Origin of the sequence: Amycolatopsis sp. lyj-90, from assembly GCF_046549035.1 — a bacterium.
Classification (GTDB): Bacteria; Actinomycetota; Actinomycetes; order Mycobacteriales; family Pseudonocardiaceae; genus Amycolatopsis.
Map to the genome: position 1 here is coordinate 170,292 of NZ_JAJPWP010000004.1, position 461,373 is coordinate 631,664.

Sequence of the window (461,373 nt, forward strand, 5' to 3'; positions counted from 1 at the left end):
TCGTGGTGCTGGACGGCGGCGGCGTCGAGGACGGAGGCGTGCTCGAAGGCGGTGTCGACGAGGGCGGTGTCGACGAAGGCGGCGTGCTTGTCGGCTTCGTCGGCGAAGAGCTGCTCGGCGGCGGTGTGCTGCTGCTCGGCGGGAACGACGAGCCGGGCAGCGGGTTCGGCGGCGGCGTGGTCGTGCCGGGCGGGGGAGTGCCGGGCAGGGTGGGCACCGGGACCTGGCCGCCGGGCGTGCCCGCGGCGACGTCCGAGGAGTCCGGGGCGCCGACGGGGACCTGGCTGTCGGGGAACGTCGCGACGCCGCCGCGGTAGGAGACCGCCCACCGGATCACGGTGTCCACATAGGACAGCGAGTGGTTGTAGCGGTACACGGCCACGCGCTGGGTCTGCTCCGACGTCAGGTCGACACCGCCCGAGCAGAGATAGCGGCCCGAGCCCAGCGTCGCGTCGTAGATGTTGTTCGGGTTCGACTCGCCGTCGCCGTTGCCGTCGGAGGCGTAGCCCTTCCAGGTGGAGGGGATGAACTGCGTCGGGCCGACGGCGCGGTCCCAGACCGTGTCGCCGTCGTACTTGCCGCCGTCGGTGTCCGGGATGGCCGCGAACGGGCCGGCGCCGTTGAGCTGCGGGCCGAGGATCGGTTCGAGGGTGTTGCCCTTGGCGTCGACGTAGCCGCCGCGCGCGTGGTTGGACTCGATCCGGCCGATACTCGCGATCAGCGCCCAGTCGATGTGACAACCGGGCAGTTCCTTCGCGAGGATGTCGGCCGCGTTCTTGTAGGCCTTCATCATGCTCGCCGGGATACCGAGCGCGCCCGACGGCGCGAACGAGCCACCGACGTTGCCGGTGCCGCCGGGGACGATCAGCGGATCGGGATTGGGGGGCTCGGGGAGGCTTCCGTCGACGGCGATCTCCGGGACCGTGCCCACCGGCGGCTGCCAGGCCGCGGCCTGGTTCTGCGGCGCGGCCGGCTTCGGTGCGGCGATCGGCGTGTCGGGACCCGCCGACGCGGTGACCGCGGGCAGGACGGCGAGCGCGCCACCGGCGAGCGCGAAGGCCGTCCGGTGCCGGGCGGACAGCCTGTCCGTCTGTCGAGGGCGGTGCTTCGGCATGTTTTCTCCCGCTAGGTCGACTCCGGGCAAAACTATCCGATACAACCGAATTTCGGGGAGGACGCAACGAAAAACCTGTGAACCTGCCGGGTTTTCGTCCGCCCGGCACAAGACCTTCGTAGTGAAGTTGTCAATTTCACGCTGAGTTCACCGAAACGTCAGCAGAATCCTCGGGCACTTCAACAACGTGGTCTGAACCGCGTGCAAAGAAGTCTTTGCACAATCTCCTTTGCACGCGGTACCTTGGTGCCATGACCGGTCCGCCGCCGCCCGAAGAGATCACCGACGCCGCCGTACTGAAGGCGGTGATGCACCCGTTGCGCAGGCGGATCATGGAGGCGCTGGGCCGTGGGCCCGCGACGGCGACGAAGCTGGCCAAGGAACTGGGGGAGAGTTCGGGCGCGACCAGCTATCACCTGCGAGAACTGGCGAAGTACGACTTCATCGACGAGGCGCCGGAGCTCGCGCACGGCAAGGAACGCTGGTGGCGCGCCCGGCAGCGCGACATCCGCTGGCCCCGGCACAGCGAGCAGAGCGAAGAGATGCGCGCGGTGTTCGACGAGGCGCAGCGTGCCGCGTTCACCGAGGACCTCGAGCAGATGGCGCGGTTCATCGAACGCCGCGGTGAGCTGGGCGATTGGGGTGACGCGCTGGTCTTCTCCCGGGGCGCGGTCCACGTGAACATCGAGGAGCTGAAGCAGTTCTGGGAGGAGTACCTGGACTTGTTGCGCCGCTATTGGCGGCCGGAACCCGGTCCGGACGCGCGAAAGGTGTACGTGCGCTGGACGGCGTTCCCGGATCCGGACGAGGAGTAAGGAGGGGGAGCTGAAACACCGGTGGGAGAGCGGCCACTCGACCACCGGTATCGCGTCACCACGCCGGACGGCGTGTCTTCACGAACGACTCCACACACAAAGGGGGAGCAGCATGCTGCTCTGGAAACGGATCGCGGCCGCAGGCGCCGCGATGAGCCTGCTCGCGGCGGGGACCGCGACGGCCGCGCAACCGCCGGACGGGGTATCCCGGGCGGACGCCACCATCCGCTACACCGAATACGGCATCCCGCACATCGTCGCGAACGACTACGTGAACCTGGGCTTCGGGCAGGGGTACGCCGCCGCCAAGGACAACATCTGCGCGATCGCGGACGTCGCGGTCACGACGCGGGCCGAGCGATCCCGCTGGCTGGGCCCGGACGCGCCGCCGACGAGCGGGGTGAGCCAGGCGAGCACGAACCTCGCCAGTGACCTGTATTTCCAAGGTCTCAACGAAAGCGGCGCCGTCGAGCGGTTGCTGGGCGAGCCCGCGCCGCGCGGGCCGTACCGCGAGGTCCGCGAACTGATCCGCGGTTACGTCGAGGGCGTCAACAAGTACCTGCGCACCGGGGAGATCACCGACCCGGCCTGCCGGGGCGCCGGCTGGCTGAAGCCGATCACCGAACTCGACGTCCACCGGCACAGCCACGCGATCGGGATGATCTTCGGGCAGGGCGGGCTCGCGGATTCGATCACCGCGTCGCTGCCGGGAGCCCCGCCCGCGGGCACGGGTCGTGAGCGGATGACCGGGGAGACCGGCATCGGCAGCAACGCCATCGCGATCGGTTCGGCCGCTTCGGCGAACGGACGAGGTGTCTCGCTGGCCAACCCGCATCTGCCGTGGCAGTCGAGCGGGACCAGGCTGTGGCAGTCGCAGCTGAGCCTGCCGGGCAAGCTCAACGTCAGCGGCGCCGGTATCCCCGGTATCCCGCTGATGTGGCTGGGGCACAACGAAACCGCGGCCTGGAGTGGCACGGCCACCGACACGACCCGCACGTACACGCTGTTCGAGTTGAAGCTCGTGCCCGGCTCGCCGACGACGTACCTGGTCGACGGGAAGCCCGAGCGGATGCGGCGCAACGACGTGAGTGTCCTGTCGCGCAAGGCGGACGGCACCCTGGAGCGCGTCGTGCGTCCACAGTGGACGACCAGATACGGTCCGGTGACCACCCGGCTCGGGCAACGAGAACTGCCGTGGACGGCATCGAGCGCCTTCGCGATCGCGGACGCCAACGCCGGGAACCTCGGGATGACGAACTCCATGTTCGAGATCGCCCGAGGCCGGACGGCGGGGGAGATGATCGACTCGGTCCGCAAGACGCAAGGGCTGCCTTGGATGAACATCCTCGCCACCGACGATCGCGGCCGCGTCGAATACAGCCAGATCCACGGCGTTCCGCACGTCACCGACGAGAAGGCGGCGCGCTGCAACACTCCGCTGGGCAAGGAACTCTTCGACGCCGACGGGATCGCGGTACTCGACGGCTCCAGGACGGCCTGCGCTTGGGGTCGCGACCGTGACGCGCTGCGGCCCGGAGTCTTCGGTCCGTCCAGTCTTCCGGGCCTGAGCAGGGACGACTACCTGGCGAACTCGAACGACAGCTACTGGCTGTTCAATCCGGCCGCGCCCAGGACCGGGTTCCCCAGGATCGTGGGCCCGGTCCGCACCGAGCAGAACCTGCGGACCCGGGGCGGCTTCGTCGAGATCGCCGATCAGCTGAAGAAGGGCGGCTTCACCGGGCAGGCCATGCGGGACCTGATGTACTCGCATCGCGACCATGCGGCCGAACTCGTGCGGGCCGACGTCGTCACGATGTGCGCCGCGATGCCGGGAATGGACGCCGCGTGCGCCGCTTTGGCCGCCTGGGACGGGCGTTCCGACGCCGGGAGCCGGGGCGCGCTGCTGTTCGACCGCTTCTGGTCCCGAGCGGACCGGATGGGGCCCGCCGTCTGGAAGGTGCCGTTCGACGTCAAGGATCCCGTCCACACCCCGAACACTCTCGACACCGGGAACGCGGCGATCCGCAAGGCGCTCACCGACGCCGTCGCCGAGCTGACGGCGGCGAAGATCCCGCTCGACGCGCCCTACGGTGACCATCACTATGTCGAGCGCGACGGCAAGAAGATCCCGCTCGGCGGCGGGACGGCCGGGCGCGGGGTCTACAACTCCTTGGGCGGGCCGTGGGATCCGGCTCGCGGCTACACCGAGATCGTGCACGGCGGGACGTATCTGCACGTCGTGGCGTTCACCGGGACCGGCTGCCCGGACACGACGACGTTGCTGACCTATTCGCAGTCCGCGAACCCGGAATCCGCGCACCACAGCGACCAGACGGAGCTGTACGCGCGCAAGCACTGGGTCACCGAACGGTACTGCGAGAAGGACATCCTCGCGTCGCCGTCGCTCGAGGTGGTCCGGGTGAGCAGGCGATGATCGCCGCGCTGCTCGCGGCCGTCATGGCGGTGTCGTCGCCCGCACCCGTCGCCGCTCCGGCCGGCGACGTCTCGTTCACCAGCCACGGCGTGACCTTGCGCGGAACGGTGGTCGCGCCGGAAGGGGGCGGCCCGGTGCCGGGCATCGTCATGGTGCACGGCTCGGGCGAACACGACCGGGACGACTACCGCGCCGAGGCCGAAGCCTTCGCCAAGGCGGGGATCGCGACGCTGATCTACGACAAGCGGACCGAAGGCTATTCCCTGTTCGAGCGGGACTACTCGGTACTGGCCGACGACGCGCTGGCCGCGGTCCAGGCGCTGCGCTCGCGCCCTGGCGTGGATCCGGCCCGCGTCGGGGTCTGGGGCTTGAGCGAAGGGGGCTGGGTCGCGCCCTTGGCGGCGTCGAAGTCGAAGGACGTCGCTTTCGCGATCACCGTCGGCGCCAACGGGGTCTCGCCCGACCGTCAGCAGTCCTGGGCCCTCGAGACCTACCTGCGGCACGGCGGGGTCGAGGGCTCGATGGTGGACATGGTGGCGTCGACGAACATGCGGACCCTCGCGGGCGCCGGTGTGTTCCCCGAGGCCGGGTACGACCCGGTGCCGGTGCTGGAGAAGGTGCGGCAGCCTGTTCTCGGGCTGTGGGGTGAGCTGGACCGGCTCACCCCACCCGGCGAAGCCGTCCGGATCTTCCGGGAAACACTGGAACGGGCCGGGAACCCGCAGTACACGCTGAAGGTGTTTCCCCAGGCCCAGCACGGGCTCCGGCGGACCACCGACGGCTTCGACAAGCTCGACGGTTTCGCTCCCGGCTACCTCGATCTCGTCGGGACGTGGGTGAACGGACTCGACGACGGGCCCGTCCGGCCGTCCTCGGATCCGCCGCCCGGGCAAGCGAGTCAGAGCGTCGCCCTGGCACCGCTCTCGTGGTACGAGGCGCCGTGGCTGCAGATCGCCGTCTGGGCGTTGGCATTGCTGGCGTTCGCCGCCTACCCGGTGACGGCGTTGTTCCGGCGCCGCAAGGAAGTGCCGCTCGCGCGGCCCGCGCGCTGGCTGGCGTCGACCGGTCTGCTCGCCACGGCGGGATTCCTCGGCTACTACATCGTCCTGACGACGGGGGCGGCGATGGCACCGGGTCCGGTCCTTTTCGGACGGACGCTGCCGTGGCTCGCGCTGCAACTGCTCGCGGTGGGCGTCGTCATCGCCGGTGTGGTGACGGCGGTTTCGTGGTGGCGGCGGAAGGACCGCGGGGGAGTCCGCGTCGGGCTGCTGCTGGCAGGAGCCGTCCTGTTCGTTCCGTGGGCCGTCCATTGGGGACTGCTGGTGCCGTGACGGAAGAGCCTGGGTGCCGGGCGGCCACCCGGCACCCAGGCGAACGGAAGCCGCGTCACCACGCCCGAGGGCGTGTCTTCACGAACGGACCTCCGGGTCAGAAGATACTCAGGACTTCGGGGTGACGGCGAATCGGCGCAGGTGCAGGGCCGGGTTCTTGGCGCGCACCTCGGAGATCCGCTCGGCGGAGACCTCGCCGGTCGCGGTTCCCGTCCGCTCGCCGAGCGAGGCGACGACGACGCCCATCGGATCGACGATCATGCTGTGCCCCGATCCGGTCGGCGCCGCCTGCCCCGCCGCGACGAGGTAGATCGTGTTCTCGATCGCCCGCGCCCGGACCAGCGTGGTCCAGTGGTCCTCCTTGAGCGGGCCGGGCATCCACTCGGCGGGCAGCAGGACCGCGTCCGCGCCCGCGTCGACCAGGCGGCGGGTGACTTCCGGGAACCGCAGGTCGTAGCAGGTCTGGAGACCGAAGACGATCCCGTCGACCTCGAACGTCTCCGGCGCTTCGATGTCACCGGGCCGGACCAGTTCCGATTCGCGGAAACCGAAGGCGTCGTAGAGGTGCAGCTTGCGGTAGAGCGCGGCGATCGCCCCGTCGGGACCGGCCGCGACCAGTGTGTTCGAGATCCGCTCGCCGCCGGGGAGCGCTTCGTTGACGCCCGCGACGACGGTGATCTGCCGGTCCTTCGCGAGACCACGCAGTTCGGTGACGAACGGACCGTCGAGTTCTTCGGCCGAGGTCACGAATTCCCGGCTCATCGTCGGTACGGTGAACATCGAGTACTCGGGCAGCACGACCACCCGCGCACCGCGGTCGGCCGCTTCGCCGACGAGGGAGGCGACGCGGGCGAGGTTGGCTTCCTTGTCGTTGCCGGGCGCGAACTGCGCCACCGCGACGTGCACCATGGGACCCCTTCCGATAGGTGGAAGTCTTGTATACATGATGGATACTTGGCTGGTCCAGGTGTAGGCTCGGTCGCGGAAAGTAACGGCATAGAGGGGGAGCGAGATGACTGTGACCGCCGAAGGGGGCGGCCCGGCGCGCGAGCGGGTCTACACGTGGCTGCGCGACGGAATCATCTCGGGCGAGCTCGAAGGCGGCCGCTTCCTCGACGAAATGTGGGTTTCCGGCGTCGTCGGCGTGTCCAGGACGCCGGTTCGCGAAGCGTTCCACCGCCTGGCCGCCGAAAGGTTCATCAGCCTCTTGCCGCGCAAGGGCGCCCAGGTGCGCACGGTCACTTCCCGGGAACTGGAAGAGGTCTACCAGAGCAGGCGGCTGATCGAAGGCCACGCCATCGCGACGCTCTGCGCGAACCGGGCCGGTGCTCCCGCCGAACTGCCGGAACTCATCGAAGGGATGGTGCGCTCGGGTGCCGAACGCGACTGGTTCGCCGTTTCGGGATTCGACCGCCGGTTCCATCGCGCCATCGTGAACGCCGCGGGCAACACCGTCCTGACCGAGTTGTACGACACGCTCCGTTCGCGTCAGCAGCGTGTCACCGTCCGCGCGCTGGAGGCCCGCCCGGAACGGCTGACGGTGATCAACTCCGAACACCGGGAACTGGTCGCCGCCCTGAACGACCATGACGCGAAAGAGGCGTCACGGTTGCTGGAGCAGCATTTGCGCCCGGTGTCCGAAGTGATGTCGGTGCTGCCTCAGGAAGGCTGACCCGGCTGGTCGTGCGTCGAGCAGTGGATCCCGCCGCCGCCCGAGGCGATGGTCGAGATCTTCACCGGCACGATCTCGCGGCCGGGGAACTGCTCGCGCAGGATCTCCTGTGCACGCTCGTCCGCCGCGGCGTCGCCGAACTTCGGCACGAAGACCGACTTGTTCGCGACGTAGAAGTTGGCGTACGAGATCACGCTGTCCTCGCCGTAGCCTTCGACCTTGTCCGGATCCGGCTGGACGAGGTCGATCACCTTGAAGGGTTTGCCGTCGGCGTCGGTGGCGCCCGCCAGTACCGACCTCGCCTGATCGGCCGCGCGGGACCACGAGTCCGGCGGGGTGCCGGGCGCGGCTTTGTCGAGCAGTACGACGCCGGGCGCGGTGAACCGGGCCAGGCAGTCGACGTGGGCGTCGGTGATGTCCTCGCCGCGGACGCCCGCGAACCAGATGACCTTCCGGACGCCGAGCACCTTCTTCAGCTCGTCTTCGATCTCCTGGCGGCTCTTGCCCTTGTTGCGGTTGTCGTTGACCAGTGAGCTTTCGGTGACCATCAGCGTCCCGGCGCCGTCGGTCTCGAACGAACCGCCTTCCGCGGTGATCCAGGTTTCGGTGCGGGCCAGTCCGTACTTGCCCAGCACCGACCGCGCGACGGCGTTGTCCTTGTCGTGCGGCTTCTGCTTGTCGCCCCAGCCGTTGAAGTTGAAGTCGACTCCCGCGACCTTGCCCGCCTCTTCCACGAACACGGGGACGGTGTCGCGCGCCCACAGGTCGTCGACGGGGATCGGGACGACCTCGACCGTGTCGCCGCACGCCTGCTGGGCGGTGTCCGCGTGTTCGGGCCGGGCGAGGAGCACCACCGGTTCGTAGCCGGCGATCGCCTTGGCCAGGCCGGCGATCTCCTCGCGGACGGCGGGCAGGTCTTCCGCCCAAATGGACTTCGACGCCGGCCAGGACATGAAGGTGCGCGCGTGGCTTTCCCATTCGGCGCCCAGTTTGCGGGCCGCCGCGGCGGCGGGCTCCGGCGACCCGGTCGTCGGAGCGGGCACGGGCGCCGAGGGGCTCGACGAACACGCCGAGCTCCCGACCGAGACGGCGCCGATCGCTGTCAGGGCACGCAGGACCGTGCGGCGGGGTAGGGACGAATCGAACACTGTGCACTCCTTGGCTGAACCGGTGACGACACGATAGCATCCTGACTGAAAATTCAGTCAGGACGAAACCGCTAGGGTGAACACCCGTGTTCGAACGTCAGCAGAAGATCTTGGAAGCGGCCGTGCGGGTGATCGCGCGCAGCGGCGTGCGGGGCCTGCGGGTCGAGAAGATCGCGGCCGAGGCCGGGATCTCGACGTCGTTGATCTACTACCACTTCACCAATCGCGCCGGGCTGCTCCGGAAGACCCTCGAGTTCGTCAGCGACCGTGCCGCGGGGTACACGGAGGAGGCCGCGGCCGGGGCCGTCGATTCCCGTACGGAGCTGGAACTCATGCTGTTCGGGGAACTCCAGGACACGCAGGCGGTGCGGGAGAACAGCACCGCCTGGGGCGAACTACGCGCCAGCGCGGTCTTCACCCCCGAGCTGCGCGAACCGCTGGCGGAGTCGACCCGGGTCTGGGTGGCCGAGGTCGCCGAGGTGATCCGGCGCGTCCACGACGCCGGGGCCGAGGCCGAGAACGCCGCCGAACGGCTCACCAGCCTGGTCGAAGGACTCAGCGAGCGGTGGCTTTCTGGTTCGATGGATCTGGACAGGGCGCGGGAGCTCCTGCGTGGCGCGATCACACTTGAACTGGACAGGGTGGGGGCCTGAATGGGACTCGAGAAGGTCGTCGGCACCATGCGTGACAACCTGACCGTCCGGCGTGTCTACGGCGAGCCGGTCGAGAAAGACGGCGTCGTGGTGATCCCGGCGGCGAGCATCATCGGCGGCGGAGGCGGCGGGCACGGCACCGAACAGGGCAAAGAGGGCGAGGGCGGCGGTTTCATGCTGGCCGCGCGTCCTGTCGGCGCGTACGTGCTCAAGGGCGGCGACGTCCGCTGGGTGCCCGCGGTGGACCTGACCTTCCTCGGCACGGTCTTCGCCGTCATGGTCGCGACGATCCATAGGGCCAGGCGCCGGAAGGGCTGACGCTCAAGCACCGGCGGTGATGCCGGTGAGGATGAGGTCGATCCCGGTGAGGAACTGCTCGCGGTCGTCGTGCTCACGCACCTGATCGGCGATGGACTTCATGAACGGGAACCGGTCGGAATCGAGGTTCTCCCACGCGCTCGCCGCCGCGTGGAGGAATTCGGCCCGGTCCACTTCCACGAGGACGCGGGCGTTCGCGGCGTTCTGCCCGGCGGCGCCGAAGATGTAGTGCATCAGCGCCGAGGTCGCCGTGAACCAGGTGGCTTCGGGTACGCCCAAAGCGCTGACCCGTTGTCCGAGGGTTTCGAAGATCTGCGGCGTCACCGACCCCCAAGGGCTGCGGGAAAACTGGACGGCGAGCTGCGGGGAAAGCCATGGGTGCCGGACGATCGCGTCGAACAGGCCGAGCGCGATGGCGCGGATCTCGTCCTGGGGCGAGCCTGAGGGCTCCGTGGCCAGCGCACCCGCGATGACCGACGCGGTGGCGGCGTTGAGCAGTTCGCCCTTGTTCGGCACATGCCAGTAGATCGCCCCGGCGCCGGTGGAGAGGCGTTCGGTCAGCGTCTTGAAGGTCAGCCCGCTTTCGCCGTCCGCGTCGAGCAGCGCGACGGCCGCCTCGACGATGCGTTCGCGGGACAGTGCCTCCGCGCGGGTCCGTTGCGCCATGCCGCCATCCTGGCAGGTTCGGGTTAGTTTGCCTGCATGGCGAAAAGCTCGGCGGTGGAGATCGAGGTCGGCGACCGGACCGTGCGCGTCTCGAACCCGGATCGCGTCTACTTCCCGGCGCGGGGCGAGACCAAGCTGGACCTCGTCCGGTACTACCTCGCGGTCGGCGACGGGATCGTGCGGGCACTGCGGGAGCGGCCGTGCATGCTGCACCGGTTCCCGTCCGGCGTCTCGGGGGAGAAGGTCCACCAGAAGCGCGTCCCGAACGGTGCCCCGGACTGGCTGCAGACCGTCCGCGTCGACTTCCCTTCCGGCAGGCACGCCCACGAACTGTGCGTCACGCATCCCGCCGACGTGATCTGGGCGGTGCAGATGTCGACCGTCGAGTTCCACCCCTGGAACTCCCGCCGCGCCGACACCGAACGGCCCGACGAGTGGCGGATCGATCTCGACCCGATGCCCGACTGCCCGTTCTCCACCGTGCGGAAGGTCGCCCACACCGTCCGCGAGATCCTGGACGAACTCGGCATCGTCGGCTGGCCGAAGACGTCCGGCGGCGCCGGCCTGCACGTCTACGTCCGGATCGAACCCCGCTGGGGCTTCCAGGAGGTCCGCCGGGCGGCGCTCGCCTTCGCGCGCGAGGTCGAGCGCCGGATGCCCGACGAGGTCACCACCACCTGGTGGCGCAAGGACCGCGATCCCGCGAAGCTGTTCGTCGACTACAACCAGAACGCCCGGGACCACACGATCGCGAGCGCCTACTCGGTCCGCGGCGTGCCCGAAGCCGTCGTTTCGACCCCGATCACCTGGGACGAGGTCGACGACGTCGAGCCGCGGGAGTGCACCATCGCCACCGTTCCCGCGCGCTTCGCCGAACTCGGCGACCTGCACGCGGGCATCGACGACACCGCGTACTCCCTGGACACCCTGCTCGAGTGGGCCGACCGCGACGGCCTCGACAGCGACGGCTAGCGCCTTTCGCAACTAGAGGACTAATTGCGGAGATGCTTCGAGGCTGACGGCCGTGCCTTCCCCCACGCGCGTGACATGAAAGGCCCGTTACTTGCAAAATTTGCAAGTAACGGGCCTTTCATGTCACGCGCTATGCCACTAAACGCGGGGGAGGAGGGGCGTCGGTCACTTGCCGATGTAGGCCTTCAGGTGTTCCCCGGTGAGCGTCGACCCGGCCGCGACGAGGTCCGATGGCGTGCCCTCGAAGACGATCTTGCCGCCGTCGTGGCCGGCGCCGGGGCCGAGGTCGATGATCCAGTCGGCGTGCGCCATGACCGCCTGGTGGTGCTCGATCACGATCACGGACTTGCCCGCGTCGACGAGCCGGTCCAGCAGGCCGAGCAGGTTCTCGACGTCGGCCAGGTGCAGACCGGTGGTGGGCTCGTCGAGGACGTAGACGCCGCCCTTGTCGCCCATGTGCGTCGCGAGCTTCAGCCGCTGCCGTTCACCGCCGGAGAGCGTGGTGAGCGGCTGGCCGAGGCTGAGGTAGCCGAGCCCGACGTCCTTGAGCCTGCCGAGGATGGCGTGCGCGGCCGGGATGCGCCCCTCGCCCTCGCCGAAGAACTTCTCGGCTTCGGACACCGGCATCGCGAGCGCCTCGCTGATGTTCTTGCCGCCGAAGGTGTACTCCAGCACCGACGCCTGGAAGCGCCTGCCTTCGCACTCCTCACAGGTGGTCGCGGTCCCCGCCATCATGCCGAGGTCGGTGTAGATGACGCCCGCGCCGTTGCAGTTCGGGCAGGCGCCCTCGGAGTTGGCGCTGAACAGCGCGGGCTTCACGCCGTTGGCCTTGGCGAAGGCCTTGCGGATCGGTTCGAGCAGGCCGGTGTAGGTGGCCGGGTTGCTCCGCCGCGAGCCGCGGATGGGGGTCTGGTCGACCGAAACCACGCCCTCGGCGGCGGGGATCGAGCCGTGGATCAGGGAACTCTTGCCGGAGCCCGCGACACCGGTGACGACGCAGAGGACGCCGAGCGGGACGTCGACGTTCACCTTCCGGAGGTTGTGCCGGTCCGCGCCGCGGATCTCCAGTTTGCCGGTGGGCTTGCGGACGCCGTCCTTGAGCGAAGCCCGGTCGTCGAGGTGCCTGCCGGTGCTGGTGTCGCTGGCGCGCAGGCCTTCGACGGTGCCCTCGAAGCAGATCGTCCCGCCCGCCGTGCCCGCGCCGGGGCCCAGGTCGACGACGTGGTCGGCGATGGCGATGGTCTCCGGCTTGTGCTCGACGACCAGCACCGTGTTGCCCTTGTCGCGCAGCTGCTGCAGCAGGTTGTTCATCCGCTGGATGTCGTGCGGGTGCAGGCCGATGGTGGGCTCGTCGAAGACGTAGGTGACGTCGGTGAGCGAGGAGCCGAGGTGCCGGATCATCTTCGTGCGCTGCGCCTCACCGCCGGAAAGCGTGCCGGACGGCCGGTCGAGGGACAGGTAGCCGAGGCCGATGTCCACGAAGGAGTCGAGCGTGTGCTGCAGCTTCTCCAGCAGCGGTGCCACCGACGGCTCCTTGAGCCCGCGGACCCAGTCGGCGAGGTCGCTGATCTGCATCGCGCACGCGTCGGCGATGTTGATCCGCTTGATCTTCGAAGACCGCGCGAGCTCGCTGAGCCGGGTGCCGTCGCATTCGGGGCAGACGGTGAAGGTGACCGCCCGGTCCACGAAGGTGCGGATGTGCGGCTGCATCGCCTCCCGGTCCTTGGACAGGAACGACTTCTGGATGGTGGGGATCAGCCCCGAGTAGGTCAGGTTGATGCCCTCGATCTTGAGTTTGACCGGCTCCTTGTAGAGCAGGTCGTCCAGCTGCCTCTTGGTGTACTTCTTGATCGGCTTGTCGGGGTCGAAGAAACCGCAGCCGCGGAGGATGCGGCCGTACCAGCCGTCCATGGAGAAACCGGGGATCGTCAGCGCGTTCTCGTTGAGGGACTTGGTGTCGTCGTAGAGCGCGGTGAGGTCGATGTCGTTGACCTTGCCCCGGCCTTCGCAGCGTGCGCACATCCCGCCGGTGATGCTGAATTCGCGGCGTTCCTTCGTGGTCCGCCCGCCCTTCTCGACGGTGACGGCGCCCGCACCGGAGATCGAGGCGACGTTGAAGGAGAAGGCCTGCGGCGAGCCGATGTGCGGCTTCCCGATCCGGCTGAAGAGGATGCGCAGCATCGCGCTGGCGTCGGTGGCGGTGCCGACCGTCGAGCGCGGGTCGGAACCCATCCGCTGCTGGTCGACGATGATCGCGGTGGTGAGGCCGTCGAGCACGTCGACGTCCGGCCTGGCCAGCGTCGGCATGAAGCCCTGCACGAAGGTGCTGTAGGTCTCGTTGATCATCCGCTGCGACTCGGCCGCGATCGTGTCGAAGACCAGCGAGCTCTTACCAGAGCCGGAGACACCGGTGAACACCGTCAGGCGCCGTTTCGGCAGCTCGACCGCGACGTCCTTGAGGTTGTTCTCGCGGGCGCCCAGCACGCGGATGAGGTCGTGGCTGTCGGCGGGGTGCTCCTCGGGCGGCTGCGGCCTGGTGGTCTTGCTCATCGTGTCTCCATCCTCATGTGGGCCGCGTGTACGGTCCGTCAGCCTCACCGGGCTCGATCTAACCAGTTTCGAGCCGTTCGTCCTCTTCGAACGTTCGGTGATCACGCTAGGTGAGTACGCAGGCGCTCGCTTCTCGATTCCTGACCGGTGGTCAGACGCTCCAGCCCTCGCTCCTGGTCGCCTTGAGGAAGTCCTCGACCGGCGGACCGACCGGCCTGCCCTCGTACTGCGTCGACAACACCACCGACGATCTGATCTCGCCGTGTTTGCCCAGCCGTTCGAAGAGGCCTTCGAGATGTTCGAGCGATACCGCCCGCACCTTCAGCATGGTGCAGCGGTCACCGCTGAGCCGGTGCAGTTCGACCACTTCGGGGTAGTCCTCCGACTTGCTGGTGCGCAGCAGGCAACTGCCGAGCGAGCAGCGCATCTCGACGAACGCCTGCAGGTCGTACCCGGCGCGCCGCGCGTCGACCTGGGCGCGGTACCCGGTGATGACGCCGGCCTCCTCCAGCCGCCGGACCCGTTCGGCGACCGCGGGCGCGGAGAGGTTGACGCGGCGGCCCAGTTCCTTGAACGAGAGCCGCCCGTCGCCCTGGAGTGTTTCGACGAGCCGCCAGTCGAGGTCGTCCAGCGCTCTTTCCGATCGTAAGGTCATCGCGCCCGGATTCCTTTCATGATGGGCCTCGCACCCCCGCGAGGCCTTCATCAGCCTATTCGCCGGGGCCTCCGGAATCCCTAGATTTGAATCATGAAACCGATGATCGCGCTCTTCGTGGGCGTCGCCTGTCTCAGTACCGCGGTCGTCGGCCTGTCGACCACGGCGGCGTTGATCGTGGTGGAGCACGCCGGCGCCGCGTGGAGCGGGCTGCCGAACGCCGTGCTGGTACTCGGTTCCGCGGCGGGTTCGCTGTCGTCGGGAGCGCTGGCCGCCCGCTACGGCAGGAGGTTCGTCCTGGTGCTGATGTACGGCGCCGCCGTGGCGGGCGCGCTGATCTCGTTCGCGGGGGTGCTCGGCGGGTCCGTGCTCGCGCTGGTGGCGGGGATGCCCTTGATCGGCTTCGGCAACAGCGGTGCGCAGTTCTCGCGGTACACGGCCGCCGACCTGTCTCCCGAGCACCGCAAGGGTTTCGCACTGTCCACAATGGTCTGGGCGGGGACCGTCGGCGCGGTCGCCGGGCCCGCGCTGATCGCGCCCGCCGCGGCGCGGGCGGAGGCCGCCGAACTGCCGGCCCTGTCCGGTCCGATCGTGGCGGGTGCGGTCGTCGTGGCCATCGCGGTGGCCGCCGTGGCCACCCTGCCGCGCGGTCTCGCCGCCCCGGTGGAGGGAGTGCCGAGGCGGGAACGGATGTCCGTGCGGAACCCGGTGATCCTCGGGCCGCTCGTGGCGATGGTCGGCGCCCAGGTGGCCATGGTGGCGGTGATGACGATGACCCCGGTCCAGTTGCACCAGCACGGCCAGGGACTCGACGTCGTCGGCTGGGTGCTGAGCGCGCATCTGATCGGGATGTTCGCGCTGGCGCCGTTGTCCGGCTGGATCACCGACCGCTGGGGTGGCCGCGCGGCCATCTTCGGCGGGATCGGCACGCTCGCCGTCGCGGCGGTCACCGCGATCGGCGCCCCCGATTCGCATCACGTGGGAATCCCGGTCGCGATGTTCCTGCTGGGCTACGGCTGGAACCTGGTGTTCGTCGGGGGCAGCGGCATGCTCAGCCGCGACCTCCCGCCGGCTCAGCGGGCGAGGGCGCAGGGCACGGTCGACGCCTTCGTCTGGGGGACCTCCGCGGTGGCGAGCCTTCTCGCCGGGCAGCTGTTCGGCCTGGGTGGGTACGTTCTGGTCGCCGTCGTGGGCGGCCTGTGCGCCCTCGTCCCGCTCGCGGTGCTCGGCCGCCGGGCCGCCGTTCCGGAGCCCGTTGAAAAAGTCGCGCGTCGTTGATCTGCGAAACCCGGGCCTTGCCGTCATACTGCTTCACTCCGACACGAACGAACCCGTGATGACACAGATCACGTCGGTGACCGATTCGGAGGGTCCTAGGGTGAAAGCAGACAAGGTGCGGGAGATCGGGGGTGCACGATGAGCGAGTTCGCGGTGAATCTGCGGGACCGGGTACGGCAGGCCAGGGAGGACGTCCGGATCGCCAGGCGGGACTCGGACGAGGACCGTGCCTCGGCCGTCGGCGCCGATCTGGCCAACCTGGAGCGCCTGGCCGCCGAACACGGGGTGGAACTGCCCTCGCAGGCCACGGACGACGCCCGGGCGTGACCCCGGGTTCCGCCCCGGTGATCGGCCTTTGACACCCTGGGGCGCGTGACCGAAAGCCTGAACCGCATCCGCGCCTTCCTGGCGGATCGTGAACCGCCGACACCGTGCCTGGTCGTGGACACCGACCTGGTCGCGGAGCGTGCGGCCGCGATCTCCGGAGCGTTCCCGGACGCGCTGATCCGGTACGCGGTCAAGGCCAATCCCGCTCCCGAAGTGCTCGACGCGGTGCTGTCGGCGGGTGCGGGGTTCGACGTGGCGGGGACGGCGGAAATCGGGCTGTGCCTGTCCCGTGGCGCGCGAGCGGCGGAACTGGCCTACGGCAACACGATCAAGAAACCGGCGGACATCGCGTTCGCGTATGCGCGCGGAGTCCGTGAGTTCACCACGGATTCCGTCGGTGATCTGGAGAACCTGGCCGAGCACGCGCCCGGTTCGCTGGTCTCGGTCCGGCTGCTGACCGGCGGGCCGGACTCGGTCACGCCGTTCGGGCACAAGTTCGGCTGTGAGCCCGCGGTGGCCGCCACACTGCTCCGCCGGGTGGTGGAAGCGGGCCTGCGGCCGGGAATCGCGTTCCACGTCGGCTCGCAGCAACCGGATCCGGCCGCGTGGGAGATCGGGATCGCGACAGCGGCCAAGGTCGCCGCCGACGCCGGTGTCGGCCTGGAGCGGCTCAACATCGGCGGCGGGTTCGCCACCGAGCACCGGGAACCCGTACCATCCCTGCCCGATTACGCGGCGGTGATCCACGCCGCCCTCCGGGAACATCTGCCCGGCCCGGAACTGATGCTCGAGCCCGGCCGCGTGATCGTCGCCGACGCGGGGCTCATCAGGACCGAAGTGGTCCTGGTGACCACGCGCGCCGCCGCCGACGAACGCCGCTGGGTCTACCTCGACGTCGGCAGGTACAACGGAATGGCGGAGTGCGAGAACGAAGCCGTCGCGTATCGGCTGGAGGCCGTCGGCGTTAAGGGTCCGGAAGGGCCGGTGGTCCTCGCCGGGCCGACCTGCGATGGTGACGACGTGCTTTACCAGCGGACGCCGTGCGCGCTGCCGAAGTCGTTGAAGGCGGGCGACCGGCTGGACATCCCGGGCACCGGGGCCTACACCGCCAGCTATTCGTCCGTCGCCTTCAACGGAATCGAGCCGTTGCGCACCTATTGTGTGGGGAGGTTCGCCGATGCCGGGTGAAGAACCACTCGTCGGCCGGTTCGCCGGCCGCCATGTCCTCGCGGAGTTCGAGGGGATCGAGCCGTCGCTGCTCGACGACGCCGAGGTCCTGAAGAAGACCCTCGCCGACGCGGTCACCGAGGCGGGGGCGACGGTCTGCGAGGTCGTGTCGCATGCCTTCGCCCCGCAAGGGGTCACCGTGCTCGCGCTGCTGGCCGAGTCGCACGCGTCCGTGCACACCTATCCGGAGATCGGTTCGGTGTTCGTGGACGTGTTCACCTGCGGGGACCGGGCGGATCCGGAGCGGGCCGTGGCACTGCTGGCGAAGATGCTGGGCGCCGGTACCGTCCGGATGTCCACTGTGGAACGAGGAGAAGGCTGATGGCGCAACGAGTGATCGTCGAGCCGATGGGCGCGGGGCTCACCCGGAACTGGGACGTCGAAGAGGTCCTGTTCGAGGGCCGCACCGCGTTCCAGAACGTCCTCATCGGACGGACCGCGCAGGGGATCTCCCTGTTCTGCGACGACGAACGGCAGAGCACCGAGCTGAGCCAGCTCGTGTACCACGAAGCGCTGATGATCCCGTCGTTGCTGCTCGCGGATCGTGTCGAGCGGGTGCTGATCATCGGTTCCAGCGAAGGAGTCGCCTCCGAGCTCGCGGTCGCCGCGGGGGCCGAGGTGGTCGACCACGTCGACATCGACGCCGAAGCGGTCCGGGTCTGCGCCGAGCACCTTCCCTACGGCTACTCGCTCGAGGAGCTGGCCCGTGCCGAACGCGGGGAAGGGAAGATCCGCGTCCATTACCGTGACGGCTGGGAGTTCCTCGCCGAAGCGCGGGAACGCGGGGACACCTACGACGTGGTCGTGATCGACCTGCCGGACGAGAACGACGATCCGGCGGCGCAGCACAACCGCTTGTACGGCAACGACTTCCTGACCCGGTGCGCGGCCTTGCTCACCGAGGGCGGTGTGGTCGGCTGCCAAGGGGGCTGTCCGACGCTGTGGCGCAACCAGACTTTGGTCACGTCGTGGCGCCGGTTCACCGAGTCGTTCGGGACCGTCCTCTACTACGGTTCGGACGAGCACGAGTGGGCTTTCTTGAGCGGCAGGGCAGACGTCCTCGGCGATCCCGGCGCCTTCGTTGCGGAGAAGATCGGCAAAGCGGGAATCGGGGAGTCCACTGTGGACGAACAGGCGCTGAGGGGGAACACGGTTCCGCCGATTTCCTTGCGGCGGCAATAGGAACCTTCGCGAACCGTTATCTCGTCGAGATCATCCGGTCGGCTCGGCCCGTGACGAACTCGTGCAGGATCCTCCATCTGGTCGTTGCCGGGCGCCGTGGTGCGGGGCCAGAATCGCTACAGTGAATATTTGGCGCGAGGGCATCGTCGCAGGAGTGGACAGGGAGTCCGCGGTCTGCGCGGCATTCGCGAGCCTGACGGCGAGCGTGGCGGAAGATCTCGGACCGGATCGGGTCGTGGACACGTTGGCCAGCGAATGTGTGCGGCTGCTGCCGATCGATTCGATGGAAGTCTTCCTGCCGGGGCTGAAACTGGCGCGATATCCCGCGGTGGTGGAGGAAGGCCCCGCGCTCGAGTCGTTCGAAACCGGCAGCGACGTCGCCGTGAAGGATTTGGCCGCCGAGATTTCGCGCTGGCCCACCTATGTCGCGAGGATGGTGGGATCGGGCTATGCCGCGGTTTCCGCTCTTCCGATGCGGATGATGGGGGAAACCGTCGGTGCGGTCACCCTCCTGAGTGTCGAAACCGAGGTCTTGAGCGCTGAAGACCGCCGGCTGGGGCAGGCGCTGGCCGATGTCGCGACCCTGTGCCTTCGCCAGCAACGGGAAGTGAGTCGCTATCGGACGCTTTCCGGGCAGTTGCAGAGGGCGCTCGACAGCCGGGTCATCATCGAACAGGCGAAGGGTGTGCTCGCCGAGCGTGCCGGGATCGGTGTCAGCACGGCGTTTCAGCGGTTGCGTGCCTTCGCCCGCAGCTCGAACCGGAAGCTGTCGGAGGTCGCGCACGGGGTCGTGAACGGCACGGTCGACAGCGAAAAACTTCTTCGGTCGCGAAACCGGTGACGACCGCCGAAAATCGGGCGGCAGGTGCCGGTAGGGCCGTTGGTCACCTGAACAGGGGACTTGTCCTGGTGAACGCGCGACCGTGCGGCCCTAGGGCGCGAGAGCGCGATCGGAAAGGCTTCACGCAGATGAGAGGATGCGTGAAGTCATGGCACTACTGGGAAGCCTTCTGGGGAGGAGCCGCTCGGTACGGCCGAGCCTGCTTCCGTTGCTGGAGTTGAGGTCGGCGGCTTTGACACTGCGGACCGGTTACGGGCTCGCGCCGACCGGATCGGGGACGGTCTGCTTCGTCGCGGGCGAGCGTCCGGGCGACGGCACGGAGGCGGAGATCATCGCCGGTCTCGCCGGTGACTCCGCTCGCCGTAACGTGGTCACCCACGACGCGCACGGGCGGACGATCGTGCGCTGCTGGCGGGAGAACGGCGATCTCGACTGGCTGCTCGACGACCTCGTCGACGTCAACGCCAACCTTGCACAGGCCGGTTTCGTGTCCTGGCTGCTGCATACGACGGTGGACTTCGCCGAGCTGCGGGACATGCGTCATCCGAGGCTGACGATGGTCTACCGCAGGGAGCGTGGCACCTTCTACCCCTACGCCCCGCGCGGGACCCGCGGCCGAGACCGGGCGACGGAACTGAAGATCCGCTCGTCGTTGACCCGGATCGTGCCGATGGAGGCCGACATCGGCCGGTGGCGCCCAGTCTGACGGGCGCCCGCCCGGCTCAGCCGGGCGCGCCGCTGAGCCAGCCGCGCAGCCGCTGGACACGCCGGTCCCGCGGGTTCCAGCGTGGGAAGCGGTACCGGCGCCGCGGCCGCGTGGCCGGAGCGGCGGCGTCGAGCTGCCGGAAGGCGATCAGGACATCGTCGAGCAGGGAAGCCGGCTTCTCGGGTTTCGCCGCGATCCTCGGCACTCTTTCGAGTTCGGCGGAGACCAGTGCCCGGAGGGCACCGGCGTGCGTGCCGGGACGGTGTCGGGTTTCGCAGATCCTCGTTGTCACGTCCCGGTCACCCTTCCCCTGCGCCGATCCGGCGGTTCGTCACCTTCGACGATGCGGCATCGCGGGCCGCTCCGGTCACCGCCGAAGGTAGTGGCATCGAGGGCACAAAGACCCCACTAAGTCGCCGATCGGGTACGGCGTGTCACGGGTTGGCGTCGAAAGGCCGGGCTCGCCGGAGACGGTGGGACAATGTCCGGCGGTTCCCGTCTTCCCCTCTGGGAAAAGGACTTCATGCCCTGTGCCGGCGTCACGCCGGAGGGCAGGCTGTCGGCGGACGTCCGCCGGTGCCGGCGGCGAGACGGGAGGCCGGTGATGGCCGGGATCCAGTGGCGCGCCGCCGTGGTCGTCGGCGTGGACTCCTCGCAGTCGTCGCGGGCGGCGGTGCGCTGGGCCGCGGGGGAGGCGGCGAGACGGGACAGCGCGCTGAAGCTCCTCCACATCGACAGCGGTCGCCGGGATCGCGGCGTGGCGGACAACCTCGCCGCCGCGAGTGTCGCGAAAGAAGCCGAACCGGCGGTGCCCACCGAACACCAGGTGAAACTCGGCGAGATCACGGGCGAACTGGTCGCGGCGTCGCGGTCGGCGTCGCTGCTGGTGCTGGGAACACACGGTTTCGGCGCGTTGCGCGGGGCGCCGATCGGCGCGGTCGCCGCGGAGGTGGCCGGGCACGCGGGGTGCCCGGTGGTCGTCGTCCGCGGGCTGACCGCTCCGCGTCGGGGCGAAGTGGTCGTCGGGGTCGATCCGTCCGGTGACAGCGAACACGCCCTCGCTTTCGCGCTCGACAGCGCTTCGGCGCGGAACACCGACCTGGTCGTCGTCCACGCCTGGCACGATGGCGTTCTCGATGCGGGCGCAGACCTGGCGAGTGTCGAAGCGGCGGAGGAGCGCGCACTGGAGGACAGGATGGCGGCCTGGCGCGACAAGTACCCCGGCGTCGGCCTCCGGCTCGCGGTCGTCCGTGACCGCAACGTGGCCCGCGCGCTCATCCGGGCCGTCCCGCACGCGGGGCTGATCGTGATCGGATCGTCCGGCGGCGGGCTCGGGAGCACAGCGCAGGCGCTGCTGAGCCGGGCGCGCTGCCCGGTCGCCCTGATCGGCGGACCGGCACGAGGGTGAATGCGGCCGCGAGCAGGATTGACTTTCGTGAATCTGCCGGACAATGGGTCCCGGCGACACCACGATCGACGGAGAAGGTGCATGGTTAACCCGACCTCCCCGCAGCCCATGCCCCCGGCCGCGGCCCCGATCAGGGTGCTGCTCGTCGAGGACCACAAGATGGTGGCCGAAGCACTCGGCGCGGCCTTCGAGGAATTCCCGGAGATTCACCTGGTGGCCTCGGTGGAGTCCCTCGCGCACGGCATGATCGCGGCGGAGGAGCACCTGCCCGACATCGTCCTGCTCGACCGGCGGCTGCCGGACGGCGACGGGATCGAGGCGATCACGAGGTTCCGCGCGATTTCGCCGTTGATCAGGGTGCTCGTGCTGACCGGCGACGCGAACAGCGCCATCGCCGCCAGGATCCTCGAGGTCGGCGGAGCCGGGCTGCTGCTGAAATCGGGTCTCCTGGACGAGCTGGTCACGGCGATCCGCACCGTCGCGGCGGGGGACGTGATCATCGACCCCGAACTGCTCGGCGGTGCCCTGGCCATGCTGGCCGGGAGTTCCGGCAGGCTCGGCCCGGTGCTGACGCTGCGGGAGCGGCAGGTGCTCGGCCTGATCGCCGAAGGGGCGGGAACCGACCGGATCGCCGAAGAGTTGCGGCTCGCGCGCAATACCGTGCGGAATCACGTGCAACGCATCCTGGTGAAGACCGGAACCCATTCGAAACTCGAAGCCGTGGCGCACGCGCGAAAGAATGGCCTCCTCGAACGGCCGTAGCGGCGGGGCGTATCCGAGTGCCAAGCTGCACTATGGCCAAGCTGCCATCGGGACCGGCGCCCGATCATCGCAGTGCTGTGCTCTTCGAGTTGTTCGTGCACAGCGTCGTCGACTACGCCATTTACATGCTGGACGTCGACGGCCGGGTGATCAGCTGGAACCAGGGAGCGGAACGGATCAAGGGGTATTCCGAGGAGGAGATCCTCGGCAGTCACTACTCCGTTTTCTACACCGAGGACGACATCGCCGACGGGAAACCCACCGCGGAGCTGCTGATCGCCGCCGAGGTGGGCAGCCATGAAGACGAGGGCTGGCGTGTTCGCCGCGGTGGTGAACGGTTCTGGGCCAACACCGTGCTGACCGCGTTGAGGGACGGCCAGGGCGACCTCGTCGGTTTCGGCAAAGTCACCCGCGACCTCACCGAACGCCTCAAATCACAGGAAGAAAGGACGGGCAGGCGGCAGGCGTTCGCGCATTTGGTACGGGCACAGGAAACCGAACGGCGCCGTATCGCGTGGGATGTTCACGACGATTCCATTCAGTCGATGATCGCGGTGAGCATGCGGCTGCAGATGCTCGCCGCGCAACGGCGGGATTCCGCTTTGATGCAACTCGACGACGCGATTCAAGGGGCGATCCGGCGGCTGCGGATCCTGGTCGCCCAATTGCGTCCGCCCGCGCTGAACGACGAGGACCTGGTCGCCTCCGTCCGCGACTACCTCGACGAGGTCGTCGCCGGCTGGGGGCTGGACTGCACGCTGCGCCACGACTTCACCGGAAAACCGCCGCCCGACCTCGTCGTCACCGTCTTCCGGATTCTCCAGGAGGCGCTGGTGAACGTGCGGAAGCACGCGAACGCCACCACGGTCGTGGTGTCACTGACGGGGAAGGACGGCGGTCTGCTGGCGAAGGTCGCCGACAACGGCGACGGGATGAAGCGGGGCGGCGAGAGTTCTCACGAAGCGTTGTCGGGCGAGCACATCGGTATGGCATCGATGCGTGAACGCGCGGAAGCGGCGCAAGGATGGTTCCGGGTTTCCAGCAGGCCGGGTGAAGGTACGTCCGTTGCCTGCTGGATTCCGCTGGCCCTTCCCGGGCCCGTGCGGAGCTGACGGTATCCCCCTGGACCTGGGGAACCCGAAAGAAGGAGGCACCTCCATGCCGGAACCGGGGAACAAGCGAGCGTCGAGAGACGCGGTCCGCGTGGGCGGGGCGCTCAACGACGAAGGCCTGCAACGGTTGCTGGAGGGGTTGAAAGCCGTTCGTGACGGCGATTTCAGCACGCGGCTGCCCCAAGAGGACGACGTCCTGATGGACGAGATGGCCGTCGTCTTCAACGGGATGGTCGATCAGCTGGCGTTGTTCACCTCCGAGGTCACCCGGGTCGCCCGCGAGGTGGGGACCGACGGCAAACTCGGCGGCCAGGCGGCGGTGCCTTCGGTCTCGGGGACCTGGAAGGACCTCACCGATTCGGTGAACGCGATGGCGGGCAACCTCACCGGCCAGGTTCGTGACATCGCCGAGGTCGCGACAGCGGTGGCGAAGGGTGATCTGTCGCAGAAGATCACCGTCGACGTCAAGGGCGAGATGCTGGAGTTGAAGAACACGATCAACACGATGGTGGATCAGCTGTCGTCGTTCGCGGACGAGGTCACGCGGGTCGCGCGCGAGGTGGGCAGCGAGGGACGCCTGGGCGGCCAGGCCGAAGTGCCCGGGGTGGCGGGGACGTGGCGGGATCTGACGACGTCGGTGAACTTCATGGCGGGCAACCTCACCGACCAGGTCCGCTCGATCGCCGAGGTCACCACTGCGGTCGCGAAGGGGGATCTGTCGCAGAAGATCACGGTCGACGCGCGGGGCGAGATCCTGGAGTTGAAGAACACGATCAACACGATGGTGGATCAGCTGTCGTCGTTCGCGGACGAGGTCACGCGGGTGGCGCGCGAGGTCGGCACCGAAGGCGCGCTCGGCGGGCAGGCCCAGGTTCCCGGGGTGGCGGGGACGTGGCGGGATCTGACGACGTCGGTGAACTTCATGGCGGGCAACCTCACCGCGCAGGTGCGGTCGATCGCCCAGGTGGCCACGGCGGTCGCGAAAGGCGACTTGTCGCAGAAGATCACCGTGGACGCGCGGGGCGAGATCCTGGAGTTGAAGAACACGATCAACACGATGGTGGATCAGCTGTCGTCCTTCGCCGACGAGGTCACGCGGGTCGCACGCGAGGTCGGCACCGAAGGGCGGCTGGGTGGTCAGGCGGACGTCAAGGGGGTGTCGGGGACGTGGAAGGGGCTGACCGAGTCGGTGAACGTCATGGCCGACAACCTGACCGATCAGGTCCGCTCGATCGCCGAGGTCACGACCGCGGTCGCGAAGGGTGACCTGTCGCAGAAGATCCGCGTCGACGCGCGCGGCGAGATCCTGGAGCTCAAGGACACGATCAACACGATGGTCGGTCAGCTTTCGTCGTTCGCCGATGAGGTCACGCGGGTGGCGCGCGAGGTGGGTACCGAGGGGCGGCTGGGTGGTCAGGCGGACGTCAAGGGGGTGTCGGGGACGTGGAAGGGGCTGACCGAGTCGGTCAATGTCATGGCCGACAACCTGACCGACCAGGTCCGCTCCATCGCGCAGGTCGCGACCGCGGTCGCCCGAGGGGATCTGTCGCAGAAGATCACCGTCGAGGCCAAGGGCGAGGTCGCGGCGCTCGCACAGACGATCAACACGATGGTCGACACGCTGTCGGCGTTCGCGGACGAGGTCACCCGGGTCGCCCGTGAGGTCGGCACCGAAGGGATCCTTGGTGGGCAGGCCCGCGTGCCGAACGTCGCCGGTACCTGGAAGGACCTCACCGACAACGTCAACTCGATGGCGAACAACCTCACCGGGCAGGTCCGCAACATCGCCCAGGTCACCACCGCGGTCGCGCAGGGCGACCTGTCCCGCAAGATCGACGTCGACGCGCGGGGCGAGATCCTGGAACTCAAGACCACTATCAACACGATGGTCGACCAGCTTTCCGCGTTCGCCGCGGAGGTCACCCGCGTGGCACGCGAAGTCGGCAGTGAGGGGCGGCTCGGTGGCCAGGCCGAGGTGGAAGGCGTTTCGGGTACCTGGAAACGGCTCACCGAGAACGTCAACGAACTGGCCGGGAACCTCACCCGGCAGGTCCGGGCGATCGCCGAGGTCACCAGCGCGGTGGCCACCGGCGACCTCACCCGGTCGATCTCCGTCGAAGCGCAGGGCGAGGTCGCGGAACTGAAGGACAACATCAACGCGATGGTCCAATCGCTGCGTGAGACGACGCGGGCGAACGAGGAGCAGGACTGGCTCAACACCAATCTGGCGCGGATCTCGGGCCTGATGCAGGGCCACCGTGACCTGCGGGTGGTGGCCACGCTCATCATGAACGAGCTGACCCCGCTGGTCGGCGCGCAGCACGGGACGTTGTTCCTCACCGAGTCCGGCGAGAGCGGCACGCGACTGCGGCTGATCACCAGCTACGGGCACAGCGAGGATCCGGACAGTCCCTCGGGTTTCGCGATGGGGGAGTCGCTGATCGGGCAGGCCGCGCAGACCAAGAAACCGATCGTGGTCGACCGGACCCCGCCGGGTTTCGTGAAGATTTCGTCGAGTCTCGGTTCCGCCCCGCCGGTCACCCTGATCGTGCTGCCGATCGTCTTCGAGGACCAGGTGCTCGGCGTCATCGAACTGGCGTCGTTCGGTGAGTTCACCGCCGTCCGCAAGGACTTCCTCGAACAGCTGATGGAGACCATCGGCGTCAACGTCAACACGATCATCGCCAACGCGCGGACCGACTCCCTGCTGGAGGAATCGCAGCGGCTCGCCGAGGAACTGCAGGCACGTTCGGAGGAACTCCAAGCGCAGCAAGCGAAACTCCAGCGGTCCAACGCGGAACTGGAGGAGAAGGCCGAACTGCTGGCACGGCAGAACCGCGACATCGAGGTCAAGAACTTCGAAATCGAGCAGGCGCGCCAGGAGATCGAGGAACGCGCGCAGCAGCTCGCGCTGGCGTCGAAGTACAAGTCCGAGTTCCTGGCCAACATGTCGCACGAACTCCGGACCCCGTTGACCAGCCTGCTGATCCTCGCCGGGGTCCTGTCGCAGAACTCGACCCAGAACCTGACACCCAAACAGGTCGAGTTCGCCAAGGTGATCCAGTCCGCGGGCACCGATCTGCTGCAGCTGATCAACGACATCCTCGACCTGTCGAAGGTCGAGGCGGGCAAGATGGACATCCACCACGAGCCGTTCCCGCTGCGGCAGCTGCTCGACTACGTCGGCACGACCTTCCGCCCGCTGACCGCGGAGAAGGGGCTCGACTTCCAGGTCACGGTGGAACCCAACGTGCCGGAACTGCTGTTCACCGACGAGCAGCGGCTACGGCAGGTGCTGCGCAACCTGCTGTCGAACGCGGTCAAGTTCACCGAGGACGGCAGCGTCGAGCTGCGGGTCAAACTGGTCGACACCATCGTTTCGCCTTCCGCGGCCGGGCACGAGTCCCTGGTCGCGTTCAGCGTGATCGACACCGGGATCGGGATCGCCGAAGAGAACCTCGATTCGATCTTCGGCGCCTTCCAGCAGGCCGACGGCACCACCAGCCGCAAGTACGGCGGCACCGGGCTCGGCCTGTCGATCAGCCGTGAGGTCGCGTACCTGCTCGGCGGCGAAATCCGGGCGGACAGCGTGCTGGGCACGGGCAGCACGTTCACCCTCTACCTGCCGGTGGCCAGGTTCACCGTGCCCGCGAGCCCCGGTGAGTCCACTGTGGACAAAGCTGGGTCGGAGCGACGGGTCCTGGTCGTGGAGAGTGACCAGAACAGCCTGCTGACCCTGCTCGCCCGCGGGGTCGCGGCCGACGTCGCGGACAACCACGGCTCGGTCCAGGTCCGCGCGGTGGCCAATCCGGCGGAAGCGTTCGAAGAACTGAAACGCGACAACTACCGCTGCGTCGTACTCGACACCAGTATCCCCGGAACGGGCGCGTTGACCTTCCTCAAACGTCTCGCGGACGGACCGCGTCCCTTCGAGGTCCCGGTGCTGGCGCACGCGACCCGCAAGCTCAGCGCCGCGCAGGACCGGTTGCTGCAAGGGCACGCGCGCGTGCACCCCGTCGAACTGCTGCCCTCGCTGGACATGCTGCGGGAACGCATCATGCTGCACATTTCGGCCAGCGAACTCGAGGGCATCCTGCCGCTGATGCAGCAACCCGAGGTGACTCCGGCGGAGACGGCGCAGGTCACCGACGTGCCCGCCGATCCGCCCGCCGGACCGCCTCGGCTGCAAGGGCGCAAGGTCCTCCTCGTCGACGACGACGCCCGCAACGTGTTCGCGATCTCGGGGATGCTCGAACTGCACGGGCTGTCGGTCGTGCACGCGCCCAACGGCCGCAAGGGCATCGAAGAACTGCTGTCCGACGACGGCATCGACCTGATCCTGATGGACGTGATGATGCCGGAGATGGACGGCCACGCGACGACGGCGGCGATCCGCGAGATGCCGAGGTTCGCCGGCCTGCCGATCATCACGGTGACCGCGAAGGCGATGGAAGGGGACCGCGAGAAGAGTCTCGCCGCCGGGGCGAGCGACTACGTCACCAAACCGGTGAACGCGGCGGAACTGCTGGCCTGTATGGAACGCTGGCTGGCGGACTGACGACCGCGCTACTCCGTGCCGTTGGCGCTGTTCGCGCAGACCCGGCGGATGGCCGCGACGATCTCGGTGTTGGGGCTGCCCTTGACGAGGTACTCGGTGACGCCCGCGGACGCCATCTGGGCGATGGACCGGGTGTCGCTGTGCGCGGAGAACGCCATCAGCCGCGTGCGGGGCACCCGTCGCCGCATCTCCTTCGCCATCCACGCGCCGCCCCCGCCGGGGATCCGGACGTCCAGGACGGCGACCTCCGGGACCAGCAGTTCCGCGAGCGCGACCGCCTCGGCCGCGTCCAGCGCGACGGCGACCACCTCGATGTCCGGCTCGGTCTCCAGTAGGGCGCGCAGGGCATCGCCGATGACCGGGTTGTCGTCCGCGACGAGCACCCGAAGTCTGGGGGGCGGCGTTCGGTTCATGACCCAGTCCGTGCCCGCGGTGTCTGCGGAGCCGGTGGTGGTCGCGGGCCCTCCTCCGAGCTTGGCGTGGCTCAGCAAGGTACTCGTCTGTCGCCTTCGCTCGGCTGTTCGACGAGCGTCCTGGCGACGTCGTGGATCTTCATGTTGTTGTTGCGGCAGAACGAGCGCAGCAATTCGAACGCCGCGTCGATGTCGATTTGGTATCGCTCGGCGAGAATTCCCTTCGCCTGTTCGATGGGCAGCCGGTGGTCCAGCGCGTACTGGAGCTGTTCGGCGCGGGCCCGGTAGAACCGGACGCTGTCGCGCATGGCCACGAGCTCGTCTGCCGGGTCGGAAGAGCCGGACGGAGGGGCCGGCGAAAGCGTGGTCTCGGACATGGGCTGATCGTCGCAGCGGCCGACTGGTCCTGGAAGAACAGAACGTCCTGACTCGAATGATGCAAATGAACCTGGTCCGGTCGGCGGCAGGCACTCGAACGGGTGCCGAACAAGGCCCTTTGGCCTGTCGCAGTGACCGGTCGTGCGCCGTACGCTCAGAGCCTAGGAGGGGAAACCGTGGAGGTCGGAATGCTCCGGGTGTTTCTGGTCGACGACCACGAGGTGGTCCGTCGCGGGGTCGCGGACATGCTCGAGGAGGACACGGACCTGTGCGTCGTCGGTCAGGCGGCCACCTTTTCCCAAGCGCTGGCGAGGATTCCGGCGCTGCGGCCGGACGTCGCGGTGCTCGACGTGCGGCTGCCGGACGGCAACGGTGTCGAGCTCGCGCGGGAACTGCGGTCCAAGATGCCCGAACTGAAATGCCTGATGCTCACGTCCTACACCGATGAGCAGGCGATGCTGGACGCGATCATGGCGGGCGCCAGCGGCTACGTCATCAAGGACATCCGGGGAATGGACCTGGTGGCCGCGGTCAAGGAGGTCGGCCTCGGCCGGTCACTGCTGGACGCGCGCGCCGCCGCGACGCTGATGGCGAAGTTCCGCGACGACGCCGCGAAGAAGGGCCCGCTCGCCGGGCTTTCCGAGCAGGAGCGAACGCTGCTGGAACTGATCGGAGAGGGACTGACCAACCGGCAGATCGCCGAACGGATGTTCCTCGCCGAGAAGACCGTCAAGAACTACGTGTCCCGGTTGCTGACGAAACTCGGGATGCAGCGGCGCACCCAGGCGGCCGTGCTGGCCACGGAACTGCGGCGCCCCTGACCGAACGCGGGCTCAAGCGGAAACCAGCGTTTCGAGCAGGACGTCCTCCAGCGGGCGCCGCGGCGTCCACGGCAGCGGCGAGCCGTAGCCGACCCGCAGGAGCACTTGCGGCCACACCCCGCAGCCGAGAAGACGCCGGAGCTCGGCGCGTGCCGCGCGGACCAGGATCGGCGGCGAGATGAACGACGCGTCGACTCCCGCGCCGGTCGCGGTGAGCAGCACCCGTTGCAGTGCCTGCCCCGCCTGCAGCCGGTCGAGTCGTCCGTCGGTCAGCGATCCGATCACCACCACCAGCGGATCCGGCCGCGTGCCGGTGTGCGTGGCGCCGAATTCCTCGAGGAGCCAGCTTTCGTCGGTGGGGGCGCCCTCGGTCGCGTAGGCGGGCACCCCGTCGCGAGTGCTCGCGCCCAGTCCGGTCCAGCGGCCGAGTTCGGCGTGGAAAGCGGGATCGGCGAGCTGATCGCGGTGGGCGCGGGCGGTGAGGTCGAGCAGGACACGGCACTGTTCGGCGTCGAGGCTCGGCATCCACGCGTGTTCGAGTTCGGTGGCATGGCGGAGCGTGGCGAGCATGGACCGCGGGACGGCGACTGACCGGAACGGCCTCCGGTTGGTCCGGCGGCGGGGGATCGCGTCGGCGAGCCGTGCGGCCTCGGGATCGGGCGTGCGTTCGGCGAGCGGGCGGACGACGGCCAGCAGATCGGGATCGGCGCGGCTCGGCAGGAGGGTCGTCGCCGGATGGAAGCCCAGTGCGTGGATCGCCGTTCGGAGGGTGAACAGCGCGGCACCGCACGAGAGGATGAGTTCGCGGCCGTCCGGATCCGTGACCGGGAGGATACGGCGCGGATCGGCGTGGAGTTCGATCCCGGTCCGGGTGCACCGGAAAAGCCATGGCTGGGTGTTGTGCGTCGACGGGGCCAGCATCGCCGACCGGAGCACGGAATTCACCTGATCGGAGTTCAAACGCCCGACCTTGGTGACTTGTAAGGTCATGGTTTCCCCCGCTGTCGCTCCACGGGCAATACGGTTGTCTCGATGAGACGGTCCCCGTCCGCGGTACGGGGCCGAAAGAGGAGAAAGTCACCACGGCCGGGAGTCGTCCCGATCTTCGGAGGCGCAGCAGGATGTCGGTTCATGACCGGCTCGGCGGAAGTGACGACCGGATCTCCGGCGCGCTTTCCCAGCTGCGGGTTCGTGAGGTGCTGCGGGATCTCCAGGACCGCATCGAACAGCTCATCGGCACGCGTGACAAGATGGACGGCCTGCTCGAGGCGGTGCTCGCCGTCGCGTCCGGGCTAGAACTGGACGCGACACTGCGCCGGATCGTCCAGGCGGCGATCGACCTCGGCGAGGCCACTTATGGTGCTCTCGGGGTGATCGCGGACGACGGTTCGCTCGCCGAATTCGTCTATCTCGGTATCGACGGCGAGACGAAACAACAGATCGGGCATCTCCCGAAAGGCCACGGTCTGCTGGGTTTCGTCATCGACGAGGCGAAACCGGTGCGGCTGGCCGACATCTCGCGGCATCCGGCGTCCGTCGGGTTCCCGCCGTGCCATCCGCCGATGCGCTCCTTCCTCGGCGTGCCGATCCGGGTACGCGACGAGGTGTTCGGGAATCTCTATCTCACCGAAAAACGCGGGGAGAGTTTCACCGACGACGACGAGGTGGTCGTCCAAGCGCTCGCCGCCGCGGCCGGGATCGCGATCGAGAACGCCCACCTCTACGAGCAGGCCCGGATCCGGCAGCAGTGGCAGGCCGCCACCAGCGAGGTGACCACGGAACTGCTGGGCGGCACCGATCCCGTCGACGCCCTCAACCTGATCGCGAGCCGGGCACTGGAACTGACCGGCTCCGACCTCACGTTGCTGGCACTGCCCGGCCCCGGCAGGCTCGACGTCGGCCGGGCAGGGGAGGAAGAGGCCGACCAACTGACCATCGCCGTCTGCTCCGGCGCGCGTTCGGCGGAACTGACGGGGACGCGGATCAGCGTCGCGGATTCGTTGCCGGGAGCGGTCTACCGCGATCGGACGCCGCGCAGTGTGCCGGAACTGGTGCTGGGCGACGACGGGGAATACCGCCTCGGTCCGACGCTCGTGGTGCCGCTCCGGGCGCGGGAACGCACGTCCGGGGTGCTGATGGCGGTGCGGAATCCGGGTTCGGTCCCGTTCGAACTCGCCCAGCTGCCGGTGGTGGCCTCGTTCGCCGACCAGGCCGCGCTCGCGCTTCAGCTCGCCGCGCAACAGCGCACGGCCAGGGAGATCGACGTGCTCGCCGACCGGGACCGGATCGCGAGGGATCTGCACGACCACGTGATCCAGCGGCTGTTCGCGGTCGGCCTCGCCATGCAGAGCACGCACCGCCGGGCGCGGTCACCGGAACTGCAGCGGCGGATCGGCGACAGCATCGACCAGATGCACGAGATCGTGCACGAGATCCGCACGGCCATCTTCGATCTCCACGGCGGCGAGGCGGGCCAGCAAGGAGTGCGGCTGCGGCACCGCCTCTACGACTCGATCGCCGAACTCACCGACGACACCGCGATCCATCCGACGGTGAGCCTGTCCGGACCGCTCGACTCGATTCCCTTCCTGTTCGCGGAACACGCCGAGGCAGTGGTGCGGGAGACTGTCGGCAACGTCGTGCGGCACACCCGGGCGAGCGGTGTCTCGGTGAGCGTCGCCGTGAAGGACGATGTCCTGCGGATCGTGGTCACCGACGACGGTGCCGGGATCGGCGACGCGACCGGCGGCTTCGGCGGGCTGCGAAACCTGCGTGATCGCGCGGAAAAAGCGGGCGGGACGTTCCGGGCGGAGACGCGTGAAGAGGGCGGCACCCGGGTCGAGTGGTCCGCCCCCTTGCGATGACCGCGGTCAGTTCGACGACTGCGCGGCGAGGATTCCGTCGACTTCGATCGAGCGGGAGACTTCGGCGTCGACGTCGGAGGCGACGGTCTCCAGCAGTTCCGCGGTGAGGTCCGAAAGCGCCCGTGCCACCGCGAGGTAGGAACCGACCTGGGAGAGCGAACTCTCTCTCAGCCCGCCGTGCGCGAGTCCGACGCCGACGAACTCACCGCCGTCTTCGAGCCGGAGCAACGCCTCCGCTCGTACCCGGTACGGCCCGTGCTGCAGGGAAACGTCAATGGTCCATTTGCCGCTGTCGTCGGTCATCGTCGGCTCCGTTCCGGTCATCGAGACTCCCATCGCGGCCGCTCGTGGCACAGGGTCCTAAGTCCTCGCTCGCCGGGATCGGGGGCGAAAGTCCTCGGAAGTCGTGACCGGCGGCCGCTGCGGTCGCCGGATACCCCGGCCGAAGGTGGATCAACCCTCTTCCCCCGGAGCCCACGATGAAGATCCCGTTACCGAACCACGTCGACCAGGCGGTGGCGGCCGCCGTGCGCGCGCCGTCCCCGCTCAACACCCAGCCTTGGCGGTTCGTCGTCGACCGGGACCGGATCGAGGTGTGGCTCGACCGCGCCAGGGTGCTCCGGATCGCCGACCCGGCCGCCCGTGAGGCACGGCTTTCGTGCGGCGCCGCGGTGTTCAACCTGATCGTTTCCCTGCGGTCCAACGGGAAGACGCTCTCCCTGCGGGTGCTGCCGAGGCCGGAGGAGCCGGAGCTGCTCGCCGGACTCCTGATCGACGGTGACCGGTTTTCCTCGCCGGAGGAGCGAAAACTGGCCGAAGCCGTCTTCCGCCGTCACACGAACCGCCGTCCGTTCCTGGACCGGCCGGTACCCGCGTGGGCGCGGACGACGTTGCGGGCGGCCGCGCTGGTGGAAGGCGGGCTGCTGGAGCTGTTCGGCCGCGGCGACCGGGCGAACGCGGTCGCGCGCGTGCTCCACCGGGCCGAGGCGGCACAAGCGCGCAACGGCGCCTTCCAGGCGGAGATCGCGCTGTGGACACGGCGGGCGGCGAACGCGCCGGACGGCGTCCCGGCACCGACCCGACCGCCGTCACCGCACGGGATCCCGGCGCAGGAGTCCTTCCTCGCCGCCGAGCCCGAAGGCGGTGAGCCGGTGCTCGGCGCGATCCTGACCGCGGCGGGCGGGCCCGCCGCGGACCTGCGGGCGGGCATGGTGCTGCAGCGCGTGCTGCTGACCGCGACGGCCGCCGGTCTCGCGACGTCGTTCGTCGGCAGGCCGTTCGAAACCCCGGAGACGCGGACCGCGCTGGACCGGATCTTCGCCGACCTCGGCCGCCCGCATGCGGTGCTGCGCCTCGGCTACGGCCGTCCGGCGCCGATGACGGCACGCCGTCAGGTCGACGAGGTGATGCTCCGGCGGACCGGGGCGACGCTCTGACCCGGGGTCATCTCGTCGACACCCACGTTTCCGGTCACCGCCACGCGGCCGTCATCCGGGGCGGATTCAGTCTCCGTATGAAGATCATGCGGAAATCCTTGGTGGCGCTGGCCATCGCGGGCCTTTCGGTGGCGGGGTCCGCGCCGGCGGTGGCGGACGCGGGCGCCCGCGATCGCGATCGCGGCTCGATCGTCATCACCGAACAGGCGTCCAAGCGGATCCTCGTCCTGCCCGCCGACCGCGCCTCCTGGCAGAACCGGAAGGTGAGCTGGTCTTGGGCGCCCACCGCCGCCAACGGGCTGGCTGACCTGGCGGGATCGTGGAGCAACCCGAGCGACGCGAAGCTCGCCGAACGAGCGGGCGAGAAGTACCTGCTCACGTCGGCGTCCGGCGGTTTCGCGGCCGTCGTGCCGTACCCGGCGGGCGACCGGGCCTATTGGGCCGCGGACGTCGGCGGACCGGCCAATCCTCACAGCATCGAACTCCTGCCGGACGGCAACGTCGCGGTGGCGGCCAGCACCGGCGGCTGGGTGCGGGTCTACACCGCCTCGCAGGGGCAGCGCTCGAAGACGTACGCCGAGTATCGGCTGGTGGGGGCGCACGGCGTGGTGTGGGACGCCGGCCGGAACGTGCTGTGGGCACTGGGCACCGACGCGCTCGTCGCGCTGAGTGTCGGCGGGACCCCCGCCGCGCCGGTGATCACCGGGCAACGGTCCGTTCCGGTCCCGAGCAAGGGCGGTCACGACCTCCAGCCGGTTCCGCACCGGCCGGACCTGCTGTGGGTGACCACGGAAGCCGGGGTGTACCAGTTCTCGAAGACGAGTGGCCGGTTCACCCAGCGGTACGCGGGCGCGAGGGAGATCGACCGGCCGCACGTGAAGAGTGTTTCGACGAATCCCCGGACCGGGCAGGTCCTGACGGCTTCGATCCAGGACGGGCACCTGTGCACCTGGTGCACGGACTCCGTCCGGCTGGCCTTTCCACGCGCCGAGCTGGCGCTGCACGGCGCGTGGATCTACAAGGCCCGCTGGTGGATCGGTTGAGCTGATTACTTCCGTGTCGGTACCGGCCGTTCGGGGGGCTGCCCGGCCGGTACCGACACACCAGAGAAGAGGGAACCCCGTCGCGAGAATGACGCGTGGCCGCGTCTTTCACCTGACCGAGTGAACGGGGCGGTTCGGAGGGCGTCGTTGACCCATTCGGGGTATAAGGCTCACCCGAGGAAGGCCTGCAACTCGTCGATGACCGTCCGAGGCTGCTCTTCGGCGACGAAGTGACCGGAACCGGCGACCTTCCGCACCCGGACGTCCACCGCCTTGGACGGCAGGACCGCCGCGAGGTAGTCGTAGTTGAACTCCGAGCCCAGCCCCAGCATCGGCGCGGTGATCTTCCCGTAGGCCTTCTGGTCCTCGATGTCCTTGCCGAACGCCCGGTACCAGCCGTTCCCGGCGCGGATCGCGTCCGGGCGGTCGTACGCGGCGGCGTAGATCGCGCGGTCCCGGTCGCCGATCGAGGCCGGATCGGCCGCCAGATGATCGAACATCCAGTCGCCGAGGAAGCGTGCCCGGCCGGCCACCAGCTGCTCGGGCAGGGTGGCGACCTGGTTGAAGGCGAACCACCAGACGTGCACCGGCTGGCCGGGCGGGGCCAGCATCGGGATCTGGTACAGGCTCTCGTCGGGGTGCGAGACGTCCATGAGCGTGACGGTCTTCGTCGCCTCCGGGTGGTTGGCGGCGACGCTGAACGCGACCATGGCGCCGATGTCGTGCCCGGCGATATGCGCCTGCCGGTAGCCCAGCGAGCGGACGAGCTCGAAGATGTCGCGGGCCATCGTCTTCTTGTCGTACCCGTCCTGTGGCTTGCCGGAGCCGCCCATGCCCCGCAGGTCGACGGCGATCACGCGATACCGCTTCGCGAGCGTGGGCATGATCTTGCGGTACTGCCACCACGTCTCCGGCCAGCCCGGCAGCAGGATCAGCGGTTCGCCCCGGCCACCGGCGACGTAGTGCAGCCGCACGCCGTTGACCTGGGCGTACGCGCTGCGGAAACCGCCGGGCAGGGACCGGGCGAGTTCGGCGTCGCCGGGGCCACCGGACTGGCCCGCCTCGGCGATGCCACCCGAGGCCACCAGCGCGGCCGCGGCACCCGTGCCGAGGGTGAGCATGGACCGGCGGTTGAGGAAGGAACGGCTGTCTTCGGTCATGTTCCGATCGTGGCCCGTCTCGGCCCTTCACCGTGAGCGGTGTTTTCGCCAACCGGCGTCAGTTTTGAGACAGCCCGATCAGGACAGCATGGGCTCCAGGACACCGAGCCGGGTCCCGAACGTCTCCCGATAGGACACCGGCGTGACCCCGACCTGCCGCCGGAAATGCGGCCGGAGCGCGGCCGAGGAGGAGAACCCGCAGTACCGGGCGATCTCGTCGACCGGGAGGTCGGTGGATTCGAGCAGCTGCTGGGCGCGGATGACCCGCTGGTGGGTGAGCCACGTGCCGGGCGCGGCGCCGGTGATCTCCCGGAACCGGCGGTCGTAGTTGCGCCTGCTCATGAGCGCCCGCCTGGCGAGTTCGTCGACCGGGAGCGCGGTGTCCAGCCGGGTGAGCGCCCACGCCATCGTCTCCGAGACCGGGTCGCCCTCGTCGAGTTCCGGCATCGGCGATTCGATGTACTGCGCCTGCCCGCCGGGCCGGTGCGGTGGGACGACCATGCCCTTCGCCAGCCGGTTCGCCACCTCCGCGCCACACCACGAGCGGATGAGGTGCAGGCCGAGGTCCATCCCCGCGGCGCCGCCGCCCGAGGTCAGGATGTCGCCGTCGTCGATGTAAAGCACCGATTCGTCGAGGCGGACGGCGGGGAAGCGGGCCGCCAGCAGCGGCGCCATCGCCCAGTGCGTCGTCGCGGGACGACCGTCGAGCAGCCCGGCGGAGGCCAGTACGAAGGCGCCACTGCACAGTCCGGCCACCCGGGCGCCCCGGTCGTGCGCGGCTCGGAGCGCCTCCAGCGCCGCTTCCGGCGGATCCTCCATCGGCGACCGCCAGTTCGGGACCAGCACCAGGTCCGCCTCCCGGATGGCACCGAGATCCTCGGGGACCGGAACGGTCAGCCCGCCACCACGCAGCGCGGTGCCCGGTTCGCCGCCGACGACCCTGATCTCGAGGTCGGGTAGCTCCCCGAACTGCGAGGCCATGTCGAAGACACCGAACGCGAAGGACATCGCCCCGAGTGAAGCCCCGTCGAAGACCACGACCACCAGTCGTTTCATGGGCCGAGTCTAAGCGCTCCGGAGCTGATTTTTGACCGTCCGAAGGGGACGGTAGATTCGCCGCACAGCCGTTCGGGGGAAGGAACGCCGATGTCGTATCCACAGGGTCCGCAGGGACCTCAATGGGGCCAGCCGCAGCAGGGCTATCCCCAGCAGCAGTATCCGCAGCAAGGATATCCGCCCCCCGGCTACGGCGGTCCGCAGTTCCCGGGGCAGCAGCCGCCGCCGAAAAAGGGCAACGGCCTGCTGATCGGGCTCATCGCCGGCGGTGGCGTGTTCGTGGTGGTCGTCTTCGTGATCCTCGCGTTCGTGGCACCCGGTTTCCTGCTGAGCGACAGCAAGCCGTCGAGGTCTGCGAGCGCGACGCAAGCCCCGCTCAGCCTCGACTGGGGCCCGGTGCTGGCGGGCAAGTTCATGCTCGCTGTCTTCGGCGACGAGGCCGACAGGGCCGCCGAATCGGCCTGCGCGGATTCCAAGGACGCTGTCCGGACCGCGGCGAAGGCCTTCGGCGACCGGAACGCTTCGCTCACGGCGAAGGACCCGAAGCAGGTGAGCCCGGACCTGATCTCGGTGACGATGAGCGGAACGCTGAACTACGAGACGGACTTCACCGCGACGATGGAGGTCCGGCGGGAAGGCAACGACCGGTACTGCATCGTGTCGGTCTCGCCGTTGCCGCCTCCGGCCTGAGCCTGCGCTGCGCCTCGTGAGTGGTAAAGACGGTTCTAACCGTCTTTACCACTCACGAGGCCCAGTCCACAAAGGACGTCACTGGTCGATCGGCCAGGTCTCGTCCCTCAGCAGCCGTTTGAGCACCTTCCCGGTCGCGTTCCGGGGGAGTTCCTCCACGAAGTACACATCCCGCGGCACCGCGAAGCGCGCCAGCCGCCGGTGGATGTACGCGCGGACGTCTTCCGCGCTCATCCTGGCGCCGCGTTTCGGCACGATGTAGGCCGCGAACCGTTGCCCGAACTCGCGATCCGGCACACCGATCACGGCCGCTTCGTGGACGCCGGGCAGCGCGACGATGGCCTCTTCGACCGGGCGAGGGGACACGTTCTCCCCGCCGGACACGATCATCTCGTCGGCACGCCCGGTGACGAAGAGACGTCCGGAGGCGTCCTGGTAGCCGACGTCGCCGGTCGCCATCAGTTCTTCCGCGCGCGGCACGCTGGCGCCGTCGGTGTAGCCCTCGAAAAGCATGTCGTTGCCGACGAAGATCTGCCCCTCCCAGCCCGGCGGGACGCGGTTGTGGTCGTCGTCGAGGATGGCGACGCGGGTGCCCGGCGGGCAGCGGCCGGCGGTGGTCGGCGCGGCGCGGAGGTCTTCGGGTGTGGCGATGCTGGCCCAGGAAACCTCGGTGGAGCCGTAAAAGTTGTAGAGCACGTCGCCGAAGGTGTCCATGAACTCGGTGACGATCGTCCCCGGCAGCGCGGATCCGCTGCTCGCGACGATGCGCAGGGACGACAGGTCGTAGCGGGCGCGAACCCGCTCGGGCAGATCGAGGATGCGCTGCAACATGATCGGGACGGCGAACAGCACACCGCAGCGATGTTCGGCGATGGTCCTCAAGATCTCTTCGGCGTCGAACCGGCGGACGAGCGACAACGACGCCCGAACGGCCATCCCGATCTGCATCCCGGCGAGACCCCAGCTGTGGAACAACGGCGCGGCCACCACGAAACGGTCGCCGGAGCGGAGCGGGATGCGGTCCAGCATGGCGGCCGAAGTCGCGAGCCCTTTCGGGGTCGGGCGGCGTGCGCTTTTGGGGGTTCCCGAGGTGCCCGACGTGAGGACGACGAGCCTGCCGATCCGGTCCACCGGTTTGAGTTTCGTGGTGGGCACCCCCGCGATCAGCTGATCGATCGTCGGGTAACCGTTCTCGGTTTCAGGCCAGGTGGACAGCCGGAGAAAATCGCCGGGGATGTCGGCGATGACCCGCGAGAACTCGTCGTCGGCGAGTACCGCGACCGGTTTGTGCAGGCCGATGACGTCCGCGACCGCGCCGGCGGAAAGCCCGGTGTTGAGCAGGATCGCGTCCACGCCGAGTTTGCTGCACGCGATCAGCGACTCGACCATCGTGGCGTGGTTGCGGCACAACAAGGCGATCCGGTCGCGGGAGCGGACTCCGCGCGCCGTCAGCGCGTTCGCGAGCTGGTTGCTGCGATCGGACGCCTGCTTGAACGTGCGGACGTTGCGCTCGTCGTGCAGTGCGACTTCTTCGGGCACACGGGCCGCGTTGGCCGTGTAGCCACCCGCGACGGTGGCACCCCACTGCGAAAGCGACGTGAGCTGCTTGGCGATCTTGTCCGGTCGCGCGGCTGCGAGCACCCCGGCCTTGATCAGCGTGCTCGCCGTGTGCAGCGTGGTCGCCTTGGTGTGCGCGGGTTCTTCCTGCGGTGACGCCGCCCGGCCCGAGAGATGCAGATCGATCCGCCGGGCCACCGCGCGGACGGAGCGTTTGAACGACGCGGCGGACACGAGATGCGCGTGCCGGGCCGGAAGCATCAGCTGCGCGACGAGTTCCGTGCCGTTGTCGGGAGCCTGCCTCAGCTCGACCGAGACCCAGTTGCCGTCGTCTTCGACGCCGCACCAGACGACGTGCTCGCCGGGCCGCCAGACCCTGGCTTCGATTTCGCCGACGACGAGCCTTCCCGCCCGCGGCTCCAGGCGGATGAGGCACTTCGGACCGCGTCCGCGTTCGGCGGACTGCCGAACCTCGCACCAGCTGATCTCGGCGACGAACCTCGAGTAGGACTCGGGATCGCCGATGACTTCCCAAACCTGGCCGGGAGAATGCCCGAGAATCGAGCTCGCCTGGACCACATCGTCTCGCATGCGATTCGCCTCACCACGCGCGTTCGGGTGTTGACCGGGCAGCTGCCGGCGCCTCCTTCGTCTTCGAGTTCGGCGAACCTACCAGCAATCGGCCGAACGCAATACTCCGAACGACCCCGGGTTCGCGTCCGCCCAAGGGAACCATCACGGACAGGGTAGGCGTTCCGGCGGCGCCAAGCCGTCCGCCGACGGTGTTGATCGCGACGTCCGATTCACGCCAGCCTCAGCCCCGCGAGACGGAGAAGCTGACGAACGTGACAGTTACGACGTCAGCGGCCGAGACCGCGCACACCCGTATTGAGCCCGGCATCCTCTACTTCGGCACCCCCGTGGTGCTTCTTTCGACCGTCGACCAGGCGGGTTCCCCGAACCTGGCCCCGATGTCGTCGGCGTTCTGGCTCGGATGGCGGGGGATGCTCGGACTGGGCGCGAAATCCAAGACCGCGCAGAATCTCATGCGCAACCGTGAATGTGTTCTGAATCTCCCTTCCGACGATCTGGCGGCCGCGGTCGACAAGCTCGCCCTGACCACCGGATCGGATCCCGTCCCGGCCCGCAAGTACCAGCGCGGCTACCGGCACGAAGCGGACAAGTTCGGCAGGGCGGGCCTGACCCCGGTCGCCTCGGAGACGGTCCGGCCGCCGCGCGTGGCGGAATGCCCGGTGACGATGGAGGCCGTCGTCGAAGCGGTCCACCCGCTCGCCGAGGACGACGAGGCGCAACGTGGCGGCGTCCTCGTGTTCGAGGTCCGCGTTCAGCGCGTCCACGTCCACGACGAGGTGCGGATGCCGGGCACCGACGACCGCATCGATCCCGACCGGTGGCGGCCGCTGATCATGAGCTTCCAGAAGCTCTACGGCCTCGGCCCGCAGGTTCATCCGTCGACGCTGGCGCAGATCCCGGAACGGCTCTACCGGGGACCGGACATCGAGCGGTCGCGGGATCAGTCGTCGCGGGCGAACGAGAACCGGTTCACCAACGGCAACCAGCGCTGATACGACACGGCCAGTTCCGGCCACGAGCCGCCGACGAGGCCGCGTTCGACCTTCGGCCGCAACTCGTGGTCGTTCAGTGACGACACGATTTCGAGCGCGTTGTCGTCGGGGTCCAGCCCGTCGAGGGCGGCGAAGAACCAGGAAGCCACCTCCGGATACCCGACGAGTACGGAGAGCAGGACCAGCACCGCGCGAAACGGTGCCTCGCGGTCGCCGTCGGCGAGGAACTCGGCCAAGTCCTCGCCAGCGAGCCGCGCCCGCAGTAGCCGGTAGAGGTTGAGGAGTCTTTTCGCGGCCCGCGGTGACCGGACGAGCGGGGCGAGGGTCGCCAGGAAGTCCAGCTCCGCCAGTGAGATCACCAGCCGAGGAGGTCGAAGGTCTATTGTGGACTGTTCGGACGACGGTTCCGGTACTTCCTCGGGAAGAGGAGCCTGCCCGGACACGGCCGGAGAGCGGGATTCGGTGGCCTGATCCGCTTCGGCGGGCCTGGACACCGGCGTGGCGTCCTGACCCTCGGTGGCGGCGAGCCCGCGCACGAGCCCCGCGAACCCTGGATCGTCCATGGGGGACAACGTGAACGGCACCTGGAAGATCTTTTCGAGATAGTTCTCGGCGAAGGTTTCCGGATCGTCGCCGAGCATCTCTTCGTAGTGCTGCTCGACGGCTCTCTTCAGCCATCGGGAGTCGACGCCCACCACGACGACGAACACCGGCAGCGCCAGCAGGAGATGGATGGCTTCGAGGACCTGGACGACGACTTTGGGCGGGCAGCGGTCGAGGTCGTCGATGTAGAGCACGGTCCGTTCGATCTTCCCGGAACCGTGCGGGACCTCGGCGAGCATGGTCGCGAACGTCTCGAGATCCTTGCGCAGCAGCGAAACCACACCGAGATGCTCGACGTAGTCCGAAACCCGGGACTCGGCGAACGACACCAGGTCCAGCCCCGGCGCGAGTTCGGTGACCGCCTTCTCGAGCCTTTCTGATTCCGCGTCCAGCTCGGCCAGCCGCCGCTCGGTCTCTTCGTCCTCTTCGGACGGACCGCCGAGTTTGCCGAGCGCCTCGTGGATCCGGTCCGCGCTGGCGCGCATCCGCAGGACGACGGTCAGCGCGGAACTCACCAGGGTGAGCCCGCCGAGCACGCCCGAAACCTGCGTCCGGCCGACGAGCAACGTGACGACCAGGACCGTCACCAGCCCGCCGATCAGGATCAGCAGTGGAACCGGATCCTGCCGCAACCGTCGCCAGAATTCGGCGACGTCCGAACGCAGCCCGCCGGTCTCCTGCGCCAGGCGTTCGAGATCCTCGGCGGTCGGCCGTTCGACGCCGAGCCTGGACGCGATCCAGGCCTTGTCCGCGTCGGTCAGGCTGTCGAAGACCGCGCGGACGTAGTCACGCGGCTTCCGTCGCCTTCGCTTCGCTTGTTTCTGCTGGGCGGTCAGGGTTCTGCGTTCGAGGCGGACCGCGCTGAGCCTGCCGAGGAGGGTCTTCTCGGTCTTGCGGCGTTCGGCGAGCGCGTCGGCCTGACGCTGGAGGTCGTTCTCAGCGCCGCTCGCGGCGAGGTTGTCGAAGATGTGCGTGGCGAGACTGGCGAGAAGGTTCGCTTCGCTGTAGTGCCAGGCGTTGAAGCTGATCTGGCGGACGCTCGAACAGTAGGACGACACGGCTTTCCCGTGCGCGCCGGCCACGGTTTCGGCCTCCTGGGCGGAATCGGCGAGTTCGCGGACGCGCAGCTGCATCTGGCGCATGAAGAAGCTCTTGCCGGAACCCCAGCTGCCGAACAGGCCGATCGACAGGGGAGGGGTGATCATCCTGGAGACGACCAGGTCCGCGAGCATGCGCACGTCGGGGCCGATGCCGAGGCGGTCGACGCCGTCGTCGGTGTCGGGCCGGTAGTCGGCGACGTGGGCTGCGAAGGGGTCGGGGACCGCCGCCGCGTTCGTGACGCGTGCGCGGGTGAGTTCCTCGATGGTGAGAGCGTGCGGCCAGTTGTGCATCCGCTCGGCGGTGGTCCGCTCCTTCGTGGAGAGTTCCGGCAGGATGCGATGGACCGCGGGGCGAAGGCGATCGATGCCGCGGCGCAGGTTCGGGTTCTCGAAGTTGCTGGCGCCCACGAGCCCGAGCACGCGCCGGGCGGGATCTCTCGCGAGCCAGTTCTCGACGATGGCAGGTTCACGGCCGATGACCTGGGGCAGCTTGTTGTCGAGCCAGATCACGGCCGGGGCGGCATCCCGGTCGAGCGCGAGATCGTTGATCTCCGGTTCGACGATCAGCTCAGTCTGCGGGAGTACCGCGAGCAGGGCTTCGTAGGCCGAGCGCCGGGCGCCTGAGTTGGTCTCGAACACGATGAGCGTGAACCGTGCGGTCGATAGTGTGGACCTGAGGTCTCCATCGATATCGCGAGGTAGGTAGAGGCCGAGACTCGAACCCCGTGGCTTGCCCTTCAGCAGAATCGACGGATCGACGTCGCGCACCAGCACCATCCGTGGTCCCCTCCCAAGGCCGAACGGAAGGGCAGTCTAGAGGGCCGCTGCTCAGCTGTGGGTGAAACTCCGCCTCCGCTCGGTCACCGCTCGCTACGTTGGATTCCATGACGGGGGAGCGGCTGGACGGCAGGTACGTCAAACTCTGGGCGGCGAGCACGACCTCCGCACTGGGCAGCGGTCTCGCGACGGTGGCGGCACCGTTGCTGATCGCGTCCCGCACCGACGATCCGCTCGTGGTCTCGGGCGGGTTCGCGGTGGCGTGGCTGCCTTGGCTGCTCTTCTCGCTGCCGGGCGGGGTGCTGGTCGACAGGGTGGACCGGCGCAAACTGATGATCACGCTCGACTGGATCCGCGTCCCCGCCGTCGCCCTGCTGGCGGTCGCGATCACGACGGGGAACGCCGGTGTCGCCCTGCTCTACGCCGTTCTCTTCGTGATCAACTCGGGGGAGGTCGTGTTCCGGACGGCGAGCGGTGCCATGTTGCCCTCGATCGTCCCGAAGGCGTTGCTGGAGCGGGCGAACGGGCGGCTGTACGCCGGGACGACGTTGACCCACGGCATGCTCTCCGGGCCGCTGAGCGGATTCCTGTTCGGTGTCGCGGCAAGCATCCCGTTCTACGTCAACGCCGGGACGTACGCGGTCAGCGCCCTTCTGCTCGGGCTGATCGCGGGCGCCTACCGGCCACGGTCCGACGACGGCCCCGGCGAGCCGGTGAAGCGGCGCTCGATCCGGGCGGAGGTGGCCGAAGGGTTCCGCTGGCTCGCGGGCCAGCGCCTGCTGCGGACCATGGTCGGGCTGATCGGCCTGCTGAACGTGACGCTCGTGGCGGCCACCTCGATACTGGTGCTGCTGGCCAAGGAGCGGCTTCAGCTGGGGGCCGTCGGGTACGGCTTGCTCTTCACCTGCATGGCGGTGGGCGGGCTGCTCGGCTCGGTCGCGGGCGACCGGCTGATCGCCTGGTGCACGCCGACCTGGACGTTGAGGATCGGGCTGCTGGTCGAGGCCGGGACCCATCTGGTGCTCGCGACGAGCACGAGCGCGCCGGTGGTCGGGGTGACGTTGTTCCTGTTCGGGGTGCACGGCGCGCTGTGGGGCATCGTCGGCAGTTCCCTGCGCCAGCGGCTCACCCCGCCGGAGATGCTCGGCCGCGTCGGAAGTACCAGCTTGTTCATCGTCGCGGGCGGGACCTGCTTCGGCGCGCTGCTCGGTGGCGTGGTGGCTTCCGAGTTCGGCCTGACGACGCCTTACTGGGTGGGCTTCGTGGTGGCGATGGTCGTTTCCGCGCTCACCTGGCGGGTTTTCGATCGCGAGGTCGTCTCCGCGGCCTACGCGCAAGAGCCCGCTGTCAGCCGTTGATGCCGGTGAGGGCGAAGAACTCCTGGCGTGAACGGGCGTCTTCGCGCAGCGTGCCGAGCAGGGTGGAGGTGACGGTGCTCGAACCGGCGGCTTGGACACCGCGCAGGGTCATGCACGAGTGCTCCGCCTCGATCACGACGCCGACACCGCGCGGCTCGAGCTGCTCGTCGAGCCAGTCGGCGACCTGTTTCGTGAGCCGTTCCTGAACCTGCGGCCGGCAGGCGAAGTGCTCGACGATCCTGGCCAGTTTCGACAGGCCCAGGATCCGATCGCCGGGCAGGTAACCGACGTGCGCGACGCCGACGAACGGCAGCAGGTGGTGTTCGCAGACGGAGCGGACCGGAATCCCCCTGGCGAGAACGAGCTCGTCGTAACCCTCGTCGTTGGGGAAGGTCGTGAGGTCGAACGACCGCGGGGTGAACAGTTCGGCGTACGCGCGGGCCATCCGGCCCGGGGTGCCGCGAAGGCTCTCGGAGTCCAGCGAAATGCCCAGTGCGGTGAGGAGATCGGCGGCCGCTGCCTCGGCGGCCTCCAGGTCCGGCCCCGGCCCGGGTTCGTGCACGACACGCAAGGCTGGAGTGGACATAAGGCCTCCTAGGCTGACCGCGATCCCCAGAGCAATTCGACTAAGATTTTTGGGCGTTTTATCGCCCGCCGGTTCAGCCTACATGGTAGATCCGCAGTTCAGGATGCTCCGCCGGTTGAGATGGGCGATATCGTGGTGTACGTGACAGTGTCCGATCCGGACGGCTTCGACGCCCGTTCCATCACCGCGGTGGCGGCGCTCGACGACGACCTCCGCCGGGGCATGTACGCCTACGCCCGGGGCGCGCGGCGTCCGGTGACGCGGGACGAGGCGGCGGCCGCGGTCGGGATCTCCCGGAAGCTCGCCGCCTTCCACCTCGACAAACTCGTGGCGGCGGGGCTGCTCAAGTTCGGCTTCGCGGCGGGGCCGGTGGTCAAGGTCGGGCGCAGGCCCAAGGTCTACGAACCTGTCGACGAGGCCATCCAGGTGCAGCTTCCCGTGCGGCGGCACGAGATCCTGGCGGGCATCCTCGCCGAGGCCGTACTCGCCGAAGGGACCGGCGAGACCGCGCGGGACGCCGTCCTGCGGGTCGCGGGGGAGCGTGGTTTCGCGGCGGGCGAAGAGGAACGCGCACGGACCCGGCCGGGCAGGCTCGGCGTGGAACGTGCGCTCACCGTGGCCGAAGGGGTCCTTCGCCGTCACGGCTTCGAGCCGAGCCGGGACACCAGCACCTGCGTCCGGCTGCGGAACTGCCCGTTCCACCCGCTGGCCGCCGAGGCGCCGGAGCTGGTCTGCGGGCTCAACCAGGCCTTCCTGGCCGGTTTCCTGACCGGCGTGCGCGCCGGGAACGTGGAAGCGGTCCTCGTCCCCGGCGCGGCCGAGTGCTGCGTGGAGCTGCGGCAGGCCAGGTAAGCAGGTCAGGCGGCGCCGGCGACCTGCCGGGTGGCGACGTTGAGCCGGTTCCAGGTGTTGATGGCGGCGATGGACAGGACCAGGCTCGACAGCTGCTTTTCGTCGTAGTGACGGGCCGCTTCCGCCCAGACCTCGTCGTCGACCGGGTCGGCCCGGTCCGCGATCCGCGTGAGGGCCTCGGCCAGCGCGAGGGCCGCACGTTCCGCGTCGGTGAAGTAGGCCGTGTCACGCCACGCGGCGACGGTGAAGATCCGCTCGTCGGACTCGCCCGCCTTGCGCAGTTCCTTGGTGTGCATCTCCAGGCAGCCGCTGCACCCGTTGATCTGGCTCGCGCGGACGTGCATGAGGTAGTGCGTGGTGTTCGGGACGCCGGTGTCGCCGGTCGACTCCGCCAGCGCGATCAGGGCCTTCAACGTGGCGGGGTTCGCCAGTGCCGGGTTCGGGATCCGTGCTTCCATGAGGTTCTCCTCCAGGGTTTCCGTCTTGCTTTCACCGCACTGACGGATCCCGGGAGGAAGATGTGACCGGGCCCTACCAAGGCACGACTTCGCCGTAGAGATCGAGGAACTGCAGCCCCTTCGCGCCCGCTTGAGCTTCGAGGACGTCGACGACGGCCGGCATGCTCTCCGCGGGGGAGAGGGGAGCGCCGGGGCCGCCGAGCGGTGTCTGGTTGTGGCCGGGGTGGATGAGCAGCTTGGTGTGCCCATCGTCGGCGTGCCGGGTGGAGTAGCTGCGCATCAACTGGTTGAGCGCGGCCTTGCTGGCCTTGTACAGCTCGAAGCCCGGCCGGGTGTTCAGGGAGACGCTGCCCTGCCTGGAGGACATGACCGCGACGGTGCCACCGGGTACGACCAGATCGCGGAGGGCCTCGACGGTGCGAAGCGGGCTCAGCGCGTTGGTGAGCATCACTTCGGCGAAGGTGTCGGCTGAGACCTCGGTGATCGGCAGGTTCCCGCGATCGATCGCGGCGTTGACGAAGAGCAGGTCCAGTTCGGTGCCGTCCAGGCGCTCGCGCAGGGCTGCGAGCTGGTCGTCACTGGTCATCTCCAGCGATTCGACCCGCAGCCGTCCGTTCGAGGCGTCGGCCTTCGCCCGTAGCTCGCCGCCTTCTTGACGTGCTGTGGCGATGACTTGTCGGCCGCGCCGGGCGAGCTCCTCGGCGAGGGCGAGCCCCAGTCCTCGGGAGGCGCCGATGACGAGGGCTTGTCGATTGGAGGTGTCGGACACGGAAACTCCTTGAGGTTCGGGTATTTGTCTAGACGCGACGTTGCGTCTAGACAGTATCACGGTTGCTGCCGCGCCTTCCCGCACCGACCGGTACTGTGGCCCGCATGCCCGCCGCGAATTCGCAACCCCCCAGGGCGCGCTCCGGCAATCAGCGCGACGAGGCCGCCCGCCTCGCCGTGCTCCATGCCGCGGACGACCTGCTCGTCGAGCACGGCTTCGCCCGGCTGACCATCGAGGCGATCGCGCGCCGGGCGGGCGTCGCCAAGCAGACGATCTACCGCTGGTGGCCCTCGAAGGTCGAGATCCTGCTCGACACGCTCATCGAAGACAGCGAAAAGCGCTTCCCTGTACCGATGGACAAGTCCACAGAGGACGGCATCCGCGGCTATTTCCGCGGCTTCGCGCGGTTCGTCACCCGTGATCCGGCGGGCAAGGTCCTGCTCGCCCTCATCGCCGAGGCGCAGCACAACCCGGAGACGGCCGAGAGCCTTCACGTCCGCTATCTCGATCCGCGCCGTGAGCTGGAGCGTGACCTTCTCACGCGCGGAATCGAGACCGGTGAGATCTCACCCAGGCTCGACCTCGATGCCGCCATCGACGCCATCACGGGCCCGGTCGTCTACCGGGCCCTGACGGGGGCGAGCGTTCCCCGCGGCCTGGTGGACGCCCTCTTCGACGAACTGCTCAAGCCCGGCGCTTAGGCGGTCGTTCCCACCGTCGCGCGATCGCGGAGGGAGACGTCGAGCTTGAACCCCTCGGGCTTCAGCGTCAGCAGCTCCTGCACCTTCAGCCGGTAGGACGGTTCGCCGCGCAGGTCGTAGCGGCTCAGCAGCATGCCGAGGACCAGCGTCGCCTCGTGCAGGGCGAACTGCCGCCCGATACAGGCCCGCTCGCCGGTGCCGAACGGCTTGTAGACGTGCGCCGGGCGGGCCCGGTTGCGATCCGGGGCGAAGCGGTCGGGGTCGAACGACTCGGGGTCGTCTCCCCAGACCGGATCACGGTGCAGTGCCGGGATGAGGACGAGTGCCCACTCGCCCTTCCGGAGCCGGTAGGAGCCGCCGACGACGGTGTCCACCTGGGCCTGGCGCGCGAACGCGGGCGCTGTCGGCCAGAGCCGCAGCGCCTCGTCGAGCACTCGCCGGACATAGCGGAGCTTGACGACCTCCTCGTAGGACGGATCCGGGTTCTCGCCCCAGACCTTGTCCACTTCGGACTGTGCGCGGGCGAGGACGTCAGGATTCCGGGCGAGGTAGTACAAGGCGAACGACAGCGCACCCGACGTGGTCTCGTGCCCGGCCACCAGGAAGGTGATGATCTGGTTCCGGATGTTGACCTCGTCGAGCGCCTCGCCGGTGCCCGGCTGCGTGGTGTTCAGCATGAGCCCGAGCAGGTCCTCGGTGCTCGTGTCACCCCGGCGTGCCTCGACGACCTCGTCGACGACGGAGTGGAGGAAGGCGAGGTCGGCTTCGTTGCGCCGGTTCGCCTTGCGGCTGAGGAGCGGGCCGATGACGGGCGGCTGGAGCGCCATCCGCTGCGCGTGCCGCAGCGTGCGGACCATCGCGGCGACGAACGGATGCGGTTCGGCCCGTTCGAACGAGGAGAAGCTGTAGCCGAACCCCGTCCGCCCGATGGTCTCCAGCGTCAGCTTCGTCATGTCGTCCGCGACGTCGACCTCGCCGCCCCGGTCCCAGGTGTCCAGCAGTTCACGGGTGATCGCCAGCATCGTCGGGTGGTAGCGCTGCATGGCGTTGCGGCTGAACGCGGGCGCGAGGATCTCGTGCGCGCGCCGCCAGTTCGGCTCTTCGTTGTGCGCGGTGAACAGCCCGTCGCCGCCGAGCGGCCGCAGATTCGAGATCGCGGGCGTGACGTGCTTCGCGAACCGCTTCTCGTCGGAGAGGTCGGCGACCATCTCCGCGCCATGGACGAACACGATCCGGCGCCCGAACACCTTGCGTTCGAAGACGGGGCCCAGTTCGGTGGCATGCCGCATCGAGTCCTGGACCGGGGTCTTCGGTGAAACGCCGAGCACGTCGCCGATCAGCGGGATCCGGCGTGGGGGATGGGGGAGTGCGGTGGCCATCGGGCCCCTCCAGGTGAGCACTGTTGAATCGACATCCAATAGCGAGAGTGGCGTGGTATTGAACTCGTGTCAAGTAAGTACGATGTCCGAATGGCGCCGAGTTCTCCCGGAAGGCCCCGCAGCAGGCTGAGCACCGCCGAGCGGCGGGAACAGTTGCTGAGGATCGGCGCCCGCCTGTTCGCGGACCGGCCGTACGACGACGTGTGGATCGAGCAGGTCGCGGACATCGCCGAGGTGTCCCGGGGGCTGCTCTACCACTACTTCCCGACGAAACGGGACTTCGTCACCGAGGTCATCAAGGCCGAGGGCGAACGCCTGCTCGCGATGACCAGGACCGATCCCACGCTGCCGGTCGCGGAGCAGTTGATGGCGGGACTCGACGCGTATCTCCGCTACGTCGAGGCCAACGAGGACGGTTACCGGGCGCTGCACGCGGGCACGGCCATCGCGGTCGACGACGTCCGGGAGATCCTGGACAACAACTTCGCCGAACAGGGCCGCCGGATCCTGGCGGTCCTGTGCCCGGACGGCGACCCGCCGGAGACCCTGCGAGTGATCGTCCGAGGCTGGCTGGCCTTCGTCGTCGCCGTCTGCCTCGACTGGCTCAAGTACCGCGGGCTGACCCGGGACCAGACCCGCGACCTGTGTGCGAAGGCGCTGCTCGACCTCGTCGACGTGCCAGCATGACCGCGGCGCGTTCCTCGATCAGTTTCATCCTGGCGAGCCGTTCCGCGTCGTCGTTGTGCGCGGCGGACGCGGTGACCTGCCCCGGCCACTTCCGGTAGTACATGCCGCAGGTGGCCACGAAGTACCCGTCGGAAGAGGCGTTCGCGGCGAGGATCAGCCCGGTGTCCTCCGACGCGGGCAGCGCCATCCAGCCGCCGAGGTCCAGCAGCAGTTCACGGCGGATGCACAACGTCCCGGCCACCACCGACGACACGTAGCCGTTGCGCTGCCAGTACCGCAGGATCGCGCCTCGTTCGATCGGTCCCTCCTCGGGATCGCTGTCGACCCCGGCCGCGGTCCCGTCCGGGAGGAGGTCGAGGACCCGGCAGGTCGTCCAGCCGATCGCGGGATCCTCCAGCGCCGCGATGTCGCGCGCGAGCGCGCCGGGCGCCAGGACGTCGTCCGCGTCGAGCGCCTTGATCAGCTCCCCGGAGGCACGGGACAACGCCATCATCCTCGCCACCCCAGGGCCGCCACGGCGACCAGAACCGGGAAGTACGCGTCCGTCGGCGGGGAGGGCGTCGTCGAGCAGGCCGGTCTCGCCGTCCTCCTGCACCAGCCATTCCCAGGTCCAGCCCGGCGGGAGTTCCTGCGAGGCGAGGGACTCGTACGCCTCGGACAGGTACGGAAGACTCGGCGGGTGGACCGGGGTGATCACGCTGATGACCGGCATGAACGCAACGCTAGCCGGGGCGGCGGGCCATGATCAGCAGGTGTTCCTCCGGAGGTGTCCCCGGCTCGTCCGCGGTGAAGAGCTCTGAATGCGTCCCGGTGACCTCGAGCCCGGCCGCCCCGACCCGGCGGACGAGGTCGTCCGGCGCGAAACTGGTCTCGAGGAAGGTGCGGCCGAAGAACTCCGCCGGCACGTCCTCGGCGTCGCGCGGCACGGTGACCAGCGCGAACAGGCCGCCGGGTACCAGCCAGCGCGCGACCTGCGCGAGCACGGCTTCGGTGTCCTTGCGCGGCATCTGCAGGAACGGGAAGAAGGCGCAGACCGCCTCCCAGGACCCGGGCGGCGAGGTCCACTCGCGCACGTCGGCGTGGATGAAGGTGGCGGCGGGAACCTGCTCGCGCGCGAGGCCGATCATCACCGGCGACACGTCGAGCCCGGTCACCCGATGTCCGGCGGCGGACAGCTCCTCGGCGACCGGCCTGCCCGTTCCGCTGCCGATGTCGAGCACCCTCGACGACGGCGGCAGCGCGGCCAGCAGGTGCCGCACCGCCTTGTCGACCACCGGCGCCCGCCCGAAGGCGTCCTCGTAGGCGGAACCGATGGCGTCGAACAGTTCCGCAGCCGTGACCGGTCGGTCCATTCCTCAGCTCCCCGGGTCGAGTGGACTCGACGCGAACCTACCGTCCCGGCCGGGCGGCGTCGACTCTCTGTCCACTTCGGACTGCCGGGCCGGGCTCCCGGTCTTGTCGGTGGGTTCGCCTAGACTGTGGCCGCCGAGTTTGGGGGTTTCAGGTGAGTGTGCGGAGTGACGAGTTCCACCGGATGCTGGAGGCGCTGGCGGACGTCCAGCGTTCCGACGCGACCGAGTGGGAGTCGTACAGCGTTCGTGGCAAGCGGTTCGGGTACTACTGGCCGCGGACCCAGACCGTCGGCCTGAAGCAGACGCTGTCCGAGCAAGAGGCGCTCGTGGCCGAGCGGCCGGACGTCTTCGAAGTGCAGTTCACCGCCGGGGGCTTCGGCTGGGTGGTGGTCCACCTCGACGGCATCGAGTCCGACGAGCTGACCGAACTCGTCTACGAGGCCTGGCGGCTGTCCGCCCCGGACGAACTGGTGGAGCAGGTTCCGCCGCCCTGCTGACCGTTACCGCGTTCGTGTGTTGACGCGCGTCACTTCGGCGCTCGGGAACATGTGGCGGTTGCGTGCGTTGTAGAGAGTGTCGGTACGGATGGTGCCCCCGGGCCTCAACCTCCGCCTTCATGGAATACCGGTTCGGCCGGAGCCATGTTGTGCCACTCGCCGAGAGGCGGCCCACCGTATCGGCCTTTAGCTCCCGCTTCCGCTCGCAGGTAACCCCCAGGCCTTCGCTGAGCGGGAGCGGGTCTTCTTTGTTGTTCGCGCATTCGTGTGTTGACGGGGGTCACAGGGATCGGGGCTTGGTGCAGGGGAACATTTCGGCCGGTGGTGCGTTATAGAGAGTGTCGGTACGGATGGTGCCCCCGGGCCTCAACCTCCGCCTTCACGGAATACCGGTTCGGCCGGAGCCGTGTCGTGCCACTCGCCGAGAGGCGGCCCACCGTATCGGCCATAAACTCCCGCTTCTGCTCGCAGGAACCCCCAGCCTTCGCTGAGCGGAAGCGGGACCTTTTCTTTTGAATGAGTGGGTTTGAATCGGCGTCGGAATCAGTGCAGTAGCTCGACGACCCGCCCGCTCCGGCGCCTGGTCGCCTGAAGTACGTAAAGGCCCCCTTCATTGCGTCTAGCGCAGTGAAGGGGGCCTTCACGGACCCGTGGTCTTGATTCGCCCGCCGTGGGTAAGCGGCACTGTTGGCCCTGAACCCGAATCGGTACTTGACCCTGGCGGTGGGTGGCTGAGCTGGGTCGAGTGCGGGAAAGCGGTGCGTCGGGCACTGAATGGCGACCTCGGCCGGGCGCCCCGGAGTTTGGGCATGGCGAGGGGCCCGTCGCCGGTGTGGCTGGCGGGCTCCTCGGTTCACACAGTGCAGTTGCGTCGGGGTTTTCGTAGCGGGTCCAAGTACTGGGGTGGGATGAACTCTGGTAGCCCGTCAGCCGCCATGCGGACTTGCCAGTCGCCGTGGTGGATCAGCCGGTGGTGGAAGCCGCAGAGCAACACCAGGTTCCGGAGATCTGTCGGTCCGCCGTCTGCCCAGTGGTGAATGTGGTGGGCGTGACAGTTCTTCGGCCGTCGATGACACCCCGGGAACGCACAGCCCTCGTCACGGATGTTGAGTGCCCGGCGCTGGCCGGGGGTGACGAATCGTCTCAGCCGTCCCACGTCCAGTGGCTCACCGGCCGCGTTCATCACGACCGGGAGCATCAGGCAGTCGCAGGCGGCCATCCGTGCTTCGCGGGCGGTCATGGTTCCGACGAAGTCCACGCACGCCGTGCCCAGGCCGGACTTCAGTTCGTCGAGGCCGATGGTGACGTGGATCAGGGTGCGGTAGCCGCTGGTGCCGGGCTGGTCCGGGCACGCGATCGCCAAGTCCAGCAGCTCGGCCCAGGCGTCGCCCTGGCGCTCAGCTTTCGTGCGCAGGTCGGCTTGGCCGAACTCGTCCATCGGGCGAGGCTTGGCGTAAGCATCGAGTGCCGCGGCGGTCCGGGCCCCGGCCTCGTCGTCGAGGAGGCCGTTCAGTGTCCAGTAGCCGTCTTTGCGGCGTTCCAGGGTGAGCTCGCGGCGAGGCTGCTTCGGTTCGGGATCTTTGGGCTCGTTGCCGTCCGGGTCCAGCCAGGCCAGCACATTCGCTCCGAGATCCGACACCTGCTGCGGTCCGGCTTTCCGGGCGAGGTCGGCGAGGGTCGTCTCCGCGTGCTCCCGATCCTCCACCGATACCCCTGCCGGGATCTTCCGCAGGATCTCCACGATCTGCTTGATCCGTTCCTCACCGATCGCACCCTCCGCCGCGGCCGCACTGGTGGCGGGCGCGAAAGCCGGAATCTCGGTGCCGTCCAGGGTACGCGTCGGGTTCAGATCGAGAGCGCGATTCACATACGGCCGCGCTTCACTCTGGCTCAGTCCGGCGATATCGGCGAACCACGCCAACGTCGTCCCATAACCGTATAAGTCTTTCGCGCCACGAGAATCAATCTCCGCCAGATACCGCCCCAAACCGGCAGAAGCGACCCGCATCACCTGCAGAAACTGCTGCACGCCATGAGCAAGCTCCAGCTTGCCAGCGCGCCACAACTCCTGCGGCAACTCGGGAAGGAAGGTCTCGGACACCTCTCCATAATACCAAAATCTATCGAACAGGTGTTCGTAATTTTAAGCAACGAGCAATCCGTGCATTCACCACTGACGGGTGATATCTGTCATTGAGGGAATGTCAATGAGTAGTGACCGAAGGCCGAAGTGGGTCATGAGTGGCGAAGAGGGTTCTAACCCGAATCGCCACTCACGACCAACCCGACCCAAAGAAACCCCCGTCAAGACTCCACAAGAACCCCATCGGCCAACCGAACCCGCCGATCCACCTTGATCTCGGTCAGGAACCGTTCATCGTGACTCACGACCACGAAAGCCCCCTGATACGCCCCGAGCGCGCTCTCCAACTGCCCGACGCTGACCAGGTCGAGATTGTTCGTCGGCTCGTCCAGCAAAAGCAGCTGAGGCGCGGGCTCGGCGAACAGGACGCAGGCCAGGGTGGCTCGCAGCCGTTCGCCGCCGGAAAGCACGCCGACGGGGAGCTGGCTCCTCGCGCCCCGGAACAGGAATCGGGCCAGCAGCGTCATCCGTTGCGACTCGGGGAGAGCAGGGGCGAACGCCGCGAAGTTCTCGGCGATGGTCCGGTCCAGGTCCAGCAGGTCCAGTCGTTGCGACAGGTAAGCGATCCGGCCCTCGGCCCGCTTCAGGACACCGCTGTCGGGCTCCAGGTCTCCGTTGAGCACCCGCAGGAGGGTCGACTTGCCGGTGCCGTTGCCGCCGGTCAGCGCGATCCGTTCGGGGCCGCGGATCGTCAGGTCGACCCCGTCGCCCGCGAAGACGTCCCGGCCGTCGTACCGGACCTGGAGGTGCTCGCCGTGGAACATCGTGCGCCCGGCCGGGACGTTGGTACCCGGAAGGATCAGCGAGATCTTCTGATCGTCGCGAAGGGAACGCTCGGCCTCGTCGAGGCGGTTCTTCGCGTCGCTGACCCGCGCGGCGTGCGTCTCGTTCGCCTTGCCCGCGGATTCCTGGGCGTTGCGTTTCATGGTCCCGGCGAAGATCTTCGGCAGGCCGGCGTTGCCGAGGTTGCGGGCCGCGTTGCCCGCCCGGCGGTCGGCTCGTTCCCTGGCCTGCTGCATCTCCCGCTTTTCGCGTTTGACCTGCTGTTCGGCGCTGCGGACGTTGCGTTCGGCGACCTCTTGCTCGGCCTTGACCGCCGCTTCGTACTGGGTGAAGTTCCCGCCGTGGTACCGGACATCGCCGCGGTCGAGTTCGGCGATCCGGTCCATCCGGTCGAGCAGTTCCCGGTCGTGACTCACCAGCAGCAGACAGCCCGACCAGTCTTCGAGGACGCCGTAGAGCTTGCGGCGGGCGTCGAGGTCGAGGTTGTTGGTCGGTTCGTCCAGCAGCAGGATGTCGGGCCGTTTCAGCAATTGTGCCGCGAGGCCGAGGGAGATGATCTGCCCGCCGCTCAACGTGCGCAGGCTCCGGTCCAGCGAGATGCCGTCGAGGCCGAGCCTGTCGAGCTGGGCGCGGGTGCGTTCCTCGATGTCCCAGTCGTTGCCGATGGTGGTGAAGTGCTCCTCACTCGCGTCGCCGGACTCGATGGCGCTCAGGGCCGCGAGCTGCGGTGCGATGTCCAGCACTTCGGCGACGTCCAGGTCGGCGGTGAGCGGCAACGTCTGCGGCAGGTAGCCGAGGATTCCCTGGGCGGAGACGGACCCGGAGACCGGCCGCAGCTCGCCGGCGATCAGTTTGAGGAGCGTGCTCTTGCCCGCACCGTTGGACGCGACGAGGCCGGTGCGGCCCCCGGGCACGGTGAAGGACAGGTCGTCGAAAACAGGGGTGTCATCAGGCCAGGTGAAGGACAGCGCGGACACGACGACGAAGGCGTCTGACATGGAAATGACCTCGTGAAGGACAGCGGGCGCGTCGAAGCAGCACCGCGGTGGACGTGGCTTTGAGGGAACGACGAAATGGCCACATCGGCGTCAGCGCCGGTGGCCTGGCAACTCCGGCTCACCCGGAGATGTCGTCTTCACCTGCCACGTCTGGTCTCCATGCTCGTTGATCAGCTGCCCCTCCACCATAACAAAACCGGTCGGAGCCCGCCCGGGCTCCGACCGGCAGCCCTCAGCCCAGCCCGTTGAGGCTGATCGCCCGCGCGTACCAGAGCGCGCTTCGCTTCGGCGTCCGCCGCTGGGTCGCGTAGTCGACGTGCACGAGGCCGAACCGTTTGGCGTAGCCCTCGGCCCACTCGAAGTTGTCGAGCAGCGACCAGTAGAAGTACCCGCGCAGGTCGACGCCCGCCTCGATCGCCTCGTACGCGGCGCGCAGATGCGAGTCGAGGAAGGCGATCCGGTCGGTGTCCGCGATGTCCCCGCCGATCAGCGCGTCCGGATAGGACGCGCCGTTTTCGGTGATGTACAACGGGATCGGTCGGTAGTCGCGATGAACCTGCAGCAGACACTCGGTGAGCCGCGAGGGCTGCACCTCCCAGCCCGAGTCGGTGCGCGGCGCCGCTTCGTCGGGGACGAAATGGACGTCGGGGACGCCGAGCCAGTCGGGGCCCGCCGGTTCGCTGCCGGGCCTGGGGGTGCCCGAGACCTGGTAACCGCGGTAGTAGTTGATGCCCAGCCAGTCGACCGGCGCCGCGATCGTGGCCAGATCACCCTCGCGCACGAGGTCCTCGAATCCGAGCGGGCCCAGGTCGGCCACCAGATCTGCGGGGTGGGAGCCCCGCAGCACCGGGTCGAGGAAGAGCCGGTTCTGCAGGCCGTCGACCCGGCGGGCGGCTTCGATGTCCACAGTGGACGAAGGATCCGCCGTCGACACCGGGTACAGGTTCAGCGTGATCCCCGAGGACGCCGCCGGGGCGTGCCGCCGCAGGACGTCCATCGCGAGCCCGTGACCCAGCAGGAGATGGTGCGCGGCGGCGACGGCTGCGCGGGGTTCGCGTCGCCCGGGAGCGTGGATCCCGCCCGCATAGCCCAGCATCGCCGCACACCACGGCTCGTTCAGAGTGGACCAGTTCGCCACCCTGTCGCCCAGCCGCGCCACGACCGTTTCGGCGTACTCGGCGAACCGGAACGCGGTCTCGCGCGAGGCCCAGCCGCCCCCGTCTTCCAGCGCCTGGGGGAGATCCCAGTGATACAGCGTCGCCCAGGGCTGGATCCCCGCCTCGAGAAGCCTGTCGACGAGCCGGTCGTAGAACGCGAGCCCGCGAGGATTCGGTTCGCCACCGTCGGGTCGGATCCGCGGCCACGACAGGGAGAACCGGTACGCGCCGAGCCCGAGCCGCCGCATCAGGTCGACGTCTTCGGCATACCGGTGGTAGTGATCGGCCCCCGGTTCGCCGGTGTCGCCGCCGACGACGGCGCCGGGGCGGCGGGCGAAGACGTCCCAGATCGAGTCGGTGCGCCCGTCGGCGGCCGTGGCCCCTTCGACCTGGAAGGCCGCGGTGGCGGCGCCCCACACGAATCCGGGCGGGAACAGCAGCGCGGTCTTCGCCCGGACACTGTCGGGATGAGCGGACATGGTCACCCTTTCACGGCACCTTGCATGATCCCGGCCACGATCTGGCGGCCGAGGAGGAGGAAGACGATGAGGATCGGGATGGTGGCCAGGGTGGTCCCGGCCAGCACCAGCGAGTAGTCGACGTAGTAACCGCTCTGCAGCTTCTCCAGTGCCAGCTGGACGGTGGGATTGCCGGCGTCCAGCACCACGAGCGGCCAGAGGAAGTCGTTCCACGACGTCATGAACGTGAACATCGCCAGGATCGCCGCCGCCGGGCGGACCGCGGGCAGGCAGACGTTCCAGAAGATCCGGATCATGCTGCAGCCGTCGACCCGCGCCGCCTCGATCAGTTCGTACGGCACCGCGTCCACTGTGTACTGACGCATCCAGAAGACACCGAAAGCGGTCACCAGGTTCGGCACGATCACCGACTGCAGCCCGCCCGCCCAGCCGAACTCCGACATCGCCATGAACAACGGGATGATGCCGAGCTGGGTCGGGACGGCGAGCGTGATCACGATGAACACGAACAACCCGTTCCGGCCGCGGAACCGCAGTTTGGCGAACGCGAACCCGGCCAGCGACGAGAACAACACGGTGGTGAGCGTGACCGTGCCGGACACGATCAGGCTGTTCGCGAGCGCCTTCCAGAACGGCACCGTGTCGAACACCCTGGCCGCGTTGGCGAAGAAGTTCCCGCCGGGCAGGAAGGGCGGGACCCGCTCGGTGAGCATCCCGCTGTCCCGGCTGGCCACCAGGAACGACCAGTAGAACGGGAAGAGCGAGCCCAGCACGAAGATCGTGAGCACGACGTAGGTCGCCCGGCGTGGCTTGCCGAGCGCCGAAACACTCCGCTTGACACTGCTGGTGAGCACGGTCATTTCTTCTTCACCGCCGGAGTCCGGGCGAGCCTGCCGGTGAGGAAGAAGTTCACCAGCGCGATCAGCACGATGATCAGGAACAGCACCCACGCGATCGCCGAGGCGTAGCCGAGTTCGTAGTTCTCGAAGGCCGTTTGGTACAGGTACAGCGTCACGGTCTGGAACTGGTTGGACGAGCCGCCGTTGTTCGATCCGGGCATGGCGTCGAACAGCTTGGGCTCGGTGAAGATCTGCAGCCCGCCGATCGTCGAGGTGATCGTGACGAAGACCAGCGTCGGTTTCAGCAGTGGCAGCGTGATGCCGAAGAACCGGCGTGCCGCACCCGCGCCGTCGATGAGGGCGGCTTCGTGCAGTTCCTTGGGAATGGCCTGCATCGCCGCGAGGACGATCAGCGCGTTGTACCCGGTCCAGCGCCAGTTCACCATGATCGCGATCGCGGCATGGCTGCTGAACCGGCCTGCCTGCCAGTCGACCGGGTCGAGGCCGATGGTCTGCAGCAGCCCGTTGACCAGGCCGTACTTCGGCCCGAACAGGTTCGCGAAGATGATCCCGAGCGCGACGAGGCTGGCGGCGTAGGGGAGCAGGACGCCGACGCGCCAACCGGTCGCCCCGCGCAGCCTGGCGCTGAGCAACGCGGCCAGGAGCACCGCGATGATCAGCTGGGGAACGCTGGAGAGCAGGAAGATGCTGACGGTGTTCTCGAGCGCGTTCCAGAACTGTGTGTCGGCGAACAGCTCCTTGAAGTTGTCCAGCCCGATGAAGTCCGGGGCGTCGTCACCCGCCTCCCAGCTGAACAGCGACACGTACGCCGTATAGAGCAGCGGGAACAACCCGACGATCCCGAACACGAGGAAGAACGGGGCGATGTAGAGGTACGGCGAGACCTTGACGTCCCACCGGCTCAGCCGGTGCCGGAGGGTCGGCCGGGGCGACGTGCGCACCCCGGCCTCGCTCCCTTCCGGCGCGATCTTGTCGACGACGGTCATCGGTCAGCGCGTGATCTTCTTCGCGGCGTCGAGCAGTTGCGTCCAGCCCTCGTCGGCCGACTTGCCCTGTTCGACGGCCTGCAGTGCCGGGCTCGACGCGTTCTCCTGGATCTGGCCGTCGCCCGGGCCCTTGTACTGCGGCTTGGCGACCTTCTTGGCCTGCTCCGCGAACAGCCGGCCGATCTTCGCGCCGCCGAAGTACGCGTCGGTCTCGCCCAGCAGCGACGGGTCGTCCAGCGCCTTGACCTGGCTGGGGAACGTGCCCTTCGCCTGGAACGCCTTGATCTGCTGCTCGGGCGCGGTCAACCAGGCGGCGAGTTCGGCCGCCTCCTTCGGGTGCTTGGACTGCGTGGGCACGGTCAGGTACGAACCGCCCCAGTTCCCGCCGCCGCCAGGGAATGCCGCGGTGACCGCCCACTTGCCCGCGTTCTCCGGCCCGGAGTGCTCCTCGATCACGCCGAGCATCCACGCGGGGCACACCTTCGTGGCGAACGCGCCCTGCTTGAACCCGGAGTTCCATTCGTTGCTGAACGCGGTCAGCTTGGCCGACTGTCCTTTCGAGACGGCGCCGGTCACCTTGGTCCAGGCGTCCTTGATGCCCTGGTTCGCTTCCAATGCCAGCTTGTCGTCGGTGCCGAGGTATCCGGTCGGGAGCTGGTTGACCATGGCGTTGAAGTTCTGCGCCGCCGAGTCGAACCACGCCTTCCCGCCGCTCTTGGACACGTACTGGTCGCCCGCGGCGAAGTAGCTGTCCCAGGTCGCGAACAGTGGCTTGACCGCTTCGGGGTCGGTCGGCAGACCGGCCGCGGCGAGCATGTCCTTGCGGTAGCACATGGCGAGCGGGCCGATGTCGGTTCCGTAGCCGATGACCTTGCCGTCCTTGGTCTTCGCCGCGTCGTACTTCCAGCCGAGCCAGCGGCCGGGGGAGGCGTCCGCCGGGCCGATCTTGGGCAGGTCGTTGAACTTCGAGCCCTTGTCGAGGACGTTCGACAGATGGCCCTCTTCGACGGCGGTGACGTCGGCGAGGCCGGAACCCGCCGCCAGTTTCGTGATCAGGTCCTGGTGGTACGGGCCGCCCTGGCCGGTCTTGCGGTGGGTGATCTTGATGTTCGGGTGGAGCCGCTCGTATTCGGGGATGAGCTCCTCGTAGCCGAACTCGGTGAAGGTCGCCAGCGACAGCTCGACCTTCGCGTTCGGGTCCGACACGGCGGGAGCCCCGCCGTCGTCACCTCCGCACGCCGCCAGGCCGAACGCCGTCATCGTGATACCCAGTGCCAGCACCAGGCCGTTCCGGATGGTTCTCACGTCTTTGTCCCTTGCTGATGGGGTGAAGGAGAACTGGGAGCGCTCCCAGGAATGCGCAGAGTTTGTCCCCCCGGACGAGATCGTGTCAAGGGCTTGTAATGAGAGTGTTTCCATCGAGGGAGCGCTCTCAGTGTTCCCGGCCGCCGGACACTAGGCTGGGGGGGTCCGGATGACGCTGAGAGGTGAAGGTGACGCGGGTGGTGCCTCGACCAGGGGATGACGGCCGGCCGACGCTGGAAGACGTCGCCGCGTCCGCCGGGGTCAGCCGGTCGACGGCGTCCCGGGCGCTGAACGACGACGGCTACGTCAGCGCACGTTCCAAGGAGAGGGTGCTGGCCGCGGCCAAGGAGCTCGGCTACTCGCCGAACCAGGCGGCCCGGTCGCTGGTGACCAAGCGGACCGGGGCGGTCGCGGTCGTGCTGTCGGAGCCGGAAGCGCGGCTGCTCGACGACCCGTACCGCACCGCGGTCATGCGGGCGGGGTACCGCGAGCTGGCCGACATCGGCTGTCAGATGGTCTTGATCTTCAGTGACACCCGCGAGGATCTCGACCGCACGGTGCGGTTCCTGGACGGCGGGCACGTCGACGGTGTGCTGGTGTTCGCACCGCACCGGACGGACCCGTTGCCCAAGGCGTTGCGGCAGTTGAGGATCCCGGTGGTGTACGGCGGGCAGGCGGCCGGGCTCAAACGCGGTGTCCACGTCGTCGACTTCGACAACGAGGGCGGCGCGAAGCTGGCCGTCGCGCACCTGGTCGGAGCGGGGCATCGCCGGATCGCGACGATCGCGGGCCCGCAGGACCAGAGCGCGGCGATCGACCGGCTTTCGGGCTGGCGCAAGACGCTGCTCGACGCCGGTCTCGACCCGGCGGACCTGGTCGAGGAGGCCGACTTCACCCTGACCGGCGGGGCGAAGGCGATGTCGAACCTGCTCGCGCGGCACCCCGATCTCGACGCCGTCTTCGTGGCCAGCGACATGATGGCCCTCGGCGCGCTCCGCACCCTGCATTCGGCCGGACGGCGGATCCCGTCGGACGTCGCCGTCGTCAGCTTCGACGACAACGCGACGCTGGCACCGGAGATGGACCCGCCGCTGACGTCGGTCCACCAGGACCCGCGGGAGCAGGTCCACGCGATGGTCGAGACGCTGCTCGCCCTGATGGACGATCAAGATCTCAAGCCGAGGCAGCGGATACTGCCGGTCTCCCTCACGCACCGCGCATCGAGCTGAATTCGTTTCAAGTCTTCCTCCCGGTACCGATTTACGAGATCGTCGGAGAGTCGGTCATCAGCCGACGGTCCCTCATCGGGAGGTATCCGCAGTGCTGCGAACACGCCCCATGATCCTGGTCCTGGCGTTGCTCGCCGGGACCCTCGTCGCCGCCGGATCCCCGGCTGCGGCGGGCGGCTCGCCCGCCGACGTCCAGTCCTATCTCGACGATCCACAAAAGGTGGCGGAAGGGCAGGAACCACCGCACGCCTTCCTGAAGCCGTACGCGGACGTTTCCGCCGCCGCCCGCCGGGACGAGCGCAGTCCCTACACGCTGTCGCTCGACGGCAAGTGGCGGATCGCGATGGCGGACAACCCGTCCCAGGTCCCGGCCGGTTTCCACGAGGACGGCTACGACGCGTCACGCTGGCGCGAGGTCTCCGTGCCGCACACGTGGCAGACAGACGGTCTGGACCACCCGATCTTCCGCAACATCGCCACCGAGATCCAGCCCGACGATCCGCCGCGCGTCCCGCGTGACGTGAATCCGACGGGCGCCTACGTCCGGGACTTCCCGCTGCCCGCGGACTGGACAAAGAACAGGACATTCCTACGCTTCGACGGCGTGACGTCGGCGTACTTCGTCTGGGTCAACGGCACGTACATCGGCTACGACCAGGGCGGGTACACGCCGGCGGAGTTCGACATCTCGTCCGCGCTGCGGCCGGGGCCGAACCGGATCGCCGTGCAGGTGCACCGCTGGAGCGCGGGCGCCTACCTCGAAGACGTCGACCAGTGGCGGTACTCCGGCATCTTCCGTTCGGTGACCCTGCATTCGGCGCCGGGGACGTTCATCCAGGACGTCGGGCTGACGACCGATCTCGACGCTACCTATACCGACGCCACCCTCAAGGCCGCGATCGAGGTCGCCGCCAAACCCGGCGGGACGACGGGCAGGCACCGCGTCGGCCTGAGCCTGCGTGACGCGGCGGGCAAGGAGGTCGGGACGACGAGCGGAGAGGCCGACGCGGGTGGCAAGACCGCGCTGAGCCTGCCGGTCCGCAACCCGGCGAAGTGGACCGACGAGACGCCGAACCTGTACACGGCCGTCCTCACGCTGACCGCGCCCGACGGCCGCGTCACGCACATCACCAGCGAGACGGTCGGCTTTCGCGAGATCGAGATCCGCGACAAGCAACTGCTGGTCAACGGGAAGCGAGTGTTGTTCAAGGGCGTCAACCGTGCGGAGACCGACCCGGACCACGGAAGGCACGTGCCGCGGAAGGCGCAGGAACGCGACGTCGCGCTGATGAAGCAGCTCAACGTCAACGCCGTCCGGACTTCCCACTATCCGTCGGACCCCTACTTCTACGAACTGGCCGACCGGCACGGGCTCTGGATCGACGACGAGATCGACATCGAGACCCACAACCACGAGAACTGCGCGAGCTACTGCCAGGCGAACGACCCGGCTTGGCGGGACGCGTTCTTCGACCGCATGATCGGCATGGTCGAGCGGGACAAGAACCATCCGAGCGTCTTCCTGTGGGACACAGGCAACGAGGCAGGCCTCGGCGCGCACCACTTCGCGCTGGCGGAATGGCTCGACGCGAACGAGCCGACCCGGCCGATCTACCACCAGTCCAACAGCCCCGACGGCGACGCGCCCTTCGCCGACGTCTGGGGGCCGAGGTATCCGTCTCCGGAGAAATTCGCCGAACAGGCGAAGAACACCACCAAACCGCTGATCTTCGGCGAGTACGCCCACGCGATGGGCAACAGCCTGGGGAACTTCCGGGAGTTCTGGGACACCATCCGCGCGAATCCCCAGGCGCAGGGCGGGTTCATCTGGGACTGGGCCGAGCAGAACATCCGGCAGCGGATCCGGACCACCCCGGATTCTTCGGGCAATGACATCTCGGCGCACGTGACCGGGAAACCGGATCTGGTCGAGGGGCATCGCGGCAAGGCGCTGGGACTGTCCGGATTGGACGATTTCGTCGAGGTGTACCGCGACCGGAAACTCGACATCGCCGGTAAGGCGCTCACTCTCGACGCGTGGGTCAAGCCGGGGAAGTGGACCGGCGACTTCCGCATCCTCGGCAAGGGTGACCACCAGTACGCGCTCAAGATGAAGACGCAGGACACCCTGGAGTTCTTCATCCACAGTGGAACGTGGCAGGCGGTCCAGGCCAAGGTGCCCGCCGACTTCTACGGCAACTGGCACCGGGTGAGCGGTACCTACGACGGCACGGCCCTGCGGCTGTACCTCGACGGCAAGGAGATCGGGAGCAAACCGTTCACCGGCGCGATCGACTCGTCGTCGGCCGAGGTCAACGTCGGTCGCGACTTCGAGACGTCGTGGAACGACCCGTCGAGTATCGGCTGGATGGGTCGCGGCGCCGTCGACGACGTCCGGATCTACGACAAGCCGCTTTCCGCCGCGGAGTTGTCCGGCGATACCCCCGCGGACGGGGCGTTGCTGGCACTGGACTTCGACAGTGTCAACGACCGGGGGAGCCACCTCTCCTACGGGTCGAGCCTGTCCGGTGTGGACGGTCTGATCGGTTCGGATCGATCGGTGCAGCCGGAGACCGCGCAGATGGCGTGGGCGCATCAGCCGCTCCGGTTCGCCTACTCCGGCGGTGCTCTGTCGGTGACCAACGAGCGGCAGTTCAAGGGCACCGACGAGCTGAACCTGCGCTGGCGGGTCCAGGAGGGCTCCCGGATCGTCGCGCGCGGCGAACAGCCGTTGCGGGTCGGAGCCGCCTCGACCGGGAAGATCTCCTTGCCGGTTCCGGCGAATCCGGGCGATCGCGAGCGGTTCCTCACCGTCGAGGCGGTGACGACGAAGGGCGAACCGATGCTCGCGCGGGGACACGTCCTGGCGCACGATCAGTTCTCCCTGGGCGGCAAGCGGGTCCCGGGCCTGGACCGGACACCGCTCGACGGGAAGTCCGTCGACGTCGAGGAGGACGCGGCCTCGGTCACCACGTCCGCCGCGGGCGTCACGTACAAAGTGGACAAGGCCACCGGCGAGCTGACGTCGATCCGGCACCAGGGCAAGGAACTGCTGACCGGCGGACCGAAGCTCGACGCGTGGCGGGCGCCCATCAGCAACGAGACCTTCGCTTGGGGCCGGGCCGAGGGTGAGGACTGGCGCAAGGCCGGGCTCGACCGGTTGAAGACCGCTGTCACAGGTGTCCGGGTCGAGAAGGACGGGACACGAAGCGCACGGGTGGTCGTGGACAGCCGGGTCGCGGCGCCGGACGTCACCGGGGCCTGGTTCGACCAGACGATGACCTACACCGTCGACCGGACCGGGACGCTGAGCCTCGGCAACAAGGTGGTGCCGCAGGGGAGTGTGCGCACTTTGCCGTACCTGCCCCGGATCGGCGTCTCGCTCGCCGTGCCGGATTCCTACGACCGGTTCGCCTGGTACGGGCGGAAGGCCGAGAGTTATGTCGATCGCAAGGACGGAACCCCGATCGGCGTGCAGTCGAGCACGGTGGACCAGCAGTACGTCGAGTACCACCGGCCGCAGGACCACGGCAACCACACCGACAGCCGGTGGGCGCTGCTCACCGACGGCCGGACCGGTGGCCTGCTGGTCGGGGGTGCGAACGACGTCAGCGTGACCCCGTTCGACGACCTCGACCGGGCGGCGTACCCGTTCCAGCTGCAGCGCAACAAGGGCTGGTTCACGCTGCACGCGAGCCACGCGGTGACCGGCGTCGGCGACACGCCCAACCCGGTGCGGGAACGCAGCCAGGTCCAGCAGGACCGCACCTACGAGTACACGCTTTCGCTGCGGCCCCTGACGTCGCAGGAAGCGCGGGCGGGGGTGCCGACCGGCGGCTGACCTTCGGCCTCGTGAGTGGTAAGGGCGGTTCTATTGAGGGGTAAGGCAAACGTGCCGTGTTCGCGGACCGCCCATGCCGGACTGAAGGCTCCCTTCACCGCGTCCGATGCGGTGAAGGGAGCCTTCGGTGTCGCGGATCTGGACCGGCCTATGAGAGCCTGCCGCACCCCGACCGTCCCCACGGGACACGAAATCGATAAGGCCGAGGAGGCGCTGGGCGCCGACGCGCTGCTGACCGGGTGTTGGCAGACCTGACCCAAATCGATCGCGTGGAGCCTGGTACGGCTGGTGAAGGTGTTTTCGGAGCCGCGGGAGGTCTTCCGGCCCGCTTCGGCTATCGCTGCGGAAGCGGTGGCTGCCGAAACGTGAGCGGCGATCGACTCCATTGGGCCGACAGGATCGTGTCCGCCAACGCCGCCGCCGAGCCCCGTGCCGTTCCCCGGTGGCTCAGCACGAACGTCACCGATCCCGGATCGGGCAACCCGCTGATCGGGACCAGCCCGTCCGGGACCACGGACGCCGCGAACAGGCCGACGCCGAGTCCTGCTTCGAGCGCGACCCGTAGGCCGTTGAGCCGTTCGCTGACGCAGCCGATCCGCCACTGGACACCGTTACGGCGCAACGCGTTCAGCGCGCGGGCCCGGGTGACGCTCGGCTCCGGGTAGAGGACCAGCGGCAGCGGCTCGCCCGGGATCAGGTCCAGTCCGGGCGAGCTCACCCACACGAGCGGATCCCGTCGCACGCCCTGTCCGGAGTCGCGCTTGGCCAGCACCAGGTCGAGGTCTCCGTCGGCGAGCCGGGAGTGCAGCACCTCGCTCAGCTCGACCGACAGTTCGAGGTCGATCCCCGGATACGCGCTGCGGAACCGGCCGAGGACGTCCGCGGCGTGGCCGAGCAGGAAGTCCTCGCACACCCCGAACCGGACCCGCCCGCGTGGGCCCGGCCGGGAGAAATATCGCAGTGCGCGGTCCTGCTGGTCGAGGATGCCACGGGCGAATCCGGTCATCGTCTCGCCGTCGCCGGTGAGCCGCACGCTGTGCGTGTCGCGCTCGAACAGCACGCTGCCGAGCGCCGTCTCGAGACGGCGGACGTGCTGGCTCACCGTCGACTGCCCGAGATCCAGCCGGCGGGCGGCTTCGGAGAACCCGCCTGCCTCGGCCACGGCGAGAAAAGTGCGCAGCAGCACCGGATCGATCACTACTCCGGAGTACCACTGTCAGTACGCGACCGTCTACCATGTGTGTGCGCTGCCACTACCGGCGGCGGGTGATCACCACCGGCTTGAGGTCCTTGGGGATCGCGGCGAACGCGGACACCGGAACCCCGAACGAGGCGGCGAGAATCTCCCTCGGCAGCGAGTTCAGCGTCCCGACGATGCCGATGTCGTCGTTCGGCTCCCCGGTACTGGTGTTGAACATGACGAGCACGTCCAGGCCTTCGGTGGTGCTGGAATTCGCGAAATAGTGAAAGAACCCCTGCGGGGCGAAGACGAGTTCCCCTGCGCTCGCGCTGAAAACTTCGTTGTGATAGCTGCCGTCCTCGTGCGTGCCGAGAATGCTCCAGTCCGACTTGCCGGAAATGATGTAGCTCAGCTCCCACGCGGACGGGTGCCAGTGCGGCTCGCGGACCCCGCCGGGGTCGAGGTGCACCAGGTACACCGAGCCCTGCTGACCGGCCAGGACCGGGAAGTTCTTCTCGTGGGCCCCGCGCAACGTCCCGCCGTCATGGACGGCCGGCGTGGATTTGGCGAGCGGGAAAACATGCGGCGGCGTGGTCGTTTTGGCCGGTTCCGCCGAGCTGGCCCCCGCCGTCCCGGTTGCCCCGAGCGCAGTCGCGGCGGCGATTCCCGCACCCGCGCCGAGCGCACCCCGCCTGCTGATTTCCGACATTTTCTCCGCCTTTCCCAAAAGAACGAGGAAGATTAGCTTCCTCATGATTCTTCCAAAAACACGAAGACCGGAAAGTGTCTCGCGCGGATCACTGCTATCGCGTGCCGCGATGAGCGGCCGCGCTGCTGAATCTGTGGAAAAACGACATTTCCGGCGCGCTCGGTCTGATTCGACATCCTCCGGCGCACGTTGAATTTGCTTCAGGATGGACCTGAGATTGACAGGAATCGAATCGGAAGTGTATTCGTAGCCTCACATTACGACCATCTTGCCCGGCTTCTTCGGTTTTGTCCGCGTAGCCGCCAGTCCGAGACCGCCATGGAGGCGGTGGACTCCGGTGGCCATCGGTTCGCGAACTTCGGACCGCCGGTCAACGACCAGAGCGTCACCCCGGACGGCATCGGACGGTACAGCCATTTCGTCAACGGCGGCTCGATCTGCTGGACCCCGGGCACCGGCGCGTGCGGCGTGTGGGGTCGATCCGCGCCAAGTGGACGGAACCGGTCCGGGAGACTGTCCGGCACCGTGCCGTTGCCCGCAGCCCCCGGCGCACCGGCCAGAATCACTGGGCCGAACGAGCGGCGCGGCAGTTCGGAAAAGTCCGATTCGGCGGTTGTGTCGGACTCGGGTGGGGCAAGGGGCGGGGCTTGTGCGCCCAGCCTGGTGGGGCTAGCCCTACTCCGGGTGGCTCGGTGCGGACAACGGGTCACCTCGCGGTGCAGACTTGTCGCAGATCCGATCGACGGGACCGGCGCGAAGGGAAGAGGACGTGGCCATGCGAGGGCTGGTGAAGTGGGCGGCGGACGCCGGGACGGGGTTCTGGCGGGCAGCGGCGCTGACCGCGGTCAGCATGGTCGTCCCGGCCGTGTGGGCCGCCGCGGTATGGCTGATGATCGCGTGGGGCAGCCCGTGGGCGGCGATCGCGCCCGCGCTGTGGGCGGTGGTGGCCACCTTCCTGCTCGCCCGGCCGATCTGCCGGACCTTCCGGTTCTTCCGCCGGAGCTGGACCGGCGTGGTCGTGCCCGGCGGGTACCGGGAACCGGTGCCGGCGGTGCAGATGTCCACCGGGTACTGGTGGAACGGGTCCTCGTACGCGAAGAGCCGCCGCGAGGCCGAAAAGGACCAGCGGCTGCGGATGCTCTGGAGCGACCCCGCCACCTGGCGCGATCTGCGATTCGTCTGGATCGCGCCGTTCACGGCCGGGATCGCGGCGGCCGTCCCGCTCGCCGGGGTCGCCTGCCTGGTCTGGGGGATCCTCGCCCCGGGCCTGGTCAGCATCCTGCTCGCAGGGGTCGGCCTGGTCGCGGCGGTGGGCGCCGCGCCCTACGCCTGGCGGGTCATCGCGCCCGTGACCGACCGGTTCCTGCGCGGCTCGCCCGCGATGATCCTGGCCGACCGGGTGGACGAGCTGACCGCCCAGCGCGCGGACACCACGGTCGCGCAGGCCGCGGAGATCAGCCGGATCGAGCGCGACCTGCACGACGGCGCACAGGCGCGGCTGGTGGGGCTCGGGCTTTCGCTGGCCACCGCGGAAAAACTCATGGAGAACGACCCGGAAACCGCGCGGGCGCTGCTGCGGGATGCGCGGGCCGGTGCGGCCGCCTCGCTGTCCGAACTCCGCGAACTCGTCCGCGGCATCCGGCCCGCGGTGCTGAACGAACGAGGACTGACCGACGCGGTGCGCGCCTTCGCGCTGGACAGCCCGCTCGAAACGACAGTCAGCACGGATGTGCAGCTGAGCCTGGACGCGCCCATCGAGTCCGCGCTGTACTTCGGCGTCGCCGAGCTGCTGACCAACGCGGCCAAGCACGCGAGCGCGACGAAGGCGACCGTCCTGATCGCCCGGGACTCCACCAGCATCGCCATCGAAGTGGAGGACGACGGCAAGGGCGGGGCGAACGAACAGAACGGCGGGGGGCTCGCCGGACTGCGTCGGCGCCTGGCGGTGTTCGATGGCGACCTGAAGATCACCAGCCCCGTGGGCGGTCCGACCCGAGTGAGGATGAGCGTGCCGTGCGAGTAGTCGTTGCCGAGGACCTGTATCTGCTGAGGGACGGAATGGTCCGCCTGCTGGAGGCGTACGGCCACACGGTGGTCGGCACGGCCTCCACCGGCCCGGAGACCCTGGAAGCCCTGCGGACCTTGAAGCCGGACGTGTCCATCCTCGACGTCCGGATGCCGCCGACCCAGTCCGACGAGGGGCTGCGCGCGGCGCTGGCCGCCCGCAGCGAGATGCCGGGCCTGCCGGTGCTGATCCTCTCCCAGCACGTCGAACAGCTCTACGCCCGCGAACTGCTGGCCGACGGCACCGGCGGCGTCGGGTACTTCCTGAAGGAAAGCGTGTTCGACGCCGACCAGTTCATGGACGCGCTGGAGCGCGTGGCGGGCGGCGGCACCGCGATGGACCCGGTGGTGATCAGCAGACTGCTCGCCAGCGGCAGTTCGAACCGCCGGCTGGAAGCACTGACCGAACGCGAGCACTCGGTGCTCGGCCTGATGGCCGAAGGGCTGTCCAACCAGGCGATCGCCAAGCGTCTCTTCCTCGGCGACAGCGCGATCAGCAAGTACACCACCTCCCTGTTCGGCAAGCTCGGCATCACCGACGACGACAGCAGCAACCGCCGCGTGCTGGCGGTCCTCGCCTACCTGAACAGAGCCGGCTAGCCAGTCCGGCGGGCCAGCGGCACCGGTCCCGACGGGTCTCCGGCGCCCGGGTTTCGTCATGCCCTCAGTCGCCTACACAGCGAACAGGATCAACCACTCTCAGTTCACTCGAAAGGAGGCAGCATGATCGCGACGTTGACCGACCGGTACGTGGCCGCCGCTTTGCGGCACGTGTCGTGTCGGGCGCGGCCGCAGCTCGAACGGGAACTGCGCGCCGTGATCACCAGTGAAATCGACGAACGCATCGCACTGGGCGAATCGACCTGCGAGGCCGAGTACTCCACGCTCGGGGACCTCGGCGACCCCCGCCTGCTGGCCACGCACTACGCCGACCGCGCCACGGTGCTGATCAGCCCGGAGACCTATCCCGACTACGCGCGGGCGCTGCGCTGGGCGGTGGCGGTGTGCCCGCCGGTCGCCTACACCGTCGCCGCGCTCGACCGCCGGGGGCGCGGGGCTTCGGCGTCCGCGGCGCTCGTTGAGCCGCTGCGGCTCGCGCTGACCATGGCGGCCTACCTCGCGGTCGCGGTGACCGCCTGGTTCGTCCTGGTCGACCGCGTCCGCGCGGACCGGCCGGACGGCGGCTGGACGCCCGACGCGCTGCTGCCCGCCTCCGCCCGAACCGACCATCGGCAGCTGATTTTCCTCCCCTGAAAGGAATTCCAGTGAACACCAGCCAGACGAGCACGGTGCAGTCCGTCTCGAGCGAACACGAGTCCAAGAACATCCGCCGCGAGATGCTGCTCAACCTCGGCATCAACGTGGCGGCCCCGATGGCGCTGTTCTACGGTCTGCGCGGCGCGGGGCTCAACCAGTGGGTCGCGCTCGCCATCGGCATGGCGCCCGCCCTGCTCCGCGCGGTGTACACGGTCGTCAAACAACGCAAGATCGACGTCACCGCACTGTTTTCGCTGAGCGTCATGCTGTTCAGCATCGTCATCTCCTTCGTCACCGGGAGCCCGCGGCTGCTGCTGGCCAAGGACGGCCTGCTGACGGTGGTGATCGGCGGCTGGATCCTGCTCAGCCTGCTGCGGATGCCGTTCATCTTCCAGCTCACCCGGTCGATGATGTCCGACGAGGCCCGCGAGCGCGCCGACCTCAAATGGGCCAAATCGCCGACTTACCGGCACGTCATCCGGGTCATCACCGCGATCTGGGGCGTGGTGCTCGTGCTCGACGCCGGGGTGCGGGTGCTGCTGGCCTACACCCTGCCGATCGACAGCGTGCCGCTGATCAGCGGTCTGCAGTTCATCGGCGTGTACATCGTGATCGAGGTCACCACCCGGATTTACGCGCGCCGCAAGGGTTTCGCCGAAGCGGTCGAGGCCGAAGCGGGCGTCCCGTACATGTGAGCGGAGTCCCCGGCTTTTCCTGATCCGGTCCCCACCGCTGTTCTAGGATTCTCGCAGAGGGGCACATCCATGGGTAAGCACATCGCTTTCGTCAGCATCCCGGCGCAGGGCCACGTGAATCCCGCGCTGCCGCTGGTGTCCGAGCTGGTCGCGCGCGGGCACCGGGTCAGTTTCGCGACCGCGCCGGCCCGGCTCGACCAGGTCGCCGCGGCGGGTGCGGAGCCGGTGCCGGCTCCGTTCCGGCTGCCGCTGCCGCCCGGGGACGGCAAACTCCTCGACGCCGGCACCGTCGGCCTGCGGTTCGAGGAGTTCTACGAATCGGTCGTCGAGGTCTTCCCCCGGCTGGTGGAGCATTTCGCCGCGGACCGGCCCGACCTGTTCTGCGTCGACGCGATGACGCCGGTCGGCCGGATGGTCGCGCAGAAACTCGGCGTCCCGCTGGCCGCCATGCATCCCACCCACGCCAGCAACAAGGAATTCTCGCTCCGTGCCACCGTGATGGGCATCGAAGGAGCGCTTTCGGACCCGGCCTCGGTCAAGGTGGTCGTCGGCGCCGTGCAGGAGGTGGGCCGCAAGGTCCGCGCTTTCGCCGAGGAAAACGGGGTCGACCCCGATTACGACATGTTCGACTATCCGGCCGACCACAACCTCGTTTTCATCCCCCGGGAATTCCAGATCAAAGGGGAGACTTTCGACGACCGGTTCCGTTTCCCGGGGCCGACGATCGTCGCACGACCCGACGCCGGGAACTGGCAGCCCGACGGGAAACCGCTGCTGTACATCTCGCTCGGGACTTTGTTCAACGACAACCTGGAATTTTACCGCAGCTGCCTGGACGCTTTCGGCGGCACGGAATGGCAGGTGGCGATGTCGGTGGGCGCGGAGGTCGACCTCGCGGAGCTGGGCCCGGTGCCGGGCAACATCGACGTGCGACCGCATTTCCCACAGCTCGAAGTGCTGCGCGAGGCCTCGGCGTTCGTCTCGCACTGCGGCATGAACTCGACGATGGAGGCGCTGTTCTTCGGGGTCCCGCTGGTCGGGGTGCCGCAGCAGGCTGAGCAGTTGATCAACGCCGAGCGCGCCGCGGAGCTGGGCTTCGGCACGGTCCTCGCGCCGGAGGAGCTGACCGCGGCGCGGCTGCGGGAGAGCGTGGAAGCGGTCGCCGCAGACGGGCGGATCCGCGCGAACCTCGACGAAATCAGTGCCAAGCTGCGGGAACGCCGCGGCGCGGTGCTGGCGGCGGACGCCTTGCTGGCGCAACTGGACCGAACAGCGGCGGACGCGCTGCCGGACTGAACGCACGAGAGCGCGGCGACCCGGTCTCGGCCGGGTCGCCGCGCTCTCGTGCGCGCCTCACGCCTTGTCGGCGCCCGCGGCCGCCTCGACGGTCTCTCCTTCGATCACATCGCCTTCCGACGCCTGCCTCGGCACGGCGGGCACGGACAGGCCGGGCACGGTCAGGTCCGGGACCTTCTTGACCGCGGCGAGCGCCGCTTCGATCGCCTCGGCGAGCGTCGGCGAAACGTTCTCGTCGAAATCGACCTTGGTGACCTGAATGTCCGCGTTGGTCGGGAGCGAGTCGGTGCCGAAGGTCGCGTTGCTGAACCCCAGCTCCTTCAGCGTGACCGACTCTTCTTCGGTGATCTCGCGGCTGAGGACGAGGGAAAACTTGTGCCCCACGTAACGTCACCTCTCAACGTTGCCAAGCATTGTGAACGGTAGGCGGGCACCCGGACACGACCTGCTCCACGCACCCGTCTCGAAAGATACGCAGCCGCGCGGGTGTTCAGCCCGGTGTTCAACTGCCCACCCCGCCGATCCGAGGGGCGGGGCGGACCCGGTAAGGGGTGCCGGGTGATCGGCTAGGGGTTGCTAGGGGATCGGCGCGGAAATAGTGTCGGAAGCGAGGCAACCGCCAATGAAGTCGGGTGTTCCGGCGAATGTTTCCGGTAAGACCGGCGACGTTTGTCGCGATAATGGGGACCGTTTTTCGCGCGGCCGCGTCTGGGGGCGGACGGCTGCGGCGCGGTCGCTGTGAGCGCGGTCACGGAAAGCGTTCCCATTCTCTGTCCGCCCCGGTTTTCCATCGTCATATGGGGGTTTGCATAGTGTTGCTTGCAGACAGCGACGTGTCTTCTGCCGAAACGGGTCCGCAGGATTACGACCTGATCGGGCCGGGGGTGTACGCGGTGCCGATCGTGCGCCTGCTTCCCGGCGATTCGCCTCGGCTCAACGGTGAGGACAAGGTGCACGTGCTGCGCCTGGCGGCGATGGAGACGATGCTGCCGCCGATCCAGGTGGACCGCGCGACGATGCGGGTCGTGGACGGCATCCACCGGCTGATGGCGGCCTCACTCAAGGGCGAGCACACCATCGCCGTCGAGTTCTTCGACGGCAGCCCGGAGGACGCGTTCCTCAAATCGGTGGAGGCGAACGTCGAGCACGGTCTGCCGTTGACCCAAGCCGACCGCTCCGCCGCCGCGCTGCGGATCCTCCGCACTCATCCCACCATGTCCGACCGGGCGATCGCGAAGTCCACCGGGCTCGGCGCGCAGGCCGTCGCGGCGCTGCGGCGGTCGTCGGATTCGGTGCCGCAGTCGAATTTCCGGGTCGGGCGGGACGGCAAGGTCCGTCCGCTCAACAGCGCGAAGGGCAGGCTGCGGGTGGCCGAGCTGATGCGGGAGAACCCGGACGCGTCGCTGCGCCAGCTGGCCAGGACGGCCGGGGTGTCGCCCGCGACCGCGCTCGACGTGCGCCGCCGCCTGGAGCGCGGTTCGGGTCCGGTGCCGAGCCAGGATCGTCGCGACCCCGGCGAAACGCCCGCCCCGAAGGCTGCCGCGCCCGCGCCGGAGCCGGCCGAACCCGGTGTGCCTGCCGCGGTCACTCTGGAAGTGCTGATGCGCGATCCGTCGTTGCGGCAGAGCGAACTGGGCCGTCGGCTGCTGCGGATGTTCCGGGACAACGTGCTGGGCGCGAAGGCGTTGACCGACATCGCGGCATCGGTTCCCTCGCATTGCATCGAGATGGTCACTCAGCTGTCCCGGGACAACTCCCGGATCTGGGAGGACTTCGCCCAGGAACTGGCTCGACGCGCAAGGGCCAGCGGAGTGGCCTGAGCCACCGGCCCGAGAGAGGATTTCGCGGCTTCCCCGCCGGTGTGGCGGGGAAGCCGCTTTTTCTGGTGTGTGCTTCGGGATCGCGGCCGGAGGCGGGGTGTCCGAATGTTCGGGTTCAGGGGGCAGCGCGTTTCCGTTCCGGGGGTGCGGAAGAACGCCACGGGCGCCCGGCCCGTGGCGTTCTCGACGTGCGGATCAGACCGTGGCCGGCGCCTCGGCCAGCTTGCAGGTGGCGACGCTGAGGTCGGCCGGGCACGGGGTGATCGACTCGACGTGCAGGCCCGCGTCCGCGGCTTCGCGGCGGATGTCGGCCTCGGTGCGTTCGCGGGCGTGGGTCTCGCCCACCACCATCTTGATCACGTTGCGAAACGCCGCGCCGGAATCGTGCTCGGCCAGCGGGTCGATGACCAGCAGCGTCGGGTTGTCGCCGGCGGCCATCGCGGTGCGGATGTTCGACAGGATCCGCACGCTGCTCTCGGAGCTCCAGTCGTGCAGCACGTTCTTGATCAGGTAGAGGTCGCCGCCCTCGGGGATTTCCTTCAGGATGTCCGCCGGGCGGTAGGTGAGGCGCTGCTTGAGGTCTTCGTCGTCGGAGGCTTGGAGGTCCGCTTCCGCGCGCCGGCAGGTGTCGGGCCGGTCCACGCACACGCCGTGCAGGTGCGGATGGGCTGCCAGGATCGTCTTGAGCAGCGCGCCGTTGCCGCCGCCGACGTCGACCACGACGCGGACGTCCTCGAAGGGCACGTGCTCGGCCAGCACCACGCCGATCGGGCGGGACCAGTCCTGCATGGCGAGGTCGAAGATCCGCGAGGTCTCGGCGTCGTTCTCCAGGTACTCGTACAGCGAGACCCCGAACGCGGCGGGCATCACCGCGGTGCCGTCCTTGACCGCCTTCGCGAGCCCGCCCGCGGCCGCCTGTCCGTAGAGGCCGCAGATGAGCGACGCCAGGTGCCGGATGGACTGCGGGTGGTCGGATTTCAGCTGCTCGGAGGCGGCGGTGTTGGCGTAGCGGCGGTCCTCGTCGACGGTGAAGATCCCCAGCGCGGCGACTGCCTGCATCAGCGATTCCAGCGAGACCTGGTCGGCTTCGATCGCTTCGGCGATCTCGGCGCCGGTCTTCGGCCTGTCGGCGAGCGCGTCCGCGATGCCGAGGCGGGCGACGGCGCCGATCGCGGCCGACGAGATCGACCCCATGACATGACTCAGCAGTGACACTTCCATGGCCCTTGGCTCTCCCCGGCTGGCTGGTGAATTGGCAGGCTCGTGCATTGGCTGGCGTGCTGTGCACACTAGGAGAACCGGGGTCGCGGGGGGCGGGCGTTCAACCGCCCGTGCGCCCGGAAGTCGTTCAGCCGCACGGAAAGGGCAGTTGAACAACTCTCGCGGTCTTGCGCTTTTTCCGGGCCGACGACGAGGCTGAGGCCATGACTGGTGCTCTCGAGGTTCCGGGTGCGCGGCGCAGTCGGGTCACGGCGACGCGCGGGTCTCGGCCGGCGGCGTGAACCTCGCGGGACTCTCCGGTCACCGAAGCCGATTTCGACACGCGTCACTGAAATGCGCTGGGCCGCACGGTGCGGGCGCCCGTTCGGGGTGCGCCCGCGAATCCGTCTGTTATTCCGCCGTGGTCGCCCCGCCGCGGCGCTGTAGTGCGCAAGAGACAGAACCCCGGTAGTCAGGCGAGGTTGGGACCAGATGGCGAACGAAGACAAGCTCCGCGACTACCTCAAACTCGTGACGGCCAACCTGCGACAGGCCCGTCGCCAGCTCGCCGACGTCGAGCAGCGCGGACAGGAGCCGATCGCGATCGTGGGCATGGGCTGCCGGTTCCCCGGCGGCGCGCATGGCCCCGACGCGCTGTGGCAGCTGCTCGCCGAGGGCGCCGACGCCATCGGCGAGTTCCCGCAGGACCGGGGCTGGGATCTGGAGAACCTCTACGACCCCGACCCGGATAATCCGGGCACCTCCTACGCCCGGCACGGCGGCTTCGTCTACGACGCGGCCGGGTTCGACGCCGAGTTCTTCGGGATCAGCCCGCGCGAAGCGCTGATGATGGACCCGCAGCAGCGGCTCTTCCTGGAGGTGGCCTGGGAGGCCGTCGAGCGGGCGGGCATTCCGGCGGATTCCCTGCGCGGCACCAAGACCGGCGTGTTCGTCGGCGCCTACAACCAGGGCTACGGCGCCAACCCCGCGGCCGAGGCCGGCGGTTCGGAAGGCCATCTCGTCACCGGGGTGTCGACGAGTGTCCTTTCGGGACGCGTGGCGTTCACGATGGGGCTGGAAGGCCCGGCGGTGACGCTTGACACGGCGTGCTCCTCCTCGCTGGTGGCCCTGCACCTGGCCACGCTGGCGCTGCGCTCCGGCGAGTGCTCGCTGGCGCTGGTCGGCGGGGTCACGGTCATCTCCGGGCCCGGCGTGTTCGTCGGCTTCTCGCGCCAGCGCGGCATGTCGACCGACGGGCGCTGCCGTTCGTTCAGCGCGGACGCGGAGGGTTCCGGCTGGGCCGAGGGCGCCGGCGTACTGGCGGTGGAACGGCTTTCCGACGCGCAGCGCAACGGCCACCCCGTGCTCGCGGTGATCCGGGGCAGCGCGATCAACCAGGACGGCGCGTCGAACGGGCTGACCGCGCCCCACGGTCCTTCGCAGCAGCGGGTGATCCGCGCCGCGCTGGCCAACGCGCGGCTGTCCGGTTCCGACGTCGACGTGGTGGAGGCGCACGGCTCCGCGACCACGCTCGGCGACCCGATCGAAGCGGAGGCGCTGCTGGCGACCTACGGCCGGGAGCGGCCGGAGGGCCGTCCGCTTTGGCTGGGGTCGGTGAAGTCGAACATCGGGCACTCGCAGGCCGCGGCCGGGGTGGCCGGGGTGATCAAGATGGTGCTGGCGCTGCGGAACGGACAGTTGCCGCGAACGCTGCACGTGGGCGAGCCGACCCCGCATGTGGACTGGTCGGCGGGCGAGGTGCGGCTGCTGGCCGAGCCGGTGCCGTGGGAGCCGGGGGAGCGGGTCCGGCGGGCGGGGGTGTCGTCGTTCGGGATGAGCGGGACCAACGCGCACATCATTCTTGAGGAAGCCCCGGCCGGGCACGAGGCTGCCGAGTCCGCCGAGGTGTCCGATGTGGACGCTGCGGAGAACGATTTGCCGGTGGTGGTCGAGCGCGTCCCGGTGGTGGCGGGCGAGGCGACGGCGTGGCCGGTGTCGGCGCGTTCGGCGGACGGGGCGGCGGGGCAGTGGGGCCGGTTGGCGGCGTGGGTCGGGGCTCGTCCGGAGCTGGACCCGGCGGACGTGGGGTGGTCGCTGGCGGCGACGCGGTCGGTGTTCGAGCACCGGTCCGTGACGGTGGGTGGCGACCGAGAGTCGTTGCTGTCGGGGGTTCCGGTGCGTGGGGTGGCGCGTTCTGGCGCGCGTGCGGTGTTTGTGTTCGGCGGGCAGGGCGCGCAGTGGGTGGGCATGGGCCGTGCGCTCCTGGCGGAGAGTCCTGTTTTCGCCGATCGGTTCGTGGAGTGCGAGCGGGCGTTGGCGTCCTGTGTGGATTGGTCGCCGCGTGAAGTGTTGACCGAGGCTGCGGAGTTGGGCTCGGCGGCGGTGGTGCAGCCGTTGTTGTGGGCGGTGATGGTTTCCCTGGCGGCGGTGTGGGAAGCGGCGGGTGTCGAACCTGAGGCTGTGGTGGGGCATTCGCAGGGTGAGGTTGCGGCGGCGACGGTGGCGGGGATGTTGTCGTTGGAGGATGCGGCCCGGGTTGTGGTGGCCCGGTCCCGGGGATTGTCGGGGCTGTCGGTCGAGGGGTCGATGGTGTCGGTGGTTGCGCCGGTCGGTTCGGTGGCCGAGTTGGTGCAGCGGTGGGGTGATCGGTTGTCGGTGGCGGCGGTGAACGGCCCCGCGGCGACGGTGGTGTCCGGTGATCCGGAGGCGCTGGCGGAGTTCGAGCGGGAGCTTGCGTCGCGGAAGATGTTGCGTTGGCGTGTTCCGGAGACGGATTTTGTCGCGCACTCGTCGGCGGTCGAGCCGCTGGAAGGTGTGCTGGCGGACGAACTCGGCGGGATCTCTCCGCGGGCCGGTCGGGTGCCGATGATGTCGACCGTCACGGGCGGTTGGGTGTCCGATGAGGAGCTGGATGCCGGTTACTGGTACCGGAATCTGCGGCAGACGGTGCAGTTCGAGAGTGCGGCTCGGGCGTTGCTGGCGGACGGCTTCGATTCCTTTGTGGAGGTTTCGCCGCATCCGGTGCTGGTCGCGTCGGTGCGGGAGACCGCCGAGGATGCCGGGGTTTCCGGGGTCGTCGCGGTCGGGACGGTGGAGCGGGACAACGCGGGTGCGGAGCGGTTGCTGACCGCGTTCGCGGAAGGCTTCGTGCACGGTCTGTCGGTGGACTGGTGCCGGGTGCTTCCGGCTGGGAAGCCGGTGGAGCTGCCCACTTACGCGTTCCAGCACCAGCGCTACTGGCTGAACAACGAACTGCCCGCCGTTCGGCGAAGCGGTGCGGAAACGCCGGGCGAGGACTGGCGGTACCGGGTCAGCTGGGCGCCCGTCGCGGAGCCCGCGCCTGTGCGGCTCGGCGGGAACTGGCTCGTCGTGACGGCGGCGGGACAGTCTGGGCGCCCCCTCGTGCAGGAATGCCGCGACGCACTGGCGGACGCTGGTGCGGAGACGCGGACGCTGGAGCTGCCGGACGGCACCGGGAATCGCGGCGAGATCGCCGCCCTGCTGGCGGGCGACGAGTTGTCGGGCGTGCTTTCGCTGCTCTCGCTGGACGAGACGCACGGCCTGACGCAGACCGTTGCCCTGGTTCAGGCCCTCGGCGACCTTCAGTTCGAAGCTCCATTGTGGACGGTCACCAGCGGTGCGGTCGCGGCGGTTCCCGGTGAGGCACCGAAGAATCCCGCACAGGCCGGTGTCTGGGGACTCGGCCGGGTCGCGGCGCTCGAACACCCCGACCGCTGGGGCGGACTCGTGGACGTACCCGCGACGCTGGCGGGTCGGGCCGCGAAGCGGTTGACGGCGCTCCTCGCCGGAGGCGGCGAGGACCAGGTCGCGATCCGCGAGACGGGTGTCCTCGGACGCAGGCTGCTGCGCGCTGCCTCGCCGCGCGGTGGCGAAACGCCTTGGAAGCCAAGGGAAACCGCGCTGATCACCGGTGAGGCGGACAAGATCGGCGGGCACGTCGCCCGGCTGCTGGCCGACCGGGGCGCCTCGCGCGTCGTGTTGGCCGGGCGGCGCGGTCCGGACGCGGGCGAGGCGGCGGCTTTCGCCGCGGAGCTGGCGGCGGCGGGCACCGCGGTCGACATCGTGGCCTGTGACACCGGGGTGCGGCCGGAGGTGGCCGCGGTCGTCGCCGGGCTCGGTTCGACGCTGTCCTCGGTGCTGCACACCGAAGAACTCATCGACGACCGGCCGATCGAGGACGCCGATCCGGCCGAACTGGACGCGGTGCTGGCGGTCAAGGCGGGCGCGGCGGCCTGGCTGCACGAACTGACCGCGGACCTCGACCTGGACGCGTTCGTGCTGACCTCGTCGGTCGCCGCGGTGTGGGGCGGCGGGCGGCAGCCCGGGTTCTCCGCGGCGAACGCCCGGCTCGACGCGCTGGCCGAGGCGCGGGTCGCCGCCGGGCTCCCGGCCACCTCGGTGGCATGGGGGCCGTGGGGCGCGGACGCGATGAACTCCGCCGCCGACCAGGCGCAGCTCGAACGCCGCGGCCTGTCGCCGCTGGCCCCGGACCGGGCGATCAGGATGCTGGCGCGGATCATGGACGCGCGCGAAGCGGTGGTCACCGTGGCGGACGTGGACTGGGCGAAGTTCGCTCCGCCGTTCACCCTGCGCCGTCCCAGCCCGCTGCTGGAAATCCTGCCGGAGGTGCGCACCGCCCTCACCGCCGGCGAGGCCTCGGCCGACCAGCAGGCGAGCGGCTCCCTGAAGCAGCAGCTCGCGGAACTGTCCGCGGCCGAGCAGGAACGGCTGCTGGTCACCCTGGTCCGGACCGAAGCGGCGGCGGTGCTCGACTACCCGTCCCCGTCGTCCATTCCGGCCTCCCGCGCGTTCAGCGAACTCGGCTTCGACTCGCTGACCGCTGTCGAACTGCGCAACCGCCTCGGCGCCGCCACCGGGCTGAAACTGCCCGCGACACTGCTTTTCGACTACCCGAACCCGACCACGCTGGCCGATTACCTCGGCACGGAACTGCTGGGCGCCGCGGAATCGGCTCCGGTCGCGACGGCAGCGACGGCGGCGCTGGACGACGACCCGGTGGTCATCGTCGGCATGAGCTGCCGTTTCCCCGGCGGCGTCCGGTCGCCGGAGGAGCTGTGGGAGCTGCTGGCGTCGGGCACGGACGCGATCGGCGCGTTCCCGCAGGACCGCGGCTGGGAGCTGGACAGCCTCTACAACCCCGACCCGGAGCACACCGGCACCTCATACGTGCGGCAGGGCGGTTTCGTTTACGACGCGGCCGAATTCGACGCTGGGTTCTTCGGGATCAGTCCGCGCGAGGCGCTGGCGATGGACCCGCAGCAGCGGCTGCTGCTCGAAGTCTCCTGGGAGGCGCTGGAACGGTCCGGCGTCCCGGTGTCCTCGTTGCGGGGCAGCAAGACCGGGGTGTGGGCGGGGGCCAGCTTCACCGGCTACGGTCTCGCCGGTTCCAGCGCGGAGGAAGGCATCGAAGGGCATCTGCTGACCGGCACCACCACGAGTGTGCTGTCCGGCCGGTTGTCCTACACCTTCGGGCTTGAAGGCCCCGCCGTCACGGTGGACACTGCCTGCTCTTCGGCGCTGGTCGCGGTCGATCTGGCCAGCCAGGCGCTGCGCTCGGGCGAATGCTCGCTGGCGCTGGCCGGCGGCGTGTTCGTGTCGGCCACTCCGGACCTGTTCGTCTGGGTCAGCCGGCAGCGCGGGCTTTCCCCGGACGGCCGGTCGAAGTCCTTCTCCGCCGAGGCGGACGGCATGGGCATCGCCGAGGGCGCGGGCATGGTCGTGCTGGAGCGGCTGTCCGAGGCGCGCCGCAACGGGCATCCGGTGCTCGCGGTGGTCCGCGGCTCGGCGGTCAACCAGGACGGCGCGTCGAACGGGTTGACCGCGCCGAACGGTCCTTCGCAGCAGCGGGTGATCCGCGCGGCGCTGGCGAACGCCGGACTGTCCGCTCAGGACGTCGACGTGGTCGAGGCGCACGGGTCCGGCACGTCGCTGGGCGACCCGATCGAGGCGCAGGCGGTCATCGCCACCTACGGCCAGGACCGGCCGCAGGACCGGCCGGTCTGGCTCGGCTCGGTCAAGTCGAACATCGGGCACCCGCAGGCCGCGGCAGGTATCGGCGGGCTGCTGAAGATGGTGCTGGCGCTGGGGCACAAGCAGCTGCCCAAGACCCTGCACGCCGACGAGCCGTCTCCGCACGTGGACTGGTCCGCGGGCGCGGTCGAACTGCTCACCGCGCAGCGGGAGTGGGAGGCCGAGGGCCGTCCGCGCCGGGGCGGGGTCTCGTCGTTCGGCGTCAGCGGCACCAACGCGCACATCATCCTGGAAGAGGCCCCCGAACCGGAGGCCACCGTAGACACGGAGAGCACTGCGGGCCCGCACGCGTGGACGGTTTCCGGTCGCACCGCGGAAAGCGTGCGCGCCCAGGCAGCCCGGCTCGCCGAGCACGTGGCCGCCCGCCCCGATCTCGACCCGGCGGACGTCGCGTGGTCGCTGGCGTCGACCCGCACGGTGTTCGAGTACCGCGCCGTGATCACCGGCACCGATCTCGCGGAACTGACTTCGGGGCTGGCCGCGGTGGCCGCCGGCGAGTCCGCTCCCGGCGTCGTGGTCGGCGCTTCGGCGGCGGCTGAGGAGAGCGAGCCGGTCTTCGTGTTCCCCGGACAGGGCGCGCAGTGGGCGGGCATGGGCCGGGAACTTCTGGCGTCCTCGCCGGTTTTCGCCGCCCGGATGGCCGAATGCGAGCAGGCGCTGCGACCGTACGTGGACTGGTCGCTGACCGAGGTGCTGTGGAACGAAGAAGATCTCGACCGCGCTGAGGTCGGTCAGCCCGCCCTGTGGGCGGTCATGGTTTCCCTCGCCGCGGTGTGGGCGGCGGCCGGGGTCGCGCCGAGCGCCGTGCTCGGGCATTCCCAGGGCGAGATCGCCGCTGCCACCGTCGCCGGGATCCTGTCGCTGGACGACGCGGCCAAGGTCGTCGCGGTCCGCAGCAAGGCGCTGTCCGGGCTGGGCGCCGAGGGCGGCATGCTCTCGGTCGTCATGTCCGCCGAGGCAGTGCGGGAACTGCTGGTGCGGTGGGAGGACCGGCTGGCGATCGCCGCGATCAACGGGCCCGCCGCCGCGGTGGTCTCCGGCGAGACCGAAGCACTCACCGAATTCGAACGGGAACTGGCGTCGCGCAAGGTGTTGCGGTGGCGTGTCCCGGTTTCCGACTTCGTGGCGCACTCCGCCGGGATCGCCGGGCTGGAGAACGAGCTGCTCGAAGGCCTGGCGGACATCCAGCCGCAGCCGGGCGAGTTCCCGCTGTTCTCCACGGTCGAATGCCGGTGGATGAACGGCGAGGAACTCGACGCCGCGTACTGGTTCGCCAACGTCCGCCGAACCGTCCGGTTCGACGAAGCGGTCCGGGCGCTGGCCGCAGCCGGGCACCGCGCCTTCGTCGAGGTGTCCCCGCAGCCGGTGCTGACCACCGGCATCGCCGAGACCATCGAGGACCTGGCAGTCCCGGGCGCCCCGGTGATCACCGGCACGGTGGAGCGGGAGCAGAGCGGCGTCGCGCGGCTGCTGGCCTCGCTGGCCCAGGTGTATGTCGGCGGCACCGCGGTGGACTGGCCCGCCGTGCTGCCCGCCGGACAGTGGGTGGACCTGCCGACGTATGCGTTCCAGCGCCAGCGGTACTGGCTGGCCGGGTCCAGTCTGTCCGGCCCCGCCCCGGTGTCCGGCGACGGCGCTGTCTCCGCCGCGGACGCCCAGTTCTGGGCTGCCGTCGAGGAAGGAGACTTGGGACGGCTGGGCGGCGCTCTCGCGGTGGACGCGCAGCGTTCCTTCCAAGAGGTGCTTCCCGCGCTCGCGGCCTGGCGTCGACGGGAGCAGGACCGGGACATCACCGGGAACTGGCGTTACCGCGTCACCTGGCGTCCGGTCTCCGATCCGGCTCCCACGCCGCTGACCGGGACCTGGCTGGCGGTCGTGCCGACCGGACACGGCGATGACGCTCTGGTGCGCGCGTGCGTCGAGGCGCTCGCCGCCCGCGGCGCGGACGTGACCGAGCTCGAAGTCGACGCGAGCACCGCCACCCGTGAAGAACTGGCGACCGCGGTCGCCGGGCCGCTGACCGGAGTGGTCTCGCTGCTCGCGCTGGACGAGACTCCGCTCGAGGGAGCGTCGGTGGTGCCGGGCGGACTGACGGGCACCACGACGCTGATCCAAGCGCTGGCCGACGCGGATGTCACCGCGCCGCTGTGGCTGGTCACCACGGGCGCGATCGCCACCGGGCCGGGGGACGTGCTGACCCGGCCGGTGCAGACCCAGACCCGCGGCCTCGGCCGGGTGCTGCTGCTGGAGCAGCCGGACCGCTGGGGCGGGATGATCGACCTGCCCGCCGTGCTCGACGAGCGCACCGCGAACCGGCTGTGCGCGGTGCTCGCCGGATGCGGCGAGGACGAGGTGGCGCTGCGGCCCGCGGGCATTCTCGGCCGCCGCATCGTGCGCGCGCCGCAGCCCGCCGAGCGGACATGGCGGCCGCGCGGCACCACGCTGATCACCGGCGGCACCGGCGCGGTCGGCGGCCGGGTGGCCCGCTGGCTGGCCGAGCAGGGCGCGGAGAAGGTGGTGCTGACCAGCCGTTCCGGAGCCTCGGCCGAAGGCGCGGCGGCGTTGGCCGCCACGCTGGCCGACGCCGGGACCGCGGTGGAGATCACCGGCTGCGACGCGGCATCGCGCGCCGACCTGTCCGGAGTGATCGACCGCATCGGGGCCGACGGACCCGCGCTCACCGCGGTGATGCACACCGCAGGGGTGCTGGACGACGGCGTGCTCGACCGGATGACCACCGACCGGCTCGCCAGTGCGCTGTCGGCCAAGGCCGGCGGCGCGGCGCACCTCGACGAGCTGACCGCAGAGCTGCCGCTCGATGCGTTCGTGCTGTTCTCCTCGGCCGCCGCGACCTTCGGCGGCGCCGGTCAGGCCAACTACGCGGCCGCGAACGCCTATCTGGACGGCTTGGCGGAGAACCGGCGTTCGCGTGGCTTGCCCGCGCTGTCGGTGGCGTGGGGACCCTGGTCCGGCGGCGGTGTTTCGCAGGCCAGCGAAGCCGCCCGCGCCCGGCTGCGCCGCAACCACTGGGAAGTCCTGATCGACCCGGACCTGGGCGTCAAGGCGCTGGCCGGGGCGATGGCCGGACCGGACACCGTGCTGACCGTGATGGACCTGGACTGGCCCGCGCTCGCCGCCGCGCCCGGACAGGCCGCCATCCTGGACCTGCCGTTCGTGCGCGACCTGCCGGACGCGCAGCGGTTGAAGGCCGGGCTCAAGGCCGACGGCGGCGCGCAGCGCGACGCGGGCGAACTGGCCCAGGGCCTCGCGGGCCGCTCCCGCGCCGAACAGGACCGGCTGCTGGTGGACCTGATCCGCGCCGAGGCGGCCGCCGTGCTCGGCTACGCGGGGCCGCAGGACGTGGAGCCGAGCCGCGCGTTCAGCGAACTGGGCTTCGACTCGCTGACCTCGGTCGAACTGCGGAACCGGATTTCGGCCGCGGCGGGCGTGCCGCTGCCCGCGACGCTGATGTTCGACTATCCGACTCCGACGGTGCTGGCCGAGCACCTGCGCACCACGCTGCTCGGCGCCCAGCCCGTGAGCCCGCCCGAACTGCCTTCGGCGGCGGCCGTCGACGACGATCCGATCGCGCTGGTGGCGATGAGCTGCCGCTTCCCCGGGGACGTCAACAGCCCCGAGGAGCTGTGGGATCTGCTGGCCGCCGGGGGCGACGGGATCTCCGAGTTCCCGGCCGACCGCGGCTGGGACGCGGCCGCGCTGTTCGACCCGGACCCGGCGAACCCCGGCACCACCTACGCACGCCACGGCGGCTTCCTCCACCAGGCCACCGCGTTCGACCCGGGCTTCTTCGGGATCAGCCCGCGCGAGGCGCTGGCGATGGACCCGCAGCAGCGGCTGCTGCTCGAACTGTCCTGGGAGGCGCTGGAATCCGCCGGACTGGACCCGGTCGCGCTGCGCGGTTCGCGCACCGGCGTGTTCATCGGCGGCTACTCCTCGAACTACGCGATGGTCAGCATGCAGCTGGCCGCGCAGAACGGCGCCGAAGCGGTCGAAGGCCACCTGATCAGCGGCAACGCGACCAGCATCATCTCCGGCCGGATCTCCTACACACTCGGTCTCGAAGGCCCGGCGCTCACCGTGGACACCGCGTGCTCGTCGTCGCTGGTGGCACTGCACACGGCGAGGCAGGCGCTGCGCACCGGCGAATGCTCGCTGGCGCTGGTCGGCGGCGTGTCGGTGATGGCCACGCCGTGGGAGATGGTCGGCTTCGCCCGCCAGCGCGGCATCGCGGCGGACGGCCGGTCCAAGGCGTTCTCCGAAGCTGCCGACGGCATGGGCATGGGCGAAGGCGCGGGCATCCTCGTGCTGGAACGCCTTTCCGACGCTCGGCGCAACGGGCATGCGGTGCTGGCCGTGGTGGCGGGTTCGGCGGTGAACCAGGATGGTGCGTCGAATGGTTTGACGGCGCCGAATGGTCCTTCGCAGCAGCGGGTGATTCGGGCGGCGTTGGCGAATGCCGGGTTGTCGGCGTCCGAAGTGGACGTGGTGGAGGCGCACGGTACGGGGACGCCATTGGGCGACCCGATCGAGGCGCAGGCGTTGCTCGCGACCTATGGACAGGAACGGGCCGGGCGGGACCCGCTGTGGCTGGGTTCGGTGAAGTCGAACATCGGGCACACGCAGGCGGCCGCCGGTGTCGCTGGTGTGATCAAGATGGTGTTGGCGTTGCGGAACAAGGAACTTCCGCGGACATTGCACGTCGAGACGCCGTCGTCGCATGTGGACTGGACGGCGGGCGAGGTCCGGTTGTTGAGGGAGAACGTGGCCTGGGAGTCGGGGCGGACTCGCCGGGCGGGCGTGTCGGCGTTCGGCATCAGCGGGACCAACGCGCACATCATCATCGAGGAAGCTCCCGAGGAAGAGGCTGCCGAGGTCGTGGCGACGGACGAGCCGACGGTGTGGGTGGTGTCGGGTCGTTCGGCGGACGGGCTGACGGCGCAGGCCGCGCGGCTTCGCGAGCGGGTCGTCGGGCGTGGGCTGGATCCGGTGGATGTCGGCTGGGCGTTGGCCACCACGCGGTCGGTGTTCGACCATCGGGCCGTCGTGTTCGGCGACGATCTCCTGAGCGGGCTGGACAGTCTGGCCGCGGGGGAGTCCGTCGGGTCGGTTGTTTCGGGCGTCGCGGATCCGGGTGTTCGGGTGGGTTTGGTGTTTGCGGGTCAGGGTTCGCAGTGGGCTGGTATGGGCCGGGGACTGTATGAGTCGAGTCCGGTGTTTGCTGAGGTGTTTGATCGGGTTTCGGGTTTGTTGGAGCTGGAGCTGGGTGTTTCGGTTCGGGATGTGGTGCTGGTTTCGGGTACGCCGGGCAGTGATCAGACTTTGTATGCGCAGGCTGGGTTGTTCGCTTTCGAGGTGGCGTTGTTCGAGGTGTTGCGCGCCGCGGGTGTTCGGGCGGATGCGGTGGTGGGGCATTCGGTGGGTGAGGTGGCGGCGGCGTATGCGGCGGGTGTGTTGTCTCTGTCGGATGCGTGTCGTCTGGTTGCTACTCGTGCTCGGTTGATGCAGGCGTTGCCGGTGGGTGGTGCGATGGCGGCGATCAACGCGCCGGAGGCCGAGGTGGCCGAGACGCTGGTCGATGGGGTGTCGATAGCGGCGGTGAATGGGCCGGAGTCGGTGGTGGTCTCTGGTGAAGTCGATGCGGTCGAACAGATCGTGGCGCGGTGGAAAGAACGCGGACGTCGTGCTAGGCGGCTGCGGGTGAGCCACGCGTTCCATTCCGCCGCGATGGATCCGGTGCTGGACGAGCTGCGCGAAGTGGCTGAAGGGCTCACGTACGAGCGTCCGGAGCTGTTGTGGGCGGGTGCGTTGACCGGCGAGCTGGTCGCTGACTGCGAGGCCGGTTACTGGCCGGAGCAGACGCGTCGCCCGGTCCGGTTCGCGGACGCGGTGGAGTCCCTTGTGGAGCAGGGGATTTCGGTGTTCCTGGAGGTCGGCCCGGACGGTTCGCTGTCGGCGTTGGGTTCGGCGGCCGGGTTCGTGCCGTTGCAGCGCAAGGACGGCACCGGCCTGATCGCCGGGCTGGCGCGGGCTTTCGTGCAGGGGGTGAGTGTCGACTGGAGTGCGCTGATTCCCCAGGGGAACCGCGCGCAGCTGCCGACGTATGCCTTCCAGCACAAGCGCTACTGGCCGCAGGGCGTGCAGACGCGACCGGGCACCGCGACGGGTTCGGCGGCGGACGCCGAGTTCTGGGCCGCGGTGGAGAGCGGCGATCTGACCGAACTCGCCGACACCTTGTCCCTTGAGGACAGTGCGCAGCTCGGCGAGGTGCTGCCCGCACTGGTCTCCTGGCGCAAACGTGAACACGACCGCACGGCCACCGCGGACTGGCGTTACCGCGTGAGCTGGGCGTCGATCCCGGAGCCAGCCGCGCATACGTTGTCCGGGCGCTGGATCGTGGTGCGCACCCCGGACCAGGCCGGGCACGAGTTGGCGCGGACCTGTCTGCGCGTGCTGGCCGAGTACGGCGCCGAGGTGAGCGTGCTGGAAGCGGTGGAGAGCACCGACGTGGCGGCCATGACCGCGCGGATCGAGGACGTCGTCGGCGACGGCGCGGTCTCCGGGTTGGTGTCGCTGCTGGCGCTGGACGAGACTCCGGCGCCCGGCTTCCCGAACCTGGTCAATGGCGTGGCCGGGACCCAGACGCTCATCCAGGCGATGATCGCGCTGCACCTGCCCGCTCCCTTGTGGACGCTCACCCGGGGCGCGGTGTCCGCCCTTCCCGGCGAGCCGACCGAAAATCCGGAGCAGTCGCAGGTATGGGGCGTGGCCAGGGTCGCGGTGCTGGAGCACCCCGACCATGGCGGCGGCATGATCGACGTGCCGGTCGAGTTCGACGACACGGCCGCGCGACGGCTGTGCGCGCTGCTGGCCGACTCGGACGGCGAAGACCAGCTCGCGATCCGCGAGAACGGGATCTTCGGCCGTCGTCTCGGCCGGGCCGGTGCGCCCAAGGGCGCGGCGGGGCGGTTCGCGCCGTCCGGCACCGCGCTGATCACCGGCGGCACCGGCGCGATCGGCGGGCACGTGTCCCGCTGGCTCGGCGAGCGCGGCGTCGAACGTCTCGTGGTGACCAGCCGCTCCGGTGCCACCGCGGCGGGGGCGCCGGCGCTGGCCGCCGAACTGGCAGGCGAGGGCACTGCGGTCGAGGTGTTCGCCTGCGACGCCGCTGTCGAGTCCGAGCTGGCCGGAGTGCTGACCCGGATCGGGCACGACGGCCCGCCGTTGAAGGTGGTCATGCACGCCGCGGGCGTGGCGCAAGCGACGCCGCTGGACGAGATTTCCCTGGCGGAACTGGCGACCGTGCTGGCGGCCAAGGCCGATGGCGCGGCCGCGCTGGACCGGCTGACCGCGGGGATCGAGTTGGACGCGTTCGTGCTGTTCTCCTCGATCGCGGCGACCTGGGGCAGCGGCATGCAGGCCAGCTACGCTGCCGCCAACTGCTACCTGGACGCGCTGGTGGAGAACCGGCTCGCCCGCGGCCTCGCCGCCACTTCGGTGGCTTGGGGTCCGTGGGGCGGCGGCGGAATGACCGACGTCGAGGACGCGGCGCTGCTGAGCCGTCGCGGGCTCGGCATGCTCGATCCCGGCCACGCGGTCAACGCGCTGGCGCAGGTGCTCGACAGCGGCGAGAGCCTGACGGTCGTCGCCGACGTGGACTGGGGCCGGTTCGCGCCGCCGTTCACCCTGCGCCGCCCGAGCCGGCTCATCGAAAGCCTTCCCGACGTCGTCGAGGCGTTGGAGAGCCGGGACGAGGAGCCGGGCGTGGCCGCGGGCAACGCGCTGGCCGGGAAGCTGTCCGGGCTTTCCCAGGCCGAACAGCAGCGGCTGCTGGTCGACCTGGTGCGCGCCGAAGCGGCGACGGTCCTCGGGCACGAGAAGGACGTCGTGGAGGCCGACCGGTCCTTCAGCGATCTCGGCGCCGACTCGCTCACCGCGGTGGAACTGCGCGACCGGCTGGGTTCGAGCACCGGGATGTCGTTGCCCAGCACGCTGTTGTTCGACTACCCGACTCCGGCCGCGCTCGCCGAACACCTGCGGACGAGCCTGGTCGCGGAGGTCAGCGCGGTCGCCCCGGTGCTCGCCGAACTGGACAAGCTGCAAGGCCTGCTCGACGGGCTGGCCACCGCGGACGAGTCCGCGCTGATCACCAACCGGCTCGAAGTCGTGCTGGCGAAGTGGAAAGAAGCGAAGGAAAACCACGCCGGCGACGGCGTCGAGGAGAAGCTCGAATCGTCTTCGGACGACGAAGTCTTCGACTTCATCGGCAAAGAACTCGGCATCTACTGACCAGACGAAGACGCGACTTCCTCCACGGGGTGACGTAAGTGAACGAAGACAAGCTCCGCTACTTCCTCAAGCGGGTGACCGCCAGCCTGCACGAAACGCGGCAGCGCCTACAGGAGGTGGAATCCTCCGGCGAGGAGCCGATCGCCATCGTCGGCATGAGCTGCCGGTTCCCCGGCGGCGTGGCGACGCCGGAGGACCTGTGGGAGCTGCTGTCCGACGGGCGCGAGTCGGTCGCCGAACTGCCGCGAGACCGCGGCTGGGACGTCACCGCCGCGGAGGTGCGCGAGGGCAACTTCGTCGACGACGCCACCGGTTTCGACGCCGGGTTCTTCGGGATCAGTCCGCGCGAGGCGCTTTCGATGGACCCGCAGCAGCGGTTGCTGCTGGAGGTGGTGTGGGAGGCGTTGGAGCGCGCCGGGATCGACCCGGCCTCGCTGCGGGGATCCGCGACTGGTGTGTTCGCCGGCGCGTCCGGTTCGGGCTACGGCTGGCTTTCGGGCAAGCAGGGCGAGCACGACGGACACGTGATGACCGGCAATGCCACGAGCATTCTGTCCGGCCGGATCTCCTACACGCTGGGGCTGGAGGGGCCCGCGATCACGGTGGACACGGCGTGCTCCTCGTCGCTGGTTTCGCTGCACCTGGCCTGCCAGGCGTTGCGCTCGCGAGAGTGCTCGATGGCGTTGGTCGGCGGTGCCTTTGTCGCGGCCACTCCGGTGCTGTTCACCGACTTCAGCACGTCGCTCGGGCTTTCCCCGGACGGCCGGTGCAAGACGTTCGGCGCGGGCGCGGACGGCATGGGCGTCGCCGAGGGCGCGGGTGTCGTGGTGGTCGAGCGGCTGTCGGACGCGCGGCGGAACGGGCACCGGATTTTGGCGGTGGTGCGGGGTTCGGCGGTGAACCAGGACGGTGCGTCGAATGGTTTGACGGCGCCGAATGGTCCTTCGCAGCAGCGGGTGATCCGGGCGGCGTTGGCGAGTGCGCGTTTGTCCACTGAGGACGTTGACGTGGTGGAGGCGCACGGGACCGGTACGCCGCTGGGCGACCCGATCGAGGCGCAGGCGTTGCTGGCGACTTATGGTCAGGGCCGGCCGGAGGGGCGGCCGTTGTGGCTGGGTTCGGTGAAGTCGAACATCGGGCACACCCAGCAGGCCGCGGGCATGGCCGGGATCATCAAAACCGTGCTGTCGCTGCGCAATCAGGAACTGCCGCGCACCTTGCACGTGGAAGAACCGACCACGCACGTGGACTGGTCGGCCGGGGAGGTCCGGCTGCTGGCCGAGCCGGTGCCGTGGCCGGCGGGGGAGCGGGTGCGCCGGGCCGGCGTGTCGGCGTTCGGCATGAGCGGCACCAACGTGCACATCATCGTCGAGGAGGCTCCGGCCGCCGAAGAGACCGCGCCCGAGCCGGACGCTCCGGAAGAGGAAGTGCTGGAGGGCGCGGACGAGCGGGTTCCGGTACTGGAGTCGGGCGGGTTGACCGCATGGCCGGTGTCGGGGCGTTCGGCGGGCGGGCTGGCGGCGCAGTGGGATCGGCTGGCGGCGTGGGTCGGGGCTCGTCGGGAGCTGGATCCGGTGGATGTCGGCTGGTCGCTGGCGGCGACGCGGTCTTCGTTCGAGCATCGTTCCGTGACGATCGGCGGCGACCGGGATTCTCTGCTGTCGGGTGCGGCGGTGCGTGGGGTGGCACGTTCCGGCGTGCGTCCGGTGTTCGTGTTCGGCGGGCAGGGCGCGCAGTGGGTGGGGATGGGGCGTGCCGCGTTGGCGGAGAGCCCGGTGTTCGCCGCGCGGTTCGCGGAGTGCGCGCGGGCGTTGGAGTCCTGTGTGGACTGGTCGCCACGTGCGGTGTTGACCGAGGCTGCGGAGCTGGGCTCAGCGGCGGTGGTGCAGCCGTTGTTGTGGGCGGTGATGGTGTCGTTGGCGGCGGTGTGGGAGGCCGCGGGGGTGGCGCCTGAGGCTGTGGTGGGGCATTCGCAGGGTGAGGTCGCGGCGGCGACGGTGGCGGGGATGTTGTCGCTGGACGACGCGGCGCGAGTGGTGACTGCGCGGTCCCGCGGCTTGTCCGGGCTGTCGGTCGAGGGGTCGATGGTGTCGGTGGTCGCGCCGGTCAGTTCGGTGGCCGAACTGATGGAGCGGTGGGGTGATCGGCTGTCGGTGGCGGCGGTGAACGGCCCCGCGGCGACCGTGGTGTCCGGCGATCCGGAGGCGCTGGCGGAGTTCGAGCGGGAGCTTGCGTCGCGGAAAATGCTTCGTTGGCGTGTCCCGGAGACGGATTTTGTGGCGCACTCGTCGGCGGTCGAGCCGCTGGAGGCCGTGCTGGCGGACGAACTCGGCGGGATCGAGCCGCAGGCCGGTCGGGTGCCGATGATGTCGACCGTCACGGGCGGTTGGGTGTCCGGTCAGGAGCTGGATGCCGGTTACTGGTACAGGAATCTGCGGCAGACGGTGCTGTTCGAGAGTGCGGCTCGGGCGTTGCTGGCGGACGGCTTCGATTCCTTTGTGGAGGTTTCCCCGCATCCGGTGTTGACGGCATCGGTCACCGAGACCGCGGAAGACGCCGGGGTCTCGGGTGTGGTGACGGTCGGGACCGTCGAGCGGGACAACGCGGGCGCCGCGCGGTTGCTGACCGCGTTCGCGGAAGGCTTCGTGCACGGCCTGCCGGTGGACTGGTCCGCCGTGCTGCCGGTGGGCGAGCCGGTGGAGCTGCCCACCTACGCGTTCCAGCACCAGCGCTACTGGATGGAGGCCGCTTCGGGCGGCGACGGCGCGGGAACGGTCGCGGAGACGCGGTTCTGGGCGGCGGTCGAGGGCGGCGATCTCGCGCACCTGACCGAGGTGCTGGAGCTGGAGGACGAGCGTCCGGTCGGCGAGGTGCTGGAGGCGCTGACCTCGTGGCGGCACCGGGAACTGGGCCGGGCAGCGACCGAGAACTGGCGCTACCGCACCATCTGGACCCCGGTGGCCGATCCGGCCCCGGTTTCCCTCGACGGCATTTGGACGGTGCTCACCGCAGACGCGGCCGACGATCTCACCGCGAGCTGTGTGCGGGCGCTCGAGGCCCGCGGCGCGGAGGTGCTGGTCGCCGAGCTGCCCGATGGGGTCGTCACGCGCGAAGAAGTCACCGAGTTCCTCGACGAGGCGCTGCCGGTGACGCAGCCCGCCGGGGTGCTGTCGCTGCTCGCGATCGACGAGACGCCGATGCCCGAACACCCCGTCCTGACACGGGGACTGGCGCGGACGCTTTCCGTGGCGCAGGTGCTGGTGGACCTGGAGGTCGAGGCGCAGCTGTGGGTGGCCACGCAGGGCGCGCTCGCCGCCGCGGCCGGCGACACCGTGCCGAATCCGGTGCAGGTGCAGGCGTGGGGGCTCGGCCGGGTGGTCGGCCTGGAGCATCCCGAAGCCTGGGGCGGTCTGCTCGACCTGCCCGCAGAACTCGACGATGCGGCCGGCGACCGGCTCACCGCGGTGCTCGCCGGCTGCGGCGAGGACCAGGTCGCGATCCGCGCCGGCGGCCTCCTCGGGCGGCGGCTGGCCAGGGCGGACCGGCCGAAGACGACGGACCGGACGTGGACCCCGCGCGGGACGGCGCTGGTCACCGGCGGCACCGGCGCGATCGGCGGGCACGCGGCCCGCTGGCTGACCCGCCGCGACGCCGAACGCGTTGTGCTGACCAGCCGTTCCGGACCGGCCGCCGGGCACATGCCCGCCCTCGCCGCGGAGTTGGCCGCGGCGGGCACCCGGGTGGACGTCGTCGCCTGCGACGCGGGCAACCGGGCGGAGCTGGCCGGGCTGCTGGACTGGACCGCGCGGACCGGACCCGCTGTGTCCTCGGTGCTGCACACCGCGGGCATCGGGCAGGCCACCACGGTCGCGGAGACCGATCTCGCCGAGACGGCCGCCGTGCTCGCGGCGAAGGTCGCGGGCGCGGTGCATCTCGACGCGCTGACCCGGGATTTCGACCTCGACGCGTTCGTGCTGTTCTCCTCGATCTCCGCGACCTGGGGCAGCGGCCTGCAACCCGCATACGGCGCCGCGAACACCTTCCTGGACTCCCTCGCCGAACAGCGCCGGGCCGCGGGCCTGCCCGCCACCTCCGTGGCGTGGGGTTCGTGGGGCGGCGGCGGCATGACCGACTCCGACGGTGCCGCGCAAGGCATCCGACGCGGTCTGCTGGTGATGGACCAGAACCGCGCCATCGAAGCTCTCGGTCAGATCCTCGACGGCGACGAGGGCCGGCTGACCGTCGCCGACATCGACTGGGCGCGGTTCGCTCCGCCCTTCACACTGCGCCGCCCGAGCCCGCTGATCGAGAGCCTCCCGGAGGTCCGCGAGGCGCTTGACGGGCCGGAGGGCGCCGCCGCTGCGGACGACGCGACGCTGCGGCAGGAACTCGCCGGGCTGTCGAAGTCCGAGCGGAACCGGCTGCTGGTCGGGCTCGTCCAGGCGAAGGCCGCCGACGTGCTCGGCTACGCCTCACCCGACGAGGTGGACGCCGCCCGTGCGTTCAGCGACCTCGGTTTCGACTCGCTGACCTCGGTGGAACTGCGCAACCGGCTCAGCGCCGCCACCGGGCTCGCTCTCCCGGCGACGCTGCTGTTCGACGCGCCCACCCCGAACGCCGCCGCCGCGTTCCTGCTGGCGAAGGTGTCCGGCGCGGACGAGACCGCCGCGCAGGCGCCGGTCGCGGCGGCGGTCACCGACGAACCGCTGGCGATCGTCGGGATGAGCTGCCGGTACCCGGGCGGCGTCACCGGCCCCGAGGACCTGTGGAACCTGGTGGCCGCCGGGACCGACGCCATTTCGGTACTGCCCGGCGACCGCAACTGGGTGGTCGAGGACATGCCGACCAGCGGCGACGGCTACTCCGGGAAACCGGTCCGGTCCGGCGGATTCGTGTACGACGCCACCGGTTTCGACGCCGGGTTCTTCGGGATCAGCCCGCGCGAGGCGGTCTCGATGGACCCGCAGCAGCGGTTGCTGCTGGAGGTGGCGTGGGAATCGCTGGAGCGCGCCGGGATCGACCCGGCGTCGCTACGGGGTTCCGCGACCGGCGTGTTCGCCGGTGCGTCCGCCTCTGGCTACGGCTGGAGCTCCGGGCTGCAGGGAGAACTGGACGGGCACCTGGTCACCGGCATCTCCACCAGCGTGGTGTCCGGCCGGGTCGCCTACGTGATGGGGCTGGAAGGCCCCGCGGTCACCGTGGACACCGCGTGCTCGTCGTCGTTGGTGGCGCTGCACCTGGCCTGCCAGGCGGTGCGCTCCGGGGAATGCTCCCTGGCGCTGGCCGGCGGTGTGATGGTGGCGGCGAGCCCGCTGCTGTTCAACCAGTTCAGCCGGCAGATGGGGCTCGCGCCGGACGGACGGTGCAAGCCGTTCGGCTCCGGCGCGGACGGCATGGGCCTCAGCGAGGGCGCGGGCATGCTGGTGGTGGAACGGCTTTCCGACGCCGAACGCAACGGGCACCGGATTTTGGCGGTGGTGCGGGGTTCGGCGGTGAACCAGGACGGTGCGTCGAATGGTTTGACGGCGCCGAATGGTCCTTCGCAGCAGCGGGTGATCCGGGCGGCGTTGGCGAGTGCGCGTTTGTCCACTGAGGACGTTGACGTGGTGGAGGCGCACGGGACCGGTACGCCGCTGGGCGACCCGATCGAGGCGCAGGCGTTGCTGGCGACTTATGGTCAGGGCCGGCCGGAGGGGCGGCCGTTGTGGCTGGGTTCGGTGAAGTCGAACATCGGGCACTCGCAGGCCGCGGCCGGCGTGGCGGGCGTGATCAAGATGGTGCAGGCGTTGCAGAACCGGGAGCTGCCGCGCACCCTCCACGCCGACGAGCGTTCGCCGCATGTGGACTGGGCGTCCGGCGAGGTGCGGCTGCTGACCGAGAACAAGCCGTGGGCCGCGGAGGACCGGCCGCGCCGGGCGGGGGTGTCCTCGTTCGGGATGAGCGGGACCAACGCGCACCTCATTCTCGAGGAGGCGCCGGAGCCGGTCGCGGCGGAGATCGTCGACGAGCGGGTTCCCGTCGTCACGGGCGGGCTGACCGCGTGGCCGGTGTCGGGCCGTTCGGCGAACGGCCTGGCAGCACAGGGGAATCGGCTCGCGGCGTGGATCGATGCCCGCGCGGAGCTGGACCCGGTCGACGTGGGTTGGTCGCTGGCGGCGACGCGGTCGGTGTTCGAGCACCGGTCCGTGACGGTCGGCGGCGACCTGGCGTCGCTGCGGTCGGGTGTGCCGGTGCACGGTGTCGCGCGGTCTGGCGTGCGTCCGGTGTTCGTGTTCGGTGGGCAGGGTGCGCAGTGGACCGGCATGGGCCGCGCGTTGCTGGACGAGAGCCCGGTGTTCGCCGATCGGTTCGCCGAGTGCGAGCGGGCGTTGGTGTCCTGTGTCGACTGGTCCGCGCGGGAAGTGCTGCTGGACCCGGCGAAACTCGCGTCGGCGGAAGTCGTGCAGCCGGTCCTGTGGGCGGTGATGGTTTCCCTGGCGGCGGTGTGGGAAGCGGCGGGTGTCGAACCTGAGGCTGTGGTGGGGCATTCGCAGGGTGAGGTCGCGGCGGCGACGGTGGCGGGGATGTTGTCGCTGGACGACGCGGCGCGAGTGGTGACTGCGCGGTCCCGCGGCTTGTCCGGGCTGTCGGCGGAAGGGTCGATGGTCTCGGTGGTCGCGCCGGTCAGCTCGGTGGCCGAACTGATGGAGCGGTGGGGCGATCGGCTGTCTGTGGCGGCGGTGAACGGTCCTGCCGCGACGGTGGTGTCCGGTGATCCGGAGGCGCTGGCGGAGTTCGAGCGGGAGCTGGCGTCGCGGAAGATGCTTCGTTGGCGTGTCCCGGAGACGGACTTCGTGGCGCACTCCTCGGCGGTCGAACCGCTGGAGGCCGTGCTGGCCGACGAACTCGGCGGGATCGAGCCGCAGGCCGGTCGGGTGCCGATGATGTCGACGGTGACCGGCGAGTGGGTGTCCGGGGAGGAGCTGGGCGCCGGCTATTGGTACCGGAATCTGCGGCAGACGGTGCAGTTCGAGAACGCGACTCGGGCGTTGCTGGCGGCGGGCTTCGATTCCTTTGTGGAGGTTTCCCCGCATCCGGTGCTGGTCGCGTCGGTGACCGAAACTGCTGAGGACGCCGGGGTTTCCGGTGTCGTCGCGGTCGGCACGGTCGAGCGGGACAACGCCGGCGCGGAGCGGTTGCTGACGGCGTTCGCGGAGGCGTTCGTGCACGGCCTTTCGGTGGACTGGGCCAAGATCCTGCCGGTCGGGAAGCCGGTGGAGCTGCCCACCTACGCGTTCCAGCACCAGCACTACTGGCTGGAGCCCGCGCCGGGCGGCGAGGCCGTGGGCACGGTGGCCGAGGCCCGGTTCTGGGCCGCGGTCGAGGGCGGCGACCTCGCGCAGCTGACCGAGGTGCTGGAACTGGACGACCAGCGCCCGGTCGGCGAGGTGCTGGAAGCGCTGACCTCGTGGCGGCACCGCGAACTGGGCCGGGCCGCGACAGGCAACTGGCGCTACCGCACCGTCTGGGCGCCGATCACCGACCCCGGCCCCGTCACTCTCGACGGGACCTGGGCGATCGTCGCGCCGAGCGGCCGGCAGCTCGCCAGCGACTGCGAAGCCGCTCTGCGGGCTCGCGGCGCCGAGGTGTTGCTGCTCTCGCCCGAAGACCCGATCCCCGGCAGCGAACTCAGCGGAATCCTCTCGCTGCTGGCACTCGACGAGACCCCGACGCCGGGCAATCCCGCGCTGAACAAGGGATTGGCCGCGACCATCGACCTGGTGCGGGCACTGGGCGACGCGCAGCCGGACACGCCACTGTGGACGGTCACCTCGGGTGCGGTCGCCACCGCGCCCGGCACGCCGCTGACGAACCCGGTGCAGGCGCAGGTCTGGGGCTTCGGCCGGGTCGCCGCGCTGGAACACCCCCACCGGTGGGGCGGTCTGCTCGACCTGCCCGCCACCCTCGACGACCGCACGGCGGGCCTGCTGGCCGCGGTGCTGGCCGACACTGGGGAAGACCAGGTCGCGATCCGCACCGCGGGGATCCACGGCCGTCGGCTCGAACGCGCCCCGCGCACGGGGGACGCGGCGGCGCCGTGGATGTCGCTGGGCACCGCGTTGATCACCGGCGGCACCGGCGCGATCGGCGGCCGGGTGGCCGGCCTGCTGGCCGCCCGCGGCGCCGAACGGCTGGTGCTGGCCAGCCGCACCGGGCCCAGTGAGGGCGTCGTCGCGCTGGTCGCCGGGCTCGCCGCGCAGGGAGCCGACGTGGAGGTGGTGGCCTGCGACGCGGGCAGCCGGCCCGACCTGGCCGGGCTGCTGGACCGGATCGCCGCGACCGGGCCCGCGCTCTCCAGCGTGGTGCACGCCGCGGGTATCGGGCAGTTCGGCGCCATCGCCGACACCGACCCGGCCGAGGCGGCCTCGGTGCTGGCAGCGAAGGTCGAGGGCGCGCGGCATCTGGACGAGCTGACCCGCGACGCCGATCTCGACGCGTTCGTGCTCTTCTCCTCGATCTCGGCGACCTGGGGCAGCGCCATGCAGTCGGTGTACGCGGCGGCCAACGCCTACCTGGACGCGCTCGCGGAAAACCGCGCGGCCCGCGGCGAACCCGCGACCTCGGTGGCGTGGGGTCCGTGGGGCGGTGGCGGTCTGACCAGCGAGGAAGGCATCGCGCAGCTGGCGCGCGGCGGGTTCTCCATCCTGGAACCCGGACAGGCGATCCAGGTGCTCGCGCAGCTCGTCGACGAGGGCGCGGCCCAGACGACGGTGGTCGACGTGGACTGGGCGACCTTCGCTCCGACGTTCACGCTGCGCAGGCGCAGCCCGCTGGTCGAAAACCTGCCGGAAGTGCGGCAGGCGCTGGACGACTCCGCGGACGGCCCGGCCGGGGCCGGCGCGACGGACCTCGCCGAACGGCTGGCCGGACTGTCCCGCGCCGAACAGGTGCGGGTGCTGGTCTCGCTGGTCCAGGCGGAGGCGGCGGCCGTGCTTTCCTACGCCTCGGCCGACGACGTGGAAGCCACCCGCGCGTTCAGCGACCTCGGTTTCGACTCGCTGACCTCGGTGGAGCTGCGCAACCGGCTCGGCGAGGCGACCGGGCTGCGGCTGCCCGCGACCCTGCTGTTCGACTGCCCGACCCCGGCCGCGGTGGCCGGCCACCTGTGGTCCGAGCAGTTCCAGGACGAGGCTCGGCCTGCCTCGCTGGTGGAGGAGGTCGACCGGCTCGGCTCGCTGCTGACCGAGGCGGCGCCGGACGAGAAGACCCACGAACTGATCGCCGAGCGTCTCCAAAGCCTGCTTTCCCGCTGGACCGACGCGGGAGCCCGCGACGGACGGGCGAACGCCGCGGAGAAGCTCGACTCCGCCTCCGACGAGGAAATCTTCGATTTCATCCACACCGAACTCGGCCGGTGATCCCGCGCTTTCGCGCATCCGCGCTGGTGTATTTACGACTGGAATGGTGAGAACCGATGGCAGACGAGGCGAAGCTCCGGGATTACCTGAAATGGGTGACGACGAATCTGCACGAGACGCGTCAGCGCCTTCGTGACGTCGAGGACCGCTACGGCGAGCCGATCGCGATCGTCGGCATCGGGTGCCGCTATCCCGGCGGGGTGACGTCTCCGAAGGAGTTCTGGCGGCTGCTCTCCACCGGGGCCGATGGCGTCGCCGGGTTCCCGGAGGACCGCGGCTGGGACGCCGAGGCGCTGTTCGGCCGCGAGCCGGACGGCACGGTGCCCAAGCCCGAGGCCGGGTTCATCGACGACGCCAGCGGATTCGACGCCGGATTCTTCGGGGTCAGCCCGCGCGAGGCGGTCGCGATGGACCCGCAGCAGCGGGTGCTGCTGGAGGTCTGCTGGGAAGCGCTGGAGCGGGCGGGGCTCGACCCGACTTCGCTGCGCGGCTCGCAGACCGGCGTGTTCGCGGGCGCCGCGCTGTCCGGCTACGGCTTCGCCGCCGAAGAGGACTTGGACGTCCACCTGATGACCGGGACCTCGACCTCGGTCATCTCCGGCCGGGTGTCCTACTCGCTGGGCCTGGAAGGACCCGCGGTCACCGTCGACACCGCGTGTTCGTCCTCGCTGGTGGCACTGCACCTTGCCTGCCAGTCGATCCGCACCGGCGAATGCGACCTCGCCCTCGCCGGCGGGGTCACCGTCACCGCGATCCCGATCATGTTCACCCAGTTCGCGCGTCAGCTCGGCCTGGCCTCGGACGGACGCTGCAAGGCGTTCTCCGCCGACGCCGACGGCATGGGTGTCGCCGAGGGCGCGGGCATGCTCGTGCTGGAACGGCTGTCGGTCGCCCGGCGCAACGGGCATCCGGTGCTGGCGGTGGTGCGGGGTTCCGCGGTCAACCAGGACGGCGCCTCCAACGGCCTCGCCGCGCCGAACGGCCCCTCGCAGCAGCGAGTGATCCGCGCGGCGCTCTCCAACGCCCGGCTGTCCCCACAGGACGTCGACATGGTGGAGGCGCACGGCACGGGGACGACGCTGGGTGACCCGATCGAGGCGCAGGCGGTGATCGCCACCTACGGCCAGGACCGGGCGGAAGGCCGTCCGACGTGGCTGGGCTCGGTGAAGTCGAACTTCGGGCACACCCAGGCCGCGGCCGGGGTCGCGGGCGTGATCAAGACAGTGCTCGCGCTGCAGCACGAGCGCATGCCGCAGACCTTGCACGCCGACGAGCCGTCGCCGCACATCGACTGGTCGGCCGGGGACGTCCGGCTGCTGTCGGAAGCGCGGCCGTGGCCGTCCGGCGAACGGACCCGCCGGGGCAGCGTGTCCTCGTTCGGGGTGAGCGGCACGAACGCGCACTTCATCATCGAAGAAGCTCCGGCCCTGGAAGAAACCGAGGCCGAGGACAGCACCGAAGACCAGCCGCAGGACACCGTCGAAGTCGCCGAAGTCCGGACCCCGGTGGTGTCGGGTGGCCTCGCCTGGTCGGTCTCCGGCCGGTCGGCGGACGGTCTGCACGCGCAGGCCGCACGGCTGCTCGACTGGACGAGCAGCCGGCCCGAACTGTCCACAGCGGACATTGCCTGGTCGCTCGCCGACACCCGCTCCGTCTTCGAGCACCGCGCCGTGGTGATCGGCGCCGAACGCGCGGAGCTGGTCGGCGGTCTGCGCGAGCTGACCGCCGGGGAGACGGTCTCCTCGGTCGTGACCGGCGTCGCGCACGGACAGGCCCGCACGGTGTTCGTGTTTCCCGGCCAGGGTTCGCAGTGGCTGGGCATGGGTCGTGAGCTGGCGCAGGTCAGTCCCGTTTTCGCGGCACGCCTCGCCGAATGCGAGCGAGCGCTGGAGCCCTTCGCGGACTGGAAACTGTCCGAAGTGCTTCAGGACGAGCTGGAGTCGGCTGACCTGGTGCAGCCCGCGCTCTGGGCGGTGATGGTGTCGCTGGCCGCGGTGTGGGAAGCGGCCGGGGTCACCCCCGAAGCCGTCGTCGGCCACTCGCAGGGCGAGATCGCGGCTGCCACGGTGGCGGGCATTCTGTCCCTTGAGGACGGTGCGAAGGTGGTTGCGCTGCGTTCGCGGGCACTGCGGGCGATCACCGGCACCGGCGGCATGCTGTCGGTCACCGAACCGGTCGAACGCGTCGAAGAGCGGCTGCGGGCGTGGGACGGGCGGCTGTCGATCGCCGTGATCAACGGTCCTTCGACGGTGGTGGTCTCCGGCGAGATCGAAGCGCTGGGCGAACTGCGTGCGCAGCTTCAGGCGGACGGGATCCGCGAGCGCCTGGTGAAGGTGGACTACGCCTCGCACTGTGCGCAGGTCGAACAGCTCGAAGACGAGATCAAGTCCCTGCTCGCCGAGGTGCGCCCGCAGACCGGACGGGTGCCGCTCGTCTCGGCCGTCACCGGCGAACTGCTCGACGGCACCGCGCTCGACGCCGGGTACTGGTACGACAGCTTGCGCGCCACGGTCCGCTTCGAAAAGGCGGTCCGCACTCTCGCGGGCACGGGCCACCAACTGTTCGTCGAGGTCACGCCGCACCCGGTGCTGCTGGCCTCCATGACCGACACCCTCGACGCGGCCGCCGACGAAGCGGGTCCGGGCACCCAGCCCGCCGCTGTGTGCGCCACGTTGCGCCGTGACGATGGCGGTGCGACGCGGCTGCTGACCTCGCTGGCCGAGGCTTTCGTCGCCGGGGCCACTGTGGACTGGACGGCCGTGCTCCCCGCCGGAGAGCGGGTGGAACTGCCCACTTACGCGTTCCGCCATGAGCGTTACTGGCCGAAGGGCACCCTCGGGTTGCCCGGCACCAAGACCGTCGGTGGCGGCGACCCGGCGTCGCTGGGCCTCGGCGCCGCCGGGCACCCGCTGCTGGGCGCGGTGGTGGAACTGGCCGACGGCGGCATGCTCGCCTGCACGGGCCGGCTTTCGCTGCGTTCGCACCCGTGGCTGGTCGACCACGCCGTGGGCGGCGTCGTTCTGCTGCCCGGCACCGGATTCGCCGAACTGGTCGCGCAGGCAGGCCGGCAGGTCGGCTGCGCGCTGATCGAAGAACTGACCTTGCAGGCGCCGCTGGTGCTGCCCGCGGACAACACCGGCGTGCAGGTGCAGGTGGTGGTGTCCGCGGCCGACAGCACCGGCCGCCGCGACGTGAACGTCTTCTCCCGGCTCGACCGGCCGGACGAGGACCACGAGTGGGAGAAGAACGCGGCCGCGGTGATCGCCGCCGCCTCCGACAGCCCCGTCCAGACCGCGGATCTCGCGGTGTGGCCACCGCGGGACGCCACCGCGGTCGACATCTCCGACCTGTACACGGTGCATCTCGCCGACGTGTACGGCCCGGCTTTCCAAGGACTGCAGGCGGTTTGGCTGCGCGGTGAGGACATCTTCGCCGAGGTCGCGCTGCCTGAGCAGGTGGCCGCGGACGCGGAAGCGTACGGGCTGCACCCGGTGCTGCTGGACTCGGCGTTGCTGGCCGGAGTCGTCGCGGACGCGGCGAAGCCGGAGGCGGACGGCGACGGCGATCAGGGCCAGATCCGGATGCCGTTCGCCTGGACGGGCGTGCAGCTGCACTCCCGGGGCGCCGCGACGCTGCGGGTCCGGCTGCGCCGGGACGCACAGGGCAACCTGAGCATGTCCGGTGTGGACGCCGACGGCCGCGCGGTGGTCTCCGTGGGTTCGCTGGTGACCCGGCCGGTCTCGCCGGAGCAGTTGCAGGCCGGGGACGAATGGCTGAAGGAAGCGTTCTTTACCGTCGAGTGGACGCCGTTGGCGGACAAGAACATCCCCGGCGGCGACTGGGCGCTCGTCGGCGCTGACCTGTTCGGCGTGGCCGAGGAACTCGGCGTGGCCGGGATTCCGGTGCAGGCCTACGAAGACGTCGCGCAGCTTGTCGCCGCCGAGACCGTTCCGGCGCTCGTGCTGTCCTGCGTGCAGGGCGACACCGACGACGTGCCGGCCGCGACCCAGCAGGTCACCGCGCACGCCCTCGAAGTGACGCAGGCCGTGCTCGCCGAGCGGAGGCTCGAACCGGCGCGCCTGGTCGTGCTCACCCGGGGCGCGGTCGCCGTGCGGGCCGGGGAAGACCTGTCGGACGTGGCCTCCGGCGCGGTCTGGGGTCTGCTGCGGTCCGCGCAGCTGGAGAACCCGGAGCGGATCGTGCTGGCCGACCTCGCCGGCGCCGGGGAGGTCGCCGCGCTGGCCGCCGCGCTGGGCAGCGGGGAACCGGAACTGGCCGTCCGCGACGGACAGGCCCACGGCCGACGGCTGACCCGCCCGGCCGGTCAGCTGGCGGTGCTCGACCCGGCCGACATCGCACCCGCGCCGGATTCGCGCACCGCGCTGATCACCGGCGGCACCGGAACGCTGGGCGGGGTCGTGGCCCGGCACCTGGTGACCACCCGCCGGGCAGACGGCGTGCTCCTGCTCAGCCGTTCCGGCGCGGGCGCGGACGGAGCGGCCGCCACCGCGGCCGACCTGGCCGAGCGCGGCGCTTCCGTGCGGATCGTCGCGTGCGACGTGGCGGACCGCGACGCGCTGGCCGCGGTGGTGGATGCCGTTCCGGCGGACTGTCCGCTCGGCTCGGTGTTCCACGCCGCGGGCGTCATCGACGACAGCATGGTCGAATCGCTGACCCCGGAGCGCCTCGCCTCGGTCATGCGCCCCAAGGTCGACGCCGGGTGGCATCTGCACGAGCTGACCCGCGACCTCGACCTGACCGACTTCGTGGTCTTCTCCTCGGTCGCCGCCGCCTTCGGTGGCGCCGGGCAGGCGAACTACGCCGCGGGCAACGCTTTCCTCGACGCGCTGGCCGCGCACCGCCGCGCGGCCGGACTCGTGGGCACCTCGCTCGCCTGGGGGCCGTGGATGCCCGAGGCGGGCATCGGCCGCGACCTCGACGAGGTCATGCTGCGCCGGATGACCGGGTCCGGTCTGATGGCGCTGGACGAGCAGGAAGGCCTCGTCCTGCTCGACCTCGCGCTCGGCCGCGCCGACGCGAACCTTGTCACCGCGCGGCTGGACAAGACGGCGCTGCGCGCGCAGGCCGCCGCGACCGGCATCCCGGCGCTGTGGAAGGTGCTGGCCGACGATTTCCTCCCGCGCCGTGCGGTCGCCGCCGCGGACACCGGGGGTGCCGGCGCTTCCGACGGGCTGCGCCGCGAACTCGCCGGGCTGGCCGGGGCGGAACGCGACCGGGTGCTGGTCGACCTGGTCCGCACGCACGCGGCCGCGGTGCTCGGGCACTCCTCCGGCGACGCGATCGAGCCGGGCAAGCCGTTCACCGACCTCGGGTTCGACTCGCTGATCGCGGTCGAGTTCCGGAACCGGCTGAACCCGGCGACCGGGCTGCGGCTGCCCGCCACGCTGGTCTTCGACTACCCGAACCCGGTGGCACTGGCCGGTTTCCTGTGGGAGCAGCTCGCCGACGACCTGGAGGACCTCGCCGGCGTCGAAGCGCCCGCCGCCGCACCGGCGCCGCAGGCGGTGGTGGACGGCGAGCCGATCGCGATCGTCGGCATGGCCTGCCGGTTCCCCGGCGGCGCGACCAGCCCCGAGACGCTGTGGGAGATGCTCTCCACCGGCGGCGAAGGGCTCTCCACCTTCCCGACCGACCGCGGGTGGGATCTGGAGGCGCTCTACGACCCGGATTCCGAACGCACGGGGACTTCCTACACGCAGGTCGGCGGTTTCCTCCGGGAGGCCAGTGCGTTCGACCCCGGGTTCTTCGGGATCAGCCCGCGCGAGGCGCTCGCGATGGACCCGCAGCAGCGGTTGCTGCTGGAGACCTCGTGGGAGGCGTTCGAACGCGCCGGGATCGACCCAGCGACGCTGCGCGGCTCCCAGACCGGCGCGTTCGTCGGCGGCTACGGCTCTTCCTACCTGGCGCTCAGCATGGAGGACGAGGAGGAGCTGGAGAACCTCGGCCCGCACCTGATGACCGGCAACGCGGCCAGCGTGCTGTCCGGCCGGGTTTCCTATGCGCTCGGCCTGGAAGGCCCGGCCGTCACCGTCGACACCGCGTGCTCGTCCTCGCTGGTCGCGCTGCATCTGGCGACTCAGGCGCTGCGCGGCGGCGAATGCTCGCTGGCGCTGGCCGGCGGGGCCACGGTCATGGCCAGCCCGGACGGGTTCCTGGCCTTCTCCCACGCTCGCGGTCTCGCGGCGGACGGCCGGTCGAAGGCGTTCGCGGACGCCGCGGACGGCATGGGCATGGCCGAGGGCGCGGGCATGCTCGTGCTGGAGCGGCTGTCGGATGCCCGGCGCAACGGGCACCCGGTGCTGGCCGTGGTGCGGGGTTCGGCGATCAACCAGGACGGTGCGTCGAACGGGTTGACGGCGCCGAATGGTCCTTCGCAGCAGCGGGTGATTCGGGCGGCGCTGGCGAACGCCGGGTTGTCGGCGTCCGATGTGGACGTGGTGGAAGCGCACGGCACGGGGACGACGCTGGGCGACCCGATCGAGGCGCAGGCGTTGCTGGCGGCCTACGGACGTGATCGGGACCGTCCACTGTGGCTGGGTTCGGTGAAGTCCAACATCGGGCACACCCAGGCCGCGGCCGGGGTGGCGGGGATGATCAAGATGGTGCTCGCGTTGCGGCACGAAGAGCTTCCGCAGACGCTCCACGTGGACACGCCTTCGTCGCATGTGGACTGGGAGGCCGGAGATGTCCGGCTGCTGACCGAAAAGCGGCCGTGGACGCCCGGTGACCGGGTCCGCCGCGCCGGGGTTTCGGCGTTCGGTGTCAGCGGCACCAACGCGCACGTGATCATGGAAGAAGCCCCCGCTTTCGAGGGCACCGCGGAGGTCGCGGCTCCGGAGCCGGTGCTGTCCGGCGCGGGCGCGTGGGTGCTGTCCGGCCGGTCCGGCGCCGCGCTGGCGGCGCAGGCGGACCGGTTGCGGGAATGGGCGCTGGCGAACCCGGACGCGGACCCGGTCGACGTGGGCTGGTCGCTGGCCACCACCCGGTCGGTGTTCGAACACCGCGCGGTGGTCGTCGGCGAGCCGTCCGGCGGGCTCGAAAGCCTGTCCGCCGGGGTGACCTCCTCCGAGCTGGTCTCGGGGGTGTCGGAGTCCGGCACCCGAGTGGCGTTCGTGTTCGCGGGCCAGGGTTCGCAGTGGGTCGGCATGGGCCGGGAGCTCGCGCAGGCGAGTGCGGTGTTCGCGGCGCGGTTGGCGGAGTGCGAGGTGGCTTTGGAGTCTTTTGTGGACTGGAAGCTGTCCGATGTGCTCGAAGGCGAGCTGGAGTCGGCGGATGTCGTGCAGCCTGCCTTGTGGGCGGTGATGGTGTCTCTCGCCGCGATGTGGGAGGCGGCTGGCGTCCGTCCGGATGCCGTGGTCGGGCACTCGCAGGGCGAGATCGCGGCGGCGACTGTTGCGGGCATGTTGTCCCTTACGGACGGTGCGAAGGTCGTTGCGCTGCGGTCGAAGTCGCTGAAGGCCCTGGCAGGTCTGGGCGGCATGTTGTCGGTGAGCGCGGCTGCCGCCGAAGTGGAAGAGCGGCTGGGCCGGTGGGGCGAGCGGCTGTCGCTCGCCGCGGTGAACGGTCCGTCCGCGGTGGTGGTTTCCGGCGCGCCGGAGGCGTTGGCGGAGCTGAAGTCCGAACTGGATGCCGAGGGTATCCGGGCGCGGATGGTCGCGGTGGATTACGCGTCGCACTGTGCGCAGGTGGAAAGCCTGGAAGAGGAGATCCGCGCGGTGCTGGCGGGGATCGAGCCGCGGCGTGGCCGGGTGCCGATGGTGTCGGCGATGACCGGGGAGAACCTCACCGGCGAAGAACTCGACGCCGGCTACTGGTACGAAAGCCTGCGCGCGCCGGTGTACTACGAGCGCGCCGTGCGCATCCTCGCCGACCGCGGCTACCAGCTGTTCATCGAGGTGACGCCGCATCCGGTGCTTCTCGGCGCGACGAACGACACCGTCGAGGACGCCGCGGCCGCCGCGGGTCCCGGCGCGGTGGTGGCCGCGGTGTGCGGCACCCTGCGGCGCGACGACGACAGCGCCGCCCGAGTGGTCCGGTCGATGGCCGAAGCCTTCGTGCGCGGTGCCTCGGTGGACTGGACCTTGCTGCTGCCTGCCGGGCGGCGCATCGAACTGCCCACCTACGCGTTCCAGCACCAGCGGTACTGGCCCGCCGGTGCGCTTCCCTTGCCGACAGCCAAATCCTCTGGCGACGGCCGGCTCGTCAGCTCCGCGGCGGACGCCGAATTCTGGTCGGCCGTGGAGAAGGGCGACCTGGCTTCGCTCGGCGAAACGCTGTCGCGGGAAGGGGCGCGTCCGTTCAACGAGGTGCTGCCCGCGCTGGCGTCCTGGCACCGCGGGGAACAGGACCGTTCGACCGCCGCGAACTGGCGGTACCGGGTCGGCTGGGCCGCGGTCGCGGAACCCGGGACCGGGTCGCTGACCGGTGCCTGGCTGGTGGTGGTCCCCGAGGGCGTCGAGCCGGTGTGCGCGGCCGCGTTGGCCGCGCGTGGTGCCGAGGTCGTCGTGGCCGAGGTCCCGGCCGGTGTCGTGGACCGGGCCGAAATCCTGGCGGGCGCCGAGTTCGGCGAGCTGTCCGGGGTGGTGTCGCTGCTGGCGCTGGACGAGTCGCCGGTGGCCGGGCATTCCTCGGTGCCGGTGGGCTTGGCGGCGACGCTCGGCCTGGTGCAAGCGCTCGGCGACGCCGGGCAGAACGTGCCGCTGTGGGTGCTCACCCGCGGCGCCGTGGCGGCCGGGCTGGGCGAGACTCTCGCGAGCCCGGTGCAGGCGCAGGTCTGGGGCCTGGGCCGAGTGGTCGGCCTGGAGCACCCGGAGCGTTGGGGCGGGCTGATCGACCTGCCGGAGACCTTCGACGAGCGTGCGGGTGCGCGGCTCGTGTCGGTGCTCGCCGGGGCGGGGGAGCCCGAGGTGGCCCTGCGCCCGGCCGGGATTCTCGGCCGCCGTCTGTCGCGGGTGCCTCGCCCGCGTGCGGGCCGGACCTGGTCGCCGCGAGGCACGGCGCTGGTCACCGGCGGCACCGGCGCGATCGCCGGTCATGTGTCGCGTTGGCTGGCTGAGCAGGGTGCGCCGCGCGTGGTGCTGACCGGACGTTCCGGGCCCGCTGCGGCCGGCGTCTCCGAGACGGCGGCGTGGCTGGCGGAGCAGGGCACCGCGGTGGACGTGGTTTCCTGCGATGTCACCGATCGGTCGGCGTTGGCCGGGCTGATCGCCTGGTGCGGTCCGGAGTTGACTTCGGTGCTGCACACCGCCGCGGTGCTGGATGACGGCGTGGTGGACCGGCTGACGGTGCCGCGCCTGGAGACGGTGCTGGCGGCGAAGGCGGCGGCTGCCGCTCACCTGGACGAGCTGACCGCGGATCTCGACCTGGACGCGTTCGTGTTGTTCTCGTCGGCGGCTTCGACGTTGGGCGGTCCTGGGCAGGGCAACTATGCGGCGGCGAATGCGTATCTGGACGCGCTGGCGGAGCATCGCCGGGCGCGCGGGCTGGCGGGTCTGTCGGTCGCCTGGGGGCTGTGGGCCGGGATCGGGCTGGCCGACTCGAACGAGGCCATCCGGTCGCGGATGCGCCGCATCCCGATGCCCGCGATGGAGCCGAAGCTCGCCGTGCGCGCGCTGGCCGATTCGCTGGCGGGCACCGACCCCGTGGTCACCGTGATGGACGTGGACTGGGAGCAGCTCGGGTCCGCCGCGGGCACCGCCGAAGTGCACCAGATGCCGCTGGTGCGGGACATGCCGGAGATCCGACGGCTGGCCGCCGCCACCGCGGCGAACCGGACCGCGGCCCCGGCGGCGGGCGAGCTGGCCCAGCAGCTCGCCGGGCTCAGCCACGCCGAACAGGAACGCGTGCTGACCGATGTGGTCCGCGCGCAGGCCGCGGTGGTCCTCGGCCACGCGTCGGCCGAGATGGTGCAGGCCCGGCAGGCGTTCCGGGACCTCGGGTTCGACTCGCTGACCTCGGTGGAATTGCGCAACCAGCTCAACGCGGCCACCAAGCTGCGGCTGCCCGCCACGCTGGTGTTCGACTACCCGACGCCGCTCGCGCTGGCCGGTTTCCTGCGCGGCGAGCTGATGGGCGACCAGGAACAGGTCGCGGCGCCGGTGGCTCCCGTGGCGGCGGTGCCGGTGGACGAGCCGTTGGCGATCGTGGGGATGGCGTGCCGGTTCCCGGGTGGTGCGGCGAGCCCGGACGAGTTCTGGGAGATGTTGCGTTCGGGTACGGATGCGGTGGGTGCGTTCCCGACCGATCGCGGTTGGGATCTGGAAGGGTTCTACGACCCGGACCGGGAGAGCGAAGGCACCACCTACACCCGTTCCGGTGCTTTCCTGCGGGACGCCACCGGTTTCGACGCCGGGTTCTTCGGGATCAGCCCGCGCGAGGCGTTGGCGATGGACCCGCAGCAGCGGTTGCTGCTGGAAACCGCCTGGCAGGCGGTGGAAGGCGCCGGGATCGACCCGACCACGCTCAAGGGCAGCGCCACCGGCGTGTTCGCGGGCGGTTTCGGCTCCGGCTATGCCATCGGCATGGCGCTGACCGGTCAGGACGGCGCCGGGGTCGAAGGGCACCTGATGACGGGCAACTCGACGAGTGTGCTGTCGGGGCGGCTGTCCTATGTGCTCGGTCTGGAAGGGCCTGCGGTCACGATCGACACGGCGTGTTCGTCGTCGTTGGTGGCGCTGCATCTCGCGGTTCAGGCGGTGCGCTCGGGTGAGTGTTCGCTGGCGCTGGCCGGTGGTGTCACGGTGATGGCGACTCCGTTCTCTTTCGTCGAGTTCTCGCGCCAGCAGGGCTTGTCCGTGGACGGGCGATGCCGGGCGTTCGCGGACGACGCGGATGGCACCGGCTGGGCCGAGGGCGTGGGCATGCTGGTCGTCGAACGGCTCTCCGATGCTCGGCGCAAGGGCCACGAAGTCCTCGCCTTGGTGCGGGGAAGCGCGATCAACCAGGACGGTGCGTCCAACGGTCTGTCCGCGCCGAACGGTCCTTCGCAGCAGCGGGTCATCCGGGCGGCGCTGGCGAACGCCGGGTTGTCGGCGTCCGAAGTGGACGTGGTGGAGGCACACGGCACGGGGACGACGTTGGGCGACCCGATCGAGGCGCAGGCGTTGCTGGCGACCTACGGCCAGGAACGGGCTGGGGACCGTCCACTGTGGCTGGGTTCGGTGAAGTCGAACATCGGGCACACGCAGGCCGCGGCCGGTGTCGCTGGTGTGATCAAGATGGTGCTGGCGTTGCGGAACAAGGAACTTCCGCGCACGCTGCACGCCGAGACGCCCTCGTCGCATGTGGACTGGACGGCCGGCCGGGTCGAATTGCTGACGGAGAACGTGGCTTGGGAATCCGAGGGACGGGTTCGCCGGGCGGGCGTGTCGGCGTTCGGGATCAGCGGTACGAACGCGCATGTGATCGTGGAGGAAGCGCCTGCCGTCGAAGAGGTTCCGGCGGTGGAGCCGGCTCCGGTGGTGTCGGGCGTGCGGCCTTGGGTGTTGTCGGGTCGCAGCGCGGACGGGTTGCTCGCGCAGGCGGGTCGGCTTCGCGAGTGGGTGGTCGGCCGTGGGCTGGATCCGGTGGATGTCGGGTGGTCGTTGGCGACTACGCGGTCGGTGTTCGAGCACCGGGCCGTGGTGGTCGGGGACGATGCGCTGAGCGGTTTGTCGGATTTGGCGGCTGGGGTGTCGTCGGGTTCGGTGGTGTCCGGGGTTGCCGATCCGGGTGCTCGGGTGGGTTTGGTGTTCGCGGGTCAGGGTTCGCAGTGGGCGGGTATGGGCCGGGGACTGTATGAGTCGAGTCCGGTGTTCGCCCAGGCCTTCGACCGGGTTTCGGGTTTGCTGGAGCTGGAGCTGGGTGTTTCGGTTCGGGACGCCGTGCTTGATCCGGAGACACCGGGCAGCGATCAGACCCTTTACGCACAGGCTGGGTTGTTCGCTTTCGAAGTGGCGTTGTTCGAGGTGTTGCGCGCCGCGGGTGTTCGGGCGGATGCGGTGGTCGGGCATTCGGTGGGCGAGATTGCGGCGGCGTATGCGGCGGGGGTTCTTTCCCTGTCGGATGCGTGTCGTCTGGTGGCGACGCGTGCTCGGTTGATGCAGGCGTTGCCGGTGGGTGGTGCGATGGCGGCGATCAACGCGCCGGAGGCCGAGGTGCTGGAGTCGCTGGAGCCGGGGGTCTCGATCGCGGCGGTGAACGGGGCGGAGTCCGTGGTGGTCTCTGGCGAGGCCGACGCGGTCGAGCGCGTCGTGGCGCGGTGGAAGGAGCAGGGCCGTCGTGCTCGGCGGCTGCGGGTGAGCCATGCGTTCCATTCCGCCGCCATGGATCCGGTGCTGGACGAGCTGGGCGAAGTGGCCGCGGGGTTGGCGTACGAGCGTCCGGAGCTGTTGTGGGCGGGTGCGTTGACCGGCGAGCTGGTCGCTGACTGCGAGGCCGAGTACTGGCCCGCGCAGACGCGGGATGCGGTGCGGTTCGCGGATGCGGTGGCTGCGCTGGTGGAGCAGGGGATTTCGGTGTTCCTGGAGGTCGGCCCGGACGGTTCGCTGTCCGCGCTCGGCACCGCGGACGCCGCGTTCGTCCCGTTGCAGCGCAAGGACGGCACGGGCCTGATCGCCGGGCTGGCGCAGGCTTTCGTGCAGGGCGTGGGCGTGGACTGGAGCACGCTGATTCCCCAGGGGAACCGCGCGCAGCTGCCGACGTATGCCTTCCAGCACCAGCGTTACTGGCCGGACGGCATCCTGGCGATGCCGAAGGCCGGTGCGGACGACAGCCCCACCTCCGCCGCCGACGCCGAATTCTGGGCGGCGGTGGAGAACGGCGACCTCACCGAACTCGCCGATCGACTGTCCATCGAGGACCACACGAAGCTCGGCGAGGTGCTGCCCGCGTTGGCTTCCTGGCGGCGGCGCGAGCAGAACCGTTCGGCCACCGCGGACTGGCGCTACCGGATCAACTGGACGCCGGTCGAGGGACTCGACCCGCGGCCGCTGACCGGCACCTGGCTGCTCGTCGCCCCGGCGGACCACGACGTCACCGGCTACGCCGAGGCGTTGTCCTCGCGCGGCGCGGAGACCCGGGTGGTCCGGCTCCCGGCCGGCACGGCGGACCGCCTCGAGATCGCGGCCGAGTTCGACGACGTCGATCCCGCCGAAGTGCGCGGCGTGCTGTCGCTGCTGGCCTTGGACGAGACCTCAACGCCGGGACATCCCGTGGTGGCCGGGGGATTGGCGGCCACGCTCGGCCTGGTGCAGGCACTCGGCGACGTGATCATCGACGCCCCGCTGTGGCTGGCTACGCGCGGTGCGGTGGCGGCCGGCGCCGGGGAGACGCTGGCGAGCCCGGTGCAGGCGCAGGTCTGGGGCTTCGGCCGCGTCGCCGGTCTCGAACACCCCGACCGCTGGGGCGGGCTCATCGACCTGCCGGAGACCTTCGACGAGCGTGCGGGTGCGCGGCTGGTTTCGGTGCTCGCCGGGGCCGGGGAGCCCGAGGTCGCCATCCGGCCGGCGGGCGTGCTCGGCCGTCGGCTGGGCCGCGCCGCGCGGGGCCGGGACGCCGAGGGCTGGTCGCCCCGGGGCGCGGTGCTGATCACCGGCGGGACCGGCGCGATCGCGGGCCACGTGTCGCACTGGCTGGCCGAGCGCGGTGCGCCGCGCGTGGTGCTGACCAGCCGTTCCGGCGCCGGTGCGCGTGACGTCGCGGGGACGGCGGCGCTGCTCGCCGAGCGGGGAACCTCCGTCGACGTGGTGGCGTGCGACGTTACCGATCGGTCGGCGTTGGCGGGCGTGGTCGAGTGGTGCGGTCCGGAGCTGTCCTCCGTGCTGCACACCGCGGGCGTGCTGGACGACGGCGTGGTGGACCGGTTGTCGGTGCCACGCCTGGAATCCGTGCTGGCCGCGAAAGCCGCGTCGGCGGGTTACCTGGACGAGCTGACCGCGGATCTCGATTTGGATGCGTTCGTGCTGTTTTCGTCGGCGGCTTCGACGTTGGGTGGTCCGGGGCAGGGCAATTATGCGGCGGCGAATGCGTATCTGGACGCGCTGGCGGAGCATCGCCGGGCGCGCGGGCTGCCCGGGCTGACGGTGGCCTGGGGTGTCTGGGCGGGCGGCGGTTTCGCCGAATCGAGCGAGGTCGTGCGGGAACGGGTCAAGCGCGGCCTGATGCCCGCGATGGACCCACAGCTCGCCGCACGGGCGCTCGGCGAAGCCCTCGACGGACCGGACGCCGCGGTCACCGTGATGGACGTCGACTGGGCACAGCTGGAGTCCTCCGCCGAACTGCGGAACGCGCCGTTGGTGCAGGAGCTGCCGGAAGTGCGGCGGCTCGGCTCCGCCAAGGCCGCCGCGGACACTACGCGCGGCGAGGGCGACCTCGCCCGCACGCTGGCCGGGCTGAACCCGACGGAGCAGGAGCGGGTGCTCACCGAACTGGTGCGCACCGAGGTGGCGATCGTGCTCGGGCACGCCTCGGCGGAGGCGATCGAGGACCGGAAGGCGTTCAAGGACCTCGGGTTCGACTCGCTGACCTCGGTCGAGCTGCGCAACCGGCTGGGGGCGGCGACCGGCGAGCGGCTGCCCGCGACGGTGGTGTTCGACTACCCGACGCCGGTGGCGCTGGCCGCGTTCCTCCGCGAGGAACTGACCGGCGACCTGACCGCCCCCGTGGCCGCGGCTCCCGTGGCGGCGCTGCCGGTGGACGAGCCGTTGGCGATCGTGGGGATGGCGTGCCGGTTCCCGGGTGGTGCGGCGAGCCCGGACGAGTTCTGGGAGATGTTGCGTTCGGGTACGGATGCGGTGGGTGCGTTCCCGACCGATCGCGGTTGGGATCTGGAAGGGTTCTACGACCCCGACCGGGGCAGCGCCGGCACCTCCTACACGCAGTCGGGCGCGTTCCTGCGCGACGCCACGGAGTTCGACGCGGCGTTCTTCGGGATCAGCCCGCGCGAGGCGCTGGCGATGGACCCGCAGCAGCGACTGCTCCTGCAGACCTCGTGGGAAGCGTTGGAGCGCTCCGGAATCGACCCCGCCGCGCTCAAGGGCACCGCTACCGGCGTGTTCGCCGGTGGCTTCGCTTCCGGCTACGGGTTCGGCGTCACCCTGTCCGGCCAAGCCGGTTCCGGTGCCGAAGGGCACCTGATGACGGGCAACTCGACGAGTGTGCTGTCGGGCCGACTGTCCTATGTGCTCGGTCTGGAAGGGCCCGCGGTCACGATCGACACGGCTTGTTCGTCGTCGTTGGTGGCGCTGCATCTCGCGGTTCAGGCGGTGCGGTCGGGTGAGTGTTCGCTGGCGCTGGCCGGCGGGGTCACCGTGATGGCCAACCCAGGCACTTTCGTCGACTTCTCGCGCCAGCAGGGGCTTTCCACCGACGGGCGGTGCCGGGCATTCTCTGACGACGCGGATGGCACGGGCTGGGGCGAAGGCGTGGGCATGCTGGTCGTCGAACGGCTCTCCGACGCCGAGCGCAACGGCCATCGAGTGCTGGCTGTGGTGCGGGGTTCGGCGGTGAATCAGGATGGTGCGTCGAATGGTTTGACGGCGCCGAATGGTCCTTCGCAGCAGCGGGTGATTCGGGCGGCGTTGGCGAATGCCGGGTTGTCGGCGTCCGATGTGGACGTGGTGGAGGCGCACGGGACGGGCACCAGACTCGGGGACCCGATCGAGGCGCAGGCGTTGCTGGCCACGTACGGGCGGGACCGTGACCGTCCGCTGTGGCTGGGTTCGGTGAAGTCGAACATCGGGCACACGCAGGCCGCGGCGGGTGTGGCGGGCGTGATCAAGATGGTGCTGGCGTTGCAGCATCAGGAGATTCCGCGCACGCTGTACGCAGAGCACCCGTCGTCGCATGTGGACTGGACGGCCGGCCGGGTCGAGCTGCTGACCGAGAACACGCCGTGGCCGGCCGCCGGAAGTCCGCGCCGCGCCGGTGTCTCCGCGTTCGGGATGAGCGGCACCAACGCGCACATCATCGTCGAGGAGGCTCCCGCGCCGGAGCCCGCGGCCGCGGTGCCGGCCGACGATCCCACGGCCTGGGTGTTGTCGGGCCGCAGCGCGGACGGGCTGGCCGCGCAGGCGGGTCGGCTTCGCGAGTGGGTGGCCGGGCGTGGGCTGGATCCGGTGGATGTCGGGTGGTCGTTGGCGACTACGCGGTCGGTGTTCGAGCACCGGGCCGTGGTGCTGGGCGACGATCTCCTGAGCGGGCTGGACAGCCTGATCGGGGAAGTGTCGTCGGGTTCGGTGGTTTCGGGCGTCGCGGATCCGGGTGCTCGGGTGGGTTTGGTGTTCGCGGGTCAGGGTTCGCAATGGGCTGGTATGGGTTGGGACCTCTACGAGGCGAACCCGGTGTTCGCCCAGGCCTTCGACCGGGTTTCGGGTCTGTTGGAGCTGGAGCTGGGCGTTGCGGTCCGGGATGTGGTGCTGGATCCGGGAACCCGGGACGGCGATCAGACCTTGTTCGCGCAGGCTGGGTTGTTCGCCTTCGAGGTGGCGTTGTTCGAAGTGTTGCGGGCGGCCGGGGTTCGGGCGGATGCGGTGGTGGGGCATTCGGTGGGTGAGATTGCGGCGGCGTATGCGGCGGGTGTGTTGTCCCTGTCGGATGCGTGTCGTCTGGTTGCTACTCGTGCTCGGTTGATGCAGGCGTTGCCGGTGGGTGGTGCGATGGCGGCGATCAACGCGCCGGAGGCCGAGGTGGCCGAGACGCTGGTCGACGGCATGTCGATAGCGGCGGTGAACGGTCCGGAGTCGGTGGTGGTTTCCGGTGAGACCGAGGCGGTCGACCAGCTTGTCGCGCTCTGGAAGGAGCGCGGGAACCGGGTTCGGCGGCTGCGGGTGAGCCATGCGTTCCATTCCGCCGCGATGGATCCGGTGCTGGATGAGCTGCGTCAGGTGGCTGAAGGGCTCACGTACGAGCGTCCGGAGCTGTTGTGGGCGGGTGCGTTGACCGGTGAGCTGGTCGCTGACTGCGAGGCCGAGTACTGGCCCGCGCAGACGCGTCGCCCGGTCCGGTTCGGGGAGGCGGTGGAGTCCCTTGTGGCGCAGGGGATTTCGGTATTCCTGGAGGTCGGCCCGGACGGTTCGTTGTCCGCGCTCAGCCCGGCCGATGCGGCGTTCGTCCCGTTGCAGCGCAAGGACGGCACCGGCCTGATGGCCGGGCTGGCGCAGGCTTTCGTGCGCGGCGTGCACGTGGACTGGCGCGCCGTGCTGCCCGCCGGCCAGCGGCTGGACCTGCCGACCTACGCCTTCCGCACGGAACGGTTCTGGCCGGAAGGCATCCTGAAGCTGCCGAAGGCGGGCGCGACGGAGGTCCAGGACAGCGCGGCCGACGCCGAGTTCTGGGCGGCGGTCGAAGGGGGCGACCTGAGCGGTCTCGCCGACTCGCTGTCGGTGGACAGCACGCGGCCGTTCCACGAGGTGCTGCCCGCGCTGGCCTCTTGGCGGCGACGCGAACAGGACCGGTCGACCACCGCGAACTGGCGTTACCGCATCACCTGGGCTCCGGTCTCGGAGCCGGACGCCCGCGTGTTGTCCGGGACCTGGCTCGTCGTCGCGCCGAACGCCGACACTGCCCGGGATTGCTTGGCAGCGCTGGAAACCCGGGGCGCGGACGTGACCGTGGTCGAATGCCCGGCCGGGACGGTGGACCGTGCCGAGTTCACCGCGCTGCTGTCTGACATCGACCGCGATGCGGTGTCCGGGGTGGTTTCGCTGCTGGCCCTGGACGAGACGCCGGTCGCCGGGCACGCTTCGGTGCCGGCGGGCTTGGCGGCGACGCTCGGCTTGGTGCAGGCGCTCGGCGACGCCGGGGTGACCGCCCCGCTGTGGCTGGCGACTCGGGGCGCGGTGGCGGCCGGGCCGGGGGAGACCCTGGTCAGCCCGGTGCAGGCGCAGGTGTGGGGTCTGGGCCGGGTTGTCGGCTTGGAACACCCGGAGCGTTGGGGCGGGCTGATCGACCTGCCGGAGACGCTCGACGAGCGTGCGGGTGCGCGGCTGGTTTCGGTGCTCGCCGGGTGCGGTGAGTCCGAGGTCGCGCTCCGTTCGGCCGGGCTGCTCGGCCGTCGGCTCGTGCACGCCGGACGACCGGCGTCGCAGCCGTGGACGCCGCGAGGTACGGCGCTGCTCACCGGCGGCACCGGCGCGATCGCCGGGCATGTCGCGAGGTGGCTCGCCGAACAGGGCGCGCCTCGGGTCGTGCTGACCAGCCGTTCCGGTCCCTCGGCACGCGGGGTCGCCGCGACCGTCGCGGAACTGGCCGCGCTGGGCACCTCGGTCGAGGTGGTGGCGTGCGACGTCACGGAGCGGTCGGCGTTGGCGGGCTTGGTCGAGTGGTGCGGTCCGGAGTTGTCTTCGGTGCTGCACACCGCGGGCGTGCTGGATGACGGAGTGCTGGACCGGCTTTCGGTGCCGCGTTTGGAGTCGGTGCTGGCGGCGAAGGCCGCGTCGGCGAAGGACTTGGACGAGCTGACCGCGGATCTCGACCTGGACGCGTTCGTCCTGTTCTCCTCGGCGGCTTCGACGCTGGGCGGTCCGGGGCAGGGCAACTATGCGGCGGCGAATGCGTACCTGGACGCGCTGGCGGAGCACCGCCGGGCGCGCGGGCTGCCCGGGCTGACGGTGGCCTGGGGTGTCTGGGCCGGCGGCGGGCTCGCCGAGTCCACCGAGGCGGCGCGCAAACGGCTCGAACGCGGCGCGATGCCCGCGATGGACCCGAGGCTGGCCGCGCGGGCGCTGGGCGAGGCCCTGCGCGGACCGGACCCGGTGCTCACCGTGATGGACGTCGACTGGACCGAACTCGCCTCGGGGCCGGGCACGGCGGGGCTGCGCGCCGCGCCGCTGATGCGGGACCTGCCGGAGATCCGCCGGATGGCGAGCACCGCGGCCGAGCCGTCGGCCCGCCCCGAAGGGGACCTGGCCGCCCGGCTGGCCGGACTGGGCCGCGCGGAGCAGGAGCGGGTGCTCACCGAACTGGTGCGCACCGAGGTGGCGATCGTGCTCGGGCACGCCTCGGCGGAGGCGATCGAGGACCGGAAGGCGTTCAAGGATCTCGGGTTCGACTCGCTGACCTCGGTGGAACTGCGCAACCGGCTCGGTGCCGCGACCGGGCGGCAACTGCCCGCGACGCTCGTGTTCGACTACCCGACCCCGAGCGAACTCGCCGCGTGGCTGCGGACCGAACTGCTGCCGGACGGCCCGGACGACGCCGCGGAGCCGGTGCTGGCCGAGATCGGCCGGCTCGAAGCCGCGCTGCGGGACGGGGCTGGCGACGAACCGGTGTGGGCCGAAGCAGGCGAACGGCTGCGCAGGCTGCTGGAGGTCATCGGCGACCAGACCACCGCAAAGACCAAGAAACGGCGCGAGGAAGACCTCGAGACCGCCTCCGACGACGAGCTGTTCGCACTCGTCGACGGACTCGAGTGAATCCGCGCCGCCGATCGTGAACCATCGAACATCCTGGCTAGGGGCTGACCGTGTCTGACGACAAACTGCGGAGTTACCTGAAGCGGGCCATCGCGGACGCGCAAGACGCACGGGCGCGGCTGCGCGAGGTCCGGGAACGAGCCGACGAACCGCTCGCCGTCGTCGGCATGGCCTGCCGCTTCCCCGGCGGGGTGACCACGCCGGAGGAGTTCTGGGAGCTGCTGTCGGCCGGGACCGACGCGGTCGGCGGCTTCCCGACCGACCGCGGCTGGGACCTCGACAGCGTCTACGACCCGGACCCGGCGCACGAGGGCACCTCCTACGTCGCGCAGGGCGCGTTCCTGAACGACGCCACGGAGTTCGACCCGGCGTTCTTCGGGATCAGCCCGCGCGAGGCGCTGGCGATGGACCCGCAGCAGCGGCTGCTGCTGGAGACCTCGTGGGAGGCCCTGGAGCGGGCCGGGATCGACCCGGCGAAACTCAAGGGCACCGCCACGGGTGTCTTCGCGGGCGCCTTCGCCTCCGGGTACGGCATCGGTGTTTCGATGTCGGGCCAGGCGGATTCGGGTGTCGAAAGCCACCTGATGACCGGCAACTCGACCAGCGTGCTGTCCGGGCGGGTGTCCTATGTGCTCGGTCTGGAAGGGCCCGCGGTCACCATCGACACCGCGTGTTCGTCGTCGCTGGTCGCGCTGCACTTGGCCGCGTATGCGGTCCGGTCGGGAGAGTGCTCGCTGGCGTTGGCCGGTGGTGTCACGGTGATGCCGTCGCCGGGGACGTTCGTCGAGTTCTCCCGGCAGCAAGGACTGTCCGCGGACGGGCGGTGCCGGGCGTTCTCCGAGGACGCGGATGGCACCGGCTGGGCCGAGGGCGCCGGGGTGCTGGTGGTGGAGCGGCTGTCGGAGGCGCAGCGGCTCGGCCATCGAGTGCTGGCTGTGGTGCGGGGTTCGGCGGTGAATCAGGATGGTGCGTCGAATGGTTTGACGGCGCCGAATGGTCCTTCGCAGCAGCGGGTGATTCGGGCGGCGTTGGCGAATGCCGGGTTGTCGGGGTCCGATGTGGACGTGGTGGAGGCGCACGGTACCGGGACGAAGCTCGGGGACCCGATCGAGGCGCAGGCGTTGCTGGCCACGTACGGGCGGGACCGGGACCGTCCCTTGTGGCTGGGTTCGGTGAAGTCGAACATCGGGCACACGCAGGCCGCGGCCGGGGTGGCGGGGCTGATCAAGGCGGTGCTCGCCCTTCAACACGGCGAGCTTCCGCGGACGTTGCACGCTGAGACGCCGTCGTCCCATGTGGACTGGACGGCGGGCGAGGTCCGGTTGTTGACGGAGAACGTGGCGTGGGAACGGGGTGAGCGGGTCCGGCGGGCGGGGGTGTCGGCGTTCGGTATCAGCGGGACCAATGCGCACATCATCGTCGAGGAGGCTCCGGCGGAGGAGCCCGTCGAAGTGGTCGTGACAGATGAGCCGACCGTGTGGGTGTTGTCGGGTCGCAGCGCGGACGGGCTGGCCGCGCAGGCGGGTCGGCTTCGCGAGTGGGTGGCCGGGCGTGGGCTGGATCCGGTGGATGTCGGGTGGTCGTTGGCGACTACGCGGTCGGTGTTCGAGCACCGGGCCGTGGTGCTGGGCGAGGATTTGGCGGGCGGGCTGGACAGCCTGATCGGGGGAGTGTCGTCGGGTTCGGTGGTTTCGGGCGTCGCGGATCCGGGTGTTCGGGTGGGTTTGGTGTTTGCGGGTCAGGGTTCGCAGTGGGCTGGTATGGGCCGGGGACTGTATGAGTCGAGTCCGGTTTTTGCTGAGGTGTTTGACCGGGTTTCGGGTTTGTTGGAGCTGGAGCTGGGTGTTTCGGTTCGGGATGTGGTGCTGGATTCGGGGACGCCGGGCAGTGATCAGACCCTTTACGCGCAGGCTGGGTTGTTCGCTTTCGAGGTGGCGTTGTTCGAGGTGTTGCGCGCCGCGGGTGTTCGGGCGGATGCGGTGGTGGGGCATTCGGTGGGTGAGGTGGCGGCGGCGTATGCGGCGGGTGTGTTGTCTCTGTCGGATGCGTGTCGTCTGGTTGCTACTCGTGCGCGGTTGATGCAGGCGTTGCCGGTGGGTGGTGCGATGGCGGCGATCAACGCATCGGAGGGTGAGGTCGTTGAGACCTTGGCAGATGGGGTGTCGATCGCGGCGGTGAATGGTCCGGAGTCGGTGGTGGTCTCTGGTGAGACCGAGGCGGTCGAGCAGCTTGTCGCGCTGTGGAAGGAGCGCGGGAACCGGGTTCGGCGGCTGCGGGTGAGTCACGCGTTCCACTCGGCGGCGATGGATCCGGTGCTGGACGAGCTGCGCGAAGTGGCTGAAGGGCTCACGTACGAGCGTCCGGAATTGTTGTGGGCGGGTGCGTTGACGGGTGAAGTGCTGACGGAGTGCGAGGCGGGCTATTGGCCCGCGCAGACACGGGGTGCGGTGCGGTATGGGGAGGCGGTGGAGTCCCTTGTAGCGCAAGGGATCTCGGTGTTCCTGGAAGTCGGGCCGGACGGTTCGTTGTCCGCGCTCAGCCCGGCCGATGCGGCGTTCGTGCCGTTGCAGCGCAAGGACGGCACCGGCCTGATGGCCGGTCTGGCGCGGGCTTTCGTGCAGGGCGTGGGCGTGGACTGGAGCGAGGTGGTTCCGGCGGGGAACCGAGTGCCGCTGCCCACCTACGCCTTCCAGCACCAGCGTTACTGGCCCGACGGCATCATCTCGCTGACGCCGTCGGCCGCCGCTGACACCGAGTTCTGGACCGCGGTGGACGAGGGCGATCTGGACTGGCTCGCCGGGGAACTCGACCTTGACGACCGGCTTGACGACCAGCAGCACCTCGACGTGCTCCTGCCCGCGCTGGCGTCCTGGCGGCGCCGGAAACAGGACCGCTCGACCATCGCCGACTGGCGTTACCGCACCGAGTGGACCGCGCTGCCCGAGCCCGCTCCGGCGGCTCTTTCCGGACGCTGGCTGCTTGTCGCGCCGGAGAGCGTCGGCACGCGGCCGTATGCCGACGCGCTGTCGGCCGCGGGAGCCGAGGTCGAGGTGATCGAGGTCCCCGCCGGTGTCGTGGCGCGGGACGCGCTCGGCGCGCTGCTGGACTCCGCGCCGGCGGGCGTGCTGTCGTTGCTCGCGCTGGACGAGAACCCGCTGCCCGAACTGCCCTCCGTCGCCGGCGGACTGGCCGCGACCCTCGGGCTCGTCCAGGCGTTGGCTGAGGTCAACGCGCCGCTGTGGGTGGCCACGCGCGGCGCGGTGGCGGACGGTGCCGCGAATCCGGTGCAGGCGCAGGCTTGGGGCCTGGGCCGGGTTGTCGGCCTGGAGCACCCGGAACGCTGGGGCGGGCTGCTCGACCTGCCGGAGACGCTGGACGAGCGCGCGGCCGCGCGGCTGGTCTCGGTGCTCGCCGGGGGCGTTGAGCGCGAAGTCGCGCTCCGCGACGGCGGGGTGCTGGGCCGCCGTCTCGTGCACGCCGGACGGGTTTCGCGCGAGCCGTGGACGCCGCGTGGCGACGTGTGGCTCACCGGCGGCACCGGCGCGCTCGCCGGGCACGTGTCCCGCTGGCTGGCCGAAAACGGCGCGCGTCGGCTGGTGCTCACCAGCCGTTCCGGCCCGGCCGCCGGAGTCGCGGCGCTGGTCGCCGAGCTGGCCGAGCAGGGCACGCGGGTGGACGTGCTGGCCTGCGACGTGACCGACTGCGCGGCGCTGACCGCGCAGGCCGCCTGGATCGGCCCCGAGCTGAGCACCGTGCTGCACACCGCCGGGGCGCTCGACGACGGCGTGCTCGAACACCTGTCGCCCGCGCGACTGGCCGCCGTGCTGGACGTGAAAGCCCGCGGCGCGGCGTTGCTGGACGAGGTCACCGCCGGACTGGAACTGGACGAGTTCGTGCTGTTCTCCTCGGCCGCCTCGACCCTCGGCGCGGCGGGACAGGGCAACTACGCGGCCGCGAACGCGTACCTGGACGCGCTGGCGGAGCACCGTCGGGCGCGGGGACTGCCCGCGCTGGCCGTGGCGTGGGGCGCGTGGGCGGGTGGCGGCTTCGCCGACTCCAGCGCGGCCGCGCGCACCCGGACCAGCCGAGGCGGCATGCGGCCGATGGAGCCGCAGCTCGCGGTCCGCGCCCTCGGCGAGGCGCTGCGCGGGGTCGAACCGGTGCAGACCGTGCTGGACATCGACGTGGCCGAGCTCCCGGCGGAGCTGCGGACCGCGCCGTTGCTGCGGGACCTGCCGGCGATCCGACGTCTTCCCGCCGTCGCCGCGCAGCCGCCCGCCACCGGCGAACTCGTGCGGCGGCTGACCGGGCTGAGCCCCGCCGGCCAGGACGAACTGCTCACCGACCTGGTCCGCACCGAAGCGGCGATCGTGCTCGGCCACGCCTCGGCGGACGCGATCGAGCAGCGGCGGGCGTTCAAGGACCTCGGTTTCGACTCGCTGACTTCCGTCGAGCTGCGCAACCGGCTGGGTGCGGCGACCGGCGAGCGGCTGCCCGCGACGGTGGTGTTCGACTACCCGACCCCGGAAGCGCTGGCCGCGTTCCTGCGGACCGAACTGCTCGGCGAGCACCCGGAAATCGGTGTCGCCGCGCCCGCCGCCGTGTCGTCTGCCGACGAGCCGATGGCGATCGTGGGCATGGCGTGCCGGTTCCCCGGCGGTTCCAGCACTCCGGAGCAGTTCTGGGAGATGCTGGCCTCCGGCACTGACACGGTGGGGGATTTCCCCGCCGACCGCGGCTGGGACCTCGACAGCGTGTACGACGCCGACCGGGAAAATGCGGGCACTTCCTATGTGGCGCAGGGCGCGTTCGTCGCCGACGCCGCCGGGTTCGACGCCGACTTCTTCGGGATCAGCCCGCGCGAGGCGCTGGCGATGGACCCGCAGCAGCGGCTGCTGCTGGAGACCTCGTGGGAGGCGCTGGAGCGCGCGGGGATCGACCCGGCGAAGCTCAAGGGCAGCGCCACCGGCGTCTTCGCGGGCGGCTACATCTCCGGCTACGGCCTCAACCTGGCCACCGAAAGCGGGGTCGAAGCGCACAGCCTGACCGGCAACGCCACCAGCGTGCTGTCCGGCCGGATCTCCTACGTCCTCGGCTTGGAAGGCCCCGCGGTCACCATCGACACCGCGTGCTCGTCGTCGCTGGTCGCCCTGCACCTGGCCGTGCAAGCGGTGCGCTCCGGCGAATGCTCGCTGGCGCTGGCCGGTGGCGTCACGGTGATGGCGACCCCGGGCATGTTCATCGACTTCTCGCGCCAGCAGGGCCTTTCCGCCGACGGGCGGTGCCGGGCGTTCTCCGACGACGCGGACGGCACCGGCTGGGCCGAAGGCGCGGGCGTGCTGGTGGTGGAGCGGCTTTCCGACGCACAGCGCAACGGGCACCCGATTCTGGCTGTAGTGGCCGGTTCCGCGGTGAACCAGGACGGTGCGTCGAACGGGTTGACGGCGCCGAACGGTCCTTCGCAGCAGCGAGTGATTCGGGCGGCGTTGGCCGATGCCGGGCTGACGGTGTCCGATGTGGACGTCGTGGAGGCGCACGGCACGGGCACGACGCTGGGCGACCCGATCGAGGCGCAGGCCGTGCTCGCGACGTACGGCCAGGACCGGGATCGTCCACTGTGGCTGGGTTCGGTCAAGTCCAACATCGGCCACACCCAAGCGGCGGCCGGTGTGGCCGGGGTGATCAAGATGGTGTTGGCGTTGCGGAACAACGAGATTCCGCGCACGCTGCACGCCGAGACGCCTTCGTCGCATGTGGACTGGGCGGCGGGCGACGTTCGCCTGCTGACCGAGAACGCGCCGTGGCCGGTCAACGGTCATCCGCGCCGCGCGGGCGTGTCGTCGTTCGGGATGAGCGGCACCAACGCACACATCATCCTGGAGGACGCGCCGGCCGCGGTGCCGGCCGAACCGGAGGACGCGACGGCTCCGGTGGTGTCCGGCGCGGGTGCGCTGGTGCTGTCCGGCCGGACCGAGCCGGGACTCGCCGCACAGGCGCGTCGCCTGGACGACTGGCTGACCGGGCGGGAGACGCGTCCGGAGGACGTGGCCTGGTCGTTGGCGACGACGCGGTCGGTGTTCGAACGCCGGGCCGTGGTGATCGGCGACGGCACCGGTTTGACGGATCTGGCGGCGGGTTCGCCCTCGGGTGCGGTGGTGACCGGGTCGGCGCGGACCGGGGTCCGGCCGGTGTTCGTGTTCGCCGGGCAGGGTTCGCAGTGGCTCGGTATGGGCCGGGAGCTCGCGCAGGTGAGTCCGGTGTTCGCGGCGCGGTTGGCGGAGTGCGAGCAGGCTTTGGAGTCCTTTGTGGACTGGAAGCTGTCTGAGGTGTTGGCCGAAGAGCTGACGACGGCGGATGTGGTGCAGCCTGCGTTGTGGGCGGTGATGGTGTCTCTGGCCGCGGTGTGGGAGGCGGCGGGGGTGCGTCCGGAGGCGGTGGTCGGTCATTCGCAGGGCGAGATCGCGGCGGCGACGGTTGCGGGGATGTTGTCCGTTGAGGACGGTGCGCGGGTTGTTGCGCTGCGCTCGAAGTCGTTGAAGGTGTTGGCGGGTCTGGGCGGCATGCTGTCGGTCAGCGCGGCGGCCGATGCGGTGGAGGAGCGGCTGAGCCGATGGGGCGAGAAGCTGGCTCTCGCCGCGGTGAACGGTCCGGCGGCGGTGGTGGTTTCGGGTGAGCCGGAGGCGTTGGTCGGGCTGAAGTCCGAACTGGATGCCGAGGGCATCCGGGCGCGGATGGTGGCGGTGGATTACGCGTCGCATGGTGTGCAGGTGGAGAGCCTCGAAGAGGAGATCCGTGCGGTGCTGGCGGGCGTCGAGCCGCGGCCGGGCCGGGTGCCGATGGTGTCGGCGATGACGGGGGAGACTCTGACCGGCGAGGAACTGGACGCCGGTTACTGGTACCAGAGCCTGCGTGCGCCGGTGATGTTCGACCGCGCGATCCGGACGGTGGCGGGCAGCGGGAACCGGATGTTCATCGAGGTGACCCCGCACCCGGTCCTGCTCGGCGCGATGAACGACACCTTGGACGAACTGGCCGCCGACGCCGAGTCGGGAACCGCCCCGGTCTGCGGCACGTTGCAGCGCGACGACGGCGGCGCGGTCCGGCTGCTCACCTCGTTCGCCGAGGCTTTCGTGCACGGCGTGACCGTCGACTGGACGAAGGTGCTGCCCGTCGGGAACCGGGTCGAGTTGCCTACCTACGCCTTCCAGCACGAGCGGTTTTGGCCGCAGGGCATGCTTTCGCTCTCACCCCACGGCGGCACGGACCCGGCCGCGCTGGGGTTGTCCGCGGTCGGGCACCCGCTGCTCGGCGCGGTGATGGAACTCGCCGACGGCGCGACGGTGTGCTCCGGCCGGCTCTCCACACGTACTCAGCCGTGGCTGGCCGACCACGCCGTCGGCGGCGTGATCCTGTTCCCCGGCACCGGATTCGTGGAGCTGGCGGTGCGCGCGGGCGACCAGGTGGGCCGCGGCAAGGTGGAAGAACTGACCTTGCAGGCCCCGCTGGTGCTGCCCGCCGACGGCGGTGCGGTGCGGATCCAGGTCGTCGTCGCCGCGGACCGCGAGAACCTGGAGATCTTCTCCCGCCCGGACGGTTCCGCGGCGGAGTGGACCCGCCATGCCACCGGCGTGCTGGCGGCCGCGTCCGCCCCGCCCGCGGTGTCGGAGGACTTCGGCGTCTGGCCGCCTTCGGACGCGACCGCGTTGGCCGTCGACGGTTTTTACGCCGCGAAACTGTCCGATGTGTACGGTCCGGCGTTCCACGGCCTGCGCGCGGCATGGCGGCGCGGCGAGGACGTGTTCGCCGAGATCGAGCTGCCGGAGCCGGTGGCGGGCCGAGCGGATCAGTTCGGCCTGCACCCGGCGTTGCTCGACGCCGCCCTGCACGCCGCGCTGCTGGAGGACTCCGGCGACGAGGTCCGGATGCCGTTCGCGTGGACCGGCGTCGAACTCCACGCCGAGGGCGCTTCGGTGCTGCGCGCCAAAGTCGGGCGCGGTCGGCGCGGCGATCTTTCGCTGGTCGCCGTCGACCCCGCCGGTGCTCCGGTGGTCACGGTGGATTCGTTGACCAGTCGTCCGGTGTCCGTGCCCGCGGTCGCCGAACCGGCTTCGTCCGGTCTGTTGTTCGCCGAACAGTGGACCCCGGCCGCCGAGGCCGCGATCCCGGCCGGTGCCTGGGCGGTGCTCGGCGACGACCCCTTCGGCCTGGCCGACGAGCCGGCCGTCACGGGCCTCCCGATGCGGACCTACCCGGACCTCGCCGGACTGGCGGCCGCGGACCCCGTTCCCTCGATCGTGCTCACCAGCGTCGCCGGGGCCGGCTCGATGCCCGAAGCCGCGCACACCGCCGCCGCGGCGGCGCTCGAACTGGTCAAGGACTGGCTGGAGGAACCGCGCCTGGACGCGGCGCGGCTGGTGGTGGTCACCCGGTCCGGCGCCGCGGTCGCCCCGGGCGAGGCCGTGGCCGATCTCGCCGCGGCCGCCGTCCGTGGGCTGCTGCGTTCGGCACAGGCGGAGAACCCCGGCCGGTTCGTCCTCGTGGATCTGCCCACCGAAAACGCCGGAATCGTCGCGCTCCCCGCCGTGCTCGGCGGGGTGGAACCGGAGCTGGCGTTGCGGGAGAACGGCGTCTTCGGACGCCGCGTGGTCCGTTCGTCTGGCAACGCGATGGCGGTTGAACGACCCGACGCGGGCCCCGGCGGCCCCCGTTCGCTGCTGGTCACCGGCGGCACCGGCACCCTCGGCGGCCTGGTCGCCCAGCATCTGGTGCGCACCGGCCGCGCCCAGGAAGTGCTGCTGACCAGCCGGTCCGGCCCGGCCGCCGCCGGAGCGGCCGTGCGCGCCGCGCAGCTGGCGGAACTGGGCGCCGCGGTCCGGATCGTCGCGTGCGACGCGGCCGACCGCGACGCGCTGGCCGCGCTGCTGGACACCGTCGGAGAGGACTGCCCGCTCGGCGAGGTCTTCCACGCCGCCGGGATCATCGACGACGGCCTGGTCGCCGGGCTCACCGCCGACCGCCTGTCCGCGGTCCTGCGCCCGAAGGCCGACGCCGCCTGGCACCTGCACGAACTCACCCGGCACCTGGACCTGCGGCAGTTCGTGCTGTTCTCCTCGGCCGCGGCGACCTTCGGCGCGCCGGGACAGGGCAACTACGTCGCCGCCAACACCTTCCTCGACGCGCTCGCCGGACACCGCCGGGCAGCGGGCCTGACCGGCACTTCGCTGGCCTGGGGCCCGTGGGTGCACGAGGCGGGCATCGGCCGCGACCTCGGCGAACAGTCGTTGTCGCGGATCAGCCGCTCCGGCGTCACCGCGCTCGGCGCCGACGAGGGTCTCGCGGTGATGGACGCGGCGCTGGCCACCGAAGACGCCGTGCTCATCCCGGTCCGCCTGGACGTGGCGGCCCTGCGCGGTGCCGACGTCCCGCCGCTGTGGCGGGCGCTGGCCGGTGCTCCCGCGCGGCGCACCGCTGCTTCGGCCCCGGCTGCTGACAGCGACTCCCTTCGCAAGCGGCTGGCCGCGGCCACTCGCCAGGAACGCGACCGGATGCTGCGGCAGCTGGTGCTGGCGCACGTGGCCGCGGTGCTCGGGCACGCCTCGGCGGCTTCGATCGGCGCCGACCGCGCGTTCACCGATCTGGGCTTCGACTCGCTGACCGCGGTGGAACTGCGGAACCGGCTGCGGGCCGAAACCGGGCTGCGGCTGCCCGCCACGCTGATCTTCGACCACCCCACGCCTGCCGCGCTGGCCGTTTCGCTGCGCGGCGAGCTGATCGGCGACCTGTCCGCACCGCCCCCGGCCCCGGCCGTGCGGCGGGCCGGAACGGACGAGCCGATCGCGATCGTCGGCATGGCCTGCCGGTTCCCCGGCGGCGCCGCCAGCCCGGAGGAGCTGTGGGAGCTGCTGTCCTCCGGCGGCGACGCGATCGAATCCTTCCCGGCCGACCGAGGCTGGCCGGTGGACGAGCTCTACGACCCGGAGTCCGAGCAGGCCGGGACCACCTACACCAAGGAAGGCGGTTTCGTCCGCGACGTCATCGGTTTCGACGCCGGGTTCTTCGGGATCAGCCCGCGCGAGGCACTGGCGATGGACCCGCAGCAGCGGCTGCTGCTGGAGGTGTCCTGGGAGGCGTTCGAACGCTCCGGCATCGACCCGGCGAGCCTGTCGGGCAGCCAGACCGGCGCCTTCATCGGCGGCTACGGCTCGGGTTACGCGGCGGCGGGTCTGGACGGCAGCGCCGAGTTCGAGGGTGCCGAAGGCCACCTGATGACCGGCAACGCGACCAGCGTCCTTTCGGGCCGCCTGTCGTACTTCTTCGGGCTGGAAGGCCCGGCGGTCACGATGGACACCGCGTGTTCCTCGTCGCTGGTCGCGCTGCATCTGGCGGCGAAGGCGCTGAGCGCGGGGGAGTGCTCCCTCGCGCTGGCCGGCGGAGCCACGATCATGGCCAGCCCGGACGGGTTCGTCGCCTTCTCGCAGGCGCGCGGTCTGGCGGCGGACGGCCGGTCGAAGGCGTTCGCCGAGTCGGCCGACGGCATGGGCATGGCCGAGGGTGTCGGCATGCTGGTGGTGGAGCGGCTCTCCGACGCGCGGCGCAACGGGCATCCGGTGCTGGGGCTGGTCCGGGGTTCCGCGGTGAACCAAGACGGGGCCTCGAACGGCTTGACGGCGCCGAACGGTCCGTCGCAGCAGCGGGTCATCCGCGCGGCGCTGGCAAGCGCCGGCCTTTCGCCGTCCGAAGTGGACGCGGTGGAGGCACACGGCACCGGCACGAAACTCGGCGACCCGATCGAAGCGCAGGCGTTGCTGGCCACCTACGGCCAAGACCGGGACCGTCCGTTGTGGCTGGGTTCGGTGAAGTCGAACATCGGCCACACACAGGCGGCGGCCGGCGTGGCGGGCGTGATGAAGATGCTGCTGGCGCTGGGACACGAGCAGCTGCCGAAAACCCTGCACGCGGCCGAGCCGTCCTCGCAGATCGACTGGACGGCCGGGCAGGTCGAACTGCTCGCCGAACCGATGGCCTGGCCTTCCGGCGGACGGCCGCGCCGGGCCGGGATTTCCTCGTTCGGCATCAGCGGCACCAACGCGCACATCATCCTCGAGGAGGCCCCGCCGGAGGACGCCGAACCGCGTCCGGACACCGAGCCCCTGCTGCGCGGACCCGGTGCCTGGCTGGTGTCCGGCCGCTCCGCGGAGGGCCTCGTCGGACAGGCGGGCCGGCTGCGCGAATGGGCGGCCGCGCAGCCGGAGACCGACCCCGCCGACGTGGCGTGGTCGCTGGCGACAACCCGCTCGGCGTTCGCGCACCGTGCCGTCGTCCTCGGCGAGGACCGGACGAAACTGCTGGCCGGACTGCACGAGCTGGCGACCGGAGGCACCACCGGCACGGTGGTGGCCGGAACGGCCCGCCCCGGCGGCGCGGTGACGTTCGTCTTCCCCGGCCAGGGCTCCCAGTGGGCGGGCATGGGCCGGGAACTGGCGGAGGCCAGCCCGGTCTTCGCCGCCCGGCTCGCCGAATGCGAGCGGGCACTGGCGCCGTTCGCCGACTGGAACTTGACGGAGGTGCTCTCCGGCGAACTGCGCACCGCGGACCTGGTGCAGCCCGCGCTGTGGGCGGTGATGGTCTCGCTGGCCGCGGTGTGGGAAGCGGCCGGAGTAGCGCCGGATGCGGTGGTGGGGCACTCGCAGGGCGAGATCGCCGCCGCCACCGTCGCCGGGATGCTGTCCCTGCGGGACGGCGCGCGGGTTGTCGCGCTGCGCTCGAAGTCGCTGAAAGTGCTTGCGGGCGCGGGCGGGATGCTGTCGGTGACGCTGCCCGCCGTGACGGTTGAACAGCGAATCTCCCGCTGGGGGGAGCAGCTCGCGCTGGCCGCGGTCAACGGCCCGGCCGCCGTGGTCGTCTCCGGCACTCCCGAAGCGCTCGCGGAGCTCAAGGACGAACTCGACGCCGAGGGCGTGCGGGCCAAGATGGTCGACGTCGATTACGCCTCGCACTCCGCGCAGGTGGCGCGGCTGGAAGACGAGATCCGTGCGGTGCTGGCCGGGATCGAGCCGCGTCGTGGCCGGGTCCCGATGGTGTCGGCGATGACCGGCGAAACCCTGACCGGCGAAGAACTCGACGCCGGGTATTGGTACGCGAGCCTCCGCGCCACCGTGCGATTCGACCGTGCGGTGCGGACGCTGGCCGACGAGGGACACCAGCTGTTCGTCGAGGTCAGCCCGCATCCTGTGCTGCTCGGCGCGACGACCGACACGCTGGAGGAAGCCGCCGCGGCCGCCGCCCCCGGCACGGAACCGGCCGCGGTGTGCGCGACACTGCGCCGCGACGACGGCGGCGCGACCAGGATGCTCACCTCGTTGGCGCAGGCGTATGTCACGGGAGCCGGGGTGGACTGGACCGCGGTGCTCCCGGTCGCCGAGCGGATCGCCTTGCCCACCTACGCCTTCCGGCACGACCGCTACTGGCCGACCGGGGCGGCTGCCGCCGGCGCGGTGCGCGGCGGCGACGGTTCGCAGGCCGAAGCCGAATTCTGGGCGGCGGTGGAGAACGGCGACCTGGCCCGGATCGCCGACACCCTGGCGCTGGAGGACCAGGAGCAGTTCAGCGCGGTGCTGCCCGCGCTGGCGTCCTGGCGGCGTCGGGACCAGGAGCAGTCGGTGACCGCGAGCTGGCGCTACCGCATGTCGTGGGCGCCCCTGCCGGAACCCGATCCCGTGCTGCTGAACGGAACTTGGCTGCTCGTCGTCCCCGAAGGCGGCTTCGCCGAGACGCTGCGGAGGGACTGCGCCGCAGCGCTGACCGTACGGGGCGCCGAGGTCGTGGTCGCGGAGATCCCAGCCGGGCACACCGCCCGGCACGAGCTTTCGCCGGTGCTCGACCGGGCCGTCGACGGCGCGCCGATCGCCGGGGTGCTCTCGCTGCTGGCGCTCGACGAAGCTCCGCTGCCGGACCATCCGGTGGTGGCCACCGGACTCGCCGCCACGCTGGGCCTGGTGCAGGCGTTGGGCGACGCCGGGGTGCTCGCGCCGCTGTGGCTGGCGACCAGCCAGGCGGTCGCGGCCGCGCCCGGCGAGGTGCCCTCGAGCGTCGTGCAGGCGCAGGTGTGGGGGCTGGGCCGGGTCGTCGGACTCGAACACCCGGACCGCTGGGGCGGGCTGCTCGACCTGCCCGCCGAGATCGACGAGCGGGCGGGCGCGCGGCTGGCCGCGGTGCTGGCCGACGGCGACGAGGACCAGGTCGCCCTCCGCCGGTCCGGGGTGCTGGGCCGCCGGATGGCGCGGGCAGGACGCCCGCGGCGAGGCGGGTCCTCGTGGCGGCCGCGCGGCAGCGTGCTGATCACCGGCGGCACCGGCGCGATCGCCGGGCACGTCTCGCAGTGGCTGGCCGAACGCGACACCGAGCGGCTCGTGCTCACCAGCCGGTCCGGCTCCTCGGCCGCGGGCATCGCGGCGCAGGCGGCGGGGCTGGCCGAACAGGGCAGCCGGGTGGACGTGCTGACCTGCGACGTCGGCGAGCGGGCCGAGGTCGCCGGGGTGCTCGACTGGATCGGGCGCACCGGACCGGAGCTGTCCTCGGTGATGCACACCGCCGGCGTGCTCGACGACGGCGTGATCGACCGGCTCTCCACCTCGCGCTTCGAGAAGGTCCTCTCGGCCAAGGCCACCAGCGCGGGCCACCTGGACGAGCTGACCGCCGAGCTGGACCTGGATGCGTTCGTGTTGTTCTCCTCAGCGGCTTCGACGCTGGGCTCGGCCGGGCAGGGCAACTACGCGGCGGCGAACGCCTACCTGGACGCGGTGGCGGAGAACCGGCGCGCGCGGGGCCTCAGCGGTCTGTCGGTGGCGTGGGGCCTGTGGGGCGGCGGCGGTCTCGCCGAGTCCAAGGACGCGATCAAGAGCCGGATGAAGCGGCTGCCGATGCCCGCGATGGATCCGTGCCTGGCGGTGCGGGCGCTGGGCGAATCGCTCGACGGGTCCGATGCCGTGGTGACGGTGATGGACGTGGACTGGAGCCGGCTGGCCAACCTGGCGCAGCGCCCGCTGGTGCGGGACCTGCCCGAGATGCGTCAGCTGGCCGCGGCTCCGGCCGCGGCCGCGCCGGAAGCGGGCGACCTCGCCCAGCGGCTGGCGGGGCTCGAACGGGCCGACCAGGAACGGCTGCTCACCGATCTGGTGCGCGCGGAGGCCGCAGTGGTACTCGGCCACCCGTCGGCGGACGCGGTGCAGGCGAGCCAGGCGTTCAAGGAACTCGGCTTCGATTCGCTGACCGCGGTGGAGATCCGGAACAGGTTGAACACCGCCACCGGGCTGCGGGTCCCGACTACGTTGATTTTCGACTACCCCACCCCGGTGGCGGTGGCCGCCTGGCTGCGGTCCGGGCTCGTCGGCGACGACGCGGCCGGGGTCCCGGTGCTGGACGAGCTGGACCGGCTGGAGGCAGCGCTGACGAAACCGGCGGCCGGGCGGGAGATGGAGGACCGGATCACGCGTCGGCTGCAGACGATCCTGTCGGCGTGGATCACGAAGCAGGGCGGAGCGGAAGCCGAGGGCAGCGAGGTCGAACTCGGCTCGGCGACGCCCGACGAGGTGTTCGAGTTTCTCGACAAGGAACTGGGCCTGTCCGACTAGGTGCTGCGGGCTTGTTTGACGTCACGGTGTTGCTAAGGGGCCAGAGTGGTTAACCAAGAGAAGCTCTTCGACTACCTCAAGAAGACGGCGGCCGAACTCCAGGAGACCCGCAAGCGGCTGCACAGGCTGGAGGCGGGCGAGGACGAGCCGATCGCCATCGTCGGCATGGCGTGCCGGTATCCGGGTGGGGTGGAAACCCCGGAGGACTTCTGGGAGCTGCTCTCCGACGGACGCGACGCGGTCGGCCCGTTCCCCGAAGACCGCGGCTGGGACCTCGGCGACTTCTACGACCCGGACCCGGAAAAGGCGGGCAAGTCCTACACCCGGTCCGGTGCCTTCATCAAGGACGCCAGCGGCTTCGACGCGGGCTTCTTCGGGATCAGCCCGCGCGAGGCGCTGGCGATGGACCCGCAGCAGCGGCTGCTGCTGGAGGTGTCCTGGGAAGCGCTGGAGCGCGCCCGGATCGACGTCACCACGTTGAAGGGCAGCAAAACCGGCGTGTTCGTCGGCGGGTTCACCTCGAACTACGCGATGAGCCTGGAACTGCTCCAGGGCGGCTCGGGCGAGCTCGAAGGCCATATGATGACCGGCAACCTGACTGCCGTGCTCTCCGGCCGCATCGCCTACCTGATGGGGCTCGAAGGCCCCGCGGTGACCGTCGACACCGCGTGCTCCTCGTCGCTGGTGGCCCTGCACCTGGCCTGTCAGGCGATCCGTGCCGGCGAATGCACCATGGCGCTGGCCGGCGGTGTGACCGTGCTCGTGACGCCCGGCATGTTCGTGGAATTCTCGAAGCAGCAAGGGCTTTCGGTGGACGGGCGGTGCCGCGCGTTCTCCTCCGACGCCAACGGCACCGGCTGGGCCGAGGGCACCGGCATGATCGTGCTGGAGCGGCTGTCCGACGCGCGCCGCCACGGACACCACGTGCTCGCGGTGATCCGCGGCTCCGCGATCAACCAGGACGGCGCGTCCAACGGGCTGACCGCGCCGAACGGCCCGTCGCAGCAACGGGTCGTGCGCGCCGCGCTGGACAGCGCCCGGCTGACCCCCGCCGACGTGGACGCGGTCGAGGCGCACGGCACCGCCACCACCCTCGGCGACCCGATCGAAGCGCAGGCGCTGCTGGCCACCTACGGCCAGGAACGCGACGGCGGCAAACCGTTGTGGCTGGGTTCGGTGAAGTCGAACATCGGGCACACACAGGCCGCTGCCGGCGTGGCCGGGATCATCAAGATGGTTCTGGCGCTGCGCAACGAAAAGCTGCCGAAAACGCTGCACGTCACCGAACCAACGCCGCACGTGGACTGGTCCGCCGGCGAAGTGGAACTGCTGACCGAATCGGTCGCCTGGCCCGCCGGCGAGCGCATCCGCCGCGCCGGGGTTTCCTCTTTCGGCGGCAGCGGCACCAACGCGCACTTCATCCTCGAAGAAGCCCCGGCGGAGGAAACGCCGGACGAAGCCGCCGAGCCCGAAGCTCCGGTCGTCGCCGGCGCCAACGCCTGGCTGGTCACCGGTCGGTCCGCCGAAGGGCTCGCCGCGCAGGCGGCCCGGATCCGGGACTGGGCGGCCGCCCGTCCGGAGCTGGACGCCGACCGGATCGCCTGGTCGCTGGCCACCACCCGGTCGGTGTTCGAGCACCGCGCCGTGGTGCTGGGCGAGGATCCGCTGGCCGGGCTGGACAGCCTGGTCGCGGAGGCCCCCAGCGGCGCGGTGGTCTCCGGGGTGCGGCGCGACGACGTGCGCCCGGTGTTCGTCTTCCCCGGGCAGGGTTCGCAGTGGCTCGGCATGGGCCGGGAGCTCGCGCAGGTGAGTCCGGTGTTCGCGGCGCGGTTGGCGGAGTGCGAGGCGGCTTTGGGGTCCTTTGTGGACTGGAAGCTGTCCGATGTGCTCGCTGAAGAGCTGACCACGGCGGATCTGGTGCAGCCCGCGTTGTGGGCGGTGATGGTGTCTCTGGCCGCGGTGTGGGAGGCGGCTGGGGTGCGCCCGGAGGCGGTCGTCGGCCATTCGCAGGGCGAGATCGCGGCGGCGACGGTTGCCGGGATGTTGTCCGTTGAGGACGGTGCGCGGGTTGTTGCGCTGCGCTCGAAGTCGTTGAAGGTGTTGGCGGGTCTGGGCGGCATGCTGTCGGTCAGCGCGGCGGCCGGTGTGGTGGAGGAGCGGCTGGGCCGGTGGGGTGATCGACTGTCGCTTGCGGCCGTGAACGGTCCGTCCGCGGTGGTCGTCTCGGGTGAGCCGGAGGCGTTGGCTGAGCTGAAGTCCGAGTTGGATGCCGAGGGTATCCGGGCGCGGATGGTGGCGGTGGATTACGCGTCGCATGGTGTGCAGGTGGAGCGGCTGGAAGACGAGATCCGTGCGGTGCTGGCGGGTGTTTCGCCGCGCAAGGGCCGGGTACCGATGGTGTCGGCGATGTCCGGTGAGACGCTCACTGGTGAGGAGTTGGACGCCGGGTATTGGTATGAGAGCCTGCGCTCGACTGTCCACTTCGAACGCGCGATCGCCACGCTTTCCGGACAGGGCCACCAGATGTTCGTCGAGGTGTCCCCGCATCCGGTCCTGCTCGGTGCGATGAACGACACCCTGGAGGAGGTCGCGCGCGAGGCGGGCGCCGGTGCGGTGGCCGGGGTGGTCTGCGCGACTCTTCGCCGGGACGAGGGCGGCGCGGACCGGCTGGTCGCTTCGTTCGCCGAGGCCTTCGTGCACGGCGCGTCCGTGGACTGGACCAAACTGCTGCCCGTCGCGGCGCACGTCGAACTGCCGACGTATGCCTTCCAGCGCCGGCGTTACTGGCCGCAGGGCGTGCTGTCCGGCTTCCACGGGAAGTCCGGCAACGGGGACCTGTCGACGCTGGGGCTCGGGGTGCTCGGGCACCCGCTGCTCGGCGCGGCCGTGGACCTGGCGGGCGGCGCGGGCCTGGTGTGCACCGGGCACCTCTCGCCGAAGGCCCAGCCGTGGCTGGCCGACCACGCGGTGGACGGCACGATGCTGTTGCCCGGCACCGGATTCGTCGAACTGGCCGTCCGCGCCGGGGACCAGCTCGGCTGCGGCGCGCTGGACGAGCTGACGCTGCAGGCGCCGCTGATCGTGCCCGCCGAGGGAGAGGGCTTGCAGCTCCAGGTCGTGGTGGCCGAGGCCGGCCGGGACGGCCGTCGGCCGGTGGAGATCTTCTCCCGCCCCGAACAGGCCGGTCCCGGCCAGGAATGGGTCCGGCACGCGGTCGGGACGGTCGCGCCCGCGGGCCCGGTCGGTTCCGCCGACGAAGACCTGCTGATGTGGCCGCCGCGCGACGCCACGCCGGTCGATGTCTCAGAGCTGTACCCGACTTACCTTGCCGACGTTTACGGCCCTTCGTTCCACGCGCTGCGCGCCGCCTGGCGCCGCGACGGGGACGTCTTCGCCGAGATCGTGCTTCCCGACGACGTAGCCGAGAAGGCCGGTTCCTACGGCCTGCACCCGGTCCTGCTGGACGCGGCGCTGCACGCCTCGGTCATCGCCGAGGCCGAGGCGGGAGTGCCGGAGGAGCCCGGCACGGTGCCGATGCCGTTCGCCTGGAACTCCGTCGAACTGCACGCCGCGGGCGCGTCCACGCTGCGGGTGCGGTTGCGGCTGGACGGGCAGGGCTCGGTTTCGCTGACCGCCGCCGACGCCACCGGAGCCCCGGTCGTTTCGGTGGGCTCGCTGGTGAAACGCCGCGTGCCGACCGGCCGGCTGCGGCCCGTCGACGGCGCGCTGGCCGACTCGCTGTTCGTCCAGGACTGGGCCACGCTGCCGGACGCCGCCGCTCCGGCGGGGGAGTGGGCGCTGCTCGGCACCGACCGGTTCGGCCTGCTCGACGGGCTGGGGCTGCCGGTGCGGGCGTACGCGGATCTCGCCGAACTGGCCGCGGCCGTCGAAGCCGGCGAGATCGACCCGAGCGTGGTGCTGCGGTGCGCCGGTGCGGAAGACACTGGCGCGGACATGCCGGAGACAGTGCGCCGCGTCAGCGCCGCGCACCTGGAATTGCTGCACGAATGGCTGGCAGAGACCCGGTTGGCCGGTGCGCGGCTGGTGGTCGTCACTCAAGGCGCGGTCGGCAACGAGGTGACCGACCTCGCCGGCGCCGCGGTATGGGGCCTGACCCGCTCGGCGCAGTCCGAAGAACCCGATCGCCTGGTGCTCGCGGACCTGGGCGCCGAGCGGCTCGCGCTGCTTCCGGCGGCGCTGGGCGGCGACGAACCCGAACTGCTGCTGCGCGACGGCCGCGCCCACGGCAGGCGGCTGGTCCGGCCGGAGGGCCGGTTGTCCGCGGTCGAATGGCCGGACGGCCCCCGCGCCGATCCCGCCGCCCGCACGCTGCTGGTCACCGGCGGCACCGGCACTCTGGGCGGCCTGACCGCCCGGCATCTGGCGGCCACCGGCCGCGCCGGGGGAGTCGTGCTGCTCAGCCGTTCCGGTGCGTCCGCGGGCGTGGCCGCGCTGGTGGCCGAGCTGGCCGAAATGGGCGTGTGGGTGCGAGTTGTCGCCTGCGACGCCGCCGATCGCGCCGCGCTGGCGACCGTGCTGGCACAGCTGCCCGAAGAGCATCCGCTCGGCTCTGTCGTGCATTCCGCCGGTGTCGTGGACGACGGCGTGATCAGCGCGCTGACGCCGGAGCGGCTGGCCGCCGTCCTGCGGCCGAAGGCGGACGCCGCCTGGCATCTGCACGAGCTGACCGCCGGGATGGATCTCGACCTGTTCGTGCTGTACTCCTCGGCGGCGGCCATGTTCGGCGCGGCCGGGCAGGGCAGCTATGTCGCCGCGAACTCCTTCCTGGACGCGCTCGCCGCCTGGCGGCGCGGCACCGGGCTCGCCGGGATGTCCCTGCAACTCGGGCCGTGGGCGCACGAGGAGGGCATCGGCCGACACCTGGACCAGCAGTTGTTGTCCCGGATCGACCGCAGCTTCATCCCTTTGAGCGGAGAAGAAGGCCTCGTCGTCCTCGACGTGGCGCTGGGCCGCGACGAGCCGGTTCTGATGCCCGCGCACCTGGACATGCCCGCGCTGCGGGCGCTGGCCGCGGGCAGCACCGAGGTCCCGCCGATCTGGCGTTCGCTCGTCGGTGCCACCGGGCGGCGGACCGCGGTCTCGCGCGTCGCGGACGGCGCGGGCGAAGGCGAGTCCCTGCGGCGGCAGCTGGCGTCGGTCTCCGGCGCGGAACGCGGCCGGGTCCTGCTGGACCTGGTGTGCGCGCACGTCGCCGCGGTGCTCGGGCACGCCTCCGTGGAAGCGATCGACGCGAACCGGGCGTTCACCGACGTCGGCTTCGACTCGCTGACCGCGGTGGAACTGCGGAACCGGATGAACGCGGCCACCGGCCTGCGCCTGCCCGCCACGCTGATCTTCGACTACCCCACGCCGATCGCGCTGGCCGGACTGCTGCGCACCGAGCTGTCCGGCGACCTGCCCGCCGTCGCGCCGCCCCCGGCGCCGGCCGTGCGGCGGGCCGGAACGGACGAGCCGATCGCGATCGTCGGCATGGCCTGCCGGTTCCCCGGCGGCGCGGCCAGCCCCGAGGAGCTGTGGCAGCTGCTGGCGGCGGGCGCGGACGCCATCGGCCCGTTCCCGCAGGACCGCGGCTGGGACCTCGACCTGCTGAACGACCCGCTGCTGGGCTCCTTCGACCAGGCAGGCGGTTTCGTCCGCGACGCCAGCGCGTTCGACGCCGGATTCTTCGGCATCAGCCCGCGCGAGGCGCTGGCGATGGACCCGCAGCAGCGGCTGCTGCTGGAGGTGTCCTGGGAGGCTGTCGAGCGGGCCGGGATCGACCCCGCTTCGCTGCGCGGCACGCAGACCGGCGCGTTCGTCGGCGGCTACAGCTCCCGGTACGCGACGGATATCGACCTGGAAACCTCCGGCGTCGCCGAAGCGCAGTTGGTGACCGGCAACGCCACCAGTGTGCTTTCCGGCCGGTTGTCCTACACACTCGGCCTGGAAGGCCCGGCCGTCACGATGGACACCGCGTGTTCGTCCTCGCTGGTCGCTCTGCACCTGGCCAGCCAGGCGTTGCGCGGCGGCGAGTGCGGGCTCGCGCTCGCTGGTGGCGTCACCGTCACCGCGACGCCCGGCGTGTTCAGCGCCTTCGCGAAGGCAGGCGGCATCTCGGTGGACGGGCGATGCAAGTCTTTCGCCGCCGCCGCGGAGGGTTCCGGTTTCGCCGAGGGCGCGGGCATGCTCGTGCTGGAGCGGCTTTCCGACGCCCAGCGCAACGGGCATCCGGTGCTGGCGCTGATCCGGGGTTCCGCGGTGAACCAGGACGGCGCGTCGAACGGCTTGACCGCGCCGAACGGTCCGTCGCAGCAACGGGTAATCCGCGCGGCGCTGGCCAGTGCCCAGCTCTCCGAGTCCGATGTGGACGTCGTCGAGGCGCACGGATCGGCCACCACACTGGGCGACCCGATCGAGGCACAGGCGTTGCTGGCGACCTACGGACAGGGCCGGGAACGACCGTTGTGGCTGGGCTCGGTGAAGTCGAACATCGGGCACACGCAAGCCGCGGCGGGCGTGGCCGGCGTGATGAAGATGGTGCTCGCGCTGGGACACGAGCAGCTGCCGAAGACCCTGCACGTGGACGACCCGACCCCGCACGTGGACTGGACGGCGGGCGAGGTGCGGCTGCTGACCGAGCCGGTGTCGTGGACGCAGGGGGAGCGGGTGCGCCGGGCCGGGGTGTCGGCGTTCGGCATGAGCGGCACCAACGTGCACGTCATCGTCGAAGAAGCGCCCCAGACCGACGCGGCCGAGCCGGAGCCGGACGAAACCGGGGTGCCGGTGCTGACCGGCGGTCCGTCGGCGCTGCTGGTGGGCGGGCGGAGCGCGGAAGGCCTGGTGGCGCAGGCGGATCGGCTGGCCGACTGGCTGGCCGAGCGCCCGGACCTGCCGCCGTCGGACGTGGCGTGGTCGCTGGCCACCACCCGGTCGGCGTTCGAGCATCGGGCCGTGGTGCTCGGCGACACCCACGAAGAGCTGGTTTCCGGTCTGCGCGCGGTGCCCGGCCCGCTGTCCGGGGTGGCACGGGCCGGTGGCCGGACTGCCTTCGTGTTCGCCGGACAGGGCACCCAATGGGCGGGCATGGGCCGGCAGATGCTGGCCGACAGCCCGGTCTTCGCGGCCCGGTTCGCCGAATGCGAGCGTGCCCTTTCGTCCTGTGTGGACTGGAACCTGACCGAGGCGCTCGCCGGTGAGCTGGAATCGGCGGAGATCGTGCAGCCGTTGCTGTGGGCGGTGATGGTGTCGCTGGCCGCGGTCTGGGAGGCGGCCGGCGTCGCTCCGGACGCGGTGGTCGGCCACTCGCAGGGCGAGATCGCGGCGGCGACGGTCGCGGGCATGCTGACCGTCGAGGACGCCGCGAAGGTCGTCGCCGTGCGGTCGCGGGAGCTGACCGGACTGTCCGCGCAAGGCTCGATGGTCTCGGTGGTCATGCCCGCCGAACCGGTGCGCGAACTGGTGGCGCGCTGGGGCGACCGGCTTTCCATCGCCGCGGTCAACGGCCCCGCCGCCGTGGTGGTGTCCGGCGAACCCGGGGCGCTGACCGAATTCGAACGGGAACTGGCCTCGCGGCACGTGCTGCGCTGGCGGATCCCGGCGACCGACTTCGTCGCGCACTCCCCGGCGGTGGATTCGCTGGCCGAGGTGCTCGCGGCCGGGCTGGCGAGCATCGTGCCCCGCACCGGCCGGGTGCCGATGATGTCCACGGTCACCGGCGAATGGGTGTCCGGAGCCGAACTCGGCGCGGACTACTGGTTCGCGAACCTGCGCCGGACCGTGCGGTTCGAGGACGCCACCCGTGCGCTGCTCGCCGCCGGTTATCTGTCCTTTGTGGAGGTTTCGCCGCATCCGGTGCTGACCGCGTCGGTGACCGAGACCGCGGAGGACGCCGGGACCGGCCCGGTGCTGACTGTCGGCACCCTGGAACGCGAAAACGCGGGCGCGCGCCGGATGCTCGCTTCGCTGGCCGAAGCGCACGCGGGCGGCCTCCCAGTGGACTGGACCGCGGTGCTGCCCGCGGGCAGCCGCGTCGATCTGCCCACCTATGCCTTCCAACACGAGCGTTACTGGCTGAGCGGCTCCGCCGCCGCAACGCCGCCCACCGGGGCGGAAACCGCCGAGGAAGCCCGTTTCTGGGCCGCGGTCGAAGGCGGCGACCTGGCGGGGGTCGCGGACACGCTGTCGCTGCCCGACGAAGGCCACCTGGACGCGGTGCTGCCCGCGCTGGCCTCGTGGCGCAAGCGGGAACGGGACCGCTCGGCCACCGAGTCCTGGCGCTACCGCATCACCTGGGCGCCGGTGGCCGAACCGTCCGCCGCCCGGCTCGACGGGAGCTGGCTGGTCGTCGTGCCCGCCGCGCACGCCGAGGACGAGCGGGTGCGGGCGTGTGTGGCCGCGCTTTCCCGCCGCGGCGCCGAGCCGGTGCTGATCGCGCTGGACGCCGCGGTGACCGATCGGGTCGCGATGTCGGCGGTGCTCGGACCGGTGCTGCGAGACACCGGCGAAGCGAGCGGCGTGCTGTCGCTGCTCGCGCTGGACGAGACTCCGCTGGCCGGGCACCCGGTGGTTTCGACCGGCCTCGCCACCACCACCGCATTGGTGCAGGGGCTGGACGACGCGTGCGTGGACGCCCCGCTGTGGCTGGCCACCTGCGGCGCGATCGCCGCCGGGGCGGGCGAGTCCCCGGCCAGTCCGGCACAGGCCCAGATCTGGGGCTTCGGCCGGGTGGTCGGACTCGAGTACCCGGACCGCTGGGGCGGGCTGGTCGACCTGCCCGCCGCGGTGGACAAGCGGACCGGCGCGCAGCTGGTCGCGGTCCTGTCCGGCTGCGACGAGAACCAGGTCGTGCTGCGACCCGCCGGGATACTGGGCCGCCGCCTGACCCACGCTCCCCGCCCGAAGAGCACGGGGACGTGGCAGACCCGCGGCGCCGCGCTGGTCACCGGCGGCACCGGCGCGCTCGGCGGCTACGTGGCCCGGTGGCTGGGCGAACACGGCGGCGACCGGCTCGTGCTCACCAGCCGGTCCGGTCCGGCCGTGGCGGGCATCGCCGCGCGGGCCGCCGAACTGGCCGAACAGGGCAGCCAGGTGGACGTGCTGGCCTGCGACGTGAGCGTGCGCGCCGAGGTCGCCGGGGTCCTCGACTGGATCGGCGACGACCTCTCCGCCGTGGTGCACACCGCGGCGGTGCTGGACGACGGCGTGATCGACGGCCTGAGCCCGGCCCGCCTGGAAACCGCGCTGTCGGCCAAGGGCGGTGGCGCCGCGCATCTGGACGAACTCACCGCCGGCCGCGAGTTGGACGCGTTCGTGCTGTTCTCGTCGGTGGTGGCCACCACGGGCGGGCCCGGACAGGCCAACTACGCCGCGGCCAACGCCTACCTCGACGCGCTCGCGGAGCACCGGCGAGGACGTGGTCTGCCCGCGTTGTCAGTGGCCTGGGGCCCCTGGGAAGCCGGGGTGGCGCAGGGCTCCGAAGCGGCGCGGCAACGGCTGGCCCGCAACCAGTGGGAAGGCATGATGGCACCGAAGCTCGCGGTGCGAGCGCTCGGCGAGGCTCTCGAGGGTGGCGACACCGTCCTCACGGTGACCAACATCGACTGGTCCATCATCCTGGACACCCCGCACTCGGCGGCGAGTCTGCTCCAAGTCCCGCTGATGCGGGATCTGCCGGAGATCCACCGGCTGGCCGCGCTCGTCGCGGACGCGCCCGCGGAAACGGCCGAGGGCGATCTGGCCGCTTCGCTGACCGGGCTCTCCGGCGCCGAGCGGACCCGTGTGGTGGCCGACCTGGTCCGAAGCATGGCCGCGCAGGTGCTCGGCTTCGGCTCGGGCGAGTCCGTCGACCCCGACCGCGCGTTCAGCGAGATGGGCTTCGACTCGCTGACCTCGGTGGAACTGCGCAACGACCTCGGCTCGGCCACCGGCCTGCGGCTGCCCGCGACGCTCCTGTTCGACTACCCGACCGCCGGCGCGGTCACCGACTACCTGCTGGCCGAACTGCTCGGCGCGCTGCCCGAGCAGACCCGCGCCCCGGTCGCCGCATCGGCGGCGGCCGACGAGCCGATCGCCATCGTGGGCATGAGCTGCCGCTATCCCGGCGGAGTGGTCGATCCGGACGGGCTGTGGGCGCTGCTGGCCTCCGGCGGCGACGCGATCTCCGGCTTCCCGCTCGACCGGGACTGGGACCTCGGCGCGCTGGACGAGTCCTCCTATGTCAGCTCCGGCGGTTTCGTCGAGGACATCTCCGGCTTCGACGCCGGGTTCTTCGGGATCAGCCCGCGCGAGGCGCTGGCGATGGACCCGCAGCAGCGGATGCTGCTCGAACTGTCCTGGGAAGCACTGGAACGGGCCGGGATCGCCCCGGAATCCCTGCGCGGCACCAGCACCGGCGTGTTCGCGGGCGGCTACTCGTCCGGCTACGGCTACGACGCGGACTTCGACGGCGCGGCGCACCTGATCACCGGCAACGCGACCAGCGTGCTGTCCGGCCGGGTGTCGTACTCGCTGGGCTTGGAAGGCCCGGCCGTCACCGTGGACACGGCGTGCTCTTCGTCGCTGATGGCCATGCACCTGGCTGCGCAGGCGTTGCGGTCCGGCGAATGCTCGATGGCGCTCGCCGGCGGCGTGACCGTGCTGGTCAGCCCGGCCGGGTTCGTCGGGTTCAGCGAGCAGAGCGGACTGGCGAAAGACGGCCGCTGCAAGGCTTTCTCCGACGACGCGGACGGCATGGGCTTCGCCGAGGGCGCGGGCCTGGTCGTGCTGGAGAAGCTCTCCGACGCGCAACGGCAGGGCCACCAGGTGCTCGCCGTGCTGCGGGGTTCCGCGGTGAACCAGGACGGCGCGTCGAACGGTCTGACCGCGCCGAACGGTCCTTCACAGCAGCGCGTCATTCGCGCGGCACTGGCGAATGCCGGGTTGTCGCAGTCCGATGTGGACGTGGTGGAGGCGCACGGTACGGGCACCAAGCTCGGCGACCCGATCGAGGCACAGGCGTTGTTGGCGACGTATGGCCGGGACCGGGACCGTCCGCTGTGGCTGGGTTCGGTCAAGTCCAACATCGGGCACACGCAGGCGGCGGCCGGCGTGGCGGGCGTGATCAAGATGGTGCTGGCGTTGCGGGAGCGGCAGTTGCCGCGCACCCTGCACGCCGGGGTGCCGTCTTCCCAGGTGGACTGGACGGCCGGTCAGGTCGAATTGCTGACCGAGAGCACGCCGTGGCCTGCCAACGGGCGTCCGCGGCGCGCCGGGGTGTCGTCGTTCGGGCTGAGCGGCACCAACGCGCACGTCATCCTGGAGGAAGCGCCCGCCGAGGCACCCGCGGAGGTCGAGGAGCGCGAGCCGGTGCTCAGTGCTGGTGAGGCTGGGGCGTGGGTGCTGTCCGGCCGGACCGTCGAGGGCCTCGCGGGCCAGGCGGAGCGGCTGCACGACTGGGTGCTCGACCGGCCGGAGCTGTCACCGGCGGACGTGGCCTGGTCGTTGGCGACGACGCGGTCGGTGTTCGAGCACCGGGCCGTGGTCACCGGCGATTTTCCCGCTGGGTTGCGAGATCTGGTCGCCGGGACGCCGTCGGGCTCGGTAGTTGCCGGGTCGGCGCGGGCGGGAGTGCGTCCGGTGTTCGTGTTCGCCGGGCAGGGTTCGCAGTGGCTCGGGATGGGGTGTGAGCTGGCGCGGTCGAGTGCGGTGTTCGCGGCGCGGTTGGCGGAGTGCGAGGTGGCTTTGGAGTCTTTTGTGGACTGGAAGCTGTCCGATGTGCTCGAAGGCGAGCTGGAGTCGGCGGATGTGGTGCAGCCTGCGTTGTGGGCGGTGATGGTGTCTCTGGCCGCGGTGTGGGAGGCGGCTGGCGTCGCTCCGGACGCGGTGGTCGGTCATTCGCAGGGCGAGATTGCGGCGGCGACTGTTGCGGGCATGTTGTCCCTTGCGGACGGTGCGAAGGTTGTTGCACTGCGCTCGAAGTCTCTTAAGGCGTTGGCGGGTTTGGGCGGCATGCTGTCGGTTAACGCGGCGGCCGGTGTGGTGGTGGAGCGGATCGCCAAGTGGGGCGAGAAGCTGGCTCTCGCCGCGGTGAACGGTCCGGCTGCGGTGGTGGTTTCGGGTGAGCCGCAGGCGTTGGCTGAGCTGAAGTCCGACATGGATGCCGAGGGCATCCGGGCGCGGATGGTGGCGGTGGATTACGCGTCGCATTGTGCGCAGGTGGAAAGCTTGGAAGAGGAGATCCGTGCGGTGCTGGCCGGGGTTTCGCCGCGGCGGGGCCGGGTGCCGATGGTGTCGGCGATGTCCGGGGAGACCCTCACTGGTGAGGAGTTGGACGCCGGGTATTGGTATGAGAGCCTGCGCTCGACTGTCCACTTCGAACGCGCGATCGCCACGCTTTCCGGACAGGGCCACCAGATGTTCGTCGAGGTGACTCCGCATCCGGTCCTGTTCGGTGCGATCACCGACACTGTCGAGGACGCCGCTGCCGTGTGCGGCACGCTCCGCCGGGACGACGGCGGTGCGGCGCGGTTGCTGACCTCGTTCGCGGAAGCTTTCGTGCAGGGTGCGCCGGTGGACTGGGCGGCGGTGCTGCCGTCGGGGAACCGGGTCGAGCTTCCGACCTATGCGTTCGAACGTGAGCGTTTCTGGCCGAAGGCCGCGACCGGCCGTGGCGGGGACGCGGTGTCCCTTGGCCTGGGCGCGGTGGACCACCCGTTGCTCGGCGCGGCGGTCGAATTGGCCGGCGGCACGGGTGTCCTCTGCACCGGTCGGTTGTCGGTGCGTACGCATCCGTGGCTGGCCGACCATGTGGTGGGTGGCGTGATCCTGTTGCCCGGCACCGGGTTCGTCGAGCTGGCGGTGCTGGCGGGCGACCAGGTGGGCTGCGGTCTGCTGGAAGAACTGACCTTGCAGGCGCCGCTGGTGATCCCGGCCGAGGGCGGCGTACAGGTCCAGGTGGTTCTCACCGACGCCACCGACGACGGTCGCCGCACGGTGGAGGTGTTCTCCCGCCGGGACGGAACCGGTGAAGAGTGGACCCGGCACGCCACCGGGGTGCTGGCCCCGGTCGCGGCCTCGCCGGTCGCGGACGAACTCTCGGTGTGGCCCCCGCAAGGCGCGGAAGCGATCGTCATCGACGGGATGTACACCGCCGAAGGCGCTTACGGCTACGGCCCGGCGTTCCAGACTCTCCGCGCGGCTTGGCGGCTCGACGACGAGATCTACGCCGAGGTCCGGCTTTCCGGGGACACCGCGGAGGAAGCGGACGCGTTCGGCCTGCACCCGGCGCTGCTCGACGGGGTGCTGCACGCCAGCGCACTGCTCGGCGCGGCTGAGCCGGACGAGGCGCGGCTGCCGTTCGCGTGGAACGGCGTCCGGCTGCGGGCAGGCGGTGCGTCCGTGCTGCGCGCCCGGCTGCGTCGGGACGACGCCGGTGCTCTCGCCGTGCTGGCCGCCGACACCGCCGGGGCCACCGTGATCTCGGTGGACTCGCTGGTCACTCGGGCGGTTTCGCTGGAGCAGGTCCGCGCGGCCGGTGCGACACAGCCTGACTCGCTGTTCACCGTGCAATGGCAGCCGATCGCGGAAACCGCCGCGAAGACCGGCGACTGGGCCCTCCTTGGCACTGATCGCTTCGGAGTCGCGGACGCGTTGCCGGTGACATCCTTCGCGGACCTCACGGCGCTGGCCGAGTCCGGCACGGTGCCGAGCGTGGTGGTGGTCTGCGCCGGTGGCGCCGACGAGACCGACACGGCCGAGGCCGCGCGGCGCGCCACCACCGAGACGCTGGAACTGATTCAGCACTGGCTGGCCGACGACCGCTTCGAGACGGCGCGGCTGGTGGTCCTGACCCGGCGCGGCCTGGCGACCGCCCCCGGCGAACCGGTGGCGGACCTGGCGTCCGCGGCGGTCTGGGGTCTGGTGCGCTCCGCGCAGTCGGAGAACCCGGACCAGGTCGTCCTGGCCGACTTCGCCGAGGGCAGGGACCTCGCCGCGTTGCCGTCCGCAGTGGACAGTGGTGAGCCGGAGGTGGCTGTTCGTGGTGGTGTCGCGTTGGGACGGCGGCTGACTCGTCCGTCCGGCGATCTCGTACTGCCGAAGGGCTTGTGGCGGCTGGACCCGGACACGGGCGGCTCGCTGGAGGGCCTCGCGCCGGTCTCGCTCGCCGACGCGGCGCTGGAGCCGGGTCAGGTTCGGGTGGGCGTGAGGGTCGCGGGCCTGAACTTCCGGGACGTGCTGATCGCGTTGGGGATGTATCCCGGCGGTGGCGTGATGGGCGGTGAGGTCGCGGGCCGGATCCTGGAGGTCGGGCCCGGCGTGACCGGCTTCGCGGTGGGCGACCGGGTGCTGGGCATCGTGTCCGGCGGGTTCGGCCCGGAGGTGATCGCCGACGCGCGGCAGCTCGTGCCCATCCCCGAAGGCTGGACGGACGTCGAGGCCGGTGCTGTCCCGTCGGCCTTCCTGACCGCCTGGTACGCGCTGGTGGAGTTGGCGGGCGCGCGGTCCGGGCAGCGGGTGCTGGTGCACGCGGCCGCGGGCGGTGTCGGCATGGCCGCGGTGCGCATCGCGCGCCATCTGGGGCTGGAAGTCTTCGCTACTGCCAGCCCGGCGAAGCACGGTGCGCTGGCCGGTCTGGGTCTGGACGCGGACCACATTTCCACCTCGCGCGGTGTTGAGTTCGAGCGTGATTTCCTTGTCGCGACGGATGGTCGTGGTGTGGATATCGTGGTGAACTCGCTGGCGGGCGAGTTGGTGGACGCGTCGCTGCGGCTGCTGCCTGAGGGTGGTTCGTTCGTGGAGATGGGCCGCACCGACCTGCGGGACCCGGAGAGCATCCCGGCGGGGATCGACTACCGGCCGTTCACCCTGGCGGAGGCCGGGCCGGACGGACTGCACGACATGCTGGTCCAGATCGTCGGACTGATGGCGTCCGGGGTGCTGGCGAAGTCGCCGGTGCGGGTGTGGGATGTGAGGCGGGCGCGGGATGCGTTCCGGTTCATGTCGCAGGCCAAGCACACCGGCAAGATGGTCTTCACCATTCCGGCCGCGGCGGTGTCGGCTTCCCGCTCGGCGCTGATCACCGGCGGCACCGGGACGTTGGGCGGTCTGGTCGCCCGGCATCTGGCGTCGACCGGGCGTGCGGACGAGTTGGTGCTGACCGGCCGTTCGGGCCCGGGTGCGCCGGACGTCGCCGCGCTGGCCGCGGAGCTGGCCACCTCGGGTGCGTCAGTGCGCGTTGTCGCCTGCGATGCGGCGGAACGCGACGACCTCGCCACCGTGGTGCGCCGGGTGCCGTTGCTGAAGACCGTGGTGCACACGGCCGGTGTGCTGGACGACGCGACAATCGCGTCGTTGACGTCCGAGCGCGTGTCGGCGGTGATGCGGCCCAAGGTCGACGGTGCGTGGAACCTGCACGAGCTGACCAAGGACCGCGAGCTGGACGAGTTCGTCCTGTTCTCCTCGGCGGCTTCCACCTTCGGTGCCGCCGGGCAGGGCAACTACGTCGCGGCGAACTCCTTTTTGGATGGTCTCGCGGCGGACCGGCGCGCGGCGGGGCTGCCGGGCACGTCGCTCGCGTGGGGTTTGTGGGCCGAAGCGAGCGCGTTGACCGGACAGCTCAGCGACAGCGAGCGCTCCCGCATCAACCGCGGCGGGATCGGGGCGCTGAGCGCCCAGGACGGCCTTGAGCTGTTCGACCGTGCGCTGGCGCGGGACGAATCCGTGCTCGTGCCCGCCCGGCTCGACGTCGCGGGCATGCGCGCGAAGGTCCGGACCGCCGAGGACGTGCCGCCGCTGTGGCGCGCGCTGGTCACCGGCGGCCCGGCTCGGCGGGCGGCGGTGTCCGCCGGCGCCGGTGGCGCCGATTCGTTGCGGCAGCGGCTGGCCGGACTGTCCGAACAGGACCGGGACCGCGCACTGGTCGACCTGGTGCGCACCCACGTGGCGGCCGTGCTCGGGCACGGGTCTTCGGAGGCGATCGACGCGAACCGGGCGTTCACCGACCTGGGCTTCGACTCGCTGACCGCGGTCGAACTGCGCAACCGGCTGAACACAGCGACCGGACTGCGGCTGCCCGCCACGCTGGTCTTCGACTACCCGAACGCGGTCGTGCTGGCCGGTCTGCTCCGGGACAAGCTGGTGCCGGACCTCGAAGCGCCCGACGGCGCGCAGGCGGCCGAGGACCAGCTCCGCGCCGCGCTCGCCGCCGTTCCGCTGGCGAGGTTCCGCGAAGCGGGGCTCATGGAGGGGCTGCTGCGGCTGGCCGGCGTCGAGGATTCGGCGGCCGAAGAGGACGCGGGCGACATCGACGAGCTGGACGCGGAGAGCTTGATCCGCCTGGTGCTCGAAACCGACAGCGAATGACCGTGACGATGCGCGACGAGTGGGATGGGTGGAAGCAGCGATGAGCGAGAAGGCTGACAAGCTCCTGGAAGCGCTGCGGGCCTCGGTCAAGGAGACCGAGCGGCTGAAGTCGCGCAACCGGGAACTCGTCTTGGCGGCTTCCGAGCCGCTGGCCATCGTCGGCATGGGCTGCCGCTATCCCGGCGGGGTGCGCACCCCCGCGCAGTTCTGGGAGCTGCTGTCCGAGGGCGGCGACGCGATCTCGGGTTTCCCGACCGACCGCGGCTGGGACGCCGAGGGCGTCTACGACCCGGACCCGGACAACCCGGGAACGTCCTATGTGGTCGAAGGCGGGTTCCTGCGGGACGCGGCGAGCTTCGACGCCGAGTTCTTCGGGATCAGCCCGCGCGAGGCGCTGGCGATGGACCCGCAGCAGCGGCTGCTGTTGGAGATCTCGTGGGAAGCGCTGGAGGCCGCCGGGGTCGATCCGGCCGCGCTGCGCGGTTCGCGGACCGGCGTGTTCATCGGCGTGGCGCCGGGGGACTACGTCACGCATCCCTCGCTGCAGACCACCGAGGGACTGGCCTGGCACCTGATGACCGGCGGCGCGGCCAGCGTCATGTCCGGCCGGATCTCCTACCTGCTCGGCTTGCAGGGGCCGGCGGTCTCCATCGACACGGCTTGCTCTTCTTCACTGGTCGCGCTGCATCTGGCGGCGCAGGCGGTGCGGTCGGGGGAATGCTCGATGGCGTTGGCGGGCGGGGTCACCGTGATGGCCTCGCCGAGCGGGTTCGTCGGCTTCTCGCGGCAGCGCGGTCTCGCCGAGGACGGCCGCTGCAAGGCGTTCTCCGCGGACGCGGACGGCATGGGCATGGCCGAGGGCGCCGGGATGGTGCTCGTGGAACGGCTGTCCGACGCCCAGCGCAACGGGCACCAGGTGCTGGCCGTCCTTCGCAGCAGTGCGATGAACCAGGACGGCGCGTCCAACGGCATGACCGCGCCGAACGGGCCTTCGCAGCAGCGGGTGATCAAGGCCGCGCTGGCCGGGGCGCATCTCTCGTCCGCCGACGTGGACGTGGTCGAGGCGCACGGCACGGGCACCACGCTCGGCGACCCGATCGAGGCGCAGGCCCTGCTGGCCACCTACGGCCAGGACCGGCCGGAAGACCGGCCGCTGCTGCTGGGCTCGGTGAAGTCCAACATCGGGCACACCCAGCAGGCCGCCGGGGTCGCCGGGGTGATCAAGCTGGTGCTCGCGCTGCAGCACGGCGAGCTGCCGAAGACCCTGCACGCGGACGAGCCCTCGCCGCATGTGGACTGGACCGAAGGCCACGTCCGGTTGCTGACCGAGAGCACGCCGTGGCCCGCAGGCGAACGTCCTCGCCGAGGCGGGGTGTCGTCGTTCGGGCTGAGCGGCACCAACGCGCACGTCATCCTGGAGGAAGCGCCCGCCGCGGCTTCCACGCCGGTTGAGCGACCGGAGCCGGTACTCGGCACCGGAGTGGGTGGCGCGTGGGTGCTGTCCGGGCGGACGCCTGAAGGCCTTGCCGGGCAGACGGAACAGCTGCGCGAGTGGGTGCTCGCGCGGCCGGACCTGTCTCCGGCGGACGTGGGCTGGTCGTTGGCGACGACGCGGTCGGTGTTCGAGCACCGCGCGGTGGTGACGGGCGAGTTCGCTTCGGGGTTGAGCGACCTGGCGGCCGGGGTGCCCTCGGGTGCGGTGGTGACCGGGTCTGCGCGGGCGGGAGTGCGTCCGGTGTTCGTGTTCGCGGGCCAGGGTTCGCAGTGGGTCGGCATGGGCCGGGAGCTCGCGCAGGCGAGTGCGGTGTTCGCTGCGCGGTTGGCGGAGTGCGAGCAGGCGTTGGAGTCTTTTGTGGACTGGAAGCTGTCCGAGGTGTTGGCCGAAGAGCTGACGACGGCGGATGTGGTGCAGCCCGCGTTGTGGGCGGTGATGGTGTCTCTGGCCGCGGTGTGGGAAGCGGCGGGGGTTTCGCCGCAGGCGGTGGTCGGTCATTCGCAGGGCGAGATTGCCGCGGCGACTGTTGCCGGGATGTTGTCCGTTGAGGACGGTGCGAAGGTTGTTGCGCTGCGGTCGAAGTCTCTTAAGGCGTTGGCGGGCTTGGGCGGGATGTTGTCGGTCAGCGCGGCGGCCGGTGTGGTGGAGGAGCGGATCGCCAGGTGGGACGACCGGTTGGCGTTGGCTGCGGTGAATGGTCCGGCCGCGGTGGTCGTCTCGGGTGAGCCGGAGGCGTTGGCTGAGCTGAAGTCCGAGTTGGATGCCGAGGGCATCCGGGCGCGGATGGTGGCGGTGGATTACGCGTCGCATGGTGTGCAGGTGGAGAGCCTGGAGGACGAGATCCGTGCGGTGTTGGCAGAGGTGTCGCCGCGGCGGGGCCGGGTGCCGATGGTGTCGGCGATGTCCGGGGAGACCCTCACTGGTGAGGAGCTGGACGCCGGGTATTGGTACGAGAGCCTGCGCTCGACTGTCCACTTCGAACGCGCGGTGCGCCTCCTCGTCGAGCAGGAACACAATGTTTTCCTTGAGGTGACCCCGCATCCGGTGCTGCTGGGCGCGATGAACGACACCCTGGGCGATACCGCCGCGGTGTGCGGCACGCTGCGCCGCGACGACGGCGGCAGCGCGCGGATGCTCACTTCCTTCGCCGAGGCTTTCGTGCACGGGGTCGCGGTGGACTGGACGCGGGTGCTGCCGTCCGGGAACCGGGTGGAACTGCCGACGTATGCGTTCCAGCGGGTGCGGTTCTGGCCTTCGGAGACCACGCCGGTGCTGGGCGGCGACGCCGTGTCGCTGGGCCTGGGCGCGGTCGATCACCCCTTGCTCGGCGCGGCGGTGGAACTCGCCGATGGCGCCGGCCTGGTCTGCACCGGTCGGCTGTCGGTCCGGACTCATCCGTGGCTGGCCGATCACCGCGTCGGCGGGGTGATCCTGTTGCCTGGCACCGGTTTCGTGGAGATGCTCCTGCGGGCCGGGGACCAGGCGGGCTGCGGCGTACTGGAAGAATTGACCTTGCAGGCGCCGCTGGTGGTGCCCGCCGAGCAGGGCGTGCAGTTGCAGGTCATCGTGTCCGAGGCGGGCCGGGACGGCCGGCGCGCGGTCGAGGTGTTCGCCCGCCGCGACGACGCGGGCGAAGGCTGGACCCAGCACGCCGGCGGCACCGTGGCCCCAGCCGGACCGGGCGAAACCCACGACGAGGAACTGGCCGTCTGGCCGCCGCGGAACGCCACCCGCGTCGAGGTCGACGGCCTCTACGAGGCTTTGGCTGACGCTTCCTACCGGTACGGCCCGGCTTTCCGGGGCGTGCGCGGAGTCTGGCGGCGCGGCGAAGACGTCTTCGCCGAAGTGTCGTTGCCCGCGGGCATGGCCGAGCAGGCGGGCACGTTCGGCCTGCATCCCGCGTTGCTCGACGCGGTCCTCCAGGCCGGCGTGTTCGCCGGTGGCCCCGACGCGGAGGTCTCCGGCGAAGTACGGCTGCCGTTCGCCTGGACCGGAGTGGAGCTGTTCGCGGGCGGCGCGTCCGTGCTGCGCGCGCGGCTGTGCCGGGACGCGACCGGCTCACTGTCCTTTGTGGCGGCGGACGTCACCGGCGCGACCGTCGTTTCGGTGGGCTCGTTGAGCACCCGTCCGGTGGCGGCGGACCAGTTGAGCGTCGCCGACCCGGTGGTGCAGGACGCGCTGTTCGCGGTGGAGTGGGCGGAGATCGGCGAGTCGACTCCCACCGATGAGGCCTGGGCAGTCGTGGGGGAGGACCGGTTCGGCGTCGCCGATGTCCTTCCGGCCGAGTCCATTTCGGACCTTTCCGCGCCGGCTGAGACGGCACCGGGTGTGCTGGTGGTCTGCGCCGGCGGCACCTGCGACGCCGACACGCCCGCATCCGCAAGGCGGGCGACCGCCGAAGTGCTCGACGTGGTCCAGCGGTGGCTGGCCGACGAACGTCTCGAAGCGGCGCGCCTGGTCGTGCTGACCCGCGGCGCGGTGGCTTCGGTGCCCGGCGAGCGGGTGCACGATCTGGCCGGGGCCGCGGTCTGGGGTCTCGTGCGGTCGGCCCAGTCGGAGAACCCCGGACGGCTGGTGCTGGCCGACGTCCTCGACGACGCGGACCTCGCGCAGCTCCCGTCCGCAGTGGACAGTGGTGAGCCGGAGGTGGCTGTTCGTGGTGGTGTCGCGTTGGGACGGCGGCTGATTCGTCCGTCCGGCGATCTCGTGTTGCCGGAGGGCTTGTGGCGGCTGGAGCCGGACGAGAACGGGTCCCTCGACGGACTCGTGCCGGCTCCGGTGGCCGACGTGGCGCTGGGGTCGGGCCAGGTTCGGGTGGGTGTGCGGGTCGCGGGCTTGAACTTCCGGGACGTGTTGATCGCGTTGGGGATGTATCCCGGTGGTGGCGTGATGGGAGGTGAGGTCGCGGGCCGGGTTCTGGAGGTTGGGCCCGGGGTGACCGGTTTCGGGGTGGGCGACCGGGTGCTGGGCATCGTGTCCGGCGGGTTCGGTCCGGAGGTGGTCGCCGACGCGCGGCATCTCGTCGGGATTCCGGACAGCTGGTCCGAAGTGGACGCTGCTTCGGTGCCGGTGGCGTTCCTGACGGCTTGGTACGCGCTGGTGGAGTTGGCGGGTGCGCGGTCCGGGCAGCGGGTGCTGGTGCACGCGGCCGCGGGCGGCGTGGGGATGGCGGCGGTCCGTATCGCGCGGCATCTGGGGTTGGAGGTTTTCGCGACTGCCAGCCCGGCGAAGCACGGTGTGTTGGCCGGTTTGGGTTTGGACGCGGACCATGTTTCGACCTCGCGGGGTGTTGAGTTCGAGCGTGATTTCCTTGCTGCGACGGGTGGTCGCGGTGTGGATATCGTGGTGAATTCGTTGGCGGGTGAGTTGGTGGACGCGTCGTTGCGGCTGCTGCCTGAGGGTGGTTCGTTCGTGGAGATGGGCCGCACTGACCTGCGGGCCCCGGAGACGATTCCCGCCGGAGTGGTTTACCGGCCGTTCGATCTGGCGGAGGCCGGCTCGGCGGGCCTGCACCGGATGTTGGTGCGGGTGGTCGAGCTGATGGCGTCCGGGGTGCTGGCGAAGCTGCCGGTGCGGGTGTGGGATGTGAGGCGGGCGCGGGATGCGTTCCGGTTCATGTCGCAGGCCAAGCACACGGGCAAGATGGTCTTCACCATTCCGGCGGCTGCGGCGGCGGGTTCGGCGCTGATCACCGGTGGCACTGGGACGTTGGGCGGTCTGGTCGCCCGGCATCTGGCGTCGACTGGGCGTGCGGACGAGTTGGTGCTGACCGGCCGTTCCGGCCCGGGTGCGCCGGAGGCCGCGACGCTGGCGGCGGAGTTGGCGTCGTTGGGCGCGTCGGTCCGCGTGGTCGCCTGTGACGCGGCGGAGCGCGAGGATCTCGCCACCGTGCTGCGCGGGGTGCCGTTGCTGAAGTCGGTCGTGCACACGGCGGGCGTCCTGGACGACGCCACGATCGCGTCGCTGACGTCCGAGCGGGTGTCGGCGGTGATGCGGCCCAAGGTCGACGGTGCGTGGAACCTGCACGAGCTGACCAAGGACCGCGAGCTGGACGAATTCGTGCTGTTCTCCTCGGCGGCGTCGACGTTCGGCGCGCCGGGGCAGGGGAACTACGTCGCGGCGAACTCCTTTTTGGACGGTCTCGCGGCGGACCGGCGCGCGGCGGGGCTGCCGGGAACCTCGCTGGCGTGGGGGATGTGGGCCGAGACCAGCGCTCTGACCGGGCAGCTCAGCGACGCGGAACGGTCCCGGATCAACCGGGGTGGCGTGGCGGCGCTGAGCGCGCAGGACGGTCTCGCGCTGTTCGACCGCGCGGTGTCGCGCGACGAAGCGGTCCTCGTGCCCGCGCTGCTGAACGTCGCCGGACTGCGGGCGCAGGCTGCCAAGGGCGGCGAAGTCCCGCCGATCTGGCGGGCACTGATCACCGCCAGGCCAGGCCGCCGGACGGCGGCGTCGGAGGTCGGCGCGGACTCGTTGCGGCAGCGGCTGGCCGGACTGTCCGAACCGGACCGGGAACGTGCCCTCGTCGATCTGGTGCGCACCCATGTGGCGGCGGTGCTCGGCCACCGTTCCTCCGAGGCGATCGGCGCGAACCGGGTCTTCACCGAGCTGGGCTTCGACTCGCTGACCGCGGTCGAACTGCGGAACCGGCTGAACGCCGCCACCGGTCTGCGGCTGCCCGCCACCCTCGTCTTCGATTACCCGACCCTGCTCGTGCTGGCCGGGCACCTCACCTCGCTGCTGGTGGACGGCTCCGCGGCGCCGGTGCGCTCGGTGGCGGCGCACGCCGCGGCGGCCACCGGCGAGCCGATCGCGATCGTCGGCATGGCCTGCCGGTATCCCGGCGACGTCACCGGCCCCGAATCGTTCTGGCGGCTGCTGCGCACCGGGACCGACGCGGTCGCCGGTTTCCCGGACGACCGCGGCTGGGAGACGGTCTACGACCCCGACCCGGACAGCGTGGGCACCCTCTACACCCAGTCCGGCGGCTTCATGTCCGACGCCGGCGGCTTCGACGCGGGCTTCTTCGGCATCAGCCCGCACGAGGCGCTCGCCATGGACCCGCAGCAGCGGCAACTGCTCGAAGTCTCCTGGGAGGCGATCGAGCGGGCCGGGATCGACCCCGGTTCGCTGCGCGGCAGCCAGACCGGCGTGTTCGTCGGCGGGTTCGCTTCCGGCTACGGGATGAGCCTCGGCGCGGGCGCGGAGGGCAGCGAAGGGCACGCGACCACCGGTTTCGCCACCAGCGTGCTGTCCGGCCGGATCTCCTACACTCTCGGCCTCGAAGGCCCGGCGATCACCGTGGACACCGCGTGCTCGTCCTCGCTGGTCGCGCTGCACCTCGCGGTCCAGGCGATCCGGGCGGGGGAGTGCTCGATGGCGCTCGCCGGCGGCTCGACGGTCATCGCCACCCCGGACGGCATCGTCGGGTTCAGCAGGCAGCGCGGTTTGGCAGCAGACGGCCGGTGCAAGGCGTTCTCCGACGACGCGGACGGCATGGGGTTCGCCGAAGGCGCGGGCGTCGTGGTGGTGGAGCGGCTTTCGGACGCGCGGCGCAACGGGCATCAGGTGTTGGCCGTGGTGGCCGGCAGCGCGGTGAACCAGGACGGTGCGTCGAATGGTTTGACGGCGCCGAACGGTCCGTCGCAGCAGCGAGTTGTTCGCGCGGCACTGGCGAATGCCGGGTTGTCGGAGTCCGATGTGGACGTGGTGGAGGCGCACGGCACCGGCACGGTGCTGGGCGACCCGATCGAGGCGCAGGCGTTGCTGGCCACCTACGGCCAAGACCGGGACCGCCCGTTGTGGCTGGGTTCGGTGAAGTCGAACATCGGGCACACGCAGGCGGCGGCAGGCGTGGCGGGCGTGATCAAGATGGTGCTGGCGTTGCAGCATCAGGAGATTCCACGCACGCTGCACGTCGAAGAGCCTTCGTCGCATGTCGACTGGGAGTCCGGCGCGGTCCGGCTGCTGGACGCCCCGGCTCCGTGGCCGTCCGGCGACCGGGTGCGCCGAGCCGGTATTTCCTCGTTCGGTATCAGCGGCACCAACGCGCACATCCTGGTCGAGGAGGCCCCCGTCGCGGACGACGCCGAGACCGAGGTGGTCCCGCCGTCCACGGCGGTCGAATCCGGCGGGATCGGCGCTTGGCTGGTTTCCGGGCGGACGGCGGACGGCCTGGCGCGCCAGGCCGAGCGGCTGCACGGCTGGGCCACGGCCCGGGAGACGCTCGCGCCGGCCGACGTGGCCTGGTCGCTGGCTACCACCCGGTCCGCGTTCGAACACCGCGCCGTGGTCGTCGGCGACCAGGACGCCCTGCTCGCGGGCCTGCGCGACCTCGCCGACGGCGTCCCGTCCGGCTCGACGTCCGCCGGAGTGGTCCGCGACGACGTGCGCCCGGTGTTCGTCTTCGCCGGTCAGGGTTCGCAGTGGCTCGGCATGGGCGAGGAACTCGCGCGGTCGAGCGCGGTGTTCGCGGCCCGGCTCGCCGAATGCGAGCGGGCGCTGGAGTCCTTTGTGGACTGGAAGCTGTCCGAGGTGCTCGGCGGCGAACTGGAGTCGGCGGATGTCGTCCAGCCCGCGCTGTGGGCGGTCATGGTTTCCCTTGCCGCAGTCTGGGAAGCGGCCGGGGTCCGGCCGGACGTGGTGGTCGGTCATTCGCAGGGCGAGATCGCGGCGGCGACCGTCGCGGGGATGCTGTCCGTCGAGGACGGTGCGAGGGTGGTGGCGCTGCGCTCGAAGACGTTGAAGGCGTTGGCGGGCCGGGGCGGCATGCTGTCGGTCAGCGCCGCTGCCTCTGAAGTGGAGGAACGGCTCGGCCGGTGGGATGATCGACTGTCGCTCGCGGCCGTGAACGGTCCGGCCGCGGTGGTCGTCTCCGGCGAACCGCAGGCGTTGGCCGGGCTGAAGTCCGAACTGGACGCCGAGGGTATCCGGGCACGGATGGTCGCGGTGGATTACGCGTCGCATTGTGCGCAGGTCGAGAGCCTGGAAGAGGAGATCCGCGCGGTGCTGGCGGAGGTGTCGCCGCGGCGGGGCCGGGTGCCGATGGTGTCGGCGATGTCCGGGGTGACTCTGACCGGCGAGGAACTCGACGCCGGGTATTGGTACGAGAGCCTGCGTGCGCCGGTCAGATTCGATCGCGCGATCCGGACCGTGGCGGGCGACGGGCACCGGATGTTCATCGAGGTGACCCCGCACCCGGTCCTGCTCGGCGCGATGACGGACACCCTCGACGAGGTGGTCGCCGCCGGCGGTCCGGGCGCGGCGCCCGGCGTCGTGTGCGGCACGCTCCGCCGGGACGACGGCGGTGCGGCGCGGTTGCTGGCCTCGTTCGCGGAAGCTTTCGTGCACGGTGCGCCGGTGGACTGGGCAGCGGTGCTGCCGTCCGGCGCCCACGTGGACCTGCCGACCTATGCGTTCGGCCATGTGCGGTACTGGCCGAAGCCCGGTGGCGGTCGTGCCGGTGACGCGGTCTCGCTGGGCTTGGGCGCCGTGGACCATCCCTTGCTGGGCGCGGCGGTGGAACTGGCAGGCGGCGCAGGCATGGTGTGCACTGGCCGGTTGTCGGTGCGCACGCATCCGTGGCTGGCCGACCACGTCGTGAACGGGGTGCTCCTGTTGCCGGGCACGGCGTTCGTGGAACTGGCGGTGCTGGCCGGGGACCAGATGGGCTGCGGCCTGCTGGAAGAGCTGACTTTGCAGTCTCCGCTGGTGATCCCGGCCGACGGCGGCGTGCAGGTCCAGGTGGTGCTGGGCGACGCAGAGGACGGGCGTCGGACGGTCGAGGTGTTCGCGCGCCGCGACGACGAGGACTGGACTCAACACGCCAGCGGCACCGTCACTACGGCGACGACCGCGGCGACCCGGGACCCCGAGCTGGCCGTCTGGCCGCCCCGCGAGGCCACTGCTGTGGACATCGACGGGATGTACGCGGACGAAGGCCCGTACGGCTACGGCCCGGCCTTCCGCGGCCTGCAAGCGGTCTGGCGTCGCGGTGAGGATGTCTTCGCCGAGGTCGCCCTCCCGGACGGGCTCGACGCGGGAGCGTTCGGCCTGCACCCCGCGCTGCTCGACGCGGTGCTGCACGCCAGCGCGCTGACCGGCACCGCCGAATCCGGCGAAGTGCGCCTGCCGTTCGCGTGGACGGGAGCGCGGCTGCACGCGAGCGGGGCGTCGGCGCTCCGGGCGCGGTTGCGCCGGGACCACACCGGCGCGCTGACCGTGACGGCCGCCGACCCAACCGGGGCTACGGTGATCACGGTGGACTCGCTGATCACCCGTCCGCTCGCGACGGATCAGCTGACCGTCGCCGGACCCAGCGTGGCGGACGCGTTGTTCTCGGTGGAGTGGTCCGCGATCGGCGAGGCACCCGCGCTCGCCGGGGACTGGGCTCTTCTCGGAGCTGACCGCTTCGGCCTCACCGACACGCTCACGATGCGGTCCTTTGTGGATCTGCCTGCGCTGATCGCGGCGGAGAACACCCCCGACGTGGTGCTGGTTTGGGTCGGTGACGGAGACGCGGCCGACGCGGCGAAGGCGGCGCGCCAGGCCACTGTGGACACGCTGAACCTGCTCCAGTCGTGGCTGGCGGAGGAACGGCTGGAGCAGACGAGGCTGGTGCTCCTGACCCGGCGGAGCCAGGCCGTCGAGCCTGGCGAGCGGATCGGCGATCTGGCCGGTTCCGCGGCGTGGGGACTGGTACGGTCCGCACAGGCGGAAAACCCCGGCCGGGTAGTGCTGGCCGACCTGCCCGACGGCGCCGCCGCCGCGCTCCTGCCGACCATTGTGGACAGTGGGGAACCGGAACTGGCGGTCCGAGGGCGGCTCGCCTACGCCCGGCGGCTCGCCCGCCCGAGCGGCGCCCGGCAAGGGGCAGCGCACCCGCCGGTCGCGGGCACCGCCTTGGTGACCGGCGGCACCGGCACCCTCGGCTCACTCGTCGCCCGGCATCTGGCGACCGCCGGACAGGCCGACGCGGTGGTGCTGACCAGCCGATCCGGTCCCGCGGCCGCCGGGGCGGCGGCGCTGGCCGCCGACCTGGCCGAACGCGGCACCGGAGTGGCCGTACTCGCCTGCGACGCGGCGAACCGGGCCGAACTGGCCACCGTGGTCGACGCGATCCCGGAGCTTACCTCCGTGGTGCACACCGCCGGGGTGCTCGACGACGCGACGATCACTTCGCTCACCGAGTCGCGTGTGGACACTGTGCTGCGGCCAAAGGCGTTCGCCGCCTGGCACCTGCACGAACTCACCCGAGACCGGAACCTGGCGCGTTTCGTGCTGTTCTCCTCGGCCGCGGCCACCTTCGGCGTGGCCGGGCAGGGCAACTACGTGGCCGCCAACGCTTTCCTCGACGCCCTCGCCGCCGACCGGCGCGCGGCCGGCCTGCCCGGCACGTCCCTCGCCTGGGGCATGTGGGCCGAGGTCAGCGGCCTGACCAGCACGCTCACCGACGCCGAACGCGCCAAGATGGCCCGCGACGGCGGCGCGCTCAGCGCCGACGAGGGCCTCGACCTGTTCGACGACGCGCTCGACCGGGCCGAGGCCGTCCTGGTGCCCGTGCGTCTCGATCTCGGCCGGCTGCGGACCCAGGCGGCCCGCAGCGGCGACGTCGCGCCGTTGTGGCGGGCGCTGCTCGGCGGCCCGGCTCGCCGGAGCGCTTCGTCCGGCGCGGCGGGCGCGGATTCGCTGCGCGACCAGCTCGCCGCGCTGTCCGCGCAGGACGGGCACGAGGTGCTGCTCGGCCTGGTGCGGACCCACGTCGCCGCGACGCTGGGGCACGCGACCGGCGAAGCGGTCGATCCGGAACGGGCGTTCACCGACCTGGGCTTCACCTCGCTGACCGCGGTGCAGCTGCGCAACCGGCTCAGCACCGCGACCGACCTGCGGCTGCCCGCGACCCTGGTCTTCGACTACCCGAACCCGACCGCGCTCGCGGTGCGGCTCGCCGAACAGTTCGGCGGGGTCGCCGCGCGCCCGGCCGCGCCGGTCGTCACCGGTGGGGCCACCGACCACGAGCCCGTCGCCATCGTCGGGATGAGTTGCCGGTTCCCCGGCGGGGTCGACAGCCCGGAGGAGTTCTGGCGGCTGCTGGACGGCGGTGAGGACGTCATCTCGGCGTTCCCCGCCGACCGCGGCTGGGACCTCGGCGGCCTGTACGACGCGGACGCCGCGCACACCGGCACCTCCTACACCCAGGCGGGCGGTTTCCTCTCCGACGCCAGCGCGTTCGACGCCGCGTTCTTCGGGATCAGCCCGCGCGAGGCGCTGGCGATGGACCCGCAGCAACGCCTGCTGCTGGAACTGTCCTGGGAGGCGTTCGAACGGGCCGGGATCGACCCGACCTCGTTGCGCGGCAGCCAGACCGGGGCGTTCGTGGGCGGCTACACCTCCGGCTACGAGCAGAGCGTGCTCGCCGAAGAGGGCAGCGCCGACCTCGAAGGCCACCTGATGACCGGCATCGCCACGAGCATCCTTTCCGGACGGCTGGCCTACACGCTGGGCCTCGAGGGCTCCACGATGACCGTGGACACCGCGTGCTCCTCCGCGCTGGTGGCCCTGCACCTGGCCGCGCAGGCGCTGCGCAGCGGCGAATGCTCGATGGCGCTGGCCGGCGGGGTCACGATCATGGCCACGCCGGGCACGTTCGTCGAGTTCTCCCGTCAGCGCGGGCTGGCGCCGGACGGCCGGTGCAAGGCCTTCGCGGCGGGCGCTGACGGCACCGGATTCGCCGAGGGCGCGGGGCTGCTCGTCTTGGAACGGCTGTCGGACGCGCGCCGCGCGGGGCACCCCGTGCTCGCGGTCGTCCGGGGCAGCGCGACCAACCAGGACGGCGCCTCCAACGGCCTCACCGCGCCGAACGGCCCGTCGCAGCAACGGGTCATCCGGGCGGCGCTGGCGAACGCGCGCCTCACGGCGTCCGAAGTGGACGTTGTGGAGGCGCACGGCACCGGCACCTCGCTGGGCGATCCCATCGAGGCGCAAGCGCTGATCGAGACCTACGGGCAGCATCGCGCGGCGGAGCGGCCGCTGTGGCTGGGCTCGGTGAAGTCCAACATCGGGCACACGCAGGCGGCCGCGGGCGTGGCCGGGGTGATCAAGATGGTGCTCGCCCTCCGGAACCAGCGCCTCCCGCAGACCCTGCACGTCGACGAGCCCTCGCCACACATCGACTGGTCGGCGGGCGAGGTACGGCTGCTCACCGAACCGGTGTCCTGGCCCTCGGACGGACGGCCCCGACGAGCCGGGGTGTCCTCGTTCGGGATCAGCGGCACCAACGCACACGTCATCGTGGAGGAAGCCCCGGTCGCGGCTGAACGGCCGGAGCGGTCCGGCGGCCCGGCGGTGGTGCCGTGGGCGCTGTCCGCGCGGACCGGGGAAGCGGTGCGGGCACAGGCCGCGCGGCTGCGGGCGCACCTGCTCGACCGGCCGGACGCGGACCTGGTCGACGTCGGTTTTTCCTTGGCCCGCACCAGAACGGTCTTCGGCCACCGCGCCGTCGTCGTCGGCCGCGACCGCGACGGCCTGCTCGCCGGGCTGTCCGCGCTCGCCGACGGCACACCGTCGCCGGAAGTGCCGACGGGCGTCGCGACCGGCCGCAAGGCCGTGTTTGTCTTCCCCGACAAGGGGTTCGGTCCGCTGGCTGAGCTGATGGACGAGTCTCCCGCCTTCGCGGCGAGCATCGCCGAGTGCGCGCGGGCGCTGTCCGTCGAGTTGGACGAGGCGGTGCGAACCGGCTCGGACCGGCCGGAAGTCCGCTGGGCCGTGCAGGTTTCGCTGGCCGAGCTGTGGCGTTCGGCGGGCGTGCGCCCGGCAGCTGTCGCCGGGCAAGGGATCGGCGAGCTCGCGGCCGCGACGGTGGCAGGGGAGTTGACCCTGGCCGAAGCGGCGGCGTCGCTCGCCGCGGACACCCCGGCGGAACGGCGCGCGGGACGTGTCCCGGTGCTGCCGGTGGAAGAACTCGGCGGGTTCGGCGAATACGTGGAGTTCGGCGCCGAGCGGCTGAGCCCGGCGGAACCGGAGGCCACGGTCACCGCCGCACTGTCCGGTGCGGTGCCCGGCCTGAGCGCGGTGCTGACCGCGCTTTCCGCGGTGCACGTCCAGGGCACCGCGGTGGACTGGACCGCGCTGCTCGGCCGCGGACGACGGGTGGACCTGCCGACGTATGCGTTCCAGCGCAACCGGTTCTGGCCCGCCCCGCCCGCTGTGCACAAGCAGGTGCGAGGGGAGCGGGAGTTCTGGGCCGCACTCGACGGCGGTGACCTGACGGCACTGTCCGAAGTGCTCGGTACGACCGAGCAGTTGAGTGCCGAAATGCCGCTTTCCGCGGTGCTGGAACGGATCGTCGCCTGGCGCGGTGCCGACGCCGGGCCCGGCGGGGAAGCCGCGGCGGAGTCGCAGTGGCTGCCGCTGCTGGCGGGGAAGACCGAGGCGGAGCGCCGGGAAGTGCTGCTCGGGCTGGTCCGCGAGGAGATCGCCGGTGTGCTCGGCTACGCGTCGGTCGACGAGGTCGGGCCGAGCACGGACATCTTCGATCTGGGCGCGACGTCGATGTCGGCCGTTCAACTGCGCGAGAGGTTCGACGCGCGGACTGGTCTTAAGCTGCCCGAGGGTTTCGTCTACGACAACTACCTGCCGGAAGCCATCGCGGACTTCCTGGCGAAGGAACTGCACGACCTCGCCGGTTCGGCGGGGTAGGCGAAAGCGCGCGGGGCCGCCTTTTCCCGGGCGGTCCAGGGGAATCGTCGCGCGCGTTCGCCGTCCGCGAGCGCGGGGAACTTGGCCGTCCGACTTCGATGATGGGATCTACCAGTGCCGAACGAAGAATCGTGGAGCGTGCTCTCCGCCCCCACGTCGAACTCCGTCGTCCTCGCCGTCGATTTTCCCGCGCCCGGCCGTCCCGAAGCGGGATTCGCGGATCTGACCGCGGTGATGGGCTCCGCGTGGTCCGCCCACGGCGTGCTCCAGACAAAGCTGCCCGCGGTGACCCTCGCCGATCGGCCCGGCCCGGAGACCTACCTCGACTACTGGACCGGGGACGAGCAGTTGAGCGGCCGCGAGGTGGTCGCGGTACTCGGCTACTGCCTCGGCGGCGTCTACGCGGCGGAGATCGCCGAGCGGATCGCGCGGCGGCAGAGCACCGAACCGGCCGTGGTGCTGTTCGACGGGCAGGTCACCGACAAGCAGCTGCTCGCGGTGGAGATCGACAAGCTGATCGCGCTCGGCGGCCCGGTGCTCACCGCGGATGAAGCGAGCCAGGCCCGGCTGCGGGCCGTCGAGATCGTGACCACGCCGGGGATCGCGCTGGCCGACGCCACCGAGGAGATCGTCGCGCTCTACCGCGAGGTGGCCACCGGCGCGTTCCACAAGGTCGGCCTCGCGCCGGAACGCGGCGAAGAGGTCGTCCGGTTCTTCGAGACCTACATGGCGTGGCTCACCGCCGCCGAGGGCATCGACCCCGCCTCCGCCTGGGGCCGTTCGCTCGCGCTCACCTCCACCGATTACGCGGCGCTGGAAGAGGACGGCGCCCCCACCGCGGTCAACGCGACCAAGCTGATCGACAAGCGGTTCCGCCTCGAAGTCAGCCACGCCGACCTGCTGCGCGCCGACGAAACCGCGCGGGTGCTCCGAGACCACTCCGGGTTCTGAGCGCGATGGCCGCCACGACGACCGCGACGACCAACAAAGAAAAAGCACTGTGGCTGATGGAGGAACTGGTCCCCGGCGCGGGGATCAACAACCTCGGCTTCGCCCTGCACGTGGCGGGGCGGCTGCGCCCGGACGCGCTGCGGGAGGCACTGGCCGTGGTGGTGGCGCGCACCGAGGCGCTCCGCACGGTCTTCCGCGCCGGTGGCGCTGACCTGGTCAAGGAGATCCTGCCCGCCGACTCGGCGGAGGTGTCCGAGGTGACGGTCGAACCGCTCGAACTTTCCGGCGCGGAGCTGGAAAAGGACCTCACCGCGTTCGTGGACCGCCCGTTCCCGCTGGAGGGCGATCTGCTGATCCGCGCGGGACACGCCCGCGGCCCGGACGGCGACCTGTTCTGCCTCGGCGTGCACCACCTGGCGTTCGACATGACCTCCGCCGCGCTGTTCCTGCAGGAGTTCCTCCCGGTCTACGAGGCGATCGTCGCCGGGCGTCCGGTGCCGCCCGCCCCGGCGCGGCCCCCGGCGGGCGTGGAAAGCCGGCCGCGGCCCGCCGATCTCGAGTACTGGCGCGAAAACCTGAGCGGTTTCACCCCCGGCACGCTCGACCTGTGGTGCGGACGGCCCCGCGTCCACCGGCCGATGATGCGCGGCGACTACGCGCGCCACCCGCTCTCCGGCGAAGCGCTGGCGGCGATCGGGCAGTTGCAGCGGAAGCTGCGCGCCCCGGTCGCGGCGGTGCTGCTGGCCGCCTACTCCGCGCTGCTCGTCGCGCACGGCGCGGGCGCCGATCTGGTGGTCGGGACCCCGGTCGACGTCCGCGGCGAGAACAGCGGCGCCATCGGCTACCACGTGAACGTGGTGCCGATCCGGATGCAGGTGGACCTGGCGGCCGGGTTCGGCCCGCTCGTCCGGCACGCCCGGGACGCCTTCCTCGGCGCGATGGCGCACGCGCACACCTCGGTGGAGGAGCTGACCGGCGAACTGCCCGGCATCGGCTCCACCTGGCAGACCGCGCTTTACCGGCACCTGTTCAACTTCGTGCCCGACTCGCCGGTCACCGAACTGGCCGTGGCCGGCCATTCCGCCCGGCTGCTGCGGGTGGACAACCCCTACAGCAAGTTCGACCTCGAACTGGTCGCCTCGCAGACCACCCCGGAGATCCAGTTCCGGTACTCCACCGAGAACTTGGACCGCGCCGACGTGGCGGCGCTGCTGCGGCGGCTGGACGCCCTGCTGGTCGCCGCCGCCCGGTCACCGGACCGGCCGCTGGCCGAAACCGCCGGGTGGAGCGACACCGACCGCGAGACCGTCGAACGTGCCCATCGCGCACCTATCGCCGTTGCAGTTCCCGCAGCCACTCCGGCCCGCGCGGCGGCCGCGTTGGAGGAACGGCTCTCCCTGACTCCCGGCGAACGAGCACTGTCCGGCGGCCGAGTCTCCATCGTCGCTCCGGACGGACGGGAACTGCCCGTCGGCGTCCGCGGCGAACTGTGCCTGGACACCGGCGATGGCCCTGCGCGCACCGGAGAACTGGCCCGCTGGTTGCCCGAAGGCGCGATCGAATGGCTAGGTCAGCTCGGCCGCCGATTCGACACCGCGCACGGTCCGGTCAACCTCGGCGACCTCGAAGCGGCGCTGCTGGACGAGCCCGGCGTGTCCGCCGCGGCGGCGGTCGCCGTCCCGGCGGACGAAGGGGAACACACCGTCGTCGTCTTCGCGGTGGCAGCGAAACCGTTGACAGCGAAGGAAATCCCCTGGCCGTTGGTGTCGCTGGAGGCCTTGCCGGAGACCGCCGACGGCAGCGTCGACACCGAGGCGCTGCGGCTGCTCGCCGAACGGGAGGCCCGGCCGGAAACCGGCGACCGCGACCACGAGGACGCAGTGGTCGAGGACCTGGTGCGGATCTGGGCGAAGCTGCTCGGCGGCGAGGCCACCGCACGGACCCACTTCTTCGAAGCGGGCGGCCATTCGCTGCTCGGCGCCGTGCTGGCGCAGCAGGCCGAAGAGCTCACCGGAACCCCCCTCGGGCTGACCGAGGTGTTCGAGCACCCGACTCCCGCGGCGCTGGCCGCGTGGGTGCGCGCGTCACAAGCAAGGCAGGAATCGGCTCACGAGACCGCAGGGAAGAACGTATGACCACGGCTTACGAAGATCACCGCCTCGCCGTCATCGGCGCCGGGGTGATGGGCACGAACATCTCGACACTCGCGCTCGGCCACGGCGTCCCGGTCGTGCTGGTGGACATCGACGAGTCCGTTCTGGACACGGCGAAGGCCACCATCGCGCAGAAGACCCGGCACGCCCAGCTGATGGGCGTCCTGCCGGACCGCCCGACGGCCGGACTGACCACCAGCACCTCGCTGTCCTCGATCGCGGACGCGACCACCGTCGTCGAGGCCGTCACCGAGGTAGCCGAGGTGAAGGAAAAGGTGCTCACAGAGGCCTCGCGGATCGTGTCCCCGGGCACCACGCTGATCTCCAACACCTCGTGCATCCCGATCGACGAGATGGCCGCCTGGACCGCGCGTCCGGAAGAACTGGTCGGCGTGCACTTCATGAACCCCTCGTACCTGATCAAGATGGTCGAGGTGATCCGCGGCCCGCGCACCGCGCCTGCGGTGCTGGACAACGCCGTCGGGCTGCTTTCGGTGCTCGGCCGGGAATCGCTGGTGATCGGGGACTCGGCCGGGTTCGTGATCAACCGGCTGCTGCACCCGCTGATCAACACCGCGGCGATGCTGGTGGAGGAGGGCGTCGCCTCCGTCGAGGTGGTCGACGGCCTGCTCGAAGGCTGCCTCGGCCACTCGACCGGACCGCTGCGCACCGGCGACCTGATCGGCCTGGAGAACCTGGTCGATTCCCTCAACGTGCTCTACGAGCGCCGCGGCGACGAAAGCTGCCGCCCCTGCGACCTGCTGCTGCAGAAGGTGGCGGACGGCCACCTCGGCCGGAAAACCGGACGGGGCTTCTACGACTACGGAAAGGTCGCGTCATGACTACCGGGGAGACCACTGCCACGTCGCGCACCGCGGAAAGCCTTCAGCAGGAGCTGCTCGGCTTCCTCAGCGAGCGCATCAAGACCGACGTCGAGGCCGACCAGGACCTGTTCACCTCCGGCGTCGTCTCCTCGATGTTCGCGATGCAGCTCGTCGTGCACCTCGAATCGACCTACGACATCGCCATCGTCGGCCCGGACCTCAAACTGGACAACTTCCGCACCGTGGTGGCGATGGCCGAGCTGGTGCTCCGGCTCCAGGACGGCGATGTTTGAGAAGATCGCCGACGAGGTCGCCCTGCTCGGCGAGCTCGTCGGCGACCGGGCCGCGGGCTGGGACGTCGAGGGCGAGCTGCCGACCGGGCTGCTGCGGGACCTCGGCTCCCGCGGCCTGCTCTGCGCGCAGGTGCCGGAGTCGTTCGGCGGACGGGGCCTGAGCAGCGCCGAAAACGGGGAGTTCACCGCCGAGGCAGGCGAACTGTGCAGTTCGCTGCGCAGCATCATGACCTCGCAGGGCATCGTGGCGTGGACCGTCCAGCGCTTCGGCGACAAGGTGCAGCGCCGCGAGCTGCTCGGCAGGCTCACCGGCGGTGAGCTGACCGCGGTCGGGTTCAGCGAACCGGGCGCGGGCAGCGATCTCGCCGCCATGCGCACCCGTCTCAAGCCGGAAGGGGACGGATTCGTCCTCGACGGCGAGAAGAAGTGGGTCACCGGCACCCGCTACGCCGATTTCGTGCTCATCGTGGCCCGCCACGGCGACGGGGACGGCGCCGCCGCGGTCGTGGTGCCCACCGACGCCCAGGGCGTGCGGGTCGAACCGGTGCCGCATCCGATGGGGTGCCGGGCCGCCGGGCACGCGAACATTTTCCTGGACAACGTGGCGATCCCCGCCTCCGCGGTACTCGGCGGGGGCGAGCAGCCGCTGTCGCTGCTGTTCACCACGGCGCTGTCCTACGGCCGGATGTCGATCGCCTGGGGATGTGTCGGCATCATCCGGGCCTGCCTCGACTCCGCCGCGCGGCACGTCGCGCACCGCCGCCAGGGCGGGGTGGCGCTCGCCGAACACCAGCTGGTGCAGGAACACCTGGCCGAGATGTACGTGGCCGAGCAGCTGAGCCTGCGCGCCTGCGAACACGCCAGCCAGGGCTGGGACGGCTTCTCGCCCGACCTTGGCGCGCTGACGGTGCTCGCCAAGCACGTGAGCGCCGGCTACGCGGCTCGTGCCGCCGCGGCCGCCGTTCAACTGCACGGTTCGACGGGCGCGGGGGACGGGCACGTCGCCGCCCGCGCGTTCCGCGACGCGAAGCTGATGGAACTGATCGAGGGCAGCAACGAGATCTGCAAGCTGATCCTGGCCGATCACGTCTTGCGCAACCGGGGAGGAGAACTTCCGTGACCGACAAGCCGACCTTGGTCAAATGCCTGGTCTGGGACCTGGACAACACCGTATGGGACGGGACCCTGCTGGAGAACCCGGACGTGGAACTGTTCCCGGGGATCCGGGAGACCATCGTCGAACTCGACTCCCGCGGCGTCCTGAACTCTGTCGCCAGCAAGAACGACTACGACCTCGCCTGGAAGCACCTGGAGAAGCTCGGCCTCGCCGAGTACTTCGTGCATCCGCAGATCGGCTGGGGCCGCAAGTCCGATTCGGTGGCGGAGATCGCGGAGCGGCTGAACTTCGCACTGACCACCATCGCCTTCATCGACGACCTGCCGACGGAGCGGGCGGAGGTGAACTACCACAGCGACGCCGTGCGCTGCTACGACGCCACGCAGGCGGGCGAGCTGACCGGGCTGCCAGAGTTCAGCCCCGAGGTCGTCACCGTCGACGCGCGCCGCCGTCGCGAGATGTACCAGGCCAGTTTCCGCCGGGACGCGGAGAAGGAGACCTTCAACGGCCCGGACGAGGACTTCCTGCGCAGCCTCGATTTGGTGATGGCGATCAAGCGCGCCGACGAGGTCGACCTGTCGCGGGTCGAGGAGCTGACCCTGCGCACCAGTCAGATGAACGCGACCGGCGTGCACTACTCCGACGCGGACCTGCGGAAACTGCTCGTCGATCCCGACCACGAGGTGCTCACCGTCACCCTCACCGACCGGTTCGGCCCGCACGGCGCGGTCGGCGTGCTGCTGCTGGAACGGCATCCGCGGCTGTGGCACCTGAAGCTGCTCGCGACCTCCTGCCGGGTGGTCACTTTCGGCGCGGGCGCGGTGCTGCTCAACTGGCTGATCGACGAGGCCGCGCGGGCGGGCGGGCATCTGGTCGCGGACTTCCGGGCCACCGACCGCAACCGGATGATGGAGATCGCCTACCGGTTCGCCGGGTTCACCACCGACGCCTGCGACTGCCTCGCCGTGCTCGGCGAAGCCGCCGCGGACGGTCTGCAGCACCTGCACTTGGTGGCCGACCGGCGCGACGCCTCGACGACGATGAGCCTCACCGCGCCGGAGCTGGCTGTCGCCGCCGAAACTGCGGTGCGTCCCGGCTGACACCGGACCCGCCCCGACCCCCACCGGGCGGGGAAGGCCCGCGTTCGCGCGTCCTTCCCCGCCCGCCGCCCGTGCCAGGTAGCGGCGGGATTCGCGCAGCTATCGCAGAAGATCTCCGGAATGCCGAGGGTGTTGTGAACGAGACCGACCGAACGAACGGCACGGGAAGCGCGGCCGACGGCGCGGAGCCGGTGGCCGTCGTCGGCATGAGCTGCCGGTACCCCGGCGGCGTCCGCTCGCCCGAAGACCTCTGGGAGCTGCTGGCCGAAGGCGGGAACGTGCTGTCGGCGTTCCCTGAAGACCGGGCGTGGCGGCCGGACCTGCACGACCGAGATCCGGAAGCGGCCGGGAAGACTTACCTCGCCCGCGGCGGTTTCCTCGACGACGCAACCGGTTTCGACGCGTGGTTCTTCGGCATTCCGCCGCGAGAGGCGCTGGCGATGGAACCGCAGCAGCGGTTGCTGCTGGAAGCTTCGTGGGAGGCCCTCGAACGGGCCGCCATCGTCCCGGAGTCGCTCCGGGGCACCAGCGCCGGGGTGTTCGTCGGCGCGGAGCCCCGGGAGTACGGCCCGCGGCTGGAGGACGCGCCCTCGCCGGTGAAGGGCTACCTGCTGACCGGCACCACGACCAGCGTGCTGTCCGGCCGGGTCTCGTATCTGCTCGGGCTGCACGGGCCGTCCCTCACCGTGGACACCTCCGCGTCCAGTTCGCTGGTCGCGATTCACCTTGCCGCACAGGCATTGCGCGCTGGCGACTGCTCGCTGGCGCTGGCCGGCGGCGTCTCCGTGATGTCGACGCCCGGCAACTTCGTCGCGTTCAGCGGCCTGCGGGCGCTGTCGCCGGAGGGGGACTGCCTGCCGTTCTCCGCCGCCGCTGACGGCACCGTGTGGTCGGAGGGGGTCGGCCTGCTCGTGTTGCGGCGGTTGTCCGACGCCATCCGCGACGGACAGCCGGTGCTGGCCGTGCTGAGTGGTTCCGCGGTCAACTCCGACGGCGCGAGCGACGGCCTGACCGCCCCGAACGGCGAGGCGCAGCAGGCGGTGATCCGCCAGGCCCTGGCCAATGCCCGGCTCGACGCGTCCGAAGTGGACGCTGTGGAGGCGCACGGCACCGGGACCACTCTCGGCGATCCGATCGAGGCGGAAGCCCTCTTCGCCACCTACGGCCGGGAGCGGGACGAGCCGTTGTGGCTGGGCTCGGTCAAGTCGAACCTCGGGCACACCCAGGCCGCGGCCGGGGTGGCCGGGGTGATCAAGATGGTGCTCGCGCTGCGCAACGGCGTGCTGCCCGCGACCCGGCACGGCGAGGAGCCGACCCCGCGCGTCGACTGGTCGCGCGGCACGGTCCGGCTGCTGAGCGAACCGGTGCGGTGGCCGGCGGGCGACCGTCCGCGCCGGGCCGGGGTGTCCGGATTCGGGCTCAGCGGTACCAACGCGCACGTCATCGTGGAAGAAGCCCCCGGCACCACGGAGCAGGTGCCGGTGCCGGAAGCGGTCCCGGCTTGGGTGCTGTCCGCTCGCTCGGCCGAGGGGCTGCGGGCGCAGGCGGCCCGGCTGCGAGACTGGGTGTCGGCGCGGCCCGGGCTCGAACCGGCTGAGCTGGCCTGGTCGCTGGCCACCACCCGGACCCCGTTCGAGCATCGCGCGGTGGTGACCGGGGACCTGCGGACCGGGTTGGCCGGTCTCGCCGACGGGGTGCCCGGGGCCGAGGTCGTCTCCGGGGTCGCGCGCGGTTCCGGGCGGCCGGTGTTCGTCTTTCCCGGCCAGGGTTCGCAGTGGCGGGGCATGGGGCTCGCGCTGGCGCGGACGAATCCGGTGTTCGCGGCCCGGCTGGCGGAGTGCGCGGCGGCGTTGGAGTCCTTTGTGGACTGGAAGCTGTCCGAGGTGCTCGAAGGCGAGCTGGAGTCGGCGGACGTCGTGCAGCCCGCGTTGTGGGCGGTGATGGTTTCCCTTGCCGCGGCGTGGGAAGCCGCGGGTGTCGTGCCCGCTGCGGTGGTGGGCCACTCCCAGGGCGAGATCGCGGCGGCCACGGTCGCGGGGATGGTGTCCCTCGAGGACGGTGCGCGGATCGTTTCTCTGCGGTCGAAATCGCTGACCGCGCTCGCGGGTCTGGGCGGCATGTTGTCGGTCAACGCGACCGTGGCCGAAGTGGAAGAGCGGCTCGCCCGGTGGGGCGAGCGGTTGTCACTGGCCACGGTCAACGGGCCGTCCGCAGTGGTGGTCTCGGGTGAACCGGCGGCGCTGGCGGAGTTGAAGGCGGAGCTGGACGCCGAGGACATCCGGGCGCGGATGGTTTCGGTGGACTACGCGTCGCACTCCGCGCAGGTGGAGCGGCTGGAAGCGGAGATCCGTGCGGTGCTGGCGGGGATCGAGCCGCGGCGTGGCCGGGTGCCGATGGTGTCGGCGATGACCGGCGAAACCCTGACCGGCGACGAACTGGACGCCGGGTACTGGTATGAAAGCCTGCGGGCGCCGGTGCGTTTCGACCGTGCCGTGCGGGTTCTCGGCGACCGGGTGTTCATCGAGGTGTCCCCGCATCCGGTGCTGACCGCCGCGATCGCCGACACCTTGGCGGACGCCGGTGCGGTGTGCGGCACGCTGCGCCGCGACGAGGGCGACAGCGCCCGGCTGCTCGCCTCCCTCGCCGAGGCGTACACGCACGGCGTGCCGGTGGACTGGACGGCCGTGCTGCCCGCGGCGAACCGCGTCGACCTGCCCACCTACGCCTTCCAGCACGAACGGTTCTGGCTCGACGCCGGAGCTCCCTGCCGGCTCGACGGCGTCGCCGCGAGCCTGCCGGAACCCGTGGCCGCCCCGGTCTCCGGGTGGGCGCGGACGTTGGCCGGGAAGTCGGCCGCGGAGCAGGTCACGCGGGTGCTCGACCTGGTCCGGGCGCAGGCCGCCGCCGTCCTCGGGCACGCGTCGCCGGAGTCGGTGGATTCCGCGCTGACCTTCAAGGAGATCGGCTTCGACTCGGTCACCGGGGTCGACCTGCGCGGCCGGCTGTGCACCGCGCTGGGGCGCAAGCTGCCCAGCACGCTCACCTTCGACCATCCGACCCCGCTCGCACTGGCCGAGTTCCTGCGAACCGAACTTCTCGGGCTCGCCGACGACGCGCGGACACCGGAGCGCACCTCCGCGGCCGCGGACGAGCCGATTGCGATCGTCGCGATGAGCTGCCGCCTGCCCGGCGACATCAGCGACCCCGAGCAACTGTGGCGGCTCCTGACCGCGGGCGGCGACGCCGTCGGGCCGCTGCCCTCCGATCGGGGCTGGGACGGCCTCGGCGACATCGCCACGCTCGGCGGCGGATTCCTTGCTGCGGCGGGAGAATTCGATGCCGCGTTCTTCGGCGTCAGCCCGCGCGAGGCGCTGGCGATGGACCCGCAACAGCGGATGCTGCTGGAACTGTCCTGGGAGGCGTTCGAACGCGCGGGCCTCGATCCGAAACGGCTGCGCGGCTCGACGACCGGCGTGTTCGTCGGCGGCGCGGCCTCCGGGTACGGCGGCAACGCGCCCGAAGAGCTTCAGGGGCATCTCCAATCCGGGATCGCGCCCAGCATCCTCTCCGGCCGGGTCTCCTACACCCTCGGCCTGGAAGGCCCCGCGCTCACCGTCGACACGGCGTGCTCCTCGTCGTTGGTCGCCCTGCATCTGGCGGCGCAGTCGTTGCGTGCCGGGGAGTGCTCGCTGGCGCTGACCGGCGGCGTGACCGTGCACGCGACGCCGTCGTGGCTGGAGTGGTTCACCCGCCAGCAGGGCCTGGCGCCGGACGGCCGCTGCAAGGCCTATGCGGAGCAGGCCGACGGCATGGGCATGGCCGAGGGCGGCGGTCTGCTGCTCTTGGAGCGGCTTTCGGACGCGCGGCGCAACGGGCATCAAGTGTTGGCCGTGGTGGCCGGCAGCGCGGTGAACCAGGACGGTGCGTCGAACGGGTTGACGGCGCCGAACGGTCCTTCGCAGCAGCGGGTGATCCGCGCCGCGCTCGCCGACGCGGGCATCGAGGCCGCTGACGTCGACGCCGTGGAGGGTCACGGCACGGGGACCCGGCTGGGCGATCCGATCGAGGCGCAGGCGTTGCTGGCGACCTACGGTCAGGATCGGAACCGTCCACTGTGGCTGGGGTCGGTGAAGTCGAACATCGGGCACGCGCAGTGGGCCGCCGGGGTGGCGGGCGTGATCAAGACCGTGCTCGCGCTGTGTCACGAGGAACTGCCCGCGACCCTGCACGCGGGCGAGCCATCGTCCCAAGTGGACTGGGAATCGGGTGCGGTGCGGTTGGCGACCGAGGCGGTGTCCTGGCCGGAGGTCGGTGACCGTCCTCGTCGGGCGGGGGTGTCGTCGTTCGGTATCTCGGGGACTAATGCGCATGTAATCGTGGAGCAGGCTCCGGCGGTCGCGGAGGCTCCGGTCGAGGCTGATGTCGTGTTGCCGGTGGTGCCGTGGCCGGTCTCGGCTCGTTCGCCGGAAGGCTTGGCCGCACAGGCCGGGCGGTTGGCCGGGTTGGCTGATGAGCCGCTGGATGTGGGGTGGTCGTTGGCGGCCAAGGCGGCGTTGGAGCACCGTGCGGTCGTGTTGGGTGACCATGGCGAGGGGTTGGCGGCGTTGGCCGGGGGCCGCGAGTCGGCCCAGGTGGTGTCGGGTGTGGTGGGGTCGCTTGGCAAGGTCGGGTTTGTTTTCACTGGTCAGGGTGCGCAGCGCTTGAGCATGGGGTTGGGCCTGTACTCGGTGTTTCCGGTGTTCGCGGAAGCTTTTGACGCGGTGTGTGTCGGGTTGGAAGAGCATTTGGACGGTTCGCCGGCGGCGGTGATCCGGGGTGAGTATGGGGATATCAACGACACGGTGTGGGCGCAGTCGGGGTTGTTCGCGGTCGAGGTCGCCCTGTTCCGGTTGTTGGAGTCGTGGGGTGTGCGGCCGAGTGCGGTGGCGGGCCATTCGATCGGCGAGCTGGCGGCCGCGTATGTGGCCGGCGTGTGGTCGCTTTCGGATGCGTGTGCGGTGGTCGCGGCTCGCGGCCGGTTGATGCAGGAGTTGCCGACCGGCGGTGCGATGGTCGCCGTCGAGGCGACCGAAGACGAGGTTCGGAAGGTGATCGAGGGCCGCGCCGGGGTGGGTATGGCCGCGGTGAACGGCCCGAAGGCGGTGGTGATTTCCGGGGTCGAGGACGAGGTTCTGGCGGCCGCGGAGGAACTGGCGGGCGCGGGGTGTCGGACGAAGCGGTTGTCGGTGTCGCATGCGTTCCATTCACCGTTGATGGAGCCGATGCTGGCGCGGTTCGCCGAAGTCGTGAACTCGGTGGAGTGTCGACGTCCGGAGCTGCCGTTGGTGTCCGGGTTGACCGGGGCCGTGGTCGGCGACGAGGTGACGGACCCGGGCTACTGGGTGCGGCATGTGCGCGAGGCCGTGGACTTCGTCGCCGTGGCGGGAACCCTGCGGGAACTGGGAGTCGGGACGTTTGTCGAGGTGGGTCCCGACGGGGTCTTGTCGGGGATGGGGCCGTTGAGCCGTCCCGAGGAGGCGGATGAGGCGTGGATTCCGGTGGCGCGGCGCGGACGTGACGAGGTCCGTGCGCTGCTGACGGCGGTGTCCAAAGTCTATGCGCGCGGCCTGGATGTGGAGTGGCATCACGTTTTCGCGGGCACAGGTGCCCGGAGGGTCGAGCTGCCGACCTACGCGTTCCAGCGTCAGCGGTACTGGCTGAAGGCGGTCGCGAGCGGTCGCGTCGACGATTTCGGCCTGCACAGCCCCCGGCATCCGTTGCTGGGCGCGGCGGTGGAGCTGCCCGCGACCGGCGGGGTGATGCTGACTGGTCGGCTTTCGCTCGGCGAACAGCCGTGGCTGGCCGACCATGTGGTGGCGGGTCGGGTGCTCGTGCCGGGCACCGCGCTGCTGGACATGGTCGTCCGCGCCGCCGACGAGGTGGGCTGTGACCACATCGACGAGCTCCTGATGGAAACGCCGCTGGTACTCGAGGATTCGGTGCGGGTCCAGGTCACGGTGAGCGGACCGGGCCCGGACGGCAGCCGCGAAGCGGCCCTGTACGCCCGTACCGGCGACGACTGGGTGCGCCACGCGGCGGGCACCGTGCGGCCGGGTGCCGCGGTCGAGGCCGTGCGGTTCGCGCAGTGGCCCCCGGCCGGGGCGGTGCCGGTCGATCTGGAGAACTTCTACCCGGCGCTGGCCGAAGCCGGACTCGGCTACGGGCCGGTGTTCCGGGGCGTCCGCGCGGTCTGGCGGCTCGGCGCGGACCTGTTCGCCGAGGTCGCGCTGCCCGAGGACACCGAGGTCGCCGGCTTCGCCGTGCACCCCGCGCTGTTCGACGCCGCCCTGCACGCGGTGGTCGGTGCCGACGGCGTGCGGCTGGAGGTCCCGTTCGCCTGGCGGGACGTCCGGGTCCACGCGACCGGCGCGACGACCGCCCAGGTCCGGATCAGCCCCCAGGCCACCGACGGGGTGTCGCTGGTCCTCGCCGATCCGGCGGGCGAACCGATCGCCACCGTGGGCGCGCTGGCCCTGCGGCCGCTGCCGGCCGGCCGGGAAACTCCCCGAGACGACCTGTTCCGCCTGGAATGGGCGCCGGTGCCGTCCGGCTCCCCGGACTCCGGTCGTTGGGCGGGGTGGGGGAGCAGCGAAGACGCCGATTTCCTGGTCCTGCGGGTGAATCCGGCCGCGGGCCCAGTGCCCGAACAAGCGCACGCCGCGGCGGCCGACGTGCTGGCCGTGCTGCGGGAATGGCTCGCGGCGGACACCGAAACCCGGCTGGTCGTGGTCACTGAACGCGCGGTGGACGCCGGTGACGGCCTGCCCCTCGACGTGGCCGCCGCGACGGTGTGGGGCCTGGTCTCGGCCGCGCAGGCCGAGCATCCCGGCCGGATCGTCCTGTCCGATGTGGACGACAGTGCTGACGAGCGGGCTCTGAGGGCCGGAGTGGCGGCCGGGGAATCGCGGTTCGTGGTGCGTTCCGGCGAGGTGCGGGTCCCGCGGCTGGCCCGAACGACCGCGCCGCGGCCGGCTCCCCGGACCCGTCCGGGCACCGTGCTGGTGACCGGCGCGTCCGGTGCGCTGGGCGGACTGGTCGCCCGGCACTTGGCCGAGACCGGCGCTGTCGCGCGGCTGATTTTGTTGTCCCGCCGGGGAGCCGAGGCACCGGGAATGCCGGGGCTGGCGGCGGAACTGGAACGGTCCGGTGTCGAGGTGACCGTCGCCGCGTGCGACGTCGCTGACCGGACGCAGTTGGCCGCGGTGCTGGACGGCGTGCCGATCACCGGTGTGGTGCACACCGCCGGAGTGCTCGACGACGGGGTCGTCGAGTCGCTGACGGCCGAGCGGATGGCCGCCGTGCTGCGGCCGAAGGTCGACGGTGCGTGGCAGTTGCACGAGCTGACCGAGGGTGCTGAGCTGGACTTCTTCGTCCTGTTCTCGTCGGTCGCCGGGGTGTGGGGCACCGCTGGACAGGCGAACTACGCGGCGGGCAACGCCTTCCTCGACGCGCTCGCCGCCCATCGACGCCGGCAGGGCCGCGCCGCGGTGTCGCTGGCCTGGGGCCCGTGGGACACCGGCATGGCCGGAGCACTGACCGGGACCGATCGCACCCGGCTGTCCCGCCAGGGCCTGCGGACGCTGTCCGCGGCGCAGGGGCTCGTCGTGTTGGACCTGGTGACCGGTCCGGTCGCCGCTCCCGCGCCGCTGCTGGTCGCGGCCCGGCTGGACCTGGCCGCGCTGCGGCGGGCCGGAGAGGTGCCGCAGGTGCTGTCCGGGCTGGTCGGCGCCTCGGCACCCGCCCGACGCACCATCGAGCAGTCGTCCGCCGACGGGAACGCGTTGGCTGAGCGGCTCGCGTCACTGGGCGAGGCCGGGCGCGCGGACCTCGTGCGGGATCTGGTGCTGGCGCAGGCCGGGCAGGTGCTCGGCCTGACCGGGGACGCGACTGTCGACTTCGGACGGTCCTTTCGCGACTCCGGGTTCGACTCGCTGACCGCCGTGGAACTCCGGACGCGCCTGGGCGCGGCCACCGGCGCGCGGCTGCCCGCCACCGTGGTGTTCGACTATCCCACCCCGGCCGCACTGACCGCGTTCCTGCTGGGCGAACTGACCGGCCGGAGCGAGACCGCCCCCGCGCGCGTCGCACCGCGCGCGGCCACCGGCGAGGACCGCATCGCCATCGTGGGCATGGCCTGCCGGTTCCCCGGCGGCGTGTCCTCCCCGGCGGAGCTGTGGGAGCTGCTCGCCTCGCGCACTGACGCGGTCGGGACCTTTCCGACCGACCGGGGCTGGCCCGCCGACCTGGTCGACTCCGATCCGGACGCGGTACGGAAGAGCGTCGCCGCGGAGGGCGGTTTCCTTTACGGGGCGAGTGGTTTCGATGCGGAGTTTTTCGGCATCAGTCCTCGCGAGGCGCTCGCGATGGATCCGCAGCAGCGGGTGTATCTGGAGACGTCGTGGGAGGCGTTGGAGGATGCCGGGATCGACCCGAACTCGTTGCGGGGCAGTGACACCGGGGTGTTCGCCGGGCTGTTCTACCACGACTATCTGTCCTGGCATCAGGTCCACGAAGACTCGGAAGGCTACCTGGGCACCGGCAGCATGGGTTCGGTCGCTTCCGGCCGCGTTTCCTACGCGCTGGGCCTGGAGGGTCCGGCGGTGACGGTGGATACCGCGTGTTCGTCGTCGCTGGTCGCGCTGCATTTGGCGGCGCAGTCGCTCAACGCGGGGGAGTGCTCGCTGGCGCTGGCGGGTGGGGTGACGGTGATGTCCACCCCGGGCGCGTTCTTCGACTTTTCGCGGCAGCGGGGCCTGTCGCCGGATGGTCGGTGCAAGTCCTATGGGGATGGTGCCGACGGTGTCGGTTGGGGTGAGGGTTCTGGGGTTTTGGTGCTGGAGCGGCTTTCGGACGCGCGGCGCAACGGGCATCGGGTGTTGGCGGTGGTGGCCGGCAGCGCGGTGAATCAGGACGGTGCGTCGAACGGCTTGACCGCGCCGAACGGTCCGTCGCAGCAACGGGTGATCCGTGCGGCACTGGCCAGCGCGGGACTGGAGCCGGACGGCGTGGACGTCGTCGACGGGCACGGCACGGGAACCCGGCTGGGCGACCCGATCGAGGCGGAAGCCCTGCTAGCCACGTACGGACAGGACCGACCGGCCGACCAGCCGCTGCTTCTGGGGTCGGTGAAGTCGAACATCGGGCACACACAGGCCGCCGCGGGGGTGGCCGGGGTGATCAAGATGGTGTCGGCGATGCACCGCGGCGTGGTGCCCGCGACCCTGCACGCGGAACAGCCCTCCACCCGGGTGGAGTGGGATTCGGGCGCGGTGCGGTTGGTGACCGAGGCGACGTCGTGGCCGGAGGTCGGCGATCGGCCGCGTCGGGCTGGGGTGTCGTCGTTCGGGTTCTCCGGGACGAACGCGCACGTCATCGTGGAGCAGGTGCCGGAGGTCGCGGAGCTTCCCGTCGAGATCGACGTCGAGCTGCCGGTGGTGCCGTGGGTGGTGTCGGCGCGTTCGCCGGAAGGCTTGGCCGCACAGGCGGCGCGGTTGGCGGGGTTGGTTGATGAGCCGCTGGACGTGGGGTGGTCGCTGGCTTCCCGGGCGGCGTTGGAGCACCGTGCTGTCGTGCTGGGCGATCACAGCCAGGGATTGGCCGCACTGGCCGAGGGCCGCGAGTCCGCCCAGGTGGTGTCGGGTGTGGTGGGGTCGCTCGGCAAGGTCGGGTTTGTTTTCACTGGTCAGGGTGCGCAGCGGCTAGGCATGGGTGCCGGGCTGCACGCGGTGTTCCCGGTGTTCGCGGAAGCCTTTGACGCGGTGTGCGCCGGATTGGAAGAGCATTTGGACGGTTCACCCGCGGCGGTGATCCGGGGTGAGTATGGGGATATCAACGACACGGTGTGGGCGCAGTCGGGGTTGTTCGCGGTCGAGGTCGCCCTGTTCCGGTTGTTGGAGTCGTGGGGTGTGCGGCCGAGTGCGGTGGCGGGCCATTCGATCGGCGAGCTGGCGGCCGCGTATGTGGCCGGCGTGTGGTCGCTTTCGGATGCGTGTGCGGTGGTCGCGGCTCGCGGCCGGTTGATGCAGGAGTTGCCGACCGGCGGTGCGATGGTCGCCGTCGAGGCGACCGAAGACGAGGTTCGGAAGGTGATCGAGGGCCGCGCCGGGGTGGGTATAGCCGCGGTGAACGGCCCGAAGGCAGTCGTGATTTCCGGGGTGGAGGACGAGGCGCTGGCGGCTGCGGCGGAACTGGAGGGTTGCCGGACAAAGCGGTTGTCGGTGTCGCACGCGTTCCATTCACCGTTGATGGAGCCGATGCTGGCGCGGTTCGCCGAAGTCGTGAACTCGGTGGAGTGCCATCGTCCGACGATCCCGTTGGTGTCGGGGTTGACCGGGCGCGTGGTCGGCGACGAGGTGACGGACCCGGGCTACTGGGTGCGGCATGTGCGCGAGGCCGTGGACTTCGTCGCCGTCGCGAGCACCCTGCGGGACCAGGGAGTCCGGACCTTCGTCGAGGTCGGCCCCGACGGGGTCCTGTCGGGAATGGGCCCGCTGAGCCGCCCCGACGGTCGTGACGAGACGTGGATACCGGTGGCACGGCGCGGACGCGACGAGGTCCGTGCGCTGCTCACCGCGGTGTCCAAAGTGTACGTTCGTGGCCTGGACTTCGACTGGCACAACGTTTTCGACGGCACGGGTGCTCGCCGGGTCGAGCTGCCCACCTACGCTTTCCAGCACCAGCGGTACTGGCTCAACGCGCTCACCGGCGGCCACGCCGACGACCTCGGCATGGACAGCCCCGAGCACCCGCTCCTGGGCGCTGTTGCGGAACTGCCCGCCACCGGCGGGGTCATGCTCGCCGGCCGGCTCTCGCTCGGCGAACAGCCGTGGCTGGCCGACCACGCGGTTGCCGGGCAGGTCCTCGTGCCGGGCACCGCGCTGCTGGACATGGTCGTCCGCGCCGCCGACGAGGTGGGCTGCGACCACATCGACGAGCTGCTGATCGAGGCCCCGCTCAAGCTCGAAACCGGGGTCTCGGCCCGGATTCAGCTCACCGTCGACGGTCCGGACGACACCGGCCGCCGTGCGCTCACTGTCTACGCGAAGAGCGGCGACGGCGAATGGGTCCGGCACGCGGCGGGCGCGGTGTCCGCCGGAGCCGCCCCCGCCGACGGCTCAGACCTGGCGCAGTGGCCACCGGCCGGCGCGGAGCCGATCGACCTGGACGGTTTCTATCCGGAGCTGGCCAAGACCGGGCTTGAATACGGGCCGGTGTTCCAGGGCGTCCGCGCGGTCTGGCGGCGCGGCGAGGAGCTGTTCTCCGAAGTCGAACTGCCCGAAGGCGTTCCCATCGCAGGGTTCGGCGTGCACCCCGCCCTGTTCGACGCGGCGTTGCACGCGGCCGGAGTGGACACCGAGGGCCTGCGGCTGCCGTTCGCCTGGAACGACGTGGTGGTGCACGCGTCCGGCGCTTCGGCGGCCCGGGTGCGGATCTCGCCGGTGCCGGGCGGGATCGCGCTCGCGCTGGCCGACGCCTCCGGCGAGCCGGTGGCGTCGGTCGGGACGCTGGCCCTGCGCACGGCAAGCGTTGAAGAGCTGACCGCGAGTTCCGACGGCTCGACCTACGCGGTCGAGTGGACGTCGGTCCCGCCCGCCGACTCCTCGAACGCCGACCTCGAACTGCTGACGGTGCCGACGCTCGACGGCGAACTGCCGGAACAGGCCAACGCCGTCGCGCTCGACGTGCTGGCCCGGCTGCGGGCATGGCTCGCCACGGACACCGAAACCCGGCTCGCCGTGGTCACCGAACGCGCGGTCGACGTCGGCGACGGGCTCGCCCTGGACCTGGCGACCGCGCCGGTGTGGGGCCTCGTCCGCGTCGCGCAGTCGGAGAACCCCGGCCGGATCGTGCTGTCCGATGTGGACGATCTGGCCAGTCCCGCCGTCCTCGACTGGGTGCGTGCCGGGATCGCGGCGGGGGAGTCCGAGTTCGCGGTGCGCGCCGGTGAGGTGCGGGTGCCGAGGCTGACCCGGGTTTCGCCACCTGCCCCGGACGACACCCGGGCCGCGGGCACGGTGCTGATCACGGGCGCTTCCGGAGCCTTGGGCCGGCTGGTCGCCCTGCGGCTGGCCGAAACCGGTATCGCCAAGCGGTTGCTGCTGCTGTCCCGGCGCGGCGCCGACGCCCCCGGGCTCGCCGAGCTGGCCGCGGACCTGGAACAACGCGGCGTCGAAACCACGATGCTGGCGTGCGACGCCGCTGACCGCGAGCAGCTCGCCGGAGTGCTGGACGGCGTGTCGCTGACCGGCGTGGTGCATTCGGCCGGGGTCCTCGACGACGGGGTCATCGGCTCGCTGACCGACGAGCGGATGACCGCGGTACTGCGCCCGAAGGTGGACGCGGCCTGGCATCTGCACGAGCTGACGCAGCCGATGAACCCGGACTTCTTCGTGGTGTTCTCCTCCGTCGCCGGGATCTGGGGCAACGCCGGACAGGCCGCCTACGCGGCGGGCAACACCTTCCTCGACGCGCTCGCCGCGCACCGCCGCCAGCGGGGCCTGCCCGCGGTGTCGATCGCGTGGGGTCCGTGGGAATCCGGGATGGCGGGCGAGTTCACCGAAGCCGACTGGCGGCGGATGTCGCGCCAAGGGCTGGCTCCGCTGCCGGAACCGGAAGGGCTGCGCGTGCTCGACGCCGCGCTGGGCCAGTGCGCTCCGCTGCTGGTGGCGGCCCGGCTCGACCTGGCCGGAGTGCGCCGGTCCGGGGAGGTGCCGCCGCTGCTGTCGGCCCTGGTGCCCAGCGCCCGGCCCTCGGCGCCGGCCCGCCGCGCGGTCGGCGAACGCGTCGTGGACGCCCGCAGCACGCTTCACGACCTGAGCGAACCGGAACGCCGGGACGCGCTCCGCGAGCTGGTCAGCACGCAGGCCGCTCTGGTGCTGGGCCTGGCCGGGACCGGCGGGCTCGACGCGGACCGCCCGTTCCGCGAAGTCGGCTTCGACTCGCTGACCGCGATCGAGCTGCGCAACCGGTTGAACGAGGCCACCGGGGAACGCCTTTCGCCCACCGCGGTCTTCGACTACCCGACCTCGAGCGCACTGGCGGACTTCCTGCTGGAAGGGATGTTCGGCGCCGAGACCGGGGAGGCCGCGGAGCAGCCCGCGCTGTCGGCCTACTCGGGCCTCGACCGGCTCGAAGCCTCCCTCGTCGAACTGCGGGCCGACGACACCGCGCGGGCGAGGGTCGCCGCCCGGCTCACCGACCTGCTCGCCGCGCTGACCGAATCGGAGGGCGGCGCCGACGATTCGGTCGCCGACCAGCTCCAGTCCGCCAGCGACGACGACATGTTCGACTTCATCGACAAACAGCTCGGGATCTGAACTCCGCGCACGAAAGAGGAAGGACTCCCGGATGTCGAACGAGGACAAGCTCCGCGACTATCTGAAGCGGGTCACCACCGAACTGCACCAGACCCGCGAGCGCCTCCGCGAAGCCGAGGAGCGCAAGCAAGAACCTGTCGCGATCGTCGGCATGGCCTGCCGGTTCCCCGGCGGGGTCTCGTCCCCGGACCAGCTGTGGGAACTGCTCGAAGCGCGCACCGACGCGATCGGCCCGCTGCCTGCCGACCGGGGCTGGCCCGCCGACCTGCTCGACCCTGACCCGGACGCGCTCGGCAAGAGCATCTGCGTGGAAGGCGGTTTCCTTTACGGGGCAAGTGGTTTCGATGCGGAGTTCTTCGGCATCAGCCCTCGCGAGGCGCTCGCGATGGATCCGCAGCAGCGGGTGTATCTGGAGACGTCGTGGGAGGCGTTGGAGGACGCCGGGATCGACCCGAACTCGTTGCGCGGCGGCGACACCGGGGTGTTCGCCGGGCTGTTCTACCACGACTACCTGATCTGGAACCAGGCGCGCGAGCAGTCCGAGGGCTACCTCGCCACCGGCAACATGGGCTCGATCGCCTCCGGCCGGATCTCCTACGCGCTGGGCCTGGAGGGTCCGGCGGTGACGGTGGATACCGCGTGCTCGTCGTCGCTGGTCGCGCTGCATTTGGCTGCGCAGTCGCTCAACGCGGGGGAGTGCTCGCTGGCGCTGGCCGGTGGCGTGACGGTGATGTCCACCCCGGCCACGTTCATCGACTTTTCGCGGCAGCGGGGCCTGTCGCCGGACGGTCGGTGCAAGTCCTATGGGGACGGTGCCGACGGTGTCGGCTGGGGCGAGGGTTCTGGGGTTTTGGTGCTGGAGCGACTTTCGGACGCGCGGCGCAACGGGCATCGGGTACTGGCGGTGGTGGCGGGTTCGGCGGTGAACCAGGACGGTGCGTCGAACGGCTTAACTGCGCCGAACGGTCCTTCGCAGCAACGGGTGATCCGTGCGGCGTTGGCGCGCGCGGGGGTGGGGCCGGACGGCGTGGACGTCGTGGACGGGCACGGGACCGGGACCCGGCTGGGTGACCCGATCGAGGCGGAAGCCCTGCTGGCCACGTACGGACAGGACCGGCCCGCGGACCGGCCGTTGCTGCTGGGGTCGGTGAAGTCGAACATCGGCCATGCGCAGGCGGCTGCCGGGGTGGCCGGGGTGATCAAGATGGTGTCGGCGATCCGTCGGGGCGTGGTGCCCGCGACGTTGCACGCCGAGGAGCCGTCCACGCGGGTGGAGTGGGATTCGGGCGCGGTGCGGTTGGTGACCGAGGCGGTGTCCTGGCCGGAGGTCGGTGACCGTCCTCGTCGGGCGGGGGTGTCGTCGTTCGGGTTCTCCGGGACGAACGCCCACGTCATCGTGGAGCAGGCTCCGGCGGTCGCGGAGGCTCCGGTCGAGGCTGATGTCGTGTTGCCGGTGGTGCCGTGGGTGGTGTCGGCGCGTTCGGCGGAAGGCTTGGCCGCACAGGCGGCGCGGTTGGCCGGGTTGGCTGATGAGCCGCTGGATGTGGGGTGGTCGTTGGCGGCCAAGGCGGCGTTGGAGCACCGTGCGGTCGTGTTGGGTGACCATGGCCAAGGGCTGGCGGCGTTGGCCGCGGGGCGTGAATCCGCCGGCGTGGTGTCGGGTGTGGTGGGGTCGCTCGGCAAGGTCGGGTTTGTTTTCACTGGTCAGGGTGCGCAGCGCTTGAGCATGGGGTTGGGCCTGTACTCGGTGTTTCCGGTGTTCGCGGAAGCCTTTGACGCGGTGTGTGCCGGGTTGGAGAAGCATTTGGACGGTTCACCCGCGGCGGTGATCCGGGGCGAGCACGGCGACCTCAACGACACGGTGTGGGCGCAGTCGGGGTTGTTCGCGGTCGAGGTCGCCCTGTTCCGGCTGCTGGAGTCGTGGGGGATGCGGCCGAGCGTGGTCGCGGGCCATTCGATCGGCGAGCTGGCGGCTGCCCATGTTGCCGGAGTGTGGTCGCTGCCCGACGCGTGTGCGGTGGTCGCGGCTCGTGGTCGGTTGATGCAGGAGTTGCCGACCGGCGGGGCGATGGTGGCGGTGGAGGCGACCGCGGAGCAGGTGTCGGAGGTGATCGCGGGCCGTCCGGGCGTGGGGGTGGCCGCGGTGAACGGCCCGAAGGCGGTGGTGATTTCCGGGGTGGAGGACGAGGTTCTGGCGGCCGCGGCGGAACTGGCGGGCGCGGGTTGCCGGACGAAGCGGTTGTCGGTATCGCACGCGTTCCATTCGCCGTTGATGGAGCCGATGCTGGCGCGGTTCGCCGAGGTCGTGAACTCGGTGGAGTGCCATCGTCCCACGATCCCGTTGGTGTCGGGGTTGACCGGGCGCGTTGTGGCCGACGAGGTGACCGACCCGGGCTACTGGGTGCTGCATGTGCGCGAGGCGGTGTGCTTCTCGGACGTGGCGGGAACCCTGCGGGAACTGGGGGTGCGGACGTTTGTCGAGGTCGGCCCGGACGGGGTCTTGTCGGGGATGGGTCCGCTTAGCCGTCCCGAGGAGGCGGACGAGGTGTGGATTCCGGTGGCGCGGCGCGGACGTGACGAGGTCCGGGCGCTGCTGACGGCGGTGTCCAAAGTGTACGTTCGTGGCCTGGACTTCGACTGGCACAACGTTTTCGACGGCACGGGTGCTCGCCGGGTCGAGCTGCCCACCTACGCTTTCCAGCACCGGCGGTACTGGCTGAACGCGGTCGCGGGCGGCCGTGCCGACGACTTCGGCCTGCGCAGCCCCGAACATCCGCTCTTGGGCGCTGTTGCGGAACTGCCCGCCACCGGCGGGGTCATGCTCACCGGTCGCCTCGCTCCGGGAACCCCGTCCTGGCTCGCGGACTCGACACTGGCAGGCCGGACGATCCTGCCCGCCGCGGCGCTGGCGGACCTGGCGATCCGCGCCGGGGACGAGGCCGGATGCGGTCAGCTCGAAGAACTTCTCGTCGAGACGCCGGTGGTGCTGCCGAGCCGGGACAGCGTGTCGATGCAGGTCACCGTCGGCGAAGCGGACGCCGACGAGCGGCGGCCGGTGGCGGTGCACACCCGGATCGGCGACGCCCCGTGGGTGCGGCACGCGTCCGGCACGCTCGCCCCTGGCGGCCACGACGCCGGACTGGTCTCGTGGAGTTCGCAGTGGCCACCGGCCGGCGCGGAAACCATCGATGTCACTGCGCTGTACGAAGAATTGGCCGCCTCGGGAGCCAGCCACGGGCCCGCCGTGCGCTGCGTCCGCGCGGCGTGGCGGCGCGGCGACGAGGTCTTCGCGGACGTAGCCCTGCCCGAGGGCACCGACGTCGCCGGATACGGCGTCCACCCCGCGTTGCTCGACGCAGCCCTGCACCTGACCCAGCTGGCCGAGTCCACCGGCGGTGCGCCGTCGCTGCCCACGATGTGGAGCGGTGTGGACGTGCACGCCTCCGGCGCGATCGCGACGCGGGTCCGCCTGGCCCCGGCCGCCGAGGGCGTCGAGGTGACCTTGGCCGACCCGGCCGGACAGCTCGTCGTCTCCGCGCAGTCGGTGGTGCTGACCCCGTTGACCGCCGCTTCGCTGGACCGGACCCACGACGGGCTGTTCCGGATCGAATGGGCGCCGGTCGAACTGCCCGACGCGGCTCCCGTCCTTTCGTCGGCCGTCCTCGGCGGCGACGGCGGACTGGCCGTGCCGGGCGCCACGGACTACGCGGACGTCGCGGGGCTGATCGCCGCGGTCGAGGCCGGGGCCGCGGTGCCCGAGGTGGTCGTCGTCTGCTGCCCTCGCGGCGAGGACCTGGCGGCAGGCATCGCCGGGCAGGCCCGCGAGGCCGTGCTGCACGTGCTGGACGTGGTACGCGATTGGCTCGCGGCGGACGCGATGGAGAGTTCGCAGCTGGTGGTGGTGACCGAACGAGCCGTGGCCGCGACGCCCGGCGTCGGCGTCCGTCTGGACGGGGCCGGGGTCGTCGGCCTGATTCGCGGCGCCGCGGGCGAACACCCGGAGCGGATCGCGCTGGCCGACGTGGACCGAGTCGACGGCACCGGCGCACTGGTGCTGGCCGCGACCGTGCTGCGCGAACCCGAATTCGCGATCCGCGGCGCGGAAGTGCTGGTGCCGCGCCTGCACCGGGCCGAAGCGGACGGCCTCGCCGTGCCCGCCGGACCGGACTGGCAGCTCGGCTTCACCGCGCCCTCGCTGGAAGACCTGGAACTGCGCGAGAAAGACCGCGTCCCGCTCGCGGACGGCGAGGTCCGGGTGGGCATCCGCGCCGCCGGGGTGAACGTCGAAGACGTGCGCACCGTGCTGGACGGCGGTTCCGGGCCCCTGGGCCGAGAAGGCGCCGGAGTGGTGCTGGAAACCGGCCCCGGCGTGACCCGGTTCGCCGTCGGGGACGCGGTCCTGGGCGTGTTCGACGGCGCGTTCGGCCCCACCGCGGTGACCGGTGCCCGGTTGCTGCTGCCGATCCCGGCGGGCTGGTCGCACCCGCAGGCGGCCGCCGCTCCGCTGGCGTTACTCGCCGCGTGGCACGCGGTGGCCGACATCCGACCAGGACAGCGAGTGCTCATCCACGACGCCGCGTCGGCGGCCGGGCTGGCCGCGGTGCGGCTGGCGCGGTATCAGGGCGCGGACGTCGTCGCGGTCGCGGAACGGTCCGCGTGGCGCGTGCTGTCCGAAGCGGGACTCGACGAGGAGCACCGCACCGAGAACGCCGCTTCGGCTCCCGGACGGGAAACCGTGCGTGCCGACCGACTTCCGGCTCCCGAAGCGTTCGGCCCGCTGCTGGCGTCGCTGTCGACCCCGCTCGCCGAGGGTGTGCTGCGCCCGCTGCCGGTGGAGTGCTGGGACATCCGACACGCGGCGGCGGCGTTCGCCCGGGTGAACCGCGGCGGGCCCGAGAAGATCGTGCTGACCGTGCCCGCGCCGTCCGGTCGGGCGGGGACCGTGCTGGTGACCGGGGCGTCCGGCGCGCTCGGCGGACTGGTCGCCCGGCACCTGGCGCGGCCGGGCGGGGCCAAGAACCTGCTGCTCGCCTCGCGGCGGGGCATGGGCGCGGCGGGCATGCCCGAACTGGCGGGCGAACTGGCCCGGTCCGGGGCGAGAGTGCGGGTGATCGCCTGCGACGTCGCCGACCGCGACCAGCTGGCCGAAGTGCTCGCCGGACTGCCCGAGACCGAGCCGCTGACCGGCGTGGTCCACGCCGCGGGCGTGCTCGACGACGGCGTCGTCGGCTCGCTCACCCCGGAGCAGATCCACCAGGTCATGCGCCCCAAGGCCGACGCCGCCTGGAACCTCCACGAGCTGACCAGGCATCTCGACCTCGACACCTTCACCCTGTTCTCCTCGGTGGCCGGGGTCTGGGGCAGTCCCGGACAGGCCAACTACGCGGCGGGCAACACCTTCCTCGACGCGCTCGCCGCGCACCGTCGCCAGCAAGGACTGCCCGCCGCCTCGCTGGCCTGGGGCCCCTGGGAGAACGGCATGGCCGGGGAACTCACCGAAGCCGGACGGCAGCGGATGACCCGCCACGGCCTGCGCCCGCTCGCCGTGGCCGACGGGCTCTCGCTGCTGGACGTCGCCACCGGGCGGACGGACCCGCTGCTGGTCACCGCCCAACTGGACCTGGGCGCGCTGCGCCGCTCCGGCAGCCCGGTCCCCGCGCTGATGACCGGGCTGGTCCGGCCAGGACGGCGGACCGCCGGAGCCGCCGACCCCGGCCGGAGCAGCGCACTGGCCAGGGAACTCGCCGCGCTGCCGCCCGAACAGCTCGAAGGCGCGATCCTGAACGCGGTGCTCGCGCAGGCGGCGCTGGTGCTCGGGAAATCCGGCCCGGAATCGGTCGAGGCGGCCCGGTACTTCCGCCAGCTCGGCTTCGATTCGCTGACCGCGCTGGAATTCCGCAACCGGCTCAGTGGCGCGCTCGGCCTCCGGCTGCCCGCCGCGGTGGTCTTCGACCATCCGACCCCGGTGGAGCTCGCCCGCTACCTGCATGGGCAGCTCGCCGACCGGGAAGCAGACCACCGTCCGGTGCTGGCCGAACTGGACCGGCTGCGGTCGCTGCTGGCCGGGATCGGCGCGCGGGGCGAGGGCAGGGCCCGCCTGGCGGACCGGCTGGAGCTGCTGGTGGAGGAATTCCGGGGCAGCGCACCGGATCCCGGGTCCGTCGACGATTCCGACGACGACATCACCGAGGCGACCGACGACGAGATCTTCGATCTCATCGACAAGGAACTGGGTATCTGACATGGACACGACGCGTGCCTGGCAGGGCGAAGAACTGGCTTGCGTGGCACCTGCTTCCGGCGAACCGGCCGCGGCCGCTCGGATCGGGCACCGGCTGTCCGCGGAGACGGTCCGCGCCGTCCGCGCACAGGCCGAATCCCTTGGCGTCCCGGAGTTCGAGGTGCTGCTCGGCGCCTTCGCCGTGCTGCTCGAAACGCATGGCGCCGGACGGGACCTGTTTCTCGGGAACGTGCGCCGGCGACTGCACGTCGATCCACTGTGGACCGTTCGGGAACTTCTTGTCCAGCAGGGGGAAAATCCTGCGGATTCGTCCAGGCGCGCGCGGTACGCGTTCTCCCGGGACCTCGGTGCCGACGACGGCGTCGAACTCGAGATCGCTGTCGATGGCGACCTGGTTTCGGCCAGGTACCAGCCCGAACTCCTGCCCGAAGAGCAGGTCCGCCTGCTGCTGGCCCGGTACGAGACAGTGCTTTCCGCCGTGGCCGAGGACCCCGAGCGCCGCGTCGGCGACCTGCCGTGGTGGAGCGCGAAGGACCACGAAATCATCTCAGCGGCCAACGACACCGCGCGACCCGTCGAACCGGCCTCGGTGCTCGAGGCCGTCCACACCCGCGCCGTGCGCGCACCTGAGACCAGCGCCGTCGGCGAAGGGGAGCGCTTCGTCGACTACGGCCAGCTGTGGCACGCGGCCGTCGCCCAATGCGCCGTGCTCCGGGAAGCCGGGATCGGCCCGGGGGACAGGGTGGCGATCTCGCTCCCGCGCGGCCCCGAACTCGTCACCGCGGTCCTCGGCACCTGGCTCGCCGGCGCGGCCTACGTGCCCCTGGACGCGGCACACCCCGAGGACCGAATCCGGTACCAGCTCGCCGACTCGGGCGCGAAAATCCTGATAGCGGCTGGAAACATGGGCCAGTTCGCCACCTCCGACCTCGCCGTGCTGTCCGCTTCCCCCGCCGAGGACGCGCTTCCGGCGGACCACAGCGCGCCCCCGGCACCGGATCCGGCCTCCTGCGCGTACCTGATCTACACCTCCGGCTCCACCGGACGTCCTAAAGGGACACTCATCACGCACGGCGCGCTGGCCAACGTCGCGAGCCACTTCGCCCGGCAACTGGACGCCGGCCCGGCGGACACGATGCTGTGGACGACCACCTTCGCCTTCGACATGTCCGGCGTGGAACTGTTCGTGTCCCTGGTCTCCGGATGCCGCCTCGCCGCCGCGCCGGACCCGGCCCGCAGCGACGGCCGGGTGCTGCGCGAACTGGTCGAACGGTACGACGCGCGGTTCGTGCAGGCCACCCCGACCACTTGGCGGCTGGTCCTCGACCGCATGGCGGATTGCTTGCGCGGCCGCAGCGTCATCACCGGCGGCGAACCGGTTCCGGTATCGCTGGCCCGTCGCCTGCTGACCGCCGGCTGCGTGCTGCACCACGCGTACGGCCCGACCGAAACCGCGATCTGGTCGACCTCCCGTGTCATCGCCGACGACCCCGGACCGCGGCTCGACGTCGGCGGCCCGATCGCCAACACCCAGGTGCACGTCGTGGACCGGCACGACCGGGAACTGCCGGTCGGCGTCCGCGGCGAACTGTGCATTTCGGGGGCCGGAGTGGCCATCGGCTACCACGACCGCCCAGAACTGAACGCGGCCCGCTTCGGCGTGCACCCGGTGCACGGCCGCTTCTACCGCACCGGAGACCTGGCAGGCTGGCGCGCCGACGGCACCCTGGACCTCTTCGGCCGCGGCGACCGCCAGGTCAAACTGCGCGGCAACCGGATCGAACTGGGCGAGATCGAAACGACCCTGCTGGCCCACCCCGAAGTCGCCGCCGCCGCGGTCCTGGTCGTCGGCGACCCGACAGCCGATGCCGTACTCGTCGGCTGCCTGGAGCCGTCCGAGAGTGGTGTCGACCTGGACAGCGTCCGAGAGCACCTGCGCGAACGCCTCCCCGCCTCGATGACCGTCGGCGAGCTTCTGGTCTTCGAGTCGATCCCGATCAACGCCAATGGGAAGGTCGATTATCCGGCGCTGGACCGCTCGCTGGCGGAACGGCCTCGCACCGCCGGCCCGGTTTCGGCACCGGGGTCGGGTTCGGTACAGATCACCGACGGGTTGATCGAGGTCTGGCGCACTGTGCTGCGTCGTGACGACGTGGACGAGGACACTGACTTCTTCGCCCACGGCGGGAATTCGATGCTGGCGGCGGTGGCGATGCAGGAGCTGCACAAGGTGAGCGGTGTGTCGGTCGGTCTCACGGAGTTCTTCGAATGCCGCACTCCGCGAGCGCTCGCGGAGCGGGTTCCGGTCATCGGGACCGCACTGGGTCGGTGAACCCGCCGGTCCGATGACAGACAGCGAACAGCCCCCTCGGGAAACTCGAGGGGGCTGTTCGGCGATCGACGAGGGCGCTCGGCCGGAGTGTTACTACTTTTGCTTGCGGAACGCCGCGCGGACCTGGCTGTTGCGGGTCAGCACCGCGACCCCGATCAGCGGCAGCGCGCTGATGCCCTGCATGACGGCGTACCAGGCCGGGCAGATGCCCGGGATCAGGTCCACCGCGATGATCGCGATCGGCAGGATGACGGAGACGGTGGCGAGCCGGTCGTACGGACCCCCCGCGCCGTTGGCGGCCTTGTTGACCCAGCTCAGCATCAGCGGGGCGACCAGGAGCAGGATCGCGCCCCGCACCCACATGAACGTCGTGACCTCCTGGTGCATGAAGGCGACCACCACGCAGGTGGCGAGCACGATGGCGCTGACGATGCCGAAGAAGCCGACGCACTTCTTGATCGTGTCGAACGCCTGCTTGGTGCGGGGGTCGTTGAGCGCCGCGGTGTCGATCGTGAAGTTGGCCATGTCCGGTTCCTTAAGTCTGGTGGTGCGTTCGAGGTCTTGCGATGCATTCGAAGTTACTGACCGGCCGGGCTGTCCGGTATGGGTCTGGACGTCCGGCCGAGTAGGGACAGCCACACTTCGTTCCCCGGCGGCTCCGGCTCACCGGCGCGTACGCCGTCGAGCCTGGGAAGCATTGCTGCAGAAGTGAATAGCAGCACCCGTCGGCCGATGTCAACGACGCGGCGGCCATCCGGTGGAAAAGCATTAATGCCCGGCCGGGACCGGCCGGCGAATGCGCTCGCCGACCCGGGAAAGGACCGGTGAACGGCGGCTTAATTCCCCGGGGAGCCCGCGCGGCGGTCCGGCCGCTCGGCCCCGGTCCGGCCCCCGCCGGGTCCTGGACGGCCCTGGGAGCCGCTCGCACCGGGCACGGAGTCGATCACGCCTCGATCAAGAAAAGGCCAGGTCATCGGCCAGATTGGGTCATCAGGGGAGTGAGCGGCGGGAGACGAAGCGGGGAAAAACTACCCCCGGCGCGCCCTGCCCTGTCAGTCGTTGACGGGCCTGCCGGACCGTTGATATGTTCAACTGGCAGTTGAACAGGGCTGGGACCTATCGACCACTCGATAATGGGGGACATTATCAAGCACGTTCAGTCATGAAGTAGCTGGACAAACAAGCTTTGCCGGAAAAAGCGACAAAGTTCCGATTTTCCGCGACGGTGCGGCAGACCGTCGGGGAGTTCGCGGACCCGCAATCATGAGTCGTCTGCGGGCACGGTCGAGCCGGGCGGTCTGGGGAAACACGATCCCGCCCGGGTGGGGCGTTCCCGTATGTCCTCTCCCGCTGGAAGCACCGCCGCGGGGGAGGTTTGAGGAGTGAGTCGAATGTGGCGTGACCGAGCGGGCGCCAAATCGTTCCGCAAGTGTCCACGGGGGCACGCTCTGACGGCTGAATGTCTGGTTGATGGCTGGATGTGTGGTTATGAGGGGGGTCGTGAGTGGTAAAGAGGGTTAGAACGCGCATTGCCACTCACGACCCCGCTTGCAAAGCGTTCAAATAGGCATCAATCAGACATTTGCTCGCTCGCAGGTGTCCTCTGTGGACTGTCGGGATGAGGCCGGCTCTCGTTGGACGGCCAGATCCGCGACGCTGAAGGCTCGGCGCGACCCGCCCGCGAACGCGACACGTTTGCCCTCCTCCTCAATAACCGCCGGGGAGCAGGCAGGCGAGAAAAGAGGCGAGACGATCTGGAGCCGAGTGCGGCGCCGGGTCTCTCGGGACCGCGAGAACCGGGGCCGGACGGCCGCGGGGAATCCGGGCGATCGGCGCCCGTTCCCCCGGCGCGCCATGCCCTTTTCTCGCGCTCACACTCTCCACTCAGGACATTCAGCGACACTGGCGAACCGACGAGGAAAGACAAGAGGCGGCTGGCCCGATGAAGCGAGATCCACCGGCGGGTCGTCGTGGTGCTCCGCGCCTCGGCGGCACGGACGGAGCAGCGCGTCGGTTTCGGTGTGGTGGAACAACTCCTGCTCGGCCTGCCGACCGGGAGATCAGCGCGAAACTGCTCATCACCGTCAGCACAGTTGAACAGCACCTCACCCGCGTCTACCGGAAACTCCAGGTACGCCGCAGGGCGGAGCTGTCAGGACGGCTCCGGATGGCCGATTGTGTCGGCGATGGAGCTGATCCGGCCGCGACAGTGTGTAATATCCGCCCGGACATCGCGGGCGGGCCGGCGAACGCCCGAAATGTGACGGTATTGCCGGGAAGTGCGAATGTCCAGTTCGGCCGTGGGGGTTCTGAGCCGGAGCGGGGGTTCGCCCAAGAATTCTGGGGTCGTTGATGAATGCATTACGCAGGTTTTTGCACGGCCGCGCCAAACGGGTGGTGACGGTGGCCTGCGCCGCTGTGCTGCTGCCCGGCGCGGCCGCCTACGCGGTGACCGAAAGCGGATCCCCCGGTGGGCCGCGGTCCTCCTTCGGCCCGGAGCGCGCGCGGGCGCTGGTGGCGGAGATGACCCTGGACGAGAAGCTGTCGTTCGTCTCCGGGACGGCGGACCCGAATTCGGTCGGGGAGGCCGGGTTCATGCCCGGCGTGCCACGGCTGCAGATCCCGCCGCTGCGGATCACCGACGGGCCGGCGGGCGTCCGGATCGGCAAACCCGCCACCGCGCTGCCCGTTCCGGTGGCGCTGGCGTCCTCGTTCAACGACGGACTGGCCAAACAGTACGGTTCGGTGCTGGGCGCCGACGCCCGCGCGCTCGGCGCCGACGTGGTGCTCGGCCCGATGATGAACGCGATCCGGGTGCCGCTCGGCGGGCGCAATTTCGAGACCTTCAGCGAGGACCCACTGGTCACGTCGCACATCGCGGCGGCGGAGGTCTCCGGCATCCAGTCGCGCGGCGCGATGGCCTCGGTCAAGCACTTCGCGGGCAACAACCAGGAGCAGGACCGCTACAGCGTCGACGCCAGGATCGACGACCAGGCCCTGCACGAGATCGAGCTGAAACCGTTCAAGGCGGCCGTCGACGCGGGCGCGGCCTCGGTGCTGTGCTCCTACAACAAGGTCAACGGCGAACAGGCCTGCGGGAGTTCGTCGCTGCTGACCGACATCCTGCGCCAGCAGCTGGGCTTCCAGGGCTGGGTGATGTCGGACTGGTACGCCACGCAGTCCACCGATTCGCTCGTCAAGGGACTCGACCAGGAGATGCCGGACAGCAAGTTCCTCGGCGGGGCGCTGAAGTCGGCGCTGGACAGCGGCACGATCCCGATGTCCGCTTTGGACACCGCGGTGACCCGGATCGTGACCCAGATGGGCCGCTTCGGGCTGCTCGACTCCCCGCCGCCGGCCCGGCCGGCCCAGGACCCGGCCGCCGGGGCGAAGGTGGCTCGGCAGGTCGCCGAACAGGGCGCGGTGCTGCTGCGCAACGAGGGCGGCACGCTGCCGCTTTCCGGTGCGGCGGGCCAGAACCTGGCGTTGATCGGCCCCACCGCGAAGGTGCCGAAGGTCGGTGGCAAGGGCAGCTCGCTGGTGACCCCGGCGCACGCGTCGTCCCCGCTGGACACGATCACGGCACGGGCGGGCAAGGGCGCGCAGGTGTCCTACTCGCAAGGCATCAGCGAGGACTACGCGGCTCTTCCCGCCGCCCAGGTCTCGCCCCGGTTCCCCGCGGCCGCCGACGGCGCGATCACCGTGGCGCCGAAACAGGTGCACCAGGGGACCTTGGACGTGCCCGAGACCGGCGACTACCGGTTCACCGCCGACGTGACCGGTCCCGGCGTCGCGCTGCTGACCGTCAACGGGCGGGCGAAGGCGTTCATCCCCGGCACCCCGGCGACGCTGCGGGTGCACCTGGAGGCGGGCAAGGTCCCGGTCACGCTGGGGCAGCTGGACGGTTTCGCCAACGGCGACATCACCACCAAGCTGAAGTGGCTCACGCCGACCCAGGCCCACCAGAAGTTCGGCGAAGCCGTCGCCGCGGCGAAGAAGGCCAAGACCGCCGTCGTGTTCGCCTACGACGACGAGAGCGAGGGCATCGACCGCGAGTCGCTGTCGCTGCCCGATTACCAGGGCGAGCTGATCTCCGCGGTCGCCGACGCCAACCCGAACACCGTGGTGGTGCTGAACACCGGTTCGTCGGTCGCGATGCCGTGGCTCGGCAAGACCAAGGCGGTGCTGGACATGTGGTACCCCGGCGAGCAAGGCGCCGAGGCGACCACGCGGCTGCTGTACGGCGATGTCGCGCCCAGCGGCCGGCTGACCCAGACCTTCCCGATGTCGGTAGACCAGACTCCGGTCGGCGGCAAGCCAGAGGCGTACCCGGGCAAGGACGGCACGGTGCAGTACTCCGAGGGCATCCAGGCCGGCTACCGGTGGTACGACAAGAACGGCGTGCGGCCGCTGTTCCCGTTCGGCTACGGGCTGACCTACACCAAGTTCGGCTACCAGGACCTGTCGGCGGCCTGGCGCAACGGCGGGCTCGACGTCGAATTCACCTTGTGCAACACGGGTTCGGCGGCGGGGGAGGAAGTGCCGCAGGTGTATCTGGGCGCCAGCCCGGAGGTCAAGGCGCCGCAGGCGACCAAGGCGCTGGCGGGATATCAGCGGGTCAAGCTGGCCGCGGGGGCGTCTACCCGGGTGAAGATGCATATCGACGGGGCCGAGCTGACTTACTGGGACACGTCGACGAAGAGCTGGCGGGTCGGGACGGGGGACCGGAGCGTTCTGGTGGGTCCGTCGGCCGCGGTGACGCCGTTGAGCCATTCGGTGCGGATCAGGTGACTGGAGGGGCCGGGTGAGCGGGAGTTCCCGTTCACCCGGCCCTGGTTCCGGTTCCGCCGTCGGGAAACCCCTACGCAGACCGCAGCGTGGAACTGGCGACCCGGGAGATCTCCTCGTTCACCGCCGCACCGTGTACGTTCAGGAAGAAGTGCCCGCCGGGGAAAGTCTTCATCTCGAAGTGCCCGGAAGTGTGCTCGCCCCAAGCCTGCACGTCCTCCACCGGGGCCTTCGGGTCCGCGGTTCCGCTCATCGCGTGGATCGGGCAGGGCAGCGGCTCTCCCGGCTCGTAGCGGTAGGTCTCGGCCGCCTTGAAGTCGTTGCGGATCGAGGGCAGCGACATGCGGAGGATCTCCTCGTTGCCCGAGACCGGGTCCTCGTCGCCGGACAGCTCGCGCACGATCTCGATCAGCCGGTCGTCGCTGCTGAGGTAGTTCTCCTCAGGGAAGTGCCGGGACGGGGCCCGCCGCCCGGTGACGACCAGCGCCAGCGGGGGACGGCCCTGTCCGGTGAGTACCCTGGCCACCTCGAAGGCCACCGTGGCGCCGAGGCTGTGTCCGAAAAGGACGACCGGTTTGTCCAGCCAGGGCAGGAGATTCTCCACGCACGCCGACACCAGGCCGGGTACGTTGTCGATGCCCGGCTCGGCACGCCGGTCCTGGCGGCCGGGGTACTGTACGGCCAGCACGTCCAGCTTCGGCGCGAGCGTCCGGGCGACCGGGAAGAAGTAGCTGGCCGAACCCCCGGCGTGCGGAAAACAGACGAGCCGGGTCGCCGCGTCTTCGGCGGGCTGGAACCGGCGGATCCACGGTTCTGTATCACTGATGCTTTTGGGCACGCGAAATCCGTCCTTCACAGGTCACAGCAAGCGGCCGTAGTCATCCCCCACTGTCCTCGAACCCGGCCCGTGTGGACACCCCTACTGTCCACACCGAACCCCAGAACCGGCGCTCAGGCGCGGACGGGCAGTTCGGTGAGACCGCGGATAAGCAGGCTGGACTGCCAGTTCAGCGAGCCGGGCTCGACGGCGAGGGCGAGCGTGGGCAGCCGGTCGGCGAGCACCCGGAAGGCGATCTCGCCCTCCATCCGGGCCAGCGCGGCACCGAGGCAGTAGTGGATGCCGTGCCCGAACGCGAGGCTCTTCCCCCGCGGGCGCTGCAGATCGATCTCGTCGGGCCGCTCGAACACCTCGGGGTCCCGGTTCGCCGACCCGATCGCCAGCAGCACGGTCGAGCCGGGCAGGACGGTGGTCGCGCCGATGGTCACCGGCTCGGTCGCGAACCGCACGGTCGCGGTGTTCACCGGACTGTCGATGCGCAGGAACTCTTCGACCGCGCTGGTCAGCAGCGCGGGTTCCCGCCGCAGCCGGTCCCACTGCGCGCGGTCCTTCAGCAGGGCGAGCACACCGTTGCCGATCAGGTTCATCGTCGTCTCGTGCCCGGCCACGAGCAGCAGCGAGGCCATCCCGGTCGCTTCGGAGTCCGACAGCCGGTCGCCGTTCTCGTCCGCCGCGACGATCGCGGAGAGGATGTCTTCGCCGGGGCGTTCCCGTTTCTCCGCTACCAGCACGGAAAGGTACTCCGTCATCTCCGCCGACGCGGTCACGAACTCCGCGGGCGAAGCGGGAGACAGCACCGCGTGCGACCACTTCCGGAAGGCGGTCCGGCGGTCTTCCGGCACGCCGAGGATCTCGCAGATCACCTTCATCGGCAGCGGGAACGCGAGCGCGTCGATGAGGTCGACCGACCGTTCGCCGTCGGCGAGGCGCTTGGCCAGCGCTTCGACCAGTTCCTCTGCGAGCTCTTGGATCCGCGGGCGCAGCCCGGCGACGGCGCGGGTGGTGAACGCCTTGGTGACCAGCTTCCGCAGCCGGGTGTGCTTGGGCGGATCCGAGTTGAGCATGTGGTCGTGCGCGTCGAAGTCGTCGAGGGTCACCGCCGCGACCCCGGCCCCCGCCGCGCGCAGATCGTCCAGCGCGGCCGTGATGTCCTTGGACAGCCGCCGGTCGGCGAGCCCGGCGCGCACGTCCTCGTACCGGGTGACCAGCCAGGCGGGCGGCCCGCCGGGCACCTGCACCTTGGTGACCGGACGCTGCGTGCGCAGCAGCGCGTACAGCGCATACGGGTCCTCCGCGAAGCGCGGGGTGAGCAGGACGGCGTCGCCGTCGGTGTCGAATTGCGCGTTCATCTCAGTCCGCCTCGCGGGTAAGCGTAATTTTCGCGCCATTCGGCGTGCGCTCGGGCTTTGCCGGAGCGTATCGCTTCGTGATCACCGGACAACCCCCTATGTCCGTTGCCCTGCCCGTATCCGGTGCGGCCGGACGCGCGCCGACCGCCCCTGGACTCGGCGAAAACGACACCCCTGAATGCGTGAGCGCCCTCGGCAGCGCACGAGGGCGGAACGGGCAGTGCGGGGCGGAAGTCGTTTCCCCGCACTGCCGCTCGGCTTTCTCACTCGGCGATCTTGGTGCGTCCCGTCCAGTGGTAGACCGCGACGCGGGCCTCGTCGACCTGCTCGAACTCCCCGCGGTGCGAGAAGTGCTCGTATCCGCCGTCGACGCAGATCTTGACGTTCTCAGTGAGGTCGTCCACGTAGTGCCCGTCGCCCAACGGGCTGAGCCGGGACGGGGAACCGACGAGGTTGATTCTGATTCGTGCCATGGTCATTCTCCCATTCGCTCGACAATCGTCAGTACAAGTCGTCACAGGGTCCGGGCGGCGGTGGCTCCGGTCGGCGTCAGCACGTCGACGATCGTCCGGACGACTTTCGGGGCCTGCGCGGCGAGATAGAAATGCCCGCCGGGATAGGTGGTCAGCGTGCAGGACGCGGTGGTGTGGTCGCGCCAGTTCTCGGCCTCTTCGACGGTCACCTTGGGGTCGTCCTCGCCGAGCAGGACGTGGATCGGGATCTCCAGTACCGTCCCGGGCGGGCAGCGGTAGGTTTCGGCGGCCCGGTAGTCGGCGCGCAGCACGGGAAGGACCATCCGCAGCAAGTCGTCGTCGCCGAAGACCTGCGCGTTGGTGCCGCCGAGGGATTTGACCGCTTCGAGGAACCGGTTGTCGTCCGGTTCCTGGTGCACCCGCTCGTCCCGCGCCCGCGACGGCGCGACGCGGCCGGAGGCGAACAGCGCCCGCAATTCGGTGGCTCCGTTGGCTTCCAGCCTTCGGGCGACCTCGAAACCGAGGGTGGCTCCCATGCTGTGGCCGAACAGCACCGTCGGCCGGTCCAGCCAGGGCCGCAAGGCCTCGGCCGCCTCGTCGGCCAGTTCCGTGATGCTCTCCAGGCACCGTTCCGACCGCCGGTCCTGGCGTCCCGGATACTGGACCGCCAGCACGTCGGCCGCCGAGGACAACGCCTTCGCCATCGGGAAGAAATAGCTCGCGGACCCGCCCGCGTGCGGAAAGCAGACGACCCGGAACGGCGCCCCGTCCCAGGGGTGGTACCGCCGGATCCACCGGCTGTTGTCTTGTCCGCTGTCTTGTCCGGACACGGGCATCCCTTTCGTTGTCCGCGCTCTCGGCGAATGCGAGAAACCGCAGGTTCGAGGGTGCCGGAGGATCCGCGACGGCATCAACCCCTAAGAAGTCCGTGCCGCCCCCAGCGGATCCGGCGGAAAGCCCGCGCTTGTTCCACTTCATTGGCGGCTCCGTTCACCGAGCGCGGCCGGCCGGTGAACGGAGGAGGAACGCGGGCGCGCGGACGGGCAATTCCAGCCGGGGTGAGGTGGAATGCGCGACGGAACGGCGTACGGTCCCATTGTCTGGGATGTCGGAATTCAGGCAGGTCACCGGCGGTGTGCGGCGGTCGCGACGGCGCACTCGCCGACGCGGCGGGGATTGCGAGTGCAGTGGGCGCTCGCTAAGATCAGCGATGACAGGAATAAACGTACAGGGACCAGACATTGTCGCTTATGTCCGAATACGGGTGCTTGCTGCAATAGTTTCCGGATAGGTGAAGAAAAGACGGGCACGCATCTCTAGGGGGAATCGTGAGGGCAGGCCGGACGGATCCTTCGCCGGCGCGGGACCGGCAGTGGCCGGGCGCTCGGCCGGTAGCTGCGGCGATGGCCCGGGCACCGGGAGCGAGCGAAGGCCGCCGTGCGGTGGCCGGTCGGGTCGCTGGGTCGGTTTTCAGGGTCTGACCTCATGGTTTGCCAGTTGTGACGTCTTTGGTCGGGTCGGGGTTCGGCGGGAGCGAGGAGTTGGCCCCTCGGGACCGCGCGTCGGCCGACAGGGCCGTCCTCGGGCGGGGCGGCCTGGCAAGACGGTGAAAAAAGTGCGGAACGAACTGGGGTGTGCAACGGTGCGCCCGGGAGCGGCGCGGCTTCTCGGGAGCGAGGCGAGTCGCCTGGGGTGATATCGGCGGTTCTGCGGCGCGCTCGCGTGCTGCCCGGCGTTCCGCTGTCGAATGCTTGGGGGCAGAACGACAGTGTTGATCGAGCGCGGAAAAGAAATGAAGTTCCTGGAGGAGCTGTTCTCCGAAACGGATTCCGGGAACGGGAGAATAGCTCTGGTCAATGGCGCAGTTGCCAGTGGGAAGACCGAACTGCTCCGTACGTTCGCCGAACAACGGGCGAGTGAGGGCGCGGTCGTGCTGACGATGACGGGAGACCGTGACCGGGAGACCCGCGCGTACGGCAGCCTGCAGCGGTTCGTTCGGGATCTGCCGTTGCCGCGGGCGAAAACCCTCGAGCTGACGCGGTTGATCGCGCGGTCCTCGAACGGTGTTCCGCCTTCTTCGTTCGACGTCGCGAACATCATGCTCGAACTGACGTTGGAACTGGCGGAGAGAACGCCCCTGCTGATCACCGTCGACGACGCGCAGCACGTGGACGCGTCGTCGATGGACTGCCTGCTCCGCCTCGCCGAGGGCACGCGCTCGGCCCGGATCATGCTGCTGCTGGCGGAGTTGGCGCACGGCCGGTCGGCGCACCCGTCCTACCGCATCGAACTGGTCCGCCAGTTGCACTTCCGGCGGCTGGGCCTCGCGCCGCTCTCGGCGGCGGGGGTAACGAAGCTACTGGCCCGGCATCTCGATCCAGACGCAGTGGAGCGGCTGGCCGCGGGGTGCTACAAGATCACCCGCGGAAACCCTCTTCTGGTGCGTGCGCTGATCGAAGACCAGCTCGACTGGCCGGAACCCGGCCAGGACGCGCGCCCGGTGGTCGGCGACGCGTTCCGGCACGCGGTGCTGACGTGCTTGCGGCGCAGCGGATCCGACGTCCTGGCGCTCGCCCGCGTGGTGTCGGTGCTCGGCCCGGACAGCACGGTGGAACGGCTCGGCGGGCTCGTGCACCGCAGGCCCGCGGACGTCGCGCGCGCGTTGCGGGCCTTACGCACGGTCGGTTTTCTGAACGGCAACGATTTCCGCGACCGGTCCTTCCGCGAGGCTGTGATCGACTGCATAGAGCCAGAGGACCTGGCGAAGCTGCACGTGACGGCGGCGCGGGCGCTGCACGCGGACAAGGCGGGCGCGTGCCGGGTCGCCCACCATCTCCTCGCGGCGGGCGGCGAACCGGACGCGTGGGCGGTGGAGCAACTGCACAGCGCGGCCAAGGAAGCGCTGCGCGCGGACGACGCCGGACGGGCCGCCGAATACCTGGAGCACGCGCTGACCGGGCAGCCGGACGGACCGCACGCCGCCGCTCTGCGCGTCCTGCTGCTCCGCGCCGAGCTGCGCGGCGGTTCCGTCGCCGACCGGCACCTGACCCGCCTGTGCGAGCACGAGCGCGCCGGCGACCTCGATCCGGAACAAAAAGTCTTCCTGGTGCAGCGCCTGCTGTGGGCGGGCCGACAGCCGGACGCCGAGCCCGTCCTCGACCGGCTCGGCCGCGAGTACGCCCGCCGCCGGTCGCTGAACAGCACGGTGGCCGACGTCGGCCATTGGCTGCGGCACGCGCATCCCGCGCTGGCGCCGCGCTGGGCGGAAGCGACCGGCGCGGCGGCTCGCGAGGACGCGGAGCCGGCGCGGTGGGCGGCGTCCGCGTCGGAAGCGCTGATCACGGTGCTGGGCGGCACGGATGAGCACGGCGCGGTCTCGACGGCGGAAAGCCTCCTCGAGGCGACGCCGCTCGACGACCTGACGGTCGGCGCGATGTCGTCGGCGTTGCACACGCTGATCTACGCCGACCGCCTGGAGAACGCGACGAACTGGTGCGACGCGCTGCTCGAAGAGGCGAAGGCCAGAGGAGTGGCGTGGTGGCAGGCGGTGTTTTCGGCCTGCCGCGCGGACATCGCGCTGCGGTACGGGGAACTGTCGAAGGCGTCCGGCTACGCGCGCGACGCGATCGAGGCCGTCGGAGCCGAACGGTGGGGCGTCGCGATCGGGATGCCGTTGGCGGTGCTGATCCGCGTCGCCACGGTGATCGGCGACCACGAGGCGGTCCGCGAACACCTGCGGCAGCCGGTGCCGGAGGAGATGTACCGCTCCGGCTACTGCCTGCCGTACCTGCGGGCCCGCGGCCGGTACTGCCTGGCGACCGGCCGCGTCGAGGCCGCGCTCGCCGATTTCGAGCGGTGCCGGGAGCTGATGACGGCGTGGGGGTTCGAAGCGCCCACGCTCGCGCCGTGGCGGACCGACAGCGCGAAGGCGCACCTGCGGCTCGGCGACGCCGACCGGGCACGGGAACTGGCGAACCGGCAGCTGGCGCATCCCCGGTTCCGTACGCCGCGGGTGCGCGGCGCCGCGCTGCGGATGCTCGCCGCGACCGAGGACGTGAACTCGCGGCTGGCCATGCTGAAGGAAACCGTCGAGGTCCTGAACGCCAGCGGTGATCGGCTGGAGCTGGCGCAGGCGCTGTTCGACCTGAGCCGGACGCACCAGGCGATGAAGCAGTTCGCCAAGGCGCGGATGGTGCTGCTGCGCGCGCGGCGGCTGGGCCAGGCGTGCCGGCTGGAGATGACGCCGCCGCGGGGGAGCGAGGAGCCCAGGCCGGAGTCGGGTGCCGAATGGACAGCGCCGGCCCAAACGGCCGCGGCGGCTCCGGCGGCTGATGCCTCCGATTCCTCCGGCGTCGCGGCCGCGGCTGTGCAGAACGACCAGAGCCTGCGGATCCTGACGTCGTCGGAGTACCGGGTGGCGACGCTGGCTTCGTTCGGGTACACCAACCAGGAGATTTCGACAAAGCTGCACGTCACGCCGAGCACGGTGGAGCAGCATCTGACCAGAGTGTTCCGGAAGCTGAAGGTGAGCAAGCGGACGGACTTGCCGGTGGACCTCCAACTGGAGGCGGCACAGGCCGGCGGGATGCGGACGGCGGGGAAGTCGAGGGTGTCCGGGCGGGAGCCGCGGTCGGACACGCCCTGAACGGACCGCCGAGTAGCTTTCGGGCCGATGTGGTGGATCGCGGTCTCGTCCCGTCGGACGTGGCCGCTGCACGGCATGGAGCGGTTCCCGGTCGAGTCCTGGCCGCGACGTCGGCTCAAGCGGAAAACTTTGTTCCGCAACGATTCCGGAGTACGCGAAAAGAATGACACGCCAGGACCCCGGTACCCGTCAGCCCGCTGAACGGCCCGCCGGTCGAGCCCCGGTCCGGATACGCATTCGAAGAGGCAGGATTCGCACCCGATCAGCCCGCCCCGGCGGCGGGAAACCCCCAATGCTACGTAGCTTAGGCTGATCTTGGGCAGATCTTGATCATCACTGGTGATGATCAAGGGGTCGTGAGTGGTAAAGAGCGTTAGAACGCTCTTTACCACTCACGACCCTCTCGTGCGACTATGCAAAGCACCCAAATTAGGAATCTCAATCCCGAGTAGTGTCCGTTGTGGACGGTCGCGCCCGGTTTCGGTGCCGATTTCGTCGGCATCCCGAATTCCGGGCTACCCCCTAAGCGCGGGAGCAGGGCGCGGTCGCGGCATAGGGGGTTGTCCGGCCTCGCGGGCGATCGCTAGGTTCGCTGAGCCATTTCCGAGTCAGGAAAACGGAACTCGACGAAATCCCGGTAGACGGGACGCCGTCGGCGCGGACCGTTTTCCGGCACGAGTCCGCGCGGGTATCGCCGGGACGGAATTCGTTCCGGCGGGACGGAAAGTGAGTGTTTGGCAATGGGAACAGCGAGCCGCTCGGGGCAGTTTTCGCCGTCGGACGCCACCAGCCCGCAATCGGCGTCGGTCGAAGGGGTTGACCGCATCGTGTCCGCCCCGGCGGCCGCCTGAGTCACCGACACTCGAAACGGAGACGGCTGGTTCCATGGCCTTCGACAGCGGCACTGCTTCCGCGTCCCTGGCGGTCGTCGGGCTCGCGTCCGGACCGGAGCCGGCGGCGGAGATCGCGCGCCGGGCACTGGAGAACTCGGCGATCGTCCCCGGGCCGGCGGACGTGGTCGGGGTCTTCGCCGCCGGGCACCCGCCGGTCGGCGCCGAACTCGGCCTGACCGGTCCGGCGGAGACCGCGGAAGACTCGGCGATCCGCCTGGCCGCGGACAGCCTCCGCTCCGGAGCGTCCACTCTCGCGCTCGCCGGATGGACCTCGCCGGACCGCACCGTCTACACAGTACTGAAAGACGCCGGCCGCGCCGTCGCCGACGACGATCCGGTCCACTGCCTGCTCACCCCCGACGCTGTCGACGAGGATTTGTCCGAACTCGCGCAAGGCCTCAGCCCGGCCTCGGCGCTGCCGCCGCCAGACCGTCCCGCGACCCCTGAGAACAAGACGGCGGTGCCGATCCTCCTGTCAGCCGAAAGCCCGGAGGAACTGCGCGGCAAAGCCGGCACTTTGCTGGCACACCTGGAAAAAGCCGAGCCCCCACTGCGGGACGTCGCGCACACTCTGGCGGTCGCCCGGCCGCACCTGGCCTGCCGCGCTGTCGTGGTCGCCGCCGACCGCGAGGAGGCGACCGCCGGGCTGGCGGAACTGGCGGACGGAACGGCAGCTCCGGTCCGGGCGGGGAACGGGCGCAAGGTCGCGTTGATGTTCCCCGGCGAGGGCGGCCAACGCCCAGGCATGGGACGAGAGCTGTACTCACGGCTTCCGGTGTTCGCGGAAGCACTGGACGAAGTCTGCGCGCACCTGGACGCCGTCTCGACCTGGTCGGTCCGCGAACTCCTCCTCGGCGAAACCGGAACCGGTGTCGACCCCGCCGACGAAGCCCTCTACAGCCAAGACGCCCTGTTCGCCCTGCAAGTCGCGCTGTTCCGTCAGTTCGAGCACTGGGGCGTACGCCCGGACTTCGTGGCCGGCCATTCCGTGGGCGAGTTGGCCGCGGCCACCGCCGCCGGGGTGTTCACCCTCCCGGACGTGTGCGCGGTGCTCGCCGAGCGGATCCGGTTGTTCCGCACGAAAACGACGATCGGCGGCGCGATGGTGGCGATGCGCGTCACCGAGGCCGAAGCCCGCGAATCACTGGCCGGCCTGACCGGCAAGGCCGAGATCTCGGCGGTCAACGCGCCGCAGTCGGTGGTGCTCTCCGGCGACCGCGACGTCGTGCTGCGGATCGCCGAGGACTGGGCACGCCGCGGCCGCAAGGTCAAGCAGCTCGCGGTCGACCGCGCCTTCCACTCCCCGCACATGGCGCCGATGGCGGCCGACTTCGAAGAGTTCATCCGCGGCTTGCCCGCCCGGCCGCCGCGCATCCCGATCATCCCGGTGCATCCCGGGCTCGGCACCGACTCCGACGTGGTGTGCCGTCCCGAGTACTGGGGCGCGCAAGTCCGCGGCACCGGTCATTTCCTCGACTGCGTAAGGGGCTTGGCTGCCGCCGGGGTCGACACCTATCTCGACATGAGCGCCAACGGCGTCCTCGCCGCGCTCGTCGAGGAAACGCTCCCCGAGGCGGCGGGCGGCGACGTCTTCGTGACGTCGGCGTTGCGCGGCGCCCGCTCCGAACTCCACGCAGTGCTCGGCGCGGCGGCCGGACTGCACGGGCACGGCGTGCCGCTCGCGTGGCCGAGCATCGTCGCGGGCCACCGGGTGCACCTGCCCGCCGAAACCGCCGAACCGGTCGAAACCCGGGCCCCGGCAAGGGATCTGGCCCGGGTCATCCGGGCCGAAACCGAGGCGTTGACCGGCGCGGACTACCGGGCGGACCGGACCTTCCTGGAACTGGGCCTCGACTCCGTCGCGGCGGTGGAACTCGTCCGGGTGCTGCGCCGCCGGACCGGTCTCCCGATCGCCACGACCGCGCTGTTCGACCACCCGACGCCGGAGCGGCTCGCCGCGCACCTGGACGGCACCGGACCCCGGACCGTGGTGGCCCCGCGCACGGTATCGGACGAGCCGATCGCCATCGTGGGCATGAGCTGCCGGTTCGCGGGCGGCGTGCAGAATCCCGACGACCTGTGGCGGGTCGTCGCGGACGGCCGCTCGGTGATCGGGCCGATGCCCGAGGACCGCGGATGGGACGTCGAGACCCTCTACGACCCGGACCGGGTCCGTCCGGGCACCAGTTACGTGCGCGAGGGCGCGTTCCTGCACGACGCCGCCGAGTTCGACAACGCCTTCTTCGGCATCGGCGGACATGAGGCGCTGGAGATGGATCCGCAGCAGCGGTTGCTGCTGGAACTGGCCTGGGAAGCGTTCGAGCAGGCCGGGATCGACGCGACCGGGCTACGGGGGTCCGACACCGGCGTCTACGCCGGTTTGGCGCACGACGACTACGGCGCCGGCGGCCTCGACACCCGCGAGAACCTCGCGATCGGGACGGTCTGCAGCGTCGCGTCCGGGCGGATCTCGTTCGCCTTCGGCTTGCAGGGGCCCAACCTCGCCATCGACACCGCATGTTCGTCGTCGCTCGTCGCCGTGCACCTGGCGGCGTCCGCGTTGCGCCGCGGCGAGTGTTCGCTCGCGCTGGCGGGCGGCGTGGCGGTGATGTCCTCACCGACGGTGTTCGTCGAGTTCAGCCGGCGAGGCGGGCTGGCGCCGGACGCGCGGGTGAAGCCGTTCGCCGAGGGCGCCGACGGCACCGCGTGGGGCGAGGGCGGCGGAATGTTCGTGCTGGAGCGGCTCTCCGACGCCCGCCGCCACGGCCACCCCGTCCTCGCGCTGGTCGCCGGGTCCGCGGTCAACTCCGACGGCGCCAGCAACGGTCTCACCGCCCCCAACGGCGCCGCCCAGCAACAACTTCTCGCCACCGCGCTCGTCGACGCCGGGCTCACGCCCGCCGAGGTCGACGTCGTGGAGACGCACGGCACCGGCACCAAGCTCGGCGACCCGATCGAGGCCGGGGCGCTCGCCGCGGTCTACGGCGCGGACCGCCCGGCGGACCGGCCGCTGCTCCTCGGCTCGCTCAAATCGAACCTCGGCCACACCCAGGCCGCCGCCGGGGCCGCCGGAGTGCTCAAGATGGTGCTGGCGATGCGGCACGGCACCATCCCCGCCACGCTCAACGTCGACCGGCCCAGCTCCCATGTGGACTGGACCGGGGGCCTCCGCCTGGTCACCGAGGAGACCGAATGGCCGGGCGGCGACCGCGTCCGGCGGGCGGGCGTCTCGTCGTTCGGCATCGGCGGCACCAACGCCCACGTGGTACTGGAACAACCTCCGGCAGAAGACGAAACCCCAGCGCCCACCGAGGGTTCCCCCGCTCCGCTGTGGACTCTATCGGCCGGCTCGCGGGACGCCCTCCGCGCACAGGCCGCCCGCCTGCTCGCGCACTCCGCCTCGGAGACCGACGCCCGCGACCTCGGGTTTTCGCTCGCCACGACGAGGGCCGCGCTCGCGCACCGAGCCGTCCTCACCGGCGACCGTCCACAGCTGACCCGCGCGCTGGCCGCGCTGGCGGCCGGCCGGACCGACCCCGCGCTCACCACCGGCGAGGCCGTGGACGGCGGATTGGCTTGCCTGTTCACCGGACAGGGCAGCCAGCGCCTCGGAATGGGCCGCGCGCTGGCCGAGCGGTACCCGGTGTTCGCTCGCGCCTTCGACGAGGTGTGCGCCGAGTTTTCCCTGCCGCTGCGCGAAGTCATGTTCGGTGAGGACCAGGACCGCCTGGACCGCACCGAATTCACGCAGCCCGCGGTATTCGCGTTCGAGGTCGCGGCGTTCCGGCTGCTGGAGCACTGGGGCCTTCGCCCGGATCTGCTGCTCGGGCATTCGATCGGCGAGCTGGTCGCGGTGCACGTCGCCGGGGTGCTGTCGCTGCCGGACGCGTGCCGGATGGTCGCCGCGCGCGGCTCGCTCATGCAGGCGTTGCCCGAAGGGGGTGCCATGTGGGCGGTGGCCGCCGCCCCGGACGAACTCGGCGAGCTGCCGCCGGGAGTTTCGGTGGCCGCGGTCAACGGTCCGCGTTCGGTGCTGCTCTCCGGCGTCGCCGAGGCCGTCGCGACGGTGGCGGAACGGTTCCGCGAGCAGGGCCGCCGGACCAAACGCCTGCGTGCCTCGCACGCCTTCCACTCCGAGCTGATGACGCCGATGCTGGCCGAGTTCCGCGCGGTGGTGGCAGAACTGGACTTCCGGCCGTCGCGTATTCCCGTGGTCTCGGGCTTGACCGGCCGGATCGCCACCGACGCAGAACTGTCCACACCGGACTACTGGGTGGCGCACGCCCGCGAGGCCGTCCGGTTCTTCGACGGCGTGCGGACGCTCGCCGACGAGGGCGCCACCACGTTCCTGGAGATCGGCCCCGGCGCGACCCTGACCGAGCCGGCCGCGGACTGCCTGGACGACGCCGAGGACACGGCCGTGCTCCCCGCGGTCCGGGACGACGACGTGCGCGCCGCGATCGCCGCCCTGCACGTGCGAGGGCACGGACCGGACTGGGCCGCCTGGTACGCCGGAAGCGGAGCGCGCCCGGTGCCCCTCCCGACCTACGCCTTCCAACGCAGCCGGTTCTGGCTGCCCCCCGAAACCGCACCCGCCGCGGAAAGCAGCGAGGACACGGAGTTCTGGGACGCCGTCGCCGGCGGCGACCCGGAGCGGTTCGGCAAGCTCCTCGGCACCGACCTCGACGTCACCGAGCTGCTGCCCGTGCTGGCGCGCTGGCGACGCGGCCGCGACCAGGACGCCGAGGCGGACCGGCTGCGGTACCGGATCAGCTGGCAGCCGGTCGCCGACCGCGACGCCACCAAACGGAACTGGGCCCTGCTGCACCCCGCCGGGCACCCTGTCCCCGAGCCGCTCGCCGCCGCACTCGGTGGCACCGTGCGCGCCGTCGAGCCCGGTGCCTCCCGCACCGAGATCGCCGCGCTCCTGCGCGAATGCGGACCGGCCGACGGCTTCGTGTCCTTGCTGGCGCTGGACGAACGGCCGCACCCGGACGCTCCCGGCGTCCCCGTCGGGCTCGCCCTGACCACCGCCCTCGTCCAGGCCGCGGCGGACCTCGACCTCGAAGTCCCGCTGTGGTGCGCGACCCAGTCCGCCGTCTCGACCGGCCCCGACGACCGCCTGAACGCGCCAGGCCAGGCGATGGCCTGGGGTCTCGGCCGGGTCGCGGCGCTGGAACATCCGCGCTGGTGGGGCGGGCTGGCCGACCTGCCGCAGACGGTGGACCGGGCGGCGGCCGAACGGCTGGCCGGGGTGCTGGCCGGGGACGAGAACCAGATCGCGGTCCGCGCGTCCGGGGTGTTCGCGCGGCGTCTGCTGCGCGCCCCGGCGGCGAACGGAACCGGCGGCTGGCCGCGCCGCGGCACCACCCTGGTCACCGGCGCGTTCGGCGCGCTGGGCCGCCGGCTCGCCCGGTGGCTGGCCGCCGAAGGCGTCGAGCGGCTGCTGCTGACCGGACGCCACGCCGACGACCCCGGGTTCGTCGCCGAACTGACCGCGCTCGGCGCGGAGGTCGAGGCGGTCGCCTGCGACGTCGCCGACCGGCAGGCGGTGGCGGACCTGCTGGCCGCGATCCCCGCCGACCGGCCGCTGACCGCCGTCGCGCACGCGGCCGGGGTGCTGGACGACGGCGTCATCGGCGCGCTGGACCCGCAGCGCCTCTCGCGGGTGCTGCGCGGCAAGGCCGACGGCGCCCGCCACCTCCACGACCTCACCAGCGGACTGGAAGCGTTCGTGCTGTTCTCCTCTGCGACCGGAGCCGTCGGCAACGCCGGACAGGCCAACTACGCGGCGGCCAACACCTACCTCGACGCGCTCGCGGACCAGCGGCGTGCGGACGGGCTGCCCGCGACCTCGCTGGCCTGGGGGCCATGGGGCGACGGCGGCATGGCGGTGGACGGCGCGGACGCGACGGTGGTCGGGGATCGGTTGCGCCGCAACGGCATGACCGTGCTCGATCCCGACGTCGCCCTCGCCGCGATGGCGAAAGCGGTCGCCCGCGACGAGTCCGGTCTCGTGCTCGTCGACGTCGACTGGGACCGGTTCCTCCAGGCGTTCGCCGGCACCCGGCCCAGCCCGCTGTTCCGAGAGCTGCCGGAAGCCGGCCAGAGCCAGGCCGCCGCACCGGCGGCCGAACCGGCCACGCTGCGGCTGACGGGCCTGTCGACGGCGCAGCGCCGCCGCGAACTGCGCGACCTGGTCTGCGAGCACGCCGCGTCGATCCTCGGGCACGCCTCGGCCGCGCAGGTCCAGCCGAACCGGCCCTTCCACGAGCAGGGGCTCAGCTCGCTCGGCGTGGTCGAACTGCGCAATCAACTCGGCGCGCGGACCGGGCTGCGCGTGCCCGCCAGCGCTCTGTTCGACCATCCGACCCCGGTCGCGCTCGCCGGGTACCTGGAAGCCGAACTCGCGGACGCCCAGGCCGAAACGCCGACAGTGTTCGAAGAACCGACCGCGGCGGCCGAAGAAGGTTCCGAAGTGTCCGAAGCGGACGTGCTCGGCCGGGCCGAACGGGAAGTCTTGCTGGCGCTGGAGGATCTCATCGATGACTGACAACGGCGAGTTGCTGGCCACGCTGGACCGGGTGACCACCGCGCTGCGGGACACCAGGGAGCGGCTGCGCGCGACGCGGGCGCGGGCGCGGGAGCCGATCGCGATCGTCGGGGCCGGCTGCCGGTTCCCCGGCGGGGTGACCGACCCCGACGCGCTGTGGCGGCTGCTCGAAGACGGCAAGGACGCGGTGACGGCGTTCCCCGCCGACCGCGGCTGGCCCGCCGACCTCTCCGGCGCGGGCGGCTTCCTCTCCGACCCCGCATGGTTCGACGCCGCGTTCTTCGGTATCGGCCCGCGCGAAGCCGAGTCGATGGACCCGCAGCAGCGGTTGCTGCTGGAGGTCTCCTGGGAGGCGCTGGAACGGGCCGGCATCGACCCGGCTGACCTGCGCGGCTCCCGCACCGGCGTGTTCACCGGCACCAGCGAGCAGGACTACCGGCAGCTGTTGCTGCCCCGCCTGGACGAGCACGCCGACCATCTGGCGACGGGCACCTCGGCCGCCGTGGTGTCCGGGCGGGTCGCCTACCTGCTCGGGCTGGAAGGGCCGTCGGTCTCGGTCGACACCGCGTGCTCGTCCTCGCTGGTCGCCCTGCACCTGGCGGTGCGCGCGCTGCGCGGGGGAGAATGCGACCTCGCGCTGGTCGGTGGCGCGCTGGTGATGTCCACCCCCGGCATCTACCGCGCGTTCGAACAGCAGGGCGCGCTCGCCGCTGACGGGCGCTGCAAGGCCTTCGGCGACGGCGCGGACGGCGTCGGCTGGGGCGAAGGCGCCGGCGTCGTCGTGCTGGAACGCCTGTCCGACGCCCTCGAACAGGACCGTCCCGTGCTGGCCGTGGTCCGCGGCACCGCGATCAACTCCGACGGTGCCTCCAACGGCCTGACCGCGCCCAACGGACTGGCCCAGCAACGCGTCATCCGCGCTGCCCTCGCCGACGCCGGACTGCGCCCCGAGGACATCGACGCGGTCGAGGCGCACGGCACCGGCACCCGGCTCGGCGACCCCATCGAGGTCGCCGCCCTGCAAGCGGTCTTCGACGGGGACCGGGCCGCGCCGCTCGCCCTCGGCTCGGTCAAGTCCAACCTCGGGCACAGCCAGGCCGCCGCCGGGGTCGCCGGACTGCTGAAAATGGTGCTCGCCCTGCAGCACCGCACCCTGCCCCGCACCCTGCACGCGGACACCCGTTCGTCCCAAGTGAGCTGGACCGGCGCGGTCGAGGTGCTCACCGAGAACCGCCCGTGGCCGGCCGAAGAAGGGCGGCCACGCCGGGCCGGCGTGTCCGCGTTCGGCATCAGCGGCACCAACGCGCACGCGGTCGTCGAAGAGGCACCGGAGCGCCCCGCCGCCGCACCGGCCGGGAAGGACCAGCTGCCCTGGGTGCTGTCCGCGCGCACCGAATCCGCTTTGCTGGCCAAAGCCGGACAGCTGCTGTCCCATGTGGACGGACGTGATCCGGTGGCGCTGGCACACGCGTTGATCGCTTCGCGCAGCACCTTCGAACACCGCGCTGTCGTGCTGGACGAAGACCCGCGGATGGCGCTGGACGTGCTGGCCTACGACTCGATCACTCCCGGCCTGGTGCGCGGGACCGCCGATCTGACCGGCAAGGTCGTGTTCGTCTTCCCCGGACAGGGCGGCCAGTGGGCGGGCATGGCCGCGGACCTGCTCGACAGCTCCCCGCTGTTCCGCGAGCACCTCGAACGGTGCGCCCGCGCGCTGGCCCCGCACACCGACTGGGACCTTCTCGCCGTCCTGCGGCAGGACCCGGACGCGCCGTCATTGGAGCGCGTAGATGTCGTGCAGCCCGCGTTGTTCGCGGTGATGGTGTCGCTCGCCGCCGTCTGGCGTGCCTCGAATATCGAACCGGACGCGGTGATCGGCCACAGCCAGGGCGAGGTCGCCGCCGCGCACGTCGCGGGAGTGCTGAGCCTGGAAGACGCCGCGCTCGTGGTCTGCCGCCGCGCGAAGGCGTTGACCGCGCTGTCCGGCTTCGGCGGCATGGTCTCGGTCGAACTGTCCGCCGAGCTGCTGCGGCCCCGCCTGGACGAGCGGCTGGTGCTCGCCGCGATCAACGGGCCGGATGCGGTGGTCGTCGCCGGAGCTCCCGAAGCGCTCGACGCGCTGGTGACCGAGATGGCCGAGTCCGGGATCAAGGCTCGCCGCCTGGAGGTCGACTACGCCTCGCATTCTCCGGCGGTGGAGCTGGTCCGCGAACGGCTGCTCGCCCAACTGGCCCCGGTCACGCCCCGGGCCGCGGAAATCCCGTTCCACTCCACGGTGACCGCTTCCGTGCTGACCGGCACCGAACTCGACGCCGAGTACTGGTACCGGAACCTGCGCCGGCCGGTGCGGTTCGCCGAAACGCTGGCGGGCCTGCCGACGCCGGAGTTCGCCTTCTTCGTCGAGGTCGGCCCGCATCCGGTGCTCGTGCCCGCGATGGCCGCGACGGTCGGGGAAGACGCCGTCGTCACCGGCACCCTGCGCCGCGACGAAAGCGGCCGGGGAGCGTTCTTCGGCGCGCTGGCCGAGGTCTACGTCCGCGGGTTGAGTCCGAAGTGGACGGAACTGGGCGAGCCGGGCGGTCCCGGGTTCGCCGCGCTGCCGACCTACCCGTTCGAACGCAAGCGGTTCTGGTTGGCGCAGAAGGAAGTCCGCCGCAGCACGCATCCGGTGCTCGACCCGCCGATCGAGCTGGCGGGCACCGGCGAACTCGTGCTCGCGGGCCGGCTGTCGACGGCGGAGACGCCGTGGCTGGCCGATCACCGCGTGCTGGACGCGGTGGTGCTGCCCGGCACCGCATGGCTCGAACTCGCCCTGCAGGCCGCTGCCGCTGCCCGGTGCCCGGCGGTCAAGGAACTCACCCTGGAACGTCCGCTGATCCTGCCGAACGACGCGACGGTGGCGGTCCAGCTGCGGGTCGGAGCCCCGGATGCGGACGGGCAACGCGGCCTGGAGCTGCACGCGAGGGTCGACGGCTCGGCGTGGGTCCGGCACGGCGAAGGGATTCTCAGCCCGCAGCAGGCGGAACCCGAGCCGCTCGGCGCATGGCCGCCGGAAGGTGCGGAATCGGTCGCGCACGACGGGCACTACGCCGGCCTGATCGAGCGAGGACTGCGTTACGGCCCGGCCTTCCAGGGCTTGCGCGAAGTGTGGCGACGCGGTGACGAGGTCTTCGCCGAGATCAGCTGCCCGGTCGACACCAAGGGTTTCACCGTGCACCCGGCGCTGCTCGACTCCGCCTTGCACGCCCTCGGCTTCGCGGCCGGCGTCCCCGCCGTCGACGGCCCGATGCTGCCGTTCAGCTGGACCGACGTGACCGCGCATTCCGCGCGCCCGGCGGCGTTGCGAGTTCGCCTGCGCGGCGAGCTGGGCGGCTCGGTGCGGCTGGACGTCGCCGACGACCACGGCACTCCGGTGCTGTCGGTGGCCTCCCTGGCACTGCGGCCTGCCGCGGCCCGCGACGGCGTGCCCAGGGACGCGCTGTTCCGGGAGAAATGGGTCGAGGTTCCCGCCACCGGCAGCGCCGCGGGCACTGTCGTGGCTGTCGGCACGGACACCGCACGGTTCCCCGCGTACGCGGACCTGAACGCGCTGGCCGCCGCTGTCGTGGCGGGAGAACCGGTGCCGAACGTGGTGCTCGTCGACGCTTCCGAGGGCTCGGTGCGGGATTCCGCGCACCGGGCGCTGGCGCTGGTGCAGTGGTGGCTCGCCCATCCGGCGTTCGCCGCGTCGAAGCTGGTGTTCCGCACGACGGGCGCGGTCGCGGCCAGAGGCGGCGACGAGCTGCGCGACCTGGCCGGCGCGGGCGTGAGCGGCCTGGTGCGCTCCGCCCAGACCGAGGAACCCGGCCGGTTCGTCCTGCTCGACGCCGACGAGGTCACGCCCCTGACCGTGGCTGCCGCGCTCGGCACCGGCGAACCCGAACTCGCCCTGCGCGGGGGAGTGCTGCTGGCGCGCCGCCTGGTGCGGGCGTTCGCCCCGACGCCCACGCGGTTCGCCGGCGCGGACGACGTCGTGCTGATCACCGGCGGCACCGGCACCCTCGGCGGACTCCTCGCCCGCCACCTGGTGACCGCCCACGGCGTGCGGCGGCTGGTGTTGCTCAGCCGCCGCGGCTCCGCCCCGGAACTGGTCGCCGGACTCGCCGGGCTCGGCGCGACGGCCGTCGTGGAGTCCTGCGACGTCACCGACCCGGCCCAGCTGTCCCGCGTGCTCGCCGAACACCAGCCGACCATCGTCGTGCACGCGGCGGGCGCGCTCGCCGACGGCGTCGTGGCGGCCCAGACCCCGGAGCAGCTGGACGCAGTGCTGCGGCCGAAGGCGGAGGCCGCGCTGCACCTGCACGAACTCACGAAAGACAAGCCGCTCAAGGCGTTCGTGCTGTTCTCCTCGGCCGCGGCCGTCGCGGGCAGCGGCGGCCAGTCGAACTACGCCGCCGCGAACGCGGTCCTCGACGGGCTCGCCCGTCGGCGGCACGTACTCGGCCTGCCCGCGCTTTCGCTGGCGTGGGGGCGATGGGCCGAGCGCAGCGATCTGACCCGGCACCTCGCCGTCGGCCCCGACGAACTGGCCACCGAGGAAGCACTCGCGCTGTTCGACGTCGCGGTGTCGCTGCGCGATCCCGTGCTGGTGCCCGCCCGGTTCGACCCGGAGGGCGCCGGGGATCGGCCCCTGCTGCGGGAACTGGCCGAACGGCCGGACACCGAGGACGGCGACCTGCGGCAATGGCTGGACGGCCTCGACGGCCAGGAACGGGAACAAGCGCTGCTCGACTTCGTCCTCAGCACCGTCGCGGGCGCGCTCGGGCACGAGGACGCCGCGGAACTGCGCCCCACCGCCGGATTCCTGGAGATCGGCGTCGACTCGCTGGCCGCGGTCCGGATCCGCAACCAGCTCGCCGGGGCGCTGCGGCTGCGGCTGCGCGCGACGGTGACCTTCGACCATCCCAGCCCCGTGGTGCTGGCCCGGCACCTGGCCGAACTGCTGGCCACCGGCGCGGAGGAGGCGATCGACGAGGAAGGCGCGCGGATGCGCGAATCGGTGCTGATCGCCCGCGACTCCGAATGGCAGGCGACCCGTACCTTCGCCGACTCCGTCGCCGATTTGGCCGAGCGGCCCGTCCCGGTCCGGCTCGCCGGCGGCGACGCGCGCACCGCGCTGGTCTGCGTCCCCGGCATCGTCGGCATGTCCGACCCGGTGCAGTTCGCGCGGCTGGCCAGGTCCTTCAAGGGCGAGCGGGACGTCTGGGCGGTGCGGCACCCGGGGTACCGCCGCGCCGAGGCACTGCCCCGGACCCGGGAAGTGCTGGTCGACCTGCACGCGGAGGCCCTGCGCGCCGAACTCGGCGACCAGCCGTTCGTGCTGACCGGACTGTCCGCGGGCGGACTGGTCGCGCACCAGATCGCGCGCCGCCTGCACGAACTGGGCACCCCGCCCGCCGGGGTGGTGGTGCTCGACAGCTACGTGCCCAGCGAGCATCAGCGGCTGGTCCGGCTGCTGCCGGGGCTCGGCGAGGAAGCACAGGCCCGGATGGACAACCCGGACCTCGCGGTCCCCGGCGACGACGGCTGGATCACCGCGATGCTGCACTACCAGGACTTCGACTGGGCCCCGGCCGAACTGCCGATCCCGGTGCTGTTCGTCCGCGCCGCCAAGCCGCTGGAGGGCTGGCCGTCGGACTGGGCGCCGGTCTGGCCGTTCCCGCACACGCTCGCCACCGCCCCCGGCAACCACTTCACCATCCTCGAGGAGCACGCGGCGGACACCGCGGCGCTGATCGGGGCATGGCTGCGCGACACCCTCTCGCCAGCGGGCGACGAGCAATCCGACCGGACGACCACCTGAGGGGATCCACCGTGCCACCCATGCGAACCGCCCGGCTGGCCGGGCACACCCTTGGCGAAAGCCTTGCCCTGCTGGCGAAATCGAGCCCCGAGGCGCACGCCAGGTTCCCCACCGCGGGCGACGGGATCACCGCCGCCGAACTGGACCTCGCCGCCACCGCCGCCGCGCACGAGTTCCTCCGCGCCGGGGTGCGCCCCGGCGACGTGGTCGGCGTGCTGGTGCCGACCGCGGCCCGCTTCTTCACCACGATCTTCGGCCTCTGGCGCGCCGGGGCCGCGGTGAGCGTGCTGCCGGTGCAGGCCGGATTCGCGGACGTGCCCAACACCGCGCGGCGGCTGGCCCGCATCGTGACCGCCGCGGGCATGCGCAACCTCGTGCTCGACCCCGGCTACGCCGAACTCGGCGAGGCGCTGCGGGAACTCGGCACCGGCGTGGCGCTGGTGCCGCCGCCGGACCCGCACGGCACCGGCGACGCGCGCTCGCTGCCGACCGTCGAACCGGACTCGCTGGCCGTCGTGCAGTTCACCTCGGGCAGCACGAGCCTGCCCAAGGGCGTGATGCTGCCGCACGCCACGACCATGGCCGGACTCCGGGCCTGCGTGGTCTCCGGCGCGTTCAGCCCCGACGACGTGTTCCTCCAGTGGGTGCCGACCTTCCACGACATGGGACTGATCGGGCTCCAGTCGCACTGGCTGAACGGCGCGGACGTGCACGTCTTCGCGCCGACCACCTTCCTGCGGCGCCCGGAAGCGGTGCTGGCGCACTTCGCCGAGCACCGTGGCACCGTGATGACCGGCCCCAACTTCTCCTACGACTACCTCGTCGACCGCGTCCCCGCCGAGCGGCTGGCCGCCATGGACCTCTCCAGCTGGCGGCTGGCCTTCAACGGCGCGGAACCGGTCAGCGCGGCGACCGTCCGCCGGTTCGCCGAAGCCTTCGCGCCCGGCGGCGTGGACCCGTCGGTGATGTACCCGGTGTACGGGATGGCCGAAGCCACGCTGTCGATCAGCTACCCCAGCCCGGGTTCCCTCCCGCAGATCCGCGCGGTGGACCGCCAAGAGCTCAGCGGCACCGGCCTCGCGCGTCCGGTGCCCGAATCCGCGGGCGCGGCCAAGCCGGTGGTTTCGGTCGGCCGCGCGGTGCACGGCATCGAGCTGCGGGTGATGCGCGACGACGGCGCCGTCGCCGCCGACGGCGAACTGGGCGAAATCCAGATCACCGGCGAAGCGGTGACCACCGGCTACTTCCGGGACCCCGAAGCGACCGCCGCGGCGTTCGACTCCGGCTGGTTCCGCACCGGCGACCTCGGCTTCGAATGGGACGGCGAGCTGTACGTCACCGGGCGGCGCAAGGAGATGGTCGTGGTGCACGGCCAGAACTTCTTCCCCGACGACGTCGAGACCGTCGCCCGGACCGTGCCCGGGATCTACCGCGGCCGGTGCGTCGCCTTCGCTGACACCGACGACGAAGGCGGCGAACGGATCGGCGTGATCGTCGAGACCGCCGAAGACGCCGCCACGGTCAGCGAGGCGGTCCGTCGGCGGATCGCCGCCGAGGTGGACCTGCCGCGGGTGGCGGTCTACCCCGTCAAACCGCGCTGGATCCCGCGCACCACCAGCGGGAAATGGCAGCGGGTCCTGGCCGCGCGGCTCCTCGCCGAGGGCGCTGGGGGCACTGCGGGCGCCAAGGACCGGGCCGAAGTTTCCGAGACCGCACCCGACGCGCAAGGAGAACGAGTGTGAACACCAGGACGACTTCGCGGGCCGGCGTGCCCCTGCTCGCCGACGAGCAGATGCACAGTGCCCGCATCTTCGCCGAATACCAGCACGCCACCTGGGAAATGCACCACATCCCGTGGCAGGAGTTCACCCCGCAGGCGGTGCGACCCGAGCACGTGGTCTTCGCCAAGGGCGCGATCATCGGCGAGTCCAATGTGGTCGCCGCGACGCACGGGCTGCTCAACGAGTTCGGCATGGACTACGACTTCTCGCAGTTCACCTGCATCTGGGGCTACCAGGAGATCCAGCACCACCTCGCGTTCCAGACCTGGTTGCAGCTGGCGGGCCACAGCATCGAGCACCGCACCATCGCGTCGATGCGCGAGGCGTACCCGCCGGGCGTCACCCGGGCGGCGACCTTGGCCACCAACGTGATCTGCGAGGTGCTCGCCACCCACGCCTACAAGTGCGTGGCGCGCAGCATGGAAGAGCCGGTGCTGGCGGAGATCCTGCGCAAAGCGAGCGGCGACGAAGCCCGGCACGCGCGCGAATTCGTGTACTACACGGCGCAGCAGCTGGCCGAGCGGCCCGAAGAACTCGCTTCGGTGGTCGAGACCCTCTACATCTACATGGGCACCACCCGCGACCTGTACCGCCACCCGGTGAGCCGCTTCAAGGGCAACCTGCCCGAGCTGGAGGGCCACGAGACCATCGACGAGATGTTCGCCTACTTCGCCGAGGTCGACGAGGACGGCGCAGAGTGGGCGAAGTGCTGCGAGCAGCTGTTCAAGTACTTTTCCACGATCACCGGGTACAAGCTGACGAAAATGGCCGACGTCCGGCGCGCGATCGCCGAGGAGTCGATCAAGGCCGAGGCGGCCGCGGTATGACCGTCGCGTCGTCTCCGCCGGGGGAGGAGATCGAATTCCCCTGGCACGCCGAACCGTCGTTCAACTGCTTCGGCTGCGGGCCGCGCAACCCGGTCGGCCTCAAACTGCGGATGCGGAAGCTGCCGAACGGCGAATTCGGTGCGGTGACGGTGTTTTCGCCGGACTACGCGTCCTACCCGGGGATCGTGCACGGCGGCATCGTGCACGTGCTGCTGGACGAGGTCATGGGCGACACTCTCGCGCTGGTGCACGGCATGCTCGCGTTCTCGGTGAGCCTGAGCAGCCGGATGCTGCTGCCGCTGCGCGTCGACGTGCCGTACACGACGGCCGCGCGGATCACCGGACAGGGCAACGGCGTGCTGCACACCGAAGCCGAGATCACCGGACCGGACGGCGAGGTGCACGTGATGGCGCGTGGCACCTTCCAGCCGATCCGCTCCGAACAGGCGAAGGACCTGATGGATCTGGACGAGGCCGCGTTCGGCCGCGTCAGCCACTATTTCGACCACGGAACAGGAGAATCATGAGCACCGACACGATCACCCGCGAGGAGATCGCGGCCGCGACCGCCGAGACCCTCGCCGGGGAGCTGAAGATCCCGGCCGCCGACATCGCCGCCGACGACGTCCTGCGGGACCTGCCCGGCGCGGACTCGATGAAGATGCTGCGCGTGGTGTCCAAACTGGAACGCCGGTGGGACGTCGAGTTCGAGGACGAGCAGATCTTCGCGGTCAAGACCGTCGACGAACTGGTCGAGCTGGTGCGGAAGGGCATCGGAGACGAGCTGGCGGGGTCATGACCGCGACGACCCCGCAGCAGGCGCGCGACGCGACGAACCAGCATTACGAGCTGCCCCCGGAGCTGTTCGCGCTCTATTTGGATCAGCGGTTGAAGTACAGCTCCGGGCTGTACGACGCCGAGCACACCGACCTCGACGACGCGCAGACGAACAAACTGCGCTTCGTCGCGCGCGAACTCGGCCTGCGCGGCGGGGAGCGGCTGCTCGACATCGGCTGCGGCTGGGGAAGCCTGCTGCTGTTCATGGCACAGGAATACGACTGCCGCGTGACCGGCGTGACGCCGTCCGGACCGCAGGCGGACTTCATCCGGGCGCGCGCGGAGGAAATGGGCGTCTCCGAACTGGTCACGCTGGTGCCCGGGGCTTTCACCGGCGTCGAGGTCCCCGGGCCGTTCGACGCGGTGACCATGCTGGGCTCGATCGTGCACATGCCCGACCGGACCGACGTGCTGCGCAAGGTTCGCGGGCTGCTGCGGCGGAACGGGTCGCTGTACGTGTCGGAAAGCTGTTTCCGCGACCACGAGACCTACCGCGAGTTCTCCCGGCGGCCCGGCACCGTGCACGTCACCGACGGCATTTTCGGCTTCGCCGACATGGTGCCCGCGTCGGTGCTGGTGGAGGCGATGGAGGCGGCGGGGTTCAGCCTCGCCGGGCTGACCGACCTGACCGCGCACTACCACCGCACGATCGAGCAGTGGGAGGAACGCGTGCACGCCCGGCGCGAGCGCGTCGAAGAGGTCGCGCCCGGTATGAGCGAACCGCTGGTCCGATACCTGCAGACGGCGAACGCGGGCTGGGGCTACACCACCAAGCACTACGCGTTCACCGCGGTCAAATCGCGCATGGGCCCGACGGAGGTGCGATGAACCCGGCCGCGGAGCCCGGCATTCGTGCGGGACTGCCGCCGGAGGAGATGCGGCGGCTGGCCGGCTTCGCGGTCAGCCGCGCGGGCGCCCGGCAGTGGTCGGTCGACGATCTGGCGTGGGACGCGCTGCGCCCGGAGGAGCTGACCGAGACCGACAGCTCGGTGGTCCGGTTCATCACCTTCATCGAGGACCACATTCCCGGGTACCTCACGTATTTCCTCGAAGCGTTCCCGGTCTCCGGCGGCGATCAGGCCATCGAGGAGTTCTGCTTCAACCGGGAGTACTTCCGGTTCCTGATCTCCTGGGCCAACGACGAGGAACGGCACGCCTCGGTGCTGACCAGGTACCAGATCGAGGCGGGCATCAGCGATCCGGACACGCTGATGCGGGAGCTGGCGGAGGAGGGGCGGAAGAAGTTCGCGCTGCCCTATGAAACGCCGGTGCAGGCGTTCACCTACACGCTGGTGCAGGAGAAGGCGACGCAGCTGTTCTACCAGCGGTTCAAGGCGGTCGCCGCGGAGCCGGTGCTGCGCGATCTGCTGCACCGGCTGGCCCGTGACGAAGCCCGGCACTTCGCGTTCTACAGCGAACTCGTCGGCGCCTACGTCGAGCGCCACGGACTCGGCGCGACGGTGGCGGACCTGAAGGACGTGCTGGCCACGTTCCGGATGCCGCTGGCCGACACGCTCAAGGGCTATTGGCGGTGGTCGATGAAGGTCGTCGACGCCACGTCGTACGACCACACCGAGGCCTACGACGCGCTGGTGCGGCTGGTCACCGGCTTCGCAGGCGAGAGCGGCCGGGCCTCCGCCGCGGACCTGACCGAGTTCGTGCACCGGATCCGCGCCATCTGACCAGGGACGAGACGAGATGAGCACACTGTTCGACCCCCGCGACCCCGCGGTACGCACCGATCCGTACCCGGTGTACCGGAAGCTGCGGGAGACCGATCCGGTACACCAGTCGGACTTCGGGTTCTGGGTGCTCTCGCGCTACGCCGACGTGGATGCCGTGCTGTCCGCGTCCGGCGTGTCCAGCGAGTTCTACCGGAGCCAGAGCTGGACCGAACGGCGGGGCGGCCCGGACAGCCCGCTGGTGACCAGCGTGCGAAGCTGGATGCTGATGCTGGACGGCCCCGCGCACCGGCGGATCCGCGCGGTGATCGGGAAAGTCTTCACCCGTGCCGCGGTAGACCGCCTCCGCCCGAGGGTGGCGGCGGAGACCAACCGCCTCCTCGACGCCGTCGGCGAGGGGCCCACAGACTTGATCGCCGACCTGGCCCTCCCGCTGCCGGTCACGGTCACCTGCGATTTGCTGGGTCTCCTGACGGAGCATCGGGACCAGTTCCGCCTGTGGACCGAACAGATCAGCCGGGTGATCGACCCGGCGATCACCGTCGAGGACTCGGCGGAGATGAACCGGGCGGAGACGGAGTTCCGGGAGTACGTCAAGGAGGAGCTGGACCGGCGCCGGGCCGAACCCCGAGAGGACATTCTGTCGCTGCTGGCCCACGCTGAGGTGGACGGCGTACGCCTGAGTGACCACGAGATCATTGCGAACATCCTGTTTCTGTTCGTGGCCGGTCATGAGACTACGGTGAACCTGATCGGGAACGGGTTGCTCGCGCTCTTGCGTCACCCGGACCAGTTGAAGCTGCTGCGGTCGAATCCGGACTTGATCCCCGGTGCGATGGATGAGCTGACGAGGTACGACGCTCCGGTGCAGATCGTGTCGCGGCTGCTGGACGAGCCGGTGGGGCTTGGCGAGGCGGTGTTGCCGGCGGGGTCCAAGGCGATGCTGTTGTTCGGTGCGGCTTGTCGGGACCCGGAGCGGTATCCGGAACCGGATCGGTTGGATGTTACTCGGGGTGCGGTGAAGAATCTGGCGTTCAGTGGTGGGCCGCATTATTGCTTGGGTGCGGCGCTGGGGAAGATGGAAGCGGCGACGGTGTTGCGGGAATTGCTGGGGAGGTATCGGGGGATTGAGATGGTGGATGAGGGGGAGTTGCGCTGGCGGGGGAACGTGAGCTTTCGGGGGTTGGAGAGTTTTCCGTTGATGCTTAAGCATTAGGGGGAAGGTGTTCGGTGGGGTGGCGGGGCTTCACGAGGTTTCAGGCCCAGCCGGTTTCGTAGTTCTCGGGCGCGAAATCGCCAGGGCTCGCACCGGTGCGGAACGCTTCTTCGCATCGCGCGGCGTACGCGGCGTTCTTCTCGCAGTACGGACTCGCGGGGATGTACATGACGTTGCCCCAGCCCTGCTGGTCCTCGACCCCGGCGACGGAGTGGATCACGTCCCCGTGCCACCAGACGGTGTCGCCGGGCCCGACCTCCGGGATCGGCGTGAGCGCGGGCAGCAACGGCGCGTGCCAGCGTTCGTTCACCGGCAGGGCTTCCCCGTTCGCCGAGCCGCAGAGGTCGTCGTCGGCGACGTCGTCCTGCAAGGCGCGCAGCAGCAGGTAGACCATCGCGGACGGGATCGGGACGACGTGCAGGACACCCTCGGTGGGCCGCATGTCGGACAACGCCGTCCAGCCTTGGAAGGTGCGGAACGCGGAGCACATCACCGTGGAGGCGAACTCGTGGACCTCGGTCCGGTAGGCGCCGTCCCACGGGTCGTACGCCTCGACGTCGCCGTCGAAGACGTGGCGGAACACCTTCTGGTAGGCGGGAAGCAGCCAGCGTTCGACCGAGCCGGAATCGGTGTGCGGTGACAGGCCGTCGGAGCTCGTGCCGGGAGCACGACGGCGGACGCGATCGGGATAGGCGGTGTCGCGAGTGGGGTCGAACCACACCCGGCCCTCGGATTCGTGCTTCCAGAAGCCGTTGAGGAAGCCGCGTACCGCGACCATGTTGGCGTCTGCGCGCGCCTCCCTCTGTGGCCGTGACCAGTAGATCGGGAAGATCGCGGGTTTGCCCGCGGCGAGACCGCCGAACACGCCGTCGTCGAATCGGCGATACGCCTTCTCGAAGTCGTTGCGCTCCAGGTAATCCGCCAGTTCACGGTCCCACGCCTCGGCCCGCTCACGGGGGAAGGTGTTCTTGATGACCGCGCAGCCGCGCCGGCGAACGGCGGCGACCAGGTCTTCCGGCACGGTGCCGGCGGCGACGTCCTCGAACCGGATGATCGGCCAGATCTCCTCGCCGCTTTCGCGGAGGGCGACGATCTCGGCCACTTCGGCGCGCATCAGTTCCTCGGCCCTGGCGAACGCGTCCGCGACGTCTCCGATGCGGGCGCGGAGCCGGGCCTTGGTCTCGCGGATGGCGGCGGGGACGTCCGCGGGGAGTTCGGTGGTCAGGGTCATCGCTGGACCTCCGGTGATTTGGTAAGGTCACCTAACTAGAACCGTCCTGCCAAGGTAGACCGGTGAAAGAGGGGAGCGCAAGGGTGCCGTTGCCGCAAGCCGTCCTGCGTGAGGCCACCGACCGCCGTCTGCTGGAGGAGGTCGTGACCCGGGGCAGGGTCACGAGGGCCGAGCTTGCCGCGACGACCGGGTTGTCGAAGCCGACGGTCTCCGAAGCCGTGCGCAGGCTGACCGAAAGCGGTCTGCTGGAAGCCACCGGGGCGCAGGAGACCGGGCGGCGGGGACGGGTCGGCACCTTCTACGAACTCGGACCGTCGGCGGGCTGGGTGCTCGCCATCGAGGTCGGCAAGGCCGGGGTGCGGGCGTGGTCGGCCGACCTCGCGGGCGCGGTGCTGCGCGAACACGAACGTCCGGCCGGTGTCGTGGGCGATGTCGAAGCGGTGGCCGCCGCCCTGCGTTCGGTCGCGTCCGACGCGGTGTCCGAAGCGAGGGAAGGGGTTCTGCGCGCGGTCGCCGTCTCGATGGCCAACCCGGTCGACCCCGAGACGCACGACGTCATCGCCGTCCCGGCTTCGCCGTTCCCCGAAGGTCTCCTGAGCCCCGCGGACATCCTCGACGGCATCGTGACGGCACCGGTCTTGGTGGACAACGACGTCAACCTCGCCGCGCTCGCCGAACAACGCGCCGGTGGCGCCGCTGGGGTGTCGAGTTTCGCCTATGTCTACGTGGGCGCGGGTCTCGGTGTCGGGTTGTACATCGGTGACAGGCTGGTCCGCGGCGCACACGGACTGGCGGGGGAGATCGGGTATCTGCCCGGCGCCGGTCCGGGCACGCTCGCCGCCGAGCTCGCCGCCGGAATCGGTGGTGCGGGCGCGCGATCGAACGATGTCGCGGCGGCCTTGCGGATGCTGGACGAGGGCGACACCGAGGCGATCGGACGTGCCGTCGCGCGGGCGATCATGTCGATCACCGCCGTCGTCGATCCGGAACTCGTGGTGCTCGGCGGCCCAGTCGGTGGTCATCCGGCACTCCTGGAACCGGTGCGGGCCGCGCTCCCGCCGAGTCCCACCCGTCTCGAATACGGGACGCTCGGCACGCTCGCTTCACTCCACGGGGCTACGTTTTCGGCATTGGAACACGCACGGACCGCAGCTGTCCGGGTGATGTCGGGCTGAAGCCGGTTCCGTCACTCCCGTTGTCGCTAGTCTTGATCTTCGACTGCGAGGGAGACTGAATTCATGGCGGAATGGGCCGATCTGGTCGCGTTCGTACGGCACGAATACCGGGTGGTAAAGGACGAACCGGACGAAATTCGCATCCGGTTGTCCTACGGCGACGACGATTACGAAGAGCGCGCTCAAACGGTCGTCATCGCGCGGGAGATCTTCGACCGCCGCGAGGACTGGGTGCAGATCGCGACGCCGTTCGCGCGGCTCGACGAGGTCGACCTGGCGACCGTGCTGACCGAGATCGGCAACACGATCGTCGTCGGAGGGCTGGTGATCATGGGCGAACACCTGGTGCTGCGCCATTCCCTGCCGCTGGTGAACCTCGACATCAACGAGTTCACCGACCCGCTCGAACTCGTCGCGGGCTCGGCGGAGCTGCTGGAGCAGCAGTTCACCGGACGCGACGACTACTGAGCCTGACGACCTCTTCGAAGGACGTCACGCGTTCGCACTCCTCTTCGGTGAGCTTGTTGATCGCCGCCCGGCACGCCTGCGCTTGGGGCGTGCCGGGCAGTTCACCCTCGAGGAGCCCCGGAAGGCCGAGCTCGAAACCGCAGCGGGCCCGGACTCCGTAGCGATGCCGGGAGCGTGCGACGGCGGTGGCGACGCGGAGCCCGTGCTCGGTACCCGGCCGTGTCGCGGGCCTGTCGATTTCGATGGCCGCGAACCGGAAACCGTCGGCCTGGGCGCAGTTTCCGCAGTTCGTGGGACCCGCGCCGAGCTCGCCGCCGCATTCGGCGCACGACAGCCGGATGAGAGCCGCGTCGACCACGCGCCATTCGAACGCGGAGGTGTCGGCGACGACCATTTCGGCCAGGTCGGTTTCCTCTTTCGTCCCGGCGGCGACGCCGTATTCAGCGAGGAACAGCCGCCAGCGATCCTCGATGCTCGCCTCTACGGCGACCAAGGCTTCGGCGGGGCGGCCGCCGCGCGGGAGAGCGGTCATGGGCAGGACCCTAAACCGCGATCGCTACTTCCCGCGGACAAGGGTGTCGGCGTCGATGCAGAGGTGGCCGTCGCAGGGAACGACCGTCAGTTCGTGGGTTTCGAGAGAGGCGCGGCCGTCGCGGTAGTGCAGTGTGACGCGGACCCGGACGGTCGTCGCGGAAGTGGCCGACGCGCTGTGGACGTCCACAGCGCTGATCCTGCCCCAATGGGCCTCGTAATCGGTCAGGCCGCGGCGCTGGAGGTTCGGTCCGATGAGCGGCCAGCCCGCCCGGGTGTCCGGCATCAAGCGGTAGTAGCCGGTGACGAACTCGGTGATGTCCTCGTTCACGACGGGCCGGGGCACGGTGGAAGTCGTGGTGGGGACAGGAAGCGTGGTAGTCGTCGACGAGAGCGGGGGCGCCGGGCGCGGTTCGGTCGCGGCGGGGAGCGGTGTTCCGGCGGTCTGGATGGAACCCGCGAAGTGGACACCCACGAAAATGGCCGCCAGCAGGGAACCCGAGACGCCCAGGATCAGGAACACCAGCCAGACGTTGACCTGTGAATGCTGGACGTTGTAGACGTTCGTCGTGGTCGAGGCTTTCGAGCCGCTGCCATCACGGCGGGTCATGACCTGGGAGACGGCGCTGACGATCCCGGTCGCGAGGGTGAACGCGACGACGAAACCCCAGGCCAGGAAACTGGTCTTGAGATCGGTCGCGAAATTGATCGCGGTGCCGAGGGCGGCGGCGATGAAGGCGCCGAGCAAAGACCAGAACCACACAGAACCCGCCCGGTTCAAGATCGTCTCCCTCGCAGTTCGCCGAGACCGTCGGCTTACAACTCGTGGGGCGGACTGGCCTTGTTACGACGGACGGGGTCTGTGGCTCTATCGTGATTGGTATGCACGTACTGGGGGAGCGGTGGTGACTTCGTCCAAATGGGGCGGCCTCGTCGCCCTGCTCGCAGGATTCTTCGTGCTCCTGCTGGACACGACGATCGTCGCCGTGGCGAGTCCGAGCATCCAGGCCGATCTCGGCGGGGACGTCGCCGCGCTGTTCTGGGTGACAGCGGGATACTTGCTCGCGTTCTCGGTTCCGTTGCTGGTCGCCGGGCGACTCGGTGACCTTTTCGATCCGAAGCGCGTCTATCTGTTCGGCATGGCGGGCTTCGCCGTCGCCTCCGCGCTGTGCGGGCTCGCGACCTCGATCGGATGGCTCATCGCCTTCAGGATCCTGCAAGGCCTGGCCGCGGCCGCGATGTCCCCACAGCCGCTCACGCTGATCCGGCGGCTCTTCGCCGAAGACGAGCGAGGCCGCGCCTTCGGCATCTGGGGCTCTGTCGCGGCCGCCGCCACCTTGCTCGGCCCCATTCTGGGCGGATTGCTGACGGCGAGCCTCGATTGGCGCTGGATCTTCTGGGTCAACGTGCCCCTCTGCGCCATCGCCGTCGTCATGGGGATTCGCCTGATTCCGGGTAGCCGCGGCGGCGTCGCGCGTTTCGACCTAGTCGGTGCCGTGCTGAGCACAGCAGGTCTGAGTCTTCTCGTGTGGGCACTGCTGTCCTGGAACTCCCTTTCGCTGCCCGCGACAGTCCTCGCCGTTGCCCTGCTCGTCGGTTTCTATTTCCGGGAACGCAGCGAAGGAGCCGACGCGCTCGCGCCACTGTGGCTCTACCGCTCATCCGGATACCTGTCGGCGAGCCTCGCGATGGCGTCCCTCGGCGCGACGGTCCTCGCGATGGCGTTGCCCACCATGCTCTACATCCAAGAGGCGCGCGGTTTCGGACCGATCGAAGCGGCGATGGTCCTGGCACCGGACGCCGTCGTCGCGATCCTGTTGTCGCCACCGGCCGGCCGCTGGGTCGACCGGGTGGGAGGACGTCGCCCGGCCATCCTCGGCATGAGCCTGCTCCTGGTGAGCCTGGTGCTGATAGGCCTCGTGGTCGTCCTGGAGCTGAACCCTTGGTGGATCACGGTCGGCGCGGCGCTTCTGGGTGCCGCCAACGCCATGGCGTGGTCGCCGCTGTCCGCCATCGCGATGGCGTCGGTGGAACCGGGCGCGGCGGGTGGTGCGTCGGGTCTGTTCAACACGGTGAGGCAGGTGGGCGCGGTCGCGGGGGTCGCGGTGACCGGCGCGGTTCTGGCGGGTCTCGGGACGTGGCCCACGGTGGCGTTCGGTGTCGTGTTCGGATTCATCAGTCTGGTCGCGGTGGGCGGGGTTGTTGCGGCGCTTCGGCTTCCGGCGAATCCGCGGGTGGGGGAGCTGGTCGTCGAGGGGTGAGGCGTTGGGGGCGTGCCCCTTTGCTTTGCTCGTCGGTAATCCAGATAGGTGCTCGCGTCAAGTAATCGGTCGATTTCGTCGAATCACTCTTCAGTGGGTAAATGCGCGTTTTTGTTGTTGCTTAAAATTACGAACACTTGTTCGATAGATGTACGGTATTCTTGTGGGGTGTCCGAGACCTTTGTTCCCGAGTTGCCGCAGGAGTTGTGGCGTGCTGGCAAGCTGGAGCTTGCCCACGGCGTGCAACAGTTCCTGCAGGTGATGCGGGTCGCCTCCACCGGGTTGGGACGGTATCTGGCGGAGATTGATTCTCGCGGCGCGAAAGACTTATACGGTTATGGGACAACGGTGGCGTGGTTCGCCGATGTCGCGGGATTGAGTCAGGGCGAGGCGCGGCCGTATGTGAATCGCGCAATCGATCTGAACCCCACACGTGCCCTGGACGGCACCGAGATCCCGGCCTTCGCACCGGCGACCGCTGCAGCAGCGGCGGAGGGTGCGATCGGTGAGGAACGGATCAAGCAGATCGTGGAGATCCTGCGGAAGATCCCCGCCGAGGTATCGGTGGAGGATCGGGAGCACGCGGAGACAACCCTCGCCGACCTCGCCCGGAAGGCCGGACCCCAGCAGATATCGGACCTCGGGGACCAACTGCTGGGCTGGCTCGACCCCGACGGCAAGGAACCCAAAGACCCCGAACCCGCCCAACCCCGCCGAGAACTCACCCTGGAGCGCCGCAAAGACGGCTACTGGAAACTGAACGGCCTCCTCGACGACGAGACCGGTGCCCGCACCGCCGCCGCCCTCGAAGCTCACGCCACACCCCGCCCGATCGACGAGTTCGGCCAAGCCGATCTGCGCACGAAGGCCGAGCGTCAGGGCGATGCCTGGGCCGAGCTACTCGACTTGGCGATCGCGTGCCCGGACCAGCCCGGGACCAGCGGCTACCGCACCCTGATCCACGTCACCATCGGCCTCGACGAGCTGAAGTCCGGTCTGGGCACGGCGTGTGTGGACTTCGTCGGGACGATGACGGCCCGCGAGGCGCGGATGGCGGCCTGCGATTGCCTGATGCTCCCGGTCGTGATGAACGCGGCTGGTGAGCCGCTGGATGTGGGACGGCTGAGACGGTTCGTCACCCCCGGCCAGCGCCGAGCACTCAACATCCGTGACGGGGGCTGTGCGTTCCCGGGGTGTTATCGCAGGCCGAAGAACTGTCACGCCCACCATATTCATCACTGGGCAGACGGCGGGCCGACAGATCTCCGGAATCTCGTGCTGCTGTGCGGCTTCCACCACCGCCTGATCCACCACGGCGACTGGCAAGTCCGCATGGCCGGGGATGGACTACCGGAGTTCGTCCCACCCCAGTACTTGGATCCGTTACGAAGATCGCGGCGTAACACCCACGCTTGACCCGAGGAGCCCGCCAGCCACACCGGCGACGGGCCCCTCGCCATGCCCACACCTTCAGAACCGTTCGAACCCGACGCTCCGGCCACCCCGTCTAGCATCATCAGCGTGATCAAGGACCGGCCAGGCGAGATTCAGCCAGGTGACATTTACGAGGACTGCGCGTTTCACCCGGTGCTCTGCACCTACATCGACGACGGCGATGAGATCGGCGGTATTTCCCTCATCGACGCGAGCGCGCCGCGGGCGTGCTCGCTCAGCGGCTGCGGCGTCATCAAACTGTCCATCGCCGACGTGGTCGCGGCACGAGCCGACTGGCCCGCTTACCTGGCCCGCCGCAAAGCCGATTTCGAAGCCGAAAGCGAGTAGCAATCACGGAGCCCCTCGCTCAGCGCCGGGTCGAGGGTTTCGTGAGTGGCGATTCGTGTTCTATTGAGGGGTAAGTAAAATGTGGCGTGACCGAGCCTCTGCGATGAAGGACTACTTCGCTGGCTTCAAGGCTGAGAAGTGGCCTTCGCGGCGTGGTTCTGGACCGGTCAGCGGTCGCCAGTCGTTCCCCGAGTGTCCATAGGGGACACCCTCTGACGATTGAATCTCCGGTTGATGGCTATATGTGCGTTTTCGGGGGGCGTGAGTGGTAAAGAGGGTTATTGAGGGAAAGGGCAAACGTGGCGTGCTTTGCAGCCGGGTAGCTTCGGACTGAAGGCTCTTCACCGCGTCCGATGCCGAGTGGCCGTGTCGCGAAAGCCACTTTCGGGACGTCTGATGTCCCGAAAGTGGCTTTCGCGACGCCCCTGGCAAAAGTGTCGTTGTGGCTGAACCCAAGGTGAGCGAGGGCGTGACTCACGTGATCAGAGACGGATCTCGCGTGCTCAGATCCCGGACTCCGTGATCGTCGCCCGATCACGCGAGATCCGTCTCCAAACACCCGTGATCCGTCTCTGATCACGGGTGATCGCCGCCCCATCCCGCCCGAACATGCCACGTTTACCCTACCCCTCATTAGAACGCGCCTTACAACTCACGACCCCTGTTGCAAAGCGTGCAGATGGGCATCAATCGGACACTCGCTCGCCTGAAAATGTCCACTGTGTACAGTCGTGATGAGGCAGGCTCTCGTCACCCGGCCAGATTCTCGACGCTGAGGGCTCGGCGCGACCCGACTGCGAACACGACACGTTTGCCCTTCTTCTCAATAACCCGAAACGCCACTCACGACCAACGCCACCCGACTCACCCCGAATGCCGCCGCGCCAGCGCCTCCGAACCCTGCGCCAGCAAGGAAACATCCGCACCGACCAGCACGAACGAAGCGCCGGCGTCGAGGTAGCGCCGCGCCTGCGCGGGGTCGAACGCGTTGACCCCGACCGGCCTCCCCCGCGCCCGGACCGATTCGAACGTGGCCAGGACGGCCGTCGTGACCTCGGGGTGCGTCTGCTGTCCGAGCAGCCCCATCGAGGCGGCCAGATCGGACGGTCCGACGAACACGCCGTCGACGCCGTCGACTGCGGCGATCTCGGCGGCGGCCGCGACACCCGCCGTCGACTCGATCTGGACGAACAACGACGTGAAGTCGTCGGCGTTCGTCAGGTAGCCCTCGACCCGGTTCCAGCGCGCGGAGCGGGAGAGAGCACTGCCGACACCGCGCACGCCTCGCGGTGGATACCGCACGGCCCGGACGACGGCCTCCGCCTCGTCCGCGCTGTCGACCATCGGCACGAGAAGGTTCTGCGCGCCCAGGTCGAGCAGGCGTTTCAGCGCGACCGCGTCGCCGGACGGGGCGCGCACCATCGGGGTGATGGGGTACGCGGCGATCGTCTGCAGCAACGACTGCACCGTCTCCAGCCCGACGGGGGAGTGCTCGGTGTCGACCAGCAGCCAGTCGAGCCCGGAGCCCGCGCAGATCTCCGCGACGACCGGGCTGCCCGACGTGACCCACATGCCGATCTGCGGCCGCGTGGCCTCGGCCAGCCGCTCCCGGAACGTGGGCGCTAGACGAAGCGGCATGTGATCGCCCCCAGGTCCCGGTAGTCGGCGGTCACGGTGTCGCCGGGGTGCACCCACATCGGCCGGGTGAACGATCCGGCCAGCACGATGTCGCCCGGATCGAGTTTGTCGCCGTGCTGCGCGAGTTTGTTCGCCAGCCAGGCGACACCGTTCGCGGGATGGTTCAGGACCGCGGCGGCGACGCCGGATTCCTCGATGGTTTCGTTGCGGTACAACAGCGCCGAGACCCAGCGGAGGTCGACGGCGTCCACGGCGACCGGGTTGCCGCCGTAGACCATCCCGCCCATGGCCGCGTTGTCGCTGATCGTGTCCACGATCGTCCGTCCCGCCATTTCGATGCGCGAGGACAGGATCTCCAGCGCGGGTACGACGTACTCGGTCGCGCGCAGGACGTCGAACACCGTGGCGTCCGGACCGGAAAGCGAGTCACGGAGCACGAAGGCCAGCTCGACTTCGATGCGCACGTTCGAGAACCGGCTGTGCTCGATCACGGAGCCGTTCTCGAACACCATGTCCGCGAAAATGGCGCCGTAGTCCGGTTCGGTGATTCCGGTGGCGGCCTGCATGACCTTCGACGTGAGCCCGATCTTGCGGCCGACCGGACGGCGCCCCGCTTCGATGCCCCGGCGCCGCCACTCGTTCTGCACGGCGTAGGAGTCCTCGACGGTCATGTCCGGATAGCGCGCCGTCAGCAGCGGAATCGTCTCGCGGGCCGCTTCGGCGGCCGCCAGTTCGTCGGCGATCGCGGTGATGGTTTCCTGTTCGAGCATGATCCCGCCTCAGAGCTGGTTGCCGAGTTTGTACTCGCCCTGTTTCCAGGCAGGCAGTTCCCCGTCGTCGTCACCCTTGCGGGTGTAGGAGAAGCCGTCGGCGCCGATGGTGACCGCCAGTTCGCTCTCCTCGGTCCTCGCGACCACCGGCTGCGGTTTGCCGTCGAGGTCGAGCACCAGCGACGCGTCGGTGTACCAGGACGGGACCACCGGCGTGCCCCACCAGTCGCGGCGCTGGTTGTCGTGCACGTCCCAGGTGACGACCGGGTTGTCGGGGTCGCCGGTGTAGTAGTCCTGCGTGTAGATCTCGACGCGGTGCCCGTCCGGGTCGCGCAGGTAGAGATAGAACGCGTTCGAGACGCCGTGCCTGCCGGGGCCGCGTTCGATGTGGTCCGACATCCGCAGCGAGCCGAGTTTGTCGCAAATGGACAGGATGTTGTGCTTCTCGTGCGTGGCGAACGCGACGTGGTGCATCCGCGGTCCGTCTCCGCCGGTCATCGCGGTGTCGTGCACGGTCGGCTTGCGGCGCATCCAGGCCGCGTAGGTGACGCCCTGATCGTCCTGGATGTCCTCGGTGACGCGGAAGTTGAGGTCTTCCATGTGCTTCACCGCGAGCGGGACGTCCGGGGTGACCTGGTTGAAGTGGTCGAGCCGCACCAGCGCGCCCGGCAGGTGCAGGTCGTAGCGCCAGCCGAGCCGCTCGACGTGCTGGACGTCGTGGAAGAACTCGATCGGGAAGCCGAGCGGATCCTGCACGCGCACCGAATCGCCGATGCCCTTGGTGTAGCCGTCTTCGCGGCGTTCGACGCGGCAGCCCAGCTCCGTGTAGAACGCGACGGCCTTGTCCAGGTCCTCGGGAGACCGGACCCGGTAGGAGAACGCCGCGACCGCGGCGACCGGGCCCTGGCGCAGCACGAGGTTGTGGTGGATGAACTCGTCGATCGTGCGGAGGCTGACCGTGGTGTCGTCTTCTTCGGTCACCGTCAGGCCGAGGACGTCGGCGTAGAACGCGCGCGAGCGGGCCAGATCGGTGACGACGAGCTCCATGTACGCGCAGCGCAGGACGTCCGGCGGTGGCGACGACGGCGTGGGGATCGGGTTCATGACAGCATCCTTTGTGGACGGAGGAACGGTCAGCGCTTGCCGAAGGCGGGGTTGTGCACCTCGCCGAGATTGATGTGCACCGCCTGCTGGTCGGTGTAGAAGTCGATCGAGCGGTAGCCGCCCTCGTGGCCCAGCCCGGACGCCTTGACGCCGCCGAAGGGCGTGCGCAGGTCACGGACGTTGTTCGAGTTGAGCCACACCATCCCGGCCTCGACGGACTGCGCGAAGTTGTGCGCCCGCTTGAGGTCGTTGGTCCAGACGTAGGCCGCGAGCCCGTACTTCGTGTTGTTCGCGAGTTCGAGCGCCTCTTCTTCGCTGTCGAACGGCGTGATCGCGACGACCGGGCCGAAGATCTCCTCCTGGAAGATCCGGGCGTCCGGTTTGACGTCGGCGAACACCGTCGGCGCCACGTAGTTCCCGGCCGGGAAGCCGTCCGGACGGCCGCCACCGGCGACCAGCCTGCCTTCGGTCTTCCCGATCTCGATGTACTTCATGACCTTGTCGTAGTGCTCGGGGTGCACCAGCGCGCCGACCTCGGTCGCCGGGTCGCTCGGGTCGCCCACGACCACGCGCTTGGCCTGCGCGGCGTAACGCTCGACGAACTCGTCGTAGATCGCGCGCTCGACCAGGATCCGGCTGCCCGCGGTGCAGCGTTCGCCGTTGAGCGAGAACACGCCGAAGATCGTCGCGTCGATCGCGGTCTCCAGATCGGCGTCGGCGAAGACGATGGCGGGCGACTTGCCGCCCAGCTCCATCGACAGTCCTTTGAGGAACGGCGCCGCGTTCCCGAAGATCAGGCTGCCGGTGCCGCTCTCGCCGGTGAACGAGATCAGCGGGACGTCCGGATGCTTCACCAGCGCGTCGCCGGCGTCCTCGCCGAAGCCGTTGACGAGGTTGAACACGCCCGGGGGCAGCCCGGCCTCCTCGAAGATCTCCGCCCACAGCGACGCCGAAAGCGGGGTGAACTCGGCGGGCTTGAGCACCACGGTGTTCCCGGTCGCCAGTGCGGGGGCGAGTTTCCACGACTCCAGCATGAACGGCGTGTTCCACGGCGTGATCAGCCCGGCGACACCGATCGGCTTGCGGTTGACGTAGTTGACCTGGCGGCCGGGCACCTTGTAGGTGTCGTCGGCCTGCGCGACGATCAGATCGGCGAAGAACCGGAAGTTCTCCGCGGCCCGGCGGGCCTGGCCCAGCGCCTGCGAGATCGGCAGGCCCGAGTCGAAACTCTCCAGCGCGGCCAGCCGCTTGTCCCGCGCTTCGACGAGATCGGCGATGCGGTTCAGCACCCGGGACCGCTCGCGCGGAACCAGTTTCGGCCACGGTCCCTCGGTGAACGCCTTCCGCGCGGCGGCCACGGCGCGGTCGATGTCGGCCTTCTTGCCCGCGGCGGCCCGCACGTAGACCTCGTTGGTCACCGGGTCGAGCACGTCGAAGACGGCGCCGTCGGCCGAATCGACGAGCTCGCCGCCGATGTAGTGCCGGATCCGCTCCGGGACACCGTCCGGGATCGGCCGGGGAGTCGTGGTGGTCAAGAGTCCTCCTCAGTCAGCGGTTCGCGCGCTCTCGAGCGTCCAAAAAGGCCTGCATGGTGGCCCAGCGGTGATTGCGCGCGGCGAATTCGATGTCGAGCGGGTCGGCCTTCTCGGAGATCAGCCGGAGGATCTGTTCGTGCTCTTCGACCGACCGGTGCGCGCGGTCGGGGACGAAGGCGAACGTCGAGTCGCGCAGTCCGGACAGCCGTGTCCAGCCCTGGTGCACGAGTTCGAGGATCTGCGGGTTGGGGCAGCATTCGAAGAGCAGCGAGTGGAACTGCTGGTTCAGTGCGGTGAACTCGTGCGCGTCGAAGTGGTCGAGCAGGGCGATCATCCGCTCGTTCACCCGGCGTGCCTTCGCGATGTCCTCTTCGGACAGTCCAGGCGCGGACAGCGCGGTGGCGACGCCTTCGACCACGCCGAGGGTCTGCATGGCGTGGACGTATTCGTTCTGGTCCACCATGGCCACGCGCGCACCGACGTTGCGCTCGAAGGTCACCAGCCGCTCGGCCTCCAGCCGCCGGATCGCCTCGCGCACCGGGACGACACTCATGTCGAGCGCGCCGGCGATCTCGGCGAGGACGAGCCGGTAGCCGGGTCCGTACTCGTGCCGGGCGATCCGCTCACGCAGCCACTCGTAGGCGAGTTCGGACTTGCTGGCCGTCTTCACTGCTTCTTCTGCCATGCCTCATACCTTTCCCGCCACAAGGGATTGAGCGGGAAGAGCCCCTCGATCGGGCGGCCCTTGCCGACCTGCTCGGCGATCCAGGCGTCCTCGTCCTCCTGGACGAGCGTCGCGTCGACGATCTCTTCGGCCAGGTTCGGCGGGATGACGACCACCCCGTCGTCGTCGCCGACGATGATGTCGCCGGGCAGTACGGTGGCCCCGCCGCAGGCGACCGCGACGTCGGTGTCCCACGGCACGTGCTTGCGGCCGAGGACCGCCGGATGCGCGCCCTGCGAGAACACCGGGAGGCCGGTCGCGGCGACGGCGTCGAAGTCGCGGACCCCGCCGTCGGTGACCACCCCGGCGGCGCCGAGATACCGTGCCCGCAGCGCCAGGATGTCCCCGAGCGTCCCGGAACCTCGGTCACCCCGGGCTTCGATGACGATGACCTCGCCGTTGCCGACGGAGTCGAAGAGGCGTTTCTGCGCGTTGTAGGCACCGCCGTGGGACTTGAAGAGGTCCTCGCGGTTCGGGACGAAACGCAAGGTCCTCGCCGTGCCGACGATCTTCGAGCCCGGCAGGTTGGGACGCACGCCGTCGATCGCGACGTTGTTCAGCCCGCGCTTGCGCAGCTGAGCCGACAAGCCGGCGACAGGTGCGCGCAGGAGCTTGGCGCGAAGCTCTTCGCCGAGAGCGGGCGCGTCCTGTGGGACCGGTTCGTTCGAGGGAGTGCCCCAGGCTTCGGCGCGCTGCTTGTCGTCGACCTCGGGAAGGCTGCCGATGTCCGAAAAGGACCGGATTCCCTGGGAGACGGTGGTGTGGAGCCGTCCGCTGCTGGCGGAGGTGCCGGGTACGTCGACCTCGACCACGACGACGTCACCGGGGGAGACCACGGTGGAACCGGCGGGGGTCCCGGTGAGGATGACGTCGCCGGGTTCGAGCGTGAAGTGCTGGGAGAGGTCGGAAACGAACTGCCGCAACGGGAAGATCAGCCCGGCGGTGGTGTCTTCCTGCACGAGGTCGCCGTTCACCCACGTGCGGATGCGCAGTGACGACGGGTCGACGTCGCGCGCGTCGATGAGACCGGGGCCGAGCGGGGTGTAGCCGTCGCCGCCCTTGGACCGGACGTTGGAGCCCTTGTCCGCGGTGCGCAGGTCGTAGAGGCCGAAGTCGTTCGCGGCGGTGACCGCGGCGACGTGGTCCCACGCCTTGTCCGGTTTGACCCAGCGGGCCGTGGTGCCGATGACCAGGGCGATCTCGCCCTCGAAGGCCAGCAGTTCGGTCCCCGCCGGGCGTTCGACCGTGCCCCCGGACGTGCCGAGCGAGCTCGACGGCTTGAAGAAGTACGACGGGTTCGCCGGACGCCGCCCGCGCTGCTCGGCCCGTGACGCGTAGCTGAGATGGACGGCGATGATCTTGCCCGGCCGGGTGCCCAGCGGACCGGACCCGCGTCCGGAGGGCGCCGTTGCCTCGTAAGTGTCCATGTTTCCCTGAACTCCTCGACCCTTGCTTCGTATCTAATAACGTATATGATTCCGTGCCACAGTGGCAAGGCGGTCACCGAGTGGCCTTCGCCTCGCCCGGGATCCCAGCGGGCCGCCACTCGCGTCAGGCCTACGTCAAAGGAGCCAAAGTGTCGAATCCAGCGCAGGATGAGCGCACCTCCGGCCGGACCGCCTCACCGCCCTCCAACCGGCGCCGGGTCGCGTTCGCGACCGTCGTCGGCACCACCGTGGAGTGGTACGACTTCTTCGTTTACGCGTCCGCGGCCGGTCTCGTCTTCGGAAAGCTGTTCTTCTCCGGTCTCGGGGCGAACAGCACCCTCGTCTCCTTCGCCACCGTGGGCGTGAGCTTCCTGTTCCGCCCGCTCGGCGCTTTCCTCGCCGGGCACTTCGGCGACAAGTACGGCCGCCGCGTGGTCCTGGTGCTGACCCTGATCCTGATGGGCGCCGCGACCACGTTGATCGGCGTGCTCCCGACGTTCGACCAGATCGGTGTGCTCGCGCCGGTCCTGCTGATCCTGCTGCGGATCCTGCAGGGAGTTTCGGCGGGCGGTGAGTGGGGCGGCGCCGTGCTGATGGCCGTCGAGCACGCCCCGCCGAACCGGCGGGGACTCTTCGGCGCCTCGCCGCAGATCGGTGTCCCGCTCGGCCTCCTGCTTGCCTCCGGCGTCCTGGCGCTGACCAGCCTGCTCGTTCCCGGGCAGGCGTTCCTCGACTGGGGCTGGCGGATCCCGTTCCTGCTCAGCGTCGGGCTGATCCTGGTCGGTCACTACGTCCGGCGCCGCGTCGAGGAGAGTCCGGTCTTCCGGGAGATCGCCGAACGCCGTGAACGGACCCGGACCCCGATCGTGCAGCTGTTCCGCAAGCATTCGGTACTCGTCCTGGTGGCCGCGCTGGTGTTCGCGGGCAACAACGCCGTCGGCTACATGACCACCGGCGGCTACATCCAGAACTACGCGACCAACCCGAAGGGGCCGATCGGACTCGACCGCGGTCCGGTGCTGTGGGCGGTGACCGCGTCGGCGGCGACCTGGCTGCTTTCCACGTGGGCGGCGGGCGCGGTCTCCGACCGGATCGGCAGGCGGCGTACCTACGTGGTGGGCTGGATCGCGCAGCTCGGCGGCGTCGCGGTGCTCTTTCCCTTGGTGGACAGCGGGAACGTCGTGCTGCTGGCACTGGGCCTGATCATTCTCAGCATCGGTCTCGGCTTCACCTACGGCCAGCAGGCCGCGTTCTACGCGGAACTGTTCCCCGCGTCTATCCGGTTCTCCGGTGTCTCCATCTCCTACGCGCTCGGCGCGATCCTCGGCGGCGCGTTCGCGCCGACGATCGCCACCGCGCTGGTCGGGGCGACCGGGACGTCGATGTCCGTGGCCCTCTACCTGGCGGGAATGACTGTCGTCGGTCTCATCGCCACGTTGCTGCTGCGTGACCGGTCGGGGATTCCGCTCGGGCCGGACCACGAAGCCGAGCAGGCGGTGAGCCCGCTTCGCTTCGGCAAGTGATCAGTCGTCCGTGACGCTCACCCGCCAAGAGCGTCACGGACGGCCTTCGCCGCCGCCTTGAGCCGCTCCGCGAGCTCGGCGGGGGTGCGCGCGCTGGACAGGTAGACGACCGCGAGCGCCGCCGGGTCGTGACCGCGCAGGGGGAGCGGCACCGCGACCGCGCTGAGGTTCTCGATCACTTCGCCATGGCTGTCCGCGTAGCCGCGGGCGGCCACTTCCCGTATTTCCTCCGGCCAATCCTCCGATGGGAGCTGGGAAAGGATCGCCCGGCCGGGGGCGCCGACGGTGAACGGATGCCTGGACCCCGGGCGCTGCGCGACGGACGCGACAGCGTGCCGGGGTTCCACGCTGACCAGGGTCACGCACTCTTCGCGGTCCATCACCGCCACGAAACACGTCATGCCGAGCTCGTTCGCGACCGCCGTCAGCTCGGGCAGAGCCGCGGCTTGGAGATCGTGTTTGATCCCCGCCGCGAGCGCGGCCAGCCGCGCGCCGAGTTCGTACTTCCCAGCGGGCTCCCGGGTGAGGAGCCCGTGGTCCTCGAGCGTGCGGATGAGCCGGTACGCGATCGACCGGTGGACGCCGAGCCGTTCGGCGATTTGATCGACGCTGAGCGCTTCCTGCGCGTCGGCAAGGACTTCGAGGACGCGGATGCCGCGGCTGAGCGTTTGGGACGAGCTCGCGGTCTTGCGGGAGTCCGAAACCATCGTATACGATCCATTTCGATAGTTGAACTGGCTGTTCGATTATAGAACAGAATCGGCAGGGTTGCCCATGATGTCACGCGAGACCAGTTTTTCGCCGGGGTCGAATCTCTATCGGCCTCCCGCGCAGTTCTTTCGAGGCTGTCTCGGCCGCTTCGCGACGGGGGTCGCGGTGGTGACCTTCGACGCCGTGACGAAACGGCACGGCCTGACGGTGAACTCCTTCACCGCCGTCTCGATGGATCCGCCGCTCGTGCTCGTTTCCATCCAGCGCACCGTGAAGAGCCACGACCTGCTCGAAGGCCGCCCGTTCGCGGTCAACGTCCTCGGCGCGGAACAAGAGGCGCTCGCGATGAACTTCGCCGGCCGCCCGAGTGCCGAAGGCGCGCCGGTTTGGGTCGAAGGCGGGAACGCACCGCGGCTCGCCGGCGTCCTCAGCTGGTTCGACTGCACGCCGTGGGCCGCCTACGACGGCGGCGACCACACCCTCTTCCTCGGTGAAGTGCGGGAGTTCGACTACCGCTCCGGCGACGCGCTCGGCTTCGTCGACGGGCGGTTCTCGACCATCCACGAATCCGCGCAAGGCCACGAATCCCTGTTCTGACAACGACGTCCCGAGAAGGAGCACGACATGGGAGCCCGCACCGGACAGCAGTACCTCGACAAGCTCAACGCGATGACGCCGGAGCTGTACGTCGACGGCGAGAAGGTGACCTCGAAGGTCGCCGAACACGCCGCGTTCCGGAACAACGCGCTGACCTACGCGAAGCTGTTCGACCTCCAGCACGACCCGGCGCACCGCGACGTCCTCACCTACGAGTCGCCGACCACGGGGGAGCGGGTCGGCACCTCGTTCCTGGTGCCGCGGACCGAGGAGGACCTCAAGCGCCGCCGTGCCGCGTTTTCCGTGTGGGCTCAGTACTCCAACGGTTTCCTCGGCCGCACCGGCGACTACATGAACTCGTCGCTCACCGCGCTTTCGACCGCGAAGAAGTTCTTCTCCCAGGCCGACCCCGTCTTCGGCGAGCGCATCGAGAAGTACTACGAGATGGCGCGCGAGAACGATCTTCTCGCGACGCACACGCTGATCCCGCCGCAGGTCAACCGCTCGGTGTCCGGGAGTCAGCAGGGCGGCGGAAACCTTTCGGCGAAGGTGGTCGAGGAGCGGGAGGACGGCATCGTCGTCCGCGGCGCCCGGATGCTCGCCACCATCGCCCCGATCGCCGACGAACTCCTCGTGTTCCCGTCCACCGTCCTGCGCGGCACCCCCGAGGACGCCCCGTACTCCTACGCCTTCGCCGTCCCGAACGACGCGCCCGGGCTGAAGTACTTCTGCCGCGCCGGACTCCACCACGGCCGCTCGCACTTCGACGAGCCGCTCGCGTCCCGGTTCGAGGAGATGGACGCGGTCGTCGTGTTCGACGACGTGTTCGTCCCGAACGACCGGGTCTTCCTGCTCGGGCACCCGGAACTGTGCAACGCCTGGTACGCCGAGACCGGCGCGGGCGCGCTGATGACCCACCAGGTCGTCACCCGCACGCTGGCCAAGACCGAGTTCTACCTCGGCCTCGCCAGCGAGATCGCCGCCGCGATCGGCATCGGCGGGTTCCAGCACATCCAGCAGGACCTCTCGGAGCTGATCTCCTACGTCGAGATCGAGAAGGCCGTGCTGCGCGCGGCCGAGGCCGACGGCGCGGTGAGCGAGGACGGCGTCTTCCTGCCCAAGTGGGAAGTCCTCAACGCCGCCCGGAACTGGTACCCCACCAAGGTCTCGCCGCGGCTGACCGAGATCATCCGCAAGTTCTCGGCGTCCGGCCTGATGGCACTACCGGGTGAATCGGACTTCGATGCGGAGGGCCGCCCGGACATCGACACCTACCTGCAGTCGGCCACCCTGCCCGCCAAGGACCGCGCGCGACTGTTCAAGCTCGCGTTCGACGCGTCGGTCTCGAGCTTCGCCGGGCGGGAGTCGTTGTACGAGTACTTCTTCTTCGGCGACCCGGTGCGGATGGCGGGAGCCCAGGTGAACGCGTACCCGAGGGAGGCGCTGCAGGAGCGGGTGCGGGAGCTGCTGGCACGCGACAACTAGAGGACTGGTTGCGGTAGTTGCACGCGCATCCATCGCAACCAGAGGACGACTTGCGAGAGGTGGGCGACGGGACGCGGACACGCCCGGGATCTGCGAACTTGATTCATTCCAGAAAATGGGCCAGACTGCGCCCGTGCCCACGACCCCGGAGTTCGAGCGGATGCTGCGCGGGGCCTCCCTGCGCGTGACGCGCCCTCGGGTGGCCGTGCTGACAGCGGTACGTGACCATCCGCACGCCGACACCGACTCGATCATCGGTGTCGTGCGCGCGGAGCTCGGTGAGGTCTCTCACCAGGCCATTTACGACGTGTTGCGGGCACTGACCGCCGCGGGTCTCGTCCGGCGAATCCAGCCGTCCGGGTCCGTAGCACGCTATGAGTCCCGTGTCGGGGACAACCACCACCACGTCGTGTGTCGATCATGTGGTGTCATCGCCGACGTCGATTGCGCCGTCGGTCCCGCACCCTGTTTGAGCGCGTCGGACGACCACGGCTTCGTGATCGAAGAGGCCGAGGTCATCTACTGGGGCCTGTGTCCCGACTGTGCCAGCGAAACCCGCGCGATCGAACCCCGTTCCTGAGCCCTGCAAGCTCTGAATTCCCGGAAGGATTCCCGTGTCTGACAGCCCGGACGCCGTCGTCGGCGAAATGAACGAAGAGAGCGCGGGCGGCTGCCCCGTCTCGGCGGGGCGCCGCAACCACCCCACCGAAGGGGCGGGAAACCGTGACTGGTGGCCGAATCAGCTCAACCTGAAGATCCTCCGGAAGCACACTGCGGCTTCCGACCCGATGGACGCCGGGTTCGACTACGCCGCCGCGTTCAAGACCGTCGACCTCGACGAACTCGCCAAGGACGTCGACGCCGTCCTCACCACTTCGCAGGACTGGTGGCCCGCGGACTTCGGCCACTACGGCGGCCTCATGATCCGCATGGCGTGGCACAGCGCGGGCACGTACCGCATCGAGGACGGCCGCGGTGGCGCGGGCGCGGGCATGCAGCGCTTCGCCCCGCTCAACAGCTGGCCGGACAACGGCAACCTGGACAAGGCCCGCCGGCTGCTGTGGCCGGTCAAGAAGAAGTACGGCCGCAAGATCTCGTGGGCCGACCTGATGATCTTCACCGGCAACCGCGCCCTGGAGACCATGGGCTTCAAGACCTTCGGCTTCGCCGGTGGCCGCGCCGACGTCTGGGAGCCGGACGAGGACGTGTACTGGGGTCCCGAGCGCACGTGGCTCGGCGACGAGCGTTACACCGGTGACCGCGAGCTCGAGGGCCCGCTGGCCGCCGTGCAGATGGGTCTCATCTACGTGAACCCGGAAGGCCCGAACGGCAACCCGGACCCGCTGGCCGCGGCCCGCGACATCCGCGAGACCTTCCGCCGCATGGCGATGAACGACGAGGAGACCGTCGCGCTGATCGCGGGCGGCCACACCTTCGGCAAGGCACACGGCGCGGCGAACCCCGACGAGCACGTCGGTGCCGAGCCCGAGGGCGCTTCGATCGAGGAGCAGGGCCTCGGCTGGAAGAACTCCTTCGGCAGCGGCAAGGGCCGCGACGCCATCACCAGTGGTCTCGAAACCACCTGGACCTCCACGCCGACCCAGTGGAGCCACGGCTTCTTCCAGAACCTCTTCGGCTACGAGTGGGAGCTGACCAAGAGCCCCGCCGGTGCCCACCAGTGGCAGCCGAAGGACGGCGCCGGCGCGAACACCGTGCCCGACCCCGAGTCCGGCGAGCTCACGCGCCCGCCGACGATGCTCACCACCGACCTGTCGCTGCGGGTCGACCCGGTCTACGAGCAGATCTCGCGCCGCTTCCTGGACAACCCGGACCAGTTCGCGGACGCCTTCGCCCGCGCCTGGTACAAGCTGACCCACCGCGACATGGGCCCGATCCAGCGCTACCTCGGCCCGCTGGTGCCGCAGGAGACGCTGATCTGGCAGGACCCGGTGCCCGCCGTCGATCACGAGCTGATCGACGACGCGGACATCGCCTCCCTCAAGGAGAAGCTGCTCGCCTCGGGCCTGTCGGTCTCGCAGCTGGTCTCCACCGCGTGGGCGTCGGCTTCGACCTTCCGCGCGAGCGACAAGCGCGGTGGCGCCAACGGTGCCCGCATCCGCCTCGAGCCGCAGCGCGACTGGGAGGTCAACGACCCGCAGACGCTGGCCCAGGTGCTGCGGACGCTGGAAGGCGTTCAGGAGGCGTTCAACGGCGCCCAGACCGGCGGCAAGAAGGTCTCGTTGGCCGACCTGATCGTGCTCGGTGGCGTCGCGGCCGTCGAGAAGGCGGCCAAGGACGGCGGTCACGACGTCACGGTGCCGTTCACCCCCGGCCGCACCGACGCGACGCAGGAGCAGACCGACGTCGAGTCGTTCGCCGCGCTGGAGCCGACCATCGACGGCTTCCGCAACCACCGCGGCAAGGGCCACCGTCTCCCGACGGAGTACCTGCTCATCGACCGCGCGAACCTGCTGGACCTGAGCGCGCCCGAGCTGACCGTCCTCGTCGGCGGCCTGCGTGTGCTCGGCGCCAACACCCAGGAGTCGAAGCACGGCGTGCTCACGGAGAAGCCGGGGTCGCTGACCAACGACTTCTTCGCGAACCTGCTCGACATGGGCGTTCAGTGGACCGCCGCGTCCGGTGACGCGGAGACCTTCGAAGGCCGCGACCTCGCGACCGGCGAGGTCAAGTGGACCGGTACCCGTGCCGACCTCGTGTTCGGTTCGAACTCCGAGCTTCGCGCGGTGGCGGAGGTCTACGCCAGCGACGACGCCAAGGAGAAGTTCGTCCGCGACTTCGTGGCGGCGTGGGACAAGGTCATGAACCTCGACCGGTACGACGTGGCATGATCCGAGCCTGAACCTGGCTTGACACCGGGCCGGCCGCGTTTCGCGGCCGGCCCGCTGTGTTTCCGCCGGACGAAGGGAGACGGACGTGGGGGATCTGCTGGCGGCGGGCGGCTGGGGCCTGCTGGCCGGGTCGGCGTTGCTGCTCGGGGCGATGGTCGGTTTCCTGGTCCGGATCCCGGGCAAGGCCGTGGCGAGCGTGATGGCCTTCGGCAGCGGCGTGCTGATCTCCGCCGTCTCGTTCGAACTGATCGCCGAGGCGCACGAAAAGGGCGGCTTCCTGCCGACCGCGCTCGGCGCTCTGGGCGGTTCGCTGATCTACACCCTCGCCAACATCGCGCTCGCCCGGCGGGGCGCCCGTCATCGCAAACGTTCGGGTGACCAGCAGACGTCCGAGAAGGAACAGGCGGGCTCCGGTACGGCCATCGCGCTCGGCGCCCTGCTGGACGGCGTGCCCGAATCGATGGTGATCGGCACCAGCCTGCTCGGCGGCGGGAGTGTCAGCGTCGTGACCGTGGCGGCCGTGTTCATCAGTAATGTCCCGGAAGGACTGTCCAGCGCCGCCGGGATGAAACGGGCGGGCCGGAGCCCGCGCTATGTCTTCACGCTCTGGAGCGGTATCGCCGTGATCAGCGGCGTGGCGGCACTGCTCGGCTACGGCGTTCTCGGCGGCGCGTCCGGCACCGTCCTGGCCGTGATCACCGCGCTCGCGGGCGGCGCGATCCTCGCCATGATCGCCGACACGATGATCCCGGAGGCCTTCGACGACGCGCATCTGTGGACCGGGCTGATCACGGTCGCGGGCTTCCTCACCGCGTTCGGCCTTTCGCGCATCGAGGGCTGAGCGAGGGTGAGCCCGATGGTGTGAACCACCGTGGCGCGTTCGGCGTAGTCGAAAAGCACGACGCCGGAATGACGGATGGCTCTGGATGCGAAGGCCTTGGTGACGGAAGATTTCGCTGCCGACGAAACACTGAACGCCTGGAGCGAGTCCCATGAAGAACGAAACCTCCGAAAACCTCCGTCTTCTTTTGACCGGCTTCGGGATCGACACCGCGAAGGCGGGCAGTGGGGTCGACCTCGTGATCGACCGCTTCGACAACTGGACCAACAAGGCGAAGGCGGACACCTTCGGCTGCTTCACCGGAGCCTGTTGTGTCATCCCACCCATGGCCGAAGCCAGGTGATCCGCTGATCAACGGCCGGACGGCGGCGGGATCGGCGCTCCGGCGCAGGACCCGTCGCCCGCCGTGCCGGTGGAGAAGAACTCGACGGCCTTGCTCGCACAGGGGAGCGAGGACAGCGAACCGTGGTGATCGTCCTCGACGGTGAGCAGGGCTCCGCCGATCCGCTCGCGCATGGCCAGTGCCCAGCCGATCGGTGTCACCGGTTCGTAGACGTGCCCGACGAGTTGCAGCGGACTCGTTCCTCCGGCGAAGTTCCACGGCTGGACCGGCAACGGCCAGCCCGCGCACCGGCCGTCCCAGAACCCGGGGGAGGCGACGGCCGGGTACGCGCGGATCCGGTCGAGCCGCCGCTGCCAGATCGTCTCGAAGTCGCGAGGGCCCTCGGAGGCGTTGCAGAGGATCGCCGTCTGCTGGAAGGTGTTGGCGCCGTTCGGTTTCGTGTCCCAGCCGAATCCGGCACCGCGCTCGGCCGCGGGGCCGGCCGCGGGCGCGGTGCCGTCACGCAGGGCGGCGAGCGCCTTGGCGGAGTTCGCCCAGTCGCGGCGCGGACCGGCGAGGTAGTTCGTCACGGTCTCGCCGTGCACCTCTCGGAGCTTCAGCAGCGCGTCGAGCACCGCGGGCTGGGTGCGCCCGAAGTGGTAGACGGCGTCGTAGCGGGCGATCCAGCCGGCGAACTCCCGGGCCGTGACCTCGCCCGCCGCGACCATCGCGTCGTCCATCGCGCCGACGTCGAGGGTCGGTGCCATGACCGAGTCCAGCAGCATCCGGTCCACCCGGGAGTCGAATCCGGTGCGGTAGGCGGCGCCGAGCGCGGTGCCCCAGGAAACACCGTAGAAGCCGATCTTCGCCTCACCCAGGGCTTCCCGGATCCGGTCCATGTCGCGCGCGACGTTCTCGGTGGTCAGGTTGCGGACGAACTCGGGATCGCCCGCGACACAACGCTGGTTCACCTTTGCGTCCCGTTCGAAGACGAATCTGGCTTTTTCCTTGTCCGGCAAGGAGGACGGCGGCTCGGCGTCGTCACCGGGAAGCGACGGACAGGCGACGTCGGCGCTGTAGTCGACACCGCGCGGATCGAACCCGATCAGGTCGTGGTCGGCGCCGATCCCGGCCGCCTTGCTGTCGGTGAGCCACCTCGGCTCGTGGATCCCGGACTGGCCGGGGCCGCCGGGATTCAGCAGGACGACACCTCGCCGCCGGGCCGGATCGGTCGCCTTCCGCCTCGAGACCGCGATGTCGATCTTCCGGCCGTCCGGTTTCGCGTAGTCGACCGGGACGGTCACCATCGCGCATTCGGTGCGCTGATCGTCCGCGGGCTCCCAGCCCCCGGCCACGTCCTTGCAGAGCTTCCACTCCAGCGGTGCGGGTGACGCCGAGGCGAGCGCCGGCGCCGCCAGCGCGGCCATCGTCGTCGCGAGCAGCACGATCGCGACCCGGTTGCGGGGCATGGGCGGTTCTCCAAGGCTCGACGGCGGGACTTCGTCAGCCTCGCCGCGTGCCCCGGCCATCCACATCGGCCGATCGGCCGATGATCACCGGCCGCCGGTCAGACGTCACCCGACGCCAGCAAGGTCAGCAGTTCGGCGTGCCCGGCCTGGGTGATCAGGCTGGCGGCGTCGAAGTAGACGCGCTCGTTGGTGATCCGGTCCCCGTCGAAGAAGAACACCGCGATGATCGGGACGCGGAACGCCTTGCCGGTGGGTGGACGGCCGTAGAACTCGCCGAGGTTGGTGCCGAGCAGGTCGAACTCGACGATGACCGACTCGTCGGCGAAGTGGTAACGGACGTTTTCGTGCCGCTGGTCCGGGAACGCCGTGCGGGTCATGCGGTAGTACCCCATGACCTCCTCGTCGCCGTCGAAGATCTGCCCGGTCGCCATGATCTCGTAGTGCGGGTGGCCGTTGAAGGTGCCCAGCGTGCGGTCGAACTCCTGGGTCACCTCGGTGTCCATGTGCTCTTCGATGATCTTGTGGCGCCGCTCGCGCAGGTCTTCGCTGATCACTGGTCCTCCGGGTCGTTCCTGGTCGCGATCCGCAGACTACCGCCCGCGGCTTCGTCGTCGGTCCCGTAGAGCAGACTGCCGCACGAGCGCGAGAGGCATGTCATGGCCTCGATCTTGTGACCGGGGAAGTCGCCGATCCTCACCGGAACGGGGGAGAGGGCGATCGAACCGTCGGCACGGAGCACCCCCGCCGCGTACACGGCCGAATCGAACGGGCCTTCGTCGCCGGGATCGGAGGCTGCCGAGATCAGGACGCGGCCGTCCGAGGTGATCTCGACGTCGGAGGCGTGCCGGACGTCGGTGGTGGGGTAGGCGACGCGGAACGGGACCGACCTCGGGTTCTTGAAAGCCGGCTTCGACACCGAGAACTCCGCCGAGTGGAGCGTGGCCGGGCGGGCGTCCTGGCCGCGATCCGCCCAGACCGCGAACAAGCGGTCATTCACCTTCTTCAGCGCGAAACTCTCGTAATTGTCTTCCGGGTCGCCCTTCGGGACCTGGAAGGTGCCGAGCACTTTCAAGCGCCGGTCGTTCAGCTTGAAATGAAAGCCCTTGCCACCGCTGGCCAGCGCGATGAATTCACCGGCCTTTCCTGGTACCGCTTCGGCCGCTTCCAGGTCGACGGGGAGTTCGCCCGGCCAGTCGATCGGGTCCACCTTGGACACCCGGCCGTGGTCGAGACGTACCCGGACCGCCCGGTTCTCTCCGGGTTTCTTGTTGTCCCGCAGCACGAGCGCGTCGATCCGATCGCCGTCCCTGTCGAGGACGGCGACACCGCTGGCGCCGGAGGTCATCCCGGTGCCGATGGATTCCCAGCCGTCGCCCGCCGACGCTGTCGAAGGGAGGAGGAGCGGGATGGTCAAAGCCGGAAGAATGGCGAGGGAGGCGAATTTCATGCCGACAAACTAGTTCAGGAGCGGGGCGGGACGAATGCTGGAATCGATGCAGGAGTTCCGGCGCGGACCCGGGGATCCGCGCCGGAAACGCGGCCGGATTCAGGCGCCGCAGTAAAGGCTGCCGGCGCGGAGCGCGTGGCCCCCTTCGTTCCCGTCGTCGGCCCAGACCACCTGCTTGCCCCCGCGTTCGCAGGTCGGCGAGATGGCGAAGCCTTCGTTGTTGTAGTCCGGCATCGCGCTCGGCCGGTTGAAGGTGTCGGTCACGGCGAACTTGCCCTGCGGGCCGACCGAGAGCGTGGTCGAGTTCCCGCTGCAGTTGTCGTCGCAGACCGCCCAGAGCTTGCCGTTCGAAGCTTCGTACTCGAGTTCCATGATCGAGTCGAGGCCGCTCGCGAAACTCGCGACGCGGGTGTACTTCCCGCCCGCCTGGTCGAGGGCGTAGGCGTAGATCATCCCGTTGCTCTCGAGACCGACGAGGTAGAGGCCGGTGCCGTGACCGGGGTAGGTGGCCGGGTTGTACGGCGCCTTCGTGCGCTCGTCCACGAACCCCTTCGCGGTGAGGGCGCTGTCCGGGATCCACGACACGGCTTCGAGACCGTCGTTGGCCGAGACCTTCGGCAGATCCGCCGTCAGATCCCATTCGGCCTTGGCGGTGAGGGTCTTGGCCGAGCCGGAGACGTCGTACCGGAGCACCTTCAGCGCGCTCTTCTTGCTGTTGTCGCCGTCGCGTTCGGTGGCCGCGACCACGCCGTCCGGGGTGGCCACGACGGCCTCGGCGTCGGGGTCGCCCTTGCCGTTGCGGTAGCGCAGGGCCTTGCCGGACGACCAGCCGTTGGCGGTGTCCGGCCGCCACGTCGAGCCGTTGCGCACGAGGCGGTACAGCGTGCCGGGACCGTTCTTCACCGCCCACAGGACGTCGGCGCCTTGGAAGGACAAGCCGCTCATATTGCCGCCGAGGACGTCCGAATCGTCGACGTTCATGACGGCGGAACCGCCTGGCCAAGGGCTGTTCGCGGCGGTGCTCGCGGTGGCGGTGGTGGCGGGCAGGACCAGCAGGACCGCGGCGACGGTGGCCACGGCAGCGGGGCGGATCCGGCGAGGTGATCGGGGCATTCGCGCTCCTTCGGGGCGGACGAAGTGGATCGCGGCGTGTCGACACAAGTTAAGTAAGTTTCCTAACAAATACAAGATATCGCCAAACTCCCACGAAATGAAGCAACGGCGGGTTTACAAATAGTGACTACTTGTCAAACCGGGTGTACATCACCTACAGTTTTGTAAACCCAGCCAACGGAGGAGGGTGCGATGAGCGAGATGACGGGCACGATCCCGGAGGGCTCGACCGAGCGGTGGACCGACCGCAAGCGATACCTGTGGCTGATCGGCCTGGTGGTCCCCTCGCTCGCGTTCCTCGCCATCGGGCTGTACGCGGCGACCGGATGGGGCGTGTGGTTCTGGATCGGGCCGATCGTGATCCTGGTGGTCGTGCCGCTGATCGACCTGATCGCCGGGCTCGACCGCGACAACCCGCCGGACGACGTCATCGAACGGCTGGAGAAGGACCGCTACTACCGCTGGATCACCTTCGCGTTCCTGCCCATCCAGTACGCGGGTTTCGTGGCCGCGTTCTGGCTGATCTCGCGCGGCGATCTGTCCGTTGTGGACAAGATCGGGCTGGCGATCTCGATCGGCTGCATCGGCGGCATCGGCATCAACACCGCGCACGAACTCGGGCACAAGAAAGAAAGTCACGAGCGCTGGCTGTCGAAGATCGCGCTGGCACAGAGCTTCTACGGCCACTTCTACATCGAGCACAACCGCGGCCACCATGTCCGGGTGGCGACCCCGGAGGACCCGGCCAGCAGCCGGGTGGGGGAGAGCTTCTACCGCTTCTGGCCGCGCACGGTGTTCGGCTCGCTGAAATCCGCGTGGGGCCTGGAGCGCAAGCGATACGCCCGGCGTGACCGGCACCCGTTCCGGATCGGCAACGACGTGCTGAACGCCTGGCTGATGTCGGCGGTGCTGTGGGCGGCGCTGACCGTGTGGCTGGGGCCGGGAATCCTGCCGTACCTGGTGATCCAGGCGGTGATCGGGTTCTCGCTGCTGGAAGTCGTGAACTACATGGAGCACTACGGGATGCGGCGGCAGAAGGTCGGCCCGCCGAACCGACGGCGCTACGAACGGGTGGATCCCAGCCACAGCTGGAACTCCAACAACATCGCCACCAACGTCCTGCTCTACCACCTGCAGCGGCACAGCGATCACCACGCCAACCCGACGCGGCGCTACCAGACCTTGCGCGATTTCGCGGAATCGCCCGTCCTGCCGACGGGTTACGCCGGGATGATCGTGCTGGCGCTGTTCCCGCCGGTCTGGCGTCGCGTGATGGATCCGCGGGTGCTCGCGCATTTCGACGGCGACATCTCGCGCGCCAACATCCAGCCGTCGAAACGGGGCAAGATCCTGGCGCGCTACGGAACCCGCGTCACCGCGCCGTCCCGGGTCGTCTCCGACACGCACGGCGACGCGTCCGAAGGCGGGATGTGCCCGGGCTGCGGCTATGTCTACGACGAGAAACTCGGCGACCCGCGTGAGGGTTTCCCTGCCGGAACCCCGTGGTCGGCGATCCCGGATTCGTGGTGCTGCCCGGACTGCGGGGTGCGGGAGAAGGTCGACTTCGTGGCACCGGGAAGGGTCGGAGCATGATGAAGATCGAGGCGGACCGCGCGAAATGCGACGGGCTGGGCATGTGCGAGGCGATGGCGCCCGACTTCTTCGAGGTCGGTGACGACGGCACGGTCGTGGTGCTCGACGAGCGGCCCGGCGAGGAACACCGGCAGGATCTGTCGGCCGCCGTCGACGCTTGTCCGGTGCTGGCCTTGAAACTGCGGGACTGACCATGACACTGGTCGTCGTGGGAGCCTCGCTGGCCGGTCTGCGCGCGGTGGAGGCGGCGCGCCGGGACGGGTACCGCGGGCGGATCGTGCTGATCGGCGCGGAAGATCACCCGCCGTACGACCGGCTTCCGCTGTCGAAGGCCTTCCTCGACGCGGAGGGCCCCGGGCGGATCGATCCGTTCCACAGCGTGTCCGCGCTGCGTGACGAACTCGGCGTCGAACTGGTGCTCGGCGCGGCCGCGGACGGTCTCGACACCACCGCGCGCGAGGTGGCGGTGGACGGCTGGACCGTGCCTTATGACGCGCTGGTGATCGCGACCGGCGCCACCGCGCGGCGGCTGCCCGGGAGCGAGGGAATCGCCGGGGTCCACACCCTGAGGACCGCCGAGGACGCCCTGGCCGTCCGGGCGGCGCTCGATCGCGGGGCGCGCACTGTCGTGATCGGGGCGGGTTTCATCGGCTCGGAGGTCGCCGCCGCGGCCAGGAAGCGGGGACTGCCGTCGACGATCGTCGAGGCGCTCGACGTCCCGCTCACCCGATCCGTCGGGGCCGAAGCCGGTGCGATGTGCGCCTCGCTGCACCGGGAGGCCGGCACGGAAATGCGGCTGTCCACCAAGGTCACCGGCCTGGAATCCGACGACGGCGCGGTGACCGGCGTCCGGCTCGCGACCGGCGAGGTGCTGCCCGCGGACCTGGTGGTGGCCGGCATCGGCGTCGTCCCGGCCACCGGCTGGCTGACCGGGAGCGGAGTGCCGCTGCACGAGCTCGACGGCGGCGTGGTGTGCGATGCCACGCTCGCGACCGGTGTGCCCGGCGTGTACGCCGCCGGGGACGTCGCGCACGCCGAGAACCCGCTGTTCGACGGCGACTTGATGCGGCTCGAACACTGGACGAACGCCGCGGAGCAGGGAGCCGCGGCCGCCCGTCACGCGCTCTCGCCGGAGTCGGCGCGTGCGCTGGCGCCGGTACCGTACTTCTGGTCGGACTGGTACGACCACCGGATCCAGTTCGTCGGCACCCCGCGCGCGGACGAAGTGGTGACCGCCGTCCCGGCCTCCGGCGGGTTCACCGCGCTGTACCGGCGCGGGGACCGGATCGTCGGCGCGCTGACCGTCGACCGGCCGCGCGAGATCATGAAGTACCGCCGCCACGTCGCCGGGCGGACACCGTGGGCCGAGGCGCTGGCGTTCGCTGCCTCGACGGCGGCTTAGAAGGTGTCAATCGAAGTGAGGTCGGCGACTGGGGTGAGGACACGCGCGCGCGTCTCTTTTCGGCCGGAGGCCTCGGGTTTGCGGAGGCGGGCCGCCGACACGGCCGGGTGAGTGGACAGCGGATGCCGCGGCCCGGCTGCGGAAAGCCGAAAGCGCGCTTCGAAAGGCACAGCTTAGAATGACGATCATGAGCGAGGCACCCTCAGCCGCGGCCACGGGTGGCCCGTACCGGCAGCCGATCGTCGCGTCGGCGATCGAGCTGACCGTGCGTTCCGGCTGGGCCTCGGTGACGATGAGCAAACTCGCGGAGATCGTCGGCGTCAGCCGTCAGACCGTCTACAACGAGCTCGGCTCGAAGACCCAGCTGGCCGAAGCGATGATCTCGCACGAGCTCGCGAGGTTCCTTTCGGTCGTGCAGGACGCCTTCGAGCGGCATCCCGACGACCTCGTCGAGGCGATCCACGACGCCGTCCGAGGCGTCCTCGAACTCGCCGACGACAACCTCCTGCTGCGTGCCATCGTCTCGGCCACGCACGGCGCCGACACCGAGTTGCTGCCGCTGCTGACCGTCCGAGCAGGCAGCCTGCTGGGCGAAGCGACGATCATGCTGCGCGGCCGCGTGCGCGACTACGGCCCGCCGCTGGACGCCGAACAGCTCGACGTCGCGATCGACGTCGTGGTCCGGACGGTGCTGAGCCACATCATGCAGCCGTCGGACACTCCCGCGCGCACGGCCGACGCGCTGGCGTGGATGGCCTCGCGGGTCCTCGGCACGAGCACGACCCGGTCACTGCGGCATCTTTCGCAGGATTAGGGCCGCGGCCTCGGCCGGGCTCAAGTGGGTGTTGTCGATACGCAGGTGATCGTGCCGCTCGATCAAGCCCTGGGCGTGCACCCGGCGGGTTCCGCCGGTATTCACGACGTAGTCGCGGTCGAGTTCGAGAAGGTTGACGCGCGAGAACTCGGGATCACGCTTGCTGGGCTTGCGATCGAGGCGGAGCTCGGTGGAATTGCGCCTGAGCCGCTCGTCGAGATCCGCGTACAGCTCGACGAACCGCGTCGCACCGGCTCGACGGCCATGTGGTTGTGGAACAGCTTGAACCCGGTGAGTTCGCACAGCTTCTTGCCGACGGCGGGCGGTCCGAAGATCACGACGAACTCCACCCGAGTCACGGTAGCGGGCCGCGCTCGAACCCCAGCGCCGAGAACCTGGCCCGGCGCCGTGATCTGTGCCGTGATTCGCAGCAGCCGTGCTGGATTGGCGATGGCATGACCGGAACCGGTCGCGATCCTGTCGGTGGGCCGTGTTCTTGGGACTGTTGTCGAGGCGGGTTTTGTTCGGCGGGCGTAGGGAGGGTGCGGCGATGTCGGAGGGGTGGGGTTCGCGGCATCACTTGATCGTGGTGGCCGATGTGGAGGGGTTCGGGGATCGGCGGCGGACTGGACTGCATCAGCGGGCGGTGCGCGATGGTCTCTACGGGGTGATGGAGGCGGCTTTCGCCGCGGCTGGGATCGCCTGGACCGAGTGCTACCGGGAGGATCGCGGGGACGCGGTGTTCGCGCTGGTGCCGGGCGAGGCGGACAAGGCGAGGTTCGTGGAGGCGGCGCTGCCGGCGCTGGTGACACGGCTGCGGGTGCACAACGACACTCATCCCGAACCACAGCGGATCCGGTTGCGGATCGCCTTCCACGCCGGGGAAGTCGGTTATGACGAGCACGGTGTCACGTCGTCGTCGCTGACATTGGCGTTCCGGTTGTGTGACGCGGCATCGCTGAAGAGCGCGCTCGCCGCGTCGCCCGGGGTGCTGGCGGTGATCGTGTCGGATTGGCTGTTCGACGACGTCGTCCGTCACACTCCCGCCGTCGCGCCCTCGACTTGGCGGCAGGTGCCGGTCGAGGTCAAGGAAACCGCCACCACCGGGTGGGTCACGCTGCCCGATCATCCCTATCCGCCCGGTCCGGCTCCAGCATCGACGGGGCGTCCGCGCGCGGGTTCGGACAGGATGGTGCCCCGCCAGCTCCCCGGGTCGGTGCGGGATTTCACCGGCCGGGCCGCGCATCTGGCCGCGCTCGACGCGCTGATCCCACCCGACCCCGATCAGTACGGCGAGCGACCGCGGTCGGTGGTGATCACCGCGGTCGACGGCGCGGGCGGGATAGGCAAGACCACCCTCGCGCTGCACTGGGCCCATCGGATCCAGCACCGATTCCCCGACGGCACTCTCTACGTCGACCTGCGTGGCTACGGCCCCGGAACTCCAGTCACCTCCGGCGAAGCCCTCAGCGGATTCATGCGGGCCTTGGGTGTCACGGCCGGCGCGATCCCCGCAGACCTCGACGCCCAGGCGGCGCTGCTGCGATCGATGCTCGCGGGCAAACGCACGCTGATCGTGCTGGACAACGCCTCCAGCGCCGAGCAGGCCCGGCCTCTCCTGCCCGGCACCGCGGGGTGCATGGTGGTGATCACCAGCCGCGACAGTCTCACCGGCCTCGTCGTCACCGACGCCGCCCACCGCCTCACCCTCGACCTGCTCACCACGCCCGAAGCACTCGACCTGGTCATCGGCATCCTCGGTGTCGAGCGAGCAGCCGCCGAACTGGCCGCGGTCCGCCAACTGGTCCGGTTGTGCGCACGGCTGCCATTGGCGCTGCGGGTCGCGGCCGGCCGCGCCGCCGCCCACCCGCATCTCACGGTCGCTGACGTCGTCGCCGAACTGGCGGACGACCGTACCCGACTCGATGTCCTCAGCGAGTTCGGTGACGAGCGAGCCGCTGTCCGGGCGGTGTTCGACTGGTCCTACCGGCGACTTCCGCCCGACCAGGCGCGGCTGTTCCGGCGCCTCGGCCTGCATCCCGGACCGGATCTGTCCGTTCCCGCCGCCGCCGCGCTCGCCGAGTTGCCGCCCGCGGACACCCGTCCGCTGCTCGTCGCGCTGGCTGGCGCGCACCTGATCGAGCCCGTCGCCGGCGGCCGGTACCGGTTCCACGACCTGCTGCGTGCGTATGCCGCCGATCTAGCCCGCCGGCACGACGCCGATGAAGACCGTGACCGTGCGCTGGAATCCATGCTGACCTTCTACACGCACACGGCTCGCATCGCTGACCACCATCTTTACCACGTGTTCCCGGAGATGCCGGCGGTCGTGGCGGAACCCGACCACCCGCACCCGATCGCGGACCTCGACGAGGCATGGGCCTGGCTCATCTCCGAACGCACCAACATTCTGGCCGGACTCCAGTACGCCGCGAAGCATCGGCTCGACCATCACACCATTCCCCTCGCTCAAGCCTGCCGGTTCCTCTGCTCCACCGGCAGCGCTCACGAATGGATTGACGCCCACGGTGTCGGGATCGCCGCCGCGAAGCGAATCGGCAACCGCACCCAAGAAGCACATCTCTTGCTCAGCCGTGGGGAGACGACCAGCAAACTGGGCTGGTGGGACCAGTCCTACGCCGATTTCGACCGCGCGGTCACGTTGGCCCGGCAACTCGACGACACCCGACTTCAGGTATTCGGACTCAATGGCCATGGCCTGCTCTCGCTGCGGCAGGGCCAGTTCGAAGAGGCGGTGCGCCTGCTCGAACTTGCCCTGCCGTTGAGCAAGGGCATCGACACCGGACGCATCGAGGCGGTGATAGAGGGCAGTCTCAGCACCGCCCATCTCAGCCTCGGCGACAGTCAGCTCGCGCTCGAGCACGCCGAGCGTGGCCTGTACCTTCGCCGCCAAGCCGGAGACCCCGCCGGCGAAGCATTTGCGCTGACACACATGGACATGGCACGAGCCTGGCGCCGGCTGGGAGACCCCGAGACCGCGATCGCGCTATGCCGGGACGCGATCGCCCTCGGGCACAGCACACCCGTCAACCGCAGCACCACCATCGCCGACCCGCTGGAAGTCCTGGCGAGCTGCCTCCACGAACTCGGCCACACCAGCGAAGCCGTCACCTGCTGGAAGGAAGCCGCCGCCGTCTACGACGAAAACGGCCGCACCAGCGAAGCCACAGAAATCCGCCAACGTCTCCACGACGCACTGACCCCGTTCTGACACCCCGCGTCGATCATCGGGAACGGCACCAGGTCCTTGTTGAGGGGTAAGTCAAGGGTGGCGCGGCCGAGCCTCTGTGGCGAAGGATCCCTTCGCTGGCTACAAGTTCGAGTTCGCGGGCGGGTCGCGACGAGCCTCCAGTGTCGCGGATCTGGCCGTCCGACGAGAGCCGACCGCATCCTGATCGTCCACAGAGGACACCTTTGTAAGCGGGGTCGTGAGTGGCAATGCGCGTTCTAACCCTCTTTATCACTCACGACCCCCTCAAAACCGCACATTCAGCCATCAACCAGACATCCAGCTGTCGGAGAGTGCCCCCGCGGACACTTGAGGAACGATTGGCGCCCGCCGACCGGTCCAGAACCGTGCCGCGAAGGCCACCTCTCAGAGGCTCGGTCCGCCACTTTTGACTTACCCCTCAATAGAACCCGCATTGCCACTCACGACCCGCCTGGGTGCGGTCTGCTCTCGTCGGCCGGTCCTGATCCGCGACGCCGCGGGGTGTCGCCTGGCGAGGCGGATCCGGATGTCCGGAAGTCGTGTCGGGTCATCGGTGGGAAGTTGGGCTGTTCGCCGGTCACGCGGGACTGTGCGTCCCGGTTGACTGGTCAGGTCGGAAGAGGCGTGACAGTCGATGATGAGGTGCGCACGGTGGCTGGCGGGAGTGGGCGTGTCGGTCATGCCGTGGCGTGCGTCGTGGCCGGCGTGTCGATGCTGGTGGCGGGTTGCGCGGTTCCGCGCGCTGACTCTGTCAATCCGGGTACGAGCGGCACGGCTGCCGAGAAGGCGCCGACGATCCCTGTCACCGAGGCGCGTAAGCGTCTGGGTGAGCTGTCGGTCGCGGTCCGCGGGGTTCTCGATGGTTACGACCGGGCGAAGTTTCCGCACTGGAAGACCGTGTCCGGCGCCTGCAACGTCCGCGAGGAGCTGTTGAAACGGGACGGGGTGAATGTCGAGGTCAACGCGGAGTGCGCCGCGGTGTCCGGGACCTGGCGAAGCGTCTATGACGGGGAGACGTGGCGGAAGGCTTCCGAGGTGGATATCGACCACGTGGTGCCGTTGGCTCAGGCTTGGGCGAGTGGTGCGAAGTCCTGGGATCAGGCCCGGCGCGAGCAGTTCGCCAACGAGCTGACCTTGCCGCAGTTGCGGGTGGTCACCGACAACCTCAACCAGCAGAAGGGTGACAAGGCGCCGGAGGCGTGGAAGCCGCCGCTTGTCGCGTTCTGGTGCACCTATGCCACGGACTGGATCGTGGTCAAACACGCCTATGGGCTGACGATCACCGTCCCGGAACGGACCGCGCTGTCGAGCATGCTCGACCGGTGCTGACACCCCGCCCTGAAATCCCGGGGCAACCCCGCTAGCGCGGGCTTGGGGCCATGACGCTCGCGTCGTCGAGGACCAGTGGTCGCCAATCGGCGGCGCCGGTCCGGCCGTGCCCCGGGTCGATGCCGGTGAACACGCGTCCTCCGACACGCACATGGACGTGGCGTGCGTACCAATCGACCGCCGCGCGTTGCCGGATCCGCCCAGTGCACCGCCAGGTTCGATCGGCGAACCGCACTACCGTGGAGTGCCCGTGGATCTGGCCGAAGGGTACGACACCGCGATGGCCCATCCAGGGTTCGTGCAGTGCTGCGCCCGACTCGGCCCACAGCGGACCCGCACTGCCGTCGCGGCCGTGTTCACCGATTTCCCAGATCAACTCCGGACGCTCGTTGAGCGACTCCGCGGCCTCGGTCGCCGACATCGGTTCTCCCAGCCGTTGCCAGCAGGCGAGCGTCAAACCCGCGTGAGTGACCAGTAGTTCGTCGCCCTCGGCGAGAGGTTCGCGCCAGAAGACGGCCCTGCCGGGCAAGTACTGCGTCTCGTGATTGCCCGCGAGCTGGATCCACCGCCGCGCGTCCAGCAACGTCGCCACGATGTCGAGCACTCCTGCGCTGTCCGGGCCGCGATCAAAGCCCGGCGCAACTGATCCGGGTGCCCGCCGACATCGCCGATGACGGCGACTCTTCCCATGACCACTCCCACGACAGCCGACACGAACCAGCGTACGGATTCCCGAACCGAACGTAGCCGGTGTCCGCTCGTTGAATTCCCTGCTAATCCTTCGTCGTTTGCCGTTGTCCTCCCCGGCGTAGGCGGGAACTATTCGTGTTTGGTCCGAATGTTGTCGGAGGGAGCGACATGCGCGTGAGAAAGCTGCTCGTGGCCGTCACTGCGGTGACCGCGGTCGTCGGCGGGGTGAACGTGCCGGCGTGGGCGACCATCGAAGCCCCGGGCGTCGTCGCCAACGCGGTGACGTTGGAGGGAGCCAAGAACTTTCGCGACGTCGGCGGGTACGCCACGACCGACGGCCGTATGGTGCGTACCGGCGTGGTCTTCCGGTCCAACAAGCTTTCCCGGCTCACCGACGCGGATCTCCGGCTGCTCACCGCGGTGAACGTCTCGCTGGATGTCGATCTGCGCAACGTGAAGGAGCGCCGCGACGAGCCGGACCGGGTGCCTCCGGGCGCCCGTTACCAGGTGGCCGACGTGGTCTCGCTCGAACACGGGCTTCGGTTCCACGACAACGCCGCCGTCACGCTGGTGAAGGCCATCGCGGCCGGGCTGCTCAACGGATCCGACAACCTGGGCCAGTCGATCGGCTACCCGTTCATGGTCGACTTCGTGGGCGCGGACCACGCGTTCGGCGACCTGCTGCGTGCCATCGCGGCGAACGGTTCCGGCGCCACTGTTTTCCACTGTTCGGCGGGCAAGGACCGCACCGGCTGGGGGTCGGCGATCCTGCTGAGCCTGCTCGGTGTGCCGCGTGCGGCCATCGAGGCCGACTTCATGCTCAGCAATGACAAACTGGGCGACCCCAAGGCCGTCGAGCTGAGCTGGCTGCGTGCGGCCTTCGACGAGGTCAACCATCTCTACGGGTCCATGGAAGCCTATGCCCGCCAAGGACTCCGCCTCGACGACGCGACCATCGCCGCGTTGAAGGCCCGCCTCCTGGTCTGACAATCAGCCGAGAGTAACGATAAAGCTGCCGGCCGGTCGTGATCCCTGCTCAGCGCGGGCTGAGCACCACGACCGGGATCTCTCGTTCGGTCCATGCTTGGTACTTCGCGAAATCGGCGTACAGGTCGACCAGAAGGGGCCAGAGTTCGCGGCGCTCCTCGGCCGGGGTGACCCGCGCCGTGACGGGGAGGTCGCGCCGGCCCTTGAGGTGGACGCGAGTCTCGGGATGCGCGATCAGATTGAAGTACCACTGCGGGTTTCGTGGCAGGCCGCCCTGGGAGGCCACGATGACGAGATCTTCTCGGTGGCGCAGATACAACAGGGGAGTGGTGAACAGGCGGCCGGACTTGCGGCCCCGGTGCTCCAGCAGCAACGTCGGCGCCGGTTTGCGGAAGGCCGCCCCGACCCGCCATTTGGCGCCGACGCGGCCGCCGGTCAGTTTGAAGATCTTCACCTGCGCCTTGGCCATGTACTTCATGGCCGCGGCGGTCACGGGCGAGTCCAGGCCTTGGGGGGTGTTCTCGGGCAGACTGAAACGTCCCATCGTGAACTCCTCGAGCTGGGCGGGATCTAACGTTCGCCGGACGGTCCGGCGAGTACGGACGTCACGAGATCGACGAGGTCGGCGACGACCTCCTTGAGAGGCCAGGCCGGGGGCTCGGCGTCCGGATCGAGGAGCCGCCGGACCCGCTCGATGTCGCCCAGGACGTTCAGCGTCACGTGCATGGCCTGGGTCAGCCGGAAATCCAGCGTCCTTCGGGGAACGCCGCGGGACTTGCGCTCCAGCAGTTCGACGAACCTCGCGTTGCGCTGGAGAAAGGAGCCGGAAAGAACGCCCAGTCCCTTCTCGTCGGTGGCGAGCAGCCTGCCGACCAGGCGAATCCAATGCTCGCCGCCGGAGCCGAGCACCGTGACCACGGGCCGCACGAACGCGACCGCCAGCTCGCGCACGGTGACCTCGTCCTCGGACAGTTCCGCCAGTGCCGCGTTCCGCTCGTCGGTCACCTGGCCGAGGCGGCCGCGCAGGACCGCGTCGAGCAATCCCTCCTTGGACCCGAAGTGGTAGTGGATCGCCGCCACATTCGTTTCCGCCGCCTGCATCACGGTGCGCAGGGAAACCGCTCCGACGCCCTGTTCGGCGAAAAGGCGTTCGGCGGCGGCGACGAGCCGCTGCTCGGTGCTGGTCACGACCGCAGGCTATCAGTCGTTTCAATCAGTTGATAGAGCGCTCGTCGTAGGCCTCGCGCGCGGCGTCGATCTGCGGCAGGTGCGCGATGCTCCACGCGAGCAGCGGCGCGGTGGCCTCGCGCAGGGTCCTGCCCATCGTGGTGAGCTCGTAGCTGACGTGCGGCGGCATCACGTTGCGAACCGTGCGCGTCAGGATCCCGTCGCGTTCGAGGTCTCGCAGCGTCACGGTGAGCATGCGCTGGCTGATGCCGTCGATGGCTCGTTTGAGCTCGGTGAAGCGCCGTGGTCCGTCCTTGAGCATGCGCACGATCAACAGCGCCCATTTGTCCCCGACGATCCCGAGAACTTCGCGCGCCTGGCACGGATCCTGCACGGTTACCTCCTGAGAACCGGGGCACCGGAAAGTGCCGTATTGCCCGGTGGCCACCACGCGGACACGATGGAACGGTTACCAAAGAGTACTGAGGCACGAGGAGGAACCGCCGGATATGGCCACATTTCTGCTGGTACACGGCGCCTGGCACAGCGGGCGGAGCTGGGATCGCGTGGTCCCGAAGCTGGAGTCGGCCGGGCATCGGGTGTTCGCGCCGTCTCTGACCGGCTACGGCGACAAAGCACATTTGCTGAGCCCCGAAATCAGAGGAGCGTCTCGACGACGTCGTCCTCGTCGGGCACAGCTACGCCGGGATGGTCGTTTCGGGAGTCTCGAACCGCGTCCCCGGGCGGATCGCGCATCTGGTGTTCCTCGACGCGATGGTCCCCGAAGACGGCGAAAGCGCTGTCGACGTCCTTCCGGTCACCAAGCGGCTGATCGACCTCGCCGTGGACGGCTGGCGGGTTCCGCCGATGCCGGAGCAGCCGCCACCACTCGGTCTGTTCGGAGTCACCGATCCGGACGACATCGCCTGGTTGCGCTCGATGCTGTCGGACCAGCCCGTGGGGTGCCTGCAGGAGCCGGTCCGGCTGGACGACCCGGCCGCGCGCACGATCCCGCGCACACACATCCACTGTGTCGTGGGGAAACCGGAAGGAATCACGCGGCGCCCCGTCCCGGCGGGTGAGCGGACGCGGGAGTTGCCGACCGGCCACGACTGCATGATCACCATGCCCGCCGAACTCGCCGCACTGCTCGCCGAAGCGAGCGCCGACGGCATCTCGTCGCAGACCAGCATCCGCGGCCGTGGAGCTCATCGACCGCTGAAAGGCGCTATTCCTCGGTGAGCTCCGCCAGCTGATCCGCGGCGTCCTGGTTGCCGCGCTCGGCCAGCCGTCGCAGCTCGTCCAGCGCCTCCAGTTCGGTCGCGGTTTCGATCAGCTGGTCCGCCGCGTCGCTGCTTCCGCCGTCGGCCAGCCGCCGGAGTTCGTCCAGGTCGCCACGCTCTCCGGCGAGTTCGATCAGCTCGTCGACGGCGTCCCGATCCCCGGCGGCGGCGCGCTTCCGCAAGTCGTCCAGTTCGCTCATGGTCATCAGGTTACGGGGACCGCGTTCATCCCAGGTCCGACTTCGCCAGCTTCGACGGCCACCAGATCTTCCGTCCGACGTCCACCGCCAGTGCCGGTACCAGCAGCGACCGCACCAGAAGCGTGTCGAGCAGAACGCCGAACGCGACGATGAACGCCAGCTGAGCCAGGAAGAGGATGGGCAGGACGGCCAGTGCGGCGAAGGTCGCGGCGAGTACGACGCCCGCGGACGTGATCACGCCGCCGGTGACGCGCAGGCCGCGCAGCGTCCCGTCCCGCGTGCCGATCCTTCCCGCCTCTTCGCGGACCCGGGTCATCAGGAAGATGTTGTAGTCGATCCCCAGTGCGACAAGGAAGACGAAACCGAACAACGGGACGACCGGGTCGGCGCCGGGGAAGTCGAAGACGTGGTTGAACACCAGCGCCGAGACACCCATCGTCGCGGCGAAGGACAGCACCACCGTGCCGATCAGCAACAGCGGTGCGAGCAGCGACCGCAGCAGCAGGGCGAGCACGAGGAAGATCACGACCAGGACGATCGGGATGATCACCATGCGGTCGTGCTCGGACGTCTCCCTGGTGTCGAGCAGCGTCGCCGTCGGCCCGCCGACCTTGGTGCCGTCGACGGTGTGCACGGCTTCGCGGATCCGCTGGACCGTCGCGACGGCCGCGTCGGAGTCCGGCGGATCGGCCAGAACCGCGTCGATCTTCGCGAGCCCGCCCGCTTCGCCGCTTTGACGGACGTCCGAGACGCCGGGGACGCGTGCCAGCGCGGTCACGGCATTACCTTGACCGGCCGGGGTGATGATCACCGTGGGAGAGCCGGAACCACCGGGGAAGTACCGGGAGAGGACTTCCTGCCCCGCGACGGAGTCGACCGGGGTGAGGAAGACGTCGGACTGCGCGGTGCCGGAAGCCTTGAGCTGCGGGAGGAACGCGCCGCCCGCCAGCAGGACGACGGTCGTGACGATCCAGACCGTGCGGGGCGCGCGGGAGATCCAGCCCGCGACGCGGCCCCAAAGTCCGCCGGTCTCCTCCTTCGGCGGGGCCACCGCCGGCCGGAAGGGCCAGAAGGCGTTGCGCCCGCACAAAGCCAGGACGGCGGGCAGGAACGTGATGGTGGTGAGGAAGGCGGCACCGATGCCGATGGCGGCGACCGGGCCGAGTCCCTTGTTGGAGTTCAGGTCGCTGAACAGCAGGCAGAGGACGCCGAGAATCACCGTGCCCGCCGACGCCGCGATCGGTTCGATGGTCGAGCGCCAGGCCGTGCGGAGTGCGGCGCGGGCGTCGTCGGTCGTGCGGAGTTCTTCGCGGTAGCGCGAGATCATCAGGAGCGCGTAGTCCGTGGCGGCGCCGAAGACGAGGATGAACAGGATTCCCTGACTCTGGCCGTTCAAGGCCAGCACGTCGTGGTCCGCGAGCAGGTACACCGCGAGGCTCGCCGATCCCAGCGCGAACACGGCCGACAGCAGGACGAGCAGGGGGAGCAGCGGGCTCCGGTAGACGATGATCAGGATGAGCGCGACCACCGCGCCCGCGACCAGGAGCAGCAGCCCGTCGATCCCGCCGAACGCCTCCTTGAGGTCGGCGACCTGCGCGGCGGGGCCGGTCACGAGCACTTTCAGCCCGTCGGGTGTGTCGCGGGCGAGCGCGTCTCGCAGCGCCTCGACGCCGTCGCCGGGGTCACTCGTGGCGTCCATGAGTACGACGACCTGCGCTCCCGCGTTGCTCTCCGGCGCCGGGATGAGCCGCGCGTTCGATGTCCGGTCGGCGAGGAACCGCTTGTCGCCGTCGGTCAGGCCCGATGGCCGCTCGGCGACGACGATCGCGGGGATGACGGCGGCGCTGGAGAACTGCTTCTGGAGCTCGCCGACCTCGGTCGCCTCGGCTGAAGCGGGGAGGAAACTGCTGCTGTCGTTCTCCGTGACCTGGCTCAGCTTGCCGGCGTACGGGCCGCTGAACCCGCCGAAGATCAGCCAGGCCACCGCGACGAGGGCGGGGAGCAGCCACCGCAGACGTGACCGCGTGCGGGCGGGGCGTTCGACTTCCGAGATCATGGGCGGATGGCTCCTGTGGCAAGGCTATTTCGACGAGTGAATAGTTCGACCACCGAAATAGTAGAGTGGTCACCCGGACGGGGCAACAGGAGGGGAGGTTTCGGACATGACCAACGGCGCTGAAGGCACTGAAGACGCTGATGACGTCGAAGAGGTCTCGGACGAGTTGCTCGTTCTCCTGCTGCGGCAGCTGACCGTCGAGTCGGACCGGTTCGCCGAGATGTTCGGCGAGGCGCACGGCCTGCACCGGACCGACCTCAACGCGCTCGCGGTGATCATGGACGCGGCCAGGATGGGCGCCCCGATGAGCCCGAGCAGGCTCGCGAGCGCGCTGCACCTGAGCGCGTCCGCGACGACGTCGGTGCTGGACCGGCTGGAGCGGGCCGGGCACCTCTACCGCGACCGGAGCGCGACCGACCGGCGCAAGGTCGAACTGCGGATGCACGATCAGGCGAGGCAGATCGGCGCGGAGTTCTTCCTGCCGCTCGGCGCGAGCTTCTCCGCCGCGTGGCGGGACCTGGGGGAGGACGAGCGGCGGACGGTCGCCCGGTTCCTCCGGAGCAGCATCGCCGCGACCGTCGAGGTCCGGGGTCGGCTGGCCCCCTGAAAGGCTCACTCGGACTGCGCGGCGCCCCTTCGCGGTGAACACTCGGGTGAATGCGATGTGTGGTGCTCGGTGCGACGGGTTATGTCGGTGGACGGCTGGTGCCGCAACTGCTCGACGCGGGTCACGAGGTCCGTGTGGTGGCGCGCTCTCCGGAGAAGGTCGCCGAAGAGCCGTGGCGTGACCGGGTCGAGGTCGAACGCGGCGACGTCACCGATCCGGCCTCGATCGAGACGGCCCTGACCGACGGCGAGGTGGTCTACTACCTCGTGCATTCTTTGGCGCGCAAGGACTTCGTCGAGGTCGACCGGGAGGCGGCGCGGACGGTCGCCGAGGCCGCGAAGACGGCGGGCGTGCGGCGGCTGGTGTACCTGGGCGGCATCGTGCCGGACGACGAGGAGCTGTCCCCGCACCTGGCGTCCCGCGCCGAGGTGGGCCGGGTCCTGCTGGATTCCGGGGTACCCGCCGTCGTCCTGCAGGCCGCGGTGATCATCGGTTCGGGCTCGGCGAGCTTCGAGATGCTGCGCTACCTGACCGAGCGGCTCCCGGCGATGATCACCCCCAGATGGGTGCACAACCGGATCCAGCCGATTGCGATCCGGGACGTGCTGCACTACCTCGTGCACGCGGCGGAACTGCCGTCCGAGGTCAACGGTGCCTTCGACATCGGCGGCCCCGACGTCCTGACCTATCTGGAGATGATGCGCCGCTACGCCGTCGTCGCCGGTCTGCCGAGGCGAGCCGTCGTCCCGGTGCCGGTGCTGACGCCGTGGCTGTCCGCGCAGTGGGTCAACCTGGTCACGCCCGTGCCGAAGTCGATCGCCGTGCCGCTGATCGAATCGCTGGTGCACGAGGTGGTCTGCCACGATCACGAGATCGCCGGGCACATCCCCGATCCGGAAGCGGGCCTGACCCACTACGAACACGCCGTCGAACTGGCGCTGACCCGGATCCGGAACGCCGACGTGCCGACCCGCTGGTCGGACGCGTCGACCACCTCCGCGCCGTCGGATCCGCTGCCGAGTGATCCGGCCTGGGCGGGCGGGACCGTCTACGAGGACAAGCGCGAGCAGAAGACGGACGCCTCACCGGGAGCGCTGTGGGACGTCATCGAGTCCATCGGCGGGGAACACGGCTGGTACTCGTTCCCGCTGGCGTGGTCGGTCCGCGGCTGGGCCGACCGGCTCGTCGGCGGCGTCGGGCTGCGGCGCGGCCGCCGGGATCCGCGGCGGCTGCATCTGGGCGAGGCGCTGGACTGGTGGCGCGTCGAATACCTCGACCGGCCGCGGCTGCTGAGGCTGCGGGCGGAGATGAAGCTGCCGGGGCGCGCCTGGCTCGAACTCAGTGTCGAGTCCGATGAGGACGGTGGGACGATCTACCGGCAGCGGGCGGTGTTCGAGCCGCACGGTCTGGCGGGGCACGCGTACTGGAAGGGGATCGCGCCGTTCCACGGCGTCGTCTTCGGCGGCATGGTCCGCAACATCACCGGTGCCGCGCAAGGAGAATCCGGCGCCTCGTGAGTGGTAAGGACGGTTCTAACCGTCCTTACCACTCACGAGGCGATCAGGCTTTGAGCGCCTTCATGGTGTCTTCGGCGCTCTTCTTGACCTTGGCCTTCATGTCCTCCTCCACGGTCGGCCAGCCGTCGGCCTCCCTGGCGTATCCGGCCCCGGCGACCGTGAGTACCAGCGCGCCGTGCCGGACGTCGTACTTGTAGAGCCAGAATTCGCTGACGGCCCAAGGCTTCTTGTCGTCGTGCTGCCGGTACAGATACGCCGCCGATCCGAGGCCTTCGACGTCGGCCACGGTGATGTCGGAGCCGGGGGTCGCCCGCTCACCGTCGCTTTTCCGGAAGTCGTCGAACATGGCCTTGGCGGCGGCTTCCCCCGACGGGTGGATCGCGATGAAGGTGGTCAGCGTGGCGTAGCCGCCGGAACCGTCGAACTCCATCTTGCAGTTCCCGCCGTCGAGACCCGCGGTCAGCTTGTCGGGAGTCTTCGACGGCGTGCCGCGGGTGAGGGCCTCGAAGTCGGCCGTGTTCACCGCCGCGCACGCGTCGCCGCCGTTGAGACGGTAGGTGGGCGGCGGCTCGGGTTCGGAGGAACAGCCGGTGATGGTGACTGCGAGCGCCGCGAGAAGCGCTCCACGGAGGCGGTGGGCGGGCATGACCGGATGGTGGCAGCGGGTCCACCGTGCCATGAGGGCATTTGTGCCCGGTCGTATGGGATCGTGAGCGGATGAGGATCTTGCTCGTCGAGGACGAGCGGCGGCTGGCCGAATCGCTGCGGGCGGGGCTGAGCGCCGAGGGCTATGCCGTGGACGTCGCGCACAACGGCCGTGACGCGCTTTGGTACGCCGCCGAACATCCGTACTCCGCGATGATCCTCGACATCATGCTGCCCGGCCTCAACGGCTACCGCGTCTGCCGGAGGCTGCGCGAACGAGGCGACACCACGCCGATCCTCATGCTGACCGCGAAAGACGGCGAGGACGACGAGATCGAGGCGCTGGACACCGGCGCCGACGACTTCCTGCCGAAGCCGTTCTCCTACGGCGTGCTGCTCTCCCGGTTGCGGGCGCTGATCCGGCGCGGGGGAGCGACCCGGCCGGGCACGTTGCGGCTCGGCGACCTCGAACTCGACCAGGCGAGTCACACCTGCCGCCGCGGCACGGCCGAGATCCCGTTGACCACCAAGGAGTTCGCCTTGCTCGCGTACCTGATGAAACGGCAGGGCGAGGTCGTCACGAAGGCCGAACTGCTGGAGAACCTCTGGGATTTCGCGGCGTCGGCGACCGCGAACCTGGTGGAGGTGCACATGAGCGCGCTGCGGCGCAAGATCGACCTGCCGTTCGGGGCGGAGACGATCCGGACGGTCCGCGGCGCCGGCTATCACGTGGTGGGTTCCGGTGCGTAGGTTCTGGCGGACCACCCGGTTCCGGGTCGCGCTGACCGCTTTCCTGGCGTCGATCATCGCCCTGGCGGTCGTTTCGGCGTGGCTGGTGCTCGATGCCCAGAACCGGCTGGGCAACGGCGCCGCGCAGGTCGCGAGGGAGCGCGCGGCCGCGGTCGTCCAGGTGCTGAACACCGGCGCCGCTCCGGCCGATCTGCGGCTCCTCGTGCAGGCTTCGGTCTACGAGGTGACCACCCAGACCGGCGAGCGGGTCGCGTCTTGTCCCGGCCTGCGTTCCGGGACGATCGTCCCGGACGGCGGCTTCGACTACGGCGACAGCGTCAAGAACATCAAGCCCGGCGACGTCGACCTCGCGAGGCGGGAATCCGTCGGCTGCGCGAGCGCGCTCGGGGAAGATCCAGAGGGGAACGGACTCCGGCTGCACGTGGCGGGCGCCGTGAGCGGCGACAGTAAGTACCGGGTCTACGGCGCCGCCATCGTCGACGAGTCCGGACAGGCGGCGCTCGATGCGGTGCGCATGACGCTTTTCGCGGGAGTCCCGGTGATCGCGCTGCTGATCGGGGTGATCGCGTGGCTCGCGGTGCGCCGGTCGCTGCGTCCGGTCGAGGCGATCCGTTCGGAGGTAGCGGAGATCGGCGCGCACGATCTCTCCCGCCGCGTACCGGCCCCGGACAGCGCCGATGAGATCGCGAAGCTCGCGGACACGATGAACACGATGCTCACCCGCTTGGACACCGCCGTCACCCGGCAGAGCCGGTTCACCTCGGACGCGTCGCACGAACTGCGCACCCCGCTGGCCTCCCTGCGGACCCAGCTGGAGGTGCTGCTCGCGCATCCGGACCGGCTGGACTGGCGCGACGCCTGCCGCAACGCGCTCCTCGACATCACCCGGCTGCAGGACCTCGTCGCGGACCTCGTGCTGCTCGGCAAACTGGACAACGCGGAACCGGAGCGGCTCACGCCGGTGCGGCTGTCCGAAGTGGTCGAATCCTGCCTCTCCGGACGACGGGGCGTCCGCGCGGGGATCGAGGGAGATCCGATCGTCCTCGGGAATCGCGGACGGCTGGAACGGTTGCTGCGCAACCTGGTTGACAACGCGCAACGTCACACCCGGACCGGCGTCGAGGTCACGGTGTCCACAATGGACGGCTTCGCCGTGCTGTCGGTCTCCGACGACGGCCCCGGCATCCCCGCTGAGGATCGCGAGCGGGTGTTCGACCGCTTCGTGCGGCTGGACGACGGACGCGCGCGTGACGACGGTGGCGCCGGCCTCGGGCTGGCGATCGTCGCCGACATCTCCCACGCGCACGGAGGTACGGCCGAGGTGGCCGACCACGACGGCGGTGCCCGCCTGGTCGTCCGGCTGCCCTTGGCGGAAGCGCGAAGCTGAAGACGTCTTCAGCTTCCTTAAGCTTCGGTTCAGCGTCCGGGCCCGAACCTACGGGCCATGTCCGATCTTTCGCGCCGCTCCTGGTGGCAGCCGCTCGGCCACGCCGACTACCTGGCGTCGTCCTGGTTCCCCGGTCTCACCGGCGTACGCGCGCTCGCCGCCGTGGCCGTCGTGTTCTTCCATTACGGAGGCCCTGCCCTGGACCCGCTGCAGGGCTGGATCGCCGTGCAGCTGTTCTTCGTGCTGTCCGGGTTCCTGATCACCACCCTGTCCCTGCGCGAAGAAGACCGCACCGGCCGGATCTCGCTGCGCGAGTTCTACCTGCGCCGGGTCTTCCGGATCCTGCCGGTGTACTTCCTGCTCCTGGCGCTGACCACGCTCGCGGTGACGCTCGGCGGCACCTACCAGAGCAGCAGGCTCGCCGACGCGATGCCGTACTACCTCGTCTTCGGCAACGAACTCGTCGACTTCAACACGCCCTATCCGACGTCGTGGTCGCTGGGGGTGGAGGAGAAGTTCTACCTGGTCTGGCCCGCGCTGCTGGTGCTCACCTCGTTCGCGCGAAGCGGGAAGACGGCGTTGCGCCTGCTGTTCGGCGCGTCGGCCGTCCTCGGCGTGGTGATGTTCGCGCTGCCGCTGGCTCCGACGCACACCTGGGCGAGCCTTTCGGTGCACTACTGCTCGCTGGTCATCGGCTGCCTGCTGGCGATGACGCTCCACCATCCGCGCGGGTTCGCCCTGTTCCGGCCGCTGACCAGTCCCGTCGCCGCCACGGTGATCGGCTGCGGGTTCGTCGTGCTGCAGTTCTCCGTCGGGCCGCTGGCGAAGGTGCTCGGCGGGCACTGGCAGTTCGTCGTCCCGGTTTACGCGGCCGGCTCGGCGCTGCTGCTCGTGGCCGTCGTTTCGCCGGGGCCGGTCCGGAAACTGCTCTCGAGCAGGCCGATGACCTTCGTCGGCGATCGGTCGTACGCGCTCTACCTCGCCCAGACGGGCGCCGCCGGGGTGACGGGCTGGTTGTTGCCCAGCGGGTTCGCCAAGGCCGCGGCGACCGCGGGGGTCGCCCTGGTGTTCGCCTGCGCGCTGCGCCGGTGGGTCGAGCAGCCCGCCATCGCCTACGGCCGAAAGGTGATCGGACGACGAGCGCCCGCCGGGCCTCCGGTGGAGGCCACGGCGGGCGCGAAGTGAGCGGATCCGTCGTCAGTGGTGCGCGGCCGCCGGGGCGCCGGTGGCGCTCTTCTTGACGAACAGCGAACCGGCGAACGCGGCCAGCCCGACGCAGCCGGCGACCATGAACGTGGTGCGGATCCCCGCCGCGTCGGGGCTGGCCGACCCGGCCGTCACCGTGCTCGCCGTGGCCACCGCGATGAACACGGCGGTGCCGAGCGCGCCGGCGAGCTGCTGCAGGGTGGCGAGGATCGCGCTGCCGTGCGAATAGAGGTGTTCGGGCAGCGAACCGAGCGACTCGGTCATCAGCGGCGTCATCATCAGGCCGAGCCCGCCCATCAGGAGGACGTGGATGGCGATGACCGCGACCAGCGGTGATCCCGGGCCCAGCAGGGCGAACAGCCACAACGAGACCGCCATCGCGGCCGCGCCGGGGATGACCAGGGGCCGGGGACCGAAGCGGTCGTACAGCGCGCCGACCGGGCGGCCGAGCAGCCCGAGGACCAGGCCGCCGGGAAGCACCGCGAGCCCGCTGACGAACGTGCTGGTGTGCAGGACGGTCTGCAGGTACAGCGGGAGCAGGATCGCCGCGGCGCCGAGCAGGCACATGAACAGCAGTGCCGTCAGCACCAGCGAGACGACGAAACTGCGGTGGGTGAACGGGCGCAGGTCCAGCAGCGCGCGGTCTTCCTTCTGCAGGCGCAACTGGCGCCAGGTGAACACCACGAGCGCCACGGCCCCGACGACGATCGGCACCCACGGCGGCACCGGCTGGTGCCCGCCCGCCGGTTCACCGGACGTCGACAGGCCGTACAGCACGCCGCCGAAACCGATCGCGGACAGGATCACCGACAGCACGTCCAGCGGCACCTTGCGGGTCTCGCTGTCCAGCCGCAGCCGCACCATGCCGACCACCAGCGCGGCGATCGAGAGCGGCAGCACGATCCAGAACATCCAGCGCCAGCCGAGCGAGGAGAGCACCGCGCCGCCGATGGTCGGGCCGATGGCGGGGGCGACCGCGATGACGATGGTGATCGTGCCCATCGTGGCGCCGCGCTTCTCCACCGGGACCAGGCGCATCACCGTCGTCATCAGCAGCGGCAGCATGACCGCGGTACCGCACGCCTGGATGACCCGTCCGGTCAGCAGGAGCGCGAAACCCGGCGCGAGCGCGCTGACCAGGGTGCCGGTGCTGAAGAGGGTCAGCGAGGCCAGGAAGACCTGGCGCGGGGTGAACCGTTCGAGCAGGAACCCGGTGATCGGGATGACGACCGCCATGGTGAGCAGGAAGCCACTGGTCAGCCACTGCACGGTGGTGGTCGGGACCTTGAGGTCGACCGTCAGGTCACGCAGCGCGACGCTCAGGATGGTCTCGTTGAGGATCATCACGAACGCGGAAAGGACCAGGACCCCGATCAGGAGCCCGGCGCTGGCCGGTGCCCTTTCCTGGTCGCGCGTGGTTTCGGGCAGGGTCTCGGTCATCTGTTGGGGGCTCCTGGAAGGGCGCGTTCCGCGTGGGCCGCCCTCGGCGACAGCGAAGGCGAAGCTGATTCTCTCGTTCAGTCTGCCTGTGCCGGTCGGTGTGTGTCACGCCGATTTCCGTAGTGAGTACGGTCACTACGCTCTGAGCGGAACCGGGTCCGCACGCGAGCGGAACGGATTTCCCGCCGTATCGCGATAAAATCGCGTCGTGACCAGAGCGATCACGGCTGATCAATGGCGTTCGGCGCGACGCGCCTATCGGGTGACGGGTACGCGATTCGCCGAACTGGTGACCGGTATTCGGGATCCCGGCGCGAGGGTCACCGCGGAGTGGACGGTGGCCGACACCGTGGCCCACGTCGCGCTGATCGCGAAGATGTACACGTCGCTGGTGCGGCCGGACAATGCCCCGCTCCTGGACGCGCGCGGTCAGGATCAGCTCGAAAAGACCACTGTGGACACGGTTTCCGTGCTGAACACTTTGGTGCTGGAGGATTTCCCCGAACGCGACATCGGCGTGCTGGTGACGGGGTTGCTCGCTGACATCGAGGAATTGCTGCGAGTGACCGAGGACGCCGATCCGGCGGCCCCGCTGGACTGGCTCGGCGAATCGCGAGTGCCGCTGGCCGGTGTCCTCGCGCACCTGGTCAACGAGCTGCAGATCCACGGCTGGGACATCGCCAAGGCGCTGAACCTGCCGTGGGCGATGCCGCCGGGTGACGCGGCGCTGTTCTTCGATCTCTTCCTGGTGGGCGTGCTGACGCACGGCATCGGGCATCTTCTCGACTCCGGCGAACCGCCGCGGGAAAGGCGCATCGCCGTGGCCTTCCGCTCGGCGTACACGACTCCGGTCGTGCTGGTGCTGCACCGGGGGCGGGTCACGGTCGAGGAGCCCGGCGGCCCGGTCGACGCGCGGATCGCGTTCGATCCGCCGTCGCTGAACCTGATGCTGTTCCACCGGGTCGGCAAGGCGCGGACCGCGCTGACCCGCAAGATCGTGGTCAGCGGTCCGCGGCCGTGGTTGCTGCCCGCGTTCCTTCGGGTGGTCCGTTTGCCCTAGGAAGTGGTGGGGTCTCGCCGATGGGGTCCTTCGCCTCGTCTGACGTAGTGAAGGTCCCCTTCACTACGTCAGACGCCAGGGTCTCGGCAAAGTCGGCTATCCGCACGTGTCAGGTTTCGAAGGCTTCCAGCGGGCTGGTTGTCGCCTGGCGGGGCGCGACTGTCCACAAGGGACCGCAGAACGGGTCCCGGTGTCCGATTCGAGTGTTTTACACGGTTTTTGCGTGGGGGTCGTGAGTGATAAAGAGCGTTAGAACGACCATTACCACTCACGACCTCCTCGCAAAACACCCAAATCGGGCAAAAATGCGCCGAAGTTGTCCTTTGTGGACATTCACGGAGCGTGTCAGGCCACGGATGACGAGCCCACTTCCTCGCCCCTGCGACCAGCGGACAGCCGACTTTGCCGAGACCCTGGCGCCAGACGCAGTGAAGGCCCCCTTCGCTGCGCCAGACGCAATGAAGGGGGCCTTCACGTACTTGGAACGCCGCTGGGGCCTAAAGCGTCAGCGACCAGGTGTCGAGAACCCCCGTGTCACCGGGGCCGTAGTCGGTGATCCGCAGCTGCCACTTCCCACCGGCCGGGGACGACGCGCCGGGCACCGAGAACGTCCGCGCGCCGTTCCAGGCCGTGCACGCCGAACCGCCGCTGGACTTGAGCGGGTAGGCCTTGCCCTTCGGGTCGAGGAGCGTGATGCCGAGGTCCTCGGCGCAGGTGTGCCGGATCGTCACCGAAATCCCGAGCGAGGTCGCCGCCTGTCCGGTGAGGGTCGAGGTCACCGGGCTGAACACCTGCTGGTAGTCCCGGATCGGGAAGTCCGCGTCGTTGCCCAGTGTCCGGCCGCCGCTGTTGCCCGGCTGCGTCTTGGCGGAGACGGCACCGCTCGCGGGGGACACGTTCCCCGCCGCGTCGCGGGCCTTCACCGTGAAGGCGTAGGAGGTGTCCGGGCTGAGACCGGTCACGGTGGCGCTGGTCCCGGTCACGGAGGTCGCCAGCGTCGTGCCGTTGTAGACGTCGTAACCCGTGACGCCGACGTTGTCCGTGGCCGCGTCCCAGGCCAGCGAGACGCTGTTCGACGTCGTGCCGGTGGTCCGTGCGTTGCCGGGTGCGCTCGGGGCCGTGGTGTCACCGGTGCCGCCGCCGGTCACCAGCGTGAGGTTCCACTTGTTCAGCGCTTCGATCACCGGCTGGAAGAGGGACATGTCGCCGTCGCTCGGGTTCTCCACGCATTTCGAGGGGCCGCCGTCGTGCAGGCCGACCGCCTTGGTGCCGAGCAGCCAGCCGCCGCCCGAGTCGCCGCCGAGCGAACACGCCGTCGTCCAGGTCAGGTCCTCGATGATCAGCCCGCCGCCGTAGTCGACGGACTTGTGCGTGTACTTCACCTCGCCGCATTTCCACTTCGAGGTGTTGCCGGAGTGGCAGACCCGGTCGCCGACCATCGCCTCGGCCGAGCCGCTGATGGTGACGGCGGGTTCGCCCCAGGTGTTGACCGCCGCCGAGAGTTCCCAGCCGGGCTGTGTCACCGCGACAACGCCCATGTCGCCTTCTCGGGCGTTGACGCTTCGCGTGCCGCCGACGTTCGACGTGCCGATGCGGTTCTGCTGGCTCTGTGCGCCATAAGCGGCCTGATCACGGTCGTTCGTGCAGTGCCCGGCGGTGAGGAAGTGCTTGCCGCCCGCCGAATCGGTCGCGCCGAAGCCGACCGAACAATAGGTCTCACTGCCCGGCCACCACGGGCTGCCGGTCTGGATCGTGCCCGCCTGCTGGCGCGGCGACGACCCGGTTTCGGTGATCCGCACGCCGAGATCCCTTGCGCGGGAGAGGAAACTCTCGGTTTCGGCGGTCTTGCGGGAGCGGTCGACCGAGACGCCGACCTCGTTGTTCCGGACGTCGACACCCCAGCCGAACACGCCGGGGACACCGTCACCGACGAGGACGCGGACGGCGTCATCGGTCCGGTCGAGGTCGGCCTTGGTCCGCGACACCAGCCGGGTTTCGGCGCCGGTCGCCCGGGCCGCGTCGGCGTCTGCGGCGTTCGTGACCGCGAGGGTGAGTTTGCCGGTGGCCGCGTCGAACCACTGCCCGGCCGAGCGGGCGCGCAGCCCGGCGGGGAGCGACGCGGCGAGCCGGTGGGCTTCGTCCTGCGCCGCGAGCTGGGCCTTGGCTTCGGACGTGGTCAGGCCGAACGCGGTGGCCACGCCGTTGACCTCGGCGTCGGGATGGACCGGAGCCGGTGGTGACGCCGCTTGAGCGGTCGGGCTGAGTCCCAACGCGGCCAAGGCCAAGAGACTCAGACAAGAAAGCACTTCGTTGTGCCGTCGCATGCGCACTCCTCTAATCGAAAGCAGGTGCGCCGACGGTAATTCCCCCACCCCGCGGAATTGTAGATCCACGAGTCGTTAACAATTAAGAGTCCCAGTCCCACTCGAAGCCGAACCGGCCGGGACCGAAATTCAGCGCGACGCCGTGCACGGAATCGTCACCCGGCAGGACATCCGTCCATTCCGCGGGCTGTCCGTCCTGTTCGGAATAGCGACGGCATCGCGCCGGGAGGGCATCGGGGGAGAACCGGATCTCGAGTACGTATTCCCGGGCGGGCCTGCGGAATTTGCGTTCGTAGTTCGTCGCGTGCGGGAACGGGGCGCTGTTCGCCAGGGTGTGCTCGGTGATGACCGTTTCGCCTTTCGCGAGCGGCCGTTCGAAGAGCAGTTCCATCACGAGAAGGCCGTCTTCGGGGCGATGCACACTCCGGCCGGGGCGGCAGCCTCGCAGTGACGTCATCCGCGGCAGCGGCCGGTCGTGTTCGTCGATGTGGACGATGACCACCCACCGGTCCGGGCCGTCGGCCTCGGCGCGCAGCACCTGCCTCGACCGGAACGCGAGCTCCTCCTGGCCGGGGCCGACGGAGACGACGTCGTGCTGGCTGATCCTCGTCAGCCGTTCGTCCCATTGGGTGTCGACCTCGCTGACGGCCGCGTCGATCCGTGTCCGGTCCGGCCAGAACCGGCCGATCTCGGGCAGGCCGTCGGTGCGGGCAGGCCACCGGCCGCGGGCGCGCGGCGGGCCGAGCAACGCGGTCAGGCAGCCGGGCGGTACGTCCAGCACCTGCTCGAGGTGGCGGAGCGCGAGCACCGAATCCCGGCGCTCCGGGCGACTGCGCCCGGACTGCCAGTAGCTGAGCGTCGCCGCGGTGATCGAGACGCCGCGAGCGCGCAGGTGGTCGCGCAGGCGTTCCAGGCTCAGACCGCGCGCCCGGATGGCCTCGCGAAGCGCGTCGGCGAAGGGCCCGTCACGAAGCAACCGCTCGAACTCGGGCCGGGGTTCCGCTCCGCCGGACATCACGCGACGAGCATAGATCCGGTCCGCGGGTAAATGAACCGGCCGAGGCTCTGGCCTGGCCGTTAACCGTTAACAGGGGCGTCGAACCGGCGGCGGGAGTCCTCGATGTGGCCGAGGAACCGGTGGGTCCAGTCGCACATCCCGTCGACCGTCGCGCGCAGGCCGTGGCCCGCCTCGGTGAGGGTGTAGTCGACCCGCGGCGGCACGGTCGGATGCACCGTGCGCCCGACCAGGCCGTTGCGTTCCAGCATGCGCAGGTTCTGGGTGAGCATCTTGTGGCTGATGCCCTCGATGTCGTTCCGCAGTTCGGTGAACCGCCGCGTGCGGTCGCCGATCATCTCGATGATCAGGAGGGCCCACTTGTTGGCGACGTCGGAGAAGATCTCCCGCGCCAGCGAGTCCGCCCTCATCAGGTCCGCGTCGTCCGCCGTACCGCTGAGCTGCTTGGTCACCATCAGGTTCCCCAGTCACGAAAAAGTGCGTTCTTCCAGGTCGTCTCACACTCTCCTACGGTTTCTGGGTAACCACAAGTGACCACGAACGAGGAGTACGGATGAGCATCACCCTGGTGAACCCGGCGGGACTGCCGGAGATCCCCGCCTACCGGCAGGTTTCGATCGCGACAGGGTCGAAGCTGGTCTTCGTCGCGGGACAGGTCGCCTGGGACGCCGATGGCGCCACTGTCGGCGAAGGCGACCTCGCCGCTCAGGTCGAGCAGTGCTACCTGAACATCGGCACCGCGCTCGCCGGGGCCGGCGCCACCTTCGACGACGTCGCGAAGATGACCGTCTACGTCGTCGATTGGACCCCGGACAAGCTCGCGCTGTTCCTCGAAGGCGTGGACCGGGCCGCCGCCAAGCTGGGCGGCACCCCGGTCCCGCCGGGCACGCTGATCGGCGTCGCGGCCCTCGACGTGCCCGAGCATCTGGTCGAGGTCGAAGCGACCGCGGTCATCGGCTGAGGCTCACTGACCGCGGGCGGTGCGCCAGATCGGGCTGTCGACGTAGTGGTTGTCGTACTGCTTCGAGGACGCGGCGATCTCCGAAGGGTCGGCTTCACCGCGGGCGACCCGCTCCAGCAGCCGGTAGTAGTCGAAGCGGGCCATGCCCGGCGTGAAGGTCACCAGGACGTCGGCGTCCGAGCCGTCGGCGGGCCCGAACGCGTGCGGCACCTGGGGCGGGACGGCGAGGAAGTCGCCCTTCTCCAGCGTGTGCAGGGTTTCGTCGACGAGCACCTGGAGCTTTCCTTCGAGGACGAAGAAGAACTCGGTCGCGCGGGTGTGGAAGTGGGCCGGGGTGCCGAAGACGCCCTGCTTCAAGGTCGCGCGGTTCGCGGTGAAGCCACCGTCGGTGGTGTCCGAGTCGGCCAGCAGGGTGATGTCACTGCCCGGCGCGTCGCTGACGATCTCGGCGTCGGCGGCCCGGAGGAGGATGGGGTCGAACATGGTGGCGTCTCCTTGGTTTCCGTGTTCAGCGGGCTCGCTGACAGGACGAGCTTCTCCTGGGAACCCGCCTTGATCAACGCGGAAAGCCGCACCGATCGATAACCTGTGGATTATCGATCGGTGCGGAGCTCACCAGGCCAGCGCGGACTGCTGGGCGGGGACGACCGCCGCCAAGTCGGCCGAGAACAGCCGCATCAGCGGCGGCAACCGGTAGGTGTCCTCGTCGCCCCATTCGGCGAGGCCCAGGTCGACCAGGCGATCCAGCGCCGCCTCGGCCTTCAGGGGGCAGACGCCGAGGGCGTCGGCGACCTGGCCCGTGCGGCACACCTCGTATCCCGGTCTGCCGAGCAACCGGAACGCGGACGCCGCCAGCGGATCCTTGCCCGCCGCGATCGGCTGGAACGCCGACAGGTACAGGGCCCGCAACGATTCCCCGCCGAACCCCAGTTCGTCGAGCCTGCTCTCCTCCGGCGCGAGCCGGTTCCCCAGCCAGGACAACGGCCGCGTCGGCCGGTTGGCCAGGATCGTGCCCGCGATCCTCAACGCGGCCGGGATCCCGTGGCAGTGCCGGACGATCTCGGCGGCCGCGCGGGGGTCCGCGTCCACTCTGGACCTGCCCGCGACCCTGGCGAGGATGTCCAGGCCATCCTTTTCGGACAGACGGCCGAGCACGACATGCTCCGCGCCGTCCAGCATCAGCGGAGAGCGGCTGGTGATCAGGACCGCGCACGACCCCGTCGCCGGGATGAGCGCCCGCAGCGCGGCGGACTCCGTCGCGCCGTCGAGCACCAGGAGCGCCGCCCGATGGGAGAGACGCGAACGCAGCACGGCGGCGGCCTCGTCCGGCGTCCACGGGATGTCGGACGTCGGGACACCGAGATGCCGCAGCAACCGCGGGGGGACCCGGGAAGCCGGGCCGTCGACGCCGAGGTCGACGTACAACTGTCCACCCGGGAACCGGGCGCCGACCCGGTGCGCCACCTCCAGCACCAGCGCGCTCTTGCCGATCCCGCAGGGGCCGTGGACCACGGCGACCTTCGGTCCGGATCGCTCCGGTCCGACGAGCAGCGAGGCCAGCCGCGCGGCGTCGCCCGCCCGGCCGCCGAACGCCCGGCATCGCACCGGAAGCTCTTGTGGCACAAAGGCTTTCGGTGCCGGATCGCCGACGGTGGTGATCGGCGCGGGGGAGACCGTGGTCAGCCCCGGATCCCGGTCCAGCATCGCCCGGTGCAGTTTCGCCAGATCCGGTGACGGCTCCAGGCCGAGCCGGTCGGCGAGCACGCGTCGGCAATCCGTGTAGACCGCGAGCGCCCCGGCGGGATCACCGGATCGATACAGGGCGGTCATCAGATGTGCCCAAGGCCGCTCTCGCAACGGATGTTCGGCGACGAACTCGCGCAGCGGCGCGATCACCTCCCGGTGTTCACCGAGACGCAGCCGGGCTTCCAGATGGTCCTCGGAGACCGAAAGCCGCAGTTCCTCCACCGGTGCGATCGAACCGGCGAGCGCCTCGTTGTCCGAGAGATCCTCCAGCACCGCGCCACGGCAAGCGGAAAGTGCCTCGCCGAGATGACGGACGGCGGCGGCGTGGTCACCCCGAGCGAGTGCCGCCCTGCCCGCCCCGGCCCGTTCGGCGAACACGTGAAGATCCAATTCCCCTTGGCGCAGCAGGATTTCGTAGCCCGACGCGCGACCGGAGATGCGGTCCCCGGGTAAGACTCCCCGGAGCCGGTTCGCGTAGGTGCGCAGGTTGGCCACCGCCGAAAGCGGCGGCTCGTCTCCCCACAACGTCCGGATCAGCCTGCGAATCGGGACCGTGCGGCCCGGGTGCAGCAGCAATACGGCCAGCAGATTGCGCTGTTTGGCCGAACCCAGCGCGATCGTCCCGCCTTCGGTGTGTACCTCGAGCCTCCCCAGAACCCTGAACTCGATCGATGACACTCACACCTCTCCCGAGAGTTGGAGACAGAAACGTGAGACCCCTTAAGGCAGTTCTATCACCTTCGACTTTGCCGGACGTTCACTTCGCGCCGGGCGCACAGCCGATACACGCGGGCGTGTATCGGCGCTATCCGCGTTCGTGTACCGGCCTTTCCTACGTTGGGCGCTGCCGACGCCGTCCGGCGCGGAGGAAGTGAGGAGCGCGGAACATGCGCAAGACATTGGGAACCTTCAGCGACAAGCTGCTGGGCGTGTTCGTGGCCAAGGCCGACGTGGGCGCGGGCTGCCCGCCGGACCCGTACTACAAGCACTGCTACTGCCGCGAGCGCAGCGACTTCCGTCGCAACTGTTCGACGAACGGCGCCTGCAAGGAATTCTGCGGGCCCTGTTACGCCTTCCGGATCTGCGGAGGCTGATCGACACCCGTGGCGGCGGCGGGCGTGCGAACGCCTGCCGCCGCCCACGGCGCCCTGTCCGTCCCTCTTCCTCCACTGGAGAACACCATGGCCATCCTGACCGCCGCCGTCGTGCTCGTCGGACTCCTCTGCGTGCTGGACCTGCTGCTCAGCTTCGGCATCATCCGGAGGCTGCGTGAGCAGAACGAGACCCTGAAGAACGTGCAACAGCAGCGGGCCGCCATCGACCCGGAGATCGCGCTGCCCGCGGGCGCCAGCATCGGCACCTTCACGGCCGCCACGGTCGGCGGGACCGATCTGTCCAATGCGGACATCGACGGCACCCGCGCGCTCGTCGGCTTCTTCGCGCCGGCGTGCGAGCCCTGCAAGGAGCGGATGCCCCAGTTCATCGAGTACGCCACCCGGTTCGACGGCAAGGTGATCGCGATCGCCTCCGGGACCGAAGAAGAGACGGCGGACATGGTCGTCCGGCTCGGCGAGGTCGCCGAAGTGATCCGCGAGGCCGACGGCGGTGTCGTGCACCAGGCATTCGGCGCCTCCGGATACCCCGCGCTGTGCCTGGTCGACGGCGACCGGACGGTACTGGCCAGCGGGTGGGAGATGTCGGCACTGCCGGTGCCGGCCGCACTGTGAACACCTCGCTCGGCGCCCGCCGGGTCCTGAGCCTGCTGACGGCGGCGGTCCGCCTCACCCGGCAGGCCGCCCCGGTGGGCACGCCGCTGTACATGGTGCTGTCGCTGCTCGGCGGTGTCGTGCCGCTCGCGACCGCGTGGAGCATGAAGGTCCTGCTCGACGGGCTGGCGGCGGGCGAGGCTTGGCTGTCGCTGCTCCCGTGGGCGATCGCGCTGGCTGTCGCCGGGTTGCTGGCGGGATTGCTCCCGGTCACGACCGAGTACCTGAAGCAGCGGCTGGACCGCTCGGTCGCCGTCGTGACGATGGACCGGCTCTACCGCGCCATGGGAAGGCTGGCCGGGATCGCGAGGATGGAGGACCCGCGCTTCCGCGACAAACTCCGTCTCGCCCAGCAGACCGGCCGCAGCGGGCCCGGCCAGCTCGTCGACGACGGTCTCGGTTCGCTCCAGTCGGTGATCACGCTGGCCGGATTCCTCGGGACCCTGCTCGTGATCAATCCGGGGATGGCGGCGATCGTGCTGGCCGCGGCCGTGCCCGCGCTGCTCGCCCATCTGCGGCTGAGCCGGGCGCGGGCGCGGGTGATGTGGTCGATCGCGCCCACCGAACGACGGGAAGTGTTCTACGCCGACCTGCTGGCGAGCCTGGACGCCGCGAAGGAACTGCGGCTGCTCGGGCTCGGCGACCTCTTCCGGCGGCGGATGCTCGTCGAGCTCACCGCCGCGCACGCCGTCGTCGAAGGCCAGGACCGGCGCGACGCGCGGATGCAGGGCCTGCTGGCCGGGCTGACCGCGGCGGTCTCGGCCGGTGGCCTGATCTGGGCGGTGTGGCTGGCCGCCACCGGCAAGCTCTCGCTCGGTGACATCGCCATCTTCGTGGCGTCGGTCGGCGGGGTGCAGTCCGCCTTGCAGAGTCTCGTTTCCCGGCTGGCGTCGGCGCATCACTCGACTCTGTTGTTCGACCACTACGAGGAGATCGAGTCGCAGGGGCCTGACCTCGCGGTCCCGGCCGAACCCCGGCAGCTGCCGGGGCTGCGTTCGGGCATCGAGTTGCGCGACGTCTGGTTCCGCTACGCCGAAGACCAGCCCTGGGTGCTGCGCGGGGTGAACCTGACCATCCCGCACGGACGGTCGCTGGCACTGGTCGGGCTGAACGGCGCCGGGAAGTCGACGATGGTCAAGCTGCTGTGCCGGTTCTACGACCCGGAGCGCGGCGCGATCCTCTGGGACGGCGTGGATCTGCGGGACGTCCCGGTCGAGGATCTGCGCGCGCGGATCGGCGCGGTCTTCCAGGACTACATGTGTTACGACCTCACCGCCGCGGAGAACATCGGTCTCGGCGACGTGTCCTGTCTGGAGGATCGCGAGCGCGTGACCGCGGCGGCGGAACGCGCCGGCGCCCACGACATCGTGGCCGGGCTTCCGCGCGGTTACGAGACCTTGCTGTCCAGGATGTTCTTCGACGAAGCGGATCGCGAGGACCCGGAGACCGGCGTCCTGCTCTCGGGCGGACAGTGGCAGCGGCTCGCGCTCGCGCGGGCGTTCCTGCGGGACCGGCGGGATCTCATGATCCTGGACGAACCGAGTTCCGGCCTCGACGCGGAGGCCGAGCACGAAGTGCACAGCAGTCTCCGGCGGCACCGGGAAGGCGCGACCAGTGTGCTGATCTCGCACCGCCTCGGCGCGGTCCGGGACGCGGCCGTGATCGCGGTCCTCGCCGAGGGCCGGGTCGCGGAACTCGGCACGCACGACGAACTGATCGCTTCGGGCGGGAAGTACGCGCGGCTGTTCCGCCTGCAGGCTTCGGGCTACGACGAGGTGGTGTCCCAGTGACGTATGTGGTGCTCGCGGCGGCCGTGGTGGTCGTCGCCGTCGTCGGGTGGCTGGTCACGCTGCGCCGACGGCTGATCGTGGTGACCGTACGCGGGGTGAGCATGGAGCCCACTTATTTCTCCGGCGACCGGCTGCTGGTGCGGCGGTCCAGGCTGGAGCGGGTGCGCACCGGGCAGGTCGTCGTCGTGCAGGGCGGGCCGGGCAAGCCCGGCGATCCCACCGCCGGACGACTGGTGAAACGCGCGGTCGCGGTGCCGGGCGATCCGGTGCCGTCGCAGATCCCGGTACCCGGCACGGTCGTCCCGGCGGGAAACCTGCTGGTGCTCGGGGACAATCCCGCGCGCAGCAACGATTCCCGGCGGCTCGGCTACATCCCGGAGGACGCGCTGATCGGCGTCGTGCTCCGCCCGATCGGTCAGAGGTGAGTCATGACCTACGTCGCCGTGTTCGCGATGGTCCTTTGTGGACTTGTCCTGTTGGTGTCCGCGGTCAGCAAGGTCCGGGGTAAAGCCGCCTACGCGGAGTTCGTGGCGTCGGTGCCCGCGTTCGGGATCCCGGCGCGCTGGACCCGGCCGTTCGCCGGGGTGACCCTGGCCGCGGAGTTCGTGATCGCGGCTTCGCTGCTGCCCGCCGCCGCTCTGCCCACGACCGGCGCTGGCCGATGGTTCGCGACGGCGGGGCTGGTGCTCGCGGCCGGGTTGTTCGGGGTGCTGACCGTGGCGGTGTGGCGGGCGGTGGCGCGCCGGACCGGTGCGGTGTGCCGCTGTTTCGGTCCGGCGCGCACGGTGCTCGCACCCCGGCACGTGGTGCGCAACGCGCTCCTGCTGCTGGTCGCGCTGGCCGGTGCCGCCGCGATGCCCGGTGCGGACGGCGCGGATCCGGCGGCCGTCGCCCTCGCCGCCGCCGTGGGCGCGGTGGGCGCCGTGGCGGTGGTGCGGTTCGAGGATCTGGCGGAGTTGTTCGCGGGCCCGGTCCCGGACGCGCGATGAGACTCAGGCCGCGAAGACCTGCGAGTCGTCGGCGAACGCCTTGAACTCCAGGGCGTTGCCCGCCGGGTCCAACAGGAACATCGTCCACTGTTCGCCGGTCTGGCCTTCGAACCGGACGTAGGGCTCGATGACGAACGCGGTGTTCGCGGCACGCAGCCGGTCCGCGAGCTTCCCGAACTCCGGCACGGTGAGGATCAGGCCGAAGTGGGGGACGGGCACGTCGTGTCCGTCGACCGGGTTGTGGATCCGTCGCGGCCGCTCCGGGGCGACATGCGTGACGAACTGGTGGCCATGGAGGTTCCAGTCGATCCAGGTGTCGGAGCTGCGGCCTTGTTCGAGCCCGAGGACTTCGCCGTAGAAGGTGCGCGCGGCGTCGAGGTCGTCGACCGGCATGGCGAGGTGGAAGCGCGGGATGGGGGAGTCGAGGGTGGTCATGTCTGAATGTTAACATTAGGACAAGATGAGCGGCCGCTACGATCGGGCCTTCCGAGGGAGGACGACGATGAGCGAACCCGGCCGGGTGGTGCCCGCCCGCCGCCGAGGGCTGGCCGACGAGGTCGCCGACAGGGTCAGGGACGCCATTTTCGGCGGCGCCTACCCGCCCGGCGCGCAGCTGCGCGAGGTGGAGCTCTCGGAGGCGCTGGGCGTCAGCCGCGGTCCGGTGCGCGAGGCGCTGCTCAAACTGGAGCGCGAAGGGCTGGTCCGCAGCGAATGGCATCGCGGCGCCCTCGTCACGACGCTGTCCGATGTGGACGTCGCCGAACTCGACAGCCTTCGTTCGGCGCTGGAGCAACTGGCCGTGCGGCTGGTGGTCGCCTCCGCGCCGGACTCGGACCTGGATGCGATCGACGAGGTCGTCGAGCGGATGGACCGGGCGCGTGACGAGCACGAGATGGTGCGCTGCGACATCGACTTCCACGACGCGGTCTACGCGGCTTCCGGGCATCGGCGGCTCAGCGAAGCGTGGCAGGCCATCCGGTCGCAGGTGCACCTGTTCCTGCTGACCCGGATCGGCGTGAACTCCGAGGGCTACCTCGCGAACATCCCGGCGGAACATCGGCTGCTGGCGTCGGCTCTTCGCGCCCGCGACGGCGAGAAGGCCCTCGAACTCTTCGCTGCGCACCGCGGGCAGGCCCTGGACGTGCTCACCGGGAAGTGAAGGTCATGGCGCGGGGTGGCCCGCGTCTGCGATGATCGCTCACGAGAAGCGGGGCTGACCTGGTAATCGCTCACGGGCGATCGCTCGGCACGAATTGACGGCAAGGGACTTGACGGCGAGGTTTGTCAGGGCTTAACTCAAGCCCTGAAATAAGGCGTGTCCCGTGTCACAGGCGCGGATGCGACTTGGCCACTCACCCCGAGGACCATCGATGCGAATCGGAAAGATCGCTCCCGCGCTCGTGCTGGCGCTGGCGGCCGCCGCCACGACGGCGTGCGGCGGCGGCGACACGTCGTCCAGTGCCCCCAAGGAGCTCGTGTACTGGGCGTCCAACCAGGGCACCAGCCTCGACAACGACAAGGCGGTCCTGCAGCCCGAACTCGACAAGTTCGAGAAGGCTTCCGGGATCAAGGTCAAGCTCGAGGTCGTCCCGTGGACGGATCTGCTCAACCGGATCCTCGCGGCCACGACCTCCGGCAAGGGACCGGACGTGCTCAACATCGGCAACACCTGGTCGGCCTCGCTCCAGGCGACCGGGGCGTTCCTGCCGTTCGACGACGCCGCGCTGGAGAAGGTCGGTGGCAAGTCGCGTTTCGTCGGCCCGTCGCTGGCGGCCACCGGGGCGAGTGGCCAGCCGCCGGTCGGCGTACCGCTCTACGGCCAGGCGTACGGCCTCTACTACAACAAGAAGCTCTTCGCCGAGGCCGGCATCACCAAGCCGCCGGCCACCTGGGAAGAACTCGTCGAGGACGGCAAGAAGCTCACCAAACCCGACAAGGGCCAGTGGGGCCTGTCGCTCCAGGCGGGCCAGGTCACCGAGAACAGCCACCACGCGGCCATCCTCGGAGCCCAGCAGGGTGCGCAGTTCTTCACCCCCGAGGGCAAGCCGCAGCTGGCTTCGGACCCGTCGGTCGCGGCCGTGCAGCAGTTCGTCGACCTGATGCAGAAGGACAAGATCGTCAACCCGTCCAACGCCGAGTACGCCGACACCGCCAAGTCCCTCAAGGACCTGTCGGACGGCAAGGCCGCGATGTTCATGAACCAGGCCTCCGCCGGCTCGTTCAAGAACATCGGGATGGACATGGCCAACCTCGGTGTCGCGCCGATCCCGCTGCCCGCCGCCGCGCCGCCGAACGGCCGGAAGGTGACCAGCTTCGTCGCGGGGATCAACATGTCGGTGTTCAAGAACACCAAGAACCCCGACGCCGCACTGGACTTCGTGAAGTTCATGGTCTCGGCACCGGAGCAGGCACTGCTCAACAAGACCTACGGTTCTCTGCCGACCGTCCAGGACGCCTACAGCGACGCGGCGTTCCAGACCGAGGACGTCAAGGTCTTCCAGAGCGTGCTCGCGAACTCGGCCGAGCCGATGCCGCAGGTCCCGCAGGAGTCGCAGTTCGAAACCCTGATCGGCACCGCGATGAAGGCGATGTTCGCCGACGTCGCCGCGGGCAAGCCTGTCGACGGAGCCAAGATCCGGGACCAGCTGAACCAGGCGGACCAGCAGATCGCGGCCGGTAGTTGATGCCGACCGCTCTCGACGACGCCCCGGCCGTGAAAGCGGCCGGGGCGCCCGCACCCCGCACCCGGCGCAAACGGCGCCGGGTCGCGCTGCCGTATCTGCTGCTGCTCCCCGCGATCCTGCTCGAACTGCTCGTCCATCTGATCCCGATGATCGCCGGGCTCGTGATGAGCTTCTTCAAGCTGACGCAGTTCTACATCCGGGACTTCTCGTCCGCGCCGGCGGCGGGACTGGACAACTACAAGTTCGTCCTGGACTTCAACTCCGCGGCGGGGAAGTCGCTGCTCGGCTCCTTCTGGATCAGCGTCCTCTACACCGTCCTCTCGGTCGGGTTCTGCTGGCTCTTCGGGACCTCGGCCGCCGTGCTGATGCAGAAGAACTTCCGGGGACGCGGCGTGCTCCGCACCCTGTTCCTGGTGCCGTACGCGCTGCCGATGTACGCCGCGGTGATCACCTGGTCGTTCATGTTCCAGCGCGACACCGGCCTGGTGAACAGCCTGCTGGGCACCGATTCCTTCTGGCTCATCGGGGACAACAGCTTCTGGTCGCTGGTGGTCGTTTCGGTCTGGCGCAACTGGCCTTTCGCGTTCCTGATCGTGATGGCCGGGCTGCAGAACATCCCCGGCGAACTGTACGAGGCGGCGGCGATCGACGGCGCGGGCTGGTGGCGGCAGTTCCAGGCGATCACCCAGCCGATGCTGCGCCCGGTCAACCAGGTTCTCCTGCTCGTGCTGTTCCTGTGGACCTTCAACGACTTCAACACGCCGTATGTCCTTTTCGGAGCGTCCGCGCCGAAGGAGGCGTCGTTGATCTCGATCCACATCTACCAGAGTTCCTTCGTGACCTGGAACTTCGGCCTCGGCTCGGCGATGTCGGTGCTGTTGCTGCTGTTCCTCCTGATCGTCAGCACCGTCTACCTGGGACTGACCGCGCGGAGGAGGAACGCCGTTGTCTGAGCCCCGCTGGGTCCCGTGGGCCCGCCGATTCGTCCTCGGCTTCCTCGCCCTGTTCACCCTGGTGCCGCTCTACGCGATGGTTTCGTCGTCGCTCAAGCCGCTGGGGGACGTGCAGGGCAAGTGGGAATGGTTCCCGTCGACGCTGACCATCCAGCCGTTCTTCGACATCTGGGAGACCATCCCGCTCGCCGACTACTTCGTGAACAGCCTGATCATCTCCGGTTCGGCGGCGATCCTCTCGGTCGTGATCGCGATCTTCGCCGCCTACGCCCTGAGCCGTTTCCGGTTCCGTGGCAAGAACTTCTTCAAGATGACCGTACTGTCCACGCAGATGTTCCCCGGCATCCTGTTCCTGCTGCCGCTGTTCCTCATCTTCGTCAACATCGGCAACACCACCGGCATCGTCCTGTACGGCTCCCGGCTCGGGCTGATCATCACCTACCTGACCTTCTCGCTGCCGTTCGCCATCTGGATGCTCGCCGGCTACATCGACTCGATCCCGAAGGAACTCGACGAGGCCGCGATGGTCGACGGCACCGGACCGCTCGGCGCGCTGATCCGGGTGGTCATCCCGGCCGCCACGCCGGGCATCGTCGCGGTGGGGATCTACTCGTTCATGACGGCCTGGGGCGAGGTCCTGTTCGCGTCGGTGATGACCGACTCGGGCACGCGGACCCTCGCCGTCGGACTCCAGGAGTACTCCACCCAGGTCCAGGTGTACTGGAACCAGGTCATGGCCGCCTCCCTGATCGTGTCCGTCCCGGTCGTCGCCGGATTCCTGCTGCTGCAGCGCTATCTCGTCGCCGGTCTCACCGCCGGCGCCGTCAAATGACTCGCATCGCCGAAGAGAGGTCTGCCTTGAATCTGCACCTGCCCGCCGATTTCCTGTGGGGTGCGGCCACCGCCTCGTACCAGGTCGAAGGTGCCGTCGACGCCGACGGCCGCCTCCCGTCCATCTGGGACGACTTCGTCCGGGTCCCGGGTGCCGTCGTGAACGGCGACACCGCCGACGTCGCGTGCGATCACTACCGGCGCTGGCCGGAAGATCTCGACATCATGAAGCGACTGGGCCTGGACGCCTACCGCTTCTCGGTCGCTTGGCCGCGGGTGATCCCGACCGGGCGAGGCGAGGTCAACGCGGCAGGACTGGACTTCTACGACCGGCTGGTCGACGCGCTGCTCGAAGCCGGGATCCGGCCGTTCGCCACACTGTTCCACTGGGACCTGCCCTCGGCACTGCAGGCGACCGGCGGTTGGCCCGAGCGAGACACGGCCTACGCCTACGCCGAGTACGCGGCCGTCGTCGCGGCCCGGCTCGGTGACCGGGTCAAGGACTGGAACACCGTCAACGAACCGCTGTGCTCGGCCTGGCTCGGCTACCTCGAAGGGCGCTTCGCCCCCGGGATCAAGGACCTCAAGCAGGCCATCCACGCCTCCCACCACCTCCTGCTCGCGCACGGCCTCGGCGTGCAGGCGATCACCGCGAACGCCGCCGAGCCCGCCAACGTCGGCCTGGTGGTCAACCTCAGCGGCATCGAGCCCGCGTCGGACGCGATCGAGGACGTCGAGGCGGCGGCCCGGATGGACGGGCACGTCAACCGCTGGTGGCTCGACCCGTCGAACGGGCGCGGCTACCCGGCGGACATGATCGAGGTCTACGGCGTCGAACCGCCCGTGGTCGGGGACGACCTCGAGGTGATCTCGACCCCGGTCGGCTACCACGGGCTGAACTACTACTTCCGCCAGATCGTCGAGGACGATCCGAACGGCCCCGCGCCCCGCGCCCGGCAGGTGCCCGTCGAGGGGGCCGCCACCACCGCGATGGGCTGGGAGATCCACGGTCAGGGGCTCGCGGACCTGATCCACCGGCTCGCCAACGAATACGGCGCCCGCGCCATCTACGTGACCGAGAGCGGGGCCGCCTTCGACGACAAGGTCGCCGAGGACGGCACGATCGACGACGCCGACCGCATCGCCTACCTGGAAGAACACCTGGGCGCGGTGGCCGGGGCGGCCGAAGCGGGCGCGCCGGTGAAGGGCTACTTCGCGTGGTCGCTGCTCGACAACTTCGAATGGGACAGTGGTTTGAGCAAGCGGTTCGGGCTCGTGCGGGTCGACTACGACACGCAGGTCCGGACGGTGAAGGCGAGCGGGCACCGGTACGCGGAGATCATCGCGGAACACCACGGCCGGTAGCCGGCCGCGCAACCCCCGACCGAGCAACCCCCGGACGCGCAACCCCCGGACGCAATGAACGGGCCTTTCCTTGCAAAATTTGCAAGGAAAGGCCCGTTCATTGCGCGCTTGGGTCCGTGAAAGGGACCGTCGCGCAGGGTCGCACCGGGTCGAGTGGGTCGTGATCGGCCCGCGGCCAGGGCCGGTAGCGGTTCGTGCGCGCGGATGGACCCGGGGGCCCGGATTCGTCGCGCGGTACGAACGGCCGGTCCGCGAAACCTCCTAGGGTCGCCATGAACGAGGCGATCCTAGGAGGCGAAGTATGCGGACACTCTTGCGTGGCGGTCGTGTCGTCGATCCGGCGACGGGATTCGACGGTACGGCCGACGTGCTGGTATCCGACGGGGTGGTGACCGCCGTCGGGGAAGGTTTGACCGCGGAGCCCGGCGACGTGGAGATCGACGTCTCCGGGCTCGTCGTGGGACCGGGTTTCATCGACCTGCACAGCCACGTGCACACCATCGCGGGCCAGCGGCTGCAGGCGATGGACGGGGTGACGACCGCGCTCGACCTCGAAGCCGGTCTGATGCCGATCGAGCGGGCCTACGCCGAGGCGGCCGCGGCGGGACGTCCGCTGCACTACGGGTTCTCCGCGTCCTGGGGTGCCGCGCGAGCGCAGGTGCTCGCCGGGATCGAGCCGGACGCCAACATCGACAGCGGCCTGGCGGTGCTCGGAAACCCGGCCTGGCAAAGGTCTTCCTCGCCGAAGGAGCTGGCAGCATGGCTGTCCCTTGTGGACGGTGAGCTGGCCGCGGGCGCGCTCGGCGTCGGTGTGCTCCTCGGCTACGCGCCCGGCACCGACCCCGGTGAGTTCCTCGCGCTGGCCCGGCTCGCCAAGGAAGCCGGGGCGCCGACGTACACGCACGTCCGTGAACTGGTCGAAGTGGATCCGGCGACGCCCATCGACGGTTCCGAGGAGATCGCGATCGTCGCGGCCGAGACCGGCGCCGCGATGCACCACTGCCACGTGAACAGCACGTCCGGCCACCAGATCGACAGGGTGCTGGCGGCGCTCGAAGCGGGCCGCGCGGCCGGGTCGCGGGTGACCGTCGAGGCCTATCCCTACGGGGCGGGCAGCACGGGGATCGGCGCGGCCTTCCTTTCGCCCGAGCGTCTCAAGATGAAGGGGCTTTCGCCGTCCAGCGTGATCATGCTGGAGTCGGGCGAGCGCATCGCCGACGAAGGCCGCCTGCTCCAGGTCCGCGAACAGGATCCGGGTGCGCCGTGCATCCTGGAGTTCCTCGACGAGAGCAGCGCGCACGACCTCGGCCTGCTGCACCAGGCGCTCGCGTTCCCCGACGCCATCGTCGCCAGTGACGCCCTGCCCGTGTACTGGAAGAACGGCACCAGCGAGAGCACCGAATGGCCGTTGCCGCCCGGCGGTGCGACGCATCCGCGCACGTCCGGGACCTACGCCAAGACGCTGCGCCTGATGGTGCGCGAGAGCCGCGCGTGGACCTGGCTGGAGGCGTTCCGGCGCTGCTCGTACCTGCCGGCGCGGGTCCTCGACGAGGTCGCGCCCGGGGCGCTGGCCAAGGGCAGGCTCAACGTGGGCGCCGATGCCGACATCGTCGTCATCGACCCGGAGGCCATCACCGACGCCGCGACCTACTTCGACTCGACGAGGCCCTCGGTCGGCGTCCGGCACCTGTTCGTCTCCGGTGTTCCCGTGGTCAGCGACGGCGAACTGCGCACGGACGCGTTCCCCGGCAAGCCGCTGCGGGGTGAGCCGCGATGAGCGAACTGCTCGCCGACATCGAAACCCTCGTCCGCTGCGAGTCCCCGTCGTCGGATCACGAAGCGGTCGCCCGCAGCGCCGAAGTGGTGGCCGACGTGGGCCGCAGGCTCCTCGGTGTGGAGCCGGAGCGGATCGTGGTCGACGGGGTCACCCACCTGCGCTGGCGATTCGGGGACGGGCCCTCTCGCGTGCTGCTCCTCGGTCACCACGACACGGTGTGGCCCCACGGTTCGCTCGAGACCCATCCGTTCTCCGTGCGGGACGGCGTGTTGCGCGGCCCCGGCTGCTTCGACATGAAGGCCGGGGTGGTGATGGCGCTGCACGCCGCCGCCGAGGTCCCCGATCGCGACGGACTGTCCATTTTGGTCACCGGCGACGAGGAGATCGGCTCGCCGTCGTCCCGCGCGCTGATCGAGGAAACGGCGGCGGGCTGTGACGCGGCGTTCGTGCTGGAGGCTTCGGCCGACGGCGGCGCGTTGAAATGCCGCCGCAAAGGCGTTTCCCATTACCGGGTCGAGGTGATCGGCCGTGCCGCGCACGCCGGGCTCGAACCGGAGAAGGGGATCAACGCGGGGATCGAGATCGCGCACCAGATCCTCGCGGTGGCGGCGATCGCCGATCCGGGTGCCGGGACCAGCGTGACCCCCACCGTCGTCTCGGCGGGAACGACGGTCAACACCGTTCCCGCGGCCGCGAGCGTGGCCGTCGACGTCCGAGTGTGGAACGAGGCCGAGCAACTCCGCGTCGATCACGCCATGCGGGACCTCCGTCCGGTCCTGGAGGGCGCGGAGGTCCGCGTGACGGGCGGGATCAACCGGCCGCCGCTCGAAGAAAGCTCGTCGGCGGGATTGTTCGAGCTCGCCCGGGAATTGTCGGGTGAACTCGGTCTCGGCGAGCTCACCTCCGCGTCGGTCGGCGGTGCCTCGGACGGCAATTACACCGCCGGGATGGGGGTACCCACGTTGGACGGCCTCGGCGCCGTCGGCGGCGGGGCGCACGCGGATCACGAACACGTCATCGTCGCGGAAGTGCCGCGGCGCACCGCTTTGCTGGCCGCGCTGGTGGAAAACGTCCTCGCGAAGCGGGGTCCGTCCGGCGCGACGAATCCCGCGGGCGAATCTGGTACGGCACGACAGTGACTCGGCCGCCGGGCCGGGAAAGGATTGTCCCGTGACGAATCTTGCGACGAATACGGAAAGCCTGGCCTCCCGGGAGGTGCGCGACGAAGCCGTCGCCGCCGCACGGGCCGCGGCCACGGCTTCGGGCGTCGAAATCCGCGAACTCACCGAAATCGCCGATCTGGCCGCGGTGGTCGGCCTGTTCGAGTCGATCTGGAAGTTCGCGCCCGGCGCCCGGCCGGTGAGCACGGAACTGCTCCGGGCGATGTCCACGGCCGGGAACTACGTCGCGGGGGCGTTCGATCATGGCGAACTTCTGGGGGCCTGCTTCGGTTTCTTCGGCAACCCGGGGAAAGCGAGCCTGCACAGCCACATCGCCGGGGTCGCCGACGCCGGCGCGGGCCGGGGGATCGGTGCCGCGCTCAAACTGCACCAGCGCGGCTGGGCACTGCTCCAGGACGTCTCGCTGATCACCTGGACCTTCGACCCGCTGGTGCGGCGCAACGCCTATTTCAACCTGGGGAAACTCGGCGCACGGCCGATCGGGTACCTGCCCGACTTCTACGGTCCGATGGAGGACGGCATCAACGGCTCGGGCGACACCGACCGGCTGATGGTCGGCTGGGACCTGACGAGCCCGGACGTCCGCGCCGCCGCCTCCGGCCGGCCCGTCCTGATCGAGGCGGAAGCACTGGGCGTGGCGAAGGCGCTGTCGGTCGACGCGGACGGCGGTCCGAGCATCGGATCCACCGACGCGCAGACCGTGCTCGTCGCGGTCCCCCCGGACATCGAACGGTTACGCCGCACCGATCCCGGTCGCGGCAACGCGTGGCGTGTCGCCCTGCGCGAAGTCCTCGGCGGGCTGATGGCGGACAACGCCAAGGTCGCCGGTTTCGATCGTGCCGGCTGGTACGTGATCTCGAAGGAGCAGTCGTGAAACTCAGCGGTGTGGAACTGCGCCGGGTCCGGATGCCGCTCGTGGCCCCGTTCCGGACGTCGTTCGGGACGCAGGCCGAACGGGAGCTGCTGCTCGTCCGCGCGGTGACCCCGGCGGGCGAGGGCTGGGGCGAATGCGTCGCGATGGAGGCGCCGCTCTACTCGTCGGAGTACAACGACGCCGCCGAGCACGTGCTGCGGAATCACCTGATCCCGGCCCTGCTGGCCGCCGAGGACTTGACCGCGTACAAGGTGACGCCGCTGCTGGCGAAGTTCAAGGGCCACCGGATGGCGAAGGCCGCGCTGGAGATGGCTGTCCTCGACGCCGAACTCCGTGCGCACGAACGGTCCTTCGCCGCCGAGCTCGGGTCCACTCGCGACTCCGTGGCCTGTGGGGTCTCGGTCGGCATCATGGACTCGATCCCGCAGCTGCTCGACGTCGTCGGTGGCTATCTCGACGAGGGCTATGTCCGCATCAAGCTGAAGATCGAACCCGGCTGGGACGTCGAGCCCGTCCGCCAGGTGCGGGAGCGCTTCGGTGACGACGTGCTGCTGCAGGTCGACGCGAACACCGCGTACACCCTGGGTGACGCGCCGCTGCTGGCCAGGCTGGACCCGTTCGAACTCCTGCTGATCGAGCAGCCGCTGGAGGAAGAGGACGTGCTCGGCCACGCCGAACTGGCCAAGCGGATCCGGACGCCGATCTGTCTCGACGAGTCGATCGTGTCCGCGAGGGCCGCCGCCGACGCGATCAAGCTCGGCGCCTGCCAGATCGTCAACATCAAGCCGGGCCGCGTGGGCGGCTACCTCGAAGCCCGCCGCGTGCACGACGTCTGCGCGGCGCACGGGGTCGCGGTGTGGTGCGGCGGGATGATCGAGACCGGTCTCGGCCGGGCGGCGAACGTCGCGCTCGCGTCGTTGCCCGGCTTCACGCTCCCGGGTGACACGTCGGCGTCCGGCCGGTTCTACCGCACGGACATCACCGAGCCGTTCGTGCTGGAGGCCGGGCATCTCCCGGTGCCGACCGGGCCCGGTCTCGGCGTCACGCCGATCCCGGATCTGCTGGACGAGGTCACCACGGCGAAAGCGTGGATCAATTCGTAGCGCGCTACGAATTCCGGAGTTAGATTTGGTGGGATCGGACCATTCGGTTCGGTGAAGCCGGGTTTAACTTCGGGGGGTGCTGACACCGGTGCCCAGCAAGCCACACCTGAGTTTGGGACGCGTCCTCGAGGACCTCGGGGACGTGCTCCTGGAGCCGGTCGCGGTCGGCCGGACCACCCGCAGGCAGCTCGGCGGGGTGGTCATCCACGATCCGCACGACGAGTCCGAAATTCCCGCCCGGGCCGTCGTGCTCGGCGTCGGGGTGCGGGAGCCCGACGAGATCGTCCGCCTCTTGCACGACGTGGGTGCGAGCGGTGCGGCGGCGCTCGTCGTCCGGTCTCCCGTCACCCCGACGCCGGAACTCCGGCGCGCCGCGGACTCGTCCGGGGTCGCCCTACTCGGGCTCGCACGCGGCGCATCCTGGACCCAGCTCGCCGCGATGCTGAGGACGTTGCTCGCCGAGGGGGACATCGGAGAGGTCTCGCCGCAGACCCTCGGCGGAATTCCGTCCGGCGACCTTTTCGCACTGGCCAACGCGGTGGCGGCGCTGCTGGACGCCCCGGTGACCATCGAGGACCGCAGTAACCGGATTCTCGCGTTCTCCGGGCGCCAGGACGAAGCGGATCCTTCCCGGGTGGAGACCATCCTCGGCCGTCAGGTGCCGGAGCGGTTCGCCCGCGGCCTGGAACGGGACGGTGTCTTCGAGAGGCTGTACCGCGACCACACACCCGTCTACGTCGATCCGCAGCGTTACGACGACAACGAGATCACCATCCCGCGTGTGGCGCTCGCCGTCCGCGCCGGTGACGAAGTGCTCGGGTCGATCTGGGCGGCGGTCCGTGAACCGCTCAGCGAGGAGCGGATCCAGGCGTTCATCGACGCCGCCAAGCTGGTCGCGTTGCACATGCTCCGGCTGCGCGCCGGCGCCGACGTCGAACGACGATTGCGCGCGGACCTGGTGAGCACGGCGCTCGAAGGCGGCGCCGGGGCGGCGGAGGCCATCGCCCGGCTCGGCCTGCTCGGTCAGCCGTCGATCGTGCTCGCCATGGGCCTGCTCGGCACGCCCGCGCTGGAGGACGACCTCCGCCTGGTCGCGGACCGCCAGCGGGTCGCCGACGCGCTGGCCATGCATCTCAGCGCCGTCCAGCCGCGTTCGGCCGTCGCCCTCGTCGGCGACGTCGCTTACGGAATCGTCCCGATGCCCGGCAGTCAGGACGACTGCCAGGAGCGTTCGGTGCGGGTCGCCTCGACCTTCCTGGAGCGCACCGGGCGCCGGGCGGCGGCCGCGATCGGCATCGGACCGCTCGCGCTCGACGGCTCCGGCCTGCGCGCCTCGCGCGACGGTGCCGACCGGGCGCTGCGCGTGCTGCTCACCAACGCCCGCGCGAAACGCGTCGCGACCGTGGAAGACGTCCACGTCGACGCGCTCATGCTGGAACTGGCCGATCTCGCCGCGGCCAGGGGAGACGTGGCGACAGGACCTGTCGCGCGGTTGCTCGCCTACGACGCCCAACACCAGTCACAGCTGGTGCACACCCTCCGGTGCTGGCTGGACGCCTTCGGTGACATCGGCGCCGCGTCAGCCGCCGCCTACGTCCACCCGAACACGTTCCGGTACCGCTTGCGGCGGCTCGCCGAGGTCGGCGAGATCGACCTCGACGACGCGGGGGAGCGGTTCGCCGCCATGCTGCAACTGCGGCTGCTGCCCCCGGACGCACGGACCGGCCCGCCCGTCGCCGACGACTCCTGACCTCCGCGCGGGTTGGTCTCCCCGGCCCGAAACGGCGGCGGATGTTCGTCTGATCGCACGAACTCCGCTCGCCGAACGCGTTTCAGAATGAGTGATCGGCGCCACGCTCGCGTCGTTCTTCTTCTCTCCCAACGTTTCCGCGGAGGCGCCATGACGGCAGTGGTCAATGAGGACACCTGGACAGCGCGGCGGATCAACCGGACGGCACTCATCACCATGGTGGTGATGGTCTGCGCCTGGGCGGTCGACTACATAGACCGGTTCTCGATCGGGATGGCGCTGCCGATGATAGGCGCCGAGTTCGACCTCAGCAAGACACAGCAGGGCTGGCTCGTGACCGTGTTCGCGCTGGTCTACATGGTCTGCCAGATCCCGGCGGGCTTCCTCGCCGACCGCTACGGCTCGCGGGGGCCGATGCTGGTGACACTGCTGGCCTGGTCGGCGTTCACCGCGATGACCGGGATGGCGGGCACCTTCGGCATGCTGCTGGTCATCCGTGGCCTTTTCGGTGTGTGCCAAGGACTCTTCCCGGCGGCCTCGTTCAAGGCGATCGCGGAACGGACCACCCCCGGCAACCGCGCGACGGTGACCGGCGTGATGCTGTCCGCCGGCGGGATCGGCGCGGGGCTCGCGCCGTTGATCGTCGGCCCGCTGCTGATGGCGGTCGGCTGGCGCCACACGTTCTTCTGGATGGCGGGGATCGGCGCGATCATCGGCGTGGCCGTCTGGACGATTCTGCCCAAGGCGCTGCCGAAATCGTTGAGCAGCCTGCCGCGTACCGAGTCGGCGCCGCCCGAAGTGTCGCGCAAACAGGTCTTGAAGTCCTTTGTGGTCTGGAAGTTCACCCTGCTGTTCTGTGTCACCAACATGCTGAACTACGGGATGATCACCTGGGTCCCCAGCTACCTGCTGGAGACGCGGGGCCTTTCGCTGAGCCAGACCGGTGTCCTGGCCGCGATCCCGATGCTGGTCAGCATCGGCACCACCATTCTCGGCGGCTGGCTGTTCGACCGCTACTTCCACGACCACGGCCGCTGGTACCTCAGCTCGATCGCGCTGGTCACCGTGGTGCTGCTGACTTTGATGGTGAACGCGGACAGCACGGTGGAGTTCACCGTCTACGAGACGCTGGCCCTCGCGGTGTTCGGCATGGCGACGATGGCCGTCTTCGGCCTGCCGCTGCGCGTGCTGCCCACGGCGGTCACCGGGATCGGCATGGGCGTGATGAACTTCGGCGGCCAGGTGGCGGGCGCGGTCGCCCCGGTGGCGATGGGGTGGCTCGCCGACACTTTCTCCTACACCGCGGCGTTCGGTTTCCTCATCGGCACTACTTTCCTCACCGCTTTGATGGCGTTCTGGGTTCCGCAGAACCCGGCGCAGTTCACCTTCTCGCCGGCGAATCCCAGCACGGACTCGTGAGTGGCGATTCGGGACCGCGGCGCCGCTCCGGGAACGTTCCGACGATGTCGCGAAAGCCACTTTCGGGACATCCAGCGTCGCGAAAGTGGCTTTCGTGACGGGCAGCCAGTGGCCGGGACGGTCTTCTGGTGTCGTGAGTGGCGATTCGGGTTAGAACCCGAATCGCCACTCACGACCACCTCGACCCAGCGCTCGCCTGGCACGTCGGCACACCGGATGAGGTTGCGAAAGCCACTTTCGCAACCTTCAACGTTGCGAAAGTGGCTTTCGCAACCGCTTCGCGGCCCGTGGTCAGCTCACGGCCACGGGACCTTCTCCCCGGCGAATCCCAGCACGGGCTCGTGAGTGGTAAGGACGGTTCTAACCGTCCTTACCACTCACGAGTCCAGTCCTCAGTAGACAGGAGTCTCATGTCCACCGCGTCCGAAGTCATCGCGACGATCAACGCCCGCGCGAAAGAGGTAGGGGTCCGGGTCCGGCTGCATGCCGCCGAAGTCGACGGCACCCGGCGGATCGGCGTCGACGAACACGCTCCCGTCGTCACGGCGTCGGTCTTCAAGGTCCCGGTTGCGCTGGAGCTGGCCAGGCAGGCCGCCGACGGCGTACTCGACCTTGGTGAGCGGATCAGCGTCCCGCCGGGGCATCCGACGCCGAGCCCGTACGGACTGGCCACCTTCCGGCACGAGATCACGATGTCCTGGTACGACCTCGCGATCCTGATGATCGGGATCAGCGACAACGTCGCCACCGACCTGATCGTCGCCAGGGTCGGGAAGGAGGAGACGGAGAAAACGTTGCGGCGGCTCGGGTTCGAGCACACCACGGTCCCGCAGGACTGCGCGGAGGTGCTCAGCAGTATCGGAGAGGACCTCGGGATCTCTTACGAGGACGACGAGAAAGCGCTGTCCGAGTTGTCGATCGAGCAGATCCGCGCGTTGCGCGCGCTGCAACCGGCGCACACCTGCGCCACGACCGCCGAAGAGATCACCCGGCTGCTCGGCCTGATCTGGCGTGACGAGGCGGCCCCGCCCGCCGCGTGCGCGGACGTCCGGCGCTGGCTCGATCTCCAGGTGTGGCCGCACCGGCTGCGGTCCGGGTTCCCGGACGACGGGATCCGCGTCAGCGGCAAGACCGGGACCCTGCCGTCGGTGCGCAACGAGGTCGGTGTGGTCGAGTACCCGGATGGGGGCCGTTACGCGGTAGGGATTTTCACCGACGCCGTCGACGGCCGGTCGAGGGTGCCGGAGCGGGACGCGTTCATCGGCTTCGCCGCGGCACAGGCCGTCGAATGGCTCAGGCTTCCCGAGGCCGGGAGCGAATGATTCGTCCGCGCGGATGAATTTTCCCGTCGCTCTCGTCGTTCCGCACGAACCGGTGACGCCCGTCACCGTCCTAGCATTTCCGGAAACACCGGTCCACCCTTTCCACGGACGAGGATGCCCATGTCGAAACTTTCCGAAATCGATGCCTGGCTCGAGCAGAACCTTCCCGCCCTGCTGGCCGAGCACCAGGTGCCCGGCGCGGCCGTCGCGGTCTTCGCCAACGGCGAGGTGATCGACCACGCGGCAGGCGTCCTGAACCGGAGCACCGGCGTCGAGTCCACAGTGGACTCCGTGTTCCAGATCGGGTCGATCACCAAGGTGTGGACGACCACCCTTGCGATGCAGCTCGTCGACGAAGGCAGGCTGGACCTCGACAAGCCCGTCCGGGACTACCTTCCCGAGTTCGCCCTCGCCGACGACGACGCCGCTTCGCGGATCACCGTGCGGCAGCTGACCTGTCACACGTCCGGCTTCGAAGGCGACATCTTCACCGACACCGGACAGGGCGATGATTGCGTCGCGAAGCTCGTCGCGACGCTGTCCGACGTGCCGCAGCTCTTCGGCCCCGGGGAGATGTTCTCCTACAACAACGCCGGGTACTGCGTGCTCGGCCGCGTGATCGAGGTCGTGCGCGGCAAGTCCTACGACGAGTGCCTGCGCGATCACCTGTTCGCCCCGCTCGGGCTGACCCACGCCGCCACCGGGCCGTACGACGCGATCCGCTTCCGCGCCGCGATCGGTCACGTCCAGCCCGCCCCGGACGAAGAGCCGGTCGCGGCGCCCGTCTGGGCATTGACCCGGTCGAACGCGCCCGCCGGCTCGCATCTCGCGATGCGCCCGCGCGACCTGCTCACCTTCGTGCGCATGCACCTCAACGAAGGCCGCGCCGACGACGGCACGCAGGTGCTCAAGCCGGAGACCGCCCGCGCCATGTGGGAACGCCAGGTCGAACTGCCCTACCTCGGCCTGATGGGCGGGGCGTGGGGGCTCGGCTGGATGATCTTCGACTGGGACGGCGGCCCGGTGATCGGCCACGACGGCGGCACCATCGGCCAGTCGGCGTTCCTGCGGGTGGTGCCGGGCAGCAACGTCGCGGTGGCGCTGCTGACCAACGGCGGCAAGCCGCTGCACCTCTACCTGGACATCTTCCGGAAGGTGCTGGGCGACCTCGCGGGCGTCGAGGTCCCGCCGCTGCCGGAGCCCGACGTCGCGGAAGCCCCGGCCGACCCGTCGCGCTACGTGGGTGAGTACTCGTCGCAGGTGGCGGACATCGTCGTCAGCCAGGACGAGGACGGCGAGCTTTGGCTGGAGCGTACGCCGAAGGGGATTTTCGCCGACCTCGGAACGGGGCCGGAGAAGAGCAGGCTGCTCGGTTACAAGGGTGACACCCTGGTCGTCGCGCACGACGGGCTTGGCCTGCACATGCCGCACGCGTTCGTCGGCGACGACGGCGACGGGCGCGCGCTGTTCGTCCACACCGGACGGGCCGACCGGCGGGTGAGCCGGTGACAGCGACGGCCGACGAGATCGAAGCGGTCTTCGCGAAAGCGGGGGCACGCGGGTTCGTGCACGCGCGCGAGGTCGGCGTCGACGGCGGTCCCGAAGTCTGCGTCGGCGCGGACGACCCGGTCGTGCTGGCCTCGGTGTTCAAGATCCCGGTCGCGGTCGCCTTCGCCCGCGAGGTGGCCGCCGGGCGGCTCGACGAGACCGAGCGGACCCGTGTCGTCGCGCGCTATCGGATCGGCGGGGTCGGCACCGCCGGTTGCGCCGACGACGTCGAGATGAGCTGGCGCGACCTCGCGCATTTCATGCTGACGATGAGCGACAACGCCGCGACCGACCTGATCTACCGCCGGGTCGGGCAGGAGGCGGTCGACCGGGTGCTGGCCGATCTCGGACTCGCCAGGACACGGCTGATCGGCTGCTGCGAGGACCTCTTCGCCTCGGTGATCGCCGATCTCGGCGCGAAACCGGACGACGATCTGGAAGCCGTTTTCGCCGCGGCGACCGAGGACCAGCTGTGGAAGCTCGCGGTGGTCGACCCGGACCGCACCACGTCGTCGACCCCGCGCGAGATCACCGAGTTGCTCGACGCGATCTGGACCGACCGCGCGGGCGACCCGGCCGCCTGCGAACGCGTGCGGACGATCATGGCCCAGCAGATCTGGCCGCACCGGATCTCGTCCGGTTTCCCCGCGGGGGTGGCGATCGCGGCGAAGACCGGGACCCTGCCCGCCGTCCGTAACGAAGCGGGGGTGGTGACCCATGTGGACGGTCGCCGCTACGCCGTCGCGGTGTTCACCCGCGCCGATTCCCTCGCCGACCGCCTGCCCGCGGTCGATTCCGCCATCGGCGAGGCCGCCCGCCTCGCCGTCGAACACCTTCGCGCGCAGACCGTCACCCAGTAGGAGAACCCCATGAAGAAAGCCCGGCTCACCGCCGCGATCGCGAGCGTGGTGGCCTTGACCGTGAGCGCGTGCGGGGGGACGTCGCAATCCGGGGAAGACCGGACAGCGAACCAGAAACTGACCGAAGGCAAGACCTTCACGATGGCGATCGGCTCCGATCCGGGAGCGCTGGACCCGGCGATGACCGTGCTCGCGGTCGCCCTCGAGATGGGTCGCTACCTCTACGACAGCCTGGTCAACCTCGACGAGACCGGCAAGCCGATCCCGGGACTCGCCGAGAAGTTCGAGGCCACCACGACCACGGCGTCCTTCACCCTGCGGAACGGGATCACCTGCGACGACGGCACCCCGCTGACCGCGAGCGACGTGGCGGCGAACATCAACTTCGTCGGTGATCCCGCCAACAAGTCGCCGATGTCCGGGCTCACCGTCGCGCCGGGGACCAAGGCGACCGCCGACGACGCGGCTCGGACGATCACCCTCGCCAGCGGAGCGCCCGACGCCTTCCTGCTCCGCAACGTCGGCAACCTCCCGATCGTCTGCGGCAAGGGCGTGACGGATCGTGCGGCGCTGGCCAAGGGAAAGTACGGCACCGGCATGTTCACCATGACCGAAATCGTGCCGAACGACCACTACACCCTCACCCGGCGGAAGGACTACGCCTGGGGCCCGGGGGACTGGCAGCGCGAGCAGCCGGGCCTGCCGGAGAAGGTGACCTTCCGGGTCATCCAGAACATGACGACCACGGCGAACCTGCTGCTGTCCGGTGAACTCAACGCCGCCCGGATCACCGGTCAGGACCAGCAACGCCTGCGCGCCCAGAAGCTGTACCACGGCGACCAGGTCGTGCCGATGGGCGAGATGTTCTTCAACCAGGCGCCCGGCCGGGCGGGCGGCGACCAAGCCGTCCGCCGCGCGCTGGTGCAGGCGCTCGACCTCGCGCAGATCGGCAAGGTGCTCACCAGCGGAGCGGGGGCACCCAGCCAGGGAATGGTCACCACCGAACCCAAGGCGTGCGCCGGCGACTCGGTGAACGGCAAACTGCCCGCGTTCGACGTCGCCGCGGCCAAGTCCGCCCTCGACACGGCGGGCTGGAAGCCGGGAGCGGACGGCGTGCGGGTCAAGGACGGCAAACGGCTCGCGCTCACGGCCATCTACGGCACCCAGCTGGGACCGACGATGGCGCCCTCCGCCGAACTGATGCAGCAGTCTTGGAAGGCGGTCGGCGCCGAGGTCACGCTGAAGGGCGTCGACAGCCCGGGAACCAACCAGGTGCTCTTCGGCACCGGTGAGTGGGACATCTCCCTGGCGCCGGTGACCTTGTTGCTGCCGAGTCAGGCCGTTCCGTTCGTCTCCGGGCCGAAACCGCCCTCCGGCACGAACTTCGCGCACATCGAGAACAAGGGGTACCAAACGCAGGCCGCCCAGGCGGCACAGATGCCGGGTGACTCCGGCTGCGCGACCTGGCTCGCGGCGGAATCGGCGCTCATCGAGCGGCTGGACGTCGTGCCCTACGTCAACTCGGTCATCCCGACCTTCGGCAGCAACGCGAAGTTCAAGGTCAATTTCGGTTCGGTGGAGCCGTCGTCGATCCGGATGTACAGCTGATGACGGTCGCGCTCGCCCCGGCCGGGTTGCGCGGGAGCCCCTGGCTCTCGTTCGCCGTGCGCCGTCTCGGCCGGTTCGCGGTTTCGCTGTGGGTCTTGGTCACCACGGCGTTCCTGATGATCCAGCTGATCCCCGGCGACCCGGTCCGGGCGGCGCTCGGCCTGACCGCGCCGGTGGACCTGGTGAACGCGCGACGGGAGGCCCTCGGCCTCAACGATCCGCTGTGGCTGCAGTACGTCCACTACCTCGGCGGGCTGTTCACCGGTGACTTCGGGACGTCGATGACGAGCGGGCAGCCGGTCTCCGAGGTGATCGGCGACCGGCTGCCCGCCACGCTGCAGCTCGCGTTGCCCGCCTTCGCGGTGGTCATCGCGGTGGCGATCCCGCTGGGCGTCCTGTTCGCCGTGCTGACCCGCGGCGGGCGGCGGCGGGGCAGCGAACTGGCGTTCACCTCGACGAGTGTGCTGCTCGCGGCGATCCCGGAGTTCCTGGTGGCGGTCGCGCTGGTCGCGTTCTTCGCGGTCCAGCTCGGCTGGTTCCCGGTCGCCGGGAGCGCGGACGCGAGTTCGTTCGTCCTCCCGGTCGTCGCGCTGGCCCTCGGCCCGGCGTCGGTGCTCGCCCGCATCGTCCGGGTGGAGACGCTTTCCGTGCTGGGCAACGACTTCATCCGCACCGCGCGGGCGAAACGGTTGCCGGCGCGGCTGGTCTACCTCCGGCACGCGCTGCCGAACGCGCTGACCGCGACGCTGACCATGGGCGGGCTGATGCTGACCGGGATGGTCGCCGGGACGGTGCTGGTGGAGAACGTGTTCGCCTGGCCAGGACTCGGTTCGACGATCGCCCAGTCGATCCTGCAGAAGGACTATCCGCTGGTGCAGGGGATCGTGCTCGTCTACGGCATCGGGGTGCTGCTGGTGAACCTGACGGTGGACGTGCTGCTGGCCGTCCTCGACCCGCGTTCGACGATCCGGGAGAGCTAAGTGGTTAATCGACGCGCGAAATGGCTCGCGGCCCTGCGCACCCCGGTGGGCGCGTTCTCGGCGACCCTGCTGTCCCTGGTGATCGCGCTCGCCGTACTGGCCCCGATCTTGTGGCACGACAACGCTTTCGCGATCGACACCGAGGCGATCGCGCAAGGATCGTCGGCGGCGCATTGGCTGGGTACCGACGATCTCGGTCGCGACATCCTCTTCCGTGTCCTGGTGGCGACCCGGCTTTCGGTACTGCTGGCGGTGCTCGCGACGGTGATCGGCGTGGTGACCGGACTCGTCCTCGGCACGTTGCCTTCGCTGCTGCCGCGGCCCGCCGCCCGGCTGGTCACCTCGGCGGTGAACATCGCGGTCGCGTTCCCCGGATTGCTGCTGGTGCTGTTCTTCTCGGTGATCTTCGGTGTCGGCACCCACGGCGCGGTACTGGCCGTCGGGTTCGCGCTGGCACCGGCGTTCGCCCGGCTGGCACAGACGCTCTCGGCTTCCGTGGCGGGCCAGGACTTCGTGTCCGCCGCCCGGATCTCCGGGGTCGGCCGCATCCGGTTGCTGGTCCGGCACATCCTGCCGAACATCGGCGAGCCGCTGGTGGTGAACGCGACCATCGGCGCCGGCTCCTCACTGCTGGCGTTCTCCGGGCTGTCGTTCCTCGGCATCGGTGTGCAGGCACCGGATTACGACTGGGGACGGCTGCTCGGCGAGGGACTCAACGGGATCTACGTCAACCCGGCGGCCGCGCTCGCCCCGGGGGTCGCGGTGGTCCTGGCCGGGCTCGCCTTCAACCTGGTGGGCGAGACCGTGGCCGGGGTGATCGGTGTCCGCACCGGATCCCGCAAGCTCGCACCGCGGCCGGTCACTCCCGCGCGGGAGGACGTCGCCGAGAACCGAGACGACGCCGTGCTGGTGGTCGAGAACCTCCAGGTGGCGTTCCCGCGCCCGGCGGGCTGGACCGTTCCGGTACGCGGGGTGAGCTTCACCGTCCACGCGGGCGAGGCGATCGGTGTCGTCGGCGAGTCGGGCTCGGGGAAGAGCCTGACCGGGCTGGCGGTGTCGCGGCTGGTCGAAGCGCCTGCCGTGGTCACCGCGGACAGGCTCGACTTCGCCGGGAAACCCTTGCTGACCACCCCGGAACGGGATCTGCGCGGCCTGCTCGGCACCTCGCTGGCGATGGTGTTCCAGGACCCGATGACCTCCTTCAACCCGACCAGGCGGATCGGCCGTCAGCTGGCCGAAGTGGCCGAACAGCACCAGGGTCTTCCGCGCGCCAAGGCGTTCGAGCGGGCCGTGGACCGGTTGCGCGCCGTGCGGATCCCGGCCGCCGAACGGCGGGCGAAGCAGTACCCGCACGAGTTCTCCGGCGGGATGCGGCAGCGCGCGATGATCGGCATGGGCCTGATGGGCGACCCCCGGCTGATCATCGCCGACGAACCGACCACGGCGCTGGACGTCACCGTGCAGCGGCAGCTGCTGCGCCTGCTGGCGCGGACGAGGGCGGAGCGGAACACCGCGATCATCCTGATCAGCCACGACATCGCGGTCGTTTCGCAGACCTGCGAGCGGATGCTGGTGATGTACGCGGGCCGGGTGGTGGAGGACCTGCCGTCGGCGGGGACGCCACGGCATCCGTACACGCGGGCCCTGCTGGCCGCGACGCTCGACCTCGAGACCGATCGCGACGCGCCGCTCGCGGTGATCCCCGGACGCCCGCCGGAACCGGATCGCGTGCCCACCGGATGCGCCTTCGCCGACCGGTGCCCCGCGGTGACCGATCGGTGCCGCCTCGAAGACCCGGTGCTGGAACGCGTGGAATCGGGGCACCGCGTCGCGTGCTGGCATCCGCACGAAACGACGTTTTCCCAGCCCGCCAAGGAAACCGTGACCGCCGGAGGTACGGAGTGAGTGATCTCGTCTTCGACGCGGTGAGCGTCCGGTACGGCGGGAGACGTGGTCTCACCGCGGTCGACGACGTCGGGCTGACCGTCCCTTCCGGACAGGTCGTCGGGCTCGTCGGTGAGTCGGGATCGGGGAAGTCGACGCTGGCCCGCGCCGCCGTCGGGCTCTCCCCGGTCAGCGCCGGGCGGGTCCTGCTTGGCGGGGTGGATGTCCGGAAGCTGCCCCGTCGCCGTCCGCTGCAGATGGTGTTCCAGGATCCGTATTCCTCTTTGGACCCGCGGATGAGCATCGGCGAGTCGATCACCGAAGCGATCCCGCGCGGCGTCCTCCCCGGCCGCGGCGCGCGCCGGGACGAGGTCGCCCGCCTCCTGGAACTGGTCAACCTCGACCCGGACCGCGCCGGGCACCTGCCGGGCCAGCTTTCCGGCGGTCAGCGGCAACGCGTGGCGCTCGCCCGTGCGCTGGCCGGGCGGCCGGAGGTGCTGATCGCGGACGAGATCACCTCCGCGCTCGACGTCTCGGTACAGGGCGCGGTGCTCAACCTCGTCCGGTCCGTGCAGCGGCGGCTCGGTCTGTCGATGCTGTTCATCTCGCACAACCTCGCGGTGATCCGCTATCTCAGCGACATCGTCGCGGTGATGTACCTCGGGCGGATCGTCGAGGTCGGGCCCGCCGAGCAGGTGCTCACCGATCCGCGGCATCCGTACACGAAGGATCTGCTCGCCGCGGCACCTTCGGCGCACACCTCGCTGTTCGACACCGGCGCGGACGAGAAGACCTCCGACACCGAACCCGCGGACCCCCACCACCCGCCGGGCGGATGCCGGTACCACACCAGATGCCCGGTCGGACCGCTCGTGCGCGCCGACCGCGAACTCTGCCTCCAGGCGGACCCCACCGAAGGCGCGGCACACCGACGTCATTCGGCGGCCTGCCACTTCAGCGAAAACGAGAGCCACCCGCTCGCGATCTCCAGAGGAGCAAGCGCACCATGACCCGACGTCTCGGTCTCGACGACCTGTACGCGATCGCCGTCCCCAGCCAACCTTCGCTGTCACCGGACGGCGGCCGGATCGTCTACGTCCTGCGCACGGCGAACCGCGAAGAGGACCGGAACGAGACCACGCTCTGGGAGGTCGGCGCGACCTCCGGCGAAGCCCGGCAGCTCACGCGCGGAACCGCCGACCTGGCCCCCACCTGGGCGCCGGACGGCACCCGGATCGCGTTCCTCCGCGCCCAGGACGGACCGCCGCAACTGTGGTTCCTGCCGTCGTCGGGCGGGGAAGCCGAACGGATCACCGAACTGCCGCTCGGGGCGGGCGCTCCGGTGTGGAGCCCGGACGGAGGCAAGATCGCGTTCTCGGCCGCCGTCGACCTCGCGGACGGCGAACCCGCGCCGAACGCCCCGGTGGTGGCGGACCGGCTGGACTTCAAGGCCGACGGCGCCGGGCTGATCAAGACCATCCGCAAGCACCTGCACGTCCTCGACGTCGCCACCCGCGAGGTCCGGCAGGTCACCTTCGGCGATTGGCACGCCGGCGACCCCGCCTGGTCGCCCGACGGCACACACCTGGCGTTCTCCGCCGGACGGGACGCCGACGCCGACCTGACCTTCCGTTCCGGTGCCTACGTTCTCGACGTGACCGCGAAGACCGCCGAACCGCGGCTGATCGGCTCCGGCGAAGGCATGGCGGGTCCGGTCACCTGGACCGCCGACGGCCGCGAACTCCTGGTGGCGGGCCGCGGTGACACCGAAGTCGGCCACCTCGGGCTGCTGCGGGTCCCGCTCGACGGCGGCGACGCGGTCGATCTGACGGCTTCCTTGGACCGCAACGTGATGTTCGGCGGCGCGGGTTACCCTGGCGCGCTCCCGAAGCTGACCGCGGACGGTGGTTCCGTGCTGTTCGGCCTTCGTGATCGAGGCTGCACCCATCTGTACCGAGTGGACATCGACGGCGGGAACCCGCGCGCGGTACTGGCGGGCGCCGACCGCGTCGTGTCCGGAATGGACGTCGCGGGCGACAAGGCCGTGGTCGTCCTGGCCACGGGCACTTCGTACGGCGAGATCGCCACCGTCGACCCGGCCACGGGTGCCGTCGACGTGCGCACCGAGCACGGCGCCTCGGTCGCCGACGTCGAACTTTTCCTCCACGAGGAACGGGAATTCACCATCGGCGACGGGACCGTCGTCCACGGCTGGCTGCTGCGGGACCCGGCCCGGTCCGGTGCCGCGCCGCTGCTGCTCGACATCCACGGCGGCCCGCACAACGCCTGGAACGGCGCGGCCGACTGGATCCACCTCTATCACCAGGCGCTCGTCGCGCGAGGCTGGGCGGTCCTGCTGCTCAACCCGCGGGGCAGCGACGGCTACGGCGAGGACTTCTTCACCGGCGCCGTCGGCGGATGGGGCACCGCGGACTCCCGTGACTTCCTCGAACCGCTGGACCGGCTGGTCGCCGAAGGGGTCGCCGACGCGGACCGTCTCGCCGTGGCGGGCTACAGCTATGGCGGGTTCATGACCTGCTACCTGACCAGCCGCGACAACCGCTTCGCCGCCGCCGTCGCCGGGGGCGTGGTCAGCGACCTGACCAGCATGGAGGGCACTTCCGACGCCGGGCACTACCTGGCCGTCGGCGAGCTCGGCGGCGCGTCGTGGGACAAGGCCAACGCGGAGTTCTCGCCGTTCGCCAAGGTCGCCGACGTGCGGACGCCGACGCTGGTCGTCCAGGGCGCGGAAGACGAGCGGTGCCCGGTCGGCCAGGCCGAGCAGTGGTTCGGTGCCCTGCGTGCACGGGGCGTCCCGTCCCGGATGGTGCTGTACCCGGGTGCGTCGCATCTGTTCGTCCTCGACGGCCCGCCCTCGCACCGCCTCGACTTCAACCGGCGGGTCCTCGACTGGGTCGAGCAGTACGCGGGACCGGTGGACGGGGTGTCGCGGGTGCCGATCGACGCCGCGCACTGGCGGCGCCGTCTGGCCGAACTGGCGCGCAAGTACGGGGTCCCCGGTGCGGCACTGGGGATCGTGCGGGTCGGGGAGGACGGCAGGCAAGACGCCGAGGTGCACGCCTCCTTCGGTGTGCTCAACACGGCGACCGGCGTGGAGGTCACCGAGGATTCGGTGTTCCAGATCGGTTCGGTCTCCAAGGTGTGGACCTCGACCGTGGTGATGCAGCTGGTCGACGAGGGCCTCCTCGATCTGGACGCGCCGATCTCCGACGTCGTCCCGGAACTGCGGCTGGCCGACCCGGACGTCGCCAAGCAGGTGACCATGCGGCATCTGCTGACGCACACCAGCGGGATCGACGGCGACGTCTTCACCGACACCGGCCGCGGCGACGACTGCCTCGAGCGCTACGTCGAAATCCTCGACCAGGCCGCGCAGAACCATCCGCTCGGCGAGACGTTCTCCTACTGCAACTCGGGTTTCGTGCTCATGGGCCGGGTGATCGAGAAGCTCACCGGGCTCACCTGGGACGCCGCGATGCGGGAGAAGCTGTTCGCCCCGCTCGGCCTCACCCACACCGTGACCCTTCCCGAGGAAGCGCTGATGTACCGCGCGGCCGTCGGTCACGTCGCGGGCGCGGACGAGGAACCGAAGCCGGCGCCCGTCTGGGGGCTGCCGCGGAACATGGGCCCGGCAGGACTGATCACCGCCACGACCAAGGACGTGCTCGGGTTCGCCCGGCTGCACCTGACCGGCGGTCTCACCCCGTCCGGTGACCGGATCCTGACGACGGCGTCCGCCACCGCGATGGCCGACAAGCAGACCGAGATCCCCGACAAGCACTCGCTCGGTGACTCCTGGGGTCTCGGCTGGATCCGCGACGACTGGAGCGGACGGCGGGTCATCGGCCACGACGGCAACACGATCGGGCAATCGGCGTTCCTGCGGCTGCTGCCCGATCAGGGGCTCGCCGTCACGCTGCTCACCAACGGCGGCAACACCCGCGACCTGTACGTGGAGCTGTACCGGGAGATCTTCGCCGAACTCGCCGACGTGGCGATGCCGCGGCCGCTGGAGCCGCCCGCGACTCCGGTCGTCGTGGACGGTTCGAAGCACGTCGGTGTCTACGAACGGGCCGGTGTGCTGATGGAGGTCCTGGCCGACGGGGACGGGATCCGGCTCCGGCAGACCGTCACGGGTCCGCTGGCCGATCTCATGCCGGAGAAGACGATGGAGTTCGCCCTGGTCCCGGTGACCGACTCGCTCTACGTCTGCCGTGAGGAGGGGGCGCGGACGTGGATGCCGGTCACGTTCTACTCGTTGCCCACGGGTGAGCAGTACATGCACTACGGCGTGCGCGCGACGCCGAAGGTCTCCTGAAAGCGCTCGGCCCGCCCGGGCGGCTTCCGGGCGGGCCGAGCGTTCAGGCGCAGACGACCTTGTCGACGAGGGCGCGGACGGCGTCGTCGCCGGGACCGTGCCCGAAGGTCAACGAAGCCAGTACCCGGCGTGTCCCGTCGAGACTGGCGAAAGCGACGGTGCCGTAACCGGGAATGCCGCCACTGTGGCCGATCACGGTCACGCCGCACGGCGTCGTCCGCGTTTCGAGCCCGAGCGCGTACCCGCCGGTGAACGGCAGGGGCCGGGTCATCTCGGCGAACAGCGTGCGGGGGAGCAGTCTCCCACCCACCAAGGCCCGGACGAACCTGTCGAGGTCGGCCGTCGTCGAAATCAGGGCCCCGGCGGAACCCGCCAGGCTGGGATTCATCTCGGTCACGTCCACAAGGGACCGACCGGCCTGCTGGTACCCGCGGGCGTGCCTGCCGGGGATGCGGATCCGGTCCCCGGGCGCGGAACTGTGGTCCATGCCCAGTGGCAGGAAGATCCGCTCGGTCACCTCGGCGCCCCAAGGCCGTCCGGTGATCCGCTCGATCAGCATGCCCAGCACGACATAGTTCGTGTTGGAGTAGGAATAGGCGGTGCCCGGCCGGAAGTCCAGGGGCTTCGCGGCGGCGATCTCGATGAGATCCTCGGGTTCGAAGTGCTTGAAGCGGTACTTCGGGAAGTCGTCGCTCGTCAGTGGCATGTTGCGGAGGTACTCGTACAGTCCGCTGGTGTGCTGGAGCAGCATCCGGACGGTGATCGTCTTCCCGTCCGGCAGGAGCCCGGGAAGGTGCTCCTCGATCGGGTCGTCCAGCCGGATCCGGTGCTCCGCCACCAGTTGCAGGAGGACGGTCGCGACGAACGGCTTGGTGGTACTGCCGATCCGGAACCGTCCCTCGGTGGAAACCGGCTCGTGGGTGACCAGATCGGCCACCCCCGCGGCCACCGTCCGGACCCGGCCGTCCCGGACCGAACGGATCTGGACGCCGGTCGCGCCCAGGTCGACGATCTCCTGTGCGGCCCGGTGAAGCGAGTCCTGGGCGGCGTGCGCCGGGAAGGTCTGCGTGAGCAAGGTGGCCGCGACGAGGAGCGACAGCTTTCCGATCACGCTTTGCGCCGCGCCAGGTAGCGGATGATCAGAAGCACGATGCAGACGACCGAGACGGCGCCCGCGGCCATGCGGAAGGTCCAGTCCAGTCCCGCGAACTGGCCGATCGAGTTGGCGGCGGCGCTGACGAGAAGGACCAGCCAGAGAGAGGCGGTGACGAGGGCGCCGCTGGAGTTTTTGGTGTCGCTCATGGGAAATACGCTAAAGAGCGGCGGGCTCGTGGAGTAGGGGAGTGACCCCCGATTGCGGGGTGGTGCTGGCGCTACCCCGGGAGCTCGTCGGTCTTCCGGGGTGCCGGTCGCGGATCCGGCCCGCCGAAGCCCGCCACCCGGTCCCAGACCCAATCCGCCATCGACGCGGCGACGGGCTCGTCGGGGTGTCCGGGCCGGCGCTTGACCAGGGTCCCGAACGCGACGGCGACCAGGTACGTCCCGGCGTCGTCGGTCATCACCTGTTCCCAGACCTCGTTCTCGGGCCAGTCGGGGTGCGCCGCCTGGTCGGCCTCGATCTCGGCGCTCATGGCGATGATCTCGGCCGCCGACAGCAGGCGGAACGGCTCGGCCAGGCTCCAGGCGGAGCCGGAGCCGGGCTGCTGACCGTCGTGCCAGGCCACCAGATCCTCCGCGACCATGGATCCGATCTTGTCGGCCTCGGGCTCATCGGAGATCGAGATTCCCGGTCGCAGAGTGGCGCGCAGGTCGGCGGGCAGGACGTCGTCCAACGCCGCCAGCGCGGAAGCCAGGTCGGTGCCGAGCATCCGGTCGCGCAGTTGCTGCCACCCCAGCTCGATCACCCCGGTGCGGCGGATGTCCTCCAGGGTGATGTCTTTGGCTTGAGCGTTCTCGGCGACCCGCAGCATCGTCCGGGCCGTCCCCACGAGGTTCTGCGCCAGGTCTTCGGTCGGATCCTCGCGCAGCAGTCGCAGACCGAGTTGTTCGGCGTCGGTGAACCGGTACTGCACCAGGTAGGACCAGCCGAGCATCAGCGCGACCCAGGAGTTCGCCGCATCGGCCCGGATGGCCTCCTCCGCCGCGTGGACGAACCGGTCGACCGGTGCGAGGCTGCCCAGCAGATACACCCCGCGTTTCCCGAGCGCCTTGGGCAGTTCGTCCGGCACCGTCCGGGCGCACAGGGCGACAGCCTCGTCGAGTTGGCGCCACCCTTCCTCGTGCTCCCCGCAAAGCGCCTGGGCGGACCCCAGCTCCATCCAGTCGTCCCAGTCCTCGTGCTCCTCCGCCAGCACGGTGTCCGCCCACCGCAGCGCCTCGGGATGATCGCGCTCGGCGAACGCCAGATGCCGAAGGGCACGAGCCGCGTTGACGAACTGGCCGTCGCGGCGACCCGCCACCTGGAGGTACAGACGGCGCGCCTCGTCAGCCTCGCCGCAGAACTCGCGGTGATTGCCGAGCAACAGCGAAACGCTGCTCCGCTGAGGCTGGGCCGCGAGCACCTGCAGCGCCAGCTCGGCGACCTTGGGATGCTCCGGCTGTGCCGCGAAGAGCTCCCAGGCCAGGTCCAGGGTCCGCTCCAGGGCATCCGCGTCGTCGGCGGGCGTGCGGCCGAAGTCGCTCATCGCATTCCTCGCTTGACCCGGTACGCCCGGAGCTGATCGAAGGTGCCGTCGTCGACGCCGTACTCCAGCACCGGCGCCACCTGGTCGAACCAGGACGTCGTGGACGGGACGATGCCACCGGCCGCGGCCAGCAGCGCGGCGGTGGTGACCGGTATCAGCTCGCCCCTGCTCATCGACTCGACCATCGCCTGCTGCAGCACGGTGGTCGTCAAGTGACCGAGATCGGCACCGGAGAACCCCTCGGTCGCCGCGGCGACGGCCACGACATCGACGTCGTCCGCGGGCTTGCCCGCCAGCGTGCCCTGGACGATCGCCGCCCTGGCGACCGCGTCCGGCGGCAGCACCAGCACCGTCTTGTCGATCCGGCCCGGCCTGCGCAGCGCGGAGTCGATGTCCCACGGCCGGTTCGTCGCGGTCAGGAAGTAGACCCCGTCGTTCGCGCCGTCCACGCCGTCGAGCTCTTCCAACAGCTGGGTGACGAGCATCCGCATCGAGTGAGACCCGCCTCCACCGGAGGTGCGCCGTCCGCCGAGCGCGTCGAACTCGTCGAAGAAGATCACGCACGGCGCTGCCGCGCGTGCGTCGCGGAACACGCTTTGGATCGCTTTCTCGCTCTCACCGATCCACCTGCTGAGCAGGTCCGCGAGGGTCACGTGGAGGAAGGACGCGCCGAGATCGCCGGCGATCGCCCTGGCGATGAACGTCTTGCCGCACCCGGGCGGGCCGTACATCAGCAGCGATCCGCCCGGCTTCTGCCCGAACGCCGCCGCCAGCTCCGGATTGCGCAGCGGAGCGAGAAACGTGGTGTCCAGGTGCCGCTTGACGTCGGCGAGACCCGCGACGTCGGACAGGGTCACCGCCGGGCGCTCGGTGTCCCACAGCGACGCTGCAACAGCGGCGCCGCCGTACTGGCGGTCCTCGTCGGCCGGGGACGGAACGGTCTCGGCGGGCGGCGGGTTCGAGGTGCGCAACCGCGCGGCCATCAGCCGGGCGCGCAGCAAGCGGATCCGCGCCGGATCACCGCCGTGGGCCCCGAACGCCGTCAGTTCGGTGGCGGCGCGATCCGGGTCCTGCTCCAGCAGCAGCGTGATGAAGTCCTCGCGCAGCGCCAGATTGCCGGGGTCGGCCTCCACCTCGCGCGCGATCACCTCGAGGAAACCGTCGCTTCGATCGGCATCGGTCACCGTGCCGCTCCTGCGATCCAGCCCTTGAGCAGACCCAGGTTCGCCAGCGGGATGTAGTGGCCGATCCGCGGATGGTCCAGCGTCACACCGACCACTCCGGACTCGGCGAACGCGGCGAGGTAGTCGATCGCGGCCGGCATCGGCACGCTGAACAGCGGCACCGCCTCGCCCTCCGGGACGGCCAGGCCGAGAGCGCGGGCGGCTTCGTTCGCCCTCGCCGCACTGCTGTAGAGGCAGATCATCGGCCCCTGCTCGGCGGCGACGGCGTAGGGACGGGGCCGGTCGGCCTGACCGCGCGCGATGAAGAACCAGTGCTCCAAGCGGGTCACCTGCCGCCACAGCGCGATCTGCGCCGCCGTGTCTCCCGCGGGCGCCGCTTTGACAGCCTCGTCGAGGCGGTCCAGTTCAGCGACCAGCTCGGGGCTGTTGTCTCCCGTCATTGTGGTTCTCTCTCGCGTTTGAGCTCAGGGGTCGACGCCACCCTGGCGGCTGTGTCCGGAGTCCAAAAGGGCCGAAGAGACCACAAGCGAATCCTTCGGAAAGGGCCGGCCGGGGAGAGGGCGGCTGTTAGGGTCCCGGCTCATGCGGGTGTGGTGTTGTGGCCTGGTCGTGGGCGCGGGTGTGCTGCTCGGCGCGTGCGCCGGGGGCGGGTCGGGGACCGGCCAGGTGCTGCCCGGGACGACCACGAAGGCCCCGGCGACCAGTCCTCTGAAGACTGCGACGTCGTCACCGCCGGAGACCCCGGCGACCACCACGACCCGGCTGACCCCGGAGACGACGCGGACCACGGCTCATCGCTCCACGACGACCGCGAAGCGCCCGACGACGCCGCGCCGCACTCCTCCTCCCACCCGGAGACGCTGACGGGTCGTGAGTGGCGTTTCGGGTCAGCACGACCGGTATTTGCCTACCTGCGCGTGAGCAGGGCGAAGGCGAAGTGTCCGCGATGGCACGTTCGAGCGTGGCGGCTCAACGTGTGCCGGGTGTTGACGATGAAGGAATCGGGACGTCGAGTGTCCCGATTCCTTCATCGTCGATGGGCCGGGTCGATCAAGACCGTGCCCACACCCACACAACCTCACGACCGGCGGTCGAGCGGGGAGGATTTGGGACGTTCAATGTCCCAAATCCTCCCCGCTCGCCCACAACCCCCTTACGCTCTCACGACTCACCCGGCCGGAGCATGACTCAGGCGTTGCGCGCGGTCGCCATCCCCGGTGTCGCGAAAGCCACTTTCGCGACGTCTGATGTCCCGAAAGTGGCTCTCGCGACACCCGAGCTGTGGAGCCCATGACCTCCCACGGTCATGGGCTCCACAGCGTCGGATCACCTCATTGGACGGTGAGGCTGTATTCGGCCGTACCGGTTTTGCCGGTGCTGTCGGTGGCGGTGATGGTGATCTTGTAGGTGCCGCGCTGGAACGGAGCGGCGACGGACATGCGCGACGTACCGCCCGGGGCGACGCTGGAGGGCTGGAACATCGGGCTGAACGTCAGGCCCGTCGCGGTGAGTGTGCTGTTGCCCGTTCCTCCGGCGACGGTGACGGTCGCGTTGACGAACGAGCCGGGTGTCACCGTTCCCGCACCGGGGGAGACGGTCGGCTTCGGTCCTTCCGTGGTGCCGCCGTCGCCGACGGTCAGGGTGTAGTCGGCGGACTTGGTACCGGACGGGCCTTTCGCCGTGACGGTGATCCGGTGCGTGCCTTTCGGAGTGCTCGCCGCGGTCTCCACGGTGAGTTTGGCGACGTCTCCGGAGTCGACGGACGAACCGGGCTGGAACGTGGCCGTCGCGCCGGCGGGCAGGCCGGTCGCGGTCAGCTCGAGCTTTTCGGGTCCCGAGTCGCCCGCCTTGGTCACGACGGAGGTCGAGATGTACTTGCCGGGCTCGACCTTGCCCGCCGCCGGACTGAGGGAGACGCCGAACTTCCCGTCACCGGGCTGAGTGCCGCCGATCTCGCCGCGCGCCCAGTCACCCATCTCGTTGGTGAGCCGGGCCATGATGCTGTAGCGGTCGCATCCGGACGCGCCCCACGAAACGACGCCGACGATCACACCGTCCACGATGAACGGGCCGCCGCTGTCACCGGAGCAGGTGGCGGTGCGTCCGTCGTCGTACCCGACGCACACCATGAGGTCGGGATTCACCCGCACGTTGAACACCTGGCAGTTGTTCGCGTCGTTGACCGGCATCGTGGTCTTGTACAGGACGCCGGAACCACCGCCGGACGAGGTCTTTCCGTAGCCGACGGCGGTGCCCGACTTCCCCGGTGCGGTCAGCCCGGCATCACCCGATCCGGCCACCTTGGCCCACTGGTTCTCCGGAACGGGCAGGTCGGCCTCGGTGGTGATCACCGCGACGTCGTAGCCGGTCTGCCACGAGTTCGGGCCGGTGTAGCGGGGATGCACCTTGTAGGAGGCGACAGGGGTGCGGAAGGTTTCGTCGCCCGGGGTGTTCAGATCGTCGTCGCCGTAGAGGTAGCTCTTCGCCCCGCCGACGTCGATCATGCAGTGCGCCGCGGTGATGATCTTGCGTTTGCCGACGACGGAAGCGGTGCAGGACTGTCCCTGCGGGCCGCCGCCACCCGCTCGCAGACCCGCGATGATGTAAGGGTTTTCCCGTACGGTGGTGCGTTGTCCGTTGACCACCCTGGTCCCCATGTCCGGGGGCCGCAGCTGATCGGTGGGTGTCGCGGCGATCGCGGTGGGTTCGGCACTCGCCGTCCCGATCGCGGGCAAAGTGATCACGGCCAGTGCCATGGCGACGGCGGTGACCAGACGCGCTGTTCTCATCGTGCTCCTCGGTTCGCAGGGTTGTTCCCGATCAGAACGTGACCGACCAGCCGGTCAAGGTGCCTGTGTCGAAGCGGTGGACGTCGCGCACCTGGAGCTTCCAAGTGCCGTTGGCGTTCTCGCCGGAGGCGTTCACCGTGAAGGTCTGGTGCACACCACCCGCCTCGCCGATCCCGCCCGCCGGTTTGACGGGCAGCGTGGCCCCGCTCGGTCCGATCAGGTCGATCGCCAGGTCCGCCGAGTAGGTGTGGTCGATGTCCACCCGTACGGCCAAGCTCACCGGAGCGTTGCCGTCGCAGCCGCTCTGGGTCACGGTGCTGCCCACGGTGGCCCCGGCGTCGGGGATGGACACGTCCTCGTCGTTGGACTTGACGCCGCACTTGGTCGGCGTGCCACCGCCGATGAATCCGGTGTAGAGCAACGCGTCCGGCGAACCCGCGCCGGGATCGGTCACCAGCCCCGGCGAGGCGTTGCGGACGAGCGCGTCGCGTACCTGCTGCGGTGTCGCGCCGGGATTCGCGGCGAGGTACAGCGCCGCCGCCCCCGCGCCGTGCGGTGAGGCCATCGAGGTGCCGCTGCCGGTACGGAAGCCGCCGGTGTGGTCGGTGGAGTAGATGTTGCCGCCCGGGGCGAACAGGTCGACACACTTCCCGTAGTTCCCGCTCCGGCCGCCGCCCTGGTTGATCCAGCCGACGGTCAACGCTTCGGGAGTCCGGCCGGGGCTGGCCGTGCAGGCGTCCTGTCCGTTGTTGCCCGCGGCGACGGCGACCACGAAACCCTTGTCCACCAACGCCTTCACCTGGGCGTCGCCGACGCCGAGGGTGTCCATGACCAGGCTCAGGTTGACCACGGCCGGTTTGACGCCGTTGGCGGCCACCCATTCCAGTCCGCTCACGGTCGCCGAATCCGGTCCGGAGCCGCCACAGCCCAGAGAGCGGACCGCGACCACTTTGGCCTTCTTGGCGACGCCGACGGTTTTGCCCGCGATGGTGCCCGCCACGTGGGAGCCGTGCCAGAAGCAGTCGCTCGCGTCGTTGTCGTTGTCGATGAAATCGCGGCCGTGCGCTCCCCGGCCCTCGAATTCGGCGTGCTGGATACCCACCCCGGAGTCGACGACGTACGCGGTGACACCCTCACCGCCGTTGGGGTAGACGTACTTCTTGTCCAGGGTCTTGGTGCGCTGGTCGATCTGGTCCAGCCCCCACGACGGCGGGTTCGGCTGTTCGCCGGCGGCACGTGCGACGCCGTCCTGGTGCACCGTCCGCACGGCCGGGTCGGCGGCCAGTCGCCGGGCCTGCCGCTCGCTCAGGTCCCGGACCGAAAAACCGTTCAGGGTCAACGCGTAGGTGTCGACGACCGCACCGCCGTAGCGCTGGGTCAACGAGGCGGCCCCGCCCTGAGCGGCCGCCTGCGCGCCGTCCCGGAGGACCACTATGTAGCGACCGGCGATGGGCTGCCGGGCTTGCACGACATCGCTTTCGGGCGTCGCGGCCGACGCGGCGGGACTCACCGTCGCCAGTGCGGCCGCGATGCCGACCAGACCTAGAGTTATCCGGGCCTTCTGCATCTTTCCTCCCTTTCCCGTGTGCGCCTGGCGCACCGCTTCACCATTCGGCGCGGGCGGAGGGGAAACAATCGTGGTGAGACCCCGGAGGGGTACGGCATTACCGCGATCAGGGTTACGCGGTGGTACCCCTCCGACGTATCGTTGCGACCTCCCGGAACCGGTGTGACCAGCGCGGAGGTGACGATGGGCGGTAAGACGGCGCGCGGACGATCGCTCCCGATGGTCGGCCGGGCCGCGGACCTGGCCACCCTGATCGACGTCGTCATCCGCCCGCCCGCGGTGGTGTTCGTGGAAGGTGAGGCGGGGGCGGGGAAGACCACTTTGGTCGGCGCCCTCGCGACGGCGGTGCGCGCCAGGGACCTGTGGATGGCCGTCGGTACCTGTCAGCCGTTGGACGAACCCTTCCCTTACGGCCCGTTGCTCGACTGTCTCGGGCGGGCGGGGGACAGGATGGGCCGTCCCGATCCGGTGACCGGCGCACTGCGCGGACACCTGCCGGAGCTGGCCGATCTCCTGCCCCCGGCACCGCCGCCGCTGGACCACCCGGAGGCCGAGCGTCATCGGATGTTCCGGGCGGTCTGCGCGCTGGTGCGCGAGCTCGGGCAGGCCGTCCTCGTGGTCGAAGACGTGCACTGGGCGGACGAAGACACCCGGCAGGTGCTGAGATTTCTGCTCACGGATCCGCCGCCCGGACTGTCGCTGGTCGTCACCTACCGGCGTGAGGAACTCTCCGGCGATGCCCCGCTGGGACCGGTCGTGCACCCACCGCCCGAGGTCCTCACCAAGCACCTGGGACTGCGACCGTTCGAGGAACCGGAGGTACGGGCCCTGATCGAAGCCGTGACGGGCGGCGTCGTTTCGGAGTCGTTCGCGACAGCGGCTCTGCGCGAGACCGGCGGAGTTCCTTTCGTGGTCACGGAAACGGGCCGAGCGCTGCGTGACCGGCTCGTGGACACCCGGAGCGAGGGGGTGACGGCGGGACGGCTCCTGGCCGCGGTCGAGGTGCCTGTCCTGGTGAAGGAGTCGGTACTCGAACGACTGCACCGGCTGATCGAGCCGGAGCGCGCGGTCGCCGAGGCGGCCGCGGTGCTGGACGACGCGGCGCCGGTGGAGATCCTCGCGGCGGTCGCGGGGGCACCCGGAACGCACCCGGTGGTGAACTTGGTGCGTTCCGGTGTGTTGTCGGAAGATCCGCCGAACCGGTACGGCCTCCGGCACGGCATGGCGCGGCGGGCGGTCTACTCGGCCTTGCCCGGACCGCGACGGCGGGAGCTGCACGCCGCCGCGGTCCGCGTGCTGGCCGACGTGCCCGGGTGGCCGGCGGCGCGGCTCGCCAGGCACTGCGCCGAGGCGGGTATGCCGGAAGAATGGCTGCGGTACAGCGAAAGCGCCGCGGACACCGCCGCCGGGGCGAAGGACATGTCCACCGCGGTGGACCTGCTCTCCCAAGTGGTCTCCGACCGCGACGTGCCCGCCGCGGACGTGAACCGGCTGGCCGCCAAACTCTGCGGGTACGCGCTGGCAGGGCTGCCCGACGCCGACGTGATCAGGCGCATCGAGACGCTGTTGTCGGACCCCAGGCTGACCGCCGACGTCCGCGGCGAGATGCGTCTGTGGTTCGGCACCCTGCTGGTGCGTGAGTCCATGCTGGACCGTGGCTGTGCCGAAATCACCCACGCGATAGAACTTCTGGGTGACCAGCCCGAGCGCGTCGCGTCCGGGATGGCACTGCTCTCCGTGCCGTACCTGGACATCGCCACCGCGGCCGATCACCGGGCCTGGCTTCTGCGGGTGGAGGACCTGCTCGCCCGGCTGCCGCGGCGTCCCGCGCGCACGGCGGTCCTGGCCACGGTGCTCGGCGGGCAGCTCATCGTCGGTGACCCGGGCGTCTGGGACCGGATCTCCCTGCTGCCCGCGCCCAACGACGTCGACGACCCCGCCGAGATCAGGCACCTCGCCCGGGCCCACGCCAACCTGGCCGACGCGTGTTCGTGGACCGGCCGGGACCGGCAGGGGCGCACGTTCCTGCACACCGGGTTGGCGATGGCCTCACGGACGGGTGCCGACTACGTGGTGGCGACAGCCGAAGCCACCGCGGCCCGGCTGGATTGGCTCGCGGGCGAGTGGTCAGGGCTGGCCGAGCGGGTTCAGGCGCTGATCCATGCCTACTCCCATCTGCCGCTCATCGCGAACGAACTGAATCTGGTCATCGGCTGGCTGGCCGCCGCACGCGGTGACTGGCTGACCGCCGAACACGGATTCCACGCCGCCCTCGACATTCACCCGACGGCGGTGATCCCGGTGGCGGTGGCCGCGGCGGGCGGGATGGCCGCCATGCTCCTCGGCCGGGACGACATCGCGGCTCGCGCGCACGCGGAGCGCGGACTCGCCCTGCTCCGCGCGAAGGGTTCCTGGGCGTGGACCGCCGAGATCGTCCCCCAAGCGGTCGCGTGCTATCTCGCCGACGACGAGCCCGATGCCGCGCGGCGACTCGTCGCGGAGGCCGAGGAGGAACTGGACGGCATCGACGCGCCGTCGGCGCGGATGGCGCTCACGGTGTGCCAGGCACAGCTGGCCGCCGCGGCGGGAGAGCGTGACGCCGCGGACCGGCACTACCGAGACGCGCAGCTGCGATACCAGGAACTCGGGCAGCGCTACCGCGCTGCCCAGTGCGCAGACCAGGCCGCTCGCATCACCGGCGCCGATCCCACGGTGTTCCGCGAGCTGGCCGTCACGTTCGACGCCCTGGGCGCCACCGTCGACGCGGCCCGCTGCCGTCACCACATCCGCAGCACCGGCACCGTCATCCCGTCCGTCCGCGGCCGCCGCAGCTACGGCACCCAGCTGTCGCCGCGCGAACACGACGTCGCACGCCTGCTGGCCAACGGCCACACCAACCGGGAGATCGCCCAAGCCCTGTTCATCTCACGGCGCACCGTCGAGGACCACGTCGCCAACGTGCTCCGCAAACTCGACGCGTCCTCCCGGCGCGATGTCCGGCTCTGAACCGTAGCGGGTACGACCATCCGTGGCTTTTCCGCGAAGTGGTCCATCCGTGTCTCCGGTCGCTATAGGTTGTGCGCATGTACGTGCCGACGCCGACGCAGGGCGACCCGCAGCAGACCGCCGGACCGCCCTGGTGGCTGGTCATCGGGCCGGGGTTCGCCGCGCTCATCGGCCTTTTCCTGCTCACCGTGATCTACCGCTTCGACGGCCGGGCGACCCTGCAGATCGAGCTGGGCATGTCCCATGAGTCGCTGCTGCTGAGCGGGCTCGTCGCGTACCTCGTCGCGGCCGCGATCGCCTTCCCCGCCGGACTGCTGCCCGGTGCGCGCTTCCCGACATCGGTGACCGTTCCCGCGATCTTCTTGATGCTCCTCGGCGCGCTGCTGGTCGCCTTCACCCCCAGCGGTGCCCTGTTCCTGGTCGCGCGGGTGCTCACCGGACTCGGCGCGGGCGCGGCCATCGGCGTGACCGTCGCACTGATCCGGCGGCTCCGCACCGGTCGTGGCGCCACGGCCGGGGTGCTCGCGGGCCTCGGTGTCCTGGCCCTGGCGATCGCGCCGTTCCTCGGCGGGCTGCTCTCGGACGCCACCGGTTTCCGCGTGGTGTACCTGGTGGCCGCGCTGTTCGCCTTCGTCGCGCTCGTCGTCGCCGGAATCATCGGCATCGTCACGATGGTGACGGCGAAACCCTCGGCCCGCCCGATGCCGTACCAGCCCCAAGGTCCGCCGCTCGGTTGACGCGGGCGACCTCGGCTTCGCTTCGGAGGCGCCTACGACCCTGACGCCGACGGGTCCTGCGTCCCCGCTGGGTTAGGGTCCGGACTGTGGAAAGTCTGTTCCTGACCCGGGTGCTGGGTGTTCTCCGGTCCGCCGGTGACGAAGCGCTGTTCGTACAGGACGGCCAGGTGACCAGCTACGCGCAGGCGCTCGACCTGGTGTCCCGGTTGTACGCGGGGCTGCCTGAGGGCGGGATCGTCGCCATCGACGCGGGCAACCGGCCGGAGACCGTTCTCCTGCAAGTCGCCGCGCAGCTCCGGGGTGCCACGGTGCTGCTCGTCGCCGCTTCGGCGAGCCTGCCGGATCGGCTCGCGGCGGTGTCGGCGGCCGGGGTCACGACGCTGGTGACCGATCAGGTGACAGGATGGCCCGCCGGTGACGCGCGGGTGATCGAGCTCGACGAACTGGTGGCCCGTGAAGGTATCGAGCCTTCCGCCCTGCCGGGGTCGGTCACCGTCATCTTTCCCACCGGGGGAACCACGGGGGTGCCGAAACTCATCCGGCACAGCGGGATCTACGACGGGATGGCGCATATCTTCGCGCCGGATCCGGCGGGGCCGGGGCGCACACTGCTGATCGCCCCGATGACGCACATGACCGGGAACGCCACCGTGCTCGGGGCGATCCTGCGGCGGGAAAGTGTCGTGCTGCAGAAGGGTTTCGACGCGGGCACCGTACTGGACGCGATCGCGGAACACCGGGTCACCTCACTGTCGCTCACGCCAGCGCGGCTGGCGGCGGTGCTCGATCATCCGGCCATGGCGTCGACCGACGTCAGTAGCGTGCGGCAGCTTTCGGTGGGTGCCGCGCCGCTTCCGCCACGACGGCTGGCTCAGGCGCTGGAGATGTTCGGGCCGGTGGTCGGGCAGGGCTACGGCCTCACCGAGGCGCCGATGATCGCGAGTATCTCCGCGGCGGAGCTCGACGGATGGCCGGAGCGGCTCGAATCCGTGGGCAGGATCGTTCCGGGTATGGAGGCGCGGATCGACGACGGTGAGATCCTGGTCCGCGGACTGTCGATGATGGACGGTTATCACGGCGCGCCGCCGATCGGTGCCGAATGGTTGCGGACAGGGGATCTCGGCCGGTTCGACGACGAGGGGTACCTGTACCTGCTGGACCGTGCGAACGACGTCATCGTCACCGGCGAGCACGGCACCAAGGTGTTCTCGACCGTGGTCGAAAACGCGCTCGCACGGCATCCGCTGGTCCGCTCGGTGGCCGTGTTCGGCGTCCCGGGTGAAGGCGGCGAGGGGGAGCGGGTGCACGCCGTGGTCGTGCCGGTGTCTTCAGGAGCGCTGACGGCTGACGAGATCCGAACGCACGCCAGGGAATTCTTCGGAGGCGAGCATTTCGTGCCGTCCGATGTGGACTTCGCCGACGCGTTGCCGATGACCGCGATCGGCAAGGTCGACAAGCGGGCGTTACGCGCGCCCTTCTGGTCTGGACACGATCGTCACATCGCCTGAACGAGATCGGCCGCGAGACGAGGGACTCTGTTCAGTGAGGAGCAGTTCCATCCTGGTGTTCGGCTTCCAGAAGTGCGAGCAGTCCGGGAAACCTGCTCTCGACGTCCGCGCGTCGTAGGCGGACGCCCTTGCGGTTGCCGTAGTCGATCTCGTCGATGAGGCCTGCTTCGCGCAGGACCCGGAAGTGGTGGGTCTGGGTCTGCTTCGAGATCGGGAGAGCGAACGAGTTGCAGCCTCGCTCGCCGTCGGTGCGGTCGGCGGCCAGCTCCGTCATCACCGAACGACGGTGCTCGTCAGCGAGAGCGCGAAGCACCACACCCAGCTCGAGCGCATCGACCTCTGGACCGACCAGGTTCCTTCCGGCCACGGACACCTCCCTCAGGTACGTCTTGCATCGTACCTCAGGGGCGTGTTCTACTCAGGTACGAAATCAATCGTACCTAGGCGGCCGGAACGCGGTCGTCGGCGCTCCGAGAGGTCTTGTCATGAAGAAGCCCGAGGTGCTGCTGGTCGGCGCCGGAATCGCCGGGCCCGCGCTCGCGTACTGGCTCGCCCGGAACGGATACCGGCCGACCGTCGTCGAGCATGCCCGGCAGCTGCGCTCCGGTGGCAGCGCGATCGTCGTGAAGGGGCCCGCGATACCGGTCGCCGAGCGGATGGGCATCGTCCCGCGGTTGCGCGAGGTCGCCACCCGCAATCGGTCGCTGACCCTGCTCGACCCGGACGGCAAACGAATCCTGCGGCTTCCCACCTCCTCGGAAGGGTCGCCGACGGTCGAGGTGACCCGGGCCGACCTGTCCGAGGTCCTCCACCGGTCGGCGCGGGACGATGCCGAGTTCGTGTTCGACGACACGGTCACCGCACTCGATCAGGACGAAGGCGGAGTCGACGTCACCTTTCGGCGGTCCGCGCCACGGCGTTTCGACCTGGTGGTCGGTACCGATGGGATGCACTCGACCATCCGGCGTCTGGTGTTCGGGCCCGAACGGCAGTTCGTGAGCGACCTGGGTCTCTACGGCGCGACCGTCCCGCTGGAACCCGACGCCATCGACGATCCGAGCGAGCTGACGATGCTGACCGTGCCGAACCGGATGCTGGTCGTCCACCCGTCGCGCACCACACCGCTCGCGATCTTCACCTTCCGGGCCGCTCGGCAGGAGCCCCACGACCGCAAGAACATCGCTCTGCACAAGCAAACCGTGGCCGACGCGTACGCCGGCGTGCGGTGGCGGGCGCCGGAACTCGTGGCGGCGTACCTCGACCACCCGGCCCCGTTCTTCGACCCCCTGACGACCGTCCGGATGCCCTCGTGGTCCCGTGGACGGGTCGTTCTGCTCGGGGACGCGGCGGCGGCCACGGCCCTGCTGGGCGACGGGTCCAGCATGGCGATGGCAGGAGCCTATGCCCTCGCGGCAGAACTCGCCTCCCACCACGGCGATCACGCCCGCGCCTTCGCCGCCTACGAGTCGCGGCTCCGCCGCGAAGTGCGACCGCGGCAGCGACGCGTCGGCCTGCTCTCCCGGCTCATGGTGCCCAGTACCCGATCAGGCCTCGTGGTACGCAACACGGTGGGTCGCGCGGTCGGTCTCACCTCTCGCGAAACCGCGGACGCAAAGATCGAGTAGCAGAAATCCACACGGTCCCGCGTGACCGGCCAACCGTCCCGAAAGGACGGACTCAGCCCTTTCCACCCAGGTAAGCCAAAACCGCCAAAACCCGCCGATGCCCGCTGTCCTCCGGCAACCCGAGCTTCGCGAAGATGTTCCGGATGTGCTTGTGCACCGCGCCATCGCTCACCACCAGCAGTTCGGCGATGGTCGTGTTGTTGTACCCCTCCGCCATCAGCCCGAGCACCTCGCGTTCCCGCGCGGTCAGCCCTTCGAGCGGGTCGGTCGCCCGGCGGTGCGCCATCAGCTGGGTGATGACCTCGGGGTCCATGGCCGTCCCGCCCTTGACGACCCGGTCCAGTGCGTCGAGGAACTTCTCGACCTTCCCGACCCGTTCCTTCAGCAAGTACCCGACTGCGCCCTTGCCGTCGGCCAGGAGTTCGGCCGCGTAGCCGGTTTCGACGTGGGCAGACAGCACGAGGACGGGTAGCCCGGGGTACATCTTCCGCGCTTTGACGGCGGCCCGGAGGCCTTCGTCGGTGTGGGTCGGCGGCAGCCGGACGTCGGTGATCACCGCGTCGGGCCGTTCCTTGGTGACCAGGTCGAGGAATTCGTCCACATTGTCCACCGCCGCGGTGACGTCGATGCCCGAGGTGTTCAGCAGCAACACCAGGCCTTCGCGCAACAACGCGTCGTCCTCGACGATCACGACCCGCATGGCAGCTCCACTTTCAGTACGGTCGGCCCACCGGCCGGGCTGGTCAGCTTCAAGGTCCCGTCGAACGCTTCGGCGCGCTTGCGGATCCCGGACAGGCCGCTGCCGCCGGATTCGTCGGCGCCACCGTGGCCGTCGTCACGGATTTCGATGAGCAGGGTGTCGGCGGTACCGTCGAGCGTGATCCAGGCGTGTTCGGCGCCGGAGTGCTTGGTGATGTTGGTCAGCATCTCGGCGACGACGAAGTAGGCGGCGGCTTCGACAGCGGCCGGGCGACGGCTGCTGCTGAGAACGTCCACGGTGCACGGAACGGGGCAGCGGTCCGCCAGCGCGGTGACGGCGCCGTCGAGGCCGCGGTCGGTCAGCAGCGGCGGATAGATACTGCGCACGACGGTCCGCAGTTCGGCCAGCGCGCCGGTAGCGGTGTCCTGCGCCTTGCCCAGCAACTCCCGGGCCTTTTCCGGATTCTTCTCGAAAATCGAGTCGGCGATCCCCAGTTGCAGCACCACGGCGGCGATCCTCGCCTGCGTCCCGTCGTGCAGATCCCGTTCGAGACGACGGAGTTCGGCGCCGTGCGCCTCCAGCGCGGCGGCGCGGGACGCGGCCAGTTCGACGACGCGGTCGGTCAGCACGACCCCGGGCGCGGGAGCGAGCAGCTTCCTCGCGACGGTGGCCTGCCAACGGGCGACCTTGGGGAAGAGGAACATCAGCGCGATCATGCCCGCGCCGGTGATCGCGCTGAGCGCCGCGAGTGGCCAGGACGTCACCATGAACCCGAGCGAGCTCTCCACGCCACCGTTCACCGACGGCCAGACGATCGCGGAAATGATCTGCCGGAGGCCGCCGAGCGGCAGCGCGATGGCGAACGTCCCGATGACCAAACCGGTGGCGGCGTGGAAGGCGAGCCAGCCGAGGTCCCGCCGTGAGGCCGGATCCGTCACCGGGTTCCCGGCGCGGTACGGCTCGGGGATCGGCTCGCCCAGCAGGCGCGCGGCCCTCCGTCGTTCGAAGTTGACCGGACGCCGGATCAGCTGGAGCGCGATCGGCAACGCCGGGATCCCGACGCCGAACGGGCACATCAGCAGCACGAAGATCATGCCCATGAGAGCGAACCAGGCGACCATGGACGAGGCCGCGCCGATTGCCAGGTACCGGATCGCGGACCAACAGGACCGCAGCCGGGTGATCACCCGGACAGTCTTCCATCCGGGCCGCGGCGGCGTCACCGCAGGTCCCGCTCGTATCAGGACCTCGTGAAGCCGCGAACACCCTCGATGCCGCTCATCGCGCCCTCGACAAGGCCGATGTCGCCTGTGTCGAGGGCGCGACCGCCGCGAGCCGAGCCGGTACCACGTCGTGACCCCTCGACACGACGTGATCGCTGCGGCAACGCGAGATCGGGCCACCTGCCTCGCTAGGTCAACAGGGTTCCCAATTTCCGGCAGGGGTGCTGTTGGTGCACCAAGCGGTTCCGGCCGGTGAGTAGTCCGGCGGAGGTACGGTGCCGGCTTTCGCCGTGGACGCGGCCGCTTCGTGCGAAGCGAATGGGAGGCCCGGTGCGATCAGGCCGAGTACGCCGGCCGATGCCCATACCACTAGGAGTCCTTTGACTTGTCGCATTCTTCCCTCAGCGTTCGTTGTTCGTTCGTCCGCCTGGTCTCGGTGGGTCACCTGACGGCCAGGTGTCACTCATCTTCCCTGGAGGATCTGGGCGAAAGCTGGGATCGTCGTTTTCCGGCTCACGGTGCAGAGGGCGGCACGGCGGCCAGTTCCTGTCGGAGACTCTCGGCCTTCGCCACGCGGTGCTGTTCTTCATAGAGCTGAAGGGCGCGTTGCCATGCCTGGCGAGCCTGACCGTGTTCGCCGTCCGCGCGGAGTGTTTCGCCGAGGTGGACCTGGACCTCCGCCTCGATATGGGTGTTGCCCAGGTCCCGGCACAGTGCGAGCGCTTGGTGAAAGTGTTTCAGCGCCATGGCCCGTTGTCCGGAGTGGTGGGCTATGTAGCCGAGACTGTCGAGGACGGCGGCTTCGGCCTCGCGACGGTCATGCTGCTTGACAAGCGCGAGAGCCTGCTCGCAGGTGGCGGTCGCTCGACGGTGCTGGCCGAGCCGGGCCTGGAGCCAGCCGATCCCGTGCAGTGCGTCGGCGGTTCCCAGATGGTCCCCGATGTCTTCGCAGAGTCGCAGCATGTCCTCGGCGTGCCTTAACGCGCGCTTGTCGTCTCCTTGCTGCTCCCACGCGACTGACAGCGATCGGTGGGTGAGCACCAACGCGGCCCGGTCGTCGCTCGACTCGGCCAGTTCGAGTGCGTGCTCGAGATTCTTGAGAGCTCCGTCGTGGTCACCCACGTGGGCGCAGGCCTCGCCGAGGTTGCGACGAGCCAAAGCCTGGACGTCGGGCGCTCCGAGCCGGTCGGCCGCGGCCACGCCGAGACTCCAAGCGGTGACGCAGTCATGCCAGTCGCCGGACCGCCAGAAGAAACTGTGCAGCACCCAGGCCAGCTGCCACACGAGCGTGTCCCAGCCCTGCTCGGAGGCAAGGTGCTGAACTGCGAGCAGGCAGGGAAACTCCTGTTCGAACCAGGTCATCGCGGAAGCGCGGTCCACTATCGAATGCGGCACACCGCCGGTTTCCGCCGAGGACAGCGTGATCGGCGGGCGCTGAGGATAGACGAGGCGGTCCGCGGCATACGCCGTCTGGAGATAGAAAAGACACAATCGCCGAACCGCCGCCGTTCGGGAATCGGCAGGCTCGTCGCACTGCGCGTGTTCGGCCGAATACAGCCGGACGAGGTCGTGCATTCGATATCGGCCGGGGACAGGCTGCTGCACGAGATGCGCCGCCTCGAGGCCGCGCATGGCGATGTGCGTGCCGGCCTTGGGCTGACCGGCGAGACTCGCCACCGCCGCGAGGCTGATATCGGGGCTCGATACGAGGCCCAGCAGCCGGAACACCCTCGCGACATCCGGTCGCAGGGCTTGGTACGAGGCGGAAAACACCGCACGAACGCTGCTCGTCGGCTCGCCGGTGTCCAGAGCGTCGAGGCGGGTGGAAACATCGTGTAGCTCGTCGGCCAGTACTGCCAGCGGGAAACCGGGGTTGGTGCAGGCGCGCGCCGCCACGATGCCCAACGCCAGAGGAAGACCGGCGCAATGACCCAGCAGCTCGGCGACGGCCTCGGGCTGGGAGATCACCCGCTCCCTGCCCAGTTTGCGGGTCAGCAGCTCGGTCGCCTCCGCTGTGTTCAGCGCTTTCACCGTGAGCCGTCGAGCGTTGTGCGAGGCGGCCAGACTGGTGAGCTGGTTCCTCGACGTGACCACGACGGTGCAAGACGGTGACCCTGGCAGAAGCGGCAGGACGTGGGCGGAATCCCTGGCGTTGTCCAGAATGATCAGCATCCTGCGGCGGGCGGTCACACTGCGGAACAGTCCGGCCTGGGCATCGGTACCCGTCGGGATCGTTTCGGGATCGATACCGAGAGCCTCGATGAAGCCGCAGAGTACGACGGTCGGCGGCACGGGGCCTGCCGCCGGATCGAACCCGCGAAGGTCCCAGTACAGCTGGCCGTCCGGGAACTGGTCGAGGTTGCGGTGAGCCCAGTGCAAGGTCAGCCAGGACTTGCCGATGCCGCCGCTGCCATCGATCGTGGCGACGATATCGGTGTCGCCCCGCGTGGCCAGGAAGCCGTCGAGTTCGGCGAGTTCGCGAGCCCGTCCGACGAACGACCCGGGCGGTGAGGGAAGCTGCCGCGGCGGTGTACCCGGCCTGCCGGGAACGACGGGGGCGGACAAGGCCGGATCGGCCGTCAGCAGCCGGTGATACAACTCCCGCAAGGCGGACCCGGGGTCGGCACCGAACTCGTCGGCCAGCCGTCTTCGTATCTGCTCGTAGTGCTCCAACGCCTCGGCCGCACGGCCGTCGCGATACAGGGCCAGCACCAGTTGGCAGGCCACCCGTTCGTTCAGCGGATTCTCGGCGGCCATGGCAGCGAGAGCGGGCAGCGCCACGGCGTGCTGTCCAAGGCGTAACGCGAGGTCGTTACGGTCCAACTGAGCCGCGAGCCGCTCTTTGTTCACCGTGTCCCGCAGGGCATTGACGAAAGGAAGATCGATCCCGGCGAAGGCTTCGCCCCGCCACAGTCCGAGCACCTCGTCGAACAGGGTCAGCGCGCATTCCCCGTCGGCCTCGTTGGCTCTGCCGATCAGATCACGAAATCGGTGCAGGTCCACGGCCTTGAGGTCGACGCTCAGCGCGTAACCGCCGGATCTTCGCACGATGTCGACGTCCGAGGCTTCGGCCAACGCCTGCCGTAACCGATACAGGTAGCCATACAGCGTGCCACGGGCACCACGAGGTGGTTGCCGAGCCCATACCCGGTCGATGAGCTGGTCCGCGGACATCACTTGATTCGGTTCGGCCAGGAGCACCACCAACACCGATCGCTGCCGCTTGTGGCCGAGTTCCATCGGCTCGCCGTTCCAGCGGGCCTCTATCTCTCCCAGAAGTCCGAACTCGATCAATGCCCCTCCTCCCCGAGTCAAGTACGAGGGAGGATACAAGGAAAATCCCAGAATTCCTTGAGTTTTACAAGTCGGCCCCTTCGAGTCGATGGTCAACGGAATTGATTCGGGGAAATTCGTGACGGTTCTGGGTGGTGGCGCCGGTCGAACAGCGGAAATTCACGGTGAATCGGGGCCGGGTCGACGGATGGCGCAGAAGTAGACGTCTTTGTTTCCCTATATCGTCACGCTGTCCCGGCACGGGATACAAGGAGAATCCAAGATTCGTGCCAGGGCGGGCGGGCATCTTGGTCATCTTGGTGGGGTAGCCGGGCTGCCGAGGATTCACCGGTCGCTCACTGAGCGGCATGCCTCCGCGAATCAGGAAGGGCCTTTCGCGCATGCTCAGGATAGTCGGATCAATGTGCCGGAGATGGAGGTCGATCGTGATACGGGTGACGAAAATCAGCGTGACCGCGATGGTCGCCGTCGGTTCGGCGATCATCCCGGTGTCCGGGCCCGATCAGGCGAGAGCCGACCGCTGCCTGGAAGTGTCCCTAATGGACAGTTTGCAAAGCAGGTGTCCGGGGGCCGTGAGTGGCAAAGAGGGGTGGAACAGGGGAAGGGCAAACGTGTCGTGTTCGCGGGCGGGTCGTGCCGGACTGAAGGCACCCATCGCCGCGTCCGATGCGGTGAAGGGAGCCTTCAGCATCGCGGATCTGGGCCGGCCGCACCCTGACTGTCCACACGGGACACATTTGGCCGGGTAAATGTCTGATTGATGCCCATATGCACGCTTTGCGGAGGGGGTCGTGAGTGGTAAAGAGGGTTCTAACCCTCTTTACCACTCACGACCCTCTCGAAAACCGCACATCTAACCAACAATCGGACATCCTGCCGCCAGAAGGTGTCCTTTGTGGACACTCAAGGAACGACTGGCGCCCGCAGGCCGGTCCAGAATCACGCCACGAGGTCGCCCCTTAACCTTGAAGCCAGCGAAGGAGTCCTTCGCCGCAGAGGCTCGGTCATGCCACATTTGACTTACCCCTCAATGGAACGCGCATTGCCACTCGTGACCCCCTTAGTAAAGTGCACATACGGTATGAAACGGGCAACCGGCTGCCTGGAAGTGTCCCTTAAGGACAGCCGGGGAGCTTCAGGTCCCTATGGCGCGCCTGCTGCCCCCTCCCGCACCAGCCGGCACAGCGCCGTGACCGCGGATCAACCGGGTCATGGTGGTGCCAGCGCTACCACGAGTCTTCCCTCACGCGGGATCGATCCGGGCCCTCGCCGACCGTAGGTTTGACGAGAGAGATCAACACCGCTTAAGGGGAAATGATGACTTCAGGGGGCACGTGCGCCTTGGCACTGGAATCCGTGAGCAAGGTCTACGGTTCCGGTGACGGCGCGGTCACTGCTTTGAACGGGGTGACCGTCGGGGTGCGCAAGGGCACGTTCACCGCCGTGATGGGACCGTCGGGATCGGGCAAGAGCACCTTCCTGCACTGCGCGGCCGGTCTGGACCGTCCGAGTTCGGGACGGGTGCTGCTCGGGGACACCGAGCTCGGCAAGCTGCGTGAGAAAGCGCTCACTGAGCTGCGGAGGACCCGCATCGGGTTCATCTTCCAGGCCTACAACCTGTTGCCGTCGCTGAACGTGCTGCAGAACATCACGCTCCCGATGCGCCTGGCCGGGCAGAAGCCCGACCCGCAGTGGCTGCGCGAGATCGTCGAGGGGGTCGGGATCGCGAAGCGGCTCGAACACCGCCCGTCGGAACTGTCCGGCGGCCAGCAGCAGCGGGTCGCCATTGCCCGCGCGCTGGTCACCCGGCCGGAGGTCGTTCTCGCCGACGAACCGACCGGTGCGCTGGACACGCGCACCGCGCGCCAGGTGCTCGACCTGCTCCGTTCCATTGTGGACGACATGGGGCAGACCGTGCTGATGGTCACACACGACCCGGTGGCGGCCTCGGCCGCGCACGGCGTGCTGTTCCTGGCCGACGGCAAGCTCGCGGGTCACCTCCCGCAGCCGACGCCGGAACGGGTCGCCGAGCGCATGACCCACCTCGGGGAGTGGTGACGTCATGTGGGATTTGGCATGGCAGACGATCAAGACCCGCCTGAGCGGGTTCGTCGGCGCGTTCATCGCGATCCTCTGCGGCACGGCGCTCGTCGCCGGTTGCGGCATCCTGATGGAATCCGGCCTGCGGGCCGGTGTCCCGACGCAGCGGTACGCCGATGCGGCGGTCGTCGTCGGCGGCCAGCAGACGGTCGACCCGCCCGGGGCGGGACCGATGGAAACCCAGCAGGTCGGCGAGCAGGCCTCGGTGCCGGTCACGATCGCCGGGACGATCACCTCGGTGCCGGGCGTCCGCGGCGTGGTCACGGAGCAGAGCTTCCCCGCCAACGTCGTGACGGCCGACGGCCGCGCGCTGAACGGGCCGGAAGGCGGACAGTCGCTCGGCCACAACTGGGACGCCGCCACACTGGCTCCTTTCTCACTGCGTGACGGCCGCGCACCCGCCGGTGCCGACGAGGTCGTCCTCGACGCGGAACTGGCGTCCCGGAGCGGGGTGACGGCCGGTCAGCGGGTGAAGGTCGCCGTCCGCTCGACCCCGGTGGACTATCTGGTCTCCGGGATCGCCGCGCCGAAATCGGGCAACGGCCTCAGCCGTCAGTCCTCGGTGTTCTTCTCGCAGGAGAAGGCGGCCGAACTCGCCGGGACGCCCGGCCAGGTGCACGCGATCGGCGTGCTGGCGGACCCGGGTGTCACGCCGGGCGACCTCGCCGACCGGATCAGCGACGCGGTCGGCACCGACAAGGTGACGGTGACGACCGGGGTCGAGCGCAGCACGGTCGAATTCCTCGACGTCAGCCAGACCCGCATGCTCCTGATGGCGCTCGCGGGTTCGTTCGGCGGGTTCGCGCTCCTCATCGCGGTGTTCGTCGTGGCCAGCACGCTGGCGCTGGTCATCAACCAGCGTCGCCGGGAGTTCGCGCTGCTGCGGGCGATCGCGGCGACACCCCAGCAGATCCGCAAGCTGATCGGCGCCGAGACGATGCTGGTCGCGGTGGTCGCCGGGGTGCTGGGCAGCGGTCTCGGCGTGGCTGTCGGCTTCGGGCTGAGGAACGCCTTCGGGGCCGTCGGCGTGATCCCGCCGGACTTCGAGCTGGCGCTCAGCCCGATCCCGCTCGTCGCCGCGCTGGTGCTCGGCTTGGGCACGGCCCGGCTGGCCGCGTGGTCGGCTTCGCGACGTCCGTCCTCGATCCGCCCGGTGGAGGCGCTCGGCGAGGCCGCGGTGGAACGGCGTGAGCTCGGCCGGGTGCGGGTCATCGTCGGCTCCGCGCTGGTGGTCGCCGGTCTCGGCGGCTCGATGGTCCCGTTCTTCCTGCGCGGTGACGCCGGGCTCGCGGCTTCGTCTTCGTCGTCGCTGATCATCGTGATCGGGCTGGCCGTGGTCAGTCCGAAGGTGGTCGCGTTCATGACGCGGCTGATCGCCCCGGTGCTCAACCGGACTTCGCGGATCAGCGGCTACCTGGCCGCCGCGAACAGCCAGGCCAACTCGCGGCGTCTCGCCGCCGCGGTGACGCCGGTGATGCTGGCGGTCTCGTTCGCGCTGACGATGTTCTACAGCCAGACCTCCGCGGCCGCCGCCCGGCAGGAAGAGACCGTGGAGTCGACCACCGCGGACCACGTGCTCGCGAGTGGAACGGGCGGCCTGTCCCCGGAGGTGGCCGAGGCCGCGCGCCGGATCCCCGGGGTCGCCGCCGCGACCCCGGTCGTGCGCACCGAGGTGATGAACACGGTGCAGGAGCAGGACAGAGTGCGCGTCGACCGGTACGGGGCGCAGGGGCTCGACGGAACACAGGTGCGCGGCAACCTGGACCTGGGCGTCGTGTCGGGCAAGATCACCGACCTGACCGGGAACACCGTGGCGATGAGCGAGCGGGAAGCCGACTGGTACGAGAAGAAGATCGGCGACGAGGTCGAGTTCTACTACGGTGACGGCGCTCCGGCGAAACTGCGGCTGGTCGCCACGTACACCCACGAGCAGGCGTTCGGCCGCTACGTGCTGCCCGTCGAGCTGGCCAGGGCGCACACCGGTGACCGGATGGACGATGCGGTGCTCGTGCGGCAGCAGCCCGACGCGGACTCCGCGACCGTGACCGCCGCCCTGCGCGACCTCGCGTCTCGTTATCCGGGTCTGGTCGTGATACCGGGATCCGCGGTCGCCGCGCCCGCCGGCGGTCAGCAGCAGGCCCAGTTCTACGTCAACCTGGTCGCGGTCGGCGTGATCCTCGGCTACGTCGTGATCTCGGTGGCCAACACGCTGGTGATGAGCACGGCGCAGCGCTCGCGGGAGTTCGCGCTGCTGCGCCTGATCGGCACCACGAAGCGCCAGGTGGTCCGCATGATGCGGTTCGAAGCACTGGCGACCGTCGGGGTCGCGGCCCTGCTGGGGACCGTGGTGGCGGGGGTTCCCCTGATGCTGCTGAACCTCGGCCTGCGCGGGACACCGCTGCCGTCCGGCACGATCGCCGTCTTCGGCGGGGTCATCGCCGGGGCGATCCTGCTCGGCCTGGTCTCACTCGGCCTCGCCACGCGAGTGGCGCTGCGGTCCAAGCCGATCGAGGCGATCGGCCTCCGCGAATAACCGGCCCCCGTCGTCCGGTCAGCCCTCCGCGGCGGGCCGGACGGCGGGGATCTTCCCGCCGCGGAAGGCGTCCACGAACAACCGGTGGTCCTCCCGTGACTGCTCGGCGTAGGCCATCCCGAACTCGGTCAGCGTGCGGACGAACTCGTCTTCGCGGTCACCGATCACTTCGGCGATGGCCGCTTCGCTCTGGAAGTCGACCAGCGTCTGCTCGGAGTCCGAATCGGACACACAGTGCATCTTCGCGGTGGCCCGGCCGAGATAGTCGAGCACCGGTCCCATTTCCGCCGGTTCCGTCAGATCCGACCAGTCCAGGTCGTCGACGTAGGGCGACAACTCCGAGACGACGAACCCGGTCCCGTCGATCTCCGTGTACCCGAGCCAAGGATCCGCGTGCGCCTGCAACGCGCGCTGCGAGACGGCGGTGCGGTGCCCCTCGTTGGTGAAGTAGTCGCGGATGCTCTGCTCGGCCACGATCCGGCTCGGCGCCGCGACGTTCCCTTGTTTCATCGAAAGGACGACGTCGTTCTCGAGCGCCTGGGTCCGTCCTTCGACGAGGATGTTGTACGCGGGCAGCCCGGCCGAGCCGATACCGAAACCGGTCCGGCCGACGATGTCCTTGACCCGGTAGGTGATGCTGCCGAACCGTTTGTTCTCCGGAATGGTGTCCAAATAGGACTCGAAGGCGGCGATCGCGGTCTTGCGTTCCGCCTTCTCCAGGACCCGGACCCCCGGCCCGTGCCGGAACCTCCGGTCGTAATCCTCCACGGTGGTCACTTCGTCGAGCAGGTCGATCCGCGTCTTGAGCCGGGCACGGAGCAGCACGTTGTGCAGGATGCCCTCGGTGCTGTCCAGCTGGAGCCGGACGAGTTCGTCGCCGGGGCGTTCGGCGTACTCGCGGACCTGCTTCACGTAGGCGCGCAGGTAAGTGCCGATCAACGTCTCGATGTCGTCGTCCGAGATCGCCTTGCTCCACGCCAGCAGCGCGACACTGGCCGCGAGCCGTTTGAGGTCCCAGGTGAAGCAGCCGAGGTAGGCCTCGTCGAAGTCGTTGACGTCGAACACCAGCGTCCCGGACGAATCCATGTAGCTGCCGAAGTTCTCGGCGTGGAGATCGCCCTGGATCCACACGCGGCTGGTCTCGTCGTTCGCCCACGGGTCTTCCTCGTGCGCCATGTCCGCGTAGAACAGGCACGCCGAACCGCGGTAGAACGCGAACGGGGCGGCCGCCATCTTGCGGAACTTGCGGCGGAACGCGTCGGCGTCCGCGCGCATGAGGTCTTCGAAGGCGTCGACCAGCACTTCGACGATCCGCGCCTGCCGATCGTCCTCGCCCTGCTCGCGGATCCACTCGACCACACCTGCCATCACGACCTCCAGACGGCTATCACGGTGCCACAGGTCGGTTCGCCAGGCAGATCAGATCTTGCGGAATCGGGCGTCCAGCAGTGCGAAGGCCCCGAAAGCGGCGATCCCGGCCGCGAGCGTGAGCAGCATCGGACCGCCGTAAGGCTGGGCGACGAGCGTCTTCAGCGCGGCGTCGAGTCCGCTCGCCTTGGCTGGGTCGAAGGTGACCGCGGCGATGACCGTCAGCACGCCGATGGTGCCGTACGCGGCGGAGAGCGCGATCCAGCCGACCTGGCCGAGCCGGATCGTCGTGGTGCGGGTCGTCCCCGAGGCCTTCCCGAAGTCGAGTTCCCGCACGAAGGTCTTCCGGAACCCGCGCTGGGCGAGGAACACCGCCACCGCGACGACGCCGATCCCGACGACCGTCACCAGAACCTGGCCGTAGGACTCCGCGAGGATGTCGGCGACCATGGAGCCCTGGCCGTCGTCCGCGCCCGAGATCGCGACCTTCACCGCGCTGTAGGAGACGAGGCCGTACAGCACGACCTCGATCCCGCTGACGATCCTGCGGACCGTCCGCCGCCGCGCGTCCACGTGCCGGTGCCCGGTGGCCGCCTCGCTGAGCTGCCACAACGCCAGTACGGCGAGACCGGCCGCGATCAGCCACAGCAGCCACGCGCCGCCTTCCGCGACCACCACCTGCAGGGCGCCCGCCTTGTCCGCCCTGGCCTTGTCGCCGAGGGCGACCTGCGCCGCGAGCCACGCGACGAGCAGATGCACCACGGCGTAACAGACGAGCCCGCCCCGGGCGATCAGGTCGAACGTCTTGCTGTCGCGCATCGGGCGATCCTTGTCGAGCGGCCGCGCGTCCACCAGGGCCGGGCGGCCCAATGTGTCCGATCTGTCAGGTTCCCCCTGAGCCGCCCGGCCGCACCCCCCGCGGCCGGGCGGCTCACCGGAGTTTGGCGAACGTCTCGGGCAGACGTGCCGCCAACCTGCGGGTCGCGAGGGCGCCACCGAGCCAGGCACCCGCCACCGCGTTGACGAGGGCCACCGCGAGCGTCGCCGCGCCGAACCAGGCCGGGAGCGAGTCCCCGGCGAAGGTCAGCACCGCGGCCATCGCGGACGTCGGCGCGGTCGCCCACAGCTGGATCTGGAACGCCGCGAAGATCCCGGCGGTGTTCTCCCCGGCGTCCGTGGCGTTGACGCGCCGGTGCGGGTCGACACCGGGTGTCGCGCCGAGCACCGACATCACCAGCGCGGTGCCGCAGCCGACGCCGAGCAGCGCGATCAGCACCGCGAGGATCGGCACGGTGTAGTCGAAGATCCCGGTCACGGCCATCATCAGCGCCGACAGGACGAGCGCGGGCAGTCCGAAAAGGACGGTGATGCCGATCTGGCGGCCGCGGATGTCGGCGCGCACCGACTCCGGGCTCTCGGCCACCACGAGCTGCCACAGCGCGGTGCCGTCCTGGCCGTAGAGGTTCGCGCCGCTGAGCGCCACGGTGAGCGCGACGGCGACACCGGCCAGCCCGGCGATCTCGGGGACACCCGCGATCGCGCCGTAGGCCGCGATGAACACGCCGAACCAGATCGCCGAGCGCACTTCCAGGCTCCGCCACGGATCCCGCCACCAGGTGCGGATCTCCTTGCCGACGACGGCGCCGAGCGGGCTCGCGGGCAGCCACCCGGCGCGGCTGCCCAGCGGGCGGCGGCGACGCCGGACGGTGCGATCGCCGACGTGCGGGGTCAGGAGCGCGATCGCGGCCAGCTTCACCACCACCGTGGCAACGGCGAGCAGGGCGAGCGAACCCAGCGCGGGCAACGGCCGTCCGGCCGCCATCTCCCCGGCGGCGCGCAGCGGCAACCCGAACGGCGTCCACTCCAGTACCGCCCTGGCGGGGATGGTCCCGAAGCCCTCGCGCAGGAAGGTCGGGATCGACTCCAGCACGGGGCGGACGACGACCCAGCCCGCCGTCATCGACGACAGCAGCAGGCCGTACTGGACGGCCGCGAGTTCCACGCCGAGGTGGGTGCGCATCGCCGCGCCCAGCAACGCGTACACGGTCCGCGAGAGCGCCACCACGAACCCGACCAGGAGCACCGCGCAGACGAAGCCGGTGACGGCAGCGGCGATCGCCGTGGCGGAGGTCGCTTCGGCGAGCGCGTACGGGATCAGCGCCAGCGCCGCGATCGCCGTCACCGCGCCGCCGACCCCGGCGAACGCGGACGCCAGGAGCCCGGCCCCGAGCCCCCGGCGCGAGAGCGGCAGCAGCGTGAAGTACTCCGGGCGCAGCATCGCGGCGCCGGAGGTGAGGACGGGGCCGATCATCCAGCCCGCCGTCCAGAACGCGAGGACCAGCAGCAGCACGTCGGTGCGGGCGGCGGGCTCCGAAACGAACACGACCGCCCACGTGGCCGCGGCCGCCAGGACGCCCGCGACGAGGCCGAGCACTCGTTTCCAGCTGTGCGTGTGCCGCTGGATCGCGAGCTTCAGCCGGATCAGGTCGCCAACCACAGCAGGTCCTCCTCCCCGACACCGCGCTCGCCGACGAGCCGGACGAAGACGTCTTCGAGTGTTGAATCGCCGCGCACTTCGGCGAGCGTGCCGCTCGCCACCACCCGGCCGTCCGCGATGACGGCCACCCGGTCGCAGAGGTCCTCGACCAGCGACATCACGTGCGACGAGATGACGACGGAGCCGCCGGCGGCGACGAATCGCAGCAGCATCGCCCGCAGCACCCGCGCCGAGACCGGGTCGACGGCCTCGAACGGTTCGTCGAGCACGAGCACCTTGGGCGCGTGCAGCAACGCCGTCGCGAGGCCGATCTTCTTCCGCATCCCGGTCGAGTACTCGATGACGAGCACGCCGCGTTCCTCGGCCTCGTCGAGTTCGAGGATCCGCAGCAGTTCGGCCGACCGCGAGCGGACGACGGCGGCGTCCATGCCCCGTAGCAGTCCCCAGTAGGTCAGCAGTTCGGCGCCGGTCAGGCGTTCCGGCAGGGCGAGGCCGTCGGGCAGGACCCCGAGGATCGCCTTGGCCCTCGCCGGTTCCTGCCAGACGTCGATGCCGTGGACCACGGCGGTCCCGGAATCCGGCCGCAACAGCCCGACCGTCATCGCGAGCGAGGTGGTCTTCCCCGCGCCGTTCGGGCCGACCAGCCCGGTCAGCGAGCCGGTCGGCACGGTGAGCTCCACCCGGTCGGCGGCGGTCTTCCCGGAGAACGTCTTCGTCAGCCCGTCCAGCCGCAGGGCGGGCACCGTTTCGGTCTGCATGGGCTCACGATGGCCGGAGCCGGGGGTGCGGCACCTCGGTCCGCGAGGCAGACCCGATGGCCAAGTGGCCGCGAAGATCGTGGCCACTTGTCCGGTCCGTCCTTATCTACACTGCGAGGATGGCCGTGACGGTGGACCGCTGGATGCTGCCCGGCGAGCTCGCCCGCGCCGACGAGCCGGGGGAGTCGCCCGGCAGGCGCACGCCCCGTGACTGGGCCGTGGACATCACGATGTTCGCGATCGCGGCGCTGGTCTGGTTCCTCGAGTTCGAATACTTCGTGCTCCCGAACGTGCTCGGACTGCCGATCTGGGCGCAGGTGGGCGACGCGGTCATGGGCGCCGTGATCTGCCTGGCGATCTGGTGGCGACGGAGGTTCCCGGTCACGGCCGGGCTCCTCGCGGCGACGGCCGGGGCGCTGGCGAACACCGCGGCGGCGGCGATGATCCTGTTGCTTTTCTCCCTCGCGCTGCACCGGGGCTGGAAGCCGGCGGTCCCGATCACGTCGGTGGCGGTGCTGATCAGCGTCCCCTACATCCATGCGTTCTTTCCCGGCGCGGCCACCCAGCCGCTGCCGTGGCTCATCAGCCTGGTGCTCGGAGCGGCGCTCGTGGTGACGGCCGGAATCGGGGTGCGCGCCCGCCGTCAGGTCGTCCTCGCCCTGCGGATGCGCGCGGACGCCGAGCGGCGGGGGCACACGCGCGAACTGGAGGAGAGCCGCCGGGCCGAACGCCAGCGCATCGCGCGCGAGATGCACGACGTCCTCGCCCACCGGATCTCGCTGCTCGCGGTGCACGCCGGCGCGCTGGAGTACCGCACGGCCCAGGCGGAACGCGGCGCCGCGCCGGAACCGTCGGCGGCCGAGGTCCGCGACGTCGTGGCGGTCGTGCGGTCCAACGCCAACCAAGCGCTGGAAGAGCTGCGCGAGGTGCTCGACCTGCTGCGTCAGCAGCCCGACGGCGAAGACGGCCGTGAGGCGCCGCAGCCGACGGTGGCCAGGCTGCCCGCGCTCGTCGACGAAGCCCGGCTCAGCGGCCAACAGGTCCGGGCCGATTTCGCCGAAGGACTCGGAGACCTGCGGCCACAGGTGCAGCGCACGATCTACCGGATCGTCCAAGAAGGACTGACGAACGCGCGTAAACACGCTCCCGGCGCGGCGGTCGACGTACTGGTGAGCGACGCCGTGGCGGGAGAAGTACTGGTCCAGGTGGCCAACGCCGCGCCGATCGGCGTCACCACGAGCGAGATCCCCGGTGCCGGAGCGGGATTGACTGGCCTCGCCGAGCGGGTCGCGCTCCACGGCGGAGACCTGATCAGGGAGATCGCCGACGGGGAGTTCCGCATGCGGGCTCGGATACCGTGCGCGTCGTGATCAAGGTGCTCGTGGTCGACGACGACCCTCTCGTGCGCGGCGGACTCCGGCTGATGCTGGGCGGGGCGACCGACGTCGAGGTCGTCGGCGAGGCGGCCGACGGCGCCGACGTGACGGACGCCGTTTCCCGGCTGCGGCCGGACGTCGTGCTGATGGACGTCCGGATGCCGGTGCTCGACGGCATCGCCGCCACCGCCGCCCTCGGCAAGCGCACGGGGGAACCCGCGCCCGCCGTGGTCATGCTGACGACGTTCGACGCCGACGAGACGGTGCTCGCCGCGCTACGGGCCGGTGCGGCGGGGTTCCTGCTCAAGCACACCCCGCCGGAACGGATCGTCGACGCGGTCCGGCGCGCGGCGGCGGGGGAGCCGGTGCTGTCGCCGGAGGTCACCCGGACCGTGATCGCCATGGCGGCACGGCAGGGCCCGGACCGCGGTTCCGCGCGGACCCGGATGGAGCTGCTGACCGAACGGGAACGCGAAGTCGCGCACGCCGTCGCCGAGGGGCTGAACAACGCGGAAATCGCCGAGCGGCTGCATCTTTCGCGCTCCAGCATCAAGGCGACGATCTCCAGCGCGCTGACCCGGCTCGACCTGACCAACCGCATCCAGCTGGCGATCGTCGCCCATGAGGCAGGTCACTCTTGATCTCCACCTTGGTGGAGGGTGAATCCTGGGTTCACCAACGGATCAAGGAGTGAACATGAGCGAGGACAAGGGTTTCTACTCGATCATCGAGTACGCGGTCGACGGACCCGAGACCCAGGCGGCACTGGTGGACGCCTTTGCCGACATCCAGGACCGCTGGGTCCGGTTCTACCCGGGGTACGTCTCGGCGCGGTTCCACGCGAGTATCGACGGGACGCGGGTGTTCAACCTCGTCAGCTGGGCGAGCGAGGCGGACTACCGGTATTTCGAAGAGACGTCGGACACCGCCGGCCGTCTCGAAGCCATCCAGGCGGCCCTCGACGGGCTGCCCGGCGAGGTGGAGTCGCGGGTGAGCGCGAACCCGCGCTACCGCGTCGTCCGGGAGACCGGCCCCGGACCTCGGGTGGAAGCCTGATCGCTGAGGCCGGGAGGGCCGAAAGTCCCGGTCCGGAAAGGACCACGGCCACTCCCGGCGGCGCCTCCGGCGCGGCAGGCTGAGGGACCCTCTCCGGCTAGGAGCCGCGATGATCCTCACTGAAGCACCGGCCGTCACCGCCGCGCTGGAGGCCGCCGTCAGGGCGCCGTCTCCCCACAACACGCAGCCCTGGCTCTTCGAGGTGGGGCCGGACGTCATCGGCGTCGTCCTCGACGAGGACCGGGTTCTCACGGTGTGCGACCCGGACCGCCGCGAGGCGCGGTTGTCCTGCGGTGCGGCGCTGCTGAACCTCGAACTCGCGCTCGCCGTCGCCGGCCGGTCCTGCGACGTGGAGTTGCTCCCGTCGAAGAACCGGCCGGAACTGCTGGCCAGGGCCGGGATCGGCGCCCGGCACCGGGCGACGGCGACCGAGCGGCGGCTGGCGGCGTCGATCCGCGCGCGGTACAGCAACCGGCGGCCGTTCGCTTCGACCCCGGTCCCGGCCGGGGCCCGGCACGCGGTGCGGCAGGCGGCTCGCGAAGAGGGCGCGAAGCTGATCCTGCTCGACGAGATCGGTCTGCTGGAGGCCGTCGCGGGGCTGATCCGGCGAGCCGACCATCTGCAGACGCTCGACGAAGGTTTCCAAACCGAACTCCGTGCGTGGACCAAGGGGAACGGCAGCCACGACGGCGTCCCGGCCTACGCGGGCGGGCCACGCCCCTCGGGCGGGCTGCTGCCGGTTCGGCATCACGGAGAGAGCGACCAGGTCCGGGAATTCGAACGCGACCCCGTCGTCGCGGTGCTGACGACGCCGACCGACGGGCCGCTCGCCCAGGTCCGGGCCGGGCGAGCGATGCAGCGAGCGCTGCTCACGGCGACATCGCTCGGTCTCAGCGCGTCGTTCTACTCGCAGCCCATGGAAATCCCGGCCGCTCGCACCGTCCTGCGGTCGCTGCTCGGGGAGAACGAGCATCCGCAGGTCATTTTCCGGGTGGGCTATGGCTTTCCCGGCACCACCACGCCACGCCGCGGAGTCGAGGAGGTCACCAGGACCGGACCGTGAGCGCGTCCATCACGCGCGGCGGCGATAGAGGGCACGGATTCCGAAGGCCACGAGAAGCCCGAGGACGGCCAGCCCGAACGGCCGGAGCGTGACCGTCCACGGCCAGGCCGCGCCGTCGAGCGCGAGGTGCGAAGACGGGTACTCCAGTGTCCTGGTCGTCCATCGTGTGGTCGCGGTGTCCGTGATGCCCGCCAGGTCTTCGAGCACCGCGTCGAACGGGAAACCAGGTTCGGTGTGCAGGTACACGGGGGAGAGGCCGGGATACCGGTCGGCGGCGTGACTCGCGGCGGCGACGGCGCCGGGCACGATCAGCCGGTCGAGGTCGTCCGCCACCGCGGTGCGCGGGGCGAAGGTCAGCCCGTGCCGGGACAGGATCGGCGCGCCGTCCACACCGACGGCCGTCGTCTCGACCGCCAGCGACTCGCCGTAGGTGTCGAACACGGCGGCAAGCTCCAGTTCGCGGATCCCGGTGGTCAGCAGGACCCCCAGGTGCGGTTTGTCCCACCGGAAGGCGGTGTTGACCGCGACGACGGTGTCTGCGGCCTCGAAGGTGTTCTGTGTCATCGGTGTGCTCGAACCGGGGGAGTAGTGCGCCCAGCCGACGGCTTCGGCCGCCTTCCTCGCGGTTTCGGGGCCGGCGATCCGCTCCGTGATCCGCAGAGCCCCGTCGATCCCGGACAGGATCCCGGCCGTGGTCACGATGTTCCCGTCGTCGACGTAGCGTGTGCCGCGAATCCAGTCCACGGCGGGGAATTCTTCCTCGAAGCCACCGATGCGGAACCAGTGCGCGGTGGCGTGACGTCCGTCGAGGAGCCCGGCCGAGGCGAGCAGGCCCGAGCCGTTGCAGACACTCATGAGCAGGGCGCCCTTCGCCGACTGCTGCCGGAGCCAGTCGGTCACCGGCCGCGTGGTCGGCTCGCCGAGGTCCGGCAACGCGGGCACCACCACGACCTCCGGGGCGGCGGACGACAACAGGCTGTCGAGCTCGGCGAAACTCAGGTCGGGGATCAGGTCGAGCCTGCCGGTCAAGGTGACCGGCCGGGCCTGCGGCGCGACGGTGTAGACGTTGAAAGCGCCGGTCGTCGCCAGGACTTCGTACGGCGCGAGGGTGTCCGAGACGACGGCGCCTTCGTTCCCCACGACGACCACCGCGGTCGGCTTGGCGGGATCGTGCGCGCGGCGGACCGGTTGTGGCGTGGCACCGGCGGTTCTCGGTGTGTAGCGGTTTTCGAAGCTGGCGCCGAGCGTGACACCGCCGAGCGTGAGCGGCAGGGCCAGCGCGGCGACGGTGAACGCGAGCACGGTCAGCGTGACGCGGAAAAAGGTGCGCATCGTCAGGCTCCGTACTCGGCGCGACGGCGGAGCATGGCGGCGAGCATCGCGGGCACCATCAGCACGTGCCCGGCCGTCATCAAGGTTCCTCCGGAGACCAGGCCGGTCCAGAAGAAGGGCAGAAAAAGGACGTAGGGCAGGTACATCGCGGCCGACATCTCCGCGATCGATGCCCAGCCGTGGCGCCGGATCCGCATCCACAACGCCATGCCCAGCGACATGTTCGTCGCCATCACCAGCGCGCTCGCGGTCACGTTTTTCGCCAGATCCGGCCACAGGAACGACCAGACCGGTTCGAGGACGATCATCCCGGCCACCATCGCGAGCAGCATCTCCACGGCGTGGCGGGTGAAGTGCAGGACGGCCCGGTTACGGGTCTGCGGTTCTGTCGTGTGCTTCATTTCGGCTCCCTCGGTCGGTGCGACGGGAGCAATGTTCGGGCGCGACGGGGCATATCGGCAGGTGCCGGAGGTCATGTACGAGGTCATGTGACCCCGGTCAGAACAGGCCGAGTTCCCTCGCGCGCAGCGCCGCCTGGGTCCGGTCCCGCACCTGGAGCTTGGCGAGCACGCTCGTCACCAGGTTCTTCACCGTGCCTTCGGCGAGGAACAGCGTCCTGGCGATCTCCCGGTTGCTGCGGCCGTCCGCCAGAAGCCGGACCACTTCCAGTTCGCGCTCCGAAAGCGGGCTCTCCCGGGGCGGGCCGGCGGGCAGCTGGGCCACTTTGGCGACGAGTTTCGCCGCCACCGACGGCTGAAGGACCGACTCGCCCCGCTTGGCCGCGACCAGCGCCTCGACCAGCCGCGCCGACGAGACGTCCTTGAGCAGATAGCCGACGGCACCCGCCCGCAAGGCGGCGAAGACGTCCTCGTCGTCGTCGAACGTGGTCAGCGCCAGCACGCGAACGCCGGGTTGCTCGGCCCGCAACCGGGCGGTGGCCGCGATCCCGTCCAGCACCGGCATCCGCAGATCCATCAGCGCGACGTCGGGACACAGTTCGGCGCAGAGCCGGATGGCCTGCTCGCCGTCGCCCGCCTCGCCGACGACCTCGATCTCGGGCTGGACCTCCAGCAGGGTCGCCAGCGCCTCGCGGAACAACGCCTGATCGTCGACGAGCAGCACGCGGACGCTCATCCCGGCACCTCCACGGTGAGCGTCAAACCGTGCCCTTCCGCGGAGTCGACCGACACCCGGCCGCCGAGCCCGGCGACCCGCTCGCGGAGCCCGAGAAGCCCGAAACCCTTGTCCGGCGGGGAATCCCCGGTCAGCCCGAGGCCGTCGTCGCGGACTTCGAGCCGGACCCGATCGGCGACGCCGTAGTCGAGCACCACGGTCGCGGCCTTGGCCCGCGCGTGCTTGCGCACGTTGGTCAGTCCCTCCTGGGCCGCCCGGAACAGCGACTCCTCCACCTCGGCGCGAGTGTCCCTCGCCGTCCCCTTGACCTCGAACCCGGTCGGCACGCCCGCCGCCGACGCCTCGCCCGCCAAGGCGCGCAACACGTCCGCGAGCGGTTCCGAACGAGGCTCTCGCAACGCCGACACCGACCGGCGGACCTCCGCCAGCGCCTCACGCGACTGGTCCTGCGCCTTGGCGAGCATCCCGTCGGCTCGTTCCGTGTCGCCGGTGCCGATCACCGCGCGGGCGGCCTGCAGCATCATCTGCACGACCGTCAGATGATGGCCGAGTCCGTCGTGGATGTCGCGCGCGACCCGGTTGCGTTCCTGGGTCGTCGCGAGCTGCTCGGCTTGGGCGGCGTAGTCGCGAAGACGTTCGTGCGCCTCGGCCAGCTCCTCCCGCGCCCGCTTCTCCCGGACGATCAACTCGGTCACCACCGCGGCGAACACCATGACCGCCAGCGTCCCGAGCCCCTCGCGGAGTCCGTCCAACGGCGACATCGGCAGGTGGATCAACGGGATCAGCACCGCGACCCCGAACGCCACGGGCAACGGCAGCAGCAAGACGGTGTGGCAGACGAGGACCACGAGAAGCAGAACCGACCCGACAGCGGCACCCGAAAGCGAGAACAGTGTGAAGCCGAGCGGTAACTGAACGCAGACATACGCGATCGCGAGGGCGCGCCCGCGTTTCTGGACCCAGGGGAACCCGACGATCGCGATCGCCGCGTAGACCAGCCCGACGACGAGCGTCGGCAGCACGAGCGTCTCGTAGTTGGCCGAGCCGAGGGGCAACGTCACGTACGCGACGAGGGTCAGCACCGCCAGGGCCCGGTTCACGGACCCACCATAAGCGCAAGTCGTCCTCTAGTTGCGGTACTTCGCACGTGCAAGGACCGCAACTAGAGGACGACTTGCGGTAGTAACGCGGAGCGAAGCGGAGTCAGGCGATGGTGCTGTTCCGGATCTCCAGCGAGAAAGGTGTCTGGACGTCTTCGGGTTCGAGGTCGCTCCCGCCCGCGATGCGCCGCCGCAGCAGATCGACCGCGGCCCGCGCGATCGCCGCCTTGTCCGGGGCGATCGTCGTCAGTGAGGGCAGGCTGTACGCGCTCTCCTCATTGTTGTCGAAGCCGACGATCGCCATGTCCGACGGCACCCGCACCCCGCGCTCGGCCGCGGCTCGAAGGGCGCCGATGGCCAGAAGGTCGTTGAAGCAGAAGACCGCGTCGGGCGGTTCCGGCAGTGCGAGGAGATGCGCCATCGCCTCGGCGCCGTTGGCGCGGTGGTAGCGCAACGCCGGCAGGACCAGATCCGGTATCGGCGCGATTCCCGCCTCCTCGAGCGCGAAGTGGTAGCCCTCCAGCCGTTGCGCGGCGGTGTGGCGCTGCGGATGCGCGCCGATCGCGGCGATCCGGCGGCGGCCGAGCGAGACCAGGTGCCGTACCGCGATCCGGGCGGCCTGGACGTTGTCGATACCGACGTGGTCTATCGGGACGTCGACGACGTGCTCGCCGAGCATCACCAGCGGCACACCCGGCGCCAGGTCCTCGAAGTCGTTGGTGTGCAACGCCTCCGGGCTGATGATCGCGCCGTCGATCAGATGCGGCCCCAGCGCGGACAGCGCGTTGCGCTCCCGCTCCCGGGTGCCGAGGGTCTGTTCGATGAGCACGTTCCACTCGTGCTCCTGCGCCGCCTGCAGCACCAGGCCCGCCAGTTCGCCGAAGTACGGGATGCTGAGTTCGGGCAGCATCAGCCCGAGGAACCCGGTGCGCCCCCGGCGGAGGTTGCGGGCACCGAGATTCGGCCGGTAGCCGGTCGACGCCAGGGCCTCCTCGACGCGCTTGCGGTTCTCCGGCTTCACGAAGTCGTAGCCGTTGACCACGTTCGAGACGGTCTTGACCGAGACGCCCGCAAGCTTGGCGACGTCCTTGAGCGTGGCCACCCTCGCTCCCCTCTGCAGTGCTCCGGCACAGATCCGGCACAGCCTAACCGCGCGAACGGCGGATTTACAACGTTGTACCAACGATGTAAATCTGGCATCGTCCTGATGAGTGACATGGGTCACCGCAGGCCCGTGTGCTCGACTTCCCCGAGGAGCGATCGATGTCCCTGCCCATCCGCCGCACCCTGCTCCTGGTGACCGGCCTCGCGCTCGCGCTGACGGCCTGCACCAGCCGCGAGACCCAGCAATCCGCCCCGTCGGGGGCGGGACCGGCCGCTTCCGCGGCACCGAGCCAGGCCGCGACCGGGCCGGGATGCGCCCGCGAGAAGACCGGCTACCCGCAGGTGGACGTGAAGAACGCGGTCATCGGCTTCTCCCAGTCGGAGAAGGAGGCGAACCCGTTCCGGATCGCCGAGACGCAGTCCATCAAGGACGAGGCGACGAAACTCGGTGTCCCGGCGGGCAAACTGCTGGTCACGAACGCGCAGAGCGATCTCAACAAACAGGTCAGCGACATCAAGTCGTTGCTGGACAGGGGAGCGCAACTGCTCATCGTGGCGCCGCTGAACTCCGACGGCCTGCAGCCCGCGCTGGACGCGGCGAAGGCCAAGAAGGTCCCGGTCATCACGATCGACCGCAAGGTGACTTCGCAGCCGTGCTCCGACTACCTGACCTTCATCGGCTCGAACTTCGTCGAGCAGGGCAAGCGCGCGGCGCAGGAGATGGTGAAGGCCACCGGCGGCACCGGCAAGGTCGCGATCCTGCTCGGCGCCTCGGGCAACAACGTGACCACCGACCGCACCAAGGGCTTCAAGGACGAGATCGCCGCGACGCCGGGCGTCTCCATCGTCGCCGAGCAGACCGGTGAATTCGACCGCTCCAAGGGGCAGGCGGTGATGGAGCAGCTGATCCAGAGCAACCCCGAGATCACCGCCGTCTACGCCGAAAACGACGAGATGGGCATCGGCGCGGTCACCGCGCTCAAGGCCGCTGGCAAGACTCCGGGCAAGGACGTCAAGATCGTCTCGATCGACGGCACCCGCAACGCCGTCCAGCTCATCGCCGACGGCAGCTACAACGCGGTGATCGAGTCCAACCCGCGCTTCGGCCCGCTCGCCTTCTCGACGCTGCAGGACTTCGCCGCCGGCAAGGAGATCCCGCCGACCGTGGTGATCTCCGACGACCAGTACGACTCGGCGAACGCCGCGCAGAAGCTCGGGAACGCGTACTGACGATGGAACCGGTTCTCGAGGTCGAAGGCGTGACGAAGACGTTCGCCGGGGTGCGCGCGCTCGACGACGTGTCGTTCGCGCTGCGGCCGGGCGAGGTGCACGCGCTGGTGGGTGAGAACGGCGCCGGCAAGTCGACGCTGATCAAGGTGCTCACCGGCGTGCACCGGCCGGATTCCGGCACGATCCACGCGCGGGGCGCGATCTCCACCATCTACCAGGAGGTCAACCTCATCCCGCTGATGAGCGTGGCGAGCAACGTGTACCTCGGCCGCGAGCCGAGGAAACGGTTCGGGCTCGTCGACTGGGCGCGGATGAACGCCGACGCGGCGGCCCTGCTGGCGGACTACGGCATCGACGCCGACGTCCGCCGTCCACTCGGGACACTCGGCGTCGGCGCCCAGCAGATGGTCGCGCTCGCCCGCGCGGTCTCCGTCGACGCCGACGTGGTGATCATGGACGAGCCGACGTCCTCTTTGGAACCGCGTGAGGTCGAGACGCTGTTCGAGGTCATCGGCAGACTGCACGAGCGCGGGATCGCGATCGTGTACGTCAGTCACCGGATGGACGAGCTGTACCGGATCTGCGAACGCGTGACGGTGCTGCGGGACGGCAAGCGGGTCCACACCGGACCGCTCGCCGACCTGCCGAGGCTGGAACTGGTGTCGATGATGCTGGGCCGCAGTGTCGGCGACATCCGGTCGCACGGCGCGACGGCCTTCGAGGGCGACCACGAGGCGGGCAGGGAACCGATACTGCGTGCGGAAAACCTCACCAGCGGCAACCGGTTGAGCGGGGTCTCGGTGGAGATCAAACCCGGCGAGATCGTCGGGCTGGCCGGGCTGCTCGGCTCCGGCCGGACCGAGACCGCGCGGGCGATCGTCGGTGACCTGCCGCTGTCCGGCGGCACCGTCCTCGTCGGCGGAAAGCAGGTCCCGCCGGGGAACGTGGCGGCCGCGATGCGCGCGGGCGTCAGCATGCTCGCCGAAGACCGCAAGACCGAGGGGATCATTCCCCATCTTTCGGTGCGGGAGAACATCGTGCTCGCCGCGTTGCCGAAGCTGTCCCGCTTCGGACTGGTCAGCCGTGCCCGGCAGGACCGGATCGTCGACACGTTCGTGAAACGGCTGCGGATCAAGGTGTCCAGCCCCGACCAGAAGGTCTCCGAACTTTCCGGCGGCAACCAGCAGAAGGTGCTGCTGGCGCGCTGGCTGTGCACCGAGCCGAAAGTGCTGCTGCTCGACGAGCCGACCCGGGGCATCGACGTCGGCGCGAAGGCGGAGGTGCAGGCGTTGATCGACGAACTCGCCAAGGACGGGCTCGCCGTCCTGCTGATCTCCTCGGAGATGGAAGAACTCCTCGACGGCGCAGACAGGCTGGTCGTGCTCAAGGACGGCGCGGTCGTCGGGGAGCTGGCGGGGGAGCAGCTGACCCAGGACCACGTGCTGGCCGCGATCGCATCAAGCGGGGAAACGGAATGACCAGCACCCAGCAGAGAACCGAGGACCCGGGAAGCACCATGACGGACACGGCGAAAACGGTGGACCGGACCCGGGTGGCGCGCTGGCTGCAGGAGTACGGCGTGTACGTCGCCGTCGTCGCCCTGGTCCTGTTCAACATCGCGTTCACGGCGAACTTCCTGACCGTGGGCAACTTCCGCACCCAGCTCATCCAGGCCGCGCCGGTACTGGTGGTCGCGCTCGGGATGGCGCTGGTGATCGGCACCGAGGGCGTCGACCTTTCGGTGGGGGCGGTGATGGCGCTGTCGGCCGCGCTCATCCCGCTCTACCTCGGAGCCGGGACGCTGCCCGCGGTCGCCATCGCCCTCGCGGCGGGTTTGGCGGCGGGGGCGCTCAACGGCGTCCTCGTGGCCAAAGTCGGGATCCAGCCGATCGTGGCGACACTGGCCTTACTCGTCGGTGGGCGCGGTCTCGCGCTGGTGCTCGCCGACGGTCAGCTCGTCCAGCTGCACGATCCGGCGTTCCTGGCATTGGGTACCGGCGAGGTGCTCGGGATCCCGGTGAGCGTCCTCATCGCGGCCGTGCTGGCCGTCCTGATGGCGGCGCTGGTCGGGAAGACGGCGTTCGGCAGGCGGCTGGTCGCGATCGGCGGCAACCGCCGGGCGAGTGTGCTGGCCGGACTGCCGGTCAACCGCGTCCTCATCGGCGTCTACGCGATCTGCGGGCTGCTCGCCGCGCTGGCCGGGGTGCTCTCCACCGCCCGGCTCGGCGCCGGCGACCCCGCGGACGCCGGGTTGCTGATGGAACTGTCCGCGATCACCGCGGTCGTGGTCGGCGGCACCCCGCTGACCGGCGGACGCGTCCGCATCCTCGGCACGGTGATGGGTGTCCTGCTCATGCAGCTCGTCCGCGCCACGCTCATCAAGCACAATCTGCCGGATTCCACCGCGCAGATGATCCAGGCCGCGATCATCGTCGGCGCGGTGTACGTCGCACGCGAACGGAGCAGCCGATGACCGCGGCGCCCACCTTGGCCGGGCAGGACTCCACGCGGCGCGAGCTGATGACCGGCGTGCTGCAGAAACAGGGCGCGGCGATCGCGCTGGTGCTGATGGTCGCGGTGGCGTGGCTGCTGTTCCCGCGGTTCGGCAGCCTGGACAACCTGCGCGACATCGCGTTGCAGAGTTCGTTCCTCGCGATCATCGCGCTCGGGATGACGTTCGTGATCATCACCGGCGGGATCGACCTGTCGGTCGGTTCGGTCTACGCCCTGGGCGGGGTGCTCGCGGCCTACGGGTCGCAATGGGGATTCCTCGTCGCGCTGCTGCTTCCGCTGGCGGTGTGCGGGCTGATCGGGCTGATCAACGGGCTTCTCGTCGCGAAGACCGGGATGGCGCCGTTCATCGTCACGCTGGCGACCTTGCTCTTCGCGCGCGGCCTGCTGCTCGCGATCACGTCCGAAGGCGCGACGACGTACAAGATCCCCGAGGGCGAGGCGTTCGTCGAACTCGGACGCGGCACGCTCTTCGGCTTCGGCTATCCGGTGTTCATCGCGGCGGCCCTGTGCCTGATCGGCGGGCTCGTGCTGCGCCGGACCCGGTTCGGGCAGTCGGTGTTCGCCACCGGCGGCTCGGAGCAGTCCGCGAAGCTGATGGGACTGCCGGTCGCGCGCACGAAGGTCACGGTCTACGTCATGAGCGGTGTCCTCTCCGGGCTTGCGGGCGCGCTGACCGCGGCTTATTTGCAGTCCGGCGTCACCGTGATCGGGGTCGGCCTCGAACTGGACGCCATCTCCGTCGTCGTCATCGGGGGCACCCTGCTGACCGGCGGGATGGGCACCATTCTCGGAACGGTCATCGGCGTGGGCATCCGAACGGTCATCCAGAACGTCATCAACCAGATAGGAACTCTCGACAGCAACTACCAATCGGTGGTCAGCGGCGCGTTCCTGCTGGTGGTCGTTGTGCTGCAGCGGTCGCTGGCCCGTACGACCACCCGGAGATAGGGAGATCGCATGCACCGAAGAACCGCACGCGCCCTGAGCGTCGTGGCCGGTCTGCTGGCCGCCGCGACGACACTCGTCCCCGTCGCCCAAGCCGCCCCCGTCCCGCTCCCGACCCCGTGGACGAGTCAGGTCTCGCCGTCGAACGCGCTGCCCGAGTACCCGCGCCCGCAACTGGTGCGCTCGGAATGGCTCAACCTCAACGGGACCTGGGGCTTCACCGGTGCGCCGAACCTGAACTCGCCGCCGATCGGCAGGCCGCTGAGCGAGAACGTCCTGGTGCCTTACCCGATCGAGTCGATGCTGTCGGGGATCAAACGGCACGAGGACAACATGTTCTACCGCCGTACCTTCACCGTTCCGTCCACTTGGGACGGTCGAAGGGTGAAGCTCAACTTCGGCGCCGTCACCTGGGAGACCAGGGTGTGGGTCAACGGGACGTCGATCGGGAGCCACACCGGCGGTTTCGACGCCTTCTCGTTCGACATCACCCCGGCGCTCAAGGCGGGGGAGAACGAGATCGTCGTCGGCGTCGCGTCGCCCGTCGACGGCAGCCGCTATCCGGTCGGGAAGCAGCGCAAGACGCCCAGCGGCATCTTCTACACGGCGGCGTCGGGGATCTGGCAGACCGTGTGGCTGGAACCGGTCCGCGCCGAGCACATCACCCGGCTCGACACCACGCCCGACGTCCCCGGTGGCGCGCTCGACCTCGTCGTCCAGGGCACACCCGGGCAGCAGGCGACCGCCGAAGTGCTTTCGGGCGGCCAAGTGGTCGGTACCGCGACCGGCGCCGTCGGGTCCCACCTCCGTGTCCCGGTCCCGAACGCGCGCCTGTGGTCACCCGACGATCCGTTCCTCTACGACCTGCGGGTGCGGCTGCCCGGAGGTGACGCCGTCACCGGGTACTTCGGCATGCGGTCACTGGGCAAGGCGATGGTCGGCGGCGTGATGCGGCCGCTGCTCAACGGGAAGTTCGTCTTCCAGCTGGGCACCTTGGACCAGGGCTACTGGCCGGACGGCATCTACACCGCGCCGACGGACGAGGCGCTGCGGTTCGACCTCGAACGCCAGAAGGCCTTGGGCTTCAACATGGTCCGCAAGCACATCAAGGTCGAGCCCGCGCGGTGGTTCTATCACGCCGACAGGCTCGGGCTGATGGTCTGGCAGGACATGCCGTCGCTCGACTCGATCGACGAGGTTCCCAACGGGCACACGAACTTCGAGTCCGAGCTTCGGCGGATGATCGAGCAGCACAAGAGCATCACGTCGATCGTGCAGTGGGTGCCGTTCAACGAGGGCTGGGGCGAGTACGACGCAGGGCGCATCGTCGACCTGGTCCGCTCGATCGACAACACGCGGCTGATCAACCACAACTCGGGTTCCAACTGCTGCGTGTCCGATCCGGACCCGGGCAACGGGGACGTGATCGACGACCACGCCTACCAGGTCTCCACCGGCACGAGGCAACCCGACGCGAGACGGGTCGCGGTGCTGGGTGAGTACGGTGGCCTCGGCAGACGCGTCGTCGGGCACGAATGGGAGCCGGGCAAGGGTTTCGCGTACGGCGCGCTGTATCCCGACGAGACGTCGCTGACGAACCGGTACGTGGAGATCACGAAGCAGGTCGGGCGGTTCGTGCACGGCCGCGGGCTTTCCGCGTCGGTGTACACCGAGCCGTACGACGTCGAAAACGAGGTCAACGGCTTCTACACCTACGACCGCCGGGTCCTGAAAATGACCGAGGCGCGGGTGCGCGAGATCAACCAGAAGGTGCTCGCCATCGCCAAGGGCACCGAGGTTGGCCGGGGCGAGCCGGTTTCGCTGAGGGTGACCACGGCCGGGTACACCGACCGGTACCTGCGGCACCAGAACGACTTCGTGCGCACCGACGTCCTCGGCGAAGGCAGCGCGGACGCCGCCAAGAAGGACGCGACGTTCTGGGTACGGCAAGGGCTGGCCGACGCTTCGTGCCTGTCGTTCGAGTCGCGGAACTACCCCGGTCAGTTCCTTCGGCACGCGTCGTCACGGATCCGCAAGGACGCGAACGACGGTTCGGCCTTGTTCGCCGCGGACGCGACCTTCTGCGCGAGGGAAGGCGCCGGCGGAACGGCGCTGGAGTCGTTCAACCAGCGCGGCGCCTTCATCCGCCACTACGCCGAGACCGTTTATCTCGCGCGCAGCGGCGGGGCGAACCCGTGGGACACGCCGTCGGGCTTCGCAGCGGACACGACCTGGGCGGCCTCGGTCCCGCTCTGGCGCAGTGGCGCCGACCTGCCGCTGGACCAGGCGCGGTCGTTCAAGGTGACGACACCGGGCTTCACCGACCGGTTCCTGCGGCACCGTGACGGCCTCGCGCGGACGGACGTCGTCAACGGCTCCAGCCCCGCACTGCTGAAGGCGGACGCGACGTTCTTCGTGCGGCGCGGGCTCGCGGATCCGTCGTGCTATTCGCTGGAGGCGCGCAATTATCCGGGCCAATTCCTCCGGCACGCGGACTTCCGGGTGCGGCTCGGCGGGAACGACAACACCGACCTGTTCCGGAAGGACGCCACGTTCTGCGCCCAGCCCGGGGCCGGTGGCGTGCGGCTCGCGTCGGTGAACGAACTCGGCACGAACATGCGGCACTACGCCGAGGAGGTCTTCGTCGCCGCCAGCGGCGGTGGCCACCCGTTCGACAACCCGGTCTCGTATGACCAGGACGTCACCTGGGCGGTCTCGGCGGCTTGGGCTCCGTAGCCGGTTCGCAGGTCCGTGAAGGCCTCCTTGCCTACCCTGAAGGTAGTGAAGGAGGCCTTCACGGACTACGCGATCGCCTTCCGAGGCCTCAGCGATACCGCCAGCCCCAGCAGTCACGGCGGCGCGCGAAGGGCCCCTTCCCCGAGTACATGAAGGCCCCCTTCCTTGCGCTAGACGCAAGGAAGGGGGCCTTCATGTACTCGCAAGGGCGAGCTAGAGACAGTGGCGTGGTGCGACTCCAGTTCGCCGTCCGATCACGCGAGATCCGGCTCCGATCACGCGAGTCACGCCTTCACTCACCCTCGGTTCAGACACGACGCCACCTTTGCCCTAGCCCTCAATGAGAACCGTCCTTACCACCCACGAGGAGTCACACCACGCCCGGTAACGTTGCCCCCATGACCGGCCCGGACACCCCCGCCCCCTTCAAGCTCGCGTACGTCCCCGGCGTGACGCCCTCGAAGTGGGTCCGGATCTGGAACGAGCGGTCGCCCGGCGTCCCACTGGAGCTCGTCCAGACACCGGCCGCCGACGCCGCCGCGCTGGTCCGTGCGCGTGACGTGGACGCCGTCCTGCTGAGGCTCCCGATCGATCGCGAGGGGCTGCACGCGATCCCGCTCTACACCGAGACGACCGTGGTGGTCGTCCCCAAGGACCACCTGGTCGCCGCCGCGGACGAGGTCTCCGTCGACGACATCGCCGACGACGTCGTCCTGCATCCGCTCGACGACACGCTGGACTGGGACCGGCCGCCCGGGAAACCCGCGCTGGAGCGCCCGGCCACCACGGCGGACGCCATCGAACTGGTCGCCGCCGGTGTCGGGCTCCTGCTCGTCCCGCAGTCCCTCGCGCGGCTGCACCACCGGCGTGATCTGACCTTCCGTCCGATCTCCGGAGCGCCGGAGTCCGGTGTCGCGCTGTCCTGGCCGGAGGACGAGACCACCGATCTGATGGAGCAGTTCATCGGGATCGTCCGCGGCCGGACCGTCAACAGCACCCGGGGACGGCAGCAGGCGCCGGAGAAGCAGGTCCAGGAGAAGGTTCAGGAGAAGAAGGCCCCGCCGAAGAGCAAGCGCCCCCAGCCCGGCGGCCGGAAGCCGCAGGGCGGGCAGCGCGGTGCTCCCAAGGGCGGGAAGCGCGGAAAGCCTCGCCGCCGGGGCTAGCTTTCGGTGCGGGCGGCCTTCACCCGGGCCTCTTCCTTGCGGACCTCGGCCTGGGTCTCGCGCTCTCGCTTCAGCCAGTCGGGGTCTTCGGTCTTGACCGCGTCGATCTGTTCGGTGGTGAGCGCGCCGGTGATCCCGCCTCGCGCCAGGCCGCTGATGGAGATGCCCAGCTTGGCCGCGATGACGGGACGCGGGTGCGGCCCGTTGCGGCGCAGATCCCGCAGCCACTCGGGCGGTTCGGTCTGCAGCGCGTTCAGTTCGTCGCGGGAGACGACACCCTCCTGGAACTCCGCCGGGGTGGCCTCGAGGTACACACCCAGCTTCTTCGCCGCTGTCGCGGGCTTCATGGTTTGAGGGGTCTTGTGCGACGTCATTGCCTCAGGGTAACGAGCGGCCCGGGCTCCTCTGATCACACCCGGTGATCCAGGCGGTCACCACACCGCACCGTCAAGCACCCTTGGTCGTGAGGGTCACGACACCGGTTCCGGCGAGCACCCCGGCCACGGCGACCGCGGAGAGGACCAGCCAGGCGATCGGATGCCCCAGGTTGAGCGTCCAGTAGGTCCCGACCCGGCGGTGCACCAGCAGCGCCGGGTCGTTCCGGTTCAGGTAGACCATCCCGGCGGCGTGCCAGAAGCGGTCGTCGTCGCGTTGCTCGTACGGGGTCTCCGCTTCGTCGACGGTGGGCGACAGCCGGTGCCCGGCGTCGCCCGCCCGGACGGAGAAGGCGAGCCACGCGACGAAAGCGGCGACGAGGGGGAGGTAGGCCACGATCGTGACCGGCACGCTCGTTTCGACGACCTCCCACAGCTGGAGCGAAACCACGAGCAGGGTCGCGTTGACACAACCGGCGGAGACCAGCAGCAGGCTGAGGACACCGTGCAGGTACTCCCGATACCGCGACGCCGAAACCGACGGCTGCGCGGCGTCGATCTCGGGGCGGGCACGGGGGATCGAGATCGCCAGGAGCGAGATCAGCACGACGGTCAGGACCTGCGCGAACACCGGCGAGAAGGCCGCCGTGTCCCGGAACAGGCCGATGGCCGCCGTGACGATGGCCAGCAACCCCGCCGGCACCAGGAGGATCCACTGTGGACGGACAGGATCAGCCCGCAACGAGGTGTCGGCGGCGACGGCCTGTCGTGTCCCGGCGTACCAGGCGCCTTCCCGTTTCGCGGCGACGATCGAACGATGCGCCAGCGCGCCGAGTAGCGAACAGGCCACGACGAGACCGATCAGGACGACGTCCGGCGCGAGCCAGGCGAAGAGCACCGCCGCGATTGCGAGAAGGGCCGCCGCCACGATTCCCTGGTTGTAGCGGCGGCGAATGAGGACGATGACGGGTTCCGCGGTGTGCCCGGCCGGGATCCGGACGCCGAACGGGAGCGTCGGGCGCGCCAGCGCGGGCGCCGACCGGAAGACGGCCGCGGTGAACGCGATCAGGGCCAGGTTCAGCCACATCGGGCCGGTCATCGCCGTGTGCTCACCGCGAAGGAGTCCAGCACGGTCTCGCACCGGCCCGTCACCTCGCGCGGACCCAGGCCGAGCGCGACGGCCTCGGCGAGCAGGGTGCGCAGCCGCTCCTGCCACTCGTCCGCGTAGCCGTCTTCCGCCGGCCCGGAGGCCGCGTCCCGGCGGACGACGGCGCCGGTCTTGCGGTTGATCCGGATGAATCCCTGCGTCCGCAGCAGGTCGTAGGCCTTGTTGACGGTGTGGAAGTTGATCCCGAGGTCGGCGCCGAGTTGCCGGGTCGAGGGCAGGCTGGTGCCCTCGACCAGCACGCCGTCGGCGACGGCTTCGACGATCCGGTCGCGGATCTGCTGGTAGATCGGCACCTCGCTGTCGAGGTCGAGAGTCAGCAACACTCGCCCAGGATATCTGCTATACACTTGCTATAACAACTACATCAGCTAGCTACCGGTGGAAGGTGGTCGTGATGGCGAAGATGGACATCGCCGAGGGCGGAGTGCGAGTGAGGTTCTCGGCCTGGGAGCGGTTGGCCGTATGGCGCGAAGAAGTGGTCGTCCCGCTGGCGGCGATCAAGGCCGTCGAGTGCGTCGAGGAGCCAGTGGGGCGAGCGCGCGGGGGACGGGCCGGAGTGTTGGTCAGCGGCGTACTGAAGGTGGGCTACTGGGGGCTGGGGACGGGGGTCCGTCAGCTGGTGTCGGTCCGCAGGGGCGTGCCGGCGCTGCGGGTCGAGGTCGATCGCGCGGCCGCCGGGCTCCCCTTCGACGAGGTGCTCGTCAGCGTGCCGAACGCGGCGGAACTCGCCGCCGCGCTCGCGCCGAGCCACGCCTAGAGGTAGTCGAAGAACCGGTCCCACCACGACGGCGGCCGGTCCGGCGGGTAGAGGGCGTCGAAGCCGCTGATCCCGGTGTACTTGGTCCACAGCGGATGTTCGGAGACGGGCAGGTAGCCGAGTGCTTCCAGCTCGTCTTCGACCCGTTTCCGATCCCGCGCCGGGAAGAACTCGAGTTCCTCGTCCTCGTCGTAACTGCCCGGATTTCCCAGGGTCACCGCGGCCAGGCCGCCGAAATTGCTGATCGTGACCGTCAGGTGGTCCGGCGCAGGCGTCGCGCTCGCCGGGATCTCGATCCTGCCGAGATGGCTGGCGTCCTGGACATGACGATCGACTTCGCAGACGCAGTCGAATGCCCGCCCGAGCTGCTCGGCCAGCCGCTCGAATCGGGCGCGCGCGGCAGGCCCGTCGAAGTCGTGCGGCACTTCCCAGTGGCCGGGTTCGTCCAGCTCTCGCAGCATCGCCCAGGTCTGCTGTTCGTCGAGGGGCATCGTCGCCTCCCGGCCTCGGGTGGTCTAGTCCACTTACCGAACTGACCTTAACCAGCCGTGTCCCGCCCGGACAATGGTGGGACGAATTCTGGTCGGAAAAAAGTTCCCTACTAATAGGGGTAGCGCCAGCGCCACCCCTGATCCGGCAGCCTGCCCTCCTGATCTTCATGCCCGATTCGACCAGTGTCATCGGTGTTGATCCGGTCGATGAAGGAGTGCGAATGACGCTACGCAAGGGTGTTGTGGTCCTGACGGTGGCTGGGCTGATGGGCGCCGCCTGGACCACGGCGGCGGATGCGGCCCCGGCCAAGGGTTCTGAGCTGCAGAAAGGCCTCGACTCGTTGGTACGTCAGGAGAAGTTCCCGGCCGCGCTGGCCTACGTGACCGGCCGAGGACGCACGACGTCGCTGGTGGCGGGGTCCTCGCGGATCGACCGTCAGGTCCCGGTCCCTCGCGACGGCACCGTCCGGGCGGGGAGCAACACCAAGACGTTCACCGCGGTCGTCGTCCTGCAGCTGGTGGCCGAGGGCAAGGTGGAACTGGACGCGCCGATCGAAAAGTACCTTCCCGGAATCGTGCGTGGCGAAGGCATCGACGCCACCAAGATCACCGTCCGGCAGCTGTTGCAGCACACCAGCGGGCTGCCGAACTACACCGAACACCTCGGGCTGCGGGACTTCGAACAGGTGCAGCACCGGTACTTCCCGAATCACGAGCTGCTGGCCGCGGCGCTGAGCCATCCGGCGAAGTTCCAGCCGGGTACCAAATGGGAGTACAGCAATACCGGCTACCTGCTGGCGGGCATGGTCGTCGAAAAGGTGACCGGACGTCCGATCCAGGAACAGATCGCCGAACGCGTGATCAAGAAGGCAGGCCTCGAGAACACCTACTGGCCGCAGGTCGGCGACCAGACCATCCAGGGGCGGCACCCACAGGGGTATGCCACCGGAAATGTCGCCACCGGCAAGGTGATCGACGCGACCGAGATGGATCCGTCCTGGGCTGGGGCGGCCGGTCAGCTGATCTCGACGCCCAGCGACCTCGGCAAGCTCTTCCGTGTCCTGCTCGAAGGCAAGCTGCTGCCCGCGGCGCAGCTGGCCGAGATGCGGAAGACGGTCGACGCGCCTTTGTTCCCCGGGACGAAATACGGCCTCGGCCTGATGAGCAACCCGCTCAGCTGCGGCGGGGTGTACTGGGGGCACGGTGGGGACATCGACGGGTTCGAAACCCGTGGCGGTGCCACGGAAGACGGCCGCACCGTCGGTCTCGCGGTGACCGCGATGCCGGGGACCTTCGGCGAACCCGAGAAGGGCTCCAAGGCCGTGATGGCCACTGTGGACACCGCGTTCTGCAAGTGACCGACGATGGCCCGCTCACGACACTGTGGGCGGGCCATCGCTCGATCCGCTGTCACCCGGCGATCGGGTGCCGGGCGGCAGCAGTCTTCACCGGGTCACGGCGCGGGATGCGGCGGACGGCAGTTCTGCCGCGGCAACGCGTGCGAACCGTTGGTGTACACGCCGTCCGCGATCGTGTCCTCCATGATCGAGCGGTGATCGGTGGGACGGGCCCACTGGTAACAAAGGTGCTGGGCGAAGTACCCGCCAGGCGCCTCGAAGGTGTCGAAGTGGCAGACACCGTCGGTCTCGATGCAGTAGCGGATGAACGGGATACCGCCGAAATCGGTGCGGCCCGGCCCGAAGGACACGTAGCCGCCGAACGGCGACGGCGCCCCGGTGCCCGCCGGGAGCACCGCGCTGATCCCGCGTCCCGGAGGACCGACCGGTTGCATCGGGTCGGCGAAGATCTTCGCCCGGAACCGCGACTTGTCCACGGCCAGTTTCCCGTCGGCGATGTCGTTCAGCACCAGGTTCGCGACCAGCGCGCCCTGCGAGTAGCCGACGACGGTGAACTCGGCGCCGGGGTTCTCGTCGAAGGAGCTTTGGACGACGCGCCGGGCTTCTTCGTGCCCGCGCGCGACGCTCTGGTCCATCGGCGTCTGGTCGCAGTTGGGCGCGCCGGCGGCCCCGGCCGGGTAGTGGACCACCTTGCGGATCCCGCCCCGCAACCAGGCGTCGTTGTAGACGGTCGCGGCGCCGTCGCAGGTGCCGCCTATGAGGATGTAGTAGCGCGCCTGGTCGGCCGCGCCGGCCTGGGCAGCCGGCGCGGTGGCGCCGATCAGCCCGGTGGCCAGCGCGGCCGCGACCAGGATCCCCCTGAGTTTCTTCACATTCATCGTCCCTTTCGTTCGACTACGGTGCGTGTTCGAACGCTAGGGATGCGTCATGAAATTTTGATGAAACCCGCCATCGGGCCCAGCGAGCTGGGCCGAACGGCCTCAGCGATGGGACAGCACGTTGACCACGTGACCGCCGGGATCTCGGACGAAGAACCGGCGGACGCCCCACGGCTCGTCGGTCAGTTCGTGCACGATCTCCGCGCCGGACGCCTTGGCCGCCGCGTAACTCGCGTCCACGTCGTCGACCTCGATCGAGGCGACCGGGACGACGGGCGCGGTTTCGTCATGGGTCATGAGGCTCAGCTGCACCTCCGGCCGATCCGGGTCGGCCAGCGTCACGATCCAGCCGTGGTCCATCACCACCTCGAAGCCGAGTACCTGAACGTAGAAGGCCTTCGTCTCTTCCATCGACGTGATCTCCAGATCGGAAACCACTCTCTTGATCGCCATTCGCCGATACTGGCACAGCGGTCCGACGTTTTCGGGGGAGCAGGAGCGGCGTCGCGAGCATGAGCGCCCCGGCGATGCCGACAGCGGCACGCGCGCCGGTGAACGCGGCGAGCAGGCCCCACAGCGCGGTCAGGGCCGCGGTGGTGAGCTTGCCGGCGATCGACCAGGCCGACAGGGTGCGCGCCGCGCGGTCGAGGGGCACCTGTTCGAGCCTGCTCGTGGCCAGCACCGGGTTGAACACGCCGATGCAGGTGATCAGGCAGAACTCGACGACGATGACCAGGATCAGCCCCGAGACCCCCGGATGGATGAACACCAGCCCGACGGGCCAGCAGACGCGCAGCCAGCCGGCGGTGAACAGGACCCGGTCCCGGCCGTACCGGGCGACCAGACTCCGGGAGAGCCTCGACCCGATCAGTCCGCCGAGGCAAGGCACGGCGAAGGCCACCGCGTACTCCCACGGGGCGAAGCCGAGTTGCCCGAGCATCAGGACGGCGAACAGGGGCGCGGTCGCCATGATCAGGCCGTTGACCACGATCGTGTTGACGAACAGGGGCCGCAGCAGCGGATGGGTGAGGATGAACCGCCAGCCTTCCCGCAGGTCCCGGCCGCTCAGCCGGGGGCCTTCCGGCTTCGCGGGTGGCGGCTCCGAGCCGCCGACCGCGCGGATCCCCACCGCCGAGAGCAGGTAGCTGACCGCGTCGGCGGCGATCGTGATCACCGGCCCGAACAGGCCGACGGCGAACCCGCCGAGCGGCGGGCCGAGTACGGTCGCGGTCCAGGTGGTGGATTCGAACCTGGCGTTCGCGACGAGCAGATCTTCCTTGGGCAGCAGCGTTTTCAGGAACGCCCCGCTCGCGGCCAGGAAGGTGATGTCGGCCGCGGCGACGACGACCGACACGGCGAGAAGCTGTCCGAAGCCGAGCATCCCGAACGCGTACGCCACCGGGACGGTCAGCAACGCCGCGCAGCGGACCAGGTCCATCGCGATCATCACCGGCCGTTTCCGGCGGAACTCGACCCAGGGACCGAGCGGAAGCGCGACCACGGCACCCACGACGAGACCGGCGGCCGCCAGCAGCGACACCTCGGTGGCGCCCGCGCCCAGCGCCACGATGGCGATGAGGCTGAACGCGTCGAACGCGAACCTCGTACCGAACGCGCTCGCCGCGTACGCCGCCCAAAGCCAGCCGAACCGTCGCCCCAGCGATCTCCCACCCACTCGCGAGATCAAAGCAAGCCGGGGCGCCGAAGTCGAACAACGGGTCGTTGACCCTCCACAACCGGGAGTTGTGCGACCCGCTCAGAGATCCCCGAGCGCGGTGACCGGCGACTCGACGCAGTCGGCGACGAACCGCAGGAAGCCGCCCGCCGTCCCGCCGTCGCACACCCGGTGGTCGAACGCCAGCGTGAGTTCGCAGACCTTCCGTGCCACCAACGCGCCGTCGACGACCCAGGCGCGGTCGATGATCCGGCCGATGCCGAGGATGGCCGCCTCCGGATGGTTGATGATCGCGGCCGAGCCGTCCACTCCGAACACGCCGTAGTTGTTCACCGTGAACGTCCCGCCGGTGAGGCCGGCCGGACCGAGTTTCCCTTCACGGGCCTGGGCGGTCCGATCGCCGATCGCCGCGGAAAGCTCCCTTGTGGACAGTGAACCCGCGTCGCGGACGACCGGCACCACGAGACCACGGTCCGTCTGCGCCGCGAAACCGAGGTTGATGTCCCGCAGCTGGACGATTTCGTCGCCTTCGACACGTGAATTCAGCTCGGGGTACTTCCGCAGCCCCGCCACGGCGAACCGTGCGATGAGGCCGAGGAGGCTCACCGGGCGGTCCGGTGCCGAGACGTTGAGCGACTTCCGCGCGGCGACGAGTTCCGTCGCGTCGACGTCGACCCAGACCGTCGCTTCGGGAATCTGACGCCGCGAGGTCGTCAGCTTGTCGGCGACCGCCTTGCGGACCCCGGTCAGCGGGATCCGCTTCTCGCCGTCCCTTTGCGCGGGGACGGTGAGCGCCTCTTCGACGTCGGCCCGCCGGATGATGCCGCCCGGACCGCTACCGGTCAGCTTCGTCAGGTCGATCTCGTTGTCGGCGGCCATCTTGCGGACGAACGGCGAGATCACGCCCGGCGCCTTGGACGGCTTCACGGGAGCGGTCACGACAGTGCGCGTCCGGCGGCGCCGTGTCGTGGTGGTCGTGCCGTAACCGATGAGGACGTTGCCGCTGCCCTCGCTCGCCGTCGTCACGCCGGGTTCGGTGAATCCGGGGCCGATGGTGAGCAGGGGAGCGCCGACCGGCAGCGACTGGCCGGGTTCGCCGTGCAGGCGGGTGACGACACCGGCGAACGGCACCGGCACCTCGACCGCGGCCTTCGCGGTCTCCACCTCGACGACGGGCTGGTCGACGCCGACGGTGTCGCCCCCCGCGACGAGCCAGGTGACGATGGTGCCTTCGGTCAGTCCCTCGCCGAGGTCGGGGAGCAGGAAGTCAGGCACCGGCCACCGCCGGCTCGTCGTTCCACTGCAGCCGGGCGACGGTGTCCAGGATCCGGTCGACGTCCGGAAGCTGATGGCGCTCCAGCTTCGGCGGCGGATAAGGGATATCTAGTCCCGTGACACGCAGAACGGGCGCGTGCAGCTGGTGGAAACACTGCTCTGTGACCCGCGCGACCACCTCGGCGCCGTAACCGCCGAACCCGGCGGCCTCGTGGACGACGACCGCGCGCCCGGTCCGGCGCACGGAAGCGGTGACGGTCTCGTCGTCGAACGGGCTCAGGGACCTGAGGTCGACCACCTCGACGTCCCAGCCCTCGGCCTTCGCGGCTTCCGCGGTCTCCAGCGCGGTGGCGACCATCGGGCCGTACGCGATCAACGTGACGTCCTTGCCTTCGCGGCGCACGACCGCGCGGTCCATGGCCGCGCCGTCGCGGGTGAAGGACACGGTTTCCTTCGCCCAGTAGCGGCACTTGGGCTCGAGGAAGATCACCGGGTCCGGTGAGTCGATCGAGTCGCGCAAGAGGTCGTAGGCGTCCTGGGGCGTGCCGGGCGTGACGACGCGCAGGCCGGGCGTGTGGGTGTAGTAGGCCTCGCTCGAATCGCAGTGGTGCTCGACGCCGCCGATCCCGCCCGCGTAAGGGATCCGGATGACCATCGGCAGCGACAGCGCGCCGCGGGTGCGGTTCCGCAGCTTCGCGACGTGCGAGGTGATCTGCTCGAAGGCGGGGTAGGCGAAGGCGTCGAACTGCATTTCGACCACCGGGCGGAACCCGCCCATCGCCATCCCGACCGCGAAGCCGACGATGCCGGACTCCGCCAGCGGGGTGTCGAAACAGCGTTCCTCGCCGAAGTCGGCGGTGATGCCGTCGGTCACCCGGAAGACGCCGCCGAGCGGGCCGACGTCCTCACCGAAGATCAGCACGCGATCGTCGTCCTTGACCGCGTCACGCAAGGCGGCGTTGAGTGCCTGGGCCATCGAGATCTCGGTCATCAGCCCTCCACGGCTTCCAGTTCGGCCGCGACCAGCGCCCGCTGAGCGGCCAGCTGACGGGTCGGAACGGCGTACACGTGCTCGAACAACGACAACGGATCCGGCTCCACGTCCGCGTTCAACGTGTCGCGCACCCCGGCCGCGAAGGTCTCCGCCTCGGCCCGGAACCGTTCGATGTCTTCGCCGGACAGCAGGCTTTCGTTGGTCAGGTAGGTCTCGAGGCGCCGGACCGGGTCGGCCGCGCGCCACTTCTCGACCTCGGCCTGGTCGCGGTAGCGGGTGGCGTCGTCGGCGTTGGTGTGCGCGTCGATCCGGTAGGTGTGCGCCTCGACCAGCACCGGCCCGCGACCGGCCCGCGCATGCGCGACGGCGTCGTCCAGCACCGAAAGGACCGCGACGGCGTCGTTGCCGTCGACCTGTTCGGAACGGACGCCGTAGCCGACGCCCTTGTAGGCCAGCGCGGGCGCGGCGCTCTGCTTCTCGAACGGCACCGAGATCGCGAACCCGTTGTTCTGCACGAAGAACACCACGGGCGCCTTGAACACGGCCGCGAAGTTGAGCGCCTCGTGGAAGTCGCCTTCACTGGTGGCGCCGTCGCCGATGAGCGCGAACGCGACGGCCTCCTCGCCCCGGCGCTGCATCGCGTGCGCGAGCCCGGCGGCGTGGAGGGTCTGGGTGGCCAGCGGCGTGCACTGGGGAGCGACCCGGGTTTCGGCGGGGTCGTAGCCGCAGTGCGCGTCACCACGGAGCAGCGTCAGGATCTCGCCCGGCTCGAGCCCGCGGGCGACCAGCGCGACCGAGTCGCGGTAGGTGGGGAAGAGCCAGTCGGCGTCGGTGAGGGCCAGCGCGCTCGCGACCTGGCAGGCCTCCTGGCCGGCGCTCGACGGATAGACCGCGAGGCGCCCTTGCTTGGTCAGCGCGGTCGCCTGGACGTCGAACCGGCGGCCTAGCACCATCAGCCGGTAGGCCTCGACGAGCCGATCGGACGGCGGCGCGGTGTAGCCGCCGTGCTCGTCGACGCGCGTGCCGTCCTCGGCGAGGAACCGCACCGGGACCGGTGACGGCAGCAACGCGGCGGCAAGAGTCTCCCGCGACATGACGCAGCACCACCTTTCGCAGACATATGATGCTGAAATGGTGGTTTCCGGAGTCCTGGTGTTCAAGGGGCAGGCGAAATGAGCGACAAACTGTCCGCAGAATCGGTTCAGTCGCGCCAACCGTCCACAAGTGGCGTGGCTCACGGGCCGGATCCGGGACGAACGGTCCTTGCCCTCGACGACATCGACCGCGAGATCCTCAACGAACTGTCCGTGGACGGCAGGCTCGCCGTCCGCGCGCTGGCGGAGCGGCTGCACATTTCGCGCACCAACGCCTACGCTCGCCTCGATCGCCTGATGTCCGAAGGCGTCATCACCGGCTTCGGCGCGAGGATCGATCCGCGGCGGGCCGGACTCGGGACGAGCGCGTACATCCTGATCACCGTCGAGCAGACGTCGTGGCGCACGATGTCGGCCGAGTTGCGGGAGATCCCGTACGTCGAGCACGTGTCGCTGGTCGGCGGCGACTTCGACATCCTGCTGCTGGTGCGGACGCCGGACAACACGTCACTGCGGGACGTCGTCCTGGAACGCCTGCAGGCACTGGACGGCGTGCGGTCGACCCGGACCTGGCTGATCTTCGAGGAACAGCAGGGCGCCGCCCCCCGCGTTTAGTCCTCTGAATGCGGTCCTTGCGCTCGACGGCGGTACGTGAAGGACCCCTTAATGTACCTAGGCAAGGGTTCCGGCAAAGTCGGCTTCCGCTGGTCGCAGGGGTGAGGGAGTGGGCTCGTCACCCGTGGCCTGAAACGCTCCTCGAATGTCCACTGAGGGCAGTCTCGACGCATTTTTGCCCGATTTGGGTGGTTTGCGTGGTGGTCGTGAGCGGTAAAGGTCGTTCTAACGCTTCTTGTCACTCACGACCCCCGCGCGAAATCGCGCAAAGCGCCTGAATCGGGCATCAGAACCCGTTCCGGAGTCCCTTGTGGACAGTCGCACCGCCGTCAGGCGACAATCGCCCACTGGAAGCCCTCGAAACCTGACACGCGCGAATAGTCGACTTTGCCGAGGCCCTGTACCTAGGCGCAATGAAGGGGCCTTCACGCGCCGCGGCGGTGACTGTTGAGGTCCATGGGGTGATTGTGGTGGTCCGCCTCTCGGTGAAGGCATCCTTCCCTACGCTCAAGGTAGTGAAGGGGGCGTTCACGTACTTCGGCCACTGAACTAGCGGTGGCATGCGCTGAACGGCCTATTCCACCGGACAGATCTCCGAACAAACCTGGCTCCGCCGTTGGAAAATCTCATACCCTCCGGAACAGGACGAAGGGAGCTGACCTGATGAGGTGGACCTGGGTGCGGGCGATGGTGGCCTTCGCGGCCGCCGCGGCGATCGTCCAGACGAGTCAACCGAGCGCCGCCGAAGCCGAGGCCGCACCCGCCGCGGCCGGACGCTCCGCGATCTACGGCGGGGGACCGTTCTATCAGGACGGACAGGGCGTCATGGACACCCTGCGCTCGTCGGGGTTCACCACGGTCATCCTGTGGAGCATCCACGTCCACGACAACGGGGACCTGTACTACAACGACCACCTCGTGGTCGCGGGCGGCCGGTACGTCGGCGATGCCGGATGGCCGGCGAGGCTACGGACGCTGAAGCAGGCACCGACGTCGGTCAACCGCATCGAGGTCTCGGTCGGCGCCTGGGGCACGCCCGACTGGGAAGCCATCGACAACCTGATCACGCGCGACGGCACCGGCAGCGGGACCATTCTGTACCGCAACTTCCTGGCGCTGAAGGACGCCACCGGCGCCGACGCGATCAACAACGACGACGAATCGCACTACGACGTCGACTCCACCGTCACCTTCGCCCGGATGGCGAACGCCATGGGCTACCGCAACTTCACGCTCGCGCCGTACACCGCGGTCTCGTACTGGCAGGGCGTGAAGAACGGGCTCGGCGGCCTGGTCGATCGCGTGTACCTCCAGGCGTACGCGGGCGGCAGCGGCAACAACCCGGCGACGTGGTCGCAGTCGCTCGGCATGCCGGTGGATCCGGGGCTGTGGAGCAAGAACGGTTCCGGCTGCACCGCGGGGAACTCGCCCGCGCAGGTGGAGAGCCGGATGAGGTCGTGGAAATCTTCCGCGGGCATCCCCGGTGGCTTCATGTGGCTGTACGACGACATCAAGAAGTGTTCGGCGCAAGGCACGGCCGCCGCGTACGCACGGGCGATCAACACCGCCACCACCAGCTGACCCTTGCCGCGCCAGTGAGTCCCGGGGCGACGCGTCGCATGCGTCGTCCCGGGACTCTGTAACGCTCTTCGCTCACCCGCCGAATACAGGCGGGTTCGATGGCGGAGGCGGAGGAATCGTGGCGCGTGTGCTGCTCCTGATATCGGCCGCCGTTCTCGTCTTCGGGACAGTGGCCTGCGCGTCGCCGGATCCGCCCGCGCGCCCGGCCGTCACGGTCACGACGAGCGCGGAGGCGACAGTGCCACCGAGCACGGAAGCCACCACGACGATCGTCACCACTTCGACCGTTGCCGCGCCGACCACGACCAAGGTGCCCGCCAAGACGAACGCGCCCACCAAGACCAAGGCCGACCAGCGCAAAGCGGCCTGCCGCAAGGATGCGAGCCAGTGCTACGAGCCGGGGACGAACACCAAATGCCAGACCGGCGGCTGCGTCAACGCCGCGCGCGGGATGACTCAGCGCGACGTCGAGCGGGAGCGAGACCAGTGGTTGCGTCAGCATCCGGGTTGGTGCCCCGCGGGCGAGACGGGAGCCGTGGCACCCTGTTGACCGAGAGGCACCGCCGCACACCCCATTCGGGTGATAACGGTTCGGCATTCGATGTATCTGAAGTACTCCCCATTGACACCTTCCTACGATCTCGGCGAATGGGTGGAGGACTGCGGTGACGGTGGAAGGCGCGGGTCAGGATTACCTGACGCGGCAGATCGGGGCGCTGCTCGAAGCGATTCGCGAGGAGGGTCCGGTCGGCGAGGGCAGACGCAGTTTCCGGCTCGCCGGGCATCTCGCCGCGGAAGGCGGGTTCCACCTCGGCGACATCCTCGCCGCGACGGCGCAGTTGCTCGCCGTCCACGCCTGGAACAACGGCTACCTCGGTGCCGCGGAACTGCTGACACGCCGTATGCGGGATTTCGGCGCCGAGTCCGCCGAACTGGTGCAGCACCTCGTGAGGCTGGAGACCGGAAGCGAGCAGGGGTGGCTTCTGCGGGAGGATCGCGAAGCCCTCATCGACTACGCACGGCGAGCCCAGCGGCCCGACATCGAGCAGCGGGCGCAGGCGATCGAACCGTTGCTGCCCGGGGTCACCGGCCCTGAGCGTCCTGATCGGATGGCCAGTGAGTCGTGAGATGGTGCTCGGGATCCGCGAGGATGCCGCGGATGACCGAGCCGGCCGCACCTCGTACGGCGGCTCCCGTGCCGAGCGCCGAGCGGACGACCCGCACCGGCGACCACGCCGTGCTGGGTACGCGGCGCTCGAGCTCGGCGAGAAGTGGCTCACGCAGCCACGGCTCCAGTCGCGCGTAGGTCCCGCCTAGCACCACGGCCGGGACGTCCATCAGATTGACCACAGTGGACAGTCCGACGCCGAGATGACCCGCGGCGGTGGCGACCGCGGAGAACGCCGCGGCGTCGTCCGATTCCAGCGCGGAGATCAAGTCGTCCACCGTGCCGGCGCCCGCCAGCCGCAGGATCTCCTCCTGCCCGGCCATCCGTTCCAGGCAGCCGTTCGCGCCGCAGGAGCAAGGCGGGCCGTCGGGCGCCACCGGCAGGTGCCCGATCTCGCCGCCCGCGCCGCGGACGCCCTCGAACAACGCCCGGTCCAGCACGATTCCCGCGCCGATCCCGATCTCGCCCGACACGTGGACGAAATCCGGCAACGCGGTGCCGTGCCAGAGCTCGGCGAGCGCGGCGAAGTTGGCTTCGTTGGCGACGGTGAAGGTCTCGCCGAGCCGGTCCGCGAGGTCGACGTCGCGCCAGCCCAGGTTGGGGGCCAGCCGCACGACGCCGGATTCGACCAGGCCCGGAACCGCGATGCCCACCCCGCCGACGGGCACGCCGAGCGCTTCCGCCCGCTTTCGCGCCTTGCGCAGGAACGCCGACACGCGCTGGAAGACACGCGGAGTCCGGTTGTCCGCGTACCGGACCTCCTCGAACCGGACCGTCCCGTTCAGATCCACCAGGCAGGACGCCAGGTAGTCGACGCCGATCTCGATGCCGAGTCCGTGCGGCCCGGTGGGGGAGAGCGACACGACCGTGCCGCGCCGTCCCGGGCCGACGCGGCGCTCCGGCTCGCCTTCGGCCACGAGGTCGGCCGCGATCAGGCGGTCGACGACGCTCGACACGGTGGCCTTCGTGAGACCGGTGGCGGCGGCGAGTCCCGCCCGCGAGGTGCCGGGGCCGTCCGCGATCGCGCCGAGAACGAGGGCGGCGTTGTGCTGCCGCACGGTGTGCTGTCCCGCCGGACGCGTGCCGATCATCGCGCGATTGTATTCGTTCGATGCCTGAACGAAAGCCTTGACCCGCCGGGATGGCGTCGATAAGTTCAGGCATCAAACTAATGGGAGGCGTGATGGTTCAGGCACCGACGCGTGCGGACAAGTTCAGCTTCGGACTGTGGACCGTCGGCTGGCAGGCGAACGACATGTTCGGCCCGGCGAGCCGGGGACCGCTCGACCCGGTCGAGGCCGTGCACCGCCTCTCGGACCTCGGCGCCTGGGGCATCACCTTCCACGACGACGACCTCATCCCGTTCGGCTCGGACGACGCCGAGCGGGCGAGGCACCTGAAGCGATTCCGGGCCGCGCTGGCCGAAACCGGCCTCGTCGTCCCGATGGTGACCACGAACCTGTTCAGTCACCCCGTTTTCAAGGACGGCGGCCTGACGAGCAACGACCGTGAAGTCCGCCGCTACGCGCTGCGGAAGGTGCTGCGGAACCTCGACCTCGCCGCCGAACTCGGCGCGTCGACGTTCGTGCTCTGGGGCGGCCGTGAGGGCAGCGAGACCGATGCCGCGAAGGACGTCCGCGCGGCGATGGACCGCTACCGCGAGGGCATCGACTTCCTCGCCCAGTACGTCATCGACCAGGGTTACGGCCTCCGGCTCGCGCTCGAACCGAAGCCGAACGAGCCGCGTGGGGACATCCTGCTGCCGACCGTCGGGCACGCGCTCGCGTTCATCTCCACGCTGGACAACCACGAGATCGTCGGCGTGAACCCGGAGGTCGGGCACGAGCAGATGGCCGGGCTCAACATCGTTCACGGCATCGGGCAGGCCCTGTGGCAGGGCAAGCTGTTCCACATCGATCTCAACGGCCAGCGCGGCCCGCGGTTCGACCAGGATCTCGTCTTCGGTCACGGCGACGTGCTGTCGTCGTTCTTCCTGGTGGACCTGCTGGAGCACGGCGGTTACGACGGGCCGCGCCACTTCGACTACAAGCCGCTGCGCACGGAGAACATGGACGGCGTCTGGGTCAGCGCCGAGGCCAACATGGCCAGCTACCTGCTGTTCGCCGAACGCTCCCGCGCCTTCCGTGCCGATCCCGAGGTTCGGGCCGCGCTGGATGCCGCTCTCGTCCCCGAGTTGGCGAAACCGACGCTCAACGAGGGTGAGACCGCCGCGGATCTGCTGGCGGACCGGTCGGCGTTCGAGGACTTCGATCCGGACAAGGCGGCGGAACGCGGTTACGGCTTCATCCGCCTGTCCCAGCTGGCAATCGAACACCTCACCGGGGCGCGCTAGAACCGGTCGACGTCGATGACGGCCTTGGCGAACTCCTCCGGCGCCTCTTGCGGCACGTTGTGGCCGATCCCGGTCAGGACGCGGTGCTCGTACTTGCCGGAGAACTTCGATCGGTAGGCCTTGCCGTCGGTGTTCGGGCCGTCGAAATCGCTGCCGATGGTGATCGTGGGGACCGAGACCGCCGGACCCTGCGCGAGTTTCTGTTCGAGGGCATCGAGTTTCGGGTCGCCGTCGGCGAGGCTGAGCCGCCAGCGGTAGTTGTGGATCACGATGGCCACGTGGTCCGGGTTGTCGAAACAGGCCGCCGAGCGGTCGTAGGTCGCGTCGTCGAAGGTCCACTTCGGCGACGCGATCTTCCAGATCAGCTTGTTGAAGTCGTGGCGGTTCTTCTCGTAGCCGAGGATGCCGCGCTCGGTGGCGAAATAGAACTGGTACCACCAACCTAGTTCCGCGCTGGGAGAGAGCGGCTGCTTGTTCGTCTCCCGGTTGGTGACGAGGTAGCCGCTCACCGAGACGAGTGCCTTGCAGCGTTCGGGCCACAGCGCGGCGATGATCACAGCCGTCCGGGCGCCCCAGTCGAAGCCGCCGAAGACGGCCTTCTGGATCTTGAGCGCGTCCAGCAGCGCGACGATGTCGGCGGCGATCGCGGACTGCTGGCCGTTGCGGAAGGTGTCCTTCGACAGGAAGCGCGTCGGCCCATAGCCCCGGAGGAACGGCACGATCACCCGGTACCCGGCCGCGACCAGGCGCGGGGTGACGTCGACGTAGCTGTGGATGTCGTAGGGCCAGCCGTGCAGGAGGAGCACCACCGGACCGTCGGCGGGGCCGGCTTCGGCGTACCCGATGCTCAACTCCCCGGCGTCGATCTGCTTGAGCGGGCCGAACGAGGTGTTCCCGACGGTCGTGACGGGCGCCGCCACCGGTGCCGCCGCGGTCTGGGACGAGCAACTCGCGACCGTGGCTCCCGCCGTCGCGGCGACGACGGCCTGCGCGAACCTTCTCCTGCTGAGCATCCTGATCCCTCCCGCGAAACGCCTGGTACGGGATCGAAATTAAGGGTCCGGCTCAGGGCGCGGCGAGCGTCGGGCGACGTCACCGGTGTACGTCACCTCGCCTACGCGACCTCCGGTTGGACATCGAGGAAGGCCGTTTCCAGCCGTCGGATCCGGGCCCAGAACTCGGCCTCCCGGCCGGACTCGAGAACGCCGAGATGCCCGCCGGGGACGACGCGGCCCACAAACGGCCCGGAAGTCCACACCCGCCAGCCGCCCGTGGCGTCGTCGCCCGAAGCGAACGCGGGGTCGTCGGTGCCGCGGATCGCCGCGAGAGGGCACGAGAGCCGTGTCCTGGCGGGCCCGCGGTAGGCGTTCACCAGCTGGAGGTCGCCGAGCAGCAGGTCCAGCGCGTACTCCCAGCCTTCGGGTGAATCGCGGTACCCCGCGACCGGGGTGAGCCCGGTGCGGCCGAACACCCGCCCCATGGCCGACGCGCCCGCCTTGGCGTCCTTGTCCGGCGAACGTCGTTGCGGGGCGCACGCGTCCACGACGATCAGCGCGCCCGGGGCGACGCCCAGCCGTTGCGCCGTTTCCAACGCGACGAAGGCGCCCATTCCGAAACCGATCGTCACGGTGCGGGAGAACCAGTCCTCGGACGTCGCATCGGCCAAGAGCGTGGCGAGTTCTTCGACAGAGGACGCCGGTGGCTCCGAGGGCCGTTCCCCGTGTCCGGGATATTCGACGCCCCAAACGTCCGCACCGGCCGTGGCGGCGAGTGGGCCGAACGTCCGGAGAATTCCACCCGCGGGCGGAAGCAGCAGGTAGCCGGGGCCGCGACTGTCTGATGTGGACAGTGGGATGAGCGGGACCGTCATGATCCGAAAGATACGCGCGGTTAACCCGAATGGGGTAACGGTTTGGGTTCGACCAAGATCAATTCACCCGGCAGGGGGAGAGCTTCGGAAGAAAGGCCCCCGGCCGTGTCGTATCTGGCGTTCTCCGTTCGACGTCCTGATAAAGAGCCGGAAGGAGAAAGCGATGACCACCACGACACTGGCCTCGACCACGCGGCTGAACCCGGTGCGCCGTACCCTGCCGGTTCTGCTGGCGCTGGAGGACGACGCGGAAGACCTCGGCCGCCTGTCGCCGGACGACAGGCTGACCTGCCACGTGCACGGCCGCTGGATTCACGAGTGCGTCGCCTCCCCGATGCACGTCAACCCGATCACCCGGCACCGCTGGTGCCGTTCGTGCGCGACCGCGCTGATCGTCTCCGTCGACGAGCTGTCCGGTGACGTCAAGATGTCCTGCCCTCGGTGCGGCCACGGCGAAAGCGCCGCCTCGGCCCGGCTGATCGCCGCGTGCCGGGCCAGCCTGGAGGCGGCACGCGGTCACTCCGGCGCCAAGGCCGCCTGAGCGACCCACTTGAGGAGGCGCTCGATGACCAGCTCGCGATCCTCCGGCTGGAGGTAGAGGTAGTGCCCGGCTCCGGGCAGGATTTCGACGTCGGCCCGGGGGAGCAGGCTTTCGAGTCGTGCGGCGGCGGCGGTCGAATCGTGGACGACGCTTCGGCCGCCGAAGAGGGCGAGCGTGGGTACCTGGATGGACTTCAAGTCCGCCTCGTCCGGGCAGACCTGGAACGGCACCCGTGCGCGGTACGAGCGGATCCCGGCGAGCACCAGCCGGGCGGCGGGCTGGTCGAAGACGTCCTCTCCCGCGGACCATGTCACGAACCGCCGCCAGAGGCGTTCGCTGTCGAGTACGGCCGCGGGTGTGCCGTACCAGAACACCTTCCGGGCGAACGGCGCCGAGACGGTGGTCGCGTCCAGCAAGCCGAGTGACGCGATTCTGCCGGGTGCGTGGATCGCCTGGTTGACCGCGTGCCAGCCGCCGGTCGAACCACCCACGAGGTGCACCGAGGTCAGCCCGAGGCGATCGAAGACGTCATCGAGCGCGCTCACCCGGTCACGGATGTCCTTGAACGGCGCGGTTTGCACGCTCCGTCCCGCCTCGCCGAGGGTGTCGATCGCGTACACCGCGTGCTGTTCGGCCAAGGCGGGGATCAGCGCCGCGTAACAGGCCGAGGTCGCCATGAGCCCGGGCAGCAGGGCGATCGGCGGGTCTTCGCCGCCGTAGCGGTAGACCCGGGTGGTGCCATGGCGCGTCTCGACGTCGAACAGGGCACTCGGCTCCGGGCACTCGGCCATGGCGCGGGCGTAGGCGGCGAAATAGCGCCGTTCCGCCGCCGGATCTCTGAATTTCCCGATTTTCGTCATGTGGTGAACGCTAGGCAGAGCCACGTTTCCGGTCTTGAACGAAAGTAAGCTGACGGCATGGGCGGGTGGAGTCTCGTGGTACCGCGACGGGACATCGTCCGCGCGCCCGGAGAGCGGGTGCTCCGGGCGCCGCATCCCAGCCTCGCCGCCCACATCTTGAGTTACGTCGCGCACGACCTTCCCCACGCGGGGCCGAACTCGTGGCGGGTCACCCCGCTCTCGGCACTCATCTGGGTGATCGACCTCGAAGCGCCGGAACGCGCGATGCCGGAATCGCCCGTGCTGGGATTGCGAGATCGGCCGCTCCTCGCGGAGCAGGCCGGTGTTTCGAGAGGTATCGCCGTCGCCCTGACCCCGCTCGGCGCGTACGGATTGTTCGGGATTCCGCTGCGTGAGCTGACGAATTCGGTGATCGCGGCGTCCGATCTGATGACGTCCGGGCCCCTGACCGAGCGGCTCGCGGAGGCGGCGGACTGGCCGGAGAGGTTCCGGTTGCTCGACGAGTACCTGCTGGAGAGACTCGCACGCGGTCCGGAACTCTCCGCACCTGTTCGGTACGCCTGGGACCGCCTTTCGGCCGGGCCGGTCCGCGTCGACGCCCTCGCGGACGAGATCGGCTGGAGCAGGCAGCACCTCAACGCCCGGTTCCGTGCACAGATCGGGTTGAACCCCAAGACCGTCGGGCGGATCACCCGGCTCAACCGCGTGATGGCGCTGCTGAACCGGGCGTCGTCCCTCGGCTGGGCGGAGGTCGCGCACCTGGGTGGCTACAGCGATCAGGCGCATCTCGTCCGGGAGTTCAGGGCCCTGACCGGCTGCAGTCCGACCGAGGTCGGGAAACCGGCCGGATTATTTGTTCCGCCAGGTCACGGCGCGTGAATCGTCGGTTTCGTAAGGCTTTGACGTGTACGCGAGCGAGGCGATCGGGTCCGACGGGACCCCGAAGTGCAGACGGCAAGCCTCGAAGACCGCTCCCTTGGTCGAGAAGTCGTGCGGTGCGATGCTCCCGCCCTTGCAACCGTCGACCTCGGAACTCCCCACTCCCAGCAGGGAGCCCGGCCAGCCGCCGCTCTTGGTCCTCGCGCTCAGGATCGGCGCGGTCACCCTGGCCAGGTTCGTGCCGTCGACGTTCGTCAGCTTCTCGCGGACGAAGAAGAAGTTCTTCCCGCGCAGCTTGGCCTTGTCCTCGTCTTTGAGCGGCAGGCCGTTGATGTCCGCGTCCGACGCCTTGACCGATTCGACGGTGACCGTCAGCCCGACGAAGCCCTTCGCGTAGTCACTGTAGATCGGGATGATCGCCTGCTCACCGAACTTCAGCTTCGTGCCCGGTTTGACCGCGTCGCCGGTGACCTCCAGCGTGGGCGTGGTGGTCAGGTACGGCTTCTCCGTCGTCGTCGGCGGGGCACTGGCGGACGTCTCCCCGGACGTCGTGGCGGCAGTCCTGGCCTGGCCGGTGTTCGCCGGCGGCGTGCAGCCGACCAGTGCGGCGCCGAGCACCGCGGCGATGACGGCGTGACGAACTCTCGGACGTGTGGGCACGACCGATCTCCCCTCGAAAGTGAAAGCGCGTGGATTTCCCCCCGGCGATCACTCTAGACAACGAGCGTTCACTCGATCGGCGGAGGTAGGTTGCGGGTATGACCCAGGTTTCGTCGCCTGCCGAGGCGGCCACGAGGATCACTGGACGAGCCGTCGTCGAGCAGAGGGGTCTCGCGGGCGCCGTCACCGAAGTGGTCCTGGACAGCGGTGACACCGTGGTCGTCAAACGGGGTCACGCGCGGAAAGCGACTTCCGCGGAGGCGGCCGGGCTGCGTTGGCTGGGTGAAGCCGGTGCCGTACGGGTGCCCGAGATCCGCGGGTTCGACGACGAGTGGCTGGTGACCGAACTGGTCGGCGGCGGCCGTCCGACGCATCACGCGGCGGAACGGCTGGGCCGGGGCCTGGCGGCGTTGCACGCGGCCGGTGCACCCGCGTTCGGCGCGGCGCCGCCGGAAGGGCCAGTCGACGCGTGGATCGGCTTGGCCCCGATGGAGAACGCGCAGGGGGAGGACTGGCCGGAGTGGTACGCCGAGCATCGGGTCCTGCCCTATGTCCGCCGCGCTGTCGACGAGGGCACGCTGGACGGCGCCGAAGCCGCTGTCATCGAGCAGGCCTGCGCACGCCTTCCGGAGGTGGCCGGACCGGCGGAACCGCCCGCCCGGCTGCACGGTGATCTGTGGAACGGCAACGTGCTGTGGGGTGCCGTCGAAGCCTCGATCATCGACCCCGCCGCGCACGGCGGCCATCGCGAGACCGATCTGGCCATGCTGCAGTTGTTCGGCTGCCCGCTGCTCGACCGCGTACTGGCCGCCTACCAGGAGGTCACCCCGCTCGCCGATGGCTGGACCGACCGGATCGGGACGCACCAGCTGTTCCCGCTGCTCGTGCACACCGTCCTCTTCGGACGGTCCTACGCCGGGCAGGCGGTCGCTGCGGCGAGGGCGGCGGGTCGGTAGTTCACCGCGCGATGCGGTCGAGCCATTCGGCGAGCATCGCGTGCTCGGCCGGGGTCAGCGCGTCCCCGGGTTCCTTCTCCAGCGCGGCCTTGAGCGCGATCGCGCGGCTCGGGATGTCCGAAGCTTCGTCGGTGGTGTCAGTGGTGATGGTCGCGATGACGTGTTCGCGCGCGGCGGTGATCAGGCCCGGATCGCGGTGCTCCGGCGGGCTCGCGAGGAGCGAGAGGATCACGCCCATCCCGGTCGCGTGCACCAGTTGCGCGGCTTGTTCGACGGGTACGCGCAGCCTGCCCGCCTCGGCGATGCGTTCGACGATCCGGCGGAGCATCGAGTCCGCCTCTTGGCGCGCTTCGCGGACGCGGGGCTCGCCGTACATGAGCATGTAGAACGCGGGCTGGGACAGGCCGAATTCGACGTGCAGGTCCCAGCCGCGCCGAAGGTCGAGCACCGGGTCGTCGGTCTCGCCGAGGCCGTGCTTCTCGCATAGATAGCTCTGGAAGCCATAGGTGGCGACGGCGTCGAGAAGGCCCTCCTTGTCGCCGAAGGTCCGGTAGAGGGTCGGCGCCTGCACTCCGGCGGCCGCGCTGACCGCGCGCGTCGACAACGCTTCGCGTCCTCCCTCCAGCAGAAGCTCCGCCGCGGCGCGGACCAACCGGTCTTTCGTCGTCAAACTCATGTATCAACGATAACACCTGGCGGGTATCGCTGGTTCGGTATCGGTGATACGTTTATGGCGTTATCAACGGAAACACCTGATGGGAGCACCTCATGACACGCGTAGCGATCGTCACCGGCGGGTCGCGGGGAATCGGCCGGGAGTCCGCCGAGCGACTGGCCGCCGACGGATTCGCGGTCGTCGTCGTTTACGGCGGTAACAAGGACGAGGCACAGGCCGCGGTCGACGCGATCGGCGCCAAGGGCGGTCAGGCGATCGCGGCGCAGGCCGACGTCGCCGACGAGCACGCCGTCGCGGCCGTGTTCGACACCGCGGAGAAGACCTTCGGCGGGATCGACGTCGTGGTCCACGCGGCCGGGACCATGTATCTCGCACCGGTGGCCGAACTGGATCTCGACCGGCTGGACCGGTTGCACCGCACCAACATCCGCGGCACCTTCGTGGTCGACCAGCAGGCCGCCCGCCGCGTCCGTGACGGCGGCGCGATCATCAACTTCTCCACGTCCGTGCTCGGCCTCGCCCTGCCGGGGTACGCCGCCTACGCCGCCACCAAGGGTGCGGTGGAGGCGATCACCCTGGTCCTCGCCCGCGAACTGCGCGGCCGCGACATCACCGTGAACGCGGTCGCCCCCGGCCCGACGGCCACGGCGCTGTTCCTCGATGGCAAGGACGAAGAGACCATCGCGAGCATGGCCGCGCAGCCGCCACTCGAACGCCTCGGCACCCCGTCCGACATCGCCGAAGTCGTCTCGTTCCTCGCCGGTCCGGCCCGCTGGGTCAACGGCCAGGTCCTCCGTGCCAACGGCGGCATCGTGTGAGGTCTCCCTACGGCTGGTGTTCCCAATGTCGCATCTGAGACGCTCAGCGACTCAAATGCGACATTGGGAACATGGTCGCCGTCCTCGTCACTTACTAGGGCCGCGGCTCCGTGTCGTCCACTCCGATCCCACGAAGATCCGCCGAAGTGAACACCGCGTCCGCCCGCTCCCCGAGAAGGATGCCGACCAGCGGTTCCATCGTGTCGACGTACGACTCCAGCAGTTGGTTTCGCAGGTCGAGGCTTCGTCCCATCGACTTGAGCACCGGCTCGTCCTGGCCTGCCCGCTCCAGTACCTTGACGAGCAAGCCGCCTTCGAGAATGCCCGATGGCTGGATCGCCAGATGGTTCCGGGCCGCGCTGGTGAACATCATGAACAGGACCGAACCATCGGTCCTGTCGGAGACACCCTCGAAGGTCAGTTCGAGACCGAAGAGCGACTCCAGCCCCTTGAGCACCTGCTTCCGGTGAGTGTGCAGGGCGTCGGATTCGGCCTTGTCATCGATGAACCGGTCCGCGTAGTCCGGCTGAGCCTGGAGGTAGGCGAGAGCGAACGCGCGGCGGTCGTAGTTCTTGGTCACGAGGGAACGGTAGGGAACAGCAGGGCGGGCCCGCCACGGAATTAGCGAGCCCGCTCCTGGAAGTCCTTTGTGGACGGAAGATCAGACGACGGTGCCTTCGGCGTCGTCGTCGGAGTCGGACTCCTCGATCTTCCACTTCAGCTGGAACTCGACCTCTTCCTCGCCGTCACCGCGTTCGTGCTCGATCGAGAACTGCGCGCGGGCGGGGACGCGGAACCGTTCCCCGGCGATCTGGATGCGGAACGAGGTCTCGGACTCGAGCGCGTCGGCGAGGCGGCGCAGCTTGGCGACGACGTCGGCGGTGGAGTAGACGCGTTCGACGTCTCGGGGAGCGGATCCGGTCACGGTTTCCTCCAGGGTCCGACACCCTGGCCGGGTGTCCGTGGCGTCATTCAATCGTGTGATCATCGCGCGCCGCAGGCGGGGTCACGGTGTCCGGGCGAGGCGGAAACCGACGTCGTCGACGCGGAACGTGGGGTGGCTGCGGCGCCGTACCCCGGCCCGGCAACTCCAGTGTTCGTCGAACCAGCCGCCGCCTCGCAGGACCCGGTACTCGCCGTAGACGTCGGCGTCGTAGATGTCCCAGCACCATTCCCAGACGTTGCCCAGCATGTCGTGCAGACCCCACGCGTTGGGTGTCTTCCCGCCGACTTCATGCACCGACTCCGCCGAGTTCTCGCGGTACCAGGCGATCTCGTCGAGCGGTCCGTAACGAGGACCGGTCGTACCGGCTCGGCAGGCGTGCTCCCATTCCGCTTCGGAGGGCAGGCGGTAGCCGTTCGCCGACCGGTCCCACGACACTTCGGGGTCCAGCCGGTAGGCCGGGGTCAGCCCTTCGCGTTCGGACAGCGTGTTGCAGAACCGGAGGGCGTCCGGCCACGAAACCTCGACGAGGGGAAGCCTGCCGGCCTCACGGGTGACCGGAACCGGCGCGAGCAGGAAGGACGCGACGGCGACGGTCCAGCTCCGCTGCGTCCGCCGGTCGGAAAGCGTTACCTCGCCCGCCGGCACGGTGATCATCTCCATGGTCCGGCCGATGGTACCCAGAGCGGCGGCGCCGGTGCGCCATGATGAGCGGGTGCCTCTGCTCATCGAGCCCGTCCTGCCTGCCGGTACGTTCCGGGCCGCCAAGCAGCCATGCCTGGTCGTCGACGACAGGCTGGTGTTGCGACCCTGGTGCGCTGAAGACGCGGAGAGCGTCGAAGCCGCCTTCGCCTGTCCCGCCATCCAGCGCTGGCACGTCCGCCGCGTCGACGGCGAGGCCGAAGCACACGCCTGGATCGCGGGGTGGGAGCAGCGCTGGACGGACGAGACGGACGCGAGCTGGGCGGTGGTCGACGCCCGTGAAGACCGGCCGGTCGGGCAGGTCGGCCTCCGCACCGTCTCACTCTTCGAGGCGTCGGCGCAGTTGTCCTATTGGGTTCTCCCTTCCGCACGCGGCACCGGGATCGCGGGCGGCGCGGTGGCGGCGTTGACGCGGTGGGCGTTCGGAACCATCCGGCTGAACCGGTTGTCCCTCCTGCATTCCACCGCGAACAACGCCTCCTGCCGCGTCGCGGACAAGGCCGGATACGGCCTCGAAGGCACCCTGCGCTCTTCGATGTTGCACGCGGACGGGTGGCACGACGTCCACCTCCACGCGCGGCTCAGGGGCGACTCGGCACCTGTGCCCGCCGGATCAGCAGCAGCGGTATGACGGCGATCGCCGCGCTGATCCAGAGGGCGTGGCGATAGTCGTCCGTCGCTTCCGTGACGAAACCGGCGAGCACCGGTCCCAGGAACGCGCCCGCGTTGAGCGCGACCGTCGCGAACGAACCGCCCAGCGTCGGTGCCCCGGTCGCCACGTGCATGACGCGCGCCACCAGCGCCGACCCGCAGCCGAACGACAGTCCACCTTGGACGGTCGTCACGGTGAACAGGGCGATCGGGTGCGCTCCCGTCGCCGCCAGCACCGCCCAGCCCACCGGCAGGGCGCACAAAGCGAGGATCAGGCCGCGCCGGAGTTCACCGTCGCCTTTGCGGCCCGCCACGGTGACCCCGAGGAACGCGCCGACGCCGAAGGCCGCCAGCAGCGCGGAAACCGCCCCGGCGGGGAGGTGGGCGACATCCGTCGCGATGACCGCGAGGAACGCGAACGTCGCGAAGGTCGCGCCGTTGACCAGGGCCGCGAGGATCATCGCCTGCCGCACCGGAGGCGCTTTCAGATCGCGTGCTTCGCGCCTGATCGAGACTTCGGGCCTGTCCACCGCCTCGGTGGGTGTCGAACGGAACACCAGGACCAAGGCGGGCAGGCACAGCGCGGCGACCGCCCAGAACGCGGAGCGCCAGCCCGCGAGATTACCCAGGACGGCTCCGGCAGGCACACCGGCGACACACGACAGCGTGATCCCCGCCAGCAGGACCGCGGTCGCCCGCGCCTGCTTTCCCGCCGGTGCCAAGGCGACCGCGACGGGCATGGCGACGGCGAGGAACCCGGCGTTGGCGACCGCCGCGATGATCCGAGTGCCGAACAGCACCGGAAAACTCGTCGTCACCGCGCCGATGACGTGCACCACGACGAAGGCGGTCAGGAACCCGGCCAGTGCCCGGCGGCGCGGCCAGCGCGCGCTGAGCACGGCCATCGCGGGGGCGCCGACGATCATTCCGACCGCGTACGCCGAAGTCAGCGCGGCGGCGGCGCCCACCGGGACGGACAGGTCACCGGCGATTCCCGGTACGAGACCGGAAGCCATGAATTCGGAGGTGCCTTGCGCGAAGACGGCAAGGCCGAGGACGTAGACGAACAGGGGCAACGGACGACTCCCAAGCAGAAAGTGAACAGGAGGAGCCGTGCGCGGGACAGGAGGAAAACCGGCCGGGCGCACGGAAGAGCGCTCCGGTCACCGGGAAGCGAGGGGGACGGCGTCTAACCGCCGGACACGACGACTCGCCGCCGGATGACCGGCGGCGGGATTCTGTCCGACTCGGGGCTCGTCACGAGTGCGCACATTACACAGGCGGTGGCGAACGGCCTAACGGGTATTGCCGGTCAGCGAGGAAAACGGTGTCCGTTCCGCGGACCGGAACGCTTTCGTTGCCCCCTTGAATAAAGCCGAGTAATGCGTTCTGACCTGCGGTTTTCGTGATTGTTTCGGTACTGGGAACCGATCCGGGATTCGGTTAACCTCGACTCCATGATTCCAACGGTCGTCTGGGGTACAGGCAACATCGGCCGTGCCTCCATCCGCGCCGTGGACGCGCATCCGGCGCTGGAACTCGCCGGTGTGCTCGTGCACGATCCCGCGAAGGTCGGCCGCGACGCGGCCGCGCTCGCCGGTGTCGACGGCGAATTCGGTGTGGCGGCGACCGATGACGTCGAAGCCGTGCTGGCGGCGGGCCCGCGGGCGGTGGTGTACGCGGCGTCCGGCGACATCCGGCCCACCGACGCGCTGGCCGACATCGTCCGCGCGATCCGGGCGGGGGCGGTGGTGGTGACACCCGCGCTCTACCCGCTGTACGACCAGCGCAACGCGCCGGACGAACTGCGGGAACCGGTGCTCACGGCGATCGCCGAGGGCGGCGGCTCACTGTTCGTCTCGGGCGTCGATCCGGGCTGGGGCAACGACATCCTGCCGTTGCTGATCAGCGGGCTCGGCACCACCGTGGAGGCGGTGCGCTGTCAGGAGATCTTCGACTACTCGACCTACGACCAGCCGGATTCCGTCCGCTACCTGGTCGGCATGGGACAGCCGATGGACTACCAGCCGCCGATGCTGGCCCCGTCGGTTCCCACCATGGTGTGGGGCGGGCAGGTGCGGCTGATCGCCCGCGGCCTCGGTGTCGACCTGGACGAGATCCGCGAGACGCTCGACCGCCGTCCGCTCGAGGAAACCGTGACCACGCGGGCGATGGGTGAGTTCGAGGCGGGTACGCAGGGCGCCGTCCGGTTCGAGGTGCAGGGGATCGTGGACGGCGAGCCCCGCATCGTCATCGAGCACGTCACGCGCATCCACGCGTCGTGCGCGCCGGACTGGCCGAAACCGCCCAGCGGCGACGGGGCGCACCGGGTGATCATCGAAGGCCGTCCCAGGATCGAGGTCTCGGTGGAGGCCACGGACGAGGGCGAGAACCGGTCCGCCGGCGGCAACGCGACCGCGGTCGGCAGGCTGGTCGGCGCCATCGACTGGCTCGTGGACGCCAAACCGGGGCTCTACGACGCACTCGACGTCCCGTTGCGACCGGCCATCGGCAAGCTTGGAAGGAGCGCGCGATGAACATTGACATCCCCGAGGGCAAGGACCCGATCGGCTACGTGTGGGGCGAGATGGTGCCCGGCATCGGTGTCGCGGCGTCGAACTTCTCGCTCGCGGTCTACTCGCACACCACGCTGGGGCTCCGCGAGTTCGAGGCGGCCCGGCTGCGGACGGCGCAGATCAACGGCTGCGTCTTCTGCCTGGACTGGCGGACCGAACGCGACGGAGTGAAGGTCGAAGAGGAGTTCGCCGACGCGGTGACCGAGTGGCGCACCACCGACGCGTTCGACGAGCGGACCCGGCTGGCCGCCGAGTACGCCGAACGCTACGCGCTCGATCACCACGGAATCGACGACGAATTCTGGAAGCGGATGGGCGAGCACTACAGTCAGGCGGAAATCGTCGAATTGAGCATGAGCATCGGTGCCTGGCTCGCCTTCGGACGGCTGAACCATGTTCTGGGAATCGACACCGTTTGCGTTCTGCCGAAGATTTGAGAGCTCAGAGGAAAACGCGAGCGATTTCCAGCCACTGCTGAGCATCCTCGCCTCGCGGTCAGCTGAGAGCCGAACCACGGAAACCCTTGGCCCAGGGGAATGTCGCGTAGCGCCGGCACCGAAAACGGGGCGGCGGGCGCCGCGCACGAGGCACCCGCCGCCCCGGACGGCGTCAGAGATCGGTGGCGAGGATCTTTTCGATGTTCCTCTCCGCCAGCGCGGTGATGGTGACGAACGGGTTCACCGACGTATTACCCGGAATCAGCGCGCCGTCGATCACGTAGAGCCCCGGATAGCCGTAGAGCCTGCCGTAATTGTCGGTCGCCTTGCCCAGTACCGCGCCGCCGAGCGGGTGATAGGTGAGGTGGTCGCCCCAGATCTTGTACAGCCCGAAGAGGTCGGTCCGGTAGATCGTCCCCTCCTTGGAATTGATCTTGTCGAAGATCGTCTTCGCCATGTTGATCGACGGCTGTTTCCAGGCTGTCTGCCAGTCGAGGTCGACCTTGTTCGTGCTCGCGTTCCACGAGAACGCCGCCCGGTGGGGGTTCTTGGTGATGGACAGGTAGAACGAGGCGTAGGTCTCGATACCGGTCGGCAGCGGCGCGACCTCGGCGAACGCGCCACCGGCGGCCCAGTTGTCGATGCCGGCGGTGGGGATGGACGACTGCAGCGCGCCCGTGGGGTCCCACATGTGGTTGGCCCGGCCGCACATGACGTTCCCGTTGTCGCCCCAGCCCTTGCCGACCTCGGTGCTGAGGTTGGGCAGTGCGCCGGTGGCCTTGAGCTTGACCAGCAGTTTGCTCGTGCCGACACTGCCCGCGGCGAAGAACACCTTGTCCGCGGTCACGGATTTCGTCGCGGTCACCATGCCGCTGGTGTCGAGTTGCTCCATCACCACGGTGTACCCGCCGCCGGACGACGGCGTGACCGACGTGACGCGGTGCAGCGACGAGATCGTCACCCGCCCTGTCGCCCTGATCCGCGGGAGATAGGTCTGCTGCAACGATTTCTTGCCCGCGTTGTTGCCGTAGAGGATCTCCCCGGCCAGCGCGGACCTCGGTGCCGTGCCCGCCTGCTCCTTCTTCATGTAGTCCCAGTCGTACACGTCCGGAACGAACAGGAACGGGAAACCCGACCGCTGCGCGTGTTTCCGGCCGACCCGCGCGTACTGGTAGCACTCGGCGGTTTCGAACCAGTTCTGGTCGATGGTGGCGACGCCGAGACCCGTGTTGGCACGCGGGTAGTAGACGCCGTACATCTCGTCGGCGTTGACCGTGGGCAGGACCGAAGCGAAGTTCTCGCGCTTCGGCGTGACGGCCATCCCGCCGTTGACCAGTGAACCGCCGCCGACGCCGCGGCCCTGGTAGACGGTGATGCCGCTGAACTCCTCGGCGTCGAGGATCCCGGTGTGGCGGGGGACGTCCTTGTCCAGCGGGAAGCCGAGGAAGTTGCTCAGCGGCTGCTTGGTCCGCGTCCGCAGCCAGAAGGACCGGTAGTCCGGGGTGGTCGTGTTGGCGAAGATCTTGCCGTCCGTGCCCGGGGTGTCCCACGCCTTGCCGAGTTCGACCAGGTGGACGTCGACGCCCGCCTCGGCGAGCCGGAGCGCGGCGACGCAGCCGCCGTATCCGGAACCGACGACGAGTGCCGGGATTCGCGCGGCGTCCGCGATCGAACTCTTCGCCGATGGCGTGTTCTCAGCGGAGGCGAAGGCGGTCCCACCCAGGGCCGCGGCCCCCAAGATAGAACCAGTTCCTGCGATAAAGACGCGGCGGGATAACTGTCCAGAAGCGCTGCTCCACATGGTTTCGTCGCTCACGTGATCGTCCTCACCGTTGAGGGATTTAGAACAAGTTATACCTGTGGGCCTACCGGGAGGCAATGAAAGTGAAAGTTCTTTCGACTCGCTTGGGCCGGGCAGGCGGGCATCGCGCCGGTGGATGGGCCACTATGTACTGCTGTGGAGTCCACTCGAGTTGATCGCTGGCTGTGGGCCGTCCGGCTGACCAAGACGCGCCCCGACGCCGCCGCGGCCTGCCGTGGCGGGCATGTCCGCGTGAACGGCAAACCCGCCAAACCCGCGACGACGGTCGTGGCGGGCGACGAGGTGCGGGCCCGGGTCAACGACACCACGCGGATCTTGGAAGTGACGCGGGTGATCCAGAAACGGGTCGGTGCCGCCGACGCCGCGACCTGTTTCATCGACCGGACGCCCGCGCCGCCGCCCGAGTCCGCCGTGCCGGTCGCGCGGCGGGAGCGGGGCGCGGGGCGCCCGACCAAACGGGAACGCCGTGTGCTCGATCGTTTCCGTTCCGGTGAGAACTGAGCAGGTTCAGTCCGAACCGGCCTCGACCGGGAACGAATGGTGCTCGTGCGCGACGAGCCAGCGGCCGGATTCCTTGCGCAGCCCGAAGGTCAGCCGCAGCCGGTTCGCCGGGTTCCGCTCGAACTCCTCGGCCGTGCCGCAGCGCAACAGGGCGTGCGCGAACGCGACCTCCTCGCCCGCGGTGACGTCGAGCGAGACGATCTCGAACGACGCGCCCGTCGCCTGCCAGATGAAGAAGGACGGCCAGGTTTCGCGGTAGGCGTCGATGCCGAGAACGCCTTCGTAAGGCGGTGGGACGTCGAACATCACGATGTCGGTCGCGTGCCCGGCGAGAACGGCGTCGAGATCGCCTGCGTGCACGGCCTTGGCCCAATCCTCGATGAGGGTGCGGATCCGGCTTTCGTCGGTACTCATGAAGTGCTCCTCTGGTGGGGTTCGACTTGTTAACCCCGCGAGCCCGGGAAACTCATCGCGTTCACATACATGGACGTTGTTCACATCCGTTGACGAGTGACAGGGACGTGAACTATAAAGGCTGAGTCCGGGTGTACACGCCGCAACACCTTCCGTCAGTCCGTCACGGAGGTTTCGGGTGTCCCGAAAAAGTCCTCTTCGTCGTGCCGTCCTCCCGGCGGTCGCCGCCGTGGTCGCCACCGCCGCACTCCTGCAGGTACCGCCCGACGTGGCGGACGCGGCGCCGGGACCCGGCGCGCTGACCGGCCTCGATGTCGGCGCGGCCAACCGCCGCGCGCCGGTCGCGGGGCTCTACGACTGGTCCAAGGCCGGGTACCGGGGCGGTGCCGCGCTGCCCGGCTCCGGTGAAGTGAATCCGAACGCCGCCTGCCAGGTCACCGCCGCGGAGCTGGCGGCCCAGTACAACGTCGAACCCGACGACGGCGCCGACGACACGAACGGGATCCAGGCGGCGATCGACGGGATCAAGAGCGCGTGCTCGCCGTCGGGGAGCTACACCAAGCTGAGCACGATCACCTTCCCGGCCGGACGGTTCGACGTCACGCACGAGATCCACGTCGACGCCGACTACCTGATCCTGCGCGGCGCGGGCAAGGACGCGACGAAGTTCGTCTACCGGCCCGACGCGAACACCCGGTACGACACGCTCACCCCGGACGGTTCCGACTGGGACGAGGACGGGATGACCTCGGGCGCGGGCAAGGGCGGCTGGCTCTGGCCGGGGCGCGGGCTGTTCCGTGTCCAGTCCAGGGGAGTGCACTCGTCCTACGCGAGCGACCACGCCTCGGCACCCGCCAACCGCAAGGACATCTTCGAAGGGACGATCAACGTCCACTGGAAGGCCGGGGTGAAGCTGCGCGGCAAACCGGGTGACACCGCGTTCGCCGCGCGGACGGGGGACCGGGTCGTCCACCTGGCGAGCAGCGGCGCCCTGACCTCGCTCGCCGCCGGGAGCCTGGTGAACATCCGCGCGGCCAACTCGCAGAAGTTCTACGAGCAGCAGCAGGCGACGCCGACCACGTTCCCGTTGCTGAACATGCACATGCGCCAGCAGATCTTCACCATCGCGGCGCTCGACACGTCCGCGCGCACCATCACCCTCGACAAACCGCTCGAGTACGACGTCCCGGTGAACTCCACTTCGGACGGTTCGGCCCCGATCGACGGCGCCACCTACGACTCGAAGGCGGCGCCGCTGGTCGATCCGGTGCTCGGCGTCGGATTCGAGAATCTCGGCTTCACGCAGGACATGCCTGGCCTGAACCCGGCCGAGGCGAACAACAACTACGGGAACATGGCGCCCGCCGCCGAGATGCACGGGATCGTGTTCAAGTGGGCGGCGAACTCCTGGGTCCGCGGCATCCGCGCCGACCTGACCGGATCGCATCCGATCGTCACCGAGGAGGCCAAGAACCTCCAGATCGTCGACAACGAACTCAACGGTTCGTGGAACAAGGGCAAGGGCGGCAACGGCTACTTCCGCGGCTCCCGGGTCTGGGACTCGCTCTACGCCGGGAACACCTCCACCCTGTTGCGGCACTTCACCTTCCAGTGGTCCGCCTCGGGCAACGTGGTGATCGGCAACTCGTTCGACTCCGACCTGAACCTGCACGGCGGCTGGGAACGCAACAACCTCTTCGAGCTCAACACGGTCAAGGTCCCCTACGCGCACCGCTCCGGGAACTGCCGGGCCAACTGCGGTGAAGAGGGCGGCGGCGGTCCCGACGACTCGAACTGGTTCCCGATCTGGTGGGGCGCGGGCAAGAAGGCCGTCAAATGGTCGGGTGCCACCGGGCCTCGCAACGTGTTCTTCAACAACGCCATGACCAAACAGCTCACGGACAACGGCCCGTATAACGACTTCTACGCCGACCGGCATCGCGTGTACGCCTTCGGGTGGGACGGCACCGCGTACAAGCACCTCGACGCCGGCGGCACGCCGATCGCCGACTGGGCGAAGAACGAGCAGCGGGACTACACCGGTGGGCACGGGGTCGACGCGACCAAGACCGACGCCGCGTCTTCGCTGTTCCTGAAGTCCGTGGACGGGACTCCGCCGTCCTCGTCGACAGGCCAGACCTCGACACCGATCACACCGACTTCGACGACGCCGACCACCACGACCAGCTCGAATCCTGGCGGTTGCCTGACGGCGGCGTTCGCCCGTAAGTCGGTGTGGGACAGCGGCTACGGGGCCGGTTTCACCATCACCAACAGCTGTTCGGCGGCGGTAGGTTCGTGGGCGGTCGAGTTCGACCTGCCCGCGGGGACGACGGTCAGCAGTTCCTGGAGTTCGGTGCTGACCAAGACCGGCCAGCGCCACCGGTTCGGGAACGCGTCGCACAACGGAAGCGTCAAACCCGGCGGCACGGCGACGTTCGGCTTCAACGCCGCCGGTCAGGGGCTCCCGGTCGCGTGTTCGATCGCCGGAACGAAATGCGGAGGCACGGAATGACGAGGAAACGACTGCTCGCCGCGATCGCGGCCACGGCGTCGGCGGCGGGCCTGTTGGGCGCCGTCGTCTCCGCCGAGGCCGCCGCGCCCAGCCTGTCCGCCGTGTTCGCCCAGAGTTCGGCCTGGGACAGCGGGTACGGCGGGAAGTACACGCTGACCAACGCCGGGGACGCGAACAGTACACAGTGGACGATCGAGTTCGATCTGCCCGCCGGGACGGCGATCACCACGTCGTGGAGCTCGGTGCTGACCAGGACCGGGCGGCACTACAAGGTCACCAACGCCGGCTTCAACGGCACGATCAAACCCGGCGGGACGGCGAGCTTCGGCTTCAACACCGCCGGGCTGGGCCTGCCGACCGGATGCACGGTCAACGGCAGCCCGTGCGGGGGAGGGGCGCCGACCACCACCACGCCGCCGAGCACGACGACCACCACGAGCAAACCACCGACCACCACGACGACCGTGCCCGCGGGCGATGTCGTCGACGTCGACACGGCGGCGGAGCTGCAGGCCGCGCTGGCGGCCGCGAGCCCTGGTCGGACCATCCGGCTGGCCGCCGGGACCTACCGGGGTTCCTTCGTGGCCACGAAACCCGGGACGGCCGGTGCGCCGATCACGGTGACCGGGCCGTCGACGGCGGTCCTGATCAACGACGGTCCCTCGGGCGAGGCACCTTCCTGCCCGGCGCCGACGGCGGGCTGGGACTCCGGGTACGGATTCTGGCTCTACGGTGCGCCGTACTGGCACCTCCAGGGTTTCACCGTGCAGGAGTCGAAGAAGGGCATCGTCGCCGACAACTCGCACCACACCGTGATCGACGGGGTGCGGGTGCACCGGATCGACGAAGAGGCCGTCCACTTCCGGCGTTCGTCGGCCGACAGCGTCATCCGTGACTCGACGATCAGCCACACCGGCCTCGTGCAGGCGGGCTACGGCGAGGGCGTCTACCTCGGCTCGGCGAACTCGAACTGGGCGTGCCACGGCAACTCCGGCGGAGTCGACCGCAGCGACCGGATCCAGGTGCTCGGCAACCACATCGGACCGTACGTCGCCGCGGAGGGCATCGACGTCAAGGAAGGCACCGAAGGCGGCGTCATCCGGGGCAACACCTTCGACGGCCAAGGGATTTCCGGGCAGAACTCGGCCGATTCCTGGGTCGACGTCAAGGGATTCGGTTACGTCATCGAGGACAACACCGGCACCTTCGCCGCACCGGGGACGTTCGTGAACGGCTACGAGACACACAACCCCGGCACCACCCAGTCCTTCCCCAACGGCTGCGGGAACGTCTGGCGGGGCAACAAGTCCGATCTCGGCGGCGTGGGCCAGTACGCCATCAAGATCACGTCGACGTCGAAGTGCCCGGAACGGCCCAACGTCGTCCACGCGTCCAACACCGTGTCCAGGGCGGTGAACGGGCTGACCAACATCCCCGTCACGCCTTGACGGACGCCGGTGGCGGGAGCGGCGCGGCTCCCGCCACCGGCGCGTCAGTCCCGGACCGCGGTGATCGTGACGGTGGCGTAGCGGGTGGTGAACCGGCCGCCCAGCCGGTCGATCGCTTCGCCGACCTCGGCGAGGATCTGCTGCTGCACAGCGGGTTCGACCCAGGTGAGCGAGCCGAACGTCGGGAGCTGGTCCAGCCATTCGTCGCGGGTGTGGACCCGATCCCAGTCGTGGCGGATTCGCTCCGGTTCGCGGAAGCCGCCTGCTTCGCGCAGGCCGTCGGCGACCTTCGCGATGAGCGGCCCGTTCGGGTCGGCGGGCTGTTTCGGCACGCTCTTGAGGTCGATCGGGGCGTCGGGGACGAACCGCCGGTACGCATCGGCCAGGGCGTCCGTGACTGCTTCCGGTGGTTCGGGCACGTGCCAGAACGCGGCCCAGACCCCGCCCGGCCGGAGGACTTCGGCGGCCTTGGCGGCGCCTGCCACCGGGTCGACCCAGTGCCAGGCCTGCCCGGAGACGAGCAGGTCGAACCGGCGTCCGGCGGGTTTCCAGGCCTCGAACTTCGCGATCTCGACGTCGACTCCGCTCCGGCGGGCGAATTCGGCCATCCGCGGATCCGGTTCGATGCCCAGTACGTGACAGCCCGCCGCCTGGAACTGGCGCCCTTCGATTCCGGTGCCGATACCGACGTCGAGGGTTTCGCGGCCGGGAGCGGCCGCGACGAGGTGGTCGATGAGTTCCGGGGGATAGGCGGGCCGGGTCCGGTCGTAGCGTTCGGCGTCCACGCCGAAGGATTCCGCGGCCTGCCGATGACGGTGAGGCTCCTGCCCCGACGGTAGAGTGGGCATGCGCCCACCTTAAGTGGGCACTTGCCCACTCGTCAACGCGAAGGAGCCGTATGCCGACCGGGGTGGCCCTGCGCGCCGTGCGCGCGCAGTTGTTCGACGCCGCTGAACGCGTTCTGCTGCGAGACGGGCCGAGCGGACTCACCAGCCGCGCGGTGACCACCGAGGCGGACTGCGCGAAAGGCGTGCTGCACCGGCACTTCGACGACTTCGACGCGTTCCTCGCCGAGTTCGTGCTGGACCGGATCGAGAAGCTGGACGAAGAGAGCCTTCACCAGGCCGTCGGTACCGGAACGGTCGTCGACAACCTCGCGGAGGCACTCACGGCGGTGTTCGAGTCGGTCGCGGTCGCGATCGTCCCGCTCGTGATCTTCCGCGACGAACTCCGTGCCCGGTTGCGTCGCGAGTGGCCGGCCGGGGTCCCGGTGCTGACTCAGGCCGCCGTGATGATCGCCGGTTATCTCAAGGCCGAACGCGAAGCGGGCAGGCTCGTCGAGGGCGCCGACGTCGACACGCTCGCGGCGACGCTCATCGGCGCGACGCATCTGCTGTTCGCCGATCGCACGGGTGCCAGACCGGAGGCGGCCCAGGTCCGGAAGACCGTGGCCGCCGTCGTCGGCTTCGGGGTCAGGCCTGCGCGGCGGTGACCGTGTGACGCAGCAGCAGCGAAGTGGTGACCGGGCCGACGCCGCCGGGGACCGGCGTGATCGAACCCGCGATCCCCTCGACCGCGGCCTGATCGACGTCGCCGACGAGTCCGCCTTCGGGCGTCGGGTTGGTGCCGACGTCGATCACCACGGCGCCGGGCTTGACGTGGTCCGCGCCGACGAAGTGCGCGCGGCCGACGGCCACGACCAGGACGTCCGCGGTCTTGGTGACCGCCGCGAGGTCCTTGGTGCGGGAGTGGCAGACGGTCACGGTCGCGTTTTCGCCGAGCAGCAGGAGCGCGGCGGGCTTGCCGACGACGGTCGAGCGGCCCACGACGGCGACCTGGGCGCCGGACAGCGCGACCTGCTCACGCTTCAGGATCTCCAGCACCGCGGCGGCGGTCGCGGGAGCGTAGGTCGGGAGGCCCGCGGTGAGGCGGCCGAGGCTGACCGGGTTGGCGCCGTCGACGTCCTTGGCGGGGTCGATGTGCGCGCCGACGTGGTCGAGCGTCACGCCCTCGGGCAGCGGGGTCTGGCAGATGATGCCGTGCACCGAGGGGTCCGCGGACAGCTTGTCGAGTTCGCGGGTGACGTCCTCGCCGGTCGGCTTCTCGAGCTGGACCACCCGGCAGTCGACGCCGACCTTCTTCGCGGCGCGCTCGATCGAGCGCACGTACCAGGCGGTGGCGTCGTCGTCGGTCGGTACGAGCACGGCCAGCGTCGGAGCGGTGCCCGATTCACGCAGCTTGGCGGCGGTCTCGGTGACCTCGGCGGTGATGGCGGCGGCGATCGCGCGCCCGTCGATCAGCGTCATCGGGCGATCCTCTCGCGGACGGCGGCGACGAGCGCGTCGGCGCGCCCGGCGGCGGGGGTGTGCTCGGCGAGCCGGGCCTCGGTCTCCTTGCGCAGCTGCTCGTCGGACATCGACGCGAGGTTGACCTCGACGTTGACCACCGCCGACTCGAGCGCGGACTTGGCGGAGGAAGCGGCGACCGCGATGTCGGAGATGACGTTGGTGTTGGCGCCTTCGAGGATCGAGGCGGCGAGATCGACGACCTCGGCGGCGAGGGCGGCCGTCCGCAGCGGGACGTCGGCCGCGCCGACCAGGGCGGCCTGGATCGCGGCGCTGCGGGCCTGCTTCTCCTCGTCGGTCGCCTTGGGAAGCTTGTAGGCGGCGACCACGGCGTCGAACGCGGCGGCGTCGTCGGCGGCGAGGCCGAGCGCGCGGGCGCGGAGGTCCTCGGCCTTGGCGAGGGCCTCGGTCATCGTCGCCTCGTGCTCGGCGTACTTCGGCTTGCCGATGGTCAGGTTGCACACCATGGAGACCAGGGCGGCACCCACGGCGGCGTTCATCGCGGCCGCCGCGCCACCACCGGGCGTCGAGGCCTTCGAAGCCAGCTCGTCGAGCCACTGACCGACCGGTTGAGCCTCCACGCGATGTTCCCTTCCCACTGATTTCGCCGTCGCGCCGAAGCCTACCCGGGCGTTCGCGGACGGCCCGAAGGCCACCTTTCGCCGATGATCAACGTCGGCGGAGGTGGCCTTCGGGCAGCGGGGTCACGCGCGCTGGTACTCCTCCCAGGTGACCTTCGGCGAGACGGCGGGGCCGTCGTCGGAACCGCGGCCCGCGAGGCCGTTGTAGCCGAGGTAGTAGTCACCGGCCTGGTGCTGCGCGCCGGAGGACAGGTCCGGATCGGACAGTGCGATCGCGTGGATGTGGTAGGCGAAACCCTGGGCCGGGGTCCGGACCCAAGCCGCGAAGCCCACCTGACGCAGCTTCTTCGCGACGTCGGTCCGCGTGGCCGAAGACATGCCCTCGACGCCGATGTCGAGCGCGCCGCCGCCGTCGTGCGTACCGGCCGAAGCGCCGACACCGCCGGGGTTGTACGAGCCCTGCGTGATGGTGAGCTGCCTGCCGAGCAGGCCCTCCGCCTTGACCAGCATCGCCTTGGTCCGGGTGTTCATGGTCTTGCCGTGGTAGGTCAGGCGGCTCCCCGCCGAGACCGTCGCGGTCACCGTGTACCGGCCGTCGCCCAGCTTCTCGAGTGACGTCTTGCCCGGCAGGCCGGAGGCGTCGATTCCCGTGTACCCCAGCGACTTCTGGTAGCTGGAGTACGCGGTGATCGTCGACGTGCCGAAGTGGCCGTCGACGTACTGCTGGTCGAGCAATCCCTTGGCCGCCAGCGCCTGCTCCACCAGGAGCACGCTGTCCTTGGCCCCGGGGGTCAAGGCGCTGTCGGCCCGGCGCGGGTCGATCTGCGCGGCCTTGAGCACCGCTTCCATGCTGGCCGCGGGCACCGCGGCCGCGGCCGGTTCGGCACTGGCCGGTGCGGCCACGCCGAACGAGAGCGCGGTCGCGGTCGCGAGCACGGCTACCTTGGTCAACACTTGCTGCCTCCTGAACGAACTCGCCCGTTGTCCGGTCAGCATGAGCAGCGCGAATACAAGGGCCGTACAAACGGACCCGCCGTTGTCGCCCGGTCGGGTGTCACTCCGGCGAAATCGGAAGTGACCTGATAAGACTTCCGGTGGACGCCGAAAGGTTGAGACCCACATGGTGCTTCGGACTTCGCCACCCTCAAGGGCTCATCTCAGACTGCTCGCGGAGGCGGACGCGGCACCTCCGGCCCGGCGCCGGGACTTGTACGGGGAGATCGAAGACCGGCGACTGGCCGCGATCCTCGCCGCCGAAGACGTGGCCGAGGAACACGGGCTGAGCGCGCACGTCCGGACCACTTGCTACGTCCACCGCTGCTGGGTGCATCGCTGCGTCTCCGATCCGCTGCACGTCCTGGTCGTCACCGGGCACCGATGGTGCCGCCGGTGCGATCGCACGATCGACGTCGAGGTCGACGAGACCTTCCCGGGATCGGTCGAACTGTTCTGCGACGGATGCGGCGTCCCGCCGGACACGGTCGCGAACCGCGAGGTGCTCCGGGCCTGCCAAGCCAGCCTGAGCGCCATGCACGGCGGGGAAGCGTCGACGCTGTACGTCGTCCCGGACCGCTGACAGGCACCCGATCGCGCCATCCAAGGACGCCGAACGGCCGTACGCCTGGCCTCCGGTGGGAGCAGTCAGTGGTTTGGACCACCACTGTTACCGAAGCGTGATCTGGACATATCGCACGGACGGTTACTTTGTTGTGGCGCGCAACGAATTGCTTCGCCCGTGGATTTCCAACGCCGGAGGTGTCACGACGTGAACCGGATCTTTGTGCAGCCCAAACGGCGGAAAGGGGTTCGGGGCGTGCTCGCCCTCGGCCTCTCCGCACTCCTGATCGCCGCCGGACTGGGCGGCGCCACCGCGGCGGCCGCCGACTACAGCCAGAGTGCCGCGTCCTTGAACGCGACCCAGGCGCAGTTCTCCTTCACCCCGGCGACGACCGCGCGGTACGTCGACATCCACTACACCGGTGTTCCGGGAGTGGGGCAGCAGAACGTCCGCATGACCGACAACGGGGGGACCTGGCGGCACACCGTCGGTTCGCTCGCCGCCGGCACCGTGCTCGACTACTGGTTCACCTACGAGAAGAACGGGCCGCAGTACGACACCCCGCACTTCGGCTACACCCACGGCGGCAGCGGCACGACCGTCGCCTCGCCGACGTTCGACCCGCCGGGCGGCAGCTATCCGAGTGCCCGCTCGGTGACGTTGTCGACCGCGACCGCGGGCGCGACCATCCGGTACACGGTGGACGGCTCCACGCCGACCGCGTCGTCCACTCAGTACACCGGGCCGATCACGGTCTCCGCGTCCTCCACGGTTTCCGCGATCGCTCTCAAGTCCGGCTCGACGACCTCCCCGGTCGCCTCGGCGAGCTACACGATCGGATCGACGCAGGCGACCTGTCCCGCCCAGGCCGAGGTCCCGGACTTCGGCCCGAACGTGCGGATCTTCGACCCGGGGATGTCGGCGTCGTCCATCCAGGCCAAGCTCGACGCGGACTTCAACGCGCAGAAGGACACCCTGACGGCGCAGTTCACCGAACGCCGGTACGCGCATCTGTTCAAGCCCGGTGTGTACAACGGCATCCACGACGATGTCGGCTACTACACCTCCGTCGCGGGTCTCGGGCAGAACCCGGGCGACGTCGTCATCAACGGTGACGTGACCGTCGATGCCTTCAACGAGTCGGACAAGGGTGTGGCGCTGCAGAACTTCTGGCGCTCGGCGGAAAACCTCGCCGTCGTGCCGAGCAGTGGCGCGACCCGCTGGGCCGTCGCGCAGGCCGCGCCGTTCCGCCGGATGGACATCCGCGGCGGGCTGAACCTCTTCCCGGCCAGCTACGGCTTCGCCAGCGGCGGGTACACCGCCGACACCAAGGTCTCCGGCAAGACCGCGTCGATCTCGCAGCAGCAGTGGTACACCCGCGACAGCAGCTACGGCAGCTGGGAAGGCGGTGTCTGGAACATGGTGTTCTCCGGGACGAACGGCGCCCCGGCGAGCACCTTCCCGAACCCGCCGGAGACCACGCTCGGCACCACGCCGGTGTCCCGCGACGTCCCGTATCTCTACCTCGACGGTTCCGGCAAGTATCGTGTCTTCCAGCCTTCCTTGCGTACCAACGCTTCCGGGCCGAGCTGGGCCAACGGTGGCACCCAGGGAAGTTCGCTGCCGATGAGCCAGTTCTACGTCGTGAAGGCGGGGGACACGGCTTCGTCGATCAACAACGCGCTTTCTCAGGGCTGCAACCTGTTCTTCACGCCGGGTGTGTACCACCTCAACCAGACGCTGAACGTGACCAAGGCCAACACCGTCGTCCTCGGGGTCGGGTATCCGACGCTGGTGCCCGACAACGGGGTGGACGCGATGAAGGTCGCCGATGTGGACGGGGTCAGGCTCAAGGGCCTGCTGTTCGACGCCGGCACGACCAACTCGCAGTCGTTGCTGACCGTCGGTCCGGCGGGCTCGACGGCGAACCACTCGGCCAACCCGACGACCCTGCAGGACGTGTTCTTCCGGATCGGCGGTCAGATCGCGGGGAAGGCGACGAACAGCCTGATCGTCAACAGCCGTGACACGATCATCGACCACATCTGGGCCTGGCGGGCCGACCACGGCAACGCGGGCACCTACGGCTGGCCGATCAACACCGGCGACACCGGGGTGGTCGTGAACGGGGACAACGTGCTGGCGACCGGTCTGTTCGTCGAGCATTACCAGAAGTACCAGGTGATCTGGAACGGCCAGAACGGCCGGACGATCTTCTTCCAGAACGAAATCCCTTACGACGTCCCGGATCAGGCCGGGTGGAAGAGTCCCAACGGCCTCAACGGGTACGCCGCCTACAAGGTGGGGGACAACGTGACCACGCATGAAGCGTGGGGCCTGGGCAGCTACTGCTTCTTCAACGACAACCCGTCGGTGAACCTGTACCACGCGTTCGAGGTGCCGAACCGCTCCGGCGTCCGGTTCCACAACCTGGTGACGGTTTCGCTGAACTACAAGGGGACCATCACCCACGTGATCAACGACGCGGGGGCGGTGACCCCGCCGGGGACCACGCCGAGCAACCTGGTCAGCTACCCGTGACGTCCCAGAGCTGAAGGGGACTTTCCCCGCGTCTCACACAGTGAAGGGCGCTTTCCCCGCATGGCACGCGGGGAAAGCGCCCTTCAGCTCCTATCTGTATAACGCCCTATACCGCCCGGCGAAGGTCAGGAGCAGTTGGCGACCTCGCCGATGCTTTCCGGAGAAAAGACGCAGGTAGCGCCATCGGCGCCACCGTCGACCTGGCCTTCTTCGTCGTTGCTGGGTGCCTGCCTGCCGGTGTCGCTGTTGCGGCCGCCAATCAACGTGATCGTGTCCAGGCCAGGGCCGCCGAGCACCTTTCCGGCCAGTTCCGGATCGGCGACATCGTTGCCGTTGGCCTCACCGGTCGCGGTGTCGCACGTCTCGAGCCGAGGTTCACCGCCGGTCAGGGTGATCTTGTCGGCGCCTTCGCCGCCGTCGACGGTGCCGCTGTTGGCCGCGTCGCCGCATTTGGTGTTCCCGCTGCGCCCACCCTGCAGGATGATGGTGTCGTCGCCCGCGTCACCGGTGACGATCCCGGTGCCGGCGTTGGCGATGTTGACGTTGTCGGTGGCGTTGCCGCCGTAGAGGGTGAGAGCGTCGTTCCCGGCGCCGCCGTGGATCTCGCCGTCGTTGCCGTGCGCGCCGAAGTCGTATCCTTCCCTGCCGAGGGTGATCGTGTCGTCGCCGTCGTCCCCGTTGACGATGCCGAGATTCGCCGCGCGGGTGTCGACAATGGACGAGAACGTGTCGTTGCCCGCTCCGAGGTTGATCGTGTCCGGGGGACCGTCCTTCTGAGCGGGGTAGACGCCGCCGAAGAAGACGTCGTCGTCGCCGTCCCCGGCGTAGACGATGACGGACTCCTCGCCGTCGTTCAGGTCGGTGACATGGCACTTGATGACGTCGTTGGCGGGCGTGCCCTCGATGTCGAAGTGATCACCCTTGTCGATGCCCCGGGTCGGAGTGCCGTTGACGGTGCACACGGGCTCCTGCTCGACGGTCGCGGACGCGGCCGGCGCAAGCGCCACACCGAGCACGACGACGGCGCACGCGGTCAGGATCAGAGATCTGCGCATGGAATTCCCCTCTCGACGGAAATTCCAGCCTGCTATGAAACTTCTCGCGTTCGGGGTTTCTCACTCCTCTGTGTATCACTCCGTCGAGATCTCATTGTTAGGCTCGTGGTCATGAGCAGCAGTGAAGCGCCCGCCGTCGTCGATGACCTGCGCGAACTCTTCCGTTCCGGGGTCACCAAACCAGTGGCCTGGCGGCGAACGCAGCTCACGGGGTTGCGCACGCTCCTGTCCGAGCAGGAGGACGTCTTCCTCAAGGCGCTTTACGCCGACCTTCGCAAAAACGCCGCCGAGGCCAAACGCGCGGAGATCGCGCTCGTGCGCAACGAGATCGACCACACGCTGGAGAACCTCGACTCCTGGCTGAATCCGGAGCCCGCCGACCTTCCCCGGCCGCTGCGGCCAGGGGATGCTCGCGTCGTCCGCGAACCACTCGGGGTCGCGCTGATCATCGGGCCGTGGAACTATCCGCTGCAACTGGTGCTGGCGCCGCTGGTCGGGGCACTGGCGGCGGGCAACTGCGCGGTCGTGAAGCCGAGCGAGCTGTCGCCGAACACCTCCGCCGCGATCGCCGAACATCTGCCGAAGTACGTCGAGGGCGTCCGCGTCGTCGAAGGAGCGATTCCGGAGACGACCGCGCTGCTGGAGCAGAAGTTCGACACCATCTTCTACACCGGGAACGGGACCGTCGGCCGGATCGTCATGACCGCGGCGGCGAAACACCTCACACCGGTCACGCTCGAACTGGGCGGGAAGAGCCCGGCGATCGTCGAGCCGGGCGCGGATCTCGCCGTGACCGCGCTGCGCCTCGCCTACGGCAAGTTCGCCAACGCGGGCCAGACCTGCGTCGCCCCCGACTACGTCCTCGCGATCGGCGACACCGGTCCGAAACTGGCGGAGCACCTGGCCAAGACCGTCGAGAGGATGTTCGGCGAGGACCCGGCCGCCAGTGACTCCTACGGCCGGATCATCTCGACCCGGCACTACGACCGGCTCGCCGCCTTGCTGGACAACGGAACCGCGGTCGTCGGCGGCCAGTCCGACCGCGACGAGAAGTACATCGCGCCCACCGTGCTCACCGGCGTCTCCCCGGACGCCCCGGTGATGCGGGACGAGATCTTCGGCCCGATCCTGCCGATCATCGAGGTGCCCGACGTCGACGCGGCACTCGCGTTCGTCAACGAACGCGACAAACCGCTGGCGTTGTACGCCTTCACCGAGTCGGACGAAACGAAGCGCCGGATCGAGACGGAGACTTCGTCTGGTGGCTTGGTGTTCGGCGCGGCGATCATCCATCTCGCGGCACCCGAGCTGCCGTTCGGCGGAGTGGGAGAGAGCGGGATGGGGCGCTATCACGGCCGCTACTCGATCGACAACTTCAGCCACGTGAAGGCGGTGCTGGACAAGCCGCTCGCCTGAGTCCTCGTGAGTGGTAAGGACGCGTGAAGGCGTCGGCAACACCGTCGTCCCGGCGGAGCGGATCTGGATTGGCCGCCGCGAGCCGACCGCACTCTGACTGTCCACTCGGGACATTTCCAAGCGACTAGATGCCCGATTGATGCCCAAATGTCGGCTTTGCCCCCATCGCAAAGTGCGCCAAGCGCCTAAATCGGACATCCATACCGTGACAAGTGTCCCTTAAGGACAGTCAAGGAGTTCCGGGTGTCGCGAAAGCCACTTTCGCGACGTCTGATGTCCCAAAAGTGGCTTTCGCGACACAGTCACCGCACCTTCAAGTACTTCAGACGACGAGGGTTCCGAGCCGTGGTGAGTCCTCGTGAGTGGTAAAGACGGTTCTAACCGTCCCTACCACTCACGAGGCGGAACGCCGCACCGGCGGAGGCGGGACCGTCTTCGCCAGCACGATGTCCGCAAGCCGGATGGTCGCGAGACCCCGTTTGGTCTCCACGGTGCATTCCTCGTCGTCACGGGAGCGCAGGTAGCCGAGAGCGTCGGTGAAACCGCCTTCGATCCGGTACCGCACGACGATCCTCGTGCCGACCGGGACGTCCGGAAGGGTCATCGGTTCAGGTGCGCGGTGAGCTCGTCGTCGCTCGGTTCCACCAGGTGGGTGCCGTCCGGCCAGACGATGGTCGGGATGCGCCGCTCACCGTTCTGCAGTCCGCGCACGGTCTCCTCGGCGCCGGTGTCCGCTTCGACATCGAGGTAGTCGTACTCGACACCCTTGGCGTCGAGCAGGGCGCGGCTGCGTTTGACGTCGGGGCACCAGCCGGCGCCGTACACGGTGAGGTCGCTCATGGATCACAGCATGCCAGGTCGCCGTCCGGCGGCCTGTTCGGCGAGGGCCGAACGGTCGGCGAGGCCGGTCTTGGCGAGCAGGCTCGCGACGTGTTTCTCGACCGTCCTGGGGGAGATGTGCAGCCGGGCGCCGATGTCCTTGTTGCCCATCCGTTCGGCGAGCAGGAGCAGCACCTCGTATTCGCGCACGGTGACGCCGGACGCGCGCAGGTCGCCGGGGACCCGGTCGACCCCGGCCCGGCGCTGCCGGACGGGCGCGCCGAGCTTGCGCAGCAGGCTCCGGCAGGCGGCCGCGACGGCCGGGATGTCCCTGCCGTGGAAGTACTCTTCGGCCTCTTTGAGCCAGCCCGGCGGGTCGCCCCAGCCACCGGCGGCGGCCGGTTCGGCGATCAGCCGGAGTCCGAGGTGCCGGGCCAGGGGATAGGGCGCGGACGTCTCCAGCGCGGCGGCCACCGCCCGCGCGGCTTTCTCCGCGTCGCCTCGCCTGCCGTGTTCGACGGCGTGCGCGAACTCGACGAACTGCCGGTTCCACCGCATCCCGCTGACGGCGGATCCGGTCTCGGGGCAGTCGGCGCCGCCGAGGGTGTCGACGAGCGTTCTGAGCCCGTGCTGACCGGCGAGGTGGAATCGGCTCGGCCTCAGGTCCTCCAGTTCGGTGACCTGGTCGAGTTCCCGGCGCGCCCGGTCGAAGTCCTCTTCGAGCAGTGAGCAGAAGACGCGGGCCAGCCCGATGCTGAGGACCTTCTCCTGCGCGTTCTCGCCGCCGCTCTCCCGGAAGTCCTCGAGTGCCTGTTCCATCGCCGGGCGGTCCGCCCGGTGCCCGGCCGACATCGCCCTGGTCATGTGCGCGTACTGCAGCAACGCGGTCAGCCGGAGCCTGCCGAGCACGGCGAGGTTCTCCTCCAGCAGCGCGTGCGCGGTCCCGAAGTCGCAGCGCAGGACGGCGTGCATGGTGCGCACGGCGTCGACGGCGCAGTGCAGCGTGATCGACCCGAGCCGCTGGGCGTCGGCGCGGGCGAGCAGCAGGGTCTGCTCGTCGCCGTTCATGAGTACGCGATGCCCGCCGAGCCGGACCAGCGCCTGGGTGCGGAGGTGAGGCAGATGGTTGTCCTCGGCGGTGCGCCGCGCGAGCTGCATGTAGTGCTCGGATTCGGTGAGGTCCCGCGGCAGCGCGAGCATGCCGAGCACCTGGAGCGCCTGGCAGACCACGAACGGCTGCTCGGTCTCTTCGGCCACTTTCCACGCCTGGCGCGCGAGCCGTTCCGCCGTGCCGGTCCGGCCGGGGACGTCGAGCCAGAGGTTCGCTTCGACGGCGTCGAGCGCGGCCTGCTGAGCGGGCGAGATCGCCGAACCGAGGGGAGCGCGGGCGCGGTCGATCTGGCCGAGGCATTCGTCGTGCCGTCCGGCGATGTAGGCGGCCCAGGCCAGCTGGGTGTGCAGTTTGGCGGCCCGTTCGAGTGTCCCGATCTCGCCGAAGCCCGCGGAGAGTTCGACGGCGCGGTCGAACTGACCGGTCTGGCCGAGCGCGTACAGCAGGCTCTCCAGCACCTCGGCCCGGTCACCCGCGTCGGCTCCGGCCAGCAGGTCGACGGCCTTCGTGAGCATCGTGACCGCGGAGTCCGCGGCACCGGCGTCGAGGGCGCGGCGACCGGTTTCCGCGAACAGGTGGCCCGCCGCGCGCTCGTCGAGCGCGGTGAGCCGGAGCGACGCGACGAGCGCGCACAGGTCGCCGGGCAGACCCGGGTACAGCTTCTCGACGGCATCGGCGGCTTGACGGGCGAGTGCGGCTTTCCGCGCCGGGGCCTGGCGCTCCAGCAGTGCTTCCGCGGTCAGCGGATGCCGGAAGGCGTACCAGCCGGGCGTCGTCTCGTCGGTGGTCACCAGGTTCGCCGAGACCGCGGCGCTCAGGTGGTTGTGCAGCGTCCGGTCGTTCGTGCCGGTGACCGTCTGCACCACCGAAAGCGGGAAGCGGCGGCCGATGATCGCCGCGACCGACAGCAGCTCCTCCGCCTGCTCGCCGAGTTGCTCCATCCGGACACCGATGCTGGTGACGAGCGCGGCGGGGACGCGGGCGCGGAGTTCGCCGATGACGCGCCAGCCCTCGCGGCCCTCGACCAGCAGGCCGTCGTTCACCATGCCGTGGAGCAGTTCCTCGACGATGAACGGCAGGCCGGCGCTGTTGCGCCACAACAGTTCGGCCGCGGGCGACGGCAGGTTCCCCGGCTCGGTCTCCAGGCAGGCCGCGGCGAGGGCGCGCGTGTCGGAGAGGCCGAGCCTGCCGAGTTCGAGGACGGCGCAGCTCATCCGCTGGGCACCGGAGGTCGCCAGGCGGAGGGCGTCGGAAGGCTCGTTGCGGAGCGTGCCGACGAAGAGGGCCTGCGACGCGGGCAGGTTGTCGACGAGGTATTCGAGGATGAACAGCGTTTCGGCGTCGGCGTCCTGGAGATCGTCGAGGACCAGGAGCGCGCCGCGATCGCGGCTGGTGACGGCCAGCAGCCGGAAGACGGCTTCGGCGAGCACCATCAGGGAGCCGGATTCCCGCGGCCGGTCGCCCCGGCTCCAGTCCGGGACGAGCTGGGCGAGTACGGGGATGAACGGGTCGAGTTCGGCCGCCTCCGGCGGGCCGCCGCCGCGGAAATGCGACAACAACGCCTGGGTCAGCGGCCGGAACGGGACGAGCGGGCCGATCGAACTGGCCCTGCCCTGCAGCACCGGGATGTCCCCGGCGATCGCGCGCGAAGCGGCTTCGATCGCGAGCCGCGACTTGCCGACGCCACCTTCGCCCACGAGGAAGATCGCGCCGCCGCGACCGGCGATGGCGCGATCGAGAGCTCCCGAGAGCTCGGCCAGTTCGGCATCGCGGCCGATCACCCGCGACGAACGGATCCCCACCGCCGTGACTATAGCGAGCGGATTCCCCTGCTACGGCGAAGAGTTGATCACGAAGGCGGGCGGCGCGAGCCCGCCTTCGTGAGCTTTTCTCAGATCCAGCCGCCGGTGAAGAGGCTGACCACGGACGGCGAACCGGGGTCGCCGGACAGGGTGGCGAGCGGGTTGGCGCTCAGCCGCGGCTTGCTCCCCGCCAGCGCGTGGTTGCGCGAGCCGACCTCGAGGGCGCGCGGCAGGTTCACGGCACCGAGGGCGTCCTCGGTGGCGGGCAGATCTCTTTCGTACATTCGGTTTTTCTCCTCATCCTCGGTTTGACGGCGGAACGATGGTGGCCGCCGGATGCGGGCGGTCGGGGCGGAGCAGCAGCGCGGACGGGACCCGGTCGCCGAATCCCAGCCGCAGCAGGCCGTAGCCGATGCCCGCCAGGCCGCTCAGCAGCCCGGGCGCGGAGACCGCCCCGGGAGTCCCGCAACGAGCACCACGCTGGTCGACGGCGGCGAGCAGATGACCGGTCCGGCGACGCACCGCGGCGGCGGCGCCAGTGTGCCCGTTCTCCGCCAGCACGCACAACACTTCCAGCACTCCGGACTCGCCGTGGCAAAGACTGAGATCCTTCAGGGGTGCCCCGTCGGCCAGCCGTTTGACCGTCCGGTCCAGCTCCAGCGCGGGGGCGGGATCGGGCAGGTGGGCCGCGACGCCGAGGGCGGCGCCCGCGAGGCCGTCGCACCAGCCGCCGGTGCCTTCCGCCCGATCGTCCGCCTTTCCGGACGGTTCTTCGCCTGTCCGGTCGTGTGCCCGCAGGACCCAGTCGATCCCGGCGGAACCGCGGGCGAAACCCGTTTCGTGTGGACACTCGCGGTCGAGCAGCTGCGCGGTGTAGCGGTCGGCCCGGGCGAGCGCCGCGTCCAGTCCTGTTTGGACATACACCGAGCGCATCGAGGCGACACCGCCGGCGAGGCCCGTCGTGAACCCGGAGGGCGTCTCGGGGCCGGCGTCGGGCATCAGGTCGACGGCCTGCTCGATGAGGTCGCCCGCGGGAAGACCGACCAGCGTGCTGAGCCTGGCGATCGTGTACGCGACGCCGCCGAGTCCCAGAAGCCCTCCGCAGCCGGCGGTGGCCGCGAGTTCACGATCCGCCCGGAGGGTGGTGAAGAGACCGGGGAGCGGGGCGATCGCGTACGCGGCCAGATCGCGGTACCGCGCGATCCCGGTCAGCTCGGCGAGCTGGGCGAGGAACAGCGCGACACCGCAGTACCCCTCGCCGAGCCCCGCGCCCATCGGCAGCACGGTCCAGTAGCGGTCGTCGACGAGCTCGATGCCGAGCCAGTTGGAGCGGCGCTCGTCGGAGAAGGCGTTGGCGACGATGTGATCGGCGATGCCGCAAGCGGTGATCAGCAGCCGTTCCGCGTCGGGCGCCTGGTTCGGCACCGCCGTTTCCACCGTTTCGCCACCGTCGTGGTGCCCGGTGGTCGCCGTGCTGATGGCGAGGGTGGCCGAGATCAGCCATTCCTGATCACGCTGGTCGAGCGGATCCATGTCGGCGACCTTCGCCAGCACGGTGTCCAGCGACGGCCGGTCGACCACGCCTTCGATGCTCTCGCCACAGGAATCCAGCAGCGACGTCGAACCGGGGTTCGAGGTGAACATCGGGACGTCGCCCGCCCACAGGTCGGCCCGCTCGTGGGGCACGAGCCGGAGCAGCTTCTCGTCGCCCATCGAATCCTCTTCGAGCAGGTCGAACGCGTGGTCGCGGTCGGCGGCGTCGCGCAGGAGGTCGGGATGGGTGGTCTCGTCCAGCAGGCGGAAGTAGAAGTTCGTCGGCCGGATGAGCACCCGGATGGGATCCTCGGCGCAGCGCTGGAGATGCTCGGCGAGCTCGTCCCGCACGGTGGACAGCGCGTCGTAGCCGAGCCGGAACCCGGCCAGCAGTGCCGCGCTGTGCTCGGCAGGGGTGACGTCTCGGCCGTCGAGGCGCGGGAGGTTGTTCCCTCCGGCGAGCTCGCCGGGCACGCGGACCAGCCGCATGTGGTCGGTGCCGGGATCGGCCCAGTCGACCCGGTCGGTGGGCAGCCTGCCGCCGCGGCCGGCCAGCCCGGAGATGTCGACGGCGCCGTGCTCCCCGGCGAAGAGCTGGGGGAGCAGCAGCGTGCGCTGGACCGACCTGGCCAGCATCGCCGCCGCGGGGTCGCCGTCCGGTTGATCGGGTGGTGACGGCTGGAACAGCGTCTCGATGTCGATCAGCACCGGCTGGTCGCCGCTGGCGATGATGTTCTCGTAGTGGACGTCGGTCGCGTCGAGTGCGTGCAGGAGCGCCAGGAGGATGCCCTGGCGGCGGTAGAAGCGGTCGACGTCGGCGATGTCGGCGCACGGCCGGTGCTCGACGAACCGGAGCCAGCCGTACCCGTCGCGCGGCACCGCGTCGGCGGTCCGCAGTTCCAGGCCGGGCAGCCGTTTGTTGAGCCGTTCGACGACGTCGGTGAAGCGTTCGTGCAGGATCAGCGAGCGAGGCTTGTAGATCACCTTGGCGCCGCTGGAGAAGCGGAGCAGTTTGACCGAACGTCCACGGACGTGCGAATCGCCGATCCCGCCCGCCACCTCGACCAGCGTGCCGAGGTCACCGTCCGCGACCGAGCCGGGCAGCGCGGTGGCGTCGGCGGAGAAGCGGGTCAGCATTTCGGCGTGGGCTTCGGCGGCGTGGAGACAGGCCTGCGCGACGAGCCGGGCCAGGACCGGGTATTCGCTGAACAGCCGGACGAGTCCGTCAGGGGTCGATTGCCTGCGCGCGAAGTCCGAGAAGCGCTCCTCGGACGTCTCGCCCTCGAGGGTGCCGGCCTTGCGGGCACGGTGGAGTTCGAGGACCAGCGTGCGCACCGAGAGCTTGAGCAAATGCTGGTCGAGTTGAGCCGCGAAGCCCCGGCGGAGCGCGTCGACGTCCACCCCGGCGAGGTCGCCGGGGACCGCGTCACGGCTGGCGGCGTCGACGAACGACCTGAAGACCCCGGCGAACGCGACACACCAGTCACCGACTGGGGGGCGCTTCGGCAGAAGCGTGGTGACGGCGTGTTCGGCGAAGTCCGCCCACCTGGGCTTGTCCGCTGTCCGTTCGCGCGGGGTCTGGCCGTGCACCCACCACTTCAGCGGCAGGGACGTCGCCGGGAGCTGGGGCGTCACGGCGTTCATGCTTTCAGTTCGCCGGGACCCGCACATGGGGGCGGGACCCCCACATTCAGCGCACGCACGAAGGTGCCCGGAGAGTGACGACGGGGTACGGCACGCTCACCGCCGGAATATGGGGTCCCGGCACCCATACGCGGGGACCGGTCCCGGCCGCACCATGGTCTGGTGGCGGGGAACTCGCGGCGGGCGCAGGGGGCTCGCCGTGGTTTCGGGCGCGGGCCGGTTTCACTGGGGGTCCGGCCCGCGCCGACGGCGGATCACTCGTCCGGGCCGCGCAACGTCAGAACGACCCGGAGTACGTGTTCGACCGCGGCCGGGAACGCGGCGCCGCGCAGTTCGCCGCGGCTGACGAGGGTGCGCCCGGCGAAGTCCAGCATCCGGTCCTCTCCCAGCCGCCGGACGGTCAGCGTGGCCACCTCCTCGAGGTCAAGGCCGGGATTGTCCAGCCGGGTCAGCGCGAATTCGACGATCAGCTGTTCGTCCGTCACTTGCCGAGCTCCCGCTCCGCGAGTGCGAAGGTCTCGGCGTCGACGAACGGCTTGCCCGTCCGTAGCAACCATCGCTCCAGCTCACGGCCGGAGTCGGTGTGAAGCAAGGTTCCGCCTTCCCGAGTGACCCGCGCGAGCCCTCGCTGCACCAGCACGGTGGTCCCGCCGCTGCGCACGACGAAGCCCCGGTAGCCCAGATTGTTTTCGATCCGGCCGGCCGCGGCCGGTGGCAGGGCCTCGAGCCTGCGCTGGAACTCGGTGGCTTCCGCCTGCTGAAGGGTCCAAGCCGGGTTCGGCATCCCGGAGAAGATGTCGAGTTCGACGGCTGCGTTGTCGGCCACGGCGGTGTTTCCTCCTGACGTCGTCGGCACCGTGCTGCAGGCACAGAGGACGAGCGCCAGGAGGATCCACCGGAGACCGGAATACGCGGTGATGGCGGCTCCTAGGCGACGAGGGCTGTGCTGTTGTTCTGGTAGAAGTATCCGCAGAAGTTCGTGTAATTCCCGCGGCAGCAGTTGTTGGGAGCGTATCCCTGACCGTTGTACTGGTAAATACTGTGACCGCAGTCATCGGTGTACTTGGCGGGTGTCGCGCCCGGTTTGTGGCCCCACCACCAGTACGGCGCGTCGGTGACCAGCCGGTAGAAGTGGTAGTCGCGGTTCGGCCAGATCACCAGGACGATCGTCAGGCCGTTGGTCTGGCAGCCGTCCTTCCAGCCGTCGGCGTAAAGACCGTTGGTCACGCCGCCGCAGGTGATGGAGGTCGCGGGGTGGCCGCCGCGCTTGCCCGGCAGCGCGAAACGCACGCCCGCCAGATGGTTGCTGGCGAAGCAGTAACAGTTGTTCCTGCCGACATGCTCCGGCTGATTGAACAGGGACGCGTTCGCGTTGAAGTAGTTGGAATTGCAGTCCCACCAGCTCGCGCCTTCGACATGAACGTCACCCCCGGGTTCGTTGGGCGCGTGCGCTCCCTCGCCTTCGAGTCCGGATATGGCGGCGCCGTCCGCGCGGCGGCTGACGAAGCTCGCCGGATCCACGGCGTCGAAGGACGACTGCACCAGATCGACACCGCTCGACGCGACTTCGCGCAGCTCGTCGTCGACTCCGGCGTCCGGATACGCCTCGGAAGTCCCCAGAAGCCAGTCGGCGACGGGTTCCGTCGCGGGTTTGCTGCCGATCCGGAATTCGGTGGGGAGCGAAGTGCCCCAGGCGGACGTGAGTTCGCTCCGTGGTCCGCCATCGGTCTTGACGAGCCGGACGAGCAGTCCCCGGTAACCCAGGCTGAACTGCTCGTCCGGAGTGACCGCCGGCGACACCTGCGCCGGATCGGCCGAGATTCTTTCGATGAGTTCCCGTTCCTCTCGCTCCGAGAGGGTCCAGGTCGGATTGGGCATACCTGAGAAGATGTCGAGTTCGACTTCGAGCACAGCTGCACCTCACCTTTGAGCTTGTCCGTGAAAGGAGGTGAGACTTCCTCCCCCTTATCCGGTGTACTCCGGCCAGGTGCAATCGAATAGGGTCTTAGTGCTCCTGCTCTATTGGACGGCGAAATGCGACGGGTGATTATCCGGCCATTGTCCGTGAATGCGCGGATATGCGCGCTGCGCTTGTGCCGTGCGCAGATTCGCGCGGCGGAAAGGGTGAGTGGAATTCACCGGGCACGCGCGTGGATGGTGCGCTGGATCCAGTCGGCGTAGGCGGGAACGCTGGTGTAGAGGCCGGGGCCGTTCGCGCAGGGGACGTCGTCGTCACCGGGTCCCGAAGTGACGCCGATCAGCTCCCACCGGCCCGCTCGCCCGTACTGGATCTGCGGTCCACCGGAATCGCCCATGCACGCCATCGCGTCGCGCTTGCGGCTGATCGTGCACAGCCGGGTCGGGTCCGCGTAGCCGGGCGAGCACTCGGATTCCGCCCCGCGGCGGGTGTCGAGCTCCTGGAGTCGTTCGGGGAACACCGCCTTGGTGAGGTCGCCGGTGTCGACCGTGGTGCCGAAGCCCAGCAAGCGGGTCGGTGTGCCGGGGCGGCCGGGACGATCGGCGACGCGGATCGGCCGTTCGGAGACCGGACGGTCCAGGCGAACCAGCGCGATGTCGTTCTTGTTCGGCTGACCAGGCTGGTAGCCGGGATGACGCACCCAGCGGTCGATTTCGCGCACGGTGCCGCCGGAGGTCCGCCGCTGGCTGCCGATGCGCACGGTCCCCTCCGGAACGGCCGGGTTGTTGCCAGGGTCGACACAGTGCGCGGCGGTCACCACCCACTGCGGGTGGATCAGCACCGCCCCGCAGACACCCTTGGCGTTGTTCATCTCGGGCACGACCTCCGGGATCGATGCCATGAACTGATAGCGCTCGGTCGAGTTCCTCCCGTTCACCACGGCATCGGCACTGCCGGCCGCCGCGATCGCGCAGAACGCCCCTGCCAGCGCGACACTGACTGTCCGGATCAGGTTGCGGCGTACGGAATCCACTCGCGACATGCTTTTCCTTCGTTCGGCGACTTCGGATCGATCGGTTCCAGCATCGCCGTTCACGGCTCCCTGAACCACCGGGTCAGCCCGCTGATTCGTGGTGGGGCCAGCCCTACACCGGGGGTAGCGAGGGGGTGACCTTCTTCCCTTGGCGCCCAGGCTCAGACGGCCGCCGCGTGCTTTCCGCTGGGCCGATCCTCGGCTGCCTGGTCCAGGATCCGGTTCGCGACCCGGCCGAGCGCCGCGTCGAGTTCTTCGTGTCCTTCCAGACCCCAATCCAGGAGCCGCTCGGCCAGCCAGCTCTTCCACGCCCGGATGAGCTTTTCGAGTTCGGCGCGTCCCGCCGCCGTGGTGACCCATTCGCCGGACCGGAAGGCCAGGTGCCCGGTGAACTCGAGCCGCGCGAAGGCGGCTTCGAACACCTCGGGCGGGATGCCGTAGCGGCTGCCGATCACCGCCAGGGACGTCGGTTTGTTCCGCCGTTCCCGCAGCCGGATCTGCCCCAGGCACCACAGCCCGCCGTTGTCGAGTTCGCATCCGGACTTCGCGAGGACACCGCTGGACGCCGCCTTCCCCTCGCGGGCCAGCAAGCGGCCGACGACGCGTTCGAGGTCCTGGTCGCCGTTGCCCGACTCCGGCATCGCGAAACCCTCGCCGAGATCCGGCGCGGCCGCTCGCGAGGTGTCCCGCAACGGCACCTCCTTCAGGAAGAACGCCAGCACCAGCGCCACGAGTCCGACCGGAGCGGCGTACAGGAACACCGTGTGCAAGGAATCGCTGTACGCCTGCACATAGGGTGCCGACACGGAATCCGGCAAAGCGTGCAGTGCGTTCGGGACCTGCACCGCCTTGGGATCGATCCCGGGTGGCAGCGGGTGCTCCGCGCCCGCCGCGGCCAGGTTCGGCGCCAGCTGATTGGCGTAGATCGTGCCGAAGATGGCCGCTCCGAACGAAGAACCCAGGGACCGGAGGAAGGTCACCCCGGAGGTCGCCACGCCGAGATCGCGGTAGTCGGCGGTGTTCTGCACGACGATGACCAGGACCTGCATGCTCAAGCCGATCCCCAGGCCGAGGACGGCGAAGTAGAGCGACATCTCCCAGAATCCGCTCGTCGGGGTCAGCCGCGAGAGCAGGTACAGGCCCAGCGTCAGCCCGACCCCGCCGGCGATCGGGAAGATCTTGTACCGCCCCGTCTTGCCGACGACGTTGCCCGCGAAGACGCCGGCCACCAGCAGCGCGATCACCATCGGCAGCATCCGCACCCCCGAGCTGGTCGCCGAGATGCCGTGGACGTACTGCAGATACGTCGGCAAGTAAGACAGGGCGCCGAGCATCGCGAAGCCGACGACGAAGCTCAGAATCGCCGAAACGGCGAACACGGGATTTCGGAACAGCCGCATCGGAAGGGTCGGTTCCTTCGCGCGCTTCTCCGCGAAGACGAACAGCACGAGCAGGATCACCGAGCCGATCGCCATCCCGATGATCGTCGGCGAATCCCACGCGTACTGCGTGCCACCCCAGCTGGTGACCAGGGTCAGCCCGGTCGCGGCGAGCCCGATGAGCAGGATGCCCAGATAGTCGATCACCGGCTTCGCCGCGGCCTTCACCTTCGGCATCGCGCTCGCCGCCACGATCAGCACGACGGCCGCGATCGGAACGTTGACGTAGAAGGCCCACCGCCACGACAGGTGGTCCACGAACAGCCCGCCCAGCATCGGGCCGAGCACCGTGACGACGCCGAAGACCGAACCGAGTACGCCCTGGTACTTGCCCCGCTCGCGCAGGGGCACGACGTCGGCCACCAGCGCGGTCGCGGTGACCATCAGCCCGCCCGCCCCCAGCCCTTGGACCGCGCGGGCCACGATGAGCCAGATCATGTCGTCGGCGAACCCGCAGAAGAACGAGCCCACCGTGAACACGATCACCGACAGCTGGAACATGAGTTTGCGGCCGAACAGGTCGCCGAGCTTCCCGACGACGACGGTCATGATCGTCTCGGCGAGCAGGTAGGACGTGATCACCCAGGACAGGTGCCCCGCCCCGCCCAGGTCCCCGACGATCGTCGGCAGCGCCGTGCCGACGATCGTCTGATCCAGCGCGGCGAGCAACATGCCGAGCACGACCGCCCCGAACACCGCGTTCCTGCGTTTGCGGCTCAGTACCGGTGGGGTGACGTCCGGCCTGCTGACCTCGGCGGTCGTGGTCATCGAGTCTCCCTCACGTCAGGAAGACAACGTAAGACAGGCGCCGCAGGCACCGCATTTCGATGATCACCCGATCCGGTAGCCGACGTCGGGCCACGGTACGGGCTTGGGCCTTCGAGACCGGCTGACAGACTGCGGGGGTGATCGTCGGATACATCCTCGCGCTGCTGGCGGCGCTGGCCTCAGGCAGCGGCTCGGTGCTGGAGTCGATCGGTGTCCGCCGCGCGGGCGCTTTCGGTGGCACCGCGCTGGACCTGGTGCACCTGCGGCGTCAATGGATCTACTTCCTGGGCATCGGCGTCGACCTGGTCGGCTTCGCCTGCGCGGCGGCCGCGTTGCAGCGGTTGCCGCTGTTCCTCGTCCAGTCGGTGCTGGCGTTCAGCGTGGGAGTGACGGCCGCGATCACCGCGTTCATGGGCACCCGCCTGGCGGCACCGGGCTGGGTCGCGCTGGGTGTGGGGGCGGTCGGTCTGGTCTTGCTGGGCCTGTCGGCGCAGCCGGGGCCAGCCAAGGTGCTCCCGTCGGAATGGCGCTGGGTACTGCCCGCGATGGCGCTGGTCGTGGGGGCGATCGCCTGGTATTTCAGGCGATTCGACCGTCCCTGGGCCGCGCAGGTGCTCGGCTTCGCGACGGGAGTCGGGTTCAGCATGGTCGGTGTCTCGGCGCGCACCCTCGAGCTCCCGTCATCGGGCTGGGCCGTCCTGGCGGAACCGGCCGTGTGGGGGATGATCCTCAACGGCCTGGCCGCCGCGGTCGCGTTCGCCCTCGCCTTGCAGAAGGGCGGCGCGACGGCGGTCAACGCGATCATGTTCACCACGAACACGGCGTTGTCCTCGGTCATCGGCCTGGTCTTCCTCGACGACCGCGTCCGCGACGGCTTCACCGCCTTCACGGTCGCGGGCCTGATCCTGGCCATGTCGGGCGCGATCGTCACCGCCCACTACGCCAGCCAGGCCAAGGAACCCAGCGGGTCCGAAAGGGACTCGGCACGCCGTTAGCGTGTGCGGATTGCGGTTCGAGGACCGAAAGCCTCAGGTAGCCCAGCGGAAGGGGTCGTCTTCCAGCGCGGAGCGGTCCCAGTGCCCGAGGTTCGCGGCGGCCTCGTAGGTGGTGCGGAGGAAATCGGCGACGGCGCGGTCGGGATCGGGTGCGGCGCGGGCGACTTCGTAGGGCAAGAGGAACTGCTGGAATTCGGTGCTGTAGTACGCGCCTTCTGGGCCGATCGGCTGGTCGGCGAACCCCTCGGGTGCGGGGTAGGCGTAGGAGTAGAAGGCGCCTTCCTCACCGCCGCCGGGCCAGAACCCGCAACTGGACAGTTCCCGGGAATAGCCTTCGACCATGACCCAGTCGCCGCAGTTGGGCGCTCCGCCGGGGTGTGGCGGAGCCGTCCGCCCGGAGAACCGGGTGCAGGCGAGATCCATGGCTCCCCAGAAGAAGTGGACGGGACTGACCTTGCCGACGAAGTGCGATCGGAACTCGCCGATCACGCGGTTCGCCTGCAGCAGCTGCCGCCAGAACAAAGCGGCCGCCTCGCCGTCGTAGGAGGCGTGGGTGTGGTCCTCGGCGAAGGGGATCGCCGGTTCGACCTCGTTGGGGTGTGGCCGGATCGATGCCTCGATCCCGAGCCGGTCGAGCAGGTCCAGGATCCGGGTGTAGAACTCGGCGACCGGCATCGGCCGGAGCGGAAGGCTCCCCGCGCCGCCGTCGCTGCTGCGGATCTCGAGCCGGTGGCCGACGAAGTCGAACTCGATCTCGAAGGCCCCCGTGCGGTACGGGATCGCCGACGTCGTCAACCCGCGTGGGCTGACGTACAGCGTCACCTGCCACCAGTGGTTGAGCAGGGGAGTGTGGGCCATGCGGATCTTGCCCACGATCTGGGTCCACATGTGCAGGGTCTCGCGGGTGGGCGTCCAGTCCGAGACCCGCAGGCTCGGCCAACTCGTTGTCGTGGAGTCGGTCATCGGTTCTCTCTTCTCTTGGCGCTGCTGGGCGCGAGCGCCGGTGGTGGGGGCGGGTGTGTTGAGCAGTTGCGTCTCCCAGGCGAAGGCGACCCCGGTCATCGGCGCCACGCCAGCCTGGATCATGCGCCGTACGGCCATGTCATGCGCTTCGAGACCCGCGATGATCAGCTTCTCGCGCCCGGTCGCCCTGACGGCGTCCACCACGCGGCTCTCCCTATCGTCACCCGATTTTGTTGACGCGTCTACATCTACGGGGTTTTCGGTGACGCGTCAACATCGCTGATAGGCTCGGTGCGGGAACCCGGCACGTAGGGATTGAGACCAATGGATGAGGCGTCCTGGCTCGACGAGCGTGAGGCGCGCGCGTGGCGCGGGATGATCGACGTGCTGCCGCGGCTGACCGCGGTGCTGGAGCGTCAGCTGGTCCAGGACGCGGGGCTGTCCGCCGCGGAGTACACCTTGTTGGTGCCGCTTTCGGAGGCTCCGGACGGGGTGCTGCGGGCGCGTGACCTCGGCCGGATGGTCGGCTGGGAGCGCAGCCGGATCTCCCACCAGATCATCCGGATGGAGAAGCGCGGCCTCGTCGTCCGCGAGGAGTGCAACGAGGACGCGCGCGGTTCGATGGTCCGGCTCACCGAAGCGGGCCGGACGGCCATCGTCGCCGCCGCTCCCGCGCACGTAGCAGCCGTCCGGCGGTACTTCATCGGCGCGCTCACCGATGCCGAGCTCGATGTCATCGGCCCCGCACTCGAACGGGTCCTCGACAGGCTCCCCGACGACGACGGATAGCCGGGACACTCGAACGACCGTCTTCGTCAGTCACGACGGCTCTGGCTCTGGAACCTCTTGGGGGGCAAACGTGTCGTGTTCGTAGGCGGATTAAGGAATCGGGACACTCAGCGTCCTAATAGCTCGTGTTCAAGCCCTAACGGCGATCGGTGGGCAGCCGGCCGGAGACGTCGATCAGGTAATCGGCCTCCGCGAGGAGTGTCTCCCGGGTCAGCGGCCGTTGCCCGCCGGTGCGGAGGGTCGCCCGCTCCAGGTACACGGGCCACTGGGTGAGGCGCGTTTCCGCGCGCAGCCAGTCGCGCACCTCTTGGGTGAGCAGCTCCGCGGCCCGCTCGCGGTCGGCCGCGCGGACCTTCACCGCCCCGTCGAAGTCCCGGTCGAACGTCTTCACCTGCTCGAACTCCCGCATGACGCGGGTCGGGAACGCGCCGTCGGCGGACACGAACAGCGGGGCCGACTCCGGCACCCGCAGCTGGACCGAATGGAACGCCCGCGGTGTGCTGTCCCCGCCCGGCTGGTGCCGGTCGTCCAGATAGTCGACGCCGACGAAGTCGTGATCGCGATACCCGAACTCGACACAGCGGACGATCGCCGCCTCCGCGAGCGGCCGTTCGAGGCTCACGGGATCCACCCCGAAACCCGGCGATGTCTTGCTGTGCTCGCCGTGGAAGGTGCCGGACACCTCGGCGGCGAAGCCCGCCATCCAGTGCCGGCGCTCCCGCCGTCCGCTCATCTTGGACGCGACGATCAGCACGACGGCGAGGAGCCCGGCCCCGATCACGAGCATGAGGATCGCGCCGATCACGGTCGCGATCGGCGAATCGGCATCGAGCGCCGAGACCATCCTGAACACCTTCCGTCGTCGTTCAGAAATCCAGGTCGTTCTTGGTCTCCTGATCGGACTGCTCCTGGCCGCGGTCACCGTGGTCCACGGCCTTCTTGCCGTCCTTGACATAGCCGATCACCTTGCCGCCGGCGTCGAGGATCGCCCGGCCGCGTTTGTCCTGCCAGTCCCCGGTCGTCGAACCGGTCAGGCCCTTGACGACGCCGTCTTTCGCCGCTTTGCCCACGTCCCTGAGCATCTCGCCGCGTAGGGTCGCGTCGACGTCCACGGCGTCCTTCGTCGCGTTGAACACCGGACGAGGCGTGTCGAGCCGCTTGCCCAGCATGCCCTTCTCACCCATCAGCGCGTCGACGTAACCCTTGCCGGACTTGGTGTCCTTCATCCGGTCGGCGAACCGGTCGGTGGCCCGGTTGCCGTCGGTCAGGAACTTGCCCATCTTGCTGTCGGCGAGCTTGGCCTGCATCTTGCGCAGCCACGCCAGCACGTCGGACAGGAGCTTCCGGAGCCGGTTGACGAACCCGGTCGTCTTCGTGGCCGTGGCGGCGAGCTTCGGCGGCGTCGCGGCACCGGCGGCCGCCGTGGAGGCGCCGCAGGTGGGGACGGCCGCGGCGATCGCGGGCACCCACAGCGTGATCAGCCAGCTGATGACCTCGGTGAGGATCGCCTTGATCAGCTCCTCGATGAAGGTCATCACCATGCTGTTCAGCTGCAGCATCTGCGCCATGTCCCCGGCTTTCGCCGCGACACCGTTCATACCGCTGGAAAACTCGGCGAGTCCCTTCTTTGCCGCCGTCCCGGCGTCACCGGCCCAGCCCGCCAGGCGCTCGTCAGCGACCTGGTCGAAGTTGACCGACATGTCCTGTAGCGCCTTGGCCAGCGCGCCGAAGTTCTCCGCCGCCTTGCTCAGCGCCGGGCCGTCCCCGCTGACGAAGTGGATGGCGTCCTGCACCGGCTGGACGACGTTGATGAGGAAACTCAGTCCCTGCCCGATCAGCCAGCCGAGCGGATCCGTCGCGATGTCCACGATGGTCTGCGAACCGGATTGGATCAGGGTCTTGGCGTCCAGCGCGATGGTGGTGACGCCCATCGCGATGTCGGCGCCGTCGGCCTGGGTCTTGCCGTCGAACACCTGCTTGTAGGCGGACACGGAGTCCTTGCCCAGCTGGACGGCGTCGCCGACGATCGGCGTCTTCTTGATCGCGTTCTCGGTGTTGATCCCGGGAATGACGGTGTCGTCCTGGTAGGACTTCATCGACATGCCCGCGGTCACGTCCTGGACTTCGGCCATTTACGGTTTTCCCCCGGTCTTCGGCCCGTCGATCTTCACTTCGATCTTGTTGAACGTCGTCACATGGTCTTCTTCGATGCCCTGGTAGATGTCGGCGGCCTGGGTCATCTTCGAGCCGGCGCTGTCGAGGCCCTTGGCCATGGCCTCCATCAGGCCCTTGAGGGACTGCAAGGTCTGCGTGTAGCCGTCCTTGGTGAACAGTCCGACGAGTCCCCAGGACTCGTTGCCGACGTCCGCCTGGCCCACCATCTCCTTCAGCTTCCCGGTCTGGCCCCCGTAGTTGCCGAGCTCGCCGGAGTAGCGGCGCAACGCGGCGGGGTCGACTTCGTATCCGCCGTTGACCGCACCGTCGGGCATCAGCGGCCGTCCTCGTCGAACAGGTCCTTCAGGAAGCGGTCGCCGTCGGATCCGCTGCTCGGGGCCGGCGGAGCGGGCCGAGGCGGTTCGGGCTCGTCGGTGCGCAGGATCGAGCGCTCGGAGTAGTCGTCGTGCCGCTCGGCCGCGGGCGGTGGGGGCGCGGCCTCGTCCATCTTCGACCTGAGTTCCTCGACCGTGGTCCCGAACAGCTCGGCCTGGGTCTCGAGCACCTGGTCGACCAGGTGGAGGTCGTCGCCCATGTGCTCCTCGACGATCGCCGCCTGCCGCCGGGCCGATTCGGCCACGGCCTGCTGGATGGTCGACATCACCGCGGCGGAAAGCGCCTCCGGCCGCCGGCGCAGGGCCTCTTCGGTGAACTTGACGTCCATGACGGCGCCTCCAGGGCCCGCCACCACCGTCACCGAGCGGTCCGGCGACGTGGCCGTCGCCTCGAGCCTGCTCAGCTCGTCCTGCATCCCGCCGATGTTCGCGAACCGATCGTCGACGTTCTGGATTCTGGACTGGAACTTCTCGAATTCGGCGACCAGCTGGTCGAATTCGGCCGACATGGAGCCTCCCCGTGCGGTACTCGTGACCTGGTCCATCGTTCACGTCGACCCGGCGGCGTGTCTTCCGGATCAATCCGGCTCACCTGTTCAGGGGAATGGCCAGCGGTGATCGGGTCGCCACGTCTTCATCGCGCTGAATATCGGCTGGCCTGCCGTCGCGCGTTCCTGCCAGGGTGGCCGGCGTGACGCGGTCATTCCTTCCCGGCCTCGAGCTGGCCGAGCTGTTCTACACCGAGGTCGTCGGTCCAGGGCGCTGGACGGGACGCCGTACTAGTCACCATGTCACCAGGGGATGACGTCCTCGAGAGAGTCCGGGCCGCGGAAGACGCCGGACGGGCCGTCCGCGGGGATCGTCGCGAGCAGGACCGGAACGGCCGCACCCTCGGCCACGGTGCGGTGCCCGCGCGGGAAAGGGGCCCCGGCGTTCTGGTCGGTCGGCACCATGCCGGGGCTGACGGCGTTGACCTTGATGCCGTCGGCGCGGAGGGTTTCGGCGTAGAGCAGGGTCAAGGCGTTGAGTGCGGCCTTGGACGAGCTGTAGGCGAGGAATCCTTCGGTGGGCAGGGGAATCTCCGGATCGCTCAGCAAGGTGAGGGAGGCGAGCCCGCTCGAGAGATTGACCACGCGCGGGTTGGGGGAGCGGCGCAGCAAGGGCACACAGGCCGAGATCATCGTGACGACACCGAAAACGTTGACCTCGTACACTTCGCGCAGGTGCGCGGCCGTGAAGTCGGCGGTGCGCAGACCCCATTCGCTGGTGATGCCGGCGTTGTTGACCAGGACGTCCAGCCTGCCGGTCTCGGCCTCGATCGTCTCGACCGCCGCCGCCACGGACGCCTCGTCGGTGACGTCGAGCCGGATGGACCGGACGCCCGCCATGGCCGCGCGGCCTTCCGGATCCCGCGCGCCGAGGTAGACGGTGAGTCCGCGCGCGGCCAGTCGCCGGACGATCTCCTTGCCGATGCCTTTGTTGCCGCCGGTGACGAGCGCGACTTCGTGCGTGTGCATGCCCTCACTCCAGCCGACCCCGCGTCCGAACAGAACCACCGATCCGGTGTGCGGGCCCTACCCTGGCGGTATGCCGGATCCGGAGATCCGCGAACTGCGCTACTTCCGCGCCGTCGCCGAAGAGCTGAACATCACCCGCGCGGCCGGGCGTCTCGGTATCGCGCAACCGCCGCTGTCACGGGCCATCCGCGGGCTCGAACGCCGGATCGGCGCGGAACTGTTCGACCGCACCGGGCGGCGGCTGGCGCTGACTTCCGCGGGGGAGACCCTTCTCGCCGAGTCGGTGAGGGTCCTCGCCGCTCTGGACGTCGCCGTCCACCGGACGCGGCGGGTCGGGAACGCGCTCGTGGTGACCGCCAAACCCGGAGTGGCCACCCGGCTGCTGCACCGCGTTCGCGAACGCTTCCGGGAGGATCCGGCGGCGGTGGAGATCCGCGTGGTGGTGAGCGGGTTCGGTGAACAGGCCGAGCTGGTCCGTGACGGACGCGCCGATCTGGCGATCGCGGCCTGTGTGGACGGTGACGGCCTCGAAACCGAGCTCCTGACGTCCGAACCGCGCGTCGCCGCGCTCGCCGCCGATCACGAACTCGCCGGTCGCGACGTGCTCAGTGTCGCCGATCTGATCGCCGAGCCCGCTCCGAGATGGGCGGATGCGCGGATCGTCGAGCCCGGTCACTGGCTGGGTCATCCCGATCGCCGGTCCGACGGGCCGGTCGTGCGCGACACCGCCCAGCTGCTGGACGTGGTCTCCTTCGGGCAGGCCGTGGCACTGGTGCCCGCCTCGCTGGCCGACGTGAACGTCCGCCCGGACGTCGTCTACCGGCCGGTCGGTGACGTGACACCGTATCGGACCTTGGCGCTCTGGCGGCAGGGGAGCAGGTCGCCTTCGATCGCCGGATTCCTCAGGATCGCCGCTGAACACGGATCGGTGGAAACCCTGCGCAGCCGTCACCACTGAGGCAACCGCGACAGCGTCCTGAGCGTACCGAGAGCATGACGTTGTCGAGATTCCGGCTGCCTGAGATGACCGTTTCGTGGCTTCCGCCGATGTTGCTGGTCTGCGGGCTCGCGGTGCTGTGGCTCGGTGTTTCCCTCGCCGTGGATGTCAACCGGTCGGCTGGGCTCGTCCCGGGGCGGGTCGTGGCGACCGGGCCTCAGGGGAGCAAGACCGCGGACGTCGAATACACCGGACTCGACGGGGTGACGAGGACGGAAACCTTCGAGTACGACAAGGGGCGCCGCCAGGCGGCCTACCGGGGCGGCGGCCGGGTACACATCCGGGTGTGGCCGGACGAGCGACGCGCGGAATTCGACGAAGGTGACAAGCACACTCGTGTGATCGTCATGGGCAGTGCGCTGACTCTGCTCAGCGCGGGCGCCATAGTCGTGATGGTGCTATGGCATCACGGCGTGCGGATGAAGAAATCCCGAGCGCGGTTCCACCTGTGGTGGTGCTGGTTGGTTTCCTTCTGGCGGTGACGTCCCGCGGCGGGTAGCCGGCGGAGAAGGCGCGCGAGCGCTACTTGTACAAGGTCTGGACGTTCGTGAAGGTGAGGTCGTCTGTGGTGGTGCTGTCAGGGTTGAACCGGAAGACGACGTTGTCCGCGCCCCCGGCGCGCATCGTGAAGGTCGACATCATCGTCACCGATCCGCCCGCGACGAGCTGCTCCGGAAGGTCTGTGGGGCCGCTCTTCTGAACGGCCGAGTTCGTCGCCTTGGCGTGGTTGCGGCCGTAGAGCAACTCTGTACGGACATTGTTCTTCGCCGTGGGGAAGACGAGCGTCGCGTTGCCGGTATTCGTGATCTCGGTGGCTATTGTCACCACGACGTTCTCGGTTGGGCCGGAGTCGTAGGCGTTCGAATCCACGGTCTCGGACTTCGCGGAGACGATCCTGACCTTCAAGCCGTTGGACAACGTGGCGGCTTCGGCTGCCGGCGTCTCCGGCACGGAGGCGTTGTCGGCGCAAAAATCCTTGTGAGCACTGGCGAAATTCGGGTCAGCGCACTTCGCGGGGTCGAGAGCGGCAGCGTCCGGCGCGGCAGAGCTGTCGCACGCGGCCAGTACGAAAGCACCGGCCACTACGAAGAGGCCGACCGAGAGTCTTGTGTTGAGCACAGCGGCCCACTTTACGTCACACGGGACGCTTCGAGAATCGTGCCCGATCCAAAAGGAATGCAAGATTCGCGTCACCATTGGCCTGTCGGGAAGACCCGCCGTCACCGGTCGTTCCGGGGACCCGGCTCACCCACCCGCCCCGTTGGCCGGCGTGGGCGGCGCGGCGGGAATCCGGCCCGACTCCGGGCCGGCGTTGGCGTCGAAGGACATGCCGGAGTAATCGGGGTCCAGCACGGAGATCGCGTACGTGGCGGGCGCGGCCACCACGGCCGCGACCCCGACGGCGAGCCCGGCGGTGACCAGGCGGGGCGAGGTGGTCTTGACCACGCGCGCCAGGATCAGCGCGACGACAGCGGCCACGCCCAGCGCGAGCGCACCCCACTTCGCCCACGGCAGGAAATTCGGGTAGTGCGACCACAACCACGCGGCCCAAGCCACCTCGGCCGCCACCGCGAGTGGCAACAGCCAAGCCCGCTTGCCGCCCTCCCGGTACGCGCGCCAGAACAGGACGATGCCCAGAGCGGAGAGCGCGGCGACTGCTGGCGCGAGCGAGGCCACGTACGCGGTGTGCGGGACCTCGGCGACGCTGAAGACCAGACCGAAGGTCAGCAGCCACACCCCCCACATCACCAGTCCGCCGCGCACCGGATCGGTGCGCACTGCCCCGCGCCGCCACCACAGTCCGCACAGCAGGGCCAGCAGCGCGAGCGGGTACAGCCAGCCGACCGCGACGGCGAGGTGGCCGTCGAACAGCTTGGCCCAGCCCTTCTGGACCGGCCTGCTCGTCGCTTTCGTCGGGTCCTCCTCGGTGTTTCCGCGCTTGGCGGGGAGGATGTCACGCTGCCCGGCCGGCTGCTGCGGGTCGATCGCGCCGCCGTCGTTGTCGAATTTCCTGGCGCCGGGCAGCTGGATGCCCAGGTGGCCGACGCCGTTGTAGCCGAACACCATGGCGAAGGCGCTGTTGTTCGTGCTGCCGTCGATGTGGGGCCGGGCGCTGGGCGGGGTGAAGGTGTACAGCGCGATCCACGACAGCGACACCGCGAGCGTCACCACCCCGGCGATCGCCACGTGCTTCACCCGGCGGCGCAGTTCGACCGGAGCGGTCAGCAGGTAACCGATCGCCAGCGCGGGCAAGACCATCCACGCCTGCAGCATCTTCGCCTGGAAACCCAGCCCCACCCAGACCCCGGCCCACACCAGCGACCGCGACCGCCCCTCCAGCACCGCCCGCTGATAGGCGTCGACGGCCAGCACCAGGCACATCACCAGCGCGCCGTCCTGCATGCTGTGCCCGAACATCGACGCGGCGACCGGAGTCAACGCGAAGATCCCGGCCGCCAGCAGACCGGGCACCACACCGGCCCAGCGCCGCACCACCCGGTACATCACCAGCACCGAGATCACGCCCTCGATCACCTGCGGCAACGCCAGCGACCAGGCATGGAACCCGAAGATCTTCGCCGAGACCACCTGTGGCACGAACGAGCCGGCCAGCTTGTCCAAAGTGGACGTCGCCTCCGCGTCCACGGCCCCGAACAGGAACGCCTTCCAGCTCCCGGACATGCTCTTCACGGCGTCCGAATACAGCGGCGCGAAGTCCACCGCCGGCAGATTCCACGTGTACAGCACCGCTGCCACCGCCGCGATGCCCAGCAACACCGGCCGGGCCCAGTGCGGCTGATCGGACGGCGAACGCCACACCGCCCAGCGAGGGGGCCTGCTTTCGGGCACGACGTCCTGGGACAACGGAAGACGGGCAAGTGTTCCGGACACTCCGGTACCTCCAGGCGCGGGCCATCCGGCAGAGTTGCTTCAAGGCATTCCCCAGTGCGCGAATTCGCCCCTGCACGCGCGCTACGGCCGGAACTCTCGCGGACTACGACGTTATCCACGATCGGCCGGCACCCATACCGCCGATCGGACTCGCAGGCCGCCGGACATGCCTGGTGGTGCCGCCGGGCATCGGGTGCGGTGTCGTGGACGGTGATCCAGGCCCAGTCATAGAACTGGTGTCCTTTCGCGCCCTGGCCCACGGAGAGCCGTTGCCAGGACTGTTTCGGCAAGCGGGCGGCCAGGTGATCCGCGCGCTCGACACCGGTGCCAGTGGTGACCCGGTCGTCGCAGGCCACCGCCAGGACATCGCCGACAGCCCGGTTCTCCAGTTCGGCGCGCAGGCCGTGCTGGCGCCGTAGACACGCCGTGAACGTCCGCCCGGACGTCGTCTACCGGCCGGTCGGTGATGTGGCGCCGTACCGGACCCTGGCGCTTTGGCGCGTGGGGAGCCGGTCGCCGTCGATCGCCGGATTCCTCAGGATCGCCGCTGAACACGGGCCGAACACAGTGGAGCTGACCGAGCTACAGCAGCGTCCATGAGGCTCGCGGACGGCGTGACATCATCCGATCACGTGTCGCCCCCGTACCCAACCTTCGGGGTCAGTACACCTAGTTCGCTGCGCGCAGCAGGGGCACCGACGAGGAGATGTCCATGACGTATCGGCCGTAGCCGGAGCTCGCGAGCTCCTCGCCGAGCCGGTAGCAGGCATCTGCGTCTATGAAGCCCATGCGCAGTGCGACCTCCTCGATGCACGCGACGCGGATACCTTGGCGCTGCTCCATGAGCTGCATGTAGTGGCTGGCATCGGTCAACGAGTTGTGCGTGCCGGTGTCCAGCCAGGTGAACCCGCGGCCGAGGTCGACCAGGCCGGCCCTGTCCTGTTCCACGTAGACCTTGTTGACGTCGGTGATCTCCAGTTCACCGCGTGGCGACGGCCGGATCGACCTGGCGACCTCCACGACGTCGTTGTCGTAGAGGTAAAGCCCTGTCACAGCGATGTTCGACCGCGGACGGGCAGGTTTCTCCTCCAGTGAAAGGATGCGGTCCCGGTCGTCGGCCTCCGCGACGCCGTACCGTTCCGGGTCGGGCACCCGGTATCCGAACAGCACGCAGCCGTCGAGATCGGCGACGCTCTGATCGAGCACCTCGCCGAAACCAGGGCCATGGAAGATGTTGTCACCCAGTACCAGCGCGACGTCGTCGGACCCGATGTGCTCCGCGCCGACGAGGAAGGCGTCGGCGATTCCCCGTGGCTCCTGCTGTATCGCGTAGGTGAGCTTGAGTCCAAGCCTGCCACCGTCGCCGAGCAGCGCGCGGAAGGCGCCGAGGTCCTGCGGGGTGGAGATGATCAGGATGTCGGAGATCCCGGCCAGCATCAGCACCGACAGTGGGTAGTAGATCATCGGTTTGTCGTGCACTGGCAACAGCTGTTTCGAGACGCACAGGGTGATCGGATACAGCCGGGTACCGCGCCCGCCCGCCAGGATGATGCCCTTCATGTCAGGACCGGCCCTGACCGGCCAGCACCATCGCGGACTGAAACCCGCCGAATCCACTGCCGACGGTGAGCACCGCGTCCATCCGGTGTTCCCTGGCGACCAGTGGAACGTAGTCCAGATCGCATTCGGGGTCGGCGTTGCGCAGGTTGGCGGTCGGCGGCACGACCTGCCGGGCGAGTGCGAGCGCACAGGCCGCAATCTCCAGCGCGCCGATCGCGCCGAGCGAATGGCCGATCATGGACTTGATCGAGCTCACCGGCACCTGGTAGGCGCGCTCACCGAGACTGCGCTTGAACGCCGCGGTCTCGTGCCGGTCGTTCTGCTTGGTGCCTGAACCGTGTGCGTTGATGTAGCCGATATCCGACGGTGCGAGCCGGGCGCCGCGCAGTGCCGTGGTGATCGCCTCGGCCATTTCGCGACCGTCCTTGCGCAGCCCGGTCATGTGAAAAGCGTTGCTGCGGCTGGCGAAACCGGAGATCTCGGCGTAGATCCGAGCGCCGCGCGCGCGGGCGCGGGAAGCCTCTTCGAGCACCATGACAGCCGCGCCTTCGCCGAGGACGAACCCATCTCGCTCCGCGTCGAATGGGCGGGAGGCGTTCTCCGCGTGATCGTTGTTCGGCGAGGTCGCTTGGATCGCGTCGAAACACGCGGAGGTGATCGGCGAGATGGGCGCCTCCGTCGCGCCCGCGAGCACTATGTCCGCCGAGCCTTCCTCGATGAGCGCGGCGCCGTGACCGACCGCGTCCAGCCCCGAGGTGCATCCCGTGGAGATCAGCGCGGTCGGCCCCTCGGCCGCGACCTCCCAGGCCACCTCGACCGCGAGGGTGCTGGGCACCAGGTAGCCGTAGAGGTGCGGGACACCGTAAGAGCTGTTCACCAGCCATTTGCGGCCCTCGTCGGCGACGACCACGTATTCCTCTTCCAAGCCCATCGTGCAGCCGACCGCACTGCCGATGGCGACGGCGGTGCGCTCCGGCGGGCAGCCGCGGAAGTCGATCCCGCTGTCGGCCACCGCTTCGCGCGTGGACACGACCGCGAATTGCGCTGCCCGGTCCATCCGCCGGATCTGCGGCGCGGTCAGCCCGGCGGCCTTCGGGTCGAAGTCGACCTCGGCGGCGATCCGGGACCGGAACCCGGCCGGGTCGAACAGGCTGATCCGCCTGGTGGCCGTCCGGCCGGCGGCGAGCAGGTCCCAGTAGGGTTCCCTGCCGATCGCGCCCGGTGCGACCACGCCGATCCCGGTGATCACCGCGGAGCGGCTCATCGGCCGCCTCCGACTTCCGGATGCGGCGCGTCCGGCTCGACCAGCTCCTCGGTGTCGACGTGGCCGAGTTCGGGCCGAGGCGCCAAGGGGGACAGGTGGAACACGACCCGCGCGGCTTCGGCGCCGACGTTGACGACCCTGTGTCGCACGCCGATCGGCACGATCAGCGAATCGCCGGGACCGAGCCGTACCGGGTCCCCGTCCAGGACGGTCTCCAGTTCGCCCGCCACCACGTGCAGAAATTCCTCCGAGTACGGGTGGTAGTGCTCGGTCACGTACTCACCGGGTTCCAGCCGCAGGAAGCCGCCGAACCCGGTGGTCGATCCGACCGTCTTGGGGCTGAGGGTGACGCGGATGTCGCCGCCGCGTCGACGGTTCGGCGCGGCGTCCTCGATGTTGATCTTGAGTGTTCCCCTGCTCACCTGGCGCTCCCGTCCTTGGCCGTCCACACGTAGAAGGGGGACGCCATCGCGTCTTTCGGCTCCCGCCAGCCGGGGTCGTACGGCGCGACCAACTCGGCGAGCCGGGTGTCTATGTCCCGGTAGAGCGGGTGGTCGCGGACCTTCGACAGGTTCGGTGCCAGCCCGGCCTCGGACTCGATCAGGTGGAAGTACAGGTCGTGGAAGCCGAAGAGGGTCCGGCGTGACACCCCGACCAGTCGCGGCAGGTCCGTGGCGTCGGATTCGGCGAACACGTCGGCTATCCGCTGTGGATCGTCCACTTTGAATTTCGCGACGATCAAGGTTCGATGCACGCTTCATCTCCTACCGGATGCGTTTCAACGCGGGACGCACTCATACTGGGCACGGGTGGTGGAAACAGGCTCAACGCCGGCGCAGGGCCCGCCTACCACTCGATTTGTCGTTCGCCACGGAGGAAAACACCCGTCGGGGAACCGTCGGGCAACGTTGCGGCGTAGGCGATGTCCTTGGCCGCTGAGGCCGGCGTGCCTTGCGCGGACGGCATCATTCTGGTCCGGGTCGGCCCCGGATTGACGGCGTTCACCAGCACCCCGGATCCCTTGGTGTGCGCCGCGAGCATCGTCGTCAGCCCGTTCAACGCGGCCTTCGATACCGAATAACCGGGCGCACCAGGGAAAAGTCCATTGCTGAAGGCGCCGGTGCCACTGGACACGAACACCACCCGCCCCCATTTCCGCGTCACCATCCCAGGGATGAACTGCTGTGCGACCCGCCACGAGCCGATCAGGTTCACGGCCAGCGTTCGTTCGACTTGGTCCAGCGAAACGGAAAGCGGATCGGTGCCGCCGTCGAGCAGCACACCCGCGTTGCCCACCAGTACGTCAACCTGCCCGATCAGAGCGCCGGCCCGCGTGACGCTCAGCGGATCGCGAACGTCCAGAGCCACCGCCCGGACACCCGGACCGACCTCCCCGGCTGCGGCGGCGGCCGCGTCCGCTTCGCGCGCGGTGACCACTACGTCCAGGCCGCGGTCGTGCAATTCATGCGCCACCGCCAGGCCCAGCCCCCGGTTGGCGCCGGTGACCAGTGCGACTTGCCGGTCAGTCATGGAATTCCTCCTCGGTGGTCGTGATACGACATGGTCGGACCACCCGCTCGCACGCTGCTGAAGGACTCAGCGCGCCACCAGCACGCCATGACCGGGCACCAGCACGATGCCCTTGGGAAAGGCGGCGAGGAAAGGAATGGGATTCGCGTGCGTGTGGTGTTCGCGACGTGGGCGTGGCCTTCGCATCTGTACGCGTTGGTGCCGCTCGCCTGGGCGTTCCGTGTGGCAGGACATGAGGTGCTCGTCGCGAGTGAGCCCGGTCTGGCCGGGGAGATCGAGATGGCCGGGCTTCGGCCGGTCACGGTCGGGCATGACGTGGACAGCGTAGGCATGGTGCGCGACTATCTGGTGCCCGGCAACGGAACCGGTAGGCCGCGTGCCATGGAGATGCTGGCCGCGCACGCGGAGTCCATGACCGGTGATCTGGTCGATGTCGTCCGGCAGTGGCGGGCGGATCTGGTGGTCTACGAACCGACCGCGCTCGCCGGGCCGGTGGCCGCCGCGGTCGCCGACGTGCCCGCCGTGCGCCACTTGTACGGGGTCGATCTGATGCACAAAGCCGGTACGCACCTGCTGGACATCATGGCACCGCTGGGTGCCCGGTACGGCATTGACCGGCTCGATCCGTTCGGCGTGGCCACTGTGGACCCGGTGCCGGCTCTGGTGCAGGTCGCCACCGGTGGTCCGCGTCTTCCTATGCGTTGTATTCCCTACAACGGGCCGGGTTCGATGGCCGTCGAACCGCCGGAACGTCGGCGACGTCCACGGGTCTGTGTCACCTGGGGACACACCATCGCGAAACTGGACCCGGCCCGATTCCTGCTGCCACACGTCGTCGAATCGATCAGGATGCTGGATGTCGACGTGGTCGTGGTGGTGTCGGGGGAACAGCTTCCGCTGCTGGGCGCGCTACCCGTCGAAGTCGAGATCCTGGTGGACACCCCGCTGAGTCTCGTGCTCGACGGATGCGACCTGGTGGTGGGCCACGGTGGTGCCGGGACGATCTTGACTTCGTTGGATCGAGGGCTGCCGATGGTGCTGATCCCGCAGCTTCCAGACCACAAAGGCCACTCGGCGGCCGTGGCCGCGGCCGGTGCGGGAATGGTGCTTCCGCTGGAGGAGGCGACCGGGCCGATCATCCGTGACCAAGTGAGCAGGATCCTCGCGAGCGACGGGGAGTCGGGGAAGGCGGCCGCGGCGCGAGACGAGATGTGGCGGCAGCCACTGCCGTCGGCCGTGGTATCACGGCTGGAATCGTTGTCGCACCGGGGAACCAGCAGGAGTTGAGCGGACGGCCAGAGGTCGATCAGCGCCCGGCCCTAGTGTCGGACCTGTTCGGTGAATACCAGCCATTGCTACGAAAGGAGATCCCATGCGTGCAGGAGTGTACAGCTTCATGTACAAGACCCGCCTGGCCATTTGGGCGGGCAGCGTCTGGCCGGACCTCAAGGCGTTGGTGGAATCGGGCAGGCTCACGCCGGACAAGTATCCCCGGGTGATCGATCTCGGCTGCGGAGTGGGGGAGAACGCGATCTACCTGGCACAGCGAGGTTTCGAGGTCACCGGCGTGGATTTCGCGCAGGCGGCGCTGGAACGTTCCCGCAAGGACGCCGCCGCCGCCGGTGTCGCCGACCGCTGCAAGTTCGTGTGGGGTGACCTGACCGCGCCGAGTATCGAAGGCGCCGAGGGTCCGTTCGACCTGGCCATCGACTTCGGCACGCTGGACGACCTGTCCGGCGACAAGCGAGCGGCGATGGCGCGGACGGTGCACCGGGTGACCAAGCCGGGCTCGGTGTTCGTGGAGTGGTGCGTGCACCACGACGGGAGGCTTCCGTTGAATCCCAAGGGCTTGCTGCTCCGGCTGCACCCGCACTTGTTCCCTGGAGAGGAGAAGGAGCTCTTCGGTGACGGCTTCGACATCGAGCGGCTGCCGACACCGCCACCCGAGTCGTTGTTCGGCTGCTTCCTGATGACTCGCCGGTGATGGGAATGAACCGACGTCGCCTGCTCGGCTCCGTGGGAGTGCTCGGCGCGGTGGGGAAGCTCGCGGGAGCCGGCCGGGCGGCCGCTCAGGACACGGTCGCCGAGCCGACTGGTGCGTGGCGGATCGACACGCACCATCACGCGATCGCGCCGGAGATGCAGAACTGGCTGGTGCGTAACGGTATTCTGCCGCCCGATCAGGACAAGTGGCCGACGTGGGCGCGATGGTCGGCCGAAGAGACGTTGAACATCATGGACGCCAACGGGATCGCGGCCGGGGTGATGTCGGCACCCGCCCCTTTCGAGATCTTCGGCAGCCCGCGTCAGGTCGCCGAGGCGGCCAGGATCTGTAACGCCTCGTTGGCCGAAGTGGTAAAGGAGAACCCGGGCAGGTTCGGCTTCTTCGCCTACCTGCCGCTGACGAGCGTGGAAGATTCCATAGGCGAGATCGAGTACTCCTTGGACACCCTCGGTGCCGACGGTGTGCTGTTGATGACGCATGTGGACGGTCGTTATCTCGGTGATCCGGGGTACGAGCCGATCTTCGCCGAGCTGGCCAGGCGGCGGGCGGTGTGTTTCATCCACCCGCAGTTCATTCCTGGCGGCTCACCGCAGGGAATCCCGGACTTCATGGGTGATTTCCTGCTGGACACGACGAGGTCGGCGATCCGGCTGATGCTCTCCGGCACGCTGGACCGATACCCGGACCTGCCGATCATCCTGTCGCACGGTGGAGGGTTCCTGCCCTACATGGCAGGCCGCATCGATTCCCGTACCCACAGCGAAGAGGGGGTGGAGCCGGCGACGCTGCGCCGGCACGTCCGGCGGTTCTATTACGATACGGCGACCCCCACTTCGCCGTATGCCACCCCGTCGCTGCTGGCCGCGGCGGATCCCGCTCGGCTGCTGTTCGGGACGGACTGGAACATGCGGACGGCCGAGGAGGTCCGCCAAGTGGTCGACGGGCATGTCCGTGACCCGGCACTCGACAGCCGGGCACGCCGCCGCATCGGACGCGACAACGCCTTGCGTCTGTTGCCCTCGCTTTCCGAACGCGTGGCCCGGGTCGCCTGAACCGGCGTCCCGGACCCTCGCCCCCAGTCGGAGAGTCAGAACCTTCAGAACCTGACACCCGACGTGGTGCTCTGTACCACGTCGGTAGGTTTCCCGTTGGTGTCATAGGCGGTGCCGGTGCCCTTGGCCGTCCAGGTGGTGGCCGACGTCATCGCACCCTGATGCTCGATGCGCAAGGTGCCGAGCCAGGTGCCGGTGTCCGGGTCGACCATGTTGTGCCGGAAGCTCAGCGTGAAGCCGAACACCGTCAGGGGGACCGGCCGCCAGGCGCCGACACCGAGGTCCCTGACCCTGGTGTTGGTGCAAAGGCACATCCCCTCGGTGGTGAACGCGAACAGGCCCGTCTCCGCCGGGAAATCGGGGTTCACCGGGAAGCCGATCTGTACCGTCCAAGTCCCGATGAGAGGGAAGAGCACGCCGGTTTTCGGTGCGGTGTCGTCGGCGGCGGCGGGCGACACCGAGGCCAGCGCGCCGAGCCCGAGCAGCGGCGCGAGCAGGCTGCCTCGTCTCAGTAGTTGTCTGCGATCGATTCCTTTGGTCATGTGGATTCCCTTCCTGATATTCGGTCGGTTAGAAACGAATGCCGGTGGTGGCGCTCCTGATGGTGCCGGTCTCGTTTCCTGAGGTGTCGAAGGAGGTTCCGGAACCGGATGCGGTCCAGGTGTTCGCGGAAGTCAGATGCCCGTTCTGCACGACATGCATGGTGCCGACCCAGGTGCCCTGCTCGTCATACATGAAATGATGGAATGTGTACGAAATTCCAGTGTTGGAAACTTCCTTCCAGGTTCCGGTGCCGAGGTCCCGCACCCGGACATTCGTACACACGAGCAACTTGTCGCTGGTGAAGGCGAACAACCCGCGCACCGCCGGGACCGCCGGGTTGGCTGGAAAGGTGATCTCCACCGACCAGCTTCCGACCAGCGTGAACCGTTGCGGCGGTGTCGCCGTTCCGGCTGAGGCGGCTGCCGGTGCGGCGAGTGCGCCCAGTCCGATCAACGGTGCCAGCCTGCCACCTTGCTTCAGCAGCCACCGACGGTCGAGACGGTTGGTCATTTCAGGCTCCTTTACCTGGAGACACCGCGATACGAGGCTCTCCTGGACACGGCGAAATTCCCCCATGATTGCCCTCCCCTGCAAGCGCCGAAAACCTAGACCGGACCACTCAAATTTCGCTGGAATCGCGCTCAAATCCAGTTTTTTGACGGCTTTCAATCTGTACTGACCGGCTTTCGAGGTGGCGGTGAAATCCTTGGCAGGGCAAGAGCGGTGTTGCAATCAGGGAAGGAATCGGGATGACCACGAGCTCGATGGATGGGGCCCGGAACGACGAAGAGACCGCGCAGCAGCAGGTCTTGATGATGCTGGCGGGCAAGTGGGTGGCCGGCATCTTGAACGTCGTCGCCCGGCTCGGCGTCGCCGATCTGCTCACCGGCGGCCCTCGTACCACGGCGGACCTGGCCGCGGCGACCGAGACTCACGCGCCGACGCTGTATCGGTTACTGCGGGCGGCGGCTTCGGTCGGCGTGTTCGCCGAACGTGAGGACGGGCGTTTCGAACTCACGCCGAAAGCCGACTACCTGCGCAGTGACGTGCCGGGTACGCTCCGGTATCTCGCCTACTTCTACGGCGAGACCACCGTGTGGAACAGCTGGGGCAGCGCCATCGATTCGGTGCGGACCGGTGAGCCGATCGGACCGAAGCTGCGCGGCGGCAAGACCTGGTTTCAGTACCTCGAGCAGGATGTCCCCGAGTTCGCGACTGCGTTCCACAACGCGATGTCCGAGCTCAACGAGAACCGCGCGCCGAAGATCGCGGCCTCTTTCGACTTCGGCCGGTTCGCCACGATCACCGATCTCGGTGGCGGTCAGGGACGTTTGCTGTCGGCGATCCTGCAGCGCTATCCGCAGACGCGCGGTGTGCTGTTCGACATTCCCACCGCGATCGAGACGGCGCCCGCCGTGCTGGCCGCGCACGGCGTTACCGACCGGGTCGAGTTGGTGCGCGGGAGCTTCTTCGAAAGCGTGCCGTCCGGAGCGGACGCCTACCTGCTCAAGGCGATCATGCACGACTGGCCCGATGCCGAGTGCATTGGCGTGCTCAAGCGGATTCGTGCGGCGATCGACTCCGACAAGGACGCCCGTGTGCTGATCATCGACGGTGTCATCCCGGAAGGCAACGAACCGCACTACAGCAAGCTGATGGACATCGCGATGCTGGTCACCGACGGCGGCAGGGAACGCACCGGTGCCGAATGGGCCTCGCTGCTCGCGCACGCGGGCTTCGAACTCGCCGAGATCCATCCGACCACGCCCCCGCACGGCATCGTGGAAGGCCGCCCCGTCCAGTGAGGGTGCCATACATCAGGTCAGGGAAAGGAGGTACGGATGAAGCTCGGGGTCAACGTGTCGTACCGGGATGCCGGTGTGCTCGGACGGGAAGCGGAGCGGCTTGGGTATGACCTGGTGGTCGTGCCGGAGGGCTTTCGCGCGGACGCGGCGACCGTGCTCGGTGTGGTGGCGGGCTCGACCGAGAGGATCGCGCTGGCGTCCGGTGTCTTCCAGATTCCCGGGCGCACCCCCGCCATGACGGCGCTGACCGCGGCCACCCTCAACGCGTTGTCGCACGGACGGTTCCGGCTCGGTCTCGGCGTGTCGAATCCGGACATCTCCGAAGGCTGGCACGGCGTGCCGTTCGCGGCGCCGCTCGGCCGCACCAGGGAGTATGTCGAGATCGTCAGGCGAACCCTCGACGGCGAGCGGGTGACTTACCAGGGTGCGCACTTCCGGTTGCCCCCGCCCGGATGTGCCGCCATGCCACTGGCGTTGTTCGCCACGCACAGCGAAATCAGGATGCCGATCTATCTCGCGGCTGTAGGCCCCAGAAGTCTGGAACTGGCGGGCGAGATCGCCGACGGCTGGCTGGGTGCGTTTTGCGCGCCCGGCCAGCTCAAGGAGATCCTCACCCGGATCGGGGCGGGCCGGGAGCGGATCGGTGCCGGTCTCGACGGTTTCGAGGTGCTCTCCGGTGTCCCCGCGGTGGCCGGGTCCGACCCGGTGGCAGCGGCGGAGCCGCTCCGTGGCTACTTCGCCCACTTCATGGGCATGGGTGACCCCGGCCGCAACGTCTACCTGAAGCTGATGGCACTCATGGGATACGGGGCGGAGGCCGCAGCCGTCCATGAGCGGATGGTGGCCGGCGACGCCCGGACGGCCGCCGCCGCGGTACCCGCCGGGTTCATCGAGCAGGTGTCCTTGACCGGGCCGGAGGATCGGATCGCCGATCGGATGCTGGAGTATGCCGAAAGCGGGCTGACCACCATGGTGGTCTCACCGTTCGCCGAGACCACGGCGGGCCGGATCGAGATCCTCGGTGCCGTCGCCGAGGCGCGGAGGCGGGCCGGGCTCAGCTAGCCGCCGCGTGACGACATGCCCGTTGCTCACTCTGAGCGACGGGCATGCCGTCACGTTCAGGCCTTGTCGGTCAGCATGAGCGGCTCGGCCGCCCGGATCCGGGCGGCATGCCGCAGGTGCCGGTCGATGGTCGCGCGCAGGAAGTCGCGGATGATCCGGAGGTGGTTGTCGGAGTGCTCGCTCGCCGCCCGCTCCGCCTCGTCGCTGAACTGCCCCCAAATCTCTTCGGACATCTTGTCCGCTTGCGGCGTCGAAGTGACCACCACCCGCCGCCGGTCCTGTGGGTCGCGGATCCGCTGCGCGAGCCCGGCCCGTTCGAGCCGGTCGACCGCCACGGTGGCGGCTCCCGGGCTCAGTCCTGCTGCCTCCGCGAGGTCGCCGATGGTCATCGCTCCCCGGCTGAACACGTAGCCCATGCAGCGCAGATCGGTCCGGTTGACCCCCAGCATCGCGGCGGCCGCTTCGTCCGCGGCGTCCGAGGCGTTCTGTAGCTCCATCACGGCGGCCAGTACCTCGTCTACCAGCGCCTGGTGAGATTCCTTTGACAATTGAAACTTTCAACTCCTAGACTATCGCAAAGTCGAATAAACCAACCGTTGAACTATACAACGCCGGTGCCCATCACGTCTCGGATCGAGATGGACGCGCGGGGGAGCGACAGAGGTGGGAATCATGAGCAAGCTGCGAGGAAATCCCTGGGCCGTGCTGATCACGGTGTGCCTGGGGTTCTTCATGACGATCCTGGACACCACGATCGTCAACATCGCCATCCCGGACATCCAGTCGGACTTGGGCGCCGGCCTCAACGACGTGCTCTGGGTGGTGAGCGCGTATGTGCTCGCGCTGGCTGTACTGGTGATCACGGCAGGCAGGCTCGGCGACGTCATCGGCCCTCGAAAAGTGTTCCTGGCAGGCATGATCGTGTTCACGCTGGCCTCGGCGGCGTGCGGGATGGCGCAGGAACCGTGGCAGCTGATCGCGGCCAGGGTGGCACAGGGTGTCGGCGGCGCGTTGATCACCCCGCAGACCCTCGTGATCATGATGGCCGTCTTCCCCCCGGAGAAGCGCGGCGCGGCCAGCGCGATCTGGGGGGTGTCCGCAGGTCTGGCAGGCGTCGCCGGGCCGACACTCGGCGGGCTGCTGGTCAGCGACGGCGGTTGGCGCTGGATCTTCTACGTCAATCTCCCGATCGGCGTTGCCACCATCGTGGCCGCCGTGCTGCTCATCCCCGACGTCCGGATGGGGGAGGCCAAGCGACTCGACCTGCTCGGCGTGCTGCTCGCCGGTGGCGGGCTCGGCGCTGTCACCTTCGGGCTGCTCGAAGGCGAGCGGCACAACTGGGGCCAGGTCACCTCCTTCCTGACCATCCCGATGATCATCGGAGCAGGCCTGGTACTGCTGGTGCTGTTCGTGCTGAGCCAGCACAAGACCCGTGAACCGCTGATGCCGCTGCGGCTGTTCGCCGATCGCACTTTCTCGCTGATGAGCTTCGTCGTGCTGGCGGTCTCCGTCGGCCTGATCGGCCTGTCGCTGTCGCTGACCATCTATCTGCAGTCCGTGCTGAATCTCAGCGCGTCGTCCGCCGGGCTGATGCTCGCCCCGACGGCGTTGGCGATGATGGTCGCGTTCCCGGTGGTAGGAAAGCTCATCGACAAGGTCGGTGGCAAGCCGGTGCTGATCACCGGGCTGCTGCTGTACTCGGTCAGCCTGGTCGGCATCGGCGTGACCGCGCAGCCGGGCAACAACCGGTGGCTGCTGCTCATTCCGCTGGTACTGGCCGGAATCAGCCAGGCCGCGGCCTTCGCGCCGATCGTGGCGCTGGCAATGCGGGACATCGCGGACGATCTGGCGGGTGCGGCGTCCGGTGCGTTCAACGCGATCAGGCAGATCGGCTTCCTGCTCGCGGTCGCGGTGGTCGGCGCGGTGCTGGAGAGCCGGATCGCCGCCCAGATCGGCGACGAGGTCCGGGCACGGGCGGGCGAAGTGCCTTCCCCGTACCGGGATTCTTTCGTCGAACTGGCCACGCACGCCGATGGCGGCCGGATCACCGCCCCTGCCGATGTGCCCGCGGATGTCGCTACTCAGATGGGCCTACTTGCCCGATCGGCGTATGGCAGCGCATTCACCAATGCCGCATTGTTCACCCTTCTGGGGTGCGCGGCGGTCATCGCGCTCGCACTTTTGGTCAGCGTCAATGTCAAAAAGGTTGCCCCGAGCCCGGCCGAGGCCGATGGCAAAGGCATGGCCGACGTCCGCTGAGACAGTCAATGATAAGTAAGGTGCTCCGAAGGCCGCTCCGACCGGAATCCACCGGTCGGGAGCGGCCTTGGCGGGAAAATGGGGGAACAGATGAAGTTTCACCTGCTAGGTCCCTTGGAAGTCCTCTCGGGCGGTGAAGATCTGACGCCGACCGCGCCCAAGGTCCGTCAGGTCCTGGCGCTGCTTCTGTTGCGGCACAACCGGGTGGTGCACGCCGACGAGCTGGTGGACGAGCTCTGGGGTGAGGCGCCACCCGCCAGCGCGCGGGCGACCTTGCAGACCTACATCTACAAACTGCGGCAGAGCGGTGCGGAGAAATACACCGGCTGTTTCGACCGGTTGCTGCGCACGCGGCCCAACGGCTACCTGATTTCGGTGCACGAGGACGATCTCGACCTGCACAATTTCGAACAGTCGATAGCCGCGGGTTCGACCGCGCTCGAACAGGGGGATCCGGTGCGGGCCGCCGACGAACTGTCCGCGGGGCTGTCGCTGTGGCGCGGTGCGGCGCTGTCGGACGTCGTGGCGGGCAGCGTGATCTCGGCGGCGGCGACGGCGCTGGCGGAGAACCGCCTCCGGGCGCTCGAACTGAGGATCGAGGCCGACCTCCGGCTCGGCGGGCACAGATCGCTGATCGGCGAGCTCAAGGAGTTGCTCAGCGTTCACCCGCTGCACGAGGTGTTCCACACCCAGCTGATGGTGGCGCTGCAGCGGTCCGGCCGCCGGCTGGAAGCCATCGACGAATACCAGCGGTTACGCAAGATACTGGTGGACGAATTGGGGATCGAGCCTTCGGCCGCCTCCCAGGACCTGTACCGGTCGCTGCTCTCCCCGGACGCCGGGATAGACCTGCCGATGGTGGAACCGCGCGAGCTGGCCCGTGCGCCGATCACCGTGCGGCAGCTGCGGCCCGCCCAGCTGCCGTCCGCCGTCCCGGACTTCACTGGGCGCGAACGGCTGCTCGCCAAGCTCACCGGCAGGCTGCTCGCCGAGCGGGTGCCGGCGGCCGCCGCGCAGGTGGTGCTGCTGACCGGGCGCACCGGCGTCGGCAAGACCGCTGCCGCCCTTCAGCTGGCGCAGCTGGCCAGAACCGGGTTCGACGGCGGCCAGCTGATCTTCGACCTGCAGGGCAGCGGCGAGGCCCCGGTGGATCCGCTGGAGGTGTTGCACAGCTTCCTGACCGCGGCCGGGATGCCTGCCGACGAGCTCGGTCCGGATCTCGACGAATGCGCCAAGTTGTTCCGGAGCTGGTGCTCCGGGCGCCAGGTGCTGGTGGTGCTCGACGACGCGGCGTCGGCGGCGCAGGTCGCGCCGCTGATCCCCGGAAACGAGAACTGCGCGGTGCTCATCACCAGCCGCCGGGGGCTGCACGGACTGCCGTGCACCGAACGCGTCGAACTCGAGGAGCTGCCGGTCGACGACGGCGTCACCTTGCTCGCCAGGCTGGTCGGCACCGCCAGGATCGCGGCCGAACCCGAGGCGGCCGAGCAGATCGTGCGCCGGTGTGGCCGGCTGCCGCTGGCCATTCGCGCGATAGGTGCCCGGCTGATGGCCGAACGCGGGCACTCGCTGCGCGGGATGGCCGATCGGCTGTCGCTGCCGTCGAAATGCATCGAGGAGCTGAGCGCTCCCGGGCTCGACTTCAGCGAGCGGTTCGAAACCGGTTACCGCGTGCTCGCCGCCGAGGAGCGAAGCGCCGTCCGCGCCCTGAGCCTGGGGACGCGCAGGGGAAGGATCCCCGAGCGAACGGCGGCCCAATTGCTGGGCGGTGTCCCGGAATCGGCAGGCAAACTGTTGCACAGGCTCGTCGACACTCATTTCCTGCGAGTGGTCTCGTGGGAAGCCGAAGGCGCGCCGGTGTACGAAGTGGAGGAGCTCTCGTGTGCCTTCGTCGTCGCCTCGATGGAAAAGGAGCTCGTGCACGGGGTGAGCATGCGGATCTGCCGTTGAGCCGGTATTGAGGCCCTTGCCAGAGGCTTGATGGACAGTGGCCGCATGCGAATCGACACTCTCCACGTGGCCGGAACCTACCTGATCCAACCAAGGATCTTTCCTGATGACAGAGGTTCGTTCCTTGAGCTCTACAGCGAGCCGGCCTTCCAGCAGACGGTCGGCCACCCGTTCACCGCCGCACAGGTCAACTGCTCGATTTCCCGCAAGGGCACCGTCCGCGGGCTGCACGCGATCGCGCTGGGACCGGGCCAGGCCCGCTATGTGACCTGCGTGAGTGGATCCATTGTGGACATCGTGGTCGATGTCAGAGTCGGCTCACCCACCTTCGGTGAGCACGTACGGGTCGTGCTCGACGACAAGTCCAGGCACGCGCTCTATCTCGCCGAGGGGCTGGCACATGGTTTCGCGCCGGTGACCGAAGAAGCCACAGTCGTCTACCTGTGTTCGAGTACCTACAAACCCGGCAAAGAAATCCGCGTGCATCCGCTCGACCCGGAGATCGCGCTGCCTTGGCCCGACCTGGACCAGGTCATCCTGTCCGAAAAGGACGCCGCCGCGCCGAGCCTGCGCGAGTCGATGGACCGGGGCCTGCTTCCTGACTACGCCCAATGTCGGGACCTCTACGACCGGCTCCGCCTGGCAGGCGGAGCCGACCCGGTCGCACACGACAGCCTCGACTGAGGAGTCCGCTGATGATCCCCTTGTTCAAGGTGTCCATGTCCGAGTCCGCCACCGGTGCCGCGACGCAGGTGCTGACCAGCGGCCACGTCGGCCAGGGGCCGAAGGTCGCCGAGTTCGAGCAGGCGCTCGCCGAGCGGATCGGCAACCCCAACGTGGTTACGGTCAACAGCGCGACCTCGGGTCTGCACCTGGCGCTGCACTTGGTCGCCGGTGCGGCCGCCGACGGGACCGGCGAGGTGCTGTCCACCCCGTTGACCTTCGAGGCGACCAACTTTTCCATCCTGGCCAATCGCCTGCGTGTCCGCTGGGTCGATGTCGACCCGGACACCCTCAACGTGGATCTCGACGATCTCGCCCGCAAGATCACCCCGGCCACCCGCGCGATCATGGTCGTCCACTTCGCGGGCTACCCGGTCGATCTGGCCAGGTTGACCGGGATTCTCGACCAGGCCGAAGCCAAGTTCGGGTTCCGGCCAGTGGTGATCGAGGACTGCGCGCACGCGTGGGGCGCGACCTATCGAGGCCGGGAACTCGGCACCCACGGCAACATTTCGGTGTTCAGTTTCCAGGCGCTCAAACATCTCACCTGTGTCGACGGCGGCCTGATCGTCTTCCCCGACGAGGCGATGGCCAAGCGGGCCCGGCTGCTGCGCTGGTTCGGTATCGACAGGACCGCCGACCGGCTGCGCAACGCACCGGACGTCGCCGAGTACGGTTTCAAGTTTCACCTCACCGACCTCAACGCGGCGATCGGGCTCGCGAACCTGTCCGAGGTGGACGACGTACTGCACAAGCATCGGGAGAACGCCGCCTACTACGACCGGCATCTCGCCGGGGTCGCGGGCCTGCGGCTCACCGAGCGCGCCGCGGAGCGGAACTCCTCTCACTGGGTCTATCCGGTGCTGGTGGAGAACCGCGACGCGTTCGTCAAACGCATGGACGAGGCCGGGATCATGGTCAGTCAGGTGCACGAACGCAACGACAAGCACGAGTGCCTGCGCGAATTCTCCGCCCTGTTGCCCGGTATGGACCACGTGGCGGAGCGGATGGTGTGCCTGCCGGTCGGCTGGTGGCTGTCCGAACAGGACAGACGGCAGATCGTCGAGACGATCGCCGCGGGCTGGTAGCCATGGCGCCCCCGATCGATCAGCAGACGCCTGCCCCGGCCGCGGCGAAGCGGCGCCGGTTCGACTATCCCCGGTGGTTCGTCACCCTCTTCTTCACCGATATCTGGGAGCGGTTCAGCTTCTACGGGATGATGGCCGTTCTCACCCTCTATGCCGCGGCGCCGTCCGAAGAAGGCGGGCTCGGCCTGCCGAAGACCGACGCGGCCGCACTGTTCGGCGCGTACATCGGGTTGGTGTTCGTGCTTTCGCTGCCGGGCGGATGGATCGGTGACCGGATACTCGGCTACCGGCGAGCGACGATCATGGGTGGTGTGCTGATCGCGCTCGGCCACTACAGCATGGCGGTGCCGACCCGGTTCACCTCGTATCTCGGGCTGATCCTGATCGCGCTGGGAACCGGCTTGCTCAAGCCGAACATGTTGGCGCTGCTGAGTTCCGCCTTCGGCTCGCACGAGCGGGCAAAACGGGAAGCCGCCTTCTCGATCTTCTATGTCAGCATCCAGGTCAGCGCGCTGCTGGCACCGCTGATCGTCGGCTTCCTCGCCGAGAACTACGGCTGGCACTGGGGATTCAGCGCGGCGGCGGTCGGTATGACCTTTGGCGTCGCACAGTTCGTGATGGGTGCCAAGCACTTCGGCGAATCCGGCAGGGTGCCGCAACAGCCGGCGACCACCGCACAACGCCGCCGCATCGGTGGGCGAGCGGCCGCCGGACTGGCGGTCGTCTCCGCACTGCTCATCGTGGACGTGTTCGCCGGCACGTTCACGCCGATGCACCTGATCGGGATCTTCGCCGCTTGCGCTTTGTTCGTGCCGTTCATCTATTTCCTGGTGCTGCTGCGGAGTCCCGAGGTCGGGCAGGATGGGCGTAAGCGCTTGCGGCCGTTCTTCTGGCTCTTGCTGTCGTTCTCGCTGTTCTGGATGCTGGCCGCGCAGACCGGGGCGTTGCTGAGCCTGTTCGCGCGACAGTCGACCGATCGCTCGATCCTCGGCTTCGAATTGCCGGTGAGCTGGTTCCAATCGGCCGTGCCGTTCTTCATCCTGCTCACCGCACCGGTGTTCGCCTGGCTCTGGGTGCGGCTCGGTCACCGGTTCGGCACCGCGGCGAAGTTCGGCCTGGCGTTGCTGCTCGCCGCCGGCGCGTTCATCGTGATGAGCCCGGCGGCCGCGCTCGCGCTCGACGGGAAGGTCTCACCGCTGTGGCTCGTCGCGGCCTTCTTCCTGATCGCGTGCGGCGAGGTGATCATCGGCCCGATCGGACTCGCCACCGCCGCCGAGGTGGTGTCGTCGGCCTTCACCGGCCGTACTATCGGCCTGATCTGGCTGTTCAGTGCGCTGGGCGCCGGCCTCGGCAGTCAGGTCGTGCACCTGTCGGACGTACTCCCGCACTACGTCTACTACCTCTCGCTCGGCCTGCTCGTCGGCTGCGCGGGAACGGCCGTGATCTGCGCACGCCGCAGCCTGAACCCGACGCGGCAGGGGTGATCTCGTCTTCGTTGAGGACGCCATCTGTCGGCATACCGCGGGCAAGCGCTCCGCACTATGCCGGCAGATGGCGTTTTCGTCAGGGAAGAGTTGCTTCGGCGAGATGCAGGACGCTTGCCGTTGGGGTGATGCCGGTGAATTCCAAGCCGGCGCTGGTCAGGAGGCGGGCGTAGTCGTCCTCGGTTCGCTCGCGTCCGCCCATCACCAGGAGCATGTGCAGGTCCATGACAGGGGTGAAGGCGTGGGTCGGGGGATCGACCAGCAAGGGGTCGGCGATGACGATCCGTGCTCCCGGACGGGCGTTCGCGGCGGTGTTGCGCAGGATATGGACGCACTGCTCATCGTCGTACATGTGCATGGTGAGCTTGAACAGGTACACGTCCGCCGTGAACGGTACTTCCCGGAAGAAGTCACCCGCGACGAACGTGCTGCGCGCCGCGAGGGCGCCCGTGCCCAGCTCGTCGTCCATCACCCGCCGGGTGGCTTCGCTTTCGAACAACACGCCGGAAAGATGCGGATTGTGCTCGAGCAACACCCGCAGCAGCGCACCTTTGCCGCCGCCCATGTCGGCGACCGTCCGCGCGCCGGACAGGTCGAGTGCGTCCGCGATCATCGGATGCGTCTGCTCGGACCACGCGGTCATCCCGCGGTACATCCGCGCCTGGTCCTCGGGATTCTGCCCGAGATAGTCGAAGAAGCCCACACCGTATTCGGCGGGAAACGCGCATTCGCCGGTGCGCACCGCGTCGGCGAGCTTGCCCCACATGGTCCAGCCCCATTCGGACCCGGTGAGCAGCTTGTCGAGCAGCCGATCCGAGTGGTCCGCGCGCATCGCCCGCGACCGATCGGTGTGTTCGTAGCGGCCGGGTGCGCTCTGGTGGAAGATCCCGAACGCGGCCAAGACGCGTAACAGCCGGGCCAAGGCGTCCGGATCGGCGCCGACCGCCGTGGCGAGTTGCTTGGCCTCGAACGGTTCCTCGGTGACCGCGTCCGCGAGGCCGAGCCTGGCCGCGGCGAGTACGACAGCGGCGGCCGACATCCCGTTGGACAGCTGGAATACCTGGTCGGCGGGAGATTGGTGCTCGGTCGTCATGATTATGCCACCCTCATTTCGTGGTTCGAACCAGTTCTTCGAGCGCTATGACGGTTTCGGCGGGGGACGGCTGTTCCCGGATCTCGTCACGGACCTCCTCGGCGGCCTTACGGTAGGCGGGGTCGCGTAACAGGTCCGCGGCGGCGAGCTGGAACGCGCCGAGGTCGGCTTCCTCGCTGGGCAAAGCTATTCCGGCCGCGCCGAGCGGGCGTGACTCCATGAGTTCGTCCGGCATCTGCGGCACGACCAGTTGCGGCACACCGAAACTGAGTGCGGTGAGCATCGTTCCCATGCCGCTTTGGTGCAGCATCGCGCTCAACGACGGCATCAACAGGTGCAGCGGCATCGACTCCACGACACGGACATCGGATGGGAGCGGTCCCAGGTTCTTCCGGTCGGCTGTGGAGATGGCGACGATGATCTCCGCATCGAGGCTGTGCAACGATTCGACGAGCGAAGGCACGAGAAAGCCACGCCCGCGTGCCGACGCCGAAAGACCCCAGCTGACACAGATCCGCGGCTTCTCAGCCGGTTCGAGCAACCATCCCGGCAGCGTGCCGGCACCGTTGTAGGGGACGAACCGGATGCCCAGCCTGGTGACGTCCGACTCAAGCTGCATACTCGGCGGGCAGTTGTCGATGGTGGCCGCCCCGACCGGATCCACCCGGCCGATCCCGAGCCGATCGGTGATCGGCGCCAGCAGCGGCGCGATCAGTTCCCTTGCCATGTAGACCACATCGACGCCGAGCACGTGACGTACCGCGGGCACCCCGATGGCCGCGGCCGCGATCGGACCGGCCAGTGCCGTCGGTTCGTACACCACGACATCGGGGCGTAGTGCCTTGGCAAGACCGATCACACCGTCGACCTGAAGTTCCGCTGCTTTGACGAACATCGGGAACGCCTTGCGGGACACCTCGCGCCAGCCACCGTTCCAGTCCTCTTCGGATACTCCGGTCGGCGGATCGGCAGGCCACTCCCGGGGCGGGTCGGCCGCGGCGAGCCTGGCGGCCTCGGCCAGTTCGATGTCCACTCCGCTCGGTGCGGCGATGGCACCGGACCGCACGATGGTCTCGGTGAAGCCCGGCTGGCTGTTGACGAAGATCTCGTGCCCATCGGCACGTAACGCCCAGACCAGCGGGACCAGTTGGAAATAGTGTGAAGGCCAATTCGACGTGACCAGCAGCACACGCATGAAGCGCCCATCCTCTCGGCAGCACGACGCGGACGAAGCTCACGATTCCCCAAGCCGGTCAACGGGGAATGGAAGCCGGCACCGGCCTTGAGTCGCTCTTGCGACACCTTCCACCGGCAGCGCCGAATATCGGGATCGCCGGGCTATCCGGTCGTTTCAAGAGAAGAGGTGCACATGGTCAGGTTCCCCTTCGACTGGCCGGCGGGTGCCGAGCCGCCGCCTGAGCTTGCCGCGCTGCGCGAGGAGCCGGTGGTCCGGGTGAACCTGCCGAGCGGTGACGAGGCCTATCTGGTCACCCGGTACGCGGATGTCCGCGACGTGCTTTCGGATCCACGGCTGAGCCGCAACCGGGACCGGCCGGGCGCGCCCCGGATGACGGTCGAGCAGACCAAGATCTTCCAGAACCCCAAGATCGACCGTGATCCGCCGGAGCACACCAGGATGCGCCGGCTGATGGCCAAGGCGTTCACCGCGACCAGGGTGGAAAGCTTGCGCCCCCACGTACAGGGCGCCGCCGACGAGCTGGTGGACCGGCTCGCCGGGCTGACCCCACCGGTCGACTTCGCCGCCGAATTCGCGGTTCCGCTGACCCTCCGGGTGATCTGCGGCCTGCTCGGCGTGCCCGAGGAGGACAGCCACCGGTTCCGCAGCGGGGTCGGTGAGGCCTGGCAGTACATGGGCGAGCTGATCGAAAGCAGGCGGGCGGTGCCGGACGACGGCCTGATCAGCGAGCTGATCAGGACGCACGACGAGCAGGACGGCTCACTGAGCGGCCATGAGCTGCACGTCTGGTGTGTGATCCTGCTGCTGGCCGGCTACGAGACGACCGCGACCCAGCTGGGCAGCAGTCTTGTCCTCCTCCTGCGGCGGCCGGAGCAACTCGCGTTGCTACGCGAGGATCCGTCGCTGATCCCGAACGCGGTGGAAGAACTACTGCGCTGCCAGGTCGCCGGCCATTCACTGTCGATGCTCCGCTACGTCACCGACGACATCGAAATCGGCGGCGTCACCGTGCCCAAGGGATCAGGCGTGATCCCGGTGCTCGAATCCGCGAACTTCGACGAGTCGGTCTTTCCCGATCCGATGCGACTGGACGTCACCCGTGACGCGCGACGGCAGTTGGTCTTCAGCGCCGGCCCGCATTTCTGCCTCGGTGCGGCGCTCGCCAGGCTCGAACTGCAGGTGGCGCTGCATGCCGTGCTCCAGCGGTTCCCCGGCCTGCGGCTCGCCGTCGACGCCGAAAAGCTCCACCACCACGACAAGCCGCTGGAGCTCGGCTTCGTGGAGATCCCGGTCAGCTGGTGACCCGACTTCCTGCGACGAAAGCGAGTTCCGATGAGCGACGAGCAGCCCGTCCCATACCCGTTCTCCCGGCCCGCCGCGTTGGAGGTGCCGGTCGAGCTGGCCGAGTTGCGCGAGCGACCGATCGTCTCCGTGGTGCTGCCGAGCGGTGATCAAGCGCTGCTGGTGACCCGCTACGAGGACGTCCGTGCCGTACTGACCGATCCGAGGGTGAGCCGCAACATCAACCGGCCTGGTGCGGCCAGGATGACCAAGAACAACAAGATGTTCCAGGATCCCAAGATGGACCCGGACCCGCCGGAGCACACCAGGGTCCGGCGGCTGGTGATGAAGGCCTTCACCGCGGCGCGGGTGGAGAACATGCGGCCACGGGTGCAGCAGATCGTCGACGAGCTGATCACCGAACTGGAAGAGGGACCCCGGCCCGCCGACCTTTCGGAGGGCCTGGCGTTCCCGCTGTCCATCCGGGTGATCTGCGATCTGCTCGGGGTGCCGGCCGAAGACCAGGGCAAGTTCCGCGGCTGGACCGACAAGTTCCTGTCCACCGGCAAGTACGGCAAGGAAGAGATCCAGGCCGCGATGGGTGAACTCGGCGCCTATATGGGTCGCTTGATCGCGGCCAAACGGGCCACGCCCGCCGACGATCTGATCAGTGCGCTGACCCAGGTGCACGAGGACGACGACACCCGGCTGAGCGAGTACGAGCTGCACTGGTGGTGCCGGATCCTGCTGCTGGTCGGCTACGAGACCACCGCCAACCAGATCGGCCTCACCGTCGCCAAGATCCTCGCGCATCCCGACCAGTTGGCCGCGCTGCGTGCCGACCCCGGACTGGTGTCCAACGCCGTCGAGGAAATGCTGCGGTGGAAACTGCTCAACGGTTCGCTGTCGATGCTGCGCTACGTCACCGCGGACATCGAGGTCGGCGGGGTGACGGTGCCGAAGGGATCCAGCGTGATCCCGGCAGTCGAGTCGGCCAACTGGGACGAGACCGTTTTCGCGCGCCCCGGCGAGTTCGACGTCACCCGGGAAGACAACCCGCACGTCACCTTCAGCGTGGGACCGCACTTCTGCATCGGCGCTTCACTCGCCCGGCTCGAACTGCGGGTGATACTGGAGACGTTGCTGCGCCGGTTCCCGGACCTGCGGCTCGCCGTGCCCGTCGCGGAACTGCTCCGGACGAAGGGAACCTTGATCGAGGGGCTGGCCGTGATCCCGGTGGAGTGGTGAGCATGCGGGTGACCGTCAGGACCGAAACCTGTTGCGGCAGCGGCCTTTGCGTTGTCGCCGTGCCCGAGGTGTTTGATCACGACGACGAATGTGTCGTGACATTGCTGGACGACAGCCCGCCCGCCGGCTTGCACGAGTCGATTCGCGAGGCCGCTCGCCGGTGCCCGACCGGGACGATCGTGCTCCACGACTGAAGCGCGGTCGGGGCTTGGCGTCCGGTCGGACGCCAAGCCCCGATGGTGCGGGCAGGCGCGCTGGGGGTCGCGCCGCCCTTGATCACACCGCGAACGGCGGATCAGAGAGTGGTCAGTGCCCGCCGGCCACGTGCACCACGGCACCGCTGACGTTCCCGTTGGCCGCGGAAGTCAAGAACAGCACGGTGTTCGCGACATCCGCCGGGGTGGACACGTGCCCGACCGGCGCGCCGCGGTTCAGCGCCTGCTTGATCTCCGCGTCGCTCTTGCCCACGAAGTCCTTGGTGACCGACTCCGGGAACCGGTCGAGGAAGCCCCGGCTGACCGTGGGGCCGGGCGCCACCGTGTTGACCAGGATGCCTTCGGCGGCGAGCTCGGTCGCCAGGTTACGGCCCAGTCCGTGCAGCGCCATCTTGCTCACCACGAACGCCTCGTCACCGGTGGCGCCCTTGGTGACGATGTTCGCCGAGATGATCGCGATGCGGCCCCAGCCGCGGCCCTTCATCACCGGCAGCACGGCCTGCACGGTGTGGAACGCGCCTTCGACATCGGCGCGCAGCACCGGCTGCCACTCGTCCAGCGGGATCTTCTCGAACGGCATCTCGTCCATCCGCGTACCTTCGAGCGCGGAGGCGCTCATCACCAGCACGTCGATCTGGCCCCACTGCTCGACCACCGCGTCCACCGCGGCGATGATCGACGAGCGGTCCGCGAGGTCGTACTGGACCGAGATGGCTTCGCCACCTTGGGCCGTGATGGTATCGACCACGTCCTGTGCGCGGCCGGGGTTGCCGCGGTAGGTCACCGCGGTGCGGGCACCTTCCGCGGCGTAAGCGGTCGCGATGGCGGCCCCGATCGACCCGCTGCCGCCGGTGACCAATACGACCTTGCCTTCGAGGCCGAGTTTCATTTCTTCTGCTCCCTGTTCGCCTTTCGGTCCGGGTACCTGCCCGGCTGAACCCATGGTGGCAGTAGGTGATGGCAAAGTGATCGAAGGTTACTGGCCGTTCGCGCACCGGATCGGGGCTTCACGCACTACCGATCTTCGAGCGTGGTTCCTCTTCACCCTTGTGACAGACGACGAGCGTGTCATAGTCGCCGAGCGGGCGGGCGGTGAACGAGGTGAAGCCCGCTGTTTCGGCATGGCCACGCAATTCTTCGGTACGGTAACCCGAACCGCCTTCTGAAACCAGAAGCATGTCGAGGCTGATCACCAGATTCTCGATGTGCTTCGAGCTGTCGTCGTCCAGCATCCGGTCGTAGACCACCAGCGCGCCGCCCGGGTTGACGGCGGCGTACGCCTTCTCCACCAGGCTTCGGCGTTGTTCTCGGTTCCAGTTGTGCAACACGTGACCCATGACGACCACGTCGCTGTCGGGCAGCGGGTCGGCGAAGAAGTTCCCGCCGTGAAAGCGGATCCGGCCGGTGAGACCGAGATAGGCGACATGCTCCTCGAAGAACGGCTCCAGCTGGGGCATGTCGAAGACGGCGCCGGCCAGCGCCGGATACCGCTTGACGATGTTGCCCGCGACGTTCCCCCGGCACCCACCGACATCGAGGATCGATCCGTACCGGCCCCAGTCGAACGCGTCCAGGAGTTCTTTGCTGATCACCTGGGTCAGTGAGTCCATCATCTGCACGAACTGATCGACCAGCACCGGGTCGTCGAGCAGGGACTTGAAGTCCATTTCGGACTGTGGGGAACCGGTGCGCAGTGCGCCCGCCAGCTTGCCCCACAGTGGGTAGCGGCTGCGGTCCGTGCGCCGCAGGAAGCCGCCGACGTAGGACGCCCTTCCCCGCACCAGATACTCGTCGGCGCCTTCGGCGTTGCGGTACGTTCCGTCTTCGGCGATCAGCAGTCCCAGCGCCACCAGCAGGTCGAGGAAGTCCGAAAGGCCGCGGCCGTGCAGCGCCAGCCTGTCCCGGATCTCGGTCTCGGTCGCGGGTGCGTCGTGCAGCGCGCTGAACACGTCGAGTTCGACCGCGGTGAGCAGCGCCTTTGCGTCACAGAAAGCATTTCCGAGTCGGATGATACCCGCGGAGGTACTGACGTCCGAGGCATTGCTCGTCATACCAATGGCTCCGTTTCGCTCGGCCGGACGGCACCGTGGCCGTTCCTGGTGCACGGAAGTGAACCACCGTGGGGTGAAGGCGGACTCGAACGGGAATGGAACTCGCCTCGTGCGAACGGCTTTGCTCGTTCGTTGAGGCCGGTCCCACCTGGTGCTGCAAGCATCGCCTCGGTCGAATCGAGGAGGCTTCAGGTGGACAACGGACTGTCGCGCAAGCGAGTTCTCGTGACCGGCGGGTCGAGAGGCATCGGGCGGGCGATCACGCTCGCCTTCGCCCGCGATGGCGCGCATGTGGTCGCCTGCCATCGTGAACCGAGTGAGGAGGCGGCCGGTCTCACGCGCGAACTGAAGGAGCTCAGCGACCGCAACCGGGTCGTCCAAGCCGACCTGACCACTTCGGCGGGCGCACAACGGCTGGCCGGAGCCACCCAGGAGACCTTGGGCGGTTTGGACGTGCTGGTGAACAACGTCGGCGTGGACGGGATGGTGCCCTTCGACCGGCTCGGCGAAGACGAGTGGCGGCGGGTGATGGAGCACAACGTCACCACCGCGTACCTGGTCACCCACGCGTCATTGGGGTTGCTCACCGACGGTGCGTCGATCGTGAATGTCGGCGCGTCGGTGGCGTTGCGCGGACGGCCGGGCGGTGTGCACTACACCGCGTCGAAGGCGGCACTCATCGGATTGACGCGCGGGCTGTGCAAGGACCTTGGGTCACGAGGTATCCGCGTCAATCTCGTGGCGCCGGGGCTGACCGAAACCGAACCGGATGCCGGGCTGCCCCCGCAGCTCGTCGAACGCATGGTGGGGATGACCGCGCTGGGCAGGCTGTGCCAGCCGGACGACGTGGCGGGTGCCGTGCTGTTCCTCGCCGGTGAGAACTCCCGGTATGTCACCGGGACGACCTTGACTGTTGATGGAGGAGTCTGAAATGCCTTATGCCGCGATCACCTATGAGGTCAAGCCGGGACATGAGGACGAGATCGCCGAGATCTTCGCCGGCTTCCAGCGGGTGGACACCCCGGATCTGCGCGACGAGTCCGGCGAGCACGCCGGGCGGCTGGTGGGCACCGCGGTGTTCATCAAGGGCGGATTCATGGTCCGGGTGATCCACTACGAAGGCGACTTCGCCGCGATAGGGCGGCACATGGCCACCCAGCGCGGGGTGCACGAGCTGGAGGCGAAGCTCGCGCCCTACCTGGTGCGGCAGCGGGACACGAGCAACCCGGAGGCGTTCGGGAAGTACTTCCGTGCTGCCGGAATGCGCTGCATCTCGCAGCTTTCCGCCGACGACCTGCCGACGAAGGGCTGAGCCGTGCGTGACAAGGCGATCGCGGTGCTCGGCCTCGGTGGGATGGGTTCCGGCATAGCCAAGGCGATCCGCGCCGCCGGCTTCGAGGTCACCGTGTTCAACAGGTCGGTGGAAAAAGCCCGTTCGCTCGAGGGCATCGGCGTGCGGATCGCCACTTCGATCGAGGAGGCGGTCGCGGAGGTCGATGTCGTGGTCCTCAGCCTCGCCGACGAGGCGGCCGTCAACCAGGTGCTCTTCGAACAGCCGGATTCGCCGATCCGGCCCGGGAGCACCGTGATCGATACTTCGACCGTGTCGCCCGCGTTCTCGCACGACATCACGGAAAAGCTTGCGAGCGGCGGGGTGAGCCGGGTCGAGGCGTGTGTCGTCGGCAACCCGCACATGGCGGCGGAAGGCAAGCTACGGGTGTTCGCCGCCGGTGCGGAGTCCGATGTGGACTCGGTGCGGGATGTGCTCGACGCCTTCGGTCAGGAGGTGCGCTATCTCGGTGCGGCAGGGAGCGGGAGCGCGCTGAAGCTGGCCTTCAACTCCCTGCTCGGGGTGCAGACGGCCGCGCTGGCCGAGGCGGTCTCCTTCGTCGAGGCCATGGGCATGAGCCGGGATCTGCTGCTCAACGCGCTGGACAACAGCGGATGGCGATCGCCGGTGCTGAGTTTCCGGCTGCAGTTCATGCTTCGCCGCGAGTACCGGCCTGCCGGGTTCCGTTCCGAGCTCATGCACAAGGACCTCGCACTGGTGGGTATGGAGGCGAAGGCACGCGGGGCCACCATGCCGCTCGTCGAGTGCGCCGCCAGGGAGTTCGAGGCCGTGCTGCGAGCCGGGCGCGGTGACGACGACGCGGCCGTGGTCGTCGAGGTCCGGCCGTCGCCCACCGGCGACGCTTGAGTGCCCGGAGTGGTCATGGAAATCGGACTTGGTTTGCCGACGACGGTTCCGGCGGCGGCCGGCGGCGACCTGCTCGAATTCGCGCGGCGCACCGACCGGTATGGGTTCGCCACACTGGCGGTCATCGACAGGTTGGTCTACGACAGCTACGACAGCATCGTGGCGCTGGCCGCGGCGGCCGGTGCCACCGAACGGGTCAAGCTGGCGACCACGGTACTGCTGGCGGCCTATCGTCCCAGCGTGGCCGAGCTGGCCAAGCAGCTGGCGAGCCTGGACCGGCTGGCAGGCGGGCGTCTGGTGCTCGGTGTCGCCGCGGGTGGCCGGGAGGACGACTTTCTGGCCACCGGCACAGACTATCGGACCAGAGGCCGCAGACTGGACCGAATGCTCACCGAGCTGAAGCGGATATGGCGTGGTGACGGCCCGGGTCCTCGGCCGTGTACCGGTGACATTCCCTTGTGGATCGGCGGGCATTCGGCCGCGGCGCTTCGCCGGGCCGCCGAATTCGGCACCGGATGGATCTCGCCCGGCGGTTCGGTCGCCGGCTATCCCGCGCTGGTCCGGCGGACCAAGGAGGCGTGGGCTGAACACGGGCGCACGGACAGCCCGCGCATGGTGTCGCTCGGCTACGTCGCACTCGCCCCGGACGGCCGTGAACTGGCCGGGAAGTACCTGCGGGAGTATTACTCCTATAACGGCGACAAGGTGAATCGCCTGGTCGATTCGGTGATCGTGGACGAGGACACGTTGCGGGACACCGTGGCCGCCCACGCCGCGAACGGCTGCGACGAGCTGTTGTTGTTCCCGTGCGTGGCCGATCCCGGCCAGGTCGACCGGATCGCCGAGGTGGTCGAGCCGTGTTAGCGGACATCTTGAGCGTGGTCGCGCTGGTCGGGAGCGGCCTGGTGGCGGGTGTGTTGTTCGCGGTGGCGCTCAGCGTGCTGCCCGCGTTGATCGCGATGCCTGCCGGGGACTACATCCGTACTCACCAGCTGATCGGCCGGAACTGGGATCCGACCATGCCGGTGCTGGTGCTTTCCTCGGCGGCGGCGGATATCGCACTGGCTTTCGTGGAATCGGCAGGCACTGTCCACTTTGGCGTGGCGAGCGCCCTTCTGCTCGGCGTGTCGGTGGTCTCGCATTGGTGCAACGTGCCGATCAATCGCGTGGTCAAATCGCTCGACCCGCGACGTATCCCGCCCGGTTGGCGTGACCCGAGGCCATTGTGGCGGCGCTGGCATCTACTGCGCACCACGCTCGCGGTGCTCGCCGTCTTCGTGAACGCTTTCGCTGTCACCGTGATTCGTTGAGCTGGCCGCGAGGGCGTCTTCAGGCCGCGGTGTCATGGTGAACCCCGCGTCCAGTAAAGGAAAGGTCGGATTCGATGAGCGGACCAGCTGCGAACACCGATCCCGTCGTGACCGGGATCGGTGTGGCGGCGCCGACCGGTATCGGTGCCGAGGCACATTGGCAGGCGGTGCTCGCCGGGAAGTCCGGCATCGGCCGGATCACCCGGTTCGACTCCACGTCCTATCCTGTCCGGCTGGCCGGACAGGTACCCGGTTTCGTTGCCGCGGAACGGATTCCGAACCGCCTTGTGCCGCAGACCGATCACTGGACCCATCTCGGTCTCGCCGCGACCGAGGAGGCACTCGCCGACGCGGTGATCGATCCGGCGCTGCTGCCGGAGTACGAGATGGCCGTCTTGACCGCCAGTTCCTCGGGCGGTGCCGAGTTCGGTCAGCGCGAGATGGAAAAGCTCTACACGAGCGGGCCGTCCTGGGTCGGCGCCTATCAGGCCATCGCTTGGTTCTACGCGGCGAGCGCCGGTCAGGTGTCGATCCGGTACGGCATAAAGGGACCGTGTGGCGTGCTGTGCTGCGAGCAGGCCGGTGGCCTCGACGTGCTGGGGCAGGGCCGCAGGCTGATCAGGTCCGGTACCAGGGTGGTGGTGGCCGGTGGTACGGACGCGTCGATGAGCCCCTATGGTTTCACCACGCAGCTTTCGAACGGGCTGATGTCCAAAGTGGACAACCCGGTACGGGCGTACCTGCCGTTCGACGTCGACGCCTCTGGCTACCTTCCCGGTGAAGGTGGCGCGATGCTGATCGTCGAGGACGCCGGGTCCGCCGCCGGACGTGATATCGGACCGGGCTACGGGACGATCGCCGGTTATGCCGCCGGCTTCGACCCGCCGCCTGCCTCGCCGCGGCCATCCTCGCTGGGTGCGACGTTGCGGCGAGCGCTCGACGACGCCAAGGTCGACGCGTCCGAGGTGGACGTGGTCTTCGCCGATGGCGCCGGCGTGGCCGAAGGTGACGCCGCGGAAGCCGCCGCCATCACCGAGACCTTCGGTCCACGCGGGGTACCGGTCTCCGTGCCGAAGATGCTGACCGGCCGTCTGTACGGCGGCGGGGCCTCGCTCGATGTCGCGACGGCATTGCTGGCGTTGCGGGACAACGTGATCCCGCATACCGGATCCCCGATCCGGCAGGCGCCCGAATTCGAGATCGCCCTGGTCCAGCACCAGCCGCGCGAAGTGCCGTTGCGCACCGCGGTCGTGCTCGCCAGGGGATTTGGCGGTTTCAACGCGGCGATCGTATTGCGCGCGGCGAGCTGAACAGACACTGGAGGTAGTGACGAAATGAGTGAGTTCACCCTCGATGAACTGAAAGAGATCATGCGCGGGAGTGCCGGCGTGGAGGAGGGCGTCGACCTGGACGGGGACATCGCCGGTGTCGAGTTCGGCGATCTCGGCTACGACTCCCTGGCCGTGCTCGAACTGCTCAACCAGGTGAGAGTCCGGCACGGGGTCTCCATTCCGGACGGCGCGATCGAGGAGATGCCGACACCGAGTGCCGCGGTGGTTCTCATCAACGAGCAGTTCGCGAAGTCGGAGGCGTGAGAGATGGCAGGCCACATCGACAACGAGATCGTCATCGATGCTCCGATGGAGCTGGTCTGGGAGATGACCAACGATATCGAAGCATGGACGACGCTGTTCAGCGAGTACTCCGAAGCCACGATCCTCCGCCATGACGGTGAAACGATCACCTTCCGCCTCTCCCTGCATCCGGACGAGAACGGGAAGGTGTGGAGCTGGGTGTCCGCGCGTACCCCCGACCCGGCGACAAGGACGGTGCGGGCACAGCGGGTCGAGACCGGCCCGTTCAAATACATGTGGATCTATTGGGAGTACGTCCAGACCGACGCCGGTGTTCGGATGCGCTGGGTGCAGGACTTCGAAATGAAGCCACAGGCACCGCTCGATGACGACGGGATGCGCGAACGGCTCAGCCGGAACACCCCGGTCCAGCAACGGCTGATCAAGGCCAAGGTGGAGGCCGCGTTCCGTGGCACGGCCCGCGTCGGCTGAGCTGGAGGATGCGCGATGTTGCAGGCGCTGGTTCCGCTGGTATTGCTGATGAACGGGCTCGCGGCCGGTGTGCTGCTCGGTTCGCAGCTGGGCGCGGTCCCGCTGATGAAGAGCATGCCCGCCGAAGGCTACGTCTACGTGCACGCGTTCTTCTCGACCCGCTACGACCCGTTCATGCCGGCCTGCCTGATCGGCACTTCGGCGCTGGACGTGGTCTTCGGGCTTTCGGCGGGCTCACAGACCGACAAGTCGTTGTTCTTCGTGGCAGGCGGGCTGGCGCTGGGCACGGTCGCGATCTCTATCGCGAAGAACGTCCCGGTGAACAAGTGGGTCAGAACGCTCGACCCGGACAACCTGCCTGCCGATTTCGGCGAGCTGGACCCTCGGTCGCGCTGGGGATTCTGGAATCTGGTCCGCACCGTGCTCGCGGTGGGCGCGCTCGTGCTCAACTGCGTCGCGGTCGCGTGGTCCTACACACCTCACGGTTAGGCCGCTACCGACAACGAAGGAGAATGGGATGAATCTCGGGCTGTCCGGAAAACGGGCGCTGGTAACGGGAGGTACCCGCGGTATCGGCCGCGGTGTCGTGCTCGCGCTGGCGCGCAACGGTGTCGACGTGATCACCTGCTATCGCCAGGAGGGTGAGGCGGCCGCGTCGCTGGAACGGGAACTGAAGGAGATCGGCGGGCGCCACCAGGTGCTGCGTGCGGACCTGGCCGACCCAGAGCAGGTCGCCGGGCTGCTCGACGCGTGCCGGGAGCACTTCGGGGGACTGGACATCGTGGTCAACAACGCCGCGGTGATCAGTCACGTGCCCTATTCGGAGCTGACCCTGGATGAGTGGCAGCGGATCGTCACCACCAACCTGACGGGGGTACACCTGGTCATTCAGCACGCGCTTCCCTTGCTGGGAAAGGGTTCCAGCGTGCTCAGCATGAGCTCGAAGTCGGTGGAGGTCGGCATTCCGCTGCGAGCGCACTACACCGCGACGAAGGCCGCGTTGTCCGGGCTGACCAAGTCGCTGGCGCGCGAGTTCGGCGCCCGTGGCATCAGGTTCAACGTGCTGGCGCTGGGCGTGATCCACACCGAGGTGCTCGACGCCATGCCGGAAGAACAGCGGTCTGTGTTGCTTCAGCGGTACACGGCCAAGACCTCGCTCGGCAGGCTGGGCACGCCGGAAGAGGTGGCGGGCGCGGTGCTCTGGCTGTCGAGTGAGCTTGCCGGTTACGTCACCGGCAGCGTCGTCTCGGTGGACGGAGGGATCGGCTGATGGCGGACGGCGAGATCTTCCGGGTGATGCTGCGGATGCAGATCAAGCCCGGCATGGCGGGCGATTTCGAACGGACCTGGCTGGAGGTGGGTGACGCGGTCACCTCGCATCCGGCCAATCTCGGCCAGTGGCTCTCGCGCGGCGACGACGAGGAAGACGTCTACTACGTCGTCAGCGACTGGGTGAGCGAACCGAGGTTCCGCGAGTTCGAGACCAGCGACCGGCACCTGAATCACCGCGCCAAACTGCATCCGTACCGCTCGGCGGGCTCGATGACCACCATGCGGGTGGTCGCGCATCTCGTGCCGGAGGGCCGTCCGCTTTCGCGCCACGAATGGGAGATCGCGAAGTGACCGGCGGGATCCGCGTGCTGGTCTACTGCGGTACCAAGGACGTCGACGGCATCGTGGCGGCCTATCACCAGGCGAGTGGATCGCTGGCCGGAGTGCCCGGCCTGCTCGGCAACGAGCTGCTGCGGTCGGTACACGATCCGCTCGGTTTCGTGGTGGCGAGCTCATGGCACAGTGCCGAGGAGTTCGCCGCCTGGGAACAAGGAGTGGACCACAAAGGACAGACGGCGCCACTGCGGCCCTTCCAGGACAACAGAATGCGCAGTTCGTTCGGCATCTACCAGGTGATGGCTCAGTATCCGGAATAGGAGGTCCCGGTCGTGTGGCTACCTACGCTCGAACGCGAACAGCGGTCGGTGACCCTCGCGGAAAGTGACTGGCTGGTCTGCGGCGGTTGCGGGATCCTCCTCTACGGCAAGCGGTTCGTCAGGCTCGGCATGGTGTGTCCCGACTGTGGCCGGCATACCCGGCTGACCTCGTCGCGCCGGTTGGAGCTCCTGCTCGACGCCGGCTCCGCGATCCCGATCGAGCGGGTGGCCGCGGCGGAGGACCCGCTCTCGTTCGCCGATCTGCTTCCGTATACCGAGCGGCTGGCCGGTGCCCGGCAGCGGACCGGGCTGGACGACGCGGTGCAGGTGGTGCGCGGAACCGTGCGGGGTCGCCCGGTCGTGGTGGCGGCGATGGACTTCCGGTTCATGGGCGGCAGCCTCGGCAGCGCGGCGGGACAGGCGATCACGACGGCAGCCGAAATGGCACTCGCCGACCGGGTGCCGCTGCTGCTGATCACCGCTTCCGGTGGCGCGCGGATGCAGGAGGGCGCGCTGGCGCTGATGCAGATGGCCAAGACCGCCAACGCGATGGCCGCGCTCGACGAGGCGGGACTGCTCACGATCACGCTGGTCACCGACCCGACCTTCGGCGGGGTGGCGGCCTCCTTTGCGACACTCGCCGACGTGATCATCGCCGAACCCGGAGCCAGGATGGGTTTCGCCGGGCCACGGGTGATCGAGCAGACGATCCGGCAACGGCTGCCCACCGGTTTCCAGACCGCCGAGTTCCTGCTCGACCACGGTCTGGTCGACGATGTGCGCGGCCGTGCCGAACTACCGCAGGTGCTCGGCATGCTGCTGGGGGCGACCGAGGTCCCTGGTGAGCAGTGGGGTGAGCTGACGGCCGATCCGGTCGTGCGGCAGCCGGACGGCATCCCGGCGCGGCCGGTCGCGGAGATCATCGGCAAGGCCAGGGAACTGACCAGGCCGACCATGCTCGATCACACCGCGACCTGGTTCGACGGCTTCACCGAGTTGCACGGAGACCGCGCCGGCGCGGACTGCCCGGCGATCGTCGGCGGCCTGGCCGTCCTGGACGGGCTGCCGGTCATGGCGATCGGGCATCAGAAGGGGCACACGACCGACGAGCTGGTGCGACGTGACTTCGGGATGCCGTCACCGGCTGGCTATCGCAAGGTGGCCAGGCTCCTGCGACTGGCGGGCAAGCTCGGGCTGCCGGTGATCACGCTGGTGGATACGCCGGGTGCGCATCCCGGTCTCGACGCCGAACGGCATGGCCAGTCCATCGCGATCGCGGAGTGCCTGCGGGTGCTGGGCGGGCTGCCGGTCCCGGTGGTCAGCGTGATCACCGGGGAGGGCGGTAGCGGTGGCGCGCTGGCGCTCGCCGTGGCCGACCGGGTGCTCATCTGCGAGAACGCCATCTATTCGGTGATCAGTCCCGAGGGCTGCGCGGCGATCCTGTGGCGCGAAGCGGGAGCGGTGCCCGACGCCGCGGCGGCGCTGCGCTTGGAGGCGCGGTCGTTGCTGGAGCTCGGGATCGTCGACGCGGTGGTGCCCGAGCAGGCCCCCATCCGGGACGCGGTGATCTGCGCGCTTCGCGAGCTGCGACAGGTGGACGGTCCGAGCCTGGTCTCCGCCCGCAGAACCAGGTTCCGCCGATTCGGCGTTCGACACGACCAGTGAGATCGAGGAGGCAAGAAGATGACGGGTATGCGTGCGATCCCGGAAGAAGGCATAGCCGCGTTGGAGTCGGAGATGACCAAGCTCGACGCGGAAAGCGCCATGGAGGTCTTATGCCGCGGGCTGAGCGGAATCGTCGGTGCCACGCCGCACAGCCCGCGACGGGTGCGGGTCCGGCTCGGCTGCGCCAGCATCGACGTCGAATGGCCGCTTGATCCGGCCGCACCCACCGAGGTGCCGTTGATCGAGGAGGGAACACCCGCAGGTCACGAAATCCGCGCTCCGCTCGTCGGCACGTTCTACCGGTCGACTCGGCCTGGCGCGAAGCCCTTCGTGAGCGAAGGCGACATCGTGGAGGTCGGCCAGCAGGTGGCGATCGTGGAGGCGATGAAGCTGATGAACCCCCTGGTGGCGGACGAAGCGGGGCGGGTGGAGCGGATTCTCGTCGATGACGCGGAAGCCGTGGAGTACGGCCAGCCGTTGCTGATACTGGCTGCCGAGACCGCCGAATGAACGAGGTGACCCGGAGGATCCGCACGGTGCTGGTCGCCAACCGGGGCGAGATCGCCCTGCGGGTCGTGCGTACCTGCCAGGAGATGGGGATCAAGGCGGTCGTCGCCCATTCCACAGTGGATCGGGACTCGGCCGCCGTGTGGTCGGCCGATGAGGCGGTCCAGATCGGGCCGGGACCGCCGAAACGGAGTTACCTCTATCCGCCGGCGATCATCGAGGCCGCCTTGCGCACCGGCGCCGACGCGATCCATCCCGGCTATGGCTTCTTGTCGGAGGACCCGGATTTCGCTGAGATCTGCGAAGACAACGGGCTGGTGTTCATCGGGCCACGGCCGGAGGTGATGTCCCGGCTGGGCGATAAGACGGTGGCCCGCTCGCTGATGAAGGAGGCCGGGCTCCCGGTGTTGCCCGGCACTCTGAAACCACTCGGTGACTCGGCCGACATGCTCGCCGAGGCCAAGCGGATCGGGCTGCCCCTGATCGTCAAGGCCGCGGCCGGTGGTGGTGGCCGGGGGATGGCCGTCGTGCGACGCTGGGAAGACCTTGTCGCCACCGTGCGGTCCACCCGTGCCGCCGCCCGGGCGGTGTTCGGCGACGATCGGGTCTATCTGGAGCAATTCTGGGAACAGGCCCGTCATATCGAAATCCAATTGCTCGCCGACGGACACGGAAACGTGGTCCATCTGCGCGAGCGGGACTGTTCGGTGCAGCGGCGCCATCAGAAACTCCTGGAGGAAAGCCCGGCTCCCGGCCTCTCCCAAGACCTGGTCCGATCGCTGGCCGACGCGGCCGTGCACGGTGCGCGCGCGGTCGGCTACACCGGTGCCGGCACGTTCGAGTTCCTTGTCGACGGTGACCGGGCCGCGTTCATCGAGGCGAACTGCCGGATACAGGTCGAACATCCGGTCACCGAAAT

General features: G+C 69.7%; 327 protein-coding genes and 6 pseudogenes (2 of these 333 running past the window's edge). 191 read left to right on the forward strand and 142 right to left on the reverse strand.

Translation table 11 applies throughout. The features are described 5' to 3' along the window. A protein-coding gene (locus tag ACLJPX_RS16735) for a lytic transglycosylase domain-containing protein (protein ID WP_102906629.1) crosses the window boundary here: on the reverse strand, positions 1-1,114 show its 5' portion. 80 nt of this gene lie to the left of the window's left edge; only the first 1,114 of its 1,194 coding nucleotides appear in the window; it begins with the start codon at positions 1,112-1,114; the stop codon falls past the left edge of the window. Positions 1,115-1,365: 251 nt separating this feature from the next. On the opposite strand from ACLJPX_RS16735, the gene ACLJPX_RS16740 reads away from it, so the two are divergent. The 3 genes from ACLJPX_RS16740 to ACLJPX_RS16750 all read left to right on the forward strand — a co-directional run bounded on the left by ACLJPX_RS16740 (position 1,366) and on the right by ACLJPX_RS16750 (position 5,694). Beyond that, the gene (locus tag ACLJPX_RS16740) at positions 1,366-1,929 is read left to right on the forward strand and encodes an ArsR/SmtB family transcription factor (RefSeq protein ID WP_410600888.1); all 564 of its coding nucleotides are present in this window, start codon (positions 1,366-1,368) and stop codon (positions 1,927-1,929) included. A gap of 112 nt (positions 1,930-2,041) precedes the next feature. Then, the gene (locus ACLJPX_RS16745; RefSeq protein ID WP_410600889.1) at positions 2,042-4,363 is read left to right on the forward strand and encodes a penicillin acylase family protein; all 2,322 of its coding nucleotides are present in this window, start codon (positions 2,042-2,044) and stop codon (positions 4,361-4,363) included. Next, on the forward strand, positions 4,360-5,694 hold the full coding sequence (locus tag ACLJPX_RS16750; RefSeq protein ID WP_410600890.1) for an alpha/beta hydrolase family protein: 1,335 nt from the start codon (positions 4,360-4,362) through the stop codon (positions 5,692-5,694). The genes ACLJPX_RS16745 and ACLJPX_RS16750 overlap by 4 nt, the downstream gene beginning before the upstream one ends. Positions 5,695-5,802: 108 nt before the next feature. Here the strand turns inward: ACLJPX_RS16750 and ACLJPX_RS16755 are convergent, their stop codons facing one another. After that, positions 5,803-6,603, reverse strand: a complete 801-nt coding sequence (locus tag ACLJPX_RS16755; RefSeq protein WP_410600891.1) for a carbon-nitrogen hydrolase family protein — start codon at positions 6,601-6,603, stop codon at positions 5,803-5,805. A gap of 103 nt (positions 6,604-6,706) precedes the next feature. Here ACLJPX_RS16755 and ACLJPX_RS16760 point away from each other — a divergent pair, with 103 nt between their 5' ends. Next, on the forward strand, positions 6,707-7,366 hold the full coding sequence (locus ACLJPX_RS16760; RefSeq protein ID WP_410600892.1) for a GntR family transcriptional regulator: 660 nt from the start codon (positions 6,707-6,709) through the stop codon (positions 7,364-7,366). Here the strand turns inward: ACLJPX_RS16760 and ACLJPX_RS16765 are convergent. Next, positions 7,354-8,514, reverse strand: coding sequence for an agmatine/peptidylarginine deiminase (locus ACLJPX_RS16765; protein WP_410600893.1), 1,161 nt, complete (start codon positions 8,512-8,514; stop codon positions 7,354-7,356). The genes ACLJPX_RS16760 and ACLJPX_RS16765 overlap by 13 nt on opposite strands. A gap of 86 nt (positions 8,515-8,600) precedes the next feature. Here ACLJPX_RS16765 and ACLJPX_RS16770 point away from each other — a divergent pair, with 86 nt between their 5' ends. Both ACLJPX_RS16770 and ACLJPX_RS16775 read left to right on the forward strand, forming a co-directional pair. Next, entirely contained in the window at positions 8,601-9,167 is a 567-nt protein-coding gene (locus ACLJPX_RS16770) for a TetR/AcrR family transcriptional regulator (RefSeq protein ID WP_410600894.1), read from the forward strand. Continuing rightward, positions 9,168-9,485, forward strand: coding sequence for a sporulation protein (locus ACLJPX_RS16775; RefSeq protein WP_410600895.1), 318 nt, complete (start codon positions 9,168-9,170; stop codon positions 9,483-9,485). A 3-nt stretch (positions 9,486-9,488) separates the two neighbouring features. Here the strand turns inward: ACLJPX_RS16775 and ACLJPX_RS16780 are convergent, their stop codons facing one another. Then, positions 9,489-10,151, reverse strand: a complete 663-nt coding sequence (locus ACLJPX_RS16780; RefSeq protein ID WP_410600896.1) for a TetR/AcrR family transcriptional regulator — start codon at positions 10,149-10,151, stop codon at positions 9,489-9,491. A 36-nt stretch (positions 10,152-10,187) separates the two neighbouring features. On the opposite strand from ACLJPX_RS16780, the gene ligD reads away from it, so the two are divergent. Further along, positions 10,188-11,123: a non-homologous end-joining DNA ligase gene (gene ligD, locus ACLJPX_RS16785; protein ID WP_410600897.1), complete on the forward strand. Its 936-nt coding sequence runs from the start codon at positions 10,188-10,190 to the stop codon at positions 11,121-11,123. Positions 11,124-11,288: 165 nt separating this feature from the next. Here ligD and ACLJPX_RS16790 read toward each other — a convergent pair whose 3' ends face one another. Both ACLJPX_RS16790 and ACLJPX_RS16795 read right to left on the reverse strand, forming a co-directional pair. Then, on the reverse strand, positions 11,289-13,673 hold the full coding sequence (locus ACLJPX_RS16790) for an ATP-binding cassette domain-containing protein (RefSeq protein WP_410600898.1): 2,385 nt from the start codon (positions 13,671-13,673) through the stop codon (positions 11,289-11,291). Positions 13,674-13,824: 151 nt separating this feature from the next. After that, a complete protein-coding gene (locus ACLJPX_RS16795) occupies positions 13,825-14,328 on the reverse strand; it encodes an Lrp/AsnC family transcriptional regulator (protein WP_410600899.1) in 504 nt (167 codons plus the stop codon). A 93-nt stretch (positions 14,329-14,421) separates the two neighbouring features. Here ACLJPX_RS16795 and ACLJPX_RS16800 point away from each other — a divergent pair, with 93 nt between their 5' ends. The 7 genes from ACLJPX_RS16800 (at position 14,422) to pspAB (ending at position 19,889) form a co-directional block, all read left to right on the forward strand. After that, positions 14,422-15,606 carry an MFS transporter gene (locus tag ACLJPX_RS16800; protein WP_410600900.1) on the forward strand — a complete coding sequence of 395 codons (1,185 nt, stop codon included), beginning with the start codon at positions 14,422-14,424 and terminating at the stop codon, positions 15,604-15,606. Between the two features lie 138 nt (positions 15,607-15,744). Next, the gene (locus ACLJPX_RS16805) at positions 15,745-15,933 is read left to right on the forward strand and encodes a hypothetical protein (RefSeq protein WP_101607415.1); all 189 of its coding nucleotides are present in this window, start codon (positions 15,745-15,747) and stop codon (positions 15,931-15,933) included. A 45-nt stretch (positions 15,934-15,978) separates the two neighbouring features. Further along, complete coding sequence (locus ACLJPX_RS16810) at positions 15,979-17,121, forward strand: type III PLP-dependent enzyme (RefSeq protein ID WP_410600901.1); 1,143 nt, start codon at positions 15,979-15,981, stop codon at positions 17,119-17,121. After that, positions 17,111-17,482, forward strand: a complete 372-nt coding sequence (gene speD / locus ACLJPX_RS16815) for an adenosylmethionine decarboxylase (RefSeq protein ID WP_410600902.1) — start codon at positions 17,111-17,113, stop codon at positions 17,480-17,482. Before ACLJPX_RS16810 ends, speD begins: the two co-directional genes overlap by 11 nt. Next, entirely contained in the window at positions 17,482-18,342 is an 861-nt protein-coding gene (locus ACLJPX_RS16820; RefSeq protein WP_410600903.1) for a spermidine synthase, read from the forward strand. Before speD ends, ACLJPX_RS16820 begins: the two co-directional genes overlap by 1 nt. A gap of 235 nt (positions 18,343-18,577) precedes the next feature. Next, entirely contained in the window at positions 18,578-19,183 is a 606-nt protein-coding gene (locus ACLJPX_RS16825) for a GAF and ANTAR domain-containing protein (RefSeq protein ID WP_410600904.1), read from the forward strand. Positions 19,184-19,331: 148 nt separating this feature from the next. Continuing rightward, positions 19,332-19,889: a PspA-associated protein PspAB gene (pspAB, locus tag ACLJPX_RS16830; protein WP_410600905.1), complete on the forward strand. Its 558-nt coding sequence runs from the start codon at positions 19,332-19,334 to the stop codon at positions 19,887-19,889. Between the two features lie 16 nt (positions 19,890-19,905). On the opposite strand, the gene ACLJPX_RS16835 is transcribed toward pspAB, so the two are convergent. Continuing rightward, positions 19,906-20,181, reverse strand: coding sequence for a hypothetical protein (locus ACLJPX_RS16835; protein WP_410600906.1), 276 nt, complete (start codon positions 20,179-20,181; stop codon positions 19,906-19,908). A 189-nt stretch (positions 20,182-20,370) separates the two neighbouring features. Here ACLJPX_RS16835 and ACLJPX_RS16840 point away from each other — a divergent pair, with 189 nt between their 5' ends. The 4 genes from ACLJPX_RS16840 (at position 20,371) to ACLJPX_RS16855 (ending at position 27,729) form a co-directional block, all read left to right on the forward strand. Beyond that, entirely contained in the window at positions 20,371-21,297 is a 927-nt protein-coding gene (locus ACLJPX_RS16840; RefSeq protein WP_410600907.1) for a universal stress protein, read from the forward strand. An 81-nt stretch (positions 21,298-21,378) separates the two neighbouring features. Further along, positions 21,379-22,059: a response regulator gene (locus tag ACLJPX_RS16845; protein WP_101607421.1), complete on the forward strand. Its 681-nt coding sequence runs from the start codon at positions 21,379-21,381 to the stop codon at positions 22,057-22,059. 32 nt (positions 22,060-22,091) lie between these two features. Then, positions 22,092-23,171: a PAS domain S-box protein gene (locus ACLJPX_RS16850; RefSeq protein ID WP_410600908.1), complete on the forward strand. Its 1,080-nt coding sequence runs from the start codon at positions 22,092-22,094 to the stop codon at positions 23,169-23,171. Positions 23,172-23,217: 46 nt separating this feature from the next. Next, on the forward strand, positions 23,218-27,729 hold the full coding sequence (locus tag ACLJPX_RS16855) for a HAMP domain-containing protein (protein ID WP_410600909.1): 4,512 nt from the start codon (positions 23,218-23,220) through the stop codon (positions 27,727-27,729). An 8-nt stretch (positions 27,730-27,737) separates the two neighbouring features. Here ACLJPX_RS16855 and ACLJPX_RS16860 read toward each other — a convergent pair whose 3' ends face one another. Beyond that, on the reverse strand, positions 27,738-28,142 hold the full coding sequence (locus tag ACLJPX_RS16860) for a response regulator transcription factor (RefSeq protein ID WP_233224155.1): 405 nt from the start codon (positions 28,140-28,142) through the stop codon (positions 27,738-27,740). Positions 28,143-28,213: 71 nt separating this feature from the next. Further along, the gene (locus tag ACLJPX_RS16865) at positions 28,214-28,519 is read right to left on the reverse strand and encodes an ANTAR domain-containing protein (RefSeq protein WP_101607424.1); all 306 of its coding nucleotides are present in this window, start codon (positions 28,517-28,519) and stop codon (positions 28,214-28,216) included. Between the two features lie 189 nt (positions 28,520-28,708). On the opposite strand from ACLJPX_RS16865, the gene ACLJPX_RS16870 reads away from it, so the two are divergent. Continuing rightward, positions 28,709-29,341 (forward strand): response regulator, encoded by a 633-nt coding sequence (locus ACLJPX_RS16870; RefSeq protein WP_410600910.1) that lies wholly within the window; start codon positions 28,709-28,711, stop codon positions 29,339-29,341. Between the two features lie 12 nt (positions 29,342-29,353). Here the strand turns inward: ACLJPX_RS16870 and ACLJPX_RS16875 are convergent, their stop codons facing one another. Beyond that, positions 29,354-30,331: an Acg family FMN-binding oxidoreductase gene (locus ACLJPX_RS16875; protein WP_410600911.1), complete on the reverse strand. Its 978-nt coding sequence runs from the start codon at positions 30,329-30,331 to the stop codon at positions 29,354-29,356. A gap of 131 nt (positions 30,332-30,462) precedes the next feature. Here ACLJPX_RS16875 and ACLJPX_RS16880 point away from each other — a divergent pair, with 131 nt between their 5' ends. Then, positions 30,463-32,205: a GAF domain-containing sensor histidine kinase gene (locus ACLJPX_RS16880; RefSeq protein ID WP_410600912.1), complete on the forward strand. Its 1,743-nt coding sequence runs from the start codon at positions 30,463-30,465 to the stop codon at positions 32,203-32,205. A gap of 6 nt (positions 32,206-32,211) precedes the next feature. Here the strand turns inward: ACLJPX_RS16880 and ACLJPX_RS16885 are convergent, their stop codons facing one another. Further along, entirely contained in the window at positions 32,212-32,529 is a 318-nt protein-coding gene (locus tag ACLJPX_RS16885; protein ID WP_101607428.1) for a dsRBD fold-containing protein, read from the reverse strand. Positions 32,530-32,684: 155 nt separating this feature from the next. Between ACLJPX_RS16885 and ACLJPX_RS16890 the strand changes: the two genes are divergently transcribed. Both ACLJPX_RS16890 and ACLJPX_RS16895 read left to right on the forward strand, forming a co-directional pair. Beyond that, positions 32,685-33,641 carry an Acg family FMN-binding oxidoreductase gene (locus ACLJPX_RS16890; RefSeq protein WP_410600913.1) on the forward strand — a complete coding sequence of 319 codons (957 nt, stop codon included), beginning with the start codon at positions 32,685-32,687 and terminating at the stop codon, positions 33,639-33,641. Positions 33,642-33,718: 77 nt separating this feature from the next. Continuing rightward, entirely contained in the window at positions 33,719-34,684 is a 966-nt protein-coding gene (locus tag ACLJPX_RS16895; RefSeq protein ID WP_410600914.1) for a DUF6528 family protein, read from the forward strand. Between the two features lie 170 nt (positions 34,685-34,854). On the opposite strand, the gene ACLJPX_RS16900 is transcribed toward ACLJPX_RS16895, so the two are convergent. Further along, positions 34,855-35,844: an alpha/beta fold hydrolase gene (locus ACLJPX_RS16900; RefSeq protein ID WP_410600915.1), complete on the reverse strand. Its 990-nt coding sequence runs from the start codon at positions 35,842-35,844 to the stop codon at positions 34,855-34,857. A gap of 78 nt (positions 35,845-35,922) precedes the next feature. After that, entirely contained in the window at positions 35,923-36,900 is a 978-nt protein-coding gene (locus ACLJPX_RS16905) for a GlxA family transcriptional regulator (RefSeq protein WP_101607432.1), read from the reverse strand. A 90-nt stretch (positions 36,901-36,990) separates the two neighbouring features. On the opposite strand from ACLJPX_RS16905, the gene ACLJPX_RS16910 reads away from it, so the two are divergent. Continuing rightward, positions 36,991-37,590 (forward strand): hypothetical protein, encoded by a 600-nt coding sequence (locus ACLJPX_RS16910; protein WP_410600916.1) that lies wholly within the window; start codon positions 36,991-36,993, stop codon positions 37,588-37,590. A gap of 78 nt (positions 37,591-37,668) precedes the next feature. On the opposite strand, the gene ACLJPX_RS16915 is transcribed toward ACLJPX_RS16910, so the two are convergent. Continuing rightward, positions 37,669-39,738 (reverse strand): AMP-binding protein, encoded by a 2,070-nt coding sequence (locus ACLJPX_RS16915; RefSeq protein WP_410600917.1) that lies wholly within the window; start codon positions 39,736-39,738, stop codon positions 37,669-37,671. 254 nt (positions 39,739-39,992) lie between these two features. On the opposite strand from ACLJPX_RS16915, the gene ACLJPX_RS16920 reads away from it, so the two are divergent. Further along, positions 39,993-40,733 (forward strand): flavin reductase family protein, encoded by a 741-nt coding sequence (locus ACLJPX_RS16920; protein WP_410600918.1) that lies wholly within the window; start codon positions 39,993-39,995, stop codon positions 40,731-40,733. Here ACLJPX_RS16920 and ACLJPX_RS16925 read toward each other — a convergent pair. Continuing rightward, complete coding sequence (locus tag ACLJPX_RS16925) at positions 40,682-43,213, reverse strand: P-loop NTPase fold protein (protein ID WP_410600919.1); 2,532 nt, start codon at positions 43,211-43,213, stop codon at positions 40,682-40,684. The genes ACLJPX_RS16920 and ACLJPX_RS16925 overlap by 52 nt on opposite strands. Positions 43,214-43,320: 107 nt before the next feature. Between ACLJPX_RS16925 and ACLJPX_RS16930 the strand changes: the two genes are divergently transcribed. Continuing rightward, on the forward strand, positions 43,321-44,571 hold the full coding sequence (locus ACLJPX_RS16930) for an MFS transporter (protein WP_410600920.1): 1,251 nt from the start codon (positions 43,321-43,323) through the stop codon (positions 44,569-44,571). On the opposite strand, the gene folE is transcribed toward ACLJPX_RS16930, so the two are convergent. Continuing rightward, the gene (gene folE / locus ACLJPX_RS16935) at positions 44,561-45,157 is read right to left on the reverse strand and encodes a GTP cyclohydrolase I FolE (protein WP_101607437.1); all 597 of its coding nucleotides are present in this window, start codon (positions 45,155-45,157) and stop codon (positions 44,561-44,563) included. The two genes, ACLJPX_RS16930 and folE, sit on opposite strands and share 11 nt — an antisense overlap. Before the next feature lie 120 nt (positions 45,158-45,277). Here folE and ACLJPX_RS16940 point away from each other — a divergent pair, with 120 nt between their 5' ends. After that, the gene (locus tag ACLJPX_RS16940) at positions 45,278-46,009 is read left to right on the forward strand and encodes a helix-turn-helix transcriptional regulator (RefSeq protein ID WP_410600921.1); all 732 of its coding nucleotides are present in this window, start codon (positions 45,278-45,280) and stop codon (positions 46,007-46,009) included. Positions 46,010-46,014: 5 nt separating this feature from the next. On the opposite strand, the gene ACLJPX_RS16945 is transcribed toward ACLJPX_RS16940, so the two are convergent. Beyond that, positions 46,015-46,467, reverse strand: a complete 453-nt coding sequence (locus ACLJPX_RS16945; RefSeq protein ID WP_101607439.1) for a carboxymuconolactone decarboxylase family protein — start codon at positions 46,465-46,467, stop codon at positions 46,015-46,017. Positions 46,468-46,540: 73 nt separating this feature from the next. Next, positions 46,541-47,236: an SDR family NAD(P)-dependent oxidoreductase gene (locus tag ACLJPX_RS16950; RefSeq protein ID WP_410600922.1), complete on the reverse strand. Its 696-nt coding sequence runs from the start codon at positions 47,234-47,236 to the stop codon at positions 46,541-46,543. Between the two features lie 104 nt (positions 47,237-47,340). Between ACLJPX_RS16950 and ACLJPX_RS16955 the strand changes: the two genes are divergently transcribed. Beyond that, on the forward strand, positions 47,341-47,937 hold the full coding sequence (locus ACLJPX_RS16955) for a TetR/AcrR family transcriptional regulator (protein ID WP_101607441.1): 597 nt from the start codon (positions 47,341-47,343) through the stop codon (positions 47,935-47,937). Here the strand turns inward: ACLJPX_RS16955 and ACLJPX_RS16960 are convergent. Further along, entirely contained in the window at positions 47,934-49,316 is a 1,383-nt protein-coding gene (locus ACLJPX_RS16960; RefSeq protein ID WP_410600923.1) for a cytochrome P450, read from the reverse strand. The genes ACLJPX_RS16955 and ACLJPX_RS16960 overlap by 4 nt on opposite strands. A gap of 90 nt (positions 49,317-49,406) precedes the next feature. Between ACLJPX_RS16960 and ACLJPX_RS16965 the strand changes: the two genes are divergently transcribed. Further along, positions 49,407-50,003: a TetR/AcrR family transcriptional regulator gene (locus ACLJPX_RS16965; protein WP_410600924.1), complete on the forward strand. Its 597-nt coding sequence runs from the start codon at positions 49,407-49,409 to the stop codon at positions 50,001-50,003. On the opposite strand, the gene ACLJPX_RS16970 is transcribed toward ACLJPX_RS16965, so the two are convergent. Both ACLJPX_RS16970 and ACLJPX_RS16975 read right to left on the reverse strand, forming a co-directional pair. Continuing rightward, positions 49,921-50,715 carry a glycosyltransferase gene (locus ACLJPX_RS16970; RefSeq protein ID WP_410600925.1) on the reverse strand — a complete coding sequence of 265 codons (795 nt, stop codon included), beginning with the start codon at positions 50,713-50,715 and terminating at the stop codon, positions 49,921-49,923. The two genes, ACLJPX_RS16965 and ACLJPX_RS16970, sit on opposite strands and share 83 nt — an antisense overlap. Positions 50,716-50,725: 10 nt before the next feature. Next, positions 50,726-51,355 (reverse strand): class I SAM-dependent DNA methyltransferase, encoded by a 630-nt coding sequence (locus ACLJPX_RS16975; RefSeq protein WP_410600926.1) that lies wholly within the window; start codon positions 51,353-51,355, stop codon positions 50,726-50,728. A 152-nt stretch (positions 51,356-51,507) separates the two neighbouring features. On the opposite strand from ACLJPX_RS16975, the gene ACLJPX_RS16980 reads away from it, so the two are divergent. Continuing rightward, positions 51,508-51,852, forward strand: coding sequence for an MmcQ/YjbR family DNA-binding protein (locus ACLJPX_RS16980; protein ID WP_410600927.1), 345 nt, complete (start codon positions 51,508-51,510; stop codon positions 51,850-51,852). Between the two features lie 853 nt (positions 51,853-52,705). Here ACLJPX_RS16980 and ACLJPX_RS16985 read toward each other — a convergent pair. The 6 genes from ACLJPX_RS16985 to ACLJPX_RS17010 all read right to left on the reverse strand — a co-directional run bounded on the left by ACLJPX_RS16985 (position 52,706) and on the right by ACLJPX_RS17010 (position 60,563). Then, positions 52,706-53,953 (reverse strand): DUF222 domain-containing protein, encoded by a 1,248-nt coding sequence (locus ACLJPX_RS16985; RefSeq protein ID WP_410600928.1) that lies wholly within the window; start codon positions 53,951-53,953, stop codon positions 52,706-52,708. 203 nt (positions 53,954-54,156) lie between these two features. Beyond that, on the reverse strand, positions 54,157-55,776 hold the full coding sequence (gene abc-f, locus ACLJPX_RS16990; protein ID WP_410600929.1) for a ribosomal protection-like ABC-F family protein: 1,620 nt from the start codon (positions 55,774-55,776) through the stop codon (positions 54,157-54,159). 232 nt (positions 55,777-56,008) lie between these two features. Continuing rightward, positions 56,009-57,418, reverse strand: coding sequence for a GH1 family beta-glucosidase (locus ACLJPX_RS16995; RefSeq protein ID WP_410600930.1), 1,410 nt, complete (start codon positions 57,416-57,418; stop codon positions 56,009-56,011). Then, positions 57,415-58,272 carry a carbohydrate ABC transporter permease gene (locus ACLJPX_RS17000; protein ID WP_101607447.1) on the reverse strand — a complete coding sequence of 286 codons (858 nt, stop codon included), beginning with the start codon at positions 58,270-58,272 and terminating at the stop codon, positions 57,415-57,417. The genes ACLJPX_RS16995 and ACLJPX_RS17000 overlap by 4 nt, the downstream gene beginning before the upstream one ends. Next, a complete protein-coding gene (locus tag ACLJPX_RS17005; protein WP_410600931.1) occupies positions 58,269-59,258 on the reverse strand; it encodes a carbohydrate ABC transporter permease in 990 nt (329 codons plus the stop codon). Before ACLJPX_RS17005 ends, ACLJPX_RS17000 begins: the two co-directional genes overlap by 4 nt. A gap of 3 nt (positions 59,259-59,261) precedes the next feature. Further along, positions 59,262-60,563 (reverse strand): ABC transporter substrate-binding protein, encoded by a 1,302-nt coding sequence (locus ACLJPX_RS17010; protein ID WP_410600932.1) that lies wholly within the window; start codon positions 60,561-60,563, stop codon positions 59,262-59,264. A 200-nt stretch (positions 60,564-60,763) separates the two neighbouring features. On the opposite strand from ACLJPX_RS17010, the gene ACLJPX_RS17015 reads away from it, so the two are divergent. Continuing rightward, positions 60,764-61,792, forward strand: a complete 1,029-nt coding sequence (locus ACLJPX_RS17015) for a LacI family DNA-binding transcriptional regulator (protein WP_410601326.1) — start codon at positions 60,764-60,766, stop codon at positions 61,790-61,792. Positions 61,793-61,883: 91 nt separating this feature from the next. After that, positions 61,884-65,633, forward strand: a complete 3,750-nt coding sequence (locus tag ACLJPX_RS17020) for a glycoside hydrolase family 2 TIM barrel-domain containing protein (protein WP_410600933.1) — start codon at positions 61,884-61,886, stop codon at positions 65,631-65,633. A 334-nt stretch (positions 65,634-65,967) separates the two neighbouring features. On the opposite strand, the gene ACLJPX_RS17025 is transcribed toward ACLJPX_RS17020, so the two are convergent. Together ACLJPX_RS17025 and ACLJPX_RS17030 are read right to left on the reverse strand one after the other, a co-directional pair. Further along, complete coding sequence (locus ACLJPX_RS17025) at positions 65,968-66,831, reverse strand: LysR family transcriptional regulator (protein ID WP_410600934.1); 864 nt, start codon at positions 66,829-66,831, stop codon at positions 65,968-65,970. Positions 66,832-66,886: 55 nt separating this feature from the next. Then, complete coding sequence (locus ACLJPX_RS17030) at positions 66,887-67,522, reverse strand: cupin domain-containing protein (protein WP_410600935.1); 636 nt, start codon at positions 67,520-67,522, stop codon at positions 66,887-66,889. Between the two features lie 318 nt (positions 67,523-67,840). On the opposite strand from ACLJPX_RS17030, the pseudogene ACLJPX_RS17035 reads away from it, so the two are divergent. The 6 genes and pseudogenes from ACLJPX_RS17035 to ACLJPX_RS17060 form a co-directional block, all read left to right on the forward strand. Beyond that, positions 67,841-67,990, forward strand: a pseudogene (locus tag ACLJPX_RS17035) (hypothetical protein); the annotation flags it as partial. A gap of 307 nt (positions 67,991-68,297) precedes the next feature. Next, a complete protein-coding gene (locus ACLJPX_RS17040) occupies positions 68,298-69,545 on the forward strand; it encodes a sensor histidine kinase (RefSeq protein ID WP_410600936.1) in 1,248 nt (415 codons plus the stop codon). Further along, positions 69,536-70,186, forward strand: coding sequence for a response regulator (locus ACLJPX_RS17045; RefSeq protein ID WP_410601327.1), 651 nt, complete (start codon positions 69,536-69,538; stop codon positions 70,184-70,186). The genes ACLJPX_RS17040 and ACLJPX_RS17045 overlap by 10 nt, the downstream gene beginning before the upstream one ends. Positions 70,187-70,309: 123 nt before the next feature. Then, positions 70,310-70,840: a hypothetical protein gene (locus ACLJPX_RS17050; protein WP_410600937.1), complete on the forward strand. Its 531-nt coding sequence runs from the start codon at positions 70,310-70,312 to the stop codon at positions 70,838-70,840. 11 nt (positions 70,841-70,851) lie between these two features. Beyond that, on the forward strand, positions 70,852-71,538 hold the full coding sequence (locus ACLJPX_RS17055) for a VC0807 family protein (protein ID WP_410600938.1): 687 nt from the start codon (positions 70,852-70,854) through the stop codon (positions 71,536-71,538). A 69-nt stretch (positions 71,539-71,607) separates the two neighbouring features. Next, positions 71,608-72,834 carry a macrolide family glycosyltransferase gene (locus tag ACLJPX_RS17060; protein ID WP_410600939.1) on the forward strand — a complete coding sequence of 409 codons (1,227 nt, stop codon included), beginning with the start codon at positions 71,608-71,610 and terminating at the stop codon, positions 72,832-72,834. 57 nt (positions 72,835-72,891) lie between these two features. Here ACLJPX_RS17060 and ACLJPX_RS17065 read toward each other — a convergent pair whose 3' ends face one another. Then, positions 72,892-73,218 (reverse strand): hypothetical protein, encoded by a 327-nt coding sequence (locus ACLJPX_RS17065; protein WP_410600940.1) that lies wholly within the window; start codon positions 73,216-73,218, stop codon positions 72,892-72,894. 449 nt (positions 73,219-73,667) lie between these two features. Here ACLJPX_RS17065 and ACLJPX_RS17070 point away from each other — a divergent pair, with 449 nt between their 5' ends. Next, positions 73,668-74,654, forward strand: a complete 987-nt coding sequence (locus tag ACLJPX_RS17070; protein ID WP_233224168.1) for a transcriptional regulator — start codon at positions 73,668-73,670, stop codon at positions 74,652-74,654. Between the two features lie 195 nt (positions 74,655-74,849). Here ACLJPX_RS17070 and ACLJPX_RS17075 read toward each other — a convergent pair whose 3' ends face one another. After that, complete coding sequence (locus ACLJPX_RS17075) at positions 74,850-75,875, reverse strand: methyltransferase (protein WP_410600941.1); 1,026 nt, start codon at positions 75,873-75,875, stop codon at positions 74,850-74,852. 471 nt (positions 75,876-76,346) lie between these two features. Here ACLJPX_RS17075 and ACLJPX_RS17080 point away from each other — a divergent pair, with 471 nt between their 5' ends. The 15 genes and pseudogenes from ACLJPX_RS17080 (at position 76,347) to ACLJPX_RS17150 (ending at position 192,568) form a co-directional block, all read left to right on the forward strand. Continuing rightward, positions 76,347-90,233 (forward strand): type I polyketide synthase, encoded by a 13,887-nt coding sequence (locus tag ACLJPX_RS17080; protein WP_410600942.1) that lies wholly within the window; start codon positions 76,347-76,349, stop codon positions 90,231-90,233. A gap of 41 nt (positions 90,234-90,274) precedes the next feature. Continuing rightward, positions 90,275-99,631: pseudogene (locus ACLJPX_RS17085) on the forward strand (type I polyketide synthase); the annotation flags it as partial. 56 nt (positions 99,632-99,687) lie between these two features. Then, complete coding sequence (locus ACLJPX_RS17090; protein ID WP_410600943.1) at positions 99,688-119,043, forward strand: type I polyketide synthase; 19,356 nt, start codon at positions 99,688-99,690, stop codon at positions 119,041-119,043. Positions 119,044-119,099: 56 nt separating this feature from the next. After that, a pseudogene (locus ACLJPX_RS17095) lies at positions 119,100-133,673 on the forward strand (type I polyketide synthase); the annotation flags it as partial. 45 nt (positions 133,674-133,718) lie between these two features. Beyond that, positions 133,719-150,011, forward strand: coding sequence for a type I polyketide synthase (locus ACLJPX_RS17100; protein ID WP_410600944.1), 16,293 nt, complete (start codon positions 133,719-133,721; stop codon positions 150,009-150,011). 40 nt (positions 150,012-150,051) lie between these two features. Continuing rightward, positions 150,052-164,202: an SDR family NAD(P)-dependent oxidoreductase gene (locus tag ACLJPX_RS17105; RefSeq protein ID WP_410600945.1), complete on the forward strand. Its 14,151-nt coding sequence runs from the start codon at positions 150,052-150,054 to the stop codon at positions 164,200-164,202. A gap of 114 nt (positions 164,203-164,316) precedes the next feature. Continuing rightward, the gene (locus ACLJPX_RS17110) at positions 164,317-165,153 is read left to right on the forward strand and encodes a hypothetical protein (protein WP_410600946.1); all 837 of its coding nucleotides are present in this window, start codon (positions 164,317-164,319) and stop codon (positions 165,151-165,153) included. A 5-nt stretch (positions 165,154-165,158) separates the two neighbouring features. After that, positions 165,159-167,288, forward strand: coding sequence for a condensation domain-containing protein (locus ACLJPX_RS17115; protein WP_410600947.1), 2,130 nt, complete (start codon positions 165,159-165,161; stop codon positions 167,286-167,288). Continuing rightward, positions 167,285-168,148 carry a 3-hydroxyacyl-CoA dehydrogenase family protein gene (locus ACLJPX_RS17120; protein WP_410600948.1) on the forward strand — a complete coding sequence of 288 codons (864 nt, stop codon included), beginning with the start codon at positions 167,285-167,287 and terminating at the stop codon, positions 168,146-168,148. The genes ACLJPX_RS17115 and ACLJPX_RS17120 overlap by 4 nt, the downstream gene beginning before the upstream one ends. Then, positions 168,145-168,423, forward strand: a complete 279-nt coding sequence (locus tag ACLJPX_RS17125; protein ID WP_101607290.1) for an acyl carrier protein — start codon at positions 168,145-168,147, stop codon at positions 168,421-168,423. Before ACLJPX_RS17120 ends, ACLJPX_RS17125 begins: the two co-directional genes overlap by 4 nt. After that, positions 168,416-169,543: an acyl-CoA dehydrogenase family protein gene (locus ACLJPX_RS17130; protein ID WP_410600949.1), complete on the forward strand. Its 1,128-nt coding sequence runs from the start codon at positions 168,416-168,418 to the stop codon at positions 169,541-169,543. The genes ACLJPX_RS17125 and ACLJPX_RS17130 overlap by 8 nt, the downstream gene beginning before the upstream one ends. Further along, the gene (locus ACLJPX_RS17135; RefSeq protein WP_410600950.1) at positions 169,540-170,640 is read left to right on the forward strand and encodes an HAD-IIIC family phosphatase; all 1,101 of its coding nucleotides are present in this window, start codon (positions 169,540-169,542) and stop codon (positions 170,638-170,640) included. Before ACLJPX_RS17130 ends, ACLJPX_RS17135 begins: the two co-directional genes overlap by 4 nt. 134 nt (positions 170,641-170,774) lie before the next feature. Further along, on the forward strand, positions 170,775-183,995 hold the full coding sequence (locus ACLJPX_RS17140) for an SDR family NAD(P)-dependent oxidoreductase (RefSeq protein ID WP_410600951.1): 13,221 nt from the start codon (positions 170,775-170,777) through the stop codon (positions 183,993-183,995). A gap of 31 nt (positions 183,996-184,026) precedes the next feature. Beyond that, positions 184,027-190,236 (forward strand): SDR family NAD(P)-dependent oxidoreductase, encoded by a 6,210-nt coding sequence (locus ACLJPX_RS17145; RefSeq protein WP_410600952.1) that lies wholly within the window; start codon positions 184,027-184,029, stop codon positions 190,234-190,236. A gap of 1 nt (position 190,237) precedes the next feature. Further along, positions 190,238-192,568: an amino acid adenylation domain-containing protein gene (locus ACLJPX_RS17150; RefSeq protein ID WP_410600953.1), complete on the forward strand. Its 2,331-nt coding sequence runs from the start codon at positions 190,238-190,240 to the stop codon at positions 192,566-192,568. 93 nt (positions 192,569-192,661) lie between these two features. Here the strand turns inward: ACLJPX_RS17150 and ACLJPX_RS17155 are convergent, their stop codons facing one another. After that, complete coding sequence (locus ACLJPX_RS17155; protein WP_101607295.1) at positions 192,662-193,093, reverse strand: hypothetical protein; 432 nt, start codon at positions 193,091-193,093, stop codon at positions 192,662-192,664. 1,417 nt (positions 193,094-194,510) lie between these two features. Here ACLJPX_RS17155 and ACLJPX_RS17160 point away from each other — a divergent pair. Together ACLJPX_RS17160 and ACLJPX_RS17165 are read left to right on the forward strand one after the other, a co-directional pair. Next, a complete protein-coding gene (locus tag ACLJPX_RS17160; protein WP_410600954.1) occupies positions 194,511-194,921 on the forward strand; it encodes a helix-turn-helix domain-containing protein in 411 nt (136 codons plus the stop codon). Positions 194,922-194,971: 50 nt separating this feature from the next. Then, complete coding sequence (locus ACLJPX_RS17165) at positions 194,972-197,359, forward strand: beta-glucosidase family protein (RefSeq protein WP_410600955.1); 2,388 nt, start codon at positions 194,972-194,974, stop codon at positions 197,357-197,359. Between the two features lie 70 nt (positions 197,360-197,429). Here the strand turns inward: ACLJPX_RS17165 and ACLJPX_RS17170 are convergent, their stop codons facing one another. From ACLJPX_RS17170 to ACLJPX_RS17185, 4 genes are all read right to left on the reverse strand, one after another. Then, positions 197,430-198,194 carry a thioesterase II family protein gene (locus tag ACLJPX_RS17170; protein ID WP_410600956.1) on the reverse strand — a complete coding sequence of 255 codons (765 nt, stop codon included), beginning with the start codon at positions 198,192-198,194 and terminating at the stop codon, positions 197,430-197,432. Between the two features lie 113 nt (positions 198,195-198,307). Next, on the reverse strand, positions 198,308-199,543 hold the full coding sequence (locus ACLJPX_RS17175; RefSeq protein ID WP_410600957.1) for a cytochrome P450 family protein: 1,236 nt from the start codon (positions 199,541-199,543) through the stop codon (positions 198,308-198,310). Between the two features lie 263 nt (positions 199,544-199,806). Further along, a complete protein-coding gene (locus tag ACLJPX_RS17180) occupies positions 199,807-200,016 on the reverse strand; it encodes a DUF5988 family protein (protein WP_101607299.1) in 210 nt (69 codons plus the stop codon). Between the two features lie 41 nt (positions 200,017-200,057). Next, entirely contained in the window at positions 200,058-200,852 is a 795-nt protein-coding gene (locus ACLJPX_RS17185) for a thioesterase II family protein (RefSeq protein WP_410600958.1), read from the reverse strand. A 911-nt stretch (positions 200,853-201,763) separates the two neighbouring features. Here ACLJPX_RS17185 and ACLJPX_RS17190 point away from each other — a divergent pair. From ACLJPX_RS17190 to ACLJPX_RS17245, 12 genes and pseudogenes are all read left to right on the forward strand, one after another. After that, positions 201,764-204,661: an AAA family ATPase gene (locus tag ACLJPX_RS17190; protein ID WP_410600959.1), complete on the forward strand. Its 2,898-nt coding sequence runs from the start codon at positions 201,764-201,766 to the stop codon at positions 204,659-204,661. Positions 204,662-205,546: 885 nt separating this feature from the next. Next, entirely contained in the window at positions 205,547-212,107 is a 6,561-nt protein-coding gene (locus ACLJPX_RS17195; protein ID WP_410600960.1) for a type I polyketide synthase, read from the forward strand. A 31-nt stretch (positions 212,108-212,138) separates the two neighbouring features. After that, a pseudogene (locus ACLJPX_RS17200) lies at positions 212,139-214,625 on the forward strand (type I polyketide synthase); the annotation flags it as partial. A gap of 192 nt (positions 214,626-214,817) precedes the next feature. Beyond that, positions 214,818-215,012, forward strand: a pseudogene (locus ACLJPX_RS17205) (hypothetical protein); the annotation flags it as partial. A 129-nt stretch (positions 215,013-215,141) separates the two neighbouring features. Then, a pseudogene (locus ACLJPX_RS17210) lies at positions 215,142-217,949 on the forward strand (type I polyketide synthase); the annotation flags it as partial. A gap of 20 nt (positions 217,950-217,969) precedes the next feature. Next, positions 217,970-219,691 carry an AMP-binding protein gene (locus ACLJPX_RS17215; protein WP_410600962.1) on the forward strand — a complete coding sequence of 574 codons (1,722 nt, stop codon included), beginning with the start codon at positions 217,970-217,972 and terminating at the stop codon, positions 219,689-219,691. Further along, positions 219,688-220,557, forward strand: coding sequence for a ferritin-like domain-containing protein (locus ACLJPX_RS17220; RefSeq protein ID WP_400851232.1), 870 nt, complete (start codon positions 219,688-219,690; stop codon positions 220,555-220,557). The genes ACLJPX_RS17215 and ACLJPX_RS17220 overlap by 4 nt, the downstream gene beginning before the upstream one ends. Then, positions 220,554-221,084 (forward strand): PaaI family thioesterase, encoded by a 531-nt coding sequence (locus ACLJPX_RS17225; protein WP_410600963.1) that lies wholly within the window; start codon positions 220,554-220,556, stop codon positions 221,082-221,084. The genes ACLJPX_RS17220 and ACLJPX_RS17225 overlap by 4 nt, the downstream gene beginning before the upstream one ends. Further along, entirely contained in the window at positions 221,081-221,356 is a 276-nt protein-coding gene (locus tag ACLJPX_RS17230) for an acyl carrier protein (RefSeq protein WP_395882574.1), read from the forward strand. The genes ACLJPX_RS17225 and ACLJPX_RS17230 overlap by 4 nt, the downstream gene beginning before the upstream one ends. After that, positions 221,353-222,222: an SAM-dependent methyltransferase gene (locus ACLJPX_RS17235; RefSeq protein ID WP_410600964.1), complete on the forward strand. Its 870-nt coding sequence runs from the start codon at positions 221,353-221,355 to the stop codon at positions 222,220-222,222. The genes ACLJPX_RS17230 and ACLJPX_RS17235 overlap by 4 nt, the downstream gene beginning before the upstream one ends. Then, the gene (locus ACLJPX_RS17240) at positions 222,219-223,076 is read left to right on the forward strand and encodes an acyl-ACP desaturase (RefSeq protein WP_410600965.1); all 858 of its coding nucleotides are present in this window, start codon (positions 222,219-222,221) and stop codon (positions 223,074-223,076) included. Before ACLJPX_RS17235 ends, ACLJPX_RS17240 begins: the two co-directional genes overlap by 4 nt. 16 nt (positions 223,077-223,092) lie before the next feature. Continuing rightward, entirely contained in the window at positions 223,093-224,292 is a 1,200-nt protein-coding gene (locus ACLJPX_RS17245) for a cytochrome P450 (RefSeq protein ID WP_410600966.1), read from the forward strand. Positions 224,293-224,332: 40 nt separating this feature from the next. Here the strand turns inward: ACLJPX_RS17245 and ACLJPX_RS17250 are convergent, their stop codons facing one another. Further along, positions 224,333-225,523 (reverse strand): YbiU family protein, encoded by a 1,191-nt coding sequence (locus ACLJPX_RS17250; RefSeq protein ID WP_410600967.1) that lies wholly within the window; start codon positions 225,521-225,523, stop codon positions 224,333-224,335. An 83-nt stretch (positions 225,524-225,606) separates the two neighbouring features. On the opposite strand from ACLJPX_RS17250, the gene ACLJPX_RS17255 reads away from it, so the two are divergent. Next, positions 225,607-226,698 carry an ROK family protein gene (locus ACLJPX_RS17255; protein WP_410600968.1) on the forward strand — a complete coding sequence of 364 codons (1,092 nt, stop codon included), beginning with the start codon at positions 225,607-225,609 and terminating at the stop codon, positions 226,696-226,698. A 63-nt stretch (positions 226,699-226,761) separates the two neighbouring features. After that, positions 226,762-227,166 carry a hypothetical protein gene (locus ACLJPX_RS17260; protein WP_410600969.1) on the forward strand — a complete coding sequence of 135 codons (405 nt, stop codon included), beginning with the start codon at positions 226,762-226,764 and terminating at the stop codon, positions 227,164-227,166. Here the strand turns inward: ACLJPX_RS17260 and ACLJPX_RS17265 are convergent. After that, on the reverse strand, positions 227,144-227,698 hold the full coding sequence (locus ACLJPX_RS17265) for a hypothetical protein (RefSeq protein WP_410600970.1): 555 nt from the start codon (positions 227,696-227,698) through the stop codon (positions 227,144-227,146). The two genes, ACLJPX_RS17260 and ACLJPX_RS17265, sit on opposite strands and share 23 nt — an antisense overlap. A gap of 24 nt (positions 227,699-227,722) precedes the next feature. Further along, the gene (locus ACLJPX_RS17270; protein ID WP_410600971.1) at positions 227,723-228,478 is read right to left on the reverse strand and encodes a serine/threonine protein kinase; all 756 of its coding nucleotides are present in this window, start codon (positions 228,476-228,478) and stop codon (positions 227,723-227,725) included. 124 nt (positions 228,479-228,602) lie between these two features. On the opposite strand from ACLJPX_RS17270, the gene ACLJPX_RS17275 reads away from it, so the two are divergent. The 3 genes from ACLJPX_RS17275 to ACLJPX_RS17285 all read left to right on the forward strand — a co-directional run bounded on the left by ACLJPX_RS17275 (position 228,603) and on the right by ACLJPX_RS17285 (position 231,740). After that, complete coding sequence (locus ACLJPX_RS17275) at positions 228,603-229,958, forward strand: MFS transporter (protein WP_410600972.1); 1,356 nt, start codon at positions 228,603-228,605, stop codon at positions 229,956-229,958. 168 nt (positions 229,959-230,126) lie between these two features. Continuing rightward, on the forward strand, positions 230,127-231,374 hold the full coding sequence (locus tag ACLJPX_RS17280) for a DUF222 domain-containing protein (protein WP_410600973.1): 1,248 nt from the start codon (positions 230,127-230,129) through the stop codon (positions 231,372-231,374). 105 nt (positions 231,375-231,479) lie between these two features. Next, a complete protein-coding gene (locus ACLJPX_RS17285) occupies positions 231,480-231,740 on the forward strand; it encodes a hypothetical protein (RefSeq protein WP_410600974.1) in 261 nt (86 codons plus the stop codon). An 864-nt stretch (positions 231,741-232,604) separates the two neighbouring features. Here ACLJPX_RS17285 and ACLJPX_RS17290 read toward each other — a convergent pair. From ACLJPX_RS17290 to ACLJPX_RS17315, 6 genes are read right to left on the reverse strand one after another with little or no spacing between them, the layout of a single operon-like run. After that, positions 232,605-233,378: an HpcH/HpaI aldolase family protein gene (locus ACLJPX_RS17290; RefSeq protein ID WP_410600975.1), complete on the reverse strand. Its 774-nt coding sequence runs from the start codon at positions 233,376-233,378 to the stop codon at positions 232,605-232,607. Then, positions 233,363-234,148, reverse strand: a complete 786-nt coding sequence (hpaH, locus tag ACLJPX_RS17295) for a 2-oxo-hept-4-ene-1,7-dioate hydratase (protein WP_101608214.1) — start codon at positions 234,146-234,148, stop codon at positions 233,363-233,365. Before hpaH ends, ACLJPX_RS17290 begins: the two co-directional genes overlap by 16 nt. A 9-nt stretch (positions 234,149-234,157) precedes the next feature. Beyond that, positions 234,158-235,252: a 3,4-dihydroxyphenylacetate 2,3-dioxygenase gene (gene hpaD / locus ACLJPX_RS17300; RefSeq protein WP_174720415.1), complete on the reverse strand. Its 1,095-nt coding sequence runs from the start codon at positions 235,250-235,252 to the stop codon at positions 234,158-234,160. Positions 235,253-235,281: 29 nt separating this feature from the next. Then, on the reverse strand, positions 235,282-236,787 hold the full coding sequence (gene hpaE / locus ACLJPX_RS17305; protein WP_410600976.1) for a 5-carboxymethyl-2-hydroxymuconate semialdehyde dehydrogenase: 1,506 nt from the start codon (positions 236,785-236,787) through the stop codon (positions 235,282-235,284). A 13-nt stretch (positions 236,788-236,800) separates the two neighbouring features. Continuing rightward, entirely contained in the window at positions 236,801-237,472 is a 672-nt protein-coding gene (locus tag ACLJPX_RS17310) for a GntR family transcriptional regulator (protein ID WP_101608211.1), read from the reverse strand. Beyond that, positions 237,454-238,938: a fumarylacetoacetate hydrolase family protein gene (locus ACLJPX_RS17315; protein ID WP_410600977.1), complete on the reverse strand. Its 1,485-nt coding sequence runs from the start codon at positions 238,936-238,938 to the stop codon at positions 237,454-237,456. The genes ACLJPX_RS17310 and ACLJPX_RS17315 overlap by 19 nt, the downstream gene beginning before the upstream one ends. A 149-nt stretch (positions 238,939-239,087) precedes the next feature. Here ACLJPX_RS17315 and ACLJPX_RS17320 point away from each other — a divergent pair, with 149 nt between their 5' ends. Beyond that, positions 239,088-240,461 carry an MFS transporter gene (locus tag ACLJPX_RS17320; protein ID WP_410600978.1) on the forward strand — a complete coding sequence of 458 codons (1,374 nt, stop codon included), beginning with the start codon at positions 239,088-239,090 and terminating at the stop codon, positions 240,459-240,461. 17 nt (positions 240,462-240,478) lie between these two features. Here the strand turns inward: ACLJPX_RS17320 and ACLJPX_RS17325 are convergent, their stop codons facing one another. After that, on the reverse strand, positions 240,479-241,168 hold the full coding sequence (locus tag ACLJPX_RS17325) for an IclR family transcriptional regulator (RefSeq protein WP_101608208.1): 690 nt from the start codon (positions 241,166-241,168) through the stop codon (positions 240,479-240,481). A 70-nt stretch (positions 241,169-241,238) separates the two neighbouring features. Here ACLJPX_RS17325 and ACLJPX_RS17330 point away from each other — a divergent pair, with 70 nt between their 5' ends. From ACLJPX_RS17330 to ACLJPX_RS17355, 6 genes are all read left to right on the forward strand, one after another. Next, the gene (locus ACLJPX_RS17330) at positions 241,239-241,769 is read left to right on the forward strand and encodes a flavin reductase family protein (RefSeq protein ID WP_410600979.1); all 531 of its coding nucleotides are present in this window, start codon (positions 241,239-241,241) and stop codon (positions 241,767-241,769) included. A 27-nt stretch (positions 241,770-241,796) separates the two neighbouring features. Beyond that, the gene (gene hpaB, locus ACLJPX_RS17335) at positions 241,797-243,254 is read left to right on the forward strand and encodes a 4-hydroxyphenylacetate 3-monooxygenase, oxygenase component (protein ID WP_410600980.1); all 1,458 of its coding nucleotides are present in this window, start codon (positions 241,797-241,799) and stop codon (positions 243,252-243,254) included. Between the two features lie 133 nt (positions 243,255-243,387). After that, entirely contained in the window at positions 243,388-243,834 is a 447-nt protein-coding gene (locus tag ACLJPX_RS17340; RefSeq protein WP_410600981.1) for a Fur family transcriptional regulator, read from the forward strand. Between the two features lie 34 nt (positions 243,835-243,868). Beyond that, entirely contained in the window at positions 243,869-246,103 is a 2,235-nt protein-coding gene (katG, locus tag ACLJPX_RS17345; RefSeq protein WP_410600982.1) for a catalase/peroxidase HPI, read from the forward strand. 85 nt (positions 246,104-246,188) lie between these two features. Then, a complete protein-coding gene (locus tag ACLJPX_RS17350) occupies positions 246,189-246,944 on the forward strand; it encodes a ZIP family metal transporter (protein WP_410600983.1) in 756 nt (251 codons plus the stop codon). Positions 246,945-247,095: 151 nt separating this feature from the next. Then, positions 247,096-247,287 carry a hypothetical protein gene (locus ACLJPX_RS17355; protein WP_410600984.1) on the forward strand — a complete coding sequence of 64 codons (192 nt, stop codon included), beginning with the start codon at positions 247,096-247,098 and terminating at the stop codon, positions 247,285-247,287. A gap of 8 nt (positions 247,288-247,295) precedes the next feature. On the opposite strand, the gene ACLJPX_RS17360 is transcribed toward ACLJPX_RS17355, so the two are convergent. The 4 genes from ACLJPX_RS17360 to ACLJPX_RS17375 form a co-directional block, all read right to left on the reverse strand. Then, positions 247,296-248,735 (reverse strand): alpha/beta fold hydrolase, encoded by a 1,440-nt coding sequence (locus tag ACLJPX_RS17360; RefSeq protein ID WP_410600985.1) that lies wholly within the window; start codon positions 248,733-248,735, stop codon positions 247,296-247,298. Between the two features lie 98 nt (positions 248,736-248,833). Next, positions 248,834-249,289 (reverse strand): ester cyclase, encoded by a 456-nt coding sequence (locus ACLJPX_RS17365; protein WP_101608195.1) that lies wholly within the window; start codon positions 249,287-249,289, stop codon positions 248,834-248,836. Continuing rightward, positions 249,286-250,182, reverse strand: coding sequence for a hypothetical protein (locus ACLJPX_RS17370; RefSeq protein WP_410600986.1), 897 nt, complete (start codon positions 250,180-250,182; stop codon positions 249,286-249,288). The genes ACLJPX_RS17365 and ACLJPX_RS17370 overlap by 4 nt, the downstream gene beginning before the upstream one ends. 99 nt (positions 250,183-250,281) lie before the next feature. Beyond that, a complete protein-coding gene (locus ACLJPX_RS17375) occupies positions 250,282-251,295 on the reverse strand; it encodes a hypothetical protein (RefSeq protein ID WP_410600987.1) in 1,014 nt (337 codons plus the stop codon). A 192-nt stretch (positions 251,296-251,487) separates the two neighbouring features. On the opposite strand from ACLJPX_RS17375, the gene ACLJPX_RS17380 reads away from it, so the two are divergent. The 7 genes from ACLJPX_RS17380 (at position 251,488) to ACLJPX_RS17410 (ending at position 259,665) form a co-directional block, all read left to right on the forward strand. Then, entirely contained in the window at positions 251,488-252,888 is a 1,401-nt protein-coding gene (locus tag ACLJPX_RS17380) for a fatty acid desaturase (protein WP_410600988.1), read from the forward strand. Then, positions 252,885-253,079 carry a ferredoxin gene (locus ACLJPX_RS17385; RefSeq protein ID WP_007029462.1) on the forward strand — a complete coding sequence of 65 codons (195 nt, stop codon included), beginning with the start codon at positions 252,885-252,887 and terminating at the stop codon, positions 253,077-253,079. The genes ACLJPX_RS17380 and ACLJPX_RS17385 overlap by 4 nt, the downstream gene beginning before the upstream one ends. A gap of 2 nt (positions 253,080-253,081) precedes the next feature. Beyond that, on the forward strand, positions 253,082-254,290 hold the full coding sequence (locus ACLJPX_RS17390; RefSeq protein WP_410600989.1) for an NAD(P)/FAD-dependent oxidoreductase: 1,209 nt from the start codon (positions 253,082-253,084) through the stop codon (positions 254,288-254,290). Positions 254,291-254,468: 178 nt separating this feature from the next. Continuing rightward, positions 254,469-255,104, forward strand: a complete 636-nt coding sequence (locus ACLJPX_RS17395) for a TetR family transcriptional regulator (protein ID WP_410600990.1) — start codon at positions 254,469-254,471, stop codon at positions 255,102-255,104. Between the two features lie 45 nt (positions 255,105-255,149). Further along, positions 255,150-255,563, forward strand: a complete 414-nt coding sequence (locus ACLJPX_RS17400; RefSeq protein WP_410600991.1) for a hypothetical protein — start codon at positions 255,150-255,152, stop codon at positions 255,561-255,563. Between the two features lie 91 nt (positions 255,564-255,654). Next, positions 255,655-258,336, forward strand: a complete 2,682-nt coding sequence (locus ACLJPX_RS17405; protein ID WP_410600992.1) for an NB-ARC domain-containing protein — start codon at positions 255,655-255,657, stop codon at positions 258,334-258,336. 711 nt (positions 258,337-259,047) lie between these two features. Then, a complete protein-coding gene (locus tag ACLJPX_RS17410) occupies positions 259,048-259,665 on the forward strand; it encodes a DUF1524 domain-containing protein (RefSeq protein WP_410601328.1) in 618 nt (205 codons plus the stop codon). 31 nt (positions 259,666-259,696) lie between these two features. On the opposite strand, the gene ACLJPX_RS17415 is transcribed toward ACLJPX_RS17410, so the two are convergent. After that, positions 259,697-260,269 (reverse strand): metallophosphoesterase, encoded by a 573-nt coding sequence (locus tag ACLJPX_RS17415; RefSeq protein ID WP_410600993.1) that lies wholly within the window; start codon positions 260,267-260,269, stop codon positions 259,697-259,699. 254 nt (positions 260,270-260,523) lie between these two features. Here ACLJPX_RS17415 and ACLJPX_RS17420 point away from each other — a divergent pair, with 254 nt between their 5' ends. Continuing rightward, entirely contained in the window at positions 260,524-261,342 is an 819-nt protein-coding gene (locus ACLJPX_RS17420; RefSeq protein ID WP_410600994.1) for a tyrosine-protein phosphatase, read from the forward strand. A 49-nt stretch (positions 261,343-261,391) separates the two neighbouring features. Here ACLJPX_RS17420 and ACLJPX_RS17425 read toward each other — a convergent pair whose 3' ends face one another. Genes ACLJPX_RS17425 through ACLJPX_RS17435 form a run of 3 tightly spaced genes read right to left on the reverse strand, consistent with a single transcriptional unit; the run spans position 261,392 to position 262,903 of the window. After that, positions 261,392-261,886 (reverse strand): nitroreductase family deazaflavin-dependent oxidoreductase, encoded by a 495-nt coding sequence (locus ACLJPX_RS17425; RefSeq protein WP_410600995.1) that lies wholly within the window; start codon positions 261,884-261,886, stop codon positions 261,392-261,394. 26 nt (positions 261,887-261,912) lie between these two features. Further along, positions 261,913-262,530: a TetR family transcriptional regulator gene (locus tag ACLJPX_RS17430; RefSeq protein WP_410600996.1), complete on the reverse strand. Its 618-nt coding sequence runs from the start codon at positions 262,528-262,530 to the stop codon at positions 261,913-261,915. A gap of 25 nt (positions 262,531-262,555) precedes the next feature. After that, positions 262,556-262,903 carry a winged helix-turn-helix transcriptional regulator gene (locus ACLJPX_RS17435; protein ID WP_410600997.1) on the reverse strand — a complete coding sequence of 116 codons (348 nt, stop codon included), beginning with the start codon at positions 262,901-262,903 and terminating at the stop codon, positions 262,556-262,558. A 314-nt stretch (positions 262,904-263,217) separates the two neighbouring features. Here ACLJPX_RS17435 and ACLJPX_RS17440 point away from each other — a divergent pair, with 314 nt between their 5' ends. Then, a complete protein-coding gene (locus tag ACLJPX_RS17440; RefSeq protein ID WP_410600999.1) occupies positions 263,218-263,751 on the forward strand; it encodes a hypothetical protein in 534 nt (177 codons plus the stop codon). On the opposite strand, the gene ACLJPX_RS17445 is transcribed toward ACLJPX_RS17440, so the two are convergent. Together ACLJPX_RS17445 and ACLJPX_RS17450 are read right to left on the reverse strand one after the other, a co-directional pair. Next, the gene (locus ACLJPX_RS17445; protein WP_410601000.1) at positions 263,738-263,992 is read right to left on the reverse strand and encodes a hypothetical protein; all 255 of its coding nucleotides are present in this window, start codon (positions 263,990-263,992) and stop codon (positions 263,738-263,740) included. The genes ACLJPX_RS17440 and ACLJPX_RS17445 overlap by 14 nt on opposite strands. A 25-nt stretch (positions 263,993-264,017) precedes the next feature. Continuing rightward, positions 264,018-266,048, reverse strand: a complete 2,031-nt coding sequence (locus ACLJPX_RS17450; protein ID WP_410601001.1) for an MMPL family transporter — start codon at positions 266,046-266,048, stop codon at positions 264,018-264,020. Between the two features lie 106 nt (positions 266,049-266,154). On the opposite strand from ACLJPX_RS17450, the gene ACLJPX_RS17455 reads away from it, so the two are divergent. Next, complete coding sequence (locus tag ACLJPX_RS17455; RefSeq protein WP_410601002.1) at positions 266,155-266,655, forward strand: MarR family winged helix-turn-helix transcriptional regulator; 501 nt, start codon at positions 266,155-266,157, stop codon at positions 266,653-266,655. Positions 266,656-266,705: 50 nt separating this feature from the next. Next, a complete protein-coding gene (locus tag ACLJPX_RS17460; protein WP_410601003.1) occupies positions 266,706-268,172 on the forward strand; it encodes an SDR family oxidoreductase in 1,467 nt (488 codons plus the stop codon). 43 nt (positions 268,173-268,215) lie between these two features. Here the strand turns inward: ACLJPX_RS17460 and ACLJPX_RS17465 are convergent, their stop codons facing one another. Continuing rightward, on the reverse strand, positions 268,216-268,818 hold the full coding sequence (locus tag ACLJPX_RS17465; protein ID WP_410601004.1) for a hypothetical protein: 603 nt from the start codon (positions 268,816-268,818) through the stop codon (positions 268,216-268,218). Between the two features lie 71 nt (positions 268,819-268,889). Between ACLJPX_RS17465 and ACLJPX_RS17470 the strand changes: the two genes are divergently transcribed. From ACLJPX_RS17470 to ACLJPX_RS17480, 3 genes are read left to right on the forward strand one after another with little or no spacing between them, the layout of a single operon-like run. Next, entirely contained in the window at positions 268,890-269,567 is a 678-nt protein-coding gene (locus tag ACLJPX_RS17470; protein ID WP_101608165.1) for a response regulator transcription factor, read from the forward strand. After that, the gene (locus ACLJPX_RS17475; protein ID WP_410601005.1) at positions 269,560-270,954 is read left to right on the forward strand and encodes an ATP-binding protein; all 1,395 of its coding nucleotides are present in this window, start codon (positions 269,560-269,562) and stop codon (positions 270,952-270,954) included. The genes ACLJPX_RS17470 and ACLJPX_RS17475 overlap by 8 nt, the downstream gene beginning before the upstream one ends. Positions 270,955-271,011: 57 nt before the next feature. Then, complete coding sequence (locus ACLJPX_RS17480; RefSeq protein WP_410601006.1) at positions 271,012-272,139, forward strand: acyltransferase family protein; 1,128 nt, start codon at positions 271,012-271,014, stop codon at positions 272,137-272,139. Positions 272,140-272,151: 12 nt separating this feature from the next. Here the strand turns inward: ACLJPX_RS17480 and ACLJPX_RS17485 are convergent, their stop codons facing one another. Further along, entirely contained in the window at positions 272,152-273,600 is a 1,449-nt protein-coding gene (locus ACLJPX_RS17485; protein ID WP_410601008.1) for a DHA2 family efflux MFS transporter permease subunit, read from the reverse strand. 208 nt (positions 273,601-273,808) lie between these two features. Between ACLJPX_RS17485 and ACLJPX_RS17490 the strand changes: the two genes are divergently transcribed. Beyond that, positions 273,809-274,660 (forward strand): maleylpyruvate isomerase N-terminal domain-containing protein, encoded by an 852-nt coding sequence (locus tag ACLJPX_RS17490; RefSeq protein WP_410601009.1) that lies wholly within the window; start codon positions 273,809-273,811, stop codon positions 274,658-274,660. A 497-nt stretch (positions 274,661-275,157) separates the two neighbouring features. Here ACLJPX_RS17490 and ACLJPX_RS17495 read toward each other — a convergent pair whose 3' ends face one another. From ACLJPX_RS17495 to ACLJPX_RS17505, 3 genes are all read right to left on the reverse strand, one after another. After that, positions 275,158-276,984 (reverse strand): proprotein convertase P-domain-containing protein, encoded by a 1,827-nt coding sequence (locus tag ACLJPX_RS17495; RefSeq protein ID WP_410601010.1) that lies wholly within the window; start codon positions 276,982-276,984, stop codon positions 275,158-275,160. An 82-nt stretch (positions 276,985-277,066) separates the two neighbouring features. Then, the gene (locus tag ACLJPX_RS17500; protein WP_233223378.1) at positions 277,067-277,999 is read right to left on the reverse strand and encodes a multiprotein-bridging factor 1 family protein; all 933 of its coding nucleotides are present in this window, start codon (positions 277,997-277,999) and stop codon (positions 277,067-277,069) included. A 62-nt stretch (positions 278,000-278,061) separates the two neighbouring features. Continuing rightward, positions 278,062-278,454, reverse strand: a complete 393-nt coding sequence (locus ACLJPX_RS17505) for a winged helix-turn-helix transcriptional regulator (RefSeq protein WP_410601011.1) — start codon at positions 278,452-278,454, stop codon at positions 278,062-278,064. 98 nt (positions 278,455-278,552) lie between these two features. Between ACLJPX_RS17505 and ACLJPX_RS17510 the strand changes: the two genes are divergently transcribed. Further along, positions 278,553-278,960: a RidA family protein gene (locus ACLJPX_RS17510; protein ID WP_101608158.1), complete on the forward strand. Its 408-nt coding sequence runs from the start codon at positions 278,553-278,555 to the stop codon at positions 278,958-278,960. 3 nt (positions 278,961-278,963) lie between these two features. Here the strand turns inward: ACLJPX_RS17510 and ACLJPX_RS17515 are convergent, their stop codons facing one another. Further along, complete coding sequence (locus ACLJPX_RS17515; protein WP_410601012.1) at positions 278,964-279,443, reverse strand: cupin domain-containing protein; 480 nt, start codon at positions 279,441-279,443, stop codon at positions 278,964-278,966. Positions 279,444-279,572: 129 nt separating this feature from the next. Further along, the gene (locus ACLJPX_RS17520) at positions 279,573-281,384 is read right to left on the reverse strand and encodes a BTAD domain-containing putative transcriptional regulator (RefSeq protein WP_410601013.1); all 1,812 of its coding nucleotides are present in this window, start codon (positions 281,382-281,384) and stop codon (positions 279,573-279,575) included. Between the two features lie 209 nt (positions 281,385-281,593). Between ACLJPX_RS17520 and ACLJPX_RS17525 the strand changes: the two genes are divergently transcribed. The 5 genes from ACLJPX_RS17525 (at position 281,594) to ACLJPX_RS17545 (ending at position 285,251) form a co-directional block, all read left to right on the forward strand. Continuing rightward, positions 281,594-281,800 (forward strand): hypothetical protein, encoded by a 207-nt coding sequence (locus ACLJPX_RS17525; protein ID WP_101608155.1) that lies wholly within the window; start codon positions 281,594-281,596, stop codon positions 281,798-281,800. Positions 281,801-281,887: 87 nt separating this feature from the next. Further along, a complete protein-coding gene (locus ACLJPX_RS17530) occupies positions 281,888-282,433 on the forward strand; it encodes a TlpA family protein disulfide reductase (protein WP_101608154.1) in 546 nt (181 codons plus the stop codon). After that, positions 282,430-284,262, forward strand: a complete 1,833-nt coding sequence (locus ACLJPX_RS17535) for an ABC transporter ATP-binding protein (protein WP_410601014.1) — start codon at positions 282,430-282,432, stop codon at positions 284,260-284,262. The genes ACLJPX_RS17530 and ACLJPX_RS17535 overlap by 4 nt, the downstream gene beginning before the upstream one ends. Next, the gene (locus ACLJPX_RS17540; RefSeq protein WP_199192993.1) at positions 284,259-284,687 is read left to right on the forward strand and encodes a S26 family signal peptidase; all 429 of its coding nucleotides are present in this window, start codon (positions 284,259-284,261) and stop codon (positions 284,685-284,687) included. Before ACLJPX_RS17535 ends, ACLJPX_RS17540 begins: the two co-directional genes overlap by 4 nt. A gap of 3 nt (positions 284,688-284,690) precedes the next feature. Continuing rightward, positions 284,691-285,251, forward strand: coding sequence for a MauE/DoxX family redox-associated membrane protein (locus ACLJPX_RS17545; RefSeq protein WP_410601015.1), 561 nt, complete (start codon positions 284,691-284,693; stop codon positions 285,249-285,251). 3 nt (positions 285,252-285,254) lie between these two features. Here the strand turns inward: ACLJPX_RS17545 and ACLJPX_RS17550 are convergent, their stop codons facing one another. Then, entirely contained in the window at positions 285,255-285,686 is a 432-nt protein-coding gene (locus ACLJPX_RS17550; protein WP_410601016.1) for a VOC family protein, read from the reverse strand. Between the two features lie 67 nt (positions 285,687-285,753). Here ACLJPX_RS17550 and ACLJPX_RS17555 point away from each other — a divergent pair, with 67 nt between their 5' ends. The 19 genes from ACLJPX_RS17555 (at position 285,754) to ACLJPX_RS17645 (ending at position 311,729) form a co-directional block, all read left to right on the forward strand. Next, positions 285,754-286,410, forward strand: a complete 657-nt coding sequence (locus ACLJPX_RS17555) for a GntR family transcriptional regulator (RefSeq protein ID WP_410601017.1) — start codon at positions 285,754-285,756, stop codon at positions 286,408-286,410. Positions 286,411-286,621: 211 nt separating this feature from the next. Beyond that, entirely contained in the window at positions 286,622-287,935 is a 1,314-nt protein-coding gene (locus ACLJPX_RS17560; RefSeq protein WP_101608149.1) for an ABC transporter substrate-binding protein, read from the forward strand. Continuing rightward, positions 287,935-288,888: a carbohydrate ABC transporter permease gene (locus ACLJPX_RS17565; protein WP_410601018.1), complete on the forward strand. Its 954-nt coding sequence runs from the start codon at positions 287,935-287,937 to the stop codon at positions 288,886-288,888. The genes ACLJPX_RS17560 and ACLJPX_RS17565 overlap by 1 nt, the downstream gene beginning before the upstream one ends. Then, the gene (locus ACLJPX_RS17570) at positions 288,881-289,720 is read left to right on the forward strand and encodes a carbohydrate ABC transporter permease (RefSeq protein WP_101608147.1); all 840 of its coding nucleotides are present in this window, start codon (positions 288,881-288,883) and stop codon (positions 289,718-289,720) included. Before ACLJPX_RS17565 ends, ACLJPX_RS17570 begins: the two co-directional genes overlap by 8 nt. 26 nt (positions 289,721-289,746) lie before the next feature. Next, positions 289,747-291,084, forward strand: a complete 1,338-nt coding sequence (locus ACLJPX_RS17575; protein WP_410601019.1) for a GH1 family beta-glucosidase — start codon at positions 289,747-289,749, stop codon at positions 291,082-291,084. A 301-nt stretch (positions 291,085-291,385) separates the two neighbouring features. Continuing rightward, positions 291,386-292,861: an amidohydrolase family protein gene (locus tag ACLJPX_RS17580; protein WP_410601020.1), complete on the forward strand. Its 1,476-nt coding sequence runs from the start codon at positions 291,386-291,388 to the stop codon at positions 292,859-292,861. After that, entirely contained in the window at positions 292,858-294,000 is a 1,143-nt protein-coding gene (locus tag ACLJPX_RS17585; protein ID WP_410601021.1) for a M20 family metallopeptidase, read from the forward strand. The genes ACLJPX_RS17580 and ACLJPX_RS17585 overlap by 4 nt, the downstream gene beginning before the upstream one ends. Before the next feature lie 31 nt (positions 294,001-294,031). Continuing rightward, positions 294,032-294,916 carry a GNAT family N-acetyltransferase gene (locus tag ACLJPX_RS17590; RefSeq protein ID WP_410601022.1) on the forward strand — a complete coding sequence of 295 codons (885 nt, stop codon included), beginning with the start codon at positions 294,032-294,034 and terminating at the stop codon, positions 294,914-294,916. Then, the gene (gene menC / locus ACLJPX_RS17595; protein ID WP_410601023.1) at positions 294,913-296,019 is read left to right on the forward strand and encodes an o-succinylbenzoate synthase; all 1,107 of its coding nucleotides are present in this window, start codon (positions 294,913-294,915) and stop codon (positions 296,017-296,019) included. The genes ACLJPX_RS17590 and menC overlap by 4 nt, the downstream gene beginning before the upstream one ends. 76 nt (positions 296,020-296,095) lie before the next feature. Continuing rightward, positions 296,096-297,769 carry a PucR family transcriptional regulator gene (locus tag ACLJPX_RS17600; protein ID WP_410601024.1) on the forward strand — a complete coding sequence of 558 codons (1,674 nt, stop codon included), beginning with the start codon at positions 296,096-296,098 and terminating at the stop codon, positions 297,767-297,769. 150 nt (positions 297,770-297,919) lie between these two features. Beyond that, positions 297,920-299,188 (forward strand): MFS transporter, encoded by a 1,269-nt coding sequence (locus tag ACLJPX_RS17605; RefSeq protein ID WP_410601025.1) that lies wholly within the window; start codon positions 297,920-297,922, stop codon positions 299,186-299,188. A gap of 410 nt (positions 299,189-299,598) precedes the next feature. Then, a complete protein-coding gene (locus ACLJPX_RS17610; protein ID WP_410601026.1) occupies positions 299,599-300,510 on the forward strand; it encodes a serine hydrolase in 912 nt (303 codons plus the stop codon). A 120-nt stretch (positions 300,511-300,630) separates the two neighbouring features. Next, positions 300,631-302,019 (forward strand): serine hydrolase domain-containing protein, encoded by a 1,389-nt coding sequence (locus ACLJPX_RS17615; RefSeq protein ID WP_410601027.1) that lies wholly within the window; start codon positions 300,631-300,633, stop codon positions 302,017-302,019. Then, positions 302,016-302,918, forward strand: a complete 903-nt coding sequence (locus ACLJPX_RS17620; RefSeq protein ID WP_410601028.1) for a serine hydrolase — start codon at positions 302,016-302,018, stop codon at positions 302,916-302,918. The genes ACLJPX_RS17615 and ACLJPX_RS17620 overlap by 4 nt, the downstream gene beginning before the upstream one ends. Before the next feature lie 9 nt (positions 302,919-302,927). Next, positions 302,928-304,526, forward strand: a complete 1,599-nt coding sequence (locus ACLJPX_RS17625) for an ABC transporter substrate-binding protein (RefSeq protein WP_410601029.1) — start codon at positions 302,928-302,930, stop codon at positions 304,524-304,526. Beyond that, the gene (locus tag ACLJPX_RS17630) at positions 304,526-305,506 is read left to right on the forward strand and encodes an ABC transporter permease (RefSeq protein WP_410601031.1); all 981 of its coding nucleotides are present in this window, start codon (positions 304,526-304,528) and stop codon (positions 305,504-305,506) included. The genes ACLJPX_RS17625 and ACLJPX_RS17630 overlap by 1 nt, the downstream gene beginning before the upstream one ends. Beyond that, positions 305,507-307,411 (forward strand): dipeptide/oligopeptide/nickel ABC transporter permease/ATP-binding protein, encoded by a 1,905-nt coding sequence (locus ACLJPX_RS17635; protein ID WP_410601032.1) that lies wholly within the window; start codon positions 305,507-305,509, stop codon positions 307,409-307,411. After that, positions 307,408-308,400: an ABC transporter ATP-binding protein gene (locus tag ACLJPX_RS17640; protein WP_101608133.1), complete on the forward strand. Its 993-nt coding sequence runs from the start codon at positions 307,408-307,410 to the stop codon at positions 308,398-308,400. The genes ACLJPX_RS17635 and ACLJPX_RS17640 overlap by 4 nt, the downstream gene beginning before the upstream one ends. Further along, the gene (locus ACLJPX_RS17645) at positions 308,397-311,729 is read left to right on the forward strand and encodes a serine hydrolase (RefSeq protein WP_410601033.1); all 3,333 of its coding nucleotides are present in this window, start codon (positions 308,397-308,399) and stop codon (positions 311,727-311,729) included. The genes ACLJPX_RS17640 and ACLJPX_RS17645 overlap by 4 nt, the downstream gene beginning before the upstream one ends. A gap of 43 nt (positions 311,730-311,772) precedes the next feature. Here ACLJPX_RS17645 and ACLJPX_RS17650 read toward each other — a convergent pair whose 3' ends face one another. From ACLJPX_RS17650 to ACLJPX_RS17670, 5 genes are all read right to left on the reverse strand, one after another. Next, complete coding sequence (locus ACLJPX_RS17650) at positions 311,773-312,840, reverse strand: serine hydrolase domain-containing protein (RefSeq protein WP_410601034.1); 1,068 nt, start codon at positions 312,838-312,840, stop codon at positions 311,773-311,775. Next, on the reverse strand, positions 312,837-313,031 hold the full coding sequence (locus ACLJPX_RS17655; RefSeq protein WP_101608130.1) for a hypothetical protein: 195 nt from the start codon (positions 313,029-313,031) through the stop codon (positions 312,837-312,839). Before ACLJPX_RS17655 ends, ACLJPX_RS17650 begins: the two co-directional genes overlap by 4 nt. A gap of 71 nt (positions 313,032-313,102) precedes the next feature. Continuing rightward, complete coding sequence (locus ACLJPX_RS17660) at positions 313,103-314,413, reverse strand: tetratricopeptide repeat protein (protein ID WP_410601035.1); 1,311 nt, start codon at positions 314,411-314,413, stop codon at positions 313,103-313,105. Beyond that, positions 314,410-315,597, reverse strand: coding sequence for an ATP-binding protein (locus ACLJPX_RS17665; protein ID WP_410601036.1), 1,188 nt, complete (start codon positions 315,595-315,597; stop codon positions 314,410-314,412). The genes ACLJPX_RS17660 and ACLJPX_RS17665 overlap by 4 nt, the downstream gene beginning before the upstream one ends. Further along, positions 315,594-316,037, reverse strand: coding sequence for a hypothetical protein (locus tag ACLJPX_RS17670; RefSeq protein ID WP_410601037.1), 444 nt, complete (start codon positions 316,035-316,037; stop codon positions 315,594-315,596). The genes ACLJPX_RS17665 and ACLJPX_RS17670 overlap by 4 nt, the downstream gene beginning before the upstream one ends. A gap of 142 nt (positions 316,038-316,179) precedes the next feature. On the opposite strand from ACLJPX_RS17670, the gene ACLJPX_RS17675 reads away from it, so the two are divergent. Beyond that, on the forward strand, positions 316,180-316,461 hold the full coding sequence (locus tag ACLJPX_RS17675; RefSeq protein WP_410601038.1) for a hypothetical protein: 282 nt from the start codon (positions 316,180-316,182) through the stop codon (positions 316,459-316,461). Between the two features lie 467 nt (positions 316,462-316,928). Here the strand turns inward: ACLJPX_RS17675 and ACLJPX_RS17680 are convergent, their stop codons facing one another. Beyond that, entirely contained in the window at positions 316,929-318,386 is a 1,458-nt protein-coding gene (locus ACLJPX_RS17680) for a trypsin-like serine protease (RefSeq protein WP_410601039.1), read from the reverse strand. A gap of 31 nt (positions 318,387-318,417) precedes the next feature. Beyond that, the gene (locus ACLJPX_RS17685; RefSeq protein ID WP_410601041.1) at positions 318,418-319,953 is read right to left on the reverse strand and encodes a S8 family peptidase; all 1,536 of its coding nucleotides are present in this window, start codon (positions 319,951-319,953) and stop codon (positions 318,418-318,420) included. Positions 319,954-320,115: 162 nt separating this feature from the next. Here ACLJPX_RS17685 and ACLJPX_RS17690 point away from each other — a divergent pair, with 162 nt between their 5' ends. The 3 genes from ACLJPX_RS17690 (at position 320,116) to ACLJPX_RS17700 (ending at position 325,204) form a co-directional block, all read left to right on the forward strand. Beyond that, positions 320,116-322,959, forward strand: a complete 2,844-nt coding sequence (locus ACLJPX_RS17690; RefSeq protein ID WP_410601042.1) for an ATP-binding protein — start codon at positions 320,116-320,118, stop codon at positions 322,957-322,959. Between the two features lie 77 nt (positions 322,960-323,036). Next, on the forward strand, positions 323,037-323,696 hold the full coding sequence (locus tag ACLJPX_RS17695; RefSeq protein WP_410601043.1) for an MFS transporter: 660 nt from the start codon (positions 323,037-323,039) through the stop codon (positions 323,694-323,696). 86 nt (positions 323,697-323,782) lie between these two features. Next, a complete protein-coding gene (locus tag ACLJPX_RS17700; protein WP_410601044.1) occupies positions 323,783-325,204 on the forward strand; it encodes an AMP-binding protein in 1,422 nt (473 codons plus the stop codon). 31 nt (positions 325,205-325,235) lie between these two features. On the opposite strand, the gene ACLJPX_RS17705 is transcribed toward ACLJPX_RS17700, so the two are convergent. After that, a complete protein-coding gene (locus ACLJPX_RS17705; RefSeq protein ID WP_410601045.1) occupies positions 325,236-325,571 on the reverse strand; it encodes an ArsR/SmtB family transcription factor in 336 nt (111 codons plus the stop codon). Positions 325,572-325,689: 118 nt separating this feature from the next. Between ACLJPX_RS17705 and ACLJPX_RS17710 the strand changes: the two genes are divergently transcribed. Beyond that, entirely contained in the window at positions 325,690-326,829 is a 1,140-nt protein-coding gene (locus tag ACLJPX_RS17710) for an FAD-dependent monooxygenase (RefSeq protein ID WP_410601046.1), read from the forward strand. A gap of 52 nt (positions 326,830-326,881) precedes the next feature. Here ACLJPX_RS17710 and ACLJPX_RS17715 read toward each other — a convergent pair whose 3' ends face one another. The 4 genes from ACLJPX_RS17715 to ACLJPX_RS17730 form a co-directional block, all read right to left on the reverse strand. Continuing rightward, positions 326,882-327,529: a response regulator gene (locus ACLJPX_RS17715; RefSeq protein WP_101608120.1), complete on the reverse strand. Its 648-nt coding sequence runs from the start codon at positions 327,527-327,529 to the stop codon at positions 326,882-326,884. Continuing rightward, positions 327,517-328,716, reverse strand: coding sequence for a sensor histidine kinase (locus tag ACLJPX_RS17720; protein WP_410601047.1), 1,200 nt, complete (start codon positions 328,714-328,716; stop codon positions 327,517-327,519). Before ACLJPX_RS17720 ends, ACLJPX_RS17715 begins: the two co-directional genes overlap by 13 nt. Positions 328,717-329,265: 549 nt before the next feature. Beyond that, entirely contained in the window at positions 329,266-332,142 is a 2,877-nt protein-coding gene (locus tag ACLJPX_RS17725) for a BTAD domain-containing putative transcriptional regulator (RefSeq protein WP_410601048.1), read from the reverse strand. Beyond that, positions 332,111-332,530, reverse strand: a complete 420-nt coding sequence (locus tag ACLJPX_RS17730) for a hypothetical protein (protein WP_410601049.1) — start codon at positions 332,528-332,530, stop codon at positions 332,111-332,113. The genes ACLJPX_RS17725 and ACLJPX_RS17730 overlap by 32 nt, the downstream gene beginning before the upstream one ends. An 833-nt stretch (positions 332,531-333,363) precedes the next feature. On the opposite strand from ACLJPX_RS17730, the gene ACLJPX_RS17735 reads away from it, so the two are divergent. Together ACLJPX_RS17735 and ACLJPX_RS17740 are read left to right on the forward strand one after the other, a co-directional pair. After that, positions 333,364-334,104 carry an ABC transporter ATP-binding protein gene (locus ACLJPX_RS17735; protein WP_410601050.1) on the forward strand — a complete coding sequence of 247 codons (741 nt, stop codon included), beginning with the start codon at positions 333,364-333,366 and terminating at the stop codon, positions 334,102-334,104. Positions 334,105-334,108: 4 nt separating this feature from the next. Further along, on the forward strand, positions 334,109-336,679 hold the full coding sequence (locus ACLJPX_RS17740; RefSeq protein ID WP_410601051.1) for an FtsX-like permease family protein: 2,571 nt from the start codon (positions 334,109-334,111) through the stop codon (positions 336,677-336,679). Positions 336,680-336,697: 18 nt separating this feature from the next. Here the strand turns inward: ACLJPX_RS17740 and ACLJPX_RS17745 are convergent, their stop codons facing one another. From ACLJPX_RS17745 to ACLJPX_RS17760, 4 genes are all read right to left on the reverse strand, one after another. Continuing rightward, on the reverse strand, positions 336,698-338,047 hold the full coding sequence (locus ACLJPX_RS17745) for a DUF2252 domain-containing protein (RefSeq protein WP_410601052.1): 1,350 nt from the start codon (positions 338,045-338,047) through the stop codon (positions 336,698-336,700). Positions 338,048-338,098: 51 nt separating this feature from the next. Further along, positions 338,099-338,866, reverse strand: a complete 768-nt coding sequence (locus ACLJPX_RS17750; protein WP_101613215.1) for a DUF1206 domain-containing protein — start codon at positions 338,864-338,866, stop codon at positions 338,099-338,101. A 112-nt stretch (positions 338,867-338,978) separates the two neighbouring features. Continuing rightward, positions 338,979-340,544 (reverse strand): hypothetical protein, encoded by a 1,566-nt coding sequence (locus ACLJPX_RS17755; protein ID WP_410601053.1) that lies wholly within the window; start codon positions 340,542-340,544, stop codon positions 338,979-338,981. Further along, entirely contained in the window at positions 340,529-341,302 is a 774-nt protein-coding gene (locus ACLJPX_RS17760; RefSeq protein ID WP_410601054.1) for an ABC transporter ATP-binding protein, read from the reverse strand. Before ACLJPX_RS17760 ends, ACLJPX_RS17755 begins: the two co-directional genes overlap by 16 nt. A 119-nt stretch (positions 341,303-341,421) precedes the next feature. Here ACLJPX_RS17760 and ACLJPX_RS17765 point away from each other — a divergent pair, with 119 nt between their 5' ends. The 4 genes from ACLJPX_RS17765 to ACLJPX_RS17780 all read left to right on the forward strand — a co-directional run bounded on the left by ACLJPX_RS17765 (position 341,422) and on the right by ACLJPX_RS17780 (position 344,797). Then, on the forward strand, positions 341,422-342,672 hold the full coding sequence (locus ACLJPX_RS17765) for a sensor histidine kinase (protein ID WP_410601055.1): 1,251 nt from the start codon (positions 341,422-341,424) through the stop codon (positions 342,670-342,672). After that, on the forward strand, positions 342,669-343,319 hold the full coding sequence (locus ACLJPX_RS17770) for a response regulator (protein ID WP_410601056.1): 651 nt from the start codon (positions 342,669-342,671) through the stop codon (positions 343,317-343,319). The genes ACLJPX_RS17765 and ACLJPX_RS17770 overlap by 4 nt, the downstream gene beginning before the upstream one ends. 55 nt (positions 343,320-343,374) lie before the next feature. Beyond that, positions 343,375-343,734, forward strand: a complete 360-nt coding sequence (locus tag ACLJPX_RS17775) for an antibiotic biosynthesis monooxygenase (RefSeq protein ID WP_410601057.1) — start codon at positions 343,375-343,377, stop codon at positions 343,732-343,734. A gap of 109 nt (positions 343,735-343,843) precedes the next feature. After that, positions 343,844-344,797 carry an Acg family FMN-binding oxidoreductase gene (locus ACLJPX_RS17780; RefSeq protein ID WP_410601058.1) on the forward strand — a complete coding sequence of 318 codons (954 nt, stop codon included), beginning with the start codon at positions 343,844-343,846 and terminating at the stop codon, positions 344,795-344,797. Positions 344,798-344,806: 9 nt separating this feature from the next. Here ACLJPX_RS17780 and ACLJPX_RS17785 read toward each other — a convergent pair whose 3' ends face one another. The 5 genes from ACLJPX_RS17785 to ACLJPX_RS17805 all read right to left on the reverse strand — a co-directional run bounded on the left by ACLJPX_RS17785 (position 344,807) and on the right by ACLJPX_RS17805 (position 349,465). Further along, positions 344,807-346,129, reverse strand: coding sequence for a DJ-1/PfpI family protein (locus ACLJPX_RS17785; RefSeq protein ID WP_410601059.1), 1,323 nt, complete (start codon positions 346,127-346,129; stop codon positions 344,807-344,809). A 2-nt stretch (positions 346,130-346,131) separates the two neighbouring features. After that, a complete protein-coding gene (locus ACLJPX_RS17790) occupies positions 346,132-346,530 on the reverse strand; it encodes a hypothetical protein (protein ID WP_101608091.1) in 399 nt (132 codons plus the stop codon). 97 nt (positions 346,531-346,627) lie between these two features. After that, positions 346,628-347,263 (reverse strand): response regulator, encoded by a 636-nt coding sequence (locus tag ACLJPX_RS17795; protein ID WP_410601060.1) that lies wholly within the window; start codon positions 347,261-347,263, stop codon positions 346,628-346,630. Beyond that, positions 347,260-348,363, reverse strand: coding sequence for a sensor histidine kinase (locus ACLJPX_RS17800; RefSeq protein ID WP_410601062.1), 1,104 nt, complete (start codon positions 348,361-348,363; stop codon positions 347,260-347,262). Before ACLJPX_RS17800 ends, ACLJPX_RS17795 begins: the two co-directional genes overlap by 4 nt. 103 nt (positions 348,364-348,466) lie before the next feature. Further along, positions 348,467-349,465, reverse strand: coding sequence for a LacI family DNA-binding transcriptional regulator (locus tag ACLJPX_RS17805; protein ID WP_410601063.1), 999 nt, complete (start codon positions 349,463-349,465; stop codon positions 348,467-348,469). Positions 349,466-349,626: 161 nt separating this feature from the next. Here ACLJPX_RS17805 and ACLJPX_RS17810 point away from each other — a divergent pair, with 161 nt between their 5' ends. From ACLJPX_RS17810 to ACLJPX_RS17835, 6 genes are all read left to right on the forward strand, one after another. Next, a complete protein-coding gene (locus tag ACLJPX_RS17810; protein WP_410601064.1) occupies positions 349,627-350,697 on the forward strand; it encodes an ABC transporter substrate-binding protein in 1,071 nt (356 codons plus the stop codon). Positions 350,698-350,699: 2 nt separating this feature from the next. Then, positions 350,700-352,175 (forward strand): sugar ABC transporter ATP-binding protein, encoded by a 1,476-nt coding sequence (locus ACLJPX_RS17815; protein ID WP_410601065.1) that lies wholly within the window; start codon positions 350,700-350,702, stop codon positions 352,173-352,175. A gap of 38 nt (positions 352,176-352,213) precedes the next feature. After that, a complete protein-coding gene (locus ACLJPX_RS17820) occupies positions 352,214-353,170 on the forward strand; it encodes an ABC transporter permease (protein ID WP_410601329.1) in 957 nt (318 codons plus the stop codon). After that, positions 353,167-354,159: an ABC transporter permease gene (locus tag ACLJPX_RS17825; protein ID WP_410601066.1), complete on the forward strand. Its 993-nt coding sequence runs from the start codon at positions 353,167-353,169 to the stop codon at positions 354,157-354,159. The genes ACLJPX_RS17820 and ACLJPX_RS17825 overlap by 4 nt, the downstream gene beginning before the upstream one ends. 9 nt (positions 354,160-354,168) lie before the next feature. Next, a complete protein-coding gene (locus ACLJPX_RS17830; RefSeq protein ID WP_410601067.1) occupies positions 354,169-356,892 on the forward strand; it encodes an AbfB domain-containing protein in 2,724 nt (907 codons plus the stop codon). Positions 356,893-357,290: 398 nt separating this feature from the next. Further along, positions 357,291-358,055 (forward strand): LysR family substrate-binding domain-containing protein, encoded by a 765-nt coding sequence (locus ACLJPX_RS17835; protein ID WP_410601068.1) that lies wholly within the window; start codon positions 357,291-357,293, stop codon positions 358,053-358,055. Here the strand turns inward: ACLJPX_RS17835 and ACLJPX_RS17840 are convergent. From ACLJPX_RS17840 to ACLJPX_RS17850, 3 genes are all read right to left on the reverse strand, one after another. Further along, entirely contained in the window at positions 358,052-358,402 is a 351-nt protein-coding gene (locus tag ACLJPX_RS17840) for a DUF5997 family protein (protein ID WP_410601330.1), read from the reverse strand. The genes ACLJPX_RS17835 and ACLJPX_RS17840 overlap by 4 nt on opposite strands. A 100-nt stretch (positions 358,403-358,502) precedes the next feature. Further along, positions 358,503-359,570, reverse strand: coding sequence for a DUF1648 domain-containing protein (locus ACLJPX_RS17845; RefSeq protein WP_410601069.1), 1,068 nt, complete (start codon positions 359,568-359,570; stop codon positions 358,503-358,505). Then, complete coding sequence (locus tag ACLJPX_RS17850) at positions 359,525-359,920, reverse strand: GntR family transcriptional regulator (RefSeq protein WP_101608080.1); 396 nt, start codon at positions 359,918-359,920, stop codon at positions 359,525-359,527. Before ACLJPX_RS17850 ends, ACLJPX_RS17845 begins: the two co-directional genes overlap by 46 nt. Positions 359,921-359,991: 71 nt before the next feature. Here ACLJPX_RS17850 and ACLJPX_RS17855 point away from each other — a divergent pair, with 71 nt between their 5' ends. Then, positions 359,992-360,354, forward strand: a complete 363-nt coding sequence (locus ACLJPX_RS17855; RefSeq protein WP_410601070.1) for a hypothetical protein — start codon at positions 359,992-359,994, stop codon at positions 360,352-360,354. Here ACLJPX_RS17855 and ACLJPX_RS17860 read toward each other — a convergent pair. Continuing rightward, on the reverse strand, positions 360,351-360,845 hold the full coding sequence (locus ACLJPX_RS17860; RefSeq protein WP_410601071.1) for a hypothetical protein: 495 nt from the start codon (positions 360,843-360,845) through the stop codon (positions 360,351-360,353). The two genes, ACLJPX_RS17855 and ACLJPX_RS17860, sit on opposite strands and share 4 nt — an antisense overlap. 221 nt (positions 360,846-361,066) lie before the next feature. On the opposite strand from ACLJPX_RS17860, the gene ACLJPX_RS17865 reads away from it, so the two are divergent. Next, positions 361,067-362,203: a serine hydrolase domain-containing protein gene (locus tag ACLJPX_RS17865; RefSeq protein WP_410601072.1), complete on the forward strand. Its 1,137-nt coding sequence runs from the start codon at positions 361,067-361,069 to the stop codon at positions 362,201-362,203. 95 nt (positions 362,204-362,298) lie between these two features. Here the strand turns inward: ACLJPX_RS17865 and ACLJPX_RS17870 are convergent, their stop codons facing one another. From ACLJPX_RS17870 to pdhA, 6 genes are all read right to left on the reverse strand, one after another. Continuing rightward, a complete protein-coding gene (locus ACLJPX_RS17870) occupies positions 362,299-363,081 on the reverse strand; it encodes a PE-PPE domain-containing protein (protein ID WP_410601073.1) in 783 nt (260 codons plus the stop codon). 102 nt (positions 363,082-363,183) lie between these two features. Further along, positions 363,184-363,441 carry a VOC family protein gene (locus tag ACLJPX_RS17875; protein ID WP_146044350.1) on the reverse strand — a complete coding sequence of 86 codons (258 nt, stop codon included), beginning with the start codon at positions 363,439-363,441 and terminating at the stop codon, positions 363,184-363,186. Next, entirely contained in the window at positions 363,368-364,756 is a 1,389-nt protein-coding gene (locus ACLJPX_RS17880) for an MFS transporter (RefSeq protein WP_410601074.1), read from the reverse strand. Before ACLJPX_RS17880 ends, ACLJPX_RS17875 begins: the two co-directional genes overlap by 74 nt. Positions 364,757-364,837: 81 nt before the next feature. Next, positions 364,838-366,031, reverse strand: coding sequence for a dihydrolipoamide acetyltransferase family protein (locus tag ACLJPX_RS17885; protein WP_410601075.1), 1,194 nt, complete (start codon positions 366,029-366,031; stop codon positions 364,838-364,840). Further along, entirely contained in the window at positions 366,024-367,022 is a 999-nt protein-coding gene (locus tag ACLJPX_RS17890; protein ID WP_101608073.1) for an alpha-ketoacid dehydrogenase subunit beta, read from the reverse strand. Before ACLJPX_RS17890 ends, ACLJPX_RS17885 begins: the two co-directional genes overlap by 8 nt. Next, positions 367,022-368,119, reverse strand: a complete 1,098-nt coding sequence (gene pdhA, locus ACLJPX_RS17895; protein WP_410601076.1) for a pyruvate dehydrogenase (acetyl-transferring) E1 component subunit alpha — start codon at positions 368,117-368,119, stop codon at positions 367,022-367,024. Before pdhA ends, ACLJPX_RS17890 begins: the two co-directional genes overlap by 1 nt. 135 nt (positions 368,120-368,254) lie before the next feature. Between pdhA and ACLJPX_RS17900 the strand changes: the two genes are divergently transcribed. The 4 genes from ACLJPX_RS17900 (at position 368,255) to ACLJPX_RS17915 (ending at position 371,442) form a co-directional block, all read left to right on the forward strand. After that, positions 368,255-368,734: an Lrp/AsnC family transcriptional regulator gene (locus tag ACLJPX_RS17900; RefSeq protein ID WP_410601077.1), complete on the forward strand. Its 480-nt coding sequence runs from the start codon at positions 368,255-368,257 to the stop codon at positions 368,732-368,734. Between the two features lie 663 nt (positions 368,735-369,397). After that, positions 369,398-370,315, forward strand: coding sequence for a lysyl endopeptidase (locus ACLJPX_RS17905; RefSeq protein WP_410601078.1), 918 nt, complete (start codon positions 369,398-369,400; stop codon positions 370,313-370,315). A gap of 118 nt (positions 370,316-370,433) precedes the next feature. After that, positions 370,434-370,865, forward strand: a complete 432-nt coding sequence (locus ACLJPX_RS17910) for a hypothetical protein (protein WP_410601079.1) — start codon at positions 370,434-370,436, stop codon at positions 370,863-370,865. A 115-nt stretch (positions 370,866-370,980) separates the two neighbouring features. Beyond that, a complete protein-coding gene (locus tag ACLJPX_RS17915; RefSeq protein WP_410601080.1) occupies positions 370,981-371,442 on the forward strand; it encodes a hypothetical protein in 462 nt (153 codons plus the stop codon). Here the strand turns inward: ACLJPX_RS17915 and ACLJPX_RS17920 are convergent. Continuing rightward, positions 371,399-372,574 (reverse strand): ROK family protein, encoded by a 1,176-nt coding sequence (locus ACLJPX_RS17920; RefSeq protein ID WP_410601081.1) that lies wholly within the window; start codon positions 372,572-372,574, stop codon positions 371,399-371,401. The two genes, ACLJPX_RS17915 and ACLJPX_RS17920, sit on opposite strands and share 44 nt — an antisense overlap. 92 nt (positions 372,575-372,666) lie before the next feature. On the opposite strand from ACLJPX_RS17920, the gene xylA reads away from it, so the two are divergent. Continuing rightward, complete coding sequence (gene xylA / locus ACLJPX_RS17925; protein ID WP_410601082.1) at positions 372,667-373,836, forward strand: xylose isomerase; 1,170 nt, start codon at positions 372,667-372,669, stop codon at positions 373,834-373,836. Here the strand turns inward: xylA and ACLJPX_RS17930 are convergent. Further along, complete coding sequence (locus ACLJPX_RS17930; protein ID WP_410601083.1) at positions 373,833-374,849, reverse strand: alpha/beta fold hydrolase; 1,017 nt, start codon at positions 374,847-374,849, stop codon at positions 373,833-373,835. The genes xylA and ACLJPX_RS17930 overlap by 4 nt on opposite strands. 101 nt (positions 374,850-374,950) lie before the next feature. Continuing rightward, a complete protein-coding gene (locus tag ACLJPX_RS17935) occupies positions 374,951-375,706 on the reverse strand; it encodes a thioesterase II family protein (protein WP_410601084.1) in 756 nt (251 codons plus the stop codon). A 163-nt stretch (positions 375,707-375,869) separates the two neighbouring features. Here ACLJPX_RS17935 and ACLJPX_RS17940 point away from each other — a divergent pair, with 163 nt between their 5' ends. After that, complete coding sequence (locus ACLJPX_RS17940; RefSeq protein WP_101608064.1) at positions 375,870-376,247, forward strand: hypothetical protein; 378 nt, start codon at positions 375,870-375,872, stop codon at positions 376,245-376,247. On the opposite strand, the gene ACLJPX_RS17945 is transcribed toward ACLJPX_RS17940, so the two are convergent. Next, a complete protein-coding gene (locus tag ACLJPX_RS17945; protein WP_410601085.1) occupies positions 376,223-377,107 on the reverse strand; it encodes an alpha/beta fold hydrolase in 885 nt (294 codons plus the stop codon). The two genes, ACLJPX_RS17940 and ACLJPX_RS17945, sit on opposite strands and share 25 nt — an antisense overlap. 57 nt (positions 377,108-377,164) lie before the next feature. Between ACLJPX_RS17945 and ACLJPX_RS17950 the strand changes: the two genes are divergently transcribed. Further along, positions 377,165-377,986: a helix-turn-helix domain-containing protein gene (locus tag ACLJPX_RS17950; protein WP_410601086.1), complete on the forward strand. Its 822-nt coding sequence runs from the start codon at positions 377,165-377,167 to the stop codon at positions 377,984-377,986. On the opposite strand, the gene ACLJPX_RS17955 is transcribed toward ACLJPX_RS17950, so the two are convergent. After that, positions 377,957-378,646: a hypothetical protein gene (locus tag ACLJPX_RS17955; protein ID WP_410601087.1), complete on the reverse strand. Its 690-nt coding sequence runs from the start codon at positions 378,644-378,646 to the stop codon at positions 377,957-377,959. The two genes, ACLJPX_RS17950 and ACLJPX_RS17955, sit on opposite strands and share 30 nt — an antisense overlap. A gap of 98 nt (positions 378,647-378,744) precedes the next feature. Here ACLJPX_RS17955 and ACLJPX_RS17960 point away from each other — a divergent pair, with 98 nt between their 5' ends. Further along, positions 378,745-379,602, forward strand: coding sequence for a fructosamine kinase family protein (locus ACLJPX_RS17960; RefSeq protein WP_410601088.1), 858 nt, complete (start codon positions 378,745-378,747; stop codon positions 379,600-379,602). A 1-nt stretch (position 379,603) separates the two neighbouring features. On the opposite strand, the gene ACLJPX_RS17965 is transcribed toward ACLJPX_RS17960, so the two are convergent. Then, entirely contained in the window at positions 379,604-380,278 is a 675-nt protein-coding gene (locus ACLJPX_RS17965) for a TetR/AcrR family transcriptional regulator (protein ID WP_410601089.1), read from the reverse strand. Positions 380,279-380,370: 92 nt separating this feature from the next. Between ACLJPX_RS17965 and ACLJPX_RS17970 the strand changes: the two genes are divergently transcribed. Then, on the forward strand, positions 380,371-381,096 hold the full coding sequence (locus ACLJPX_RS17970; protein WP_410601090.1) for an SDR family oxidoreductase: 726 nt from the start codon (positions 380,371-380,373) through the stop codon (positions 381,094-381,096). 94 nt (positions 381,097-381,190) lie between these two features. Here ACLJPX_RS17970 and ACLJPX_RS17975 read toward each other — a convergent pair whose 3' ends face one another. From ACLJPX_RS17975 to ACLJPX_RS17985, 3 genes are all read right to left on the reverse strand, one after another. Further along, positions 381,191-381,676 (reverse strand): hypothetical protein, encoded by a 486-nt coding sequence (locus tag ACLJPX_RS17975; RefSeq protein WP_410601091.1) that lies wholly within the window; start codon positions 381,674-381,676, stop codon positions 381,191-381,193. 81 nt (positions 381,677-381,757) lie between these two features. Then, the gene (locus ACLJPX_RS17980) at positions 381,758-382,021 is read right to left on the reverse strand and encodes an amphi-Trp domain-containing protein (RefSeq protein WP_101608056.1); all 264 of its coding nucleotides are present in this window, start codon (positions 382,019-382,021) and stop codon (positions 381,758-381,760) included. Positions 382,022-382,102: 81 nt separating this feature from the next. Further along, a complete protein-coding gene (locus ACLJPX_RS17985) occupies positions 382,103-382,702 on the reverse strand; it encodes a formylglycine-generating enzyme family protein (RefSeq protein ID WP_410601331.1) in 600 nt (199 codons plus the stop codon). A gap of 52 nt (positions 382,703-382,754) precedes the next feature. Here ACLJPX_RS17985 and ACLJPX_RS17990 point away from each other — a divergent pair, with 52 nt between their 5' ends. Next, positions 382,755-383,372, forward strand: coding sequence for a GNAT family N-acetyltransferase (locus tag ACLJPX_RS17990; RefSeq protein ID WP_101608054.1), 618 nt, complete (start codon positions 382,755-382,757; stop codon positions 383,370-383,372). Here ACLJPX_RS17990 and ACLJPX_RS17995 read toward each other — a convergent pair. Next, on the reverse strand, positions 383,323-384,468 hold the full coding sequence (locus ACLJPX_RS17995) for a Cmx/CmrA family chloramphenicol efflux MFS transporter (RefSeq protein ID WP_410601093.1): 1,146 nt from the start codon (positions 384,466-384,468) through the stop codon (positions 383,323-383,325). The two genes, ACLJPX_RS17990 and ACLJPX_RS17995, sit on opposite strands and share 50 nt — an antisense overlap. A 381-nt stretch (positions 384,469-384,849) precedes the next feature. Here ACLJPX_RS17995 and ACLJPX_RS18000 point away from each other — a divergent pair, with 381 nt between their 5' ends. After that, complete coding sequence (locus ACLJPX_RS18000) at positions 384,850-385,929, forward strand: dihydrodipicolinate reductase (RefSeq protein ID WP_410601094.1); 1,080 nt, start codon at positions 384,850-384,852, stop codon at positions 385,927-385,929. Further along, the gene (locus tag ACLJPX_RS18005; protein ID WP_410601095.1) at positions 385,926-386,405 is read left to right on the forward strand and encodes a carboxymuconolactone decarboxylase family protein; all 480 of its coding nucleotides are present in this window, start codon (positions 385,926-385,928) and stop codon (positions 386,403-386,405) included. Before ACLJPX_RS18000 ends, ACLJPX_RS18005 begins: the two co-directional genes overlap by 4 nt. 172 nt (positions 386,406-386,577) lie before the next feature. Here the strand turns inward: ACLJPX_RS18005 and ACLJPX_RS18010 are convergent, their stop codons facing one another. Further along, on the reverse strand, positions 386,578-388,143 hold the full coding sequence (locus tag ACLJPX_RS18010) for a GMC oxidoreductase (protein ID WP_410601096.1): 1,566 nt from the start codon (positions 388,141-388,143) through the stop codon (positions 386,578-386,580). A 219-nt stretch (positions 388,144-388,362) separates the two neighbouring features. On the opposite strand from ACLJPX_RS18010, the gene ACLJPX_RS18015 reads away from it, so the two are divergent. Then, positions 388,363-388,728 carry an RNA-binding S4 domain-containing protein gene (locus ACLJPX_RS18015; protein WP_410601097.1) on the forward strand — a complete coding sequence of 122 codons (366 nt, stop codon included), beginning with the start codon at positions 388,363-388,365 and terminating at the stop codon, positions 388,726-388,728. Between the two features lie 6 nt (positions 388,729-388,734). Here ACLJPX_RS18015 and ACLJPX_RS18020 read toward each other — a convergent pair whose 3' ends face one another. Then, positions 388,735-389,142 carry a YybH family protein gene (locus ACLJPX_RS18020; RefSeq protein WP_410601098.1) on the reverse strand — a complete coding sequence of 136 codons (408 nt, stop codon included), beginning with the start codon at positions 389,140-389,142 and terminating at the stop codon, positions 388,735-388,737. 178 nt (positions 389,143-389,320) lie between these two features. Between ACLJPX_RS18020 and ACLJPX_RS18025 the strand changes: the two genes are divergently transcribed. Then, the gene (locus ACLJPX_RS18025; protein WP_410601099.1) at positions 389,321-391,657 is read left to right on the forward strand and encodes a cellulose binding domain-containing protein; all 2,337 of its coding nucleotides are present in this window, start codon (positions 389,321-389,323) and stop codon (positions 391,655-391,657) included. Then, complete coding sequence (locus ACLJPX_RS18030; RefSeq protein ID WP_410601100.1) at positions 391,654-393,105, forward strand: cellulose binding domain-containing protein; 1,452 nt, start codon at positions 391,654-391,656, stop codon at positions 393,103-393,105. The genes ACLJPX_RS18025 and ACLJPX_RS18030 overlap by 4 nt, the downstream gene beginning before the upstream one ends. Positions 393,106-393,149: 44 nt before the next feature. Here ACLJPX_RS18030 and ACLJPX_RS18035 read toward each other — a convergent pair whose 3' ends face one another. Then, the gene (locus ACLJPX_RS18035; protein WP_410601332.1) at positions 393,150-393,890 is read right to left on the reverse strand and encodes a class I SAM-dependent methyltransferase; all 741 of its coding nucleotides are present in this window, start codon (positions 393,888-393,890) and stop codon (positions 393,150-393,152) included. A gap of 113 nt (positions 393,891-394,003) precedes the next feature. On the opposite strand from ACLJPX_RS18035, the gene ACLJPX_RS18040 reads away from it, so the two are divergent. After that, on the forward strand, positions 394,004-394,597 hold the full coding sequence (locus ACLJPX_RS18040) for a TetR/AcrR family transcriptional regulator (RefSeq protein WP_410601101.1): 594 nt from the start codon (positions 394,004-394,006) through the stop codon (positions 394,595-394,597). Here ACLJPX_RS18040 and ACLJPX_RS18045 read toward each other — a convergent pair. The 3 genes from ACLJPX_RS18045 to ACLJPX_RS18055 form a co-directional block, all read right to left on the reverse strand. Then, complete coding sequence (locus ACLJPX_RS18045) at positions 394,578-395,411, reverse strand: bifunctional 5,10-methylenetetrahydrofolate dehydrogenase/5,10-methenyltetrahydrofolate cyclohydrolase (RefSeq protein WP_410601102.1); 834 nt, start codon at positions 395,409-395,411, stop codon at positions 394,578-394,580. The two genes, ACLJPX_RS18040 and ACLJPX_RS18045, sit on opposite strands and share 20 nt — an antisense overlap. Further along, positions 395,408-396,031 carry a cyclodeaminase/cyclohydrolase family protein gene (locus tag ACLJPX_RS18050; protein WP_410601103.1) on the reverse strand — a complete coding sequence of 208 codons (624 nt, stop codon included), beginning with the start codon at positions 396,029-396,031 and terminating at the stop codon, positions 395,408-395,410. Before ACLJPX_RS18050 ends, ACLJPX_RS18045 begins: the two co-directional genes overlap by 4 nt. A gap of 123 nt (positions 396,032-396,154) precedes the next feature. Beyond that, complete coding sequence (locus ACLJPX_RS18055) at positions 396,155-396,985, reverse strand: peptidoglycan-binding protein (protein WP_101608041.1); 831 nt, start codon at positions 396,983-396,985, stop codon at positions 396,155-396,157. Between the two features lie 166 nt (positions 396,986-397,151). Here ACLJPX_RS18055 and ACLJPX_RS18060 point away from each other — a divergent pair, with 166 nt between their 5' ends. Together ACLJPX_RS18060 and ACLJPX_RS18065 are read left to right on the forward strand one after the other, a co-directional pair. Continuing rightward, positions 397,152-397,607 carry a hypothetical protein gene (locus ACLJPX_RS18060; RefSeq protein ID WP_410601104.1) on the forward strand — a complete coding sequence of 152 codons (456 nt, stop codon included), beginning with the start codon at positions 397,152-397,154 and terminating at the stop codon, positions 397,605-397,607. Between the two features lie 189 nt (positions 397,608-397,796). Further along, positions 397,797-400,130, forward strand: coding sequence for a chitobiase/beta-hexosaminidase C-terminal domain-containing protein (locus ACLJPX_RS18065; protein WP_410601105.1), 2,334 nt, complete (start codon positions 397,797-397,799; stop codon positions 400,128-400,130). 125 nt (positions 400,131-400,255) lie between these two features. Here ACLJPX_RS18065 and ACLJPX_RS18070 read toward each other — a convergent pair whose 3' ends face one another. Further along, the gene (locus ACLJPX_RS18070; RefSeq protein ID WP_410601106.1) at positions 400,256-401,185 is read right to left on the reverse strand and encodes a hypothetical protein; all 930 of its coding nucleotides are present in this window, start codon (positions 401,183-401,185) and stop codon (positions 400,256-400,258) included. A gap of 111 nt (positions 401,186-401,296) precedes the next feature. On the opposite strand from ACLJPX_RS18070, the gene ACLJPX_RS18075 reads away from it, so the two are divergent. After that, the gene (locus ACLJPX_RS18075; RefSeq protein ID WP_410601107.1) at positions 401,297-402,601 is read left to right on the forward strand and encodes an aldehyde dehydrogenase family protein; all 1,305 of its coding nucleotides are present in this window, start codon (positions 401,297-401,299) and stop codon (positions 402,599-402,601) included. A gap of 394 nt (positions 402,602-402,995) precedes the next feature. Here ACLJPX_RS18075 and ACLJPX_RS18080 read toward each other — a convergent pair whose 3' ends face one another. The 10 genes from ACLJPX_RS18080 to ACLJPX_RS18125 form a co-directional block, all read right to left on the reverse strand. Next, positions 402,996-403,205 (reverse strand): ferrous iron transport protein A, encoded by a 210-nt coding sequence (locus tag ACLJPX_RS18080; protein WP_410601108.1) that lies wholly within the window; start codon positions 403,203-403,205, stop codon positions 402,996-402,998. Then, positions 403,202-403,441 (reverse strand): glutaredoxin family protein, encoded by a 240-nt coding sequence (locus tag ACLJPX_RS18085; protein WP_410601109.1) that lies wholly within the window; start codon positions 403,439-403,441, stop codon positions 403,202-403,204. The genes ACLJPX_RS18080 and ACLJPX_RS18085 overlap by 4 nt, the downstream gene beginning before the upstream one ends. A gap of 3 nt (positions 403,442-403,444) precedes the next feature. Beyond that, positions 403,445-406,333 (reverse strand): ATP-binding protein, encoded by a 2,889-nt coding sequence (locus ACLJPX_RS18090; protein ID WP_410601110.1) that lies wholly within the window; start codon positions 406,331-406,333, stop codon positions 403,445-403,447. A gap of 89 nt (positions 406,334-406,422) precedes the next feature. Continuing rightward, the gene (locus tag ACLJPX_RS18095; RefSeq protein ID WP_101608033.1) at positions 406,423-406,617 is read right to left on the reverse strand and encodes a hypothetical protein; all 195 of its coding nucleotides are present in this window, start codon (positions 406,615-406,617) and stop codon (positions 406,423-406,425) included. Positions 406,618-406,630: 13 nt separating this feature from the next. Further along, positions 406,631-409,510 carry a type 2 lanthipeptide synthetase LanM family protein gene (locus ACLJPX_RS18100; RefSeq protein WP_410601111.1) on the reverse strand — a complete coding sequence of 960 codons (2,880 nt, stop codon included), beginning with the start codon at positions 409,508-409,510 and terminating at the stop codon, positions 406,631-406,633. A gap of 254 nt (positions 409,511-409,764) precedes the next feature. Continuing rightward, positions 409,765-409,995 carry a hypothetical protein gene (locus ACLJPX_RS18105; protein WP_410601112.1) on the reverse strand — a complete coding sequence of 77 codons (231 nt, stop codon included), beginning with the start codon at positions 409,993-409,995 and terminating at the stop codon, positions 409,765-409,767. Further along, on the reverse strand, positions 409,992-410,336 hold the full coding sequence (locus tag ACLJPX_RS18110; protein WP_410601113.1) for a hypothetical protein: 345 nt from the start codon (positions 410,334-410,336) through the stop codon (positions 409,992-409,994). Before ACLJPX_RS18110 ends, ACLJPX_RS18105 begins: the two co-directional genes overlap by 4 nt. Positions 410,337-410,437: 101 nt before the next feature. Then, positions 410,438-411,421, reverse strand: coding sequence for a hypothetical protein (locus tag ACLJPX_RS18115; RefSeq protein WP_410601114.1), 984 nt, complete (start codon positions 411,419-411,421; stop codon positions 410,438-410,440). A gap of 224 nt (positions 411,422-411,645) precedes the next feature. Then, positions 411,646-412,470 (reverse strand): S1 family peptidase, encoded by an 825-nt coding sequence (locus ACLJPX_RS18120; RefSeq protein WP_410601115.1) that lies wholly within the window; start codon positions 412,468-412,470, stop codon positions 411,646-411,648. Positions 412,471-412,622: 152 nt separating this feature from the next. After that, complete coding sequence (locus ACLJPX_RS18125) at positions 412,623-414,668, reverse strand: MDR family MFS transporter (RefSeq protein WP_410601116.1); 2,046 nt, start codon at positions 414,666-414,668, stop codon at positions 412,623-412,625. 137 nt (positions 414,669-414,805) lie between these two features. On the opposite strand from ACLJPX_RS18125, the gene ACLJPX_RS18130 reads away from it, so the two are divergent. Next, positions 414,806-415,663: a hypothetical protein gene (locus ACLJPX_RS18130; RefSeq protein ID WP_410601117.1), complete on the forward strand. Its 858-nt coding sequence runs from the start codon at positions 414,806-414,808 to the stop codon at positions 415,661-415,663. A 33-nt stretch (positions 415,664-415,696) separates the two neighbouring features. On the opposite strand, the gene ACLJPX_RS18135 is transcribed toward ACLJPX_RS18130, so the two are convergent. Then, positions 415,697-416,830 (reverse strand): DUF5996 family protein, encoded by a 1,134-nt coding sequence (locus tag ACLJPX_RS18135; protein WP_410601118.1) that lies wholly within the window; start codon positions 416,828-416,830, stop codon positions 415,697-415,699. A gap of 120 nt (positions 416,831-416,950) precedes the next feature. Between ACLJPX_RS18135 and ACLJPX_RS18140 the strand changes: the two genes are divergently transcribed. Further along, the gene (locus ACLJPX_RS18140; RefSeq protein WP_410601119.1) at positions 416,951-417,415 is read left to right on the forward strand and encodes a MarR family winged helix-turn-helix transcriptional regulator; all 465 of its coding nucleotides are present in this window, start codon (positions 416,951-416,953) and stop codon (positions 417,413-417,415) included. Positions 417,416-417,551: 136 nt separating this feature from the next. Here ACLJPX_RS18140 and ACLJPX_RS18145 read toward each other — a convergent pair whose 3' ends face one another. The 5 genes from ACLJPX_RS18145 to ACLJPX_RS18165 form a co-directional block, all read right to left on the reverse strand. After that, on the reverse strand, positions 417,552-418,259 hold the full coding sequence (locus ACLJPX_RS18145; RefSeq protein WP_410601120.1) for a hypothetical protein: 708 nt from the start codon (positions 418,257-418,259) through the stop codon (positions 417,552-417,554). Positions 418,260-418,281: 22 nt separating this feature from the next. Beyond that, positions 418,282-419,547, reverse strand: coding sequence for a WXG100 family type VII secretion target (locus ACLJPX_RS18150; protein WP_410601121.1), 1,266 nt, complete (start codon positions 419,545-419,547; stop codon positions 418,282-418,284). After that, positions 419,548-419,904: a WXG100 family type VII secretion target gene (locus tag ACLJPX_RS18155; RefSeq protein ID WP_101608022.1), complete on the reverse strand. Its 357-nt coding sequence runs from the start codon at positions 419,902-419,904 to the stop codon at positions 419,548-419,550. It abuts the gene before it with no gap. Further along, on the reverse strand, positions 419,904-420,473 hold the full coding sequence (locus tag ACLJPX_RS18160) for a YbaB/EbfC family nucleoid-associated protein (protein WP_101608021.1): 570 nt from the start codon (positions 420,471-420,473) through the stop codon (positions 419,904-419,906). Before ACLJPX_RS18160 ends, ACLJPX_RS18155 begins: the two co-directional genes overlap by 1 nt. Positions 420,474-420,755: 282 nt before the next feature. Then, positions 420,756-421,481: an SDR family NAD(P)-dependent oxidoreductase gene (locus ACLJPX_RS18165; RefSeq protein ID WP_410601122.1), complete on the reverse strand. Its 726-nt coding sequence runs from the start codon at positions 421,479-421,481 to the stop codon at positions 420,756-420,758. 70 nt (positions 421,482-421,551) lie between these two features. Here ACLJPX_RS18165 and ACLJPX_RS18170 point away from each other — a divergent pair, with 70 nt between their 5' ends. Continuing rightward, on the forward strand, positions 421,552-422,439 hold the full coding sequence (locus ACLJPX_RS18170) for a LysR family transcriptional regulator (RefSeq protein ID WP_410601123.1): 888 nt from the start codon (positions 421,552-421,554) through the stop codon (positions 422,437-422,439). A 35-nt stretch (positions 422,440-422,474) separates the two neighbouring features. Continuing rightward, on the forward strand, positions 422,475-422,960 hold the full coding sequence (locus ACLJPX_RS18175) for a hypothetical protein (protein ID WP_410601124.1): 486 nt from the start codon (positions 422,475-422,477) through the stop codon (positions 422,958-422,960). A 40-nt stretch (positions 422,961-423,000) separates the two neighbouring features. Here ACLJPX_RS18175 and ACLJPX_RS18180 read toward each other — a convergent pair whose 3' ends face one another. After that, complete coding sequence (locus tag ACLJPX_RS18180; RefSeq protein ID WP_410601125.1) at positions 423,001-423,561, reverse strand: hypothetical protein; 561 nt, start codon at positions 423,559-423,561, stop codon at positions 423,001-423,003. A gap of 162 nt (positions 423,562-423,723) precedes the next feature. Further along, entirely contained in the window at positions 423,724-425,370 is a 1,647-nt protein-coding gene (locus tag ACLJPX_RS18185; RefSeq protein WP_410601126.1) for an ArnT family glycosyltransferase, read from the reverse strand. A gap of 269 nt (positions 425,371-425,639) precedes the next feature. On the opposite strand from ACLJPX_RS18185, the gene ACLJPX_RS18190 reads away from it, so the two are divergent. Continuing rightward, positions 425,640-425,789 carry a hypothetical protein gene (locus ACLJPX_RS18190; RefSeq protein WP_410601127.1) on the forward strand — a complete coding sequence of 50 codons (150 nt, stop codon included), beginning with the start codon at positions 425,640-425,642 and terminating at the stop codon, positions 425,787-425,789. 7 nt (positions 425,790-425,796) lie between these two features. Continuing rightward, positions 425,797-425,970 carry a hypothetical protein gene (locus ACLJPX_RS18195; protein ID WP_410601128.1) on the forward strand — a complete coding sequence of 58 codons (174 nt, stop codon included), beginning with the start codon at positions 425,797-425,799 and terminating at the stop codon, positions 425,968-425,970. A 69-nt stretch (positions 425,971-426,039) separates the two neighbouring features. Here ACLJPX_RS18195 and rfbA read toward each other — a convergent pair whose 3' ends face one another. The 5 genes from rfbA to ACLJPX_RS18220 all read right to left on the reverse strand — a co-directional run bounded on the left by rfbA (position 426,040) and on the right by ACLJPX_RS18220 (position 429,724). After that, positions 426,040-426,930: a glucose-1-phosphate thymidylyltransferase RfbA gene (gene rfbA, locus ACLJPX_RS18200; RefSeq protein ID WP_410601129.1), complete on the reverse strand. Its 891-nt coding sequence runs from the start codon at positions 426,928-426,930 to the stop codon at positions 426,040-426,042. A 1-nt stretch (position 426,931) separates the two neighbouring features. Then, positions 426,932-428,194 (reverse strand): beta-ketoacyl-[acyl-carrier-protein] synthase family protein, encoded by a 1,263-nt coding sequence (locus tag ACLJPX_RS18205; RefSeq protein ID WP_410601130.1) that lies wholly within the window; start codon positions 428,192-428,194, stop codon positions 426,932-426,934. After that, a complete protein-coding gene (locus ACLJPX_RS18210; protein ID WP_410601131.1) occupies positions 428,191-428,616 on the reverse strand; it encodes a cupin domain-containing protein in 426 nt (141 codons plus the stop codon). The genes ACLJPX_RS18205 and ACLJPX_RS18210 overlap by 4 nt, the downstream gene beginning before the upstream one ends. Then, on the reverse strand, positions 428,613-428,948 hold the full coding sequence (locus tag ACLJPX_RS18215; RefSeq protein ID WP_410601132.1) for a TcmI family type II polyketide cyclase: 336 nt from the start codon (positions 428,946-428,948) through the stop codon (positions 428,613-428,615). Before ACLJPX_RS18215 ends, ACLJPX_RS18210 begins: the two co-directional genes overlap by 4 nt. Positions 428,949-429,040: 92 nt before the next feature. Continuing rightward, positions 429,041-429,724 (reverse strand): SDR family NAD(P)-dependent oxidoreductase, encoded by a 684-nt coding sequence (locus ACLJPX_RS18220; protein WP_410601133.1) that lies wholly within the window; start codon positions 429,722-429,724, stop codon positions 429,041-429,043. Between the two features lie 147 nt (positions 429,725-429,871). Here ACLJPX_RS18220 and ACLJPX_RS18225 point away from each other — a divergent pair, with 147 nt between their 5' ends. The 3 genes from ACLJPX_RS18225 to ACLJPX_RS18235 all read left to right on the forward strand — a co-directional run bounded on the left by ACLJPX_RS18225 (position 429,872) and on the right by ACLJPX_RS18235 (position 432,781). Beyond that, positions 429,872-431,011, forward strand: coding sequence for a nucleotide disphospho-sugar-binding domain-containing protein (locus tag ACLJPX_RS18225; protein ID WP_410601134.1), 1,140 nt, complete (start codon positions 429,872-429,874; stop codon positions 431,009-431,011). Positions 431,012-431,096: 85 nt separating this feature from the next. Then, a complete protein-coding gene (locus ACLJPX_RS18230; RefSeq protein WP_410601135.1) occupies positions 431,097-431,708 on the forward strand; it encodes an SAM-dependent methyltransferase in 612 nt (203 codons plus the stop codon). Between the two features lie 5 nt (positions 431,709-431,713). Next, the gene (locus tag ACLJPX_RS18235) at positions 431,714-432,781 is read left to right on the forward strand and encodes an amidohydrolase family protein (RefSeq protein ID WP_410601136.1); all 1,068 of its coding nucleotides are present in this window, start codon (positions 431,714-431,716) and stop codon (positions 432,779-432,781) included. A gap of 44 nt (positions 432,782-432,825) precedes the next feature. Here the strand turns inward: ACLJPX_RS18235 and ACLJPX_RS18240 are convergent, their stop codons facing one another. Both ACLJPX_RS18240 and ACLJPX_RS18245 read right to left on the reverse strand, forming a co-directional pair. Then, positions 432,826-433,323 carry a hypothetical protein gene (locus ACLJPX_RS18240; protein WP_410601137.1) on the reverse strand — a complete coding sequence of 166 codons (498 nt, stop codon included), beginning with the start codon at positions 433,321-433,323 and terminating at the stop codon, positions 432,826-432,828. A gap of 28 nt (positions 433,324-433,351) precedes the next feature. Further along, positions 433,352-433,834, reverse strand: a complete 483-nt coding sequence (locus ACLJPX_RS18245; protein WP_410601138.1) for a hypothetical protein — start codon at positions 433,832-433,834, stop codon at positions 433,352-433,354. A 239-nt stretch (positions 433,835-434,073) separates the two neighbouring features. On the opposite strand from ACLJPX_RS18245, the gene ACLJPX_RS18250 reads away from it, so the two are divergent. Both ACLJPX_RS18250 and ACLJPX_RS18255 read left to right on the forward strand, forming a co-directional pair. Next, positions 434,074-435,129 (forward strand): methyltransferase, encoded by a 1,056-nt coding sequence (locus ACLJPX_RS18250; protein WP_410601140.1) that lies wholly within the window; start codon positions 434,074-434,076, stop codon positions 435,127-435,129. Positions 435,130-435,165: 36 nt separating this feature from the next. Next, a complete protein-coding gene (locus tag ACLJPX_RS18255) occupies positions 435,166-436,191 on the forward strand; it encodes an LLM class flavin-dependent oxidoreductase (RefSeq protein ID WP_410601141.1) in 1,026 nt (341 codons plus the stop codon). A 56-nt stretch (positions 436,192-436,247) separates the two neighbouring features. Here the strand turns inward: ACLJPX_RS18255 and ACLJPX_RS18260 are convergent, their stop codons facing one another. Beyond that, positions 436,248-436,739 (reverse strand): MarR family winged helix-turn-helix transcriptional regulator, encoded by a 492-nt coding sequence (locus ACLJPX_RS18260; RefSeq protein ID WP_410601142.1) that lies wholly within the window; start codon positions 436,737-436,739, stop codon positions 436,248-436,250. A gap of 124 nt (positions 436,740-436,863) precedes the next feature. On the opposite strand from ACLJPX_RS18260, the gene ACLJPX_RS18265 reads away from it, so the two are divergent. The 5 genes from ACLJPX_RS18265 (at position 436,864) to ACLJPX_RS18285 (ending at position 443,695) form a co-directional block, all read left to right on the forward strand. Next, positions 436,864-438,450 carry an MDR family MFS transporter gene (locus ACLJPX_RS18265; protein WP_410601143.1) on the forward strand — a complete coding sequence of 529 codons (1,587 nt, stop codon included), beginning with the start codon at positions 436,864-436,866 and terminating at the stop codon, positions 438,448-438,450. A 90-nt stretch (positions 438,451-438,540) separates the two neighbouring features. Next, positions 438,541-440,400, forward strand: coding sequence for a BTAD domain-containing putative transcriptional regulator (locus ACLJPX_RS18270; RefSeq protein ID WP_410601144.1), 1,860 nt, complete (start codon positions 438,541-438,543; stop codon positions 440,398-440,400). 45 nt (positions 440,401-440,445) lie between these two features. Next, a complete protein-coding gene (locus ACLJPX_RS18275; protein ID WP_410601145.1) occupies positions 440,446-441,084 on the forward strand; it encodes a dTDP-4-dehydrorhamnose 3,5-epimerase family protein in 639 nt (212 codons plus the stop codon). An 11-nt stretch (positions 441,085-441,095) separates the two neighbouring features. Next, entirely contained in the window at positions 441,096-442,211 is a 1,116-nt protein-coding gene (locus ACLJPX_RS18280) for a DegT/DnrJ/EryC1/StrS family aminotransferase (protein WP_410601146.1), read from the forward strand. Positions 442,212-442,213: 2 nt separating this feature from the next. Next, positions 442,214-443,695, forward strand: coding sequence for a peptide MFS transporter (locus ACLJPX_RS18285; RefSeq protein WP_410601147.1), 1,482 nt, complete (start codon positions 442,214-442,216; stop codon positions 443,693-443,695). Between the two features lie 79 nt (positions 443,696-443,774). On the opposite strand, the gene ACLJPX_RS18290 is transcribed toward ACLJPX_RS18285, so the two are convergent. Continuing rightward, entirely contained in the window at positions 443,775-444,788 is a 1,014-nt protein-coding gene (locus tag ACLJPX_RS18290) for a methyltransferase (protein WP_410601148.1), read from the reverse strand. A gap of 13 nt (positions 444,789-444,801) precedes the next feature. Then, entirely contained in the window at positions 444,802-445,983 is a 1,182-nt protein-coding gene (locus ACLJPX_RS18295) for a nucleotide disphospho-sugar-binding domain-containing protein (protein WP_410601149.1), read from the reverse strand. A 174-nt stretch (positions 445,984-446,157) separates the two neighbouring features. Between ACLJPX_RS18295 and ACLJPX_RS18300 the strand changes: the two genes are divergently transcribed. Genes ACLJPX_RS18300 through ACLJPX_RS18310 form a run of 3 tightly spaced genes read left to right on the forward strand, consistent with a single transcriptional unit; the run spans position 446,158 to position 448,709 of the window. Then, positions 446,158-447,288, forward strand: a complete 1,131-nt coding sequence (locus ACLJPX_RS18300) for a cytochrome P450 (RefSeq protein ID WP_410601150.1) — start codon at positions 446,158-446,160, stop codon at positions 447,286-447,288. Positions 447,289-447,318: 30 nt separating this feature from the next. Then, positions 447,319-448,515 (forward strand): cytochrome P450, encoded by a 1,197-nt coding sequence (locus tag ACLJPX_RS18305; RefSeq protein WP_410601152.1) that lies wholly within the window; start codon positions 447,319-447,321, stop codon positions 448,513-448,515. A 2-nt stretch (positions 448,516-448,517) separates the two neighbouring features. Further along, positions 448,518-448,709 (forward strand): ferredoxin, encoded by a 192-nt coding sequence (locus tag ACLJPX_RS18310; RefSeq protein ID WP_410601153.1) that lies wholly within the window; start codon positions 448,518-448,520, stop codon positions 448,707-448,709. Between the two features lie 112 nt (positions 448,710-448,821). On the opposite strand, the gene ACLJPX_RS18315 is transcribed toward ACLJPX_RS18310, so the two are convergent. Both ACLJPX_RS18315 and ACLJPX_RS18320 read right to left on the reverse strand, forming a co-directional pair. Next, positions 448,822-449,619, reverse strand: coding sequence for an SDR family NAD(P)-dependent oxidoreductase (locus tag ACLJPX_RS18315; RefSeq protein ID WP_410601154.1), 798 nt, complete (start codon positions 449,617-449,619; stop codon positions 448,822-448,824). Positions 449,620-449,737: 118 nt separating this feature from the next. After that, entirely contained in the window at positions 449,738-450,781 is a 1,044-nt protein-coding gene (locus tag ACLJPX_RS18320) for a methyltransferase (RefSeq protein ID WP_410601155.1), read from the reverse strand. A 192-nt stretch (positions 450,782-450,973) separates the two neighbouring features. Between ACLJPX_RS18320 and ACLJPX_RS18325 the strand changes: the two genes are divergently transcribed. From ACLJPX_RS18325 to ACLJPX_RS18395, 15 genes are all read left to right on the forward strand, one after another. Further along, entirely contained in the window at positions 450,974-451,711 is a 738-nt protein-coding gene (locus ACLJPX_RS18325) for an SDR family NAD(P)-dependent oxidoreductase (protein WP_410601156.1), read from the forward strand. Position 451,712: 1 nt separating this feature from the next. Beyond that, positions 451,713-452,093, forward strand: a complete 381-nt coding sequence (locus tag ACLJPX_RS18330) for a SchA/CurD-like domain-containing protein (RefSeq protein ID WP_410601157.1) — start codon at positions 451,713-451,715, stop codon at positions 452,091-452,093. A 3-nt stretch (positions 452,094-452,096) separates the two neighbouring features. Then, positions 452,097-452,978 (forward strand): NAD(P)-dependent oxidoreductase, encoded by an 882-nt coding sequence (locus ACLJPX_RS18335; protein WP_410601158.1) that lies wholly within the window; start codon positions 452,097-452,099, stop codon positions 452,976-452,978. Positions 452,979-452,993: 15 nt separating this feature from the next. Then, positions 452,994-453,842 carry an LLM class flavin-dependent oxidoreductase gene (locus ACLJPX_RS18340; RefSeq protein WP_410601159.1) on the forward strand — a complete coding sequence of 283 codons (849 nt, stop codon included), beginning with the start codon at positions 452,994-452,996 and terminating at the stop codon, positions 453,840-453,842. Next, a complete protein-coding gene (locus ACLJPX_RS18345) occupies positions 453,836-454,288 on the forward strand; it encodes a DUF1772 domain-containing protein (protein ID WP_410601160.1) in 453 nt (150 codons plus the stop codon). Before ACLJPX_RS18340 ends, ACLJPX_RS18345 begins: the two co-directional genes overlap by 7 nt. A gap of 74 nt (positions 454,289-454,362) precedes the next feature. Further along, entirely contained in the window at positions 454,363-455,598 is a 1,236-nt protein-coding gene (locus ACLJPX_RS18350) for a ketosynthase chain-length factor (RefSeq protein WP_410601161.1), read from the forward strand. A gap of 24 nt (positions 455,599-455,622) precedes the next feature. Next, complete coding sequence (locus tag ACLJPX_RS18355) at positions 455,623-455,883, forward strand: acyl carrier protein (protein ID WP_410601162.1); 261 nt, start codon at positions 455,623-455,625, stop codon at positions 455,881-455,883. A 3-nt stretch (positions 455,884-455,886) separates the two neighbouring features. Next, entirely contained in the window at positions 455,887-456,354 is a 468-nt protein-coding gene (locus tag ACLJPX_RS18360) for an SRPBCC family protein (protein WP_410601163.1), read from the forward strand. Between the two features lie 15 nt (positions 456,355-456,369). Then, positions 456,370-456,843 (forward strand): anthrone oxygenase family protein, encoded by a 474-nt coding sequence (locus ACLJPX_RS18365; protein WP_410601164.1) that lies wholly within the window; start codon positions 456,370-456,372, stop codon positions 456,841-456,843. 28 nt (positions 456,844-456,871) lie between these two features. Further along, positions 456,872-457,624 carry an SDR family NAD(P)-dependent oxidoreductase gene (locus ACLJPX_RS18370; RefSeq protein ID WP_410601165.1) on the forward strand — a complete coding sequence of 251 codons (753 nt, stop codon included), beginning with the start codon at positions 456,872-456,874 and terminating at the stop codon, positions 457,622-457,624. After that, positions 457,624-457,977 carry an antibiotic biosynthesis monooxygenase family protein gene (locus ACLJPX_RS18375; protein WP_410601166.1) on the forward strand — a complete coding sequence of 118 codons (354 nt, stop codon included), beginning with the start codon at positions 457,624-457,626 and terminating at the stop codon, positions 457,975-457,977. The genes ACLJPX_RS18370 and ACLJPX_RS18375 overlap by 1 nt, the downstream gene beginning before the upstream one ends. Then, complete coding sequence (locus ACLJPX_RS18380) at positions 457,974-458,282, forward strand: antibiotic biosynthesis monooxygenase family protein (RefSeq protein ID WP_410601167.1); 309 nt, start codon at positions 457,974-457,976, stop codon at positions 458,280-458,282. The genes ACLJPX_RS18375 and ACLJPX_RS18380 overlap by 4 nt, the downstream gene beginning before the upstream one ends. Before the next feature lie 12 nt (positions 458,283-458,294). After that, complete coding sequence (locus ACLJPX_RS18385; RefSeq protein ID WP_410601168.1) at positions 458,295-459,947, forward strand: carboxyl transferase domain-containing protein; 1,653 nt, start codon at positions 458,295-458,297, stop codon at positions 459,945-459,947. A gap of 72 nt (positions 459,948-460,019) precedes the next feature. Next, a complete protein-coding gene (locus ACLJPX_RS18390; RefSeq protein ID WP_410601169.1) occupies positions 460,020-460,457 on the forward strand; it encodes an acetyl-CoA carboxylase biotin carboxyl carrier protein in 438 nt (145 codons plus the stop codon). Next, a protein-coding gene (locus ACLJPX_RS18395) for an acetyl/propionyl/methylcrotonyl-CoA carboxylase subunit alpha (RefSeq protein WP_410601170.1) crosses the window boundary here: on the forward strand, positions 460,454-461,373 show its 5' portion. It continues 442 nt past the right edge of the window; 920 of the gene's 1,362 nt are visible here — the first part of the coding sequence; it begins with the start codon at positions 460,454-460,456; the stop codon falls past the right edge of the window. Before ACLJPX_RS18390 ends, ACLJPX_RS18395 begins: the two co-directional genes overlap by 4 nt.

Bases quoted from the DNA above. Each gene is read 5' to 3' on its own strand.
- ACLJPX_RS16870 (WP_410600910.1), top strand. From the start codon at position 28,709: ATGCTCCGGGTGTTTCTGGTCGACGACCACGAGGTGGTCCGTCGCGGG.
- ACLJPX_RS18100 (WP_410601111.1), bottom strand. From the start codon at position 409,510: ATGAACGCCGTGACGCCCCAGCTCCCGGCGACGTCCCTGCCGCTGAAG.
- ACLJPX_RS17375 (WP_410600987.1), bottom strand. From the start codon at position 251,295: ATGCCCCGATCACCTCGCCGGATCCGCCCCGCTGCCGTGGCCACCGTC.
- ACLJPX_RS17090 (WP_410600943.1), top strand. From the start codon at position 99,688: ATGGCAGACGAGGCGAAGCTCCGGGATTACCTGAAATGGGTGACGACG.
- ACLJPX_RS16960 (WP_410600923.1), bottom strand. From the start codon at position 49,316: ATGGCCACCGCACTCCCCCATCCCCCACGCCGGATCCCGCTGATCGGC.
- ACLJPX_RS18220 (WP_410601133.1), bottom strand. From the start codon at position 429,724: ATGACTGACCGGCAAGTCGCACTGGTCACCGGCGCCAACCGGGGGCTG.
- ACLJPX_RS16775 (WP_410600895.1), top strand. From the start codon at position 9,168: ATGGGACTCGAGAAGGTCGTCGGCACCATGCGTGACAACCTGACCGTC.
- ACLJPX_RS18045 (WP_410601102.1), bottom strand. From the start codon at position 395,411: ATGACGCTGATCGACGGGCGCGCGATCGCCGCCGCCATCACCGCCGAG.
- ACLJPX_RS17785 (WP_410601059.1), bottom strand. From the start codon at position 346,129: ATGCGCACCTTTTTCCGCGTCACGCTGACCGTGCTCGCGTTCACCGTC.
- ACLJPX_RS18255 (WP_410601141.1), top strand. From the start codon at position 435,166: ATGAAGCTCGGGGTCAACGTGTCGTACCGGGATGCCGGTGTGCTCGGA.
- ACLJPX_RS18170 (WP_410601123.1), top strand. From the start codon at position 421,552: ATGCCGGATCCGGAGATCCGCGAACTGCGCTACTTCCGCGCCGTCGCC.
- ACLJPX_RS17505 (WP_410601011.1), bottom strand. From the start codon at position 278,454: ATGGTGACCAAGCAGCTCAGCGGTACGGCGGACGACGCGGACCTGATG.
- ACLJPX_RS17810 (WP_410601064.1), top strand. From the start codon at position 349,627: ATGTCCCTGCCCATCCGCCGCACCCTGCTCCTGGTGACCGGCCTCGCG.
- ACLJPX_RS17175 (WP_410600957.1), bottom strand. From the start codon at position 199,543: ATGAACGCGCAATTCGACACCGACGGCGACGCCGTCCTGCTCACCCCG.
- ACLJPX_RS18150 (WP_410601121.1), bottom strand. From the start codon at position 419,547: ATGGCCGAAGTCCAGGACGTGACCGCGGGCATGTCGATGAAGTCCTAC.
- ACLJPX_RS17835 (WP_410601068.1), top strand. From the start codon at position 357,291: ATGACCGGCCCGGACACCCCCGCCCCCTTCAAGCTCGCGTACGTCCCC.
- ACLJPX_RS18350 (WP_410601161.1), top strand. From the start codon at position 454,363: ATGAGCGGACCAGCTGCGAACACCGATCCCGTCGTGACCGGGATCGGT.
- ACLJPX_RS18315 (WP_410601154.1), bottom strand. From the start codon at position 449,619: ATGAAACTCGGCCTCGAAGGCAAGGTCGTATTGGTCACCGGCGGCAGC.
- folE (WP_101607437.1), bottom strand. From the start codon at position 45,157: ATGTCCACTCCAGCCTTGCGTGTCGTGCACGAACCCGGGCCGGGGCCG.
- ACLJPX_RS17930 (WP_410601083.1), bottom strand. From the start codon at position 374,849: ATGCTCAGCAGGAGAAGGTTCGCGCAGGCCGTCGTCGCCGCGACGGCG.
- ACLJPX_RS17235 (WP_410600964.1), top strand. From the start codon at position 221,353: ATGACCGCGACGACCCCGCAGCAGGCGCGCGACGCGACGAACCAGCAT.
- ACLJPX_RS17820 (WP_410601329.1), top strand. From the start codon at position 352,214: ATGACGGACACGGCGAAAACGGTGGACCGGACCCGGGTGGCGCGCTGG.
- ACLJPX_RS17425 (WP_410600995.1), bottom strand. From the start codon at position 261,886: ATGGGACGTTTCAGTCTGCCCGAGAACACCCCCCAAGGCCTGGACTCG.
- rfbA (WP_410601129.1), bottom strand. From the start codon at position 426,930: ATGAAGGGCATCATCCTGGCGGGCGGGCGCGGTACCCGGCTGTATCCG.
- ACLJPX_RS17855 (WP_410601070.1), top strand. From the start codon at position 359,992: ATGGCGAAGATGGACATCGCCGAGGGCGGAGTGCGAGTGAGGTTCTCG.
- ACLJPX_RS17460 (WP_410601003.1), top strand. From the start codon at position 266,706: ATGCGATGTGTGGTGCTCGGTGCGACGGGTTATGTCGGTGGACGGCTG.
- ACLJPX_RS16800 (WP_410600900.1), top strand. From the start codon at position 14,422: ATGAAACCGATGATCGCGCTCTTCGTGGGCGTCGCCTGTCTCAGTACC.
- ACLJPX_RS16805 (WP_101607415.1), top strand. From the start codon at position 15,745: ATGAGCGAGTTCGCGGTGAATCTGCGGGACCGGGTACGGCAGGCCAGG.
- ACLJPX_RS17950 (WP_410601086.1), top strand. From the start codon at position 377,165: ATGGGCGGGTGGAGTCTCGTGGTACCGCGACGGGACATCGTCCGCGCG.
- ACLJPX_RS16940 (WP_410600921.1), top strand. From the start codon at position 45,278: ATGGGCGATATCGTGGTGTACGTGACAGTGTCCGATCCGGACGGCTTC.
- ACLJPX_RS16905 (WP_101607432.1), bottom strand. From the start codon at position 36,900: ATGAAACGACTGGTGGTCGTGGTCTTCGACGGGGCTTCACTCGGGGCG.
- ACLJPX_RS18230 (WP_410601135.1), top strand. From the start codon at position 431,097: ATGCGTGCAGGAGTGTACAGCTTCATGTACAAGACCCGCCTGGCCATT.
- ACLJPX_RS17565 (WP_410601018.1), top strand. From the start codon at position 287,935: ATGCCGACCGCTCTCGACGACGCCCCGGCCGTGAAAGCGGCCGGGGCG.
- ACLJPX_RS17120 (WP_410600948.1), top strand. From the start codon at position 167,285: ATGACCACGGCTTACGAAGATCACCGCCTCGCCGTCATCGGCGCCGGG.
- ACLJPX_RS17745 (WP_410601052.1), bottom strand. From the start codon at position 338,047: ATGGCAGGTGTGGTCGAGTGGATCCGCGAGCAGGGCGAGGACGATCGG.
- ACLJPX_RS16755 (WP_410600891.1), bottom strand. From the start codon at position 6,603: ATGGTGCACGTCGCGGTGGCGCAGTTCGCGCCCGGCAACGACAAGGAA.
- ACLJPX_RS16850 (WP_410600908.1), top strand. From the start codon at position 22,092: ATGGCCAAGCTGCCATCGGGACCGGCGCCCGATCATCGCAGTGCTGTG.
- ACLJPX_RS17860 (WP_410601071.1), bottom strand. From the start codon at position 360,845: ATGCCCCTCGACGAACAGCAGACCTGGGCGATGCTGCGAGAGCTGGAC.
- ACLJPX_RS17825 (WP_410601066.1), top strand. From the start codon at position 353,167: ATGACCGCGGCGCCCACCTTGGCCGGGCAGGACTCCACGCGGCGCGAG.
- ACLJPX_RS17225 (WP_410600963.1), top strand. From the start codon at position 220,554: ATGACCGTCGCGTCGTCTCCGCCGGGGGAGGAGATCGAATTCCCCTGG.
- ACLJPX_RS17515 (WP_410601012.1), bottom strand. From the start codon at position 279,443: ATGTTCGACCCCATCCTCCTCCGGGCCGCCGACGCCGAGATCGTCAGC.
- ACLJPX_RS17660 (WP_410601035.1), bottom strand. From the start codon at position 314,413: ATGAGCGACTTCGGCCGCACGCCCGCCGACGACGCGGATGCCCTGGAG.
- ACLJPX_RS16780 (WP_410600896.1), bottom strand. From the start codon at position 10,151: ATGGCGCAACGGACCCGCGCGGAGGCACTGTCCCGCGAACGCATCGTC.
- ACLJPX_RS17150 (WP_410600953.1), top strand. From the start codon at position 190,238: ATGGACACGACGCGTGCCTGGCAGGGCGAAGAACTGGCTTGCGTGGCA.
- ACLJPX_RS17645 (WP_410601033.1), top strand. From the start codon at position 308,397: ATGACCCGACGTCTCGGTCTCGACGACCTGTACGCGATCGCCGTCCCC.
- ACLJPX_RS17445 (WP_410601000.1), bottom strand. From the start codon at position 263,992: ATGAGCGAACTGGACGACTTGCGGAAGCGCGCCGCCGCCGGGGATCGG.
- ACLJPX_RS17465 (WP_410601004.1), bottom strand. From the start codon at position 268,818: ATGCCCGCCCACCGCCTCCGTGGAGCGCTTCTCGCGGCGCTCGCAGTC.
- ACLJPX_RS18305 (WP_410601152.1), top strand. From the start codon at position 447,319: ATGAGCGACGAGCAGCCCGTCCCATACCCGTTCTCCCGGCCCGCCGCG.
- ACLJPX_RS17080 (WP_410600942.1), top strand. From the start codon at position 76,347: ATGGCGAACGAAGACAAGCTCCGCGACTACCTCAAACTCGTGACGGCC.
- ACLJPX_RS17180 (WP_101607299.1), bottom strand. From the start codon at position 200,016: ATGGCACGAATCAGAATCAACCTCGTCGGTTCCCCGTCCCGGCTCAGC.
- ACLJPX_RS16955 (WP_101607441.1), top strand. From the start codon at position 47,341: ATGCCCGCCGCGAATTCGCAACCCCCCAGGGCGCGCTCCGGCAATCAG.
- ACLJPX_RS17005 (WP_410600931.1), bottom strand. From the start codon at position 59,258: ATGACCGTCGTCGACAAGATCGCGCCGGAAGGGAGCGAGGCCGGGGTG.
- ACLJPX_RS18095 (WP_101608033.1), bottom strand. From the start codon at position 406,617: ATGTACGAAAGAGATCTGCCCGCCACCGAGGACGCCCTCGGTGCCGTG.
- ACLJPX_RS17330 (WP_410600979.1), top strand. From the start codon at position 241,239: ATGTCACGCGAGACCAGTTTTTCGCCGGGGTCGAATCTCTATCGGCCT.
- ACLJPX_RS18070 (WP_410601106.1), bottom strand. From the start codon at position 401,185: ATGCGCAGATCTCTGATCCTGACCGCGTGCGCCGTCGTCGTGCTCGGT.
- ACLJPX_RS17840 (WP_410601330.1), bottom strand. From the start codon at position 358,402: ATGAAGCCCGCGACAGCGGCGAAGAAGCTGGGTGTGTACCTCGAGGCC.
- ACLJPX_RS17710 (WP_410601046.1), top strand. From the start codon at position 325,690: ATGAAGAAGCCCGAGGTGCTGCTGGTCGGCGCCGGAATCGCCGGGCCC.
- ACLJPX_RS17870 (WP_410601073.1), bottom strand. From the start codon at position 363,081: ATGAATGTGAAGAAACTCAGGGGGATCCTGGTCGCGGCCGCGCTGGCC.
- ACLJPX_RS17530 (WP_101608154.1), top strand. From the start codon at position 281,888: ATGGCCATCCTGACCGCCGCCGTCGTGCTCGTCGGACTCCTCTGCGTG.
- ACLJPX_RS17160 (WP_410600954.1), top strand. From the start codon at position 194,511: ATGAAGCGAGATCCACCGGCGGGTCGTCGTGGTGCTCCGCGCCTCGGC.
- ACLJPX_RS17360 (WP_410600985.1), bottom strand. From the start codon at position 248,735: ATGCCCCGCAACCGGGTCGCGATCGTGCTGCTCGCGACGACGATGGCC.
- ACLJPX_RS17265 (WP_410600970.1), bottom strand. From the start codon at position 227,698: ATGACCGCTCTCCCGCGCGGCGGCCGCCCCGCCGAAGCCTTGGTCGCC.
- ACLJPX_RS16745 (WP_410600889.1), top strand. From the start codon at position 2,042: ATGCTGCTCTGGAAACGGATCGCGGCCGCAGGCGCCGCGATGAGCCTG.
- ACLJPX_RS18330 (WP_410601157.1), top strand. From the start codon at position 451,713: ATGCCTTATGCCGCGATCACCTATGAGGTCAAGCCGGGACATGAGGAC.
- ACLJPX_RS17795 (WP_410601060.1), bottom strand. From the start codon at position 347,263: ATGAGCGTCCGCGTGCTGCTCGTCGACGATCAGGCGTTGTTCCGCGAG.
- ACLJPX_RS17580 (WP_410601020.1), top strand. From the start codon at position 291,386: ATGCGGACACTCTTGCGTGGCGGTCGTGTCGTCGATCCGGCGACGGGA.
- ACLJPX_RS17495 (WP_410601010.1), bottom strand. From the start codon at position 276,984: ATGCGACGGCACAACGAAGTGCTTTCTTGTCTGAGTCTCTTGGCCTTG.
- ACLJPX_RS17190 (WP_410600959.1), top strand. From the start codon at position 201,764: ATGCTTGGGGGCAGAACGACAGTGTTGATCGAGCGCGGAAAAGAAATG.
- ACLJPX_RS18390 (WP_410601169.1), top strand. From the start codon at position 460,020: ATGACCAAGCTCGACGCGGAAAGCGCCATGGAGGTCTTATGCCGCGGG.
- ACLJPX_RS17685 (WP_410601041.1), bottom strand. From the start codon at position 319,953: ATGCAGAAGGCCCGGATAACTCTAGGTCTGGTCGGCATCGCGGCCGCA.
- ACLJPX_RS16790 (WP_410600898.1), bottom strand. From the start codon at position 13,673: ATGAGCAAGACCACCAGGCCGCAGCCGCCCGAGGAGCACCCCGCCGAC.
- ACLJPX_RS18360 (WP_410601163.1), top strand. From the start codon at position 455,887: ATGGCAGGCCACATCGACAACGAGATCGTCATCGATGCTCCGATGGAG.
- ACLJPX_RS17555 (WP_410601017.1), top strand. From the start codon at position 285,754: ATGAGCGAACCCGGCCGGGTGGTGCCCGCCCGCCGCCGAGGGCTGGCC.
- ACLJPX_RS18245 (WP_410601138.1), bottom strand. From the start codon at position 433,834: ATGACCAACCGTCTCGACCGTCGGTGGCTGCTGAAGCAAGGTGGCAGG.
- ACLJPX_RS17935 (WP_410601084.1), bottom strand. From the start codon at position 375,706: ATGACGGTCCCGCTCATCCCACTGTCCACATCAGACAGTCGCGGCCCC.
- ACLJPX_RS17325 (WP_101608208.1), bottom strand. From the start codon at position 241,168: ATGGTTTCGGACTCCCGCAAGACCGCGAGCTCGTCCCAAACGCTCAGC.
- ACLJPX_RS17240 (WP_410600965.1), top strand. From the start codon at position 222,219: ATGAACCCGGCCGCGGAGCCCGGCATTCGTGCGGGACTGCCGCCGGAG.
- ACLJPX_RS16795 (WP_410600899.1), bottom strand. From the start codon at position 14,328: ATGACCTTACGATCGGAAAGAGCGCTGGACGACCTCGACTGGCGGCTC.
- ACLJPX_RS17940 (WP_101608064.1), top strand. From the start codon at position 375,870: ATGACCACCACGACACTGGCCTCGACCACGCGGCTGAACCCGGTGCGC.
- ACLJPX_RS17410 (WP_410601328.1), top strand. From the start codon at position 259,048: ATGCTGGTGGCGGGTTGCGCGGTTCCGCGCGCTGACTCTGTCAATCCG.
- ACLJPX_RS17105 (WP_410600945.1), top strand. From the start codon at position 150,052: ATGAGCGAGAAGGCTGACAAGCTCCTGGAAGCGCTGCGGGCCTCGGTC.
- pdhA (WP_410601076.1), bottom strand. From the start codon at position 368,119: ATGTCGCGGGAGACTCTTGCCGCCGCGTTGCTGCCGTCACCGGTCCCG.
- ACLJPX_RS16840 (WP_410600907.1), top strand. From the start codon at position 20,371: ATGTCCGGCGGTTCCCGTCTTCCCCTCTGGGAAAAGGACTTCATGCCC.
- ACLJPX_RS18030 (WP_410601100.1), top strand. From the start codon at position 391,654: ATGACGAGGAAACGACTGCTCGCCGCGATCGCGGCCACGGCGTCGGCG.
- ACLJPX_RS17260 (WP_410600969.1), top strand. From the start codon at position 226,762: ATGGCGGAATGGGCCGATCTGGTCGCGTTCGTACGGCACGAATACCGG.
- ACLJPX_RS17890 (WP_101608073.1), bottom strand. From the start codon at position 367,022: ATGACCGAGATCTCGATGGCCCAGGCACTCAACGCCGCCTTGCGTGAC.
- ACLJPX_RS18145 (WP_410601120.1), bottom strand. From the start codon at position 418,259: ATGGTCTCGGCGCTCGATGCCGATTCGCCGATCGCGACCGTGATCGGC.
- ACLJPX_RS16970 (WP_410600925.1), bottom strand. From the start codon at position 50,715: ATGCCGGTCATCAGCGTGATCACCCCGGTCCACCCGCCGAGTCTTCCG.
- ACLJPX_RS17145 (WP_410600952.1), top strand. From the start codon at position 184,027: ATGTCGAACGAGGACAAGCTCCGCGACTATCTGAAGCGGGTCACCACC.
- ACLJPX_RS17315 (WP_410600977.1), bottom strand. From the start codon at position 238,938: ATGGACACTTACGAGGCAACGGCGCCCTCCGGACGCGGGTCCGGTCCG.
- ACLJPX_RS18295 (WP_410601149.1), bottom strand. From the start codon at position 445,983: ATGCGTGTGCTGCTGGTCACGTCGAATTGGCCTTCACACTATTTCCAA.
- ACLJPX_RS17830 (WP_410601067.1), top strand. From the start codon at position 354,169: ATGCACCGAAGAACCGCACGCGCCCTGAGCGTCGTGGCCGGTCTGCTG.
- ACLJPX_RS17965 (WP_410601089.1), bottom strand. From the start codon at position 380,278: ATGAGTTTGACGACGAAAGACCGGTTGGTCCGCGCCGCGGCGGAGCTT.
- ACLJPX_RS17655 (WP_101608130.1), bottom strand. From the start codon at position 313,031: ATGAGCGACACCAAAAACTCCAGCGGCGCCCTCGTCACCGCCTCTCTC.
- ACLJPX_RS17130 (WP_410600949.1), top strand. From the start codon at position 168,416: ATGTTTGAGAAGATCGCCGACGAGGTCGCCCTGCTCGGCGAGCTCGTC.
- ACLJPX_RS17250 (WP_410600967.1), bottom strand. From the start codon at position 225,523: ATGACCCTGACCACCGAACTCCCCGCGGACGTCCCCGCCGCCATCCGC.
- ACLJPX_RS18120 (WP_410601115.1), bottom strand. From the start codon at position 412,470: ATGTCGCGAGTGGATTCCGTACGCCGCAACCTGATCCGGACAGTCAGT.
- pspAB (WP_410600905.1), top strand. From the start codon at position 19,332: ATGGCACTACTGGGAAGCCTTCTGGGGAGGAGCCGCTCGGTACGGCCG.
- ACLJPX_RS18020 (WP_410601098.1), bottom strand. From the start codon at position 389,142: ATGAGTACCGACGAAAGCCGGATCCGCACCCTCATCGAGGATTGGGCC.
- ACLJPX_RS17245 (WP_410600966.1), top strand. From the start codon at position 223,093: ATGAGCACACTGTTCGACCCCCGCGACCCCGCGGTACGCACCGATCCG.
- ACLJPX_RS17760 (WP_410601054.1), bottom strand. From the start codon at position 341,302: ATGCAGACCGAAACGGTGCCCGCCCTGCGGCTGGACGGGCTGACGAAG.
- ACLJPX_RS17815 (WP_410601065.1), top strand. From the start codon at position 350,700: ATGGAACCGGTTCTCGAGGTCGAAGGCGTGACGAAGACGTTCGCCGGG.
- ACLJPX_RS18340 (WP_410601159.1), top strand. From the start codon at position 452,994: ATGGAAATCGGACTTGGTTTGCCGACGACGGTTCCGGCGGCGGCCGGC.
- ACLJPX_RS18365 (WP_410601164.1), top strand. From the start codon at position 456,370: ATGTTGCAGGCGCTGGTTCCGCTGGTATTGCTGATGAACGGGCTCGCG.
- ACLJPX_RS17615 (WP_410601027.1), top strand. From the start codon at position 300,631: ATGTCGAAACTTTCCGAAATCGATGCCTGGCTCGAGCAGAACCTTCCC.
- ACLJPX_RS18075 (WP_410601107.1), top strand. From the start codon at position 401,297: ATGAGCAGCAGTGAAGCGCCCGCCGTCGTCGATGACCTGCGCGAACTC.
- ACLJPX_RS17920 (WP_410601081.1), bottom strand. From the start codon at position 372,574: ATGATCGGCACGCGTCCGGCGGGACAGCACACCGTGCGGCAGCACAAC.
- ACLJPX_RS17730 (WP_410601049.1), bottom strand. From the start codon at position 332,530: ATGATCGCCGAACCGACGGCGACCATCGCGGTCACGCTGATTTTCGTC.
- ACLJPX_RS17675 (WP_410601038.1), top strand. From the start codon at position 316,180: ATGCGGGTGTGGTGTTGTGGCCTGGTCGTGGGCGCGGGTGTGCTGCTC.
- ACLJPX_RS17395 (WP_410600990.1), top strand. From the start codon at position 254,469: ATGACGATCATGAGCGAGGCACCCTCAGCCGCGGCCACGGGTGGCCCG.
- ACLJPX_RS16875 (WP_410600911.1), bottom strand. From the start codon at position 30,331: ATGACCTTACAAGTCACCAAGGTCGGGCGTTTGAACTCCGATCAGGTG.
- ACLJPX_RS17185 (WP_410600958.1), bottom strand. From the start codon at position 200,852: ATGCCCGTGTCCGGACAAGACAGCGGACAAGACAACAGCCGGTGGATC.
- ACLJPX_RS18125 (WP_410601116.1), bottom strand. From the start codon at position 414,668: ATGACCACGACCGCCGAGGTCAGCAGGCCGGACGTCACCCCACCGGTA.
- ACLJPX_RS17030 (WP_410600935.1), bottom strand. From the start codon at position 67,522: ATGTCGGAAATCAGCAGGCGGGGTGCGCTCGGCGCGGGTGCGGGAATC.
- ACLJPX_RS16945 (WP_101607439.1), bottom strand. From the start codon at position 46,467: ATGGAAGCACGGATCCCGAACCCGGCACTGGCGAACCCCGCCACGTTG.
- ACLJPX_RS17985 (WP_410601331.1), bottom strand. From the start codon at position 382,702: ATGGAGATGATCACCGTGCCGGCGGGCGAGGTAACGCTTTCCGACCGG.
- hpaB (WP_410600980.1), top strand. From the start codon at position 241,797: ATGGGAGCCCGCACCGGACAGCAGTACCTCGACAAGCTCAACGCGATG.
- ACLJPX_RS16865 (WP_101607424.1), bottom strand. From the start codon at position 28,519: ATGTCCGAGACCACGCTTTCGCCGGCCCCTCCGTCCGGCTCTTCCGAC.
- ACLJPX_RS17290 (WP_410600975.1), bottom strand. From the start codon at position 233,378: ATGCCGCTTCGTCTAGCGCCCACGTTCCGGGAGCGGCTGGCCGAGGCC.
- ACLJPX_RS16930 (WP_410600920.1), top strand. From the start codon at position 43,321: ATGACGGGGGAGCGGCTGGACGGCAGGTACGTCAAACTCTGGGCGGCG.
- ACLJPX_RS18005 (WP_410601095.1), top strand. From the start codon at position 385,926: ATGAACATTGACATCCCCGAGGGCAAGGACCCGATCGGCTACGTGTGG.
- ACLJPX_RS17585 (WP_410601021.1), top strand. From the start codon at position 292,858: ATGAGCGAACTGCTCGCCGACATCGAAACCCTCGTCCGCTGCGAGTCC.
- ACLJPX_RS17750 (WP_101613215.1), bottom strand. From the start codon at position 338,866: ATGCGCGACAGCAAGACGTTCGACCTGATCGCCCGGGGCGGGCTCGTC.
- ACLJPX_RS17780 (WP_410601058.1), top strand. From the start codon at position 343,844: ATGATCCTCACTGAAGCACCGGCCGTCACCGCCGCGCTGGAGGCCGCC.
- ACLJPX_RS17485 (WP_410601008.1), bottom strand. From the start codon at position 273,600: ATGACCGAGACCCTGCCCGAAACCACGCGCGACCAGGAAAGGGCACCG.
- ACLJPX_RS17905 (WP_410601078.1), top strand. From the start codon at position 369,398: ATGAGGTGGACCTGGGTGCGGGCGATGGTGGCCTTCGCGGCCGCCGCG.
- ACLJPX_RS17510 (WP_101608158.1), top strand. From the start codon at position 278,553: ATGAGCATCACCCTGGTGAACCCGGCGGGACTGCCGGAGATCCCCGCC.
- ligD (WP_410600897.1), top strand. From the start codon at position 10,188: ATGGCGAAAAGCTCGGCGGTGGAGATCGAGGTCGGCGACCGGACCGTG.
- ACLJPX_RS18285 (WP_410601147.1), top strand. From the start codon at position 442,214: ATGGCGCCCCCGATCGATCAGCAGACGCCTGCCCCGGCCGCGGCGAAG.
- ACLJPX_RS16975 (WP_410600926.1), bottom strand. From the start codon at position 51,355: ATGGACCGACCGGTCACGGCTGCGGAACTGTTCGACGCCATCGGTTCC.
- ACLJPX_RS17550 (WP_410601016.1), bottom strand. From the start codon at position 285,686: ATGACCACCCTCGACTCCCCCATCCCGCGCTTCCACCTCGCCATGCCG.
- ACLJPX_RS17050 (WP_410600937.1), top strand. From the start codon at position 70,310: ATGATCGCGACGTTGACCGACCGGTACGTGGCCGCCGCTTTGCGGCAC.
- ACLJPX_RS18160 (WP_101608021.1), bottom strand. From the start codon at position 420,473: ATGTCGGCCGAATTCGACCAGCTGGTCGCCGAATTCGAGAAGTTCCAG.
- ACLJPX_RS17450 (WP_410601001.1), bottom strand. From the start codon at position 266,048: ATGATCTCGGAAGTCGAACGCCCCGCCCGCACGCGGTCACGTCTGCGG.
- ACLJPX_RS16925 (WP_410600919.1), bottom strand. From the start codon at position 43,213: ATGGTGCTGGTGCGCGACGTCGATCCGTCGATTCTGCTGAAGGGCAAG.
- ACLJPX_RS18235 (WP_410601136.1), top strand. From the start codon at position 431,714: ATGAACCGACGTCGCCTGCTCGGCTCCGTGGGAGTGCTCGGCGCGGTG.
- ACLJPX_RS17610 (WP_410601026.1), top strand. From the start codon at position 299,599: ATGTCCACCGCGTCCGAAGTCATCGCGACGATCAACGCCCGCGCGAAA.
- ACLJPX_RS18085 (WP_410601109.1), bottom strand. From the start codon at position 403,441: ATGAGCGACCTCACCGTGTACGGCGCCGGCTGGTGCCCCGACGTCAAA.
- ACLJPX_RS17790 (WP_101608091.1), bottom strand. From the start codon at position 346,530: ATGAAGCACACGACAGAACCGCAGACCCGTAACCGGGCCGTCCTGCAC.
- ACLJPX_RS17630 (WP_410601031.1), top strand. From the start codon at position 304,526: ATGACGGTCGCGCTCGCCCCGGCCGGGTTGCGCGGGAGCCCCTGGCTC.
- ACLJPX_RS17865 (WP_410601072.1), top strand. From the start codon at position 361,067: ATGACGCTACGCAAGGGTGTTGTGGTCCTGACGGTGGCTGGGCTGATG.
- hpaD (WP_174720415.1), bottom strand. From the start codon at position 235,252: ATGAACCCGATCCCCACGCCGTCGTCGCCACCGCCGGACGTCCTGCGC.
- ACLJPX_RS17355 (WP_410600984.1), top strand. From the start codon at position 247,096: ATGAAGAACGAAACCTCCGAAAACCTCCGTCTTCTTTTGACCGGCTTC.
- ACLJPX_RS18000 (WP_410601094.1), top strand. From the start codon at position 384,850: ATGATTCCAACGGTCGTCTGGGGTACAGGCAACATCGGCCGTGCCTCC.
- ACLJPX_RS17470 (WP_101608165.1), top strand. From the start codon at position 268,890: ATGAGGATCTTGCTCGTCGAGGACGAGCGGCGGCTGGCCGAATCGCTG.
- ACLJPX_RS17405 (WP_410600992.1), top strand. From the start codon at position 255,655: ATGTCGGAGGGGTGGGGTTCGCGGCATCACTTGATCGTGGTGGCCGAT.
- ACLJPX_RS17695 (WP_410601043.1), top strand. From the start codon at position 323,037: ATGTACGTGCCGACGCCGACGCAGGGCGACCCGCAGCAGACCGCCGGA.
- ACLJPX_RS18240 (WP_410601137.1), bottom strand. From the start codon at position 433,323: ATGACCAAAGGAATCGATCGCAGACAACTACTGAGACGAGGCAGCCTG.
- ACLJPX_RS18265 (WP_410601143.1), top strand. From the start codon at position 436,864: ATGAGCAAGCTGCGAGGAAATCCCTGGGCCGTGCTGATCACGGTGTGC.
- ACLJPX_RS16900 (WP_410600915.1), bottom strand. From the start codon at position 35,844: ATGACCGAAGACAGCCGTTCCTTCCTCAACCGCCGGTCCATGCTCACC.
- ACLJPX_RS17310 (WP_101608211.1), bottom strand. From the start codon at position 237,472: ATGGCAGAAGAAGCAGTGAAGACGGCCAGCAAGTCCGAACTCGCCTAC.
- ACLJPX_RS18355 (WP_410601162.1), top strand. From the start codon at position 455,623: ATGAGTGAGTTCACCCTCGATGAACTGAAAGAGATCATGCGCGGGAGT.
- ACLJPX_RS17480 (WP_410601006.1), top strand. From the start codon at position 271,012: ATGTCCGATCTTTCGCGCCGCTCCTGGTGGCAGCCGCTCGGCCACGCC.
- ACLJPX_RS17765 (WP_410601055.1), top strand. From the start codon at position 341,422: ATGGCCGTGACGGTGGACCGCTGGATGCTGCCCGGCGAGCTCGCCCGC.
- ACLJPX_RS17385 (WP_007029462.1), top strand. From the start codon at position 252,885: ATGATGAAGATCGAGGCGGACCGCGCGAAATGCGACGGGCTGGGCATG.
- ACLJPX_RS17960 (WP_410601088.1), top strand. From the start codon at position 378,745: ATGACCCAGGTTTCGTCGCCTGCCGAGGCGGCCACGAGGATCACTGGA.
- ACLJPX_RS18370 (WP_410601165.1), top strand. From the start codon at position 456,872: ATGAATCTCGGGCTGTCCGGAAAACGGGCGCTGGTAACGGGAGGTACC.
- ACLJPX_RS17500 (WP_233223378.1), bottom strand. From the start codon at position 277,999: ATGTCCGGCGGAGCGGAACCCCGGCCCGAGTTCGAGCGGTTGCTTCGT.
- ACLJPX_RS16880 (WP_410600912.1), top strand. From the start codon at position 30,463: ATGTCGGTTCATGACCGGCTCGGCGGAAGTGACGACCGGATCTCCGGC.
- ACLJPX_RS17195 (WP_410600960.1), top strand. From the start codon at position 205,547: ATGGCCTTCGACAGCGGCACTGCTTCCGCGTCCCTGGCGGTCGTCGGG.
- ACLJPX_RS16860 (WP_233224155.1), bottom strand. From the start codon at position 28,142: ATGAACCGAACGCCGCCCCCCAGACTTCGGGTGCTCGTCGCGGACGAC.
- ACLJPX_RS17125 (WP_101607290.1), top strand. From the start codon at position 168,145: ATGACTACCGGGGAGACCACTGCCACGTCGCGCACCGCGGAAAGCCTT.
- ACLJPX_RS18300 (WP_410601150.1), top strand. From the start codon at position 446,158: ATGGTCAGGTTCCCCTTCGACTGGCCGGCGGGTGCCGAGCCGCCGCCT.
- ACLJPX_RS16750 (WP_410600890.1), top strand. From the start codon at position 4,360: ATGATCGCCGCGCTGCTCGCGGCCGTCATGGCGGTGTCGTCGCCCGCA.
- ACLJPX_RS16885 (WP_101607428.1), bottom strand. From the start codon at position 32,529: ATGACCGGAACGGAGCCGACGATGACCGACGACAGCGGCAAATGGACC.
- ACLJPX_RS17560 (WP_101608149.1), top strand. From the start codon at position 286,622: ATGCGAATCGGAAAGATCGCTCCCGCGCTCGTGCTGGCGCTGGCGGCC.
- ACLJPX_RS16895 (WP_410600914.1), top strand. From the start codon at position 33,719: ATGAAGATCATGCGGAAATCCTTGGTGGCGCTGGCCATCGCGGGCCTT.
- ACLJPX_RS16845 (WP_101607421.1), top strand. From the start codon at position 21,379: ATGGTTAACCCGACCTCCCCGCAGCCCATGCCCCCGGCCGCGGCCCCG.
- ACLJPX_RS17525 (WP_101608155.1), top strand. From the start codon at position 281,594: ATGCGCAAGACATTGGGAACCTTCAGCGACAAGCTGCTGGGCGTGTTC.
- ACLJPX_RS17215 (WP_410600962.1), top strand. From the start codon at position 217,970: ATGCGAACCGCCCGGCTGGCCGGGCACACCCTTGGCGAAAGCCTTGCC.
- ACLJPX_RS18155 (WP_101608022.1), bottom strand. From the start codon at position 419,904: ATGCCCGACGGTGCGGTCAACGGCGGATACGAAGTCGACCCCGCCGCG.
- ACLJPX_RS18275 (WP_410601145.1), top strand. From the start codon at position 440,446: ATGCGAATCGACACTCTCCACGTGGCCGGAACCTACCTGATCCAACCA.
- ACLJPX_RS18280 (WP_410601146.1), top strand. From the start codon at position 441,096: ATGATCCCCTTGTTCAAGGTGTCCATGTCCGAGTCCGCCACCGGTGCC.
- ACLJPX_RS18080 (WP_410601108.1), bottom strand. From the start codon at position 403,205: ATGACCCTTCCGGACGTCCCGGTCGGCACGAGGATCGTCGTGCGGTAC.
- ACLJPX_RS17000 (WP_101607447.1), bottom strand. From the start codon at position 58,272: ATGACCGTGCTCACCAGCAGTGTCAAGCGGAGTGTTTCGGCGCTCGGC.
- ACLJPX_RS18060 (WP_410601104.1), top strand. From the start codon at position 397,152: ATGGTGCTTCGGACTTCGCCACCCTCAAGGGCTCATCTCAGACTGCTC.
- ACLJPX_RS17670 (WP_410601037.1), bottom strand. From the start codon at position 316,037: ATGACGGGAGACAACAGCCCCGAGCTGGTCGCTGAACTGGACCGCCTC.
- ACLJPX_RS18175 (WP_410601124.1), top strand. From the start codon at position 422,475: ATGACGTTGTCGAGATTCCGGCTGCCTGAGATGACCGTTTCGTGGCTT.
- ACLJPX_RS17945 (WP_410601085.1), bottom strand. From the start codon at position 377,107: ATGACGAAAATCGGGAAATTCAGAGATCCGGCGGCGGAACGGCGCTAT.
- ACLJPX_RS17740 (WP_410601051.1), top strand. From the start codon at position 334,109: ATGTGGGATTTGGCATGGCAGACGATCAAGACCCGCCTGAGCGGGTTC.
- ACLJPX_RS17230 (WP_395882574.1), top strand. From the start codon at position 221,081: ATGAGCACCGACACGATCACCCGCGAGGAGATCGCGGCCGCGACCGCC.
- ACLJPX_RS17380 (WP_410600988.1), top strand. From the start codon at position 251,488: ATGAGCGAGATGACGGGCACGATCCCGGAGGGCTCGACCGAGCGGTGG.
- ACLJPX_RS16890 (WP_410600913.1), top strand. From the start codon at position 32,685: ATGAAGATCCCGTTACCGAACCACGTCGACCAGGCGGTGGCGGCCGCC.
- ACLJPX_RS17735 (WP_410601050.1), top strand. From the start codon at position 333,364: ATGACTTCAGGGGGCACGTGCGCCTTGGCACTGGAATCCGTGAGCAAG.
- ACLJPX_RS17155 (WP_101607295.1), bottom strand. From the start codon at position 193,093: ATGGCCAACTTCACGATCGACACCGCGGCGCTCAACGACCCCCGCACC.
- ACLJPX_RS18040 (WP_410601101.1), top strand. From the start codon at position 394,004: ATGCCGACCGGGGTGGCCCTGCGCGCCGTGCGCGCGCAGTTGTTCGAC.
- ACLJPX_RS18165 (WP_410601122.1), bottom strand. From the start codon at position 421,481: ATGCACACGCACGAAGTCGCGCTCGTCACCGGCGGCAACAAAGGCATC.
- ACLJPX_RS17680 (WP_410601039.1), bottom strand. From the start codon at position 318,386: ATGAGAACAGCGCGTCTGGTCACCGCCGTCGCCATGGCACTGGCCGTG.
- hpaH (WP_101608214.1), bottom strand. From the start codon at position 234,148: ATGCTCGAACAGGAAACCATCACCGCGATCGCCGACGAACTGGCGGCC.
- ACLJPX_RS16915 (WP_410600917.1), bottom strand. From the start codon at position 39,738: ATGCGAGACGATGTGGTCCAGGCGAGCTCGATTCTCGGGCATTCTCCC.
- ACLJPX_RS17115 (WP_410600947.1), top strand. From the start codon at position 165,159: ATGGCCGCCACGACGACCGCGACGACCAACAAAGAAAAAGCACTGTGG.
- ACLJPX_RS18205 (WP_410601130.1), bottom strand. From the start codon at position 428,194: ATGAGCCGCTCCGCGGTGATCACCGGGATCGGCGTGGTCGCACCGGGC.
- ACLJPX_RS17545 (WP_410601015.1), top strand. From the start codon at position 284,691: ATGACCTACGTCGCCGTGTTCGCGATGGTCCTTTGTGGACTTGTCCTG.
- ACLJPX_RS16855 (WP_410600909.1), top strand. From the start codon at position 23,218: ATGCCGGAACCGGGGAACAAGCGAGCGTCGAGAGACGCGGTCCGCGTG.
- ACLJPX_RS16820 (WP_410600903.1), top strand. From the start codon at position 17,482: ATGGCGCAACGAGTGATCGTCGAGCCGATGGGCGCGGGGCTCACCCGG.
- ACLJPX_RS16965 (WP_410600924.1), top strand. From the start codon at position 49,407: ATGGCGCCGAGTTCTCCCGGAAGGCCCCGCAGCAGGCTGAGCACCGCC.
- ACLJPX_RS17370 (WP_410600986.1), bottom strand. From the start codon at position 250,182: ATGAAATTCGCCTCCCTCGCCATTCTTCCGGCTTTGACCATCCCGCTC.
- speD (WP_410600902.1), top strand. From the start codon at position 17,111: ATGCCGGGTGAAGAACCACTCGTCGGCCGGTTCGCCGGCCGCCATGTC.
- ACLJPX_RS17075 (WP_410600941.1), bottom strand. From the start codon at position 75,875: ATGGAAGTGTCACTGCTGAGTCATGTCATGGGGTCGATCTCGTCGGCC.
- ACLJPX_RS17060 (WP_410600939.1), top strand. From the start codon at position 71,608: ATGGGTAAGCACATCGCTTTCGTCAGCATCCCGGCGCAGGGCCACGTG.
- ACLJPX_RS17715 (WP_101608120.1), bottom strand. From the start codon at position 327,529: ATGCGGGTCGTGATCGTCGAGGACGACGCGTTGTTGCGCGAAGGCCTG.
- ACLJPX_RS18375 (WP_410601166.1), top strand. From the start codon at position 457,624: ATGGCGGACGGCGAGATCTTCCGGGTGATGCTGCGGATGCAGATCAAG.
- ACLJPX_RS18250 (WP_410601140.1), top strand. From the start codon at position 434,074: ATGACCACGAGCTCGATGGATGGGGCCCGGAACGACGAAGAGACCGCG.
- ACLJPX_RS18270 (WP_410601144.1), top strand. From the start codon at position 438,541: ATGAAGTTTCACCTGCTAGGTCCCTTGGAAGTCCTCTCGGGCGGTGAA.
- ACLJPX_RS16740 (WP_410600888.1), top strand. From the start codon at position 1,366: ATGACCGGTCCGCCGCCGCCCGAAGAGATCACCGACGCCGCCGTACTG.
- ACLJPX_RS18140 (WP_410601119.1), top strand. From the start codon at position 416,951: ATGGATGAGGCGTCCTGGCTCGACGAGCGTGAGGCGCGCGCGTGGCGC.
- ACLJPX_RS18310 (WP_410601153.1), top strand. From the start codon at position 448,518: ATGCGGGTGACCGTCAGGACCGAAACCTGTTGCGGCAGCGGCCTTTGC.
- ACLJPX_RS17605 (WP_410601025.1), top strand. From the start codon at position 297,920: ATGACGGCAGTGGTCAATGAGGACACCTGGACAGCGCGGCGGATCAAC.
- ACLJPX_RS17625 (WP_410601029.1), top strand. From the start codon at position 302,928: ATGAAGAAAGCCCGGCTCACCGCCGCGATCGCGAGCGTGGTGGCCTTG.
- ACLJPX_RS17455 (WP_410601002.1), top strand. From the start codon at position 266,155: ATGACCAACGGCGCTGAAGGCACTGAAGACGCTGATGACGTCGAAGAG.
- ACLJPX_RS17040 (WP_410600936.1), top strand. From the start codon at position 68,298: ATGCGAGGGCTGGTGAAGTGGGCGGCGGACGCCGGGACGGGGTTCTGG.
- ACLJPX_RS18290 (WP_410601148.1), bottom strand. From the start codon at position 444,788: ATGACGACCGAGCACCAATCTCCCGCCGACCAGGTATTCCAGCTGTCC.
- ACLJPX_RS17970 (WP_410601090.1), top strand. From the start codon at position 380,371: ATGACACGCGTAGCGATCGTCACCGGCGGGTCGCGGGGAATCGGCCGG.
- ACLJPX_RS17440 (WP_410600999.1), top strand. From the start codon at position 263,218: ATGGTCGTTTCGGGAGTCTCGAACCGCGTCCCCGGGCGGATCGCGCAT.
- ACLJPX_RS17390 (WP_410600989.1), top strand. From the start codon at position 253,082: ATGACACTGGTCGTCGTGGGAGCCTCGCTGGCCGGTCTGCGCGCGGTG.
- ACLJPX_RS16760 (WP_410600892.1), top strand. From the start codon at position 6,707: ATGACTGTGACCGCCGAAGGGGGCGGCCCGGCGCGCGAGCGGGTCTAC.
- abc-f (WP_410600929.1), bottom strand. From the start codon at position 55,776: ATGTCAGACGCCTTCGTCGTCGTGTCCGCGCTGTCCTTCACCTGGCCT.
- ACLJPX_RS16910 (WP_410600916.1), top strand. From the start codon at position 36,991: ATGTCGTATCCACAGGGTCCGCAGGGACCTCAATGGGGCCAGCCGCAG.
- ACLJPX_RS17420 (WP_410600994.1), top strand. From the start codon at position 260,524: ATGCGCGTGAGAAAGCTGCTCGTGGCCGTCACTGCGGTGACCGCGGTC.
- ACLJPX_RS18320 (WP_410601155.1), bottom strand. From the start codon at position 450,781: ATGACGAGCAATGCCTCGGACGTCAGTACCTCCGCGGGTATCATCCGA.
- ACLJPX_RS17775 (WP_410601057.1), top strand. From the start codon at position 343,375: ATGAGCGAGGACAAGGGTTTCTACTCGATCATCGAGTACGCGGTCGAC.
- xylA (WP_410601082.1), top strand. From the start codon at position 372,667: ATGGTTCAGGCACCGACGCGTGCGGACAAGTTCAGCTTCGGACTGTGG.
- ACLJPX_RS17875 (WP_146044350.1), bottom strand. From the start codon at position 363,441: ATGGACCACGGCTGGATCGTGACGCTGGCCGACCCGGATCGGCCGGAG.